Consider the following 458473-nt stretch of genomic DNA (forward strand, 5'->3'; position numbering starts at 1 on the left):
AGCACTTCCTTGGTGCTGAGCGCACCCACATTGATGGCAGCCGACGAATTCAGGTCGCTGTTGCGGCTCTCCGCAATGGTCTGACTCTTGAAGACGATGACGTTGGCTGCGGCGCCGACGCCGACGCCGCCACCGCTGGCGCCGATCGCGATCGCGCCAGCAATCTCCTCGATCGCCACATCCTCGTTGGCGTTGATGGTGACGGCGCCGGCCGCACCGCCCGTCGTCGATTGCAGCGTGGTATCGTAGACGCCGGCGATGGTGGTGTTGTTGGCGATCTCCACGTTTGCCATGCCGGCGATCGCGGCCGTCCCGGTCGACAGCGAGCCACCGACCGAATAGGCCTGGAAGCGATCGACCGTGTTGGCCTCGACGTCGAGCGCGCCGCTCAGATTGAGCGCCGTCGTGTGCGCCGCGCCGCTGCCCTGATAGTGGAACTCGTCACCGACATAGGCCTCGGTGCGATTGGAGGAGACCTGGACCAGGAACGCGGCGGCGGCCGCCGCCTGGCTGCCATAGGCCGCCGATCCGCCGGCCGAGTAGATGCCGGTGGTGTCGTTGGCTTTGACGGTCAGCGACGAGGCTGTCATCGCGCCGCCGTCGACATAGGCCTCGGTGGTCGCAGTGAACACGTTCAGGGCGACCGAGCCGGTGTTGAAGCCGACGCCGATCGAGGACGCATCCTGCTCGGCATTGGCCTTCACGGTGACGCCGGCGACGGTCGGGGTCGTCGTCGACGACAGGCTGCCGACGGTTGAATTGGTGATGTAGGCCATCGTGGTGCGCGACATCGTCGTCGAAATGATGGTCGCACCACCACCGCCGGTGCCGGTCGGCGGCACGATGCCGGCGCCGAACGCGCCGGAATAGGAGAAGCTCGAGGCGGCGACGTCGATCTGCGGCAGCAGCCCCGCGCTGGTGAGGCGCGTATCGATGCTGGCGCCGCTGATATAGGCGTTGGTCGACCCGCTCAGCACGGAGGTGATCGGGTTGATCATGATGGCAATGCCGGAGCTCGCCGCGACCGACATGACGTTGGTGACGACGGCCTGGTGCGAGCTGGCGACGACGGCGAGGCCCTTCACCGTATCCTGGGTCTCGCTCAGGTCGGGTGTGCTGTCGGTCGGCGCCTGGAAGCCGCTGAGATCGTTGGCGTGCGCCAGGGTCCCGCTGTTGACCGACAGCGTGTCGGTCGAGCTGGTTCCGAGCGCGTCGACCTTGGTGTTCGCTCCGCTGATATAGGCCGAGGTGCTGCCGGTGATCTGGTTCGTCACCACCGAACCGGCGGCACCGCCCGCGCCCTTGCTGATGGAAAGAGCGCCGGCGGAGACGGCCACGTTGTCGGTATTGCTGGCGATCACCGCGACGTTGTTGCTGGCGGTCACGTCGGCGCCGTTGATGCCATTGGTGCCGGCAGCAGTGATGCTGGCAGTGACGTTGGTGCCCATCAGATTCGTGGCGACCGAGCCTGCGAGCCCGACCTGCGCGGAGATCGCGATGCCTAGCGCGACGGTCGAGATTTTGGCGTTCGAGCTGGCACCGACGGCGACGCTGCCGCTGGAGGTCACTTTTGAACCGATGATGCCGGCGCTGACGTTGTTGGCGATGTTGCTGTTGACGAGGGCCAGGCCCGCGGCGCTTCCCTGCGTCGACGCGCCCGCGACCGCAGCGGTGCCGGTGATGCTGGAATTGTCGGTCGCGGAGATGGAAACATTGTTGCCGGAGACGGTCGAATTCGTCGCGCTCGAATGGCTGTCGCCGATCGCGGCCGAAACGGTATTGGTGATCGAACTGATCGTCATGGCGCCGACGCCGGAGAACTGTCCGGTGGAGAGGCCGAAGCCGATCCCGACCGACTGGATCTTCGACGAGTCGATCGCGCTCACATTGACGCGGCCCGTCAGAAGCACATTGGCGATATAGGCCGAATGCGTCGTCGCAATGGTGTCGTAGAGAATCGAGGCGCCGACATTGTTCTTACCGGCCTGAATGATGCCGGCGACGGAAATGATGCTGCCGCCGGGTCCGTTGCCGGTTCCGCCATTGAGCGCGGCCGCGCTGAAATCGATGCAGTTCTGCACGCCGCTGCCACCAGCCGCCGTGCAGGTATCCGCAGCGAGGTGGCCGCTGTTGGATTTCTTGACGAGATTGCCGAGCGCGGTATCGAGATCCGACACGTCGCCGCTGTCCGCCAGCACCGTGACGCTGCCGGCGCTGATGTTCACCGTGCTGTTGCTGTTGATATAGGCCGTCGTGGTCGGCGATATCTCGTCAATGACAATGGCGCCGGCGAGCCCGTTGCCTCCCGCCCCGCCCGATGCCGCACCGGCCGCAATCACGCCGGCGCTGTCGGCCACCACCAGCAGGGTGTCATAGTTGGAGATCGCGCTCGAGAAGATGTGCGCGTCGGTCGCGTTTCCGCCGGTGGGATTGGCGATCGAGGCATAGGTCAGTCCGATGCCGACCCCGCCCTTGCCGCCGGCGACATAGAGCGAACCGCCGCCGATCGCGATGTTGGTCGTCTGGTAGGCGTCGACCTCGAGGGCGCGATTGACGCCGGTCGCCTGGCCCGTGATCGTCGAGTTCTCGATATAGGCGTTGGCGCTGTCAGTGACGATGCCGACGGATGCCGACAGCGCGGCCGCATTGCCTTCTTGCGCGCCCGCGATGCCGATGGCGACGACGGTCTCTGAGCCGCCGTTGAGCGCCTGCACCGTCACCGAGCTCTGGTTGTTGACCGTTGTGTTGGAGATGTAGGCGACTGTGGCGTTGTTGGACATCGCCGATGCGATCGCCCCGCCGATAGCCGCGCTGGTCGATCCTTCGCTTCCGGCCATGTTGGCCGCGGCCGAGCCGGAGCCGTTGTCCAGGATGGTGTCGTTGAGCGCCTGGACGATTGTCTTGGCTTCTACTCCGCTGTTCGTGGTGTATTTGTCGATCGTCCCGGCGTTCTTGATGTAGGCGCTGGTAGCGAGCGAGACGTCGCTCACCGACGAGCTGCCGGCGAGATCGATGCTGAATCCGCTGGTGCTCGATCCGGCCGAACCGGCCTTGGCCGCACCGGCTGCGATGCCCGCGGTCCCGCCGGTGGCTGCCGCGGTCACCGCCCCCGCCTTGGTCGCGAAGCTGGAGACGCTTGGTTGCGAGATCGCGGCTGCGACCGAGACCGCTGTGATGCGGCCGGACGTCGTCGCCGAAATGGTCAGAAAGTCGGCCCTGAACGAGCCGCTGCCGCCGCCGGTCCCGGAGAACGGATCGTCGGAGGTGAATGCACCGGACCGGATGTCGCTGCTGTTGTCGCCGATATAGGCTGCCGTGTCGGCGCTGGCGCCGAGATAGGCGACGGCGAGACCGACCGCCGAATTGGCGCCGATCGAGACGGCACCGGCGATCGTCAACATCGACAGGTCCTGCGCGGCATAGATGTTGACGGTCGGCGCCGAAACCGTAGCCGTGCTGCCGATCGAGGCGTGCGTCGTGTTGTCGAGCAGCGCGAGCGACGTGATGCCGTTCAGTGCCAGCGTACCGGCGGCCTTGCCCGATGTCGGCGCGACACCGAAGAACTGGTCGGTCGTGACGGCTTCGACGGAGATGTTGTCGGTCGACGACACGGTCGCATTGGCGGCAACGCCCGCGATGGTGGTGTTGGAGATCTGGACCAGATTGAGCGAGCCGCCGAACGATGAGCCTCCCGAGGTATTGCCGGGCAGGAACCCGAGCGTGCCGACACTGCCGGCCGCATCGATCGAGGCGGTATAGGACGAGGCCGTGACGGCGAGCGTCGCATCGAAGGCCTGGGTGCCGGTGTTGAGGTTGGCCGACCACGCCCCGCTGCCGCAGGTCGCAACCGTGCAGGTCGCATTCAGGTTGGCGCTGCTCGCGACCCACGCCGTCGTGTGGTTGTGGACGATGAAGTTGTTCAGCGACCCGGAAATTCCGAGCGTGTCGCCGGCGTCCGCACCTGCGTTCGCGTAGCTGGTCAGGATGTTGCCGCCGACGCCCAGATTGCCGTTGAGGTGGCTGATCACCTCGGTCAGCCCGGCCCATTGGGTCCAGGTGTTGGTGATCGGCATGGAGGTGTTTGCAGCGACGCCGATATTCGGCGCACTGATCGTGACGCCATCGCCGACATAGGCATTGGAATTGTGGGTGTAGTTGCCCCAGGCCACGGCAGCGCTCACCGCGTAGGACTGGCCGTCGATCGGGCTCGAGGTGATCGCGGCCGACGTCGCATTGCTGCGCACGCCGACGTCGGTCACGTTGGAGACCACCGCGACGTTGCCGGTCGTGTAGATCGAGGGCGCGCCGCCGCTCGAATTGGTCGCGATCGCCGCCGTCGCGTTCTCGGTGCTGTTGGAAAGCGACAGCGCCGCGGCCGCCTTGAGGTTGAGGTCGGTCGTGAGCAGCGTGCTGAACATCTGCTGCGCGATGAGGTTGCCCGTCCCGGAGCCGACGACAACGAGCCCCTGCAGGCCCGCAATCAGCGTGGGCGTGCCGGTGATGGTCGAGGACATCGTCGAGTTCGACGTGGTGTTCGAGAAAGCCTCGACCGTCACCGGACCGGTCATCGGACTGGCGCTGGTTCCCAGCGATGAGCCCAGGGTCGCGTTGGCGGAGGTGTTGATGTTGCTCATCGCCATCGCGCCGCCGACGCCGCCGTTGAGCGCCGGATTATCCAGCGCGACGGACGTCGCCGATGTCGAGAAGCTGTTGTTGTTGATCGCGTAGACGGCGAGGCCCCCGGCCGAACCGCTCGCCGTTCCAGAGCTCAGATGGGCGCCGGTTTCGACATTCGCGCCGGTCGTCACCGAGACGTTCGAATAGGCGAACGTCGCAACCACAGCCGCGCTGGTGGTCGTCGCTATTGCGGCGACATTCACCGTGGCGTTGTTGGTGGAGGTGATGTTCAGATATCCGCCGGCATTGATCGTCGCGCCGTTTGCGACGTTGGCTGAGACGCTGCCGATGACGTTGCCGACCACAACCGAGGCGCCGAACGGGAGGCCGCCGCCAATCGTGCCTGCGAGCACCGGGTCCGCGGCCGTCTCCGACCCTGTCGCGCGGATATTGATGTTGCCGCTGCCGCTGATATCGGCATGGCTGTTGATGGCCACATTCGCCGTCGCGCTTGCGGCGACATAGCCGCCGTTCACGCCCAAATTCAGCCCCGCAACAGACTCGCCGACGAGCGCAAAAGTCGAGCCAAGCGAACTCAACATGCTCGACGTCGCGGTCGAGGTCGCGCCGATGAAGATGTCTCCGCCGGTGATCTTGCCGTCGACCGTGATACCCGTCGTCGCATAGGCGTGGCCGGACATCAGGGTCTGGATCGCCAGCGCCGCCAGCGTCACGTTGCCGCTCGTATAAGTGGTTCCGCCGGTGTTAATCGCCTGCGCGAGAATCTGCGCGCCGTTGTTGATGACGATCGTCGGTGCATCGATCTCGACATTGATGGCGTTGCCGACCGAATGCGTCTTGGTGGCGTCGAGGTTACGAGCGTCGATCATCGCATGCTGGGCGAGCGTGACCGTATTGTCGGCCTGGACGAGATAGGTCGCGCCGGCGCTCAGCGCCGCAATGGCGTTGGCAACCGAGGTGTTCGACAGGGTCACACCGGTGTCGCCCTGGCTCGTGTCGCCGATGACCACGTCGGTCGGGTCGATCAGCAGCGTACCGGCCTGCCCGGCCGGCGCGCTGAGGTTGATGCTCACGCCGCTGCCGACGTCGATGATGCCGTTTCCGCTGAGCTCGACCAGGCCTGCATTGCCGGTCTTGGAGCTGGCGTCGATGACGGCGCCGGTCTTGACCGTGACGTCGTTGCCGGCCTTGACCAGGACGCCGCCGGCGTCCCCAGTCGTGCTCGCCGTGCTCAGTTTCGCATTCTTGCCGAGCTCGACGTTGTTGCCTGCCGCAACAGTGATGTTGCTGGGCGTCGTGGTCTTGCTGCGCGCCGTCAGCCGTCCGTTGACCGTCGCCTTGTTGACGGCGCCGATATGGATCGAGCCGTTGCTGACGGTGATCGCGGCTGCGCTGCGCAATCCCTTCGAATTGACCGAGGCGGCGAACTTCGCGGCGTGATCGAGATTGGCGATGTCGCGCTGGCTCGCGCCGCCGACGAAGACGTTCTGCCCGGTGAGGCGGACGCCGTCGATGGCGTTGACCCGGCCGTAGATGCGGATGTTGCCGTCCGGCGAGACCGGGAACGAGCCCGCCATCAGATTGCCGACCGCCGTGCCGTTGATCGCCCCTCCCGGGCCGATCAGGCTGTCGGTGAACTCCCGCGTCGGCGTCGACACGTTGAGGCTGCCGGTGTTGACCGTGCCGCTGCGGCCGACGACGAAACCCTTGGGATCGGCGAAGTAGACGTTACCGCCGATCGCACCGTTCATATACGAATTGAGCGTGCCGTTGACGTAGACCGGCGCGTCGCGAACGATGTTGACGAGATTCTGCGTTCCGTTCGGCAGTTGCAGGTTGACGGTATTGCCCTGCCCGACGCTGAACTGCGAGAACGAGTTGAAGGCGCTGTTGCCCGAGACCGTCGACGTCGTGACATTGGTGACGCCGCCGGAGCTTTGCAGGGAGGTGCCGGTGCGTCCATCCGGCGTGATCACATTCGCCGTCTGCGCCTGAAGGCGGACGCTGAACACCGGCAGGAAGACCATCTGCATCGCGCACAGCAGCGACATCGAACGGAAACGCGCGAGCCCTCGCAGCGTCAGTTCGTCGTTGTCTCGCGTCGCAAATGGCCCGCGCATGTCAGATCCTCGTCATCGGCATTGGCGCCGATCCACAACCGGGTGGGAGAATGGCGTGCGATCGCCCGGCATCAGAACTGGCCGGGCGGCAGCTTGAAGATGTCGGGGCTCTTGGCGTCGGCAACGTAGAACAGCAGCAGGCTCGTCGGCGTGAGCAGGCGCTGGTTGTTCTCCTTGTTCTCGAACGTGCCCTGCAACAGCAGGATCACCGAACGATCCTTGGCATCGCTGCCGCGGAACATCACGATGCCGCCGTTGACGGGCATGTTGACCGCGATGGAGTCGGGCTTGAAGCCCTCGCTGAGGAAATGAGCGCGCAGGATGTTGGCGTTGGAGAACAGCTTCTCCGGGGTGATCGCCGCATCGGTCCCCTTGGACCAGACCGCGCCGACCTGGATCAGCGACTTGGACTTGTAGCCGAACACGTAGGAGAGCTCGGCGGTCCCGCCATTCGGCAGCAACTCCGGCACGGAGAGCAGCAGGCTGTGCGTCAGTTCGGACGGATTGTCCTGGGCCCTGATCGCGTCGGGCTTGGCGCTGAAATCCTTGACTATCGCCGCGCGGACGTCGGCCTCGTTCGAGCCGAATTTGGCGGAGCGGAAACCGTCGATCGCCTTGGTCTTGTCGTCGGCCGTGGCCGCCTCGCCGGACGCTGCGGGCGCTGCAGTGGTGGCGGCAGCCGGCGGCGCACCTGCCGCAACGGCCTTCGGCGCAGGCGCAGCCTTCTGCTTCGGAACGACGCCCTGGGCCGCCAGCGGCCCGGCCGCAACCGTGATGAGAAGGGCGGCAAGGGCCGGGACAAGATCAATTCTGCGCATCGTAAACCTTCAAAACAACCTGAAACAACGGCTCAAAAATCGTCGTTACGAAATCGGCTTCCCCGAACCGCCGCCAAAACCGAGACGGAAAATGTTGCAATGCCACAAGGCCTTACAAAACGTCACGGAGCAGACAAGGCTCGAAACAACGATTCCTAAGGCGCGTATGAATACGGTATCGGACTGCCGAAGGCTGCGAATGAACATTCATAAGTGCATTTTTTCATCAATTGTGGATACCGCCCTTTCGCGTTAAGCATCCGCCTTGGGACGAACCATCGAGCAACACATTCCATGACCGAACGGCCTTCCGCTTTCGCGGTCGATCGCCGCGGCTTCATACGCCTTGCGGGCACAACTGCTGCGGGATTTCTCGCGCTCGGCGCAACGCCCGATCGCATGCGAATCGTCGCCTCGCTGACCAGCCTGTCGCTCGACGACGAGCTGACCAGAAGAAGCATGACCGACAGCGCGACCACTCGCCTTGGTGGGCTCATCGCAGGCCTGAGGCAGCGAGGCTGGGTCGACGGCGTCAATTACCGCTTCGAAATCCGTTCGACTTTCGGCGGACCCGACAAGTTCAAGGCCGCGGTGCAGGAGCTCATCGATCTCAGGCCGGACGTCATCCTGACCGGCTCAACAGTTGAAACCGCAGCCGTCTTGGCGGTCACCAAGACGATCCCGATCGTCTTCGCGACCTCAAACGACCCTGTCGGCAATGGCTTCGTCGAAAGCCTCGCGCATCCCGGCGGCAACGTCACGGGCTTCACCAGCAGCACCGCCGAGATGGGCGGCAAATGGCTTCAGCTGATCAAGGAAGCTGTGCCGAATATCGAACGCGTCGGCGTCCTGTTCAACCCGGCAACCACGCCTCGCGCCGGGCGGTTTTTCCTCGACTCCCTCGAGCAGGAGGCCGCGGCATCCGGGTTGGCTGTGGTGCTCGCGCCGCTCAGCACGCCAGCGGACATCGACGGCGCGATCAGCCGCTTTTCCGAGCCGCCGAAGGCGGCGATGATCTCGCTCGTCGACAGCTTCCTGGTGATCAACCGGCAGGCGATCATCGCGGCGGCAGCGAAGTATCGCGTGCCCATGATCTATCCGTTTCACTATTTCATGGATGCGGGCGGGCTGATGAGCTACGGGCCGACGCTGGAGGTGCGCTCGGCCGATTATGTCGATCTCATCCTGCGCGGCACCAAAGCCGGCGATCTCCCGGTGCAGGCGCCGCGGAAATACGAGCTCCTGATCAACCGCACCGTGGCCAACGCGCTCGGATTGACGATTCCCTTCACATTGCTCGCGCGCGCCGACGAGATTCGCGAGTGAATGAACCGATCGACCACGGATATTTGCGGGCGCCTCCCGGCCGGCTGTTCCGGAAATATCTCTACTCGATCGTAGCCCTCGCCTTTGCCGCGCTCGCCATCAACACCGCCTTCGACGTCTGGTTCTCCTACCGTGAGCAGAAGCAGCTTCTCGCGGCCACCCAGCGCGAGCAGGCAGCAAGCGCGGCCATTCAGATCGGCCAGTTCATTGGCCAGATCGAGAACCAGATCAGATGGCTTGCCCGCCTGCCCACCGAGCTCTCGACCAATGAAGACGCGCGACTGAACGCGATCCGCCTGCTGCGCCTCTCGCCCGCGATCGCAGAAATTACCGAACTCAATGCACAGGGCCTCGAGCAGGTGCGCGTGTCGCGCCGGGTCCCGGACAGGATCGGCAGCCAAGCCGACCACTCCAGCTTCGCCGCCTTCCGCGGCGCCAATGAAAGCCGGGCCTATTACGGGCCGGTCTACTTCTTCGGCGACACCGAGCCTTTCATGACGCTAGCCACGCGCGGGACCGGCCGCGAGCCCAACGTGGTCGTCGCCGAGGTCAATCTGCGTTTCATCTGGGACCTCGTCGCCGGGATCAGAGTTGGCAACACCGGCAAGGCCTATGTGGTCGATCGCCAAGGCGTGTTGATCGCGCATCCCGATTTGTGGCCGGCGCTGCGCCGCAGCGATCTCTCCGCCCATCCGGATGTCCGGGCCGCGCTCGACGGCGTGGGGCCGCCCTCGGGCGGCCTGGTCAAGGAGGATTTTTCGGGTCAACGCGTGCTGTCGACCTATGCGACGGTCCCCTCACTCGGCTGGCTGGTGTTCGTCGAGCTGCCGCTCAGCGAAGCCTATGCGCCGATCTACGCCTCGATCGGACGGTCGACTTTTCTGCTGATCGTCCTCTTGGCCTTCGCGACCCTGGTGTCGCTCTGGCTCAGCCGCCGCATGACCGTGCCGATCCAGATGCTGACGCAAGGCGCGCGGCGGATCGAAAGCGGCGATCTCGGCTTGCGGCTCGCGATCAAGACCGGCGACGAGCTGGAGGCGCTCGGCGACCAGTTCAACCGGATGGCCGCTCACTTGCGCGAATCCTATGCGACCCTCGAGCGCAAGGTCATCGAGCGGACCTCCGAGCTCGAGAAGGCGCGCGATCACGCCCTCGCCGAGCACGATGCGGCCGAGCGCGCGCGCAGTGTTGCGGTTGCGGCCAACGAAACCAAATCGCGCTTCCTGGCCGTGATCAGCCACGAGCTGCGCACGCCGCTCAACGGTGTCATGGGCGTGCTGCAGCTGCTCGACGACGGTCGCCTCGGCGAGGTTCAACACCGTCACCTCGCGACCGCGGCTGCCTCAGGCGAAACGCTGATCGCGCTGGTCGACGCCATTCTCGAATATGCCCGACTGGAGGCCAGCGCCGAAACGCTGGAAACGCGCGACTTCCGTCTCGACCAGTTGATCGAGACCGCCGTCGACCTGATGCGCCCGCAGGCTTTCGGCAAGGGACTGACCTTCGACCTCGCCTGCGATACGACGGTCAACACCTCCGTGCACGGCGATCCGGTGCGGCTCAATCGCATCCTGCTCAATTTGATCGGCAACGCCATCAAATTCACCCCGAGCGGCGGGATCGCACTGAGCGCGACAACCGAGCGGCATGATGATCATGCGCTGCTCCGAATCATCGTTCGTGATACCGGCATCGGCATCGCGCCTGACATGCACGAGCGGATTTTCGAGGATTTCGTCCAGGCGGACGACAGCATTGCGCGGCGGTTCGGCGGCACCGGCCTCGGACTTGCGATCGCGCGCCGTCTCACGCGGCTGATGCACGGCGAACTGACGGTGGAGAGCACGCCGGGCGCCGGCAGCGTGTTCACGCTTCTGGTGCCGCTCGGCCATGCCGCAAGCGGCATCGCGCAAGGTGCGCTTCCGCCGCCATCGCGGCAGCTCCGCGTGCTGCTGGTCGACGACGACCCCGTCAATTGCGAGGTCGGTGAAGCCATTTTGAACCGGCTCGGCCACCGCGCCGCGATCGCAAGGAACGGCGCGGCCGCAGTGGTGCTCGCGAGCAGCCAGCCGTTCGACGTGATCCTGATGGATCTGCACATGCCCGACATGGATGGCGTGGAGGCGGCCGCGCGCATCCGGCAACTGCCGTTGCAGCCAATGCCGCGGATCATCGTCGTGACTGCCGACGTGTCGCGCAGCACCCGCGAGCGGCTGGCAGACGCCGGGATCGCCAAGGTCGTCAGCAAGCCGATCCTGATCAACGCGCTTCGCGAGGCGATCGAGGACGAGCCCGAGCAAGAGAGCGACGCGACGCTCGCGACCGGCGCATTGATCGACCAGCATTTTCTCGACAACCAGAAGGAGCTGCTCGGCGCCTCGCAGATCGCGAAGCTCCATCTCTTGCTGAACCAGACCAGCGAACAGTTGATTAAGGACATCGGCGCAGCCGCCGCGGCCGGCGATCGCAGGCAGCTTGCGCGGTCCGCGCACCAGCTCGGCAGCGCGGCAAGCGCGCTCGGCCTCGTCCGCCTGTTCGAGCGCTGCCGTGACATCGAGCTGGCGGGGCCGTCGATGTCGCCCGCCGAGTGCCAGAGCGCCGCACGCGAACTGGCCGCGCTTCGCAAGGCGTCGATGAGCGCGCTTGACTATCTGCTCGCGCCCGCCGAACAGGGTTCCGTCACTCACTGAAATCCAAGATGATTGGAGGCGCCGGTGCGCGCAAGATGTCTCGCTGTTCTCCTGATGCTGCTGTCCCCCGCCGCTCGCGCCGAAGAATCGTTCCCTTCCACCTTCCAGACCAGGACCGTCGCGGCCAATGGTACGCAGATTCATGTGCGCGTCGGCGGCAAGGGGCCGGCCGTGATTCTGATCCATGGCTTTGGCGATACCGGCGACATGTGGGCCAGGCTTGGGGCGGACCTCGCGCGCGATCACACCGTGATCGTGCCCGATCTGCGCGGCATGGGTCTCTCGGGCAAGCCCGATAATGGCTACGACAAATGGACCCAGGCGGCCGATATGCGGGCCGTCTTGCAGGCGCTCGGCATCGAGAAGGCGGTCGTGATCGGACACGACATCGGCACCATGGTGGCCTATGCCTACGCCGCCCGGTATCGCGACCTGACCGAAAAGCTGGTGGTCATGGATGCCCCGGTGCCCGGCGTGCCACCGTGGGACGAGATTGTCCGCAGCCCGCGGCTCTGGCACTTCGATTTCGGTGGCACCGACATGGAGCGCCTGGTTAGGGGTCGCGAGCGCATCTATCTCGACCGCTTCTGGAACGAGTTCGCGGGCACGCCGTCAAAAGTCACGGAAGCAACGCGCCGTCATTACGCCGAACTCTATGCGCGGCCGGGCGCGATGCACGCAGCATTCGCCCAGTTCCGGGCGATCCGCACCGACGCCGAGGACAACAAGAAGGCGATCGCGACCAAATTGACCATTCCCGTGCTTGCCGTCGGAGGCGCGAAATCCTTTGGGGCGATGGAGGCTGTCGTGATGCGAAACGCGGCGACCGACGTCACCGAATTGGTCATCCCGGACGCCGGACACTGGCTGATGGAAGAGCAGCCGGCGGCGACGATCGCGGCGATACGCCAGTTCCTCGATGGCGGGAAATAGCGGTCATGTTGGCCGAAATGACGCTTCCTCATCGCGACCGAAGCGCTCGACCAGGAAGTCGATGAACAGCCGCACCTTCACCGACAGATGCCGTGTCGGCGGATAGACCGCATAGAGCGCGAGCGGCGGCGCGGAATACTTGTCCAACACCGTACGCAGCTCGCCCTTCCGCAAAGCGTCGGCAGCGATGAACTCGGGGAGCAGCGCGAGGCCCCTGCCCTTGATCGCGACATCGCGCAGCACTTCGGCATTGTTGACGCAGAGCGACCAGGCCGGCTGGATCCAGTGGTCGCCGTCGCTGCCTGTGAGCTTCCACTGATTGCCGGTGAGCAGGAAGCCGTAAGTCAGCGAGGCGTGGTCGCGCAGATCCTGCGGATGCTTTGGCGTGCCGTGATGCGCGAGATAGTCCGGCGAGGCGCAGATCATGCGCGGCACGGGTACGATCTTGCGCGCAATCAGGCTGGAGGATTCCAGCTCCGCGATCCGCAAGGTCACGTCAAAGCCGTCCTGGACGGGATCGAGCAGATCGTCGCTGAGCACGAGCTGGAGCTGTAGCTCCGGATATTTCTCCATGAACTCGGCCAGCACCGGCCCGAGCCGCATGGTGCCGAACGACATCGGCGCGTTGACGCGCAGCAGGCCGCGCGGCGCCGACTGGGCTTGCGTCACCGCCTGATCGGCGGCCTCGATCTCCGAGAGGATCACGACCGCGCGCTCGAAATAGCGCTGGCCGTTCTCGGTCGGGCTCGCATGCCGTGTGGTTCGGTTCAGCAGCTGCACGCCGAGGCTCCCTTCGAGATCGGCGATGTATTTGCTGATCGCCGAGCGCGACAGCCGCAGCTGGCGGCCGGCTTCGGCAAAGCTGCCGCTTTCGACCACTTTCACGAAGGCCCGGAGGCTGGCGACCTTATCCAAGGGCCGGCCCCCCGGATTGTTTCCAAATCGTAGACATAGACGTCATATTTGCACGGATTGTCTCCAATCCAAAGCGGAACGATATTTCCGGCCAGAGAGCAAGACCGCTCCCCGAGCTTTTGGAGGATGACAATGTCTGGACTGCACCACGTCACCGCGATCGCTGGCGACCCCATCAGGAATTTCGGCTTTTACACCCGCGATCTCGGCCTGCGCTTCGTCAAGAAGACGGTCAATTTCGACGATCCCGGCACCTATCATTTCTATTATGGCGACGAGACCGGCCGGCCCGGCACCATCCTGACCTTCTTCCCCTGGGCAGGCGCGGCCGCCGGGCGCCGCGGCGTCGGCGAAACCCATCAGACCGCCCTCCGCGTGCCGCAGCGCTCGCTCGGCTACTGGACGCAGCGCTTTATCGAGAAGGGCATTGCTTACGAGGCGCTGGAGAAGCGTTTTGGTGAATCCGTGCTGCCGTTCACCGATCCGGACGGGATGGCGCTGGCGCTCGTCGGTATCACCGGCGCCGAGAACGAGCCCGGCTGGAGCAATGGCGACGTGCCGGCCGAACATGCGATCCGCGGCTTTCACGGCGTGACACTGCTGCTCGACAGCGCGGCGAAGACGGCCGCCGTCCTCACCGACGTGTTCGGCTTCAAGGAGACCGCACGCGAAGGCTCCGTGATCCGCTTCAAGGCATCAGGCGATGTCGAGGGCAGCGTGGTCGACATCTACGAGGCCAAGGGCTTTCTGCGCGGCCATCAGGGCGGCGGGTCGGTGCACCATATCGCCTTCCGCGCGGCCGATGATGCCGAGCAGGGCCAGATGGCGCAGAAGCTTGTCTCCAATCATGGACTGCATCCGACCGAGCAGCGCGACCGCAACTACTTCCGCTCGATCTACTTCCGCGAACCCGGCGGCGTGCTGTTCGAGATCGCAACCGATATCCCCGGCTTCGCCGTCGACGAACCCGTCGCGACGCTGGGACGTGATTTGAAGCTGCCGAGCTTCCTCGAAGCGCATCGCAAGCAGATCGAGGGCGTGCTGCCGAACCTGGAAGAGAGCGTGTCATGACCGAGACTTCCTTCATCCATCGCTTCGAGCCGGCGCGCGACGCGGGCTCGACGCCGCTCCTGCTGCTGCACGGCACCGGCGGCGACGAGAACGACCTGCTCGGGCTCGGCAAGATGATCTCGCCGGGCTCGGCCCTGCTCTCGCCGCGCGGACGCGTCCTTGAGCATGGCATGCCGCGCTTCTTCCGCCGTCTCGCTGAGGGCGTATTCGACGAAGAGGACGTGCGCCGGCGCGCGCTCGAGCTCGGCGACTTCGTCGCGGAGGCGCAGCAACGCTACGGCATCGCAGCGCCCATCGCGGTCGGTTTCTCCAACGGCGCCAACATCGCAGCCGCGCTGTTGCTGCTGAAGCCGGACGTACTCGCGGGCGCAATTCTGCTGCGCGCCATGGTGCCGCTGTCGGATGCGCCGAAGGCCGAACTCGGCGGCAAACCGGTGCTGTTGCTGTCCGGGCAAGCCGACCCGATCGTGCCGGCGAGTAACTCGGCGCGCCTCGCAGCGCTGCTATCGCAAGCGGGCGCCGGCGTGACCCACAAGGTCCTGCCGGCGGGCCATCAATTGTCGCAGGCCGACGTGACGCTGGCCCGCGACTGGATCGGCAACGTCGCCGCAGAGGCGGCATAACTCACGCGCGGCGCATCGTTCAACGACGATGCGCCGCCCCTAGCCTGGCATAGAGCCCGGCCCCGACAGCGCGTCCCTTCAACCGACCTATGGGCCGGCGTGCCTGACCTGCGCTGAATATATCTCTGCAACATAGCCGCCCGGAAACTGCACCATCGCCGCGGTCCGGCCATCGACGGTATAGGGCTCGACCAGGACCGACACGCCGGCAGCCCTGGCCTTCGCGAGTGTTGCGTCCAGGTCCGCCACTTCGTAGCCCGTGGTCTCGCGGCCAAAGGGATACGGCAGGTGCCCGTCGGTGACGAGAACGACCATCTTTCCGAACGCCGACTCGATACGAACCCGCCGATACGTCTCTGCCGCGCGGCCGATTTCAAGCCCGGGCGCCGTCGTCGTTTCGGAGGCGATCTTGCCGTGCGAGAATGCGAGGAAACTGCGCAGGAAAGCATCCGCCCGATCGGCCGAGACGTAAACCCTGTTCTCGGGGATCGTCTCGAGCGCGGCGTAGTTCGGCTTTGTCGTGTGCCAGTAGAGCTGCAGATTGATGCCTCCCGGCCACTGCACCACGGCATCGCGGCCGATCGGATCCGGAAACGTTGAAACAACGACGTCGGCTCCGGCAGCACGGGCGGCCTTGATCGCCACGTCGATGTCGCTGACGAGATACCCGTTCCGCTCGGCGCCGAACGGGTATGGCACGGGCGTCTTGAAACCGAACAGCGAGACCATTCCCACCGGCGTCTGAAGCAGCTGTGACGTCGTGCTGCTGGGGGTCGGCGTGACCGTCGCAACCACCTGCTTGGAGCTGTGGCCGCCAAACGTTGCGAGAAAGCTCGCGACGAATTTGTCGACGTCATCCGGCGCGACGTAGACATGGGTCGAGTCATATTGCGGCGCCACCGCCACCAGCGGCAAGCCGGGTTTCGCCGCATTTTTTGCAACTGCCGGCACGCCTGCGGCCATCGCGATCAATGACAAAGACAGAACAGCAGCCGATGGCCTCTTCATGGACAATTCCTTAAGCGAGATGAAACGCGAAGCGGAGGGGTTCTTGCGGCCAGGCTCGCGCCCGGTCAATCGAACCAGCCGCGGCGCTTGAACCAGATCAGCGGCAGCACACCGCTGGCGATGATGGCGAGCAAGGACAGCGGATAGCCGAATGTCCAACTCAGCTCGGGCATGTTCTTGAAATTCATGCCCCAGACGCCGACCAGGATGGTGGGCGGCACGCCGACCACGGACACGATCGTAAGGACCTTGAACATCTCATTCTGCTGGATGTTGATGAAGCCGAGCACGGCATCTAGCAGAAGCTGGATCTTGTCAGACAACCGCGTCTCGTAGTCGCTCAGCGATGCGACGTCCTTCGATATGGCCTCGAGGCGCTTCTTCGACGCGGCCGTGATCCACTCACTTCCGACATCGCCGGCAAACGAAGCGATGCGCCCGACCCCGAGCAACACGTCTCGCGCCTTGGCGAGACGATCGGCCAGTTCGCCGACATTCTCCAGCGCCTCACGCATCCTTTGGCCCGAGCGTACCGGCCGCTTTGTCCGCACGAGGCCACCTTTGAAGACGCTCCTTGAGAGCGTATCGGCCTTCGCGCCCAGATGCTCCAGCACATCGGCGCCGCGGTCGACCATCGCCTCGAGCAGGCTGGTGAACACGCACATGCCGTTCTCGAGACCGCCGTCTGTCCCGATACGCTTGCCGATATCGTCGAAGATCGACAGGGGCCAGAAGCGCACCGTCACCAGCACCCGCGGCCCGATGACGAACCCGACCGGCGTGATCTCGGCCTCATTGTCCTCGTTGAACCGGACGGCCGGCGAACTGAGATAAAGCTTGCCGTGGTCGTAGATCAGCCGGCTCGAGGCTTCGATCTCGCTGAGGGATTGCTCGGACGGCACCCGTATCCCAAGCAGCCGTTCGACGAACTCTTTTTCCTTGTCCGTTGCATTCAGCAGATCGGCCCAGATGATCTCGGCCGGCATTTCCGCGCCGATGTTTTGCCAGTCATCCGACGGCCATCTGTACAGCTTGAGCAATGACCGAACTCCGTGTCCCCGCGCGCCGGATCGCGCCGCATGCGGCCATCCTGCGTTGAGCTAAACGCATGAAAATTCCAAACGTTCAAAGTCTGGGGATCAACAGAGGCGGCGCTTTCAAACGAAAACGCGCGGCCCTCTTCGACGATGGCATCATGCCGGTGTTTTGCCCGACGGGTCAACGGCATCGCGGACTGCGCAAGCCATTGATGCGGGCTGCGCAAGCCATTGAAATGATTATCACCGGCTACTGTGCATGGGGTTGTTTTTCAGATTTTTGTTTGGGCAGGCCCAAACGATTGACCTCTCCCCGATGGGGAGAGGTCAGCGTAGAATCGGCAGTCTTGCCTTGATCGAGCCGTCCCTACTCCCAGGACCAGGTCGAGAAGTCGTTCTCGAACTGCGGGACATCCTTCCAGACGCCCTTCAGCTTCTTGCTGGTGATGGTGATGAGCTGCGGCTGGAACAAATAGCCGGAGACCGCGTCGGTTGCCAGCATGCGCTGGGCGTCGCCGAGCAGCTTGGCGCGCGCTGCCTCGTCCGGCGTCGACACGATCTGCTTGTAGAGCGTGTTGAAGGCCTCGTTGTTGTAGCCGAGATAGTAGTCGGACTCCGTGATCTTGACGAGGTCGAACGGCTCGACATGGCTGACGATGGTGAGGTCGAAATTGTGCGGACCGTTCGGCGCGAACACCTGCGACAGCCACTGCGCCCACTCGACGTTCTCTATCTTGGCGATGATGCCGACCTTGGCGAGCTGGGCCGCGAGGATCTCGCCGCCCTGACGCGCGTAGGACGGTGGCGGCAGCTTCAGCGACAGTTCGAGCGGCGCGGTGACGCCGGCTTCCGCCAGCAGTTTCTTGGCCTTCTCGGGGTCGTAGGGATTGATGCCGGTGGTGTCGACATAGCCGAGCGCGCCGGGGACATAGAAGCTGCCGATCGGCGTGCCGAAACCGTCGACAGCGCCGTCGATGATCGCCTTGCGATCGATCGCGGCCAGGATAGCGCGGCGCACGCGGACGTCATCGAGCGGCTTCTTCTTCTCGTTGATGGCAACGATAGTCTTGGCGCGGGAGCCGCCGACCTGGACGCTGAAGCGCGGGTCGGACCTGAACTGGGGCAAGGCACGCGCCGCCGTGACGCGCGGGAATGCATCGACGTCGCCCGAGAGCAGCGCCGCGATCTGCGCCGCCGGATCGGAGATGAAGCGGATCGTCACCTTCGACAGCTTGATCGCGGCAGCGTTGCGGTAGTCGGCCCATTTGGCCAGCGTGATCGAGGAGCCCTTGGCCCAGGCGCCGAGCTGATAGGGTCCGGTCCCGACCGGCTGGGTGATGTTGGTCGGCGCGCTCTTCGGCTCGACGATCGAGCCGCTCGCCTGCCCGAGCAGGAACGGCAGGTTCGGCTCGGAATTCTTCAGCGTGAGCACGACCGTGTCGGCATCGGGCGTGGCAACGGAATCGAAGCCCTGGAACAGGCTCTTGTCCTTGTTGGTGCTGGTGGCGACCGCGTTGCGTTCGAACGAGAACTTCACCGCCGCGGAATCGAAGGCTTCGCCGTTGTGGAATTTGACGCCCTTGCGCAGCTTGAAGGTGTAGCTCTTCAGGTCGGGCGATGCGGTCCAGCTCTCGGCCAGCAGCGGCGAGACCGAGCCGTCCTCGTTGATCTTGGTCAGGGTCTCATAGATGTTGTAGAGCGTAACCTCGGCGATCGCAGCCGCAGCGGCATTGGTGGGATCGAGGCCCGGCGGCTCCAGCGACATTGCCATGACGACGCTGTCCTTCTTGCTCTGCGCCAGCACCGGCAGAGGTGCCGCGGCCAATGCGGCGGCAAAAGCGACGATCGATAGTTTCCTGAACATGCCTAACTCCCCGGCCTTCTGTCTTTCCAGACTACGCCAATCCTGCGGCGGACACTAACCTTCCATGCCCGCTTGCGGCAACGCCATCACGTCCTCCGCCTTGTGGCAGGCGGCGAAATGAGCCTCGCCCACCCTGCGTAACTCAGGCAGCGCCTCGCGGCAATGCTGGTCGGCGAGCGCACAGCGCGCGACATAGGGACACCCCGTTGCAGTCGCCGATTGCGAGGCGATCGCCTGGGCCCCGCGCCGGCGTCGGCCACCGCCGGCGCGCGCCCGCGGCACGGCATCCAGCAGCGCCCGCGTATAGGGATGGGCGCAGCGCTCGAACAAATCCTCGGGGCGCCCCTGCTCGACGATCCGGCCGAGATACATCACCGCGACCTCGTCGCAGAGATAATCGACGACGGCGAGGTCGTGGCTGATCAGGACGTAGCTCAGGCCGAACTGCTCCTGGAGGTCCTGCATCAGGTTCAACACCTGCGCCTGCACGGAGACATCGAGCGCGGAGACGGGCTCGTCGGCGACGATCAGCTTTGGTTGCGTGATCAGCGCACGCGCAATCGCGATGCGCTGACGCTGGCCGCCGGAAAACTCGTGCGGATATTTGTCCATGTCCGCATCACGCAAGCCGACCTGCCGCAATACCGCGGCGACGCGATCGCGGAAGGTGGTGCGATCGGCGCCTTCCAGCACGGTGAGCGGCTCGGCGACGATGCGCCCGATGGTCTGGCGCGGATCGAGCGAGCCGTAGGGGTCCTGGAACACCATCTGGAAATCGCGCCGGGCGCGGCGCAGCTCGTCGGCGGAGATCTGGTTGAGGTCGCGGCCGAGCAGCGCGACCTGCCCCGATGTCGGCCGCTCCAGCGCCATCACCACCCGCGCGAAGGTCGACTTGCCCGAGCCGGATTCGCCGACGATGCCGAGGCTCTTGCCGCTAGCGACCTGCACGCTGACGCCGTTGAGCGCGCGCACCTGGCCGGGCGGACGGAACAGGCTTTCGCGCGGCAGCGTGTAGCGCTGCTCGAGATTTTTGACGTCGAGAAGCGGCGCTGCGGTCATGCGGACAGCGCTCCGACATTCGCGGCCATCGAGACATCGGTGCGCACACAGCGCACCACATGACCAGGACCGACCTCCACCATCGGCGGCAGCGCCGCGCGGCATTTGTCCTCGACCAGCGGGCAGCGCTCGCCGAAAGCGCAGCCGTCCGGCAAATCGGCGAGCTCCGGCACCGTGCCCGAGATCGTCGTCAGCCGCGTTCCCTTGCGCGCGCCGAGCCGCGGGCGGGCGCGGAACAGGCCTTGCGTATAGGGATGTCCCATGCGGCGGAACACCTGGTCGGTTGGCCCGCTCTCGACGACCGTGCCGCCATACATCACCATCATGCGCTGCACGTTCTCGGCGATGACGCCGAGATCGTGCGAGATCAGGATCATCGACATGCCGCGTTCCTCGACCAGGTCGGCGATGAGATCGAGGATCTGGCCCTGGATGGTGACGTCGAGCGCAGTGGTCGGCTCGTCCGCGATCAACAGATCCGGCTCGCAGGCGAGCGCCATGGCGATGGTGACGCGCTGGCGCTGGCCGCCGGAAAACTGGTGCGGATAGGCATCGATGCGTTTTGCAGGATCGGGCAGTCCGACGCGGTCGAGCAAGGCGATCGCCTCTCGCCGCGCCTGCGCCGCGGAGTATTTCCTGTGACGCCGCAGCGGCTCGGCGACCTGGTGGCCGATCGTGTGCATCGGGTTGAGCGCGGTCATCGGCTCCTGGAAAATCATGCTGATGCGGTTGCCGCGCAAGCTGCAATACTCGGCATCCGAAAGTCCGGCGAGCTCGCGTCCGTCGAGCCGGATGCTGCCGGTGACGACCGCACTGTCCGGCAACAGCCCCATCAACGAAAGCGCCGTGACCGACTTGCCGCAGCCGGATTCGCCGACCAGCCCGAGTGTCTCGCCGCGCTTCAAGGCGAAACTGACGCCGCGCACGGCCTGCGCAGGTCCGCGGCTGGTGTTGAGGCGGACGCCGAGATTGGCAACCTCGATCAGCGGTGCAGTATCAGCCATCGTCACCGCTCCCGCGCCAGTCGGGGATCGAGCAGATCGCGCAAGCCGTCGCCGAGGAGATTGAGGCCGAGCACGGCGACCGCGATCGCGGCGCCCGGATAGACCGCGAGCATCGGCGACTGGAACAGCAGCGTCTGCGCGTCGTTCAGCATGCGCCCCCAGGACGGCTGCGGCGGCTGCGTGCCGAGACCGAGATAGGACAAGGCGGCTTCGGCCAGAATGGCCAGCGCGAACTGGATGCTCGCCTGCACGATCAGGATCGACAGGATGTTGGGCAGCACATGCTCGATGGTGATGCGGAAGGCGCCCTTGCCAGCGGCGCGCGCGGCCAGCACGTATTCGCGCGCCCAGATCGCGTTGGCGGAGCCGCGTGTCAGCCGGGTCAAGGTCGGGATCTGGAAAATGCCGATCGCGATGATCGAGGTCACCATGCCCGGACCTACGACCGCAGCCAGCATGATCGCCGAGAGCACGGCCGGAAAGGCGAAGGTGAAGTCGGAGAAGCGCATGATGATCTCTTCGGTCCAGCCGCGCCTGGCCGATGCGATCAGGCCGAGGCAGACACCGAAGGTGAGACCGATGCTGACCGCGATAATGCCGACCATGATGGTGGAGCGGGCGCCAGCGAGCAGCAGCGAGACGATGTCGCGGCCGAAGGAATCGGTGCCGAGCCAGTGCGCCGCGGATGGCGGCTGGAGTTTCGAGGCGATGTCGATCTCGTAGGGCGACCACGGCGTCCACACCAGCGACAGCAGCGCCGAGGCGAGGACCAGGAAGCTGAGCGCGCCACCCAGCACAAAGCTGCGATGATGCAGCGCGCGGCCCCAGAAGGTCCGGGCCGGCAGAGAACGTGTTGTCACCGGCGCGTCAACCGGGGCGGCCAATGGCGCACTCACAGGTCGTGAACCTTGATACGGGGATCGATGAAGGCATAGAGCACATCGACCACGAAATTGACGATGACCACAATGGCGGCGAGCAGCATCACGCAATTGCGCACCACGATCAGGTCGCGGTTGGCGATCGACTGGAAGATCAGCCGGCCAAGGCCCGGCAGATAGAACACGTTCTCGATCACGATGGTGCCGGCGAGCAGATTGGCGAATTGCAGTCCCATCACGGTCATCACCGGGATCATGGCGTTGCGCAGCACGTGGCGCCACAGCACCTCGCGCTTGCCGAGCCCCTTTGCGCGCGCGGTGCGGACGAAATCCTCGCGCAGCACTTCCAGGACGGCCGACCGCGTGACGCGGGCAAGGATGGCGGCCTGTACTACCGCGAGCGAGACCGCAGGCAGCAGCAGCGATTTGACGGCTGGCCAGATGCCGTCCTCCCAGCCGGGAAAGCCGCCCGCGGAGAGCCATTGCAGCCGCACGGCGAACAAGAGGACCAGCAAAATTGCGAACCAGAAATTCGGCAGCGCGATGCCGATCTGGGTCAGCGACATCACACCGACATCGCCAAGCTTGTTGTGGTTGGCGGCGGTGTAGATGCCGGCCGAGAGCGCCAGCGTCACCGTGATCAGCATGGACATGATCGCGAGCGGAATCGTCAGCGCCATCCGCTCCGCGATCAGGCTCGCGACCGGCGTGCCGTAGACATAGGAATTGCCGAGATCGCCGACGAGCATGCCCTTGATCCATTGCAGGTAACGAATCGCCAGCGGCTGATCGAGCCCGAGCTTGACGGTGAGCGCGCGCACCGCGTCCGCCGACGCGTCAGCCCCCATCAGCATCTGCGCGGCATTGCCCGGCAGCGCATCCAGCACCAGGAAAATGATCACGGATGCGCCGACCAGCGTCGCCAGCAAGGTCAGGAGACGTCGGAGAAAGAATACGCTCATGCGCGCTCGGTTTCAGGGCTCATCCGCGGCACGATCAACATGTCCGGACGGCCAACGCAAGCCCTTTGCCGCACAGGCCTCATCTCAGCCGGGCCGGCGGGACAGAAGGTCGTGCGAGGCCTCAAACAGCGCGCTGACGCGCAGCAATTCCGCATCGGCCCGGAAGCCGCCAACGAGCTGAAGGCCGATCGGCAGGCCGTCGCGGCCGAAGCCGCAGGGCAGGCTGATCGCCGGGTGGCCGGTCATGTTGAAGGGCATGGTCCAGGGAAACCAGTGCGGCCGGACGCTGTCATAATGCTGGCCGTCGATCTCGATGGTGCCGAACAGGTCCTGGTCGATCGGCAGCGCGGTGCGGGTGATGGTCGGCGTCGCCAGGAGATGCCCGCGCGCAAGCAGGGATTGCACGCGGCGGAACAACGCCGTGCGCGCGAACATCGCTTCCTGATAGGCCACGCCGCTGACATTGGTCGCAAGCGCGACCTGCTTGACGAAGGCTTCGCTTAAGGTGTCGCCATGCTCGGCGACAAGCTTGGCGAAGCGCGTGCGCCAGACCGTGTGGTTGATGGCGCGCCAGATCGGCTCGACGTCAAAGCCTTCGCCCGAAAACTCCTCGAGCACGGCGCCAAGGCTCGCGAGCCGATCGAGGCTCGCCTTGAAGGCCGTTGCGACATCGGCGGACACCGGACGTCCGGGCGGCGAGGCGCAGAACAGGATCTTTTGCCCGCGCAGATCGCCGCGTGGGGCGGCCGTGCCGATGAAATCAGGAACGGGCACACCGATCGACCAGGGATCGCACACATCCTCGCCCGCCATCGCCTGCATCATCAAGGCGGTGTCGGCGACATCGCGCGTCATCGGCGTGACATAGGTCTGGTTGCCGAAGGCATCGAGCGCCTGGCTGTGCGCGATCACGCCGTTGCTCTGCTTCAGCCCGACCACGCCGTTGCAAGCGGCGGGAATTCGCGTCGAGCCGCCACCATCGGTCGCGATCGCCAGCGGGGCGATGCCGCTCGCGACCGCCACCGCCGCGCCGCCACTGGAGCCGCCGGAGGAACGCTCCGCGTCCCACGCATTGCGGGTGCGGCCGAACAGCGGCGAGTCGGTCAGGCATTTGCTGCCGAACTCAGGCGTCGTGGTCTTGCCGATCAGGATCGCGCCTTCCGCGCGCAGCCTGGCCACCGCGACGGCATCCTCAGTCGGCACATTGTCCTTGTAGGGGACGGCGCCAAACGTGGTCTTCACGCCCTTCGTATTGACGATGTCCTTGACGGTAACGGGAAGGCCGTGCAGCAGGCCAAGCGGTTCGCCGGCCATCACCTTGCGCTCGGCTTCGCGTGCCGCCGCCATCGCCTCATCGCCGCAGAGCGTGATGAAGCAGTTCAATTCAGGTTGGAGTGTCTCGGCACGTGCGAGCACGGCGCTGACGACCTCAACCGGCGAGACCTTCTTGCTGTTGATGCGTTCACGCAGCTCGGTGGCAGACAGGAAACAGAGATCATTGCTCATAAGGACGGGCTCGCATCAGGACGCGCGGACCTTGCCAGCGCGGACCTGGCCTGTCCATTTCGGTTGACGCATGGCCGCAATCCGCAGGGGCAGCTCGGAAATTGCAAGTCTTTAAGAGGCGCCTACCAACTCCAATTGATCTCGTGGCCCCAGGGCGGATCGGCGCCCGGGCGGGTGCAGGTCAGACCGGCGTAATTCGCGGCAAAGGACAGCGCGCGTCGGAGTTCGTCGGCGCTGATGTCCTTGAGATGCTGCCGGGCAAGGCGTCCTTGCTTGTGCAGCGCGAACAGCAGCGCGGCCTGAAAACTGTCGCCGGCGCCGATGGTATCGGCGACAGCTACCTGGGGCGCCTGCATTTTGATCTGGCCTGCTTGCGCATGCCAGGCGATGGCGCCGTTGTTGCCACGGGTGATCACGACGAGGCTCGTGCCCTGCCCCAGCATTGCGCTCGCGCGTTGCTGATAGGGCTCCTCGCCATGGAGATAGGCGAAGTCCACATCCGACATCTTGATGAGGTCGGCGTGGCCTGCGAACTCCGCCATGCGCGCAAGGTAGGCCGGCTTGTCCTTGACGAGGTTGGGGCGGCAGTTCGGATCGAAGGAGATCGTCGACGACATCAGCGCGTCCGCGATCAGGGCTTTGGTCTCGGCCGCGCCCTGGTCGTTGACCAGCGTGGTCGAGCCGATGTGAAGGGCTTCGACCGTATCGAAAGGAATGGACCCGCGCCGATACGCCCAATTCCGCGTCGCGGTCTCGGCATCGTAGAATGCGTAATGCGACTCGCCGGCGACGATGCGGACGAAGGCGAGCGTGGTCTGGTGGGCGCTGCGCGTGGCGAGACCGAGCTCGACATTGGAAGCTGCAGCATGGTCGGCGATCATGCGCCCGAACATGTCGGTCGAGATGCCGCCGACAAAACCGGTGGGCGCACCCAGTCGCGCCATGCCGATCGCGACATTGAGGCAGGAGCCGCCGACCGCCGGCATCACCGCCTCGCGTCCATCAACGTTGCGGGTCGGCACGAAATCGATCAGCGCATCGCCGCAAGACATCAGCATCCGTTTCACCCTTTGGCGATATCGCGCATCGCGGCGCGGCTGGCGCGATCGACCTCGCGCAGCAGTCTATACACATCCCGCTTGCGGACGTGGAAGGCGGCCATGTCGGGCGCGGTCGGCTCGCTCTTCCGTCCCAACGCCGACATTTTTGCCATGGTCTCGCCGATCGAGGCATAGGCGCCGCCAGCGACGGCACCGAGCATCGCGGCACCAAGCAGCACCGACTCCTTCGTCTGCGGCAATGCGACCGTGAGGCCGGTGGTATCGGCCATGATCTGCCGCACAAGGGGACTGCGGCTAGCGCCGCCGCCCATGATCATGATGCCTGCATGGACGCCGTGCGCCGCGAATGCTTCGATCACTTCGGCGAGCCCATAAGCGAGCCCGCAGAGGCCGGCGACGAACAGCCGCTCCATCGAACTGACGTCGGTGTCGAGATCGAGGCCCGCGATCACGGCGCGCGTGTCGGGGTCGGCATAGGGCGAACGGTTACCGATGAACTCGGGAAGCACATGGACATCGCGGGCGAGCCCCGCGGCGCGGCTGGCATCGCCTGCGCGCGCAATGATGCCTCGCTCGAGGAATTCAATGAGGTCGAGCCCCTCGCTGCGCGCCGCCGCGCTCGCCTCGGCATGGCCTGGATGTGACTTGAGGAGATGGTCGATCGCCGCGCCCGCGGCCGACTGGCCGCCCTCGTTGAGCCAAAAATCCGGGACCATGCCGGAATAATAAGGACCCCACACGCCGGGGACGAAGCACGGCTCTTTCGTCGTCGCCATGATGCAGGCCGACGTTCCCATGATGTAGGCAAGGCGATCGCTGACATCGGTCGCGCCGCCGGCTCCGTCGCGGCCGCCGATCGCGCCGATGCCGCCGGCGTGGGCGTCGATCAGCGACGCGCCGACCGGCGTGCCCGGTGACAGGCCCAGATCGGCGGCTGCGTCGCGCGTCAGACCGGCGCCGAGCCGCGTGCCGGGCGCGACGATTTCGGTGCCGATGCGGGCGTATTTCTCGTTGACGAAGTCGGATAGGCCTATGCGCCTGAAGAATTGCCCGCTCCAGCCGCCGCCATCATGGGCGAGATAGTTCCACTTGCAGGTGACGGTACAGGTCGATCGCTGCAGCGAGCCCGTTGCGCGCCAGGTCAGGTAATCTGCCAGATCAAAGAAGTGGCCGGCGGCGTCAAAGCTCGCGCGCATGTGCCGCTTCAGCCATAACAGCTTTGGCATCTCCATCTCAGGCGAGATCGAGCCGCCGACATAGCGCAGCACCGCGTCCTCGGTCTCGTTGATCAGCCGCGCCTCGGCCGTGGCGCGGTGATCCATCCAGACGATGACGTTGCGTTGCTTGTCGCCGGAGGCACTGACGGTGACCGGCTCGCCCCGGGAATCGAGCACCACGAGGGAACAGGTCGCGTCGAAACCGATGCCGCTGACGCTGTCAGGGGCGATTGCGGCTTCCGCCATCGCAACCCGCACCGATTTTACGCAGGCGTCCCAGATGTCGGAGGACGACTGCTCGACGATGTCGCCGGCCTCGTGCCAGATCCGGATCGGATGCTTGGCGGTCGCCAGCAGCGTGCCGGCCTCGTCAAACACCCCTGCCCGCGTGCTCGTGGTCCCCACGTCGACGCCGATATACGCTCGCGGCATTGTCGCTCCCGGTCGCTTCCGTCAATTTTGACGCAAGCCTACCAGCAAGTGTAGCCGCCATCCACCAGCACGATGCTGCCGGTCATCAGGCTCGCAGCCTCTGAGCTAAGGAACAGCACGACGGAGGCGATCTCGTCGACCTGCCCCATCCGCGCCATCGGGGTTCCACCGATCCAGGCGTCGTACATTTTCGCGTTGCTCTTCACGAAGGCGTTGAGCGGCGTCTCGATATAGGTCGGCGCCACCGCATTGACGCGCACGCCCCGCGCGCCCCATTCGGCGGCCAGCGACTTGGTCAGATGATGCACGCCGGCTTTCGAGGCGTTGTAGAAGGCCTGCTCTTGCGGCTTGTTGACGATGAAGCCGGACATCGAGCCAATGTTGACGATGGCGCCGCTCTTCGCCGTGAGCATGTGCTTACCGAACTCGCGGCAGCACCAGAATGTACCGTTGAGGTTGACGTCGATGACGTTGAGCCAGTGCTCGTCGGTGACGGTCTCGGCCGGCGTTTCGCTCCGCGCAATGCCGGCATTGTTGACGAGGATGTCGACCTTGCCGTGGCGGGCGACGAGATCATTCGCCACCTCAGCCACGCGCTTGGTGTCGGTGACGTCCATGATCGCGGTCTCGACGGCGTAGCCTTTCACCTTCAGGCTGGCTTTTGCGCTGTCGGCGACCTTGCTGTCGCGGTCGCCGATCACGACCTTTGCCCCGGCCTCGGCCAGCGCTTCCGCGCAGGCGAGGCCAATGCCCTGGCCGCCGCCGGTGATGAACGCGGTCTTGCCGTTCAGCTTGAATTTTTCCAGGTACATTTTGGTGTTTCCGTTTCTTGTTAGCTCCGAATGGCACTGCCGCCCGCGTCGAAGCGGTGGATGCGTGCGGGGTCCGGCACCAGCGACACGCGGTCGCCGGCGTGCAGGCTCAATTCGCCGATATAGCGCGCGGTCAGCATTCCGAGCGGCCCCGCATCGACATAAAGAAACGTGTCGCTGCCGAGATGCTCGGCGACCGCAATCGTGCCCGGCCAGCCGCCTCCGCCGTCACGCTCGATCTTGATGTGCTCCGGCCGCACGCCGATGGTGGTCGCGCCCTGCTGCTTGGCCGGCTCGCCGGTCACGAGATTCATCTTTGGCGAGCCGATGAAACCGGCGACGAAGAGATTGGCGGGCTTCTCGTAAAGATCCAGCGGCGAGCCATATTGCTCGATCTTGCCGCCGTTGAGTACGACGATCTTGTCGGCCATGGTCATTGCCTCGACCTGGTCGTGGGTGACGTAGACCGCGGTGGTGCCAAGCTGCTTCTGCAGCCGCGTGACTTCGATGCGCATCTGCACGCGCAAGGCCGCGTCGAGATTGGACAGCGGCTCATCGAACAGGAACGCCTTGGGCTCGCGGACGATGGCACGGCCGATCGCGACGCGCTGACGCTGGCCGCCGGAGAGTTCGCGCGGCTTGCGGTCGAGATAAGGCGTGAGGTTCAGTGTTGCAGCCGCCGCTTCGACCTTGCGGTTGGTGTCGTCCTTGGAAAGCCCCGCCATCTTGAGGCCAAAGCCGATATTGCCGCGCACGCTCATATGCGGATAGAGCGCGTAGGACTGGAACACCATCGAGAGTCCACGCTTCGCGGGGGGCGTATCGACGACGTTCTTGCCGTCGATCAAAATCTTGCCGCCGCTGACGTCCTCGAGCCCGGCGATCAGCCGCAGCAGCGTGGTCTTGCCGCAGCCGGAAGGACCCACGAACACCACGAAGGAGCCGTCGGCGATTTCGAGATCGGCTCCCTTGATGATGTGCACGGGGCCGAAGGATTTCTGCACGTCCTGAAGTGTGATCTGACCCATGATCCGGCAGCCCCTTTACTTTACCGCGCCAAAGGTGAGCCCGCGCACGAGCTGCTTCTGGCTGAACCAACCGAGGACGATGATGGGCGCGATCGCCAGCGTGGAAGCCGCCGACAGCTTGGCCCAAAACAGCCCTTCCGGGCTCGAATAGGAGGCGATGAACACCGTGAGCGGCGCGGCGTTCGAGGTCGACAGATTGAGCGTCCAGAACGCCTCGTTCCAGGCCAGGATCAGATTGAGCAGCATGGTCGAGGCGAGGCCCGGGATCGCCATCGGCGTCAGGACATAGACGAGCTCGCGGCCGATGGTGGCGCCGTCCATGCGCGCGGCCTCAAGAATATCGCGCGGAATCTCCTTGAAGTACGTGAACAGCATCCAGATCACGATCGGCAGATTGCCGAGGCAGAGGATGAAGATGAGGCCGATGCGGGAATCGAGCAGACCGAAAGACTTGAAGATCAGGTAGATCGGCACCAGCACGCCGACCGGCGGCATCATCTTGGTCGAGAGCATCCAGAGCAGGATGTCCTTGGTGCGCTTGGTTGGCGAGAACGCCATCGACCAGGCCGCGGGAATCGCAATCAACAGCGCAATCAGCGTCGAGCCGCCGGCGATGATGATCGAGTTCAGCGCGTGGTGCAGATAGTCGCTGCGCTCCTGCACGGTCGCATAGTTTTCCGTGGTCCAGTGGAAGAACAGGAAGGACGGCGGAATGGCGAAGGCCTCGAGCTCGGTCTTGAAGCTCGCCAGCACCATCCACAAGATCGGGAAGAAGATCAGGAAGCCGAAGAACCACGCTCCGATCGTCGATACCACCACCCGCTGCGTCGTTGCCATCCGCGCCATGCTTCAAGCCTCCAGGTTGCGGCCGACGATGCGGACGAGGAAGAAGGCGACGATGTTGGCGATCACCACCGCTACGAGGCCACCCGCCGACGCGGTGCCGACGTCGTACTGAATCAGCGCCTGCGAATAGATCAGGAAGGCGATGTTGGTGGTCGACAGTCCGGGGCCACCGCCGGTGGTGACGTAGATCTCCGCAAAAACGGTGAGCAGGAAGATGGTCTCGATCAGGATCACCACGGTGATGGGACGCGCAAGGTGCGGCAGCGTGATGTAGATGAAGGCGGAGAGCGCGCTGGCGCCGTCCATCTCGGCGGCTTCCTTCTGCTCCTCGTCGAGCGATTGCAGCGCGGTGAGCAGGATCAATGTTGCGAACGGCAGCCACTGCCAGGCGACGATCAGGATCACGGCGAGCAGCGGCGCGTCTGTGAACCAGTCGATCGGCGTCAGCCCGAACACCGAGGCGATCCAGGCAAACAGGCCGGAGACCGGGTGCATCAGCAGATTTTTCCAGACCAGAGCACTCACCGTCGGCATCACGAAGAACGGCGCGATCACCATCAGCCGCACGATGTTGAGGCCGATCACGGGTTGATCGAGCAGCACCGCCAGGGGAATGCCGAGCAGGATCGTCAGCGCCAGCACCGAGCCGACCAGCACCAGCGTGTTCTGGAGCGAAGCGAGAAAGGCGGGATCGGTGAGGAAGTAGCGAAAATTCTCCAGCCCAACGAACGCCTCGGAGCCGGGGTCGAGCAGGCTGTAGTGCAGGGTCGAGAAATAGATCGTCAGCGCGAGCGGGACGATCATCCAGATGAACAAGAGCCCGACGGCCGGGGCCAGAAGCGACCGCGCAAGAAACTGCGTCTGCCGGGTTGCCATCCTTGGCGTCTCCGCTGGGAGGAAAAGGCGGCCATCCATCAAGCGAAAAGTGGATGGCCGCAAGTGTGAGCTCAGGGAGAGCTTGGGTCTACTTGATGTAGCCGGCGCGCTTCATCTCGCGCTCGGTCGTCGATTGCGCCGCGGTGAGCGCAGCATCGACCGTCATCGATCCTGCAAGCGCGGCGGAGAATTGCTGCCCCACCTGCGTGCCGATGCCCTGGAATTCCGGGATCGCGGCGTATTGCACGCCGACATAGGGCACGGGCTTCACGGTCGGCTTGTTCGGATCGGCGGCGTCGATCGAGGCCAGCGTCAGCTTGGCGAACGGGGCGACCTTCAGATAGTCGGGGTTCTGGTAGAGCGAGGTCCGAGTGCCCGGCGGCACATTGGCCCAGCCCTCCTTCGAGGCCACCAGCTTGGTGTAGTCCTTGCTCGTTGCCCAGGCGATGAACTTCTCGGCAGCTTCCGACTTCTTCGAGCCGGCGGGGATTGCGAGACTCCAGGCCCACAGCCAGTTGGCGTTCTTGCCGAGCCCGGTGTTGGGCGCGAGCGCGAAGCCGACCTTGTCGGCGACCTTGGACTCCTTCGGGTTGGTGACGAACGACGCCGCCACCGTCGCGTCGATCCACATGCCGCACTTGCCGGCGTTGAACAGCGCGAGATTTTCATTGAAGCCGTTGGAGCTCGCGCCGGGAGGGCCGGCGTCCTTCATCAGATTGACGTAGGTCGTGAGCGTCGTCTTCCATTCCGACGTGTTGAACTGCGGCTCCCACTTCTCATCGAACCAGCGCGCGCCGTAGGAATTGGCCATCGCCGACAGGAACGCCATGTTCTCGCCCCAGCCGGCCTTGCCGCGCAGGCAGATGCCATAGACGCCCCCGCTCTTGTCAGTGAGCTTCTTGGCGGCGTCGATCACGAAATCCCAGGTCGGGTTTTCCGGCATCTTCAGGCCGGCCTTCTCGAACAAATCGGTGCGGTACATGATCATCGAGCTCTCGCCATAGAATGGCGCGGCGTAGAGCTTGCCGTCGACGGAGACCGCATCCTTGATCTTCGGCAGCAGGTCAGCGACATCATAGTCCGCGCCAAGATTGGCGAGCGGCACCAGCCAGCCCTTCTTGGCCCAGATCGGCACTTCATAGGTGCCGATGGTCAGCACGTCGAACTGGCCGCCCTTGGTGGCGATGTCGGTGGTGACGCGCTGGCGCAGCACGTTCTCCTCCAGCGTCACCCATTTCACGGTGATGTCGGGGTTCTTTGCGGTGAATTCGCTGGTCAGCCCCTGCATGCGGATCATGTCGCCGTTGTTGACGGTGGCGATCGTCAGGGTCGTTTCGGCCATCGCGGGGACGGCAAGCAGTATTGACGCGCCGCAGATGGCGCCGAGGACGTGTTTCACGGTGACCTCCCTAAGCTCGCGTTTTTGAGCATATGCCCACGCGTTGAGCGTATGTTCAACCGAGGTGCCATGGTTGTCAAGCAGGCGTGCGGGCGTTCTCGCAACTTATGAGTGCTGCGGTGCGGGAGGGGTTGGAGATATTGCATGCAGGTACCGCGGCCTGCTTCCCCTCTCGAGACCGGGAGAGGGAGCGCAGTCCCGATGCGGCTGGGGAACGCCCTACCGCTCCAGAATCGCCCGCGCGGTCGTCTCGTCCGTGATCAGGCCGTTGATCAGCCGCCCGTTGAGTGCGGCTGCGATCGCCGGCACCTTGGCCGCGCCGATAGCGGCACCGATCGTCGTGGTTTTCGCCGGTACCTCCGGCGGAATGCTGGTAAGGCGCTTGTTCGTGCCGGCCTTGAGCAGCCGGCCTTTCGCGTCATAGGCCCAGCCGGTGATCTCGCCGATGGCCCCCTGCCGCATCATCTCGAACAATTCGTCGCGCGTGACGAAACCGTCGACATGGATCTGCGCCTTCTGGTCCATCTGGCCGATGCCGACGAGGCGCAAGTCCGCCTTAGCCGCGACCGCCTTCACCTTGGCGATCGGCTCGATGCGGACCATCTTGTTGCGCTCGTCTTCCGACGACATCAGGAACGGCAGCGGCATCGGATAGTGCCGCGCGCCGGTACGGTCGGCGAGCCGGCCGACGGTGTCGTAGAAGCTCGCCGAGCCGTCGGCGGAGATGTTGCCGACCAGCGAGACGATCTGGTGGTTGGGCCGATCGATCGGCGTGACGCGTTCGACCGCGGCGCGCACGGCTCGCCCCGTCCCGAGTGCGACGATGACCGGCGTCTCCGAGCGCAGCGTCGAATCCAGCAGATTGGCGCAGCGTTCGGCGATGCCGGCGGTGGCCTGCGGCGCAGCAGGATCAGCCGGAACCACCTCACAATGGGCAAGGTCAAAACGCTGCTTCAGACGCGCCGCCAATTCCATGCAGGCCGCGATGGGGTGTTCGAGCCGGAAGGTGATCAGCCGCTCGGCGAGACACAGCGACACCAGCCGCTGCGCCGAGGCCCGGGAGACCTGGAGCATCTTCGCGATCTCGTCCTGGGTGTGGCCGGCAATGAAATAGAGCCAGCCGGCCCGCGCGGCGTCATCGAGTCTCGACTTTTCGTTCTCGGCGGCCATGCGGGCCTCACGCCTCCCAGAAATCGCTCATGCGCGCGAAGACTCGATCGGCCCCGGCGGCGGTCAGTATAGCGTGGCCGTCGCGGGCGCGATAATGGCTGCCGCCGACAAATCCCCAGACGTTCATGCCGGCGGCCTTGGCGGCCAGCACGCCGCTGACGCTGTCCTCGATGACCAGCGCGCGCGAAGGATCGGCCCGCATCCTCTCGGCGGCGTAGAGAAACAGGTCGGGTGCCGGCTTGCCGTGCTTGACCATCTGTGCGGTGTAGAGCCGGCCGTCGAAATGCGACACAAGGCCGGTCACGTCCAGCGACAGCGAGACGCGATCGATATCGCTCGACGATGCGACGCAATGGGGCGCCTTCAACTCGGACAAGACGGCGCCCACTCCGGGTATCGGCTGAAGCGCGCCTGCAAACGTCTCGAGCACGCGTGCCTTCAGACACGGAAGGAAATCATCGGGCAGGATCTCGCCGCGCTCGCGATAATATTGTCCGATCGCAGCCGTGCTGCGGCCTAGAAAGAGCTCGAGCGCCTGCGCCACACTGAGCTGAAAGCCGAATTCGGCCAGCACCTCCGACAAGCAGCGGCAGCTCAACAACTCGCTGTCGACGAGCACGCCGTCGCAATCGAAGATGATGAGATCGGGTTTTGGCCGGTCTTGGTCCATCCGACCATTCGATCATATACCCAAGCTATGAGCAATAGTTCAGCAACTTCCGCGACGCCGCAGGTTTTGCCGCATCAATGTGCCACCTGCCGGTAGATCGCCGGCAGCGCGGCAGGCAAGCGTCGGATGTTGCCGACGATCGCATAGCCGCCGCGGCCGAACAGGGTCGGAAAATAGGCCTGCGCCATAGCATCGACCGTCACGCCGAACACGGAGATGCCGAGTCGGCGCGCCTCCTGCACGGACTTCCGCGTGTCCTCGATCGCAAAGCGTCCCTCATAGTGGTCGACGTCGTTCGGCTTGCCGTCGGTGAGAACGAGCAGCAGCTTCTTGCGTTGCGGCTGGCGCGCGAGTTCGGCCGAGGCGTGGCGCACCGCAGTCCCGATCCGCGTGTAGTAGCCGGGCTTGAGCGCGCCGATGCGGCGCTCCACCGCTCCGCTCATCGGCTCGCCGAAAGCCTTGACCGTTTCGAGCCGCACCCAGGAGCGCCGGCGCGAGGTGAAGGTCAGGATGCTGTGGTGATCGCCGCAGGCCGAAAGCCCGTGGGCGAGCACCAGGAGCGCTTCCTTCTCCACGTCGAGCACACGATGACCGTCGACCCAGGCGTCGGTCGAGAGCGAGACGTCGACCAGCAGCGTGACGGCGAGATCGTGCCCTTGCGGCCGCATCGCGACATGGACGCGATCGAGCGAACCGCTACCCGCGCGCAGGTCGCAGCGCGCGCGCACCATCGCGTCGAGATCGAGATCATGACCATCGGCTTGCGCACGCATCAGTTCGTGGCGCGGCCGCAAGACCTCGAAACGGCGCCGCACCTGACGGATGTGGCGGCACATAGTGTCGTCCGGTGTCCAACTCTCGCCGGTCTCGGAGGCATTTCCCGCGAGCACGCGGCAGTGATCGGGCAGATAGGAGCTGCTGCGATAGTCCCATTCGGGATAGGTGAGCCCCGTCCCGAGCCGCGTTGCGTCGAGTGCTTCCGGCGGCAGGTCGAGATCGAATTTGAGCCGGCTCGCGGGCTTGCCGCTGCGGCGGCCAAGCGTGATCTCTTCGAGATCGTCGGCCGCTTTCTGCGCATCCTCGTCCTCGCTGTCGTCAGCGGGGCGATCGACATTGACCATCTCGGCCATCGCCAAAATCTTTTCGAAGCGGTTGAGCACGAAGGGATCGCGGCGGTTGGCGCCGTCGTCGCGTTCGCGAACGGCGAAACGCTTGCGATCATCTGATGGTTCGGGCGCAGCGGCGGGCGCGCACTCGTCGGCGCCCGCATGTGCCGGCGAGAGCTCGCGCGTCCAGCAGTCACCCCACAGCGGGCACGGCAGGAGCGCGTGATATCCCGGCGGCGCTCTGTCCGGCAGCGGTCCCGTTCCCATCATCGCGGGCCAGAGCTTGCCCGCGGGCGGCGCATCGGCGCCAAGCAAGGCAAGGACGATCTGCTCCATATCCTGCTCGATGCGCGGCAAGGGCCGGCGCGGCCGGGCCATTGCCGTTGCCGCGGCCAGCCGCGCGTAATCCTCGGCAAGGCCCGGACATTCCGCCAGCACGAGCACCGCGATCTCGCTGACCCGCCGCAGCATCAGGAGATCGCGCCGCAGTGGATCGGTTTCCGCGACCGCGTCGGCCGGCGCAAAAGCGAACCACGCGGCGAGCCAGCGGTACAGCGCGGCGTTCAGCGCACGGTCGGCAAAGATCGCGATGCGATCGGGCAGGAAAATGGTCGCGGCATCGCGCCCGGGCTGATCAAGCCGCTCGTCGCCGAGCCCGATCCGCTGCCGCCATCCGAGCCGGTGCCCGGACCGGCGAGCGCCGGCGCTCGCGATCTGAACGCCGGTCTCGCCGCCGAGCGCACGGAACATCACGGCGATCCGGCCGCGGACTTCCGCCAGCTGTACCGCGTGGTCAGGACGGACCGGGTAGCTCGCAGTGCCACCGACGAGGCGATGCCAGGCGCGGCCGACGGTTTCTTCAAGCTCGAGGAAATCGAGCATCGGATGCCCCTTAGGAAATTACGGCCCGCGCGACGTCGAGCAGCGCCGCCTTGACGTCGGCATCATCGGTCAAGGGCTCGATCATGCCGGCAAGGACGGCATCGGCGATCGAAACTCCGGCGGCAATCAGGGTGGCGCAATAGACGACAAGGCGCGTCGAGACGCCCTCCTCCAGATCGTGGCCCTTGAGCGCCCGCAGACGACCGGCCAGCATGACCAGTGGCCTGACATAGTCGGGCGCGAGCCCACTCTCGGCCGCCACCACCGCGATCTCCTGCTCTGGCGGCAGGAAGCCGAACTCGATGGCGACGAAGCGCTGCCGGGTCGACGGCTTCAGCGCCTTCAGCAAAGTCTGGTAGCCAGGATTGTAGGACACCACGAGCATGAAGCTGTCGGGCGCGGCAAGCTCCTCACCGGTGCGCTCGAGCGGCAGGATGCGGCGGTCGTCGGTGAGCGGATGCAGCACCACGGTAACGTCCTTGCGTGCCTCGACCACCTCGTCGAGATAGCAGATGCCGCCCTCCCGCACCGCGCGCGTCAGCGGACCGTCGGTCCACACGGTATCACCGCCCTTCAGAAGGAAGCGGCCGGTGAGATCGGCTGCGGTGAGATCGTCATGGCAGGCAACGGTGTGCAGCGGCAATCCCAGCCGCGCCGCCATATGGGCGACGAAGCGCGTCTTGCCGCAGCCGGTCGGCCCCTTGAGCAGGACCGGCAGGCGATGACGCCAGGCCTGCTCGAACAGCGTGCATTCGTTGCCGCTCGCGACGTAAGCCGGAAGCGCGGGCGCCGGTGCCGTGACGGCGTGAAGGGTCGCTTTCATGATCTCTCTCCGGAATCTCGAGTGGGCGACCGCGATCTGCGCGGCCGCCCGCAGGCCTATTCAGCCGGTTGCAGAGCGGCGGGAATGGCAGCCTGCTTCTCGCGGCCGGGCACCAGCACCGCCCAGACGAACATCAGTGCGGAGATCGCCACGAACACGCCGGAGCCGAGCCGGACCCAGTAGAAGAACGCGAGCTGGTCCTGCACGTCCATGTAGCTCTGGCCGAGCACGCGCTGGAGATGGACCTGGATCACACCGGCGAAGGTCAGCGCGAACGTCATCACCATCATGGCCGTGCACATGATCCAGAAGCTCGCCATGGAGAGCCACTGATTATAGGGCGCGCGTCCCTTGAGCTGCGGGATCGCGTAAGCCATCACCGACAGGTTCAACATCACATAGGCGCCGAAGAAAGCGAGATGGCCGTGCGCGGCGGTGACCTGCGTGCCGTGGGTGTAGTAGTTGACCGAGGACAGCGTGTGCAGGAAGCCCCAGACGCCGGCCCCAAGGAACGCCATCACCGAGCAGCCGACCGACCACAACAGCGCGGCGCGGTTCGGATGCCTGCGGCCGGCCTTCCAGGTCATCTGCACCGTGAAGATCACCATGGTGAAGAACGGCGCAACTTCCAGCGTGGAGAACAGCGAGCCGATCCACTGCCAGTAGCCGGCGCGCCGATCCAGTAGAAATGGTGTCCGGTGCCGAGAATGCCGGAGAACAGCGCGAGGCCGATGATGACGTAGAGCCACTTCTCGACGACCTCACGGTCGATGCCATTGAGCTTGATCATGAGATAGGCGAGCACGGAGGCCATGATCAGCTCCCAGACGCCCTCGACCCAGAGATGCACGACATACCACCAGTACATCTTGTCGACGGCGAGGTTCGCCGGATTGTAGAAGGCGAACAGGAAGAAGATCGCGACGCCCCATAGGCCGAACAGCAGGATGTTGGTGACCGTGGTCTTGCGGCCCTTCAGCGCCGTCATCGTCACGTTGAACAGGAACATCAGGCAGACCACGACGATGCCAACCTTGATGATGAAGGGCTGCTCGAGGAACTCGCGGCCCTCGTGATAATGGAAGAGATAGCCGACCACGGCCACGCCTGCGGCACCGAAGAACATCCAGAACTGGATTTTTGCCAGCAGCGGGCTGTACAGCTCGGTCTCGGTTTCCTCCGGCAGCAGGAAGTAAGTCGCGCCCATGAAGCCGATCAGCGACCACACGATCAGCGCGTTGGTGTGAATCATCCTGACGATGTTGAACGGCAGCAGCACCGACAAGGTGTTGGGCAGCACGTAGATGGTCCCGGCGAGCAGGCCGAAAACGACCTGGGCCAGGAACAGGGTCAGCGCGCCGTAGAAATACAGCATCGCGACTTTCTGGGTCTGATATTTCATCTCGGGTTCTCTCTGTCTTGAATTCGCGGATGCTGGCGCTCAGCCGGCCTTGTTCGGCGGCCAGTCCTGGCGCTTGATCGTGCTCACCCATTGCAGGAAGTCGGCGAGATCGTTGAGCTCCTGGTCGGTGAGGTTGAATTGCGGCATCTGCCGCCGGCCCTCGGCGCCCGAGGGCTGCGACTGCATCCATGCCTTCAGCGTCTCGCGCGCCCCGGCCGGATCCTCCTTGCCGCCCCAGCGATCCCAGACGTTACCGACCTCAGGGGCGAAATAGGCGCCCTCGCCGAGCAGCGTGTGGCAGTTGATGCAGGCATTCCGCTCCCAGACATGCTTGCCACGCGCGACCGCGGCAGTCAGCGCAGGCGCGTCCGTCGAGGTCGTGACCATGTAATAATGGCTGTGCGCCGTCAGCCCGATGAAGATGGCGAAGAAGAAGGCCGAGCCGCCGTAGAAGACATTTCGTGCCGCCGACTTGGTCAGGCGTTCAGCCATTGCCAGTCCTTTCCCTTGGAATCGTGTCGTGAAAAAGCAGTGATGCTGTATTTTGCCGATCGAGGCGGCCGGGTCTTTGTCGGGGCGCAATGAGCGCGGCGTTGGCGCCGTCAGATCAACGCGACGGCGGCGGAGACAAGCCAGGCAAACAGCGTGAGGATGACGATCCAGGCGCTCACGAGCCCGCGCCAAAGCGGGGGCGCTGCCCGGAGATCGAGGAAATCGAACGCAATACATCGGCCCTTTGCAGCGGCGAGAGCCAACAGCAGGGTGTTGGCGAGCAGCGGACGCGGCAGCAATGGCGGCAGCAGGATGGCTGCGAGCGCGAGGCCGATCAGCACGATCCAGGTGATGTCGAGACGATCCGGAATCATCACCGCACCAGGTATAAAATCGGGAACATCACGATCCAGACCAGATCGACCATGTGCCAGAACGCGGTGCCGGTTTCGACGCCGACCGTCTCCGCGCGGCGGCAGACCACGGCGAGGATGACGATGCCGAGGCCAACATGCAGGAGATGAAAGCCGGTCAGGAGAAAGTAGAGCGTGAAGACCGTGCTGGTTTCGAGGCCAATGCCGCGGCCGATCTCCCCGGCATATTCGACGAGCTTGATCGTGATGAAGAGCCCGCCGAGCGCCATGGCAGCGAGAAGCCAGGTCCTTGCCGTCCGATTTTGTCCCGTCTGCGCGGATTTCGTGCCGCGGGCTGCCGCCCAGCCGCTGGTGACGAGGACAACGGTATTCAATCCGGCGAGTTTGGAATCAAGCACCGCCTGCCCGGCCGCGAACGCCGCCGGATGGATCGCACGTGCGACCACGAAAGCGCCGAGGAACAGGCCGAAGGCGGCGAGCTCGCTGAAGATCAGCACCCAGATCATGGGATCGCCGGGAAGATCCTCCAGAATGCCCCAACCGGTTCCTTCCTGCTCGCAATCGGCCGCCGACATCTGCTCTCCGGACCAGAACACCGGCCAGCCTTAGCTCACGCGTGTCGATCGGAGTTTGTCGCAGGACAAATTGGCGAACGCCGGAGCGTAGTAACAATTGCATCAGTTGCACGAAGCCGCGAAGGATCACATGAGCGAAGCGCAAATGGGGCTGGTCACCGCGACGCCGATCATCATCCTGTTCGCGATCGCGCTGAGAAAGATGGGCGTGCTCTCGACCGTGGCAACCGTATCGGCGGTAAGCCTCTCCGTCGCGATCGCGGCGGTGCTGTTCACCACGCAGTAATTCGTAGGGTTAGTTAGCCGAAGACGTAACCCACCAACTTCGTTCCGCATTCGCTGATGCATGGTGGGTTACGCCCAGCGGTCTGCGCTTCGCGCAACCGCAGGGCTAACCCACCCTTCGGCGCCGCCGATGCGGCTACCGCCGTTGGTTATAGACGTCGATACACACCGCACCCAGCAGCACCAGGCCCTTGATCACCTGCTGGTAGTCGATGCCGACGCCGAGGATGGACATTCCGTTGTTCATCACGCCCATGATCATGGCGCCGACCACGGCGCCGCCGACCCGGCCCACACCACCATAGGCCGAGGCACCGCCGATGAAGCAGGCAGCGATGACGTCGAGCTCGAAGCCCAAACCTGCCTTAGGCGTCGCAGTGTTCAGCCGTGCGGCGAAGACGAGGCCGGCGAGCGCGGCCAGCACACCCATGTTGACGAAGGTGAGGAAGGTCAGTTGCTCGGTCTTGATGCCCGACAGCTTTGCCGCCTTGGCATTGCCGCCAACCGCGTAGATGTGCCGTCCGATCACGGTGCGGCGGGTGACGAAGCCATAGAGCGCGATCAGCGCGCTCATGATCACCAGGACATTGGGCAGTCCGCGATATGTCGCGATCAGATAGGTGAAGTAGAGCACGGCGCAGGCCAGCACGATGCTCTTTCCGAGGAAGAACGCATAAGGCTCGACCTCGATGCCGTGCGAGAGTTCGCGCGTGCGGCTCTTGGCGCCGGCGTAGACCAGCCCGAGCGCGAGCACGGCGCCGATCAGCATCGAGGTCGGATGCAGCGTGCCGGCTTCGGGCAGCAGTTCGGGAATGAAGCCTGACGACAATTTCTGGAAGGTCGGCGGGAACGGACCGAGTGACTGTCCCTGCAACACTGCGAGCGCAAGTCCCTTGAACACCAGCATGCCGGCCAGTGTCACGATGAAGGACGGGATCTTGAAATAGGCGACCCAATAGCCTTGCGCCGCACCAATGGCGGCGCCGACCACGAGGCAGGCGATGAAGGCGAGCGTGTAGTCGACCTTGTAGGTCACCATCAGCAGCGCCGCGACTGCTCCGACGAAGCCCGCGACCGAACCGACCGAGAGGTCGATGTGTCCGGTGACGATCACCAGCAGCATGCCCAGCGCCATGATGACGATGTAGCTGTTCTGGAGCACCAGATTGGTGAGGTTGAGCGGCTGAAGCAGCGTACCGCCGGTCATGACCTGGAAGAACAGCATGATCGCGATAAGCGACATCAGCATGCCGTAATTGCGCAGATTGTTCTTGATGAAGCTGCCGTGCCGGCGCTCCTCGGGCAGCGAAACCGTCTTGTCGGTCATGGCTGCGATCCTCCCATCTCCGCGGCCTGAAGCGCGCTGTTTCCGTTGTTTCGTTCATTGCGCATGATGGCGCGCATGATCTTTTCCTGTGTCGCCTCGGTGCCCTTGAACTCGCCGACAAAGGCGCCGTCGTTCATGACACAGATGCGGTCGCAGATGCCGAGCAGCTCGGGCATCTCCGAGGAGATCACCACGACGCCGCGGCCGGCCTCCGCAAGCTCGTTGATGATACAGTAAATCTCGTATTTGGCACCGACGTCGATGCCCCGAGTCGGCTCGTCCAGGATCAAGACCTTGGGATCGGTCATCAGCCATTTCGACAGCACCACCTTCTGCTGGTTGCCGCCGGAGAGCTGCCCGGTCTCCTGGTAGACGTCGGAGCAGCGTATCCGCATCCGGTTCCGGTAGTCGCTCGCAACCTTCAGCTCGGCGATATCGTCGATCACCCGGCCGGGCGCGACCTGGTCGAGGCTCGCCAGCGTGATGTTCTTGCGGACGTCGTCGGAGAGGATCAGGCCGAGTTGCTTGCGGTCTTCGGTGACGTAGGCAAGGCCGGCATCGATCGCGGCAGCGACGTTCGGCAGCGCGATTTCATGGCCTTCGAGCCGGATGGCCCCGCTGATATTGGCGCCCCAAGAGCGGCCGAACAGGCTCATGGCGAATTCAGTGCGGCCGGCGCCCATCAGCCCGGCGATACCCACGACCTCGCCGCGCTTGACACCAAAGTTGACGTTCTTGATCACCTGCCGCTCGGGATGGATCGGATGGTAGACCGACCAGTTCGAAACCTCGAGTACGGGCTCGCCGACCGTCGCGCTGCGTTCGGGAAAGCGATGGGCGAGATCGCGGTTGACCATGCTGCGGATGATGCGGTCTTCCTGGATCGGCTCGGCATGGCAGTCGATGCTGTCGACGGTGCGGCCGTCGCGCAGCACCGTGATATGGTCGGCGACGCGAGCGATCTCGTTGAGCTTGTGCGAGATCAGGATTGAGCCGATGCCCTGCTCGCGGAATTTCATCAGGCGTTCGAGCAGCGCGGCGCTGTCGGCTTCATTCAGGCTCGCGGTCGGTTCGTCCAGAATCAGCATCCGCACACGCTTCGACAGCGCTTTGGCAATCTCGACGAGCTGCTGCTTGCCGACGCCGAGATCGGTGATGAGAGTATCCGGCGATTCCTTCAAGCCGACCTGCGCCAACAGATCCCGCGTGCGGCGGTAGACCTCGTCGCGATCGATCACACCGAGTTTTGACGGCGGATGCGACAGGAAGATGTTTTCCGCGATCGACATCAGCGGGATCAGCGCCAGCTCCTGGTGGATGATGATGATGCCGAGCGCCTCGGAATCGTTGATGTCGCGGAAGCGGCGCTCCTCGCCCTCGAAGATAATGGTGCCCTCATAGCTGCCGAACGGATAGACCCCGCTCAGCACCTTCATCAGTGTGGATTTGCCGGCGCCGTTCTCGCCGACGAGGGCGTGGATTTGGCCAGCCTCGACCGAGAAGTTGACGTCACGCAGCGCCTGGACGCCGGCAAAGCTCTTGCTGACGTTGCGCATCTCCAGCATGGCGGTCATTGGTCATATCCCATCCGTTACTTCACCTCGCCCCGCTTGCGGGGAGAGGTCGATCGCGAAGCGATCGTGTGAGGGGGAGTCTCCATGGGGACAGCTGTCACTGCCCTCGTGGAGAGCCCCCTCACCCTAACCCTCTCCCCGCGCGCGGGGAGAGGGGAAAGAGAGAATCTTACTGGAACTGCGACTTCTTGTAGTAGCCGCTGTCGACCAGAACCTTCTCCCAATTGTCCTTGTAGACCACGACCGGCTTCAGGAGATAGGACGGCACCGTCTTGACGCCGTTCTCGTAGGTCTTGGTGTCGGTGACGGTGACCTGCTTGCCGGCTAGCGCCGCGTCAACCATGTCGGCGGTCACCTTGGCGAGGTCGCGGGTGTCCTTGAAGATGGTCGAGTACTGATCGCCGCGCAGCATCGCCTTGATCGAGGGCACCTCGGCGTCCTGGCCCGAGATGATCGGCATCGGCTGATCGGCGCTGCCATAGCCCACGCCCTTCAGCGATGAAATGATGCCAATCGAAAGTCCGTCATAGGGCGACAGCACGGCGTTGACCTTCTTGTTGCCGTAGTAAGCGCTGAGCAGATTGTCCATGCGGGCCTGCGCGGTGGCGCCGTCCCAGCGCAGCGTCGCGACCTTGTCCATGCCCATCTGGCCGGACACGACGACGAGCTTGCCGCTGTCGATATACGGCTTCAGCACGCTCATCGCGCCGTTGTAGAAGAAGTAGGCATTGTTGTCGTCAGGCGAGCCGCCGAACAGCTCGATGTTGAAGGGGCCCTTGCCGTCCTTCAGACCGAGGCCCTGCACGATCGACTCCGCCTGGAGCACACCGACCTGGAAATTGTCGAAGGTCGCGTAATAGTCCACGTTCGGCGTGCCGCGGATCAGGCGGTCATAGGCGATGACGGTGATGCCCTTGGCCTTGGCCTGCTTGAGCACGTCGGACAGCGTGGTGCCGTCGATCGCGGCAATCACCAGCGCCTTCGCGCCCTTGGTCACCATGTTCTCGACCTGCGAGAGCTGGTTCGGGATGTCGTCCTCGGCATATTGCAGATCGGTGTTGTAGCCGCGTTCCTTCAGCACCTTGACCATGTTGTTGCCATCGTCGATCCAGCGCGCGGATGATTTTGTCGGCATGGCAATGCCGACGGTCAGCTTATCCTGGGCAGAGGCAGGAACGCCTGCGGCCATCGCGGCGGCGCCCGCCAGAGCGAGCGCGAGGAATGTCGTCTTCAGTTTCAGCATGTTTCACTCCCTTAGGTGTCAGACTATTTTTCGTTTCGTCGAGAACGTCGATCGTGGGCTGCTTGGGGTCTCCTATGCGAGCTTGACGTCAGGCTCCGCGCGACCGCGCGCGGATGCCTCCAGCAGAAAGGTGCAGCCGGCCTGCGGGTCGGCGGCGCGTGCGGACGCGTCCATGTCCTGCCAGGCGGAGGTGACGAGCACACGCGATAAATCTGGACCGACGAAAGCAGGGCAGCTCGCCTGCTTTGCCGGCACGCGCAGCGAGCGCAAGCGTTCGCCTTGCGGAGAGTAGACATCGATCCGGCTTGCACCCCAGCAGGCATTCCAGATTTGCCCGTCGGCGTCGCACACGGAGCCGTCGAGACCACCGATGCCGGTATGGCGCAGCAGCACCTCGGGCTCGGCGCGCGGCAGTCCTGTCGAGGGATTGAGCGGAACGGCATAGAGCACGGCGCGCGCGGTGTCGGTGAAATAGCCGGTCGCGCCATCCGGCGAGAAGCAAATCGAGTTGGGGATGGTGACGCCGGGAAACAACGTCGAGATCTTGCCGCCATGGAGCGCGTAGATCGCGCCGGCCCCTCGCTCGGCCTTCCGACCCATGGTGCCGATCCAGAACGTGCCGGACTGATGCACACGGCAATCATTGGAGCGCGTGTCGGGATTGTCCGCTTCGAGCGGGCGGAACAGCGTCATCACGCCGTCGGCGAGTGTACGGATGTAGAGGCCATCTTCCGCCACGATCAGCTGACGCTCGGCATCGATGCGACCGAGCGCGCTCGCCATCCGGCCGAGCGCGTGGATACGGATGCTGCGGTTGCCGAGATGGGCCTCGAACAGCCGGCCCTCGCGAATGTCGAACCACCAGGCGGTATCCGTGCTCAGATCATAGGTCGGCCCTTCGCCGAGATGACACTGTTCGGCCGACAGAACGGAGGTCGGCACCTCTTCCATCATGGCGTCCTCGTTACAAAGCGATAGACGCTGTGATGCCGATAGACTTGGCCGGGATCGAGGCGCGGGCTCGGGAAATCCGGCCGGTTCGGTGAATTCGGCCAGATGTGCGGCTCCAGACACATGGCGTCCGACTGCCGGATGAGCTTGCCGCCCTTGCCCGAAATGGTGCCGTCGAGATAGTTGCCGGAATAGACCTGAAGACCCGGCTGATTGGTGAGGAGCTCCATAATCCGCCCCGAGCGCGGCGCCTCCAGCCGCGCGGCGAGACTAAGCTTGCCGTCACGCGCCAGACAGTAAGTGTGGTCGTAGCCCTTGCCATTGCGCAATTGCTGATCGTTCTCGCGGATGCGCTCGCCGACGGCGCGCGCGCTGCGGAAATCGAACGTCGTGCCGGCCAATGCGCGCGGCGCCTCCGGCAGTGGAATGGCGGTCGGATCGATCGCGAGGAAATGCTCGGCCGCGACCGTGAGCTTGTGGTCGAGGATCGGTCTGCCTGACGTGGCGCCCTCCAGATTGAAGAAGCTGTGGTTGGTCAGGTTCACGATCGTCGGCCGATCCGTTCGCGCCTCCATAATGAGCGAAAGCTCGGTTGGACCGGTGACGCGATAGGTCAGCCGAACGTCGAGTTGACCCGGATAATTCTCCTCGCCATGCGGGCTCGTATAAGTGAGCGTCACCCCGGGCTCTGAACCCTCGTCGATTTCGGCGATCGCCCAGAGCTTGCGATCGAAGCCGTCGAGACCGCCATGCAGCGCATTCGGACCGTTGTTGACGGGAAGCTGCACCGCCTCGCCGTCGAGCGAAAACTGTCCCTGGGCGATGCGGTTGGCGTAGCGGCCGACAGTGGCGCCGAAGAATTTTCGCTCGGCGAGATAGCCGGCAAAGGCGTCATGGCCGAGCACGACATCGTCATAGCCGCCGTTAGCGTCCGGCGCGATCAGCGCCTGGATCACCGCGCCATGGGTGATGATGCGGGCTTCGAAGCCGCCCTCTCCGCGCAATACGATGCGATCCACGTTGCGGCCATCCGGCAGCGTTCCGAAAACGTCTTTTGTTATTTTTGAGCCAGCCATGTTCAGTCCACAAATGGTTCGACGAGAGTGCGTTTGCCGAGCAGGAAGGCGTCGGCGACGAGACGAAGCGGCGCCAGGTCGACGTCGCTCGCTCCGGTGGCGGAGAGTGCGACAAAGCGCCGATACAGCTCGCGGTATTCCTGATCAGGCGCGTCGGCAACAACATTGCCGTCGACCGCCATGACCCTGCCACCGCGGGACAACGTCATCCGGCCCTCATCGGTTTCCACGACGATATCCCAGCTCTGCGGCCCGGTCTGGCGGAAATCGAACTCGGCGGAGATCGGCAGGCCGTCGATGTCGGCCAGCGTCAGATTCGCGGCAATCGGCGCCTGGCGATTGGCGGGAAAGGCGAGTTCGGCCGCCGTGACGAACACCGGCTTCGGCAGGATCCGGGTCAGGATCGAGAGCGCATTGATGCCGGGATCGAACACCCCGAGACCGCCCGGCTCCCAGATCCAGGCCTGGCCGGGATGCCAGACGCGGACGTCTTCCTTCCAGCTGATGTGCACCGATTTGATCCGCCGCGAGGCGAGCCATTCGCGCACCGGCTCGACCGCCGGTGCGTAGCGCGAATGCCAGGTCGCAAACAGCGTGCGTTTTGCATCACGCGCCATCGCAATCAGCGGATCGAGCTCGGCAACGCCGGTGCCGGGCGGCTTCTCGAGCATCACGTGCTTGCCGGCAGCAAGTGCGACCGCGGCCTGGGCGCGCCGCACCTGCGGCGGCGTGCAGAGCGAGACCGCGTCGATCGGCGGACCTTCTTCCAGCAATTCCTCGATTGTGGCAAAATGCGGCAGCCCAGGCAGCGAGGCGTTGCGGCTTGCGACAGCCGCGAGCGTCGCGCCCGGTGCCGCGGCGATTGCGCCGACATGCTGGTCGCGCGCAATCTTGCCGAAGCCGACGATGGCGATGCGAAGGTCAGACACGCTTATTCTCCAGTATCGGCGGATGGCAGCGCCTCGGCCGGGGCGGTCTCGATCACCGTACCCTCGTGGCGGCGCATGCCATTGTGAATGACATAGACCATTGCCTCCGACGCGGTCTCGGCATCGCCGGCCGCGATCGCATCGACGATCTTCTGGTGCCAGAGCAGCACCGTGTCGCGGTCCTCCGGCTCGACCGGGGCGCTAAGCAGAAACGAGGCGCGCAAGGCGGCCTCGATCACGTGCCCGATCGAGCGCATGAACAGATTGCCCGAGGCTCGCGCGACAGCGACATGAAGCGCGAGGTCGGCGTCGGCAAAGCCGACGGAGTCGGAGGCCTCACCGCGCATGCGCTCCATGCTGCGACGAATCTCGGCAAGGTCCGCCTCCGAGCGCCGCGCGGCCGCAAGCACGGCCGCTCGCGGCTCGACCGCAAGGCGTATCTCGGCAAGGTCGTTGAGAAAGCGCTTGTCGATGCCGGCGTCGAGGTGCCAGGCCAGCACGTCGGCATCGAACATGTTCCATGCCGTGCGTTCGCGCACGACTGTGCCGACCCGCGCCTTGGTGGTGAGCAGGCCCTTGGCGACGAGCGTCTTCACGCTCTCCCGCAGCACCGGTCGCGACACGCCAAACATCGCGATCAGCTCGGCATCGCCCGGCAGTCGCGTTTCCTCCGCATAACGTCCGGCAATGATGTCGATGCCGATCGAGCGCGCCACTTCCGCATGATTGGAATGGGCCCGCCGCGTTGGGATGACGACAATGCGCGAGGTCATGAGACTGCTCCCGCACGCTTCGCCACCGGCCGGCGCGCGAGCGCGACCAGCGCCTGCTGCAAGGCGATGAACGCGAATAGCAGCACGCCGGTCGCGATCTTGGTCCACCAGCTCGACAGCGTCCCGTCGAAATTGATGTAGGTCTGGATCATGCCCTGGATCAGCACGCCAAGGAACGTGCCGATCACCGAGCCCTGCCCGCCCGTCAGCAGCGTACCGCCGATCACGACCGCCGCGATGCTATCGAGCTCGACACCGACGGCGGAGAGCGAGTAGCCGGCGCTGGTGTAGAAGGAGAAGACGATGCCGGCGATACCTGCAAGCAGGCTCGACAACATGTAGATTTTGACCGTCATCTTGCCAACCGCGACACCCATCAGGCTCGCTGTCGCCCGGCCCCCGCCCAGCGCATAGACATTGGCACCGAACCGGGTGAGACGCAGCAGCAGAACGCCGCCGATCACGATCACGAGCATGATGATCGCAACCGCCGTCAGCCGCCCGCCGCCGGGCATACGCAACGCGAAGTCGGATACGGTCGAATAGACCGGCGCGGTGATCGGTACCGACTCCGTCGAGAGCAGGAAGCTCGCACCCCGCGCGAGAAACATCCCGGCCAGCGTCACGATGAAGGGCGGCAGGTCGAAGACATGGATGACGGCGCCCATCGCAGCGCCGAAAGCAGCCGAGAGCGCGAGGATAGCGACGAAGGCGACCAGCGGCGGCACGCCCCAGCGTTCGATCGCGAGCGCGACGAACACAGTGGTGAAGCCGATCACCGAACCGACCGAGAGATCAATGCCGCCGGAGATAATGACAAAGGTCATGCCGGTCGCGACGATGCCGAGAAAGGCGTTGTCGGTGAGGAGATTGCCGACCACGCGGGTCGAGGCGATGTTGGGAAACTGCACGGCGCAGAGCGCAAATCCCAAGACGAGCACGATGGCCGTGATGAGGACGGGCGGCAAGCCTTTCATGCTTTGGCCCTCCACAGCCGCGCCAAAATGCCGGAGAAGCTCGACAGCTTCGGCGATTGCAGCAGCAGCACTGCGAGCACCACGACCGCCTTGACCAACAGATTGAACTCCGGCGGATAACCCGACAGTAGGATGCCGGTGTTCATGGTCTGGATGATCAGCGCGCCGAGCACCGCCAGAACGAGACTGAAGCGGCCGCCGAACAGCGAGGTGCCGCCAATCACCACGGCGAGGATGGCGTCGAGCTCGAGCCAGAGGCCGGCATTGTTGGCATCCGCGCCCATGATGTCGGCCGCGGCGATCACGCCGGCAAGCGCGGCGCAGACGCCGCACCAGACATAGACCGCCAGGATCATCGCGCGCGTACCGACGCCGGCGAGCTCGCTCGCCCGCGCGTTGCCACCGGTCGCCTCGATCAGAAGTCCGAGCGCCGAGCCGCGCACCACCGCGCCGGTGAGGATGAGCATGCCGAGCGCAATCGCGACCGGCACCGGCAGGCCAAGGATGGAGCCATTGCCGAGCCAGACCAGATCGGGCGAAGAGAAGGTCACGATGCGCCCTTCGGTGATGAGCTGGGCGATGCCGCGCCCCGCCACCATCAGGATCAGCGTCGCTACGATCGGCTGCATGCCGAGCACGGCGACGAGAAAACCGTTCCAGAGCCCGCAGACAAGGCCGGCACCGAGCGCCGCAGCCAGCACCACCGGCAGGCCATGACTGTCGGCGAGGCTCGCCGCGATCGCACCGGAGATCGCCATCACGGCACCGACCGAGAGATCGATGCCGCGCGTCGCGATCACCAGCACCATCCCGAGCGAGAGCAGCGCCACCGGCGTGCCGCGGTTGAGCACGTCGATCAGGCTGCCGAACAGACGGCCATCCTGGAGGCGCAGGTCGAAGAATTGCGGCGACACCACGCGGTCGACCGCGAGAATGACGATCAGCGCCAGGATCTGGGCGAGGCCGCGGCGCGGCAACAGCGCGGTCATGCCCGGCCCTCATGCGCCGCGATGGCGCCGTCCGCGGCGATGGCTGCGAGAATGTTGGTGACGTCGATCGTCTCGCCCGTGAGCTCCTCGACATGGGCGCGATCGCGCAGCACCACGACGCGATCCGAATAAGTCACGATTTCGTCGAGCTCGGAGGAGATCACAAGCAGCGCCAGTCCGTCGTCGCAGAGCTCGCGGATCAGGCGGATGATTTCGGCATGCGCGCCGACGTCGATGCCGCGGGTCGGCTCGTCCAGCACCAGAAGCCGCGGCGAGGTCGCGAGCCAGCGCGCCAAGAGCACCTTCTGCTGATTGCCGCCGGACAACAGGCCCACGGGGCGCTCCGGATCGGGCGGACGGATATCGAGCATCTTGACATAACGGCTCGCGATCTCGTCCTGCTCGCGCCGGGACAACGGGCGGTGCAACCCGCGCTTGGCTTGAAGCGCGAGTACAATGTTCTCGCGCGCGGTGAGCTCGGCGACAATGCCGTCGGTCTTGCGTTCCTCCGGGCAATAGCCAAAGCCATGACGCACGCCGTCGCGTGGCGACTGGAGGCGCACGGGCGCGCCCTCCACTTTCGCCTGCCCGCGGTCGGCACGCTCGGCGCCGAACACCAGTCGCGCCGTCTCGGTCCGGCCCGAGCCGAGCAGGCCGGCAAGCGCGACGACCTCGCCATGGCGCAGTTCGAGATTGAACGGTGCGACATAGCCGGCCTTGCCGTAGCTCTCAAAACTCGCGCAGACCTCCCGTGCCTGATGCTCGCGCGTCGCCGCCCGTCTGCTGGTGGTCTCGGCAAGCTCGCGTCCGAGCATCATCCGGATGAGCTCGATCCGCGGCAGCGAGGCGGTCTCGCGCTCGCCGACCAGGCGGCCGTTGCGCAGCACCGTGATGCGGTCGGAGATCTCGTAGACCTGGTCGAGGAAATGGCTGACGAAGACGATGCCGATGCCGCGCGCCGCAAGCTGGCGCATGATGCCAAAGAGAATCTCGACCTCGTGACGGTCGAGGCTCGCGGTCGGCTCGTCGAGGATCAGCACGCGCGCCGAGAGATCGACGGCGCGCGCAATCGCGGTGACATGCTGTATGGCCACCGAATAGTTGCCAAGCGGCGCGGCGACGTCGATGTCGAGGCCGAATTCGGCGAGCAGCGTTTTTGCACGGCGGCGCATCTCGCCGTCGCGCACGATGCCAAAACGCATCGGCTGGCGGTCGAGGAACAGGTTCTGCGCCACCGACAGGTTCGGCAGCAGATTGACTTCCTGGTAGACGGTGGCGATGCCGGCCTGAAGCGCGGCCTTGGCCGAACGCGGCGCGACTTCTTCGCCGCCGAGTCGGATGATGCCGGCATCGCGCGGGAATACGCCGGTGACGACCTTGATCAGCGTGGATTTTCCGGCGCCGTTCTCGCCGAGCAGCGCATGGATCTCGCCGGCGCGAAGCGTGAAGTCGACCTCCTGCAACGCGCGTACCGCACCAAAACTCTTGCTGATCCCACGCACCTCCAGCAGGGAAGCAGCAGGATCAAGGCTGTTCTCCATAGTGACGTCACTCCCACCGGCGCCCGCCTGTTATGCGGACACCCAGCCTATGCGTTCGCGCAGCGGTTTCGAAGCGGGTGCGCCGCCGGACCACGAGAAACGGTCTGGCGGCGCATCCTGCCTCAGTAACCGAGGCCCTTCTTGCTGTCGTAGATCTTCTGCGGATCGTCGGCAGCAGTATAGAGCTTGGAGTCCGTCTGGATCCATTTCGGCGGAACAGTGCCCTTGTCCTTGAAGGCCGCGATGGCGTCGAGCGCGGGGCCCGCCATGTTCGGCGTCAGCTCGACCGTGGCATTGGCTTCGCCAGCGACCATCGCCTTGAAGATATCGGGCACCGCATCGATCGAGACGGTGAGGATGTCCTTGCCCGGCTTGAGGCCGGCTTCCTTCATCGCCTGGATCGCGCCGACCATCATGTCGTCGTTGTGCGCATAAACCGCGCAGATCGTCTTGCCGCCGCCCTCGGCCTTGATGAAGCTTTCCATCACTTCCTTGCCCTTGGCGCGGGTGAAGTCGCCGGTCTGGCTGCGCACCACTTTTAGGTTCGGATGCTTGGCAACAGCGGTGTCAAAGCCCTTCTTGCGGTTGGCGGCGACGCTGGCGCCGACCGTGCCCTGCAATTCGACGACGTTGCAGGCCTTCTCGCCGACGGTCTTCGCCAGCCAGTCGCCGGCGACCTCGCCTTCATGCACGCTGTCGGAGGTGACGGCGGTGAGATAGAGCTCCTTGCCGGAGGGGTCGATGTCGCGGTCGAGCAGCACGACCGGGATCTTGGCTTCCTTGGCTTCCTTCAGAACCGAATCCCAGCCCGTCGAGACGACCGGCGCAAGGAAGATCGCATCGACGTTCTGCGCGATGAAGGAGCGGATCGCCTTGATCTGGTTTTCCTGCTTCTGCTGCGCGTCGGCGATCTTGAGATTGACCTTTCGCTTGGTGGCTTCCTGCTTGGATACGGACGTCTCGGCCGCGCGCCAGCCGGATTCCGATCCGATCTGCGAGAAGCCGATGGTGAGCTCGGCGGCATTCGCCGGCAGCGCGAGCAGCAACGCGGCAGTGGCGCTGGCCGCAAAGAGGGCTTTGAGGGTCATCAGGCGTGTCTCCCAAAAGACGTGTCTTGTGTTTTCTCAGATGCCCGTTGGTAGCATGGCACCTGAAGACGCCCTTTTCGGGCGGCGGGAGGCACTAAATCACGGAAGATGTGTTCCGACTAGTCATATTATCTGACTATTCGGAAGGATTGTGCGGTTACGGGGGTTGAGCAGGCTTACGACACGCCCAGCGTGATTTTGTTCCGCGGATGCAACGGGGAGATGAAGGAAAAATACTTGCGGCAGCAACGGTGAGCGCCCTCACCCCGTCCTTACGGGGAGAGGGTTGGGGTGAGGGGCTCTATCCAAGATCACGGTGAGAGACTCGCGGAAAGTCCCCCTCACCCGAAATGACGCTTCGCGCAAATTCGACCTCTCCCCGCAAGCGGGGCGCGGTGAAAGAAAGCCGGAACTAGATCAGCTTCCGCTGCGCCAAATTCTTCATCAGCGCGCCGATGCCGAAGGTCCACGGCTCGCACTCGTCGCTGGTACGCATGCGGTTGACGAGCTTGCCGAGTTGAGGCGCAGCGATCGTGACGATGTCGTCGCGCTTGTGGGTGAAGCCCTGCCCCGGCGCATCGCGATCCTTGACCGGTGCGAACATCGTGCCGAGGAACAGCACGAATCCATCAGGGTATTGATGCACCTTGCCGATGGTTTGCTCGACCAGGTCGGTCGGATCGCGGCTGATCATGCTGATGGAGGAATGGCCGTCGAGGACGAAACCATCCTGGCCCTTCACGTTCAGGCTGATGTCGAGCTTGCGCGCATCATCGAGTGTGAAAGTGTCGTCGAACAGGCGCAACAGCGGCCCGATCGAGCACGAGGCGTTGTTGTCCTTCGCCTTCGACAGCAGCAGCGCCGAGCGGCCCTCGAAGTCGCGCAAGTTCACGTCATTGCCGAGCGCACCGCCGACGATCTTGCCGCCGCTCGAGACGAACAGCACCAGCTCCGGCTCCGGGTTGTTCCAGGTCGATTTCGGATGCAGCCCGGCATCCATGCCGGTGCCGACCGACGACAAGGTCGGCGCCTTGGTGAAAACCTCGGCATCGGGACCGATGCCGACTTCGAGATACTGGCTCCAGGCGTTCTGATCGATCAGCACCTGCTTTAGCCGCATCGCCTGGTCCGAGCCCGGCTTGAGTTTTGACAAATCGCCGCCGATCAGCCGCGTCACCTCTTTGCGGATGGCTTCGGCCGAGGCCGGATTGCCCTTGGCGCGCTCCTCGATCACGCGCTCCAGCATCGAGATGGCGAAGGTGACGCCGGCGGCCTTCAGCGTCTGGAGATCGACCGGTGCGAGCAGCCATGGCTTCTGGGGATCGCGCTTATCGGGGCCCGTATTGGCCACGATCGCGTCGAGGTCGCCGATGCGCTCGCCCTTGGTCGCGGCAAGCGCCTTGGCCGGATTGTCTTCCTCGCAGAGCGCGCTGACGGTCTGAAATTTGGCGGTGACGTCGAACACGCCGTCGCCGCGCACGGCAACCACGGCCGGGCCGCTCGCCTGCGGCAGCCAGACGCGGCCGACCAGCGTCCCCTTCGTTCCATCCTCGGGGAGAAGGTCTTTAACGGACAGTGTCGTCATGGCCGGCGTCCTCGCTGTTTTTCGGATCGGCCGCGTTCAAACGGCGGCCGATCACGTTGGCGAAGACAAATAAACGTCTGGCGGGGGAAGTCCAGAGCAGGCCTGGACTGCGGCTAGGCGCCTGCCCGCGCCTTGCGGGCAGTGATGTGATGCACCTTCTTGACGGCGTAGTCGCCGTTCTCGTTCTTCAGGAAGCGGATGCCGAAGCTGTCGAGCTCTTCGATAATCTTGTAGCAGTTCTGGGCGTATCTATGGACCGCCTTCTGGTCGACGATGCCGTCGTTGGCGACCTCCGAAAGTCCGTCGACGATCTGATCTAGTGCCATCACTTGCTCCTGGTCCGCCGGCAAGTCCGGCGCCTTTGCATCAAATTTGTTCAGGAGCCGGCGATAGCAATTAGTTGTCGCGGGAGGCGGATTTACGAATCCGGCCTCACCGCTCTATGTCGCCAGAGCCTGGCAATTAGTTGCTATTCGCGAAGGCGGCCGCGACGTAGAGAGCAGTCGGAGGTTCGTCATGACCACGACCGCACTGGCTGCACCGACGGTGACTGACTTTGAGACGAGCGCAGATCTCGCCACGCTCCTCGTCCGCCCGACAGAGGACGACGAACTGCGCCTGCCCGCCGAGCAGCTCCGGCTCTCCTGCAAATGCGCTCACTGCAGCCGCGCCCGCTTCGACGGCCGTTTTCCCGAAGGCTTCCCGGGCATCACCGGGATCGGCGATCTCGGCTATGGGCTGAACATCTCATTCTCGGATGGGCACAACCGGCGGCCGTATCTGCTGAGCTTGGCCAGGCGCTAGGGGCTGCGCACCTCGACCTGAAGCTGCGCTACTTGAACCAATGCACCAGCGCGATGCTGATCCCGAGCAACAGCATCAGCGACAGCGTCACCGCGGCCGTCACCCTGCCCCCGACATTGGCAAGCACGCGCACGTCGACACCCAGGCCCAACGCAGCCATCGACACCACGGTGAGGAAGCTCGTGATCTTCGTCACCGGGCCCACCACCGTACCCGGCACGATCTCCAGCGAGCGCAAGGTCGCGAGCATGAGGAAGCCAAGGATGAACCATGGGACCAGACGGAAGAAGCCGACATTGGTCTTCTTGACGCCGGTCTGCCAGCGCGAGGCGGTCAGCGAGAGGCCGACAACCACGGGACCGAGCATCAACACGCGCATCAGCTTCACCAGCGTGCCGATCTGCGTGGAGACGAGCCCGGCCGGCACCGTCGCGGCCAACACCTGTGGCACGGCATAAACGGTCAAACCTGCGAGGATGCCATATTGCGTGGCCGTCAACTGCAACAACGGGATCAGCAGCGGCAGGCCCAGCACCATCATCACGCCGAGGATCGCGGTGAATGAGATCGAGGATGCGATCTCGTCGCTGTTGGCGCCGATGATCGGCGCCACGGCTGCGATCGCCGAGTTGCCGCAGATCGAATTGCCGCAGGCGATCAGGATCGACAGCCGCGTCGACAGGCCAAGCAAACGGCTGAGGCCGAAGGAGACGGAGAGCGCGATCACGACGACGGCTGCGATCGACGCCAAAAGCGCAATGCCCGAGGCGGCGATCGCGGCAAAGCTGATCGAGGCGCCGAGCAGCATCACCGCGACTTCAAGGAGCTGCTTGGCGCTGAAGGCGATGCCGGCCTGCCAGCGGGGCGCGGGCTTCCAGAAGCTGCGGAGCGCCATGCCGAGCAGGATCGCCATCACCAGCGCTTCGACATAGGGGTGCTCGAAGACGCCCAGTTCGGCCCGCTCGAGAGATGCCGAGACACCGGCGACGGCGATGCAGAGGATGATGCCGGGAATCAGCGCGAGGATGCGGCTAGCGGCGGTGGCTGGCTTGGCCTCGGTCGGGCTGGATGCTTGATTCTGCGACACAAATCTCTCCCTAGGGAGAAGGATTTATACGCAGGCTCACTCAGTTGGGGAATAAGTTTTCGACATATCAGGGTCGAGGGAAGTTCTATCCTGAGCCCGGAACAGTCGGGCCTTAGAAGAACATGTTTTTGGCCAGCGAGGCGACGTGGCTGAAGCCATCATAGACGCCGGGCTCGAAGAAGGCCGCACGCGCCAGCACGATGGCGGCGACCAGCGACCAGAACAGGCCGGTGCCAGCCCGCAGCAAGAGCTTTGAGGCGCGCGACTTCGGCTGGGTGTCCGTCGTGGACACCAGCTGCTCGCCGAAGGGCTCGAATCCAGTGCGTTCCATAGCTTGCGCCGATCCATCAAATTCTGGGTAGAATGTCGTTGTTTCGGCCTAAAACGGCAATGGAAGCGATTGGCGTTTTTGCCGCCCCCAAGGGAAACTCCTTCTTTCGGGTGGACCAAGGGCAATAGTTTTCTTCTTTTGGCCGGTTTGGGCCGAGCGCCCGGCTAGAGCGCCAGATAGCGGCGGCGGATGGCGTCGTTGGCCTTGAGCTCGTCGATCCCGGCGGCATAGACGATCTGGCCCTTGTCGATCACTGTGGCGTGGCTCGCCAGCCCCAGGCAGAAATGCATGTTCTGCTCGGCGATCAGCACGGTCGATCCGAGCTGACGAAGCTGCCGCAGCAGCTCGCCGATCCGCTGCACGATGATCGGCGCGAGCCCCTCGCTGGGCTCGTCGAGCAGAAGCAGCGCCGGATTGCCCATCAGCGTGCGCGCGATCGCAAGCATCTGCTGCTCGCCGCCAGACAGCCTGCCGGCGATGCGATGGCGCAGCGGCTCCAGCAGCGGGAAGACATCGTAGATGCGCTTGATCGGCCATTCGTCCTGGCCGTCCGGCCCCTTTTTGCGACCGATGACGAGATTGTCCTCGACGGTATGCTCTGGAAAGATCTGGCGATCCTCCGGCACGAAGCCGAGGCCGGCACGCGCGATATGATGCGGCCTGCGGCCGGAGATCACCGCACCGCGCAGGCTGATCCTGCCCCGCCGCGGCGGCGCCAGTCCCATGATCGCCTTCATGGTCGTGGACTTGCCGGCGCCGTTGCGCCCGAGCAACGCCATGGTCTCGCCCTGGCGCACGGAGAGGGCGACGCCGAACAGTATCTGGCTGGTGCCGTAATAGACGTCGAGATCGGCGACGTCGATGATGGCTGCAGTCACGCGGCGGCTCCCGCATGTTCGGTGCCGAGATAGGCGTCGATCACCGCGGTGTCGTTGCGAATCTCGTCAGGCGTCCCGGTCGCGAGGATGCGGCCGTAGCAGAGCACGACGATCTTTGGTGCGATCTTGAACACGATGTCCATGTCGTGCTCGATGAAGACGACGGTGATCTTTTGGGTGTCCCAGAGCTCGCGCACCTTGTCGATCATACGCCAGCGCTCTTCCGGGCCCATGCCGGCGGTCGGCTCGTCCAGCAGCAAAACCTTAGGTTCGAGCACCAGCGCGAGCGCAATGTCGAGCAGCTTCTGATCGCCATGCGAAAGTGTTGCGGCCGTGCGATGGCGTTTGCCGGCGAGGCCCAGCAGCTCCATCACATGCTCGGCGCGGTCGCGCGTCTGGGGCAACGGAAAGCGCTTGTGCAGCACCGCGGAGGTGCGCTGGTCGGCGCTGACGGCGGCGAGCATGGTCTCCTGCACCGTCAGCGATTTGAAGATGCTGGCAACCTGGAAGGCGCGGCCGATGCCATGACGCACGATCTCCGGCGGCGAGCGGCCGGCGAGATCGACACCGTCGAGCAGCACCTGGCCGGAATCCGGCTTCAGCGCGCCGGTGATCAGGTTGAAGAAGGTGCTCTTGCCCGCCCCGTTCGGGCCGATCACGGCGGTGAGCGAGCCGTCGGGAAAATCAAGTGTGACGTCGTTGGTCGCCTTCACGCCGCCAAAGGACTTTGCGAGGTTGCGGATTGCGAGCATGGCTAGCGCCCCTCGCCCGTATCGCGCCGGTGCGCGAACCATTCGGCGACGAAATCGAGCAGGCCTTTGCGCAGACCCAGCGCAAAGAACAGGATGACCACGCCGAGGACGATGCCGTGATATTCGGTGAACCGTGTGACGGTGTCGTTGAGCAGCAGCAGCAGCACGGTGCCGACCATCGGCCCCAAGAAGGTCGAGACGCCGCCGAGCATATTGATGAAGATGCCCTCGCCCGAGATGGTCCAATAGGCGAATTCCGGATAGGCGCCGGAGACGAACAGCGCCATCACCATACCGCCCATTGAGGCGAACAAGGCCGCCAGCACGAAGACGGTGAGCTTTGCGCGCCAGACATCGATGCCAAGGAAGCTCGCGCGTGCGGCGTTGTCACGGATCATGCGCAGCGTGTAGCCGAACGGCGATTGCGCAATCTGGCGCATGGCGAGCAGGCCGAGAATGAGCAGCGCGCAGCACGTGACATAGAGATGGACGTGGTTGGAAAGGTCGATCCCGAAAAAGACGGGCCGCGGAATGCCGCCACGCAGGCCCTGGTCGCCGCCAGTGAAGGAGGCCCATGACAAAATGGTCGAGTGGATCAGCATCTGGAAGGCGAGTGTGACGAAGGCAAAATAGATATCCTTCAGCCGCACGCAGATCGCGCCGATGATCGCGGCGATCACCGCCGTGATCGCGAGCGTCGCGACGAAGGCTACCGGGATCGGCACGCCGAGCTTCTGCATGATCAGGCCAAAACTGTAGGCGCCCAGGCCGAAGAACATGCCATGGCCAAACGAGGTCAGGCCGGTGTAGCCGACCAGCAGGTTGAGCGAGGTCGCAAACAGGCCATAGGCCGAGCAGCGGATGACGAAGTCGAGCAGCGCCTTGCTGCCGGTGAACAGCGGCAGGCTCGCGAGCACGGCGAAGGCGAGCAGCGCGACCAGGAAGTCGCGGTAACGGTGAAGCACCGCATCGCTGCGCACCTGCACCAGCCTCTCAGCGCGTCCGGCCTCGAGCTCGGTCATGCCGCCTCCCTGCCGAACAGGCCGGTGGGTTTTGAGACCAGCACGATCACCATAAACAAATACATCAGGCCTTCCGTGAACAGGGGAAAGCCGAGCGAGCCGAAGGAGCGGATCAGGCCGAGCAGCAGCGCGCCGATCAGCGCGCCCAAAATAGAACCCATGCCACCGATCACGGTGACGATGAAGGATTCGATCAGCACCGAAAATCCCATGCCGGGCGTCAATGAGCGCACCGGCGCCGCAAGCGCGCCGGCGAGGCCCGCAAGCCCGCCACCGAGTGCGAACACGCCGCCATAGATCAGGCCGGTGTTGATGCCGAGCGCCGAGACCATGCCGGGATTATGCGCGGCGGCGCGGATCACCTTGCCGATGCGGCTGCGCGACAATCCGATGCCGAGCACGATGGCCGCGACAAGCGCCACGCCGATCAGCAGCAGGTAGTAAGGCGGCACCACCCCGCCGGCGATGAACAACGGCATCACCTGGAACGCCGCCGGCATGCCCATCGACTTGAATTCCGGCCCCCAGATCAAACGCACGACGTCGTCGAAGATCAGCACGAAGGCGTAGCAAACCAGCAGCTGCATCAGCACGTCGGCGCCATAGACGCGGCTCATGAAGACACGCTCGAAGATCAATCCGAGAAGTGCGGTGCCCGCTGCGCCCGCCAGCATCGCCAGCGCAAAGCTGTCGGTGAGATGATAGGCCGTCATCGCGAAATACGCGCCGAACATATAGAAGGCGCCGTGACTGAAATTGACGATCTTGAGCACGCCGAAGATCAGCGTCAGCCCGACCGCGACAAGAAACAGCAGCATGCCGATGATGAGACCGCTGGTGGTTTGCGTCACCAGACAGGCGGAACTGGAGAGGCAGCCGGCAAGCGCGTCGAGATCCACGGGAGCACTTTCATTGTCGTGCGCCTGACGCGGCGCGGAAAACGAAACCGGCGGAGACGATCGATCGTCTCCGCCGCGCATCAGATCAGGTGTAGCCCTTGCTCTTCTTCCACTCGGCCTCTAGCTCGAAGATGGTCTTCCAGTCGCCGGCCTTGACCTCCGGGACATAGGGCTCCTGCGGGATCGTGGTGCCCCAGCCGATGGCGTAGCCGACCAGCGTGTGGTCGTCGCCGCGCATGGTCACGGTGCCGTCGGCGCCGAACGGGCACTTGATGGTGAGGCCGGCCAGCACCTCCGCGATCTTCTTGCCGTCGGTGGAGTTCGCCTTCTTGGCGGCTTCGGCGAGGAACATCACCGCGGTGGCGTTCTGCCACGACCAGTTGGTCGGATACTCGTTGTACTTCGCCTTGTAGGCGTCACCCCAGGCAGCATTTTCCGGCGTGGTCGGGAACGTCTTGATGTAGCGATTGCCGGAGTGGATGCCCTTCGGCAGGTTCTTCACCACGGTGAGCGCAGTGTAATCGGCCATGTTGACCGCGAACACCTCCATCTGGCCGAACATCGCGTAGATGTTGGCCTGGTCGATATAGGAGGTGAGATCGCCGCCCCACAGGCACGAGTACAGCGCCTGCGGCTTCGCCTGCAAAATCTTGGTCACCACCTCGGTGTAGTCGGGCTGGAACAGCTTTGGCCAGGACTCGCTGATGATCTCGACGTCGGGCGCAAAGCGCTTCAGATACAGCGTGAACTCGCCGGTGGTGTCGCGGCCATAGGCGTAGTCGGGCGAGCAGGTCGCCCATTTCTTCAAACCCTTGGCCTTGGAGATCGCGGCAGCATAACTGCCGCCGACGATGGAATCGTGGATGCCCTGGCGCACGCAGCGGAACGCGTTCGGGATGTGCTGCTTGGGATCGGCGGTGAGCGAGGACGCTTCCGAGCAGGTGTGAACGCAGAGCACACCGAGATCGCGCGCCACTTCGTGCACGGCGAACGATCCGGACGACGCTTCGCCGTCGATCAGCCATTCGCAGCCGTCGGTGTTGACGAGCTCGCGCGCGACGCGGGCGGCCTCCTGCGGCTGGCCCTTGGAGTCGCGGATCACCATCTCGATCTGTCGGCCCGCCAGGCCGCCTGCGGCGTTGACCTTGTCGACCTCGAGCATCACCGCATTGCGTGACGACGTGCCTAGCTGCGCGACGCGGCCCGACAGAATCGTCGGCATGCCGATCTTGATGGTCTTGGCTTGCGCGCGCGCCACCCATGGGGTGGCAACACTCATCGCGCCGGCGCCCATCAGCGCCAGCGTTGAACGGCGGCTGATGCCCGGCGTGCGGGGTCTCGTCATGTTTTCCCTCCCTCTGTCGGGTCGGCGTTCCCTGATCCCTGCCGGAGATCGTCTCGTCTCCGTGCTCCCAACAATTTCAGAGGCAGGGGGGTGACGTCAAGCCAAAGATGAATTACGAGTCATAATTCATCGACGGAGCAAACGAGGCCGGCAGCCGGCCCAAAACCCGCAAAATGATCAATCTTTCGAGCTTCATCGGCTTTCATGCCCGGCGCGCGCCGGAGCGACCCGCGCTGAAATACCGCGGCGAGGAGATTTCCTACGCCGCCTTCGATGCGCGCATCCGAAAGGTCGCCGGCTGGCTCGCCGCGCAGGGCATCGGCGCCGGCGATGTCGTCGCCGTGCTGATGAAGAACAGCGCGGCCTTCCTGGAGCTCGTCTTTGCCACCAGCCATCTCGGCGCGGTGTTCTTGCCGATCAACTTTCGTCTTTCGCGCGACGAGGTCGGTTACATCGCCGGCAATGCCGGTGCGCGCCTGTTGATCGTCGACGAAGAATTGGCTGCGAATGCCGCGGGCGCGAGAGTTGTCGTGCTCGACGAGACCGCGCAGCAGAGCGTCACGTGGCTTGCCGGCGATGCGCCGTCGGCGCCGATGCACGTCTGCGCCCCATCCGACCTGATGCGGCTGATGTACACGTCGGGCACGACCGACCGCCCCAAGGGCGTGATGCTCACCTACGATAATTTTTACTGGAAGTCCGCCGATCAAACGATCGCGCTGGGTTTGAGTGCAGACACCCGCCTTCTCATCGTCGGCCCGCTCTATCACGTCGGCGCACTCGACCTGCCCGGCATCGCCGTGCTCTGGCACGGCGGCTTCATCTCGATCCAGCGCAATTTCGAGCCGGAGACCGCGCTTGCGGCAATAACAGAGGACAAACTCAACGCAGCCTGGTTCGCGCCTGTCATGACCACCGCGATGCTCACCTGCCCCACGCGCGATCGCTACGACGTCTCCAGCCTCAAATGGGCGATCGGGGGCGGCGAGAAGACGCCGGAGCTGCGCATCCGCGCGTTCTCGGAATACTTCCGTAATGCTCGCTACATCGACGCCTATGGCCTCACCGAGACCGTGGGCGGCGACACTTTTATGGAAGCCGGCCGCGAGATCGAGAAGATCGGCTCGACCGGCCGCGCCATCGCCCATGTTGAAATCGAGATCCGCGACGAGGACGGCAGGACGCTGCCGCCGAACGTCAACGGAGAAATCTGCCTGCGCGGCCCGAAGATCACGCGGGGCTACTGGAAGGATCCGGACAAGACAGCGGCTGCCTTCTTCGGCGACTGGCTCCGCAGCGGCGACGTCGGCTATCTCGACGACGAGGGCTTTCTTTATCTGACCGACCGCAAGAAGGACATGATCATCTCCGGCGGCGAGAACATCGCCTCCTCCGAAGTCGAACGCGCCATCTACGATTTGCCGGAGGTGCGCGAGGTCGCGGTGATCGGCCTGCACGATGCGCGCTGGGGCGAACGGCCGGTCGCCATCGTCGTGCTGGCCGAGGGCGCGAGCCTCGAACTCCCTGCCCTCACCGAACACTGCCGCGCGCGGCTTGCGAGCTTCAAAGTGCCGAAACAGCTCGTGATCCGCGACAGCCTGCCGCGCAATCCGAGCGGAAAGATCCTCAAGCGCGTGCTTCGCGCCGAGTTGGAGCCTTCTGAATGACGCAAGCGAACGCAAAAGTCACAAAACTCAATCGCGTCGAGCGCAACGCCTGGACCAAGCAGAAGATTTTTGAGGCCGCCACCAAGGTCGTCGGCAAGCATGGCTATGCCGAAGCCTCCGTTGCCCGCATCACCGAGGAAGCCGGCGTCGCGCAAGGCACGTTCTACAACCATTTCGAGAACCGTCAGGAGTTGCTCGACCAGCTCCTGCCAAAAATCGGCCTGGACATGGTCGAGTTCATCCGCACCCGCACCGGCACGGCAGATGCGGCGCGGCAGGAGATCGAGCGCTTCTCCGCCTTCTTCGACTTCATCCGCGAGGTGCCTGAATTCCTGCGCATCCTCAACGAGGCCGAATTCTTTGCGCCGATCGGCTACCAGAAGCATCTCGACAACATTTCGACCGCCTATGTCCGCATCCTGCGCCGCGCCCGGCTTGCCGGCGACATCTACGACTACAGCGACGAGGAGTTCGAGGCGATCGTCCACATGCTGATGGGCTCGCGTGGCTATCTCAGCCGCCGCTACTCCTACTCGGCCAACGGCGTCACCGCCGTGCCCGACCACGTCATCTCCGCCTATCGCAAGCTGATGACGCGCGGCCTCTTCAGTGCATCCGGAGATCAGGAAACGCCATGAACATCGAATCTCCACGCAAACCGCTCGACCTCGCCTCGGCGATCGCCGAAGGCGACATCCGCTGCCTCCTGATGGTGCTGGTGCACATGACCGGCGACGAACGCTGGCTCGAGCCGCCCTATCTGCCGAAGCGCGACATCCGCCTCATCCCCGATCCCGAGGCCGGGGTCCCGAAGGAGGTCCAGGACGAAATCCGCGCCGCTGTGGTCAAGCTCTTTGCCGATGGCTCGCCCAAGCCCGTTATCACCGACCCCGGCGAAGAGCTGCTCCTGAAGATGATGCGCGCCTGCCTCGGCGAGAACGTCACGCCGGAATATGCGCCGCTGATGCGCGAGGAGATGGGCTTTGTGGCGCGCGAGCCGCGCTGGTCCGAACGCCCGGCCGATGCAAAGCTCGCAGACCAGCACGTCCTGATCGTCGGTGCCGGCGTCTGCGCCATCGCGCTCGGCGTGGCGCTCGGCCATCTCGGCATCCCCTACACCATTGTCGAGAAGAACGACGAACTCGGCGGCACCTGGTGGATCAATCGCTATCCCGGCTGCGGCGTCGATACGCCGAACCACTCCTATTCCTACTCGTTCGGCTCGCACAATGAATGGACGCGCTATTTCTGCCAGCGCGAGGAGCTGCTCGGCTATCTCAAGAAGGTCGCGGGCGAATACGGCATCCGCAAGCATCTGCGCGTCAACACCGAGCTGACATCATCGCGTTGGGACGAAGGCAAGCGGCGTTGGATATCGACGCTGAAGACCAAGCGCGGCGAGGAGATCTTCGAATCGACGGCGCTGGTCTCCGCCATCGGCCAGCTCAACGATCCGTCCCGCGCGCACTTCAAGGGTGAGGAGGACTTCAAGGGAACGATCCTGCATTCGGCGCTGTGGTCCGACGACATCAATCTTGAAGGCAAGCATGTCGCCGTGATCGGCACGGGCGCGACGTCGATGCAGCTCGTTCCGACGATCGCCGGCCGCGTTGCGTCCGTGACCGTCTATCAGCGCAGCGCGCAATGGGCGCGGCCGGTGAAGGGCTATGCCGATCCGATCAGCGAGGGCGCGCGCTGGCTGCTCGCGCACCTGCCGTTCTATGTGCAGTGGTACCGCTTCAACATGTTCTGGCGCTATGGCGACGGCCTTTTGCCGTTCTTGCGCAAGGACCCCGCCTGGCCGCATCCGGAGCGCGCCGTCAACAGGGGTAACGACCGGCATCGCCAGGAATTGACCGATTTCATTTTGACCGAGTTGGAAGATCGCCCCGATCTGATTTCGAAATGCGTGCCGACCTATCCGCCTTACGGCAAGCGCATCCTGCTCGACAACAACTGGTTCAAGACGCTGACGCGGGACAACGTTGAGCTCGTCACCGATGCGATCGACCATTTTGACCCGGACGGCATCGTCACCGCGGATGGCGAGCACCGTCCCGCCGACATCATCGTTGTCGCAACCGGCTTCAAGGTCACGGAGATGGCGGCGCGCCTCAACATCAGCGGTCGCGACGGCAAGAATTTGCGTGAGGCCTGGGGCAACGACAACCCGACCGCTTTCCTCGGCCTCACCGTGCCCGACTTTCCAAACTTCTTCTGCATGCTCGGCCCGAACTCCGGCCCGGCGCATGGCGGCAGTGTCATCTTCCAGTCGGAATGCCAGAGCCGCTACATCTCCGCCTGTCTGGTCGACATGATCGAGCACGACGTCGCGGCCATCGACGTCCGCCAGGACGTGCTCGACGACTATGTGCGCAAGGTCGATACCGAGCATGAGGGCATGATCTGGACCCATCCGGGCATGAGCACCTACTACCGCAATTCGAGCGGTCGGGTGTTTTCGGCGATGCCGTGGCGGTTCGTGGACTACTGGCGCATGACGCATGACCCGGATTTGCGGCAGTACAGGCTGACGAAGGCATAGATTGGAGAGAGCTCGCCCATGCCCAAGCCCCGCGTCCGCATCTACACCGACTACAAGAGCCCCTACGCGTTCGTTGCCAACAAGCGGCTGTTCGAACTCGAGGAGACACACGGCGTCGAGCTGGAATGGCTGCCCTATACGCTCCGCGTTGCCGAATTCATGGGAACGGTGGAGGAGCGCACACCGCATTTCTGGCGCAAGGTGCGCTACGCCTATATGGACGCGCGGCGCTATGCCAATGCGCAAGGCCTCGTCATGAAGGGCCCGCGACGGATCTACGATGCCTTCTATTCCAGCGTCGGCATGCTGTTCGCGCAGGCGCACGGTTTCTTCCGCCCCTACCACGACACGGTGTTCCGCCGCTTCTGGAGCCATGAGCTCGAGATCGATGATCTGGCTGACATCACCGGCGTCATCACCGCGTGCGGCGGGTCGGCCAGCCAATTCGAAGCCTACGTCCACGGCCCTGCCCGCGCCGAGCACGACCGCATCATCGACGAGGCCGAAGCGCTCGGCGTGTTCGGCGTGCCGACGATGGTGTTCAACGGCGAGCTGTTCTGGGGCGGCGACCGCATCGACGTGCTGATAGAGCGCATCGAAAAGCCCGAGACGATCGAGGCCGCGCTCGGCAGCCGCCACCGCAAGCCGACGTAGTCTCTACGCCGCGAGTCCGCCCTCCGCCGGTGCGAATTCCAGCCCGAGGCTTTCCGCCACCGCCTTGTTGGTGATGCGGCCGCGATGGACGTTAAGCCCGTTGCGCAAGTGCGGATTTTCCAGCACCGCGGCAAAACCCTTGCTCGCAAGCATCAGGCCGAACGGCAGCGTCGCGTTGTTCAGCGCCTGGCTCGACGTCACCGGCACTGCGCCGGGCATATTGGCGACGCAATAATGCACGACCCCGTCAACCTCATAGGTCGGATCGGTATGCGTGGTCGCGTGCGAAGTCTCGAAGCAACCGCCCTGGTCGATCGCGACGTCGACCAGCACGGCGCCCGGCCGCATCGATTTGAGCATCGCCCGCGTGACGAGCTTTGGCGCGCTCGCGCCCGGCACCAGCACCGCGCCGATCACGACGTCGGCGGCAAACACCTCCTCCTCGACCGCCTCGATGGTCGAGAAACGGGTCCGCACCCGCCCGAGGAAGACATCATCCAACTCGCGAAGACGAGGAATCGAGCGGTCGATCACCGTGACCTCCGCGCCGAGGCCCGCGGCCATGCGCGCGGCCTGTGTTCCCACCACACCGCCGCCGAGCACGACGACCCGCGCGGGCTGCACGCCGGGGACGCCGCCCAGCAGCAACCCGCGACCGCCGGCCGAACGCCTGAGCGCGGCGCCGGCGGCCTCGATGGCGAGGCGGCCGGCGACTTCGCTCATCGGCGCGAGCAGGGGGAGGTGACCGGTCGCGTCGGTGACGGTTTCATAGGCGATCGCGGTACAGCCGGAGGCGAGCAGGCCCTTGGCCTGTTCCGGATCCGGCGCAAGATGGAGATAAGTAAACAGGATCTGGTTTTCGCGGAGCTGGGCCCATTCGCTTGCTTGCGGCTCCTTCACCTTCACGATCATCTCGGACTTCGCAAAAATGTCCCGGGCGCTCTCGGCGATGACTGCCCCTACCCGCCGATAGACCTCGTCGGAGGCACCTATGCCGCTGCCGGCGCCAGTCTCGACCGTCACCTGGTGCCCCGCCGCGACATATTCACGGACCGCACCGGGGGTGAGCCCGACGCGATATTCCTGCACCTTGATCTCCTTGGGCACACCGACGCGCATCCTGGGCTCCTTCCAACGGCTTGATTCACCTCGCTATCGTAGCGACGTGGCCAGTTTGGTTTCGTGCAAATATCCGCTAGCTTCGACCTCCCCGCGCCGGTTTCCGGCGCGCAAACGCCCTTTCACGCTGGAAACGAAACCTTGGCCCTCGACCGTAAAGATCTCGCCATCCTCGCGGAACTCACCACCAATGCGCGGGCCAGCCACACCGAGCTCGCCACCAAAGTCGGCCTTTCGAGCACGGCGTTGGCGCGGCGGCAGAAGGCGCTGGAGGACGACGGCTATATCCAGGCCTACCAGGCCGCGCTTGATCTGGCGCAGTTCGGCCTCACCACGACGGTGCTGGTCCGCATCGCGCTGGAGAGCCAGAGCGACGAAGCGCTGAAGGCGTTCGAGGCCGAGGTGGTGAAGTGCCCTTCCGTCGTGCGCTGCTTCCTGATGTCGGGCACCGACGACTACATCCTGATCGTGCTCGCCCGCGACATCCAGGATTTCGAGCGCATCCACCGCACCGAGCTGTCACGCCTACCGCGCGTCGCACGGGTGCAATCGAGCTTCGCGCTGCGCGAAGTGGTCAACCGCGCGGTGCCGACCGTGGTGTTCGGCGAGGCGAAGCGGTAGCGGTTCCCTCGCCCGCGAGCGCGACGAAGGCCACCCCGCGCCTTTGTCATCCAATTGTCATGGAATGTGTCGAGACCTGTTGGCCTCGCTCATTCGGGACCTGACATGGACTATTTCAAGCGCTTCAACTTCCTGTTCGCCGCACCTGTGTTCGACGTCGACGACCTCGAAGGCGTCCGCTTCAACCAGATCATCGAGGAGATCCAGCGCTCCGGCTTCGAGGTGGTCCGGGCCCGCAAGCTGGAGGACGCCGAGATGGCGGTGCAGACCGATGCCGCGATCGGCTGCATGGTGGTGGACTGGGGCAAGAAGGGCCTGGAGGGCAAGACCTCGGCGCTGATCAATCTGATGCGGCGCCGCGGCCTCGACTTCCCGATCATCCTCCTGATCCGGCGCAAGCGGTTCGAGGACCTGCCGGTCGAAGTGCTCGACTTCATCGACGGCTACGTCTTCCTGTCCGAGGAGACGCCGACCTTCATCGCCAAGAATCTAATCAGCCGGCTGAAGCAATATGCCGAGACGCTGAAGACGCCGTTCTTCGGCGCGCTGGTCGACTATGCCGAGGAAGGCAACCAGCTCTGGACCTGCCCGGGCCACAATGGCGGCGTGTTCTACAACCGCAGCCCGATCGGCCGGGTCTTCGTCGAGCATCTCGGCGAATCCGTATTCCGCGACGACCTCGACAATTCCGTGCTCGATCTCGGCGACCTCCTCACCCATGAGGGCCCGGCGCTGAAGGCGCAGAAGGAAGCCGCGCAAATCTTCGGGGCGGAAAAGACCTATTTCGTACTCAACGGCACCTCGACCTCGAACAAGGTCGCGCTCGGCGCGCTCGTCACCGACGGCGACCTCGTGTTGTTCGACCGCAACAACCACAAGGCCGCCCATCATGGCGCGCTGATGATCAATGGCGGCATCCCGGTCTACGTGCCGACCATCCGCAACGCCTGGGGCCTGATCGGCCCGATGCGCTGGGACGCGCTGGACGAGAAGGCCTTGCGCGAGGCGATCCGCAATCACCCGCTGGTCACCGACAAGGATGCCTGGCGCAAGGAGCGGCCGTTCCGCGTCGCCGTAGTCGAGCAGTGCACCTATGACGGTACGATCCACAATGCCGAGATGATCCTGAAGCGCATCGGCCATCTCTGCGAGTACATCCTGTTCGACGAGGCCTGGGCCGGCTTCATGAAATTCCACCCGCTCTATACCGGCCGCTTCGCGATGGGGCTGGCGAATCTTCCGCCCGAAGCGCCCGGCATTATCGCGACGCAGTCTACCCACAAGCAGCTCGCGAGTTTCTCGCAGGCGTCCCAAATCCATATCAAGGACCGCCATATCCGCGGCCAGAAGCGGCGCGTCGAGCACCGCCGCTTCAACGAAAGTTTTATGCAGCACGCCGCGACATCTCCCTTCTATCCACTCTTCGCGTCGCTGGATGTCGGCGCACAAATGATGAAGGGCCGCTCCGGCGAAGTGCTGTGGGACGACACGATCCGGCTCGGCATCGAGCTGCGCAAGAAGATCCGCGCGATGCGCCGCGAGTTCGAGGACAAGGAGCAGAACGCGGACCGCCGCTGGTTCTTCGAACCGTTCGTGCCCGATCGCGTCGCCATTCCCGACGTCAGCCGGCCCGGCGCCGCGCATAACGTTGCCTGGGAAACGCTCTCCACCGACGAGCTTGCCACCAATCCCGCGCTCTGGCAGCTCTCGCCCGACACCAACTGGCATGGCTTTCCCGGCGTCACGGAAGGCTTTGCCATGACCGATCCGAACAAGCTGACGCTGCTGACACCGGGTTTCGATCGCTCCACCGGCGCCTATGCCGAGCATGGCATTCCCGCGCCGGTCGTCGCGCAATATCTGCGCGAAAACCGCATCGTCCCCGAGAAGAACGACCTCAACTCCCTGCTCTTCCTGCTCACCCCCGGCGTCGAGGCCAGCAAGGCCGGGACGCTGATCTCCGGCCTCGTCGCGTTCAAGAGGCTGCACGACGACAATGCGCTGCTGGCCGACGCGATTCCCGAATTCTATCAGCGGCGGCAGGCACGCTATGCCGGCGTGCGGCTGCGCGATCTCTGCGGCGAGATGCACCGCTTCTTCCGCGCCGCCGACGTCAGCGCGCTCCAGGCGCGGCAGTTCATGCCCGAGCACATGCCGGAGATCGCGATGTCGCCCCGCGACGCCGCGCGCTTCCTGTTCCGCAACGACGTCGACTATCTGCCGATCGAGGCGATCGCGGGCCGCATCGCCACCACGCCCTTCGTCGTCTATCCGCCAGGCATCGCCACCATCGTGCCCGGCGAGCGGCTGACGGAGCGTGCCAAGCCCATGGTCGATTATCTCAAGATGTTCGAGGCCTGCTTCAATACGTTCCCGGGTTTCGACGTCGAAATCCAGGGCGTTTACAAAGAGGTCGATGCGACGGGCCGCATCGGGCTCTATACTTACGTCGTTACCGAGTAGGCGCGGATGAACGAAACAGCGATTGCACGCGTAGATGACGAGCCGGTCCTGGTCCGGCCCTCGCGCGAGAGCGACATCGAGGCGATGCTGGCGATCTACCGCCATCACGTCCGCAATGGCGTACCGCGCGACGTCGAGGGAACCGGTGCGCCGGAGCCGGACGACCTACGCGACCGGCGCAAGAACCTGAAGCAAACCCGCCTGCCGCACCTGGTCGCGACCTATCGCGGCGAAGTCGTCGGCTATGCCTATGCGGTGCTGTTCCGCAAGCGGCCGGCCTATCGCTACACGGCCAAGCATTCGATCTACGTGCATCACGAGCATCTCGGCCGCGGCGTCGGACGGCTGCTGCTCCAGGAATTGATCGATGCTTGTGCGGCCGCTGGCTTCCGCCAGATGATCGGCTATATCGATGCCGACAATGCCCCCTCGCTGGCGCTGCACGAGAAGTTCGGTTTCGTGCGCGTCGGTCTGTTGTGCGGCGTCGCCTACCGCCACGGCGGCTGGTCCGACACCGTCATGGTGCAGCGTTCACTCGGCGCCGGCGCGACCGCGCCACCGCCAATCACCGCGCCCGGACGCTAGACGTCACGACGGAAAGTCAGCCGGTCTGACCTGGATGCGGTCGGCATGTAGCGACCAGTGATGCAACGCCTGGTCTCTGCAAAACCTCGCCTTCGCCCGCTCCCTGGCTTCGTCCTCGTCGGCGGCGTCGATCTCGATCGCGCCCTGGCAAACCTCGATCTCCCGGCCGTACTGGCCGAGCACGTCCTTCATGAACCTGACGACATAAGTTGACATGGGACCTCCCTCCTGCTGCCCCGGCGGCAATCTAGTCCCATTTTGCCCGAACCGGGGAAGGAGATTTTGACGCGGATCAAGACCGGGGAGTCTTGGCGGAAGATTCGTTGCGGAACCTGCCGCGCGGGTTTATGGGCAAATGCCGGTCGCCATGAGGATTTTGCCTTGCAGTTTGTCTCCGATACCGAAGTCACGAAAGTTCTGACGTTTCCGATCCTCATTGCGGCTCTGGAAGAGGCGCATTGCCGGCCGAAGATGGAAGTGCTGGACGCCTTTCTTGGAGACGAGAAAGGGCAATACGTCATCCGGAGCGCGGTCGACCCCGGCCGGTACATGGCGAGCAAGATGTTCACCAGCTTTCCGGCCAATCTGACGGAAGGGAGGATGCCGGCGGTGCAGGCCGTGTGCGTGTTGTTCGACGGCACCAACGGACGACCGCTGGCGGCAATGGACGGGACCGAGATCACGCATTGGCGCACGGCCGCCGATTCCGCGCTGGGCGCGAAACTGCTCGCCCCGCCCAATCCCGAGACGCTGCTTTGCGTCGGTGCCGGTGAGATGTCCGAATGGCTGATCCGGGGGCATCGCACCGTGCGGCCGTCGCTCGAGCGCGTGCTGATCTGGAATCGGAGCCCGGACCGCGCCGCAGATCTCGCGCAGCGTCTGGCAAAGGACGGCGTGAAAGCCGAGATGATGACGGATCTCGACGCGGCAACGCGAGAGGCTGACGTCATCACCACCTGCACCCGCGCCCATCAACCGCTGATCAAGGGCCGCAATCTGCGGCCGGGCACGCATCTGGACCTGGTCGGCGGCTATACGCCGCAAACACGCGAGGCTGACGACGAAGCGGCAAAGATGTCGCGCGTCTTCGTGGACCGGTGGGAATCCGCCTTTCACGGCGTCGGCGACATCCTGCAACCGATTGCGAGCGGCGCGATCAGCGAGACGGATGTCCTCGGCGATCTCTACGATCTCGCCAGTTGCCGCGTGCAGGGACGAACGTCACCGTCGGACATCACGTTCTTCAAGAACGCGGGCGGCGGCCATCTCGACCTCATGACTTGCGAGGCCGTGTTCAAGCAGCTCGGCACAAAGCTGGGGTAGACGCCCTACCCCGGCGTGGCCGTTAAGTTTTGATGTCGAGGAGTGCGTCTTGCGTCTCGGCGTAGGCCTGAATGACCTTCGCATTGGCAATGAAGCTGTACCTAGCGGTCGCCAGCTCAGCGAATTCGCTGGCGAGATCGACATTCGGCGCTGCGACCAGGCCGTCCTGGTTTGCGAAGGGAGCGCTCGGGTCGGATTGCGCGGTATAGCTCGGCGAAACCGTCGACACGGTCGCAACCGTACCGCCCGGCGTCGAGCCGCTCGATTGGGAGACCTGATCGACGCGCAGCGGCACATAGGCCGCGGGAAACGTCGGGGCAATGCCCGCACCGGCCGGTGCGCTCGATCCGCCTGACGCGGGCAGCGGGCCGGTCGTGCTGATGTTGGCGATGTTGCTCGCGGCCACGTTCACACGCAGGCTCGCTGCAGAAAGTCCGGATGTCGCAATCGAAAGTATGCTCATGCCCCTGATCTACAGGACAAGTCATACGCCTTCATTCACGCCATCGGTAAAATCCGCCGCTTTCTGTTTTCATCCGCGTAACCAACGGACGGAGCACGATCACACTTCGCGCGCCGCTACCCCGGTGTCACGCCAAAGGCCTGCTTGAAGCGCTCGGCATAGCGCAGCCAGACTTCGGGGTTGATGATACGCGGCGGGCGCTTGCCGTCGAGCGTCTCCAACACCTGCTCGGCGGCGATGCGGCCCATGTTCTGACGCGCCTCGATCGTTACGCCTGCGGTGTGCGGGCTCGCGAGCACGTTGTCGAACTGGAGCAACGGGTGCTCCGGCGGCGGCGGCTCCTTGGACCAGACGTCGAGGCCGGCGCCCGCGATGCGCTTGTCCCGTAGCGCCTGGAGCAAGGCGTCCTCGTCGTGAATGAAGCCTCGTGCCGTCGTGATGAAATAGGCGTGCGGCTGCATCAGCGCGAATTCGCGCACGCTGATCATGTTGCGGCTGCCCTTGTCGAGTGGACAGGAGATCGAGACGAAGTCGGCGCGGCGCAGCAGCTCGTCGAGCTCGACCTTTTCCCCATCCCGCTCGGCCATCACTTCGGCCGTCAGGTTCGGGTCATAGGCCAGCACCTTCATGCCGAACAGGCCCTTGCACAACGCGGCGATGCGGCGGCCGACATTGCCGAGCCCGATGATGCCGACCGTCTTGTGCTCGACCTCGTTTCCGACGAGCTCATTGCGGTTGACGTTGGACTCCCGGCGGAGCTTGCGATCGGACTGGATGATCCGCTTGGACAGCGTCAGCATCATCGCCAGCACGTGCTCGGCGACCGAATGCGCGTTGCCGCCGGATTGGTTGACCACCAGCACGCCTGCATTGGTGCAGGCCTCGACATCGACGGGGTCGAAACCCGCGCCATTGCTGGAAACGAGCAGCAGGTTCGGCGTCCGCCTCAGGAAGGCGGCATCGACATGGAAATGTGGTGCGAGCTCGTCTCGGGCGGCGCCAACTTGATAGACATGGGCCGCGCTCAGGATCGGCGCATAGAAATCCTCGGGACTGTCGTTCTCGATGCGATCGAGCCGGACGTCGGGCCGCGCCTTCAGGATGTCGATATAGATCGGATTGGCCAGGTATTTGACGTAGAAGACGCGCTTGCTGTTGACGGACATCAGGACCCTTCCGGCTCTCCCGAGGAGACCCGCAAGATCAGCGCAACGCGCGCCCCGTCCATGCGTCCCTCTCGTTTCTCGTTATCCCGCTTATGACATGGCGGTGCCGGCCGCGGCAGGCCGTCTGGCGCAGATCACGGTGCGGCCAGGACATGTTGACAATCTCGCCCGCTCCGTCAAGTTCGGCAGACCGCCGCGACGACCAAGAACAAGCATGCGCGGCCCAAGGGAGAACGCAATGGCGATTGCGGAGCAGCAGGCTCAGGCAACACAAGGGTCAGGCGAGAGAAGCTGGCATAGCATCGTCCTGCAAACCCTGAAGCGGAATGAGATCAGCCTGATCCCTTACGTGCCCGACCGCGTGCTGACGCCGCTGATCAAAAACCTGCATGCCGATCCCTTCTTCACCACCTTTGCCACCGCCCGCGAGGAAGAGGCCGTCGGCATCGTCTCCGGCGCCTGGATGGGCGGACGGCGCGGCGCGGTGCTGATGCAGACCTCGGGCTTTGCCACGCTCGCCAACACGCTCGCCTCGCTCGCGGTGCCCTACCAGATCCCGCTGATCATGTTCGTGTCCGAGCGCGGCACGCTCGGCGAGTTCAATTATGGCCAGTCGCTGGTCTGCCGCACCATGCGCCCGGTGCTGGATTCGCTGGCACTGGAGCACCACACCATCACCCGGCTCGACGAGCTCGAATTCATCGCCGATCGCTCGATCAAGCAGGCCGTCACCACGCAGGCGCCGGTGGCGTTGATCCTCAACCCGCTGCTCACGGGCGGCAAGACTTTCGACAAGTGAGCCCGGCCAATGAACTCAAAAATGAACACGCGCAACACCAAGGTGATGAACCGGTTCGATGTGACTTCGCGCCTGATCGCAAAGCTCAAGCACGAGGAAGCCGTGATCGGCGGCATCGGTAACACCAATTTCGACCTTTGGGCCGCTGGCCACCGCCCGCAGAATTTCTACATGCTTGGCAGCATGGGCCTCGCTTTCCCGATCGCGCTCGGGGTAGCGCTGGCGCAGCCTGACCGCCGCGTATTTGCGCTCGAAGGCGACGGCTCGCTGCTGATGCAGCTCGGTTCGCTCTCGACCATCGCAACCCTGAAGCCGAAGAACCTCATCATGATCGTGATGGACAACGGCATCTACCAGATTACTGGCGCGCAGCCGACGCCTGCCGCTGGTATCGCCGACATCGTCGCCATCGCCACTGGCTCCGGCCTTGCCAACAGTGCCTGGGCCGCTGACGAGGAGGACTTTGAGCGCCTGGTCGAGGAAGCAATGTCCGCCTCCGGGCCGAGCCTGATAGCCGTCCGCATCGACGACAAGCCGGGCGTCGGCGCCACCCGCCGCGATCCCGTGCAGATCCGGGAGCGCTTCATGCACGGCCTCGGCGTGCGCGAGCCACTTTAACATTTCGTCATTAACTACACGGCGATCTGATCGGGGCTATGCGACAGCCCATTGCAAATCCGTGCTATCCGCACCGGATGTCCATTCTCGTTCGACCGATTGCCTGGCTGCTCGCAGCCGCCGTCACGTTTGCAACCCTCGGACCGCCGAGCCTGCGTCCCCATTCCGATCTGGGCCAGGACGGCGAACATGCGCTGGCCTTCATTCTGGTCGGGTTGGCCTTCGGCCTCGCCTACCGGCAGCGCCGCCTCCTCGTCGCGGCCATCGCGGTGGTCCTGATCGGCCTGCTCGAATTGGTGCAATTCTGGGCGCCCGGACGGCATGCGCGGCTGGAGGATTTCGTGGTTGATGCCGCCACCGCCTGCGCCGGCTTTGCGCTCGCGGCCGCCGCCGATTGGGTTTTGACGCGCCTTCGCGCAAGCCCGGCCATCACAAGCGAAGGCCCCGCGGAGTAAAACTCCGCAGGGCCTCGTCACTTACGCTTCTGGCTGCGCCGATCAGTCGATGATCTTGACGACGCGACGCGTGCGCGGCTCGACGATCACGCGGCGATCGTTCACGACTGCATAGCGGTACTCAGTGTAATTCGGTACCGGGCGCAACACCACGGTCGGGGGCAGCGGCTCGCCGACGATGACGCGCTCCTGAACCACCACAGAATCATCGCGCGGTATTCCGCCGAGGATCGCATTCGGAATTTCGAGGCCGGCACCGACGGCCGCACCCACGGTGCCGCCGACCATCGCGCCGACCGGACCACCAATGTCGCCGCCCGCGCGCGCGCCGTTCCTGGCGCCCTCTTCGGTCGTCGACTGGGCAAAGGCTGCACTCGACGCCAGCAGCGACACAGCGGCCAACGAAATCGCAAGACGGGTCTTCATATCCACGCTCTCCAGTGTTGTTGTGCGGCTTCAACCGCGGGGCCGGATCATTGTTCCGGTTCCCCCGCGCCGAAAGTCGCGTCAAATCTGGAGACTGTTCCCGCGTAACACTTAGGCGGCGCCGATTTCGTGCCCCGCCATCAGTTCCAGCGCACGAACCATCGCCGAATGGTCCCAGCCTTTGCCGCCATGCGCGGTGCAGGACGAGAACAATTGCTGCGCCACTGCCGTGCTCGGCAGCGACAGGCCGAGCGAGCGAGCGCCTTCGAGTGCGAGATTGAGATCCTTCTGGTGCAGCTCGATGCGGAAGCCGGGATCGAAATTGCGCTTCACCATGCGCTCGCCATGCACTTCCAAAATCCGCGACGAGGCGAAGCCGCCCATCAACGCCTGCCGCACCAGCGCCGGATCGGCACCGGCTTTCGACGCGAACAGCAGCGCCTCGCTCACCGCCTCGATCGTCAGCGCGACAATGATCTGGTTGGCGACCTTCGTCGTCTGCCCATCGCCATTGGCGCCGACGCGGGTGACGTTCTTGCCCATCCTGTCGAAGATCGGCTTCATGGTGTTGAAGGCGCGCTCGGGACCGCCGACCATGATGGTGAGGCTCGCAGCCTTGGCTCCGACCTCTCCGCCCGACACCGGCGCGTCGAGATAGTCCGCGCCCAGCGCCTCGATCTTCTTGGCAAACTCCTTCGTCGCCAGCGGCGAGATCGAGCTCATGTCGACCACGATCTTGCCCTTGGAGATGCCGGCCGCGACGCCGTCCTTGCCGAACAGTACGGCCTCCACATGCGGCGTATCCGGCACCATGATGATGACGGCATCCGCCTCCTCCGCCACTTCCTTGCTCGACTTGCAAGCGACGCCGCCTGCTGCGATCAGCTCCGGCGCGACCGGCGCAACGTCATGCAGGAGAACGTGATGGCCCGCGGCCAGAAGATGGCGGGCCATCGGCCGTCCCATGGTGCCAAGTCCGATGAAGCCAATGTCGATCATGTCTTGATGTCCTTAGGTCTCGAATGTCTGCGCCGCGTGCCAGGACAGGCCTTCCAGCGTCGTGGTGCGCGGCTTGTATTCGCAGCCGACCCAGCCGCGATAGCCGATCGCGTCGAGGTGACGGAACAGGAAGGGATAGTTGATCTCGCCGGTGCCGGGCTCGTGCCGGCCAGGATTGTCGGCGAGCTGGATGTGGGCGATCTGGGGCAGATATTCCTGCATGGTGCGGGCGAGATCGCCCTCCATGATCTGCATGTGATAGATGTCGTACTGGATAAACAGATTGTTCGACCGCACCTCGGAGATCAGCTGCACCGCCTGCTCGGTGCCGTTGAGAAAGAAGCCGGGAATGTCCAGCGTGTTGATCGGCTCGACCAGCAGCTTGATGTTTTCACGCGCCAGCGTAGAAGCCGCAAAGCGCAAATTGCCGACCAGCGTCTCCTGAAGCTCGCGCGGATCGGCGTCGTCAGCCGCAATGCCGACGAGGCAGTTGAGCTGCTCGCAATCGAGCGCCTTGGCGTAGTCGATGGCGCGGAACACGCCATCGCGGAATTCGGCGACGCGATCGGGCATGATCGCGATGCCGCGTTCGCCGGCGGCCCAATTGCCGGCGGGCAGATTGTGCAGCACTTGCGTCAGCCCGTGGGCCTCTAACTGCTCGCGCAGAAGCGCCTTATCGAAATCATAGGGGAAGAGATACTCGACCCCACTGAAGCCCGCGGCTTTCGCCGCCGCAAAGCGGTCGGGAAACGGCATCTCGTTGAAGAGCATGGTGAGGTTGGCGGCAAATTTCGGCATGGTGCTGTCCCCTATTCCGCCGGCTGGAGCACGCCGGACCGCACGGTCCCGACCTCGTCGAGGGCTAAATCCAACACTTCCTCGAACTCGACGATGTTGTCGATCTCCGTTCCCATCGCGATGTTGGTCACGCGCTCGAGGATGAACTCGACCACCACGGGCACGCGGTGCTTGGCCATCAATTCGCGCGCGGTCGCGAACGCTGCCTGCGAGTCCTTCGGGTCGGTGACGCGGATCGCCTTGCAGCCAAGGCCTTCGGCGACCGCGACATGGTCGACGCCATAGCCGCCGAGCTCGGGCGCGTTGATGTTCTCGAACGAGAGCTGGACGTGATAATCCATGTCGAAACCGCGCTGGGCCTGGCGGATCAGGCCAAGATAGGAATTGTTCACGACGACGTGGATGTAAGGCAGATTGAACTGCGCGCCGACCGCGAGCTCCTCGATCAGGAACTGGAAGTCGTAGTCGCCGGAGAGCGCGACGATGTCGCGATCCGGACACGCCGCGCGCACACCAAGCGCCGCCGGCAGCGTCCATCCAAGCGGGCCCGCCTGCCCGGCATTGATCCAGTTGCGCGGCTTGTAGACGCCGAGGAATTGCGCACCGGCAATCTGTGACAGGCCGATCACGGTGACATAAGTGGTGTCGCGGCCGAACGCCTTGTTCATCTCCTCATAGACGCGCTGCGGCTTGATCGGGACGTTGTCAAAGTGGCTCTTGCGCAGCATCGAACGCTTGCGATCGCGGCAGGCCGCGGGCCACGCCTGGCGCTCGCGAAGCCTGCCTGACCGGCGCCACTCCCTGGCGACGGTGACGAACAGCTCGAGCGCGGCCTTCGCGTCCGAGACGATGCCGAGATCCGGATTGAACACACGCCCGATCTGGGTCGGCTCGATGTCGACATGCACGAAGGTGCGGCCCTTGGTGTAGGTCTCGACCGAGCCGGTATGGCGGTTAGCCCAGCGGTTGCCGATGCCGAGCACGAAGTCGGATTCCAGCATCGTCGCATTGCCGTAGCGATGGCTGGTCTGAAGGCCGACCATGCCGGCCATCAGCACGTGATCGTCGGGAATCGCGCCCCACCCCATCAGCGTCGGCACCACCGGAACGTTGGCGATCTCGGCGAATTCGACCAGCAGGTCCGAGGCGTCGGCGTTGATGATGCCACCGCCCGCCACGATCAGCGGCCGCTCGGCGGCGTTGAGCATCTCCAGCGCCTTCTCGACTTGTTTTCGCGAGGCGGTCGGCTTGTAAACCGGCAATGGCTCATAGGTCTCGTCATCGAACTCGATCTCGGCGAGCTGCACGTCGAGCGGCATGTCGATCAGCACCGGCCCCGGCCGGCCCGAGCGCATGACATGAAACGCCTGGCTGAACACGCGCGGCACCAGCGCGGGCTCGCGGACCGTCACGGCCCACTTCGTCACAGGCTTTGCGATCGACTCGATATCGACCGCCTGAAAATCCTCCTTGTAGAGCCGCGCCCGCGGCGCCTGCCCGGTGATGCAGAGGATCGGGATGGAATCGGCGATCGCCGAATAGAGCCCGGTGATCATGTCGGTTCCGGCCGGCCCCGAGGTGCCGATGCAGACGCCGATATTGCCGGCCTTCGCCCGGGTATAGCCTTCGGCCATGTGCGAGGCGCCCTCGACATGGCGCGCCAGAATGTGGCGGATCGAGCCCCGCTTCTTCAGCGCAGAATAAAGCGGATTGATCGCGGCTCCGGGAACGCCGAAGGCGGTGGAGATGCCTTCCTTCTCCAGAATACGGACAGCTGCATCGATGGCTCGCATCTTCGCCATATCGGACCTCGCTTGGTTACGTCAGCGAGCGAGATCATCGGGCGCGCAAGAGGCGATCTCAACGAGATCGATTTTATTTTCCACGATGCGGCACCCGCGGAAAAATCGCGGTCGTCTCAATCGGTTAGATAGAGATATCCGTGAAAGCGATCACTCGAACAGCGGCGCCAGCTCCATTTGCGGGACCAGCACCAGGCCCTTGTCCGTGATGCGAATTTCCGGAATGACCGATAGCGGAATGAGATTGAAGCCCATGTAGGGGATGGTGCAGCCGGCCTCCGCCCATTCCTTCTTCAGAACCTTGACCTCCTCTGCCACTTCCGTGACGCGCTTGTCGGACAAGAGCCCCGCGATCGGCAACGGGACCAGCGCCCTCACCTTGCCGTCGGCGACGACGCAGACGGCGCCCTGCTGCGCCTTGATGGCTGCGATCGCGACTTGCATATCGGGCTCGTTGGTGCCGGCGACGATAATGTTGTGGCTGTCGTGGCCAACGCTGGAAGCCACAGCTCCGCGTTTGAGGCCAAATTCCTTGAGCAGGCCATAAGCGACGTTACCGGCCGATTTGCCGTGGCGCTCGACCACCGTGACGAAGCACAGGCCGTGAAGCTCAAACAGCGACGGCCAGTCCTTGGCCGGTTCGATCGCGACTTTTTCGTGGATCAGCGTGATGCCCGGCAGCGCCGTCTTGATCGCATTGACCGTACAGGCCTTCGCCGGCAGCTCCGGCGTCAGCTTGAGCTTCTCCGGCAGTTTCACGGTCACATAGGCCGCCTTCGGATATTGATAGCGCTGCGACAGCGCCTGATCGAGCCGCGACGTGATCTTGCGATTTTCCACCACAAGCTCGCCGCCGTACCAGGTCGATTGCGGCTTCAGATTATCGTCCATCAGCACGAGATCGGCGCGGCGACCGCCGCCGAGCCCGCCGATGTCGCCGTCCATACCGAAGCGTGTCGCGCCGTGCAGCGAGCCCATCGACCAGGCCTGCTCCGGCGACATCCCCGCCTTCACCGCCTCGCGCACCACCCAGTCGAGGCCGAACAGCAGCAGATCGTCGGCGTCGCGGTCGTCTGTGCACACCGCCGTGCGCTTGTGGGAGGCACCGAGCTCAGTGACGGTACGGATCGCCTGCGGCAGCGAGTGCCACGGCGTGGTCGGCGGTCCGCCGCGCAGAAACACCCAGACGCCGGCATCGAGCAGATCGTCGGCGATGTCGCGGTCGATCGCTTCATGCGTATCGGTGACACCCGAAGCCGCATAGGCCGCGACGAATTCGCGGCCATAGACATGGCCGGACACCGGCCGCCCGCGCTGCAAGGCGGCTGCGAGGATCGCGTGGCTGCGCTCGTCGCCCATGGTCACCGGCACGAAATCCATCTTCTCGCCGAGCCCCACGGCTTCTGGCCAGCGATCGAACAGGCCGGCGATCTTATCCGGCGTGAGATCGCCGCCCGCGGTCTCCAGTGCGGCCGAGGTCGCGGGCACGGTCGACGGCACCGTCAGGAAGATCGACAGCGGCGCCTCGCGCGCGTCCTCCAGCATCGCCTCGACGCCGGCGACATCCATGACGTTGCCGATCTCGTGACTGTCACAGAAGATCGTGGTGGTGCCGTTCAGCAGCGCGGCCTCGGCATAGGCGCAGGCCGTCACCATCGAGGATTCGATATGGATGTGCGGATCGACCAGCCCTGGCGCGATGATGCCGCCCTCCGCGCCATAAACCGCGACGTCGTTCCACGCCTTCTTGGCCGCGCCCGCCGGCTTCACGGCGGCAATGCGACCGCCGGTGATCCAGACCTCACGTCCCTGATGGATCCGCTCGGAATAGGTCGAGAGCACCCGCGCGCCCGTGATGACGAGATCGGGCGCGAGGCGCGCCGAGGCGACATCAGCGAGGCGGCGCGTCATCGCATGCAGTGGCGCTACGGCAAAGCGGGTGAGTTTGGTCATTGGGACCCTCGCATGGCGTTACGGCCGGGCGATGGTTACGCCATGCGACAAACCGGGCAAGCTCAAATATAGCGGCACGCCCTGCTTACGCCTTAGGCGGCGAGCCACTTACCGTCCCTGACTTCGCGGGCCTGCGCGAGTTCCGCGTTCTCGGCGATGGTGCGGGAGTCGGCTTGACCCGAATCCGCATCGACCGTCCTTTTGACTCATCGATCTCGAACGAATTTGTCCTTCGCACGAGGTCGCTCAACTTGCGGAAGCCAAAAGTCCTCGGATCGAAATCGGAAGCCAAATTGGCGAGCTGCCGCCCAACCTCTCCAAGCGTGACCCAGCCATCTTCGCTCTCCATCTGGGTGATGACCTTCTTGATGATGGGGGCCGCGGCGTCGGGGGGTTGAAGCGACGTGGACCTTGAGGCGGGGTCCTGCGTGTTCGCCGGAACGGCAAGCAGGTTCTCCGTGTAGACAAATCTTCGGCAGGCCTGCCTGAAGCTTTCCGGAGTCTTGTGTTCGCCGAACCCAAAGACATCAATGCCCTGCTCCCGGATGCGGGCGGCGAGCCGGGTGAAGTCGCTGTCGGACGACACCAGGCAAAAGCCATCGAACCGGCCGCTGTGAAGCAGGTCCATTGCGTCGATGACCAGCGTTATGTCGGACGCGTTCTTTCCCGTAGTATAGGCGAACTGCTGCTGCGGGATGATGGCGTGCTTCGACAGGATGTCGGCCCATCCCCTGGATCGCGCATTGGAGAAGTCGCCATAGATGCGACGGACGCTAGCCTCGCCGATCTTGGCAATCTCCTCGAATAGCCCATCTGCGATCTTCGCGGAGGCGTTGTCGGCGTCAATCAGGACAGCGAGGCGGGGCGAACGAAGCTCAGAGGGCATGGCATTCCCCAAAAAGGACGCGACAACGGCCGATGGATATACCGATTTTGGGGCTCTTGCCGCCAGACCTGATTTCTTTCAACGAGGCACGCCGGACCGCAAATCCGGCTCAGGCTGGCTTCAACACCGGCGTTACGCCCCCGAGCGCAGCCGTCAGTTCCGCGGCGACCTCACGCACCACGCGGCCGATCTCCGGCAGCCGGGCGTCGGTGACGCGGCTGGTCAGGCCGGACACCGAGATCGCGGCGAGCGGTTCCGCGAGCGCGTTGTAGACCACAGCAGCGACACAGCGCAGCCCCATCTCGGCTTCTTCGTCGTCCACCGCAAAGCCCTGCTTCCGGATCACGTTGAGCTCCCGGAACAGGTCGCTCGGCCGCACGATGGATTTTTCGGTGAGGCGCGGCATGCCGTGATGGCGGATGACGGCGCCGACGTCCTCGTCGGAATAGGTCGCGAGCACCGCCTTGCCGACGCCCGATGTCACCATCGCGACCCGGCCGCCGACCTTGGTCAGCGAGCGCATGATCTCGCGGCTTTCCATACGGGTCAGCACGATGATGAACTCGTCGTCGACCACGGCAAGGTTGGCGGTCTCGCGGGTGAGATCGCGCAGCTTGCGTAGGTAGGGAATCGCCTGCGCGGTGAAATTGCGTCGCCGGGCGAAGCTCGCACCCACCGTAAAGCTGCGCACGCCGACATGCCATTTGGATTCGGCACGGTCGAACTGCACGAAGCGGCGGCTTTCCAGCGTCGCCAACAGACGATGCACGGTGGAAGCCGACAGGCCGGTGCGCACGGCGAGATCGCTGAGGCGATAGCCTTCGTCGTCCTCGGCCAGCGTCTCGAGGATCGACAGCGCGCGGTTGACGGACTGCACGCCGCCGTCACGCGCGTCGTGCTCGGCCTCGGATGGCGACCGAGGCTCGGGCGATTTGCGCCGGATCACGTTCTTGCTCATCGCGACCTGACTGTTCTCACCTCTCCCCGCCTGCGGGGAGAGGTGAATGTCTTCGTCTCAGAGCAGCCCTGCCCCGCGCGCCCACTTATACTTGGCACCAAGCACCTCGACCGGCAGTTCGGTCGAATAGGCGTAGGCCGGGATGCCGTGCTGGTAGAGATATTCGGCGGCTTCCTCGACCTCGACGTCGCCGGCGAGCGAGGCCACGATCGGCTTGACGAAGCCCTTGGCCTCCATCTCCTTCTTCACCTCGACCATGTTGCGGGCGAACACCATCGGCGGCGTGACGATGGTGTGCCAGTAGCCGAGGATCAGCGAATGGATGCGCTCGTCCGACAGGCCGAGCTTCACCGTGTTGACGTAGGTGATCGGCGGCTCGCCGCCGGTGATATCCACAGGATTTCCGGCCGCTCCGAACGGCGGAATGAACTTGCGGAAGGCCGCATCCAGATCCGGCGGCATCGCCATCAGCGACAGGCCGTTGTCGACGCAGGAGTCCGACAGCAGCACGCCCGAGCCGCCAGCACCGGTGATGATCAGCACGTTCTCGCCCTTCGGCGTCGGCAGCACCGGCACGCCGCGGGCGAATTCGAGCAGCTGCCGCAGCGAGCGCGCCCGGATCACGCCGGACTGCGCCAGAACATCCTCGTAGATTTTGTCATTACCGGCGAGCGCGCCGGTGTGCGAGGACGCCGCTTTCGCGCCGGCCGAAGTGCGGCCGGCCTTGAGCACGATGACTGGCTTTTTCTTGGAGACGCGTTTTGCCGCTTCGGCAAAGGCGCGGCCGTCCTTGAGGTCCTCACAGTGCTGCGCAATCAGGTTGGTGTTCGGATCCTGTTCGAAGAAGGCGAGCAGATCATCCTCGTCGATGTCGGACTTGTTGCCGAGACCGACGATCGCCGAGACGCCCATCTTGGCGGAGCGCGAGAAGCCGATGATCGCCATGCCGATGCCGCCGGACTGCGACGACAGTGCCGCGTGGCCCTTGACGTCGTAGGCGGTGCAGAACGTGGCGCAGAGATTGGCGGGCGTATAGTAGAAGCCGTAGATATTCGGCCCCATCAGGCGGACATTGTACTTCTGGCCGATCTCGACGATCTCGGCCTGCAATTCCGGCGCGCCGGCTTCCGCAAAGCCCGACGGGATCAGAACCGCGCCCGGGATTTTTTTCTCGCCGCATTCGACGAGCGCCGCGGCCACGAACTTCGCGGGGATCGCAAACACCGCGGTATCGATCACACCAGGCACATCCTTGACGCTCTTATAGGCCTTGTGGCCGAGAATCTCCGCAGCCTTCGGGTGGATCGGATAGATCTCACCCTTGTAGCCACCGTTGATGAGGTTCTTCATCACGGAGTTGCCGATCTTGCCGTCTTCGGCCGAGGCGCCGATCACAGCGACGCCCTTCGGCTGCATGATGCGGCTCATGGCCGCGACGATTTCCTCGGTCGGGCGCGGCTTCGGCTTGGGCTTGTAGGCGAAGTCGACGACGATGCGTACGTCGGCGGCAATCGCATCCTTCGCCGCCGCGAACACAGGGTTGAGGTCGAGTTCGACGATCTCCGGGAAATCGGTGACCAACTGCGAGACCTTGACGATCACGTCAGCGAGTGCCGTGCGGTTCACCGGCTCGCCGCCACGCACGCCCTTCAAAATCTCATGTGCCTGGATGCCGTCGAGCATCGACAGCGCGTCTTCCTTGGTCGCCGGCGCGAGGCGGAAGGTGATGTCCTTCAAGACTTCGACCAGTACGCCGCCGAGGCCGAAGGCGACCAGCTTGCCGAAAGAGCCGTCGGTGATCGAGCCGACAATCACCTCGGTGCCGCCGGCCAGCATCTGCTGCACCTGGATGCCCTCGATCTTGGCATCGGCCTTGTACTTCTTGGCGTTCCCGAGAATGGTTTCGTAGGCCTTCTCGGCATCCTGCGCCGTCTTGACGCCGACGATGACGCCCCCGGCCTCGGTCTTGTGGAGAATGTCTGGCGAGACGATCTTCATCACCACGGGGAAGCCCATGGAAGAGGCGATCTTGCCGGCCTCGCCCGCCGACTTCACCACGCCCTCCTTCGGCACCGGAATACCGTAGGCGTCGCAGACCAGCTTGCCTTCCGGCGCCGTCAGGCTGGTGCGGTTGTCCGTCTTGACCTGGTCAAGGACCTTCCGGACGGCATCTTTGGAATTGGACATGTGGCTTCTCCCTTGACCTTCAGTTCTTGCTTAAGCGCATGTATTGCGGCTGCCCGTGACACTTGCCATCGCCGCGCTCTGTTCCACGCCGCCGAACGGAGTGGCAGAAATGCCTAGACTACTCCGCCGGCTTGGATCAAAAATGGCTAGTGATGGCATTTGGTATACCAGAAGCCAACTTGTCAAGGCAAGTCATCGGTTGGAACGCTGCAAAAAATAGGCAGCTTGACATTCTGGTATTTGGTATGCCAAAAACTTTCCGGTTAATATTCCTGTAAAAGACGACTCCCACTGGAGGAGAATCGTCGTGTCACTGCGGAAACCAACCAAGGTGTTGCCGAACATGGCCGAGGCAGACATCGCAATCGTTCGTATTGCCCCGGAGAGCAGCTTCAAGAACAAGGCGTATGACGCCTTGAAGCAAGCTATCCTCAAGATGGACATCTACTCGACGCCCGAGCCGGTGATGCTGGACGAGCGCGCATTGTCCGAACGCCTCGGTGTCAGCCGCACGCCGATCCGCGAAGCGATCGCGATGCTCGAGCAGGACGGCTTCGTGAAGACCGTGCCGCGTCGCGGCATCATGGTGGTGCGCCGGACCAAGAACGAAATTGTCGACATGATCCGCGCCTGGGCGGCGCTGGAGAGCATGGCTGCGCGTCTCATCACCACCACCGCGCGCAAGAAGGACATTTCGGCGCTGCGCGACTACTTCAAGGACTTTGGCAAGGACCGCCTGCCCCAGGATCACGTCGAGGAATATTCGCGCGCCAACATCGCGTTTCACCAAGCGCTGATCTCGCTGTCGGAATCCCCGGTGCTGGTCGACCTCACCAACGACCTCTTGCTGCACGTGCGCGGCTACCGCCAGCTCACGATCGGACGCAAGGACCGCACCGCGACCTCGCTGCCCGAGCATCTCGCCATGATCGAAGCGCTGGAAGCGCGCGATACCGATCTCGCCGAGAAGCGCGCGCGCGATCACACCCTTGGCCTTGCCGCTTACGTCGAGGCGCACGGCCAAGAACTATTTACGTAACTGTTCAACTAGCAACTTCACCAGAAGGGCGAAGCATTCGCCCCCAAAAGCCAAACGGCATCTTGAGACCAGGGAGACAAGGCCCATGCTGAACGCCGCGACCAAGTCCGAAGCACCGGGCACCGAGCAGGAATTGACGGATGGCTTCCATCTCGTCATCGACGCGCTCAAGCTGAACGGCATCAACACCATCTATAATGTGCCGGGCATCCCGATCACGGATTTGGGCCGCATGGCGCAGGCCGCCGGCATTCGCGTGATCTCCTTCCGCCACGAGCAGAACGCCGGTTACGCCGCAGGCATTGCCGGCTACCTCACCAAGAAGCCCGGCGTCTGCCTCACCGTCTCGGCGCCCGGCTTCCTCAACGGTCTCACCGCGCTCGCGCACGCCACCACCAACTGCTACCCGATGATCCTGGTCTCCGGCTCCTCCGAGCGCGAGATCGTCGACCTCCAGCAGGGCGACTACGAGGAAATGGACCAGCTCGCGATCGCCAAGCCGCTGTGCAAGGCGGCCTATCGCGTGCTGCACGCCCAGGACATCGGCATCGGTTTCGCGCGCGCCATCCGCGCCGCGGTCTCGGGCCGTCCGGGCGGTGTCTATCTCGATCTTCCCGCAAAGCTGTTCGGGCAGGTGATGAACGCCGAGGCCGGCCAGAAGTCGCTGGTCAAGGTGATTGATGCTGCGCCCGCGCAGATCCCCTCGCCCGCTTCGATCAAGCGCGCGCTCGACGTTCTCAAGGCTGCAAAGCGCCCGCTGATCATCCTCGGCAAGGGCGCGGCCTACGCGCAGGCCGATGAGGAGATCAAGACCTTCGTCGAGAAGAGCGGCGTGCCGTTCCTGCCGATGAGCATGGCCAAGGGCCTCCTCGCCGATACGCATCCGCAGTGCGCCGGTGCCGCTCGCTCGACGGTGCTGAAAGAGTCTGACGTCGTGTTGCTGATCGGCGCGCGGTTGAACTGGCTGCTCTCGCACGGCAAGGGCAAGAGCTGGGGCGAAGCGCCCAAGAAGTTCATCCAGGTCGATATCGAGCCGAGGGAAATGGACTCCAACGTCGAGATCGTCGCGCCTGTCGTCGGCGACATCGGCTCGGTCGTCGCGGCCTTCAACCAGGCGATCGGTGCGGGCTGGACCGCCCCGCCGGCCGAATGGACCAAGGCCATCGTGTCCAAGCGCGACGAGAACGTCGCCAAGATGGCGCCGAAGCTCATGAACAACAAGTCGCCGATGGACTATCACGGCGCACTCGGCGTGCTGAAGACCATCATCAAGGAGCGTCCGGAGGCGATCCTCGTCAACGAGGGCGCCAACACGCTCGACCTCGCCCGCGGCGTCATCGACATGTACAAGCCGCGCAAGCGTCTCGACGTCGGCACCTGGGGCGTGATGGGCATCGGCATGGGCCAGGCGATCGCGGCTGCGCTCGAGACCGGCCACCCCGTGCTCGCGGTGGAAGGCGACTCGGCGTTCGGCTTCTCCGGCATGGAGGTCGAAACCATCTGCCGCTACAATTTGCCGATCTGCATCGTCATCTTCAACAATGACGGCATCTATCGCGGCACCGACGTCAACAGCGTCAACGCCGATCCGGCGACGACCGTGTTCGTCAAGGGCGCGCGCTACGACAAGATGATGGAAGCCTTCGGCGGCGTCGGCGTGAATGCCACCTCGCCCGACGAGCTCAAGCGCGCCGTCAACGAGGCGATGGCCTCGGGCAAGCCGACGCTCATCAACGCGGTGATCGATCCGGCCGCAGGCTCGGAGAGCGGCCGCATCGGCAACCTCAATCCGCAAAGCGTTCTGCAGAAAAAGAAGTAAGTCCACCCCTCAACCCTTTATTCCCTGCGGGTGCAGGGGCAGACAGAGTACGGAGCAACATTATGACCAAAGCGCTCGAGGGCGTTCGCATTCTCGACTTCACCCACGTCCAGTCCGGACCGACCTGCACGCAGCTGCTGGCATGGTTCGGCGCCGACGTGATCAAGGTCGAACGCCCGGGCGTGGGTGACATCACCCGCGGCCAGCTGCAGGACATCCCGAACGTGGACAGCCTGTATTTCACCATGCTCAACCACAACAAGCGCTCGATCACGCTCGACACCAAGAACCCCAAGGGCAAGGAAGTCCTGACCGAGCTGATCAAGAAGTGCGACGTGCTGGTCGAGAATTTCGGCCCCGGCGTGCTCGACCGCATGGGCTTCCCCTGGGAGAAGATCCAGGCGATCAACCCGAAGATGATCGTCGCCTCGATCAAGGGTTTTGGTCCCGGACCGTATGAGGACTGCAAGGTGTATGAGAACGTCGCGCAGTGCACCGGCGGCGCCGCCTCCACCACCGGCTTCCGCGACGGCCTGCCGCTCGTGACCGGCGCGCAGATCGGCGATTCCGGCACCGGCCTGCATCTTGCCCTCGGCATCGTCACCGCGCTCTATCAGCGCACGCATTCGGGCAAGGGCCAGAAGGTCACCGCCGCGATGCAGGACGGCGTGCTGAATCTGGCGCGCGTAAAACTGCGCGACCAGCAGCGCCTGGCCCATGGTCCGCTCAGGGAATACAGCCAGTTCGGCGAAGGCATTCCGTTCGGCGATGCCGTGCCGCGCGCCGGCAACGATTCCGGCGGGGGCCAGCCCGGCCGCATCCTGAAGTGCAAGGGCTGGGAGACCGATCCCAACGCCTACATCTACTTCATCACCCAGGCTCCGGTCTGGGAGAAGATCTGCGACGTGATCGGCGAGCCGACCTGGAAGACCGATCCGAACTACGCCAAGCCCGCAGTTCGCCTGCCGCGCCTGAACGAAATCTTCGGCCGCATCGAGCAGTGGACCATGACGAAGACGAAGTTCGAGGCGATGGAGATCCTCAACAAGGACGACATCCCCTGCGGCCCGATCCTGTCGATGAAGGAGATCGCCGAGGACCAGTCGCTGCGCGCGACCGGCACCGTGGTCGAAGTCGACCATCCCACCCGCGGCAAGTACATCTCGGTCGGCAACCCGATCAAGCTGTCGGATTCCCCGAGCGACGTGGAGCGCTCGCCCCTGCTCGGCGAGCACACCGACGAAATCCTGCGCAGCGTGCTCGGCTTCAGCGATCACCAGGTCGCCGATATCCACAGGTCCGGCGCGCTCGACCCGCCGCAGAAGCAGGCCGCCGAGTAAGCGGAGCTAGTTAAGACAGACGAAAGGGCCGCCTGATCAGGCGGCCCTTTTTGCATCGGAAATGCGATGCGGTCGCAGGCCCAAACTAAAAAACTGAAAAACAACCCCATGCACAGTAGCTAACTGATTGGCCGCGAAAACATTTCGTATTTTACGAATATACTTTGACGCGTCGGGCAAAACAGGGGTATTATGCCATCATCCGGCAAGTCGAACGTCATGGGCCTCGCCGGGGCTCAGCGCCGGCCGTAGCGACAAACAATTGCTATCAACCACCGCGTGGATTGGACGCTTACGATGCAGAAGCGGACATCAGCCGGCCGACAATCTCGTTTGAAACCGTCGAAAATGACCCGTAGCGGACGGCGCAAGCGAGTAGCTTTTGTGAGCGAGCGTGACTCGCTCGCATCACGCTGTGAAGCTTGAACGCTGCTAGCAGCCACTTCAATTCGTAGTGGTCTTGCCGCCGCGCATGGACACGAGCTTTTCCTCACGAAATCGGAGAATGAGCCACGCGGTCTCATCGAAACCGTCTGCGAGCTTTCCGTCGTGAGAATACACCATCTGAGCAGCTTCCGACTTCGACGGCGGTCCCAGCGCCGTGATTACCTCCAAACGCGACATACCTAAATGCAGCTTGCCGTCGAAGACGAGGGGCGCGAACTTTTCCGGGATGATGGCGCAATCGGTCGAGGTCTCGGTGTCTTTCTCGGTGAGCTCTTCAACGATTTCTGTGACGAGATGGTCCGGGCCGCCCATCTCTCCGCTGGACACGACCCATAATCGATGCTGCGCGCGCCTATAACACAGCCAATAGATGCTATCTCCAGCGTCGCCCTGGTGTTGGATGGTCCCTTCGCCCACGGCTTCGCGGACTGCGCCGAGCAGCGTCTCCTCGAAGCGGCCGGCGAATGCGCCTAGCGAAAAGCGGGTCGCCAATCTCTTCACGACCGTCGGCGGCACGCGCTCGAACGCATGTTCGTCGACTGGCGGCGGCGGTGTCTGCGCGGAGCAGTCGTCCGCGGGGATCGCGAAAAGGAGAAGCAGCAAGAAGAGCGTCTTTCGACCATCAACTCCGAATTGCCTTACATTGGAGATTGAGCGCTTCTGCAATAGCTCCTTTCCTTTAGCAAGGATGGCGCCAACATCGAGGTCTTTGACGCGGCCAGCCGTTCTGTCCGCCAGTCCTTTATATATTTCTCGCCTCAGCAGGCCGCGCTCAGGCGTCGAGAGTGCGGGCGTCAGTTTCTGGGTATCGGACACGTCAGTCTATCTCTCGCGATGAAGAAAGGCACAACATATCATAGCTGACGTGTGGAGGAGCCTCCCTCACCCCACCGCCTTCACTTGGCTTTGGCCGGCCCACGTGCTGCATATTCGAGCAGCGTCGCGATTGCGGCTGCAGCATTGAGCGGAAGTAGCGGTGATGACGCACTGCATCAGCTAAGGGCCATGTGTGGACGGCTGACTTCCGCTGTTGGGCCCGCAGCCGACGCTGGGGCACGTTGAAGCGGCATCGGCTCTCCGATCCTCAGCGGACAAATCGGCGCACGTTGCTTACAGGCAGCTTGTGACCCATAACAGCCCTTGAGCCGGTGCCAGTGCTTAGACCGCTTGAACCTGGGATACCCTGCTCCACCCATTCCAGATATTTGCGGCATCGGCGCGGTGCTGACGAGGCAAGTTATTTCGACTATCCTCATCGAGGCGGGGCAGGACAGGACCCACGAGGGCAGATCGATGAGCACGGTAAAAAGCGCTCTGGCTCAGAAGAGCGGCGCCCTGATCCATGTACGTTCCGGCGACATGGTCATCGAAGCCTTGCGCCAGATGAGCGACAACCGGGTCCGGTCGGTGCTGGTCATCGACGACGACAAGCTGGTCGGTATCGTGACCCAGGGTGACTGCGCCATCAAAGTGTTGCTGCCCGGGCTCGATGCGAAGCAGACGCCGGTGGGCCAGGTGATGACGGGCAACCCGGTGACGATCAAGCCGGACGATCCGCTAGACGCCTGCATGGCGATGATGGCTGCGCGCGGCTTTCGCCACCTGCCAGTGCTGGACGCGGGCAAGGTCGTGGGCGTGATCTCGATCGGAGACGTCGTCAAGAACATCATCCGGGATTTGGAGCACAACGTGGACGACCTGATGGGTTACATCATGAAGGACGGTCCCGGGGGCTGACAGACGAACCGCGGTGCCGTCGCCCCGCGTACGCTGCTTGTGGCCCGAAGCCGGCTGCAAAGAAAGGGGCAGAGCATGTCCACTCTGCCCAGCTAGTTCAGACGTCGACTTGTTCTGCTATCGCGAGCGCATCATCGACTTCAATTCCCAGATACCGGACGGTGCTCTCGATTTTGGTGTGCCCCAGAAGCAGTTGCACAGCTCGCAAGTTGCCCGTGCGCCTATAGATGAGGGTCGCCTTTGTTCGACGGAGCGAATGCGTCCCGAACAGGTGAGGATCCAACCCTATGCCGGTCAGCCAACCCGATAACAGCCGCGCATATTGCCTAGTGGTCAGGCTGCACCCAGGGCCTCTACGCCCGGTGAACAGACTGTCGCCCGGCTTCTTGCCAGTTGTCCTCAGGTAGTCATCGATGGTCTGGCGGGTGGACTCTGTAAGTTCGAACTTGACCGGCGTTCCAGTTTTCTTCTGGCGGACGCTTGCCCTATCGGCCGCATAGCCGCTTGGTGCCACGTCATCGACTTTCAAGCCCACCACATCGCAGCCACGAAGCTTGCTGTCGATGGCGACGTTGAACAACGCCAGATCACGGATTCGCCCCTCAACTTGGAGCTTCGTGCGGATAGTCCAAACGTGCTTCGGGCGAAGTGGCGGCTTAGCGCCAACAATCTTGCCCTTGTTCCACGGGATGCGCTTTTCGGAGTTTAAGACATCGGTCATGATGACCTCCTCAGTTAATGAGGCCGGTCACTTTCAAACTTGTCACCCTGGAAACATACGTCGGCTTCCAGACGCTTGGAGGCGAACTGAGGTCCTACCCGATGGATTGGAAGTCCCAATTTGACCCATTCCGGAAGTCGCACCCGCTTCATTCAAAATTGAGCATTCGGCGCGTTAGCGGTTGATTTAATCAGCTCTTGCAACCTAGTGAGGCTCGTGGAGACCGAGATTATCATCTGGCCTCCACGCTTGAGTGACCTATGAAAGGCTGCCTCTTCGCGCTCGGAATATTGACGGGTCTCGTGATCCTTGCGGTCGCGTTCTTCCGGCTGAATTTTTACGATACTCATGTGCGCTACCGTCTGACCGTCGAAGTGCAGGACGGTGATCAGGTCAAGATCGGATCAAGCGTCATTGAGGTGCTTTACAATATTGAGCCGACCTGGTCGCCGAGCCACTTCAACTCTTTTCCGACACCTGTCGGATACGCGCCAACCGTTGACCTCGGCGAGAAGGGCATGCTCTTCCTGACCTTCTCTGATGCGACGAGAACCCCTGCGCAGCGGGCCGAATTCAACAAAGAAGTGTTCTGTCTCTTCGATGATATCGGATGTTTGCCCTTTGCGGCCTATCACAAATCCGGCGGGGGTGCTGATTTCAATCAGAAGAATGCCGCGCTTCACGAGTTGCTTCGCCAGAGCGGGCCGCGCGACGTGCCATTTATTGCTTTGCCTCAACTAATTCGCTTCGTAGACATCAATGATGAGCGCAGGTACGTGAAGCTCTCGCCTGATGACCTAGCCGTCAGCTTTGGACCGGGCGTCGAACTCAAACGTGTCGTCCTTCAATTGACCCATGATCCGGTCACGCAGCTGCCGGAAGTCTGGCCGCAATGGCTGAAGGAAAAGGGCCAGATGTCCGCCGTGCTGAAGGGATACCAAAACAACTGACGAAACTTATGTCACTGTCAGTGCTGCACCGCATGAGTCAGCAGTTGGCCCATCGCGGCATACTGCGCTACCGCACGAACTTGGTCGCTTTTGGGAGCAAAGCGGACTAGTCACCAGTCACATGACGCCGCCGGGTTTATGGGTGCACGGACCAGTCGCTGCGCGCGACCGGTTTTGGCGGCCTTTTTGTCGGCATCGCCGCAGGATTCAAGGAACCAACCCGATGGCCGCCAGTTGTTCTCGCGACCCGACGTATCCTGGCGCATCCTGAGACGCGCTTGACGTTCCGGAAGATTAATCGCCTTCTTCATCCAAGGACGATACGCCGATTCACCGGCCTGCGAACGTGGCCGGGAACGCCAGCGCCTTCCCGGATCACGCCCGTTCAATCAAATCGAGGTCGACATGTTGAAAGATCCCCCCTCTGATCGCGCCAAGCGTGAAGCCAACAAGGCGTTCAAGCCTGCCAACACGCAGAAGCCGATGAACGACTATGCGAAGGACCAGAACTCCTTCAACGAGAACCGCGAGCGTCTGAAAGCGGAGCGATTGGCCCGCGAGACCAAGCCGACAGGACGCTCCGAATAGGAAGCGACTGGCGGTCTAGAGCATCGAGAGCACGACGATCCCGTCCTCGAGGTCCCCCGAAGCCAGCCGCGTCCGCGCGATGCGCTCGAATTCCGTCCGGTATTTCTGAAGATAGCTGAACGCCTGCTTCTGCGTCGCAAACGTGGTAGCAAGTCGGCACATTTGCCGGCCCGCGCCAAGCGCGAGAAAGAAGGTGATCGTGCCACCGGCATCCAATTTGATTCTAGGCACGATCCGCACTCTTTGGCATGTGACCGGCCCTCTCCAATCGTTCGTCGGCGATATTGAAGTCGGCTATTGCGGCGGCTTCTTCTTGCGCTTCGTCACGGTCGGCGCCGGCAGCGATGCTTGCAGAGTTGCGTCGGCTGCTTCCTTGGCCTGGCGCAGCTCTCGAAGGCGCGCCATGTTCTTGCGGACATCGACGGCCTGCCTTTCGGCATCCGCCATGGCTCGCACGCCTTCCTCAGCGGCCAGGCGCTGACGGTTGGTACGTGCGATGCCTTCGGGTGACGGTACTGCCGATTTCCTGGCGCTCATCTTCACCCTGCTCAACAACAGACAAAACCCGCTCAATCGAGAGATCGAGCGGGTCGCATGGCCGTTTCAGTACATCCGTGAAACGGCACTCAAGAGCTTAAGCCAGCGAGAGATTCTCAGCGCTGACCTTGCCCCGCATCTTGTCGGTCTTGGCCTCAAAGTTGACCTTTTGGCCTTCGGCGAGACCCGCAAGACCAGCACGCTCGACCGCGCTGATGTGAACGAACACATCGTTGCCGCCGTCGTCGGGCTGAATGAATCCAAAGCCCTTCTGGCCGTTGAACCACTTCACAGTACCTGTCGTCATTTTTCTTCTCCAAAGAGCACATATGTGCATTCCACGTGACGCTCACGCAGAACCGTTTCAATTCGTCGATGTCGATGGAAAAGGAGCCCGCGGGCGCATTCAACAAGGCACAGCGGCTGAACGAACAACCCTAAGGTATACCTCATCAGCGTCTCGTGCAAGGCTTGCCCGGATTTAATTGGGCGGATGACTTTTAGTGCAGCGTTTTCCACGTCTTAGGCAACCTCGGGGTTCCTCGAAAGTTCCGGGCGAGTAACGTATCCTTGTGGACCGACCCGCCGTGGATTCATGCTAGAGTTCCTTCATCACCGCGCGGCACTTGGCCTCTATCGGTGATGAGAACGCCAATTGCGCTCCCGCCTCACAGCAAGGGAGGTGCGCCATGGAACGGCGTCGTTTCAAGCAGACACAATCTCTCAAGCAACGGCTCACCGAAGAGGTCGAACGTTTGCGCGAAGAGATGCACTCGCTTCCTCCAGGTCATCACCGCGAGGTTTTGCTGCAACGGCTGCGGCAGGACGAGACTGCCATCCAGATCGATGCATGGATCAGCTCTCCGGGTCTGAGGGCGCCGACCTGACGCAGCCAGGTCTCGACTGAGCCCTCAGCGATTCCCACTCGCGAGCTGCTCGCGGAAGCACTGCACCACGGCTGCATTGAACTCGCGGTGAAAGGCCGCCCGGTCGAACCCCGTCGGCACGTCGGTGCAGATGCGCGGGACGGCTGCCGCGAGTTCGGCCGAACAGGGTGCGAGGAAGGCAAAGTGGCCGGCCGGAACGACATGAATGTCGGGCTTGCCCGGTAGACCCTCCGCAACCCGCGCGGTGCCTGAACCGTCGCCCACGCCGGGACCACCGAACTGCGACCGCCAGAACTGGAACGGTGCCTTGACGGCTGCGAGGTTTTCCCGCGTCAGAACGCCCGGCGCGGGATCGACAATGACAGCAGCGCGGATACGCGCATCCTGCAACGGATCAGGCGGCATCTCGCCATTGTGCAGCTGCGCGCAAGCGCCAGTCGTCTCCTTGCAGAAGCTGGCGATGCGCGCGAAATCCGGCTTGGTCCCCATCAGCACGAAACCGGTAGAGCCTCCGAGCGAGAAGCCGAAGAAGCCGACCTTGGCGGTGTCGATCACCGCCCTGTCCTTCCATTCGCTCAATAGAAAATCGAGCAGGCGTACGATGTCGGCGGGACGCGATCCCCAGACCGAGAGAGTATCGCGCTGCGAGGAGTCGCTGAAGGTGTCGCCGGGATGATTGATGGCAGCAACAACGAAGCCGGCATCGGCCAGCGCCTCCGCAGTGTCATGGTTTTGACCAAACCACCCGCCCCGGCCGTGTGAGACGATCACCAGCGGCAGCTTGGCGCCCGTGACGGGACAATCCTTCACGCCCTTCAGGTCGAAATCGGCACCGACCGAAAGGCTGCCAAGCGACACATGTTCGGGCTGCTTCGCGCACGGATACCAGATCGCGCCTGCGAGCGCGGGATCGGACTCGAAGCTGAATGCCGGCAGACTCGGCAGGCGAGCCGAGACAGCAGAGAAAGACGGCGAAAGCCCACAGCGTGCTGCGCAACGGAAGTCCCCCTGGCCTCGCGCAGGAGTTGAGCGAGGAACGCGAGCAGAATTGTGGCCACAGTTGATCGCGCAGAGCATCACCATGTCATCGCGCCGTATTGCCCCAGGTCCCCACATTGCCGGCATTGAGCAGCGGAGACGCACTGCCGACCAGCGCGAGCTCGTCAGCTACGCGCAGCAGTCTCGGCCCGATCTTGAGCATCTGCGCCTCGGTGAATCGCGACGACGGGCCGGCGACGATGACCGCGCCGGTCGCGTGCTCGCCCTTGCGCTTGATCACGGCGGCCATCGAGCTCATTCCGGGCGCGTAGACGTCGTGGATCATGCTGAAGCCGCGCTTGCGGTGATCGGCGAGCATCTTGAGCAGACCCTTTACGGTCGTCGGGGCATGAGGTCCATAATGGGTGGGATCGCCGAGCCCCTGTCGCATCACCGCGGCGGTTGCCTCATCGTCCGAAAGCGTTGCAAGCCACGCATGGCCCGCGGCGCTGCACGACAGCCGGAGATCGATCCCCATATCGGGATCGTAGAGCAGCCCTACCTTGGCGCCCTGCGCTTTCGCCACCAGAGTAAGTCGATCGCCGTCCAGAATGGCCAGACGAACGAGCTCTTCGGTTTCCCTGGCGAGCCGGTTCATCACCGGCTGCGCGATGTCGATGATGCCTGACTTGCTCAGAAAACTCATGCCCATCGAGGCGAGCTTCGTCGTCAGCGCGTAGTCGCCACGCTGCGGCATCGCGCGCACGTAGCCGTATTTGACCAGCTCGTTCAGGGTCCGGTGGCACCCGCTGCGGATCTGGTTCAGATCGGTCGAGATCGCAGCGAGCGAGGCGCCGTTTGGGCGGGCCGCCAGATATTCCAGAATGGCCAGCGCCTTCTCCATCGAGCCGCTCATGGGCCGATCTCCTCCGCATCCAAGTTCGGCAGCCTATCTTTCAAAATTTGAAAGACAAACAAAAAATGTAGCTTCTCCCATTTGCCCTTGTTAATTGCCGAAAGTCGCCTGTAGCGGCCAAGACGAAAACAATGACGAGAACAGCGAGGGAGAGGACGATGGCCATGAGAAAGACCCTGGTTCAACGCAGACAAGTGCTCACCGCGCTCGCGGCGATGCCGCTGGTGACGGCGCCTTTCATCCGTCGCGCTTCGGCCGCCGAATTCAGCTTCAAGGTCGCCCATCCGCTCGCAGCAACGCACCCTACCAACCTTCGTCTTCAGGAAGCTGCGGACAAGATCAAGACGGACAGCGACGGCAAGGTCGAGCTGCGCATCTTCCCGAACGGGCAGCTCGGCGGCGAGGTCGATCTCCTGAACCAGGTCCGCGCCGGCGCGGTCGAGGGCTACGTCATCGGTGGCCTCGTTGTTTCGAGTGTCGTTCCCGCGGCTGCTCTCGACGGCACCGGCTTTGCGTTCTCCGACGCCTCGAAAGTGTGGCCGGCGGCGGACGGCAAGCTTGGCGACTACATCCGCTCCGCACTGATGAATGCCAACCTCTACGCCACCCGTACCGTCTGGGATCTCGGCTTTCGTGAAATCACCACCTCCGTGAAGCCGATCAAGACCGTGGACGATGTCAGCGGACTGAAGATCCGCGTCCCAGGAGCCGCAGCCTATACCGGCCTGTTCAAGGCGCTGGGCGCAGCTCCAACCAGCATCCAGTTCAATGAGGTCTATCCCGCGCTCCAGACCAAAGTCGTCGACGCGCAGGAGAACCCGCTTGGCCTCATTGTCACCTCGAAATTCTATGAGGTGCAGAAGTTCTGCTCACTGAGCAACCACATCTGGCAGGGCAACTGGGTTCTGTTCAACGGCCGCGTCTGGAAGAGCCTGCCGGCGAACCTTCAGGAGATCGTCGAGACCCGGCTGAATGAGGCTGGACGCGCGCAGCGCAAGGACCTCGCGGATCTCGACCAGAGCTTCCGCGACACCATGACCAAGGGCGGTATCCAGTTCAACGACATCGATGCGGCCTCTTTCCGCACCAAGCTGAAGGCAGCGGGCTACTACGCCGACGTCCGCAAGGCGTTTGGCGATCAGGCGTTCGGGCTGCTGGAAGATGCCGCCGGCGGCAGCCTTGGGTGATCGGTGTCCGACCTGATCCAAAGCGCGCGATGTCATCCCGGCGGTTTCGCTGACCGGGCGGAACGGACGATCGGGGCCGCGGTCGAAGGCGTCGCGGCCCTCCTGCTCGTCGCCGAGACTACGCTGCTGTTTGCAGGCGTGGTCGCGCGTTATGTGTTTCACAATCCCATCGTCTGGTCCGATGAGCTCGCCGGTGCGATCTTTCTTTGGCTCAGCATGCTCGGCGCGGTGGTCGCACTGCGTCGCGGCGAACATATGTGCTTTGCGGCTCTAGCCGAGCGCGCCAGCCCGCAAATCCGCGCGACCGTGCAGGCACTCGTGCTCACCTCGATCGCGGCGACACTGATTCTGTTGCTGCGCCCCGCGCTCGACTATGTCGAGGACGAGTCGTTCGCGACCATGCCCAATCTCGGCGTGCCCTCAAGCTGGCGCGTTCTCGGCATCGTGGTCGGTCTCGTATTGATGCTGGCGGTCACTGCCGTGCAGATCGTCAAGCGAACCCGGCCGGTCCACGCCATGTTGGCGTTTGCAATCGCCGGCGCCGTCGGCGCAGGCTTGTGGTTGGCCTCCCCGTTCCTGCTTGCCATCGGCAATCTCAACCTGATCGTCTTCTTCGTAGTTCTGGTCGCGGTGTCCATCGCCGTTGGTATCCCGATCGCATTCGCATTTGCGATTGCCACGGTCGCGTATCTCGGCCTGATGACCCACGTGCCGCTGAGCCTCGTCATCAATCGGCTCGACCAGGGCATGTCGCAGCCGCTGCTGCTCGCGATTCCCATGTTCATTTTCCTGGGCCTCCTGATCGAGGTTGCGGGGCTTGCGCGCGCCATGATTACGCTGCTGTCGCTTCTGCTCGGCTCCGTGCGCGGCGGGATGTACTATGTGCTTCTCGCCGCCATGATCCTGATCTCCGGCATTTCCGGCTCCAAGGCCGCAGACATGGCAGCGGTGGCGCCCGGACTCTTTCCCGAGATGAAGCGACGCGGCGCCAATGATGGCGATCTCGTCGCCCTTCTCGCCGCGTCCGCGGCGATGGCCGACACGATCCCGCCGAGCCTCGTGCTGATCACGCTCGGCTCGGTCACCGGCATCTCGATTGCGAGCCTGTTCACGGCCGGCCTGATCCCGGCGCTGGTTCTCGCGGGCGCGCTCGCCATTCTCATCTTCGTCCGCTCGCGCAACGATCGCCCCGCCCCGTCGGAAATCCATGGAAGGGGCGTTGTGCCCAGAGCCGTCGCACTGGCACTGCCCGCGCTGATCCTGCCGTTCGTGATCCGCACCGCAGTCGTCGAAGGCATTGCGACCGCGACCGAAGTCTCGACCATCGGTATCGCCTACACGCTTCTGGCCGGCCTCACGATCTACCGCCCCTTCCAATGGAGGCGCTGCTATCCACTGCTGGTCGAGACCGCCGCATTGTCGGCATCGATCCTATTCGTGATCGGCGCCGCCAATGGAATGGCATGGGCTCTGACGCAATCGGGCTTTTCATCGAGCCTGACCGCGACGATGCAGGACGTTGCCGGCGGTCGCTACGGCTTCCTCGCGATCACGATCGTCGTGTTCGTGCTGCTCGGCAACATCCTCGAAGGCATCCCAGCGATCCTGCTGTTCGCGCCGCTGCTGCTGCCGGTGTCGCACAGCTTCGGCATCGACGGCGTGCACTATGCCATGGTCGTCGTCATCGCCATGAGCATCGGCCTGTTCGCGCCCCCCTTCGGCGTCGGCTTCTACGCCGCCTGTGCCATCGGGCGCGTGGCGCCGAACGCGGCCGCCTCGCATGTCTGGCGCTACCTGGCCGTGCTCACGCTGGCCCTGGTGCTCATCGCCGCAGTCCCGTGGTTCTCGACGGCGCTGCTTTGAACGAATTGAAGGGATCGAGGTCAGCATGTCACTGCTAGGCAAGGCAGCCGTCGCGATGTGGTGGAGCGTGCGCCCCGAGCAGCGCGCTGAGTTCGGCGACTGGCATTCGCACGAGCATTTTCCGGAGCGGATGAGTATTCCTGGCTTTCGGCGCGGATCGCGATGGACCAGCACCGAGAATGCCGACGGCTTCTTCGTGCTCTACGAGCTGGAGCAATACGACGTGCTCACATCACGCGGATACCTCGACCGCCTCAACGCTCCAACGCCATGGTCGACCAAGATGATGCCGCATCATCTCGGCATGGTGCGCAGCCAGTGCCGGGTCGCGGCGAGCTTTGGCGGCGGCGTCGCGACCTCGCTTGCGACCGTCAGGCTTTCGCCGGAGACCGGACAGGAAGCGGCGTTGCAGGCCCATCTCTCCGAGACGCTCCGCCCGTTGACATCGCAACCGGGACTCACCGGCGTTCACCTGCTCCTGACCGATGCGCCCCGGACGAGTTCGCCCACCACCGAGCAGCAGATCCGTGGCGCTGACGGTGCCGCGGATTGGATCATCCTGCTCTCCGGATACGATTCCGAAATGATCGAGCGCGCGCTCGCCGATCAACTCGCGCCATCGGCGCTGCGCGCTGCCGGGGCGCGGGACAATCCCATGATCGGCAAGTACCGGCTTGCGTTCACGATGACGCCGAATGATGCGGTGGCGGTGTAGCGGTTGCAGTCACACAGAACGAGAAAGACCGCCGGATCAGCGGGCCCTGAGCCCACCGGCGGCGGCCCAGCGGTCCGGGTCGGGACTGTGCCCGATCAAAGCGAGGCCGTAGGCGATCGATTCGAACTGGTCCCCCGACATCAGCCGCTCGTTGCCGAACCGCTCGGCGAATAGTTTTCGCACCGCAGGCACGAAGGAGGTCCCGCCGGTCAGGAACACCTTTTCCACCTCGCGCGCGGTGATGCCGGCCTCGCCCAGCACCTTGTCGACGGTGGCGCTTAGACGCGCGACATCGTCGGCAATCCAGGCTTCGAAGTTTTTCCGTGTGATGGTCGAGCCGATCTCGACGCCGCCGCCCTTGAAGCGGAAGTCGACCTCATCCTGCGCCGACAGCGCGACCTTGGCGTCGGACACCGCCCGGTACAGCGAAAAGCCGAGGTCGTGGTCGACGATGGTGATGAAATCCTCGAGCAGGGCCGGCTTCAGCGCGGTGCGCGAAAGCTCGCGGAGCTCGCGCAAATCGCCGTTGCTCTTCATCAGCGCGAGCTGATGCCAGCGCGCGAGGTTGGTGTAGTGGCTGTTGGGGATCGGAAGCACCTTGTCGAACGAGCGGAAGCTGGAGCCTTTGCCCAGCCGCGGCGAGACGACGTGGTCGACAATGCGGTAATCGAAGGTGTCGCCGGCAATCCCGATGCCGGCGTGTCCCAGCGGCTCGGCGCGCAGATGGCCGCCTGCGCGCGAGAAACGCATCACCGAGAAATCGCTGGTGCCGCCGCCAAAATCCGCAACCAATACGGTGGCATCGCGCTCCAGCCGGCGGGCGAACGAGAACGCGGCTCCCACCGGCTCGTAGACATAGCGCGCGTGGCCGGCGCCGAGGCGTTCGAACGCGGCCCGGTAGCGCTGCATCGCCAGCACCTCGTCGGGATTGCCGCCGGCGAAGCGCACCGGGCGGCCGACCGTGATGTTTGCCGCCTCGAAGCCGAATTTCTCTCCGCCATGGCGCGCCAGCGTCCGCAGGAACGCCGCCAGAATATCCTCGAACTTGTAGCGCTGCCGGAACACCTGGGTGGTGTTGAAGCTGCTGCTCGCTGCGAAGGTCTTGAACGACTGGAGAAAGCGGTAGATGTGGCGCCCTTCGAGAAACTGCTCGATCGCCCACGGGCCGCCTTCAGCCTGGGCGCCGGCGCCCGGCCGGTCCTCCCAGAAGCACAGAGCCGAGACGTAGGTGCTGTGCCGCTGGCCGCCATGATCGAAGCGGATGGCCTCGACCCGGCGGTCGTCCGCCGCGATCGCGACGACCGTATTGCTGGTCCCAAAATCGATGCCGATCGAGACGGCGGGCGAGGCGCTCGACATGAACCACTCTGACAGATGATTGGAAAAGGGGGCAGACCACTAGCGGTTTTGCACTGCGGTGCCAAGGCCCCGATGCGCGGGTTTCCGGCTGGATTCCGCATCAATTTCTGCCTAAGCAGCCGTTTCAACGCATCATTATGCTGCAATGCGGTAGGCTAAATGCTGCCATGCACTGAAACACATGGACAGTGGCATCTGGTATACATAGATTGCCCTTCGAAATGAGACAGTAATACTGACCGTCTCGAGAAAGGGATTTCCGATGTCCAAGACCGCTTCCGTTGCGCTCGCGCCCTCCCCCTCGCTGTTCGCCCGTTTCATGGCCGCGCTCGATCGCCTCCTGATGGCGAGTGCCGAGATCTCCAGCCACAACGGCGACCTGCCCCGCTTCGGTCTGTAAGGACAACGCGCGTCGAATTGTCGCGCGGGTTCTGAAACAAGCGAACTTCTACTTTTGATGAATGGCCCCGCTGCGCGGGGCCATTTCTATTTGGGAATCGGCTCATTCACGCAGCCTGCAAACAGGTTGCGTCATAAGCGCACAACGGGCCGTCGCGCGCTTGATGCTTGGCATAATGAATACAAGAATGCCGCCAACGCTCGCACAGAAAACAGAAGCGCACATTGGAGGATTCATGACGGACATGGTGCAGGCAACAACAGCCTCTACAGCCGCACGCGTCAGCGACACGTATCGCTGGGCGCAATTGGCGATCGGCGTTGCGGCCATGGTGATGATCGCCAACTACCAATATGGCTGGACATTCTTCGTCCCCGACATCCAGAAGACTTTCGCTTGGGATCGCGCCTCGATCCAGTGGGCCTTTACGCTGTTCGTTTTATTCGAGACCTGGCTCGTGCCGGTCGAAGGATGGTTTGTCGATAAATACGGCCCGCGCATCGTCGTGTTCGTCGGCGGCGTGCTCTGCGCCATCGGCTGGGCGATCAACGCGCAGGCCACCACGCTCAACGGCTTCTATCTCGGCATGATCATCGCCGGCATCGGTGCCGGCGGCGTCTACGGCACCTGCGTCGGCAACGCGCTGAAATGGTTTCCCGACAAGCGCGGTCTTGCCGCGGGCATCACGGCCGCGGGCTTCGGTGCAGGCTCTGCTCTCACGGTCGCGCCGATCCAGGCCATGATCAAGGATAGTGGTTTCCAGACCACCTTCCTCTATTTCGGCCTGGGACAAGGCATCATCATCTGCATTCTCGCGTTTTTCCTGCTGGCGCCGAAGCCAGGGCAGGTCCCGAACGTTGTGGTGAATGCCGCACTCGTGCAGACGCGTCGCAACTATCAGCCGACCGAGGTGCTGCGTCAGCCGATCTTCTGGTTGATGTACTTCATGTTCGTGATCGTCGGCGCCGGCGGCTTGATGGTGACGGCGAATTTGAAGCCGATCGCGGTCGACTGGAAGGTCGACGCCGTTCCGGTCACGCTGATCGGCATGACCATGACCGCGGTGACGTTCGCAGCGACGATCGACCGCGTGCTCAACGGCCTGACGCGTCCGTTCTTCGGCTGGATCTCCGACAATATCGGCCGCGAAAACACGATGTTCATCGCCTTCGGCATGGAGGGCTTCGGCATCTGGATGCTCTACCTCTGGGGCCAGGATCCAATCTGGTTCGTGATCCTGTCGGGCTTCGTGTTCTTTGCGTGGGGCGAGATCTACTCGCTATTCCCCTCGACCTGCACCGACACGTTCGGCGCAAAATTCGCGACCACCAACGCGGGCCTGCTCTACACCGCCAAGGGTACAGCCGCGTTGCTCGTGCCGCTCGCCAATTATGTGCAGCAGACCTCCGGCCAATGGGACTACGTGTTCATCCTCGCGGCCGGCGCCAACATCCTGGCCTCGCTGCTCGCGCTGTTCGTGCTCAAACCCTGGCGCAGGGTCGTGGGCGCGCAATCGACCATCTGACACGCGCTGCAAACACGATCTTGCGCATCACGCCCGGCCCTCGCGGCCGGGCGTTTTCGTTTTGTGCGAAGCACCAATCATTCTCGAAATCCGAACGGAACTCCGCACTTTCTTGGCGTGCCTTCGAAGATAGGGCTTGCATTCTGGAATATGGTATACCAAGCTTCCTGCCGCGCTTGCGACACTAAGACACAATGTTTGCGACATCAGGTCATCTTGGCAGTTGATGTCGACAAGACAGGCGCTTGGGAGGTTATTGATGATGTCCAGCACGGATGGCGCTGTCACAGCTGCGCCCCTTCGCACAGGTTTCCGTTGGTTCCAGCTCGGCATGGGCATCGTCTGCATGGCGATGATCGCCAACCTGCAATATGGCTGGACGCTGTTCGTCGATCCGATTGATGCGGTCCACCATTGGGGACGCGCGGCGATCCAGCTCGCCTTCACCATCTTCGTCGTCACCGAGACCTGGCTCGTGCCAATCGAAGCCTGGTTCGTCGACAAATACGGCCCGCGCATCGTCATCATGTTCGGCGGCGTCATGATCGCGCTGTCCTGGATTCTCAATTCCTATGCCGACTCGCTTGCCCTGCTCTACGCGGCCGCAGTCGTCGGCGGCATGGGTGCGGGCGCTGTCTACGGCACCTGCGTCGGTAACGCGCTCAAATGGTTCCCCGACCGCCGCGGTCTCGCCGCCGGCGCGACAGCCGCAGGCTTCGGCGCAGGCGCCGCGCTGACCGTGGTGCCGATCGCGATGATGATCGCATCGAGCGGCTACCAGACCGCGTTCTTGAAGTTCGGAATTGGCCAGGGCCTGATCGTGTTCGTGCTCGCCTTCTTCATCCAGCCGCCGCGGATCTCGATCCCGCCGAAGAAGAAGCAGCTCAATCTGCCGCAGACCAAGATCGACTTCACCCCGCCGCAGGTGCTGCGCGCGCCTATTTTCTGGGTCATGTACCTCGTCTTCGTCATGGTCGCCTCCGGCGGCCTGATGACCGCGGCGCAGATCGCCCCGATCGCACACGACTTCAAGATCGCCGACACGCCGGTCACGCTTCTCGGCTTCCAGATGGCGGCGCTGACCTTCGCGATCTCGCTCGACCGCATCTTCGACGGATTTGGCCGCCCCTTCTTCGGCTGGGTCTCCGACACGATCGGCCGCGAGCACACCATGTTCATCGCCTTCGGTACCGCCGCAGTCATGCTGCTGACGCTGTCGGCCTACGGCCAGATCCCGATCGTGTTCGTGCTCGCGACCGCGGTCTATTTCGGAGTGTTCGGCGAGATCTACTCGCTGTTCCCCGCCACCTGCGGCGACACGTTTGGTTCGAAGTATGCGACCACCAACAACGGCATGCTCTACACCGCGAAGGGCACCGCCGCGTTGCTGGTCCCGCTCGCAAGCGTGATCTCGGCCGCCTATGGCTGGAAGGCCGTGTTCGTGGTGGCGGTGGCGCTGAACGCGACCGCCGCGCTGATGGCGCTGTTCGTGATCAAGCCGCTGCGCCGCTCCTTCATCCTCGGCAAGGAAGCGACGGTTGCCGAGACGGCGGCGGGAAGCACCAAGGCGGCATAGCCTCCGACAACAACCGCATCCATCAAAAAGGGGCGCAGCAATGCGCCCCTTTTTCTTTTTCATCCGACCTCAAACGTCAGCATTCCTGCCGCAAGATTTTTCGGATCAGCCCAAATCCAGCGCTTGACGATTGGCATAATGTATACCACACTTGCTGCATCATTCACCGAAGGAGGTTGCAATGCTGGTCGGAGACATTCTGCGCAAGAAGACGCCGCGCGTTGTTACGGTGCGAATGAACGAAACGGTGGGTATCGCTGCCAAGCTGATGCGCGCCAACAACATCAGCGCGCTGGTGGTCAAGGACGTGGTCCGCTCGGAAGGCAACACCGCGGTCGGCATGTTCACCGAGCGTGACGTGGTGCGCGCCGTCGCCGAGCACGGCGCGGGCGCCGTCAACGTCAAGGTTTCGCAGCTCGTGTCGGTGCAGCAGCTCGTCTCCTGCACCTCGAGCGACACGATCGAGCACGTCCGGCACCTGATGAACCGGAATCACATTCGGCATCTGCCGGTGATCGACGATTACAGCCTCGTCTCCGTCATCAGCATGCGCGACATCGCCGCTGCCGTCGACGAGGCGATCAACGGCACGCCGCAAGCAGCTTAAGCGGCAAGACCCTTCCCTGCGACGACCGGCCCCGGCTCGGATCCATCCGCGCCGGACCGGATCTTTCGTCCCAAATTTCCGGTTTCTGCCCTTCGAGGATTTCATGAAAATCTGCATCTACGGCGCCGGCGCGATCGGCGGATATCTTGGAGTGCAGCTTGCGCGCGCTGGCGCCGATGTCAGCCTGGTCGCGCGTGGCGCGCACCTTGCGGCGATGCGCGAGCACGGCCTGACGCTGCTCGCGGGCGATGAGAAGCATACGGTCCATCCCCGCTGCACGGACAATCCCGCCGAGCTCGGCGTGCAGGACTACATCATCGTGACGCTGAAGGCGCATTCGATCACCGGCGTGATCGAGCAGATGCAGCCGCTGCTGGGTCCGCACACCCGCATCGTCACCGCCGTCAACGGCATCCCCTATTGGTACTTCCACAGGCACGGCGGCGATTACGAGAACTCGACGCTGGAGAGCATCGATCCCGGCGGCCGGCAATGGCGCGAGCTGGGCGCCGAGCGCGCCATCGGCTGCATCGTCTATCCCGCGACCGAGATCGAGGCGCCCGGCGTGATCCGCCACGTCTACGGCCACAATTTTCCGCTCGGTGAGCCCTCCGGCGAGATCACCGCCGACGTGCAGCGCCTCGCCGATCTCTTCGTCGCAGCCGGCCTGAAGGCGCCGGTGCTCGACCGCATCCGCGACGAGATCTGGCTCAAGCTCTGGGGCAATGTCTGTTTCAACCCGATCAGCGCGCTGACCCATGCAACGCTCGACGTGATCTGCACCGATCCGGCCACCCGCGCGCTGTCGCGCGCGATCATGGTGGAGACGCAAGGCATCGCCGAAACCTTTGGCGTCAAATTCCGCGTCGATGTCGAGCGCCGCATCGAAGGCGCCCGCAAGGTCGGCGCGCACAAGACCTCGATGCTCCAGGATCTCGAGCGCGGCCGTCCGATGGAGATCGACCCTCTCGTCACCGTGGTGCAGGAGATGGGCCGCTTGACCAAAATCGCCACGCCCGCACTCGACTCGGTGCTGGCGATGGTGACCCAGCGCGCCCGCATCGCCGGCCTCTATGACGGCGTCTCGGCACCTAGCGATCCTCGCGCGCTGGCGGTGGCGTGATGGCGGGCGAAATGAAGAAATGGCTCCGCTTCCGCCACGCCGGCGCGACCGGCTTCGGCACGCAGACCTCATCAGGCATCAGCGTGCATGAGGGCGAGATGTTCGGCCGCAATGCGCCGACCGGCAAGACGCTGGCACTGTCGGAGGTCGAGCTGCTCGCACCCTGCGCACCCAGCAAGATCGTCGCGCTCTGGAATAATTTTCACGCCCTCGCGGCCAAGCTGAACCAGCCCGAGCCACCGGAGCCGCTTTATCTGCTGAAGGCGACTACCAGCATCACGACGCCCGGCGCGGTGATCCGCCCTCCGGCGTCCTATGACGGCAAGACGACTTACGAAGGCGAGCTCGGCATCGTCATCGGCAAGACCTGCGCCCGCGTCTCCCCTGCGGAGGCCGATGCCTTCATCTTCGGCTACACCTGCGTCAACGACATCACCGCCAACGACATCCTCACGCGCGATCCCACCTTCGCCCAATGGGCCCGCGCCAAGGGCATCGACGATTACGGCCCGTTCGGCCCGGTGATCACGACCGGCCTTGATCCGGCCAAGCTCACCGTCCGTACCATCCTCAACGGCGCCGAGCGGCAAAACTATCCGATCGCGGACATGATCTTTAGCGCGCAAGAGCTGGTCAGCAAGATCTCGCACGACATGACCCTGCTCCCCGGCGACCTCATCGCCGTCGGCACCTCGGTCGGCGTCGGCGTGATGAAGGAGCCGGTGAATATTGTGACGGTCGCGATCGACGGCATCGGCGAGCTGACGAACGAGTTTCGGCTGTAGTTCTCTCTGTCATTCCGGGGCGCGCGTAGCGCGAACCCGGAATCCATAACCACGATTTCAATTTGGGTTAGGCGTAGCGCCACGCCGATCTCGCTTCACGACTGCTGACTGTGGTTATGGATTCCGGGCTCGGCGCTCTCGCGCCGCCCCGGAACGACGGCTGAGGTCCTCGCCCGCCCTCCACTCTCGGGAAAACCCGGCAACGCTCCTGCGCCGGTTGTCCCGCCTGGCCGCCGATCTCGCGACTGGAAGCGTCCAGCAACCCGCGTGCCCCTTGATCTCGGTTCCGCTCTCCCATAGCAATCATGGCGAGATTGTGCCGGCACGAGGGCGACACGATGTGGCTGTTTTTCCTGGTTGCCTGGTTTGTCCTGCTCGCCGCCATCGCGCTTCTCGCCCCGCAGGCGTTTGGTTTTGACATTACCCACCTGCCGGCCCTGTTTGCGGGCCTGCCGATGCCGCAGCGCATCGCAACCGGCGCGATTCTCGCGGCCGGGCTGGCGCTGATCAGCGCAGCTATTTGGCGGCTGTCGCGCCAGGACCGCAGCCTCAACACGCTGCGCGACCGCCTCAAGAAGACCCGGGAAGACGTCGTCGTCGCCCACGCCCTGCAAAACCACCTGGATGCGACGGTCCAGCACCTGATCGAGAGCGACCCGCGCGAGGCCGTTTCCGCGCTGCACGACAAGCTGGGCGAGACCGAGCAGCGCGCTCTGCTCCAGCAGGGCCGCAACCAGTCCACCGACATGCACGACCAGCTCGCCGAGATCCGCCGCCGCCAGCAGGGGCTGCGTGAGATGGTCGGCAAGGTCGCGGAGCAGCGCCGGACAGTCGAGCCGGTGTTCACGGAGATCCGCGACCGCCAGAACCAGCTCGAACGCTCGCTGCTCGACCTCGAGACCGACGACCGCAAGAACAATCTCGCCGATCGGCTGAAGGATATCGCGAGCGACGTATCGGCGCTGCTGTCGCGGGTAGGCTCGGTGCAGGACACCTTCGCAACGCTAAACCAATACAAGGAAGATCTGGCGAAATCCCACGCCGAGCTGGTGCCGCTGCGCTCGTCCGATGCCGGCATCAACGCCCTGATCAGCGAATTGAGCCTCAGCCATGACCGCCTCGCCAAGACCATCGACGAGCTCGAAACGGGCGGCGAAGCGCCGCTCAGCGCACGCGTCGAGACGCTGTCGCAGAACAAGATCGAGATCGAGCAGCGCCTCGCCCGAATCGACGACAGCGCCAATATCCTGAAAGCGATCCGGCTCGATTTCGAGGAGCTCGGCCAGCGCCGGGCCCAGCTCGACCGCTCGCTCGCCGATATCGAAACCGACCCCGACGGCAAGACCCTCGCCGACCGCCAGAACGCGCTGAACGATTTCGTCCTCCAGTCGCGCCAGCGCCTCGGCGCACTTCAGGAGACGCTGGCGACGCTGAACGCCTTCAAGACGGAGCTTTCGAAATCGCAGGCCGATCTGGTGCCGCTGAAAGCCCCCGTATTCGGTATCGAGGCCATGATCGCCGACGTCAGCAGCACCCGCGACCTCCTCGCCAAGACCGTCGGCGAGATCGAGGCGAATGGCGAGGTGACACTCGCCTCACGAGTGGATGCGCTGACGAAGAGCAAGCGCGAGGTCGAAGACCGGCTCACGCGCATCTTCGAAAACTTCAATGCGCTCGATGGCCTGCGCAAGGACATCGGCGGGATCTTCTCGACAATCCGCAACAGCCTGAACCGGATCGGGTAAGACGCATCGGGTTCGAACCGCAATCTTTATCCGTGCGACCAACCACGCATGCGCTTCATCCTCGGCCTCCTGTCTGCCGTCCTCGGCGCGCTCGCCGGCTGGTCCGCGCTTGCCGCGCTCGTGGTCATGCTGGCGGGACCGGACCGCGACGGCGGCATCGCCATGGGTGCCTTCTTCGACATCGGCCCGATCGGTGGTGTGGTCGGCCTGATCGCTGGCGTTTGGCTGTTCGTGCGCTTCGGCCTGGTCCGAAACGCTGCGCCGTCGCCAGCCACGGAGACCCCCAGTGCCGCGCCTCGCCCCGCAACACGCCTGTCCTTCCCATTCGCCGCAACCGTTCTGCTCATCACGGCAATCCTCGGCTGGTGGGGGTGGTACGAACTCATTCGCTCGCCCAATCTCAGCCATGGCTTCATGACGCTCGCAATCGAGTTTCGGCTACCCGCCGGCATGACCTTGCCGGACAACGAACAGGACGTGCAGATCGTGGTCGAGGAAGCGCAGGGGTATGCCAACGCCATGTTGCCGGCGAACTGGCGCGCGCATGATGGCGACCGCAAAGCGATCATTGCCTCCGCGTCGTTGATGTACAAGACGCGCCACCGCGCGGTCAGCCTGACGCTCCCGGGCCTGCCAACACAGAGCTGGCCGATCGATCTTCCTTCCGATCCCGATCCGACGCCCGGCTTCTCGCCCTGGCGCGTTGCGAGCGAACCATCGCCCGCAAAGATCGAGATGCATTTCCGCCTCAGCGCCGACCGCTGACGAGCACGCGGCGCAGCGCCGAAACATTCTGACACACACATCACATCTCTGCGCGCCTGACATATGCCGCCAACATGTCGCAGGGGTGCCGCACTGTGGACGCATTTCGCCGCCCTTCTGTGAGGCGTGTCTGGGGGCACGGCGCTGCCGTGTTTGGACAAAACCTGCAGGGGGTATCACTGTGAAGAAGATTGTAATTGTCGTGGGTGCTACGATTGCTCTGGTGACGGCTGCGAACGCTGCGGATCTGCCGCGCCGGCAGCCCGTTTACGTTCAGGAGCAGGCGCCGATCGGCAAGATGCCGATTGGCAAGAGCCCGATTGGAAAGGCCCCGATCGGCAAGGCGCCCGGCCCGGTGGCAGCGCGCTACTGACGCGCAACTCATCGTTGAATCGGCGTTGAGCTGCGAACAGTCGAGGGGCTAAGCGTGACAAACATCTCTGAGCGATTGGGGTGCCGCTTGCTTGCGGCGCTCACCCTCTCCGTCGTGCTCTCGTCCACGATTCAAGCGGCTTCGGCCCACGAAGCGAACAAGCGCGTTGCCGATGCGAACGCGCTTGTCTCCGCGCCGCAATCGACGCAGCGGCCTGTCGCGCGCGCGGAAAAAGGCCCCTACTACGTCGATTTCCGCGCCCGGACAGCCGCGAGCTGGGGCCACGCCTTCGTCTGGTACGGCAAGACCAGCGAGCGCGCCGTCGAGGTCGCGGGCCTTACGCCCAAGGGCGACACCTTGAGTTACGTGCTCGGTCACCTGACCTGGGTGCCGTCCGAGACCGGCGCGAGCTACGGCGATCTCGATCCGGACTATCTGACCGCGAATTATCGCGTCTACCTGAACGAGACCGACGCCAAGCGCGTGTTCGCCTACATCAAGAAATTGCAGGCGAACTCGCCGGTCTGGAACGCCGAGACCACTAATTGCACCGGTTTCATCGGCGACATCGCCGAGTATATGGGATTGAAGGTCCCCTACCGCTGGCAGCGCCCGGAAAACTTCGTCAACAGCCTCAAGGAAATCAACGGCGGCCGCCAGATGGTGCGGCTGTCGGCGGAGTAATCGTTATCCGCTTGCAACATGAACTGGCGAGCATTCCTCGACAGTGCTATTATAGGTCGTGAGCAGGCGCTTCGGAAAGCGTCTGGTGAAGAGTGATCAAGAGTCAATCGAGGCAAGACCGAGGAATATAAGCAACGCGCCCAGGTGCCGCTCATCCGTTCCACCAACCCTTCACGGAGGTCGAGATGGCTAACAATCAGACGGGCTCAAGTGCTGACCGGTTAAAGCATCCGCTTCTCGAAAAGCTCGGTACCATACCGGCTGCAGCCGAGGGCCTCTTTGCATACAGCGCGAAGATCGTGTGCGGTAAACAGACCGAGACCAACTGTTGTTGTGTCGCGGGCGCGCGGCCGGGCGTGTACGCGACCGAGGTCAACATTCAAAATCTCAATCTGGTGACCGCGCCGGTTCTGAAGTTCGTCCTGCCCTTGATCAACTCGGGCGCCGTTGTTGCGCGTGAGCCCAACATCGCCGACCCCACTGCGGTTGCTGCACATCAAGTAGAGGTCATCAAGCTTCCTCCGTTGGGGGCGACGATGGATGATTGTTGCCGTATCGCAGAGATGCTGCTGGGTGGAGCCCCGAGTGGAGACACCGCGCTCACCATCGCCATCCTGACGATTGTGAGCCAATTCGAGCTGTCTGTCTCCGTCGTCTATACGGCGAATCCTCTGAGTGGAGACGGCATCAGCATCGACGTCGAGTATATTCCATCGCGACTTCTGAGGCTTCGTGGCCAAGGTTGACGCGAGTGCCAGTTGGCGCTCGGAAGCAGCACGTTTGCTACCTCTCGGCCGTCGTCCTGGCTTTTCGCCAGGACGACGGGTGGAGAATACGGCAACCACCCCGCAACCAAGATTATCCGCCTCACGGAATCACCCCCCGCCCCTCGCATGACGCCCCGCCCTCACCGCAGGCCCCTGCAATAGACTTTTCCCGACCCGACCGGCATCCTGCCGGCATCAACGGATAACAGAGCCTGCGGGCCACGCAGGCGGGGGAAACAGGTCATGTTGCAGACACGGTTCACAAAGCTCGTCGGCGTGGAGCACCCGATCGTCCAGGGCGGCATGCAATGGGTCGGGCGCGCCGAGCTGGTCGCCGCCGTCGCGAACGCCGGCGCACTCGGCTTCATCACGGCACTGACGCAGCCGACGCCGGAGGACCTCAGGAAGGAAATCGCGCGCTGCCGCGACCTCACCGACAAGCCCTTTGGCGTCAACCTCACCATCCTGCCCGCGATCAAGCCGCCGCCTTACGCCGAATATCGCGCCGCCATCATCGAGAGCGGGATCACCGTGGTCGAGACCGCCGGCAACAAGCCGCAGGAGCATGTCGACGAGTTCAGGAAGCACGGCGTCAAGGTCGTGCACAAATGCACCAGCGTCCGCCACGCGCTCTCCGCCGAGCGCATGGGCGTCGACGCCATCTCGATCGACGGGTTCGAATGCGCCGGCCACCCCGGCGAGGACGACACCCCCGGCCTGATCCTGATCCCGGCCGCCGCCAACAAGATCAAGATCCCGATGATCGCTTCAGGGGGCTTTGCCGATGCGCGCGGTCTCGTTGCCGCGCTGGCGTTAGGTGCCGAGGGCATCAACATGGGCACGCGCTTCATGGCCACCAAAGAGAGCCCGATCCACCAACTCATCAAGGAGAAGATCGTCGCCAATGACGAGCGCGAGACCGAGCTGATCTTCCGCACCATGCGCAACACCTCGCGCGTCGCCAGGAACGAGATCTCGACCAAGGTCGTCGCCATGGAGAAGGAAGGCGCCAAGTTCGAGGACATCCGCGAACTCGTTGCGGGTGCCCGTGGCAAGATGGTCTATGCCACCGGCAATTCCGACGAAGGTATCTGGTCGGCCGGCCAGGTGCAGGGCCTGATCCAGGACATCCCGAGCTGCGGCGAGCTGATCTCCCGCATCGTGCGCGAGGCGGAAGCCATCATCCGCAGCAGGCTCGAAGCCATGATCGTTCATCCGACAGCGCAAGCTGCGGAGTAATCACTGTAAGAAGCGAGAGTAATTCATGAAGGCTTATGTCTATGGCGCTGATGGCGCTCGGATTTCCGACGTCGCTCAACCAAAGCCTAAAGGCACCCAGGTGCTGGTCCGCGTCCGCGCCTGCGGGCTGAACCGCGCCGATACCGGCATGCGCAAGGGCCACGCCCATGGCGCGGCAGGCGGGGCCGGCACCGTGCTCGGCATGGAATGGGCCGGCGAGGTCGCCCGAGTTCGGACCGGATGCCAGGGGTGTCAAGGTCGGCGACCGCATCATGGGCTCGGGCGGCGCGGCCTTTGCCGAATACACGCTGGCCGACCACGGCCGGCTGTTCCGCGCGCCCTCGAACATGAACTTCGAGGAGGCCGCTACCCTCCCCGTCGCGCTCGCGACCATGCACAACGCCGTCGTCACCGTCGGCGGCGTGCAGCCCGGGCAAGCCGTGCTGATCCAGGGCGCAAGCTCCGGCGTCGGCCTGATGGCGATGCAGATAGCCAAGCTCAAGGGCGCAAAACTCGTGATCGGCTCCTCGACCGATTCCTATCGGCGCGGCCGGCTGACCGAGTATGGCGCGGACCTCGCCGTCGACTCCTCCGACCCCAAATGGGTCGACGAGGTGCTGAAGGCGACCGGCGGCGAAGGCGTCGACCTCATCGTCGACCAGGTGTCGGGCAAGGTCGCCAACCAGAACCTCGCCGCGACCAGGATCAAGGGCCGCATCGTCAATGTCGGCCGGCTCGGCGGCACCCATGCCGATTTCAACTTCGACCTGCATGCGGCGCGCCGCATCAACTATATCGGCGTCACCTTCCGCACCCGCACCATCGAGGAGGTCCGCGAGATCTTCGACGAGGTCAAGAAGGACATCTGGGGGGCGGTCGAATCGCGCAAGCTGCAACTGCCGATCGACAAGGTGTATTCCTTCGCCGACATCGACAAGGCGTTCGAGCACATGGAGGCGAACAAGCATCTCGGCAAGATCGTCGTGACGCTCTGAGAAGAACTGTCATTCCGGGAGGGCGCCTCCGGAATGACAGCGCCAACGTCGCTCTTGCAACTCACTTGCGACTACGCCTGTGGATCATCGCTTGATGTTCACGGTCGGGCTGCTAAATCCCCGCCATGAGCGCACAACACAGCAAGACATCGGTCGCGGCCATTTCGATCTTCGCCAGCGGCGGCATGGCCGCGGCCAAACTCGTGGTCGGCATCGCGATCGGCTCACTGGCGCTGATCTCGGAGGCCCTGCACTCCTCGGTCGACCTGGTCGCGACCATCATCACCTGGGCGGTGGTGCGGGTCTCGGACAAGCCGGCCGACGACGAGCATCATTACGGCCACGGCAAGCTGGAGAGCATCTCGGCACTCGGCGTCACCGCCCTGCTCTACGTGCTCGCCGGCGGCATCCTGGTGCAGGCCTACAGTCACCTTCGTGAGGGCACGCCGCCACCGACCATCTCGGCCGTGCCGTTCGTTGTGCTGGTGATCGACATCGCCGTCAATTTCTGGCGCGCCCGCGCCCTGCATCGTGCCGCCCGCGAAACCAGGAGCCAGGCTCTTGCCGCGGACGCACTTCATTTTGCCTCGGACGTGCTGGGCTCGTTCGCGGTGATCGTCGGCCTCATCCTGTCCGCGCTCGGCTTCTGGTGGGGCGACGCCGCCGCAGCCGCCGCGGTTGCCGTGATGATCGCGGCTCTCGGTCTGCGCATGGCCAGTTCCACCGTGCAGACGCTGCTCGACCGCGCACCGGAAGGCGCGCAGGAGAAGGCCACGGCCGCAATTTGCAGCGTACCCGGCGTCATCGACGTCGAGCGCCTGCGGGTGCGCATGGTCGGCGCAACCACATTCATCGACACCATCGCGAAGGTGCCGCGGACCTATCCGATCGACCGTGTCGAGGAGATCAAGCGCAACGCGCAGGCGGCTGTCACCAAGGCGTTCGGCGATGCCGACCTCACCTTTACCCCGGTCCCCGTCGCGCGCGACAACGAGACCGTGCGCGACCGCATCATGGTCATCGCGCATAATTCAGGCCTCGCCGTCCACCACGTCACGGTGCACGACCTCGGCGGCAAGCTGATCGTCAGCATCGACCTCGAGGTCGATGCCGGGATGCCGCTCGAGGCCGCCCATGACGTCGCCAACACGCTGGAGCGCAACATCCAGGAAGAGTTCGGCGCGGACGTCGAGGTCGACGTCCATATCGAGCCGCTGGAACCTGAACTGCCGTTCGGCGTCGATGCCGCGCCGGAACGCGTGAAGACCATCGCCGCCGCGCTCACCGAATACGCCGCCGGCGGCGACATCCACGACATCCATAACGTGCGCGTGCGCAACACCGACGCCGGCGAGATCGTCAACTTCCACTGCCGCGCCGCGCCGTCGATGAGCGTGATCAAGGTGCACGAGCATGTCGACGCGATCGAGCGCGCGCTGCGCCGCGCCTTCCCGAGCGTGAAGCGCGTGATCAGTCACGCCGAACCGCCGCGCGCGTGATGCACAACGTGCGACGAGTCACACGTTCTCGTTTCGGACTCTCCGCGCACGTCAATCTGCGGGCCCACATCGCGCCAAGTCTCCGTTGGATAAGAATTATTTCACATTAACGATTCGTTGACTCTCGACAGCCTGCGAAAACTGGATTCAAATCGCTGTGATTCGGAAGCGATGTGGGGCTGCTTCCGAACGCAGTTGCAAGCAGGTTTCAGGGGGCCGAAGGCATGGCGCGCGCAGACGCCGCGAACGCGTGTGTCCAATCCGATTCGATCAAAGGATTGGCGCAATCGATCGCGAAACCTGCCTATCATCGGCTCCTGATCGCGGAGCCGGCGCTGCGACGCGCTGTGCCGACGCTTATCATCGCCTTCCTCATCACGATCTGCCTCGGCGCCTTCGTCCAGGTCGTCGACCAGACGCGCCAGAAGCGCCTGGTGATCCGGCACGACATCTCGGCGCTTGCCGATTTGCTCGCCGAGCGCATCGACCGCCTCACCTCGGCGCGACAGGAGCGGCTGAAGAACATCGAGAACCTGCCGACGCTGCTGCCCGACATGATTCCGTCCTGGGGCACGGCCTCGGGCCGCCACGTCATCGTCACCTCGGCCGGCGTCGACCGCCGCATCCTCGCCCGCATTCCGATCGACAGCGATCCGGCCGGCAATGACCGCCTGCTCGATGCGATCACCACGGCGCAGTTGCTGGCGGCGCCGCCGCGCGACGCCGATATCTCCGACATGACGCTGCCGAACGGCAACGCCGCGATGGCGACCTCGCGGCAGATCAAGTCGCTGCCCGGCCTCGTCACCGTGATCCAGGAGCGCAACGAGCCGATCTGGGGCTCGGATGCAGCCCTCTCGGTGACGCTGTCGGCGACCACCGGCTTCGTCGTCCTGATCCTCGGCTTCGCCTTCCACTGGCAGTCGACCCGCGCCCGCGAGGGCGACCTGATCAACGACGCCGTGCGCGGCCGCATCGACACCGCGCTCAACCGCGGCCGCTGCGGCCTCTGGGACTGGGACCTGTCGCGCGGCCGGATTTTCTGGTCACAGTCGATGTTCTCGATGCTCGGCCTCGACGGCCGCAACGAGCTGCTCACCTTCGGCGAGGTCAACGCGCTGGTGAAGTCCGACGACATCGACCTGTTCGAGATCGCCGATCAGCTCATCTCGGGGAAGATCGACCATATCGACCAGACCTTCCGCATGCAGCATGTCGACGGCCACTGGATCTGGCTCCGCGTCCGCTGCGAGCGGACGCATGGGACGAGCGATTCCGGCACGCACCTGATCGGCATCGCGGTCGACATCACCGAGCAGAAGAGCCTCGCCGAACGGACCGTGGAAGCCGATTTGCGCCTGCGCGACGCGATCGAGACCATTCCGGAAGCCTTCGTGCTGTGGGACGCGAGCGACCGCCTGGTGCTCTGCAACTCGCACTTCCAGCGCCTGCACAAGCTGCCCGACACGGCCGTGATCCCCGGCACCTCCTACGAGACCGTGCTCGAAGTCGGCCGCATGCCGGAGGTGCGCACCCGCCACAACGAGACCGCGAGCCAGGGCCCGGGCGCGCGCACCTTCGAAGCCCAGCTCGACGACGGCAGCTGGCTGCACATCAGCGAGCGCCGCACCAAGGACGGCGGCTACGTCTCGGTCGGCACCGACATCACCCGGATCAAGGAGCACGAGCAGAAGCTCGTCGACAACGATCTGCGCCTGCGCGCCACCGTCATCGACGTGAAGCGCTCGCAGGCAGCTCTGGAGCGCCAGACCATCGAGCTCGCCGATCTCGCGGAGAAGTACCAGCGCGAGAAGACCCGCGCCGAGGAAGCCAACCAGACCAAGTCGAAATTCCTCGCCAATATGAGCCACGAGCTGCGCACGCCGCTCAACGCCATCATCGGCTTCTCCGAGATCATGGGCTCGGGCATGTTCGGCGAGCTGGGAAGCGAGAAGTACCAGGAATACTGCCACGACATCCTGACCAGCGGCCACTATCTGCTCGAGGTCATCAACGACATCCTCGACATGTCGAAGATCGAGGCCGGCCGCATGAAGCTCGACATGGAAGAGCTCGATCTCGCGCAGACACTCGCGGAATCCCTCCGTGTCGTTTCGGGCCGGGCGCAAGACAAGAATCTGACACTCGATGCCGATATCGGGACATCCATCTCAGTCGTCGCCGACCGCCGCGCGACCAAGCAGATCATCGTCAATTTGCTGTCCAATGCGGTGAAGTTCACGCCCGACGGTGGTCGCATCGTGGTTCGCAGCCGCCAGCTCGAGGACAAGATCGTGCTGATGATCGCCGATACCGGCATCGGGATCGCACAGCACTCGCTGGCGCGGCTGGGACGCCCGTTCGAGCAGGTCGAGAGCCAGCTCACCAAGACCTACCACGGCTCCGGCCTTGGCCTTGCGATCGCCCGCTCGCTGGCGCAGCTCCACGGCGGCTCGATGCGGCTGCGCTCCAAGCTCGAAGTCGGCACCGTCGTGCGCGTGACCCTGCCGCGCGACGCGATCAAGGCGGCGGCCGGAATATCCGCAGCCGCTTAAGTCACGCTTGCAGCGTCGGCGCCACTTCGCGCGCGATATTGACCAGCGCCGCGATCAGCGGCGTCATCGGGTCGCGCTGCGGGATCACGAGGCCAATGCTGTAATTGACCTCGGGATCCGTGATCGGGATCGAGCGCACCTTGTCAGAGAGGCCGAGCGTCTCGGCGAGCTTGGCCGGCATCACGCTCGCCCAGCGCCCCGTCTTCACGTGCGTGTACAGCACCAGCAGCGAGTTTGAGGTCAATGTCGGTGTCGCCTCCGCACCGACTGAGCGCAGCGCGCGGTCGATGATGCGTCGGTTCTGCATGTCGGGCGTCAACAGGCATAGCGGCACCTGCCCGACCTCGGTCCACGTCACGGACTCGCGGTCACCGAACATCGCATCCGGCGCGGTCAGCAGACGATAGCTCTCGTTGTAGAGCGGAATGGTTCGCACCTTGCCGATCGGCTCGTTCTCAATATAGGTCAGCCCCGCATCGACCTCGAGATTTTCGAGCAGTCCCAGCACCTCCGACGAGGTGGTCGACTGAATGCGAAAACGCACCTCGGGATGCTTGGCACGGAACGGCGTCGTCAACGCGGCGACCATGCCGAGCACGGTCGGGATTGCCGCAATGCGGATCTCACCGGAGAGCTTGTCCTTCAGCGAGTTGATCTCCTGGCGCATCGCCCGGGCGTCACCCACGATCCGCCGCGCCCAATCCAGCGCCCGCTCGCCTTCCGGGGTGAAACCCTGGAACCGGGACCCGCGCTGGACCAGCATCACGCCGAGAATCTCCTCAAGCTGCTTCAGCCCGGTCGACATGGTCGGTTGGGTCACGCCGCAGGCTTCCGCCGCGCGTCCGAAATGCCGCTCCTTCGCCAGCGCCAGTAGCAGTTCAAGCTTGTCGAGCAACCGTGCGTCCCCTAGGATTCTGTCGTGGCATGCAAGCTAGCACGCCCCACCCCTGCCAACACGTAAAAACCGGGCGGCGAAACAGCCACGATCGCGATTTCATATCGATCGATTAGCTGCGTCAATCGATCTGAATTCGCAATCGCAGCATGGGACAGCTTTATTGATCTTCGAACGATTCCAAATAGTTTGCGACGAAGGGACGCTCTGGTTGAGAACGAAAAAAATGACAGCGGTTTACGAGCCTTGTTACGAGCCTTGGAACGAGACACGTGGCGCCGAGATCATCGCCGAACATTCCAATCAGGAAGGCGCGACGCTCGTCATTCTGCACGCGCTCCAGGAGGCGTTCGGCTATGTGCCCGAGCCGGTCATTCCCATGGTGGCGCAGGCGCTGAACCTGTCGCGTGCCGAAGTCCATGGCGTGTTCAGCTTCTACCATGACTTCCGCCACAAGCCGGCCGGCCGCCACGTGTTGAAGCTCTGCCGCGCGGAAGCCTGTCAGGCCGCGGGCGGCGATGCGCTGGCTGCGCGCGCGGAAGCCAAGCTCGGCGTGTCGCTCGGCAACACCACGGCGGATGATCGGGTGACGCTGGAGCCGATCTACTGCCTCGGCCTGTGCGCGACCGCGCCGTCCGCGATGCTCGACGGCCGCCTCGTCGGCCGGCTCGACGAGAAGCGCCTCGATGCACTGGTTGCGGAGGCGCAGCGATGAAGATGCGCATCTTCGTTCCCCGCGATGCGGCTGCCGTCTCCGTCGGCGCCGATGAAGTTGCCACAGCCTTCGAGCAGGCCGCAGAGCAGCGCGGCTTGCCGATCGAGATCGTCAGGACCGGCTCGCGCGGGATGCATTGGCTGGAGCCGATGGTCGAGGTGGCAACCCTCAAGGGCCGCGTCGCCTATGGTCCGGTCAGCACGGAGGATGTCGCCTCCGTGTTCGAGTCCATGTCGAGCAATGGACCGCAAGCGCTGCGGCTCGGCATCGCAGACGAGCTCCCCTGGCTCAAGCGCCAGACCCGTCTCACCTTCGCCCGCTGCGGCGTGATCGATCCGCGCTCGCTCGAGGACTACCGCGCCCATGGCGGCTACAGGGGCCTGGAGCGCGCGCTGTCGCTCGGCTCCGATGCAATCCTTGCTGAGGTCACCGCATCCGGCCTGCGCGGCCGCGGCGGCGCGGGCTTCCCGACCGGCATCAAGTGGAAGACGGTCGCGCAAGCGAAGGCCGACCGCAAATTCATCGTCTGCAACGCCGACGAAGGCGACAGCGGCACCTTCGCCGACCGCATGATCATGGAAGGCGACCCCTTCCTGGTGATCGAGGGCATGACCACCGCCGCAATCACCGTCGGCGCGACCAAGGGCTACATCTACATCCGCAGCGAATATCCGCATGCGGTCGAGGCGATGAAGGCTGCCATTATCGCGGCGCGGCGCGGCGGCTATCTCGGCACCAACATCGGCGGCTCCACGCAAACCTTCGATCTCGAAGTGCGCGTCGGCGCCGGCGCTTACGTCTGCGGCGAAGAGACCTCGCTGCTCGAAAGCCTCGAAGGCCGCCGCGGGCTCGTGCGCGCAAAGCCGCCGCTGCCGGCGCATCACGGACTGTTCGGCAAGCCCACCGTCATCAACAACGTGCTGTCGTTCGCCGCGATCCCCTTCATCCTCGCCGAAGGCGCCAAGGCTTACGCCGATTTCGGCATGGGCCGTTCGCGCGGCACGATGCCGATCCAGCTCGCGGGCAACATCCGCCAGGGCGGCCTGTTCGAGACCGCGTTCGGCGTGACGCTCGGCGAGCTCGTCGACGAGATCGGCGGCGGCACCTTCACGGGCCGCCCCGTTCGCGCGGTGCAGGTCGGCGGCCCCTTGGGCGCCTATTTCCCGCGCGCGCTGTTCGACACGCCGTTCGACTACGAGGCGTTTGCCGCGCGCGATGGCCTGATCGGCCATGGCGGCATCGTCGTGTTCGACGACAGCGTCGACATGCGCAAGCAAGCGCGTTTTGCGATGGAATTCTGCGCCGTCGAATCCTGCGGCAAGTGCACGCCATGCCGGATCGGCTCGACCCGCGGCGTCGAGACCATCGAGAAGATCATGCGTGGCGAGCGCGTCAGCGAAAACCTCGCACTCGTCGAAGACCTCTGCAACACCATGAAATTCGGCTCGCTCTGCGCACTCGGCGGCTTCACGCCCTACCCCGTGCTCAGCGCATTGAAGCATTTCCGGGAGGATTTCGTCCCGGCACCGAGCACGCTTCAGGCCGCGGAATAGGAGAACAACGATGTCTCTGATCGAAGAAATCGACTACGGAACGCCGCGCTCCAAATCGGAAACGATGGTGACGCTGACCATCGACGGCAACCAGGTCACGGTGCCCGAGGGCACCTCGATCATGCGGGCCGCGATGGACGCGGGCCACCAGATCCCAAAGCTCTGCGCGACCGACATGGTCGACGCCTTCGGCTCCTGCCGCCTCTGCGTCGTCGAGATCGAGGGCCGCGCCGGCACGCCGGCCTCCTGCACCACGCCTGTCATGCCCGGCCTCGTTGTGCACACCCAGAGCGAGCGGCTGAAGAAGCTGCGCAAGGGCGTGATGGAACTCTACATTTCCGACCATCCGCTCGACTGCCTCACCTGCGGCGCGAACGGCGATTGCGAATTGCAGGACATGGCCGGCGCCGTCGGCCTGCGCGACGTCCGCTACGGCTATGAGGGCGAGAACCACGTTTTCGCCAAGTCCCATGGCGAGATCAACGCCGCCTGGATGCCGAAGGACGAGTCCAACCCCTATTTCACCTACGATCCCTCCAAATGCATCGTCTGCTCGCGCTGCGTCCGCGCCTGTGAAGAGGTGCAAGGCACGTTTGCGCTGACGATCTCCGGCCGCGGCTTCGACAGCCGCGTCTCGCCCGGCATGAGCGAGAGCTTCCTCGGCTCCGAATGCGTCTCCTGCGGCGCCTGCGTTCAGGCCTGCCCGACCGCGACGTTGACGGAAAAGTCCGTGATCGAGATCGGCCAGCCCGAGCACTCGGTCGTCACCACCTGCGCCTATTGCGGCGTCGGCTGCACCTTCAAGGCCGAGATGCGCGGCGAGGAAGTCGTGCGCATGGTGCCCTACAAGGACGGCAAGGCCAATCGCGGCCATTCCTGCGTCAAGGGCCGTTTCGCCTGGGGCTACACCAACCACAAGGAACGCATCCTCAAGCCGATGATCCGCGAGCGGATCGAGGATCCCTGGCGCGAAGTGTCGTGGGATGAAGCGTTCTCGTTTGCTGCCGACAGAATGCGCGGCATCCAGAAAAAGTACGGCCGCGATGCCATTGGCGGCATCACCTCGTCCCGCTGCACCAACGAAGAAACCTATCTGGTGCAGAAGCTGATCCGCGCCGGCTTCGGCAACAACAACGTCGACACCTGTGCCCGCGTCTGCCATTCGCCGACCGGCTACGGATTGTCGGTCACGTTCGGCACCTCGGCCGGCACGCAGGATTTCGACTCGGTCGAGGAGACCGACGTCGTCGTGGTCATCGGCGCCAATCCGGCGTCCGCTCACCCGGTGTTCGCCTCGCGCCTGAAGAAGCGGCTGCGCCAGGGCGCCAAGCTGATCGTGATCGATCCGCGCCGCACCGAGATGGTGGAATCACCGCATGTGAAGGCGCTGCACCTGCCCTTGATGCCTGGCACCAACGTCGCGGTGATGACCGCCATCGCCCATGTCATCGTCACCGAAGGCCTCGCCAACGAAGCCTTCATTCGCGAGCGCTGCGACTGGAGCGAGTTCGAAGAATGGGCCGCCTTCGTCGCGCAGCCCAACAACAGCCCGGAAGCGACCGCAATCCTGACCGGCGTCGATCCGAACGATCTGCGCGAAGCCGCGCGCATCTACGCCACCGGCGGCAACGGCGCGATCTATTACGGCCTCGGCGTCACCGAGCACAGCCAGGGCTCCACTACCGTGATCGCGATCGCCAACCTCGCGATGGTGACCGGCAATATCGGCCGTCCCGGCGTCGGCGTGAACCCGCTGCGCGGCCAGAACAACGTGCAGGGCTCCTGCGACATGGGCTCGTTCCCGCATGAGCTGCCGGGCTACCGCCACATCTCGGGCGACGCCGTGCGCGACCAGTTCGAGGCGCTGTGGAACGTCAAACTCAACCCAGAGCCGGGCCTGCGCATTCCCAACATGTTCGATGCCGCGATCGAAGGCACGTTCATGGGCATCTACGTGCAGGGCGAGGATATCCTGCAATCCGATCCGAACACCAAGCATGTGGTCGCGGCGTTGTCGTCGATGGAATGCGTCATCGTCCACGACCTCTTCCTGAACGAGACCGCGAACTACGCCCACGTGTTCCTGCCCGGCTCGAGCTTCCTCGAGAAGGACGGCACCTTCACCAACGCCGAACGCCGTATCCAGCGCGTCCGCAAGGTGATGACGCCGAAGAACGGCATGGCCGACTGGGAGGTCACGATCGCCCTCTCGAAGGCGATGGGCTTCGAGATGAACTACAGCCACCCGTCCGAGATCATGGACGAGATCGCGGCGCTGACGCCGACCTTCACCGGCGTCTCCTATGCCAAGCTCGACGAGCTAGGCTCGGTGCAGTGGCCATGCAACGAGAAGGCGCCGGAGGGCACGCCGGTGATGCATATCGGCGGCTTCGTCCGCGGCAAGGGCAAGTTCATCGTCACCGAATATGTCGCGACCGACGAGCGCACCGGCCCGCGCTTCCCGCTGCTGCTCACCACCGGGCGCATTCTCAGCCAGTACAATGTCGGCGCGCAGACAAGGCGCACCGAGAACGTGGTCTGGCATGCCGAGGATCGGCTCGAGATCCATCCGCACGACGCCGAGCAGCGCGGCGTCCGCGATGGCGACTGGGTGCGACTGAAGAGCCGCGCCGGCGAGACCACGCTGCGCGCGGAGATCACCGACCGCGTCGCGCCGGGCGTCGTCTACACCACCTTCCATCACCCGGACACTCAGGCCAACGTGATCACCACCGAGTATTCGGACTGGGCGACCAATTGTCCCGAGTACAAGGTCACGGCGGTGCAGATCTCGCCGTCGAACGGCCCGTCCGACTGGCAGAAGACCTATGACGAGCAGGCGCGGCACTCCCGCCGCATCGCGCCGGCCGAGGCCGCGGAGTAACCGCATGCACGTGCCGGTCCAGGCCATCGACCGCGACATCTGGCGCGACGGAGCAGCGTCCGAAGGGGCGCGGCTGATCCCCGAGGAGACGCCGTTGGCGCTGACCTATAACGGCGGCACCTATGCCGTCATGATGGGGACGCCACAGAACCTGGAAGACTTCGCCGTCGGCTTCAGCCTGGACGAAGGCATCGTCAAATCCGTCGATGAGATCCGGTCGCTCGATGTGGTCCGCCTCGACGATGGCATCGAATTGCGGATGTGGCTGGCGTCAGAGGATGCCGGCCGCATCAGCGAACGCCGCCGCCACATCGCCGGCCCGACCGGCTGCGGCATCTGCGGCATCGACTCCATTGCAGAGGCCGTGCGGCCCGCGGCATTCGTGTCGCAGGGACAGACCTTCACGCCCGAACAGATCATGACCGCGATGCAGGCGATCGCGCCGCTGCAATCGATCAACATGCAGACCCGCGCGGTACACGCAGCCGCGTTCTGGTCGCCTGACAGCGGCATCGTGGCGCTGCGCGAGGATGTCGGCCGCCACAACGCGCTCGACAAGCTTGCAGGCTCGCTCGCGCGCAGCCGCACAATTGCCAGCGGTGGCCTGGTGCTGCTGACCAGCCGCGTCTCGGTCGAGATGGTGCAGAAGACCGCCGCGATGGGCGCGCCGGTGATGGTCGCAGTCTCCGTCCCCACCGCGCTCGCGGTGCGGACCGCGGAGGCCGCCGGCATCACGCTGGTCGCGATCGCCCGGCAGGACGGATTTGAAGTGTTTACGCATGGCAGCCGCATCGTCGCGCGCCATGCCTCGGAGGTTGCCGATGTCGCCTGACCGTTTGATCTACATGGCCAACCAGATCGGCACGTTCTTCCGCAGCCAGGGCCACGACAAAGCCGTGCCGGGGATCGCCGATCACATCAAGAAGTTCTGGGATCCCCGGATGAAGCGCGCGATCTTCGCTCATCTCGATGCCGGCGGCGCGGGGCTTGAGCCGAACGTGCTCGAAGCTTTGACATCGCTGAAGCAGGCCTAAGGCCCGGTGCCGAGCCGCACACCTTATCAAAATCGCACGATGATCTCGCCGTAGCCTCGCGGTTTATTGCGTGGCTCGCCAGCACGCCGACACTATCTTGTCACTTCAGACAGCGACAGGACAGCCGATGACCAAAAAGAAGCTCGAAGGCATTGAAGACTACCAGGGCGCAGCCGCGGGCTGGGGCGCGCTCAGGGCCGTAGCCGACGCGGTTCGGGGACAAATGGCCGCCGGCAAGGAGACCCATGGCCTGCTGACCATGAATCAGCCCCACGGCTTCGATTGCCCGGGCTGTGCCTGGCCGGACCCGAAGCACACATCATCATTCGAGTTTTGCGAGAACGGGGCTAAGGCCGTGTCCTGGGAGACGACGGCGAAGCGAACCACGCCCGAGTTTTTCGCAAGCTACACAGTCAGCGAACTGTGGAACTGGCAGGACTTCGACCTCGAAAACGAAGGCCGCCTCACCCATCCAATGGTCTATGATCGCGCCACCGATCGCTATCTGCCGATCTCATGGCAGGACGCGATGACCCAGATCGGCGCAGCGCTGCGCGCCCTGCCCGATCCGAACATGGCGGAATTCTACACATCGGGTCGCGCCTCGAACGAGGCTGCCTTCCTGTATCAGTTGTTCGTTCGCGAATTTGGCACGAACAACTTTCCTGATTGCTCGAACATGTGCCACGAGGCCACCAGCGTCGGCTTGCCGGAATCGATCGGAGTCGGCAAGGGCACGGTGACGCTGGAAGATTTCGACCACAGCGACTGCATCTTCTGCATCGGCCACAATCCCGGCACCAACCATCCGCGCATGCTGACGACGCTGCGCGAGGCATCGAAACGCGGCGTGCCGATCATTGCGATCAATCCGCTTCGCGAACGCGGGCTGGAACGATTTACGTCGCCGCAGAGTCCAGTGGAGATGTTGACGCTCGACTCCACGCCGATCGCATCCTCCTACTATCTGGTGAAGGTCGGCGGCGACATCGCGGTGTTGAAGGGAATGATGAAGACCCTGCTGGCGCTCGACGCCAAGAGCCTGGCGGAAGGTGGCCCCGGCGCGCTCGACCGCGAGTTCATCGCGGCCCACACGACAGGCATCGAGGCCCTGCTGGCCGATATCGAGGCCACGTCCTGGGATGCGATTGAAGAGGCTGCCGGTCTCTCGCGGCCCGAGATCGAGACCATCGGCAACGTGTATGCCAATGCTAATCGCGTCATCATCAACTACGGCATGGGTATCACCCAGCACCGACACGGCACAGGCAATGTGCAGCAGATCGCCAATCTGCTGATGCTTCGCGGCAATATCGGGCGCGAAGGGGCCGGCGTCTCGCCGCTCCGAGGACATTCCAACGTGCAGGGCGACAGGACCGTTGGAATCACCGAAATTCCAAACGACGCCTTGCTAGACGGGATCACCCGCGTGTTCGGCTTCGAGCCGCCGCGCGCAAAGGGACATAACGCGGTCGAGGCTGTCGAAGCCATCCGGGACGGTCGTTCGAAGGCCCTGGTCTGCCTTGGCGGTAACCTCGCCATCGCCATGCCAGACCCCAAGGCAACATTCAAGGCCATGCGCGGCCTCGATCTTGCCGTCCATATCGCGACGAAGCTCAATCGCTCGCATTTGCTGCTGGCCAAGCAATCGTTCATCCTGCCGTGCCTGGGACGTACTGAAATCGATATGCAGGCCACCGGGCCGCAATCGGTCACAGTGGAAGATTCAATGTCGATGGTGCATGCCTCCCGCGGCGGCCTGAAACCCGCCTCGGAGCATCTGAAATCCGAACCTGCAATCATCGCCGAGATGGCAATGGCGACGCTGCCAAACACCAAGGTGCAGTGGTCCGAGATGATCGCGGACTACAACAGGATACGCGACGGCATCGAAGGCGTATTTCCTGCCTTCAAGGATTTCAATACGCTCATCCTGCATCCCGGCGGCTTCCGTCTGCGCAATGCGGCCTCCGAGCGGGAATGGCTGACGCCGACCAAGAAGGCCAACTTCCTGATCTATCCCGGTCTCGAAGAGGATCCGTCCAACGCGGACACGCTGACGCTGACAACGATCCGCAGCCACGATCAATACAACACGACACTGTATGGGCTGAACGATCGCTATCGGGGTATCAAGGGGCGCCGCGACGTCGTCTTCGTCAACGCGCAGGATCTTGCGAAGCGCGGATTGAGCCATGGCGATGTCGTCGACGTCAGCGTTGACAATCCTGCCGAGGAGGGCCCGAGCGAGCGCATCCTGCGCGGAGTGACCGCGGTCGCCTACAAGATCGCGGAGGGTTCGGTCGCGGCCTATTATCCGGAGGCCAATGTGCTCGTTGCACTCGACAATTATGACGTGAAATCCGGAACGCCGTCGTACAAGTCCATACCGGTGCAAATCAGGCCAGCTGCGGACGCGCCGGCACCTGCAAAGCCGAGTTAGTTGCGATTGTCGACCAAGGCCAGGAACACCCGCCGCACCTCGCTCTGCGTCTCCTTGACGCGCGCCTCCAGCGAAGAGAAGTCCGGCGCGTCGCCGGCGCGCGCCATGACGCGTTGAAGGTCGACGCCTGCGGTTTCCGGCTTGAAACGGTCAATGACGCAGAGCCGCAGGATCTGCGTCAGATCGTGATAGAGCCGCGCCGCGGCACGTAATATCTCCGCCTCCGAGTGCGCGAGCACGCCGAGCCTGGCGGCGTTGTCCAGCACCTGCACCGTGCTGACGTCGAGGATCCCCGGCTTGTCGTGGGCGTGCACGAGCTGGAGATATTGCGCGATGAAATCGATATCGACCATGCCGCCGGCGGCATATTTGAGATCCCAATAATCGGCCTCGCCCTTCTCCTGCGCGATCGCGCGGCGCATGTCGGCGACGTCGTTGGCAATGACCGCCTGGTCGCGGCGACGGGTCAGGGCCTCGCGGATGATGCGCTCGATCCGCTCACGGAATTCCGGCGACGCCGACACCACGCGCGCGCGCGTCAGCGCCATGTGCTCCCAGGTCCAGGCCTCGTTGGCCTGGTAGTCGGCGAAGGAGACGAGGCTCGATGCCACCGGACCGGCGCGCCCGGACGGGCGAAGCCGCATGTCGATCTCATAGAGCACACCGTAATTGGTGCGCGTCGTGAAGGCGCTGATCAGGCGCTGGGTGAAGCGGGCGAAATAATGCGCGCCCTGAAGCGACTTCTGACCGTCGGAATCGGGATTCTCACTGTCGAAATCATAGAGCAGGATCAGGTCGAGATCCGACGACGCCGTCATCTCCCGGCCGCCGAGCCGGCCCATTGCGATGATCGCGGTCTCCTGCAGTTTGATGCGGCCGTGCTGGGCCGCGAAACGATCCGCGACCAGGCCATGGACGGTGTGGACGATGCCTTCGGCGACGTCGGCAAACGCCGTGCTCGCCTGCTGCGCCGAGACCGTGCCGGAGAGGATGCGCGTGCCGATCAGGAACAGGCTCTCCTGCCCGAACAGGCGCAGGCGATCGAGGAATTCCTCGTAGGAACCGGCGTCCTGCACCGTGGCCGCAAGCCGCGCCGACAATTCCTGCCTGTCCGGCATCGCGCCGAAAAAGCGCGGGTCGATCAGGCCATCCATGAGCTGCGGCTGCCGCGCCAGCATCTCGCCGAGCCGGGGGGCCGCGCCCAGCACCAGCGCCACGAGCGCAACGAGATCGCGGTTCTGGCCGAGCAGCGTGATCAGGCGCCCGCCACGTTGAAGCGCGCTGAGGAACTGATCGAACGCCACGACCGCGCGGTCCGGCTCCTCGGCATGCGCAAGGCCGTCGATCAGGGCCGGCACGAACTCGACAAAGGCGCTGCGTGTCTGGTCGTTGCGGAACACACGATAGTCGCCGGTGATCCAGTCGCGCACGGTCTGCGCCACGGCCGCGGGCTTCTTGAAGCCGAGCGTGGTCAAATGCTGGAGCAGGCGCGGATCGTCCGGACCGACTCGATAGTCAATGGCCGGCAGACTTGCCGTGCCCGTCGGGTCGTCGCCCTCGAACAGTTTTTCGTAATGGCCCTGGACGATCTCAAGCTGGCGCAACAGGTCCCGCGCAAACGTCTCGCGATCCGGGTAACCGAAGAACCAGGCAAAGCGCTCGACCGCCTCTTTGTCGTCCGGCAATGCGTGGGTCTGCTCATCGGCGATCATCTGGAGGCGATGCTCGACCCGGCGCAGGAACTCATATGCCTTGGTCAGCTCCTCGCGCGCCTCGAAAGTGATCCAATTGTTGGCAGCGAGCACATTGAGTGCGGCGAGAGTCGGCCGCACCCGCAATTCCGGATGGCGGCCACCGGCGATCAGCTGCTGGGTCTGGGCAAAGAACTCGATCTCGCGGATGCCACCGCGGCCGACCTTGACGTTGTGGCCCTCGACCGTGATCTCGCTCTGACCGCGATAAGTCTGCATCTGGCGCTTCATGTCGTGAACGTCGGCAAGCGCGGCGAAGTCGAGATGCTTGCGCCACACGAAGGGCGAGATCTCGGCGAGCAGCGCTTCACCAGCCCTGGGATCGCCGGCGCAGGCACGCGCCTTGATCATTGCGGCGCGCTCCCAGGTGCGCCCTTCCCGCTCGTAGTAATGCAGCGCGGCGTCGCGCGAGATCGCCACTTGCGTCGAGGACGGGTCGGGGCGCAGGCGCAGATCGACGCGGAAGACATAGCCGTCATAGGTGCGTTGTTGGAGAATGCGCGCCATGCCCTGCGTCACCCGGACGAAGAACGGCTGTGGCTCGATATCCGGCGCAAGCGTCGTGGCGTCCGGATCGAAGAACACGATGAGATCGATGTCGCTGGAATAGTTCAGCTCGCCAGCACCCATCTTGCCCATCGCGAGCACGATCAGGCCGCAGCCCTCTTCAGGCGCCTCGGGATCGGGCGGCACGATCTTGCCGCGTGCGGCTTCCTGCCGCAGCAGGTACTGGAGCGCCGCCTGTACCGAAGATACGGCGATTTCGGTCAGCGCCGCCGTCACCCGCATCACCGGCCAGACCCCGCCGATGTCGCAGAGCGCAATCAAAAGCGCCGCCTCCGCCTTCAAGCGGCGAAGCAGCCGCATCACGTCGACCTCATCGCCTGCCGCAAGCACCGCGCCCCTCGCCTCTGCGATCAGTGCGGCGATATGCGCATCCGGATCGCATTCGAGCAGCCGGATCAGGCGCAGCGGATCCGCGCGCACCAGATCGAACAAATAAGGCGAGAATTCCGCAATGCCGGCAAGGATTTTGCGCGCGAAGGGATGAACCAGCAGGGCTTCGAGACGCGCCAATTGGACCGGCTGAAGCTCGTCCAGCCAATTCTCAAATCGTCGTTCGTCGGTTGTGGAAGCGGCAATATGGGGAGCCTCCGCGAAGCGCGCGGCCAGGCTCTCACCATGCTTGTCCGCGTTTCCCGGCGCGGAGTGGTTCATGCCACCTTCTGTGGCACATCCGGTATTGGAGGAGCAACCCTGTCGCCGGCGCCCGCACGCACCGGAAGCACCAGCGTGGCGACGAGGCCGGGCTGGGCATCGCCCAGCCGCAATTCACCGCCATGCAATGTGGCAACGGCCGAAGCGAGGCTGAGGCCAAGCCCGGAACCCGGTAGCGTTCGGCTCGCCTCGAGCCGGACGAATCGCTCGACGACATGTTTGCGGTCGGCTTCGGGAATTCCGGGGCCGCGATCGGTGACGCTGAGCAGCACCTGGTCGCCCTCGCGCCTCGCCTCGATCGTAATCTGCCGGCTGTCCATGCTGACCACGGTTCCGGCCGTCTGCGCGGCCGGCTTGCCGTATTTGATGGCGTTCTCGACGAGATTGGCAAGCGCCTGACTGATGAGTTCGCGATTGCCGTGAATCGGCGCGGCCTGGCTCTTGACCTTCAAGGTCATGCCGTCGTCTTCGGCCAGCGGCTCGTAGAGCTCGTGGATGCCGTTGGCCACATCGGCAGCATCGAAATCGTCCATGTTGCCGCGCGCCTGACCTGACTCCGCGCGCGCGATCATCAGCAGCGCATTGAAGGTGCGGATCAGCCCGTCGGATTCCTCGATGGTCCGTTCCAGCGCGGCGCGGTAGTCCGCCTCGCCGCCCGATTTCGCCAGCGCCTCCTCGGCGCGGTTGCGCAGGCGCGTCAGCGGCGTCTTGAGGTCGTGGGCGATGTTGTCGGAGACTTCCTTCAGCCCCGCCATCAGCGCCTCGATCCGCTCCAGCATGGCGTTCAGGTTTTCGGCGAGGCGATCGAGCTCGTCGCCGCTGCGTCCGACCGGCAGGCGTTCGCTGAGGTCGCCGGTCATGATGCGATGCGCCGTGCCTGACATCGCATCGATGCGCGTCAACACCCTGCGCGCGACGAAGACGCCGCCGCCGAGGCCGAGCACCACGACGATCAGGATCGACCATTGTGCGGCCTTCGCCACGATTCCGAACAGCCTCCGCCGCTCGGCGAGGTCGCGGCCGATCAGGAGCCGGAAGCCGTTTTCGAGCTCGGTGACGCGCACCAGCGCGCGATGTTCGCGTTCGTCCGCATCCTCGATCCGCTTGTAGGCGGTCTCCGACCAGCCGGACGTTCCCATCACGCCGGGCGCGAGCGAACCGATATTGCCGGCGACCGCCTGGCCGGTCGGCGTGGTCACGAGGTAGAGATTGGCGCCCGGCCGGAGCGCGCGATACTCGATGGCGCGCACGAGGCCGTACAGGCCACGGCGGCCGTAGATCTCGTTGATCTCCGAGGTCTCGGCATTCACCGTCTGCGTAATCTCCTCGGTGATCAGCCGCCGCGTATTCCAGGCGAAATAGCCGAGCAGAGAGGCCGCGAAAATCGCAAACAGGAACAGGTAGACCAGCGTCAGCCGGAATGCCGTGGTGCGGACGAGTTTACCGAATGCCGTCACGGATCATGTACCCGGCGCCGCGGATCGTGTGCAGCAGCGGCCGCTCGAAACCCTTGTCGATCTTGGAGCGCAGCCGCGAAATGTGCACGTCGATCACGTTGGTTTGCGGATCGAAATGATAGTCCCAGACGTTCTCCAGCAGCATGGTGCGCGTCACCACCTGACCGGCATGCTTCATCAAATATTCGAGCAGGCGGAATTCGCGCGGCTGGAGCGTCAGTTCGTCCTTGCCGCGGGCCACGCGATGGGAGAGCCGGTCGAGCTCAAGGTCGCCGACACGGTAGAGCGTATCCTCGGCCGGGCCGCCGCGGCGGCGCGACAGCACCTCGACGCGGGCCAGCAACTCGGCGAAGGAATAGGGTTTTGGCAGATAATCGTCGCCGCCGGCGCGCAGGCCCTTGATGCGGTCGTCGACCTGGCCGAGCGCCGAGAGGATCAGCACCGGGGTCGAATCGTCCTTGTCGCGGAGCGCGCCGATCAGCGACAGCCCGTCGCGCTTTGGCAGCATGCGGTCGACCACCAGCACGTCGTAATCGCCGTTCTCGGCCATGGCGAGGCCTTCCTCGCCGTCGGCGGCGTGGTCGGCAATGTGACCGACTTCGCGAAACGCCTTCACGAGATAGTCGGCGGATTCGCGATCGTCTTCGATGATGAGGAGGCGCATTGTGCGTTCAGCGGCGGTCAAGGAGGTCAACCTTCTCTAAACATGGCGCGAGCGGCAATCGCATGCAAGCCGAGTGAGGGACTCTGGCACTGAGAAAAAGGCGGGCGGTGAGGCTGGGGGACCTCACCGCCCTAGGCCTTCCGACGGAGGGGGGCGTAATTCCACCGGAAGGTAGACTGGGGAAGCAAACGTTACGCTGCTCCCCCGAAGGGCGCCGGCGGCGGGGGCGATCGATGCCGGCGACACCCTTCATTTCGTGGCCTCCTGAGGCTTAGCCCTTGGCCAGGGGTACGGCGACGAAGCGCGACTGGCCGCCGCTCTTGACCCGCATCAGGACGCTGTTCTTGTTGTCGGTCTTCGCCGTGTTGATGGCGTCGCGGACGTCGCCGGCGGTGCTCACGCTCTTGCCGCCGACTTCGAGAATCACGTCGCCTTCCTTGAAGCCGCGTTCAGCCGCGGCGCTCTTCGGATCGACTTCGGTGACCACGACGCCGTCCTTGCCGGCACCGGCCACCGAGTTGGCGGGCGCAACCGTCATGCCGAGCTTCGGCACGTCGGTGCCCTTGCTTGCGCCTTTGCCGCTGTCGTTATCGGTGTCGGCCTTGGCCTCGACCGTGTTCGGCAGCTGGCCGAGGGTGAGGTTCACGACCTTGTCCTGGCCCTTGTGCAGCACATTGAGCTTCACGGTCGCGCCGGGCGCCAAGCCGCCAATGGTGCGGGCGAGCTCGCGGGCGTCCTTGACGGCTTCGCCGTTGACCGACGTGATCACGTCGCCGGACTCGATGCCGGCCTTGGCAGCCGGACCATTCGCCTGCGGCTCCGCCACCAGCGCGCCTTCGGCCTTCTTCATGCCGAGACTGTCGGCGATGTCGGATGTCACCGGCTGAATCTGCACGCCGATCCAGCCGCGGCTGACCGAACCCTTGTCCTTGAGCTGGGCAACGACCGTCTTCACGGTGGAGGCCGGGATCGAGAACGCGATGCCGACGCTGCCGCCGGAGGGCGAGTAGATCGCGGTGTTGACACCCATCACTTCGCCATTGGTGTCGAAAGCGGGACCGCCGGAATTGCCCTTGTTCACAGGCGCGTCGATCTGGATGAAATCGTCATAGGGACCGTTGCCGATGTCGCGGCCGCTCGCCGAGACGATACCCGCCGTCACGGTGCCGCCGAGGCCGAACGGGTTACCGACCGCAAGCACCCAGTCACCGATCCGCGGCTTGCCATCGGCAAGCTTGGCGAACGGGAAGTTGGAGCCGCCTTCGACCTTGATCAGGGCGAGGTCGGTGCGCTGATCGGTGCCGATCACCTTGGCGCTGTAGGTCTTGCCGTCGTCGGTGGTGACCTCGACCTTGTCGGCGCCGTCGACCACGTGGTTGTTGGTCACGGCGAAGCCGTCAGCCGAGATGAAGAAGCCGGAGCCTTGGCCCTGCACGACGCGGCCACGACCACCCTTCTGGCCCGGGAAGCCATCCGGTCCGCCGAAGCGGCGGAAGAAGCGCTCCATCGGCGAGCCGGGCTGGAACGGCGAGGACTCGTCGTCACCGCTGTCGTTGCTGGCAGCCTTTTCCTTGATGTTGACCTTCACCGAGATCACCGAGGGCTTCACCCGCTCGACGATGTCGGCGAAACCGATCGGGCGCTCGACCTTGCGGACCTCGTTGTTGACCTGCGCATGCGCCGGGCTGGAGAACAGGTCGGCAGGCGAGGTCGACGGGCTGAAGCCGTGGACGGCAATACCGAAGCCGGCGACGACCGAAGCCATCAGCGCGATCTTGCGGGCCGAGAAAACCGACCGGCGGGGCTGCCGGTAGGACGGAAGGTTCGTAAGATCGGGACGTTCGGTCATGCGGAGGTCTCCAAGGCCTTGAAATCCATTTGGTGCCTGATGGTGGCACCTTACAGTTCTGAAGATGGGGGCTTCCGCCTTACCGCGCGCTGGCTGCGGGGTTAAACTTTTGTAATGATGAGCCAACACGATGCGGCAGTTTATCGCACGCCGAAAGTCGTGGGTTTGCAGGAACTTAATGGAGTTCCCAAACGTGTCGACCGCCGTGTGGGATCGCAGCTAGCGCGATGTTGCGTCTTCGGACATCAATGCAGCGAGCCGCTTCTCTTCGTCTGGCGTCAGCGGCGGGGCTGGCAGGTCTGCACCACTTCGAGAGCGTCGGCGGATTTGCAACCACAGCGTCAAGCCCCCGCCAGCCAGAAGCAGCGGCGCGAGCAGCCACAACAGCAAGGTTTGACGTTCGAAGCGCGGCTTCAGCAGCACGAACTCGCCGTAGCGCGCCACCAGGAAGTCGAGCACTTCCGAATTGCTGTCGCCGGCCGCAATGCGCTCCCGCACCAGCAGCCGCAGGTCGCGCGCCAGCGGCGCGTCGGAATCGTCGATCGACTGGTTCTGGCAGACCATGCAGCGCAGCTCGCGCGACAAGTCGCGCGCGCGCGACTCCTTCACGGGGTCCGACATGATCTCGTCCGGCTGCACGGCGTACGCCGCAGGCACAGCCAGCAGCACAAGCGCGACGAACGCGGCCATCATTCGGCGCATCAGGATCACTCCGCCGGTTGCAGGCGTTGCTTGGCCCGCGCCGGTTTCGGCGCGCCGACCCGCAAGCGCCGGTCAGACAGCGACAGCATGCCGCCGAAGGCCATCAGCACCGGCCCCCACCAGATCAGGAGCACCAACGGCTTGTAATAGATGCGCACCGCGATGGCACCGTCGGCGGCGACGTCGCCGAGCGAAATGTAAAGCTGGCTCGCACCACGCGTCAGCAGCGCAGCCTCCGTGGTCGACGAGCCGCGCGTGGTGAAGCTGCGCTTCGACGGCGTCATGACGCTGAGAGCATCGCCGTCCAGGCTGACGTTGAACTGTGCGATCATCTCGCGATAGTTCGGCCCCTGGCGCTCAAGCAGCCCGTCGAGCTTCAGATCATAGCCGGCGACCTGGGCGACGTCGTTCGGCTTCATCGTCGCGATATACTCGCTGTTCCAGGTGGTTTCGCAGACGATCCCGATCAGCGCGACGCCGAGACCGGCATGCGCGAACACAGTCCCCCATGCCGAACGCGGCAGGCCGCGGGCGCGATGCAGCGTCGTCGCGAAGGGCAGGCGAAACAAGCCGGTTCGTTCGGCCATATCTGTCGCGGCCCCGGCGATGACGAAGACCCCGAGCCCGATTGCCAATGGCGCCAGCGCACTGCCACCACGCGTCCAGGCCCAGACAAGGGCGATCACAACGAGCCCGGCGACACCGGCCGCGAGCAGGCGCTGCGTGACGCCGAGCAGATCGCCCCGTTTCCAGGCCAGCATCGGCCCGAACGGCACGGCGAGCAGCAGCAGGACGAACAGCGGCACGAAGCTGAGATTGTAGAACGGCGCACCGACCGACATCTTGAAATCGGCCAGCACTTCCATTGCCAGCGGATAGAGCGTTCCGAACAGCACGACCGCGCAGGCCACCGTGAGCAGCAAATTGTTCAGCACCAGCGCGCCCTCGCGCGAGATCGGCGCGAACAGGCAGCCCTGCTTTAGCGAGGTGGCGCGCGCCGCGAACAGTGACAGACTGCCGCCGATGAACAGACAGAGGATCAGGAGAATGAACACGCCGCGCGTCGGATCATTGGCGAAGGCGTGCACGGAGGTGATGACGCCCGAGCGTACAAGGAACGTGCCGAGCAGCGACAGCGAGAAGGTCAGGATCGACAGGAGGATGGTCCAGACCTTCAGCGCGTTGCGCTTCTCCATCACCAGCGCCGAATGCAGCAGCGCCGTGCCGGCAAGCCACGGCATCAGCGAGGCGTTCTCGACCGGGTCCCAGAACCACCAGCCGCCCCAGCCGAGCTCGTAATAGGCCCAATAGGAGCCCATCGCGATGCCGAGCGTCAGGAATATCCAGGCGACCAACGTCCACGGCCGCACCCAGCGCGCCCAAGCCGCATCGATCCGCCCCTCCATCAGCGCCGCGATCGCGAAGGAGAACGAGATCGAGAAGCCGACATAGCCGAGATAGAGCATCGGCGGATGCACGGCGAGGCCGATATCCTGGAGCACCGGATTGAGATCGCGTCCCTCGATCGGCGGATTGGCGATGCGCAGGAACGGATTCGAGGTCACCAGGATGAAGAGATAGAAGGCGCTCGCGATCCAGGCCTGGACGGCAAGCACATGCGCGCGCAGTGACAGCGGCAGATTGTTGCCGAAGGCCGCGACCAGCCCGCCGAACAGCGCCAGGATCGACACCCAGAGCAGCATCGAACCTTCATGGTTTCCCCACACGCCGGTGATCTTGTAGATCAAGGGCTTCATGGAGTGGGAATTCTCGTAGACGTTGGCGACGGAGAAATCCGAGGTCACGTGCAACGTGACGAGCGCAACAAATGACGCGCCGACGAACAGCAACTGCGCCAGCGCGGTGGAGCGCGCCACGTTCATCAGCGCAGGATCGCGCAAGCGCGCACCGATCAGCGGCACGACCGACTGGACCAGCGCCAGCGCGAGCGCCAGCACCAGCGCATAATGTCCGGATTCCGCGATCACCGCACCGCTCCCTGCGAATTGCCCTGCGCGGTCGTCGCTGCAGGCTTTGCGCTGTCAGAAGCTTTGGCACCGTAATCGTCCTTCCAGTGCCCCTGCTTCTTCAGGGCATCGGCAACGTCCTTTGGCATGTAGGTCTCGTCGTGCTTGGCGAGCACCGTATCGGCCTTGAACACCCCGTTGGCGTCGAGCGCGCCTTCGGCGACGATGCCCTGCCCTTCACGGAAGAGATCGGGCAAAATGCCCTTGAACGCGACGGGCAGCTTGGCGCCGCCGTCCGCGACTTCGAACGTCACCGCGAGATTGTCGCCGCGCTGGAGCGAACCGGGCTGCACCAGGCCGCCGAGGCGAAATCGCTTGCCGGGCTGGACATGCTTTTCAGCAACCATGGTCGGGGTCGAGAAGAACACGATGGAATCGCGCAGGGCATTGAGCACCAGTGCTGCCGCGAGCGCGAGCACGGCAAGCGAGCCGCCGATGATGGTCATACGTCGCTGCTTGCGCGTCATGGCGTATCCGTTCTCCGCTCGTCTCGTCCCAATATCGTCATCCGTCGAGTCCGAGAGTCTTGAGGCCCTCGTTGAGCTGGCGCAGCCGCTCGGCGTCATTGGCGACCGCCTGGCGGGCATCGGTCGAGGCACCCACCGCCTTGTCGCGATCGCCCATCACGAGATAGGCGCGCACCAAGCGCAGCCAGCCGTCGACATCGTCGCCGTTCTGCTTCAACCTTGTAGCCAGACGTTCGACCATGCCGCGGATCATCGTGCCGCGATCGCCCTCATTCATATCCTTGGAAGCTGTGATCGTCTCGTCCGACAGGGCCGGCATCGTGCTGCCACCACCGACGCGCGCAAGCGAAGATTGTACCAAGCGCCGCCACGGCGCGTCCGCTGGCGCCTTCGCAAGCAGCGCGCGCCAGATGTTGACGGCGTCGTCCTTGCGACCGTCCTGCTCGGCGGCGAGCCCGAGGAAGTAGTTTGCCTTGGGATCGTCGGCGTTCAGCGTATGCGCGCGCTCGAATTCGGTCTTGGCTTCCGCCGTCACCACGCCGCTGGCAGCGGCCGAGATCGCCTCGCCGAGATCGGACCTGCGCTCCGCGCTCTCGCCATTGTAGGTGATCGAATTGCGATAGGCGCGCACGGCGTCATCGAATCGGCCGAGCCGCTCCAGCACCGGCGCGAGCACGTTCCAGCCGCGGCCATCGGTCGGATTTTTGTCCAGATGTTGCTGGACCTGCTCGACCAGATTCTCGAGCGACTGCGCCATGCCGGACCCGGACCCGCGCTCCCGCTGCGCAAGCGGGAAGTCCTGAAGCCTCGGCGAACCGAGCGGAGTGTACACGCCGATCGCAATGAGCGGCAGACCGACGAGCGCCAGCACGGCTGCCGCGCGGCGCCAGTTCAGATTCGACTTCGGCGCCAGCGCGGCTTCGCTGCCTGCGGCTGCGAGCAGCCTGCGGCTGATCTCGACGCGCGCTGCCTCTGCTTCGGGTGCTGCGATCAGTCCCGCAGCGAGATCACGCACGACCTCGGCCAGTTGGTCCTTATAGACCGCGACCTCGCTGCCTTGATTTTGAGCGCGTCCGTCACGGCCGAGCGGCCAGAGCACGGCGAATATCGCCGCGACCGTCATCAGCGCGAACACGAACCATAGCGTCATCTGGCAAGCTTCCGGCAGCGCGCGAGCCGCGCCCATGGCTGGCTTTACACCACGGCCGGACAAGGCGGCAATTGACAATTGTCAATTCGGCGCGAGCGGGACAGTCCCGAAACGGTGAAAATCCAACGGCTTAGCCGATTTCGAAGTCCACGCTCTGGGCGGCGTCCTCGCCACGCCCGTTGAAGGCCCTCAGGAAGTACGTTCCTGGCTTGATTGCGTCCGGCAGCCTGATGCGCAATGCCCCGACGGGAACCGGTGACGCGATCCTGGTGGCGGTCTCAGGCAGCTGCTGGCCGCTCGCCTTCTCGACCAGAACCACCTTCGCGCTGACCATCAGCCTTTGATATTTCGCAACAATGATGCGGTTCTCAATTTCGACGAAGCTGATAAGCGGTTTCATGCGCCCACAAATAGAAATTCCCGGGAATGCACAGAGACCGTAGGGCCCGCAACCGGCAACGTCAACCAGAAATTGTGATTACAAAAGTATACGCCTGAATCAGCTGGCGCGCGTCGATTTGCGCTCGCCAGTCGCCGCGTTTTCTGCGGCGCGGCTCATCAGCGAGGCGTAATCGTCGCCGAACAGCACTTCGCAGAAGCGGATCGCGGCCTGAACCTGCTGCTGCCGGTAGGTCCGAACCTTGTGATCGGCGGCGCGCAGCGACTGCACAAGCTGCTCGGTCGACCGTTCCACATATTGCTGGAGGTCGGAATAGGTGCGCAGCGTCACCTCGTTGATCGCGAGCTCGCTCGCGTAGTTGCGGCAGGTCGCGACGAAATCGATCAGCGCCACGGTCTCCTCCACCTCGGTGCTGTCGATCCGCGCCCCCGGTGGAATATCCTTCTCCGCACGCTGGCGCAGGATGCGGCGAACGCGGCCGGGAACGCTATCGATCTCCGATTGCAGGGCATTGGAGATGTCTGCCCGGATCGAGGTCAGCTGCTTGCCCCAGGCGGAATCGTTGCGCAGGTCGAGCTCGGTGCGCAGGCCGCGCACGCCGTCATGCAGCGCCTTCAGATTGTCGGCGACAGTGTCGAAACGGCTGCGCTTGATGTCCATGCGCAGATTGGCGGCAACGCAGGACAAATCGTGCAGCGCCATCGTGACGGCGACGCCATAGGGGGTTGCCGCGACGCGGATCTCGTCATCGGAGGCAGCGATCTTGATGGCGAGGCGAATGATCTGCCACGGCGCGGTCATGCGCTGGACCACCACCGACAGCGCGAAGGGCAGCATCTGCGGTGTCTGGAGCACGGGGATGTTGAGCGCAGCCGTCACCGCGGCGACGTGTGGATCGCCGAAGGCGCGCAGGAAGCGCGGCAGCTTTTCATTGAGTGTACCGATCGCCTCGCGGATCTGGAGCACCGCCCCGATCGAATAGAGGTCCTCGATCACGTTGGGCGGGCCGACGCGGGCGAGCGCACGCGACTTGTCGCCGCCGCCCGGCCCCGTCAGCGCGAAGATGGCGTCCGCCGCCACCGCCTGGAGTTTTTGCGCAAGCGCCTCGACCTGGCCGGCACTGTCGGCAACCGGCATGCGCGCCAGCGCGGCCTCGAATTCGGTCACCTTGTCCGGGGCGCCGTCGCGGCCGAGCCATTGCCAGATCGGATGCAGCGAGGAGCGACGGATCTGCCCGACCCGGATCGGGGCGCCGGCCTCGACGAGGAATGGTTCCAGCGCCTGGAACAGAAGCCGCGACAGGTCGTCGGTGCGCGGCGGTGGGGCCTCTTCGGCCTCGGTCTTGCGCACGATCTTGCGCAACTGATCGAGCACGAGGGTCGCCACAGCGGTGTCCTGGCCGCGCTCAAGCGCGCGCTCGAACTCCCGCATCAGCAGCGCCTGCGCCTGCGGCGGGAGCTGCGCGAGATATTCTCTCAGCCGCTCGATCGATGTCTGGCTCATGCGCCCGGGTAATGCACGGTAAAGTGGCGGACGTGGGATGCGTCCGGGCGCGATCATAGAGGGGCGCGCCTTAAGAAGCCGTTGAGGAAGTGGGTCCGAATACCCCTGTTTGCCACCGGAATTTCGCCGACCGGACCAAAAAGGCTCGCTGGAACAAGGGATTATATTCCGGGCAGCACCAGTTCGGCCCGCAGGCCCCCGATCGGCGCGCCGCCGAGCGAGAGGCTGCCACCATAGAGCGCAGCGAGGTCGGTCACGATGGAGAGGCCGAGGCCTGATCCGGGCTTGGATTCGTCGAGCCGCTGGCCGCGCCGGGAGACCTGGGCGCGTTCGGCCTCCGAGAGACCACCGCCGTCATCATCGACGATCAGCCGCAGGCGCGGGCCTGCGCCGGCCTGAAGCGGCGCCTCGACCAGGACCTCGATGAAGACGTGCGAGGCGGCCCATTTGCAGGCATTGTCGACGAGGTTGCCGACCATCTCCTCAAGGTCCTGCCGCTCGCCGCGGAATTTTGCCGACGGATCGGCCTTGGCCTCGACGACGATGCCGCGGTCGCGATGGATCTTCTCCATGGTCCGACGCAACGCCTCGATGGCAGGCGCAACCTCCGTCACGGTGCCGACGACCGAGACTCTGGCCGCGATGCGGGCACGCTCCAGATGATGGGCGAGCTGGTCGCGCATCACGCCGGCCTGCTCCATGACCTTGGCCGCGAACGGGTCGGCGGCGTGCGCGCCAGCCTCGTTGACGATGACCGAGAGCGGCGTCTTGATGGCGTGCGCGAGATTGCCGACATGGGTGCGCGCGCGCTCGACGATCTCGCGATTAGCATCGATCAGCGCGTTGGTCTCGCGCGCCAAAGGCGCGATCTCGACTGGGAATTCACCCTCGAGCCGCTCTGCCCGCCCCGAGCGGATGTCGGCGATGGATTCCGAGATGCGCTTGAGCGGCGCGAGGCCGAAGCGAACCTGAAACACCGTGGTCAGCAGCAGCACGATGCCGAGCGCGGTGAAAGTGCCGCCGAGATAATAGTCGAAGCTGCGCGTCTCGTCGAAAATCTCGGTGGCATCGCCGGCGACGCTGACGAGGAATTTGCCGTCGGCGCCGAGATCGACCGGACGCTCCACCATCCGCAGATTCTGGCCCTCGGGCCCGTCGACATAAGCGAGCCGGATGCCGGCCGCAGTGAGCTCGGTGCCCTGCTCTTCCAGCTTCGGCAGCTTCTTGTCCCAGAGCGAGCGCGACGAGCGCACGTCCGGCTTTTCGGTGTCGGTGCGCGTGATCTGCCAGTACCAGCCGGATAGCGGCAGCTCGAACAAGGGCTCGCCGAGCGACTGGAACTGGCGGTCCGGCGGCTCGTCGGGGGTGGCGACCTCAGCAATCAGCGTGCGCAGATAGAGATTGAGCCGGCGGTCGAACGCGCGCTCGGTGGCGTTCTTGTAGACCGACGACAGCACGACGCCGGTAATGGCCAGGATCACCACGAGCCAGGCGGTCGCCGACAGGAACAGTCGGTTCGCAAGCGAGCTAGCGGGCATCGGAATGATCCCGGGCGCGCGGGGTGGCATGGCGTCGGACGTCATCACCGGACCAAGGCCCCTGTCAGGCCGCTCGTCAAGCCAAGATACTTCGAAACGCGGCTCAAGCCGCCGGCGGCGTCAGGAGATAGCCGAGGCCACGGACGGTCTGGATGATGTCGACGTCGAGCTTCTTGCGGATGCGGCCGACGAAGACCTCGATCGTGTTGGAGTCGCGGTCGAAATCCTGGTCGTAGAGATGCTCGACCAGCTCGGTGCGCGAGACCACACGGCCGGAATGGTGCATCAGGTAGGCCAGAAGCCGATATTCGTGCGAGGTCATCTTGACAGGATTACCGGAGACGCTGACCCGGCCTGTCCTGGTGTCGAGCGTGACGGGACCGCAGCTGAGTTCGCTCTGGGCGTGCCCGGTCGAGCGGCGCAGCAAGGCGCGAATGCGCGCCAACACCTCCTCCAGATGGAAGGGCTTTGCGACATAGTCGTCGGCGCCGGCATCGAAGCCCTGCACCTTGTCGCTCCAGCGGTCGCGCGCGGTCAGGATCAGGACCGGCATGGTGCGGCCGTTGCGGCGCCAGGCCTCCAGCACCGAGATGCCGTCCCTCTTCGGCAGGCCGATGTCGAGCACCACGGCGTCGTATGGCTCGTTGTCGCCGAGATAATGTCCCTCCTCGCCGTCAAAGGCGCGATCGACGACATAACCGGCGTCGGTCAGAGCCTTGGTGAGCTGGCGATTGAGATCGGGGTCGTCCTCAACAACGAGCAGGCGCACGCTTCTCTCCAACAATAGGCCGCATGAATGACAGCCTCAGATGATCAATTCCGGCGTGAACTGAATATGAACGCGGGGAACCGGAATACGTTACTTTTTGGTCATTTGCGACCCGCCTCGCACTGATGCGACTGCGCCCGCCAGGCCAGCGGACGAGCCGAAGGCATGGCGGGCGCAATGTGCCGCGTTACGCGGCGAGTCGGAAGGTCCAGGAGCGTCCTTTCGATTGGCCGTCAGGTCCGGAAGAACACGAACCAGACGACGGCGAGGATCAGGATCGCAAGTCCGGTCGAAATGGCGAGCAGTGCTGCCACCGACGGCCCTGGTTCGCCCTGGCGTGCCTCGGTCGCGGTTTCGACGATCGGACGCTGCTCTCGCGTGGTTGCCATGGTGACCTCGATCTCTGGCTGTCGCCTCGATTGCCGCGATCTCGTCGCGGCCCTGTGTCGGGGAGCAACGCCCGATCCGAAGTGATGTTCCGGACATTGCCGCTGGACCAGGCAGCAACCACGCGCCCGGCGGCCGGTTAACGCAGTTGCAAGATTCCGCAGCCCGCCTTGCTATGATTCGGTGTTCCCGGATGGTATCGTCGTCAGCTGTCCCTGTTGCGTTTGGAGTAACCCATGGCCCCCCGCGCCAATTGGAAGGGTTTTTTGCGCCTCTCGCTCGTGACCTGCCCGGTCGCGCTGTATCCGGCCACGTCGGATACCGAGAAGGTCTCTTTCAACCAGATCAATCGCAAGACCGGCCACCGGATCAAGTATCTCAAGGTCGACGCCGAGACCGGTGACGAGGTGACCTCCGAGGACATCGTCAAGGGCTACAAGGTCGACACCGACACTTACATCGAAGTCACCAAGGACGAGCTCGACGACATCGCACTCGACTCGACCCATACGATCGAGATCGACGAGTTCGTGCCGAAGACCGACATCGACAGCCGCTATCTGATCCGCCCCTATTACCTCGTTCCGGACGGCAAGGTCGGCCACGACGCCTTTGCGGTAATCCGTGAGACCATCCGCAGCATGGACAAGGTCGCGATCGGCCGCGTGGTGCTGACCAACCGCGAGCACATTATCGCGCTGGAGCCGCTGGAGAGCGGCCTGATGGGCACGCTGCTGCGCTATCCTTATGAAGTGCGCAGCGAGAAGGACTATTTCGACGACATCCAGGACGTGAAGCTGACAAAGGACATGCTCGACCTCGCCAAGCATATTGTCGAGAAGAAGTCCGGCACGTTCGAGCCCGAGCTGTTCGAGGATCACTACGAGACCGCGCTGATCGACCTCATCAACAAGAAACGCTCGGGCGCTCCGATCGCAGCAAAGTCTGCGCCTAGGGCTGGCGGCAACGTCATCAATCTGATGGACGCGCTGAAGAAGAGCATCGCCAACGAGAAAGACGCTGCGCCCGCAGCGAAGGTCGCGAAAGAGACCGTCAAGGGCAAGAAGCCGAAGAAGCGCGTCGAGGGCCAGCGCGAGATGCTGCTGCCGATCTCCGGCAAGGGCGGTAAGGACGCAGCGGCCAAGGAAGCGGCACCCAAGGAAGCTTCCAAGAAGGCCGACAAGCCGGTGCGCGCGACAGCCCGGACGAAGAAGGCGGGCTGACGGCATCACATCGATCGATCGCGCCGTGATCTCTCCCCTCATCGATTGGGCGGCCTGAGATGCCCTGGTCGACGCCGTTCGACGATCCGATTGCGCTCGACGGCGGACGCAGGCTGCGCACGCTGCAAGAGGCCGCCGACTACATCATGCAGCTGCCCGAGGCCGAGCAGCAGGATTTGCGCTGGCAAACAGCGATCGAGACATTGATCAATGCTGCGGAGAGCGGTGGGGGCTGGCTGATGTTTGCCCGCATCGGCATGCTGCGGGCGCTGAACGCGGATTGCCGGCGCGGATGAGAGCCTGGTCGGTATGCTTGCCGATCGGTTGACGAACAGCCTCAACAATCCGTTAAGCGGCACCATCACTTTCGGCGCGGCCGTACCATCCCGCCGCACCCGGGTATTCCCACGGGAGACAAAATTAACCGTCGATTCCCCTTGCGCGCACCATGGTCCGGCCATCGATTGAGCCAGGGTTCGCACGACCGTGCAGCAGCAGGACACCAGAAAGAACTACATCGGCATCGTGAGCGACACGACCGAGGATGAACGGATCGCCGACACGGCGGTGCGATCGCAGCCGCATGTGGTGAGCTATCTGGTCGGACGCCTCGCAGCCGTGCTGAGACGCCCTCGCAAGGCCGCGCCGGGACCCACCATCACGCCTTGAGGCGCGACGTTAGAACAGGGCAGATGCCCCCACCCAATGCGATGTCCCGAGGCCGGCCGGATTGCCTCTATTTGAATTGGACAATGAAACCTTCGTTTAACGGCTGTTACTTTAAGACACAGGGGGCGAGGTCAGCCAGACCTGCATTTTTGATGCGCGTAAAAGCCTGGTCGATCAATTTGCCGATTTGATAGCGACGCGACCATACATTGAACCGGACGAAGAGGAGTTGGCGATGACTTTGCTCAGGTCTTTTCTGGCCGATGAAAATGGCGCCACCGCAATCGAGTATGGCTTGATCGCCGCCGGCATCGCGCTCGCAATCGTTACGGCTGTGACCAACACGGGCAGTGTCCTCCTCAGCAACAAGTTCGCCTCGATCAGCACGGCGATGAAGTAGCTCCCCAATCCCGTCATTGCGAGCGCAGCGAAGCAATCCAGAGTCTCTCCGCTGAGGGATTCTGGATTGCTTCGCTGCGCTCGCAATGACGGAGTGTGGGCAACGGCACTCCTCATCCAACTGGCACTCCAATTTGCGGACACATGCCAGCGTTCTCGCGGCAGCTTTCGCCCGAAACTTGCTGACTTGTTGCCCTCCTCTTGAAAGAAGGGCGCAGGGAAGGCCGGGCGCCGGCTGGCACCCGAAGTCCCGTGCGCGGGAAAAACGCGCACGGCTGGACCAGAGGTGACGCCAGGACATCCGTCCTCCGTTAGAGAACTGTCTCTCTTTTTCCGTGTCTCACTTTTGGGGTCCACTCCGGGCTGCGGAAGCGAAGACCCCGGATTGCGCTTCGCTCTATCCGGGCTACGGTGCTATCAATTGCTGAACCAAAATTGTTTGAAGGATGCAGATGAAAAGCGCGACGCTCTTGGCTCTCAGCCTCATGGTTGTTGCCGCCTGGTCGCAGGACAGCGCGAGAGGACAGACCTCAGTCGCGCCGCCGGTTTCGCTTGCCCCGCCCAAAGCATCGCCGCCGCGAGCGGGTACGAAAAATCCCCCGGCAGCGTCCGACAGAGCGTCGTCGACACCGGCGACCAGCGCGCCTCCGCGATTGCCTTCCACCGATTATGATGGCTTTAGCGTCGGCAGCGAAGACAATGACACGCCGGATCAGGCGACGCCGCCCGTGAGGTCACGCGCAGCGAAAAATGGCACCGCGGGGCAGCCATCGGTCGATCAGGAAGACGAGGCGCTGAAACGCAAGCTGATGATCTGCCAGAGCTGTAAGTAAGAGGCGACGGACCGAAGCGCTGATGCAACAGCTGGTTCGACCGGCTGGACGCTCGCGCTGCATAGCTGACCTACCGCAGCCCTCACCCGCCCGCGCTTTACGCCTCTCCAAATTCCTGATCCTCTCTCTCCTAATCAGCCGGGACCAACCGGCATCGCCCAGGGAGAGAGACGCCATGAAGCTCGGCACCGCGATTGCGGAAATCATGCGGCGCGAGGGGATCGAGATCCTCTGCGGTTATCCCGTCAACCACCTGATCGAGCATGCGGCGAAGGCCGAGATCCGCCCCGTGATGGTGCGGCAGGAGCGCGTCGGCATTCACATGGCGGATGCGATCTCGCGGGTCAGCTCAGGCCGCACGATCGGCGCGTTCTGCATGCAGCATGGGCCCGGCGCGGAGAATGCGATGGGCGGCGTCGCGCAATGCTTTGGTGAATCCGTTCCCGTGCTGGTGCTGCCGATGGGCTATCAGCGCAGGCTCTCGCATATCGAGCCGAACTTCAATTCCAGCGAAGTGATGAAGGCGTTCTCGAAATCATCGGAGCCGATCATCCTGGCCGCCGAGGTCGTCAACATCTTCCGCCGCGCTTTCACCAAGCTGAAGAACGGCCGCGGCGGCCCTGTCATCGTCGAGATTCCCGCGGACATGTGGAATGAGGAGGTGCCGGAGCCGCTGAACTACACGCCGGTGCTGCGCACCCGCTACGGCGCCGACCCCGTGCATGTGAAGGAAGCGGCGGCGCTGCTCGTCAACGCCAAGCGTGCGGTGATCTATGCCGGCCAGGGCGTGCATTACGCGCAGGCCTGGCCGCAGCTGAAGCGGCTTGCCGAGCGGCTCGCCATTCCCGTCACCACCAGCTTAGGGGGCAAATCGTCGTTTCCGGAAACGCATCCACTTTCGCTCGGCTCCGGCGGCCTTGCGGTGCCGCGCGCGGTGCCAAAATTCTTGGGCGAGGCCGACGTCATCTTCGGCATCGGCTGCTCCTTCACCGAGACCAGTTTCGGCATTGCGATGCCGAGGGGAAAGACCATCATCCATTCCACGCTCGACCCGAACCATCTCAACAAGGACGTCGAGGCGAAGATCGGCCTCGTCGGCGATGCCGGGCTCGTGCTCGACGCGCTGCTGGAGGAGATCGGCAAGACCGTCACCGCGGATCGCGATGCATCAGTGGTCGCGGCCGAGATCGCGGCCTCGCACAAGGAATGGCTGGCGAAATGGATGCCGAAACTCAGCAGCAATGACGCGCCGCTCAATCCCTATCGGGTGCTGTGGGATCTCCAGCACACCGTCGACATCAGCAACACCATCATCACCCATGATGCCGGCAGCCCGCGCGACCAGCTTTCGCCGTTCTGGAAGGCAGTCGAGCCGCTCTCCTATCTCGGCTGGGGCAAGACGACGCAGCTCGGCTACGGCCTCGGGCTCGCGATGGGCGCAAAACTTGCTAAGCCCGACAAGCTCTGCATCAATGTCTGGGGCGATGCGGCGATTGGGTTTACGGGCATGGATTTCGAGACCGCGGTGCGCGAGCGCATCCCGATCATGTCGATCCTGCTCAACAATTTCTCGATGGCGATCGAATTGAAGGTGATGCCGATCTCGACCGAGAAATATCGCTCGACCGACATTTCCGGCGACTATGCCGCAATGGCGCGCGCCTTCGGCGGCTATGGCGAGCGGGTCACCAAGCCGGAGGACATCGTGCCGGCGATCAAGTGCGGCATCCAGAAGACGAAAGACGGCATACCGGTGCTCCTGGAGTTCATCACCAGCAAGGAGACCGAGGTGTCACGGCCGGGTACGTGAGGCTCGCCGGGTTTCGGCGGCAAAGCGCGGGCTGGCTCCGGCCGCTGGGGATGTGATAACGACAGTAGATGGCGTCGCTCGGGGGCTTTGATGAATCTCGCATGGTTCATTCGGCAACAATTGCTCTCGCTGTCCGGGGTCGGCCTCATGCTGGGCGCGCTGTTCTTCGCCGCCGCACTGACGCCGACGCTGATTCCGCGCAGCTATCTCACGCAGGGCGCCCTCGCCGGCGGATGCTTTGCGATCGGTTACCTCGCCGGTGTGCTGTGGCGCCGGCTATGGCACTATCTCGAGCTGCCAGAGCCCTCGGCGCGCGCGCGATCGATCGCGAATGCGCTGGTCGCGGGCTTCTGCGTGCTGGTCGTCATCATCGCTCTTTGGCGCAGCGCCGAATGGCAGAACGCGATCCGCACCGTCATGAAGATGGCGCCGGTCGAGACGGCGCGTCCGCTCAAGGTCTGCGTCATCGCCCTGGTCACGTTTGTGGCGCTGCTGGTACTGGGGCGGCTGTTCGCGCTCATCGCTCGCTTCCTCGCCGCGCGCACACAACGCGTCATTCCGCGGAAGATCGCCAACGTGATCGGCGTGCTCGTTGCAGCCCTGCTGTTCTGGGCGATCGCCAGCAATGTCCTGATCAACACCGCATTTCGCGCACTCGATTCGTCCTTCCGCGAACTCGACGCCTTGCACGAGCCCGAGCGGCCGCCGCCGACCGCCTCTGAGAGAACGGGAAGCTCGGCGTCGCTGGTGAAGTGGAAGGAGCTAGGGCGTATGGGGCGCAGATTCATTGCCTCCGGTCCGACCGCAACCGACATCGGCGCCGTCTCGGGACGGCCCGCGCGCGACCCAGTGCGGGTCTATGTGGGTCTCGGCAGCGGCGACACGGCGCAGGCGCGCGCCAGGCTTGCGCTCGACGAACTCAAGCGCCAGCACGGATTTGAACGCAAGGTCCTGATCGTCATCACGCCAACCGGCACCGGCTGGATCGATCCGTCCGCGTTGGATACGGTCGAATATCTCCACCACGGCGATGTCGCGAGCGTCGCGATGCAGTATTCCTATCTGAACAGCCCGCTGTCGCTGCTCTTCCAGCCCGAATACGGAGCAGAGGCGTCGCGTGCGCTGTTCGCGGAAATCTACGGCTATTGGATCACGCTGCCGAAGGACGCCCGGCCAAAACTGTATTTGCACGGGCTCAGCCTCGGCGCCCTGAACTCGGAAAAATCCGCCGAACTGTTCGAGACGATCGGCGATCCCATTGCCGGCGCGCTGTGGAGCGGCCCGCCATTCGCGAGCCGAATCTGGCGCTCGATCACTGACAACCGCAATCAGGGCTCGCCGGCCTGGCTGCCGGAATTCCGCGACAACCGCTTCGTGCGCTTCATGAACCAGAACGGGCCGACGGTGCCGCCGGATACGCCCTGGGGCCCGATGCGCGTCGTCTATCTGCAATATGCCAGCGACGCGATCACCTTCTTCGCCTACCGCGATGCTTATCAGGCCCCAGCCTGGATGAATGCGCCGCGCGGCCCGGACGTATCACCGGAGCTGCGATGGTATCCCATCGTGACGATGCTTCAACTCGCGCTGGACATGGCGGTTGCGACCAATACGCCGATGGGCTTCGGTCATGTCTACGCACCCGAGCATTATGTCGATGCCTGGGTCGCGGTCACCGATGTCAATGACTGGCCTGCCGAGGCGCTGACGCGGCTGAAGAGCCACCTCGCTGCGGCCGCACGGAAGACGCCTCAGGGCAATGCCGACGATGATCCCGACCGCGGCGGCTAGAGATCGCTACTCCGCCATCTCGACAGGCGGGGGGACGGCGGGACCGGCCAGCGGCCGCTCTTCCATCATGATCAGGCAGAGAGCTGCGGTGGTCATCAGCGCCGTGGCGGCACCGAAGACGTAGCGGAACGCGTGCCGCATGTCGTCGGCGGGAATCGCATTGACGGCGGCATGATGCTCCCCGGCGAGCGGGACGTCGGCGCCGAGCGCGATCAGCAGGATTGCCGCAAACGCCGCGACCGTGAACGAGGACATCAGCGAGCGGAAGAAGTTCATCGCGCCGGTGATGGTGCCGACTTGCGGTCGGGCGACCGAATTCTGCAGCGAGACCACGCACACGGGGAAAGTCGTGCCGAGCCCGAGCGCGAATGCGGCCATCAACGTCAGCAGGCCCCATAGCGGCAGGGTCGTGAGCGTAAGGCCGAGCGCGCAGAGCGCGGCCCAGGACGTACCGATGATGGCGACGCGCTTGTAGTGCTTGGCGCGTGCCATCGTGCGGCCGGCGACGGCCGCGCCGACGGTCGAGACCGCCGCGAGCGGTATCAGCGCAAGGCCGGCCTCGCTGGCGCTGAGATGGTAGACCGACTCGTAATAAAGCGGCAGCTGCACGGTAAGGCCCGTGATCGCACCGAGGCCACAGCCACCGGCAGTCAACGCGAACGGCGCGACCTTACCGCTGAGCAGTAGTAGCGGCAGGAACGGCTCGTCCGTCCGTCGCGCGTGCCACACGAAAGTCACGGCGAGCAGGACAGCGCCGCCCACCATCGACAGAACAGTCGGCGACAGCCACGGGAAGCGTGTGCCGCCCCAGGTCAGCACCAGCATGAAGTCGACGGCGGAGGCCATCAGCAGCACGCCACCGAGCCAGTCGACCTTGCGCTTGCGATGGAACACCGGGATCTTCGCCATCTTCGGTAGCAGCAGCGCGAGGGCCGCGGCCGCGAGCGGCAGATTGATCCAGAAAATCATCGACCAGTGCAGATGCTCGGCGAACACACCGCCGATGACGGGGCCAAGAATGCCGCCGACCATCCAGACGCTGGAGAAATAGGCCTGGTACTGGCCGCGCTCGCGCGGGCTCACGACGTCGGAGATCACGGTCTGCACCACCGGCATGATACCGCCGCCGCCGAGCCCCTGGAGGCCGCGCGCCAAAATCAGCATCGGCATGCTCGGCGCGATCGCGCATAGCACCGAGCCGGCAATGAACAGGCTCAATGACACGATGATCATGGCCTTGCGGCCATAGATGTCGCTCAGCGTCCCGAACACAGGTGCAACCGCGGTCGAGGCGAGCAGATAGGCCGTGATGACCCAGGACAGGTTCGAGACGTCGTGGAACTGGCGCCCGATGGTCGGCAGCGCGGTGGCGACGATGGTCTGGTCGAGGGCTGCCAGGAACATCGTCAGCATCAAGCTGATGACGATGGTCCGGACCTCGTCCTGCGACAACGGAACCGGCGGAGCGAGGGACGGTGCATCACTGACACTGATGACCTCGCCCGGAAGGCGGGTCAGTTCCTCGGCAATGTCGTCGGGCAATGTCTGGATGTCGGCAGTTTGGCTGCTCTGCCGTGCGAACTTGTTCATTTCGGGCGTATGAGACTTCGTGTTGCGGCGCAAAGCCGCGAAGGATTCGTTCTACGAAGCCAATTTAGACAGCAAAGTTCTTCTCGGGCAGGCACCCCGGCGCATGGGAGCATCCCACCCCGGTGTCATCCCGAACAAGTGATCCGAAGTTGCCGGCGGATCAGTCCTTGATCAGACCTTGGGACGTCGTTTCAGGCGTGCCCGCTTCGGCAGCTGCCCCGGCCATTGCACGATGTGGTTCTCGAGCTCGTCGTCCGGGATCTGTTCCTCGGTGCCCTCGACCCGGCCGCGCACGGAAACGCCGGCCTCGTGCACCGTATTGGGATCGCCGGAGATCAGCGGGTGCCACCAATAGAGATCGCGGCCCTGGGCGACGAGCCTGTAGCCGCAGCTCGGCGGGAGCCAAGGCAGGGTGCGGACCTTCTCGGGAGTCATGACAACGCAGTCCGGAACGAAGTCGAAGCGATTCGTGTAATCCTTGCAGCCGCTGGTGCAGGCATTGAGCATCTTGCAGCTGACATCGGTGAAATAGATGTCGCCGGTGCCATCTTCCTCGAGCTTGTTGAGGCAGCAGCGGCCGCAGCCGTCGCACAGGCTCTCCCATTCGGTTGGCGACATCTCCTCCAACGTCTTGGTTTTCCAGAAGAATCCATCCTGGTCTGAAGGTCGTTTGCGAGCTGCCGTCATGCGCCTCAACACGATTCGAAAGAACTTGAGCTAATGCCATCTAGGGTGTGCGGCAGGGATGCTGCAAGCGACGCCCCCGCAAGGCCCGTAATGAACCGGGGTCAATTAGGCCTGTTGTTCAAAATCGCGAGCGTGACCATTGGTTTATAGGCCACGCTCGGCTAGAAGAACAGCAAGTCCCCTCGGACGCGAACCGGGCGCCTTGGGTTTGCCGCAACAATCCCGCAAGACGTCTCGATGCCGCCCCGGCCGGGTGCTTGAACGCTTTCGAACCGAGCCTCAAGGGTTCTAGGTGCGCCAGATTATACCACCGCATTGGAAGGCCAGGGTCCGGAATTTCTTCCTGGACCTCGATGCGCGCATCGACTCCTCGCTATTCTCGTCGGGCAAGGGCATCCGCGAGCTCTATGAACGCTACTCGACCTTCATGGATCGCTTCTATGTCGGGCGGTGGAAGCGCTGGGTGTTTATCGAGCCGCTGTCGGAGGCCGCAACGCTCGGTCTCGGCGGCATGGTGCTGATGCTGATCCTCGCCATCCCCGCGTTCCGCGAAACCGCGGACGAGGACTGGCTGAAGAAGTCCGATCTGGCGGTGAGCTTCCTCGACCGCTACGGCAACCCGATCGGCAGCCGCGGCATCAAGCACAACGACTCGATCCCGCTGGAAGACTTTCCGGACGTGCTGATCAAGGCGACGCTGGCGACCGAAGACCGCCGCTTCTACGAGCATTTCGGCATCGACATCGCCGGCACCGCGCGCGCGCTCGTCACCAACGCCCAGGCCGGCGGCGTCCGCCAGGGCGGTTCCTCGATCACCCAGCAGCTCGCCAAGAATTTGTTCCTGAGCAACGAGCGCACCATCGAGCGCAAGATCAACGAGGCGTTCCTCGCGGTCTGGCTGGAATGGCGCCTGACCAAGAACGAGATCCTGAAGCTCTATCTCGACCGCGCCTATATGGGCGGCGGCACGTTCGGCGTCGACGGCGCGGCGCATTTCTACTTCAACAAGTCGGCGCGCGACGTGACGCTCGCGGAAGCGGCGATGCTCGCCGGCCTGTTCAAGGCGCCGACCAAATACGCGCCGCACATCAACCTGCCCGCGGCGCGTGCCCGCGCCAACGTCGTACTCGACAACCTCGTCGATGCCGGCTTCATGACCGACGGCCAGGTGTTCGGTGCCCGCCGCAACCCGGCCTTCGCGGTCGACCGCCGCGACGAGGCCTCGCCGAACTACTATCTCGACTACGCCTTCGACGAGATGCGCAAGCTGGTCGACACCTTCCCGAAATCCTACACCGAGCGCGTCTTCGTGGTGCGCCTCGCGATCGACACCAACGTGCAGAAGGCCGCCGAAGACGCGATCGAGAACCAGCTGCGCCAGTTCGGCCGCGACTATCACGCGACGCAGGCCGCGACCGTGGTGTCCGATCTCGACGGCGGCGTCCGCGCCATGGTCGGCGGCCGCGATTACGGCGCGAGCCAGTTCAACCGCGCGGTCGACGCCTATCGCCAGCCCGGCTCGTCGTTCAAGCCTTACGTCTACACCACGGCGCTCCTGAACGGGTTCACGCCGAACTCGATCGTGGTCGACGGCCCGGTCTGCATCGGCAATTGGTGTCCGCAGAACTATGGCCATTCCTATTCCGGCGCGGTGACGCTGACCCAGGCGATCACGCGCTCGATCAACGTGGTGCCGGTGAAGCTGTCGATTGCGATCGGCCAGAAGGAACAGCCGAAGGCGCCGAACCCGGCCAAGATCGGCCGCGCCAAGATCGTCGAGGTCGCCCGCCGCTTCGGCCTCAAGGCCCCGCTGCCCGATACGCCGTCGCTGCCGATCGGCTCGGACGAAGTCACCGTGCTCGAACATGCCGTCGCCTACGCGACCTTCCCCAATCGGGGCAAATCGGTCACGCCGCATTCGGTGCTGGAAGTGCGTACCGGCGCCGGCGATCTGGTCTGGCGCTGGGATCGCGACGGTCCGAAACCAAAGCAGGCGATTCCGGCCTCCGTTGCCTCCGACATGGCGGGCATGATGAGCCACGTCGTCAGCGAAGGCACCGCGCGCCGCGCGGCGCTTGACGGCATTCCGACCGCGGGCAAGACCGGCACCACCAACGCGTATCGCGATGCGTGGTTCGTCGGCTACACCGGCAATTTCACCTGCGCGGTCTGGTACGGCAATGACGACTACTCGCCGACCAACCGCATGACCGGCGGCTCGCTGCCGGCCCAGACCTGGCACGACATCATGGTCGCGGCCCATCAGGGCGTCGAGGTCCGTGAGATTGCCGGCATCGGCATGGGTCAGAAGCTGCCGCCGCAGCAGGTCGCGAATGCTCAGGCCAATGCGGCGCCGAAGGTGCTGGAGACCAAGCCCGGTCCGCCGCCCGTGCTGACCAAGCGCGGCGCCGACGTCCTGGTGCGTGTCGAGAAGCTCCTGGACGATGCGGCCAGTGCGGCGATCAAGTCGGCCGCCGACGATTCCAAGCAAGCCAAACCGACGGCAGCATCGAGTGCGCTCGCCTTCCCGCAGAACTATGCGGCGGAGGACAACGCGAACTCATCCGGCCCTCGCAAGAACTGATCGTAACCCGTGCGGCTGATCCTGATCACATTGACGGCCCTTCTGCTCGCGACCGTTGTCGGCGTCGGCGCGACCTGGATGACGACGACACGCGGCACCGAGATCGGCGCGCTGACGATCGGGCCCTGGACCGCGCGCCCGCGCACCGGCACCGCCGACGTCGATCCCTATTCGCGCGCCACCATCGTGCGCAACGGCGAACTGCCGATCGGCACCGGCGACGGCGTCGCCTTCACCGCGACCGCCGACGACAAGAAGAAGGCGCTCGACGGCCGCTGCGATATCGTGGTCTCCGGTGTGACGCCGCCGGCGCGGTTCTGGACGCTGACGCTCTATGACCGCAAGGGCCATCTCGTCGCCAACTCGCTGCAGCGCTACGGCTTCACCAGCCAGGAGATCATCCGCCAGTCCGACGGCTCGTTCGAGATCCGCATCGCCTCGCGCTCGCGCGCCGGCAACTGGCTGCCGACCGGCGGCATCGAGCGCTACGCGCTGATGCTGCGCCTCTACGACACCCCTGTTGGCGTCGCGACGCGCACCAAGCGCGACGCGCCGATGCCCACGATCACGACGGTGGGCTGCTCATGATCCGGCTGTTGTTCACCATCGTTGCCGGCGTGGTACTGGGCCTCGTGGTCCATCTCGTCAGCGTGCTGGCGCTGCCGCGGATCGCGACGCAGGACGCCTATTCGCGGCTGACGCCCATGACCAAGCTCAACGGCGTCACCACGCTTCCCCTCGCCGACCCCAACACCTCGCCGATGCCGTTCATGGACCCGGCCTTTGCGCTGGCGATCTGCCGCTACGATCTCTCGGGCGGGCCGATCAAGCTCATGGTGCCGGTGAGCCAGGCCTACACCTCGGTGTCGTTCTACACCCGCAACGAGATCGCCTATTACGCGATCAACGACCGCTCGGCGGGCAAGAAGGTGATCGAGCTCGACCTGATGACGGAGCCTCAGCACAACGAGTTGCCCGAGGACGAAGAGGTCACTGCCGCCGACCGCCTGATCATCGATTCCCCGAGCACCACCGGCCTGATCGTGATGAAGGCGCTCGCCGCCGAGCCCGGCCTGATGCCGCAGGCGCAGGCCTCGCTTGCAGCCGCGACCTGCGCGCCGCAGACCGAGCCGCCCGCCAAGGCCGAAGCGCCGCGCGGACGGCGGTAAGCGCGGGCGGGTTCGGCGAGCTCATAACAAAAACATGAAAAACAACCCCATGCACAGTAGCGGGGGCATTGAAATCATTGGGCTAACGATCTTCGGTCGGCGATACCAATCTGCCGAGCGCACGAGTGCACTTTTGACACGTCGGGCAAAACACTGGCAGAATGGCATCATCGAAAGATCTCAACACCCGCGCGGACCAATCCGTCGCGGGTGTTTTCATGTCGGAGCACGTCCCGCGATGCCGCCGCTCCTGGTTTTGTGATAGTGTCCACATCTGTCAGCAATGACTTGCGCCACTAGGAACGAGAGGCCGACACCGACCGAAAAGCTCGACGTGTACAGCGTGACGGCCCGCGAGGTGTCGCCGGCGGGTAACCGGTCCGTCAGCGCCTTCAATCCCGGCATGTAGGCACCGGCAAATCCAAGACCTGCAAGGCACCAGATCGCCGTACCCGACCAGAACCCTTGCGCGAAGATGCCGAAAGCTGCGGTCGCGAGCCCGCTGACGATCGAGCCCCAGAGAAGCACGAGCCGCGCATCGATCCGGTCGGTCAACGTCGCCAGAAAGGGCACGGCGAGCATGTAGCCGAACGCATAACCGCTCGCCATCAAGCCGCCTTCCGCGGCGGAGAGTCCCCATGCCGGCATCAGGTGCTGCGCAAGGTTTGCGGACAGCGTCACATGCGGCAGCAGGTTGCCGACCTGCCCGATGCACATCACCGCAATCAAAGACCGACCGCTCAAGCTACGGATTTTGCTCTCCCACCTTGAGAGGCTGTGATGTGGTCGTATTTGCACGAAGCAGCAGAAGCGCGAAGAAGGCGGAGACCGAGGTGAGCGCGCTGATCCACAGCGCGCCGCGCGCGATGTGCTCCACCATCAGCCCCAGCGCCAGCGGCGCAGCGGCCCCCGTTAGCCGGGCGGGCAGCGAAATCATGCCGACACGTTTCCCAAATCCCACAGGCCCAAACAACATCAATGGCAGCGTGCCACGCGCGATCGTGATGATCCCGTTACCCACTCCGTAGAGGACGGTGTAGACCGGCGCAAACAACGAGCCTCCAGCGATCAGCGCGACAACACCGATCGGATTCATCAGCACGGCGAGCCTCGCCGACAACAGCGGATGAAACCGGTTGAGCCATCCTGCTTCGACAAGGCGGGCGCAGACCTGGGCCGGGCCGACCAGTGTTCCTGCGATCAAGGCCTCGGCCGGCGTCGCGCCGAACGCGACCAGCATCGACGGCAGAATTGCCGACACGCCCGAACTGACGAAGCTCGTCGCCGCGAACATGTAGGTCAGCACGCCCATCGCAAACGTCTCGCTCTGGCGTTCGGGATGCGGGCTCGTTCCTGAAGCCGGTCGCGAAACCTCCTCGAGCGGCATGGCACGTGGCAGCAAAAGATTGAGTGGCAGAGCGAGGCAGACGTGAATGGCCGCCCATATCTGGCAGGCCGCACGCCAACCGCACTCGGCATCCAACCAGGTCGTGAGCGGCCAGCCGACGGTGCTCGCGAAGCCGGCGATCAAGGTGATGCCCGTGATCGACTTTCGAGCGCGCGTTCCGTAGATGCGCGCAAGCGTCGCGAACGCCGCCTCGTAAAGACCCATGCCCATGCCGATCCCGAGCATCATCCACGCGGCGATCAGCAACACCACGCCATGGGCAGCGGACAGCATCAGCAAGCCTGCTGCGAAGATGGCGTTCGATACGGCAAGCAGCCGACGTCCGCCAAACCTGTCGATCGCATGACCGACACGCGGGCCAACAAGTCCGGAGATGACGAGTGCAGCCGACAGCGCGGCGAATATGTAGGTCGGCGCGAGACCGAGATCCCGCGAGATTGGAATGGCAAGCACGGCCGGAAGATAGTAGCTCGACGCCCACGCAATGGTTTGCGTGGTGCCTAGCGCGAGCACGACGGCGAGCGGACCTGAAGCCCGGTCCGCAAGAACCTGCTTCATGAACAACCACACCCCGAGGCGCCGGCCTTCCTGGCGGTTTCGTCGGCAGCGCAGCATGCCGATGCCTCGTCCTTAGCCGGCCCGCCGCAACATCCTGCGGGCCCCGCTGACTCGACGCCAACGCGCGTACACACGCCGGTCTCCGGCAGCACAAGCTCGACCCTCTCGGCAGCCGCCTTGTCGCCAGCGATATCGGCGGCAATCGAGCGGACCTGCTCATAGCCCGTCATCATGAGGAAGGTCGGAGCGCGGCCATACGACTTCATGCCGGCGAGGTAGAAGCCTGGCTCATCATGCGAGAGCTCACGTGCGCCGTGCGGGCGCACCGTCCCGCAGCTGTGCTCGTTGGGATCGATGAGCGGCGCCAGCGCGACCGGCGCCTCGATGGCCGGATCGAGCCGCAGACGCAACTCGGACAAGAACGAAAAGTCGGGACGGAAACCCGTCGACACGATCAGTTCGTCCACGACCACGCTTCGCGCACCACAGCAGGAGCCGGCCGAGATCTTCAGGCGACCTTCGGAGGCCGAAAGATGCGTGACCCCGAATTCGGTCTCAACCTCGATCTTTCCGGAGGTCACAAGCGCGGCAAAGACGGTGCCAAGCTCTCCGCGTGCGGCGAGCTTGTCGTTGCGGCCGCCGCCGAAAGCCTTGGCTGGATCAGCGCCGCGCAAGAGCCAGACCGCTTGCGTGCCCGGCGCCTCGTCGGCGAGCCGCACGAGATCGATCAACGTGCCGACCGCAGAATGGCCGGCGCCGAGGACCGCAACGGTCTTGCCGGCATATCTGGAACGGCCGGCACCCCGCACGTCCGGCATGCCGTAGGCGATATGATCAGCGCGCTCAGGCTCGCCAATCGCCGGCAAGCCGTTGCCGCCGGCCGGATTGGGGGAGAACCATGTGCCTGAAATATCGATAACGGCGTCCGCGCGCAGCACTTCGGGGCCCTTGCCGTTCTGGTAACGTATTTCAAAAGGCGCTTGCTCGCGTCCCTTGGTCTTCGCCTTGTCGAAGCCGACACGGCTGATCGCCGAGACGCGGCTGGAGGTCCGGACCGCATCGCGCAGCGGCGTTTTCGTCGCAAGCGGAGTCAGGTATCGGTCGAGCAGTTCGCCACCCGTCGGATAGGACTGAGGGTCCGGCGAATTCCATCCCGTCGACGCGAGCAGGCGCGCGGCGGCCTTGTCGATGTTGTATTCCCATGGCGAGAAAAGCTGGACGTGCTGCCACTGGCGAAGCGCGTGTCCCGCTTCGGGGCCGGCCTCCAGCACGACGGGCGACATCCCACGCTCGAGCACATGCGCGGCGGCTGCGAGGCCGACGGGCCCCGCCCCGATGATGGCAATTGTCTTTCCGTCGCTCATTCCGCTACTCCCATATTTCTAGAATCACCGAATAAGTCGACCCAAAAAAAATCAGGCCGCCGACTTCGTATCCTTGCACTCGGCTTCGTCCGCGCAGCACTCCGACACCAGGAAATCGACCAGGCCCTGCATTGCGTCGTAGTTCGCATGACAGACCAGGGTCGTGGATTCCCGGACCTGACTGATGAGCCCCACCGCGACCAGAGACTTGATGTGATGAGATAGCGTCGACGCGGGAATCTTCAGCTTGTCCTGCAAGCGGCCGACCGCCATGCCCGGCTGTCCAGCCCGAACCAAGGCTCGATAAATCTGGAGCCGTGTCCGGTTACCCAAGGCTTCCAAACGTCCTGCTGCGTCGTCGATCTTCATGACTTGCATTATTGCGCCGGGCCGCCCCACTCGTCAACCGTAATTCTAGAATATTGGAAATATAGACTGAGTTGACGCCTTCTCACGCTGGTCTCAACAGCACCTTCCGTTCTGCTGGATCGGTGGACAAGGGACTGATCCGTACGAACAATAGACGCAGCAATCGCCGCTCTTCGGCTTGAGCCGGGTCCCGCACCCTTTGCAATCATAGAAGAACTGGCAGGCATCAGTCGGCATGGTTTCGGCCGACTCGTGATGACAGACCGGACACGTAATAACCGATTGCGTTTGCATTGCCGGCTTTCCTCGATCGCAAGACAGGGCCCATTCTAGTCATTCCACGCGATGCCGCAATTGCCACCGCAAGCAAGGGTGCGTTACTTTCCGGTGCTGGTCTATAAAACCATAAAACTAGGATTGTAGTTGTAATTTTTTGAAGTTTGCGGTAAGTGGAATCCGTGAACCGCAAAATCGCCGCACGCTGCCTGGCCGAACTAGGCAATTTGACCCGCCTGGACATTTATCGGCTGCTGGTTCGGGCCGGACCGCCCGGGCTCAACATCACCGATATCCAGACCCGCCTCGACGTGCCGGCCTCGACGCTCGCCTTTCATCTGCGCGGGTTGGTCAACGCGGGCCTCGTTGCCCAGGAAAAAAATGGGCGCACGGTGATCTGCCGTGCCCAATACGATCGCATGGACGGGGTCATCGCGTTCTTGCGCGAGCATTGCTGCGAGGGATTTGCCAGTGATGTGGCGGCGGCGGCAACGCGCCGGGCGAGTTGACCAGATGCGCATGGTGAGCCCCCGAAAGTCGGCTCTCCACTATGGCTGGATCATATTGGGCGCAGGCACCTTCGGTTCGTTCATGACTCTGCCCGGCCAAACGGCAGGCGTCTCTGTGTTCTTCGACCCTATCACCGCTGATCTTGGCATCTCACGTACATCGGCCTCGATCGCCTATGCAGCAGGAACGCTTGCGGGAATTCTGCCGGCTCCTGTGATCGGTCGCTGGATCGACCGGCGCGGACCTCGCCTGACGGCAACCATCATCGCCGGCGCTCTCGCTGTGGCCTGCGCTCTCATGGCGACAGTTCAAACCGCGATGATGCTGCTGATTGGTTTCGCGCTGTTGCGTGGCGCGGCAATCGGCGGCCTTAGCCTCGTCAGTCAGCAGGTCGTCAATCTCTGGTTTGTGCGTCGGCGCGGGATCGCCGCTGCGGCGGCCAGTCTTGGGCTCGCGGCCGGCTCCATGGTCTTTCCGAAGCTCATCGATGGTCTCATCTCGCTCTACGGCTGGCGAGGCGCCTATCTCGCCCTTGCCGGACTGGTCGCACTCACCATTCTGCCGATTGCTGCCGCGCTGTTTCGCGATCGGCCGGAAAAATTCGGCCTCAGCACGGACGCCGGCCTGCTGCCGGCCGCCGAACATCCACGGGAGGAGCCTTCGTTTACGCGCGAACAGGCGCTCCGTACCGGCGTATTCTGGCTGCTGTGCGCGGCAGGCTTTCTAACCAATGCCATCGGCACCGCTCTCTTGCTCAATCATTTCTCGATCATGCGGACGGCGGGGATCCCACATAGCGACGCCTTGCTATTATTGTCGCTACTTGCAGGCGTTCAAGCTGTTGCCACACTCAGTACCGGATTTCTGGTGGATCGCTACGAACCGCGGCACTTGGTCCCGCTTGCGATGTTCATGCTTGCGCTGGCATCGGCTCTCCCGTCGTTTGGCAGCGGAGCCGCCGTGAGCGTGCTGTACGCGCTGAGTCTCGGTGGGGCGTACGGGTCGCAGCAGGCTATCAACGCCGCCGGCTATGCGCAGTATTTCGGCCGCGATCATCTTGGCGCAATCAGGGGCGCGTCGTTCGTCTTCGGCATTGCCGGCGCAGCGTTCGGCCCGCTGCCTTTCGCGGCAAGCATCGATTGGACCGGAAGTTATGCGGCCGTCCTGATCAGCAGCTGCGCGCTTTGCATCGTCTGCGGCGCCGGAGCATTTGCCGTCAAACGACCGACCTCGTCGGCCCAATTTCGGATTGACGAGCATTCCATAATTCCATAAGTCTGGATATATGGAAACTGAAGAAGCTGTCCTCGCGCTCGCCGCCCTGTCCCAATCGACCCGCCTGGAGGCATTCCGGACGCTTGTCAGGCACGAGCCCGATGGCCTGGCGGCTGGCGATCTTGCGCGCCAGTTGGAAGTCCCGTCGAACACGCTTTCGGCGCATCTGTCGATCCTGACCCGCGCGCGCCTGGTCACCTCCGAGCGGCACAGCCGTTCGATCGTCTACCGCGCCAACCTTGCCGAATTCCGGGACGTTGCGGTTTTCCTGCTTCGGGACTGTTGCGGCGGCCGCCCGGAGGTTTGCGAACCGGTCGTCGAAAGCCTTCAGTCGTGCTGCTCTCCAAAGCGAAAGGGGCGAGTCCGTGCCTGACCACATCTACAATGTGCTGTTCCTGTGCACCGGAAATTCGGCACGCTCGATCCTCGCCGAAGCGATCCTCCGGAAGGACGGCGCCGGCCGCTTCCAATCCTTCTCCGCCGGCAGCACTCCGAAAGGCGCGATCCACCCGCTGGCGCTGCGCACGCTCAAAAGCATGGACTATCCCACTGAGGGAATGCGCTCGAAGAGTTGGCTCGAGTTCGCTGCTCCCGATGCGCCGGTGATGGATTTCGTCTTCACCGTTTGTGACAATGCCGCCGGAGAGGCCTGCCCCATCTGGCCCGGACAGCCGTTGACCGCACATTGGGGGATCGAGGACCCCGCTGCCGCCGAAGGCACCGGTCTGGAGAAGCAAGCGGCCTTCATCACCGCGTTCCGTTACCTCAAGAATCGGATCGATACCTTTGTGAACCTCCCGCTGAAGAGTATCGACACGCTTTCGCTTGGCACCAAGCTGCGCGAAATCGGCCACTCTGACGGCGCAACAGGTTCAGCGCCAAAGGCCGGCTGATGGACAATTTCGACATCTCGCGGCGCCTTGCCGCCGAAGCGCTCGGCACGGGCTTCCTCGTCGCCACCGTTGTCGGTTCCGGCATCATGGCCGAAACGTTGACCAAGGACGTTGCCCTTGCGCTTCTGTGCAATACCTTGCCGACCGGCGCCATTCTGGTTGTCCTGATCTCCGTGCTCGGTCCGATCTCCGGCGCGCATTTCAATCCGGCGGTGACGCTTGTCTTTACCGGCAAGCGCGAACTTCCGGTCAATGAGGCCGCGCTCTACATCATCGCTCAGATCATCGGTGGCGCCATCGGGACGATGGCAGCGCATTTGATGTTCGCGCATCCCCTGATCGACCTCTCGATGAAGACCCGAACCGGCGGAGCGCAATGGTTCGCGGAAGCCGTGGCTGCATTCGGACTCATCGTCACGATCCTGGCCGGTATCCGCTTCCAGCGCACGGCTGTTCCCTGGCTGGTCGGTCTCTACATCACGGCCGCGTATTGGTTCACTGCATCGACGTCGTTTGCAAATCCGGCCGTCGCAATCGCGCGGTCGCTGACGAACACCTTTTCCGGCATTCGGCCTGCTGATCTTCCCGGGTTCATCCTCGCTGAAATCTGCGGGGCCCTCGCCGGCATGCTGCTGATGAACTGGCTGCTCGGGCGCACCGATGCGCGCGAGCCCGCAACTGTCGTGGAGACCCGATCATGAGCATCACGATCTATCACAATCCGGATTGCGGAACTTCGCGCAACACGCTTGCGATGATCCGGCAGAGCGGCGTCGAGCCCACCGTCATCGAATACCTCAGGACGCCGCCATCGCGCGAAACGCTCAAGCAACTGATCACAGCGATGGGCGTTCCCGTCCGCGCATTGCTGCGCGAAAAGGGTACGCCTTACAACGAGCTCCGCCTCGCCGACCCCAAGTGGACGGACGACGAGCTGCTCGACTTCATGATGGCGCATCCCATTCTCATCAACCGCCCGATCGTTGTGACGCCGAAAGGCACACGATTGTGCCGGCCCTCCGAAGCCGTCGTCGATCTCCTGAACAATCCCGTCGGCCGGTTTGTGAAGGAGGACGGCGAGGTGGTTGAAATCAACTAGGCTCGCGCCGGCGTGCTCGTCTGGGTCGATCCGCTCCGTCAGGGCAACACACGCGTGGACCTCGGCGCCTATTCGGAAGAGATGCTTCGGCGGCCTTAGAAACCGCAGGTCCTGTATTCCTTGCGGGCAAGACGAAAGTGCGGCCCTGCCTGAACGAAGTCGACGTCCAGGCATTGGTTGCCATGGCGATAGCTGTCCAGTCCATTGCACCGAAGATATTCAAGGTTGATACGCCAGCGCTTCTCTTGCGGAGCGTAGGTCGCGAAGTCGTGCTGCGCGGCAGGTGGCCCTTTGCAGACCGTCGCGATGTACTGCCTGATCTCGGCGGGCAACCCTTCGATGTGATCGGGATTCCACGGATCGTCCTTGGTGCCCCCGCCTCTGGAATTGGCGTCAATCACCGAGCAAAGCAGAAGGCTGAGACCCAGCAAAGCGCGCCCCGCCATCCGAAATGCCGGCATGGTCTGTCGCCGCAGATGCAAGACATCGGTCCCCGTCGCGCACGACATCACGTCGCTCTCGCTTGACTCATATAGGGTACCCCCCTATCTTAACCACATGTCGCATACGATCAAGCAAAAGTCGAAGCTTCTCGCACGCGTGAAGAGGATCAAAGGGCAACTGGAGGCCGTCGAGCGCGCGCTGGAGGCGGAACTCGGATGCACGGATGTCCTGATGTTGGTCGCCTCGGTTCGCGGCGCTGTCGGGGGCCTGACCACCGAGCTTCTCGAGGACCACATCCGCCACCACGTCGTTGATCCCGATCATGAAAAAGATCCGGACAAGGCCAAGGGCGCTGCGGACCTGATCGACGTCGTTCGAACCTACTTGAAGTGAACCACATGACCGACCTGGCTTCACTGCTCCAACAGAGCAGTGCACACGCATGGCTATTCGTCCCCAGTGCGATCCTGCTTGGAGCGCTGCATGGGCTCGAGCCCGGCCATTCCAAGACGATGATGGCCGCCTTCATCGTCGCAATCCGCGGCTCCGTTTTCCAGGCAACCTTGCTCGGCCTTTCGGCGGCGATCTCGCACACCGGTGTGGTCTGGGCGGTCGCGCTGTTGGGGCTCTATTTCGGTCAGGACCTGTCGGGCGAGCGCAGCGAAGCGTATCTGCAATTGGTTCCCGCCGTCGTCATCATCGGCATCGCCGCCTGGATGGTCTGGCGCACTTGGCGGGAGCAGAACGAGGCGCACGACCATCATCACCACGACGCGCCTCACACCGTCTCGCTGGCGGGGCGGTCGCTGACGATCGAGATCTTCGAGGACGGCGTGCCGCCCCGCTGGCGGATTCGAAGCGAGACCGGCGCCCTGCCCGCCGCCGGCGACGTCAATGTGACGACAGTCCGCGCGGACGGAAACGAACATTCATTCGGATTGGTCGCACGCGAGGGCTGTCTGGAGAGCGTCGACGAGATTCCGGAACCGCATGCGTTCAAGGCTCGCGTAACGTCGGGCCGGGATACCGCCGAGTTAGTGTTCGAGGAGCACGATCACGGTCACATGGACCTCGGCGACGAAGACGACGCCCACGCGCGCGCCCATGCCGCCGATATCCGCAAGCGCTTCGCGGGCCGTAACGTCACCACGCCTCAGATTATCCTGTTCGGCTTGACCGGTGGGCTGATCCCCTGCCCGGCAGCGATTACGGTGCTGCTGCTTTGCATTCAGTTGAAGCAGTTCAGCCTCGGCTTCGTCCTGGTGCTGTGCTTCGGCATCGGCCTCGCCATCACCATGGTATCTGCGGGCGTCGTGGCAGCTCTCGGCCTACGCCACGTGGAAAAGCGGTGGGATGGTTTCAGCCGCTTCGCACATCGAGCGCCCTACCTCTCCGCCGCGCTGATCGTCCTGGTCGGGCTCTACACCGGCTGGTCGGGCTTGCACGAACTGATATGAAGTGGGACGACGGCCGCGTCGATCTGTCATGCCTTGCCGGCTTCCATCAGCTGACCGAGGAATGATCGCAATTGGGCGCCCTCCTCCTCCTTTTCATCGCGCTCCAAATCGCGCTTTGGCAGCTTCGGTGACGGGCGTGTAGAGGCTCACGAGCGTTCCTTCGGGATCGCGGAACTGGGCCGCGCGATTTCCCCAGGGCATCATCTTCGGCTCGTGCACGACCTCCACTTGATCCTTCAGCCTCGCAAAATCGGCTTCGACGTCATCGACCTGGAACTCGATGATCGCGGTGCGATTGGCAGCGGGCTCGGCGCTTCCCGCCTTGAACAGCGCCAGCGTATCGACACTGCCGAACGCGAGCGTTGCCGATGGCGTGACGATCTCGGCAAACACCGGCGCCGGCCACTCCGCCGCTTTGCCCAGGACGTTTTCGTAAAAGCTGACGAGGGACTTGATGTCGGCAGCGATCAGCCGAACCGAGGCGAATTTCATAGGTGATCTCCTGGAACTTCCGTCGCTGCCTTTGACAACGATCGGTTTGTAGCGCCGCCCTGCTGACAGCATGCTGTCAGCAGCGATGCATCTTGCAACGCCCATCCAAGCTGACATAAGCTCATCCCGAGGGGACAAAGCAGACTCCCCGTGAGACCTCGGTCCAAGCTCTGCGCAGCACGCCATTCGTGGAGCTTGCGCATGGACACCGAACGTCACCCTCCTCTCCGACAAACTATTGCCATCCTCTCGCGCGGCGACGCTGCCGCGCGCCGGGACGCGACCGCCCAGAACAGCCGCTTCGTCCGCGTCTTCGAGGCCCTCGTCGCAATCGGCATCGACGCCCGACCGGTGATTTACGACGAAAGCTTCGCCGAGCCGGTCCGCGATCAGTTGCGCAGCGTCGACGGCGTGCTCGTCTGGGTCGATCCGATCCATCAGGGCAAGACGCGCGCCGACCTCGATCGCTTGCTGCGCGACGTAGCGGCGCAAGGGCCGTGGGTGAGCGCCCATCCGGACGTCATTCTGAAAATGGGCGTCAAGGAGGTGCTGTACCGCACACGCCATTTGGGCTGGGGCGCCGACACGCATCGCTATGACACCGCCGCAAGCTTCCGCACCGAATTTCCATCGCGCCTTCGGGACGCCGGCCCGCGCGTGCTGAAGCAAAATCGCGGCAATGGCGGCCAAGGCGTCTGGAAAGTGGAGGCACTTCCCGACGCTGACAGCATGGTTCGCGTACTTCACGCGCAACGCGGCAGCATCCCTGAGGACATGCCGCTCGAATCCTTCACCGCGCGATGCGAGCCGTATTTCGGCTGGGGCGGCTGCATCATCGACCAGGCGTTTCAACCCCGCCTGCCCGACGGAATGATCCGCTGCTACATGAGCGGATCAAAGGTCGCGGGCTTTGGGCAGCAGCGGATCAAGGCCCTGATCCCGCCGCCGCCGCAAGACCCCGATGCACCCGAGGCGCAACCGGGCCCGCGCATCATGCACGGACCCGATGCCGCGCATTTCCGCTCGCTCCGCAGATCGATGGAGGACGAATGGACGCCGCAGATGATGGCGACACTCGGCATCGATGAAGCCTCGCTCCCCGTCATCTGGGACGCGGACTTCCTGTACGGACCGAGAGACACGGCCGGCGCCGACACGTACGTCTTGTGCGAGATCAACGCGAGCTCCTGCTTTGCGATCCCTGAGGAGGCACCGGCGGCGATCGCGCGGACGGTCAGCCAACGCCTTCAGCCGGCCCAAAGGCCAGGCTCCGGCAGATAGAAGACCGTAACTCATCCCGGTCCCTGCGCTGCCGGCGGCACAACATAGAGCGTCATCGCGAAAATCGCGTAGACGAAGAGGAGCAGGACGCCAATGAACCATGCCGAGCGCCCACTGTTGGTAATGAAGGTGGCCATGACGGCCGAGGTCATCACCATTGTGACGGCGCCCGGCCAGAAAAGGAGGTTCATCGGACCCGGCCCCACGACATAGCTGAGCAGCACCAGCACCGGCGCGACGAACAACGCAATCTGCGAGGCGCTGCCGAGCGCAATCGAAACGCTCATGTCGAGACGGTTCTTGCGCGCGGCAGAGAAGGCTACCGTCATTTCGGCCGCGGCGCCGACGATCGAGACGATGATGAAGCCCACGAAGGCCGGGCTCATCCCGAATGTCTCCGCCGCCTTCTGCACCGACTCGACAAAGATCTCGCTTACGAGCGCAACCAGGATCGTGACGACGAGAAGTGTTCCGATCGCGATGCCGATCGGCCAGTGTTCCTCCGTCTCGCCATGCTCCTCGCTCGCAAAGAGCTCCTTGTGGGTATGGAGCGAGAACACGAGGCCGAGGCCATAGGCAACGATGAGCAGCATGGCGAGACCGACGCTGATCTTTTGCGTGAGGACCTCGCCGTGGGTCAGATCGAGGTCGGCGACTGCGGAGGGCGCGAGCAGCGCCACGGTTGCCATCAGCAGGAGCGCCGAATAGAGCCTGCCTCCCGCACGGTTATATTCCTGGACATGATAACGCAGGCCACCGATCAGAAAGGAGGCCCCCAGCATGAACAGCGAGTTGGTGACAATTGCACCCGCGATCGATGCCTTCACCAGCATGTACTGGCCGGCATGCAGCGCGGTGACGGCAATGATCAGCTCGGTGAGGTTGCCGAGCGTCGCATTCAACAGGCCGCCGACCGCATCGCCCGTTTTGGCGGCGACGGCCTCGGTCGCGTGGCTGAGCAGCGCTGCCAGCGGGACGATGGCAAGAACCGAGAGCACGAACAGAATTGTGTGAGCATCCGGCGCCGCCCTCTCGAGCACCAGGACGATCGGCACCATAAGGAGCAACCACAGTAACGGATTGTTCCGGATTTCCTTGAGCAGATGTTGCACGGTGTCCTCCCCTTCCCGCTCACGATGACCGGAATGTTCGAGGGCAGGAGGAACCCGGCGTTGATCTGGCTCAATGGACGGTGCGTCTCAGCGCACGACGGACAGCGGGCGCACGGTCAATGCGCACCGCACCGGCAGCTCTCATAATCCACGGGATCATGGCTGTTGAAGATCGTCACCCGGTCGCCGTGGCTGAGCTTCAGTGCGCGCAGCCGGGCCTGGTTCGCGATCCGGGCCCTGCGGTCCATATCGACCTTGCGCTGGAAATAGCCGAGCACCAGCGGCATGCGCGGCGAAGCCTCTAACTGGCCGTGAAAGAAATAGCTGTCACCGGCATGCAGCAGCCATTTGTCGCCTGACCTCACCGCGATGCCGCAATGGCCGAGCGTGTGGCCGGCGAGCGGGATCATCAGGATGTCCGCCTCCTTGTCGCCGAGCGCGCGGACGCCTTTGAAGCCGAACCAGTCCTCGCCGGCCTCCTCATAGAATTTCCAGCTCGGTCCGTGGCTCCACTGCTCCGTGACATAGCGGCCCGCGGGCGGCGCGGGCTTGCGCAGCACCGCCATGTCGTATTCGGCGCGATGCACATGGATCTTCGCATTGGGAAAGTCGGGCACGCCGCCGGCATGATCGCGGTCGAGATGGGTCAGCAGCACGTGGCGCACGTCGCTCGGGGAATAGCCGAGCGAGCGCACCTGCTGCACGGCCGTCTCCGACGGATCGAGCTTTGGCGCGGTCTGCCGCAGCCATCGCCGCCCCAGCCGGTCGGGCGTGGCGATATCGCCGAGCCCGATGCCGGTATCGACCAGCGCCAGCCCGTCACGGCTCTCGACCAGCAGGCAATGGCAGACCATCCGCGCCCGCTGGAACAGGCCGCCAGTGCCGTTCACGAGGCGCCGGCCGATCGGGCACATCGTGCCGGTGTTGAGATGATGGATTTTCATGGATGGCCCTCGCCTGCTGGAGACGGCGCTTCTTGCCAGCTGCCGATCTATAGGTAAAATATCGAATATAGATAGTATCTCTAGGTGTAGCCTATGGACATCCGCGAGCTTCGCTACTTCTCCGCCGTCTACCGCGAGCGCAACCTCACGGCTGCGGCCCGCACCTGCTTCGTGTCGCAGCCGTCGATCTCGACCGCGATCACCAATCTCGAGGCCGAGCTTGGCACCACCCTGTTCATCCGCCACAAGAAGGGCGTCGCGCCGACCGCCTCGGCCGAGCAGTTTCATGTCCTGGCCCGCCGCATCATCGACGAGACCGATACGGCGCGCAGCCTGTTCCGCAAACCCAGCACGAAGACCACGCTGACGCTTGGCCTGATGCGAACGCTCGACGTGCCCCGCACGATCACGCTGCTGAAGCCGTTGACGGCGCGCGCCGACATCGCGCTCCGCCTCGTCGGCCACGACGAGCGCGCCGATGCGCGCATCATCTCGAAAAGCATGCTGCGCAATGACGAGCATTTCGTCGCGCTCTGGAGCGAGCGCTATGTCGCGGCCCTGCCGCCCTCGCATCCGTTGACGCTGAAGGAGCGCCTCCGCGTCAGCGATCTCGCCGATGCCCCGATGATCGACCGCTGCCATTGCGAGCAGAGCGAATTTTTCGGCCGGCTCGCGCAGCGGCGCCAGTCCGCGGCGATCGCGCAATCGGAGGATTGGGCCATGGCGCTGGTCGCAGCCGGCGTCGGCATCGCCATCGTCCCGGAAGGCATCGCGCGCGGCAACCCGGACGTCGCGGTCCGCGAGATCGAGGTCAAGATCAAGCGCGAGGTCGGGCTTGCCTATCGTGCATCGGCGCCGCTCGCGGATGCGCTGAAGGATTTCGTTGCGAAGCTTCAGAAGCGGCGGCGCAAGCCGGGCCGGACTCCGCATCGGCGCAGTGCGCGCAAGACGCCTAGCCCTTCGAGATGACCGGGCGCTGATAGACCGGCTGGGCCGCGACCGGCGGATTGGCGGTCTGGGCGGCGAGTTCGCCGATCAGGCGATCGGCGTCGGCTGCCATGCTGTCCGGCGCCTGGATCACCAGACGCTCCAGCCCCCAGCGATAGGACGAGACGCGCTGCTCGAGCGATTGCTGCACCCACTGGATGATCAGCGAGTTCTCCTGCATACGCTCGACCGCGTCGGCCTTTTCCTGTGGCGACAGCGCGGAGACGCGTGCCATGCTGGCCTCACGCTTCTTGTCGAGATCGATGACGCGGATCGCGGAGCCGAAGAACGGCTCGAACCGGGTGATGTCGTTGCGCACGTCCTCGATCAGTTGCGCGTAGCGCGAAGAGTGCGAGCGATGCGGCTCGTCGATCAGCGTGCGTCCGTACATGGTGCGGTCGAACACGATCTTCTGCCGCCACGGCGACGGCAACGCCTTGTAGTCGCCGAACACGCTTTTCCAGGCCGGCCGCGACAGCGGCGGCTCGATGATGGGGTAGGCGAGGTCGCGAAGCTGGCGCTCTTCGTCGGTGAGCTGGAATTGCGACGGCTTCAGACCGACGCTGGATGTGACCTCGGTGCCGAGCCAACGATGCATGTCGTCGCTGCGCATGTCGGCGCGGGTGCGGCCGAAATCGCCGCCGCTACAGGCGGCGAGGCTCGCGCCCATGACTGCGAGCAGAACGGCCGATGTGACGGTGCGGATCTGGCGGATGGCTTCCGGCATTGCAAGGCCGGACGCTAGCGGCGACGACGACGGCGCCCCGGCGCAGTGCCCGCTTCCGGTCCGCGATCGCCGCTGGTTTCGTCCGCCTCGCGCTCGATGCGGATGACGGGAAGGATCAGAATCGTTCCCGTGTCCGCGCGCGGTGTGACGTCCCCCGACGAGCCCACCCGGCGACCGGCCGGAAATTCGATGATGGTCCCCATGTCAGCTCTCTCAATTGCCGCGCGACCGAACGCGCCCCTGCAACATGCGGATCATTAGGATCAGTTTATGGTTAACGGGGTGTAAACGCGGCGGCCGGACCGTAACCGCACGGGCCGGCCGGGTCCCGTCCCTTTGCGGCACGGGAACGGCTTAAATTGAGCGTCCCGCTTCACACCTCGTTTTCCTTAACGAGCCTTTAAAGGAACCTGCGTTAGGCTGGCTGCGAGTCTCTTTTCCAGGTCGCGTACCTCTCCATGACCAAGTCGCTGTTTCCCGGATTCGACGGGCTGATGACACTCTCCCGTCGCGAGGGCGTCGATATCCGTCCGACGCTGCTGCGCGTACTGACCGACCTCTATGTCCAGACGCGCATCCACAGCGAAGACGAACAGCGGCAATTCGTCGAGCTCGCCACACGATTGATCGACCAGGTCGACGATGCGACGCGCGCCGCCGTCAAAGCGCGGCTTGCGATCTATCCGTCGACGCCCGTCCCGATCCTGCAGAAGCTCGGGCTGGTCGCCGCACAGGAAGGCCGCAGGGTTCCGCTGGCGCGCGAGATTCCCGCTCCGCCGGCGGCGCCCTCCCCGGTCCGCACGCCGACCGACGCCCAGCAGCGCATGGCCGCAAACATGGCGATGCAGCCAAACGACGCGGCCGAGATCCACGACATGTTCTTCCGCGCCAGCGCCAGCGAGCGCGCGCTGGTCCTGCACAATCTGGCGCAGACCCCGCTGAAAGCCGCGCCGCGCATCCCGACCGTGCGCGCCAAGCGCGCGATCCAGATCCTGGAGATGGCGGCGATCGCGGGCGATGTCGAAAACTTCACCTTCGAGCTCGGCGACAGCCTGATCCTGCCCTCGCGCGTCGCAGCCCAGATCGTCGATGATCCCAGCGGCGAAGCGCTGGCGGTCGCGGCGCGGGCGCTCGACATGCCGAGCCCGAACTTCCAGCGCATCCTCCTGTTCTTCAAGCCGGAGATCGGCAACTCGGTGGACGCGGTGTACCGGCTGTCGCGGCTCTATGACCGCCTCAGCGACCGCGCCGCGCTGGTGATGCTGGCCGCCTGGCGCGGCTCGACGCTCGCCGTCACTCGCGCAAAGTACCAACCGTCGCTGCACGACAGCGAACGCCAGCGCGCACGCGCGGGCGCAAGCCAATCGCGGCCAGGTGTGCAGCCGGGTTCGAGCCCAGCGGTGCGGACAGGCACCGACGGATCATCGGATCGGTGATTGCGTCCGCCGCCGGAAGCGCCGACGCTGATTGTTGGGGACGCAACGTGCCCCAAGCTCGTCATTGCGAGCGCAGCGAAGCAATCCAGAGTCCCTCCGCAGAAAGATTCTGGATTGCTTCGCTGCGCTCGCAATGACGGTGGGCGCTAGGCCGTGTACCCATAAAGCCAGCGGCAGGATGCGATAGACGCAATGTCTGTTTTGCCCCTGTACCGGCCGAGTTTGTGCCGTAGCGCAATAGGTTGCGTTGGGCCATTGCGGACCACTGATCGAGAGGTCATTCGACCATCGTCGAAAAGCGCACCGCGGCAAAGAGGAATGTCGCACCTCCTAGCGAAGCGACTACGATCGCCGCCGCCGCCACTGCCGTCGGCAATCCCCAAGTGCGAGCGACTACACCCAACGCAAGGGCGCAAAAGCCCATACAGAGATATCCGACGAGATAGAAGGCTGAGAGGACACCACCGCGACTGTCTGCGGGCGCGACGGCGTTGAGCAACGTCAACGCGCCCAGGAATAGAAATGCGTAACTTATACCCGCCAACGAGGTCGAAGCGAGTAAAGCGGGCAGCGAGCGAGCCACCGTCGCCACCCACAAAAGAAACATGGCGATCACGGTCGCGATCGATCCAAGGAAGAACGCGGCCCGCGGCCGTAACTGTCTCGCAACGATGGTGGCTATCGCGGACACGATCGCGAAACTCGCCAGGATAGTGCCGTTCGTCAGTTCGTTGGCGGACCCGACCAGATCGTGTGCCACTTGGCCGCCGAGCGAAAGGAGAATGGCGCCAGTGGCGAACGCCGTCGCGGCGCCGATCGATGCCATACCAAATGCTTTGCGGACGGCGGCCGGTACGTGCGGCAATCGGGGAGCCCACGGCTTCCGGCTCGACACATGACGCGGAAGGAACCAGACGGCCAAGATCAGCACGGTGATGACCACCGCAAGCGCGACGAAGTCTAGCCGCAACGGATAAGGCGCGTACTGAATCAGAGCGCCGCCGAGCAGTAGCGCGGTGGCGAATCCGAGCGCTTGCGCCAGATTGGTCGCCGAAGCGGCGCGTTCGGGGTCCCCGGTGGGACTGAACTCAAGGATGGCCGCCGTCGAAGCGCCGCTCGCGAGGCCGACTCCTACCCCCATGACTGCGCGGGCAACCAGGAGCCATTCGACATTGATGGCCCATGCGAGTGTCAGAGCCCCGATCAATGAGAACACCAGAGCGGTAAGCATCGTCCATCGCCTGCCGACATGATCCGACAGATCGCCCAGAAGGATCAGCGTGCCGACGACGAACAACGGATAGATCGCGAAGACGCCCGTCGTCTGTATAGGTGACAGCTGCCATTCCTCGGCATAGAGCCGATAGCTGAGCGCCGGCGCGGCGCTCGTCCACAGCGTATGCATGGCAACGCCGAGCGAGACCCAAAAACTCGCTCGGCGGCTCAAGACCAGTTTCGGCGGAGAATGTCGGCCATCCGATGACCGGAGGCCGACATGGATCCGTCCCATCAGCGCAAGCCGCCGCCGGCCGAGATCCTTTCGCCGGTCACCCAGCGCGCGTCGTCCGAGGCTACGAAGGCCACGACGTCGGCGATGTCCTGGGGCTGGCCGAGGCGACCGAGCGGCGTCTGGGCGATGATGCCGGCCTCGAACTCGGACGCGAGCATGCCGGCGCTGTGTGTGCCTTCGGTCTCAGTAAGGCTGGGGCTCACGGTGTTGACCCGGATTTTTCGAGGCCCGAACTCGTTGGCCAACACGCCGGTGATGACGTCTACAGCGCCCTTGGTGGCGGTGTAGACCGCCGTCTGGGGAGGGGTAATGGCGGTGACGCCGGAGCCGATGTTGATGATGCTGGCGCCTTCGCGCAGATGGGGGGCCGCGGCCTGGGTCACCAGCAGAAGACCCAGCACGTTGACGTCGAACATCTTGCGGAACTGCGGCTCGGTAACCGACTCCAGCGGTCCGAATTCGTAGACGCCCGAGTTGTTGACCAGGATGTCGAGGCGACCGTATGCAGCAATGGCTGCGTCGACCAGAGCTTTTGCTTCCGCCAGCTTGGACACGTCGCCTTGGACGGCGATTGCCTTGCCATCCGAGGCCGTGATCGATTTGACGACGGCTTCCGCGCCGGCCTTGCTCGACGCATAGTTGACAACGACCGCTGCGCCTCGCGCGGCCAGGGTCTTGGCGACGGCGGCACCGATGCCTTTCGACGCTCCGGTGACGATGGCGACTTTACCATTGAGTTTGGACATGACGACGACTCCTTAAAAATGCCGCTCAGGCGGCTTGTTCCTCGATCGCATCGACGCGGTCGGGGTAGAAAGCGAGATGATTCTTGATTTCGGCCACCGCCTCATAGGGCGCTTCATAGGTCCAGATCGCATCGGTCGAGCGCTCGCCACCGGCCGGGATGCTGAAATAGGCAGCGTCGCCCTTGTAGGGGCAGAAGGTCTGCGTGGCCGATCGTGCGAGGGCGGCCATGTTCACGTCTTGGCGCGGAATGTACTGGACCGGTGGATACTTGGACTCGCGCAAGGTGAGCGCGTTGCGCGTATCCGCGATCACGCGTCCACCTACGGTGACGATGACCCGCTTCTCGTTCCGCTCGATGGTGATCGGGTGATCGGGGCCGGGTATCTTGATCGTGCGTTCCGTCATGACGATTGTCCTTTCATCGCGTCTTGTCGCTCAAAGCTTCGAGCCGCCGTCCACCCGCAGCGTGTCTCCGGACACCCAGCGCGCGGCGTCGGAGGCGAGGAAGGCGATGGCGCCCGCGATGTCGTCGGGCTGCGCCACCCGCTTTAGCGCCTGCATGGAGAGGGTGAACTCGCGGCCGGATTCGGTCCTCGCGAAGCTGGACATGTCGGTCTCGACGACGCCGGGCGCCACGGCGTTGACGCGCACGCCCCTGGCTCCGAGGATCAGAGCGAAGTGCTTGACCAGAGTGTCGACGGCGCCCTTGGTGGCGGCGTAGGCGGAAAGATTCCCGACTGCCGCGTGCGCTGCGAGCGAGGACGTAAAGATGACGCTGGACCCATCTTTCAGGATCGGCAGAAGCTGCTGAACCAGAAAATATGGAGCGCGGACATTGACGGCGAACAGCGCGTCGAAGTCCTCGACCGTCGTCTCCTCGATCGTTGCGGCCTTCGACACGCCGGCATTGGCGACCAGAATGTCGAGCCTTTCGCCGACGATTTCGTGCACCTTGGCGGCGAGCTTATGCGCGCCTTGAGCATCGGAGAGATCGAAGCCGATCGCCTCGGCCTTGCCTCCGGCGGTCTTGATTTCGTCGACCACCGAACGCGCGTCCGCGGCGCCGCGTCCGTAGTGAACCAGGACCTGGGCTCCGGCCTCGGAGAGCGCCAGGGCGGCGGCGCGCCCGATGCCGCGCGAGGCGCCGGTGACGAGCGCGGTCTTTCCACAGCACGATTTCATGATGATCTTCCTTCGAGGGAATCAAGGGCATCGATCGGACATGCTGGAAGCGTGACCGACCGGCTCGACGACTCGCGTTTCGTCAGGCATCCAGGAACAGGGCCGTGTGGACCACGAAGAGCTCCGGGTACTGGTTCTGAGGCCCGTGGCTGGAATCGGGATAGATGATGAGATGTGCGTTCGGCAGATGCTGCTGCAACGTGAATCCGTTGACCGTGGGGATGATCAGGTCGTTGCTGCCGTCGACTACGAGCACCGGATGATGAATTACCGCGAGGTAATCCCACACGCCATCGGTCTTCTCATTCGACTTGACGATCGCCGCGTACTGCGCCGTGGCGGACGCCTCGCTCACTTCCGGGCTGCGATCCTTGCGGAGCAACTTGCGTTCAAGGTACTTCAGTCCGGCCGCGCGGCCGGCTGTATTGGGCAGGAAATGCGCGGCGATCCAGAGATGTTCGGGCGGATCGTAGGTCGCAGAGAAGATCTCTGCGGATTTGCTGGCGGCGGTGTCGGCGCCACGCGGCCCGGTGCCCACCAGGACCAGCTTGCGCACCAGGTCGGGCGCCTGTACGGCGATCTCCTGAGCGACCTTGCCGCCGATCGAATAGCCGAGGATGTCGGCCCTGCCGATCCCGAGCGCCCTGATGAAGGCGACGGCATCTGTCGCCATGCCGGGGATGGTCGCCGGCGTCTCGCCAGAACTGGCGCCGATGCCAGCGTTGTCGAACAGGATGACTTCGCGCTGCGCTGCCAGCCCGTCGGTTACGGCCGGATCCCAATGGTCCATGGTGCCGCGGAAATGGATGTTCATGACGATCGGCACGCCGCCTGTCTTGCCGAAGCGCCGATAGGCGAAGCGGATGCCGTTGGCTTCGACGAATTGCGTGGGCGCAGTTTGGTGTGTGTGCGTAGTCATGGCAGAACTCCTTAATGTCTAAGATGATGTGACCGATTGGATTCAGCTTGCGGTCTTGCCGCCGTTGACCCGTACGATCTGGCCTGTGATGAAAGAGGCCTTCTCCGAAGCCACGAAAGCGACGGCCTCTGCGATTTCCTCTGGTCTCGCGCCGCGCTTGAGCGGTACGGCAGCGTAGAAGGCCGCCTTCTTGTCCGGCGAGCCGGTCAGACGATCGAGCATCGCGGTCTCTGTCGGCCCCGGCGCCACCGCGTTGACGCGGACGCCGAAAGCGGCCGCTTCGAGTGCTGCGGATTTGGTGAGGCCCTCCACGGCGTGCTTGCTCGCGACGTAGAGCGACAGGTTGGCAGCGCCGCGCTCGCCCATGGTTGACGAGATGTTGACGATGCTGCCCGCGCCCTGCCGCTGCATCACCCTGAGTTCGTGCTTCAGGCTGAGCAGGGTGCCAAGCACGTTGGTGTCGAACATCGCGGCATAGCTTTCCAGCGTCGTCGAGGTCACCGGCCCCGGCGTGCCCTCGGTGCCGGCATTGTTGACGGCAACATCCAGCCGGCCGAAGCGCGCGACCGTCTGGTCGACCAGGCGACGGATGTCGTCTTCATGACGCACGTCGGCGAAAATGAACGCGGCCTCCACGCCGAGGCTCCGGAGCTCGGCCTCGAGCGACCGGCCTTCGGCCTCTCGGCGGCCGGAGACGACCACGATCGAACCCTGTTTGGCGAAAGCGATGGCGGTAGCGCGGCCGATGCCGGTCAGCGCGCCGGTGATGAGGACTACGGGAGTGGACATACGAAGCTCCTCGATTTCGGCAAAAACCTGCCATTCCCTGCCACGTAGGCATGGTTCCAAGGCAATTGCCGTTCAGCGTTGGAAGCCATCTGGGGCGCACTGGCGCTTTTGAAAAAGACTTTGTAAGTTCCTTCTCCATACCTGGAGAGCATGGAATGGAGCTTCGTCATCTCCGCTATTTCGTCGCCGTCGCCGAAGAAGGCAGTCTCAGCGTGGCTGCCGAGAAGCGACTGCACACCGCGCAGCCGTCCCTAAGTCGGCAAATCCGGGACCTGGAATACGAGGTTGGCGTGCCACTTCTGACCCGCAGCGTCCGCGGCGTGGAACTAACGGAAGCCGGTAGGGTGTTTCTCGATCACGCTCGCCTGGCACTGATGCAGGCCGAAGCCGCGACCGAAGGCGCTCGCCGCGTTGCTCAGCCAAGCAAGCAAGTGTTCGCAATCGGCTTTACCACCGGTCAGGAGGTCGAGTGGTTGCCGCGCGCCACCAGACTGTTGCGCAACGAACTGGCCGACATCGAAATTCGGGTATCCAGCGATCATTCGGCGACGCTGGCGGAGGAGCTCGCACATGGCAGGCTGGACGTCGCATTCCTGCGCGGCGAAAAGATCCCGGATATCGAATTCAAAGTCGTGGCTCAGGAGCCGCTGGTCGCGGTTCTGCCGAGCAATCATAGGCTCGCGCAGCGAGAGACTTTCGATCCGAAGGATTTGGTCGGCGAAACCTATATCGGCATCTCGAAAGTGCCGCGGGTGCTGCGTGCGCTCATCGCCGAATATCTCGATCGCTGCGGCGTCGAGATCACACCGGCGTTCGAGATCGACAACTACGCTATGGCGATCTCGCTCGTCGCATCCAACCGCGGCGTTGCGATTTTGCCGGCATCCGCAAAGAATTTCCTGCCCTGGTCGGTCGTAAGTCGCCCCCTTGAAGGTGACGCGCCGACGATCGCTGTGACGGTCGGCTTCCGCCGAGACAATGCATCGCCCATCTTGAAGACTTTTCTCTCGAGAATCGATGGCCTGAATGCGGCATAGACTTGCTTAGGACCGAGACGGCCTCTCCCTCCTAGGCGTCGGGCTCAGCCGTTGGGTCAATGCTGCTTGCTGACCGTGGCTATGACGCAGACTGGATCAGAGAGCTTGCGCTGAAGAAAGGCGCGTGGGCCAACATTCCGCCGAAAAACAACCGCTGCGATCCGATCTGCTTCAGCCCCTATCTCTACCGCGCGCAACCAAGTCGAGCGGTTCTTCAACAGAATCAAGCAATGTCGCCGAGTGGCAACACGCTACGACGGACTTGCCGTCAACTACCTTGCCTTCGTTCAACTGGCGTCAATCGGCTGTGGCTGCGCCTTAATGAGTCCGCATCCTAGTCAGGTCTTCGCCAGCTCCAGAAAATGCCGCCCTGCCCGATCCTCGGTCTCGACGATCCAGGCGTCCGGATCGAAGCGGATTTCCTTGGTCAGTCGCTCCTCCACCGCAGGCTCGGGCAAGGGCTGCGGGGTGAGCGGCACGAAGAAGCGATCGACCGGCCGGCCATCGTCATAGACGGTCTGCGGCGCCGGCACATACAGCATCGCGTTGCCGTCGAGCAGCGCGACTTTTACGAACACCGCTCCGGCCTCCTCGGCGCCGCGCCTTCGCACGGCACCGAACACGCCCTCGGTCTGGCACCGGCGCAAGTAAGCCGCGACCCATATATTTGATTTCAACCGCATGCATCGCACGATAGGCCAGTGCCGTCATCAGCACCAGCCTTCGCGATAGCGTGACGATTACTCGACGGGGTGCCCGATCGCGGCGCCGAGCTCGCGCAACAGGCGATCCGACACTTGGCCGGTGACCGCCATCTTGTGCTCGCGCTCGAACTTCTGGATCGCCGACTGGGTCTCGCCGCTCATCGTGCCCGTGACCTTCAGCTGGCCATAGCCATATTCGGACAGCGCGCGCTGCACGCCTGCGAGCCGACGAGCCGCGGGCGTCTGCTGCACCGGAATGGGTGCGGGCGGACGTGCAATGGCAACAGAGGGCGGCGTCGACGTCGTGGACTTGACCAGATTGGCCATCGGATCGCTCGCGCGCAGCGTCGATGCGGTTGTCTCGGCAGCCCTCTCCGGCGCCTTCTCGGCGGGTTTCGGCTCGACGCGAAACTCCGTCGGCTTCGGCTCGAGCGGCGACGTATCGGCGCCGACGGGGCGCGCGCGCGGGATGGGATTCGACAGCGGCACGGACGACGGCGCGGGAAGGTTGATCACGGTACCGAACATCGGCGCCGGATGACGGCCGGTCTGGAGGAACAGCGCGTTCGCGACAATCGCGCTGATAGCCGCGACGGCAACGAGGCCGGCCAGCGTGTCCTTGGGACTATGCAAGAGCACGCGCATCACGAGATTGCGCTCGGTCTCGACATCCACGACAGCGGCCTTGGCGCCACGGCGGCGCGGAGCGGCTTCGTCCTTTGCAGACTTTCTAGGCACTTTTCTTCACCAGAGCAGGTTGGTCCTGAAGTTCATGACGCAGCACCGGCGTCAGCGTCGCGATCTTGCTCTCTGCCGGCCTGACTTGCGGCGGCGTGTAGACGAGCGGCAGCTTGACGGTGACGGCGGTGCCATCGCCGAGCTTGCTTTGTACCGTCAATTCGCCGAGATGCAACGCCACGAGGCTCTTCACGATCGAAAGCCCGAGGCCGGTGCCTTCGTGACGGCGCTGGTAGGTCTTGCCGGCCTGGAAGAACGGCGAGCCGATGCGCTTGAGATCATCCGGCGCGATGCCGATGCCAGTGTCGCTGATGCGCAGCGTGAGCTGCGAGGCGGACGCGGCCGCTGTCACCGTGACCTGACCGCCGCGCTCGGTGAACTTGACGGCGTTGGCGACGAGATTGAGCACGATCTGCTTGAACGCGCGCGGATCGCCGGTCATGACGGGCAGATCCTGCGGCGCATCGGTGATGAGATCGACGCCGTTCTCGCGCGCTTTCAGCGCCAGCAGGTTGCAGCAATGCATCAGCGAGGCGCGCGGCGCGAACGGCTCCGACGCGATCTCGAAATTGCCGGATTCCATCTTCGACATGTCGAGGATGCCGTTGACGACCGACAGCAAATGCTGGCCGGAATCGTTGATGAGCTCTGCATATTCCTTGCGCTGGGCCGCCCCCAACATCAGGGTCTGCTCCTGCGCGATCATCTCGGAGAAGCCGATGATGGCGTTGAGCGGCGTGCGCAGCTCGTGGCTCATGGTGGCCAGGAAGCGCGTCTTGGTGGCATCGGCCGCCTCCGCGTCACTGCGGGCCCGATCAAGCGCCTGCTCGGAAAGCTTGCGATCGGTCACGTCGCGCATCACGGCGACGACTTCGGCCTCGCGGGTGACGTCACGCAACTGATCCGGCTCGAGCGGACGGCAGCGCATCTCGACCCAGATGAAATCGATCTGGCCGCGCTCGGGACCGGCCTTCTCCTGCCGCAGTCGGAATTCGACGCTGCGCACGTCGCCGCGGGCGGCATCCGACAGCGCCGTGAGATAGGCCGGACGATCGACGACGTGGACGCGATCGAACAGGCCATGGCCCAGCAATCGCGCGACGGGCATGCCGAGCATGGCCTCCACCGCGGGCGAGATGAACTGCACCGCGCCGTTGCGCTGATGCCGCGAGATCACGTCGCTCATGTTGCGCGCCAGCAGGCGGTAGCGTTCCTCCTCGCGCGACAGCAGCGTCACGCTGGTGCGCGCGAGCGACTCGGCACCGAAGGCGAGGCCTGCGGCATAGAGCGTCGCAGAGGCAACGCCGAACGCCATCAGCACGCCGCGTTGCGCGGCGCTGACATGTTCGGGCGGCAACCAGCCGAACTGGGTGACGAGGATCAGTATCCCCGCGCAGGACAATGCAAGCAGCGAGGCAAAGGCCGCAACGCGGCGCGAGGCCGACAGCGCGGCTTCCAGCGGAACCACGACGAGCCAGATCGCAGCGAATGATTCGATGCCGCCGGTCGTGGACGCGATCGCCATGATCAGGCCGGCCAGCGCCAGCGACGACAGCACATGCGCGCCTTCGTAGCGGCCAGTGCGCGACAGGAACCAGGACAGCAGGATCGGCGCAATCAGCCAGGCGAAAGCGGCGACCTCGATCGCGCTCGGCGCGCCGCGCAGGACGAGATAGACCGGAAATGCGGCAAAGGCGGCCAGGCTTCCCAGAAGCCGCGGCGCCATGAAGGCACGATGGCGCGCTCGCGTCAGCGCATCGTAACGCGCGGAGGGATGCAGCAGCGCATCGAGACAATCGCGGATGATACTCAAAACTGTCACGGGTCTCGCGCTTCGGCTCATTCGTCTTTGAAGACGTGCCGGAACGCCTCCTTATCGTTGGGCCACCGTGTCAGAGCGACCTTAAACGAGTGCTAAGGCGACCCGGCCTGCTGCCGGACACCGCGTCATCGCGGAGATTTTTAGACGATTTGGCGATGTCATCATCGGGGATGGTGAACACAGGGTTTCGCCTTCCCTCGCATGGTTTCGAATTGGTGGATGCGCGGGGCCGGAACATCACGGCCGGGCGCGTCAATCGAAAATTTACGAGACCTCCAGTTCCGAAGATTTTTGCGTAAATTTTCTGCGAATTAAGCGGAAGGCAATCACTTGCGATTTATCGAGAGTTGCTAGGTCCGACGCCTGCGGGGATCGCCGCGACGGGATCTAACATACAGGTTCGCAAGATGCGCTTTCTGCTCCGCATCACATTCTGGCTCGGGCTGGTGCTGGTGCTCCTGCCGCGGGACAAGACGCCCGAATCGGACAAGCTGCCGCAGATCGGCGCTGCCGATGCGGTGCAGGCTGCGACCGCGGCCGTCTCCGACATGACCCAGTTCTGCAAACGCCAGCCGGCGGCCTGCGAGGTTGGCGGACAGGCCGCGACCATCATCGGCCAGCGGGCGCAGGACGGCGCGAAGAAGATCTACCAGATCATCAACGACAAGAAGGAGCAGATCACCAACGAGAAGAACGAGAAAAACGACAAGAAGGCGCCCGACCACACCGGCTCGATCACGGTCGCCGGTGAAGGCGATGCCACCACCGGCGAGGCTGTGCGCGACACGCTGACCCAGGACGACCTCGCGCTGGAATGGCGCGGTCCGCCGATTGCGAATTAGGGCTCAAATCCTATCGATTTCGAGGCCTTGCGTCCCTATATTGGTCTGAACGGGAACTCTGGGCCATTATGACCACGATCGACGAAATCAGGGACAATTTCGAGCTTCTGGACGAGTGGGACGACCGCTACCGGTACGTCATCGAGCTCGGCCGCACCCTGGAACCAATGCCCGAGGCGGACCACTCCGCGGAGAACAAGGTGAATGGCTGCGTCAGCCAGGTCTGGCTGTCCAAGCATGTCGACCGCGGCAATGGCGCGCCGATCCTGAGATATCGCGGCGACAGCGACGCACATATCGTGCGCGGGCTGGTCGCGATCGTGCTCTCGCTCTATTCCGGCCGAACGCCGCGGGAGATCCTTGCGACCGACGCCATCGCGGTGTTCGACGAGTTCGGCTTTCGCGACCATCTGACGCCGCAACGCTCCAACGGCCTGCGCTCGATGGTCGAACGCATCAAGACCGACGCGAAAGAGGCACTCGCGGAGGCTTCGTGAGAAGCTATTTCCGCTTCCGCTGCTGCTGTCCCAATCCCATCTTCTTCGCCAGTTGCGAGCGCGCCACCGCGTAGTTTGGCGCGACCATGGGATAGTCGGCGGGCAGGCCCCATTTCTCGCGATACTGCTCCGGCGTCATGTTGTACTGGGTGCGCAGATGGCGCTTCAGCGACTTGAAGCGCTTGCCGTCCTCCAGACACACCAGATAGTCCGGCGCGATCGACTTCTTCAGCGAGACCGCAGGTTTTGCGGGTTCAAGCGGCACGGCCTCCGCACGACCTGAGGAGACCCGCACCAGGGCGCCATGCACCTGGTTGATGAGGTTTGATATCTCGGCAGCCGGCGTCGGATTGCTGCTGACATAGGCCGAGACGATGTTGGCCGTCAGCTCGATGAAATTTTTAGCCCCAGCATCCGACATGGGCTCGCCCTCTCTCCAATCTGGCTCCGTCGCGCTGCATTGGCGACGGTGAAGTATATTCTGTCAACAATACGTTTGGCTGAAATACGACGACTGACAAGTATCGGCCGATTACTGCTGTCGCGACAACAACCGCGACGCATTACTTGAACTAGGACCGCTGGTCGAGATGGGCGCGCAGCTCGTCGATCGAGGCAAAGCGCATCATGCCCTCCGGCATCTGCGCCTCGATCGAACCGTCGGAATAGAGCGAATAGGCCATACCGTCGACGACGCCGGACTTGAGCACCGTCACCGGCGGCTGCTCAGCCGGCGGTGGCGGCTCCGGTGCAGGCGGGGCCAGCGCAGGCGGGGCCGGCTCGAAGGCCGAAGGTGAGCGCGGCGGCGATCGACGCGCCACGGGCGGCTCCGGCGGCCGCATGCGGTCCAGCTTCGGCCAGGCGTCATCGAACCTCGCGGGCGGCGCCTCCGGCGCCGCAGGCACGGCGTCTGTTTGCGGCTGCGGGCCATCGGTAGCCTTCGCCTCGGCACGCTCGCGCTCCTTGCGCGAACTCGAGGCGAACATCAAATTGCGCCGGCGCGGCGCTTCCGGAGGTGGTTCCGGCTCTTCGGGCTCTTCCGGCGCCTCGACCCGCGGGCGCTCGCGGGCCGGCGCTTCGCCCTGCCATGGGGGGGGTGCGGCGGGTGATGGTTCGGCCCTTATCGCTGGAGCAGACGCTGGCTCCGGCGCACCGGGCATCGCGAGGCCCGCCGGCAGCACCGGCCTGACCCGCACCTCCGACGTCGCGGCGGAGCCGGCCAAGCGCCGGGCAATATTCTTCAGCTCCACGGCCACGACATAGAGGCCGGCCAGTAACATTCCGGAGCAGACACCGACCGTGCCGGAGATTATGAGGGTGCTACCGAGGCTGAAATCCCTGACCGTGTAGCCAAAAAGGATTGCAAGGAGACCCGCCACCACGGCGACGATCCCTGCGATCAGCAATACCAAGACCATCGAACCCACCCTCGGTCGCGCATCCATGCGCAACACCCGTTACGCCACGATACCGTCATACTGTGGTCCTCGCCAACGACCAATTGCCCGCGCTGTTCCTAAAGGGAAGGATATCAGGGACTTATTCACATTCCCTTCAGCTACGGCTCGCTAGTTTCTAATCTGCTCTTCGGTTAGTCGGGTTTGCTGCGTCGCATCAGGAATTTAGCCATAATGCCCAATTACTTGGTAATGGAACTGCGCTATAGGGATTCCGGGGAGCAGGCCCGCGCGCACCAGCAGGGCCAAGAGGGGATTCCGGGTCACCAATAGCCATGACATCCATCACGACTTCGGCGATCGACACGCCTCTCGGGCGCTCGGTTGAACGGTCTTGCGACGACCTCGCCATGCTGGTGCTGGCAGCGGTCGCCGTCATCGCAGGTCTGACCTTCCGCGACTACGGGCTCGGCTGGGACGATTACACCCACGCCGAATATGCCGATCTGCTGCTGCGCTTGTTCGGTTCCGGCTTCAGGGACACCGCAGCGCTCTCCTTTGCCAACCTCTATATGTATGGCGGCGGCTTCGACATGGTCGCAGCCCTCCTGCACAAGATTCTCCCGCTCGAGCTGTTCGAGACGCGCCGTCTGCTCGGCGCGATCGTCGGCGTGATCGGGCTTGCCGTGACGTGGCGGCTCGGCCGCCGCATCGGCGGGCCTCTTGCCGGTCTTGCCGCGCTCTTGCTGCTCGCGCTCTGCCCGATCTTCTACGGCCACATGTTCATGAACCCGAAGGATGCGCCCTTCGCGGTGGCGATGATCATCCTGATGCTGGGCCTAGTCCGGCTTGCCGAGGAATATCCGAACCCCTCGCCGCGCACGATCCTGATCGTCGGCCTCGGCGCCGGCCTGTCGATCGGCTGCCGCATTCTCGGCGGGCTCGCGCTGGTCTACGCCATGGTCGGATTCATGCCGTTGTTCCTCGAGGAGCTGCGCACCGAAGGCGTCCGCGAGGCGGCCCGTCGATTCGCCCATGTCGTCTACGTGCTGCTGCCTGGCCTCGCGTTCGGCTACCTCGTGATGGGCCTGATCTGGCCGTGGTCGATCATGGAGCCCGGCAATCCCTTCGAGGCTTTGACCTACTTCTCGCACTTCTTCGAGAAGCCCTGGAAGGAAATGTTCGACGGCGCGATCGTGTCCGTGCCCGACATGCCCTGGTCGTATCTGCCGACGCTGTTCGCGCTTCAGCTGCCCGAGGTGATGCTGGTGCTGATGGCCGGCGCCGCGATCGGCACCTTCGCGCTGCTGCCGCGCCGCGAGGTTCCAGCCCGCCGCAAGACCATCCTGCTGATGCTGACGCTCGCAGCGACGCTGCCGCTCGCGATCGCGATGGTGAAACGACCGGCGCTCTACAACGGCATCCGCCACTTCGTCTTCGTCATCCCGCCGATGGCGGTGCTCGGCGGCGTAGCGTTCGCCTGGACCATGGAGCGCCTGCGCGCCAATCACCGCGCCTGGCAGCCGGTCGTGCTCGCCACCTTCTGCTTCGGCCTGGCGCTGCCGCTGGCCGAGATGATCCGGCTGCATCCCTATCAATACACCCACTTCAATCACATCGCCGGCACCGTGCGCGCCGCCGACGACCGCTTCATGCTGGACTATTGGGGCCTTGCGCTGAAGCAGGCTTCCGACGAACTGCGCGAGCAACTCGTCGAGCGGCAGGAAGTGCCGCCGCGTAACCGCAAATGGAAGGTCGCCGTGTGCGGCCCGCAGCGCCCCGCGCAGGTCGCGCTCGGCCCCGACTTCACCATTGGCTGGGATTCCAACGCGGCCGATTTCGCCATGACGCTCGGCGAGTTCTACTGCAAGGGCCTGACTGCCCCGGTGATGGTCGAGATCAAGCGCGACGACGTGGTGTTCGCTCGCGTCTACGACATCCGCGGCCGCAGCATTTCCAGCCTGCTGTCGATCCCGGCGCCGTAGCACCACCGATCGAGCGGTCTCGTAGCCTGGATGGAGCGAAAGCGAAATCCGGGACCACACGACTCCTCGCATTCCGCTTCCCCTCTATGCGGGCTACGCTGAACTGCCGCGCTTTGCGCGCCTTGCCGCCGGCCTCACCCGAGACTAGGCTCCCTCCCCGAAACAACGAGGTTCGGAGAGATCTGTCATGTCACCAGCGGAAGCGCGCCTGAAGGAAGTGCCGTCGAACATGACGGAGGCCGAGTGGCAGCAACGGGTCGATCTCGCCGCCTGCTATCGTCTCGTCTCACTGTACGGCTGGGACGACCTGGTCGACACCCACATCTCCGCGCGCGTGCCCGGCCCCGATCATCACTTCCTGATCAATCCCTATGGGCTGATGTTCGACGAGATCACGGCGTCGAGCCTGGTCAAGGTCGATCTGCACGGCAATCAGCTCACCGAGAGCGAGTACAGCATCAACCCGGCCGGCTTCACCATCCATTCGGCGATCCACGAGGTGCGCGATGACGCGATCTGCGTGCTGCATCTCCACACGCTTGACGGCACCGCGGTCTCCAGCGCCGCCGAGGGCTTGCTGCCGCTGAACCAGACCGCCCAGCTCGTCACCCACGACCTCGCCTATCATGACTATGAAGGCATCGCGCTGGACCACGACGAGCGGCCGCGGCTCCAGAAGGATCTCGGCGACCACAATCACATGCTGCTGCGCAATCACGGCACGCTGACGGTCGGCCGCTCGGTCGCCTCGGCCTTCGAGCGCATGTATCACCTCGAGCGCGCCTGCTCGATGCAGGTGCGCACGCGTGCGCTGGGCACCCCGGTCTATCCGGTCGACGACGTCGCGATCGACAAGAATACCGAGCTGCTCGCCAACCGCGACCGCGCCGAGCTGCGTGCCACCAAGCTGGTGTGGCCGCCGCTGCTGCGCAAGCTCGACCGCGAGCTGCCGGGCTATCGGTCTTGAGATTCTCGAGGTTTGGTGTAGGGTAGGCGTCAACACCCTCTACACGCTTTGGAATAAAACGCCGCCCAATTCCGGGCGGCGTTTTTATTTTTGCCGTCATTGCGAGGAGCTCTTGCGACGAAGCAATCCAGACTTTACCCGCGGAGGGATTCTGGATTGCTTCGCTTCGCTCGCAATGACGAGGATAGAGTTTTCGCGCCCTACTTAACCTCGGCCAGCGCGGCGAGGATGCGGGCCCAGGAGCGGATGCCCTTCTGGAAGCTTCGGAGGTCGTACTTCTCGTTCGGCGAGTGGATGTTGTCATCATCCAAACCGAAGCCGACGAGCAGCGAGTCGAGGCCAAGCGTGCGCTTGAAATCGGCGACGATCGGGATCGAGGCGCCCGAGCCCATCAGCACGGTCTCCTTGCCCCATTCCTCCGTCAGCGCCTTCTTCGCCGCGGCAAGCGGCTTCATGTCCCAGTCGAGCGCGACCGCCGGCGCGGCGGAATGGTCGCCGAACTCGACCTTGCAATCGCCGGGAATGCGCGCCGTCACATAGTCACGGAAGGCCTTGCGGATCTTCTGGGGATCCTGCCCCTCGACCAGGCGGAACGAGACCTTGGCCGATGCATGCGACGGGATCACGGTCTTGGAGCCTTCGCCGATATAGCCACCCCAGATGCCGTTGACGTCGCAGGTCGGACGCGAGGAGGCCTGCTCGATCAGGAGCCGGCCCTTCTCGCCGGCCGGGATCGACAGCCCGATCGGCTTGAGGAAAATCTCCGGCGTGAGATTGAGCTTCTTCCACTGCTCCAGAATGTCCGGCGGCAGATCCTTCACGCCGTCATAGAAACCGGGGATGGTGATGCGGTTGTCGTCGTCGAACAGGCCGCCGAGAATCTTGGTCAGCACCCGGATCGGGTTCATCGCACTGCCGCCGAACACGCCGGAATGCAGGTCGCGATTGGCGGCGGTGATTTTCAGCTCTTCGTATAGCAAGCCGCGCAGCGAGGTCGTGATTGCCGGCGTGTTGCCGTCCCACATGCTGGTGTCGCAGACCAGCACGTAGTCGGCTTTGAACTCGTCCTTGTTGGCTTCGATGAACGGCACGAAGTTCTTCGAGCCGACCTCCTCCTCGCCTTCGATCAGGAAGGTGACGTCGATCGGCAGTGAGCCCGTGACTGCCTTCCAGGCGCGGCAGGCCTCGACGAAGGTCATCACCTGGCCCTTGTCGTCCTCGGCGCCGCGCGCGACGATGATCTTGCGGCCGTCGGCGTGGTCCGTCACCGCAGGCTCGAACGGGGGACGGTGCCAGAGCTCGAGCGGGTCGACCGGCTGCACGTCGTAATGGCCGTAGAAGATCACGTGCGGCCGTCCGCCCGCCTTGATCTTGCCGACGATTGCGGGATGGCCGGCGGTCGGCCTCACCTCGGTCGCGACGCCGAGGCTCGCGATGTCCTTGGCGAGGTGCTCCGCGGCCGCCTTGCAATCCCTGGCGAAGGCCGGATCGGCGGAGATCGACTTGATCCGCAATAGCGAGAACAGGCGCTCCAGGCTGTTGTCAAACTCCTTGTCGATGTGGTCGAGCACGGATTGAAGCTGCGCATTGGCCATGTCGTATTCCCTGCGTTTCAAGTCTCGAGAAATCGGGGTCTCAAGATGTATGGGGTTTTAGCCTTGCCGCGGCGCCGGAGCTAGCCGCAACCGGCGGATGCCGGATGTGCCAGGCGAGGCTGCCTGCGAGGACCGCCGTGGCGATGAGGTTATTGCCCCAGGCCTGGATGACATTGGGAAACGGCGGCAGCGACAGCAGCATGAGGATGCCGGCGCCGCCGAGAGCGAGCCAGGTTCCCAGCCGCACATTCGCCCGTTCGTCGAAGGCAGCACGATGCATCAGCACCGTCATCGGCAGGAACAGCCACATGAAATAGTATTGCCGCGCCAACGGCGAGGCCACCGTCATCAGGCAAAACAGGATGCCGAGCTCCTCGGCGTCCGATCGCGCCGTGCGCCGCGCTTGCCGTGGCATGACCGCGATGAAGCCGAGCCCGAGCAACGCCGACACCGCGAGCACGATCCAGTTCGCCGTCTTGTAGTCGACATCGATGACATTCATCGTGCGCGGCGGCTTGTCGGGATCTTCCTGATTGTAGTTCAGCGGCCGGACCAGCCGGTGCGTGACAGCGATGATGGACTGGTTGACCCATGACCAGTTCTGCTCGTCGCGCTGGCCGAACCCCTTCTCCGAGCTCGCCCCGACCATGCCCTGGTACCAGGTCTTGAGCTCGGCCGCGTTGCGTTCGAAGCCGCGGATCGGCGCCGGCGCCACGTAGAGAAGGATGCCGATGAAGGCGACCATGCTGACGACAGCCGCCCATTGCCGTCGCCAGACCAGATAGGGCAGCACGGCGATGGGAAACACCTTGATGGCGGTAGCGAGCGCGAACATGAAACCCGCGAGCCAGGACCGTTGGCGCTGCAAGCTCCAGAAGCCGTAGAGCATCATCGCCAGCAGGACGAGGTTCGGCTGGCCGAGATCGAACATGTCGAACACGAAGGTCACGGTGACGAGGGCCGGCAGCGCTTCCAGCCAGGGGCCGGGTTTGCGGTCCGATCCGGTCATGGCATTGGAGAGGATCCCCGTGTACCACCACGCCACCACATTCAGGATCGACAATACGATGTAGAGCGGGAGCTTGCCGAACCAGCTCGGGATCGCAAGCAGGATCGCCGGCAGCGGCGGATAGATGAACTCGAACTGGTGATGGATGTCGCTGGGATAGAGCGCGCCGCCATGCAGCACCTGCTGCCCGGCCCAATACCACAGCGCATAGTCCTTGGTCTTGCCGTGGCCGAACATCTCGGGACCGAGGACATCGGCGGTGAGGATGATGCAGCAAAGCAGGAAGAGGAGATCGAGCGGCGCGCGCAGCGATGGCAGCCGGAGTGCGCGGGGTTTGTCTGATGGATTCGATGATGTCACATTATGCCCGTCGGAAACACATAGGACGTAGCAGACCGACCGACGCTTGGAGAGTCCCAATCATCCGAAATATGTGCGCGGGGGCGCTGAGCCTGACACTGAAGGCGCGCAAAATGCCCGGCCTTCATGGGATGGCCACAAGGAAGCTGCCTACCTTCGCAGCAAGCCGCCGAGCGCGCCGCGGACCAGCGCACGGCCGACCGAGCCGCCAAGCTGGCCGCCGACCGACTTGCCGAGATCGGCCACGACGCCGCCGACCACCTTGCCGGTGACCGTGCGCGTGACGTCGCGCGCGATGCGTTGGCCCGTGGACAGCCGGTTACGCCCGGTGTTGGTGCCGAAGATGGTGCCGACGATCGAACCGATCTGGCCGAGGATCCCGCCACCACCACTTGCGCCGGCCGAGCCGTCTGCCGGCGCCGCGGTGCCGGCGAGGCGCTTCTGGATGATCTCATAGGCGGACTCGGCATCGATCGCGGTGTCGTATTTGCCCTTCACCGGGCTCGCATCCATGATCGCCTTGCGCTCCTCCGGCGTGATCGGCCCGATCCGGGCCGATGGCGGACGGATCATCACCCGCTCGACCATTGCCGGCGTGCCGTTGCCCTCGAGGAAGGACACCAGCGCCTCGCCCTTACCGAGCTCCATGATCACCTTGCCGGTGTCGAGCTTCGGATTGGGCCGGAAGGTCTGAGCGGCAGCCGCAACCGCCTTCTGGTCGCGCGGGGTGAAGGCGCGCAGTGCATGCTGCACCCGGTTGCCCATTTGCCCGAGCACGCGGTCGGGCACGTCGATCGGGTTTTGGGTGACGAAATAGACGCCGACACCCTTGGAGCGGATCAGACGGACCACCTGCTCGATCTTGTCCATCAGCGCCTTCGGCGCATCGGTGAACAACAGATGCGCCTCGTCGAAGAAGAACACCAGTTTTGGCTTGGGAGGGTCGCCGGCCTCGGGCAATTCCTCGAACAGCTCTGACAGCATCCACAGCAGGAATGTCGCGTAAAGCCGCGGGCTCTGCATCAGCTTGTCGGCGACGAGGATGTTGACCATACCGCGGCCGTCGCGATCGGTCCGCATGAAATCCTTCAACGTCAGCGCCGGCTCGCCGAAGAATTTGGTGCCGCCCTGGTTCTCCAGCACCAGGAGCTGGCGCTGGATGGTGCCGACGGTGGCCTTGGTGACGTTGCCGAACCCCTGCGCCGCTTTCCGGATCGGTGCCAGCGGATCCTCCCCCGCGTCCGCCCCCTTCTTGCTGGTATCCGGGACGATGGCGTCGAGCAGCGCCCGCAAATCCTTCATGTCGATGAGGGCGAGGCCGTTGTCGTCGGCGACGCGGAAGGCGACGTTGAGCACGCCCTCCTGCACGTCGTTCAGATCGAGCATGCGCGCCAGCAGTAGCGGCCCCATCTCGGTGACGGTGGCCCGCACCGGATGCCCCTGCTCGCCGAACACGTCCCAAAACACCGTCGAAAATTGGTCGGGCTGGAATGTCAGGCCCATCTCGGTGGCGCGCTTGACGATGAAGTCCTTGGCTTCGCCCACCTCGGAGATACCGGAGAGATCGCCCTTGATGTCGGCGGCGAACACCGGAACACCAGCGCGCGCAAATCCCTCCGCCATCACTTGCAGCGATACTGTCTTGCCTGTCCCGGTCGCGCCGGTGACGAGGCCGTGGCGATTGGCAAGCGCCAGCGTCAGCCAGGCCTGCTCGTCTCCCTTGCCGACGAAAATCTTGTCGTCGGTATCGCCGAGCTTGTTGTCCTGCGCCGTCATCGCTCTCTCTATTCTGTCTGTCGATTTCGCGTATTGAAACTCGAGCTCACCATTTCTGCAGTTTAACGCATGTCGCAAGCGGATTGAAACCGTTCAAGGCGCCACGGGCATGCGACATTGTCGGAGAATGTGAGCCCGGTATCCGCCGAAAGTCGGAGCGATACATTTGCACCGCGGCAATTCTTCCTTGATTCCATCTCCGCTCTTGCATCGCTGCAACACTTTTCCCGCGTTCGAAGTGAATCGGAACCTCGCGAGCGTTCATCGCTTGTATTTCACGTCACACCGGCTCAAGATCATTTTCGAAGACAATATTCCGGCATGTGATCCGGCTGAGGGGCAGGCCATATGGACGAGCTGATCGGGCGGCTGGCGACAAACGCCAGCATAGATAATGCTATGGCTGAAAAGACCGTCGGCATTATCCTGGGCTTCCTCCGCAGCGAGGGTCCTTCCGACAGCGTGCAGACCCTGATCGATCACATCCCAGGTGCAGAAGAGGCGATCGAGGCGTCCAGGAGCGGCGGCGGACTGTCGCGGCTGATGGGCGGTGGCTTGATGGCCGTCGGCACACGCCTGATGGGCCTGGGGCTTGGCATGTCCGACATTCAGAAGATTGCCCGTGAACTTTTTCGCTTTGGCCGAGACAAAATCGGAGCGGATCAGATGGGCAAGATCATCGCGGGGACGCCGGGCCTCAGCCAGTTCGCCTGAGAGCTACGCATTTCACATTGAGTATCATGACATATCCGATCTCCGAGATTGAGGGCCTGCCAGCCTTTGCCGCCAGCAAGTTGAAGGCGCAGGGTATCCGTACCACTGACGCGCTGCTGGAAGCTGCCTCAACCGTGAAGGGGCGTAAGGCGCTCTCCGCCAAGACCGGCATCAGCGAGCAGCTGCTGCTGGAGTGGGCCAACGTCTCCGACTACATGCGCATTCCCGGCATGGGCCGGGCCAAGGTCGGCCTGGTCCGCGCCGCCGGCGTCACCACCGTGCGCGAGCTCGCCTACCGAAATCCGGCAAGACTGGCGCAGAGCATGCGGGATGCGAACGAGCGGAAGAAGCTCGTCCGCATCCTGCCCTCGGAGAAGTCGGTCGGCGACATCATCGCCAAGGCCAAGAAGCTGTCGCCGAAGATTACGTATTAGGGCTGCACTCCCCGCATCTCCGGTGTCGTCCCGGCGAAGGCCGGGACCCATACCGCGGAATCTATCGATCGTAGAAGGTCGAAGTACCGAACTACGAGTCTTCGCCAAAGTTCTCCCTGGGGTTATGGGTCCCGGCCTTCGCCGGGACGACAGCGGAGATGATGCGAGAGAGTGCCTCAACATCGACAGCGCCGGCGATGACAGGAGTGGCCAATCCCGCCTTGACTCCCCAGCCCCGACCGCGCAAAGCCACGCGCATGAACGCCTCGCCCTCCCCATCCGTTGCGCGGGCCGGCTCGGCCGGACCTGACGTGCTGCGGACGATCCTGGGCCGGCCCATTCCGGCGGTCATGGGCGTGCTCAACGTCACCCCCGACTCCTTCTCCGACGGCGGCGAGTTCATCGCGCCGGAGCAGGCGCTATCGCGGGCGCGGGCGATGGTCGCTGACGGCGTCGACATCATCGACATCGGCGCGGAATCGACCCGGCCCTACAAGGGCGCCGAGCCGGTCACGGTGGCCGACGAGCTTGCCCGGCTGAAGCCGGTGCTGGCCGCACTGGTGGCGCTCGGCACGCCCGTGTCGATCGACAGCATGAAGGCCAAGGTTGTCGCTTTCGCGCTCGATCAGGGCGTTGCGATCGCCAACGACGTCTGGGGCCTGCAGCGCGACGCCGCGATGGCGCCGCTGGTCGCCGCCAAAGGTGTGCCCGTCATCGTCATGCACAACCGCGAGAGCGTCGATTCCGCCATCGACATCATCGCGGACATGAAGGCTTTCTTCCTGCGCTCGCTGGATATCGCGGCAAGGGCCGGCATCGCGCGCGACAAGATTGTGCTCGACCCCGGCATCGGCTTCGGCAAGACGGCCGAGCAGAGCATGATTGCGCTGGCGCGGCTGCGCGAATTCGAGATGTTCGGCCTGCCGATCCTGGTCGGCGCCTCGCGCAAGCGCTTCATCGCCTCGGTGGTGCCGTCGGAGCCGAAAGAACGGCTGGCCGGCTCGATCGCCGCACATCTGATCGCCGCGCAGCACGGCGCAAAGATCATCCGGACCCATGACGTCGCCGAGACCTTGCAGGCCCTGCGGGTGGCGGCAGCAATCGAGAGCAAGCAATGACCGATACGATCTTCGTGACCGGACTGTCGATCCATGCTCGCCACGGCGTGATGGAGCACGAAACCGAAGTCGGCCAGCGTTTTGTGATCGACCTCGAACTCTATACCGACCTGTCGGAGCCTTCGCGCAGCGACCGGCTCGCCGATACGGTGTCTTACGCCGAAGTCGTGGCGACCACGACGGCGGCGTTCAAGAACACCAATTACAAGCTTTTGGAGCGCGCGGCAGGCGCAGTCGCCGACGCCATCCTGTCGCACTTCCCGCGCATCCGCGCCGTGAAGATCACCGTGCACAAGCCGCATGCGCCGATCGCCGCCATCTTCGACGATGTCGGCATCATGCTGACGCGCTCGCGGCAACCCTGATGGCGAGCGTCCTCATTGCGCTCGGCGGCAATGTCGGCGATGTCCGCGCGACGTTCACAAAAGCAATCGCGCATATCTGCGGCATGACGCAAGGCGTGCTGATCGCGCGTTCGTCGGACTATGCGACGCCGCCCTGGGGCGACGAGGACCAGGATCCCTTCATCAATGCCTGCGTCGAGATCGAGACCAGCCTCGATCCTCACGCGCTGCTGTTCGTGATGCAGAAGGTCGAGCAGAAATTCGGCCGCACCCGGGACAAGGAGCGGCAATGGGGGCCGCGCACGCTCGATCTCGACATGATCGCCTATGACGATGTCAGCTTCCAGAAGCCGGATCTGACGCTTCCGCATCCGCGCCTGTTCGAGCGCGCCTTCGTGCTGGTGCCGCTCGCTGAAATCGCGCCCGACCGCATGATCGGCGGCATTCGTGTGCGTGACGGGCTCGCCAGCGTCTCGACGCAAGGCATTGAGCGGCTTCCGGATACCGGTTAACCAAAAACAACCGTTTTCAGGGACGGCCCGCCGTGGCAATTTCGCCGCCGAATAACAAGCCGTTTGGGAGCCCCTCGCCGCATGACCTCCGTGACTGACGATCTGCCGCTGGCGGCCGATTTTCCCAAGGCGACGGTCGAAGACTGGCGCAAGCTGGTCGATGGCGTACTGAAGGGCGCGCCGTTCGAGAAGCTGGTCGGCAAGACCTATGACGGCCTCAAGATCGAGCCGCTCTATCCGCGCGCCAAGGGCGTTGCGCCCGTGGTGGGACGGCCGGCGGCCGCGCCATGGCAGATCGTGCAGCGGATCGACCATCCGGATGCGGCGCTCGCGAACGCACAAGCGCTGACGGATCTGGAGAACGGCGCGACGGGGCTGTCGCTGGTGTTCGCCGGCGGCAATGGCAGCCATGGCTTTGGCCTGGAACCGACGGCCGATGCGATCGCAAAGGTCTTGAAGGACATTCATCTCGATGCCGGCATCGGCATCGAGCTCCAGGTCGGTCCGCAATCGCGGATGGCCGCGATCCATGTCGCGGAATTTGTGAAGAGCAACGGCATCGATCCCGCTGCCTGCGACATCCGCTTCGGGCTCGATCCGCTCGCGGCCTGCGCTATGTGGGGAAATAGCCCGTACAGCTGGGAGGAGATCGTTCCCGCCGTGACGGGTGGGATCAAGGGCCTCGCAGCGATCGGCTTCACGGGTCCGTTTGCGTCCGCAGACGGACGCGTGATCCACGACGCCGGTGGATCGGAAGTGCAGGAGCTCGCCTTCGTGCTCGCCTGCGGCGTCGCCTATTTGCGCGCGATCGAAAGTGCCGGTGTTCCGCTGGAGCAGGCGCAGGGCATGGTCTATGCGCGGCTTGCCGCCGATGCCGACCAGTTTTTGACCATGGCAAAAATCCGCGCGCTGCGGCTGCTCTGGGCGCGCGTCGAGACGGCCTGTGGGCTGTCGCCAAAATCGCTGTTCATTGCTGCCGACACCGCCTGGCGCATGCTGACGCAGCGCGACCCCTATGTGAACATGCTGCGCGCGACCATGGCGACGTTTGCGGCGGGGCTCGCCGGCGCCAATGCGATCACGGTGCTGCCGCATACGCTCGCCCTTGGGCTGCCCGATCCGCTCGCGCGCCGCGCGGCACGCAACACCCAGCTCCTGCTGCTCGAAGAGAGCAACCTTGCCAAGGTCAGCGATCCCGCGGCGGGTGCAGGCGGCATTGAGACGCTGACGACGCAACTCTGCGACGCGGCCTGGGCGCTGTTCCAGGAGAGCGAGAAGGCCGGCGGCGCCTTTGCGGCGCTTCAGCAAGGCCTGTTCCAGGGCAAGGTCGCAGCCGCGCGAAAAGCACGTGACGCCAACATCGCAAAACGTCGCGACGTGCTGACCGGTGCCAGCGAATTTCCGAACCTGCATGAGAGCGAAACGGCGGTGCTGAAGGCGACGCCGATCGCGCTCGCACCGTACGGCGCGCAGAAATACAAGTTCGATGCACTCACCCCGATCAGGCTCGCACAGCCATTCGAGGCGCTGCGCGACAAATCCGATGCGGCGCTCAAGGTGCGCGGCGGGCGGCCAAAAGTGTTTTTGGCCAATCTCGGCACGCCCGCCGATTTCACCGCGCGCGCGACCTTTGCCAAGAGCTTCTTCGAGACCGGCGGCATTCAGGCCGTCGACAGCGAGGGCTTTGCTGATCCGGCCAAGCTTGCGAGCGCCTTCAAGGCCTCCGGGGCCGAGCTTGCCTGCCTCTGTTCCAGCGACAAGGTCTATGCCGGCCAGGCGGAGGCCGCCGCTCAGGCCCTGCAAACCGCCGGAGCACGACATATCTATCTGGCAGGCCGCCCGGCCGAGGCCGAGGCGGCGTTGCGGGCCGCCGGCGTCGCCGGTTTTGTCTTCGCCGGGGGCGACGCGCTGGCCACGTTGCAAGACGCCTATCAACGGATGGAGCAGGCATGACCGAAGCCAGCAAACCCGTTCTCACCGGCGGCTGCCAATGCGGCGCGGTGCGCTTTGCGCTGACGGCGGCACCGAACAAGATTTCGATCTGCCATTGCCGGATGTGCCAGAAGGCGAGCGGCGCACCGTTCGCCTCCTTCGCCGACATCAACCGGACGGATTTCGCCTGGACCAAGCGAGAGCCGTCGGCGTTCCGATCCTCCTCGATCGCGATGCGCGATTTCTGCGAGGCTTGCGGTACGCCGCTGAGCTTCCGTCGCATCGGCGGCGAGCGGATCGAGATCATGACCGGCGCCTTCGACCGGCCGGACCACGTGGTGCCGACCCGGCAGTACGGAACCGAGTCCCGCCTCGGCTGGGTGGTCGGCATCGCCAACCTGCCGAGCCAGACCACACAACAGAACTACGGACCGGAGAAGATGGCGACCATCGTCAGCCATCAGCATCCGGACCATGATTGAGCGCCCTGATATGGTTGAAACCATGAGCCGCATTCCCAATTTCGCCGATGTCGCCTTCGAGCGCGTCGCCACCGCCGCGCCAGCCGGTAGTGCCGAGCCGTGGCTGACGCCCGAGGGCATCCTGGTGAAACCTGCCTATGGCGAGGCTGACCTCGCCGGGCTCGATTTCCTCGAGACCTATCCGGGCATCGCGCCTTATCTGCGCGGCCCCTACCCGACCATGTATGTCAACCAGCCCTGGACGGTGCGGCAATATGCCGGCTTCTCCACGGCGGAGGATTCCAACGCGTTCTACCGCCGCAACCTCGCGGCGGGCCAGAAGGGCCTCTCGGTCGCCTTCGACCTTGCCACCCATCGCGGCTATGACAGCGATCATCCGCGTGTCGGCGGTGACGTCGGCATGGCCGGCGTTGCCATCGATTCCATTTACGATATGCGCACGCTGTTCGCAGGCATCCCGCTCGACCAGATGAGCGTGTCCATGACCATGAACGGCGCTGTGCTGCCGATCCTCGCGCTGTTCGTCGCAGCCGCAGGCGAACAGGGAGTACCTCCGGAAAAACTCTCAGGCACCATTCAGAACGACATTCTGAAAGAGTTCATGGTGCGCAACACCTACATCTATCCGCCCGCGCCCTCGATGCGGATCATCTCGGACATCTTCGCCTACACCTCACAAAAGATGCCGAAATACAATTCGATCTCGATCTCCGGCTATCACATGCAGGAGGCCGGCGCGACGCAGGACCTCGAGCTCGCCTATACACTGGCGGACGGCGTCGAATACTTACGTGCCGGCCTTGCCGCAGGCCTCGACGTGGACCGTTTCGCGCCACGGCTGTCGTTCTTCTGGGCGATCGGCATGAACTTCTTCATGGAAGTGGCCAAGATGCGCGCCGCGCGGCTGCTCTGGGCGAAGCTGCTCAAGCCGTTCAACCCGAAGGACCCGCGCTCGTTGTCGCTGCGCACGCATTGCCAGACTTCGGGCTGGTCGCTAACCGCGCAGGATGTCTTCAACAACGTGATGCGCACCACGGTGGAGGCGATGGCGGCGACGCAAGGCCATACGCAATCGCTGCACACCAATGCGCTCGACGAGGCGTTGGCGCTGCCGACCGATTTCTCGGCGCGCATTGCCCGCAACACCCAGCTCTTCCTCCAGCAGGAGAGCGGTACCACGCGGATCATCGATCCCTGGGGCGGCTCCTATTATGTCGAGCGGCTGACGCGTGATCTCGCCGCAAAAGCCTGGGGCCACATCCAGGAAGTTGAAGAGCTCGGCGGCATGGCCAAAGCCATCGAGGCCGGCGTGCCGAAGCTGCGTATCGAGGAGGCCTCGGCCAAGACGCAAGCCCGCATCGATGCCGGCAAGCAGGCGGTAATCGGTGTCAACAAGTACAAGCCGTCAGACGAAGCCGCGATCGACATCCTCAAGGTCGACAACACCAATGTCCGCCGGCTCCAGATCGACAAGCTGACGCGGCTGAAATCCGAGCGCAACCAGACCGACGTCGATGCCGCGCTTGCCGCGCTGACGCGCTCGGCTGGCGAAGGCAACGGCAATCTGCTCGCGCTCGCCATCGACGCGGCGCGGGCGAAAGCGACCGTCGGCGAAATTTCGGACGCGATGGAAAAGGTGTACGGCCGGCACCGCGCCGAGATCAAGTCCATCACCGGCGTCTACAAGCGGGAGGCGTCCAGCATGGGCAACCGGGTCGAAAAGGTTCAGGCGCTGATCGATGCCTTCGAGGAAGCCGAGGGCCGGCGTCCGCGCATCCTGGTCGCCAAGATCGGCCAGGACGGCCATGACCGCGGCCAGAAGGTGATTGCGTCCGCCTTCGCCGATATCGGCTTCGACGTCGACATCGGACCGCTGTTTGCCACCGCCGACGAAGCGGCGCGGCAGGCGGTCGAGAACGACGTGCATATCCTCGGCGTCTCCTCGCTCGCCGCCGCCCACCTCACCGCCGTGCCAGAGCTAAAGGCCGCGCTGAAGAAGCAGGGCCGCGACGACATCATGATCATCGTCGGCGGCGTCGTGCCGCCGCAGGATTACGACGCGCTCTACGCGGCCGGCGCCGAAGCCATCTTCCCGCCGGGCACGGTGATTGCGGATGCGGCCGAAGAGCTGATCCGCAAGCTGAATGCGCGGCTCGGGCATAGCGAGGCGGCAGAGTAATTCCGCCGCCGCTTGGGCCTCCCAACCCTCAAACCGGCGGGCGGCTTGCCGCGACGAATATCACGACCCGGTGTTCGCAACGGGCGTTCTGCGACGGTTCATCTTGCGATCTCTATGCTGTGGCAGCTGCTCGGAAAAGCATGAAATTCATAGGTATTGACGTGACATCTCACCGTGCCATTGCGCGTGCAGGACTGCTCTTCCAAACCATCACCGTTTTCGCAGCCGCTGCGGCGATAGGCTTGTCCTCCCCCTCCCTCGCCGCCGATCCAAAACCCGACGCCGTCATCAAGAACAGGAACATCGAGGCGCGCGTCTTCCTCGATGACAAGATCAAGGCTGATGCGGCACTCGCCGCCGATTGCCTCGCCGACGGCAGGAAATGGCTCGACAAGAACGCAGCCGATGCTGCCGCTTCCCGCAAGGAAGATCCGCAATTTTTCAAGGACGGCGGCTGGGACTTTGAACGTAAATACAGCATCCGCTCTGTCGTTTCCGACCATTATGTGAGCCTGCTGCGCGACGACTACATGGACACCCATGGCGCCCATCCGAATTCGGACGTGAACACGATCCTGTGGGACAAGACCGAGGGTAAGCGCATCTCGATCCGTCCCTTCTTCACCGAGACCGCCGACAACGGCTCGACCATGAAGGCGATGGTGAAGGCCGTGATCGCGTCGCTGAAGATCGAGAAGAAGAAGCGCGACACCAGCGAGACCGCGACCGACGAATGGTTCAAGGGCGTGGAGCCGAGCCTGCTCAAGATCGGCGCCGTGACGCTGGCGCCATCGACCGACGCCGGCAAGAGTTCCGGCCTCACGTTCCACTATCCGCCCTATGCGGTCGGCCCCTATGCCGAGGGCCAATATGTCGCATACGTGCCGTGGGAAACGCTGAAGCCTTACCTCACTCCAGAGGGTGCACGCATCTTCGGCGGCGCGCGGCCCAAGGGCGACGCGGACGAGGCGCAATAGATCCGGACAGAACCGTTGCCCACGGCGCCGCGGGGCTGCCGCTTGCGACATCTGCAAAAAGCCGCGTAGCATATTGCATTGACACTAGCCCGATTCCCGAGGGCGCCGCCGGGACCATTGATGTCAGGAATCACGCGCCGCATTTTCGCGGCCTCTTCAGTGGCTGCGGCCACGTCCGCTCTCCTCATGCCTGCGCGCGCGCAAGCCTTTCCGGCGCGGCGGGTGAGCTTGATCGTGCCCTGGGGTGCGGGTGGCGGCACGGATGCGACCGCGCGCATCATCGCGACGCTGCTGGAAAAGGAGCTCGGCCAACCCTTCAACGTCGTCAACCGCACCGGCGGGTCCGGCGTCGTTGGTCACGCCGAGATCGCCACCGCGCTGCCGGACGGCTACACGATCGGCATGCTGACCGTTGAAATCTCGATGCTGCATTGGCAGGCCCTGACGCATCTGACGCCGCGCAACTTCACGCCATTGGCGCTGATGAACGAAGACCCGCCGGGCATCCAGGTCTCGACGTCCTCGCCATACAAGACGGTGAAGGAGCTCATGGATGCCATCAAGGTAGCGCCCCCCGGAAAGTTCAAGGCGTCGGGCACGGGGCAAGGCGGCATCTGGCATCTCGCGCTCGTCGGCTGGATGCAGGCAATGGGAATGCCGGCGAACCAGGTGGCGTGGTCGTCGTCGAATGGCGCAGCACCGGCCATGCAGGATCTCGTCGCAGGCAGCCTTGATCTCACCACCTGCTCGGTGCCGGAGGCGCGGGCCACAATCGAGGCCGGTCAGGCGCGCAGCCTCGCGATCATGGCGCCTGCACGCAATCCGATCTTCCCTAAAGTCCCGACGCTGAAAGAGGCGCTCGGCGTCGATTACGCCGCCAGCTCATGGCGCGGCATCGCTGCGCCGAGAGGCCTGGCCGCGGAGGTCGCCGCCACGCTGACCGCGGCCCTAAAGAAGGTGTACGACTCCCCCGAATTCAGGGACTTCATGACCAGGCGCGGCTTCGGCACCGTGTGGCGCGATGCCAGCCAGTTCGCAACCTTCATGGACCAGGCCGATGCCCAGATGGGGCAGGCCATGAAGGCCGCCGGTTTTGCCAAGGCTTGATTTGACGGCCCGACCTGCGAGCGCCCTTTGCGGGGCCCTCGCCTGCCTGCTCTCGCCGTTGTAAAGCAGGGCATGGTTGAAATGAAGACTTCGCTGGACACCACATCCCTCGCCCGTGACCTCCGCACCGGTAGCCGTGCGGCGCTGGCGCGGGCCATCACGCTGGTGGAGAGCCGGCGCGGCGATCACCAGACGCTGGCGCGCGAACTCGTGCAGATGCTGTTGCCCGACACCGGCAAGGCGATGCGCGTCGGCATCACCGGCTCGCCCGGCGTCGGCAAATCCACCACCATCGACGTGCTCGGCACCTATTTGATCGAGCAAGGCCTCAAGATCGCGGTGCTTGCGGTCGACCCGTCCTCGGCGCGCACCGGTGGCTCGATCCTCGGCGACAAGACACGAATGGCGCGGCTGTCGGCGTCCGACGATGCTTTCATCCGCCCCTCGCCGTCCTCCGGCACGCTCGGCGGCGTCGCAGCCAAGACACGCGAGGCGATGCTGCTCTGTGAAGCGGCCGGCTTCGACGTCGTGCTGGTCGAGACCGTCGGCATCGGCCAGTCCGAGACCGCAGTTTGCGACATGACCGATTTCTTCCTCGCCCTGATGCTGCCGGGCGGCGGCGACGAATTGCAAGGCATCAAGAAGGGCCTGGTCGAGCTCGCCGACATGATCGCGATCAACAAGGCCGACGGCGACAATCTCAAGCGCGCCAACATCACGGCCGCGGACTATCGCGGCGCCCTGCACATTTTGACGCCGCGCTCGGAGCACTGGCATCCGCCGGTCGAGACCTATTCGGCGCTGACGGGCGACGGCATCGCAAAGCTCTGGCAAAAGATCCTCGATCACCGCACCGCGATGAACGCATCCGGCGAGTTCGCCGCGCGGCGACGCGAGCAGCAGGTGAAGTGGATGTGGTCGATGCTGGAGCAGCGCATGCTGGCGCGGCTGCGCAGCGAGGCCTCGGTGCGCGCCAAGGTAAAGAAGATCGAGGCGGAGGTCGCCGATGGTCATCTCACGCCCGCACTCGCCGCCGAGCAGATTCTGGAGTTGCTGCAATGAGCGAAAAACTCCGCATTCTTCTGACCGGCTTCGGCCCGTTCCCCGGCGCGCCCTATAATCCGACCCAGCCGCTGGTCGCGCGGCTGGCACGGCTGCGACGTCCTGGGCTCGATGATGTCGAGATGGCAAGCCACATCTTCCCGGTGACCTATGCCGCGGTCGACCGGCAGTTGCCGGAGGTGCTTGCGAAGGTGAAGCCGGACGCACTGTTGATGTTCGGTCTCGCGGCGCGGACATCATACCTGCGCATCGAGACCCGTGCGCGCAACGCCGTCACCATGCTCTGGCCGGATGCCGCCAACACCCGTTCGAGCAAGCGCGGCATCGCCGCCAATGCGGACGCGATGATGTTCGGCCCGCACACCGCAAGGCTGCTGCGTGCCGCGCGCCTCACCGGCATCGACGCGCGCCCCTCGCGCGACGCGGGCGCCTATCTCTGCAACTATCTGAGCTGGCGCGCGATCGAGAACGTCAAGCCGGACGGGCCGCAACTTGCCGCGTTCATCCACATTCCCCTGCTCGCGCGTAGCGGCGCAGTGCGGCGCAAGGGCTCGCCGCGCATCACGCTGGAGGAACTTGTGGATGCCGGCGAGGCAATGCTGATGGAGATGGTGCGGTCGGCGCGAAGGGTGCGGACTTCGTAGGGTGAACATTTAACCCTACCGCGAACAATCCTCACGGCATCGTCCGCCCTGCGCTACCTAACCATCGCGGACACGGCCCGCGTCCGCCGGAGGACGCGCCATGACCCTCAACCGCCGTCATCTCATCGGAGCTTCGACAGCAGGCATCGCCGGTGCGCTGGCCATGCCGGCCGACGCTGCACGCGCGGCGCCGCTGACGTCGCTGCTTGGCCGCGATGCGACCCAATATGGCGTGCGGCCCGGCAGCAGCGAGGACCAGACCCGCGTGCTCCAGCGCGCGATCGACGAAGCGGCGCGAGCGCAGATGCCGCTGGCGCTGCCGCCTGGCATCTACCGCAGCGGATTGTTGCGGCTGCCGAACGGCGCGCAACTGATCGGCGTGCGCGGCGCGACCAAGTTCGTCTTCACCGGTGGCGCCTCCGCGATCCAAAGCGACGGTTCGGACTCGATCGGCCTCTCCGGCATCACCTTCGACGGCAGCGGCATTCCGCTGCCGACGCGGCGTGGGCTGATCCACGTGCTCGGTGGGCGCGACGTCCGCGTTGTCGATTGCGAGATCACGGGCTCCGGCGGCAGCGGCATCTGGCTCGAGCAGGTGTCCGGCGACATCTCCGGCAATATTTTTACCAACATCGCGGTGACGGCGGTGGTCTCGTTCGATGCCAGAGGGCTCAGTGTTTCCCGCAACACCATCACCGGCACCAACGACAACGGCATCGAAATCCTGCGTACCGCGATCGGCGATGACGGCACGCTGGTCGCCGACAACCGCATCGAGGACATCAAGGCCGGCCCCGGCGGCTCCGGCCAGTACGGCAACGCCATCAACGCGTTCCGCGCCGGCAATGTGATCGTGCGCGGCAATCGCATCAAAAATTGCGACTACTCCGCGGTGCGCGGCAACTCGGCCTCCAACATCCACATCACCGGCAACAGCGTCAGCGACGTGCGCGAGGTCGCGCTTTATTCGGAATTTGCGTTCGAAGCCGCCGTGATCGCCAACAACATTGTCGACGGCGCGGCCGTCGGTGTCTCCGTCTGCAACTTCAACGAGGGCGGCCGTATCGCCGTGGTCCAGGGCAACATCATCCGCAATTTGATCCCGAAGCGGCCAATCGGCACCGCGCCGGACGACGATGCCGGCGTCGGCATCTACATCGAGGCTGATACCTCGGTGACCGGCAACGTCATCGAGAACGCGCCGTCCTACGGTATCGTCGCCGGCTGGGGCAAATATCTGCGCGACATCGTGATCTCCGGCAATGTGATCCGCAAGGCGCTCGCCGGCGTCGGCGTCTCCGTCGTACCGGGCGCCGGCACGGCGCTCGTCAACAACAACATGATCTCGGAAACCCCGCGCGGCGCCGTGGTCGGGCTGGAGCACGCGCGTGCGGTGACGGCAGATCTGTCAGCGGACGGCGCACAGCGTTTTGCGCAAGTGGTGATCGGCGGGAATGCGGTGCGGCAGTAGGTGCGCGGCTGGCCTCTGGAACGTCGCCCCTAGAACGTATTCCGCAGCAGCGGATACTTCGCTTCGATGCCATCGAGGCTGAAGGTGAATTCGACCACGCGCTCGGGGGCCGCGACGATTTCGTCGGCGGGCGGCGAGAAGGTCTGCAAGAACGACGCGATCGAGGCCAACGGCGCCACCGGAGCGACCGGTGCAATTGGGGCCTCGACGATTTCGGCGAGCACGTTCGGCGTGGGGTCGAGCCTGACCGGTACAGCGGTTTCGGGCGCGATGTGCACGGCTTTCGGCTGCATGGTCTGTGGCTGCATGGCCTGCCGCTGCTCCCGCGGAGGGACGCGCGACAAGGTCGCCGGCGACCAGCCGAATGCGGAGGTCACGCTCGCGGCGGCCGCGGCGACGTCCTCGCCGGTCGCGATGGCGCGCCAGGTCTGGACCGCGCGCTTGGCTTCCTGGATGTTTTCGAGGAAGGCGAGCTCGGAATGGTAGCGGCGCCAGCGTCCGGTCTCGAACATTTCGGAGAGATGTTCCAGCCGCTGTTCGGCAAGAGCGCACCAGCGCGCTGCAATCTCGCGGCTAACAGCCGCGCTTTGGCGATGTGTCATGAACCAGCCCGTGAGGAGAAAAATACGGACGCGGGGACGCAACGCACACGAATCAGTTGAAAAGCGATGTGAATATTTTGTGGAAAAGTTTTGACTTGTCCAGCAGCGACACGGCTTTGGTCATGAAATACCGTAGTCGTGCGGAGTTTCAAGGGATTTTCGAGTCAAGCTTCGCACAAGCATAGCGGGCTTGTGCCGCGTCGACCGACCGCCAGGGATGATCGCAGCCGCAATCTCCCAACCAGCGGTTTCGCACAACGCTTCAAGGAATCGGCCCCGAAAAGAAAAGACCCGTCCGGGGGGACAACCGGACGGGTCGAGCCATATGGGCGCTTGGGGTGGATGGGCGCTCGCGCCTAATATGACTGATGGGGAGGGATGACCGCTCCCACATATTTAGGTCGTTGGCAGCGGGCTGAACGTTCAACGCGGCGTTCGATTTTTTAACCTTTGGCCTGCGTGCAATCTTGTCGCAGCCGTTATCGCGTCGCCGGCCTATCCGCCTGAGAAACCGTGGATTTATCGTCCGTACTCGACAGCGAGGGTTGCTCGATTGCGCGGATGCCGGGATCGTCGCGACGCTTCTCGACATCTTCACGTTTAGTTGTACCGGACGCGGCCGCGACCGGCGTCGCGCTGTCGGCCGGAACAGCCATGACCGCGGCAAAAGCGTCGGCCTCGCCGTCGCCGAAAAGATCATCACGCCCGGGTGAACCGAGGTCGCGCGCGGTCTTGGCCAGCGTCAGACGCAGCGCTTCCGGCTTCAGCGCGTAGTTGCGCTCGAGGAGCAGCGCCGCGACGCCGGAGACATAAGCCGCCGAGAACGAGGTGCCCGACGTCATCTGGTATTTGCCGTCCGGCGCCGGCAGGAAGATGTCGACGCCGGGGGCGGCCAGCGCAATGTAATTGCCGCGGTTGGACGCCGTGAACAGCTTGTCCTGTTGGTCGGTCGCGCTGACCGCGATCACGTTGGGGTTGGCGGCGGGATAGAGCGGCGGCGATTTTGCGCCCGCATTGCCAGCGGCCGCGATCAGCACCAGGCCGCGCGCGGCGGTCGCCGCGATCGCGCGATCGATCACGGCGTCCTTCGGACCGGCAAAGCTCATATTGACGATCTGCGCGCCGTGCTCGGCGGCATAATTGAGCGAGCGCAGGATGATGTAGGACGAGCTCTCGGCGCCGCCCGTGGTGCCGCCGAAGGCGCGGATGGCGATGATGCGCGCTTCTGGCGCGCTGCCCATCAGCTTGGCATGCGCCACGATGGCTCCCGCAATGCCGGTGCCATGGACATGCGGGCCCTCGGTGCTGCCGAGCGCGTCGAAATTGTCGGCGATGGAGTTGGCGAGCTCGGGATGCTTGGCGTCGATGCCGGAATCGATCACAGCAACCGTGACATTGGCGCCGTGCGCCAGGGTGTGGGCCTGCGGCAGGCGCAGCTTTGCCAGCGCGTATTGCGCCGGATCGCCCTCGGTCGGCACCGACGATTTCTGGTCCTGGAGCACGTAGCGGAAGTTTTGCTGGACCGAGCGTACGCTGCCGTCGGCGGCGAATTCGCGCCGAACCGTCTCGGAGGAGCGACCGTCGGTGATGCGGAACAGGCCGATCGTGGCGCCGATCAGCGGGAAATTCTCGGATGAAATGCGCGCAAGACCGTGGCGGCGCGCGAGCTCGTCGGCTTCCGTCAGTGACAACGCGCTGTCGATCTCGGCCACGAATTCGTTGGCGAAGCTGCGCAGGTTTACGACGACCGGCGTGGTGTTGCGGCGTCCATTGCCGGCGCTTTTCTTGGCCGATTTACCGGAGCCGTCGCCACCCGCGTTCGGCTGCGCCAGGCACTCGCCGTCGGCATCGCGATAGGCCGCGGTGCAGGCCGGATAGAGGTTCGGCGAGTAGTGCGCATAGGGCAGCACCGAAGTCGGCGTCATCCGTGCCGAGACCCGTGCAGTGGTAATCGCGCGAGGACCGTGGTCGACACTGACGGCCCTGGCGGCGATACTCGGAGAAATGGTTGGCATGCGCGAAGGAAGGCTGATGGTGGGCGTGCGCATGATCGCCTGGGCATGGGCGACCTCGATACCGAGACAGGCGGCGAGCAGGAGCACGGCTCCGACCGACGAAGCATAGGCCCCGGCTCGCAACTTACTCTCGGACTTGCGCGTCATCGGTTTCAGCGGCGCGCTTAAGGCGCCGCCACGGCGAGGTTGACGAACTTCTCGCGCTGCATCTTGCCGAGCAGCGTGGCGAGCTCATCACGGCTCATCGCCTTGTCAAACTGGAGGCGGAACATGCCGCCCTTGGCATCGCCGATGATCGAGGCCTGGTAACTGTCGAGCAGCGACGTGATGTCGGCGACGCGCGCTTCGGGCGTGAAGCGCACCAGCGCCCGCGCCGGTGTGCCAGCGGCTCCGAGCTCACGCGTGATCGGCGCGCCGGTCGAGAGCGAGGCGGTTTCGAAGGTGGCGGTCTGGGTCTTCATCAGCACTGCGCCGATGATCCCGGCCTGGAGCAGCAGCGCAACGGCGCCAAGGCTGGCCGACCAGGCCAAGGTGCGCGGCGACAGGCTCGCGAAGAAGGTGGAGATACGCGCCGACAGCGGCAGCGAACCGGTCACCCGCGCCGGCTCGGCATCGATCGCGGCGAGCAGCTTCTGCATCGCGCGTGCCGAGGGAGCGCCCAGGCTCTCGTTTAAATGGATGGTCTCTTCGTACTCGCCGCGGATCGCCGCATATTGCCGGGCCAGGTCCGGATCGCTGGCGAGCGCTTCCTCGACGCGGCGGGCATCGCGCGCGTTCAGCGTGCCGGCAGCGTGCCAGGGCAGCAGCATCTCGATCTCACTGGGCTCTTGCTCCAGCATTTTCTTGCTCAATGCCATCATGGCCAGCCTCGCTCAATGCCGGCTGCCTTGAGCAGTTCGGCCAATTTCTTGCGCGCATAGAAGAGGCGCGTCTTCACAGTGTTCTCGGGAATGCCCACGATTTCGGCCACCTCTTCCACGGACTTCTCGTGGTAGTAGACGAGATCGACGATTTCCCGATGATCCGCCGAGAGGCCCGTCAGACACTCCCGCAACGCTTCACTGGTATCCTTCTTCTGCACCGCCGTTTCTGGATTGTCGGACGAATCCTCAATCGCATTGGCGGCTTCGTCGTCCAACTCAAAGTCCTTCCTGCGCCGAAGCGCAGACAGGGCCTTGAATCGGGTGATTGCCAGCAGCCAGGTAGAAACGGCGGATCGGCCCTCGAACTTGCCGGCTTGACGCCAGACGTCGAGAAACACCTCGCTGATGAGGTCTTCCGCCGCCTGCTCGTCCCGCACGAGCCTCAGCCCGAACCGATACACCCTGACATGATGCCGCCCGTACAGCACCTGCATGGCGAGCCGGTCGCCTTGGGCGATCCTGGCGATCAGGACCTCGTCCGTAGCCGCCTGTGTCACGCTCAAAGGCCGTCTCGCAAGGTTGGTCGGGGCGATGCGGCGGAGGGTTCGACGGGAGGGGCGAAATTCTTCAACCTACCGCAGTCATACGGGGATCTGTGTGACCTACCCCACATAAGTGCATTTTCCTTGTCCCACCCGCGGCAGCCGGCCGCTTCGCTCCAGAACGGTAACATAATACAGAAGCACTTTCCTGCGGAATGAGTGGGCCGGCACAGACGGCCCGATCGAGCCCGAGATCCTTAACACAACCCCGTGCATCATATGTCGCACGGCGCCGGCTTTGGTCCGAGATATCGCCCGCGATGCCTAACTGGCAGCAAAATTCCGCACCACTCGAGGCCCCCTCACCCGCGCAGCGTCCCCTGCAGGATTCGGTGCAAAAGGATACCAAACCTAAAGGCTTGCCACGTAGATTTTTTCGGCTGACATCCACCATTGGCGGGACCATGAGCGCGGCCGCGACGTCCTTTCCGGAGAGGAGTGCCGCTGAAGTCGCGGATCTCGTCCTCACATCCGAAGCGGCCGCGCCGGAGGTGCTGGCGCGCCGGGTCCGGCAGCGTCGCCAGATGTATGTCGGCCAGGTCGCGAGCTATTCGCTCGGCGCCTTCGTGCTGCTGCTCTACGCCTATGACGGCGCTGTTCACATGAACGTGCCCTCGCTGTTCTGGGTCGGCGGCCTCCTGATCATCGGCATCTTCGTCGTGATGTCGGAAGCCGGCGTCGGCGACAAGCACAGCGACCATTATCTCACGGTCTTCCAGATCTCGGCGCACATGGCGCTGCAATTCGTGTTCCTGGTGTCGGTGCCGACGATCGGTATCGCTTTCATCAGTGTGCTGTTCCTGATCTTCGCATTCGGCACGCTGCGCATGACCTCAGCCCAAGCGATGCTCACCTGGGCGATCGCGACCAGCGCGCTCGCGGCCGTGTTCCTCGCCTCCGACCTGCCGATCGGCATGCCCGTTGCGACGAGGCTGCAACGGACCACCTCGATGCTGTGTTTCGCGCTGGTGATCGGCCAGTGCGCTTTCCTCGGCCTGTTCGGCGCCACCCTGCGCAAGATCCTGTACCGGCGCAGCATCGAGCTGAAGGCCGCCTATCAGCGCATCGAGGAGCTCGCAGAGCTCGACGAGCTGACAGGCTCCTACAACCGTCGCTGCATCATGCGGCTTCTCGACGCCGAGATGGAAAAATCGCGGCAGGCGGCGGCGCTCTGCGCCATCGCGCTGATCGATCTCGACTGGTTCAAGCGCATCAACGACGCTCACGGCCATCCCGTCGGCGACGAGGTGCTGCGGACCTTCGCCATCACCATCTTTGCCAATATCCGCCCCGACGATCGTTTCGGCCGCTATGGCGGCGAGGAATTTCTGCTGCTGCTGCCCGGCACCGCAGGCGAGGCCGCATCGCGCATGCTCGATCGGCTGCGCGGCATCGTCGCGGAGCTCGACTGGAGCGCATTCTCGCCCGGCATGCTCGTGACCATTTCCGCCGGCGTCGTGACGCTGCGCGACAACGATACTGCCGACACGTTTCTCGCGCGCGCCGACCGCGCGCTCTATTCCGCCAAGGCGCAAGGGCGCAACCGCATTTCAACGAGCTGACCAATTCATTTGCAGCCGGCCGGGCTGAAGCCGCGACCCGACCAAACGCTCCAGGACAGGGCCATGAGAACCAAATCCGCCAAGACATCCGAGAACCTGCTTGACGAATTGCAGTCCGCGCTCTCGCACGGCACCGTTGCGCGCCGGGTCGAGACGCTGCGCCGCGTCACCGATCTCTTCGTCAACAACGCCGTGGATTATTCCGACGACCATATCCGGGTGTTCGACGACGTCTTCCAGTGCCTGATCGAGCAGATCGAGACCTCGGCGAAGGCGCTGCTCTCCGACCGGCTCGCGCCGATCGGAGCCGCGCCGCCCCAGATCATCCGCACGCTCGCGCTCGACGACGCCATCGAGGTCGCCGGCCCCGTGTTGACGAAGTCGGAGCGGCTGGACGATACGACCCTGATCGAGATCGCGCGCAGCAAGAGCCAGGCACATCTCAAGGCGATCTCGCTGCGGCGGGTGCTCTCGGAGGCGCTGACCGACGTGCTGGTGACGCGCGGCAACGAAGACGTCGTGCAGTCGACCGCCGCGAACCCGGGCGCACGGCTCTCCGAAGGAAGTCTCACCGACCTCGTCACCCGTGCCGAGCGTGACGACGAGCTCGCCACCTGCATCGGCCTGCGGCCCGACCTGCCGCGCCATCATTACCTGAAGCTGGTCGCGAAGGCCTCCTTGAGCGTGCGCAGGAAGCTGGAGGCGGCCCATCCGGACCTCGCCGACGAAGTGTCGCGCGTGGTCCAGGAGGCAGCCCAGCGGGTCCGCGCTGCTGCCATGACCAGGCAGACCGAAATGGCACGCGCGCTGGTGAAATCCCTGCACGACGACGGCCGTCTCAACGAATTCCAGGTCACGACGTTCGCCGAGCAGGGCAAGTTCGACGAAGCCAATGCAGGGCTCGCGGCGCTCGCCGGCGTCTCGGTCGAGACCGCCGAGAACATGATGATCGAGAGCCGTACCGAGGGCGTGATGATCCTTGCCAAGGTCGCCGGCATGCAATGGTCAAGCGTGCGTGCGATCATCGCCATGCGCGAAAAGCTCTCCGGCGGCTCGCAGACCGACATGCTGACCATGCGGGATACCTATGAAGCCCTGCGCGGCTCGACCGCCCAGCAAGTGCTGCGCTTCCAACGCATGCAGCAGGGCGCGACGCCGGCGGCGTGAGCCGGCGCAGCTAGTATCGCAAGACTTTTGAGCCGACCGCAGCCCCGATCGCGGTCACGACAGCAGTCGCGATCGTGTACCAGGTCGCGACGAACAGCGGCGAATCGTCGGTGCAGTGCGAGGCATAGAGCGTCGCGGCCAGCCCGGCCGACAACAGGCCGGCAAGCGCACCGGCAAGCGCAGGCCGCGACGGCGCGCCGTGGCGCAGGCCGAACAATGCGCCCGCGAGCAGCGGCAGCGACATCGCAGGGATTGCCAACATGCACCATCGCGAGTTCTTGCCGACGAGCCGCATCGTCATCGGCATGGCCGGCGCCATCATCGCTTCGCTGCCGATCGCGACCGCAAGCAGCCCGACCGGGAGCAGCAGCAGCCAGCCCCAACCGCGCATCAAGGCTTCGGGCCGCGACAGATGCAGGCTGACGATGATCGCGGGAATCGCGAGCGACAGCGTGACCGCGAACTTCATGTCGAAGAACGGATTGTGCATGGCGGTCATCACATCCGGCCGCACGCCGAGGAACGTCGCGAACATCAGGATCGACAAGGGCGCGGCCACCAGAAGTCCCATGGTCAGCACGACGCCGACACGCGGGCCGCGATGGGCGTTGTCCGCAGCAAGCGTGCGAATGAGTTGATCGGTATCCATGACTAGTGGTCCCGTAGTTTGGCAGTGAGGGCCGCAAGGCCCCGATGCAGCGCGACCCGCACCGCACCTTCGCTCATCGAAAACTTCGTCGCCGTATCCTTGATCGAGCTGCTGTCGACCGCGATCGACTGCAACACGTCGCGCTGGCGTTGCGGCAGGGTGTTGAGCTGTGCCGTGACCTCGCCTGTCGAGGCCGTCTCCTGAGGCGTCTCGCCCGGCAGCGTCTCGGCGAAATCGTCGATGTTGACGAAGACGCGCCGGCCGCGCCGCCTGAGCGCATCGATCAGCTTGTTGCGGCCGATCGCGAACAGCCAGGGGGCGAAGGGCGCTTCGCTGTCCCAGGTGTGCCGCTTCAGATGCACCGCCAACAAAATCTCCTGCACGATATCCTCGGCTTGATCGGGAGGCTGCCCGGCGCGTGCCAGACCGCGCCTCGCGGCAGCGCGCAGCACCGGCGTGACCGCCTTCAACAGGCGATGATACGCCGCATCATCGCCCGCCATGGCCGACCGCATCAGGCCGGTCCACTCGTCCTCACGTCCGCGCACGCGCGCCCTCACAATGCAATTCGGCCGCTCTTTCAGTTTGTTACACCGGCATCTGCGCGATCACGAAGTTGTGATCGACGCAAAGCCCGGCGTCCCATGCGGCCGCCAAAACCCGCGAGGGCTCATAACACCGATCGGTCCGTCCTGCACCGGGGCTGCCCGGCGGCGCCGACCAGTTTGCCCCGGTTTTGCCCGGTCTGGCCCGAAGATTCCCATTTTTTGCCCCGTTGTCGTCATGGGCCGGGGTCTCTGTTCGCGCCCGGGACGGGCGAATTGGGGAGATGTCAACATGATGAAAGCCAGCGCACGCGCGGCATTGATCGTTCTAACCGGACTTTTGCTGCTATTCGGAGCCGCGGCGCAGGCCGTGCCGAGCTCCAGCACAAGCTCGAAACCGGACGGCGTGAGCAACAAACAGGCCGACACGGTCAGTCCGAGCAAGCAGCGACGCCACACCTCTCACCGCCACATCAGCAGCAAGACGGCGCAGAAATCCGACGACAAGACCGACAAGAAGGACACCGCGCCGCAGGCCGACGAGGCCAAGGCAGGCAAAGAGGCCGGCAATGACGCCCCGGCCTCGAGCCAGATGCCGCGGGACGTCGCCAATGCCCACGCGCAGTTCGCCGCCGCCGACACGCCGACTGCGGCCGCAGCCTCCGCGATGACGGGCCGGGCCAACGACAATGTGCAGGCAGCGGCCGATAATACCGCCGCCCCTGGTGCCGAGAGCCAGGTCGTCCCACCCGACCAGCTCAACGACCTCGACCGCGCCCTGCAACAGGACAACCCGCCGGCGCAGAAGGCGGTGGTAGCCGCAACCGACGCGCAGCCGCGTCCGGCGCCGGTGATGGCAAGCAGCCAGCCGAACACGGCCTGGGACCAGAGTTCCCTGATCGGCAAGATCTTCATCGGCGTGGGTACGCTGCTGACGCTGGCCTCCGCAGCACGCATGTTCATGGCCTAATTCTTGACCTAGTTCATGACCTGGTTCTTGGCCTGACGAACTCCGGGGCGCATATCTCCTCGCGCCCCGGCCCCCTTGAAGCCCACCGCGCCAGCGGGCAAATTGCCCGCCCAATCAAAAGCGTGGGTGGAGCATGAGCACGTTCGAACACATCATCGTCGAAAGCAAAGGCGCGGTCGGCATCATCAAGCTGAACCGGCCGAAGCTGCTCAACGCGCTCTCCTTCGGCGTCTTCCGCGAGATTGCCGCGGCCGTCGACGATCTCGAGGCCGATGACGCCATCGGCTGCATCGTCGTGACCGGCAGCGAGAAGGCCTTTGCTGCCGGCGCCGACATCAAGGAGATGCAGCCGAAGGGCTTCATCGACATGTTCTCCGAGGATTTTGCCGCGATCGGTGGCGACCGCGTCGCGCGGTGCCGCAAGCCGACTATCGCCGCGGTTTCTGGTTATGCGCTCGGCGGCGGCTGCGAGCTCGCCATGATGTGCGATGTCATCATCGCCGCTGACACCGCCAAATTCGGCCAGCCCGAGATCACGCTCGGCACCATCCCCGGCATCGGCGGCACCCAGCGGCTGACCCGCGCGATCGGCAAGTCGAAGGCGATGGACCTTTGCCTCACCGGCCGCATGATGGACGCGGCCGAAGCCGAACGCTCGGGCCTTGTCAGCCGTATCGTGCCGGCCGACAAGTTGATGGACGAGGTGATGGCGGCAGCCGAGAAGATCGCAGCGATGTCGCGGCCTGCGGTCGCGATGGCCAAGGAAGCCGTGAACCGGGCCTTCGAGACCACGCTCGCCGAGGGCATGAGCGTCGAGCGCAACCTGTTTCACTCGACCTTCGCACTTGAAGACCGATCCGAGGGCATGGCCGCGTTCATCGAGAAGCGCAAGCCGGTGAACAAGAACCGCTAAGGCGGCTAAGCAGCGCGGCTCTGCGCCAAGGCCGCGCTGACGAGCGCGCGATAGCCGCGCTCTGGCCAGGTTTTTGGGCGATCGAGACCGAGCCGTGCGAGACACGATTCGTCCGCCGGGTCCGGCTTTCGCATCAGCCCCTGCCACAGCAAACCCGCGAGCGCCCGCGGCGAGCGTTGCGCGCTTCGCAGGATCTCCAGCGCCGGGATGAGGCGCTGTTCCACGTCGGTGAAATCGCAGCCGAATGGAAACGATGGCAATAGCCCGGCGTCGCGTGCGGGCTTGAGCGCAGTCGCGATCCGTTCCGGATGGTTTTCGCGGTGGACCGCCGGTATCTCATAGCTGCGCGGCAATTTGCCGGCGTCCTTCGCGACCCGCGCCAATTCGTCCTGGAAGCGTGAATCCGCGAGCGCCAGCATGCCCGCGATGACGTCGGCATCCGACTTTCCCCTGAGATCGGCAACACCGTACTCGGTGACGAAGACATCGCGCAGATGCCGCGGAATGGTCTCATGCCCGTAGTGCCAGAGGATGTTGGATTTCAGCGCGCGGCCGGCTTGCCGCGTCGCCTCGAGCGTCAGCACCGAGCGCGCGCCATTGAGCGCAAAGGCCTGCGCCACAAAATTGTACTGCCCGCCGACGCCGCTCACGACCTCGCCGTCATCGAGGCCGTCGGAGACGGCCGCGCCCAGCAGCGTCGCCATCATCGTATTGTTGATGAAGCGTGCGTCGATGCGGGCGCGGCGCTTCTGATCCTCTTCGCCATAGAGCTCGTTGGTGAACGACACCGGCATCATCTGGATGCGTGCGATCTGGTCCGGCGGCATCTCGCGCAATGCGCGATAGAACGATTTCGGGCCGAGAAAGAAAGCGCCATGCAGCACGACACCGTCGACAGCGCGCTTGAGAATATCGGCATCGATCAACCCGATGAACGCCTCGGTCAGCATTTCGCTGACGCCATAGAGGCCGGTCTCAAAGGCGCCGGCTTCCTGCGCGACAGCCGGCCGCGCCGGTGACAGCCGTGTGACGACGTCGTGAAAAGCGCCGTTGTCGCGATGGCGCAGGATCAGTCCCTGCGCGAGCGCATCACCGATCTGCCCGATGCCGATCTGAAGCGTGCCACCATCGCGGACCAGCGATGCCGCATTCAGGCCGATGGCGTATTTGGCATCGGAGATCGGCTCCGACGGGGGCGCAAACAGAGGAAAGTCGGTCGCCGCACTCTCCAGAACGGCGCTGAATTCCTCGGCTGGAAGATCACCCGCGCCAGGCATGAACGGCAGCTCGGAATTCACTTGGGCGATCAGCTTGAACGACGCACGTCCGGCGCGGCGCTCGCGCAGCACGTCCAGCGTCGTGTCGGTGTTGCAGGACAGGCTGTAGCGCGGCACGCCGTCAACGACGCGCTTGGCCACCAATTGCGTCACCACGTTGAGCCCGCGTGCCAGCAGATAGCCGGCTGCATGGGTATAGTTGGCCGAGATGTAATTCTGCTGCGCGGCGGCCACGTGCAGCCAGCGTCCGGCAAGAAAGAAAAATTCGATGACGTTGATGTTGGGTGGCAGGCGATTTTCGCGCAGCGCGTCGGCATAGGCCAGATCGGGATAGCCGCCGAACAGGCGGTCGATCACTGGCGTGATGAACCGATGCTCGATCAGCCCCTTCGGTCTCGGCTTTTCCAATGTCAGCGCCGAGAGCAATGTCAGCTTGATGTAAGGATCGGCGCAGGCCCGCCCATAGAGAGCGTTGACTACGTGGTTGGCCTTGCCGAGGCCGAGCGGCAGACCGACCACCAGATCGGTTCCGACGTCGCGAATGATCTCCTCCGCGAGCGCATCGGGGTCGGAGAAGAGTTTCGGCATCATCCGTGGGGTCCGGACCGCATGACAAAGGCGCCTGACGGAATTGGCAGGCGACGCGGGTCCCCTATAGCGCATTCGGGGTGGGATTGGTGTGTGACGCACCTGCAACAAGCATGGAATTCATGGGGGTTTCCTCCACGGCAGTTTGCCTGTGGGACCGCCGCTGGTTAAACAGGTAAGAGGCCGCCGTCGGCGGAGGCGGACAGCCGGGGTTTTGCGGGATTACATGATTGGGCGTACCGCCAGAGCTGGTCGCGTGATGACGCGGCATCGATCGGGCGTGGGTCCTGTCCTGGCGACATGGACCGCGCTGGCGCTGTCTTGCGCCCTGCCCGCCGCTGCCTGGGCGGAGGCCCTGCCCGAGGCGCTGGTCAAGGCCTACCAGACCAACCCGCAGCTCAATGCCGAGCGCGCGCGGCAGCGCGCCACCGACGAGAACGTGCCACAGGCGCTCGCCGGCTACCGGCCGCAGATCGTGGCAAGCCTCAGCGCCGGCCTGCAAGCGGTTCGCAACCTGCTGCCCGACAATACCATCCAGACCGCAAGCCTGAAGCCGTGGATCATCGGCGTTACCGTGACGCAGACCCTGTTCAACGGGTTTCGCACCGCCAACAGCGTGCGAGTCGCGGAACTTCAGGTGCAGTCGGGCCGCGAGGCGCTGCGCAATGTCGGCCAGGGCGTGCTGCTCGACGCCGTCACCGCCTACACCAACGTCCTGGCTAACCAATCGCTGGTCGACGCCCAGCGCTCCAACGTCGCCTTCCTGCGCGAGACGCTGTCCGTCACCCAGCGCCGCCTTAACGCCGGCGACGTCACCCCGACCGATACCGCCCAGGCCGAGGCGCGCCTCAGCCGCGGCCTTTCCGACCTGAATGCTGCTGAAGTCGCATTTGCGGTGAGCCAGGCCACCTACGCCCAGGTGATCGGCAGTCCGCCCTCGGCGCTTCGCCCGGCCGAAGTGGTCGATCGCTATCTTCCCAAGAGCCGCGAAGACTCGATGACGATGGCGATCCGCGAGCATCCGGCCGTGATGGCCGCAGGCTTCGACGTCGACGTCGCCTCCACCAATATCCGCGTTGCCGAAGGCGCGCTGCTGCCAAGCGCCAGCGTCCAGGGCAGCGCCAGCCGCAGCCGAGACAACGACCCGTCGCTTAGCACCTTCGCCACCGACCAGGCCTCGATCGTCGCCAACGTCACCGTTCCGATCTATGACGGCGGCCAGGCCGCCTCGCAAACCCGGCAGGCCAAGGAAGTCACGGCGCAAAGCCGGCTGGTGCTCGACCAGGTGCGCAATCAGGCGCGAACGGCGGCGACCAGCGCCTGGGTTGCCAATGAGGGCGCCAAGATTGCGGTCTCGGCTTCGGAGTCCGAAGTGAAGGCAGCAACCGTCGCGCTCCAGGGCGTACAGCGCGAAGCCGCCGGCGGACAGCGCACGACGGTCGACGTGCTGAACTCGCAGGCCGACCTGATCCAGGCCAAGGCCCGCCTGATCGGCGCGCTGCGCGACCGCGTCATCGCCTCCTACACGCTGCTCAGCGCCGTGGGCCATCTCGACGTCAAGACGCTGAGCCTGAGCACGCCGGACTATCTGCCCGAGGTGCACTACCAGCAGGTCCGCGACGCCTGGCACGGGTTGCGCACGCCGTCCGGGCAGTAGTTTCAAATCTTTTGGCTGTGCCGATGAAGAGCCTCCGCATTCATTTGATGGGCGCGTCGGGCTCGGGAGTGACGACGCTTGGCCGTGCGCTAGCGGACCGGCTTGCGCTTCCACATCACGATAGCGACGATTATTTCTGGCTGCCGACGGTGCCGCCCTACCAGACGACGCGCCCTGCCGCCGAGCGTCTGCGCCTGATGCGCGAAATGTTCTTGCCGCGACTCGATTGGGTGCTGAGCGGATCCGTCGAGGGCTGGGGCGACCAGCTCGTCCCGTTGTTCGATCTCGTCGTCTTCGTGACCACGTCGCGCGAGCTTCGCATGCAGCGCCTGCGTGCCCGCGAGGCTGCGCATTTCGGCACCGATGCCGTCGCGCCGGGCGGCTGGCGCCATGATGAGACTGAGTCGTTCGTCGAATGGGCCTCGCACTACGACGCCGGCGATCGCGAAGGTCGCACTCTCGCAAAACATGAGGCGTGGGTCGCCGACCTGCCCTGTCCGGTTGTGCGCGTTGACGGCGCGCGGCCGGTTGCGGAACTCATCGAACAGCTATGCACCGACGTGGCTCGACCGCCTGGCTGATGTGGTATCGTTCCGCGCGCCTTCCTTGCCGCCGGAGTAGCCATGACCAACAAAGCCCACGCCAGGGCGTCGCAGCCCGCGACGCCGGTCGATTTCGACGTCCCGCTACACGCCTGCGACTGTCACACCCATATCCACGGCGATGTCGAAAAGTTTCCGTTCTTCGCGGGCCGCGTTTACACGCCAGAGCCGGCAAGCCCTGAAGAGATGGCCGCGCTGCACAAGGCGCTGCACGTCGAGCGCGTGGTGATCGTCACCCCGAGCGTCTATGGCACCGACAATTCCTCCACCTTGTTCGGCATGAAGGCGCGCGGCGCGACCGCACGCGGGGTGGCCGTGATCGACGAGAAGACGACGGAAGCCCAGCTCGATACGATGCAGCAGGACGGTTTTCGCGGGATCCGCATCAATCTTGCGACCGGCGGCGTCAGCGATCCCAATGTTGGTCGTGCCCGCTTCAACGCGGCCGTCGAGCGCATGAAGGCGCGCGGCTGGCACTTGCAGCTCTACACCACGCTGCCGATGATCACAGCGATCAGGGATCTCGTGCTGGCGTCACCCGTGCCCGCCGTGTTCGACCATTTCGGCGGCCTCGAGGCATCGCTCGGGCTGGAGCAGCCGGGATTTGCGGACCTGATCGCGCTGGTCAAGTCCGGCAAGGCCTATGTCAAGATCTCCGGCGCCTATCGTTCGTCAACGCTCGCGCCCGACTATCAGGACATGGTGCCCTATGCCCGCGCGCTGATCGCGGCGAACCCAGACCGCATCGTCTGGGGCACCGACTGGCCGCATCCGGACTCGAGCCATGTCGAGGGACGGAAAGCCACCGACATCGCGCCGTTCCACCCGATCGACGACGGTCGCCTGCTCAACGAGCTTCCGGCGTGGGCGCCGGATGCGGATGTGCGCAAAAAGATCCTGGTCGATAATCCTGCGCGACTCTACGGCTTCTGAGAGTCTTAGCGCGCGCGGCGCGAGAAGAAGGAGATCAGCACCGGCAGCGTCACCAGGATCACGATCGGCGCCAGCAACATGCCGGTGACCACGACGACCGCGAGCGGCTTCTGCACCTGCGATCCGATGCCTCCCGACAACGCGGCCGGCAGCAGGCCGACGCCGGCGACGACGCATGTCATCAGCACCGGGCGTAGCTGCAACTCGCCGGTGCGTATCACCGCGCTCACGCGGTCCATGCCTTCATCGATCAGCTGGTTGAACTGCGAGATGATGATGATGCCGTCCATCACGGCGATGCCGAACAGCGCGATGAAGCCGATCGCGGCCGAGACGCTGAAGGCGGTGCCGGTGATCAATAGCCCGAGCACGCCGCCGAAGATCGCCATCGGAATCACGCTCATGGCGAGCAGCGTGTCGGTCATCGAGCCGAAATTGAACCAGAGCAGGATGGCGATCAGCGCCAGCGAGATCGGCACCACGATCGACAGCCGCTTGATCGCGTCCTGGAGGTTGCCATACTCACCGACCCATTCCATGTGCGAGCCTGGCGGCAATTGCACCTGATCGGCGACCTTCTGCTGCGCCTCGCGGATGGCGCTGCCGAGGTCGCGTTCGCGCACCGAGAACTTGATCGGCAGATAGCGCTCCTGCTGCTCGCGATAGATGTAGGCCGCACCCGAGACGAGGCTGATGGTGGCGACCTCGCTCAAGGGAATCTGCGTGACGGAGCCGTTCGGCCCGGGCGCGCCGATCCGCAAATTCTGGATCGCCTCCGCGCTCCTGCGGTATTCCGGCGCAAGGCGGACGATGATCGGGAAGTGGCGATCAGAGCCGGGCTCGTAGAGATCGCCGGCAGTGTCGCCGCCGATCGCGACCTTGATCGTCGCATTGATGTCGCCGGGCGCGAGTCCATAGCGCGCGGCCTTGGCACGATCGATATCGATCTGGACCGTCGGTTGCCCGAGCGAGGTGAACACCGCAAGGTCGGTGATGCCTTGCACGGTGGCCAGCACCGACTTGATCTTGTTGGCGGTATCGGTGAGCGCCTGGAGATCGCTGCCGAACAGCTTGATCGAGTTTTCGCCCTTCACGCCGGACACGGCTTCGGAAACGTTGTCCTGGAGATATTGCGAGAAGTTGAACTCGACGCCGGGGAAGCGATCATCAAGCTGCTTGAGCAATTGCGCGGTCAGCTCGTCCTTGTCATGCGTGCCGGGCCACTCGCTCGCGGGCTTCAGCGGCGCGAAGAACTCGGCGTTGAAGAAGCCGGCTGCGTCGGTGCCGTCGTCGGGTCGACCGTGCTGCGACACCACCGACTCGACCTCGGGCCGGGCGCGGATCACCTTGCGCATCTCGTTGACGTAGGTGTTGCCTTCCTGGAGCGAGATGGTCGGCGGCAGCGTGGCGCGGATCCAGAGGTTGCCCTCTTCGAGCTTGGGCAGGAATTCGAGGCCAAGCAGCCGGCCGAGCGCAACCGTCATCAGGACGAGGCCGACAGCGCCGCCGAGCATGATGTTACGGTTGGCGACCGCCCAATGCAGCACCGGCATGTAGATCCGGTGCAGGATCAACATCACCCTGGTCTCGGTCTCATGGACATGCGCGGGCAGGATGATCGCAGACAGCGCCGGGGTGACGGTAAAGGTCGCAAGCAGGCCGCCGGCGAGCGCATAGGCATAGGTGCGCGCCATCGGCCCGAAAATGTTGCCCTCGACGCCGGACAGCGTGAACAGCGGCAGGAACGCCGCGATGATGATCGCAGCGGCAAAGAAGATCGAGCGCGACACGTCGGCCGCGGCGCTGAGGATGGCGTGGCTCTTCATGCCGAACAGCGTCTCGGGCGACATCTGCTCGGATTCCACCGGCGGCGTGGTCTGCGTCAGGCGGCGGAAGATCGCCTCCACCATGATGACGGTGGCATCCACGATCAGGCCGAAATCGATGGCGCCGACCGACAACAGGTTCGCGGATTCCCCACGCAGCACCAGGATGATCACGGCAAAGAACAGCGCAAACGGAATCGTGGCGCCGACGATCAGCGCGCTGCGGAGGTCGCCGAGGAAGATCCATTGCAACAGCACGATCAGCAGAATGCCGACCACCATGTTGTGCAGCACGGTGTGGGTGGTGAGGTCGATCAGGTCCTTGCGGTCATAGATGCGCTCGATGCGCACCCCCGGCGGCAGGATGGTGGAGTTGTTGATCTCGGCGACGAGCTGCTCGACGCGCTTGATGGTCGGTGTGCTCTGCTCGCCGCGACGCATCAGGACGATGCCCTGCACGATGTCGTCGGCATCGTCGAGGCCGGCGATGCCGAGACGCGGCTTTTGGCCGACGGTGACGGTGGCGACATCCTTCACCAGCACCGGATTGCCGTTGGTCTGGGCGACCATGGTGTTGGCGAGGTCGTCGATCGAGCGGATCAGGCCGACGCCGCGCACCACGGCAGATTGCTGGCCGATATTGACGGTGTTGCCGCCGACATTGACGTTGGAATTGGCGACTGCCTGCAGCAATTGCGGCAGCGTCAGACCGTTGGCGACCAGCTTGTTGAAATCGACCTGGAGCTCATAGGTCTTGCTCTTGCCGCCCCAGCCGGTGACGTCGATCACGCCGGGCACCGAGCGAAAGCGACGCTGGAGGATCCAGTCCTGGATGGTCTTGAGGTCGAGCACGCTGTAGTTCGGCGGGCCGACCAGGCGATAGCGGAAGATTTCGCCGATCGGGCTCAGCGGCGAGATCTGCGGCTGCACGTTGCCCGGCAGGGGCGCGAGCTGCGCCAGCCGATTCAGCACCTGCTGCTGCGCCTCGTCATAGGTGTAGGCGAAGGAGAACTGGAGTTTGACGTCGGAGAGACCGTAGAGCGAGATGGTGCGGATGGTCGTGAGGTTCTTCAAACCTGCGACCTGGGTCTCGATCGGGATCGTGATGTAGCGTTCGATCTCTTCCGCCGACAGACCGGGGCTCTGGGTCACGATGTCGACCATCGGCGGGGTCGGGTCGGGATAGGCCTCGATGTTGAGCTGGTTGAACGCAATCAGGCCGCCGATGAGCACGGCGACGAACATGCCGACCATCAGGTAGCGTCGGTTGACGGCAAGGGCGACGAGACGATCCATTCAGGTCTTCGCAGTTTTCTTGGGTCGTCGATCAGCTACCGGACGCCGCGCGGTCGATGAACAGGCTGCCCCTGACGACGATTTGCTCGCCCGGCTTCAGGTTGCTGGTGACCTCGACGAGGTTGCCATTGATGAGGCCGATCTTGATCTGGCGCAACTCGACCGACTTGTCCTCACGCGCGACCCAGATGCGGACCTGGTCGCCCTCGTAGATCAGCGCCTGCTTCGGCACCGCAGGTGCGGCGCGGTCGCCGGCCGAATAGATCGTGACGTTGGCGAACATTTCCGGCTTGAGCAGGCCGTCTTTGTTGTCGATGGTGGCGCGAACCAGCAGGCGGCGGGTGTTGGGGTCGATCGCCGTTGCGACGTAATTGATCTTGGCGGTCAGCGGACGGCCCGGCAATGCCATCACATTGAAGGAGATGTCCTGGCCGACGCTGACGGAGGCGGCGTCGGTCTCACGCACGAAGGCGATGAGCCAGACCGTGGAGAGATCGCCGATCACGAAGACCGGATCGCTGGCGCCGGCGCTGACATACTGACCGGGCCCGACCTTACGCTGCACGACCGTGCCCGAGATCGGCGCATAGATCGTGATCTCGGGATTGATGGTGCCCTTGTTCTGGAACGCCTTGATCGTCTCGTCGGTAAAGCCGAGGATGCGCAGCTTGTTGTTGGCGGCCTCGAGCGCGGTCACCGACGAACGCATGTCGTTCTGCGCCTGGACCTGGGTTGCTTCCGCCTGCTGATAGTCCTTCAGCGGGACGGCACGGCCTTCATATAGATCCTTGGCGCGCCTGAACTGGATGTCGGCAAGCTCGAGCGCCGACTTCGCCTTGTTCTGCGACGTCATCGCCGTGATGAAATCGTTCTGGGCCTGCACGGTGTCGGCGGCCTCGATCGTGAACAGCGGCTGGCCCTGCGTCACGCTCTCGCCGGGCTTGGCAAGCAGCTTGGTCACCCGGCCCGCATAGGGCGAGAACACCGGCGTCGAGCGGTCCTCATCGACGGCAACCTTGCCCTCGGTGACGTACTCGGCCCGGAAGGACTTGGCATTGACCGGCTCGATGGTCAGCGTCGCCCATTCGGACGGCGTCGGCGTGAAATTCTGGGCGTTCCGGCGCGACTGGCTGGAGACTTCGGAGTGGCTTTTGTCCTTGGCGCCCGCAAAAAGGAAGCCATAGGCCGCGGCCCCGGCAAGCGCCAGTAAAACTACGGATGTGACCATCCGTTGTTTTGTAAACACCTGCAATCGCTTGGTATTTTCAACTACCATGGGGCCCGGTCAAGTCTGCGACGATCTCGGCAGACGACTGCCTCATCGATCGCGCTAATAGTGCCGAATTGAGATTTCAAACAACCTAAAAAGTGCGGATCGCCTTTGAATTTGCGTTAAAATTTTGCCACGTCAGCTCCAAGTAAGCCCCATGTCAGCTTTGCAACGGCCATTGCGGCGGATGGCTGCCAAGCGGCATGGCCGGGCGGCTCCAGTGCGCCGGAGTTGTCGACAACACCCCCGAATGGCGCACCGCAGTCAGTGTACCAAAGCCAGATGACACCGTTTCCATGAACGCAGAATGTACGGCCTCGCCCGTAAGATCCGGGGTGCTCAGGCCGTGCTCGAGCCGGCCGAGATTCCATAGCCAGCGTCCGGTCTGCGCCAGCGACACGCGCACATGCCAGCTTCCGCCTTCGCGGGCCTGGCGGACCTTGGCCATCATCGCGCCGAATGCCATCAGATAGCCGGTGGCGTGGTCGAGCATCTGCGCCGGCAATTCCTTCGGCCCATCGATGCCGGCGGCCTGTCCTTCGGCGTGATTGAAGCCGGTCGTGGTCTGCACCAGCGAATCGAAGCCGCGCCGCTCGGCCCACGGGCCGGCATGGCCGTAAGCCGACAGCGTCACATAGACGATGCCGGGATTGATCTGAGCTGCGTCCTCCGGCGAGAGGCCGAGGGCGGTGAGCGCGTGGGGGCGATAGCCCTGCGAGAAGATGTCGGCGTCCTTCAACAGCTCGCGGAGCTGCGCCCGCCCCGCCTCGCTCTTGAGTTCGATGAAGGTGGTGAGTTTGCCGCGGCCGGTGTCGATGGTGAGCCAGGGAATGGCCGGCAATTCGGGCCCTGAGACGAGCAGGACATCCGCGCCATGCGCGGCGAGCGTGCGGCCGGCGACGGGGCCCGCGATGACGCGAGAGAGATCGAGCACGCGAAGGCCTGACAGCGGACGATCGCCTTTAGGCCAGGGCTTTGGCGGCGCATCGCCGATCTTCTCGATCGAGATCAGCGGCAGTTTTGCGAGCGCACGTGATTGCAGCAGCGCCGACCATTCGTCGTAAGAGCGCATCAGCGCAACAACGCCGCCGGCGGCATAGGCCGCTGTTTCAAACTCCTCGCCTTTCCATTGCATCAGAGCGGCCTGCACCTTCTCGCGCTCGGGCTCGCAACCGAGCACCTTGCAGACGGCGTCGCGATGATGCGGGAAGTTGGTATGGCAGCGGACAAAGCGGTTGTCGGCGGTCTTGTAGACGCCAGCGATGGCGTCCCAGGCTGGAGGCGGCGGCTTGTCGTCACGGCGCAGGTACCGTTCCGAGCGGCATTCGACCACGGCGTGGCGCATATCGACGGACACGTCCTGCGCGTCTCCGCTGCGCAGTCTCCAGATTTCAGTGGCGGCAAGACCGGCGGCGGCGATCGTCGTTTGGCCGGCCACGGCGACGCGAAACGAGGACGGGATCTGCGGCTCCGCGCCGGTCAGCCGTACGCGCGCGAGCGCGGCTTGGTCGCCGCCGGCGGAGGTCCATATCTCACTGAGAATGTCGGTGGGGCTTTGCATGACCGCTTCTCTCCCTTAGCTTTCTGCGACCATTCATGAGCATATGAGGAAATGCAATGGCCGCCATCGATCCCCTCACCGCGGGCGCCGTGTTCATCGCAACGGCGGCCACCGATGCAGTCTATGTGATGTTCACCTCCGCCGTCATCGCACGCAAGCGCGTGCCGGCAGCGAACTGGAGCGCGGTCTGGTATCTGCTCTCCTCCTACGCCGTGATCAGCTACACCGAAAACGCCTTCTATGTCGCTTTCGCCGCGATGGGCTCCTGGGTCGGCGCCTATGCGTCGCTGACCTTCCTGCACCGCCCGCCCGGCGGCCCGCCGGTGGGGGCTGCGCCAGAGTGAGAGGCGCACTATTCAACCCACCGTCATTGCGAGCGCAGCGAAGCAATCCAGGAATCTTTCCGCGGCAGACGTCTGGATTGCTTCGTCGCAAGAGCTCCTCGCAATGACGACGTGGAGGCTTCTGTGTATCTTCTGACGCGGTTACACTCCCCGCGACCAACAACAAGGAAAACCAACAATGGATCTCGGTCTCAAAGGCAAAAACGCCATCGTCCTCGGCGGCACGCGCGGCATCGGGCGGGCGATTGCGGCAACGCTTGCCGCCGAAGGCACCAACGTCGCGGTATGCGCGCGCAATGCGGATCAGGTTGCGGCAACCGTCGCGGAATTGAAGGCCAGCGGAATTCGCGCGACCGGTGGCACGGTCGACGTCACCGATGGTGCGGCGCTGAAGGCGTGGGTGGAAGGTGCCGCAAAAGAACTTGGCGGCATCGACATGCTGTTCGCCAACGCCGGCGCGATGGCCCAGGGCCATGATGCCGCATCGTGGGAGCAGAATTTCCGGCTGGATCTGCTCGGCGCCGTGCACGCGTTCGACGCCGCGCGGCCCTTCCTCGAAGCGAGTGGCGAGACGAGCGGCGATGCCACCTTCGTCATCATCTCCTCGATCTCGGCAGCGCAGGCTGATTTCGCGAGCTCCTACGGCCCGATCAAGGCGGCGCTGATCCACATGGCCAAGGGGCTGGCGCGGCAATATGCGAAGAAGAAAATCCGCGTCAACGTGGTCTCGCCCGGCACGGTCTATTTCAAGGGCGGCGTCTGGAACATGATCGAGCAGAACGCGCCCAAGCGCTACGAGGATGCAATGAGCCGCAACCCGATGGGACGCATGGCCACGCCGCAGGAGATCGCGAACGCTGCGGTGTTTCTGGCAAGCCCGGTGTCATCGTTCACCACGGGCTCCAATCTCGTCGTGGACGGCGGGATCTCGAACCGGGTGAATTTCTGAGTGGGCACACTGTCATCATCCGCATTGTGCGCAATTGCGCACTGGGGCGGATGATCCAGTATTCCAGAGACGACAGCTATTGATCCGAGAGGCCGCGGCGTACTGGATACCCCACCTTCGCGGGGTATGACGACTGAGAGTGAGGCGCGCGATCGGTTCAACACACTCGTCATTGCGAGCGCAGCGAAGCAATCCAGACTGTCCCCGCGGAGAGATTCTGGATTGCTTCGCTGCGCTCGCAATGACGGCGTGGAGACACCCTGCATCACACCTTCAATGAAAATCCCGTGACGGCGGCAGGATGCGGACGTTGCGGGGGTGGCGGATTTTTTGCGCGGGCGTATCGGCGTGGTCGCGGCGGTCGTCGTTGAGCGGTTCGATCAGGGCGGCGCCTGCCGGCACAGGATGCTGGCTGCTCAACGCGTCGTTGGCCAGCCCGATCAAATCGTGCGAGCGGTCGATCATGCGCTGCGCGATGAGATGCGTCACCTTCTCCGGACTGCTCTGGATATAGCCCTCGACCAGGATGAGGCGCGCACCCATCACCTCTTTCCGGTACTGCTCCATGATCTTGGGCCACACCACGATATTGGCGATGCCGGTTTCGTCCTCCAGCGTCATGAACACCACGCCGCTGGCGCTGCCCGGCCGCTGCCGCACCAAGACCACGCCGGCGCAGCGGACGCGGCGCCGCTCGTTCTCGTGACTGATATCCTTGCAGGCCACGACGCGCTCGCGCGAAAACATTTCCCGCAAGAACTCCATCGGGTGGCCTTTGAGTGACAGCCGGATGGTCTGGTAATCCGCGACAACCTGCTCGGAACACGGCATCCCGGGCAACGGCTTTGCCTGCTCGTCCGGCTGTTCGCGCGCGGTCGCCGCTTCGAACAGCGGCAGCGCCAAATCGTCAGGCAGCCGCCGCACCTGCCACAGCGCCTCGCGACGGTCGAGCCCGAGCGAGCGGAACGCGTCGGCATCCGCCAGCAGGATCAGCGCGCGCTTGGGAAGGCCAGTGTCGCGGGCGAAATCTTCAAGCGAGGTGAAGGACCGGCGGTTGCGCGCGGCGACGATGCGGTCGGCCCAGTCTTCCGGACTGACGTAATCGATGCCTTGACGCGTTGCCTGATGTTTTTTGAGCCGCTCTTCATCCTGATCGAGCCAGTGGAAACCGTCGATCTGGCGAAAGCCCAAACGCACCGCGCAGTATCTGCCACCGCCTTCCTCCAGCGTGTTCTGCGCAAAACTGTGGGACACATCGATCTCGCGCACCTCGACGCCGTTCTTGCGGGCATCGCCGACGATCTGCGCCGGGGCATAAAAACCCATCGGCTGCGAATTTAACAGGCCGCAGCAGAACGCGTCGGGGTGATAATGCTTCAGCCAGGAGGAGATGTAGACGAGCTGGGCGAAGCTTGCCGCATGGCTCTCGGGAAAGCCGTAACTGCCAAAGCCCTTGATCTGCTCGAAACAATTTCTGGCGAATTCCGGTGCATAGCCGCGCGCGATCATATTGCCGATCATCTTGTCTTCGAACTTGCCGATGGTGCCGACGTTGCGGAACGTCGCCATCGCGCGGCGCAGGCCGTTGGCCTCCTCCGGAGTGAAGCGCGCCGCTTCGATAGCGATCCGCATCGCCTGCTCCTGAAACAGGGGAACGCCGAGTGTCTTGTGCAACACCTTGTAGAGCTCGTCCGGCTCGCCATGCTCTGGTGACGGTGCCGGATAATTTTGCTTCTCGATCCCGTTCCGCCGCCGCAGATAAGGATGCACCATGTCGCCCTGGATCGGACCCGGCCGCACGATCGCGACTTCGATGACGAGATCGTAGAAGGTCCGCGGCTTCAAGCGCGGCAGCATGTTCATCTGCGCGCGGCTTTCGACCTGGAACACGCCAAGCGATTCTCCGAGGCACAGCATGTCATAGACTTTGGGATCGTCCTGCGGGACGCTCGCCAGCACAAAGCGCTCACCCTTGTGCTCGTCGATGAGGTCAAAACATTTGCGGATGCAGGTCAGCATGCCCAACGCCAGCACGTCGACCTTCATCATGTTGAGCGCGTCGACGTCGTCCTTGTCCCATTCGATGAAGGTGCGGTCCTCCATCGCGGCGTTGCCTATCGGCACATAGGTATCGAGCCGGTCCTGGGTCAGCACATAGCCGCCGACATGCTGGGAGAGATGACGCGGGAATTCGATCAGCTCAGTCGCAAGCTCGACCGCGAGGTTGATCATGGGGTTTTGGGGGTCAAGACCGGCCTGCTTGACCTGCATGTCGTTGAGGCCACTGCCCCAGCTTCCCCAGACCGTGTCGGCGAGCGCGGCGGTGACGTCTTCGGTCAGGCCGAGCGCCTTGCCGACATCGCGGATGGCGCTGCGCGGGCGATAATGGATGACGGTGGCGATGATCGCGGCACGGTGGCGGCCGTAGCGGCGATAGACATATTGCATCACCTCCTCGCGCCGCGAGTGCTCGAAATCGACGTCGATATCAGGCGGCTCCAGCCGCTCCTTGGAGATGAAGCGTTCGAACAGCAGATCGACCTTGGTCGGGTCGACCGAGGTGATGCCGAGCACATAGCAGACGGCCGAATTCGCCGCCGAGCCGCGGCCCTGGCACAAAATGTTCTGGCTGCGCGCGTAGTGGACGATATCGTGCACGGTGAGGAAATAGTGCGCGTATTTCAGCTCGGCGATCAGCGCGAGTTCCTTCTTCAGGGTCGCGCGAAGCTTGTCGTCGATGTTGCCGCCGAAATATTTTTGTACGCCCTCCCGGGTCAAATCCTCCAGATGGCCTTGCGCGGTCTTGCCCGGCGGCACCGGCTCGTCCGGGTACTGGTATTTGAGCTGGTCGAGCGAGAACTCGATGCGGTCGGCAAAACGCATGGTCTCTGCGATGGCCCCGGGGAAATCGCGAAACAGCCGCGACATTTCCTGGGGAGGCTTCAAAAACCGTTCGGCATTGGCCTCCAGCTTTCTCCCGACTGCCTCGATCGTGGTCTTCTCCCTGATGCAGGTCAGCACGTCCTGCAAGGGACGGCGCGCGGGGTGGTGATAGAGCACCTCGTTGGTCGCAAGCAGCGGCACCTTTGCTTTTTCGGCGAGATCATCGAGCCGCGCCAGGCGACGCCGGTCGTCGCCGCGATAGATCAGGCTCGCCGCCAGCCACACGCCCTCGGCGCGGCTGGCCTTGAGCCTTGCCAGGACATCCAGCGCTTTCGCTTCTTCAAAACGATGCGGCAACGTCAGGACCAGGAGCTGGCCTTCGGAAAACTCAAGGAGATCGGTGAAGGTGAGATGGCATTCGCCCTTCTCGATCCGCGTGATGTCGTCGCCGCGCTTTCCCTTGGTGAGAAGCTGGCAGAGCCGGCCGTATGCGGCGCGGTCACGCGGATAGACAAAAATGTCGGGCGTGCCGTCGATGAAGACGATGCGCGTACCTATGAGCAATTTCGGCTTGTGCAGCACCTCGGCATTGTCGCGCTCCTTGTACGCGCGCACCACGCCGGCCAGCGTGTTGTGATCGGCGATTCCGATCGCGGGAATTCCCAGAATGCTCGCCTGATGCAGATAAGCGCGCGGGTCCGAGCCGCCGCGCAGGAAAGAAAAATTCGTGGTGATGCCGATCTCGGCATAGGCAGGCGTGTTCATGCGAAGAGACCGTGGACATACCAGCTGGGAGGAAGGGGCTTGCCTTCGGCGTCGAACACCTCGCCCTCGTAGAGCCCGTCGCGAAATATCCAGAAGCGCAGGCCCTCGGCATCCTCGATGCGGAAATAATCCCGCGTGAGCTGTTTGCCGTCCTGCCGCCACCATTCCATGGCGACGCGCTCGGGCCCCTCCACCCGTACCACCGCATGCAGCGCGCGCCGCCAGGTGAATTGATGCGGTGGACCATCCGGCACGGTCGCGAACGGCACCCTGATCGGCTCCGGTTTATCGAACAGCCGCAAGGGGCGCAGCGGCGGCTCGCTCTCGGTGCGCGCCGGCCACTCGGCCTGCATGGCGGCGGCGAGATGATGCTGCGCTGATGCAGCCAGCACGGCATGCTCCGGAATATGCGTGTCCTGCGGCAGGTGAACGACGACGCGCTTGCCGCCGATACGTGCGGCGATGCGGTCGATCAGTGCGGCCAGCTCGTCATTATCGTGAACATGGGCGTCGAGATCGCGCTGCTCCTGCACCACGATCTCGGTGCGGCTCGCCGACAGCCGCACCATGTCAAAGCCGAAGCCGGGATCGAGGGGATCAGCGAGTGCGTCGAGGCGCTCACGAAACAGCCGGTCGATCACCGCGCTTCGCGTCACCGGCCGCCCGGTCTCGACCATGATTGCGCGCACGACGCCATCAGTGCGGAAGAAGGCGGCCTCGAGACGACGTGCGCCCTTGCCTTGTTTCTCCATGGACGCGATCAACGTGTCGGCCAGCCGCGACAGCGTCATCGCGATCATGGAGTCGGTTGCGATCGGCTCAGCAAAGCGCTTTTCAACGATATAGTCGGGCAGCGGCTTGCGCGGGCTGATCGGGGCATCGCCCTGCCCCAGTGCATGCGCGAGCAGCGTCGAGAACCTCGCGCCGAACCGCGCCGTGATCTCATGTGGCGCGCGCGAAGCGACATCGCCGATGGTTTTCAGGCCGGCACGGCGCAGGCCGGTGGTGATCGCCTCATCCGCGCCGAGCGCGGACACTGGAAACCGGTTGATCGCCGCCGCCTCTCCGCCATCGGCGACGATGCTGCCGGAGTCCTGCCGCGTCAGCGTGCGCGCGCAAACCGAGGTGCCGGCGATCGCCGCGCTGACGGCAAAACCCTGACGCGCGAGCGCACGAACGAGGGTCTGCAACAGAGCGGCTTCGCCGCCGAACAGATGCGCACAGCCGGTAATATCAAGGAATAGCCCGTGTGGCGCATCGAGCGCCACCAGCGGTGTGAAGCGGTCGCACCAGTCGGCGATGTCGCTAAGCGTCTTCGCATCGGCCACGACATCGGCGTCGAACACTCTCAGGTCCGGGCACATCGCCCTGGCATTGGCCAGAGGTTGACCGATATGCAGCCCCAAACGCGACGCCGCATCGTCGAGCGCATGGATCACCAGCGCGTTGTTGTCCTTGATGACGACGATGCTGGGCTCGGAATTATTACCCAGCCCGCCGTTGAAGAACCGCTGGATCCGATCGATAGGCAGGCGCGGCAGCCACAGGCTGAGGATACGCCGACGGCTCACTGAACTGGCACTCATCACATTTCCATTCCATGATCCACCGGCCGGACGGGCCATGACGATTGCGCAAGAGTTCGGCATCGAAGCGCGGCGCGCCCCAGGCACTCCACATCGCCCCCGGCGGGGAATGCGCCGCGCGCAGCATCCATCGCGTCTCCGCGGTCGACGGCAGCGGCTGCGCGGCCATCCGCAGCAGCAAACCCGTTGCGCCGGACGACTGCGCGGCCAATGTCAGCTTGCGGCTCGCCACGAGATCGAACTGCCTGGTCTCGCCCCAGAGCTCGAGCACCACCGCGCCAAGCGCATCGCAGGCGAGCGCATCGGCCGAGGTGCGCAGCGCGCTCTCGACATCGGCAGCGCGCACCATCACTACGCGACGCGGATCGAGGCCGAGTTCGGCGAGCCCGCTCATCGACAGCGCGCCGGTCTCCAGTTCAGAAAAATCCTGTCTCACCCACAAAAGCGGTTTGCGCGTTGTCACACGCCCCGCAAGTCCGGCGACAAAGCCCGTCGCGGCCGCGCCCTGAGACCCAGCGCAAAACACCTCGTGGATTGCCGCGCGCGCGAGCCCGCCCTTCAGCGCGTTGTCGACCTCGTTGTGGCCGAGCACGACGCGATCGCGCTGATGCACGACCTCCGCCGTCTCGATGCGCTCGATCTGGCCGCGCAAGGTCGCAAGCGCGCTTCCACGTGCGCCGCTCATGGTCGCCGCTCCTTCTCGGGATGGATGCCGTGGCTCTCAAAAAGAAACCAACGGCTGGCTCATTTGTTCATGATATGTTCTAGTATAAAGCTAACGGCGACCCGAGAGTCAATCGAATTGGCGCTCAGTCGGATTCGTGAGCTGAATCAAAGGGATTCCAAGATGGACGTGCAACGCAAGCTGGAGATTCTGGCGGACGCCGCCAAGTACGACGCGTCCTGTGCCTCCAGCGGCACCGAAAGGCGGGATTCCAGCGACGGCAAGGGCATGGGCTCGACCGCGCCGGGCATGGGCATCTGTCATTCCTATGCGCCGGACGGACGCTGCATCTCGCTGCTCAAGGTGCTGCTGACCAACGCCTGCAATTACGATTGCCTCTATTGCGTCAACCGCGCTTCCTCCAACGTGCCGCGCGCCCGCTTCACCATCGACGAGGTGGTCAAGCTCACGCTCGACTTCTACCGGCGCAACTACATCGAGGGACTGTTTCTCTCCTCCGGCATCATCCGCAGTCCTGATTACACCATGGAGCAGGTGGTCGGCGTCGCGCGAAAACTGCGCGAGGAGCATCACTTCCGCGGCTACATCCATCTCAAGACCATTCCCGAGGCCGACGACGCGCTGATCACGGAGGCCGGCAAATATGCCGATCGTCTCTCCATCAACATCGAGATGCCGGAGGAGACGAGCCTGCAGCAATTCGCGCCCGAGAAGGACGTACGCGCGATCCGCCGCACCATGGGCCGGCTGCGGCTGAAGCTGGACGAGGCCGAGGAAAGCCGCACAACGAGAACGAAGGCAAAGCCGCAACGCTTCGCACCCGCCGGCCAAAGCACGCAGATGATCGTCGGCGCTGATGCGGCCTCCGACCACACCATTCTCCACACCAGCGCCAATCTCTACGGCTCATACCGGCTGAGGCGCGTCTACTACTCCGCCTTCAGCCCGATCCCCGACGCCAGCCGCGCGTTGCCCCTGCGCGCGCCGCCGCTGCTGCGCGAGCACCGGCTCTACCAGGCCGACTGGCTGATGCGGTTCTACGGCTTCGACGTCGGCGAGATCGTCGACGACAGCGCGATGCTGCCGCTCGACATCGATCCCAAACTCGCCTGGGCGCTGCGCCACCGCGACCGCTTCCCGCTCGACATCAACCGCGCCAGCCGCGAGGAGCTGTTGCGCGTGCCGGGCTTCGGCACCAAGGCGGTCGAGCGCATCATCGCGACGCGGCGCACCACCACGATCCGCGTCGCCGATCTCGCGCGGCTGCATGTGCCCCGGAAAAAGGCGCTGCCGTTCATCGTCCTCAGCGATCACCACCCTTCGCCGCATCGTCTCGATGCTGCCGGACTCGCCGAGCGATTCAAGCCGAAGGCAACGCAATTGGGGTTTGGCTTCTGATGCAGTTCATCACCCTCGACAACGAAACCGATTTCAACGGCTGGCGCAAAGCAGCACGTTCGCTCGTGCTTCATCATGTGAGGCCTGCCGATGTCACCTGGGCCGTGCAGGGCGGCGAAGCGGAGTTGTTCGCGCCGCCTTCGCCGTCTCCGCTACCGGAGGGCGGGGATGGCACATTCAACGTTCCCGCAACATTCGTCGAACTCGTCAAGGCTGCGATCCTGCACCGCAATCCCGAGCGTTTCGCGATCCTCTACCGCCTGCTGTTTCGGCTAAAGGACAATCACGATCTCATCGAGGTCGCGATCGATCCCGCCGTCGCGCAAGTCATGGCCATGGCGAAAGCGGTCTATCGCGACGAGCACAAGATGCATGCCTTCGTGCGCTTCCGGGAGATCGGCCGCGAGCGCGAGGCGCATTACGTCGCCTGGTTCGAGCCGGAGCATCACATCGTCGAACTCGCCGCGCCGTTCTTCGCCAAACGCTTTGCCGACATGCCCTGGTCGATCCTGACGCCCGACCTGTGTGCACATTGGGATGGCCACGCGCTCACATTCACACCAGGTGTCAGCAAGAACGAAGCGCCCGGCGAAGACCGGCTCGAGGAAACATGGCGGCGCTACTACGCCAGCATCTTCAATCCGGCCCGGCTTAAGGTGAAGGCGATGCAGACGGAGATGCCGAAGAAATACTGGAGGAACCTGCCGGAGGCTTCGATCATTAAGCCTTTGATCGAGGACGCCGAGCGCATGACCGGCGCCATGATCGCCAAATCCGCAACCGATCCGCACAAGCCTCAGAAGCGGCCGGAGGCTCCGATGACGCGCAAGACCGCTGCCGACGATCTCGACGCGCTCCGTGAGGAAGCAGCCCACTGCCGCGCCTGCCCTCTGTACAAGGACGCGACGCAGACCGTGTTCGGCGAGGGCCCGAAACACGCCACCATCATGCTGGTCGGCGAGCAGCCCGGCGACAAGGAAGACCTCGCCGGCCATCCCTTTGTCGGACCGGCCGGACAGATGCTCGACCGAGCGCTGGAAGAGGCCGGCGTCGACCGCAAGAAGGTCTATGTCACCAACGCGGTCAAACACTTCAAATTCGTGCCGCGCGGAAAAATCCGCCTGCATCAGAAGCCGAACACGCCGGAGATCAGGGCGTGCCGACAGTGGTATGAACGGGAAGTCTTGGCAATCCAGCCCGATCTCATCGTGGCGATGGGCGCGACCGCCGCGCAAAGTGTGTTCGGCAAGATCACCCCGATCGGCAAAACCCGCGGCCGGCTGATTGACCTTCCCGACGGCCGCAAAGCGCTGGTGACGGTTCACCCGTCCTATCTGCTGCGGCTGCCCGATCCAGAGGCCAAGGTGCTGGAATATAGGCGTTTTGTCGACGATCTGAAAATCGCCGCGTCGTTGCAGACGAAATCCGCCCACGCTGCCTGACACGGGCTGTCATCCACAGCAACAAACAGTGGAGAAACGCCGTCATTTCAACTGTGTGCCGGCCATTTCAACTGCCTGTCACATGCCGCGCGCAAAGTCGGGGGCCTTGGGACAGGAGAATTTCCGATGAGTGACGTTGCTTTACCCGGCTCCATCGAGCCAGCTTTGCGTAAGGGCCCCGACCTTGAAGGCGGATTCCATCCGCTGACCGGCATCATCTATATGGGGATCATCGCCGCCGCACTGCTCTTCGTTGCCTACAGCATCTGGGTCGACATCGATGCGGCCGGCACGCAGGTCAAGAGCATTGCCCCCTTCCTCATGCTCTTCGTCGCGCTTTTGATCGCGCTCGGCTTCGAGTTCGTGAACGGCTTCCACGACACCGCCAATGCGGTCGCGACCGTGATCTACACGCGCTCCCTGCCCGCCAACATCGCCGTGGTGTGGTCCGGCTTGTTCAACCTTTTCGGCGTGCTGCTGTCCTCGGGCGCGGTCGCGTTCGGCATCGTCTCACTGCTGCCGGTCGAGCTGATCCTTCAGGTCGGCTCCAGCGCCGGCTTCGCGATGGTGTTTGCGCTGTTGATCTCCGCCATCATCTGGAACGTCGGCACCTGGTATTTCGGCCTGCCGGCCTCGAGCTCGCACACGCTGATCGGCTCCATCATGGGCGTCGGCATCATGAATGCGGTCCTGCACGGCCGCAGCGGCACCTCGGGTGTCGACTGGTCCCAGGCCACCAATATCGGCAAGGCGCTGCTGCTGTCGCCGCTGTTCGGCTTCGCGCTCGCCGCGATCCTGCTGTACATCCTGCGCAGCGTGCTGCTGCGTGCCACGCCCGCTCTGTTCGGCGAGCCGAAGGGCGACCAGCCGCCGCCGTTGTGGATCCGCGGCATCCTGATCCTCACCTGCACGCTGGTGAGCTTCTTCCACGGCTCCAACGACGGCCAGAAGGGCATGGGCCTGATCATGCTGATCCTGATCGGCACCGTGCCGACGGCCTACGCGCTCAACCGCGCGCTGCCTGCGAGCGAGATCGAGCACTTCATCACGAACTCGGCCGCGGCCAGCAAGATCATCGACGGCAAGGCTTCCGGTTACAACGTGCTCGGCAATCCGCGGCCTGCGGTGACCAGCTACGTCGCCACGCGCGAAGTCAACGGCGGCACCTTCCCGTCGCTTGCCGTGCTGGTGCGCGACATCGCGAAGCAGGTTACGACCTACGGATCGCTGGCGAAGGTTCCGGCGGACGTCGTCGGCAACACCCGCAACGACATGTACCTCGTCTCCGAAGCGCTCCGCTTCCTGATGAAGGACAAGGAAGCCGAGCTCAGCGCCGACGACGTCGCCGTGCTCAACGCCTACAAGGGCTCGCTCGACAGCGCCACGAAGTTCATCCCCGGCTGGGTGAAGATCGCAGTCGCCATCGCGCTTGGGCTGGGCACCATGGTCGGCTGGAAGCGCATCGTCGTCACGGTCGGCGAGAAGATCGGCAAGACGCACCTGACCTACGCGCAAGGCGCCTGCGCCGAGATCACCGCGGCTGCCACCATCGCAGCCGCCGACATCTACGGCCTGCCGGTCTCGACCACGCATGTGCTGTCGTCAGGCATCGCCGGGACGATGGCCGCCAACGGCTCGGGCCTGCAATGGTCCACGATCCGCAACATCGCCATGGCCTGGGTGCTGACACTCCCGGCCGCGATGATCATCTCGGGCTCACTGTACTATTTCTTCTCTCACATACTCTGAGAGATCGCTCACCGACGTCAAAGGGCCCGTGCGATGCACGGGCCCTTTTCGTTATGCGCGGCCGTCAGGGCTCACGACGCCGCGAGCTGCTCCTCGACCAGCTTGACCCAGTAGGACGTACCGAAGACGATCGCCTCGTCGTCGAAATTGTAGGCGGGGTGGTGCAGGCCTGCGCTGTCGCCGTTGCCGCAGAAGATGAAGGCGCCGGGGCGCGCTTCCAGCATGTAGGCAAAATCCTCGCCGCCCATCAGCGGCGGCATCTCGTGCACGTTGGTGTCACCCGCGACCTTTTTCGCAATGCGCGTCGCCACCTCGGTCTCCGCGACGTGGTTGTTCACCACGGGATAATTGCGCTTGTAGTGCAGGTCGATCTTCGCGCCGGTGATCTGCGCCACGCCCGCCACCACCTCGTGCACGCGCTTCTCGACGAGCTTGCGCACCTCCGGCGACAGCGTGCGGATCGTCCCCCTCAGCGTCGCAGTTTGCGGAATGACGTTGCGGGCGTTGCCGGCGTGGAACTCGCAGATCGAGATCACGGCCGATTCCAATGGATCGATGCTGCGCGCGACGATTGACTGCAACGCGGTGATCACCTGGGCACCGACCAGCACTGAATCAATGCATTTGTGCGGGCGCGCGGCATGGCCGCCGAGGCCCTCGATCATGATGTCGACCTCGTCAGTCGCCGCCATGATCGGACCCGGCCGGATCGCGAACGAGCCGATCGGGATGCCCGGGCCGTTGTGCATGCCGTAGACCTGCTCGATGCCGAAGCGCTCCATCATGCCGTCATTGACCATGGCCGCACCGCCGGCGCCGCCCTCCTCGGCCGGCTGAAAGATCACGACCGCATCGCCGGCGAAGTTGCGTGTCTCGGCGAGGTAGCGCGCGGCGCCGAGCAGCATCGCGGTGTGGCCGTCATGGCCGCAGGCGTGCATCTTGCCCGGAGTCTTCGAGGCGTAAGGCAGGTTGGTCTGCTCATCGATCGGCAGCGCGTCCATATCGGCACGCAGGCCGATGGTCTTGAGACCCTCGCCCGCCGGCTTGTTGCCCTTGATCACGCCGACCACGCCGGTCTGGCCAACGCCCGTCACGACCTCGTCGCAGCCGAATTCGCGCAGACGGTCCGCGACGAATGCTGCGGTGCGGTGGACGTCGTACAGCAGCTCGGGGTGCTGATGGATGTCCCGCCGCCAGGCCTGGATATCGGGTTGAAGGTCAGCGACGCGGTTCACGATGGGCATGGACGGATCTCAAGCTTTGTTGGGAATACAGGACTGTCTACCATGCAAGCGCCAATCCACCCAACTGCCTCAGGCCGGACCTAGCCCTGCCCTCCCGACATGGCCGGGCTTGTCCCGATCCGCCGCGTCTGCCTATTAGGACGGAATGTTGAGTGATCATCCGGGTGGAAGCAGAATGCCAAGGCGGCTCGAAGGTGAGTTTGACTACATTGTCGTCGGAGCCGGCACGGCGGGCTGCATCGTCGCCAACCGGCTGTCGGCCGATTCAGGGAACCGCGTCCTCATTCTCGAAGCCGGCGGCGACGACAACTGGATCTGGTTCCACATCCCCGTCGGCTATCTCTTCGCGATCGGCAATCCGCGCTCGGACTGGATGTTCAAGACCGAGGCCGAGCCGGGCCTGAACGGCCGCGCGCTCGCCTATCCCCGCGGCAAGGTGATCGGTGGGTCATCGGCGATCAACGCCATGATCTCGATGCGCGGACAAGCCGCCGACTACGATCATTGGCGCCAGCTCGGCATGACCGGCTGGGGCTATGACGACGTGCTGCCCCTGTTCAAGCGGCTGGAAGATCACTTCCTCGGCGCGAGCGAGCACCACGGCGCCGGCGGCGGCTGGCGTATCGAGGCGCCGCGGCTGTCGTGGGACGTTCTCGATGCCGTCGGTGATGCCGCCGAAGAGATGGGCATCAAGCGCATTCCGGATTTCAACACCGGCGACAACGAAGGCACGAGCTATTTCCACGTCAACCAGAAGCGCGGCCGGCGCTGGTCGTCGGCGCGCGGCTTCCTCAAGCCCGCACTGAACCGTCCGAACCTGCGGCTCGAGAAGCACGTGCTGGTCGACCGTCTCATCATCGAGCAGGGCCGCGCCGTCGGAGTGCGCTTCATCCAGAACGGCGAAATCATCGAGGCGCGCGCCAGGCGCGAGGTGATCCTCTCGGCGGGCTCGATCGGCTCGGTGCAGGTGCTGCATCGCTCCGGCATCGGCCCCGCCGATTGGCTCTCGCCGCTCGGCATCGACATCGTGATGGACAAGCCCGGAATCGGCCGCAATCTGCAGGACCATCTCCAGCAACGCGCGATCTACAAGGTCGAGGGCGTGCGCACGCTGAACGAGACCTATTACAATCTGTTTCGCCGCGGCATGATGGGCCTCGACTACGCCTTCCGCCGACGTGGCCCGCTGACCATGGCGCCGTCGCAGCTCGGCATCTTCACGCGCTCGGATGCCAGGCGCGCACGCGCCAACATCCAGTTTCACGTGCAGCCGCTGTCGCTCGACAAGTTCGGCGATCCCCTGCACCGATTCCCGGCCATCACGGTCAGCGCCTGCAATCTCCAGCCGACCTCGCGCGGCACCGTGCGCCTGCGCGCCGCAACACCGGACGAGAAGCCGATCATCGCGCCGAATTACCTCTCGACCGACGACGACCGCCAGGTCGGCGCCGACGCCATCCGCACCACGCGGCGGCTGATGCACCAGAAAGCGCTCGCAAAATATCGCCCGAGCGAATACCTGCCTGGGCCGTCCGTCGGCGACGACGACGCCTCGCTCGCGAAGGCCGCGGGCGATATCGGCACTACCATCTTCCATCCCGTCGGCACCGCGAAGATGGGAGCGGCGAACGATCCGATGGCGGTGGTCGACGAGCGCCTGCGCTTCTACGGCCTCGGTGGCTTGCGCATCGCCGATGCCTCGATCATGCCGACCATCACGTCAGGCAATACCAACACACCGACCGCCATGATCGCAGAGAAAGGCGCGACGATGATTTTGGAGGATGCGAAGTAGCATCTCTTCCCCATGATCAATCCGCAACGCTTTTCGATCGGCCCGGCTGAGGCGCAGATCGCCATGTTGCAATGGGGCAAGAGCGGGAAACCGCCGGCGCTCCTGCTACATGGCACTGGCTTTGTCGCCGACGTCTGGGAGGAGGTCGCGCGCGATCTCGCCTCGACCCACACCGTCTATGCGCTCGATCGCCGCGGCCACGGCGCAAGCCACAAGCCCGACGCCTATCACTTTCTGGACTATGCCGACGACGTCTGCCGAGTGATTGATGCGCTCGAGCTGCGCAACGTCTACGGCGTCGGCCACAGCGCGGGCGCAACCGATCTGCTGCTGGCCGCAAAGCTTTTGCCAAAATGCTTCACGCGTCTGTTCGTGATGGAGCCGACCGTGATGAACCCGCACGCGGCGCGCAATCCATCCGTGGGATTGAGCGATGAATCACTATCCCGCGTGCAGGGCACGCTACGCCGACGGGCCGAGTTCGACAGTGCCGACGCCGTCTTCACGCGTTACCGCGCCGCGCCTGCCTTTGCGGATTGGACCGAGACGTCGCTCCGGGCCTACGTGCGACATGGCTTCACGCCTCTCGACAATGGCGGGGTGCGTCTCTGCTGCACGCCCGAGATCGAGACGGCGATCCTGCGTCCGATCTACGAAGCGATGGAGCAGATCTATGTCGGCGATGCCCGCGGCAATCCCTTCGCCTCGCTCAGCCTGATCGAATGCCCCGTGATGGTTACGACCGCCGAGAAGTCGGGGCCGATCTACAAGGAGATGGCCTCACGCGCCATGTCCCTCATTCCGCACGCCCGTGCTCTTGTCTTCGACGGTGCCGGCCATTGCGTGGCGCAGGAAGCACCCGCCATCGTGCTGCGGGCGGTCCGGGAATTTTTGACGTCGACGCCCGTTCATTTCTATTGTCCCGGACGCAGCGCGACATGAAATGATGCGCTGCCGAGCGGGGCCCAAACCGTGTGAATTGCATGGGTCCCGGCTTTGCGACGCACCGCCTAACCGGCGTTGCGTTGCGTTCGGCCGACGCGTTTTCGCTCACGAAAACGTCATCGCCACCCGCGAATAAACCCGCCCCTCCCCCAATCTCCTCCTCGAAGCCCAATTCCGGGCCAAAGGAGACGTGCGATGAGCGGACACGATCACGGGGAAGACGGCGTCAGCCGCCGCAAGGTGCTGGAATGCATGACCTGGGCCGGCACCGGGGTGCTCTGGACCGTCACGGGCGGCGTGCCGCGCTCGCTCGGCATCATCGATTCCGCGGAGGCCGCCACCGCAGCCGCGCCCGGCATGACCTTCCTCCAGATCAGCGACAGCCATGTCGGCTTCGACAAGCCGGCCAACCCCAATGCGCTGGGAACGCTGGAGGAAGCCATCAACAAGATCAACGCGATGCCGGTCAAGCCGTCGTTCATGATCCACACCGGCGACATCACCCATCTGTCCAAGGCCGCCGAATTCGACAATGCCGATCGCATCATCTCGCAGTCCAAGCTGGATGTGCACTACGTCCCGGGCGAGCATGATTTCCTCGACGAGGAAGTGAAGTTCTATCGCGAGCGCTACGGCCGCGGCACCAAGGGTGCGGGCTGGTACTCCTTCGACGCCGGCGGCGTGCATTTCATCGGCCTCGTCAACGTCGTCGACCTCAAGGGCGGCGGCCTCGGCAATCTCGGCGCCGAGCAGCTCGCCTGGCTCGAGGACGATCTCCGCGGCAAGTCGAAATCAACCCCGGTCGTGCTGTTCGCCCACATCCCGCTCTGGACCGTCTATCCGGAATGGGGCTGGGGCACCGAGGACGGCGGCCGCGCGCTCGAATACGTCAAGGGTTTTGGCTCGGTCACCGTGCTGAACGGCCACATCCACCAGGTGATGCAGAAGGTCGAGGGCAACGTCACCTTTCACACCGCGCGCTCGACCGCCTTCCCGCAGCCGGCACCGGGAGCCGCCCCCTCGCCCGGACCGATGAAGGTCGAGGACGCCAAGCTCCGCTCGATGCTCGGGGTTGCCAGCGTCAACTTCAAGCAGAACGAGCAGCGGCTCGCGATCATCGACACGCCGCTCCAGGGTTGATCCAAAGGCTGAACGGAAGCTGACAATGAAGACACTCAACCGCCGCGACTTCGGTGTCGCCGTGGCCGCGGCCATCCTGCTGCCCGTCACGAATGCCCGTGCCGACGAAAACCTGGAGGTACATATCGACAATTTCGTCTTCCAGCCGCCCGAACTGAAGATCAAGCTCGGCACGACGGTGACCTGGACCAATCGGGACGACATTCCCCATACCGTGGTGTCGGCCGGCAAGTTCAGGTCCAAGACCCTGGATACCGACGACAAATTCACCTTCACCTTCACCAACGCGGGCGACTACAAGTATTTTTGTTCGTTGCACCCGCACATGACGGGGATGATCAAGGTTGAGTAACATCTCAAACCAAGGCATCTCTGTCTTGCCCGGCCGGTGGTCCCACGCCGGCCGGGCTCGCGTGGCTTCGGTCAGGCCCAAAGACGAAGCCAAGAATGACATAAAGAGCGAAACGACCTACGAAACGCAGCAAGAGGCAAAGCGAGAGGCGATGCCCGTCAGCGACGATTTTCAGAAGGCACAACGCTTCCGCGAGGCGGCGCTGCCCTATCTCGACGACGTCTACACGCTCGCACGCTATCTGCTGCGCGATGCCTCCGACGCGGAGGACGCGGTGCAGGAATGTTTTCTGCGCGCGCTGAAGCATTTCGACAGCTATCGCGGACCGGCCATGAAACCGTGGTTGTTCGCGATCCTGCGCAATGTCTGCAACGCCGAATATGCCAGACGCGCGCACTCGCACGCCGGGATCGAGGACACGCCCGGCGCCGCCGACCAGACGCCGATGTGGCAGGAGAGCGAGGCGAGCCCGGAGACCGAGGTGCTGCGCAGCCGCGACGCCGGCGCCATTCGCAAGATGATCGATGCGCTTGCCGAGCCGTTCAAGGAAACCTTCGTGCTGCGGGAGATCAACAACCTGTCTTATCGTGAAATCGCCGAAGCCGTCGGCGCCCCCGTCGGCACCGTGATGTCCCGCCTCGCACGCGCCCGCGCCATGCTGCGCGCGGCCTGGACGGCGGAAGAGGAGCACTCGAAATGACCTGCGACGAAGCAAAGATCCTGCTTCACGCGCTGCTCGACAACGAGCTCGATGCCGGCCATGCGCGTGAGGTCGAAGCCCATATCGCAAGCTGCCCGGCCTGTACGGCCGAGTACGCGGCGCAACGCGAGATGCAGCGCGTGCTGGCCGATACGAAGCTGCGCTATACCGCACCTGCCGGCCTGCGCGCCCGTATCGAGGCGTCGTTGCCGCAGGCGCGACCGCAGCCCAGCCGGCGCTCCATACTGCGCGGTTTTGCGATGGGCTCGGCGGTCTCCGCGCTCGCCGCCTCCGGCGTCGTCGCCGTCGTGCTGCGTCAGGACGACCAGCAGCGCGTCCTCTCGGAGGTCGTCTCCGCCCATCTGCGCTCGCTTCAGGCCGGCCACCTCATCGACGTGGTCTCGACCGATCAGCACACCGTCAAACCGTGGTTCAACGGCAAGCTCGACGTCGCCCCGCCCGTGATTGATCTCACCGCGCAAGGCTTCACGCTGGTCGGCGGCCGGCTCGACTATGTCGATGCGCGCGCCATCGGCGCAGTGGTCTACCGGCGCCGGCAGCACGTGATCAACCTGTTCGTGGCGCAGACCGCGAGCACCGAGCATCGGCCGCCGAAGACGCAGAGCATGCAGGGCTTCAACTGCCGACGCTGGGGCGAACGCGGCCTGAACTTCTGGGCCGTGAGCGATATCGGCGGCGATGAGCTCACCGAGTTCGTCGACAAGTTCGAGGCGGCGATGAAGGCGAATGTGGAGGGGTAGTTAGGCTGCGCCGTCATTGCGAGCGAAGCGAAGCAATCCAGACCGCCTCCGACTGGATTGCTTCGCTTCGCTCGCAATGACAATTGCTGAGATAGATCGGTGAACTTACGCCGACCTTCTCACCGCGTTGTCCACCAGCGTCTTGCCGAGCGACCAGATCGCACCGGGGACCTTGTGGCTGCCGGCGATGACGTCGTCGAAGGCGCGCTCGATCCAGTTGCAGTCTTCTTCGGTGATGGTGAGCGGCGGCAACAGCTTGATGGTGTGGCTGCCGTGGCCGGCGACTTGCGTGAGGATCTTGTGGTCCTTGAACAGCGGCACGGTGATGAGCTGGCAGAACAGGCCCTTGTTGGCGGCCTCCAGCACATTCCAGGAGGCCCGGAGCCGCAGCGATTTCGGCGGACCGAACTCGATGCCGATCATCAGGCCCTTGCCACGCACTTCCTTCAGCAACTCGTAGCCGGGCACCATGCGCGTCAGTGCGAGGCGAAGCTCGGCGCCGCGCTTGGCGGCGGACTCGATCAGCTTCTCGGACTCCATGACGTCGAGCGTGGCAATGCCCGCAGCCATCGCCAGGTCGTTCTTGGAGAAAGTCGAACCGTGCACCACCGCGCGGTCCATCTGGTTGAATATCTTGTCGAAGATGCTCTTGCGCGTCAGCACGGCGCCGACCGGCACATGGCCGCCCGACAGCGACTTCGACAGCAACACCATGTCGGGCTCGACGTTCCAGTGCTCGACCGCGAGGAAGCGGCCGGTGCGGCCCATGCCGGTCTGGATCTCGTCGGCGACGAACAGCGTGCCATACTTCTTGCAGAGCGCAGCCGCGCCCGGCAGGAACTCATCGGAGGGCATGTTGACGCCCTTGCCCTGGATCGGCTCGACCACGAAGGCGGCGACCTCGCGCGAGGCCAACGCTTTTTCCAGCGCAGCAAGATCGTTGAACGGGACCGAGGTGCAGCCCGGCAGCAGCGGCTCGAAGCCGGTGCGGAAGTTCGAATCGCCGGTCAGCGACAGCGCACCATAGGTCAGGCCGTGATAGCCGTGGGCGCAATAGACGATGCCGGGGCGGCCGGTGGCACCGCGCGCGAACTTGATCGCGGCTTCGACGCATTCGGCGCCTGAATTGGCGAAGAACACCTTGTCGAGATAGGGAACATATTTCAAAAGCCGCTCGGCGAGCACGCCGGCGAGCACCGAGACATCGAACTGGACCAGGTTGGGCAGATCGGCATCGAGCACGCTTTTCAGCGCCTCGCGCATCACCGGATGATTGCGCCCGATCGCGAACACGCCAAAACCGGACAAAAGGTCGAGATAGCGCGCATCGTCGCGATCGTAGAGGTACTGCCCCTGCCCCTTCTGGAAGCCGACATCGTAGCCGATGGTCTTGAGAACCCGAACGAACTGCTCGTTCAGATACCGATTATGCAGGGCGCTGCGCTGGGCCTGACGGTCCGCGAATAGCTGAGACATGTCTGGATTTGGACTGTTCATCCGCTACATACTTCGGTTGAGGGCCGCTTCGTCAACTGAAAACGGTCAGTAAGCGGAAAAGGGTCTGTGCGGCCTTTTGCCCTTTTTCGGACCATCTTCGCAAGCACAGCTTTAAACCATGTTGCACTCCCAAGGAACACTCATGCGTTTGGCCATTTACACCGGAATAATACTGGCTGGTGGTTACACCTGCCTGACGCCCGCGCTCGCCGCCGATCCGACCGGCGACTGGCGGGTCGCCGACGGCGTCGCCAACATCCGCGTCGCCCAATGCAATGGCAGCATGTGGGGCGCGGTTGCCTGGGAAAAAACCGCGGGCGGGCGCGACGAGTACAATCCGGATGTGTCAAAAAAGAACAGGCCGACGCTCGGCATGGCGATCCTGATCGACATGAAGAAGACGGCCGGCGCCGACCAGTGGGAAGGCCAAGTCTACAACGCCAAGGACGGCCAGCTCTACTCGTCGACCATCACCCCGGTGGGCGCCGACCAGCTCGAGATCAAGGGCTGCGTGCTGGGCTTCCTGTGCGGCGGAGAGACCTGGACCCGCGTAGGGCCGCCGATTCCCTTGAGCCCCGCCAATGCCATGGCCAAGGGTGCGCTGAAAACCACTGGCGCGGCGCCCAAGGCCGCAGCAACGCCAGCTGCCGCAGCACCCGCGCCGACGACGGCAGCTCCGAAGAGCGCCGCCGCGGCCAAGCCCGGTCAGAAAGGCGCCGCCGACCCGGTCGGCGACATCTGCCTACTCCCTGAGATTGCGGGGTTTGCCCATTAGGGCGGGCTGAAACAGCAGCACGGCGGCGAGCGTCGTCACCAGCGAGAGCGCCAGCAGCTTGCCCATGCTGGACGTGCCCGGATGGCTCGACAGCCACAGGCTGCCGAACGCGGTCGCCGTCGTCAGCGCGCTGAAAAAGATCGCGCGCGTCAGGCTGGTCTGAAGCAGGTTTGTCCTGCCCGAGCGCCAGGCGACGACATAGTAGATCTTGAAGGCGACGCCGACGCCGAGCATCAGCGGGAACGCGACGATGTTGGCGAAGTTGAGCGGCAGGCCGATCAGCACGCAGATCTCGAGCGTCACCGCGCCGGCAACCAGAAGCGGCACCAACGTCATCAGCACATCGGTGATCCGCCGCAACGTGACCCACAGCAACAGGCCGATCACCAGCAGCGCGTAGATACCGGCGTGGATGAAGGCGTTCACGACGGTGTCGCCGGATTTCAGGATCGATACTGGCCCACCGATCGCGGTCGGCTCAGCAGCGAGCACCGCTGCCGCAAACTTGCGCAGCGTGTCGTTGTCGTTGGGATCGCCCTTCGGCTGCGCCTCGACGCGGATGATGCCGTCCTTGCTCTTCCAGGCGTTGACGAGCTCGGGCGGCAGCGACTTCAGGGTGACCGGCTCGGCCTGCATGGCGTTCCTGAGCTGGTCGAACACGATCTTCATCGGCGTGACGAACACGTCCTGCGCCTTGTTGCGCGTAGCCTCATCGGCTTTGGCGAGCTTGTCGAGCGCATCCGCGAGCCGGCGCGAGGCGATTGCGCCCGGGCCCTTCGCGTCACCGGCGGTCCGGCGCAAATTGTCGACCGAGGATTTCAGCGACTCGACGTTCTCCTGGTCCGACGGCGCCGCGTCGACCTGATCCGGGTTGAGAGCGGGGTTCACCACTTTGGCGCCCTGCGCGATCAGCTTCAGTTTCGGCTGCTGGTCCTCCGGCACGAAGCTGTTGAGCGACATCACCCGCAGCACTTCCGGCACCTTCTCGAGCCTGGCCTCGACCTGCTTGGCCTGCTCTTCCGATGTGACCATCACGTTGATGGCATTGGCGCCGGTGTTGGGATCCTTGCGCAGGTCGAGGAAGGTCGCGATCGATTCGGCCTTCGGGTTGCGCAGGTTCATCGGGTTGAAGTCGAACTTCAGGAAGTAGAGCAGCGGCAGGCCCGCGAGCGCCAGCAGCAGCGTGCCGCCCACGACCAGCACGCGGTGCTTCTCCAGGAAGTAATCGAGCGGCGCCAGGAAGGCATAGCCGACCGGCTCCATCTCGCCGGGCGGGTTCAGCAGCTTCAGCATCGCGGGCAGTATGGTGATGCTGGAGACGAACGCCACCAGCATGCCGACGCCGGCGATCTGGCCGAGCTCGGAAATGCCCTTGTAGTCGGTCGGCAGGAAACAGAGGAAGCCGGCGGCCGTCGCCATTGCCGCCAGCGACAGCGGCACCGCGGAGCGCTTCGCGGCAAGCACCAGCGCGCCGGAGAGATCGTCGTGCTTGTAGCGCTCCGAGCGGTAGCGGACGCTGTACTGGATACCGAAATCGACGCCCAGTCCCACGAACAGCACGGCGAACGCGATCGACAGCAGGTTGAACGAGCCGACCATCATCAGGCCGGCGGCGGTCGTCAGCGCAAGGCCGACGAACAGATTGATGAACACCGCGAAGATGATCTTCGAGGAGTGCAGCGCGAGCCACAGGATCAGCAGCACCACGACCACCGTACCGATGCCGTTGACGACGGCGCCTTCCTGGACGGTGGCGTATTCCTCGTTGGCGATCGGCACCGGGCCGGTCAGCCGCACCCGCGCCTGGTATTTGGTCGGAAAATCCAGATCGGCAGCGGCCTTGCGGATGGCGTCCGTGGCGCCCTTGCCGGGCTCCAGCGCGTTATAGTCGAGGACCGGCTTGAACTCGATGAAGGCCCGCTTGTCCGAATCCGACAGCGGCTGGTCGCTGACGAGCTCGCGCCAGGAGAAGCTGGCATTGCCCTTGTTGAGAACCGTATCGACCGTCTGCGCGATCTGGTTGAAGGGCCGCTCGGTGTTGTCGAGCTTCACTTGCCCGCGTTTGACGCCGGCAAGCCCGGTCTCCAGCGCGCCGGTCAAGCCGCGGATCGAGGGATCGCCGGCCATGATCTCGATCAGGGGTGCCGCAGATTCGAACTGGCCGGTGATCTTGGCAACTTCCTCTGTCGGCAGGAACAACAGGCCGTTCTTCTCGAAGAACTCGCCGGTGCCGAGCTGCTGCATCGACAGGAAGTCGGTCTTGTTGTCCTTCAGCTTGGCATAGAGCGCGTCGGCGGCCGCGGTCGCCATCTCCGGCGTCTTGGCCTCTACCACCGCGAGAATCGTCGCGTCGCGATCGAAGGCGCGGTCGAACTGCTGGTCGCGCTGGCGCCAATCCAGATTCTGCGCAATCAGCGAATTGATATCGGTGTTGATGGCGAAGTGCTGGGACGTGTAATAGCCCGCCCCCACCGCCAGCAGGAGCCCGAGAACGACGACGAGGGAGGCAAATCGGGTACAGGCCCTAACGATGACAACGACTACGCTTTGCAGCACGTCTTTTCTTTCTAGTGTTAACAGCTCGCCGGAAACGCCCGCTGTTTATCGGAGTTCCGGAGCGAAACCTATTGCTGTTTTGAGTGGCTCTCGCGGGAACAAGGTTCGAAGTAAACGCCGGGAGACCATGGCAAAATCATGCGGGGCGGCCGGTATAGCCGGGGAGTTGAGGCGGTAAAGTGACGAAGGGGTGAGCACAAATGTCGCCATTTCGCTCACACGGAATTTTGTATTATAATACCGCAATCTTGGCTCAGCGGGGAACCCAGGGTTCATTCCATCTTCCCTTATTGCCGATTTTTTGACACAAAGTGCTGTGCCTGCATGCGCCGGGGCCCAGATGGGGTGGGCGGTTACCGCGGTCGCGAACCAATGGTGCGGATATTGCAACATTGGCGAGTAGCGGGGTGCCGCCGGGGACAAATGAGCGGATTGGTGCAACTTGCGTGATGGGCGTCCAATGGAAGTTTACCTAGCGCAGCCGCGCGGCTTTTGCGCGGGCGTGGTGCGCGCGATCGAGATCGTGGAAAGGGCCCTGCAGAAGTATGGCCCGCCGGTCTACGTGCGCCATGAGATCGTGCACAACAAGTACGTCGTCGAGAGCCTGAAGAACAAGGGCGCCATCTTCGTCGAGGAGCTGTCCGAGGTTCCACCGAAGGCAGTGACCGTTTTCAGCGCCCATGGCGTCGCCCGCAGCGTCGAGGACGAGGCCGCGGCGCGCGACCTTCCGGTGCTGAATGCCACCTGCCCCCTGGTCACGAAAGTTCACAATCAGGGGAAGCGCTACATCACCAAGGGCCGCACCCTGATCCTGATCGGCCATGCCGGCCATCCAGAGGTCGAGGGCACCATGGGCCAGGTTCCCGGCCCCGTCCTGCTGGTCCAGAGCGTCGAGGATGTCAGGGCCCTGACGCTGCCTACGGATACGCCAGTGGCCTACATCACCCAGACCACGCTGTCGGTCGACGATACCAGGGACATTATCGGGGCTCTCCAGGCCAGATTTACAGATATTCAAGGCCCGGACATCCGGGATATCTGCTATGCGACACAGAACCGCCAATCTGCGGTAAGGGACTTGAGCAAGCTGGTCGACGTGATCTTGGTGGTGGGCGCTGCCAATAGCTCGAACTCGAACCGGCTCCGCGAAATCGGCACTGAGGCCGGCGTAGCGAGTTATTTGATCGCCGATGGCCGCGAGCTCAATCCGGAGTGGTTGATAGGTGCCAGGACTGTCGGCCTCACGGCCGGCGCCTCGGCGCCCGAGGTGCTGGTGGATGACGTGATCGAGGCGCTGCGGCGGATCGGACCGGTGACGGTGTCGGTGCTCCCGGGCCGCGAGGAAAACATCGAATTCAGGCTTCCGGCCCAACTGGCTGCGAGCTGACCTACCCCCGAATTTCAAGCCCAGAAAGAAAACGTGTAATGGCTATCCCATTCTTCAAGGAAATGCGTATCGGCGGCTATTTGCTCAAGCAGAAGATGCTTGGCCGCAAACGCTATCCGCTCGTGCTGATGCTGGAGCCGCTGTTCCGCTGCAACCTCGCCTGCGTCGGCTGCGGCAAGATCGATTATCCGGATGCGATCCTCAATCGCCGCATGACAGCACAGGAGTGCTGGGATGCGGCTGACGAGTGCGGCGCGCCGATGGTGGCGATCCCCGGCGGCGAGCCGCTGATCCACAAGGAGATCGGCGAGATCGTGCGCGGCCTCGTGGCGCGCAAGAAGTTCGTCTCGCTCTGCACCAACGCGCTGCTGCTCGAGAAGAAGCTCGATCTGTTCGAGCCCTCGCCCTATCTGTTCTTCTCCGTGCATCTCGACGGCCTGAAGGACCATCACGACAAGGCCGTGTCGCAGAAGGGCGTGTTCGACCGCGCCGTCTCCGCGATCAAGGCGGCGAAGGCCCGCGGCTTCACCGTCAACGTCAACGCCACCATCTTCGACGGCCATCCGGCCGAGGAGATCGCGAAATTCCTCGACCTCACCGTCGAGCTCGGTGTCGGCGTCTCGATGTCGCCCGGCTACGCCTATGAGCGCGCGCCGGACCAGGCGCACTTCCTCAACCGCACCAAGACCAAGAAGCTGTTCCGCGACGTCTTCGCCATGGGCAAGGGCAAGAAGTGGAACTTCATGCATTCCGGCCTGTTCCTCGACTTCCTCGCCGGCAACCAGGAATACGAGTGCACGCCCTGGGGCATGCCCGCGCGCAACATCTTCGGTTGGCAGAAGCCCTGCTACCTGCTCGGCGAAGGCTACGCAAAAACCTTCAAGGAGCTGATGGACACCACCGACTGGGAGACCTACGGCACCGGCAAGTACGAGAAGTGTGCGGACTGTATGGCCCATTGCGGCTACGAGCCGACGGCGGCGACCGCAGCACTGAACAACCCGATCAAGGCGATGTGGGTGTCGCTGCGCGGCATCAGGACCACGGGTCCGATGGCGCCCGAGATCGACATGACCAAGCAGCGGCCGGCGCAGTACATCTTCTCGGCGGAAGTGCAGAAGCGCCTGTCGGAGATTCGCAAGGACGAAGCCGCCGCCGCACAGGAGAAGGCCGCACGGAAGGCCTCGACCGCCGCGTAAGCGCGCAAGCAACTACCAACGAAACAGGCCCGGTCGCCATCGCGATCGGGCCTTTTCTTTGTTCAGCTCAAGCGCCAGCGGGGAGGCGTGGAATCAATGTGCGGACTGCGCCCCCTCTCCTTCTTGCGGGACTGGACCGCCGTCCTGCAAAAAAGTGCAAAACAACCCCATGCAAAGTAGAGACACGCCAGCCGAACGGCGCCTTGTCCGTTCGGTTAAGCCTTTGCCGCGTCGGATAAATCAGCGGCAAACGGGCAATGATCGGGGATTCCGCGGTGTTGCACCGCAATTCGAGGCGCGCCGTCAGTTCGTGTGCAATTGAAGGCCGGCACTAATTTCGTATTTTACGAATTACGTTTGACGCGCCGGGCAAAACAGAGGCACTATGCCATCGTCGCCCATTCGAAAGCGGCACCGGCCTCTCGCAGCCGCCCGGAAGCCCAAGCCGGCAGCCTGATCCATCACTCCGACCGCGGCGTGCAATACGCTTGCATCGCCTACCGCCAACGGCTCGCGAAACGGTAACGTGTCATGCTAGCACCACCGTCACTGCAATTGCCGTGCTCACTTATCGGGTGCAGTCCAGCACTGCCACCGTAATCCTAGTACTGGAACCGCAATTCAAGCCTCAGGATGGACTTGTTGTAAAGATCACTTGGCGCTCTTGATGGCTTCCGCTGCCAACCCTTCAGAAACTACGAGTTTCAACGGGTCATCATTGACGTAAGCATACGCTTTACGAGACAACTTCACCAGACAGCGAAACCTCCGTTACCGTCTTGAAAGACTATCGCTTCAGGTCCCGAGCGAGCGTTAGGAAGCAGTGATACCTCGATGATCGCGCCATTAGTAAAAAATAACCGGAGCGTTACATCTGCTTCCACAGCTACTCCTCCCACGGTTTTTCCAATTTGACCGCAAAGTGTGTCTCGATAACCGGGCATTCCTAGGCTCAGGGTGATGCCCGAGACAACTACTCGCGGCCAAACAAATAGGTTAAGAAAAGGTCCATCGAATTGAAGTTGCAGATAGTCCTGCACGAAAGTGACGGCGGACAGACACCTCCCCTTCAATCCGATCAGAATCGAAAAGTCTAATTTGTTCATCTGTTCTTCCTATTGCGCCGGGATATGCGCCAAAGGATCGCTATTGGGTATTACACGACCGGTTAGCGGATTTACGGTTTGACCACCGATGTTGTTATAAGCGCCATAACCATTTGGATATTGATAGGGAGAGTTGGGCTGCGAATCCATGAACCGGAATCCGGTCACTCTCGAGTCTAAACCCGACCCGCCTGCGCCACCTTGAAATTGGAGACCAGTTCCGAAGGCCGGTGATTGGGGTCCGGTAGCCCCCTGCGGAACAGGATAGACAGTACCGCCGGGTGACACAATGAAATTGGGCCCCGCTCCCCCGGAGGACGGGCCACCTCCGCCACTCCCAGTTGCCGAAGGCCGTCCGACAACACTCCCTCCGCCAAAGAAGTTATAGGCGCCTAGCGGCGCCGAAACTCCTCCAGGGCCGCTGGACCCACCCCCACCCTCCCACGGTCTTAGCGTCGTTGCTCCCACCTGCATAATGGGTAGACCGGAATTACGGTGACAGTGCACGTAATTGCCGCCAGAAATCAGTTGTCCTCCAGTGCCGATGGTTTGCGCCCGCGTTTGCCTGGCTTTAGAACGCGCCCGGTTTGGCGCTCGATACGGGCGATGAATCGGTCGCCTCCTTTGCAATTCGCAGCGAGCAAGTCGCGGTACAGCGCATAGTCGCCGTCCTCGAAGAACGTACGGGCGCGACCGTTGCCACGCTGGGTGACGTGGCGCGGATGACTGTGGATGACAACACGGGCAAGACGGGCCATGCCGCTACATGCCCGGCAAAGCGGGCGGCGTCAATTGAATGCACTGTCACCGTAATTAATTCGAAAGCGGCACCGGCCTCTCGCAGCCGCCCGGAAGCCGAAACCGGCAGCCTGATCCATCACTCCGACCGCGGCGTGCAATACGCTTGCATCGCCAACGGTTCGCGATCGCGAAACGGTAACGCATCGTGACAACCCCACTGTCACTACAATTAACGTGTCTCACTTCAGCGGTGCAGTTCAGCACTGTCACCGTAATTCGCAACCCTCAGTGAGACAGCCAATCCGACTTAAGCATTGCGCTTGTTGTTAAGCCAAACGATTTCACCAGGATTAGGATCGCGACCCAGATTATCCCACTCCGTAGAAATGCGATTTAACACGTAACTAGAATCCTGATTTTGCCAAGGGATACACCCCGGACCAGAAGAGCTTAAAGTGACAGCCTCTAACCCGGCCGACAACAGCTCGTTGATGATTTGCAGAACCAGTTTCTTGTTTTCGCTCCGCTCTGGAAGGCCAAATTCGCGTCCGACTCTCTTTATAATCTGCCAAAGGCCAACGTAATCGAAACTGGCCGCCTTCGCATAGTCGTCAACTATCTCATCAATCTTTTTCTGATCGGTCATCATTCACCTTACTATGGAAAGTGGATTTTTCCGATGTCTATGCCGGGAATTACGGTGACAGCACTGTCACCGTAATACACCGTAACTATGCTGACGGTTCTCTCGCTGAGCGCCTATCCCTCCCGCGCGCGCGCGCGGTGCTGTTGCTACAGGGTGCCGCGTCGGAGACGAATAGCGGCCGGCACGGGTCTTGATGGCTTGGCGCGTTGGAGGTGGCCTCTCTGCAATGTGGTTTCGTTGTTCAGGGCTGGTCCGTGCCCGCATCAATGTCTTCCGATGGACCAGCCGCGAACGGAATGAGCAATAATCCCAGCAGCGCCGCGCACGCGAGGAGCGCCCAGGCTTCGTTGGCACTGAGTGCGAACGCGGCCTTTTCGACCATGGGACGCAGATAGGCTTCAACCGTGGCATCGGAGACCCCCGCAGGGCGGTGGGTAAACAACGTCAGGTCAAGCCCGATCGCCTGGGCCGCAGTCACATCGCCCGCAATCAGGCGCTCGCGCAGAGCGTCGGCGTGCGGGCCGGTGCGCCCATAAAGGATCGTATCGATCAGCGCGATACCGATTGCGCCCCCGACGTTTCGCATCAGATTGAACAGGCCGCTTGCGTCGGGTACCCGTGATGCGGTCAGCGAACCCAACGCCAGCCGGGTCGGAGGCAGCAGGCAGAACATGATCGCAACGCCGCGCAAGACTTGCGGCCAGAACATTTCCTGGAAGTCGGCGACACGGCTCTCGAATGCACTGCAACCCAGTCCGATCGCGAACAGACCAAATCCCGCCGCCGACAGCCAGCGGGGATCGAACCTGCTTTCCATCAGGCCCGCAATCGGCGCGGCGGCAAGCTGCGCAACGCCGGTGACGAGCATGATCGTGCCGATTTCAAATGCATCATGATGTCGAACATAGGCGAGGAAGACCGGCATGAGATAGACTGAGCCGAACAATCCGATTCCGAGGAAGAAGCTCAATGCGCAACCGATCGCAAACGAGCGAGATCTAAATGTCGACAGATCGACCACTGGATGCGCAGCCCTGAGTGTCCGGATAGCGAAGACAATTGCCGCGGCAGCACTCAAGAGGATCAGGGTAGAGCAGAATGGCGAAAGCCACCCATGTTGCGGGCCTTCCTTCAGGCCGATCTCCAGGCATGCAAGCGAAACCGCAAGAAGGGCGAGAGAAGGCACGTCGAGGGTGGCCAGATCGGAAAACCGGGGTCGTTCGCGCGGGAGCAGCATTGGCGTGGCGAGTGCGGCGACCACGCCGGGGACGACATTGATCAGAAACAGCCAATGCCAGGACCACGTGTCGGTGATCCAGCCACCGACCACCGGCCCGACCGTCGGCGCCAGCACGGCCATGATGCCGGCCATGGTGGTGGCAACGGGATGCAAGCGGATCGGAAATAGCAGGAAGACGGCGGAAAAAACCGCCGGAATCAACATGCCGCCAGCAAAACCCTGAAGCACGCGAAAGCCGACAAGCGTCGTAAAACTGCCGCTGAACGCGCAACCGATGGAGGCGAGGGTAAAGATGCTGATCGCAACAACGAACAGCCATCGCAGCGTCAGAGCGCGCGTAAGCCACCCGGTCAGTGGAATGGCAATGATCTCGGCGATCAGATACGCGGTTTGAATCCAGCTCATCCCCTCTCGCGATATGGCGAGTGTACTCTGGATCGTGGGCAGCGACGTGGCGACGACCTGAATGTCGAGGATCGCCATGAACATGCCAAGGCACATCAGGACGAAGCCAAGCCACGTAGCCGCACCCGGTTCGGTCACCCGTTCAGTCATTATACGCCATGTACAAACGTCTCACGGGATACGGCGAGGGCGCGGTTTTCGGCCCGTATGCGGATCGCGAGAACCGTAGCGTTGAGGATAGTGAAGACGACGGCCAGCAGCGGCAGACCCAGAACCAAAGGGAGCACGGCGATCTCGCCGGCAACCACCGCATAGTTGGGATGCGACAGAAATCGATAGGGTCCCGCTGACACGAGCGGTTGCTCGGGCAAAACAATAATCCGTGTCGTCCATCGTGGGCCGAGCGTCCAGATGACCCAGAAGCGAAGGCACTGCAGGATAAGGTAGCCGGCCAGGGCAACGACATTCACCGGCTGATCGCGTCCGAACACCCACAGCGACACCAGCCAGGCTGCATGAACCGTGATGATCAACGGATAATGCCGGGGTGCCACCTCAACGGCGCCGCGGGCCAGGAGCTTTCGAGTGTTGGCGCGCGAAATCACGAGTTCGCCCACGCGCTGCAGCGTGATGGCGCCGAGAATGAGTTCAGCAGATGTCACGCGGTGTGCCGTAGCGCGACACAGCTCGCGGTGAAGCCGGGCCCGAGCGCCGTCAACAGCGACCGCGCCGGCAGCCCCTTCGCGCGAGCCTGCTCAAGCACGAACAATACAGTTGGTGACGACATGTTGCCAAAGTCGGCTATAATCTCCCGTTCATGGCGAAGCGTTCCCTGGTCGAGCGCGAGCGCGCTTTCCAATGCACTGACAACCTTCGCGCCGCCGGGATGGCAGATGAACCGGTCAATGTCTTCCATCGAAAGGCGCATTCTGGAGAGAATTTCCGTCACGGCGGAGTTGAGATGCCTCGTGACGAAGTCGGGTATGGTGCGTCGAAAGATGACGCCGAATCCTTCCGGGTCGACACTCCATCCCATGATGCCAAGCGTATCCGGCCAAAGGTGTTCGCCGGTAGCCTCGATCTGTGTCGCGCCGCCATCACCCGCGCGCAACACGATTGCAGCCGCGCCGTCGCCGAACAGGCTGACAGCGACGATGTTGGCTTTGGTAAGTTCGTCCAGGCGAAGTGCGAGTGAGCAGAGCTCGATCGTGACCAACAGCACATTGGTGCCGGGCCGCGCTTGGGCGAGGCGCGAGGCAATCGACAAACCCGAAACCCCGCCCGCACAGCCAAGACCAAACACCGGTACACGCATCGCGTCGGACCGGAAGCCCATCCGGCGGGCGACGCGCGCCTCGATACTTGGTGTCGCGATTCCCGTGGAAGTGACGGTCACGACAGCGTCGACATCGCCGCCGGCAAGTTGAGCGCTCGCCAGCGCCTTCTCGGCGACATCGACAAAGAGCGCTTCAGCTCCTTCGAGAAACGCCTCGGTGCGTTCCGGCCAGCCTCGTCGTTCGAGATACCAGTCGAACGGCTTGACGCCGTGACGCTTGACGATTCCGGTATTCGAAAAGATGCTTGAGAACCTTTCGAATTCGGGAAAGCGGGCCCCGAAGACATTCCATGCCGCCGTCAGCACGTCCTCCTGCAAAAACACGTGGGGAGGTACCGACGTCGCCAGGGAGATCAGTGCAGCCGGAGGCATCGGGGATCGTCGTGTTTCTGTCATCAGCATAAGAAACATCGGCGCGGTGCCAATATTTCGACGCTTGTCGGAAATGATCCAGCCGGACACGTCACTTAAACTTGAATAATCACCGCAATTTCGTAATTCGACGAGGGCGGCGTCTTGGTCTTCAGCCGGTTGAGTGCGTCATAGGTGAAGGCGATGGTCTGCCGCAGACATCTTGCGCGTCAGGACATTGTTGTCGGCGTCACAGGGGAAGGCTTCCGGGTTGCCGAGCGGACAGGTCGTCGTAGACCAGGCTTGTGCTGTCACTCCGACAGCTACTGGAACGCGATCGCCTCCTGGAAGAGGATCGGCAAGTGCCGCTCTCATGCAACGTTCGTGAATACCCGCATCCCCCTTCGCTCTTCGAGCTACGGCGGACAAGTCGCTCCATCCAGGCTCCGCCAATCAAAAAGAAAAGGCCCGATCGCAAATGGCGAGCGGGCCTTTTCTTTTGTCAGATCGAAGAAGCCGCTCAGGCCGCTTTGGAGACTATGGCTTCGCTCTCCACGACTTCGGTGCCGATCAGGAAGTCGCGGCAGCCGCGCAAGCTGCGCAGCGCGCGGTTGAAGTCGATGCCGGTCGAGACCAGCGCATGCAGCGTGGTCGGATTGCGCACGATGCCGCGCAGGACGGCGGCAAGATCAATCTGGCCGTTCGGCTTGATCGCGGCACGGGCAAGCGCCGGCAGCGCGCGATGGGCGGGATCGCTGATGACGCGGACCGCGGCGAACGGCAAGCCGGCCTCGGCGGCGTAGGCGGCCGCAATGTGGCTCTCCATGTCGACCGCAGACGCGCCGGTCTCGGAATGCAGCGCGGCCTTGCCGGAACTGCCCGTGACCACCTCTTCGGCGCCGGCGAGGCTGCCGCGCACGACGCGGCGGCGGCCGGAGGTCAGCTTGTCGATGAGGTCGTCACTGAGCGACAGGCCGGCGGCCCAGCGGGTATCGCCCGCGAGCACTTCGGTTGCCACCACGACATCGCCGGAGCGCAGCGTCGGGTCCAGCCCGCCGGCCACGCCGAACGAGATCACGCCGCGAATCGTCTCGGGATCCACCACCGTCAGAAGCGCCCGCAACTGGGTCGGGCTGCTCGACGAGCAAATGACCGCCATTCCGGGCCCAGCCGCGATGCGGGCCTCCTGAACCAGTCCGGTCACAATCAATATCGGCCGCGGGTCAACGGCATATCCCGCGGTAACATAATCCCCCATGCCCAAAGTCACATTCCGACCCCTACCACCCTGCTGTTGGTGTCCCGCAAGTTCCGATACCGCGCCAGCGCCCATAGCGGGAAGAACTTCGGGTAACCATGATAACGCAGATAGAATACGCGGGGAAAGCCTGTGGCGGTATAGTGCTGCTCATCCCACAGTCCTTTTTCGTTCTGTGTTGCAATCAGGTACTCCACGCCGCGGGCGACGGCCGGGTGATCAACCTCGCCAGCCGCCATCAGGGCAAGCAAGGCCCATGCCGTTTGCGAGGCAGTCGAGGGGGCGGCCTCCCATCCCCTGTAGTCCAGGCGGTAGCTGACCGCGTCTTCGCTCCACCCACCGTCCTTGTTCTGGATCGAGGCCAGCCAGGTGGCCGCCTTGCGCATCATCGGATCGGTGTGGGGAACTCCAGCCATGTTGAGGGCGCAGAGCACCGACCAGGTTCCGTAGACGAAGTTCATGCCCCAGCGGCCATACCAGGATCCCTCCGGGTGCTGGGTCTTCCTGAGATAGGCGATCCCGTCAGCGACGTGCTTGCTGGTCTTCTCGGTCTCGCCGAGCTGGGCCAGCATCGAGACGCAGCGCGCGGTGACGTCCTCGGTCGGCGGATCGAGCAGCGCGCCGTGGTCGGAGAACGGAATGTTGTTCAGGTAATATTCGAGATTGTTGACGTCGAAGGCGGCCCAGCCGCCATCGTCGCTCTGCATGCCCTCGATCCACTCCCGGGCACGGTCGATCGCCGCGTCATAACCGGCCGTGCCGTGCTCGCGGCGCATGCGGTCCATCGACATCACCACCACCGCGGTGTCGTCGAGGTCGGGATAATGGGCGTTGTTGTACTGGAAGGCCCAGCCGCCCGGGCGCACGTCGGGCCGCTTCACCGCCCAGTCGCCCTTGACCTCGAGCTCCTGCTTCGGGATCAGCCAGTCGAGACCCCGCTTGGCCGCAGGCACGGCCTGCTCATTACCGGCCTCGAGCAGCGCGTGGGCAGTCAGGGTCGTATCCCACACCGGCGAGACGCAGGGCTGGCAATAGGCCTCCTCCTCGCCGATCACCAGGAGCTTGTCGATGCCCCGGCGCGTGATCGCGCGCGGCGGGAAATTCTCGTCCTTGCCGAGCGCGTCGTACATCATGACGATGTTGGCCATCGGCGGATAGATCGCGCCCATGCCGTCCTCGCCGTTGAGACGCTCCTCGGTGAAGGCGAGCGCAGCATCGATCGCGCGCTGGCGCAGGCTCTTCGGGAACATCGGCTCGACCACACGCAAGATGCCGTCGAGCGCGCGGAACAGCACGAACCAGGCCATGCTCTGGTGCGGCGCTTTCGCGGTCATGCCGATCGAGCGCGGATCCTGGAGGAACAATTCGTCGATGCCGACGCCCTTCGGATTCTTCGCGAGCGGCTTCAGTGCGGCAAGCACCATCAGGGGCACCATGGTGGTGCGCGCCCAATAGGAAATCTTGTTGAGGTGGAACGGCGACCAGAACGGCAGCAGCACGATCTCGATCGGCAGCACCGGCACCGCGCGCCAGGTCACGACGCCGAACATCGCGAGCAGGAAGCGCGTGAAGACGTTGCTGTTGACGGCACCGCCGTGGGAATGGATCGCCTCGCGCGCGCGAACCATATGCGCAGCGTCGACGGAATCGCCGATCATCTTGAGCGCGAAATAAGCTTTCACGCTGGCGCTCATGTCGAACGCGCCGTCATGCACCAGCGGCCAGCCGCCATGGGCGGCTTGAACGCGGCGAAGATAATTTGCGATCTTGGCTTCGAGCACGGCATCGACTGGCTCGGCCAGATAGTGGCGCAGCAGGACGTATTCGGCCGGGATCGTGCAATCGGCCTCGAGCTCGAACACCCAATGGCCGTCGGATTGCTGCAAGCCGAGGACGCCTTGCGTGGCCGACGCAATGCTCGATTCCAATATCTTCGATTCCAAAGCTTCGCGGGCGGTCGCGTTCACGGAATCCATCTGGATCGATTACTCCGATAGTTGATTGCAATTGACCGGGACAAATGCCTGTCAGGGCCGCTCGTCAGTATCCCTTGGCGGCCAGGACCAGATCGGCGGCGCGGTCACCGGACCGGACTGATCCCTCGATGGTTGCAGGCAATCCCGTAGCAGTCCAGTCGCCGGCAAGGAACAGGTTTTTCAGCGCGGTGACCGGGCCCGGACGCAGGGCGTTCTGCGCCGGCGTGGCGGCAAAAGTAGCACGGCGCTCGCGTACGATCTGCCAGGGCGGCAGCTCGCCGGACACACCGCCCGCCTTGCAGACATCGTTCCAGATCGCCTGCGCGAGTTCCTCGCGCGGCATCTCGACGAGACGGTCGCCGTTGCTGATGGTCACCGAGAGCCGGTTCGGGAACGCGAACAGCCATTCCACGACGCCGCCGATCACGCCCAGGATCGGCGCCGAACCCGGCGGCGGCTCAATGCGGAAATGCGCGTTCACGATGGCTCGGAATTCGGTCGGCGTCTTCAGGCCCGGCAGCAAGCTCGCAGCGGAGCGCGGCGGCACCGCCATCACGATGACATCGCCGGCGCCAAGCTGGATCACATCCTCGCCGCCGAAATTCAGCGCGCCGACCTTCCCGTCATTGCTGACGAAGGAACGCAGCTCGTGGCCGAGCTGGACCGAGTGGCCGCGCTCCTGCAAGAACTTCACGGCGGGCTCGATCAGCACAGCGCTGAGGCCGTCACGCGCGATCAGGGGACGGCAGGCCTGTCCGCCCGCAAGCAGGGTCTCGCGCACGATCGCGCCGGCAAGTCCGGCAGAACCCTCGGGCGGATCGACGTTGAGCGCGGCGAGCAGCAGCGGCTGCACCAGGCGCTGGTAGAGCGCGCCTTCGCAGGGAATGGATTTGCCGACCAGCGTCTGCTCCGACGCCCAGATCAGCGGCGCCAGCTTGAGGTAGTCCGTCAAGCCGGTGTCGGGAACACGGCGGCTTTCGTCGAGCACCCAGGTCGGCAGCCGGCCATCGCCGAGATCGATCTGCCAGCGCTGCCCGGTCTTGATATCGACGAACGGAAACTGCGCGCGCTGCGGCCCGACCAGGCCCGCCTCGGTGCCGATGGAGCGCGCATAAGCACGCGCGTGGCTGTTGCCGGACAACAGCAGATGATTGCCATTGTCGATGGTGAGATTGGTGGCGGCGTCGAAATAGGAGCGGCAGCGGCCGCCGGCCTGCTGCGTCGCCTCGTGCACGGCGACCTTGAAGCCGGCATTGGCGAGCCGCACAGCGGCGGAGAGGCCGGAGATTCCAGCGCCGATGATGTGAGCTGTGTTTTGCATCAGATGAAAGCGTAGCGGAACAGGATTGCGAAGCGTGTGACCTTCGACACGCGCACCGGCTCGCGCGGCGCGTTGAAGCCGCGCGCGATCAGCAGGTCCAGGATGGCATGATAGTATTTCGACATCATCCGCGGCGCGCGCACCGCGCGGCGCCTGTTGCGATTCATGATCTCGTCCGACTGCTCGAAATGCGACTTCGCGCGTTGCGCCAGCGGCAAACAGACCTTTGGCAGCGCGCGCTCGACGATCACGCGGTTCGGATCGTTGGAGGTGATGCCGGCATGCAGCAGCGCCTCGCGCGGCAGATAAAGCCGGCCGAGGCCTGCGTCCTCGTCGATGTCGCGCAGGATGTTGGTGAGCTGGAGCGCGCGGCCGAGATGATGGGCGAGCAGAATGCCGTCCTCTTCGGGCAGGCCAAACACCCGCACCGACAACCGCCCCACGGCGCTGGCGACGCGATCGCAATAGAGATCGAGCGTCTCCATGTCGGGCGCGCGGATGTCCTGCGGCACGTCCATCTCCATGCCGTCGACGATGGCGAGGAAATCCTCGCGCTTCAGCCCGAACGTCTTTACGGAGGCGACGTAGTCTTTCAGGCGCGCCGGCGGATGCCCCTGATAGAGCGCATCGATGTCGTTGCGCCACACCTGGAGCGCGGCGAGCCGTTCGTCGCGCGGGCCGTCGGAATCGGCGATGTCGTCGACCTGGCGGCAGAAGCTGTAGATCTGGAACATCGCCTCGCGCTGGTCGCGCGGCAGGATACGCATCGCGGCATAGAAGGAGCTGCCGGATGCGGTCGAGCCATAATCGGCGCCGGGCGTGGTCGCCTCAAGCGTCATGGGCAGTCCCTGGTCTGGAGATGGCCTTGCGACCGATCGCACGGCGGCCGACTTCGCCGATCATGCCGGCGAGGCTGAAGGTGAGGAGCTCGAACTTGTTCAGATGCACGCGTTCGCGCAGGGGATCGCGTACCTTCAAAAGGCGCACGATGCGGTCGGCATAGGCCTGGATCACCGCAACGTCGACGCCGAGGCGGACATCCCTGATCTCCGCGCTCAGCGACTTGCCCTCGGTGAGGAGTGCTTCGTTGCGGACGGCGAGCGCCTGAAGGCAGGCCAACATTGCCGGCGGCGACTCCGTGAGCCCAAGCTGCTCGACCGAGGCGCCGCTTGCGGCCAGCGCGTCACGCGGCAGATAGACGCGATTGAGCTCGCGAAAATCCTTACCGCAATCCTGGAGGTGGTTGTTGATCTGGAGAGCCGCGCAGAGCGCATCCGACGCGGTCCAGGTCGAGGTGCTCTCGCCATGGACGTCGAGCATGAAGCGGCCGACCGGCATCGCCGAATAGCGGCAATAGTGGATCACCTCGTCCCAGGTCTCGTAGCGCAGCTTGGTGACATCCATGCGAAACGCGACGAGCACGTCGAGCGCGTGGCGCGGCGCCATGCCGCGTTCGGCGAGCGCGCGCCGCAAGGCGACGGCTTCGGCCTGGGTGTCGCCCTTGCCGAGCAGTTCCGCCTCGAACAGGTCGAGATAAGCGAGCTTCTGGTCAGGTGGCAGTGTTGCGTGGTCGGCGATGTCGTCGGCGGTGCGGACGAAATTGTAATACGCCAGGATCAGCGCGCGATGACGTGGGTGAATGATCCAGGACGCGACGGGAAAATTCTCGTCGCGGTCACCCTTACCGGATCGCAATTCGCTCGCAGAGGTCATCGAGGGCTGGTCAACAATCGTTTGGACAGGAGGGCATTTTTCGCCCGCACGGGCTCACGCCGGCGGGTGCCGCCGCGGCCCCCATATAGGGGAATACGGCCGCAAAACCAATCCTGTCTGTCGATGGCTGCCCTACCGGATCCGGGCCCGAAAAGGCGGCCCGGGATCCGCTTTTGTAGGCCAGCGGCCGAGCTTACTGGTTGTGGTTCTTCAGGACCTGGTCGCAGGCCTGCGAGATCTTGGCCCGGTTCTCTTTGAGGCAGGCCAGGATCGTGAAATCGCCCTGGTCGATGACCGGACGGCAAAACTTCTGCACGTCGCGCGTGCAGGCCTTCTGCTCGGAGTCCGTGCCACGTCCCTGCTGGGCGAACGCAGCCGTAGAGAGGGATGCCGACAGCAGGGTGAGAGCGACGAGAAGCTTACGCATTGTATTCCTTCATTCTGACGGCAGAATCGCACCAATCCCGGACACCACAAGGTGGACGACGGGAACAGATTGTTCTGATGGCAAGTTGCCGCGGAAACAGCGACACCGGAGAAGGCACAAGCGCTGGTAAATGCGGCCAAATTGGCGCCACCCTTACCAGATCAGGTCTTCTCTCGGTCTTCATTGGCAGATGTAAGAGGTTGATACTACGTCATAATTCGGGCAGGCGGCGTTTTGCAGGGCACCTGTTGCAGCGCTGCATCTGTCCAATCCGCGTTTTCGGCCAGAAACATACAGAAACGGACGGAATCCAGCGGCAGACCATGGCAAGAGCGCTTTGCGCGCCTGACATCGTGGCGGGTTAGGCTTGAACCTGACACGGGCTCGGAACACTAAACTTTCGATGTGGCGAGACGTTCTGTCATGAGCGGGCGTCGTTCCAAAACGGGATATTTATGATGAAATTCTTTGGACGATCTGGACAGGCGATCAAGGCGGCCGGCATTGGGGCGGCGCTGCTCTTCTCGGTTTCGGCGAGCCACGCTCAGTCGTCCGGGCCGTTTGCCGGTTTCGACGGCGCGTGGACCGGCACCGGCACGGTGGCGCTGTCCGACGGCTCCACCGAGCACATCCGCTGCAAGGCGGACTACAAGGTGGGCGGCACCGGCCTCAACCTGAAGCAAGCCCTGCACTGCGCGTCCGACAGCTACAAGTTCGACCTCACCAGCGACGTGACCAGCCAGGGCGACCGAATCTCCGGAAATTGGAGCGAGGCCAGCCGCAACATCTTCGGCAATCTCCAGGGCACCGCCGGCGGCGGCCAGATCGACGTGTTCGTCGAGGCCAACGGTTTTGCCGCGAACCTGACGCTGCGCACCAACGGCACCAAGCAGGAGGTGCAGATCTCCTCCAAGGGCGAGATCCGCGGCGTCAACATCACGATGACGAAGGGCTGATCGCCCTTCCCGAAGAATAAGGAACAGGCCCCCGGTTTTCGCGAGCCGGGGGCTTTTTGCTGACATGGATGAATTTCGCAGACACCTGCTTTGGGGATTGGGGCTCTTCGCAACTCACCGTGCGTGGGCCAACGATCAACTGTCAGTCCATGGAGCGGACATGCAGCCTTCATCAGTCAAGCCGCGCCACGTGCTCTGCTTCCTCGGCAAGGATGAAAGCCTGCTGCGTCCGCGGCAGGCGGCAGCAAAGACCATCGCGGATTTCGGCTTCGAGATCGATCGTACCTATTCGCAAGCCAAGCCCGATCCGCACATGGAGCGATCGTTCGGCGTCTGCTGGGATCGCGTCTTTCCCGATGCATGGTCGCCGGCCGACGAAGCGGCCGTGGCCAACCACAAAGCAGTACTCTACGTGCTGAGTCCGCCGCTGGAGCAGCAGAAGGCGGTCCCTTATTCGGCAGCAGCCTTGCGCTTCGTCGAGGAGATGATCGAGGCCGGCGCTACTGCGGTGAAGGGCGAGAGCGCGGGCGTAGCCCACGGCCTCAAGCGATGGATGCAGCTCGCCGACGAATGCAGGGCGGCGGCGGAGACGAAACAGGGCCTCGCCGTGACCGCAGCCATGAGCCGGACCTGCCGCCTCGCTTTCGCGAAGCGTCCACTCGGCGGCAAAATCTACAACGAAAGCGTCGGCTTCCATCTGGTCGGGCTGCCGGAAGTCTATGTCGCGAAGTCGCGTGGCGGCGACCGGGATGCGGTGAAGCTCATGGACGAGATCGCCGACGAGATGTCCGAGCGCGGGATCGACGCGACGCTCCACGATCGCAAGCTCGGTCTCTCGCGGGAGACGGCCTACGCCGAGGACGATTTCAAGTTCAATCCTTACGGGATCGTCCACGTCGACGCGTGATCGTGGGGCGGCGTGTGCCGCCCCACTCAGATCGCGGGTTTGTCCGGGCCCTGAAGCCTGGCGTGCAGATTGATCAGCCACATCGCCGTCGGCCGCAGGATGAAGAGGTCGGCGACCAGCGCCGACACCATCGAAAAGGCGCTGAGCCAGCCGAACAGCCGGAGCGAGGGCAGGTCGGAGAACACGGTGACAACGAGACCGCAGGCCAGCACCAGCGTGGTCAGGATCAGCGCCGGGCCGACCAGCACGGTCGCGCGCTCCACCGCGAGCGCCGAACCGACGCCCGGCTTGCTCTCCAGCCTGAGGCGGTTGAGGAAGTGGATGGTCGCGCTCAGGCCCAGGCCGAACGAAACGGTCAGTGCGACAACACTGGCGAATTGCAGGCCCTCGCCCATCGCCCACAGCACCGTTCCCGACATCACCACCGGGAAGATGCCCGGCAGGATGCAGGCGAACATCACAACCCAGGAGCGGAAGGCCAGCCCGATGAAGATCGCGACCAGCGCGAATTCGACGGTGAGCCCGCGGTTCAGCTTCTCGATCATGCCGGCCGAGTTGCGCGCGGCAATCGCGGCAAGACCCGTGACCGCTACCTCGTAGCCGGGATGCTTCTTGCGGACGGCGTCGAGCTCGGCATCGAGCTTGTCCACGACCGGCAAGAGCTCGCTGGAGTCGATATCCGGCACGCGGCCTGCGACCACGACGGCATCCTGGTCGGCATCGATGAAGCGCCGCACCAGATGCTCAGGGATCAGGCTGACATATTCCTTGAGCGTCGCGACGTCGCCGCTGCCGGCCTTTTCCGCAAGCCAGCGGCGCAGGGTTTCGACCGACCAGACGTTGCCGACGCCGGCCGCCTTCTCCACGGTCGCGTGAACGTCCGCGATGGTCTGCAGGGTCTCCGGCGAGTAGAGCGACTCACCCTTGGGGAACTGGATCAGGACGTTGACCGGATTGGCGCCGGTCAATTTGGCGTCGAGCCGGTTGCTCGCGGCGACGGCCTGGCGCTTGTCCGGCACCTGGTCTGCAAGCCGGTAGCGCGGCTGAAGATTGGCGTAGACGACGCCGAGGCTGGCGACGAACACGACCGCGATCAGGCTGAACAGGCCGGGGCGGCCCACCATGCGTACCGCGATCCAGTAGCAGAAATTGCGCAGCGCCTGCACGCCGGCATCCGCGCTCTGGAACTTGGTCGCAAAGACTTTCTCGTTGCGAACCAACAGCACGCCGAACACCGGCACCAGCGACAGCACCGCGACCAGCGCGATGATGGTCGCAGCCAGGCCCGCCTCGCCGAACTTGCGGATCAGGTCGGAGTCGGAGAACTGGAGCGCGATGAAGGAGATGCCGGCAGTGCCGTGCGTCAGCACACAGGCCGGGCCCACCACCAGCACCGCATTCTTGAACGCGGTGAACTTGTCCTGCCCCGCGATCAGCCGGTCGCGCGCGGCGAAGGTGAGCTGCATCGAATCCGAGAAGCTGATGACCATGATGAGCGGCGTCATCACGTTCAGGAACATGTTGAGATTGAAATTGGCCCAGCCGAGCGCGCCGAGCGCCAGCAGGATGGCGATCATCGGCGGGAACGCCGCCACCACCATGAAGGAGATCTTGCGGAAGAAGATAATGGCGATGACGCAGCCGGCGAGAATGCCGAGGATGTTGTAGGTGAGCCCGTCACGCTCGACCGCGTTGCGGATCTCGAGCTGCATCACCGGCACGCCGGAGAGCTGCACGCTGAGGCCGGTCTCGCCGAGGTCTTCCTTCATCAGCGCGCGGATGTCGCCGACGGTCTTGGTGAGCTTGCTGGAGGCGACCACCTCCGGATCGAGCGAAAGTACGATCAACGCGAGCGTACCGTCCTCCGACAACAGCTTGCCGCGGATGATCTCGTTGGCTTTGACGGTCTCGATGAACTTGTCATAGGCCGCGCCCTCGGGCAGCTCGCCCGGGAACAGCGCCGCCGGCAATTTGCCCGGCGCCGGCGCCTGGCGCGCGGAGAACAGTGAGACCAGCCCGCGCGTGCCCTCGACCAGTTGCAGGTCGGTGACGAAGTCGCGCAGCTTCTCGAGATTGTTCCGCGCCAGCAGATTCTTGCCCTCAACCACAACCAGGACGTCGAATTCCTCGGCCGGGAACTTCTTCGTCACCTCTTCGTACTGGTGGAATTCACGGGAATTGGAGCGGAACAGCTGCGACAGCGAATCGTCGATTTTGATGCGGTGGATACCGAACACGGCACCGATGATCAGCACGAGCAGGATGATGCAGGAGACGATCGGCGCCCGGACGGCGATCAGCCCGATGCGCTCAAGCCCGAAGGCGATGGAGGACGTAGGCCCCTGCTCGACCTTGTCGACATGAACCTCATTCTCGCGGTGCTTTTCGAGCATGCCTTGTCCAGTTCCTAAATCGGTTTGGTCAGTGAGCTTATTGCGCCCCGCATATCGGCTTGAAAACGCCATACAAATGGGAGGCTTGCCCTTTGAAAAAGCGCGGGAAATCGCCGCGATGGGTTTAGCAGGTCCAAACGCCCTCTCGCAAGCGCGCGCAAGCGCACAAATTGGATCAACATGCGGCGATTTTGACCCTTGATATCGGTCATTCCGGCCGGATCGTCCCAATTCGAGCCGGGAGATCGCCGCTCTCGTCCTTGAGCGCCACGCCGGTGACTTCTCGCGCCAGCCCCTCGCGGACGAGCCAGGCGATCTTGAAGGCCGCCTCGTCATAGCTCAGCCCTGCGTGGTGGATGTTCGAGACGCAGTTGCGCTCGGCATCGGTCAGGCCTGGCTTCGGCGCGAAGGTCAGATAGGCGCCGAGGCTGTCGGGTGCGGACAGGCCCGGCCGCTCACCGATCAACGTCACCACCATGCGCGCGCCGAGAATGGCGCCGATCTCGTCGCCGAGCGCGACACGTGCGCCTGAGGCGACGACGACATGGCCGATGGCGACAGCCTCGCCGCCCGAGAGCAGCGGCAGCAGGCTCTTCACCAGCGCGACCGCGTGGGCATGAACCGCTGCCGCCGACAATCCGTCGCCGATGACAAGCGCGAGCTGGCACGGCGCGGTGGCACTATCCGCCAGGGTCTCGGCGGAGCCGGCATCGAGCTGCCGCCCCAGATCAGGCCGGCGCAGATAGTCCCTGCGATCGGCGGCCCGGCTTCTCACCTCGGAAACGGCAAGGCCGAGCGCACTGATCCCGGCAACCAGTCCCGCCGCATCGAAGGCGGCATGCACGGCATCGCGGGCGCGGGCGTGGTCCAGCGTGAAATCGAGCAGCGGCTTTGTCGGCAGGCTCGCGCCGCTGCGCCCGAGCGCGACTCGCGCGGGCGTGAGCGACCGCAGGTCGAGAGTCGGACGAACCGGAACGGTCTTGTCGGTCATTCGGCGGGAACGGCAGCCTCGCGCAGCCGCAGCGAGTAGTTCGAGGCGTTCTGCTCGCCACTGGAGGCCGCGCGCGCGAAGGTGATCAGATGATGCGCGATCATAGTGCAGCCGATCAGGCCTTCGAGATCGCCGCGCTTGATGCGTCCCAGCGCGAACTTCCAGAACACGCGCCTGTAATTTCCGAGCACACCGACCTTCCAGAAGATATTGCGCAGCATGACCAGGCCGCGCCGGATGTTGGGCCATGTCTTCATCTCATCCGGCACCGGCATCTTGAGGCGGTGGGGATAGGTGTGGTCGCACTGATACTGGAAACGGGCAAAGACCTTTTCGGGTTCGTAGGCGACGCCCATGGCGTGCTTCCAGGACGCGACAACGTCGTCATACGGGAGCAGGAAATTGACGTTGGAATCTCGACCGTCGTCGTCTTGAATCAGACGCCCTTCGCGCTCCAGCCGGTCCCATAGCGGGGTCTTCGGCAGCGCCTGAAGCAGATTGATGGTCAGAAGCGGAATCTGGGATTCCTCGACGAACGCGAGCAGCGCGTCCGCGGTATTCGCCTTGTCGGTGTCGAGCCCCATGATGATGCCCGAGACCACTTCCATGCCGTAGGAATTGATGGTGCGCACGCCCTCCAGAATCGGGACCATCATGTTGTGGTCCTTCTGCATCGCCTTCAGCGCGTCGGGATCGGGTGTCTCGATGCCGCAGAAGATCGTGATGAAATAGGCCTCGCGCATCTTTTCCAGGATCTCGGGCCGCTTGGCGATGTTGAGCGTCGCCTCGCAGGCGAGCCGCACGACATAACCTGTCTTCTTTTGCCATTCGATCAGATGCGGCAGCAGGTCCAGCGCCGCCTTGCGGTTGCCGATGAAATTGTCGTCGACGAAATAGACCGTGTCGGTCATGCCACATTCGCGCAGGCGGTCGAGTTCGGCGATGATCTGCTCCGGCGACTTGAGGCGCGGGTTGCGGCCGTAGAGGCCGGGGATGTCGCAGAACTCGCACTGATAGGGACAGCCGCTGGAATACTGGATGCTGCCGAGGAAGTATTTTTTCACATCGGCAAGCTCATAGGCCGGGATCGGAAACTCCGTCATCGGCACACGATCCTTGGTGGTCAACACCACCTGCTCTTCCGGGCGCGATATGTCGCGTGACAGGATCTCGAGCAGTTCATTGGTGGCGTCGCCGAGTTCGCCGACATGGAGATAGTCGAAGGACGGATAGTAATCGGGACACGCGCTGACCGAGGGCCCGCCGAGCGCGACAGGGAGATCGAATTCATGGGCACGGCGGCAGATGTCGTTCATGTGCTGGCGCTGGATGTGCATGCCGCTGACGAAGACCACTTCCGCCCATTCGAACTCCTCCTCCGTCGCGGGGCGGAGGTTCTCGTCGACGAATTTGACCTGCCATTCCTTCGGCAGATAGGCCGCGAGCAGCAGCAGCCCCTGCGGCGGCATGAAGGCGCGGACACCGTCGGTCAGCGGATAGGCGTACTCGAAGGTGCCGAAAGACGAGGTGTAACGCGGGAAGACGCAGAGGATATTCCGGCTCGTTCCGTTGCTTTCAGCGCGCATCGAACTTCCCCCAACCACGTTCCACGAACAGTACTGACGAGGTCACCAGACACATAGCGTAACGCTGCGACCGGATTTCCTCAATATTGTGGCATCGAACTAATTCGTGAGACGCACCAATGGTTTCCCCGGTTCACGCGGGCGGGGGCAGGTTTTCGCGAAGTTTTTGTGCAATCCATCCCTCAGGCGATCAGCCGGGAGGCAAAATCGGGCAAAAGGCCTGCGTCGCCGGACAGCCGGAAATCGGCGCCCACGATACCCGTCCGAGCCAGCCAGTCGTCGAACTCCGGCGCGCGGGCCACGCCGAAGACGTCGCGGACATAGAGCGCGTCGTGGAAGGAGGTCGACTGGTAGTTCAGCATGACGTCGTCGGCGCCCGGCACCCCCATGATGAAGGTGACGCCGGCCGCAGCCAGCAGCGTCAGCAGATTGTCCATGTCGTCCTGGTCCGCCTCGGCATGGTTGGTGTAGCAGATGTCGATCCCGAGCGGCAGGCCGAGCAGCTTGCCGCAAAAATGATCCTCGAGCCCGGCCCGGATGATCTCCTTGCCGTCGTAGAGATATTCGGGACCGATGAAGCCGACCACGCTGTTGACCAGCAGCGGGGCGAAGGCCCGGGCCACCGCATAGGCGCGCGCCTCGCAGGTCTGCTGGTCGACGCCATGATGGGCGTTGGCCGACAGCGCCGAGCCCTGGCCGGTCTCGAAATACATCACATTCTCGCCAACCGTGCCGCGCCTTTGCGACAGCCCGGCCTCCCGCCCTTCCTTCAGCAAGGCGAGGTCGATGCCAAAACTGCGATTGGCGGCCTCGGTGCCCGCGACCGACTGGAAGACGAGGTCGACCGGTACGCCCTGCCCGATCAGCGCCAGCGTCGTCGTGACATGGGTCAGCACGCAGCCCTGGGTCGGTATCTTCAGCCGTGCGATGATCTCGTCCAGCAGCCGCAGCAATCGTGCGATCACGGCCGGGTCGTCGCTCGCCGGATTGATACCGATGCAGGCATCGCCGGCCCCGAGCAGGAGGCCGTCGAGGATCGAGGCGGTGATGCCCCTGGCATCGTCGAAGGGATGGTTGGGCTGGAGCCGCGTGCTCATCCGCCCTTTCAGGCCGATGGTGTTGCGGAAGGCGGTGGTCACCTGGCATTTCCGCGCCGCCAGGATCAGGTCCTGGTTGCGCATCAGCTTCGACACGGCGGCTGCCATTTCCGGGGTGATACCGGGCCCCAGCCTGCGCAGGATGTCGGGCGTGGCGGCGTCCGACAGCAGCCAGTCGCGGAAAGCCCCGACAGTGAGCGAAGCCACCGGCGCCAAGGCCTTTGCGTCATGGGTATCGATCACAAGGCGGGTGACCTCGTCGGCCTCATAGGGGATGACGGCTTCCTGCAAGAACTGCCCGAGCGGAACGTCGGCGAGCGCCATCCGCGCCGCGATCATCTGCTCGGCGCTGCCAGCGGCGATGCCGGCCAGCCGATCGCCGGAGCGCGGCGGCGTCGCCTTGGCGAGGAGGTCGCGCAGATCGGGGAATGTGTAGGTTGTGGCGTCGATGGCGTGGCGGTAGACCAAAGGCAGCTCCGCGGGTTCGTCGGCCAATGACCGACTCCAGATCATGTTGAAGGCGGCGCTGGCGTCAGGGAATACGCGCTTGGCGGCTTGTGTGCACGCGGATGTTTGGGGCATTCCGGCCGATCCCTGAGTCAATCTGCCGCAGACCGATAAGATCACGCCAAATCACTGAGTTGGCTCAAATTTCCCGCGACCGGGGCGTACACCCCAGAATTGCGCGTTAACTCCGCGTCCATCTTCATTCTGCATAGTTTTGCATCAATTTTAGACGACCGCGCTCTCCGGCCGCTCCCGGCCATTCGGGCCCTGAACATCATGACAACCGACCGATCTGGGAATGCCACCGGGCTGGCAGGCCGTTTCACGCTTGCCAACAAGCTCTACGCGATCTTCGCATTGTTTGCGCTGCTGACTGCGGCGATCGCGATGCTGTCCGACTACAACAGCCGTCGCAGCGCCGAGCTGACCGCCGCGATCGAGACCGCGAATGCGGCCGCGCTGAATGTCGAGCGCGTCAACTCGCTGGTCTATGCGGTCGTGATGGAATCCCGCGGCGTCTACATGTCGACCGAGCCGGCGGTGGTGAAGAAATACGGCGAAGGCCTGCTCAAGTTCAACGAGCAGATCCTCGACGTCGTGAAGCGCTGGGAAACCATCGTCAAGGCAGACGATGCCGAGCAGTTCGCCACCTTCAAGAAGCGCATCGAGCAGTTCGTCGAGTTCCGCAAGGAGCTGGTCCGCCGCGGCATCGAGATCAACCCGGCCGCGGGCCGCGAATGGGGCGACAACGACGCCAACCGCGCCGTGCGCTCGGCGCTGAATAAGGACCTCGAGGCGCTGTCCAAGGTCTATGCCGAGCGCGCCAGGCAGATCGCGCAGCAGACCGAGACCAACCGCATCCTGTCGCTGGTACTGACCTGCCTCGGCGGCGTGGCGCTGGCCCTCGTCGTGATCGGCGTCATCATCATTGCCCGCTCGATCGCGCGGCCGCTCGCTGCGATCACCGCAACCATCAAGCAGGTCGCCGACGGCGCCGAGAATGTCGTGGTGCCGCACTCTGGCCGCGCCGACGAGATCGGCGCGCTCGCCCGCGCCATCGAGGTGTTCCAGGACGCGATGGGGCGCAACCGCAACCTCGCCTCGCAGGTCTCGCAGGACTCCGCCGCACGCGAGGAGCGCGCCTGCCACATCGAGCAATCCGTGGAGGCGTTTCGCGAGGCGATCGGCGCGGTCATGCGCGGCCTCACCGACAACGCCACCGTCATGCGCGAGACCGCGCAGACCATCACGCGCGTCACGGCCGATGCCAGCTGCCGCGCCGGCACGGCGGCAAACGCCACCGAGCAGGCTTCGCACAACGTCACCGCGGTGGCGGGCGCGGCCGAAGAGCTATCTGCGTCCGTCGAAGAAATCGGCCGCCAGGTGCGGGCATCCGCAGGCGCGGTCGAGCAGACAGGTCAGCGCACCGAAAAGTCGATCGCCGAGATCGAGAGCCTTGCCGCGGCCACGCAACGCATCGACGGCGTGCTCACCCTCATTCAGGCGATCGCCGAGCAGACCAATCTGCTTGCGCTCAACGCCACCATCGAAGCGGCCCGCGCTGGTGATGCCGGCCGCGGCTTTGCCGTCGTCGCGCATGAGGTCAAGGCGCTCGCGGGCCAGACCGCGAAAGCGACCGCCGACATCAGCGAGAACGTCTCCAAGATCCAGGCCTCGACCCGCAACGCGGTCGACGCCGTGCGCGAGATCGGCGGCGCGGTGCGCGAGATCAACGACGTCACCTCGGCGATCGCCGGCGCGATCGGCCAGCAGGACGCCGCCACGCGCGAGATCTCGTCCAACGCGCAGTCGGCCGCGCAGGGCAACGAGACGCTGGTGGCCAACATCACTTCGCTGCGCGACGCCATCGGCGAGACCGACACAGCGGCCTCCTCCGTGCTGACGGCGGCGAGCAGCCTGACCGCGACGGCGGAGACGCTGTCGCGCGAGGTGGAGACCTTCTTCCGGAACTTGCGATCAGGGGCGGCGGAGAGCCGCGTCGCCAAGGCGGGATAACAGCGCGTCCATCGCCGGCAAAACCGGCCGCGGGCTCACGTTCAGCCAACCGGTCCGGGGGTCCAATCGTCGCCGGAGAGCGGCCTGACTGTGACGTCAGGGATGACCCCGAGCTCCAGGCTCGGATCGAAATGGCGCATCGTCCGCTCATTGAGATCAATGATGCGGCCAGGCTTGAGCGGCCCCACATCATTTATCTTGACGATCACCTTCTTGCCTACGGCCTCGACGAGAGCAAATTTCGGCCGCGCGCCAAATTGCACTCCACCAAACTTCTGACGCAAACTCGTCTTGATGGCAGCCGTCCACACCGAGGGATCATAACGCTCGCCGGAGGCTGTGTTCGGGCCGCCCTCCTCGCTGCCGGGCTTGAACGGATTGTACGTGGATGCTGCGCCCACGACCGCATCTCCAGAAGCGGCAATGACGATAGTGCTTGAGTGGACTTCACCTGCTTCACTTCGAGCAACGGGAACAGAAACGGCAAGCGCAACCAGGGCGCCGCAAATTGCGGCGCTCGAGCGGAACACCATTATATCTCCTTTGATTTTTTCGATCGTTCGGTTCCTGATGCCGCACAACATGGTCAAGCAAACGCGGGAGCGTTTAGAACTTGCGCCAATCTTTTGCGGATCGAGCCAACACCTGGCTACGGAACCGTTGTGGGAACCAGAGTGGTCCCCGCACAGTGTTTTAGTTCTCGCCGTATAAGACAGGGATTGCGTCAGCAGCATGACCGACGAGAGCCACAGCAAATTAGCTCGACCACAGCCTCACGAACACAGCGGCAAAAAGTGCAATCGAGCCTACGATCCCGATGCGTATCCTACGACTTCCGGATTCAAACTGGCCGCGCGCTCGATCTGATTTGTGTCAAGGCGACGCCGGAGATCGCGAGAAGCCCACCGACTATCAGCTTCGGGGTCATGCGGTCGCCGAGAAACAACACGCTCGAGATCAGAGCGAACACCGGAAGCAGCAGACCGAACGGTGCGACGCGGCTCATGGAGCAACGGGCGATCAGCCAGAACCAGAGGCCGAATCCGACAATGCCTCCGATGAAGATTGTATAGGCGAGTGCCAGCCAGCCATGTCGATCCGCGGTGACGAGGCTCGCCGCTTGTCCATGTTCAAGGAGCAAAGACATCACCAAGACCTGCGGCACCGTGAGCAGCGACGACCACCCCATCAACATCAGGGGATCAAAAGGGCCGTAGCGTTTCGTCAAGACGTTGGACACCGCGAATGCGAAGGCTGCACCGACCACGAGCAGCAGCGGAAGCGCGTTTGCCGACAGACCAGGCCCCGCCGCCAGCACGACCACGCCGACGAATGCAAGCACCACTCCAGCGGACGTGGTGAGAGACGGCCGCTCCGCGAGCAGCAGCCAACCTAACAGGACGGTGAAGGGCGTGGCGAGTTGAATTGCGACGGCCGACATGCTTCCCGAGCCGAGGCCGAGGCCAACGTAGAAGAGCCCGAAATTCAGTCCACCAAGGAAAAACGAAATAGCTGCGATAGGGCCGAACTGTTGACGCGTGGGCCTTTTGACAAAGGGAACAAGCAGCAGCGCGATGGCGAAGAAGCGCAGTGCGAGGAAGAAGAGCGGCGGAAACTCCATAACGCCCACTTTGATGGCCACGAATTGATAACCCCAGAGCAAGGGGACGACCACCGCGCAGACGATCTGAACGGCGGACATGGCATCGTTCTTTTCAAGACCATTCGGTCTAGATATAGGCGTGCGAACAGCGGAGACGTCCATGGTGTGTCTACCTGATGAAGCGGTCGAGAAAAGCGTCAACGGTCGCTTGCGAGATGATCCGTGTCGGTGCCGTCTTGCCGACCACCCGCAGGCCCTCGACGAAACAGACGAGAATTCGGGCGGCACTCGAAGGCTCGACACCATCGGCCAACTTGCCCGCTGCCTTCGCACGGGAAAGTGCACCAGCCACCCGAGCCTCCATGGCTTTGAAAAAGCTCCCGATGCGACGATCAACGTCGGCATCACGGCCGGCCAGTTCCATGGCTGTGGCGACCAGCAGGCATCCGCGCCGCCCATTGGCACCGCTGTTGCGGTCAACGTAGCCGGCAAGGTAGGCCCGTAGGCCGTCGACCGGCTCTCTGCGGAGGTCGAATTCGGCATCCATCCGTGTCAAGGCAATGGCAATGTAGCGATCGAGCGCACGCAGGAACAGCGAGTGCTTGTCACCAAAGGCGGCGTAAAGGCTGCCACGCGAGAGCTTCGTCGCACGAAGAAGGTCCGGGAGCGCCGTGGCGTGATAGCCGCGCGACCAGAACACATCCATCGCGCGCTCGACGGCAGCTTCCGTGTCGAAACTTCGCGGGCGGCCACGGGGCAATTGCACGGGGGCTGGCTGGCTCATGGCTAATATATAGACCAATTGGTCTTGAAATGGCAAGCGATGGCTGCGGTCAAAGGGCAAAACTCGTTGGATGGGCTGAGCGAAGCGAAACCTGTTCTGCGAGCGCTAAGCTGGCGCACCTTTCAAAGCACGAGACCTCTGCCTCATCGCTCCGTTTTCGAGATAGACCACCCCGTTCGGGGCCGAGCTGTCGATGAACTCGGCGACAAAGGCGCGCCCGATATCGTCCTGCTCGATCGTGCCAAACGATCCCGGAATGAGACGCCCGAGCCAGGCGACATAACCGGGGGTGTGAACATTGCCGCCAATAATTCCCGGACGAAAAATCGCGAGGCGCTGGAAGCCTGTCTTTTGGACCTCCTCCTCCTTCAGGCCCATGATCCGCGCATAGCGAATCCTGCTCTTCGAGGTGCTTCCCGCGGCCGACAGCAGCGAAAAGCGCGTGATGCCGCCGGCATGACAACCGCGCGCAAAGCCACCGACGACGCCAATTTCGAGGGCCGTCAACTCTTCCTCGCTCCAATTCAAGCTGCCTTTGCCGACACCGACACAGGATGCCCCGTAGACGGGATCACCTTGCGCGATCATGTCCTGCGCAAGCCTGGTCACTTCGGCCAAAAATTGTGGAGCTGCCGTATCCAGGATCACCTGTCGCACGCGGGAATTGGCCTTGAGCGAAGCCTCCCTGCGATTGACCATCACGATTTCGGCGCACGACGGCTCCGCTGTGAGAGCGCGCATCACCGCATCCCCGACCTGCCCCGTGCCGCCGATGATCAAGACACGAAATGCCATTTTGAGCCGCCTAACGCTTCACCGCGACAACAGGTGCCGCGAGATCATTGTTGTCGATGATCATTGTCGCACAATGCTCCGGCGCGCATTTGCTCAAATAGATCCGCTGGCCCTCGACGTAGCGGCGATTCGACTCGGCAGATGGATCGGGAGACGTCCCGTCCCTGTCAGCACTGCGCGCGGCGGACATCGCAAAATCGACACGCAGGAAGATGGATGCGTCCCAATACGCGCGCAATTCGGGACGATGCAGAAAGACGCCGTCCAGCAGCAGGATTGAATTCGGAAGCGCCGTCCGCTCGACAAATGGGACAGCGCTGTCGGTGACATGATCGAAAGCCGCAGCGCAGTACTGGCCACTGCCGCCAGGGCTGAGAGGATCCAGAAGATATTGCTTCAGCAAAGTGTAGTTGTAGGAGTCCTCGAAGAAGCCGATTGGCGATTGCCTGCCCCGTGCGTAGCGAACCGCCCTCGGATTGTGGAAGCCATCGACGGAGGCTCTGACCACGGGACGACCGAAATTGCCCAGGACGTCTGCAAGTTCGTTTGCGAAGCTCGTCTTGCCCGCACCGTCAACGCCATCAATGGCGAACCGCACGATCCTGTCCGGTGCAAGGTCAGCCGCCATGCGGGCAATCGCGGCGAGCAGGTCTGTTCGTTGAGACATCTCAATGAGCCTAAGCGAGCGGGGATCGGCCGTAAACCCTGACCTTGGCCCGCTGTCCCAGCTCGTAGCTCGTAGCGGGATTTCACCACCTTAGATATAAAGGGCCCATTCACTTCGCGCTGGAGCCCACAGGATGATGACATGTTTTCTGCGTTACAAGGTCAATCCGGAGAAGCTCGCCGACTTCGAGGCTTACGGGGCGATGTGGCTCGACCTGATGCCGCGGTTCGGCGGTATTCATCACGGCTACTTTTTGCCATCCGAAGGAGAGAGCGATGTCGCCTTGGCGATGTTCAGCTTTCCGAGCCTTGCGGCCTACGAACAATACCGCAACGACGCCGCTGCCGATCCGGACGTTCAGAAAGCTGTCGCCTTCGCGAAAGAGACGCGCTGCTTCACCCGTTATGAACGATCGTTTTTTCGACCATTGCTTCCGAAGACAGCATAGAGCTGAGCGAGGCCGATCTGTTCGGTTCGAAAGGCGAACCGCCCCGGGCTGCCGTAGGTTCGATTTCGCGCGCGTCAGCTTGGGGCATGTCAGTGATCGTTGTGCTTAAGAAGCAACGTTAATTATGTTCCGCTGAGCGGAACCCGATTTTGGACTCCACACCCGTAAGGCTTCGCGCAATGCTGCAGGTAAGCACCGGGGCTGGGTAAATTGCTTTTCCCTAAAACTTTTTCGCCCGGACGGCCGCTGGCAATTCCAGCGGCCGCTTTATGTTGAACCCTTTGCAATCACCGAGTCTGTTTGGCGCGCAGCGGGGCTGCAGCAGATGCACTGGTGTGCACTGCGCTGTGCTTTCCACCAGACCCCAATACCTGGCCGCGACCCGCCGTGTTGGTTTGATAGTGGCGTTAAACTGGCAAATTACTTCCGTTCCTGGTCAAAATGCGAAGTGCCGCAGTTGCCCGTGGAAATCTGCTCCACACCTATGAGCGGACGCATTGAACGGCTACTTTGCCGTTGCTTTGGGCCAAATGTTGGTATCACTCGGCCCGATGCCTCATCGGGGCCAAAGCTGATCTGGGCGTCGGGTGACGGGCCGACGCGCAGGCCGAGCGGCGGCGGCAATTTCAACAACGTCGCCGCCAACCGCATCCGCGCCAGCGCGCATTCGTTCGAGGCCAAGGCGTTCGGGATCGTGACTGCCGGCTACATGGATGCGCCGATGCGCGCCTTCCTGATCGCGCGGGATCCCACCGTGGCCGAGGTGATCGACCAGACGCCGCGCGCGGCAAGCTTCTTCGTCGATCCGACCGGTGAGGTCCTCGGGGACACGCTCCAGGACGAAGAAGGCATCGACTATGCGGACATCGATCTCAACAGATGCGTCGAACCGAAGCAATTCCACGACGTCGTCGGCTATTACAATCGATTCGATATTTTCGACCTGTCGATCAACCGGGCGCGGCTGGCTCCGGCGAAATTCTTAGACGAGGCCGCGCGGCCATCGACCGGCGCCGCGCCGCCATCGGCCGATCGGGTCGAAATCGGGGAGCGATTGGGGTAGTCCTTTCGGGTCGAGCGAAGCTCTCAGCGCGCCGCGAAAAACGCGACGTCTGCTCGCGGGCGTCCGACGCTGAAATTCTGCCCCCGGACTTATCCGAACATTTCGTCGGCAGCTTGCGCCAAGGCGTGTTACACGTCTGGAGCGGGGCTTGAGCCGCAGCACAAGGGCGCCCAGTATGGGGAACCAAGCGCCCTCGCACCCCCATCGTCGGCAGGTCCAAGGTGTGAGTTCTAAGGGATCGCTGGACGAGCCGACGAACGCTGGACTACCGGAACGAATCAATAGCTGGATCTCTTGCTGCAATTGAGGCACTCATGCACCAAATCAGCGCGCCCGTTTCGCCGTCTTGGCTTGACCGGGAGGGGTGCGATGCACCGCAGCACGGTCTACGCCAGAGCAACCGTAAGTTTCAGAGGTCAACACATGTCATATGCCTATAAGCTGAATGAAGACGTTCAGCACCTCCGCCAAGGGCCACAGGGTCGTGCCGAAACCGATCAACCCATGATTTATACCATCGTTCAATGCATGCCCATTGAGGCCGACGGTCGCCTTAGATATCGCATCAGGAGCAAATCAGGGAATATTGAGCGCGTAGTCACGGAAGATCAGCTTTCGTACTCTCAGTGATTTTGCACGCTTGCCCGAACTGCCTATGAAACGACAACGGAAAGATTGTCGGCAAAGCCGCTGCTCCTCCCGAAGCACGAACGGTCCATCTGGACGAAGCTCCAGGTCATTGGACATCCCGCACTTGCGAGGATCCTCCGTAGACGAGCGTCACAGGCCTACGCTGCCGTCACCCCGCCCCGCTTGATCAGCTCCTTGCCGACCGCGGAAAGGTGGACCTGATCCGGCCCATCGCCGATACGGATGAAGCGGGCGTAGACGTCGGCGCGGGCCAGGAACGTGTCCTGCGAGACGCCGGCGACGCCGTGCTCGTCTTCAGTGGCCCGGCCCCGGAAGGCCGCTTGGTCGGGGCCAATCCGATCGCAGATTGTTCGGATTATTTGGATCAACCAAGTCTTGCCGCAAAATGAAATCACGCCGGGGACGCACGATGGCCGGCGGTGAACTTTTCCGAACATCGTTGATCTGCGTACGGACCGTATCCGCGGCCTGCGCAGAAGTAGCCATTGGGCATGTCACGGCACAAGTCACGACCAGGATTATCGCTCCGTTCATCTTCCCGTCCTCTCCAAATCTACATGTGTAATACCTAAGCAGGGATACTTGGCTCCAGCGTAGTGATCGAATTCGGTCAAGGCGATTCGCACTTCTCGTGCGAACGGTGCCATCAGGGCGTCGCGCGGATCGCTCGTGCCTTTCGGCTGGCAACTTCCGCGGGACAGCGAGCACGATTGATGCTGCCAACCGGCCTGCTATCTGGTGTGGAGTTAGCGGTTACATCGAAATATATCGCCTCGCTTGCCTCAGGTGACAATTGCGAGTTCCTGAGCAAGGTCAGCCTCGCAATCCTGTGGAACGGCGCCTCGGCTTCATTCCATTCGATACTTGCGTTCTCAGTCCAAAAACCAACATCGCGCGTCCTGCCCCAATATGTCATTGCGCTGACATCGAGAAACTGAACGGCAAAGTCGAATCTGCTCAACTGGCCGTCTTCCCTTATATGCCGCGCCAACTCATCCTGCAGACCCCTCGGTTTGCTTCTCTGCAAAGGCCGGGCAGGATTGTCGATCGACGGTATGGCCGAGAACTTTACGACGTCATCCGGCCCGTGGCGAAACGGAACGGTGCTCCAATAGCGGAGTTGCTGGTAAGGCCTGATCTTCTGCCGCGCCTGCTTTTCCGCGAGCGCCATGGTACGCAACACTTTGAGCTTGTCTTGAAACGGCAATGACCACAGGCCCGCAATCGGGTTGGACGCTGTCAGCACCTTGATGGTCGCCAGAAACGCGGGAGAGTCGTTGATCGGGAGCGTGGTCGCATTCTGCATCGAGAAGTCCTGACGCGAAGCGCCCGCGTCCTCCGTGTCGCCTTGAGTAAGATCGACCGAGAATGACAACGACCTCACATCCGGCTTGAAGTCGGAATTGATGTTTGAGTCGGCATTGGCGAACCGCACGACCGCCGGATACACGCCAGGCTTCGCGAAAATTCCCTTCGCGAGTCGCGCTGCCAACTCGGGCGCGCGATCGATGGAGAGGTCGGATATTTCGAACTGGGCCCGCACACAGATGCCGCTCGCATGCGTCCCGCGGCAGAGCGACCGATGTTGTCGTGCCGCGGCATTCGACTGCATCAACAGGGATTTCTCGGCGATTGCTTCGATGTTCGATTTTTCGGCAGCCGGGCACCTTTCGGCATCGCTTACGGTCACACCAAACCATCGGGTCAACACCATGTCAGTTTCCTAAGCGGGATGCGCCATGCCACTATCCCAGGTTGGCAATGAACTTGATCGCGGTGACACTTGGCAGAAAGCAGTAGGCTGCCGCGCGCGTGGCAACAAAGCTGGAAAACCCCTCGACCTTGATCGGGGCCCGGCCATCGACCTGTGGAATAATAAAGATACTCTCGGCCGGGTCCTGCGTCCCAATCATCGGATCCTTCGATTTGGGATTCAGCCTTACCGATCCAGCAAACTCGCTGTCATTGACCCAATGCCCGAGCACGAACTCGTATTGGTTCTCGATGCTTGAATTGATGAAATAGCCCAGCAGCCCACGCTCGATCCCGTCATATGGCTGCGTGGGATCGTAGACCGGTCCGTATGGCAGGCCGCGGCGTATCAATCGGTGCGTGTTGTTGCTGCCGCCTGGCTGGCCCTGGCCCGTAACCGGCTGCCCACGCGGATTGATGCGACGCATATGCGCGCCGACTGGGCAGCGCAGGCCCCTGGGATCGCCCGAGCCATCGGCATTGACATATTCGAAGTTATTGAACTGCTCGGGATGAACTCCACCCTCGGGACTGTCGCTGTCCGGCGACAATGCCAGCGGAACGCCATTGCGCCATCGGCCACAGATCTTGGCGGCGAGCAGTTCGGGATCGATCGTATCCTTGTTCGACTGAAGAAAGTTCTCGAACCCGACCACGTCGGTCTTGATCATCTTGAAAACGGCAAAGCTGCCGTTCAAACCGAGTTCTCGCGGCTCCGGCATCAAATAATTCTCGGCGTCGTCCCGCAACACGAACAGCCAGGGTTCGCAAGGTTGCTGGTGATCCAACGGGTATCGCTCGGGACCGCTGCGAATGGTGGTTTGGCTTATACCGTCGGTGTAGCCGAAGTGAACCTTGAACGTAGGGACTGCCTCTCCATCCCTCACTTCCATCAGGGCCATCCCGTCGGCACGCCAAATTTCGCGAAATGCACCCCCTTCGGCAAACAGAGCGCCGAGGTGGTCGCTATAGGCTTCCATGGCTTCGGGATTGAGGGCGTGCAGCGTAACCAGCACATGATCGCCGCCGGCTCCAAAGCCGCCGATCCAGTGCTGCGGATCGCTCTCGCCGATATCGCCCACCAGTTTCGCGCGTTCGGCGGCGCCCCGGACGAAGGCATCGAACGACTTGAATGAAAGCTTCGGAAGACGATCCCTGATCTCCAGCGCCAGCATTCCAGGCCAGGTGATGCCGACGTTGAGACAATAGTCGGGCTTGCGGCGCGGGGCGTCGTCGGGATTGTCGCCCGGTCCAGGTTTAAACCCGACGTGCCAATCCTCAGCGGTGGTGATCTGTGGCGCTTCAACCTCATTGCCGCTGACCAACCGCCCAAGCAACCTGCGGGCTTCAGCCGGGGCACCCACGGTCAGCAGGAAATGCCGCACCATAGGCATTCGGTATCCGCGCAGGATGAACCCTTGAATGTCCGCCAGGTTCAAGGGGTCCTTGGTTTCTGTCGACGTACCTCGCCCGAACAGGCGGCTGAAAAACCCGCCACCGCTAGCTGCCTCGGGCCGGCCTCCGCCTTGAACCACGTGGTTGCTCCTCCGTTGCGCGTGCTTACCGGGTTGCGGCAGATGATGATTGGTGATCTGCAATCAGGGCGTGAATGTCCTGAACCGACAGACCGGGATATGCCTGATAGAACCCGATCGGCGCGCGGTTTGCGCTTTCCGCGAAGTCAATGAATTCCTGAAGGTACTTTCGGCAAGGTGACGGCGGCGGGTCTTTCGTGAATTTGAAGATGAGATCGAAGACCTCGCCGATGTTCTTGGTGAAATCGGCGATGTATTTATCGAATGAGCCGTCATAGACGGTGAAAAATCCGATCTGATTGTCTTCAAGGGGAACAAACTGCGCGAAGTGCGGCGTGCCTACTTTGTCGAGGTCTTTCGTCGTCCCGCTGCCGCCCGCGCGCAAGATGAGCTGTACTGCGATGAAATGAAGATATGACTTGATGGGCAGGATCACCAAGAACGGTCGCAGTTCGCCAACTCCGCTGATGTTCGCAGCCAGCGCCATGGCCTTGATCGCCCTCGCTGTTGCGTCGGGATAGGCGGTGTAGCGATTCACCGCGTGCAGAAGGTGCGCCGTCGTCCATTTGACAAAGGCGTCAATGTTGGCGCTGACCGGTGTTGGCGGTGGATTGTCAACACGTTGCAGGATGGTGTCGAATACAGATCCTGCTGTCTCGGCGAGGCGGGCCATGAGCCGGCCGAAGTCGCCATCGAAGTCGCCGAGAAACAGCATGTCTTTTCGCTTAACACCGTGAAGCGCGAGTAATGAACCGTGCCAATCATATCATTGGCTCGGCATAGCTCCGGCATCAGTGGAGGAAGCTCATCTGCCAACAGCTTTGCGTCTGTCGACGATTTCAATGGAAAGCTAAGGGTAAAGTGGTTTTGGTTCATCTGCACAAACCCTTCGCGGTTCACGCAAGCGTGCTGCGACTTTTTTTCATCGCGGAGAACTCCCGTTGAGAGCTGTGCCTTGGCAAAGAAGAGCCGCGCAATCTCACAAGGTGGTCACCTTGAGCGAGCGAACCTTGACTCAGATCAAATGTGCAGGCCGGACAGAGCCGGGACGATTTAATAGCACAGAGAACATTTTATCAGGCCTGGATATGCCCGGAGTGGGTCGAAAGGCCAACCGCCGCAGCTGCCCGCGCAAGTCTGTTAAGACCCATAAGCGGACGTCCCCACACCCAAGAGTACACGTCCTGGAGGACGGTAACAACCTACCCTGCCATCACCCCGCCCCGCTTGATCAGCTCTTTCCCACCGCGGCCAGATGCACCTAATCCGGCCGCCGTCGATGCGGATGAAGCGGGCGTAGGCATAGGCGCGCGCCAGCGGGTCACCTTTTCCGGCGTTTTCCCGGCGTCTGCATATCTTCCGCGATGACGGTGAAGTCCGGCGTCGTACGGGTCTCGGGACTTGCCGCGAGATCGGTGACCACCATGGTCGTGCCGGGATGCAGCGTGCGTGCGACACGCCTCACGCCGGCTCCGTCCAGATATTCGATCCGCGCCAAAACGGAACTGGACCACAAATCGACGACGACGCCGTCCTGCGGATGACCGCCAAGACCAAATGCCGACCAGCTGAGTGCATGTCCATCGGGTGATGGCCCGATCAGCGAGAACAGATGCGTTCCTATCGGTTTGTCGGGATCGAGCAGGTTGATCGGGGTCTCGAATGTCACCTCGCCGTCAACGATCAGGTAGGCCTTGCGATCGGCGCCCGATACGAGAACCGACATGATCTTTGCGACATCCGCGTTGGCAGCGGACTTGCCGGGACGGGCCAACTTCTCCTTCGCATCCTGTGCGGTCCTCGCCATATCGTCGGGTAGCACGAGATCCGGCGGGACAACCGAACTGTAGGAGGTCTCCTGGTCGGCAATAATGACGGACGTTCCGAGCTGTGTCGCCGAAAACAGCAACTCGGAAAACTTCATCGGCAAGCGGATGCAGCCATGTGAGGCCGGATAGCCGGGCAAGTTTCCGGCATGAAGTGCCACGCCCTTCCATGTCAGTCGCTGCATGTTCGGCATCGGGGCGTTGTTATAGGTGCTGGAATAGTGCTCTGTGCGTTTCTGCAGGATTGTGAAGACGCCAGTCGGCGTGCGATTACCCGGCTTCCCCGTCGAGCACGTGGAGACACCGATCGTCACTCCATTGCGGTAGACGTGGACGAGTTGCTCCGGCAAGGACACGACGACGACAACCGGTCCGCGCGGAGAAATTTCGGGCCGCCAGACGAACTCTCCGGGCTTAAGAGCCTTGATGACGGCAATACCGGCCGCCAATGCTGCTCGATCGGACATCAGAAACGAGCTTGCCGCGATGCCGAGCACGATCGTCCTGCGTGTCGCCAGCATCGGTGCGCTCATTCCAGATCCTCCGGCAACCCTGTGACGTGGCGGACCGACTGCCCTCGGCTTGTTGCGCCGCACCTTGGTCATAAGGCTTGACGTAGATCAACGACCGACCGCCCACGCCTTGGTGCAACCATAGCGGTTCAAGGCAGGAGCGCCGGAATGCGGAAATTGCTTGTTGGTCTGGTCATCGCAGGACTCACGATCCCGAGCGTCTTTGCTGCGCAAGGGAGCGTCGATATGGCGCGCATAACATGCGCTGATTATCTGGCGATGTCCCCAACCGATAGCGCGGTGTTTTCGGCGTGGATGAGCGGCTGGTTCAATCAAAAGAAGGGTTATGTCTGGATCGACGTGAACGCCTACACCCGAAATGTAGCCAGCGTGAAAGCCTGGTGCACCGCCAATCCCACCCAGACCGTCATGGCCGGGCTTGAACGCTCGACGGCCGGACAGTGATCGGGCGGCAACGGGAGATGAAAATGAAGTCAGTCATCTGCATGATTGCGGCCAGCGTGATGCTCGCCCTGGCGTCACCCGCCAAGGCGCAAGTCATCGATTTGTCCCTGATCACATGTAAGGAATTGCTCGCCGCCGACACCGACCGGCAAGCATTGATCGCCTGGTGGATGTCGGGATACTTCAGCGCTTCGAAGAATTTGAATGTCGTCGATTTTCGTTATGTGGAACGAAACGGAAGAGTCGTCGGCAGCTATTGCAAGTCGCACAAATCCGACACGGTCATGAACGCGATGCAGAAGAATTGGCGCTGACGAGACTACAGCGGGTCACGAACCTGGGACGTCCGTCGCCAGAATTCGTGAACCGCAAGCAAGTCCGTTAGCGGCGCACTCCGACGCGATTGACGCCCCCGTTCAAATTGGTTCCGCTGGCTGTGCCGGCCCGGACCGCAGCACGTGCCACGGGACGTGGCCGGAGCACTACGCCTGCTCTGGCAACGCAACTGGGCGGATAACCAACATATTGGCAATATACCACTGCCCCGGCCGGCGTAGGATTGAGGGTGAGACCCGTAACTGCCAGCAGGATGCTGGCCGCGATCCCCGCAACTGTTACCGACTTGATCGAACGGCGCGTGCTCCGGTACATGGTGGTTCTCCTCATCGTGGTAACGAACCAATAAGTGATCGGATCCGCGTCCGGCGCGGCTAGAGATAACGTGAACGCCGCAGGCCAGGTGTTGTTGACGTAGATCAACGATAGCCTCGACGCCGGCAAGCCGGCGCAGGGCCCGAGCGGACGTCCCGCGGCAGGAGGCTAGGCCTTCGTAGCGCCTTTTGTTTCCCTGCTCGGAGTGTCGGCCAGCATTTCAAGCTGGCTCGCCAAACCGCTAAAACTGCGTGATATGTTTTTCATGAGGGTGGCTGTCCGAGCGGGCACACCTGCTTCGGTCGCCTTGAGCTTGAAAGCACTCGCCAATATGCGGCACTCTGCGGCAGTCGGCATCGCAGCAAGCTCAGGACTCCGGCGCTTCGGCACCGTTTGGCAGGGGATTTCTTCAGATAAGACAAAGCTGCGCGTGTGAGCGCTCACTTCGCTTTCGTAGCCTTGCTTTCGATTGCGGATGCTCATGTGTTCCACTTCTTTAACCCCGATTGTAGCGCATCGGCTGTTTCACGCTCGCGACGCCACCTGATGAGGAACAGACTTTCGCTATCGCAATTCGGCAACCGGTGATTTGATCACGGTTCAACGGCCGGATACCGACAGTGAAAATCAAGCTGTCAGCCATCACGCTGCTCGCGATGATCGTGCCAGGACAGGCGCGTACCGCAATGCTCACCGACGCTGAGGCAGCGTTCCTCGACCAACTCGTCACTGCAGCCGCGGTGCTCGAACAACGATGCCTGGGCCACGAGGTCAGTGGTACCGGCGGCGTTCAACTCGGCGCCACACTTCTCGGCAGCACCGATGCCGCGATGGCAATGATCAACGCCTGCGACGCGGCCATAAAGGCGCACGATGGCAGGGGCTACGATCCCAATAAATTCCGCCCCAAGGTGTCCGAGGTGAACACCAAAGCGTCCAGGCGCATCCAGGAAGACTTAATCAAGAATCCGAAAGCGCCCGCGCCGTGGATCTGGCACGGTCGATCGCAGCGACGATACATCGGACAGTTGGAAGAATCGCAGGAATTTTGGCCAAATTAACGATCGACCCAGAAAGGCGCCTTCACTGGCCTGTTGGAAACCCGGGTTTCAGCCTCGATGCCGCAGCATGTTCCTTCGAAAGGAACAATCCGCGTGCGTCGGCTTATCAAGTCTCCCTTAACCATCATCGCCGTGCTGCTTGGCTTTACGCTCAGCAGCTTCTGGGTGCTTGTGGCGTGGAAATCGACACAGGAGAAAGCAGCGGCACTAGCTCAGGCCGGCCTGCAAACCCAAGCTCTGACGCATTCGCTCGCACAGCACGCATCCAAGAGCTTTGGCGCGGTCGCGCTCGCGCTGTTCGGCGCAGGCCAGTACATCGTGCACTCTGACAAATCCGCCCGAGCCTCAGCAGACATTAATGACCTGCTGGCGCAATACGCCAAAAACATGCCGCAGGTGCGCGAGATTGGCGTCCTCTCGGCAAATGGCGACTGGATGTATTCGTCGTTTGAAACCGTGCCCGCGGTGAACAATGCGGATCGCGAGTATTTCAGGTTTCATCAGGACCATCCTGAGGAAGCAGGACCCCGCATCAGCGAACCCGTGATATCGCGCGTGACCGGCCGGCCGACCTTGCTGATGACACGGCGCCTGCCGAACGCCGACGGCTCGTTCGGCGGCGTGGTGTTCGCCGCGATCGATCTGGCTTACTTCCGGTCGTTCTATCAGGGCTTTGAAGCCGACCAGGAGCGCGCGGTCACCTTGATGAAGACGAATGGCAAGGTGCTTGTTCATCGCCGCGATGAGCTGGTGGGCAAGGATATGGGCGGCAGTTCTCTTTTCGTCAGCCGGCTCAAGGAAGGTACGACAGGCCTTTATTCGATCGTCTCGCCGTTTGACGGTCGACCGAAGCAGTTCACCTTCGAGGTCGTCGCCGAGTTTCCGGTCGTTATCAGCGTTGCCGTCGCTGAAGACAATATCCTGTCTGAATGGCGCGGGAGCCGGAATTTCGACTTTCTGCTTGGCGCGGTCATTTCGGCGATCCTGGTCGGGCTGGCGGCTGTGTTGATGCATCAATTCCGCGAACGTTCGACGATGGCCCAAATGCTGCGCGAACGAGAGCGCGGGTACCGGCTGCTCGCCGAAAACGTCGAGGATGTGGTCGTCCGGCTCGATCTCAGCGGAAGGCGTCTCTACATGTCGCCATCGATCGAGAAGATGCTCGGCTGGACCCCAGCTGAATGTCTTCAACACGAGGGTTACGAGATTCTCCATCCCGCCCATCGGGAGCTCGTCAAGCGCGCGGTCGACCGACTGGGCCCCACGGAACGAACCGCCATGTGCGAGTATCTCATGCGCTCGAAATCCGGGGACCATGTGTGGGTCGAATCGCAATTCAGCTTCATTGAGGGGACGGACGATTCATTGCCGGAAGTCCTCGTCGTCGTCCGAGACATTACCAAACGCAAGGCAGCGGAAGACCAACTCGTCGCGGCAAACGCCCGGCTCAAGGACCTGTCCGAAACGGATACGCTGACCGGGATTGCCAACCGACGAAGATTTGACGAGATGCTCGAACGTGAGTTCAAGCGCTGCCATCGCGCGCAATCGGAGCTGTCCTTGCTCTTTATCGACATCGACAAGTTCAAGGCGTTCAACGATACCTACGGCCATACGGCCGGCGATGAATGTATCCAGCGCGTCGCGAGCGCGCTCAAATCTAGTCTGAAACGGCCTGGCGATCTCGTTGCACGCTATGGCGGCGAGGAGTTCGCCGTGCTCCTTCCGGAGACGGGCGCTCAGAATGCCGAAACGGTCGCCGAGGCACTGCGCCTTGCCGTGTGCGATATGGCCATTTCCCACAAGGGAAACAGCCACGGCCGGGTGACCATCAGCATCGGCGTTGCGGGATCACGATGCGACACAGCCAGCAGTCCTGCGGCCGTCCTCGCAGCGGCCGACACAGCGCTGTACGTCTCCAAGCAGAACGGACGGAACCGGGTCAGCCTCGCCGCCGAAAGCCCGAGCTTGAGATTGGTGCGTCCCGGCTGATCAGCCGCCGCGGCAACAACCCTACCCTGCCATCACCCCGCCCCGCTTGATCAGCTCCTTGCCGACCGCGGAAAGATGCACCTGGTCCGGCCCGTCGCCGATGCGGATGAAGCGGGCGTAGACATAGGCGCGCGCCAGGAACGTATCCTGCGAGACGCCGGCCGCGCCGTGGATCTGGATGGCGCGGTCGATGACGCGCGCGGCCATGCTGGGCACCACGATCTTGGCGGCGGCGATCAAATCGCGCGCGGCCTTGTTGCCCTCGCGGTCCATCCTGTCGGCGGCCTGCAGCGTGAGCAGCCGCGCCTGTGCGATTTCGCAGAAGGAGTGCGCGATATCCTCTTTCACCGAGCCCTGCTCGGCGAGCGGCTTGCCGAAGGCCACCCGCGACACCGAACGCTGGCACATCAATTCCAGCGCACGCTGGGCGCAGCCGATCAGCCGCATGCAATGGTGGATGCGGCCGGGGCCGAGCCTGCCTTGCGCGATTTCGAAGCCGCGGCCCTCGCCGAGCAGGATGTTTTCCACGGGCACGCGCACATTCTCGTAGACGATCTCGGGATGGCCGACCGGCGCGTCGTCATAGCCGTAAGTGAGCATGTCGCGGACGATGCGCACGCCGGGCGTGTTCTTCGGCACCAGGATCATGGATTGCTGGCGATGGCGGTCGGGATCGTTGGGCGCGGTCTTGCCCATCACGATCAGGATGTCGCAATCCTCGTTCATCGCGCCGGAGGTGAACCATTTGCGCCCGTTGATGACGTAGTCGCCGCCATCGCGCTTGATCTCGCACTGGATGTTGGTGGCATCGCTGGAGGCGACCTGTGGCTCGGTCATCGAGAAGCCGGAGCGGATGCGCCCCTCGAGCAGCGGCTTCAGCCAGCGCGCCTGCTGCGCCGGGGTGCCGTAGTTGGCCAGCACCTCCATGTTGCCGACATCGGGCGCCGAGCAGTTGAAGACTTCCGGCGCCCAGAGGATGCGGCCCATGATCTCTTTCACGGGGGCGTATTCGAGGTTGGTGAGACCGGGGCCATGCTCGCCCGAGAGGAACAGGTTCCAGAGCCCCTGCTCCCGCGCCAGCCGCTTCAGGTCCTGCAAGACGTGCGGCGTCCGGTAGCGCGTGGCCTCCGGCTTCACCTGCTCGTAATAGAGCTCCTCGACCGGCTCGACATGCGTCCGCATGAACTGGCGGACGCGCCCCTGGAGCTCCAGCGAACGCGCGGAGTGTTGAAAGTCCATGGTGTTCTCCTGTTCGTGCCTGTTCGCCACGCTCAATGAAGGTGCCTCTTCCTTCTCTCCTTGTGGGAGAAGGTGGCGCGAAGCGCCGGATGAGGGGTATCTATCCACGCATTCAATGCGAGTTGGACTCGCGGAGAGATACCCCTCACCCGGCTTCGCTTTCGCGAAGCCCCCCTCTCCCACAAGGGGAGAGGGTACACCGTCTCTGCGGCCGCTCGCTTGTTCGCGCGTCAGGTGCCGCGCAACAGCTCGCTCGCCACGACCCAGTCGTTGCCGTCGAACTGGAGCATGTAGCCGTCCTTGATCGGGCGAAAATCCTGCGGCGTGGTGTTGAGCGTGATGCCAGGCAGCAGCAGCGACAGCGGCACGTTCTTCAAATTGGAGGCCTGCGCCATGATGTTCTCGCGCGTCAGATCGTCCTTGCACTGCTTCAGCACGACCACCAGCGCTTCGGCGACGGTGTAGCCGTAGAGCGCGGCGACATTGTTGATGTCGGCATTGGGCAGGCGTCGCTTCATGAAGTCGATATAGGCCGACATCGCCGGATCGTCCTTCGGCTCGGCCGTGAACGGCTTGAGCGAGCCGAGCGACAGCACGCCCTTGCCGGCATCGAGGCCGGCCGGCACCATCACGGTCGCCTTGTTGGCACAGCCCGAGGCGAGGAAGCGCGTCGGCTGCCAGCCGACCTCATGGGCTTTACGGATCGCCTGCGCACAGGCGCGCGGCGTTACCGAATAGATCATGAAGACGTCAGCCTTGGTGTTCGCGAGCGTCAGCACCTGGGAATCGATCGTGGGATCAGTGACCTCGAAACTCGAGGCCAGCGCGATCGCCTTGTCGGCGTCGGCGCCGAGCGCTTCCTTGACGCCGCGGAAATATTCCTTGCCGGCGTCGTCGTTCTGGTAGAGCACCGCGAACCGCGCGTTCGGGTTCTTCGCGCGCGCATAGGCGACGTCGATCGCGGCTTCGCTGGTGTAGTTCGGCGCCCAGGGCAGCGCCATCGACCACGGCATGTTGACGGGATCGTTCCACTTCGAGGCCGAGCTGATCAGGAACAGCTGCGGCACCTTGTTGCTGTTGAGGTATTTTGCGATCGCCGAGCTCGGCGCGGTGCCCATGGTCGCGAAGATGAAGGCGACGCCGTCGCCTTCGACTAGCCGCCGCGCCGCCTCCATGGTCTTGGGCGGCGAGAACGCGTCATCCAACGACAGCAGATTGAGCTTGCGGCCGTTGACGCCGCCCTTCTCGTTGATCTCGTCGAAATAGGCCGTGAGCACCCGCCCGGTGATACCGAGCGGCGAGGCCGGCCCGCTATAGGGCATGGTGTTGCCGATCTTGATCTCGGTGTCGCTGACGCCCGGACCGTAGGATTTTTGTGCGGAGGCGGGCGTGGACAAAAAGGCGGCAGCCAACGCTGCGGCCAGGGCCAAAGCGGCTTTCATAGATTTCTCCCCGGTGATCATCGTCCGCGCGATGTGAACGCGCCGCGTGCTGCCTTTTGCCAGCGTGTCAGATCAGCGGAGTTCCCTGGGACGGTCTTGCGTCGAGTTGCTGATGAGTTAGTGCCGCCGCCGCAGGCTGAAGCCCAGACTGACCCAGCCAGCGCCGGCCATGATCAGGTCGATGCCGAGGAACAGGCCGAGGATATAGACGCTGTTGACCGGCCAGCGCGCCAGGATCAAGAGCCCAAGCAACAGCGTGATGACGGCAGACAGCGCCACCCAGACCCATGGGCTTTCCCGCTTCATGCTGAAAGCAAGAAACAGCCGCACCGCGCCGGAGGCGAGCAGCGAGGCGCCGAGGAACAGGGTCAGCAGCGCTGCAGCAAACAGCGGATTCTCGAAGGTCAGGAAGCCCGCGATGATGTAGAGCACGCCGAGCAACGCCCAGATCACAAACTTGCCCCAGCTCTTCATCTGGAATGCGCCGATCACCTCGGTGACCCCAGCGACGATCATCATCGCACCGACCACGATCACGCTCGCCACCGTCGCCATCACCATGCTGCCGAGCGCGACGAAGCCGGCGATGAGATAGACGACACCGAGGGCGACGATCCAGCCCCATTTAGCGTGCAACGCCGCAATGCCTGATCCCAGGCCCAGGTTGGGAGACGTATCCGAAGCACTTGTCATGACGGCTACTCCTGCATGCGAAGCCCCATAGCACAGCTTAAGGATAGCACCGATAGCGCCGGGACGACAGCCGGCAGAGCAGCCGCCGCGGGAGCCGGCATTGACGCAGGTCAAGCTCCGGCCGGGCGCCTCAGGCGCGCGAGCGCTCCATCTCGAGCTCGGCCTTGAGATTGTCGAGATCGCGATAAATTGACGCAACTGCGAGGACGCGGCCACCCTTGCGGTACTTCAGCAGGCAATCCTTTCCGGAGATGCTGCCGTCGATCGCGATCTCGTCAAAGCTCTCGGCATGGCCGACATAGTTGATCGGTACGTCGTAATGCTGGCTCCAGAAGAACGGCACCGCGTCGAAGCGCTCCTGCTGACCGAGCATGTTGCGCGCCGCTGTCTGGCCCTGGCGCTCCGCAACGACCCAATGCTCGACCCGGATGGTTTGGCCCGAATGCGGATCGGGCCAGCGCGCGATATCGCCGGCGGCGAAGATGCCTGATGCGCTGGTCTCGAGATATTCATTGACGCTGACGCCGCGATCGGTCGCAAGCCCCGCCTGCTCGGCAAGCGCAAGGCGCGGTTTGACGCCGATGCCGACCACGACGAGATCGGCTTCGATGACGCCGCCGCTCTTCAGGCTCGCGCGCGTACCCTCGATCTTCTCGACGGTGTCCTTGAGATGGAAATTGACGCCGTTCTCTTCATGCAGGGCGCGAACGAAGTCGCCCATCTCGGGGCCGAGCACGCGCTGCATCGGTCGCTCGTCGGGCGCAACCACGTGCACCTCGAGCTTGCGCGCTCGCATCGACGCCGCGACCTCGAGGCCGATGAAGCTGGCGCCGATCACAAGGACGCGCTTTGCACTGCCTGCGGCCTTGATGATGGCGCGGCTGTCGGCGACCGACCGCAACATATGGACATGCGGCTGGTCGGCGCCGGGAATCTGGAGCTTCACCGGCTCGGCGCCGGTTGCGAGCAGCAGCCGGTCGAACGGCAGCTTGTCGCCGTTGCCCAGCGTCGCGCTGCGCGCCTTCGGATCGATCGCCGACACATTCGTGTTGAGCCGGAGGTCGATGCCGGCGTCCCGGTAATAATCCTCGCCGCGCAACGGCAGCCAGTCCTCCGGTGCATTGCCGGCGAGATAGTCCTTGGAGAGGTTCGGCCGGTCGACCGGCATTGCGCCGTCACTGCTGAGCATGGTGATGGCGCCGGCAAATCCCTCGCGGCGAAGCGTCTCGGCCGCGGTGAAGCCGGCCGCACCGCCGCCGACGATGAGGAATTTTTCAGGCGTCGGTGCGCTGCGATGGGCGGCTGAAGGTTTTGGCACGTCGCGCTTGCGCTGAACCAGGATCATGTCCCGATCGCGCGTGACGTCCCACAGCGCCAGCGTATTCAGCGCCGGCGGACGCGTGGCCTCGCCGGTGCGCAACGAGAAACAGGCGTGATGCCAGGGGCAGCGGATGGTGTCGCCGACCACCAGCCCCTCAGCGAGCGGGCCGTGGTAATGACTGCAAGCTGGCTCGATCGCGAAGATCTCGCTACCGGCCTGCACCAGCAGGACATCTTCCTGGCCGACATGGCCGAGCAGCTTGCTGTCCTTGAACTCCGCGAGCGATACGCCCTTGGTCAGGTCGGGTCCGCTCGGCTTCTTGTCCTCGGTCATGGTCTTCTCCTCAGCAGGTCAACGCGTAGCTCAGGATTTGGACGGCGCTGGCAGCGAAAAGTTCCTGCGATCGCGAAAATCAGGGTTTTGGGCGATGTCGAGGACGTCGGTCGTAACGGATTTTTGGTGCATGGCTCTGCCGGCGCGGGATGCGAGATCGCCAGACTAAGCCTTCAAGGCAATGATGCCCAAGAGCGCCGAGAGAGTTCAGGCCGCCGCGACCGGCCTGCGCATTTCGCGCGCGGGCCGCGCTTCAGCGGGTTCCGAGACCCTCTGCTCGTCGATCATGCGGTTGATGAAATCGACCGGCATCGGCTTGCCGAACAGATAACCCTGCACGCTGTCGCAGCCTTGCTCGCGCAGAAAATCGAGATGGCGCTCAGTCTCAACGCCTTCCGCGAGCACCGGGATGTTCAGGCTGCGACCGAGCAGCAGCGTCGCCTTGACGATGGCCGCCGCATGCGCGCTGGTCTCAACCGCCTGAACGAAACTCTTGTCGACCTTGATCTTGTCGAACGGAAACGCCTGGAGCGTCGACAGCGAGGAGTAGCCGGTGCCGAAATCGTCCATGGCGACGGTGACGCCGATCGCCTTCAGCGCCAGCACCACCTGGAGCGCGTGCTGACGGTCGGCAATGATGCCGCTTTCGGTCAGTTCGATCTCGAGCCGCGATGGCGGCAGACCGGTCTCCTTGAGGATTTCCGCGACGCGCCGCGGCAGATCGTGATTGAGCTGCATCGGCGCGACGTTCACCGCGACCTTGAACGGCAGGCGCCATTGCGCGGCGGTCTGGCAGGCCTTCCGGATCACCCAGTCGCCGATCTCGATGATCAGGCCGGTCTCCTCCGCGATGGGGATGAAGGCATCGGGCGGGATGCGCCCTTTCACGGGGTGGTTCCAGCGGATCAAGGCTTCGAAGCCGACGATCCCGCCGGTCTGGGTATCGTTCTGCACCTGGTAATACAGTTCCAGCTCGTCGCCGATGAGCGCGCGCTTGAGATCGATCGCGAGCTCGGCGCGGGTGCGGCTCGCCTCGTCCATCGAGGGCTCATAGGTGCAGATCTTGCCGCGGCCGAGACTCTTGGCACGATACATCGCAAGGTCGGCACGCTGGGTCAGGCAATCGGCCGCCTGGCCGTGCTCGGGAAACAGGGCAACGCCGATGCTGCAACCGACCGCGAGCGTCTGATGCTGCCACTCGACGGGCTCGAGCACGACCTTGCGCAGGCGCTCGGCGAACTTGACCGCCTCACCGCGCGCAAAGATCTCGCTCTTCACTGCGACGAATTCGTCGCCGCCGATCCGGGCCAGAAACTCACCCTCCTGCAATTCGGCGGAGATGCGCTGGGCCACCTGCCGCAGCAGATGATCGCCGCCGACATGGCCGTGAACGTCGTTGATGTCCTTGAAGCGGTCGAGATCGATCGCCAGCACGACGATTCGTGCGGTGTCGTCGCCGCGGCCGGCGAGCAGGTCATGCAGCCGCTGCGCCAGACCGTTGCGGTTCGGCAGGCCGGTCAACGGATCATGCAACGTCTGTTGCTTGTAGCTTTCGGTGGCTTCGTTCGCGGCCTGCAAATCGATCGCGTATGCCGAGGCCGCCATCGCCATCATCAGGCTGACGCCGACGATGACGCTCGTGATCATGAAACTGTCGGACAGGGTTTGCGCCGGCACGGCCATGTCGAACACCGGATAGACCGTCACCGCCAGCATGCCGGTGAAATGCAGCGACACGATCGCCAGGATCATCGCCAGCGCGCCGCCATATTTGCAGAAGCGGGTGATCGGGCGCGCGATGCGGTTGGCGGCCACGGCGCCAAAGCCCGCCGCGAACACAACAGAGAGCGCGGCCAGCGGAAAATTCCAAACGAGCTCGCCGGGAATTTGGAACGCCGTCATGCCGGCGTAATGCATCGCGGCAATGCCGAGACCGAACACCGCGCCACCGCCCTCGATCGCCGGCCCAAGCCGCGTGCGGGTGGTGATGAAGAAGCCGAGCCAGGCGAAGACCACGGTGATCATCAGCGAGGCGAAGGTCAGTCCCGGCTCGAAGGCGCGCGCCACCGGGGCGTTGTAGCCGAGCATGGCCGCGAAATGCGTGGTCCACACCGTTCCGCCTGCGACGAGGCCAGACAGGAACAGAAGGTTGAAGCGCCGCGCACCGGTATTGCGCCTGACGCGCGCCAACAGCCGCATCGACAGCAGCGAGCCCAGGACGCAGATCAGCACCGCCACCGCGACGTAGCGCAGGTCGTGCTCGGCCGGCAGACAGGTGATGGCTTGCCACATTCGAATTTTCCTCTCCGGACTGAGATACGAAGCGCGGTGCCGAATGGATCAGTGCGGGGTTGGAACAGGGTTAGCGGCATCTGAACGCGCCGCTCGGCAATACGAACGGCACCTCGATGCAGCCATGCCCCCTCTTAAGCACGGGTATAGGCAGGAGAAATCGACCCGGCCGGAGGTCCGCAGGATGAAGAAAGGGTGACAGACCGCCCCCGGCTTTGCCGCAAACCGGAACCTGGACCGCGGCATACCAGCGCTTGTCGTGGCCGAGGCGAACACTTAGAACGAACCAGCTCGGAGAAGTGATCCAGATGGCGATGTCCGTCGTTTAGGCCATGGACATGTCAACCGAGGTCCCATGAACGCCGGTCTTCAAGCTGTGAGCAGGCCCATGTGGAGCAGTAATCCCATGGCTGCTCTCCGGCGGGACCGGGCTCGAAGATATGCAGGCGAAAGGCCCAAGGCGACGGTGGAATGGGCTGAATTAATCGGACGCGTCGCGGCCCGTGGCGATCGGGACGCGTTCAAGCTCTTGTTCGAGCATTTTTCTCCGCGCGTGAAGGGATTCCTGGTCAAGACCGGGATGAGCGCGGATTCCGCGGAGGAGATCGCGCAGAACACGCTTCTCGCGGTCTGGCGCAAGGCGGCTCAATTCGATCCATCTTCCGCCGGCGCTGCTGCATGGATATTCACGATCGCGCGCAACCTGAGGATCGACGCTGCGCGGCGCTCGGCGCGCCAGGCCCGCATCAGCGAGCCCGCCGACCCGGATGACATGTCCGACGCGGCGGACTCGCCCGAGACCACCTTGACACGGCGCGACGACGTCTCACGTGTAGCCGCGGCTCTGCTGCGGCTGTCCGAGGAGCAATCCACGGTGATCCGGATGTCGTTCATCGAGGAGCAACCGCATGCCGACATCGCAAGCGCCTTGGGTCTTCCTTTGGGAACCGTGAAATCGCGTATCCGACTGGCCATGATCCGACTGAGAAATCTTCTGGAAGAGCGAACATGACGATCAACCACCATCCTCCAGAGGATTTTCTCGCCGATTTCGCGACCGGCAAGCTCGACGAGGCCGATCATCTCGCCGTCGCCGTGCATGCTGAGCGGTGCGCCAGCTGCCGCCGTTTCATCGGCGCGCTGGAGCACCTGGCCGGGGCCGCCCTCGAAGACGCCGCACCCATGGCTATGAAAGCCGGCGCGTTCGAGGCGCTCATGGCAGAGATCGACGAAGCCCCGCACGCAACGCCCGCCGCAGTTGCTCCGTCCGCGCCACTTCCAGATGACGACCTGCCGGAGATCTTGCGTCGCTGCCATTTCGGCAAGCAGCGCCGCGTGGCGCCGGGCGTCAAATTGCAGCCGATCATCCTGCCGGGCGCAGGCAAATCGCGCGCCTTCCTGCTGTGGTCGGCACCGGGCACGCGCATGCTGGAGCATTCGCATACCGGCACTGAGCTGACCTGCGTGCTCAAGGGCAGTTTCAGTCACGAAGGCGGCCGATACGGCCCGGGCGATTTCGACTTCGGCGACGGCGAGGTCGATCACCAGCCGATTGTCGGTGGCGAGGAGCCCTGCCTGTGTCTGGTCGCCATGACCGGCGACCTGCGGCTGAATGGATGGCTCGGACGGCTGATCTCGCCCTTCGTGCGGCTCTGACGCCCGCCGTCGGCGACGGGTGATCCAATAGTGATCCAAGGACGCCGCGCCGTCGTTTCCTCTCTTGTTGATACGGGAGGATGACGAATGAGCTGCGGCAGAGCCGTTCCGAAAGATCCGGCCATCTTGCGGTTGAGCGAGCTGCTCGCGCACACGGGCCGCGGCGACCAGCGTGCGTTCGCCGAATTGCATGCGTCGACGCGGAACAAGCTCCGCAAGACCGCGCTGTCGGTGTCACCAACGATCAGTGACGTCGACGATCTCCTCCAGGAAGCCTACCTCAAGATCTGGAACAACGCCGCAAGCTTCGATCCTGCGCGGGGCTCGCCCATCACATGGATGTGCGCGATCTTGCGCAACACTGCGATCGACGCGCTGCGGCTTAAGAAATTGGCAACCACCGAACTCGACGAAGCCTTGTCGGTCCCGGACTACGCCGACCAGGCCGGCGATGAATTCGACTACGAATCCGCCAAGCCAATCGCCGCCGGAATCATCGAGAAGCTTCCGGACGATCGCCGGCATCTGCTGTCACTGGCCTATCTCGAAGGCGAAAGCCGCCTGATGCTGTCGCAACGCTTCGGTGTGCCGGTCGGCACCATCAAGACCTGGCTGCGCCGTTCGCTCGAATCCGTTCGCCGGGAATGCGTGGCCTGTGCGGCAAGCGCACCCGTCAGTTGAGCGCGAAAATGCTGGCATTGAGCAGCGTGGCGAACGCTACCCAGACAGCATAAGGCACAAAGAGCCACGCTGCGACGCGGTCAACGTGCCACTGGCTGGCGATGAAAGACATGATCGCGACAAACATGGCAATGATGATCGCGAGCGCCAGCCCCGTCCGATGCGCCGTGAAGAAGATCGGCGACCACGTGAAATTCAACACCATCTGCGCAGACCACAGAGCCATGGCGGCACTGCGGGGCGCCCTCTCGCAGGTCCGCCAACCAGCGATCGCGATCAGGCCGTAGACGACCGACCAGACCGGAGCAAATACCCAATCGGGCGGATTGAAGGGCGGCTTGTGGAGGCCTGCGTACCATGCGCCAGGCAAATTCGTGGTGCCGATCGCAAAGCCTGCTCCGAGAACAACGATCATAAAAGCGGCCAGTCGGGCATATCGCGCCATTGCAGGCTCCGGATCACAGCTACGTCGCGCCGGGACGCCGGCTCACGTCGAGATGCCCGCACCAGTCGCGGGGTATCCTGACGTAACGCTGCACGAAAGCATTTGGATCAACGGGAGAAGGGTTGCGGTCCCGCTATTTCTGCGGTCCTGACAGCGAGATGTCGCGTTCGGCGCGGAAGACATTGCTGTAGAGGTTGGCGATCCACTGCCGGCCGATCTCGGTCTTGTTGAGATAGCTGATCTCGGTCTGGATGTGCGGTGCGACGCTGTTCCAATAGAACTGTGGATAGCGGTTCACGATGTCGGCCGGCGAGTCGTAGCCGAGCTGCCGGTTCATGCCGACTTCCTCGAACTCGTAGTAGAGCGCGTTGGCCTTGCGCAAATAGTTGGGATCGCCGAGCTGTCCGATGAAGTCGGCGGCGCGCAGGATCGAGGCCTCGTCGTCATACTCCTGCCCTTCGCGGGCCGGGAAGCGTGTGCCCTCGATCGCGCGAGCGACCCGCTCGCTGTCGACGCCACGGATCGGCGGCAGCCGCCGCCTCACAAAAAGTTTCGACCGGTCAACGTGATACAACATCAGGCTGGCATCGGATGCGCCGCGCGGCAGTGACACCTTGGTCCCCGCATCGTCGATCAGGAAACCGTCTTCGTCGTCCTCCTCGAACAGGCCCCGCACATAGCCGATGTCGTGGGCGAGGCAAGCGATGAGGACGTGGAGATAATCCTCCGCCGCAAGGTGGGTGTGGAGATTGCGTCCCATTAGGATGGCCTGGGCCGCCAGCGTCACCAGCATCGTATGCTCGATGTTGTGGTAGAGCGCATCGCTGTTGCCGATGCATTCCAGCGCCGTGCGCGTCGAGCCCTCGAGGACCCTGGCATAGGATTCGTCGTACCGGCGACGCATGAACGAGCCCAGCATCTTCTCCAGGGTCTCAGCCGCCAGTCGCGGTAACGTCATCATGGATGCAGCCCCGTCCGTCGGTGGTGTCCCACGCCAACTCCTGACGCCTCATTCTCGTCCTCGACGCAAGAGCCAGCATAGCGCAAGTTGGGGCGACTGACCAAACCCCGGGACGAAAATACGGAAATATGTTACCGTACCGCCGCGCAGCATCACGGTTGCGGTCACGGTCCGGCACACTGCCAGGCCATGCCGGGGCTTCTCCGGGACGGCCAATGGCCGACCGTAGTCATCCGTTGATGGGGAAGGACGTGCGAGGACCCGGGCGCCTACCGCGCGGAAGGCTGGAGCACTTGCACCGTCTTGCGGCTGGCGGCGTCAATTCCCGCGCGCGAAACGCTCGAGCATCCCGTCGAACGCGACCTTGATCCTGCGGACGTACGAGTCCTTGTAGGGAAACTCCGGGTTCTGGTCGTGGACCAGCATGGAGGCGTTGACCTCGAACACGACGAGATTGCCGTCGCGGTCGAGCCCGCAATCGATGCCGAAATAGTCGAGGCCGATGCGGTCGCGGATGATCCGCAGCGCCTCATGATGGGGCGCACTGAAGACCTGATCGGGAGCACGCAGGAAGCGCTCCTCCTCGTCCTGCATCCAGACATGATGCCCCATCTCGGTGCTGTCGCGATGGAGCTTCCAATCGTCTCCGATCGCCAGATGATAAGGCAGTACCTCTTCGCCGATGAACAAGAACCTGTACTTGCGGAAGAAGCCGTCGGCAGAGCGATAATCGATATAGTCGATGACGTAGCAGTCATGATCCGCTTGCTCAGAGAGGAACGCGGCCAGCGCGGCGATATCGTCGAACTGCTCGAAGACGTCGCCGCCGTGCATCCCGGCCTGCCGCGCCAGCAGCGGAAAGGTGAGGTCGAGGCCGGCCGGAAGCCCCTCGCCGGCCGCGATACGGACCGTCCGCGGGACGCGGCAGCCGTCGATGCCGGCGAGCGCGCCTGCGGTGGCGTCGCGCGTCGTGTTCTGGATTTTTGCCGGATCGTTGACGACCGGCTTGCCCAGCGCCTTCGCAATGGCGACGGCCAGAGGAAGAACCGCCGCCCCCTGATCGGCGTCGGAAACGAGGTTGACGACGACATCGGCCTCGCGCGCAAGCAGGCCGATATCGGGCTGGCCGCCGGGCAGCAGCGACAGGATGCTGGTCTGGTAGGCGCAGTCCTTGAAGAGAAAACTCGACCGGCGTGTTGCCGACGAAGGGCGCGAACAGTGCCAATGCCCGGAACGCCGGCGGCGATTTGACCGCGGGCCTGCGCAGCACCGGGTGCACCTGCACGGCGTGGGCGTAGGCGGCCCGCGCCGCCTCCTGCTCGCCGCGCGCCTGGCGGATCGCCCCGATCCAGTAGAAATTCTCGGCCTGTTCGGGAGCAAGCGCGACAGCGCGTTCGAACTGCGCAAGCGCCTCGCCGGTCTCGCCGAGCTCGAAGCAGACCTTGCCAAGCTGGCCGCGAAGGCCGGCTTCGTCGGGCGTCTCCTCCAGCAGTTCGAGCAGCAGGATCCTCGCGATTGCGAACTGCCTGGTCGCGACCAGCGCCTGAACCAGGTTCGTCCGCGACGGCCGGTGGCCCGGATTGCGCCGGAGCGCCTCCAGGTACAGCGAAATGGCGTCCTGCGTCATGCCGCTGCGCTGATGGACGATGCCGAGATTGCACCAGCACGCGACGAGATGGGGGGCGAGACGCAAGGCAGCCTTGTAGTTCTCGGCCGCGGAGCCGATGTCGTCGCACAGCATGAAGGCGTTGGCGAGCGCGGCATGGAGATCGGCAACGCCATCGACCACGGCACCGATCGAGACCGTAGCCGCGAGCGCGAGCCCGGCCTCGAAGATCGCGATCGCGGTCCTGATCTCGCCGCGCCGGTAGTGCTCGCGCCCCGCGCATAGCAGGTCGGAAACGCTCGGCGTGGCGGTGGCCGGCGCCGCGAGGGCCATCGATGACGAAATCATGTGGTCTCCGGAAACGTCGCCGTGAAGGTGACGCCGTGCAGATTGATAGCGGGTGCGATGCCATAGTGATTGCCGCCAAAGGCGCGCATGCGGCGCCACAGCTCGTCCCTGGAAATATCCAGCGGGATGTCGCAAGCGTCCTTGTAGCCGCGGCGCGTGTTGGTGCGGCCGCTCCATGGCAACGTACACCGCGGTCGCAGCGACGACTCCGTTGCCAATGGCTCCGCCCACACCTCGAACAATTGCAGCAGGTGCGTATAGGCGAGCTCACCGAGCCTCAGGAGGGCGCAGCCACCTGGAATCGGGAACGACACGACGTCGAGGATCGCGCCGGAATCGACGCGCTCTGCCATGACGTGAAAGGTCACGCCAAACGCCTCTGCGCGGTCATAGAGCGCGAAATGGGTCGGAGCCCAGCCCGGATAGTTCGGCGGTCCCGGATGAAAATTGTAGGCACCATAGCCCAGGCACGCGAGCAGATCGGCCGGCACGATGGCCCCGGACGCGAAGGAAACCAGCCGGGCGTTGCGGAGCAGCGCCGTCTCGATCCCGCTAAGCTCGTCGATATCAGCAACAGGCCAAATCGTCAGATCCGGCCTGAAGCTTCGCAGGATTCGCGACAGCGCCACCTGCTCGGCGGCGTCGGTCAGCAATACAAGGCCCTCGAGCATGGCTTCGGCTTCAGCAAGGATGAAAGTGAGCCAAAATGTCGCGGGGTAGCGTTAACAGCGCATTAATGAACGGCCGTTCGGCACATTCGAGAAACGCTCCGAAACAAATTTCCGCCGTCCAGACGCATCCGTTCACAGAGCGAGGCAGTGAAACTACGGTCATTCCACCAGCAGCACGTCGACGGCGACGCCCAGCTTCTGCTTCGGCGAGCCGACGATGATGCCATCGACCGGGGAGACGTCGGAGAAATCGCGCCCGACCGCGAGCACGATGTGGTCGTTGGCGACGAGGAGATCGTTGGTCGGATCGAAATCGATCCAGCCAAGCTCCGCCCCGCACCACAGCGACACCCAGGCGTGCGTGGCGTCGGCGCCCTGCAAACGCGGCTTTCCCGGCGGCGGAAGGGTGCGCAGATAGCCGCTGACATAGGCCGCAGGCAGGCCGAGCCCGCGAAGGCCGGCAATCATCACATGGGCAAAGTCCTGGCAGACGCCGTGGCGCTTGTCGAAGACCTCGTTCAGAGGCGTCGAGATCACCGTGGCCTTGGGGTCGTATCGAAATTCGGTGCGGATGCGATGCATGAGATCGACCGCGCCGGCGAGGATGCCCGCGCCGGGCGCGAAGCTCTCCGTCGCATAGGCGCTGACGGGACGCAGCACCGGCACCAGCGGGCTGGCAAAGACATAGCCCACGGGCGAGGACGGCCCGAGGCTGGTTGCTTCGAAGGCGATGTCGCGGATGCTCTCCCAGGATGGGCTGACGGCGTCGCGCGTGGGCGGCTTGCGCGAAACCGAAACGCGCGAGCGCGAGTCGATTCGCAAATTGCGATGCGCGGCTTCGATGACGATGCTCTCGGTCAGCGTGCCGAAGAAATCGCGGCGAACATTGCGCTCGGCCGGACGCGGACGGATTTCGACGCTGTGCGAGATCAGCTCCTGGCCGCCTCCGCTCCTCGGCTCCAGCCGCAGCGTACAGCGCGCGAAGCTGACCTGGCTTTCATACTCGTAAGTGGTGACGTGACGGATGTCGTAGATCACGCCAGCCCCGTCAGCTTTTCCGGCCGGCTGGCATTCGAACCATGCGGGAAGTAGTGCAGCCCGATCGCCTCGGCGAGGCGGAGCAGATCCTGCTCCAGCGAGAACAGCGTCTTGACCTCGAGCTTCTCGGCCTCGGCGGTCGCGAGCATCGCCTGCACCGCCACCGCGAGCCGCTGCGGCTGCTCGAGCAGTCCGTGCTCCTTCAGGCTCGGCAACGCCGCGATGTGCTCGTTCAGCGTCGTGACCTGGAACGCGACCGAGCGCGGATTGTAGGGATCGAGCACGGCGAGGTCGCGCACCGGCGCCAGCAGCGGCGCCAGCAGATAGCGCGAACGGTACGTGATCTGCGAATCCACCAGCGTCAGCAGGATGTCGAGATCCTCGTCGCCGGCCTCGTCATAGGCGAACTGACGCGCGAAGCGCGCGGTATTGACGGCGCGCTCGGTGCGGCGGCCGATATCGAGGAAACGCCAGCCGGCGGCGCGGTTCATGTTCTCCTGCGCTAACCCTGCAAAGCTCGCAAGCTCCTGCAAGGTCAGCTCGGCCGCGCTCAGCACGCTGTCGTCACCCTCGACCTCGTAAGCCAGCCGGTCGGCCATCTCGATGATGACCTGCCAGGCATCGGGCGACAGCCGTTCGCGCAGGGAGGTCGCCGTGCGCTGTGCCGCACGCACCAGCGACAACGCCGAACCGAAACGTTCCTCGCTCTGCAACGCTTCGGCCACGATGCGTCCGGGCGCCGCGCGCGAGGCTTGCGAGATCGCACCCCAGGCCACCAGCAGGCGCTGGATACGTTCTGCCGATTGCAGCGAGGCCGCGGTGCCCTTGTTGGGCCCGCTCGGGGAGCCCAGCGCGCGTACCAGCCGCAATGTTGCTTCGGCTCGCTCGAGATAGCGGCCGAGCCAGAACAGATTGTCGGCGGCGCGGCTCGGCAGTACGCCCGCGATGCGGCGGATGCGCACCTTGTCGGTCGCCGGCAGCAACGACGCGGTCGAGACCTTCTTCTCCGAGATCACCCAGACGTCGGCGGAACGTGCGCCGTCGCCCATCGACACTGCGCGCGCATCGGCCTGTTCGGCGATCCGGCAGAAGCCGCCGGGCATGATGACCCAGCCGTCGGGTGTCGCGGCGGCGAACACGCGCAGCACGAAAGGGCGCGGCGTGATCTGCCCCTGCTCCCACACCGGCATGGTCGAGAGCCGCACCACCTCCTGGCCGACATAGTCCATGCCGCGCGCGCTGATCGCGTCGGTCAGGCGCTGGCGGCCGCTTGCATCGAGCTCGCTCGCAAGCACCGGGCCGTTGCTGTCGAAGCCGGGAACGCCGCGCCGATAGGCGCCTTCGATCGCGACTTGATCGAGCCGCGACAACACTTCGTCGCGTGCCGAACGCTGGCCGCACCACCAGGTCGCGATGTGCGGCATCTTCAGCTCTTCGCCAAGCAGGCGACGGCTGAGCGCCGGCAGGAAGCCGAGCATCGCGCGGGCCTCCAGCACGCCGGAGCCCGGCATGTTGGCGACGACGACGCCATCCTTGCGCAACACGTCGATCAGGCCAGGTACGCCGAGCCGCGAGGACGCATCGAGCTCAAGCGGATCGAGCGAGTTGGAATCGACGCGGCGCAAAAGCACGTCGAGCCGCTTCAATCCCGCGACGGTGCGGATGTGAACACGGTTGTCGCTGACGGCGAGATCATCGCCCTCGACCAGCAGGAAGCCGAGATAGCGCGCCAGCGTCGCGTGCTCGAAATAGGTCTCGCTGAAGCTGCCCGGCGAGAGCACGCCGATCCGCGGCTCGTCGCGATCGGCGCGCGCGCGCAGGCTGTCACGAAACGCCTCGAAGAACGGCGCGACGCGCGGGACGTTCATCGACTTGTAGAGATCGGAGAAGGCGCGCGAGAGCACCAGGCGGTTTTCCAGCGCGTAGCCCGCGCCCGACGGCGCCTGCGTACGGTCGCCGAGCACCCACCAGCGGCCATCGGGCCCGCGCCCGACATCGGCGGCATAGAGCGAGAGGTAGCGCCCGCCCGGCGGCGGCACGCCGCAGACGGGACGGAGATATTCGGGACTGCCGGCGATCGCGGCGGCCGGCAGCGCCCCCTCGGCAACGAGCCGGCCCTCGCCGTAGATGTCGCGCAGGACCAGTTCGAGCAGCTCGGCGCGCTGCGTGATGCCGGCGGACAGCTGCTTCCAGTCGGCCTCGTCGATCAGCAACGGCAGATGGCTGAGCGCCCACGGCCGATCGGCGCTGTCGCCGGGCGCGCGATAGGTAACACCGGCCTCGCGGAGGTGACGGTCGGCCATGCCAAAGCGCCGCTCGATCTCGTCGGGCGCGAGCCCGCCGAAGGCGTCGAAGAAACGGCTCCAGACCGCGCGGGGCTTGCCGTCCGGGCCGAGAAACTCGTCGGGGATGCCGGGCAGGCGGCTATAGTCGCGGACCCATTGCGCGACGCGGCGCTGGCCTTCACGCTGACCTTGCGCCTTACCCGCCTTGTCGTCCTCTTCGGCTGCGCCCTCGCCCATGCGTCTTTCCCTGCCCCACCATCATACTCATTGCAGGAGCGGGGTCCGCAAGTCGAGGGTCAGCGGAAACTCATTTGTGCGTTCCTCGGGCGGCGGCGCCATCGGACCGGGCGTATGGCCGTGGTCCTGGAAGCGCGCCAGCCGCCGCGCCTCGGCCTCATAGGTGTTGACCGGCTTGGTGTCGTAGCTGCGGCCGCCGGGATGGGCGACATGGTAGACGAAGCCGCCGAGCGAGCGGCCATTCCAGGTGTCGATGAGGTCAAAGGTCAGGGGCGCGTGGACCGGAATGGTCGGGTGCAGGCCGGAGGCCGGCTGCCAGGCTTTGAAACGGACGGCGGCCACGGCCTCGCCCGAGCGTCCGGTCGAGGTCATCGGCAGGCGGCGGCCGTTGCAACTCACGATGTGGCGGCCTTCGATAAAACCCTCCGCCTTGACCTGAAGCCGCTCGACCGAAGAGTCGACATAGCGCACGGTGCCGCCGGCCGAGCCCTCCTCTCCGAGCACATGCCAGGGCTCCAGCGCCTGCCGCAATTCCAGCGTCACGCCGCCATGATGGACGCGGCCGAACGCAGGAAAGCGGAATTCGAGCTGGGCCAGATACCATTCCGGCTCGAACGGGTAGCCGGACTGTTTCAGCTCGGAGAGCACGTCCAGAAAATCTTCCCAGATGAAATGCGGCAGCATGAAGCGGTCATGCAGCGCAGTGCCCCAGCGCACGAACTTGCCGGCTTGCGGCTCGCGCCAGAATTTTGCGATCAGCGCGCGGATCAAGAGCTGCTGCGCCAGCGACATGCGCGGATCGGGCGGCATTTCGAGCGCGCGGAATTCGACGAGACCGAGCCGGCCCGTGGTCCCGTCCGGTGAATAGAGCTTGTCGATGCAGATCTCGGCGCGATGGGTGTTGCCGGTGATGTCGACGAGCAGATGCCGGAACAGCCGGTCGACCAGCCACAGCGGCGCCTGGTAGCCTGGCGGCGGCACGTGCGAGAGCGCGATCTCGAGTTCGTAGATGCTGTCGTGCCGGGCTTCGTCGATGCGCGGCGCCTGACTGGTCGGGCCGATGAACAGGCCGGAGAAGAAATAGGACAGCGACGGATGGCGCTGCCAGTGCAGCACCAGGCTCTTCAACAGATCAGGCCGGCGCAGGAACGGCGAGTCCTGCGGGCTGGAGCCGCCGACCACGACGTGATTGCCGCCGCCGGTGCCGGTGTGGCGGCCGTCGACCAGGAAGCGGTTGGCGCCGAGGCGTGTCTTGCCGGCGTCCTCGTAGAGCCCGACGGTGATATCGACCACCTCGCGCCAATTCTTTGCCGGCTGGACGTTGACCTCGATCACGCCGGGGTCAGGCGTCACCTTGATGACGTCGACGCGTGGATCGAACGGCGGCGGGTAGCCTTCGACATGCACCTGGAGCTGCATCTCCTCGGCGGTCGCTTCGAGTGCCGCGATCAGCTCGAGATAGTCCTCGATCTGCTCGACCGGCGGCATGAAGGCGCAGAGCACGCCGTCGCGGACTTCGACCGACATCGCGGTGCGGACCGGCACGGCCGTGTTGAGTTGCTCGGGCGCGTCCCGCGGCGGCGATTCCGGACGCGCCGGGAGGCTGAACACCGGCAGCTTGCCACGGGCCTCGAGCGGGTCCTGTTCGACGATGTAGGGATATTGATTGGGCGGCACGTAGCCGAGCGAACCGATTGGCAAGCGCAGACCGAGCGGTGAATCTCCTGGCGTCAGAAACAGATGATTGCGCCGGAGAGTCCAGCGCTCGCTGCGCCAGCGCGGCGGCGCGTTCCAGCGCTGCACCGGCAGGACGAAGCCACGCGGGGTGTTGAGGCCCTGCTCGAACACCCGCGCGATGCGCGCACGTGCCTCCGGATCGGACAATTTGGAGTCGGACGGATCGACGTTGACGGGAAGCTCGGCTTCCTTCTGAAGCCAAAGCGCGGTGTCCTCATAGGCCGGCATGATGTAGCCGGGATCGAGCCCGAGCCGCAGCGCCGCGCCTTCCACGAACGCCTTGGCGTCCTTGGCCTCGGCACGGCGCGGATTTTCGATGCTGGCAATGAGGTCGGCATTCTTCCAGATCGGCACGCCGTCCTTGCGCCAATACAGGCCGAACGCCCAGCGCGGCAGGCTCTCGCCCGGATACCATTTGCCCTCGCCGAAGTGCAGCAGGCCGCCGGGTGCGAAGCGCGTGCGCAGGCGGCGGATCAGATCGTCGGCGAGCGCGCGCTTGGTCGGACCGACGGCCTCGGTGTTCCATTCCGCCGCTTCGAGATCATCGACCGAGACGAAGGTGGGCTCGCCGCCCATGGTGAGCCGCACGTCCTGGCTCGCGAGATCGCCGTCGACCTGCTCGCCGAGATCGTTGAGCCGCGTCCAGGATTCGTCGGAGAACGGCTTTGTGATGCGCGGCGCCTCGCGGATGCGCCGAACGCTCATGTCGAACTCAAATTCGACTTCCGCAAAGCCGGCGCCGCCGGAGATAGGTGCCGCCGAACGATAGTGCGGCGTGGCAGCGACCGGGATGTGTCCCTCGCCTGCGAGCATGCCGGAGGTCGCGTCGAAACCGATCCAGCCGGCGCCCGGCAGATAGACCTCCGCCCAGGCATGCAGATCGGTGAAGTCGTTCTCGACTTCAGGCGGTCCCTCGATCGGATCGATGTCGGGACGGATCTGGATCAGATAGCCGGAGACGAAGCGCGCCGCGAGGCCGAGATGACGGAAGGTCTGGATCAGGAGCCAAGCGGAGTCACGGCACGAGCCGGCAGCGGAGGTGAGCGTCTCCTCCGGCGTCTGCACGCCCGGTTCCATGCGAATGACGTAGTTGACGTGCTTCTGAAGATCGCGATTGAGATCGACCAGGAAGTTGACGGTGTTCGGGGCTTCGTGCGGGATCGTGTCGAGATATTTCGCAAACAGGCGATCAGGCTTGATGGTCTCGAGATAAGGCGCGAGCTCCGTCTTCAGATCTTTCGTATACTCGAATGGGAAGCTGTCGGCATAAGGCTCGACGAAGAAGTCGAACGGATTGACCGTGGTCATCTGCGCCGTGAAATCGACCTCGATCTTCAGCTCGGTCGTCTTCTCCGGGAAGACGTAACGCGCGATCCAATTGCCTAGCGGATCCTGCTGCCAGTTCACGAAATGATTGGCTGGGGTGACCTTGAGCGAATAGCTCAGGATCGGCGTGCGCGTATGCGGCGCCGGCCGCAGCCGGATGGTCTGTGGGCCAAGATCGATTGGACGGTCGTACTTGTAGTGCGTGACGTGGTGCAATGCGACGTAGATCGACACGGGGTGCGGTGCTCCAGCAGCTTTTTTGAGCAGAACACCTGGCGTCATCGCGATCAAGCACTAACAACGGGCAGACCGTGCCTACGGCACAGGCTGCGCGCGCATCACATCGTCGCTCCCAGCACCCAGGGCGCGAATTCGGCGCCGCCGAAGTCAAAACTCTCGCTCTTGGTAGGCTGGCCGGAGGCGGTCTTGAGGATGAGATCGAAGATGCGCTGGCCGCATTGCTGGACGCTCTCCTCACCTTCGAGGATGGTGCCGCAATTGACGTCCATGTCCTCTTCCATGCGCTTGTACATGGGCGTGTTGGTCGCGAGCTTGATCGAGGGCGCGGGCTTGCAGCCGAACACGCTGCCGCGGCCGGTGGTGAAGCAGACGAGATTGGCGCCGCCGGCGACCTGACCCGTCGCAGCGACCGGATCGTAGCCGGGCGTGTCCATGAACACAAAACCGCGCTTGGTCACTGGCTCGGCGTAGCGCAGCACGTCGACGAGATTGGTGGTGCCGGCCTTCGCCATCGCGCCGAGCGATTTTTCCAGAATGGTGGTGAGACCGCCGGCCTTGTTGCCGGGGCTCGGATTGGCGTTCATCTCGGCGCCTTCGCGCTCGGTGTATTCGTCCCACCAGCGCATCAGATCGACCAGCTTCTCGCCGACTTCGCGGCTCACCGCGCGTCGGGTGAGCAGATGCTCGGCGCCGTAGGTCTCGGGCGTCTCCGACAGGATCACGGTGCCGCCGTGACGCACGATGAGATCGCTGGCCGCGCCGAGCGCCGGGTTGGCGGATACGCCGGAATAACCGTCCGAGCCACCACATTGCAGTGCCACGGTGAGTTCGCTCACCGGCACAGACTCGCGCTTGACCTTGTTGGAATCGGCGAGCGCTTCGCGCACGAAGGCGATGCCCGCCTCGACCGTCTTGCGGGTGCCGCCGACCTCCTGGATATCCATCGCGCGCAGCCGGCCGGCGAGCTTCTGCTCTTCCATCAGGCCGCCAATCTGGTTCACCTCGCAGCCGAGGCCGAGCACGATGACGTGAGAGAAGTTCACGTGCCGCGCATAGCCGCCGAGCGTGCGGCGGAGCAGCGCGAGCGGCTCGTTCTGCGTCATGCCGCAGCCGGTCTTGTGGGTCAGCGCGACCACTCCGTCGACATTAGGGAAGTCGGCGAGCGGATTGTCGCCGGTGAACGGATTCTTCTTGAAGACGTCGGCGACAAGGCTCGCGACATGCGCGCTGCAATTCACCGAGGTGAGGATGCCGATATAGTTGCGCGTGGCAACGCGGCCGTCCGGACGGCGGATGCCTTCGAACGTCGCCGGCAGGTCGAAATTCGGCGTCGGCTTGACGTCGGCGCAATAGGCGTAGTCCTTGGCGAAGTCGCCCATGCCGATATTCTGCACGTGCACGTGCTGGCCCGGCGCGATTGGCGTGGTCGCAAAGCCGATGATCTGGCCGTAGCGTATCACCGGCTCGCCTACCGCGATCGGCTTGATCGCGACCTTGTGGCCGGAGGGAATGCGCTCGACCGTGGTCACGCCGTCGGCCACCACGATGCCGGGCGGCAAGCTCGCGCGCGCGATCAGCACGCCATCATCGGGATGCAGGCGGATGACGGGGCTGATGGTCATGGGAGTGCTCCTTGGTCTTCGTACTTCACCTCTCCCCGCAAGAGCGGGGAGAGGGAGAGGATCTTTAAGCCTTGCCGGCGGAATCCTTGCGGGTCGCGTTGACCTGCATCTTGGCGTAGGTCGTCATCAACCCGACCTCGTTCGACAGCGTCACCAGTTTGAAGCCCATGTTGATGGCGCGTGCCGCACCTTCGGCGCCGCTGCAATGGATGCCGGGGTTGAGGCCGCGCTTGCTGCATTCCTTGATGATCTTGTCGTAGATCGCGAGGATCTCCGGCTCGGAGCGGTCGAGCTTCGGCTCGAGGCCGTAGGAGAAGCCGAGATCGGACGGGCCGATATAGACGCCGTCGATGCCCTCGACGTCGAAGATCGCCTCCATGTTCTCGACCGCGGTTTTGGTCTCCATCATCGGCAGCAGCACGATGTCGTCGTTCGCGGTCTTCTGATAGGAGCCCGCGGTGCCGTACATGCCGGCGCGGATCGGACCGTTGGAGCGGACGCCCTTCGGCGGATATTTGGCATAGGAGACGAGGTTCTTGGCTTCCTGCGCCGTGTTCACCATCGGGCAGATCACGCCATAGGCGCCGCCGTCGAGCACCTTGCCGATGATGCCGGGCTCGTTCCAGGGCACGCGCACCATCGGGGTCACCGGATGCTTGTCCATGGCCTGGAAGCACTGCACCATCGACAGATAATCCTGCACGCCGTGCTGCATATCGACAGTGACGCTGTCGAAGCCGCATTGCGCGATCATCTCGGCCGAGAAGCCGGAGGGAATCGCGAGCCACGCGTTGACCACGGCCTTGCCCGACTTCCAGATTTCCTTGACCTTGTTCGCCACGTTGCCTTCCTTCTTTGTTGTTGGGATCTTCGGCACCAGCCGAGCGCCGCGACAGCACGATCCCGTTATTACCGCCAACCGGATCGCCGCGCTATGCTCGCAATGACGCAAGACCTATGCGCTCGCCCGCGTGCTGATATCGGTGACGCCGACCTCGCGGGCGGCGTTCACTATCGCCGCCCAGGTGTCATCCGGCAAGGGGATGCCGTTTGGTGGACGGAACCCGCCGGCTATGCACTGACCTTGGCATGGCCGCCGAGATAGGCGGCGCGGATGGCCTCATTGCCCCAGAGCTCGTCCGGCTTGCCGCCGAGCACGATGCGGCCGGTCTCCAGGACGTAGCCGTAGTCGGCGACCGACAGGCCCATGCGCGCATTCTGCTCGACGAGCAGAACCGTCGCATTGCGCCGGATCTCGGAGATGATCTTGAACACGGCCTGCACGATGACGGGCGCAAGGCCGAGTGACGGCTCGTCCAGCAGCAGAAGCCGCGGCTTGGCCATCAGCCCGCGCGCCACCGCCACCATCTGCAACTGGCCGCCGGACAAGGTCCAGCCGAGCGCATTGGTGAACTTCCTGATGTCCGGGAACAGGTCGAACATCGCGTCGGCTTCGCGCGAAATCTCCGACGTCGACGCCCGGCGATTGGAGGCGCCGAGCATGATGTTCTCTTTCACGGTCAGACCCGGGAAGACGCGGCGGCCTTCCGGCACGTGGCTGATGCCCATACGGACGATGGCTTCCGGGCCGAGGCCGGCGATCGACTTGCCGTCGAACAGAATCTCGCCCGACGTTGGTTTCGCGAGCCCCGATATCGCGCGCAGCGTGGTCGACTTGCCGGCACCGTTGGCGCCGAGCAGCGTGACGACCTGCCCTTCCTCCACGGCGCAGGTGACGCCGCGCAGTGCTTCGATCTCGCCGTAGCGCACCACCAGATTGCGAATTTCGAGCAACGGCATCATTCGCTCCCGAGATAGGCGGAGACGACGTCGGGATGACGCAGCACGGCCATGGATTCGCCGTCCGCGATGCGGCGTCCGAAGTTGAGCACGGTGATGTGCTGGGCCGCTTCCGAGACCAGCGTCATGTCGTGATCGATGATCAGGATGGTCAGCCCCTGCGCGGCGATGCGCTTGAGCAGCTCGTGCAGCTCGAGCTTCTCGGTCGAGTTGAGGCCGGCCGCGGGCTCGTCGAGCAGCAGCAGCGTCGGGTTCGAGGCGAGCGCGCGGGCGATCTCGATCAGGCGCTGATGGCCGTAGGAGAAGCTCGAGATCAGCTCGTTGGCGCGGCTGCCGAGACCGACGAAGGTCAGCGCCTCCATCGCGCGCTCGGTCAGGGCGTCGTCACCCTTCCCGACCATGGTGTTGCCGGGCCGCTCCGCGCCGATCTCGACATTTTCCAGCGCCGTCATCGAACGGAACAGGCGGATGTTCTGGAAGGTGCGGCCGAGACCCGAAGCCGTGCGCTGATGCGGCGACATGTGGGTGATGTCGGTGCCGTCGAGCACGATCTTGCCGGCTGTGGCCACATACAGACCCGAGAGCACGTTGAGCGTCGTGGTCTTGCCCGAGCCGTTCGGCCCGATCAGCGCATGCACGCCGCCGCGCTTCACCGCGATGTCGACGCCGTCGACGGCCTTGAGGCCACCGAAATACTTCGAGAGACCGGTGACTTCCAGCACCGTGTCGCCGCCGATTGTCGCCGGCTTCAACTGCAGGGCGCCCGCCACCGGAGGCGCCTTGGTCTTGGCGCGCCAGCGCGTGAAGGCATCGGCGACAAAGCCCCAGATACCATCGGGCATGAAGCGGATGATCAGGATCACGAACAGGCCGTAGATCGCGAGGTAAAGCCCCGGCACGCTTTTGAGGAAGCGCAGCCATTCCGGGATCAGGATCAGCAGACCCGTGCCGATCGCGGAGCCAACCGGCGAGGCCACGCCTCCAAGCAGCGACATGGTCAGGAACACGATCGATTCCGCGAAGGAGAACTGATCGGGGCTGACATAGGCGAAGCCGCCGGCGAACAGGCCACCCGCGAGCCCACCAAGGAGAGCGCAGAGCGCAAACGCGTAGATCTTGGTTCGGAAGACGTCGATGCCGTTGACGCCGGCCGCGAGCTCGTTGTCACGCACCGCGCGCATGGCGCGGCCGAGCCTGGTGTCGGAGAGGTGCCACACCAGATAGCCGACGATCGCCAGCATCGCGACGCAGAAGGCGAGATAGCTCTGCGACGACTGGAACAGATCCGGACGCTTGATGTTGGAAACGCCGTCGGGACCGTGCGTGAGCCAGATCGCGTTGATCATCACCAGCGTGACGATCTGCTGGAACGAGATCGTCACCATCGCAAGGTAATGGCCGCCAAGGCGCAAGGTCGACGCGCCCAGCAAGGCGCCGGCCAGCAGCGCGATTACGCAGCCACCGACGAGGCACAGCCAGAAGCTGACATGCAGATCCGTCGTCCCGATGCCGACGGCATAGGCGCCGAGCCCGAAGAACGCGGCCTGTGCCAGATTGATCTGGCCGCACAGGCCGAGCACCACCGAGAGCCCGAACACCGCGATCGCGAACGTCGTGGCCTGGAGCAGGATGTTGTGAACGTAGCCGTCGAAGTTCATGTTGGCCGCGAGCACGACCAGGATCGCCGCGCCAATGAAGTACGGCAGGTGCCGGAGGAGCAGCGGCTTCGAATGGATGGCGGGTGCCGGGATCGGCATGTTGTCGCTGGGGGCGCTCATGCCTTCTCCGCCACGCGTTCGCCAAAGATGCCTTGCGGCCGGAAGATCAGGAAGGCGATCAGAACCAGGAAGGCGAAGCCGTCCTTGTAGGGCACCGAGATATAGGCGGCGCCAAACGTCTCGATCACGCCGAGCGCGAGGCCTCCGATGATGGCGCCGGCGACATCGCCGAAGCCGCCGATGATGGTGGCGGCAAACGCCTTCAGCGCGATCGTCGAGCCCATCTGGATCGAGACGAACAGCACGGGCGCGACGAGGATGCCGGCAAGACCGCCGAGCACCGCGGAATAGATGAAGGTGATCATGATCATCGTGGAGACGGAAATTCCGAGCAGCGAGGCCATTTCCTTATCCTGCGAAGTCGCTTGCAGCTTCTTGCCGAGCAGCGTCTTCTCGAAGAACCAGAAATTGAAGATCACGAGACAGATCGTGACGCCGATGATCAGGAGGTACTGGCTGTCGAGATAGACCGGGCCGACCTGAATGCCGGGCGTTTCAAACCAGCCCTCCAGCACCTGCGGCTGCGGGCCGTAGATCGCGAGCACGGAATTGGCCATAAGAATCGAGGCGCCGATCGTGGCGATGATCACTGGCAGATAAGTGCGGTGGCGCAGCGGATAATAGACGCCGAGATTGAAGACCACGCCGAGCAGCGCCATGCCGAGGAGCGCGACGATAAAAGCCGCCCAATAGGGCAGACCGGCCTCGACCGCGACGACCATCAGATAGGCCGCGACCATGGAGAATTCGCCCTGGGCAAAATTCACCACATTGGTGGCGCGGAAGATCAGCACGAAGCCGAGCGCGACCAGCGCGTAGACGGCGCCGATACCGATGCCGGTAAACAGGAGTTGTAGGGCGAGATCCATGACAAGCGTTCTGTTGGAGGTCAGATTCGTCCACCGAAGGACGTTGCGACCTCTCCGATGGCAGTCGGAGAGGTCGCCTCAACGTCAGTCGTTGAACTCGATGTGCTTGTCGAAGGTGATGTTGCCCTTCTCGTTCTTCACGATGTTGTAGCCGTGAAGGCCGTCGCCGTTCTGGTCGAAATTATATTCGCCCTCGGCGCCGGGGAACTTCTTGATCGCGAGGATGGCCTCGCGGACCTTGGTCGGATCGGTTGAGCCGGCCTTGTTGATCGCTGCTGACAAGACGTTGATGGCGTCGAAGGTCCAGGAGCTCTGGTTGTCGGGCGCGACCTTGACGGAGTCGCGGTAGATCTTGCCGAACGCCTTCGAGCCCTCGCTGGAATCCTCCGCATAGTCGGCGACGCCATAGGTATTGTAGAGCGCGGGACCTGCGAGCTTCAGCGCAGTGATGTTGACGATCGAGGGCGAGCCGACCCAGGGGATGTTGACGCCCAGCTGGCGGAGCTGGCGGGCGAAGATGCCGAGATCGTTCTCGAAAGTGAAGTAGGAGCCGAGAATGTCGGCGCCTGACTGCTTGATCGCGAGCACGACCGGCGTGAAGTCCTGGCTCTGGTTGGCGTAGCCCTGGTCGAGCACCGGCGGCGCGCCGAGCTTTTCGAGCGCGGCAGTCAGCGCCTTGCCGCCTGCGGTGCCGAACGCGTCGGTCGAGTGCAGCACAGCCCACTTCTTCTTGGCCAAAGTGGTGACGCCGTATTCGGCGATGACGCGGCCGGAATAGCTGTCATTGGGACGGCAGCGGAACAGCCACTGATTGCCCATATGGGTGAGGTTGGGATCGGTGCCGCCGATCATCACGGGCTTGCCGAGCTTGATCACGTCAGGCGCCATCGCATGGACCTGGGTCGAGCGGATCGAACCGAGGAACCCGACGATATCAGGTTGAGAGGCGAGCTTGGAGAAGGCGAGCACGATACCGGGATTGGTGGTCTGGTCGTCCTCGACGATCAACTCACCCTGCTTTCCCATGATACCGCCAGCCTTGTTGACGGCTTCGAGCGCGAGCTTGGCGCCCTTGATGGCGTAGCCGCCGGATTCAGCGGCGGGGCCGGTGACGGGCGCACACATGCCGATCTTGATGGTGGCGCCCTGCGCATGTGCACTCTTGATGAGGTATGGCGCGGCAATACCGGCAGCAATTCCGGCAGCGAAATCGCGTCTCGTCAGTCTCATTCATTCCTCCCTGGGGCCGGGCGTCCTTGTCGGCCCTTCTTTGTCTTGGCTCTATCGCTGAATACAGAGCCGGATGCTACTTACGAATTCTCCCGGCATGAGTAAATTGATATTGCGCCAACACCGACTAAGTGCGCAGAACGCGCGCCCAATGATGATTAACACCCGCGATGGCTATCTATTCTCAGTGATTTTTGCCGGGCTTTTCGCGCATTTCGCTTCGCCCGGGCCGTCTCGCTGCTCGGCAATGACGACAGTCATGCGTCACGGTCTAGTCATCATGCAAATTTGCCGTCACGTATCGTCCGTGATCTCCTCACGCGCCTCGGTGGATGCGAGACACACCTCCAACAGTCCGAGCATCTCCTGCAACTCGGCGAGCTCGCGTGCGCCAAAACGCCGCGTGATCTCGGCGTAGATTGCTTCCGAGGATGGCGCGACGGAGGCCATCAGTTTCACGCCCTTCTCCGAGATCGAGACCATGCTGCGACGCTGGTCGGCCTTCGCGGTCTTGCGCTCGATCAAATTGCGCGCCTCGAGATCGCGCAGGATGCGCGACAGGCTCGGTCCGAGCAGGAAAGCGGTCCGCGCGAGTTCCGTGACCTCGGCGGCCTCGATGGCAGCGAGCGCGCGGAGGATGCGCCATTGCTGCTCGGTTAAGCCGTGTTCACGCAGTGCGGGGCGAAACTGCCGCATCACCGCCTCGCGCGCCCTGAGCAGCGACATCGGCAGCGAGCGCGAGAAGTCGCGCATCGGCACCTGCCGGGCGGCAGGCGCGCTTGCCTTGGGATCAGCCGGTTTCTTCCCCATGACGCCTGTCCTTAAACCCGAAAATGTTTGCACTGCAGCATGAAATAAGGGGGTTTGACGAATTCACTTAACATGTTAATTATCTTCCGGCACCCACAATTCAGAGATTGCGCATGGCGCTGTCCCACCACGATATCCAAGCTTGCGCGAGCCGTCTGCACCAGGCGGAGAAGACTCGCACGCAGATCCGGCAGCTCTCGCAGGAATTCCCGGACATCAGCATCGCTGACGCCTACGCGATCCAGAAGGCCTGGGTCGACGTCAAGGTCGCCGAGGGGCGCGTGGTCAAAGGCCACAAGATCGGCCTGACCTCGAAGGCGATGCAGAGTGCGCTCAACATTGACGAGCCGGATTCGGGCGTGCTGCTCGACGACATGTTCTTTGCCGATGGCGGACTGATCCCGACCGAGCGCTTCATCGCCACGCGAGTCGAGGCCGAACTCGCCTTCGTCATGAGCAAGCGGCTCTCAGGTCCGGACTGCACGATGTTCGACGTGCTCAACGCCACCGACTTCGTCGTGCCTGCGCTGGAGATTCTGGATACGCGGATCGAACGGGTCGATCCCAAGACCAAGGCAACGCGAAAGATCTTCGACACCATCGCCGACAACGCCGCTAATGCCGGCATCGTGCTCGGCGGTCGGCCGATCCGCCCGCTTGACGCCGATTTGCGCTGGATCGGCGCGCTCTGTTTCAAGAACGGCCAGCTCGAGGAAACCGGCCTTGCTGCCGGCGTGCTCAATCATCCCGCCACTGCGGTCGCCTGGCTTGCCAACAAGATCGCACCGCTCGGCCTTGCATTGGAGCCCGGTCAAGTGGTGCTAGCCGGCTCCTTCATCCGTCCGATCGAGACCCGCAAGGGCGACACAATTCAAGCCGATTATGGCGCCTACGGCTCGGTGAGCTGCTACTTCGCCTGACGAACAAAAACACAGGGAGTGAAACCGCCATGCCGCATTTCACGATCGAATATTCGGGCAATCTCGATGGCCGTCTCGACATCGGCGCCATCTGCGAGGTCGTGCGCAAGGCGGCGGTCGAGACCGGCATCTTCCCGCTCGGCGGCATCCGCGTCCGCGCTGTCAGGTGCGAGCATTATGCGATCGCGGATGGCCGCCAGGATTACGGCTTCCTCGACATGGTGCTGCGCATCGGCGAGGGCCGCGATCTTCCGACCCGCAGGAAGGCCGGCGAGCATGTTTTCCAGGCGCTCTCCAGGCATCTCGATCCCGCCTTCGCCGCCAGCAAGTTCGCGTTGTCGTTCGATATGCAGATCAACGACAAGGACACCAGCTGGAAGCGCAACAACATCCACGACGCCCTGAAAGTGGAGACCGCCCATGGATAAGCCCACGCCGAAAACCGACGTCTTCCAGGCCAACCGCGACCGCGTTGCGCCGCTGCAGAAGAAGCTGCGCGCCGACGGCATCGGCCACATGATCGACGGCAAGATCGTCCCGTCGATCTCCGGTGAGACCTTTGAGACGAAATCACCGGTCGATGGCGCGACGCTCGCCAGCGTCGCCCGCGGCAACGCCGAGGATATAGATGCTGCGGCGACCGCTGCTGCCCTCGCCTTCAAATCGTGGCGCGACATGGGCCCCGCGATGCGGAAGAAGCTGCTGCACCGGGTCGCCGACGCCATCGAGGACAATGCCGACGACATCGCCGTGCTCGAATGCATCGACACCGGCCAGGCCTATCGCTTCATGGCCAAGGCCGCGATCCGCGCCGCCGAAAACTTCCGCTTCTTCGCCGACAAATGCGCCGAGGCGCGCGACGGCCAGAACACGCCGAGCGACGAGCACTGGAATATCTCCACCCGCGTGCCGATCGGTCCGGTCGGCGTGATCACGCCGTGGAACACGCCGTTCATGCTGTCGACCTGGAAGATTGCACCAGCGCTCGCCGCTGGCTGCACCGTCGTGCACAAGCCGGCGGAATGGTCACCGGTGACCGCGGCTATTTTGGCGAGGCTCGTCAAGGAAGCCGGCGTGCCCGACGGCGTGCTCAACACCGTGCACGGCTTTGGCGAAGAGGCCGGCAAGGCGCTGACCGAGCATCCCGCGATCAAGGCGATCGGCTTCGTCGGTGAAAGCGCGACGGGCTCGGCGATCATGATTCAGGGCGCGCCGACCTTGAAGCGCGTGCATTTCGAGCTCGGCGGCAAGAATCCGGTGATCGTGTTCGACGATGCCGATCTCGACCGCGCGCTCGACGCCGTCGTGTTCATGATCTACTCGCTCAACGGCGAGCGCTGCACGTCGTCCAGCCGCCTGCTGATCCAGGCCAGCATCGCGGAGAAATTCGTCGAGAAGCTGACCGCGCGGGTGAAGGCACTCAAGGTCGGCCACCCCCTCGATCCCGCCACCGAGATCGGGCCCTTGATCCACGAGCGGCATCTGGCAAAGGTCTGCTCCTATTTCGATATCGCGCGCCAGGACGGGGCGACGATCGCAGTCGGCGGCAAGGCCTATGACGGCCCGGGCGGTGGGCATTATGTCGAGCCGACGCTAGTGACCGGCGCCAACGGCAAGATGCGCGTGGCGCAGGAGGAGGTGTTCGGCCCCTTCCTCACCGTGCTGCCGTTCCGTGACGAAGCGGATGCGGTCGAGATCGCCAACGACATCCGCTATGGCCTGACCGGCTACGTCTGGACTAACGACGTCGGCCGCGCACTGCGCGTTGCCGATGCGCTGGAGGCCGGCATGATCTGGCTGAACTCGGAAAACGTCCGCCATCTGCCGACGCCGTTCGGCGGCATGAAAGCCTCAGGCATCGGCCGCGACGGCGGCGACTATTCGTTCGATTTCTACATGGAAACCAAGCACGTCTCGCTGGCGCGGGGCACGCACAAAATTCAAAAACTGGGAATGTAGGACTCGTCATTCCGGGGGGGAAACGCAATGCCCGTACCGCAACACACCTTCGAGCCGCCGTTCAACATCGTCCGCTCGAGCCACGCCGTGCTCGACGTGACCGATTTGAAGCTCAGCCGCGAATTCTACGAGACCATTGTCGGCCTGCATGTCGAGGACGCCGACGACAAGGTCGTGTACCTGCGCGCCGCGGAGGAGCACCAGCATCACTCGCTGGTGCTCCGCAAGGCGGCGGTGCCCGCCTGCAATCGGCTCGGCTTCAAGGTCGGAAACGACAAAGACCTCGACAAGGCGGCCGCGTTTCTCTCCGAGAACGGCCTTGGCTACGCTTTCGTCGATCAACCCTTCCAGGGCCGCGCGCTGCAATTCACCGACCCCTTCGGCTTCCAGATCGAGCTCTACGCGTCGATGGACCGGCGGCCGCATCTCTTGCGTCGCTTCGATCTCTACAAGGGCTGCCATCCGCAGCGGCTCGACCATTTCAACGTGTTCGCGGCCGAAGTGCAGGACACCGTCGATTTCTACGCGCGGCTCGGCTTCCGCCTCACCGAATATGCCGAGGAAGATGGTCCGAATGGCCGCATCGCGGCTGCCTGGATGCATCGCAAGGGCAATGTTCACGACTTTGCCATCACCAACGGCAAGGGCCCGCGGCTGCACCATTTCGCCTATTGGACGCCAACGGCGATGAACATCATTCATCTTTGCGACGTCATGGCCTCCGCGGGCTTCGTCAAGAACATCGAGCGCGGCCCCGGACGCCACGGCATCTCGAACGCGTTCTTCCTCTACGTCCGTGATCCCGACGGCCATCGGCTCGAACTCTACACCAGCGACTATTTCACCGGCGATCACGACCACGAGCCACTGCGGTGGTCGCTGCGCGATCCGCGCCGCCAGACGCTGTGGGGCGCGCCTGCCCCGCGCTCCTGGTTCGAGCAAGGGTCGCCGTTCGCGGGGCAAGCCGTACGTGAGCCGAAATTTGTGGCCGACGTGCTGGTGGCGGATTAAGCCATGAAGCTCCCTCGCCTCGCCACCTACTCCGTCAAGGGTGAAACCCGCTATGGCGCCGTCCTGGAGGGCGGCATCGTCGATCTCTCCCAGCGCCACGCCAAGGATTACCCGACGCTGCGCGAGGTGATTACGGCCGGGAAGCTCGTGAGCCTTTCCGAAGAATCCGCTGGCCGCGCACCGGATCACGCGCTCAGCGATATCACGTGGCTGCCACCGGTGCCCGCACCGGAAAAGATCATCTGCATCGGCGTCAACTATCCCGACCGCAATGCCGAGTACAAGGACGGCCAGGACACGCCGAAATATCCGAGCATGTTCATGCGGAGCCAACGCTCCTTCGTCGGACACGACACGCCGCTGGTGCGCCCGCGTGCCTCGGCGCAGCTCGACTATGAGGGCGAGATTGTGCTGGTGATCGGCAAGCCCGGCCGGCACATTACCGAGAGCGCCGCGCTCGACCACATAGCCGCGCTCACGCTCTGCAACGAAGGCTCGGTGCGCGACTGGCTGCGCCACGCCAAGTTCAACGTGACCCAAGGCAAGAACTTTGATTCCAGCGGCAGCCTCGGACCGTGGCTCGTGCCCTACACGAAGGAATCGCAGATCGCCGACATTCGGCTGACCACACACGTCAACGGTGAGCTGCGGCAGGACGATCGCACCAGCCGGCTGATGTTTCCGTTCCGCTACCTCATCAGCTACATCTCGACCTTCGCGACGCTCGTTCCCGGCGACATCATCGTCACGGGCACGCCGACCGGTGCCGGCGCGCGGTTCGATCCGCCGCGTTACCTGAAGCCCGGCGATGTCATCGAGGTCGAAGCCGAAGGCATCGGGCGCTTGCGCAACGGTGTCGTCGACGAAGCCTGACCAACAACACGAATGGAATGATGCAATGACCACCCTCACCGGCGGCGAAGCGATCGTAAGCGGCCTTGTCGCCCACGGCGTCGACACCGTGTTCGGCCTGCCCGGCGCGCAGGTCTACGGCCTGTTCGACGCCTTCCACCAAGCCCATCTCAAGGTGATCGGCGCGCGGCACGAGCAGGCCTGCGGCTACATGGCGTTCGGCTATGCGCGCTCCAGCGGCAAGCCCGGCGTGTTCAGCGTCGTGCCCGGCCCGGGCGTGCTCAATGCCAGCGCGGCGCTGCTGACTGCCTACGGCTGCAACGAGCCGGTGCTGTGCGTCACCGGCCAGGTGCCGACGCAGTTTCTGGGCAAGGGCCGCGGCCATCTGCACGAGATGCCGGACCAGCTCGCGACCTTGCGCACCTATGTGAAATGGGCGGACCGGATCGAAACGCCCGGCAACGCGCCGACCACCGTGGCGCGCGCCTTCCAGGAAATGACATCGGGACGGCGCGGTCCCGCCTCGGTCGAAATGCCCTGGGACATTTTTACTCAGCGCGCCGACACCGCCGCCGCGCAGGTGCTGGAGCCATTGCCCGCGCCACTGCCCGATCCTGATCTGATCAAGCAGGCGGCCGCGCTGATCAAGGGCAGCAAGGCGCCGATGATCTTCGTCGGCAGCGGTGCGATCGACGCGCGCGACGAAATCCTCGAGCTCGCCGAGATGATCGATGCCCCCGTGGTCGCCTTCCGCAGCGGCCGCGGCATCGTCTCCAATGCGCATGAGCTCGGGCTGACCATGGCCGCCGCCTACAAGCTGTGGCCGAAGACCGACCTGATGATCGGCATCGGGTCACGGCTCGAATTGCCGACGATGTCGCGCTGGCCGTTCCGCCCCGATGGGCTAAAGAGCATCCGCATCGACATCGACCCCGTCGAGATGCGACGCTTCATCTCGGACACCGCGATCGTCGCCGATGCCAGAGCCGCGACGGCCGATCTAGCCGCCGCCGTCAGCAAGGCCGGTTACAGCAAGACCGCCGGCCGCCGCGCCGCGATCCGCGAGGCCACCGCGACCGCGCAACAGGAAATCCAGCGCATCCAGCCGCAGATGGCGTATCTGAACATCCTGCGCGAGGTGCTGCCGGCCAACGCGATCGTCACCGATGAATTGTCGCAGGTCGGCTTCGCCTCCTGGTACGGTTTTCCGATCTACGAGCCGCGCACCTTCATCACCTCGGGCTATCAAGGCACGCTCGGCTCGGGCTTCCCGACCGCGCTTGGCGCCAAGGTCGCCAATCCCGACAAGCCGGTGGTGGCGATCACCGGCGACGGCGGCTTCATGTTCGGCGTGCAGGAGCTTGCCACCGCCGTGCAGTTCAACATCGGCGTGGTGACGCTGGTGTTCAACAACAACGCCTATGGCAATGTCCGCCGCGACCAGCGCGAACGCTTTGATGGCCGCGTGGTGGCGTCCGATCTGGTCAATCCGGATTTCGTCAAGCTCGCGGAGTCGTTTGGGGTGGCCGCAGTGCGCGTCACCGCGCCGGATCAGTTCAAGGCCGCGATGGAGAAGGCGCTCGCGCATGGCGGGCCGTATCTGATCTCGGTGGAAGTGACGCGGGATTCGGAAGTCAGCCCCTGGGCGTTCATTCACCCGCCGAAGCCGTGATCCTCGTCAGCGCGTCCTGCGGAACGTCAGATTGATCCGCTTGCGCCCGAGCAGCGCGTGCTCGCCATCGGCGAGCGGCGCGACGCCGTGATAGGCGAGCCTCGATGGTCCGCCCCAGACCACGACATCGCCATGCACCAGCCGGAAGCGGCGCGGCTTGTCGCTGCGCGCCAGGCCGCCGAACAGGAAGGTCGCGGGCAGGCCCAGCGAGACCGAGACGATCGGCGCCGAATAGTCGAGCTCATCCTTGTCCTGATGCAGAGACAGCCGCGTGCCGGGCTCGTAGCGATTGACGAGGCACGCATCGGGTGCGAAGCCCGTGAAACCTCCCTGCTCCGCGGCGCCGCGCGCCAGATCGAGGAACACGGGCGGCATCGCCGGCCATGGCGCGCCGGTTCGCGGATCGATGGGATCATAGCGATAGCCGGTGTGATCGGTGATCCAGCCGCGCTCGCCGCAATTGGTCATCGCCACCGACATCTGATGGCCACTAGGCGTGGTCATCCGCCGAAACGGCGATTGCGCCACAATCGCGCGCACCGCGTCGATCAACTCGCTCTCGATCGGTTTGACGAAGCCACGCAGCAGCACAGCACCGTCGGCGATCTCCTCGCGTGAGGGTTGGGCCTCGGCGACGTTGTCGAACAAATCAGCCGTCAATCGTCCCACTCATTTGGCATCATGGAAGATCACACCCACGGTGTGGCGCCGCCCCGACCTGATACGGCTGACGCCGTGGCGTAGATTAACGCGGTAAGTACCGCGTGTCCCCTGCACCGGACGGTGGTGCACGGCAAAAGCGACCGCGTCGCCTTGCGCCAGCGGGACCACCTCGGCACGGGATTGCATGCGCGGGCGTTGCTCGGTCAGCACGAATTCGCCGCCGGTGAAATCACGTCCGGGCTCGGACAAGAGGATCGCGACCTGGAGCGGGAACACGTGCTCGCCATAGAGGTCCTGATGCAGGCAATTGAAGTCGCCGGCCTCATATTGCAGCAGCAGCGGCGTCGGTCGCGCCTGGCCCGCCTCGTGGCAACGCTTCAGGAACGCCGCATGCGCGGGGGGATAGCGGATGTCGATCCCCATCGCTTCGTTCCAGCGATTGGCCACGCCCTGGAGGTGCGCATAGAGCGACGGCCGCAGTTGCGCGATGAGATCGGGAAGCGGATAGGAGAAGTATTTGTACTCGCCGCGACCGAAGCCGTGGCGACCCATGACGACGCGGCTGCGGAAGCTTGCATCGTCGGGATAGAGTTCAGCGATGGCGCGGCACTGATCGCGCGTCAGCAGGCCCTTCAGGACGGCGCAGCCCTGGGAGTCGAGCTCGGCGGTGATTTGAGGCCAGTCGAGCGCATCGACGTGGGCGGCGAGGTTGAGGGATGGCTGTTGGGGCGATTTGCGTGCTGTTGCTGTCATGGCTCTGACTTTCGCAAGACCGCCCCGCCTCCTGCCACCCGATTTCCGACTCTCTCCCCGTCATCGCGAGGAGCCCTTGCGACGAAGCAATCCAGACTGGTTCCGCGGAGGAATTCTGGATTGCTTCGCTTCACTCGCAATGACGGCGGATGGGGCCTAGCCCCGCACCGGCAGCGTCACCACGTCATAGCCGTGCTTGATCGTCCGCTTCAGCACGGGGTCCTCAAGCTCGAACTCGAACCGGTCGGCGGAGCGGATACCGCCCTTGGCGGCAAAGGTGCCGCCAAACATGGCGCAGCCGTCGGGGAACTTCCCACCGTCGAAGCCGCGCGTGATCAGATCGGCGACAGGCAGCATCGCGTCCAGCGTGCCCTCCTGGTAGAGCACGCGCTCGCCCCTGATCGTGGCCCAGGAGCGCAGGATCATCTGGTCCCAATGGCCGATCACGTCTTCCAGCTCCCACAGGGTGGATGCGATCGGCTTGTCGCACATCTGCTTGGACACCGTGACGCTGTAGGCCTCGACCTTGCGGTCGGTGTGGTCGGAGCCGCAGCCGACGAAGATGCGACCCTGCCAGCCGATCAGGACGAACTCGACCTCGCCGGAGGAATCTCCGCCGCAGCATTCGATGCGGTCTTCCATGGTCAGCCGCCGCGCCGAGGCGCGGTAGTAGATCGGCGTCGAGGCGGGCCGCGCGATGCCGACGGCTTCGAGTTCGGCAATGTGCTTGTCGCGGGCGACGGGATCGCGGCCGGTCCAGCCGGCGATGACGGCCTGGTTGATCGCCAAGGTCAGCGGCGTTGTGGTGTCCTGGGCGTCGACAGTGAAAGTCAGGTCAAACACGAATTACGGCCTCCATGCCGGCAGCTAGTTCAAAAATACGACGGTCCGATCCGCCCGCCCCTGCAAGCATCAGGCCGACGGGAATTTCGCCCTCGCGATGTGCGGGCAGCGAGATGGCGCAGCCGTCAATCATGTTGATCAGGGTGCAATTGCGCAGCGCGCGCAGGTTCTGGATGGTGAACGCCTTGTCATCGGCGAGATCGGAAATCTTCGGCGGCGTGTTGGCGGTGGTCGGCAACACCAGCGCGTCATAGGGCGCAATCCGCGCATTGACGCGGGCGATCAGCGAGCGGCGCTCGTTGAGGAGATCGATGTAATCGGCCGCGCTCTGCGCCTCGCCACGCATGATACGCACTGACACGCGGGGGTCGTAGACGTCACCTTTGGACGTGATGAGATAGCGATGCCACGCATAACTCTCGGAGGCGGCAAAGCCCCCCTTGGCGTTCATCGGGCCGATATCATGGAACTCCGCCATCTCGATACGCTCGATGATGGCACCGTGATCGGCGAGCGCCTTCAGCGCGCGCTCGAACGTTTCAGCCACCGCAGCGTCGAGGTCGTCGAGCGCGATCGTGGTCGGCACGGCGAGCCGCATTCCCTTCACCGGGCGCGGCTTCAGCGCGACGATCGGCTCGTTGGCGAGCACCGCATCGAGTATGGCACAGCAACTGACCGATCGCGCCAGAGGGCCTATGCTGTCGAGCGAGAACGACAGCGGCACCGCGCCATCGAGCGGCACGCGACGCTGCGTCGGCTTGTAGCCGACGATGCCGTTGAAGGCCGCCGGAATCCGGCAGGAGCCACCGGTGTCGGTGCCGAGCGCGCCATGCGCCATGCCGTCGAGCACAGACACTGCGGCTCCCGAAGAGGAGCCGCCGGGCACGTGACCCTCGCCCCGGTTCCACGCGCCCTTGGGCGTGCCGTAATGCGGATTGATGCCGATGCCGGAATAGGCGAACTCGGTCATGTTGGTGCGCCCGATCACGACAAAGCCCGCCTTGCGCAGCCGCGCGACCGTGGGAGCATCCTGCTCGGCCGGCGGGGAATCGTCGAGCGCGCGCGAGCCGGCACGCGTCACCTGACCCTTGATGTCGAAGAGATCCTTGATCGAGATCGGGATACCGGCATAGCGCGATGGCGCGGCCTTGACCCTGCGCAAGCCGTCCATCGCATCGGCGGCCGCGAGCGCGGCGTCCTTGTCGACGTGGACGAAGGTGCGCTGGCCCTCGCCGGCGGGATCGGCGATTTTGGCGATGCAGGCCTCGACCAGCTTGCGGGAGGTGGTGCGGCCACTTTCGAGGTCTTCGGCGAGCTTCGCCAATGTCGGAAAATCGGGCATGTCTGTCTCACGGAATATTGCGCGCGCAATCTATAGCGCCGGCCCAGTTCGACACAAGCATTGTGCGCATGATGGCATGCATGCACATTGCTGGACCGTTGACGCGCCATGGTCGATTGTCGCATCAAGATCGAAACGGGCGGGCGCGAAGCCTGTTCTCTGGGAGGACCAGCCGACATGGCCGAACCGCAGCGCGCGCGACCGAAACCGACGCCGGAAACCCAGCATTTCTGGGACGGCACCAAGGCGGGCGAATTGCGCCTGCAACGCTGCGACGCCTGCGCGCATGTCTATTTCCCGCCGCGTCCGTTCTGCCCATCCTGCGCCTCGCGCAAAGTCAGCACGTTCAAGGCGAGCGGCAAGGGTTTCCTCTACAGCTACGTGATCAACCACCGTCCCGCCGCACCCGGTTTCACGCCGCCTTACGCGATCGCGGTGGTCGAACTTGCCGAGGGGCCACGAATGATGAGCAACATCATCGACTGCCCACAGACACCCGAAGCACTCGAGCTCGACATGAAGCTCGAAGTCGCCTTCGAGGCACTCGACGACAAGATCACCCTCCCCGTGTTCCGTCCGGCGAAGGGATAAGACATGCGCAGCAACCAGGTTGCCGTCGTCGGCGCGGCCGAGACCACCGAGCTCGGTGTCATCCCCAATGTGTCGCAGCTCCAGCTTCATGCGGATGCGGCGCTCAATGCCATTGCGGACGCCGGGCTAAAACTATCCGACATCGACGGCTTTGCGACCGCGGTCGAGACGCCGCAGCAGGTCTGTCACTATCTCGGCATCAAGCCGACCTGGGTGGATGGCACTTCGGTCGGTGGCTGTTCCTTCATGCTGCATGTCCGCCATGCTGCCGCGGCGATCGAGGCTGGCCTGTGCAAGACCGTGCTGATCACGCACGCCGAGAGCGGCAAGTCGATGATCGGCAAGGCGCCGCGCTCGATCCCCGCCGACAGCCTGCAAGGCCAGTTCGAGGCACCCTACGGCGTCTACGGTCCGCCGAGCATGTTCCCGATCCCCGTGCTGCGCTTCATGAAGACCTACGGCATCACCCATGAGCAGCTCGCCTCGGTGGCTGTCGTGCAGCGCGAATGGGCCGCCAAAAATCCGCGCGCGATGATGAAGGACCCGATCACGGTCGCCGACGTCCTCAACTCGCGCATGATCGCCTATCCGTTCCGGCTGCTGCAATGCTGCCTCGTCACCGACGGCGGCGGCGCGCTAATCCTGACCTCGGCGGACCGCGCCAAGGATTTTCCAAGGAAGCCCGTCTACATCATGGGCACCGGCGAGAGCGTGGAAACGCCGATGGTCAGCCAGATGGAGACGTTCAACTCCTCGCGCGCCTTCAAGACGGCGGGCCCCCTCGCCTTCAAGGAAGCCGGCATTGCGCACAAGGACGTCGATCATCTCATGATCTACGACGCCTTTGCGCATCTGCCGCTGTTCGGCCTCGGCGACCTCGGCTTCATGCCACATGAGGAAACCGGCAAATTCATCGCCGATGGCAACACGCGGCCCGGGGCCAGGCTGCCGCTCAACACCAATGGCGGCGGCCTGAGCTATATGCATTCCGGCATGTACGGCATGTACGCGTTGCAGGAGAGCGTGCGCCAGATGCGCGGCATCGCGCCGGCGCAGGTGCCGAACGCCAAGATTTCGGTGTGCCACGGTGTCGGCGGCATGTTCGCCGCGTCAGGCACGATCGTGTTTACGAACGAGAGGTAAGCCACATGACAAAATCACTGCAGGACAAGGTCATCATTGTCACCGGCGCAGGCCGCGGCATCGGGCGGGAGATCGCGCTGCTTTGCGCGGCGGAAGGCGCCAAGGTCGTCGTCAACGATCCCGGTAGCGCCGCTGATGGCGCAGGATCCAGCGCGTCACCGGCTGAAGAAGTGGTCGAGGAGATCAAGAAGCGCGGCGGCACCGCCGTCCCCAATTTCGAGACGGTGGCCGAAGCAATTCCCGCGAGCAAGATCGTCAAGACCGCGATCGATCATTTCGGCCGGCTTGACGGCGTCGTCAACAATGCAGGCATATTGCGCGACATGATCTTCCACAAGATGAGCGTGGAGGCCTTCGAGGCGGTCATCAAGGTACATTTGATGGGCTCGTTCTACGTCTCGCACGCCGCGGCGCGGATCTTTCGCGAGCAGGAGAGCGGCTCCTTCGTGCACTTCACCTCGACCTCGGGCCTGATCGGCAATTTCGGCCAGGCCAACTACGCTGCGGCCAAGCTCGGCATCGTCGGCCTGTCGAAATCGATCGCGCTCGACATGGGACGTTTCAACGTCCGTTCCAACTGCGTGTCGCCGTTCGCCTGGACCCGCATGATCGGCACAATCCCGACCGAGACCGAAGCCGAGAAGGCGCGCGTCGAGAAGATCAAGCAGATGGGACCGGAGAAGATCGCGCCGGTTTGCGCCTATCTGCTCTCCGATGCGGCCAAGGACGTCTCCGGGCAAATCTTCGGCGCGCGCATGAACGAGCTGTTCCTGTTCAGCCAGAACAGGCCGCTGCGCTCGGTGCACCGAAGCGAAGGCTGGACGCCGCAGTCGATCGCCGAACACGGCATGCCGGCGCTGAAAGGTTCGTTCTATAAGCTCGACCGCTCCGCCGACATCTTCCCCTGGGATCCCGTCTAAACGCATCCCAGCCATTGCTGCATTGCGATCTCCGGTTGCATGACCGGAGATCGCCCGCATTACGCCCGATTGCGGGCGGATGGTTTCCTTCCAACGAAAAATGGGAGGCAACTATGACAAAATCACTGACCGTTTCCTGTACCAACACTGACGCACCTGGCCTCGGACGCCGCGCCCTCCTGAAAGGTGCGGCAGCGGCGGTCGCCGCGACCGGCGTTACCATGAACGCAACCCTGGCGGCCACAGTCGCGCCATTGGGCCAGACGGGCACTCCGACGAGATCGACGGCACCATTGCCCTTGGGACCGCTTCCCGGCAGCCGCTACCCGGACTCCCATCTGGAATCCGCCAAGAAGGGGCCGCCAACGTTCGGGCCTCCCGGCTTCCCGGCCTTCGCCGGCACCATGGCAGTCGAGCGCGTTGCAACCGGCTTCAGATGGGCCGAGGGCCCGGTATATTTTGCGGCCGGTCGATATCTGCTGTTCAGCGACATCCCAAACAATCGGATCATGCGCTTCTCGGAGGATGACGGTCACCTCAGCGTCTACCGTCAGCCCTCGATGAACTCGAACGGCAACACCATCGATCGCGAAGGGCGTCTGATCACATGCGAGCATAGCGGCCGGCGCGTGACGCGGACCGAACTCGACGGCTCGATCACCATCATCGCCGACAAATTCAACGGCAAGCGACTGAATTCGCCGAACGATGCGGTCGTCACGGCCGACGGCGCGATCTGGTTCACCGACCCCGCCTACGGCATCGGTGGCTTCTATGAGGGGGTCAAGGCCGACCCCGAGCAGGAGAAGAAAAACGTCTACCGGGTCGACCCGAAGTCCGGAGACGTCAAGGTCATCGTCGACGATTTTGTGGAGCCCAACGGGATCACCATCTCGCCCGACGAGAAGAAGCTCTACATCTGCGAGACCGGATTCACGGACGGACCGGACAACCCGTCGCATATTCGCGTGTTCGACCTCGACGTGGCCGCCGGCAAGGTGTCGAACAGCAAGGTCTTTGCGGAGATGCCAAAGCCCAGCATCACCGACGGCATCCGCTGCGACACGGAAGGTCGGGTCTGGTGTTCGGTGGGCTGGGGCGATCCGAACGAAGACGGCGTGCGCTGCTATACGCCATCGGGCGAATTGCTCGGCAAGATTCATATTCCAGAAACAGTGGCGAATCTGAGCTTCGGCGGTCAGCAGCGAAACAGGCTTTATATTTGTGGCTCGACATCGCTCTATGCCGTCTACACGAGCGTGCAGGGTGCAATGAAGCCGTAAGCGAATAGCTGGTGGGAGTAGCGAATAGTTGGCGACACGCCCTTCTGTTCGCTACCCCGTTACCCCGTTACCCCGTTACCCCGTTACCCCGTTACCCCGTATTCCTCAGTCCCGCCGAGATGCCGTTGATCGTCAGCTGAATCCCGCGCAGCACCTGCTCGTCCGGGTTCTGCGCGCGGTGCTCTTTCAAAAGCTCGACCTGCACGTGGTTGAGCGGATCGAGATAGGGGAAGCGGTGGCGCACGGAGCGCTCAAGCAGCGGGTTGCCCTGCAACAGCCGGTCCTGGCCCATGATGTCGAGCAGCGTCTCGATGCATGAATGCCATTCGCGGCGGATGCGGCCGAAGATTTTTTCGCGCAAGGCCTCATCTGGCACGAGCTCGGCATAGCGCGAGGCGATCGCGATCGAGCTTTTGGCGAGTACCATGTCCATGTTCGACAAGAGCATGCGGAAGAACGGCCATTCCTTGTAGAGCTCTTTCAGGAACGGCATGCCCTTATCGGGATGCTCCGCGATCCATTGCTCGACCGCGCTGCCAAAGCCGTACCAGCCCGGCAACATCAGGCGGCATTGCGCCCAGGAGAACACCCAGGGGATCGCGCGCAGGTCCTCGATCGCGCGGGTCTTCTTGCGCGAGGCCGGACGGCTGCCGATGTTGAGCGTCGCGATCTCGTTGATGACGGTCGAGGACCAGAAATATTCGACGAAGCCGTCTGTCTCGTAGACGAGGCCGCGATAGGCCTTGAAGGCGAGATTTGAAAGCTCGTCCATCGCGGTGAGATATTCGTGGCGCGGCGCGCTCTGGCGCGGATGCAACAGGCTCGCTTCCAGCGTCGCCGCCGCAAGAATCTCCAGATTGTTACGGCCGACCTCCGCGTTGGAATATTTCGACGAGATGATCTCGCCCTGCTCGGTGATACGGATCTGGCCGTTCACCGCGCCGCCGGGCTGCGCGATGATGGCGTCATAGCTCGGGCCGCCGCCGCGACCGACCGAGCCGCCGCGACCGTGGAACAGGCGCAACCGCACGCCGTGGCGCTCGAATACTTCGACCAGCCCGATCTCGGCCTTGTAGAGCTCCCAGCCCGAGGTGACGAAGCCGCCATCCTTGTTCGAGTCGGAATAGCCGAGCATGACCTCCTGCACGCTGCCGCGGCTGTCGACGAGGCGACGGTAGTCGTGCAGCGATAGCATGCGGTCCATGATGCCGCTGGACGCCTGCAAATCCTCGATGGTCTCGAACAGCGGCACGATGTTGATGGCGCTGCGCCCCGAAGGGTGAACCAGCCCCACCTCCTTCAACAGCACGGCGACCTCGAGCATGTCGGACATGCCCTTGCACATCGAGATGATGCATTGGGGAATGGCGTCCGAGCCGAACTTCGCATGGGCCTCCGCGGCGGCATGGAAGACGTTCAGCTCGCCCATGGTCTCGTCGCTGTACTTGACGAACTGCGAGACCAGCGAGCGCGCGCTGCGCAATTCGTTGGTCAGCAGCGAAATGCGCGCGTCCTCGCCGAGCGCAAGATAGGAGGTGCCGGGATTGGCGGCATCCATCAGCTCGGCAATGGTGCGCTCGTGCACGGCGGAATTCTGGCGGATGTCGAGCCGCGCCAGATGGAAGCCGAAACAATCCACCGCACGCCGGAGCAGCCGCAGCCGGCCGCGGGCGATGACGCGGGCATTGTTGGAGATCAGCGAGCGGTGCAGCACGTCGAGATCGGCTTGCAGCTCCTTGACGCTGTCATAGGGAGCGCCCTTGCCGACCGGCCGGCGCGTGATCTCGACCTCGAGCTTTTCGGCCGTCGCCGTCAGGCGCGCATAGATGCCGGACACAGCCAGACGATAGGGCTCCCCGCTCCGGTGCGGCGAGGTGTCGGGCGAGCGCTCCGCCAGCGTACGCAACTCCTCGGAGACGTCGGCGAGATGCGCCGCGATCGAGAGTTCCGAGCCGAGCACGTGCAGCTCGTTGAGATAGAACTGCATCACCCGGCTCGACTGGAGCCGCAGCGTGCCGCGCATCACGTCGGCAGTGACGAAGGGGTTGCCGTCGCGGTCGCCGCCGATCCAGCTGCCCATGCGCAGGAACGAGGCGAGCTCGCCGGCGGCCTGCTCGCCGCCCTCCTCCAGCCGGTCTTCCAGCGAATTGACCAGCCGCGGCACCTCGCGGAGGAACGTATAGTCGTAGAACGACAGGCCGTTGGCGACCTCGTCGAGCACGGTGAGCTTGGTTCGGCGGAGCAGATTGGTCTGCCACAGCGTCAGCACCTCACGGCGCAGCTGCTCGTCGCTGGCGGCGGCTTCGTCCTCGGTCAGCGCAACGCGTTCACGGCGGTCGAGCAGCGCGGCGACCTCCATCTCGCGGTCCATGGTGCTCTTGCGGCGAACCTCGGTGGGGTGGGCCGTCAGCACCGGGCTGACCTGGGCATCCCTAAAAAAGTGGCGCAACTGGTCGGCGCTGATGCCCGCCCCCTTGGCGAGGGCCAGCGTTTGCGCGAGCACCCCGGAACCGGCACTCTTGGCAGCGGTCCGGGCACGCATCTGGCGGATGTTGTTCTGGTCCTCGGCGATGTTGGCGAGGTGGGAGAAATAGCTGAAGGCGCGGACGATCCGCACCGTCTCGGAGGTCGACATGCCGTCGAGGATCTGCTCGAGCTCGCGGCGGGCGACCCGGTCCTCGTCACGGTGAAAGCGAATTGAGGTCTGCCGGATGCGTTCGACCAGGTCGAACAATTCGGCGCCCTCCTGGTCGCGCACCGTGTCGCCCAGGATGCGCCCGAGCAGGCGAATGTCATCTCGCAGCTGCGCATCAGCCTCCAGCGCCTGGGCGTCCTCCGGCCTGTTCTGGCGAAGATCTGCGGCGTCGGATGGTACTGTCTGAAGGGACATGGCTCGCTCCCTGGTTCGAGCTCGCTTGACTGCCCGGCTCCGCCGAGTGTGCAAGTTTTTTGCCGCAGCGCAAGATGAAGTTGGGGGCGGCGCACACAGGGGGAGCCGGGCCCCGGATAACACCGTGGAGGCTAGGCCGGCACAATCACCTTGCCGATCGGCCAGAGCGCAATGCCCGCGAGCTTCAGATGGGCCCAGGCGAAGGGAATGCCGATGATGGTTATTGCGAAGATCACGGCCGTCAGGACGTGGCCGAGCGCCAGCCACCAGCCTGCCAGCACGAACCAGATGATGTTGCCGATCACCCCAAGCGGGCCGGTGCCGATATCACCCGCACCCGTGACCTCGTCGCGGCTGACCGCCCTCGAGCCAAACGGCAGCAGGGCGTAGACGGCGATGTTGAACGCCGCCCGCGCCCAGGGCAAGCCAATGATCGTGATCGCCATGATGATGGAAGCCACCAGCCAGCCGAATGCCATCCAGGCACCGCCGATGAGAATCCAGATTACGTTGAGCAGGATGGAAACGGGGGCCATGGGATTTTCCGCGTTAAATGACCCTGCTTCTATAAGCTCGAAAACTGTCTCTGCGAAGACAGCTCCGATATCGGCTCCCGGCCATGCCGGAATTGGCGCTTCGGGCCATTTCGCCGCTGGCGGAACGCTGGCGATCTAGTCCCCTCGCTCGACGAGATGCGCGCGCGAGGGCGCGGGGTCGAACCGATCGCAGAAATATTGCGTTTCGTGCGCCACCTGCTCTCCGCGGAACTCCATGATGCTCACCACGTAGGAAGGCACGCCGTCATAGGTCAGGACGAACTCGGTGACCCAGAGATCGCCGCCGCCGATCATGCGCCGGATCGTAAAGCGCTTCTTGTTCGGCTGTACGGTGCGGCTCTCCTGGATGTTGCGCCGGCCACGGATCCGCTCGCCCGATTGCGGATAATCCAGCACTGCGTCTTCGCGGTAGATTTCGTGCTCCACCTCGAAATCGCTTGCGTCCGACGCATCCCAATGGCGCTGAAGAGCTGTCAGCCTGGCCTGGTCATCCATTCGATCTCCTCTCCAGCTTCCTGCGCGCGCCCCCGCGTGGCGTCGACTATCGCCCCTCGAATTTGGGCTCGCGCTTCTCCATGAAAGCCTTCATTCCCTCGGCCATGTCCTGCGTCTTGAACAGCGGAAGCAGCTGAAGATAGACGTGATGGACGTGGTCGGAGAAATTTTCGTTGAGGCCCATCCGCATCATGCGCTTGGAGGCCTGCACCGCAAGCGGCGCTTTGGCGGCGATCTCGCGCGCGATCGCAAGAGCGCGGTTCATCAGCTCGCCGTCGGGCACGACCTCATTGGCGAGACCCCAGTCGAGACATTCGCGGGCGCTCAGTGTGCGGCCCGTGAAGATCAGTTCCGAGGCCTTGGCCCAGCCGAGCATGCGCGGCAGCAACCAGGTGCCGCCGGATTCCGGCACCACGCCACGCTTGACGAAGGCAGCTGCAAGCTTGGACGATTCCGCCATGATGCGGATATCGCAGCCGAGCGCGGTATCCATGCCGTAGCCGGCCGCACCGCCGTTGACGGCGCAAATGGTCGGCTTGTCCATCGCCTGGAGCACGGTCGGCGGCGTGTTGCGGAGGTTGATCGTGGTCGGAGAGGACGCGGCGCTGAGGCCATTGCCGTCGCGCTCCTTGCGCAGGTCGAGACCGGCGCAGAACGCGCGTCCCTTGCCGGTGAGGATCACCACGCGGACGTTCCGGTCCTCGTTGGCCTCGGTCAATAGCCGCGCGAGATCGTTCAGCATCGGGCCGGAGATCGTGTTCATGCGCTCCGGTGCATTGAGCGTGATGGTCGCGATGTGGTCGACGACCTCGTAGAGAACTTCGCTGGTTTTGTCGGTGCCTGCCGCGTCACTCATTGGAGTCCCCTTACTCTTGTAGCCCGGATGAGCGAAGCGAGATCCGGGACTTTCGCACTACCGTCCCGGGTATCGCTCCGCTCACCCGGGCTACGCATTCTCAGATCTTCCGCCCCGCCTGCTCCCAATAGGGATCGCGCAGGCGGCGCTTGAATATCTTGCCGGAGTCTTCGCGTGGCAGCCCGGTGCGGATCTCGATGTGCTTCGGCACCTTGTAATCGGCGAGCGATTCCTTCAACCGCGCACGGATGCCGGCGGCGTCGAGCGTGACGCCTGCCTGCGGTTCGACCACCGCCATCAGCGCTTCGCCGAACTCGGCATCGGGGATGCCGAACACCGCGCAATCATGCACGCCGGTCACGGCGTGCAGCACCGACTCGATTTCGGCCGGATAGATGTTGACGCCGCCCGAGATCACCATGTCGCGCTTGCGATCGCAGATGAAGACATAACCGTCCTCGTCGATGTAGCCGACATCGCCGGAGGTGATGAAGCCGTCGCGGTCGATCTCGGCGCGCTTCTCCGGCTTGTTGTGGTAGGTGAAGTCGGCCATCTCCGTCATGCGCGAATAGATTTCGCCGATCTCGCCGACAGGTAGCATGCGGCCGTCATCGCCGATGAAGCGCAGCTCGGCGCCGGGCGAAATCCTGCCGACGGTGCCGGGCTTCCTCAGCGCGTCCTCCGACGTCGCGAACGTGACGGCGCTGGATTCGGTCGAGCCGTAGAATTCATAGATCACCGGCCCCCACCATTCGATCATGGCGCGCTTGACATCCGCCGGACAGGGTGCCGCGGCATGTATGATGTGACGCAGCGAGGAGACGTCGTACTTGTTGCGGACCGCCTCCGGCAGCTTCATCAGGCGGATGAACATGGTCGGCACCATGAAGATGGTGTCGATCTTGTACCGTTCGATCAGTTCGAGAAATTCCTCGGCCTCGAAGCGCGGCATCAGCACCAGCGCGCCGCCGAGCTTGCCGGCGCGGATGCCGAACGAGTTCGGCGCGGAGTGATAAAGTGGGCCCGGCAGGATCGCGCGGGCGCCGGGCTTCAGACCATAGATCATCGCGCGCATGCGTTCACCGGTAGCCTGCTGCTCCGGCGTCGGCGCATTGCGCCGCACCCCTTTGGGATGGCCGGTCGTGCCCGACGTGTAGATCATGTTCATGGGCTGCGGCACGACCGGGCCGTCATAGGGCTGGTACTGCGCGAGCCAGGACTCGAAATCGATCGCAAAGTCCGGCGCTGCCAGATGATCCGGATCGATCTTGTAGTTGGACAGGATCTCCGGCGGCGTCGGCACGCTGAGCACGGTGACTCCCTTCGGGATCGCATCACGCAGGCCATGCAGCATGTCGGCATGTCCGATCAACACGGAGGTGCCGGTATCCTTCAGGATGTAATTGATCTCCTCCGGCTTGAAGTGCCAGTTGATCGGCACGCCGTAGGCACCGAGCCGCATCGCGGCGTAGGCGGCCTCCAGGAAGGCGATGTCATTGCGCATCAGCATGCAGACGCAGTCGCCCTGTTGGACGCCGACCTCAGCGAGGCCGGACGCGATGCGGTCAGCACGGCCGGCGATTTCGGCATGGGCACGGCGGCGATCGCCGGAGACGATGCCGAGGAATGGAGACGTTTCGCTCATTTGTTTTTCTTTGTTGTTAGCGGCTGTGCCAGTTAGTCGTCATCACCGGGCTTGTCCCGGTGATCCACGTTCTTGCTTCGTCGCCTGGATCAAGAACGAGGATGGCCGGGACAAGCCCGGCCATGACGGAGACGAGAATTAGTCCGCAAACTTCGGCGCGCGCTTCTCCAGATTGGAACGCACCGCTTCGGTCTGGTTCGCGCTGCCGATCAGCTTCTGCTGCTCGACGGACTCGGCAAGCAGCGCAGGTCCTGGATCGACCGAAAGATTGTTGAGCAGGCGCTTTGCGGCACGGATCGCATCAGGGCTTTTGCCGGCGATCTCGCGTGCGACCTCGAGCGCCGCGGCGCGCGGGTCATCGCAAATGCGCGTGGCGAGACCATAGGTCATCGCCTCCTGCGCTGAGAAGATGCGCCCGGTGTAAGTGAGATCGCGCAAGATGTCGTCGCGAACCAGCGAGGCCAGGATCGGCGTGCCGGCCATGTCGGGCACCAGGCCCCATTTGATCTCCATCACCGACATCCGCGCATCCGGCGTGAGGAAACGCATGTCGGCGCCGAGCGCGAGCTGAAAGCCGCCGCCGAAGGCAACGCCCTGGATCGCGGCGATCACCGGCACCGGAAGCTGGCGCCAGCCCCACACCGCCTGCTGCGGAAAATTCGCCTGGCCGTGGGTGCGCGCGGTGAGGTCGCGATTTTCGCCACCCGGAATTCCGTTGCCGCCCTTGTCCTTCATGGCGGCAAAACGCCCCATGTCGAGACCGGCACAGAAGGCGCGGCCCTCGCCGGAAAGGACAACAACACGCACGCTTTTGTCCTTCGAAAGCCGGTCGGTTGCGGCGACAAGGGCTTCGAACATCGCCTGATCGAGCGCATTCATCTTGTCCGCCCGCACCAGGCGCACGTCGGCGACGCCTTCCGAAACCGAGATCGAGACGCGCTCTTCCATGGATGAATTCTCCCCTGTTCTTGTTCAGTGCCGCTTTACAGGAAGACGGCGGCCGGATTTAGTCAATCGACCAATTAACGGACAATCGGTACGGGGGAAACAGCCATGTTCAAGGAAAATCTTCTGGCCGGCCGGAGCATCCTCGTGACCGGCGGCGGCACCGGGCTCGGCAAATCAATGGCGGCGCGCTTCCTCGAGCTCGGCGCCGAGGTGCATATCTGCGGCCGGCGCAAGATCGTGTGCGACGAGACCGCGACCGAGCTGATGGATCAGTATGGCGGACGCGTCACCAGCCATGGCGTCGACATCCGCAACGCGCTCGCCGTCGAGGAGATGGTCGAGAACATCTTTCGCGATAGCCCGCTCACCGACCTCATCAACAACGCCGCCGGCAATTTCATCTCGCGCAGCGAAGAGCTGTCGCCGCGCGGCTTCGATGCGGTCGCCAACATCGTCATGCACGGCACGTTCTATGTCACGCATGCGGTCGGCAAGCGCTGGATCGCTTTGAAGCAGCCCGGCAACGTCGTCTCGATCACCGTGACCTGGGTGCGCAACGGCTCGCCTTACGTGGTACCGTCGGCGATGAGCAAGTCGGCGATCCACGCCATGACGATGTCGCTTGCGACCGAGTGGGGCCGCTACGGCATCCGCCTCAACACGATCGCGCCCGGTGAAATCCCGACCGAGGGCATGAGCAAGCGCATCAAGCCGGGTGATGAGGCCGGCGCGCGCACCAAGGCGATGAACCCGATGGGCCGCGTCGGCACCATGGAGGAGTTGCAGAACCTCGCGGTGTTTTTGATTTCCGGCGGCTGCGACTGGATCACCGGCGAGACCATCGCCATGGACGGCGCGCAGGCGCTCGCCATGGGCGGCAACTTCTACCAGCTTCGCGACTGGAGCGACGACGACTGGAAAACCGCCCGCGAGAGCATCATGGCGCAGAACGAGAAGGATCGGGCGAAGCGGGGGTGACCTCATTGTACCGAGAGTCGCTCTACACTCGATCGTCGTCCCGGCGAAAGCCGGGACGACAGTGTACTTGTCTTCGCCCGCGGATGACGCCACACTCCGCGGCATAAAAACAAGACGCCACGGGAGAGACATGTCCACCACACAGCCATTGGCGAATCTCGCCGATATGGTGCGCGAGCGCGCCAAGAGCCGCGGCAACGCGACCGTCTACGAGTTCGAAGGCCGCATCACCAGCTTTGCCGAATTCGACGTCAAGACCAACAAGATCGCGAACGCGCTTGTAGCGATGGGCGTAAAAAAGGGCGATCGCATCGCCTATCTCGGCAAGAACAGTGACCTCTATTTTGAGCTGTTGATGGGCGCGATGAAGGCCGGCGTGGTGATGGCGCCGGTAAACTGGCGGCTGGCTGGGCCCGAGGTCGCCTTCATCGTTGCGGATTGCAAGGCGCCGGTGCTGTTCGTGGGGCCGGAGTTCATCGCGCAGGTCCACCAGATCAAGGACCGACTGCCCGGCGTGCGCACAATCATCACCACCGAGGGCGGCGCGCCGGAATGGCAGGATTTTGCAGCCTGGCGCGATGCGCAGAGCAGCAACGACCCGAAAGTACCGATCGACACGAAAGACATCGCAATCCAGCTCTATACGTCCGGCACCACCGGCAAGCCGAAGGGCGCGATGCTGTCGCATGCGAACTTCCTGAACCTGGTGCAGACCGGCAACGCCGAGGACAAGCCGGAGTGGAACCGGTGGTCGACGGACGACGTCTCGCTGGTGGCGATGCCGATCTTCCATATCGGCGGCTCCGGCTGGGGCGTGATGGGGCTCTATCACGGCGCCCGCGGCGTGATCGCGCGCGAGTTCGACCCCACCAAGGTGCTGGATTTCTTCGAGCAGTCCGGCATCACAAAACTGTTCATGGTGCCGGCGGCGATGCAGTTCGTGGTGCGGCAGCCGCGCGCGAAGACGGTCGATTTCTCTCGGCTGAAATACATGCTCTATGGCGCCTCACCGATCCCGGCGGCGCTGCTGAAGGAATGCATCGAGATCTTCAAATGCGGCTTCGTGCAGATGTACGGGATGACCGAGACCACCGGCACGATCGTCGCGCTGCCGCCGGAGGACCATGTCGAGGGGCTGGAGCGGATGCGCTCGGCCGGCAAGGCGCTGCCGGGCATCGAGATCGCGATTCTGGACGCTGACGGCCGACCGCTGCCGCCGCGCCAGGTCGGCGAGATCGCGACGCGCTCGGGCTCGAACATGGCGGGCTACTGGAATTTGCCGGAGGCGACCGCCAGCACGTTGCGCAGCGATGGCTGGCTCCGCACCGGCGACGCCGGGTACATGGACGAAGACGGCTACCTCTACATCCACGACCGCATCAAGGACATGATCATCTCGGGCGGCGAGAACATCTATCCCGCCGAGGTCGAGAGCGCGCTGTGCGATCACCCTGATGTCGCGGAAGCCGCGGTGATCGGCGTGCCCGACGACAAATGGGGTGAGGCCGTGAAGGCCGTAGTGGTGATGAAGCCCGGCAAGGAAGCGACCGCCACCGACATCATCAACTTCACCCGCGAGCGCATTGCAGGGTTCAAGACGCCGAAGAGCGTGGAGTTTTTGCCGGCCCTACCGCGCAATCCGAGCGGCAAGATTTTGCGGCGGGAGTTAAGGGAGCCATATTGGACGGGGAAGGACCGGCGGGTGAATTAGCCCGCTATATCCACATCGTCGTTCTGGCCTTCGCCGGGACGACTCGTGGAGAGGTATCAAGCGCCTCAATGCTTCCCCGGTCCCATAAACCCGAACAAAAACCCCGCCACCTTGCGCATCTGGATCTCCTCGCTGCCTTCCGTGATCCGATAGCGACGGTGATGCCGGTAGATATGCTCGAACGGCTTGTGGCGTGAGTAGCCCATGCCGCCGTGGACTTGCATGGCGCGGTCGGCGGACTCGCAGCAGAGGCGGTTTGCCCAGTAGTTGCACATCGAGACGCGGTCGGAGAGCGTGCGCTCGATTTGCTCCTCATTGAGCTTGTCCATCTCCCATGCGGTCTTGCGGATCAACAGCCGCAGCATCTCGGCCTGCGTCGCGAGCTCGACCAGCGGGAACTGGATCGCCTGGTTTTCCGCGAGCGCCTTGCCGAACGGCTTGCGCTCGCGCGCATATTTGACGCTCTCCTCGATGCAGTAGACGGCAGCCCCAAGCGAGCTCGCGGCCTGGCGGATGCGGTTCTGGTGCACAAAACATTGAGCCAGCGACAGGCCGCGGCCGACCTCGCCGAACAGCGCATCCTCAGGCACGAACACGTCGGTAAAGCTGACACGGGGATGATCGGTCGGCATGTTGAAGGTCCACATGTACTCCTCGATCTTCACGCCGTGGCTCTTGGCCGGCACCAGGAAGCAGGTGATGCCGCGGGCATCGCCGTCATTACCCGAGGTGCGCGCGAACAGCGCGCAGTGGGTTGCAACGTGCATGCCGGTGGTCCACATCTTCTCGCCGTTGATGATCCAGCCCTTGACGTTGTCACGGGTCGCGGGCACGGCGCGCGTCTCCATGTGGGTCGCGTCCGAGCCGTGATTGGGCTCCGTGAGACCAAAGGTGATGCGGTACTTGCCCCTGATCGAGCCGTCGATCATCGCCTTCTGGTCGTCGCGGCCGTAGCGGTCAAGCATGGTAACGACGGGGAAATTGCCGACGACCGAATGTTCGTTCTGGAGATCGTTGTGCAGGCCAAGACCTTTCGCGGCAAAGTGCTCGCGGATCACGGCCATCCAGAGGTTGGAACCATCCTTGCCGCCATATTGCTTCGGAACTGGAAAGCGCAGATGACCGGCGGCATCTGCAAGATCCTTTGCCTTGCGCAGCAGCGCTTCCCACTCATGCCGCGGCAGGCCGCCATTCTCGAAATCGGTGCGCGCCCATTCGCGGCGATGATCGAAGAAGCGGATGTTGTCGTCGGCCTGCTCCAGCGGCTTGATCTCGCGGTCGATGAAACGATCGAGCTCTCCGAGATAGGCGACGAGATCGGCAGGCAATGAGAAATCCACGAGTCTCTCCCGGAGTCATTTTGTTTTGCGTTAAGGCGCTACGCGCATTTTTGCTTCGATCGATTAAGGAGAGAAGAGCGTGCGCAAGTCAAGCAAGCCGAGGCGTGTGAGGCGTGCAAGGCGCGCCCGCGCAATTCGATGGTGTTGAAACACGTCCGCGCGCTAGTATGGCCGCAATATTCCTTCACGAGAAAATGCGGGAGCGACCGATGGAGCTGAAATTTTCCAAAGTGGAACGCAAGGGACCGATCACGATCATCACGCTGTCGCGGCCCGAGGTCTACAACGCGCTGCACACCGACGCGCATTTCGAGCTGCAAAAGGTGTTCGATGATTTCTCCGCCGACCCAGAGCAGTGGGTCGCGATCGTCACCGGCGCCGGCGACAAGGCGTTCTGCGCCGGCAACGATCTGAAGTGGCAGGCGGCGGGGGGAAAACGCGGCTGGGACAAGGGCGGCTTTGCCGGCCTCACGGCGCGCTTCGACTGCGACAAGCCGATCATCGCCGCCGTCAACGGGGTCGCGATGGGAGGCGGTTTCGAGATTGCGCTCGCCTGCGACCTGATCATTGCGTCAGAGAATGCGACCTTTGCCCTGCCCGAGCCGCGCGTTGGGCTGGCCGCACTCGCCGGCGGCCTGCACCGGCTGCCGCGGCAGATCGGCCTGAAGCGCGCCATGGGCATGATCCTCACCGCGCGCCATGTCAGCGCCAAGGAAGGCCATGAGCTCGGCTTCGTCAATGAAGTGGTGCCGCAGGGCGAGGCGCTCACGGCGGCGCTGCGCTGGGCCGAGATGATTACCAAGAACTCGCCGATGTCGATCCGGGCGTCGAAACAGACCATCCAGAAAGGGCTTGCGGTGTCGCTGGAGCAGGCGATCGAGGAGCAGCGGGAGTACCCGGCCGTGAAGGCGATGGTCGCGTCGCAGGATTACATCGAGGGTCCGAAGGCGTTTTCGGAGAAGCGGCCGCCGAAATGGGTGGGGAAGTAGGCGTCTCTCCACTCGTCATTGCGAGCGCAGCGAAGCAATCCAGACCGTCTCCGCGGCAACAGCCTGGATTGCTTCGTCGCAAGGGCTCCTCGCAATGACGGAGAATGTGGAGAGACCTACCCGCCTCGCGGCAGCTCCCGCTTGTACGATGCGTAATTCGGCTGATCGACCGCGAGCTTGTCCATCGTGGTTTGCCAGAGGTGCCCGGCGACGCCCGGCGTTGCGAGATCGACCTCGCCTCTCGCGATACGATCGGCGAGTGCGCGGTTGAGCTCCGTGACAGTGCCGTCCGTTCCGAGCAACGCCCTCAACCGTTCCACTTCCTTCGCGTCACTACCCTGCTGCTCGGTCAGCTGCCGCGTGACGAGATCGAGGATGTTGATCGCGACACGCAGCTTGAAGCCCTGGTGGCCGGAGACCAGCGGCGTGATGTCGTGACGGAGGAAATCGGCGACTGACTTGGTCAACTCGACCGGTGTCGGTTCGTCCTGCATGTTTCAACTCCCGCGCGGCGCAAGCAGCCGCAACAGATCGATCTCGGTTTCGGACGCGCGGCGGCCGATCATCGCGCGCTCCATGGAATGGTCGGGCCCTTCCCGAAAACGCTGCATCATGCCGCCGCACATGATGCCCCAGCGCAGTGTCCCCATCACTTCCCAGAACTTGACGCGCCCTGAATCCACCTTGCGCCCAGCGGCCTCGTAGCCGGCGAACATCTCCTCGCGCGAGCCAAAACCTCCGACCGGCTTGTCGATCTCGCCAAATCGCCATGAGTTGACGCAGACCCAGCCGAGATCCTCCATGGGATCGCCGAGATGGGCGAGTTCCCAGTCCAGCACGGCACGGACGCCGTCAGCACCGATGATGAGATTGCCGTTGCGGAAATCGCCATGCACCAGAGTCTCCTCGGCATTGGGACCGGGATCATGGTCGCGCAGCCAGCGCAGCGCCAGCTCGAACACCGGCTTGGGCCAATTCAAACTGCGATAGTCGCGCTCGAACTCGCCGATCTCCTTTGTTGCCGTCATGTGCCGCAATTCAGGCAATTTCGACAATTGCAGCCTGTGCAGGCCGGCCAGCACGCCGCCGATCTGTCGCGCGAGGAGCGGCCGCGCCGCGGCGAACTCGTCGTCACGCAAAATCTTGCGCGCGATGGTCTCGCCTTCGACCCGCTGCATGATGAAGCCGGTGCCGAGATTATCCTCCGGCACCAGCACATGCATCACGCGCGGGGACGGCACGCCGGCTTCATAGGCGAGCTGCATCAGCTGCGCTTCAGCCGCAAGACCCGCCGCACGCGTGGGCGCCGCGCCATAGCCCTTCGGCGAGCGGCGCAGGATCGCGCCGATCGGCCCATCGGGATGCACGATGTCGAAGCGCCACGTCTCCTGGCTGGCACCGCCGGACAACTTTGCGGCGCCGGTCGCGCCGGTCGCACCAGGGCACCAGCGCAGGACGCTGCGGGAAAGCTCCGCCTCGATCATTTGCCTTTGAACTGCGCCGGGCGCTTCTCCAGGAAGGCGCCGACGCCCTCACGGAAGTCCTGGGTGTCGCCGGCACGGAGCTGGCTCTGAAATTCGAGATTGAGCTGATCCTCGAAGGAATTTTCCGGACTGTCCCAGTAGAGCTTGCGGATCAGCGACAGCGCGACCGTCGGGCCGCTGGCGAGGTCACGCGCGAGCTTCATCGCCTCCTCCATCAGCACGCCGTCGTCGTAGACACGGTTGATGAGCCCCCATTCCAGCGCCTTTTCCGCCGGCAGGCGCTCGCCCATCAGTGACAACTCCACCGAGCGCGCCTTGCCGATCAAGCGCGGCAATAGCCAGGTCGAGCCGCAATCCGGCACCAGGCCGATGCGGCGGAAAGCTTGCAGGAAATAGGACGAACGCGCGCACAGGATCATGTCGCCGAGCAGCGCGAAGCTCATGCCGGCACCGGCGGCCGGGCCGTTGACCGCGGTGACGATCGGGCAATGCAGATTGCGGATGCGCCGCAGGAACGGATGAAAGCCGGTCTCGAGCGTCAGGCCGGCCTTGGTCTTCTTCGACTGGCTGTTACGGCCCTGGAGATTCGCTCCCGTACAGAACGCCCGCCCCGCGCCGGTCAGCACGACGCAGCGCACCTCGTCCTTCTTTTCCTCGATCGCGTCGAGCGCGTCGGCGAGGCCGCCCAGCATGTCCATGGAGACCGCGTTCATCACCTCCTGATGGTCGAGCCTGAGGATCGCGACCGAACCATCGAGATCGAGCGTGACGTGTTTGAACTGCATGGTTTCCTCGTCAGTTGCAGGTCGCGATGTTTCGCAGACCGGAATTAGCTTTGCCGGGGCGCATATTTGATTTTTGTTGCGGCCTTGTCCATGGTGGTCCGAACATACCTTGTCGTCGTATCGCACAATCTTGCGCGCACAGGCTGGCGCGCTTCTGTGCCAAAAACAGGAAACGCGCCATGTCTATTTTCGACCTCACCGGCCGCGTCGCCGTGATCACCGGGGGCAATGGCGGTATCGGGCTCGGCATCGCACAGGCGCTCGCCGGCCAGGGCTGCAATGTCTCGATCTGGGGCCGCAATGCTGACAAGAACAAGGCTGCCGCCGCGAGCATGGCGGGCCTGTCCGGCAAGGTCGATGCCCGCGTCTGCGACGTCACCGATCCGGCGTCGGTCAATGCCGCGATGAAAGCCACGCTCGATATGTTCGGCCGGGTCGACGGCTGCTTCGCCAATGCCGGCATCGGCGGCGGCGGCCGACGCTCCTTCATCGAGCGGACCGAGGAAGAATGGCGCACGATGTTTGCGACCAATCTCGACGGTGTGTTCCACGCGTTCCAGGCTGCCGCGAAGCACATGACTGAGCGCGCCAATGCCGGCGATCCCTTCGGGCGGCTGGTTGCGACCTCGAGCCTCGCCTCGATCTTCGGCACCGCGCGCAACGAGCACTACGCCGCGACCAAAGCCGCGATCAACGCGCTGGTGCGCGCGCTCGGCGTCGAGCTCGCCCGCCATGGTGTCACTGCGAACGCGATCCTGCCCGGCTGGATCAAGAGCGACATGACCGCCGGCATCATGGCCAACGACAAATTCGTCGCCAACGTGATGCCGCGAATTCCGGTGCGTCGCTTCGGCGAGGCATCCGATTTCGGCGGCATCGCGGTGTATCTGATGAGCAAGGCGTCGTCCTATCACACCGCGGATACGTTCGTGATCGACGGCGGCTATACGGCGTTTTAGTTTTTCAAGGTCGTAGCCGGATGGAGCGCAGCGCAATCCGGGACCGCCATAAGCAAATGGACCCGGATTTCGCTACGCTCCATCCGGGCTACAAATCATAATGAGGGGGAAGGCAAATGTTTTCACACATCATGATCGGCACCAACGACCTCGATAAGGCAAAAGCATTTTACGACGAGTTGCTCAGTACGCTCGAGGTACGGCCGGCGAGGGTCGACGGTCATCGCATCTTCTACATCACCAAGACCGGCGTGTTCTCGGTGTCGAAACCCATCAACGGCGAGCCGGCAACGTGCGCGAACGGCGGTACGATCGGCTTTGCCTGCGGTTCGCCGGAGCAGGTCGACGCCTGGCATGCGGCCGGCATCGCCAGTGGCGGCAAGAACTGTGAGGAACCGCCCGGCATTCGCCAGGGTCCGGGCGGCAAGCTCTATCTCGCGTACTTGCGCGACCTCGACGGCAACAAGATCTGCGCGATGCATCGGATGGTGTGAGCGGAGCGCTCACCTCTCCGACATGACGAGCGTCGTCGTCCGAAGGGCGGCGTCGCTTCCGCTCAGTTAACGTCCGGTCAATCACGGCAACAAAGTGCTGTTTTCGCGCATTGCGCGCTAGGCATCGCCAGGCTCGGGCGCAACTCGCGGCACGACCATGCCGATTCGTGTCCCCTCGTCTGGCTCACTTTCGAGATTGATGCGTCCGCCCAGCCGATTGAAAACGATGTTATGGACGATGTGCAGGCCGAGGCCAACGCTCCCTTGACTGCGACGCGTCGTAAAGAACGGATTGAACGCCTGCCGACGCAGATCCTCGATCATGCCGCAGCCATCATCGGCAACGGCAATCTCAATATCATCATGGCCGTACGCGCAAATCTCGATGGTGATGCTGCCGCTCTTGCCATGCGGAAACGCATGCACCATCGCATTCTTAATCAGGTTGGTCACCACTTGTGCGTAAGGACCTGGATAGCTGTTCATTGCCAGACCGGGCTGGCATTCGATATTGAGCGCCAAACCGTTTCTTCGCAATTCCTGCTGCAGGCTCGCGGCAACCTGTCGCGTCAGCTCCCCCGGATCGAAGCTGCGGCGCTCGAGATAGCCCTGATCGACGGCGACCTGCTTGAATATCTGGATCAATTCCGCCGCGCGGGCGAGATTGTCGGCCAGCTGCAACGACGCGGTCTGAACCACCGCGACGAACTCATTCAGGCTCGATCGCTTCAGCCCGCCGCGTGCGACTTCGCCCGCAAACGTTGCTGCCTTGCGCTCCAATGCTGAAGTAACGGTCAGGCTGGTGCCGACGGGACTGTTGATCTCGTGTGCCACGCCCGCCACCAACCGTCCGAGAGCCGCGAGCTTTTCCGCCTCCACCAGCGAATCCTGAGCCTCCTTCAGTCGTTGCAAGGCTGCCTCGGCCGCGTCGCGGGCACTGCGAAGCTCCCGTTCGCTGCGCTTGCGTTCGGTGATCTCTTCCGCTGCGACGTTGACGCCGACGATGTTGCCGCTCGGCCCACGCTGCGGATGCCAGTGGGTGATCCAGCAACGTTCGTCGTTGTAGCCGGGACGCTGGCCGTAAACCTCGATCCCGGTGACGGGGTCGCCGGTCTCCATGATGGAGCGAACGATGCCTTCAACGGCAGACGCCAACCCGGGAACGCAGTCTCGCACCGTATGCCCGAGATGGCCCTCGACCGAAATACCGCAGATCTCGGTGAGGCGCTGGTTGATCTGCAAATAGCGGCAGTCCGGCGAAAGATAAGCAAGCCCGATCGGCGCTGTATCGTAGATCAACTGCAGCGCCGGCTGCTTTGGAAACTGCACTTCGCGTACAACGGAAGAACTCATGTGCTCTCTCCCTCAGCGCGAGCAGGAGATTAGCCGGTTACGGCGGCACGCAAAAGTCCCATTAGCCTCCTGAAATAGGTCAAATCAGCCCGGAACCAGCGGGAGCAGCTATGAGGCCGGCGGCGCACCCCGTCATCCAACGCGTGTCATCAGATCGCATGACGCCTGATGCGGGGTTAGCTGGAAGACGGGTAGACCGATCATCGCCTTCACGATACCGATCCAACTCAAACAGTGTTTGAAACGCCACCGCGATATTCCACGATATGGCATGGGCGTCTGAAAAATGCGCGCTCGCGCTTTGGCGCTGCCACGTCTATTCTCGACGGCAACGCGCGACACGAAACGGGAGGAACAACAATGAAACACGCCTACATACCCCGCACCACCAACTACACGCTCAATCCCGGCGACGAGCTCAATGACCTGCGCATGTCGGACCAGGTCCGGCCGCTCTACGATCACGTCAGGAAGTTCATTCGTGACACGGTCGAGCCGATGTCGATCGAGTTCGCCAAGGCAGGCGAGGGCAAGGAAGACCGCTGGAGCTTCACGCCGAAGCAGCTCGAGGTGCTGGAGGTGGCCAAGAACAAGGCCAAGAAGGAAGGCCTCTGGAACTTCTTCCTGCCCGATGACGAGACCGGCCATGGCCTGAAGAACCTCGACTACGCCTATATCGCCTCCGAGCTCGGCAAGAGCCCGCTGGCTTCGGAGAGTATGAACTGCTCGGCGCCGGACACCGGCAACATGGAGGTGCTGGAGCGCGTCGGCACCAAGGAGCAGAAGGAGAAGTGGCTAAAGCCGCTGATGAACGGCGAGATCCGATCGGCCTATGTCATGACCGAGCCGAATGTTGCCTCCTCCGACGCCAAGAATATCTCGACGAGCGCAAAGCTCGTCGGCGACGAATGGGTAATCAACGGCGAGAAGTATTACATCTCCGGCGTCGGCGATCCCCGCTGCAAGATCCTCATCGTCATGGTGAAGACCAGCCCGGACGCGGCGCCGAGCAAGCAGCAGTCGCAGATCCTGGTGCCGCGCGACACGCCCGGCGTCGAGGTGCTCGGCCCGATGTACGTGTTTGGCCAGGACCACGCTCCGCGCGGCCACATGCACATGCGTTTCAACAATGTGCGCGTGCCGAAGGAGAACATGCTGCTCGGCGAAGGCCGCGGCTTCGAGATCTCGCAGCTCCGCCTTGGGCCCGGCCGCATCCATCATTGCATGCGCACCATCGGCAAGGCCGAGAAGGCGCTCGACCTGATGGTGCAGCGTGGCCTCACCCGCGAAGCCTTCGGCAAGAAGATCGCGCATCTCGGCGGCAACATGCAGATCATCGCGCAGGCGCGCTGCGAGATCGAGGCGATGCGGCTGATGGTGCTGAAGGCCGCCAAGGCCATGGACGTGCTCGGCAACAAGGAGGCCCGCGTCTGGGTCTCCATGGTCAAGGCCATGGTGCCGGAACGCGCCTGCAAGATCATCGACCAGTCGATCCAGATGCACGGCGCCACCGGCATCTCGCACTGGACGCCGCTCGCCGAAATGTATCAGGACGTCCGCCATCTGCGCTTCGCGGATGGTCCGGACGAGGTGCACTGGATGGTGGTGGGGCGCCACGAGCTGAGCATGGCGTAATCCGTCAGATGCGGTAGGGCGGGTTAGCGTCAGCGTAACCCGCCTCTTTGCTTGAGCGGCGGATCACGCCAGCGGACTGCGCTTCGCGCAGCCGCGGGCTAATCCGCCCTAAGCACCTAAGTCGCGGGCGCGATCTTGTCCTGCGTCTTCGTTTCGAAGTCGGACGCGTCGTGCCGCTCGTGAAGCTGGCTGGCGGGATCGCCGGAGACGCGGTTGACCATTCGGCCGCGCTTGACCGCGGGGCGCTTGGCGATCTCATCGGTCCAGCGTTGGACATTCTTGTAGTCCTGCACGGACAAGAATTCACCAGCGCCATAGACCAGCCCCTTGGCAAGCGCACCATACCAGGGCCACGTCGCCATGTCGGCGATCGTATAGTCGGCGCCGCCGAGATACTCGTTGTCGGCGAGACGACGGTCGAGCACGTCGAGCTGGCGCTTCACTTCCATGGCATAGCGGTTGATCGCGTATTCGATCTTGGTCGGCGCATAAGCATAGAAATGACCAAAGCCGCCGCCGAGGAACGGCGCGCTGCCCATCTGCCAGAACAGCCAGGACAGAGTTTCCGCCCGCGCCTGGCCGCTGGTCGGCAGGAAGGCGCCGAACTTTTCCGCGAGGTGCACCAGGATCGCGCCGGACTCGAACACCCGGATCGGCGCCGGCCCGCTGCGGTCCAATAGCGCCGGAATCTTCGAGTTCGGATTGACCCCGACAAAGCCGCTGCCGAACTGGTTGCCGTCAATCTTGATCAGCCAGGCGTCATATTCCGCGCCGCTATGGCCGGCGGCCAGCAATTCCTCGAACATCACCGTGACCTTCACCCCGTTCGGCGTCGCCAGCGAATAGAGCTGGAAGGGATGCTTGCCGACCGGCAGCTCCTTGTCGTGGGTGGGGCCGGCGATCGGACGGTTGATGTTGGCGAACTGCCCGCCGTTCTCCTTGTTCCAGGTCCAGACCTTGGGCGGCTCGAAGGTGGTGTCGGTCATGCGAGGGGCTCCGGCGAAAAGATGCGCGTGCATTAATTAGCCCACGGACGGCAGATGACAAGGCCTGCCGGGTCTGCGTCGGACGCGGGCCTCAGGCTGGCGTCATGCGTCCGGCCTATCCCGTCACCGCCCTGCGCGACCGCGCCTCTGCTTCAGTCACAAACCCCTCGTACCCTTTCGCTGCGACCTCGTCGCAGATTCGCCGGTAGACGCCGACCCCGCCGATATAGGGCATGAAGATGCGCGGCTTGCCCGGGATGTTGGCGCCCATGTACCAGGAATTGGCCTGCGGATAGAGCGTACCGCGGGCGACCTCGTTGACATGGGCGACCCATTTGTCCTCGGCATCGCTGCCCGCCTCCATCGTGGCGAGGCCCTGCCTGCGCATGTGGACGAGGCCATCGGCGATCCAGTCGACATGCTGCTCGATCGAAACGATCATGTTCGACAGCACCGATGGACTGCCCGGCCCCGTGATGATGAAGAGGTTTGGAAAACCCGCGCTCATCAGGCCGAGATAGGTCTTCGGGCCTTCTGCCCATTTCTGGTTCAGCGTCAGCCCGCCACGGCCGCGAATGTCGATCCTGGCGACCGATCCGGTCATGGCGTCGAAGCCCGTCGCCATCACCAGCGCATCGACCTCGTGATCCTTGCCCGCGACGCGCACGGCGTTTGCAGTGATCTCCTCGATCGGGTTGGTCTTGATGTCGACCAGCGAGACATTCGACCGGTTGAACGTCGCAAAATAATCCGTGTCAATGCAGATGCGCTTGGTGCCGATCGGATGGCTGTTGGGTTGAAGCAGCTTGGCAGTCGCGGGATCTTCCACGATCTCGGTGATCCTGCCGCGCACGTAGTCGGCGGCGGTGTCATTCGCGGCCAGGTCCAGACCAAGATTGTTATAGACGTACATGAAGGTGAGCCCGCCGCGATCCCACCGCGCTTTGTATTTTGCGCGCCTAGTATCCTCGTTGTCGTCGAGCGCGCCGCGATCGGGTGCTCGGCAAAGATGCCGTTGCGCGCGACTTCACGGGCGAAGCGGCGGATTTCCGGATAGCTTTTCCGGAACGCGTTGCGTTCCTCATCGGTTAGCGCGCCGTTGCGGGCGGGAATCGAAAAATTCGCAGTGCGCTGAAACACCGTGAGATGCTTTGCCTGCTCGGCAATGATGGGGGCCGACTGGATAGCGGATGATCCGGTCCCGATGAGACCGACGCGCAAGCCGGTGAAGTCAACCGCTTCATGCGGCCAGTTGCCGGTGTGGTAGACGGGACCCTTGAAGCTTTCGAGGCCCTTGATATCGGGCTTGCGGGCATTCGACAGGCAGCCGGTGGCAAGCACGATGAACTGAGCTTGAACCGTCATGCCGTCGGAGGTCGTCACCGACCAACGATTTTCACCTTCGTCGAATGCAGCACGCTCGACGCGGGTGTTGAACTGGATGTCGCGGTTCAGATCAAACCGGTCAGCGACGTGATTGGCGTATTTCAGGATCTCCGGCTGCGGCGCGTAGCGCTCGCTCCAGTCCCATTCCTGCTGGAGGTCCTCCGAGAACGAGTAGGAATACTGCATGCTCTCGACGTCGCAGCGCGCGCCGGGATAGCGGTTCCAGTACCAGGTGCCGCCGACGCCGTCGCCCTGCTCGTAGACACGTGCCGAAAAACCGAGCCCGCGCAGGCGATGCAGCATGTACATGCCGGCAAAGCCCGCGCCGACAACGACCACGTCGTAAACCTCGGTGGCCTGAACCGGACCCGCTTGCCTTGACGACATCGGTTGGCGCTCCCTCGTTGTTTTAAGTTGTTATGCGCCAGCATTCTCTCACGTCGTAGAAAGCGCAAGAGGCTTAACGGCGGCCCCTGCGCCGCATTATTTTGCGCGACGGAATGGCGCATCGCACGGCGTAACGCCTGCACGCAAGATGCGCGCGGGAATCCGGCATGGCATCGCGAAAGACGATGGGCTAGCGTCGTCGCAAAGGGCCGCCGGGAGAGAGCCATGAAATCGCCGATCTGCGACATGCTGGGCATCGAGTTCCCGCTGCTCGCCTTCAGCCATTGCCGCGATGTCGTCGCCGCCGTCAGCCGTGCCGGCGGCTTTGGCGTGCTCGGCGCCACCGTACACACGCCCGATACGCTCGAGCGCGAGCTGACATGGATCGACGAGCACGTCGACGGCAAGCCCTACGGCATCGACGTGCTCATCCCCGAAAATATCTCGACCGCCGGCGAGAAGGACGTCACATGGAAGAGCCTTGAGGCGCGCGTGCCGCAAGCTCACCGCGAGTATACGCGTGGTCTCCTGAAAAAGTACGACATCGAACTGACCACGACGAGCGTTGCCGACAACCAACCGCAGCCTTTCGACGCGAAGACGGCACTGGAGCTGCTCGAGGTTTCCTTCAATCATCCGATCCGGCTGATCGCGAATGCGCTCGGCGTGCCGCCGAAGGCGATGATCGAGATGGGCCAAAAGCACGGCGTGCCCGTCGCAGCCCTGGTCGGCGCCAAGGAGCATGCGCTGCGACAAGTCGCGGCCGGCGTCGATATTCTCGTCGTGCAGGGCACCGAGGCCGGCGGCCATTGCGGCGAGGTCTCGACCATGGTGCTGGTGCCGGAGGTGATCAAGGCGATCAAGCCAATCCGCGACGTGCCGGTACTCGCGGCCGGCGGCATCATGACGGGACGGCAGATGGCAGCCTGCATGGCGATGGGCGCGGCCGGTGCGTGGACAGGCTCGGTGTGGCTGGCGACGGTGGAAGCAGAGACCACGGAGATCTTTCGCGAGAAGATGATCGCGGCGTCCTCGCGCGACGCGATCCGCTCGAAGGGCCGCACCGGAAAGCCGGCGCGGCAGCTGCGCTCGGTCTGGACCGATGCCTGGGACCGCGCACCGGAAAGCCCGGGCGCACTGCCGATGCCGCTGCAGAGCATCATCAGCCGCGACGCCTTCAACTCGATCGACCGCGCGGCGGCGAGCGGCAACGCCAAGGCACGCGATCTCGTCAGCTATTTCGTCGGCCAGGGCGTCGGCCTCATTGACAGCGTGAAATCGGCCGGTGCCGTGGTGCAGGAATTCAAGGAAGAGTTTGCGGAAGCTGTCGAACATATGAATTCGCTGGTGGCGGAGTGATGGTGTGCGCGGCCCATCCTTTGAGGCTCGCCAAGCGGCGCGACGCGCCGCTCGGCTCGCACCTCAGGATGACGCTGTACCCGTAGCCGTTATCCTGAGGTGGCCGCTTCTTCAGCGGCCCTCGAAGGACGACGGCGTGCCCAAGATCTAACACGTGAAGCAAGAAGAAATGGCCAAGACCAATATCCCAGAAGACCGCATCCCCGTCATCGTCGGCATCGGCGAGATCGTCGACCGCCCCAAGGACATCGCCGAGGGCCTCGAGCCGCTCGATCTGCTCGAACAGGCGCTGCAGCGCGCCGAGGCGGATGCCGGCGCAAAATTACTCGGTGAGGTGCAGTCACTCGACGTCGTCAACTTCCTGAGCTGGCGCTATCGTGACCCGGAAAAGCTGCTGGCGCAGCGGCTCGGGATTACGCCTGCGCATTGCTATTACGGCCCGGTCGGCGGCGAGAGCCCGATCCGCTACATCCACGAGGCCGCAAAGCGCATCGCGCGCGGCGAATGCAATGTTGCCGCGGTCTGCGGCGCCGAGGCGCAGTCGACCGCGACCAAGGCGGAGCGTGCCGGCGCAAAGCTGCCATGGACGCCGTTCGCGCATGACGTCGAGGAGCCGAAGCGCGGCGCGGCATTCCAGAAGCCGCTTGCGGTGAAGCTCGGCGTGTTCCGTCCCGTGACTGTCTATCCCTTCTATGAAGCGGCTTCATCGGCGCATTGGGGCCAGACGCCGCGCGAAGCCATGGCGGAGTCCGGCACGCTGTGGTCGCGCTACTCCGAGACCGCCGCGCAAAATCCCAATGCCTGGCTAAGGCGGCGCTATGCACCGGACGAGATCACGACGCCGACCGCGGACAATCGCTTGATCGCCTGGCCCTACAACAAGCTCATGGTTGCCAACCCAAGCGTCAACATGGGCGGCGCCCTCTTGCTCACCAGCCTTGCGAAGGCGCGCGCGGCCGGGATCGCCGAAGACAAGCTCGTCTATCCGCTCGGCGGCGCTTCGGCGGAAGAACCGCGCGACTATCTCTTGCGCGACCAGTTTTATGAGAGCCATCCGCAAAACGCGGTCTTGAAAGCCGTGATGGACCTCGCCGACGGGGACGGCAAACAATTCGACGCAATCGAACTCTATAGCTGCTTCCCCTGCGTGCCCAAGATGGCGCGGCGGACGCTGGGCCTCGGCGCCGACGTGCAGCCGACCGTGACCGGTGGCCTCACCTTCTTCGGCGCGCCGCTCAACACCTACATGACCCATGCGGCCTGCGCGATGGTGCGGCGTGTACGCGACGGCGCCAAGCTCGGCCTGCTCTACGGCCAGGGCGGTTTCGTCACCAAGCATCATGGGCTGGTGGTCTCAAAGACGCCGCCGCGTGTGGCGCTGGCGCAGGAGACGAGCGTGCAGGGGGAGGCTGAGCGCAACAAACGCGCGGTGCCGGAGTTTGTCGCGGAGCCCACCGGCAGAGGCAAGGTCGAGAGCTTTACGGTGCTCTACGGCCGTGGCGGCGAGGTCGAGCACGGCGTCGTCATGCTGCGCACGGCCGATGATCGGCGGACGCTGGCGCGGATTCCGGCGAGCGATGGCGCGACGCTGGCGCATCTCTTGAACATGGATCACACCCCGGTCGGCTCACTCGGCGAGATCGCGATGGCCGCCGATGGCATGCCGGAGTGGCGGGTCGGCTAGTCTCCCTCGCCCCGCTTGCGGGGAGAGGTGAAGACGAGCTAGCCCTTCGGCGCCTGCTTCTCCGACGCCGTCGCCGGCTTGCCCTTGGGGCCAGCGCCGACCACACGCACTTGGTCACCGTCGGACAGACCGTCCGGCGGGGCGGTGATGACGCGGTCGTCCTGCGTAATGCCTGAGGCGAGTTCGATCTCCTTGCCGAGATCGCGGGCAATCGTGACGGTCTTGAACTGCACCTTGTCGTCGGCGCCTACGGTCGCAACGCGCAGCCCGCTGCCGTTGAAGATCAAAGCGCTGGCGGGAATGCTCAGCGGCGCGGTATCGCGCTGCAAGTTGAGCTTCACGCTGGCGTAGCCGCCGGGCATCAACTCGCCGTTGGAATTGTCGAGCCTGAGCTGCATGCGGGTGGTGCCCGAGGCGACATCGACGGCCTGCGAGGACGCCTCCACGGTCGCCTGGAACGTTCGGTTCGGGTATTCCGGCATCACCATCGTGGCCTTTGCGCCGATCTTGATCGCCGGCACGTAGTTCTGGGGCACGTTGACATAGACGCGCAGCTTGGTGATGTCGGAGACCACAAACATCGCCGGGCCGGACCCGCCGCCCGCATTGATCAGCGCGCCGACGTCGGTGTCGCGCGCCGTGACCACGCCGTCGAATGGCACGGTGATCTTCTTGTAGCCGGCCAGCGCCTCCAGACGCTCGACATTGGCCTGCCCGGAATGGACGGCGGCGTTCTTGTTGGAGAGGTCGGCGGTGCGCTCGTCGATTTCCTGGGCGGAGACGAAGTTGGAGGCGACCAGAGTCTTGCGCCGGTTCAACGTTGCCTCCGAAAGCCTGGCGCTGGCCTGCTGGCTGGCGAGATCGGCGCGGGCCTGAAGCAGTTGCTGATCGAGATCGGGCGCTTCGATCTCGGCGATCACCTGCCCGGCCTTGACGCGGGCGCCCATGTCGACGCTCCAGCTCTTGAGATAGCCGGAGACCCGAGCGAAAATCGGCGCGCGATAATAGGCCTCGAGCCGACCCGGCAGGTCGAGGGTGCCGCTCAGCGATTTCGCGTTGGGTAACGTCACCGCGACGCTCGGAATGGCCTGGTCGTCGGTCCATTCCTTCAGCTTGGAGCCCTGCTCTTCGCGGGCACGGATGCCGGTACCGACCACGAGGCCTGCCGCAATCAGCGCCACCACGCCGAAAATGCCCAGTTTCCGGCGCGACACCGGGGAGCGGGGTTCAGTGGGCGACATGCGGAGTCTCCGATGAGGCGGCGGCTTTGGCGCCTTGTTTCTTGTGTACCATACTGAACACCACGGGAACAAACATCAGCGTGGCGAAAGTTGCAAAGATCAGGCCGCCGATCACGGCGCGGCCAAGCGGCGCGTTCTGCTCACCGCCCTCGCCGAGCCCCAGGGCCATCGGCGCCATGCCGATGATCATGGCGAGCGCGGTCATCAGCACCGGGCGGAACCGGACGAAGCCAGCCTCGAGCGCGGCGGCGATGGGATCTCCGAGCTCTTCGTAGCGCTCGCGGGCAAAAGAGATCACGAGCACGCTGTTTGCCGTCGCGACGCCCATGCACATGATGGCGCCGGTGAGCGCCGGCACCGACAGCGTGGTCTGCGTGGTGAACAGCATCCAGACGATGCCGGCGAGGGCTGCCGGCAGCGCGGTGATGATCACGAACGGGTCGGACCAGGACTGGAAGTTCACGACGATCAGCAGATAGATCAGCACGACGGCGCCCAGCAGGCCGAACAGCAGGCCGGTGAAGGCACTGTTCATCGTCTGCACCTGACCGAGCAGCACCACGGAAGAACCCTTCGGCACCTCCTTGGCGGTGTCGGCAATCACCTGGCGGATGTCGGTGGCGACCGCGCCGAGATCGCGGCCCGAGGTCGTCGCAAAAATCTGCACCAGCGTCTGGATGTCGTATTGCGACACTACCGCGCTCGACGTCGAGCGCTTGATGTCGGCGATGCCGCCGAGGATCGGCGACTGCGAGTTTCCGGTCGCCGTGATCGGCAGCGTCTGCAGCGCGCTGAGTGAGTCGATCTGGTATTGCGGCGTCTGCATCACGATCGAGTAGGACACGCCGTTGTCGGGATTGAGATAGTAGGTCGGCGCGACTTGCGAGGAGCCGGCAAGGTTGACCACGAGGCTGTTGGTGACATCGCGCTCGGTCAGGCCGACATATTGCGCACGGGTGCGGTCGACATCGATGTTGAAGGTCGGATTGCTCGGCGATTGCTGAATGCGCGCGTCAGCGATACCCGGGATTCGGCGGACCTTGGCGAGCAGCTTGTTGGCGTAGGCAAAATTGGCCTCGGCGTTGGCGCCACGCACCTGGAGGTCGATAGGGGCCGGCGCGCCGAAGTTCAAAATCTGGCTGACGATGTCGGCGGGCAGGAAGGCGAAGCTGACGCCGGGGAACAGCCGCGGCAACTGCTCGCGCAGCACCCGCACATGCTCCTCGGTCGGCTTGTGGCCTTCCTTCAGCTTGACCTGGATGTCGCCGTCCTGCGGACCGATCACGCCGGTGTTGTTGTAGGTCATGTTGATGCCGGAAATCGGCATGCCGATGTTATCGGTCAGCGTCTCGATCTCGCCGGGGATCAGCTTGCGGATCGCCTTCTGCACGTCGGCGAGCTGGTTGGCGGTCTCCTCGACGCGGGTGCCGACCTGGGTGCGGACATGCATCAGGATGTTGCCGGCATCGACCGCGGGGAAGAAGTTGCGGCCGAGGAACGGCACCAGCGCAAAGGACGCGCCGACCACGCAGAGGAAGCCGATCACGAACACGGAGCGGTGCGCCAGCGCCAGTCCGAGGAAATTATGGTAGCCGCCGCGAATGCGCTCGAACCGGGCCTCGAAGCCGCGCTGGAACCAGACCAGGGGATTACGCGATTTCGGCGGCGCGCCCTCATGATGCACATGTGGCTGCAACAGATAATTGGCCATGGTCGGCACCAGCGTGCGCGACAGGAGGAATGACCACATCATCGCGAACATCACGGCTTCGGCCATCGGCACGAACAGGAAGCGCGCGACGCCGGTGAGGAAAAACATCGGCACGAACACGATGCAGATGCAAAGCAGCGAGACGAAAGCCGGCGTCACGATCTGGTTGGCGCCGTCGAGGATTGACTGCTCGACCGGCTTGCCCTGCTCGAGGTGGTAGTTGATGTTCTCAATGGTCACGGTGGCGTCGTCGACGAGGATGCCGACGGCAAGTGCAAGGCCGCCGAGCGTCATGATGTTCAGCGTCTCGCCGATCGCCGAGAGCATGATGATGGCGCCGAGCACGGACAGCGGGATCGACACCGCGATGATGACCGTCGAGCGCCAGCTCCCGAGGAACAGCAGGATCATGACGCTGGTGAGCAGCGCGGCGATTACGCCCTCGAAGGCGACCCCTTGAATCGCGCCGCGGACGAACACCGACTGGTCGCCGATGAAGCCGATCTTCAGCGCGTCCGGCAACTGGTTCTTGACGTCGATCACCTTCTGCTTGATGCCGGCGATGATGTCGAGCGTCGAGGTCGCGCCCGCCTTCAGCACCATCATCAGCACCGAGCGGTTGCCGTCGACATGAACGATGTTGGTCTGCGGCGGATTGCCGTCACGCACGGTCGCGACATCGCGCACATAGACCATGGCGCCGTTGACGGTCTTGATCGGCAGGTTGCCGAGCTCGTCGATCTTGAGCGGCGAGTTGTTGAGCTGGATGTTGTACTCGAAGATGCCGATCTTCTGGGTGCCGACGGGCGTGATCAGGTTCTGGGCTGCAAGCGCATTGGCGACGTCCTGGCCGGACAGGCCGCGGGCCTGGAGCGCGGTCGGGTCGAGGTCGATCTGGACCTGGCGCTGCTTGCCGCCGAATGGATAGGGGATCGCCGCGCCGGGCACGGTGACCAGCGGGGTACGCAGGTTGTTGATGCCGATGTCGGCGAGGTTCTGCTCGGTCAGGCCATCGCCCGACAGCGCCACCTGGATGATCGGCACGGTCGAGGCGGAGTAGTTCAGGATCAAAGGCGGCGTTGCGCCCGGCGGCATCTGCTTCAACAGCGTCTGCGAGATCGCGGTGACCTGGGCGTTGGCGGTGCGGATGTCGACATTGGGCTGGAAGAAGATCTTGATGATGCCAAAGCCGTTATAGGAGTTGGCCGTGATGTGCTCGATGTCGTTGACGGTGGTCGTCAGCGCGCGCTGGAACGGCGTGGTGATGCGGCCGGACATCTGGTCCGGCGGCAGGCCGGTATACTGCCAGACCACGCCGATCACGGGGATGCGGATGTCCGGGAAGATGTCGGTCGGCGTGCGCAGCGCCGCCAGCGGCCCGATGATCAGGAGCAGGAGCGCGAGCACGACAAACGTGTAGGGCCGGCTCAGGGCAATACGGACCAGAGCAATCATTCGTCAGGCAATTCCAAATAGGGGGACGAGGAACACGCCCCCGCGGGTTCCTCCGCTGATTTACCCGAACACCGCCAAAATGGCCAACGACAGCGTGTCACGCGCGGTCACTTCCCTGCTATCGCATGGCGAAATCGCATTCCAGATATGCAGCCGCGTCCGAAAGATGACGGAAGCAGCCCTCAGACACGTAAAAAAGCGGCGCCCGGAGGCGCCGCCTTCAGAACTGCCATCGTGTCCCGGCGGCTTACGCCGCGCGGACGTTGGTCAGGAACTTGCTGACCTCGGTCTTGAGCCGCGTGCTGTCGTTTGACAGCATCTGCGCCGCCGACAGCACCTGAGAAGAGGCCGTGCCGGTCTCGGTCGCGCCGCGCTGCACGTCGGTGATGTTGGAGGACACCTGCTGGGTGCCCTGCGCCGCCTGCTGCACGTTACGGGCGATTTCCTGAGTCGCTGCACCCTGCTCTTCCACCGCGGCCGCGATGGCCGAGGAGATTTCCGACAGGCGCTCGATGGTCGAGGAGATCTCCTTGATCGCGCCGACCGAGTCGTTGGTTGCCGCCTGGATGCCGGAGATCTGCTGGCCGATCTCGCCGGTCGCCTTGGCGGTCTGCTCGGCAAGCGCCTTCACTTCGGAAGCGACCACCGCAAAACCGCGGCCGGCTTCACCGGCGCGCGCCGCCTCGATGGTGGCATTCAGCGCCAGAAGGTTGGTCTGGCCGGCGATGGTGTTGATCAGCTCGACGACATCGCCGATGCGGGAGGCCGCCTTGGAGAGCTCGCTGACGCGCTCGGTGGTGGCGCGCGCCTGGCCGACGGCATCGCCCGCCATCCGCGCCGATTCCTGGACCTGGCGGCTGATCTCGCCGACCGAAGAGGCCATCTCTTCGGTGGCGGAGGCCACCGACTGGACGTTGGTGGAGGCTTCTTCCGATGCCGCGGCAACCGTGGTCGCCAGCCGCTGCGAGCGGTCGGCGGTCGAGGTCAGCGTCGAGGCGGAAGCTTCGAGCTGGGTCGAGGCCGACGACACGGTCTGAACGATCTCGCCGATCATCGTTTCGAAATCGCGGGTGATGCCGTCGACGCGGCGGCCGCGCTCGATCTTGGCTTCGGCGTCGGCCGCGGCAGCCTCGTCGGCGGCCTTCTTGGCGATCAGCGCCTCCTTGAAGACCTGGAGCACGTCGGCCATCGAGCCGATTTCGGTCTTCTCGCCGCGATGCGGGACTTCTGCGCTCAGGTCGCCCTTGCCCAGTGCCTGCATCGGCTGGATGATCGAATTGATGCCGCTGGAGACGTCCTGGACCAAGTAGAAGCTGATGCCGATGCCGGCAATGACGGCGGCACCGAGGATGATCGCGACGAGCACGAAGGCATAATAGTAGGTGTCGGAAGCGTCCGCGGAAGCCTGATCGCCGCCCTTGGTGTTGAGATCAATGTCCTTCTTCAGGATCTCGTCGGCCTGGATACCAATCTTGTTGACAGTCTTGGTGTTCAGCTCGTGCGCCTCATGCGGCACCTTGCCGGCCTCCTGACGCGACAGAGCCATTACCTGCTGGGTCCCCTGCTTGTAATCGTCCCAGACCTTGGACCACTCCCTGTAAATCGCCCGCTCCTCCGGGGAGGTGATCATCGGCTCGTAAGTCTGGCGTATCTTGGTGTTGGACTCAACTACGCTGGCGAGCGTCTTTTCGGCCGCAAGTTTCTCCTCGAGCGTCTCGGACAGCATGTGCTCCCGGATCACGTTGCGGTAGGTGATGACGCCGGCCCGAAGGTCGCCGATCACTCGCACGCTGGGCATCCAGTTCGTGGTGATGTCGACCGTGTTGGCGTTGATCGTCCGCATCTTCATGACGGCGAGCAGGCCCATGCCAGTCATCGCAACCAGCAGGAACGCCACGACACTGATGATCTTGGCTCGGATGGAGATGGTGGCGAACATATTCGGGTCTCTTTGTGTTGGCGCGGTCGCGCTTCCTAAATCGTGGTCAAACCAAAAGGAGCGGCGCCGATATCCAACAACAAAGCGACTGAGCAGTTGTTAACTACGACTCCGTACGAGTACGGAACGCTAAAGAAGTGAATGAGGGACTAAAAATGCTCTGCGCTCAGCGCATGAGCCTAATCGCATCGGCGAAAAACTCCGGTCCACCGAAGTTGCCGGACTTCAGCGCAAGCAACATGTCCCCTGCCGCACCACCCACTGCGCGCAGCACGGGAACACCAGCTGCGATCTCTGCTCCCACAAGAAATCCGGGAATCTGCAGCCGGTCAACGACCGCGCCAGAGGTCTCGCCGCCGGCGACAATCAATCGCCGCACGCCTGATTTCACTAGACTTTCGGCGATGTCGGCCATCGTCTGCTCGATGGCGTGCCCCGCCGCGTCGCGGCCGTGACGCGCCTGGAGCGCGGCGACCTGATCTGGCGTCGCGCTTGATGCGATTAGCACCGGACCTTCAGCCAATCGAGGCCTTGCCCAGTCCAGCGCACGCTGCGCTTCATTCGCCTCCGTAAGAATACGGTCAGGGTCGAGATGAAGCACCGGCATGACGCGTTCAGCGTTGGCGATCTGCTGCAAGGTGGCCTGCGAGCAGCTTCCGGCGAGGCACGCGACCTGTCCGCCGACGGCATCGCCCTGCTCACTGCTAGCTGCAGCCGATTTGACCTTGCCCGTCGACACCAACGCGCGGGCCAGCCCAAGGCCGATACCGGAGGCGCCGACCGACAGCCGATGTTCCGCGGCAACAAGGCCGATGACCTCGAGGTCGCGGTCGAACACGGCGTCGATGATCGCAGCGCCGATGCCTTTGCCTGATAATCCAGCAAGGCGAGCCCGTACGGCCTCCGCCCCGCGCGTCACGGTCGCGAGGTCGACCAGACCGATTTGCGTCTTGCTCTGGCGCGCCAGCACGCGCACCAGGTTGGAATCGCGCATCGGGTTGAGCGGATGATCCTTCAGCGGGCTCTCGTTCAGCGGCACGGCGCCGACGAACAGATTGCCCTGGTAGACGGTGCGGCCGGTCTCCGGGAAGGCCGGCGTCACCAGCACGATCGCCTCGCCGCAATCGGCGCGCAGCGCGTCCATCACCGGGCCGATATTGCCGGCATCGGTGGAATCGAAGGTCGAGCAGATCTTGAACAGCACATGGCCCGCGCCGCGGCCGCGCAGCCATGTCTCCGCCGCCCGCGAGCGCGAGACGGCGAGCCCCGCCTCGATCGAGCGGCTCTTCAGCGACACCACGACGGCGTCGACCTCGGGCAGCGCAAGATCGTCCGCGGGCACACCGATGGTCTGCACCGTGCGCAGGCCCGCGCGCGTCAGCGTGTTGGCGAGATCGGAGGCGCCGGTATAGTCGTCGGCAATGCAGCCAAGAGAAATTTTCGCTGCGCGTGTCACGGCTTCACTCCCGCATAGGGCTTGAACCAGCCAAGCCCCTCGGTGGTCTTGCCGCGCGGATTGTATTCGCAGCCGACGAAGCCGGGATAGCCGAGCCGGTCGAGCTCGGCGAACAGGAACGGATAGTTCAGCTCCTCGCCGTCGGGCTCGTTGCGCGAAGGAATGCTGGCGATCTGGATATGGCCGATGATCGGCATCATCTCACGCAGCCGCATGGTGACGTCGCCATGGATGATCTGGCAGTGATAGATGTCGAACTGGAGCTTCAGGTTGGGAAGCCTCAGCTCCTGGATCAGGTCGCGCGCGAAGCCGAAATCGTTGAGGAAATAGCCGGGCACGTTGCGGGCATTGATCGGCTCCAGCACGATATCGATGCCGTGCGGCGCGAAGAACTCCGCGGCCCACGCGACCGACTTGTAGAAGGCCTCGATCGCGACGCGCTCGCCGCGGTTGGCAATGCCCGCCATCAGATGCAGGCGCTTGACGCCGGTCGCCTTGGCGTAAGGCAGCGCCGTCTCCAGGCTCGCCTTCAGATCGGCAAAGCGCGAGGGGAGCGCGGCAAAGCCCTTCTCGCCCGCATTCCAGTCACCCGGCGGGAGGTTGAACAGCGCCTGCGTCAAGCCGTTGCGCTTGAGCCGCTCGCCGACGGCCTCGGCCGGATGCTCATAAGGGAAGAGAAATTCGACAGCGGTGAAACCGGCCTGGGCGGCGGCATCGAAGCGGTCGAGGAACGGCACCTCGGTGAACATCATCGAGAGGTTGGCGGCGAAACGGGGCATTGGTATCCTCTTATTTCTACTTGTCGCCGGGAAGTTTGACGCCGGTGACCTGCGCATACATCCGCGCCACCGACGCATCGTCGTCGCGACCCATGCCGGCAGCTGATGTCATCAAGAACATCTGGAGCGCTGCGGCAGAAACCGGCACCGGGAATCTGGCGCTGCGCGCCATGTCCTGGATGATGCCGAGATCCTTCACAAAAATCTCGACCGCGCTGCGCGGCGTGTAGTCGCCGTCGAGCACGTGCGGCATGCGATTTTCGAACATCCAGGAATTGCCGGCGGAGGCCGTGATCACCTCATAGACCTTGCGGATGTCGAGGCCCTGCTTGGCCGCGAACGCGATCGCCTCCGAGGCGGCGGCGATGTGCACGCCGGCAAGCAGCTGGTTAATCATCTTGAATGCGGCGCCCTGCCCTGCGGCGTCGCCGAGCTCGTAGAGTTTTGCGGCCATGGCATCGAGTGCCGGGCGCGCTTTTGCGAAAGCTGCGGGGCTTCCGGAAGCTAGGATCGTCAGTTCGCCTTGCGCAGCGCGCTGCGCGCCGCCAGAAATCGGTGCGTCCAGGTAATGCCGGCCGGTCGCTTCCAACTGTTTTGCCAGACGTCGCGCAACATCTGGATCCATCGTGGCTGAGGAGACGAACACGCTGTCCTTTGGCATGGTCTCGGCGGCGCCGTCCTTGCCGAACAGGATCGTCTCGGTCTGCGCGGCATTGACGACAACACTGACGACGACGTCCGCGTCCTTGGCCGCCTCGGCCGGTGTCTTGGCGCCCGCGCCGCCGTCCTTGACGAAGCGCGCCACCGCGTCAGCCGAGACGTCGCAGCCGGTGACTGCATGGCCGGCACGCTTCAGCGAGGTCGCCATGCCAAAGCCCATCGAGCCGAGTCCGATGATGGCGATGCGCTGATTTTGTGACGTGGAGGCGGACATGCGACTGACCCTTGCAAACGTTTCCCGGACGGCCGGCCTTTGCGGCGGCTCGTGACCTCGAATAACACGGCTTGGCCGCGCTGCCAAAGCGTGAGACAAGCGGGCATGACGGCCATGAGCAACGAAACATTGCTGCGTGAGGATATCTGCCGCTTCGGACGTTCCCTGTTCGAGCGCGGGCTGACGCCGGGCTCCTCCGGCAATATCAGCGTCAAGCTAGCTGACGGAGGCTGGCTGGTGACGCCGACCAATGCCTCGCTCGGCTTCCTCGATCCGGCGCGGCTGTCGCGGCTGGACGACCAGGGCCGGCTGATCTCGGGCGATGCGCCTACCAAGGAAGTTCCGCTGCACACCGCGCTCTACGACACGCGCGGGAGCGCACGCGCGATCGTGCATCTGCATTCCACCCATTCGGTCGCGCTCTCGATGCTGCCCGAGATCGACCCGCACGCCGCGCTGCCGCCGATGACGGCTTATTATCTCATGAAATGCGGCGCCGCCGCGCTCGTGCCCTATTACCGCCCCGGCGATCCGGCGGTCGCGGATGCGATCAAGGGGCTGGCGGGGAAATATTCATCCGTGCTGCTCGCCAATCACGGCCCGGTGGTCGCCGGCGAGACGCTGGAAGCCGCCGTGTTCGCGACGGAGGAGCTGGAGGAGACGGCGAAGCTGTATCTGCTGCTGCGGGGAATGAACCCGCGATACCTGTCGCCGGAGCAGGTGGCGGATCTGGTGAAGGTGTTCGGGGTGATGTTGCCGGAGCATGGGCACGAGCATTGAGGCTTCGAATTCCGACGACGTGATGGTGCGGGGGCGCATCAACAAACTCGTCATTGCGAGCGCAGCGAAGCAATCCAGTCTTTCCGCGGAGGGATTCTGGATTGCTTCGCTGCGCTCGCAATGACGGTTGGGGCTACAGCCCCAGATACGCCTTGCGCACGTCCGGATTGCCCCGGATCTCGGCCGCCGGGCCCTGCATCAGCACGCGGCCGGTTTGCAGGATGTAGGCGCGGTCGGCTATTTCGAGGCACTCGGCCATGCGCTGCTCGACGATCAGCACGGTCATGCCGGCGTCGCGGATGCGCAATACCGCCTGGAAGATTTCATCCACCAGCTTTGGCATAATGCCCTGCGAAGGCTCATCCAGCATCAGCAGACGCGGGCGCGTCATCAGGGCGCGGCCGATCGCGAGCATCTGCTGCTCGCCGCCGGAGAGCGTCTCGGCGCGCTGCTCGAGGCGCTCGGAGAGGCGCGGGAACAGGGTGAAGACGAGATCGAGCGGCTCTTCGCGGTTCGCTTCGCTGCGGTACAGGTAGCTGCCGAGGCGCAGATTGTCGCGCACCGACAGGCGCGGAAACAGGCGGCGGTTCTCCGGCACGTAGGCGATGCCGGTGGCGGTGATGTGGTGCTGCGCCATGCCGTCGAGGCGCTTGCCGTCGAACGTCACGGTGCCCGAACGCGGACGCTCGGCGCCGGCAATCGATTTGAGCAGCGTCGACTTGCCCGCGCCGTTGGCGCCGGCGACACAGACGATCTCGCCCTTGCTGACCTCGATGCTGATCGCGGAGATCGCGACCAGCCCCTGATAGGCAGTCGTGATTTCATGCACCGACAGCATGACGATCTCCCAGATATGCGCTGATCACCTTGGGATCGCGGACGACGTCGTTGGGCTTGCCCTCGACCAGCACCTTGCCGAGGTCGAACACGATGGCACGGTCGACCAGTGGCATCACGATCTCCATGACATGCTCGACCATCAACACGGTGATGCCGGCATCTCGCACCTTGCGCACCAAGGCGACACCGGTCTGTGCCTCGGTCGGCGTCAGGCCGGTGAGGACTTCGTCGAGCAAAAGCAGTTTCGGTTCGGTCGCAAGCGCACGCGCGACTTCGAGGCGGCGCTTCTCGGCCGGCACGAGGTCGCTCGCGAGCACGTCGGCGCGGGCGGCAAGGCCGGTGAACTCCAGCACCTCATGGGCTTTGCGACGGGCTTCGCGCATCACCGTGTTGCGCACCAGCGCGCCAACGATGACGTTGTCGATCACCGTCATCGTTTCAAAACTCTTGACGACCTGGAAAGTGCGACCGACGCCGCGCTGGCAGCGCTCGGCCGCCGGCATTGCCGTGACATCCACACCGTCGAACCAGATCGTGCCTTGCGTCGGCGGCAAGACGCCTGCGATGAGATTGAACAGCGTCGACTTGCCGGCGCCGTTGGGGCCAATCAGGCCGACGATCTCGCCGCGGCCGACCGAGATCGAGATGTCAGAGTTGGCGACGAGGCCGCCAAAACGCTGCCAGACGCCGCGGGTTTCCAGGAGCGCGGTCATCGTGTGGCTCCCTTGACCTGGTTCTTGGTCTTCGCACGCGAGAACAGGCTCACAAGCCCCTGCGGCAGGGCCAGCGAGATCGCCACGATCAGCCCGCCGTACACGATGAGGTCAACGCCGCGGCCGGAGCCGCCGATATAGGAGCGCGTCAGCTCCGTCATCGGGATCAGGATGGCAGCCCCTAACACCGGCCCCCAGAGAGTGCCGATGCCACCGAGCACGGCCGGCAGCGCCATCAGCAGCGAGAACTGGAATCCCATCACGCTCTCGGGGTCGATATAGGCGAGAAACTGCGCATAGAAGCCGCCGCCGACGGCGACAAGGAAGGCGGAGACGGCAGCCGCACCCATCTTGGAGTTGAACACGACGACGCCGAGGCTCTCGGCCGCTTCCGGATTGTCCTTCACCGCGCGCCACCAATAACCCCATTTGGAGTCTTCGAGCCACCAGGTGACGAACCAGGCAAGGCTGCACAGCGCCAGCGCGAAATAGAAGTACGGCAGCTTGCTGCGCATGAACTGGAATTTCATCCAGCTGTCGCCGCGCACCTGAATGGTGATTCCCATCGCAGCCCCCGCCCACTCCCAGTTCTGGAACAGCAGAAGCCCGATCTCGGCGATGACGATGGTCGCGATCACGAAGTAATGGCCGCGCAGGCGGAAGAAGGGATAGCCGAGAACCATGGCGATGACCGCGGCAAACAGTCCGCCCGCGAGCATGCCGAACCAGGGCAGCACGCCGTAATTCGTGAACAGGAGCTCGGTGGCATAGGCGCCGATGCCGAAATACAGCGCATGCCCGAGCGAGATCTGCCCGCAATAGCCGGACAGGATGTTCCAGCTCTGCGATAGCGCCGCATACATCAGGGTCAGGATCAGGATGTTCTGGACGTAGACGTCCTTGACGAACAGCGGCGCGGATGCGGCCAGTGCGACCAGGACCGCGGCGATGAGGAGGTCGCGGCGGCGCCGCGCAGCGAATTGCTTGTCCATCACATCTGCCCGAACAGGCCGCGCGGCCGGATGAAGACGACGAGGAGGTAGACGGCATAGATGCCGACCGATTTCAGCGACGGCGGCAGCACCAGCGCGGTGCCGGCTTCGACCAGACCGACCATGATGCCGCCGGCAAATGCGCCGAACACGCTGCCGAAGCCGCCGAGCGCCACCGTGACATAGGCGATCAGCGCAAAGGACGCGCCGACATCGGGATAGATGTAGAAGAAGCTCGCCATGATCGCGCCGGCAAGACCGACAAGCGCGGCGCCTAGGCCCCAGCCGAGTGCGAACACGCGGTTCTTGTCGATGCCGACCAGCGCCACCGCGCCGGGATCTTCACGGGTCGCCTCCAGCGCGCGGCCGAAATCGGTGCGGTGGATGAACAAATAGAGCCCGCCGAAGGCCAGGATCGAGACCAGCGCGCCGACAAGCTGCGGCTCCGGCAGGAAGATGCCCGCGATAGAAATGGTTTTGCCGCCGAGCCACGACTGCGGAATGCTGCGGTAATCCGGCGTGAAGAAGAACTGCGCCAGCCCGCGCATCACGATGGCCAGACCAAAGGTCGAGAATATCTGCACCATGCCGGCGTTGGCTTTGGCGCGCATCGCGAAGCGGACAACCAAGAGGTAGACGACTGCTCCGAGCACGAACAGCGCGGCTGCGACCAGCGGCGCCGACAGCAAGGGGTCGATGGCGAAGAACGCGAACAGGAAGAAGCTCACATACATCGCGATCATCAGGAACTCGCCATGGGCGAAGTTCACGACGTCCATCAGGCCGAAGATCAGCGCGAGGCCGACGGCGATCAGTCCGTAGAGCAGGCCCATCAGGAGACCGCTCGCGAGACTTTGGATAATGGCTTGGGCTGTCAAAAGTTCGTCCCCCGAAATCCGCCCCCATCCTGAGGAGCGCGCCCCAGCGCGCGTCTCGAAGGATGGGCCCGCCCTCGCCCCTGAAGATGCGGGCTGCGCCCGCTCCTCGGGATGAGGGCGGGAGCTACCGTCTCTGCTCCCGCTGTTCGCACCTTACTTCATCGGCCAGATCGCTTCGGCGATCGCGGCCTGCGGCGGGAAGATGGTGACGAACTTGCCGCCGACATATTGCAGCAGCACCGGGTCGGCGTCGTTGTTCTGGCCCGTCTCGTCGAACTTGATGCGCTTCCAGGGCATGATGGTCTGCTCGCCCGGGATGTCGGTGGCGGCGAGCGCGTCGCGGATCTTCTCGCCATCGGCCGACTTGGCGCGGCTGATGGCGTCCGCCAACACGATCAGGCCCATGAACTGGCGCGAGGTGAGGTCGTTGAGATCCTTGCCCGACTTCGCCTTGAACATGTCGTTGACCTTGCCGACCATCGGCCGCTTCTGCGCGAGATCGAGCGAGAAGGTGCCGCGCGAGATCACGCCTTCGAGCTTGTCGCCGACGGCGTCATAGAGCGCCTTCTCGGAGAAGCCGGCGTCCTGCGCCACGATCGCGTTCGGCTTGTAGCCGAGCTCGGCCATGGTCTTGACCAGCAGGATGCCGTCGGTGGTGTAGCTCGAGGGCATCAGCACGTCGGCATTCGCAGTCTTGAGCTGCTGCACTTCAGCCGACAGTGACGGCGAGTTGGCGCGATACTTGATGTCGGCGAGGATCTTGTAGCCGCGTTCGCCGGCGATCTTGGCCTGGGCATTGCCCGAGTCGGTGCCGAAGATGGTGTCTTCGTGGAACAGCGACAGCGTGTCGATCTTGGTGCCCTTCTTCTTCAGGGCGTCGAAGAAGTCGAACATGGCGGCCGAGTACATCTCGTCATGCGGCGCGGCGCGGAAGTAATATTTGAGGCCGCGGCGATGCAGGCTCGGCGAGGAGTTGTCGGCGGAGACGAACGGGATCTGGTAACGCTCGCAGATCTGGCTGACGGTGACGGCGACCGCGCTCTGGTAGGTGCCGATGACAGCCGAGACCTTCTCCTGCGTGATCAGGCGCTCGGCTTCAGCGCGGCCCTTCTGCGGATCGGACTGGTGGTCGGCAAAGACCAGGCGGACTTTTGCGCCGCCGAGACCCGGCAGGCCCTCGCCCTTGGCGAGCGGCAGGTCGAAATCCATGTCCTTGTTGATGACTTCGAGCGCCGTCTCGTAAGCCTTCTGCGCGTCGACGCCCTGCTGGGCGCTGGCGCCGGAGAACGGATAGATGACACCGATCACGACCTCCGAGGTCTGCGCGCGCGCGGCTAGCGGCATCAGCGCGGCGGTGGCAGTGGCTCCGAGCAGAACGTCGCGGCGGGTAATCGTCATGGGTAACTTCCCCTGTTACTGAATTTTGTGCGTATCGAATGAAGCGATTGGTGGATAGCGTAAAGCCTGAAGAAGCAGCAAGTGCTGCCCACTAAATCACGGCCATATTCCTGTTCTTCAGATCAGTGACCAGCATCAGCCCCGGCGAATGCGTGATCGCGAACGGGACCTTGGCGGCGTTGATCACCGATTGCGGCGTCACGCCGCAGGCCCAGAATACCGGGATCTCGTCCTCGGCGACAGGCACCGGGTCGCCATAATCGGGCTTGGCGATGTCCTTGATGCCGATCAAATGCGGATGGCCGAGATGCACCGGCGCGCCGTGCACGGCCGGATAGCGCGAGGTGATCTGCACCGCGCGGATCGCATCCGCCGGTTTGAACGGGCGCATCGACACCACCATGGGGCCGGCGAACGGCCCGGCCTCGCCGCAGGCGATGTTGGTGCGGTACATCGGCACGCGCACGTTCTGCTCGATGTGGCGGATCGGCATGCCCTCGTCGAGCAGCGCCTCTTCAAAGGAGAACGAGCAGCCGAGCACGAAGGTCACGAGATCGTCGCGCCAATGCTTGGTCACGTCGGTCGGCTCATCCACGACTTCGCCATCGCGCCAGACGCGGTAGCGCGGCACGTCAGTGCGGATGTCGAGATCGGCGCCGAGCGCGGGGATGTGCGGGCTGCCGACGTCGGACATCCCGATGATCGGGCACGGTTTTGGATTGAGCTGGCAGAAGCGATGAAAAGCGCTGGCATATTCCGCCGGCAGGATCGCCAGATTGCCCTGGACGAAGCCGGGGGCGACACCTGCGGTGGAACCGACCTCGCCGCCACGATAGGCGAGCCGCGCCTGGCGGCTTGGGAGCGTGTCGGGTGTTTCAGTTTGCTGCGCTGCCACCAAAACAGTCATGTGATCGACCTGCCTATAAACTCGACAAAGACAGCCAACACCAAGAGTGCTATAAAGTCTAATCTTCCTTTCTAATCAAGATCGATAAATCTAATTTATCGGATTGGAAAATCCTTCTAATGTTAGACTTTAGATCGATCGAGACGTTTCTCTGGGTTGTGAAGCTCGGCAGCTTCCGCGGCGCCGCAGCACGGCTCAATACGACCCAGCCGGCGATCTCCCAGCGCATAGCCCAGCTCGAGCGCGAGATGGGCGTAAAGCTCCTCAACCGCGATCATCGCGTCGCCTCGCCCACCCCGAGCGGCCGTCAGATGATGGTCTATGCCGAGAAGCTGATCGGACTGCGCGCTCAGATGATGGCCGAGGTCGGCGACCGCTCCGCCATGCGCGGGGTGATGCGCCTCGGTGTCGCCGAGACCATCGTGCACACTTGGCTGCCGCGGCTGGTGAAGAGCATGAACGAGGTCTATCCGAACCTGTCGCTGGAGATCGAGGTCGACATCACGCCAAACCTCACCGCGCGCCTGCTCGCGCAGGAGATCGAGCTTGCCTTCGTGGTCGGACCGCTGTCAGCCTCCGGCGTGCACAACCGCGTGCTGGCCGATTACCCGATCGGCTTTCTCGCAAGCCCCTCACTCGGGCTCGGCCATGGCCCGGTGACGCGGGCAGAGCTGGCGCGGTTTCCTATCATCACTTTTCCGCGCAAGACCAGGCCCTACGAGGTCGTGCGCGAGGTATTCGACCGGCCGGAGCTGCCGCCGATCCGTCTGCATGCTTCCGCATCGCTCGCAACCGTCATTCACATGGCGGTCGAAGGGCTCGGCATCGCCGTGATCCCCGACGCCATCGTCGAGAACGAACTCGCAGACGGGCGGCTGCAACTGCTCGATACCGATCTCGAAATCGCGCCGCTGACATTCACCGCGAGCTGGCTCGCCTCGCCCGACGTCGTCGCGGTGCAGCGCGTCGCCGAACTGGCATGTCAGATTGCGCAGAGCAGCCTCGCGGTTGACGCGCCCGCGCTGGCGCGTCATTGAAAAAGCCGCCGGACAATCGATCGTCATTCCAGGACTCGCGACGCGCGATCCGGGAATGATAGCCAAGATGGACTGACGCATGAGCCGAGCCGCGACCAATCTGCAAATCGATTCCGCCCGCCTCTGGGGCTCCATTCACGAGACCGCGCAATTCGGCGGGACGGCCAAGGGCGGTGTGCGGCGGCTGACACTGAGCGGCGAAGACAAGCAGGTGCGCGACTGGTTCCGCAAGGCTTGCGAGGACGCGGGCCTCGAAGTGCACACGGATGCACTCGGCTCGCAGTTCGGCCTGCGCAAGGGACGTGACATGTCGAAGCCGCCCGTCGGCATCGGCTCGCATCTCGACACACAGCCGACCGGCGGCAAGTATGATGGGATTCTGGGCACGCTCGGCGCGCTGGAAGTGATCCGCACGCTGAACGATGCCGGCATCGAGACCGAAGCGCCGATCTGCATCGTCAACTGGACCAACGAGGAAGGCTCGCGCTTTGCGCCGGCTATGATGGCATCCGCTGCTTACGTCGGCGATTTCACCACCGATGACATCCTCTCGCGCAAGGACGTTGAAGGCATCACCGTCGGCCAGGCGCTCGACGGCATCGGCTATCGCGGCGACAAGCCGGTCGGCTTCCAGAAACTCGGCTGCTTCGTCGAGCTGCACATCGAGCAGGGTCCGATTCTGGAAGCCGAAGGCAAGACCATCGGCGTAGTCGATTCCGGCCAGGGCGTGCTCTGGTACGACGGCAAGATTTCCGGATTCGAGAGCCATGCGGGCTCGACGCCGATGCCGCTGCGGCGCGATGCGCTGGCGACACTATCCGAAATCGTGCTGGCGATGGAGGCCATCGCAAAGAAGCACGGACCGAAGGCGGTCGGCACCATCGGCGAGGCCGTGATCGCAAATCCCTCGCGCAACGTCATTCCCGGCGAGATCGCCTTCACCATGGACTGCCGCAGCGCGGATGGCGCGATCATGGATGCGCTCGATCGCGATTTGCGCGCCGCCATTGCCGAGATCGCCACGCGCCGCAAGGTCGAGGTCAAGATAGACCTTGTCTGGCGCAAGCCGCCAACGCGTTTCGATCCCAAGCTCATTGCAGCGGTCGAGAACGCGGCCAAGACGCTCGGCTATTCCTCGCGCCGCATCACCTCTGGCGCCGGCCACGACGCCTGCAACCTCAACACCATCATGCCGGCGGCGATGGTGTTCGTGCCCTGCAAGGACGGCATCAGCCACAACGAGCTGGAGGATGCCACGCAGCCCGACTGCGCCGCGGGCACCAACGTGCTGATGCACACCGTGCTGGCGATCGCCGGCGTCACATCCTGACCGGAGAGAACTATGCGCGGAGTTTTCGTCGACGCCAATGAAGCGCTCGCCGTGATCATGGAGCGGCTGGAGACGCCCGGTGATCCCAAGGTGCAGATCCACAGGGATCCCGACATCAAGCCTGAGCAATATCCGGAAATCCTTGATGGCGCCGAGATCGCCATCGTCGATCACACCGCATTGCCGACCGAGGTTGCGAAGAAGTGCGCAGGACTCAAGCACGTGGTGTTCCTCGGCACCGGTGCGCGCAGCTATATGAATCCGGAAGAGCTTAGCGAGCTCGGAATTTCCGTGCATCTGATCAAGGGCTATGGCGACACGGCCGTGGCGGAATCCGCGATCGCGCTGATGTGGGCGTCGGCCCGCGTCATCGCGACGATGGATCGCGAGATGCGCGCCGGCAACTGGCTGCGCGAGGACGGCATGCAGCTCACCGGCAAGACGCTCGGTCTGATCGGCTTCGGCGGCATCGCAGCAGAAGTTGCGCGCATTGCGTCGGGGAGCGGCATGAGGGTGATCGCCTGGAATAGATCGCCGAAAAGCCATCCGGGCGTCACATTCACCGATCTCGACACCGTGCTGGCGACGAGCGACGTGGTGTCGCTGCACCTGCTGCTCAACGACGAGACGCGCGGCATGATTACGCGCGAGAAGATCGCCAAGATGAAGCCCGGCGTCATCCTCATCAACACCGCCCGCGCCGCCGTCGTCGACGAGACCGCGATGATCGACGCGCTGAAGTCCGGCCATATCCGTCATGCCGGTCTCGACGTCTTCAACATCGAGCCCCTGCCCGGCGATCATCCGCTGACCAGGCTGCCCAACGTGACGCTGTCGGCGCATTCCGCCTTCCGCACGCCGGAAGCCAGCGAGAACCTGATTGAAGCGGCGTGGGAGCACTGCCGCAGAATTGTGAAAGGATAAGAGCAGCAACAATGGCCGACTATCGCAACATCAAGGCACAGCCGCTCACCAATGTCGTCCGCGCCATCGTAAAGGCCGGCGGCTCCACGGACCGCGAGGCCGAGCTCGTATCCACCAACCTCGTCGAGGCCAATCTCAAGGGACACGACTCGCACGGCGTCGGCATGATCCCGCGCTATGTGGAGAGTGTCACCACGGGCGGCCTCGCCGTGAACCAGCACGTCAAGATCGTGCTCGACACCGGTCCGCTTCTCACCCTCGACGGCCTCACCGGCTATGGCCAGGTGATCGGCCATGAAGCGATGGAGCTGGCTGCCGAGCGCGCCAAGCGTAGCGGCGTCTGCGTCGTCGGCCTTTCGAATTCGCATCACATCGGCCGCATCGGCCACTGGGCCGAGCAGTGCATCGACCACGGGCTGGTGTCGATCCACTTCGTCAACGTGCTTTCGCGCCCGATCGTGGCGCCCTGGGGCGGCAGCGACGCGCGCCATGGCACCAATCCGTTCTGCGTCGGCATCCCCCGCGCCGGCAAGGAGCCGATCGTGCTCGACTTCGCCACCAGCAAGATCGCGCAGGGCAAGACACGTGTCGCCCACAACAAGGGTGTCGAGCTCGAGCCCGGCACCATCATCGATAATGAAGGCAAGCCCACCGTCAATCCGCGCTACACTGTGATCCCGCCGCACGGCGCCATCCTGCCGTTTGGCGAGCACAAGGGTTCGGGGCTCGCGCTGGTCTGCGAAATCCTCGGCGGCGCGCTCTCCGGAGGTCAGGTGGTCAAGGGCCCATCCGACGGCAAGCACAACGTCCTCAACGGCATGTTCTCGATCATCATCGACCCGAGCAAGCTCGGCACCGGCGAGAATCTGGCGCGCGAAGTCGAGAGCTTCGTCGCATGGCACACCGGCTCGCCGCCCGCTCCTGGCGTCGACAAGGTCAAGATCGCAGGCGAGCCCGAGCGCGAGACCAAGAAGAAGCGCCTGGCCGAAGGCATCCCGGTCGATCCGACCACTTGGCGGGATATTTTGGAAGCTGGAAAGCGGTTCGGGCTGGATCAGGCGGCGGTTGAGAAGATCGCGGGCTAACTGCCGGCAATGTAGCAACTGCGCACGGGGGCAAAGACGCCCCCGTGGCTAGCGTGTTGCCTAATCCACCATGTCCGCGACCGCTTTACCACACGCCGTCGTATCAGCATTGCCGCCGAGATCCTTGGTGCGGAGCGTGCGCTCTGCCAGCGTGCGCTCGATCGCATCGACGATCGATCGGCCTGCTTCCTTCTCGCCGAGATGCTCGAACATCATCGCGCCTGACCAGATCGCGCCGATCGGGTTGGCGATGCCCTGTCCGGCGATATCGGGTGCCGAGCCGTGCACGGGTTCAAACACCGACGGGAAATTGCCTTCAGGGTTGATGTTGCCGGACGGCGCGATGCCGATGGTGCCGGTGCAGGCGGGGCCGAGATCCGAGAGGATGTCGCCGAACAGATTCGAGCCGACCACGACGTCGAACCAGTCCGGATGCAGCACGAAGTTCGCGGTCAGAATGTCGATGTGGTACTTGTCCCACTTCACGCCTGGAAACTTCTTGGCCATCGCCTCCACGCGCTCGTCCCAATAGGGCATGGTGATGGAGATACCGTTGGACTTGGTCGCCGAGGTCAAGTGCTTCTTCGGCCTCGACTGCGCAAGCTCGAAGGCGAATTTCAGGATACGGTCGACACCCACGCGGGTCATCACGGTCTGCTGCGTGACGAACTCGCGATCGGTGTCGGGGAACATGCGGCCGCCGACCGAGGAATATTCACCTTCGGTGTTCTCGCGCACCACCCAGAAATCGATGTCACCGGGCTTGCGGCCAGCCAGCGGCGACGGCACGCCGGGCATCAGGCGCACTGGGCGCAAATTCACGTACTGGTCGAACTCGCGGCGAAACTTGATTAGCGAGCCCCACAGCGAGACGTGATCCGGGATTTTTGCCGGCCAGCCGACCGCGCCGAAGTAGATCGCATCGTGCTTGCCGATCTTCTCCTTCCAGTCATCCGGCATCATCTGGCCGTGCTTCTCGTAATAGTCCCAGGACGAGAAGTCGAAATGATCGAAATGCAGGGACACGCCGTGCTTCTTCGCGGCCGCCTCCAAAACGCGCAGGCCTTCCGGTATCACTTCCTTGCCAATGCCATCGCCGGGAATGACTGCGATCCGGTATTGTTTCTTGCTCATCGAGAACGTCCCTGGTTGGTCCGGCAGCCGCCGCCTTTTTTGACCGCACTGCAATGGACCAAAGTCGTGGGCAGTGCAACGCTGCACTGCAATGTTGACCGTGGCGCGGCCGACCGCCTACTGATTTCATCGTGTTCCTATTCTGTGAGTACCCCCCATGGATCTGCATCTGCGAGGCAAGCGCGTCCTGATCACCGGCGCGTCCAAAGGCATTGGCGCAGCCGCCGCCGAGGCGTTTGCCGAGGAAGGCGCTCATCTCCTGCTCGCTGCCCGCAATGGCGAGCAGCTCAAGGCGCTGGCCGATCGGTTGCGGTCCGCGCACCAGATCGATGCTGCGACGAGCGTCGTCGACTTGCGCAAGGCCGAGGATTTGGCGCGGCTGGCCAAGGAAGCCGCCGACATCGACATCCTCGTCAACAATGCCGGCGACATCCCAGGCGGCTCGATCGACAAGATCGACGAGGCGACCTGGCGGCACGCATGGGAATTGAAAGTGTTCGGCTACATCAACCTCACGCGGCAGATCTACGCGCAGATGAAAGCCAAGGGCGGCGGCGTGATCGTCAACGACATCGGCGCGGCCGGCGAGAAGTTCGACGCCAATTACATCTGCGGCAGCGCCGGCAATGCCGCGCTGATGGCCTTTACCCGCGCACTCGGGGGCAAGAGCCTCGCCGACAACATCCGCGTCGTCGGCATCAATCCCGGCCCGGTCGGCACTGACCGCCATGTCACCCTGCTCAAGACGCGGGCGAAACACCAGTTCGGTGACGAGAGCCGCTACAAGGAATTCCAGAAGAGCCTCCCGCTCGGCAGGCCTGCGCATGCGCGCGAGATCGGCGACCTCATGGCGTTCCTCGCATCGGACCGCGCTGGCTATACCTCGGGCGTGATCTACACGGTCGATGGCGGCATCAGCGCTGGTTGGGGTTAAGTTTCATACGTCATTGTGAGCGCAGCGAAGCCTTTTGAAAGAGTAGGAGTAAAATAGTTGTCTCAAGACCTGATCCGCGAAACCGCATGCGCTGTCGTCGACAAATTGCGGTCCGGCGACGTCTCGCTGCTCGAGCTTCTGGATGTGGTGGAGAAGCGGATCAGTGAGGTCGACGGCAAGGTCAACGCGCTGCCGACGCTGTGCTTCGATCGCGCGCGGGATAGTGCCAAGGCGCTGATGCAGAAGCCAGCCGGCGCACGCGGGCTGCTCGCGGGCCTGCCGGTGCCGATCAAGGATCTGACCGACGTTGCGGGCGTGCTGACCACGCAGGGCTCGCCGATCTTCAAGGACAATATTCCAGCGAAGTCTGACATCGTGGTGGAGAACCTCGAGGCCAACGGAGCCGTCGTCTACGCCAAGTCCAACACGCCGGAATTCGGTGCCGGCGCCAACACCTTCAACGAGGTCTTTGGCGCGACGCTCAATCCCTGGGATACATCCAAGTCAGCCGCAGGCTCCTCCGGTGGCGCTGCGGTCGCTTTGGCCACCGGCATGGCCTGGCTCGCGCAGGGCTCAGACATGGGCGGAAGCCTGCGCAGCCCGGCGGCCTTCTGCGGCATCGCCGGCATGCGGCCGAGCATCGGCCGCGTCGCGCATACGCCGAAAGCGGGCATCGACCGCAATCTCGGCGTTCTGGGCCCGATGGCCCGTAATGTCGAGGATCTCGCGCTGCTGTTAGATGCCATGAGCGGCGACTACGCGGACGATCCGCTGTCGCTGCCGGCACCCGCGACCTCATTCCTGTCGGCGGCGCGTTCGGCCAGGAAGCCAAAGCGCATCGCCTATTCGCCCGACCTCGGCATCACGCCGGTTGATCCCGAGGTGAAAGCGATCACACGCAAGGCGGCGGAGCGCTTTGCCGAAGCCGGCGCGATCGTCGAGGAGGCGCATCCGGATTGGCGCGAGGCGCACGAATGCTTCCACGTGCTGCGCGCCTTCGATTTTGCGATCAGCAAGGCCAATCTGCTGCGCACCAAGCGCGACCTGCTCAAGCCCGAAGTGATCTGGAATATCGAGGAAGGCCTCAAGCTCACGGTCGAAAAACTCGAACACGCCGAGGCGCAGCGCGTCGGCATGACCGCGCGCGCGATCGAGTTCTTCAAGACTTACGATCTGCTGCTGGTGCCGACGACGATCGTGCCGCCCTTTCCGATCGAGCACCGCTATGTCGCCGAATGCGCCGGCAAACGCTTCGACAATTACGTCGAATGGCTCGGCATCGTCTACGCCATCACGCTCGCCTGCTGCCCGGCGCTGTCGCTACCCTGCGGCTTCACGGCCTCAGGCTTGCCCGTCGGCGTGCAGCTGGTCGGCGCGCCGCGCGCCGACTCACAGGTGATCGCGGGTGCGAAGGTGCTCGAGGACATTTTGGGCCTGCGCGGCACCACGCCGATCGAGCCCAAAGTGAAGGCCTGATTCGAGCCGCGCCGGCGGGGGCTTGGCTGCCCCCGCCGGTGCCGGTGAGATCCTAGTCGTTCGCTTTCGGCCCACCGTGATACTGATGCGCATCGTGTCCGGCCTCATCCGTCGGAGCGGCGAAGGCGAAGGAGCCTGGATGCGTCTCCGACATCTGCATGGCGGCGGCTGAAGCTGCGCGCGAGTGATTCAGTGCCTCGTGGGCGGAGGCGACGGAGCAAAGCGCGACCAGCATGGCCGACGCTGCGAGAACTGACTTCATCATGATGTGACGTGCCTCTTGTGAGTGCCACCAGCAAATAAGAGGTGTATCTCACAGCGTAGGATTCCGAGTCTGAATCCGGGCTCGCGTTATAGGCGCCGCATAAGCATTTCGTGATTGAGTGTCACCTTGAGGCTGCATGCGCCTCCAGCCCGCGGCTGTAGCGCGACATCGCAAAGCAAAACACAAAATAGATCGCGGCGACGAAGATATAGACCTCCACCGAGAATTGCTGCCAGCCCGGATCGATGATCGCCGTCTTCGCCGTCGTCAGCAGGTCGAAGATACCGATGATGAGGACGAGGCTGGTGTCCTTGAAGAAGGCAATGAACGTGTTGACCAGTGGCGGGATGACGTGGCGGATCGCCTGCGGCAGGACAATAAGACGGTGCTTGCGCCAGTAGGACAACCCGAGCGCGTCAGCCGCCTCATATTGGCCGCGCGGAACGGCCTGGAGGCCGCCGCGGATGACTTCGGCGAGGTACGCGCCCGCGAACAGGATGATCGCGATCTGCGCGCGCAGCAGCTTGTCGATGTTGAAGCCGCTGGGCATGAACAGCGGAAACATCACGCTTGCCATGAACAGCAGGCTCACCAGCGGCACGCCGCGGATCAGCTCGACATAGAGCACCGAGAGCGACCGGATCGCCGGCAACTTTGAGCGCCGGCCAAGCGCGACGAGGATGCCGAGCGGGAAGCCGAACGCCAATCCGAACGTGGCGAGGATCAGCGTCACCGGCAATCCGCCCCAACGATCCTGCGAGACGAAAGACAAGCCGAGTACGCCGCCCCACATCAGCACGCTGATCAGCGCCAGTGCGCCGATCCAGAGATAAGCCAGCTCGCGCCGCCAGAAGGCGCGGCGGCTGGAGAGATAGAACAGCGCGATGAACAGCAGAACCGACAGCGCCGGCCGCCACTGCTCGTCGAACGGATAGGTGCCGAACAGAATGAAGCGGTACTTTTCGGGGATGATCGCCCAGCAGGCACCGAGACCGCGCACCGCTTTGCAGGCACTGGAGTCATTTGCCGGTGTCAGCCAGACGGCATTCGCAACGCCCCATTGCACGAAGCCGGCGACGCCCTTCCCAAGGATCGCCAGCAGCACGACCGTGATGATGCCGTTCGGGATCGACGAGAAAAGGTTGGCGCGAAGCCAGCGCAGCACCGGATTGCCTATTTGCGGACGGCGGGCGGCGCGCGGGGCTTCCGGAACATCGGTGATCGCCGTCATGCTTAGCGCTCCACCAGCGCGATGCGCGCATTGTACCAGTTCATGAAGAAGCTGATGCCGAGGCTGATGGTGAGGAACACCGCCATGATCAGCGCGATCGCTTCGATCGCCTGCCCGGTCTGGTTCAGCGTGGTGTTGGCGATCGAGACCACGTCCTGGTAGCCGATCGCCACCGCGAGCGAGGAGTTCTTGGTCAGATTGAGATACTGGCTCGTCATCGGCGGCACGATCACGCGCAGCGCCTGTGGCAGGATGATCTGCCGCAGCATGAAGCTGCGACGCAGGCCGAGCGCGTTGGCGGCATCCCACTGCCCGCGCGGCACTGACTGGATGCCGCTACGCACGATCTCCGCGATAAAGGCCGAGGTGTAGGTCACGAGCGCGATCAGCAACGCGAAATACTCAGGCGAGAGCGTCAGCCCGCCGATGAAATTGAAGCCGCGCAGCTCGGGCCATTCAATGGTCCAGGACACACCGAGCAACAGCGAAACTGCAGTCGGCACCACGGCAATCAGACCAAGCCCAAAGGGCCACGCCGACCGCGGCCTGCCATCACGCATTTGCTGCGCGATCAGCCATCGCTCAATGACATAGAACACAGCTAGGCCCAGTACGGCCGCGCCGATCACACAAAGCTGCAGCGGTCCGATGGGGATCGCCGGCAGGATCAGACCGCGATTGGAGAGAAAGACGCCCTCGACCGGCCGCCACGCCGCCCGCGCGGCCGGAAGCGCCTGCATCAGCACGTACCAGAACAGGAGCTGGAGCAGCAGCGGGATATCGCGCAGCACTTCGACATAAACGGCCGCGAACCGCGACAGCAGCCAGTTGGCCGACAGCCGCGAGATCCCGATCAGCGTGCCCAGAATGGTCGCAAGCACGATGCCGATGACGGCGACGCGCAAGGTGTTGGCAACGCCGACGACGAAGGCCCAGAGGTAAATGTCTTTCGGACTGTACAAGAGAAGACTGTCGGCGATTGGCATCCCGGCCTCGCGGCCGAGAAAGGCAAAGCCGGTGGTGATGCGGCGGGCCGAGAGGTTGGTGACGGTATTGGACCAGAGGAAGACGATCACCGCGAGTGCGATCCCGACCACCAGCACCTGCCAGAACAGGCCTTTCAGCTCGCCGTGTCCGAACGCGGCAAGGAGGCGACGGCGCGGCGGCGGCCTCGGATCATCTGATGTCACAGCGCAAAAATCCTTCTCAAGAACAACGATTTCCGGCGGCGCACGTCAACTGTTGCACCAATCGATAAATCGTGCAACAAATGTTTCATGGTCGAGCCTGCGAAATCCTCGCCGCTGAGCGAACTGCGCATTGCGTTGCCATCGCTTCCGATGCGGTTGCAGGAGGTCGGACGTTTCGTCGCGGCCAATGATTACGACGCCACCACCCGCTCGATGCGCGATCTCGCGGCGGAAGCCGGCGCCGATCCCGCCGCGTTCACGCGGCTTGCCAAGGCGATCGGCTATTCCGGCTGGGACGAATTGCGCGCGGCGCTGACCGAGGCGCGGCGACCGTCGCAGACCTCGCCCTTCTCCGTCCGCGCCAAGAGCCGCCGCCACGGGCCGAATGCCGATGTCGCGCTCATCACCGACAAGCTCGCGGCCGAGGCCGCGGGCCTCCCGCGCATCTCCGCACATGCGATCGCGGACGCCGCCCGCGCGCTGCACGGCGCCAAGCGGATCTGGATCACCGGTTATCGCAGCTGCCGCAGCGTCGCGGAATTGCTGAACTACGAGCTGCGGCTGTTCCGTCCCGAACAGGTGCAGATCGTCGGCACGTCCGGCCCGGACGATCTCGACCTTGGCGCGTTCCGCCCCGGTGAGGCCGTCATCGTCATCGGCTTCATGCCTTATACCAACGCCAGCGTCCGCGTCGCGCAGGCCGCCTATCGCGCTGGCGCAACACTGATCGCGATTGCGGATAGCGTGACCGCGCCGATGGCCGAGGGCGCCGACCACGTGCTGCTGTTCGAAGCGGCCTCCTCGCCCGGCTTCTTTCCGAGTCTCACCGGCGCGCTCGCGATTGCGCAGTCGCTAGCCGCCGTGACGTTCTCGCTCGGCGGCGCGGCCGCGAAAAAGCGGCTGCAGGATACCGAGGCGCGGCTTGCCGCCGCCTCGACCTATGTCTCAGAGAAAGGTTGACCCATGAGCACTCGCACAAGCCGCGTGCTGCATCGTTCGTTGCGCGAAACGCCGCCCAAAGCGATCGGCGGCGAAGGCGTCTATCTCTTTGCCGAGGACGGACGACGCGTGATCGACGCCTCCGGCGGCGCGGCGGTCTCCTGCCTCGGCCACCAGCATCCGCGTGTGATCGCGGCGATGGCGAAGCAGGCCTCGACGTTGGCCTACGCCCACACCGCGTTCTTTTCCTCCGAGCCGGCTGAGGCACTGGCCGAGGCGCTGGTCGGGCACGATCCCGGCGGTCTGGCCTACGCTTATTTCGTCAGCGGCGGATCGGAAGCGATCGAAGCCAGCATCAAGCTCGCGCGGCAATATTTCATCGAGCGCGGCGAGCCGCAGCGGCAGCACTTCATCGCGCGGCGGCAAAGCTATCACGGCAACACGCTCGGTGCGCTGGCCGCCGGCGGCAATGCCTGGCGGCGCGCACCCTACGCGCCACTGCTGTCGGACGCCTTCAGTCATGTCACGCCGGCCTTTGCGTATCACGAGAAGCACGACGGCGAATCGGACGCGCAGTTCGTGGCGCGGCTCGCGGCCGAGCTCGAAGCCGAGTTCCAGCGGCTTGGCCCGAACACGATCGCGGCGTTCCTTGCTGAGCCCGTCGTCGGCGCGACCGCCGGCGCCGTGACTGCGCCGGACGGCTACTTCAAGGCGGTGCGCGAGATTTGCGACCGACACGGAGCGCTGCTCATCCTCGACGAGGTCATGTGCGGCATGGGCCGCACCGGCACCACGCATGCCTGGCAGCAGGAAGGCATTGCCCCAGATATCCAGGCGATCGCAAAGGGTCTTGGCGGCGGCTACCAGCCGATCGGCGCCATGCTTGCGAGCAGCAAGATCATCGACACGATCCGCGCCGGGTCTGGCGCGTTCCAGCATGGCCACACTTACCTCGCACATCCCCTCGCCTGCGCGGCCGCGCTCGCTGTGCAGGATGTGATCCGCGACGACAGCCTGCTCGACCGCGTCAAGGAGCGCGGGCGGCAGCTCGAGCAACGGCTCACCGAGCGTTTTGGCAATCACCGCCATGTCGGCGACATCAGGGGCCGCGGCCTGTTCTGGGCGATCGAGCTCGTCGCCGATCGCGCCAGCCGCACCTCGTTCGATCCGGCGCTCAAGCTGAACCAGAAGATCAAGTCCGAGGCTTTCGCCAACGGGCTCGGCTGCTATCCCGGCGGTGGCACCGTGGACGGCGTCCGCGGCGACCACGTCCTGCTGGCGCCGCCCTATATTGCTTCGGCTGACGAGATCGACCTGATCGTCGATAAGCTCGGCACAGCCGTTGACAGCGTGTTGCGTAGTGTCAATCACTGAGGGGAGAGTAGCATGATGAGGAAAGTGGCTATTGCAGCGGGCGTGCTCGCAGCATCGACGGTTGTTGCGTCGGCGGCGACGCTCGACACGGTGAAGAGCCGCGGCACGCTAGTGTGCGGCGTCAGCGCAGGCTTTGCCGGCTTCTCGGCGCCGGACTCGCAAGGCAATTACAAGGGCCTCGACGTCGACTATTGCCGCGCGCTCGCGGCCGGCGTGCTCGGAGACGCCAACAAGGTGCGCTACGTCTCGCTGACGGCGCAGAACCGCTTCACCGCCCTGCAATCGGGCGAGATCGACGTCCTCTACCGCAACTCGACGCAGACATACTTGCGCGGCGTGACGCTGGGCCTGCGGCAGGGCCCGATCAACTTCTACGACGGCCAGGGTTTTGTCGTGAAGAAGGACCTCGGCGTGAAGGAGCTGAAGGACCTCAAGGGCGCCACCGTCTGCGTCGCGCAGGGCACCACGCACGAAGTCACGCTCGGCGACTACGGCCGTGCCAACGGCATTGACTGGAAGCCGCTCGTGTTCGACCGCGTCGACACCATGTACCAGACCTTCTTCGGCGGCCGCTGCGATGCCATGACCCAGGACGCCTCCGCGCTTGCCGGCGCCGTGACCACCGCGGCACCGAATCCTGCCGACTACGTCGTGCTGCCGCAGACCATCAGCAAGGAGCCGCTCGGCCCCTTCACCCGCAACGGCGACGAGGTCTGGAGCGACATCATCACCTGGCTGCATTACGGCCTGATCGAGGCCGAGGAGCTCGGCGTCACGCAAGCCAATGTCGATGAGATGACGAAGTCGCAGACGCCGGCCGTGCAGCGGCTACTCGGCGCCTCTGGCGATCTCGGCTCACGGCTTGGGCTCGATAACAAATGGGTGGTCACCGCGATCAAGGCCACCGGCAATTACGGCGAGATTTTTGAGCGCAACGTCGGCAAGGCGAGCCCGCTCAAGCTCGAGCGCGGCCTCAACGGCCTCTGGAGCAAGGGCGGCTTGATGTACGCGGTGCCGTTCAAGTAAACAGTGCTTCACCTCTCCCCGCGCAAGTCCGCCGAAGCTTTAGCGAAGGCGGATGCGGGGAGAGGAGGAAAGAAAATCATGCGCATCGCCCTTATCCACGCCCTCAAGCACTCCATCGCCCCGATCGAGGCCGCCTTCGCATTCGCCTGGCCACAGGCGCGCCTGATGAACCTGCTCGACGACAGCCTGTCGGCTGATCTGGCGCGTGACGGCGTGCTCAACGACACGATGACCGAACGCTTCCTCGCACTCGGCGATTATGCGGCGGCGACGAGCGCGGACGCGATCCTGTTCACCTGCTCGGCCTTCGGCCCCTGCATCGAGGCGGTCGCAGCCGCGCATGCGCCGATGCCGGTGCTGAAGCCGAACGAGGCCATGATCGAGCAGGCAGTAACGATGGGCAAAAGGATCGGCCTGCTCTCGACCTTCCCGCCGACACTGGCTTCGATGCCACCGGAATTCCCCGCCTCCGTCCAGGTCGTGCCGAAACTTGCCGAAGGCGCGCTGGCTGCACTCGATCGCGGCGACCGCGCCACACATGATCGGCTGATTGTGGAAGCCTCGCGGAGCTTGCGCGATTGCGACGCCATCGCGCTGGCGCAGTTCAGCATCGCGGCAACGGCGCCGCTGGTTGCGGACGCTACCGGCAAGCCGGTGGTGACGACGCCGGACAGCGCAGTGCAGAAGCTGATGAAACTGCTCGCGGCGAAGACCTAAGCGCGAGCCTTTTGCTTCTGACGCGCGCCCTTGATCGCTGAAGCGAGCGCGGCCTTCGTTTCGTTCACGAAGTCCTCGACCAGCTCCTCGCGCGTGGCATGCGCGGCCTCGCCGGTGAAAAGCCCCTGCTCGGCCAGCGTCACCACGCCATGCAGCGCGGCCCAGATCTTGAGCGCGTGCCGCTCGCGCAAATAGCCGACCGCGGGTACCTCCAGCGCTTCGATCACGAGCGCAAAGGTCTCGCGCGTGGCTTCGTGCAGCTCGCTGCCCTTGGCGGCGCAGGACACCGTACGCGAGGCGAACATCAGCCGATAGATACCGTTGCGGCGCAGGCCGAAATCGAGCGTCGCCTGCGCCAGAAGCGACAGTTTCGATTGCTTCGACGGTTTTGCCATCGCCTCCCGCAGGATCACGCTGAGCTGCCGGAACGCTTCCGCTGTTACCGCCGCAAGCAAGGCTTCACGATCGGCGAAATGCCTGTACGGCGCCGGCTGCGAGACGCCGAGCTGTTTAGTCAGCGCCTTGATGCTGATCGCCTCCACTCCGCCCTGCTCGGCCTCGCGCAGTGCAGCCTTGATCAGGGCGTCGCGGAGATCGCCATGGTGGTAGGTATTGTGCGGCTTGCGGGCAAGTTGTGAACGCATGTTGCGCCGAGCCTATAAGTTTGCGCTTGACAGGGGAAGCCTGTCGCGAATGTAATAGGCTATAACTTAGAACCAGCGGCAAATGCCGCGGATAAAATTTGCCATGAGGAACGCGCGCCACCTTCGGGCCGCGCGCATACGACCGAGGAAGCCGCAATGACAGAGCGACTGAGGGTTCGCGTCGATCCCGACAAATGCCAAGGCCACGCGCGCTGCAAGGCGCTCGCGCCGGAGCTGTTCGAGCTCGACGAATACGGCAACGCCCACGAAGCCGGAGACGGCACGGTTCCGCCGGGCCTCGAAGACAAGGCCTGGCTTGCCAAGTCCAATTGTCCGGAAATAGCGATCGATGTGATCGAGGAGTAGCGCGGCCCCTACCGCTTGCGTGCCTTCAGCGAACATGAGCCCCAAGGGATTCCCTGCTATGTCCGACGTCAGCCAGCCTGCCGCCCATCCGCCTGTGACCGACTGGGTCAATGATTTCGACCACACCGATCCGCAATGGACGGACGATCCCTTCCCGATCTGGGACCAGTTGCGCGCGGCGAGCCCGGTCGTGCACACCGAACGCTTCCTCGGCTGCTACATGCCGACGACCTATGAGGCGGTACGGGAGATCGCCAACGACTCCGAGCATTTTTCGTCACGCCGCATCATCGTCCGCGATGTCCGGCCCGAAATTTCCAGGAACGCCGCACCGCCGATCACCTCCGATCCGCCCGTGCACAAGCCGGCCAAGCAATTGCTGCTTCCGCCCTTCACGCCGGATGCGATGAAGAAGCTCGAGCCTCGGATGCGCGCGATCTGCAATGAGCTGATCGACGGCTTCATCGCCGACGGCAAGGTGGACGCCGCGGCGCGCTACGGCAAATACATCCCGGTGCGCGCGATCGCCCACATGCTCGGAATTCCCGAAACTGACAGCGATCTCTTCATCAACTGGATTCACATGATCCTGGAGCTCGGCATCAAGGACGAGACGATGCTGCTCAAGGCCGTGCACGAGATGAGCGACTATTTCAGGACGCATATCGAGGAGCGTAAGAAGAAGCCAACCAACGATCTCATTTCCTATTTGATGAATGCCAAGGACAAGGAAGGCCAACCGCTGGAGGAATCGCATGTGCTGGGCTCGCTGCGCCTGCTCCTGATTGCCGGCATCGACACCACCTGGAGCGCGATCGGCGCCTCGCTCTGGCATCTCGCCCGGACGCCGGCCGATCGCGAGCGCCTGATCGCCGAGCCGGCGTTGATCCCGACTGCCGTGGAGGAGCTGCTGCGCGCCTACTCACCGGTGACGATGGCGCGCGAGGTGGTCAAGGAGACCACGATCTCGGGCTGCCCGGTCAAGGCGGGCAACATGGTGCTGCTGTCGTTCCCGGCCGCAAACCGCGACCCAAAGATGTTTCCGGACGCCGACAAGGTCGTGATCGACCGGCGGGAGAACCGGCATGCCGCCTTCGGGCTCGGTATCCATCGCTGCGTCGGTTCCAACCTGGCCCGGATGGAGATGCAGGTCGCGCTGGAGGAATGGCTGAAACGGATTCCGGACTTCCGGCTCGACCCGGCAGGCACCGTGACATGGTCACAAGGCACGGTCCGGGGACCCCGCCAGTTGCCATTTCTGCTTGGAAAGGCGATGTAGGCACCCAGATATCAAATTCCTGGGGAGCCGGACGTGACAGTGCAAGCAATTAACTCGGCCTCCGAGCGTTTTGACGTCGCCGATGCCGAGCGGCGGATCAAGGCGATCTTCATCGGCTCGATCGGCAATCTCGTCGAATGGTACGACTTTTACGCCTATACGGCGTTTGCGCTGTACTTCGCCCCTGCCTTCTTCCCCGGCAGCGACCCCGTGGTCCAGCAATTGAACGTCGCCGTGGTGTTCGCGGCGACCTTCCTGATGCGCCCGCTGGGCGGATGGTTGTTCGGCTATATCGCCGATCATTACGGCCGACGCATCTCGCTGACGCTGTCGGTCGTCTTCATGTGCTTCGGCTCGCTGATTATCGCGCTGACGCCGACCTATGCCACGATCGGCTTCGCGGCGCCGGTGATTCTGGCGCTCGCCCGCGTCATCGAGGGCCTGAGCCTCGGCGGTGAATATGGCGCCAGCGCCACTTACCTCAGCGAAGTCGCCGCCCCCAAGCATCGCGGCTTCTATTCGAGCTTCCAGTACGTCACCCTGATCGGTGGCCAGCTCACCGCGATCATCGTGCTGCTGCTTCTGCAAAAGGTCTTCCTGACACCCGAGGAGCTGAGGGCCTGGGGCTGGCGCATCCCGTTCGCGATCGGCGCGGCGCTCGCGATCTTCGCCGCGGTGATGCGGCGCAACCTGCAAGAGACCGAAGCCTTCGAGGAAGCCAAGAAGATCGTGCAGCCGACCGGCTCGATCACGAACTTGCTGAAATATCCGCGCGAGCTGCTGCTGGTGGTCGGCCTGACCGCGGGCGGCACCGCGGCATTCTACACCTTCACCACCTACATGCAGACGTTTGTAAAACTCTCGGTCGGGCTGACCGAGGACCAGACCACTTTCGTGATCTTCGGCACGCTGATCTTCGCGACCATCCTGCAACCAATCTATGGCGCGATCTCCGACAAGATCGGGCGCAAGCCGCTGCTGATCTTCTTCGGCGTCGCCGGTACGCTCGCGACCGTGCCGCTCCTGATGACGCTGAAGGAGACCAAGTCGCCCTTCATGGCGTTCATCCTGATCTGCTGCGCCTGGCTGTTCGTCGCCGGCTACACCTCGATCAACGCGGTGGTGAAGGCCGAGCTGTTCCCGACCAATGTCCGCGCGCTCGGTGTCGGCCTGCCCTACGCAATCACGGTCTCGATCTTCGGCGGCACCGCGCCGGCAATCGCGCTCTATTTCAAGAGTATCGGGCATGAGGAATGGTTCTACTTCTACCTCAGCGGCGTGATCTGCTTGTCGCTGATCATCTATACCACGATGCGCGATACCAAGCATGCCTCCGCGATGCATCGCCACGAGTAGCCGATGGCAGACGACCACGAGCCGCCCGACAGCAAGCTGACGCGCACAAAGGAGAAGTGGGCTCGCGAAGGCCGCTTCCTGACGGGCAAGGTTACTCGCCCCGAGGATCAGCGGCTGCCGCCCGGCCAGCACCTCACCAGGGATTGGCCCGTGCTCGATCTCGGCGTCGTGCCGCCGGTGTCGCGCGAGCGCTGGCGGCTCGACGTCTATGGCGCGATCGAGAACCCCGTATTCTGGACCTATGCGGAGTTCGCCGCGCAGAAGCAGGCACAGTTCACCTCCGACATCCACTGCGTCACCACCTGGTCGCGCTACGACAACAAGTGGGAAGGCCTCGCGACACGCGAGCTGCTCGCGGCCTGCCGGCCCCACGACGACGCGCGCTTCGTGGTGCTTCATTCCTTTGATGGCTACACCACCAACCTCGCGCTTGAAGACTTTGCCGCCGAGGACGCACTGCTCGCCCATAGCTGGTCGGGCAACCCGCTGACGGACGAGCACGGCGGCCCGGTGCGGCTGGTCGTGCCGCATCTGTATTTCTGGAAGAGCGCCAAATGGCTCCAGGCCATCGAGTTCGTGACCGAGGACGCGCCGGGCTTTTGGGAAGTTCGCGGCTATCATAACCGCGGTGATCCCTGGGCCGAGCAGCGCTACTCCGGCGACTAGGATTCCAACAAGGACGGGGGACGCTCATGCCGACGGAACGCTTTGAATTCACCGGCGAAGGCGGCCATCAGCTCGCAGCCGCGCTCGAGCTGCCCGATGGCGAGCCCGCGGCCTACGCGCTGTTCGCGCACTGCTTTACCTGTGGCAAGGACACGCTGGCCGCCAAGCGTATCTCGGTCGCACTTGCAGCCAGAGGCATCGCGGTGCTGCGTTTCGACTTCACCGGGCTTGGCTCAAGTGAAGGCGAGTTCGCCAATTCGACGTTCTCATCCAATGTCGCCGATCTCGTGCACGCGGCTGATCATCTGCGCGCGACCCGCAAGGCACCGTCGATTCTGATCGGCCACAGCCTCGGCGGCGCCGCGATCCTCGCCGCGGCCGGAATGATTCCAGAGGCCAAGGCGGTCGCGACCATCGCGGCACCGTCCGACCCCGCTCACGTCACCGGACTGTTCAAAGAACAGATCGACAAGATCCGCGCGCAGGGCGAAGTCGAAGTCTCGCTCGCAGGACGGCCGTTCCGGATCAAGCGCGAATTCCTCGACGACATCGTCGAGCACGAGCTGATGAAGGACGTCACCGGTCTCCATAAGGCCCTGCTGGTAATGCATTCGCCGGTCGACGACACCGTCGGCATCGACAATGCGACGAAAATCTTCGTTGCGGCCAGGCATCCCAAGAGCTTCGTCTCGCTCGACCATGCCGATCATCTCCTGAGCAAGCAGGCCGACGCGCTCTATGCGGCCGACGTAATCGCGGCGTGGGCGATCCGCTACGTCGAAGTCGCAGGACCGATGAAGGCGGCAGACACCTCCGAAGCGCCGCGTCTTGTCGTCGTACGGGAAACCCGCAAGAGCAAGTTCAACCAGATCATTACGGTCGGCCCGCATCGTCTCGTCGCAGACGAGCCGGTCGCCGCCGGCGGCGAGGATGCCGGTCCCGGGCCCTATGATTTCCTGCTCGCCGGCCTCGGCGCCTGCACCTCAATGACCATGCGCCTCTATGCCGACCGCAAATCGCTGCCGCTCGATCGCGTCACCGTCACGCTGAAGCATTCCAAGATCTACGCCAAGGACTGCGAGGAGTGCGAAACGCGGGACGGCATGCTCGACCAGATCGAGCGCGACATCGCGATGGACGGCACGCTCGACGCCGAGCAGCGCAAGAAGCTGATGGAGATCGCGGACAAGTGCCCGGTGCACCGGACGCTCACTTCGGAGATCCGCATCGTGACAAAGGCCGTGGGCTAGCGCGACCGCTCTAGAAGCATGACGCCATCGTCCGCACGGCCGCACCGATCTCGTTCTCGCGCCAGGCCGCAAAGCCGAGCAGCAGACCGTGATCGCGCGGCCGGCCAAGCGCCAGGCTGGATAGGGCTCGCGTCACAACGCCCGCTTCGCCAAGCCGCTTGACCGCCACGTGATCAGTGCGACCGCGCTTGAGCCGCGCGACGAGCTGGATGCCGCCCGAGGGCACTTCGGCCGTGAGCACCTCGCCGAGATGGCGCTCCAGTCCCTCGACGAGATGATCGCGACGCGCGTGATAGAGCCGGCGCACCCGGCGCAGATGCGCCAGGAAATACCCATCGGCAATGAACTCGGCCAGCGCTTCCTGGACATGGCTCGACGCAATCAGCCCGATGTGCCGCTGCGCGATCTCCAGGGTGCCGATCAACGCCAGAGGCACGACGAGATAGCCGAGCCGGATATCCGAGGTCATCGCCTTCGAGAACGTCCCGACATAGAACACACGGCCATGAGCGTCCAATCCCTGCAAGGCCGGCACCGGCCGGCTGTCGTAGTGGAATTCGCCGTCGTAATCGTCCTCCACGATCCAGGTCTTGCCGGGCCTGCTGAGCGCAAGAAATTGGGTGCGTCGCGCCAGCGACATCAGCCGCCCGGTCGGATGCTGATGCGATGGCGTCATGAAGACGAGTTTTGGTGCGGCCATTCCGGGCACCCGCTGCATACCCTGCTCGTCCAGCTTCACGCCGGTCACGCGCGCACCGGAGGCACGGAACGCAGCCGCGGCGCCGGGATAGCCGGGGTCCTCGACCCAGACCTCGTCGCCGGGCGTAATGAGCGACGCCGCGATCAAGGTCAGCGCGGCCTGTGCGCTGGGCAGGATCAGGATCTGATCCGCCGTGGCGCGCACCCCTCTGCTGGTTGCGAGATAGTGCGCCAGCGCCTCGCAGAGGCGCGTGCGGTTGACCGGACCGAGCTCACGCCTGGCCGCATGCATGGCACTGCGGCGCAGGCACCGCGCCCAGATTTCGTTCGGAAACTCCCTGAAATCACCATGCCCCGGACGCAACGGCTTTAGCGGCGCCTGATATGACATCGGCCAGTCGCTCTGCTTGAGCTTTGACGCCCAGGGAGAGAGCCGCGGCTTGCCGGACCGAAGACGCGACGCGGCCACACCGATCTCCTCGATGCCTTTGCCGCCGTCGACCATCACCACCGGACGTCGCCCATGCGACATCGCGAGATAGCCTTCCGCCGCGAGCTGCTCGAAGGCATAGGTAACGGTGTTGCGGGAGACGCCGAGATCGCTCGCAAGCTGGCGGCTCGATGGCAGGGCGCGGCCCTTGCCCAGGCGGCCGCTCGCGATCAGGGCCCTGAGCTGGCTCGTCAACTGAGCCACGAGCCCCTCTCCGCTCGATCGCTTCAGCTCGATTTGTGCGGAAAGCACCGCCTCGGAAACTGGCACCTCATTCCTTTCTAATCTGGCACTTTTTCAGGTGCCAGTCCGGATGCTATCCACGGGATCGGAATGCTTCAAGGACCTTGCAATGAACTCTTCCCTGTCTCCCCGCACCGCCGTCGGCCTGTTCCTCATCGTCGTGCTGGCCTGGGGCGTGAACTGGTCGGTGACGAAGCAGCTTGTCCAGTTCCTTCCGCCACTGTGGACATCGGCGATCCGGAGCTGGATCGCGCTGGCTGGATTGTTCGTGATCCTCGGACCGAGCAACAATCTGGTGATCCCGGAGCGGCGCGACATTCCTGTGGTCCTGAGCGTGGCGCTACTGCACATGACGGTGTTCTCGGTCCTGGTTGCGGCCGGTGTGCGCTTTCTGCCCGCGAGCAAGGCAATCGTGCTCGGCTACACCACACCGCTCTGGATCGCGATCGCCGCGCCCCTGCTCGGGAAGGATACGCTGACCGCGCCAAAACTCGCCGGCGCCCTGCTCGGGCTGATCGGCCTTGCCGTGATCCTGAATCCCGCATCGATCGACTGGACCAACACCAGCGTCGTGCTCGGCGCCGGCATGGTCATCCTGGCCGCGATCTCCTGGGCCGCGAGTATCATTTATATCCGCGCGCATCGTTGGATCGCGTCGCCCCTTCAGCTTCTGATCTGGCAGGTGCTCGTAGCAACGATCGTGCTGACTGGATTGGCGATGGTCGTAGATGGCCTGCCGCACGCGGAGTGGTCATGGAAACTCGTGCTGCTGTTCCTGTATTCGGGGCTAATCGGAACGGCGCTGGCCTATTGGGCGATGTCGATGGTCAACAAGAGCATCTCGGCCCTGACAACCTCGCTCGGCACCACCGGGACGCCGCTCGTCGGCATCGCCAGCGCGGCGATCCTGCTAGGTGAGCCCATCGACATGAGCCTCGCCATCGCCGCCGCGCTGATCGTCACCGGCATTGGTCTTGCGACGCTGGGCGATCGGCTGCTGCGCCGTCAGGCCACCGCAAGCGGCTGAACGCGCAGGCTTCCGCGCAGGCCCACCGTCGTGCCGAGCAGAATGCCGGCAACCGCAATGAACGAGCCCAGCGCGAGCGTCGACACGCCCGTGAGCCCCTGCCCGATCGAGCAGCCGAACGCCATCACGCCGCCGATCCCCATCAGCGCGGCACCGCTGGCCGAGCGCAGCATGTGGCGCGGCGAGGAATAGCCTTCGAGATGAAAGCGGCCCGTCGCGAGCGCCGTAACCAGGCTACCTGCGAAGACGCCGCCAACCGTGGCGATGCCGAAGTTCAGCGTCAGGCCGGTCGAGAGCATGGCGTATTGCAGTGCATCGGCGATCGGCGCGATGAAGGTCAGCGACGTCACGGGAACCGGATTGAAATCATCGGCGCCGAGATAGCCGGTGACGAACCAGCCGCCGGCAACGAGGAGCCCGACGACGATACCCGCCACGATCTGGCCCGGCGAACGCCGGAACGCCGGGTGCGCGAAAGCAAACAGGATCAGCGCAACGGCGATCGCGGCGGAAGCCAGCACCCGCGAAATGCCCTCGCCGAGGCCGAACGTCGCCAGCAGCGACGGGAACGAGTTGGCGGAGACCGTGGCTTGCGTGGCCTGAACCAGTGCGACGCGGGCCGGTGCAATCAGGCCCTTGAGCGTCATCTGCGCGGCGATCGCGAGCACGATCACGACGACGAACGAACGGAGATTGCCGCGACCGAGCAGCACCAGCGCGCGCGAGCCGCAGCCGTTCGACAGCACCATGCCGTAGCCGAACAGCAGACCACCGAGGAACAGCACCGGAGCCGAAAATGACTGCTGCAGATAGATCGATCTGCCGAGATCGACCACGCCATTGCCGGCGAGGAACTGGCTCGCGGCAATCGCAGCGGCGATTGCGAGCGCATACGTCCGCACCAGACGGCCGTCGCCCTCCGCCACGAAGCCGCGCATGCTGCTCATCAGACAGAAGCCGCTGAGCAGTCCGACTGCGCCGTAAACGAGCCCGATGGCAAGGCCGGCAAGGATGACGAGTTGGGCGGACGACTCCATGACTACGGCTTCAGGATCACGCGATCCCGCGAGGAGCCGGCCACCGCGTCATACGCTTCCTTGGCGCGCTCCAGCGGATAGACGGCATTCGCCTTGATCGGGAACGGCTTCAGGTGACCACTTGTAAAGCCGGGGCCTAGGTCGCGCAGCACCGCGCCCGTCGCGGCCGACGACAGGCCGAGCGTGTCGATGCCGACATAGGTGTGCTGCCCCCGGTAGAATTCGAGAATGTTGAACTGCACGATGCGGTCGATCGCGGCGATCAGGATCTGACGGCCGCGCAAGCCGAGCGACTTGTGCGCGGCCTGGAAATAGGGATCGCCGACGGTATTGAAAACGATGTCAGCACCTTTGCCGCCGGTCACTTCGCGCACGCGCGCTGCGACGTCGGTAACGGACGCATCGATCACCTCGACGGGCGCGTTGCTGTGGCCTTCATAGAACTCGGCCTTGCGCACCACGCCGATGACGCGCGCGCCCTGCCAGGTCGCGATCTGCACCGCGGCCTGACCGACCTTGCCGTTGACGCCGAACACCAGAACGGTCTCGCCGCTCTTCGGCAGGCCGGCGCGGCGAAAACCTTCCATAGCGGTGACGAAGGGCACGCCGATTCCGGCGGCCTCCTCCCAGGACACGGCCTTCGGCTTCTCCACCACTGCATCGGCTTCCACCACGAGATGGGTTGCGTGCGTCCCGTCGCGACGAATGCCGAGGTCACCGGAAGAGCCGAACACTTCACGGCCGACCGTGCCGGCCGGCCCGTCAATCACCACGCCGGCATAGTCGCGACCCGGCGTGCGCGGGAAGACGGCATAGGGCATCAGCCCGGTCGCGGCCTTGACGTCGGACGGATTGACGGCGGCCGCCTTCACCTCGATCACGAGATCAGTCCGACCGCGCGTGAGCGCATGGCGCTCGACAACTGGCGCAATCGCAGCCGCGTTTTCGGCCTTGGCATTGAGGCGAACGCAACGCGCCTGGACGGCTTTGGGATCGACTAATGACATGAAAAAGACCCACGATTTCTCGTGGCGTTGTCACCCCTACGGGTGGTCAAGTCAATCCTTCGGCCGCTTGTCGTAGAGCCGCCTGGCCTTGCCGAGCGAGCGTTCCAGCGTGGCGGGCGCGACCACCCGCACATTGGAGCTGATGCCGATCGTGTTCTTGATGTGGGTCGATATCCGATCGGCGTGGTCGACGAGGCCACGGCCGTCCCAGCTCTCGGGGCGCGCCTCGGCGATGATGGTCAACTCGTCCATGCGGCCCTCGCGGGTCAGTTCCAGGATGAAGTGGCCGCCGCACCAGTCAGTTGCGAGCAGCACCTCCTCGATCTGGGTCGGAAACAGGTTGACACCGCGCAGGATGATCATGTCGTCCGAGCGTCCGGTGACCTTCTCCATTCGTCGCATCCCGGGGCGCGCCGTGCCCGGCAACAGCCGCGTCAAATCGCGGGTGCGATAGCGGATCACCGGGAAGGCTTCCTTGGTGAGCGAGGTGAAGACCAGTTCGCCCTTCTCGCCGTCGGGCAGCACTGCGCCGGTCTCGGGATCAATCACTTCGGGATAAAAGTGATCCTCCCAGATGTGCAGGCCGTCCTTGGTCTCGATGCATTCCTGCGCGACGCCGGGCCCGATCACCTCGGAAAGCCCATAGATGTCGGTCGCGTCCATGTCGAAGGCGTCCTCGATCTCGCCGCGCATGGCGTTGGTCCAGGGCTCGGCACCGAAGATGCCGACCTTGAGTGAGCATTGGCGCGGGTCTAGCTTCTGGCGCTTGAATTCGTCCAGAATCGCCAGCATGTAGCTCGGCGTCACCGTGATGATGTCGGGCCTGAAATCGTTGATAAGCTGTACTTGCCGCTCCGTCATACCGCCGGAGATCGGCACCACCGTGCAGCCAAGCTTTTCAGCGCCGTAGTGCACGCCGAGACCACCCGTGAAGAGGCCATAACCATAGGCATTGTGAATGATCATGCCGGTGCGGCCGCCGGCGGCGCGGATCGAGCGCGCCATCACGTCCGACCAGGTGTCGATGTCACGCTGAGTATAACCCACGACGATCGGCTTGCCGGTCGTTCCGGAGGACGCATGTACGCGCACCAGCTTTTCGCGCGGCACGGCGAACATGTTGAAGGGATAATTGTCGCGGAGGTCTGTCTTCACCGTAAACGGAAATTTCGCGAGATCGGAGAGCTCGCGAAATTCGGACGGGTGCACCCCGGCCTTGTCGAAGGCCTTGCGATAATGCGCGACGTTGTCGTAGGCATGCTTCAGCGACCAGGCGAGCCGCTGCGTCTGCAACGCCTTGATCTCATCGCGCGATGCGCGCTCATGCGCATCCAGCTCGGCCTTATAGATCTGGCCGCCTTCCTTCAGCTTCGTTGAAGCCATCCTCGTTTCCCCACATTGGTTCGTTCTTTTCTTTATTGATTCTGCGTCGGCAGCCACGTTCCGGGAATGACACGCGAATGCCCCCGGAATTCGGCGATGACGATGTCGCCGGCGGTCACGCGCACGTCGTAGATGCCGGACCGGCCGCCACGGATGACCTCTCTTGCCTTCGCAACGAGACGATCGCCGAGCTTGCCCGGCTTGATGAAGGTGATCTGGCCTTGCGCTGCCACGACACGATCGTTGTGCGAGTTGCAGGCGAACGCGAAGGCGGAATCGGCAAGCGTGAAGATGAAGCCGCCATGGGCGATGCGCTGGCCATTGACCATGTCCGGCCGCACCGTCATTGCCAGTGTCGCGAAGCCCGGGCCAATTTCGACAATCTCCATGCCGAGGCCCTTGGAAGCATCGTCTTCCGCCCACATCGCATCGGCGCAGGCGCGGGCGACATCCTCAGGCGACAAGGCGGCTTTGACGTTCACGCGCTCCTCCGGGTTGAATTTTGACCCATGATGTTCTGCTGGTTGGCCAAAACTGTCAAACGTGGTCGTAGTCGACCACGACCCGCTCCGACGACGGCTTGGCCTGGCAGGTTAGAACGAAGCCGGCCTTTAATTCCCAAGGCTCCAGCGAGTAGTTGATGTCCATTGGCGCCACGCCCTCGACCAGCTTGGCGCGGCAGGTCGAGCACATGCCGCCCTTGCAAGCGAACGGCAGATCGACGCCGGCGCGCAGCGCGGCATCGAGGATCGCCTCGTCCTCGGCGACCGGCACGTCGCGGCGCTTGCCGTCGATGATCAGGGAGGCAATCGCTTTTGGTGGCGCGTCGGGAGCAACGATCTTCTTCGGTCGCGGCTTGCCGCCGAATTCGGAGACGAAGCGTTCGACATGGATGCGCTCGTCAGCGATCCCGAGATCTCGGCAGGTCGCCTCGATTTCCTCGCTCATGCCAAGGGGCCCGCAGACGAAGACGTGATCGACACTGTCAGCCGGCACCAGCGAGCGCAGCAGAACCCTCACCTTCTCACCGTCGAGCCGGCCATGCAGGATCGGGATGTCCTGCTCCTCGCCCGAGATGACGTGGAAGATCGAGAGGCGATCGATGAAGCGGTCCTTCAGCTCCTCCAGCGCCTCGAGGAACATGATGTTGTCGGTGGCGCGATTGCCATAAAACAGGAAGAAAGAGCTATTGGGCTCGCGCGCCAACACGCCCTTCACGATCGACAGGATCGGCGTGATGCCTGAGCCGGCAGCAAAGCCAACATGGATACGCCCCGCATCGGCCGACGGGACCACGCCGAAGCGCCCCGTCGGGGTCATCACCTCGAGCTCATCGCCGCATTTCAGCTCGTCCGCCGCCCAGCTGGAGAACGCGCCTCCGTCGATCTTCTTCACGGCGATACGAATTTCGCCGTCGTCGGGGCCGGAGCAGATGGAATAGGAGCGCCGCACCTCCTCACCGTCGAGCGTGGTGCGGAGCGTGAGATACTGACCGGGGTTGAAAGCATAGTCATCGGCGAGTTCGCGCGGGATGGCGAAGGTCATCGAAACGGCGTCGGACGCTTCGCGGCGAAGATCGCTGACGGCCAGGCGATGGAAACGCGGTGCGGCTGCGGACATGATCAATGACACTTGAAATAATCAAAAGGTTCGCGGCAGGCCTTGCAGCGCCACAGCGCCTTGCAGGAGGTCGAGCCGAATTCGGACAAAAGCTCGGTGTTGTCGGAGCCGCATTGCGGGCATGTCACAGCCTGCGCGCCGAACAGTGCGCGGCGCGAGCTTGAGGCTTGTGGCGGTGCGATGCCATAGGCCCGCAGCTTGCGGCGGCCCTCCTCGCTCATCCAGTCAGTGGTCCAGGCCGGCGACAGCACGGTGCGGACTTTCGGCTGGCGAAAGCCGGCGCGTTCCAGCGCAAGTTCGATTTCAAGTGCGATCATGTTCATGGCCGGGCAGCCCGAATAGGTCGGGGTGATCGCAACTTCGACCCGATCGCCGTCGAGCACGACATCACGCAGCACGCCGAGATCAGCAATGGTCAGCACCGGAATTTCGGGGTCGACCACGCTGGCCGCAGCGTCCCAGGCGCGCCGGCGCAACTCGGTGTCGCGATCGAGGACGATCACCATGTCAGCCCCGGGAAGCTCCGCTGTATCGACTGCAGCTCCGACAGGAGATGACCGAGATGCTCGCTGTGCCGGCCCATGCGGCCGCCCTGCTGCATCCAGTCGTTCTGTGGTAGCTCAAGCGTGGCTTTGCTGAGGACATCGGAGAGCGTCTTCAGCCAGCGACCGCGCAAGGTCCCCGGATCGATGGCAATATCGGCAAGCATCAGAGCCCGCTCGCCGTCATCGATGGCAAACATCTCACCAGTGAAGGCCCAGAGATGATCGATCGCGGCTTGCACGCGAGCGTGGCTCTCTTCTGTCCCATCGCCGAGCCGGATGATCCATTCCGAGGCATGGCGCAAATGGTAGGCGCTCTCCTTCTCGGACCTGGCGGCAATGGCCGCGAGCGTCGTGTCGCGCGAATTCATCATCGTGCGCCAATAGAGATCGGCGAAGGCGGAATAGAAGAACTGCCGCACCAGGGTCTGGGCAAAGTCGCCGTTCGGTTGCTCGACCAGGAGCAGATTGCGGTACTGCCGCACATCGCGCAGGTAAGCCAGCTTGTCTTCGTCGTTGCTTTTGCCTTCGACCTTGGCCGCGTAGGTATAGAGCTCGCGCGCCTGACCAATGAGGTCGAGCGCGATGTTGGAGAGCGCCATGTCCTCTTCCAGCATCGGCGCATGCCCGCACCATTCCGACAGCCGGTGACCGAGGATCAGGGCGTCGTCGGCGCGGCGCAGCGCATAGAGCACCAAGGGCGTTTCCGAGACCTGGATGTTGGCGATCGCCATCACATGTGCCCCACTTCGTCCGGCACCTCATAGAACGTCGGATGCCGGTAGATCTTCGACTCCGCCGGCTCGAACATCATGCCTTTCTCGGCGGGATCGCTCGCGGTAATCGCAGTCGACGGCACGACCCAGATCGAAAGGCCCTCGCCGCGGCGGGTGTAGATGTCGCGGGCGGCCTGCAACGCCATGGTGGCATCGCTCGCATGCAGCGAGCCGACATGTTTGTGCGCGAGCCCGTTGCGGCTGCGAATGAAGACTTCCCACAGCGGCGTGTTCGGCGTGGCCATCATGATCTCCCTATTCGGCGGCTTGCGCGGTCTGACGATGCGCGCGCTTCTCCGCATAAGCGGCAGCCGCCTCGCGCACCCAGGCACCCTCGTCGTGCGCCTTGCGACGCGCAGCGATACGGTCGCGATTGCACGGGCCGTTGCCGGCAAGCACCTGCTTAAACTCGGTCCAGTCGATCTCGCTGTAGCGCCAGTGCCCGTCGGCATCCTGGTTCATGCCGGGATCGGGGATGGTCAATCCGAGATATTGCGCCTGCGGCACCGTCGCATCGACGAACTTCTGGCGAAGTTCGTCATTGGAGAAGCGCTTGATCTTCCACTTGGTGGAGATGTCGCTGTGCTGGCTCGTGGCATCGGGCGGTCCGAACATCATCAGCACCGGCCACCACCACCGGTTTAGCGCTTCCTGCGCCATCGCCTTCTGCTCGTCAGAGCCGCGGCACAGCGTCAGCATGATCTCGTAGCCCTGGCGCTGGTGGAACGACTCCTCCTTGCAGACGCGGATCATCGCGCGTGCATAAGGGCCATAGGAGCAGCGGCACAGCGGGATCTGGTTCATGATCGCAGCGCCATCAACCAGCCAGCCGATGGTGCCGATATCGGCCCAGGTCAGCGTCGGATAGTTGAAGATGGAGGAGTATTTGGCCTTGCCGGCGAGCATGGCATCGACCAGCTCCTCGCGCGACGTGCCGAGCGTCTCGGCCGCGGCATAGAGATAGAGGCCGTGGCCGCACTCATCCTGCACCTTCGCCAGCAGCGCGGCCTTGCGGCGCAAGCTCGGCGCGCGGGTGATCCAGTTGCCTTCGGGCAGCATGCCGACGATTTCGGAATGGGCGTGCTGGGAGATCTGACGGGTGAGCGTCTTGCGATAGGCCGCCGGCATCCAGTCGTTCGGCTCGATGCGCTCCTCGACATCGATGCGCGCCTGGAACTTTGCCGCCCGCGTCGCATCCTCGACATTGCGGTCGTCGGCCTCGGCCGTATTGAGCGCCTGGGTATACATGCGCGTCCTCCCCGTTTTATTGGAAGGCAATATATAACAGAAAATAGTTCATGCAAGATATTTCTGTAACATAAAAGATCAGGTGCCGAACCGCCGTTCCAGGAGCTTTCGCGCCGGCGGCAGCGCACCCTTTTCATTGGTTCCGTGACTATCAAGCCATTGTTCGGACTGCGCAAGCAACGCGCGATAGATCTCGCCGCAGAGGGCGCGGGCGGCCCTGCCCGGCCAATCCGCCGGCAGCAGGCTCTCGGGCAGCAGCGGATCGCGCAGCACAACCCGGCGATAGTAGTGGATCAGGAGAATGCGCGCGGTGAAGGCGTCGGCCTCGGAGAGCGACGTGCCGCGCGCGATCGCGGCGCGCAGCGGCTCGAAGGTCTTCATGAATTTGAGGTAGGCATCCGCGGTGCGGTCCAGCGGCCAGCTCCCGCTGAGCAGGCGGCGCCCGCTGTCATCCTCCGCCGACACCTCGAGGCGGATCGCGCCGGCCGCTTCCTCCGGCACCGGCACGCCCGAGGGCGCGACCCACACGCCCGGCAAGGGGCTGCCGAAGCCGGCATTGCGCAGCGCCTCGCGCGAGGCGTCGCGATCCTCGCCATTGCCGATCAGCAGCAGCTCGAAGCGGCCGGTCCAATCCGAGGGCGGCGGATCGTAGATGTGGCGCGTCGCGGCCTCGAATGTCTGCCGCCCCTTCTCGGCCAGCCGATAGAAGCTGTTGCGCCCGACTTTTTCGCGCGAGAGCCAGCCGTCCGCGGCAAGCCGCGACATCGCGGTGCGCACGACGCCGCTCTCGATGTCGAGGCTCTCGAAGAAGGCGAGCAAGGTACCGAGCCACACCGATCCGCCGCGCGGCACGATGGCGTCGCCGAACACGGTGATGACGATGGAGCCGGTGCGCGACGGCTCACGCTTGAGCTGGTCGATGATGCGGGAGAGCGGATGCGCCATGCCTCACGCATAGCGCGATTTGCGCTGGACGAACAATCCAATCAACAGGATCTCGCTTCCTTGGCAGCTTGGCAGCCAGTCTAGAGGCGTCGAATCACTTCTTCCACACGACGTTTCCAGTCGTCGAAATCTCGAGACACGCCCCAGAGTTCGAGGAGCTCGGAAGGTTCGACGAGAATCCGGGCAACCGACCGTTTGGCCGTCTCTACCAGCTCGTCCGAAATTGTAACCTTCGAGTTCGCAATCCACGAGTCTATCTCGGCCGTATACGCGGTCTGCTCCCCGGGGCTCCCCCTCAACCTCGCAATGATATCGGCGGCGGCAAGGCATTGCTCAGCGTCCCGAGTTTCAACGTAGCCATTTCCGATCAATGCCACACGATCGATTGCCTCGATGAGGATGTCGATGCCACGGCCCTCCCTAACCGTGAATGCGAAATCGCACGCCGTATCGTTATCAAAAACGCCGGTTCCCCAAGCACCCAAAGCGACTATCCTGTACCCGGTTAAGGACCCGCACTACCGATGCGGGTCGGGATAGACCAGGCTGCGCCAGCCGCTACGATCGAAAGGCTGCCACGCGCCTTCCTTCTGCGCGAGGCGGTCGGCGACTGCATAGACCGCGGCGGGGTGGTGGCCCATGCCGCAATGGCTGCTGTCGACCTCAATGCTCTCGGTCTGCATCCCTGACTTCTCCATGCAACCCTGCCAGGCACAGACGCCGTCGGTGCGGCTGAAGATGGCGGTGGTCGGCATCGGCGGCGGCACGGCGAGTTCGCCGCCGAACTGCGGATCGACCTCGTCGGACTTCCGTCCGCTCGCCCATTCATAGACGCGCCAGGCATTGGTCGAGTGCGGATCACCGGCAAAGGGGCTGCCGAGCGTGATCACCTGACGCACGCGCTCCGGCATCATCTTGGCGAGCTGGCGTGCGTAGAGGCCACCGAGGCTCCAGCCGACCAGGCTGATCTTGCGGCCATGGGTGTCGTTGAGCTCCTGGACCAGATCGACCATCGCATGCTGCACACCCGAGCGCAGGCCATAATTGCGGCCCTGGCGCCAGCCGCTCACAGCATAGCCCTTGCTGGTCAGAAACGTGCGCAGCGCCCGCGTGGACGCGTCGGAGGCCACAAGGCCCGGCAGCACCAGCACCGGATGCCCGTCGCCGCGCGGCGCGAGGCTCAACAGCGGCAGCGCGCCGAGGAAGGCGCCGAACTCGTGGATCGCGCGCCCTTCCAGAAACATCAGAGTACGGGACGGCGGACGCAGCGTCTGGGCAGTAGCGGTCATCAATGTATCCCTTGGGAAGGTGCCGGGCGCAATGCCGGCAAATGGGCATGAATTCCAATACGCCGGCTTCTTGAACGTTCCGCAGCGCAACATGAATCAGCTAGGCGGCCGGTTCCAGACATTCAAGCCGGAGAGACGCGGGGCTACAATAGGCCGGCGCGTTAATGCTAACGGGCGTGACGCAAAAGTCACAACAATCGGAGCAGGAGTTCTACGGAGTAAAGCACAAGGCCCGCGAGCCCGCCGATCAGCGAGCCGTTGAAGCGGATGTATTGCAGGTCGCGGCCGATATTGATTTCGATCAGCGAAATCAGCTGCGCCATATTCCACGATTTCACCTGGTCGGAGATGAAGGTCGAGACGCCGCTCTTCTGGTCGGCGACGAAACTGCGCAGTACCGTCACCAGCCCCTTGTTGATCTCGCCGCGCAGCTCGGCGTCGCCGGCAAGCGCTTCACCTGCGGCGACGCACATGCCGGCGAGATGATGCTGCAACACCTGCGTCTCGCCGCTTGCACTACGCTCGATGAAGGAGCGCGTGTTGGCCCAGACGGTGCGGGCGAGATCGGCAAGCTCGGGGCGCGCCAGCAGGTCGCGCTTCAATCCGTCGATGCGATCGATATAGGCTCGGTCGGTGCCGAGCCGGTCGACGAAGGTCAGCACCATGCGGTCGAACTCGCCGCGGAACGGATGTTTGGGATCGCTGCGTACCTCGTTGAAGAAGGCGGTGGCGGACGCCACGATCTTGTTCACCAGGAATTTGTCGGCGCGGTAGAGCCGCAGCAGGGTCGGCAGCTCCGCGCGCACTTTCTCGCGGATGATCGCCATCGTCTCCTTCTGATTCAGTGTCTCGTGCATCACGCGCAGGAGATCGTCGAACAGGATCTGGTGTCGCCCCTCCGCAACAAAGCCGCGCAGTGTGCCTGCGGCGAGCGGCGCAAGGTCGATCGCCTGGAGCTGCGAGGACATGCGACGGATGATGAACGTCATCAGGCCGGAGGTCTCGGTCGCGGAGACCGCCTCCGGCAGCAGACGCAGCGCAAAGCGTGCCAGATCATCGCTTCGCTTGCGGTCGCGCAGCCAGTCGGCGACAAACGAACCGAAGTCGATCTCATTCAGCTTGGCCTCGACCGGACCTGCCTCGAGGAAATGCACCTGGATGAATTCGCCGAGCTTGTCGGCAATGCGGGCCTGGTTGCTCTGGATGATCGCGGTGTGCGGGATCGGCAGGCCGAGCGGCCGCTTGAACAGCGCGACGACCGCGTACCAATCCGCGAGCCCGCCGATGGTCGCGGCTTCCGCGAAGGCTGCGATGAAGCCGAACGCGGGATGCACGGGCAAGAGCCACTTCGCGACAACGAACAGCGCGAGCGTCGCCGCCAGCACCAGCGTCGCCAGCGCTTTCACGCGGCGCAATTCAGCCGCGCGTTCGGCATCGCCGGGAGTGTCGAAGGAGAAGGTGCCTGATGGAGTCATCACTGCATCACAGTACCCGTCATTGCGAGCGAAGCGAAGCAAGGACGGCAGCACAAAAAACAAGGCCCGCCGAAGCGGGCCTTAAAATTCAGTTTTTCAACTCAGGCGCCAATCAGGCGGTCTTGGTGTAGACCTTGGCAAAATTGTCCTGAGCGGACTTCGCACCGTTCGCGGCGAGCTTGCCGAGATAGTCGGTGGTCGCCTTGGCGCGCGAGACGAACGCTTCGCCGCGGGCGCGGAGCAGGCCCGACTGGATCTCGACGGCTTCGCTGAACGACTTGGCCGACGCGAGCTTGTCGATGCCCGAGAGGAACGCCTCGGCGTCCTCATAGATCGCCTGCTGAATGTTGCGGCTGATCTTGCCGGCCTCAGCGACGGATTCGGACACGGCGTTCTCGACGGCGGCGGTCACCCGCTCGGAGCCGGCGAAAGCCTCGGCAGCGCGGTCCTTGGCAGTGTTGGCGGACTTCTTGACGAACTCGCGGGCGGCCTCGGGAACTTCCAGATTCTGGATGTTCTTGAACGCGTCCTTGAAGCCTTCGAAAGCGGTGTTGGTTTCGGTGGTCATTGGGGTCTCTCCATCCTCATTGGGTTGAGCTATGGGCTCACCCCGTCCGGTTGTGGCCCGGGGCCCGGCTTATATGGCACAGTTAATTGTGCGGTGCAATATTCATGCTGCATCGCGATATCACGAATACGTGATTAGCCTTATTAAAGGGCAATTGATGCCTCCCTCGCCATTCGGGTTCCCGCGACAACCCTAATGCTGGACCGCGCCCGGCAGCCCATAGGCCTCCATCTGGGCCTGGACCTGCGCGATGTTGTGGCCGAGCACCACGATGTCGTGGGTCTTGCCGCCGACATCCCTGACATGGTCCCGCAGCAGTGCCTCGGCCTTGAAGCCGAGGCTTTCGAACAGCGCGATTGCCGCCTGCTGGTCGACTGTCATCTGGACGGAGAGCTTTTCCAGCCCCGCCCCGAGCGTGAGCGCAAAGGTCTCCTGCGACAACGCCTTTCCCACCCCCTTCCCGCGGACCTCAGGCGAGACCACCATGCGGATCTCGCCGACATGTGGCGACCAGGAATGCGGGTCGCGTACCAGCGTGCCGCAGCCGACGACCTTGCCGTCCCTCACCGCGAGCAGGCTCGTGATCGCGCCGCGCTCGATCTCCTTGACCCAGGCGGACAGCACTTTTGGCTCGCTGATGTTGCGCGGCAGGAACAACAGGTCGTGGGTCGGCAAGCCCATGCCGAAGACCAGCACCGCAGCTTCGTCCGCAGGCGACATCAAGCGGATCTCGATGTCGCCGGCCTCGGTCTTGACCCGACGCGGATAGGCACGCTGTTCACTCATGTCGATCTTGTCCCCAGCCAGGAATCCAGTTTCGGCCACAGCCGCTTCACCGCGTTGGCGCCCGCGACCAGCGAGACGTGACCGCCCTTGAGCATCACCTCTTCCTTGTCCGCGGATCCGATCTTCGCGATCAGATGTTTCGCGGCCTCATACGGCACGATGTGATCGTGCTCGGCAACCGCGTGCAGGAATGGCACCTTGATGTTTTCGAGCTTCGCAGGCCGCCCGCCGACCGACATGGTGTCGTTGTAGAGCTTGTTGTCCCACATCAAGTCCTTGGTGATGGTGCGAAAGTACTCGCCGGCCAGCGGCAGCGTGTCGGTGGCCCAGCGATCGAACATCCGGTACGACTTCACGAACTCGTCGTTCCAGATGTTTTCCCAGAGCTGGATCTGGCTCACCGCGCGCGAGGCCGGGCGCAACATCTCGAACGACGACAGGATCATCTCCGGCGGCACGTTGCCGACGCTGTCGACGAGACGATCGACGTCGAAATAGCGGCGGTCGGAGAAATTGGAGAACAGCTTCATCTCGCGGAAATCGACCGGCGTGGTGAAGCAGATCAAATTCTTCATCGGCCCGTCCGGGAAGATCGAGCCGTAGAGCAGCGACAGCACGCCGCCGAAGCAATAGCCGATGACGGAAATGTCCTGTTCGCCGGAATCAGCTTGCACGCGACGGACGCAATCCGGGATGAAGTCGAGAACGTAGTCCTCCATCCGCAGGCTTTTTTCCTCGGGACGTGGTGCGCTCCAGTCGAGCATATAGACGTCGTAGCCGCGCTTGAGCAGGAACTCTATGAAGCTTTGGCCCGGCACGAGATCGAGGATGTAGCCGCGGTTGGTGGTCGCCATCACGACCAGGACCGGCACGCGGTAGATCTCGTCCGACATCGGCCGGTAGTGGTAGAGGCTCATCGTGCCGCGCGAATGCAGCACGTCCTTCGGCGTCGATCCAAGCGTGGGACCGGAGCTCGAGAAATATTCGACGCCCTTGATGCTGCGCTGAATGGCGCGCCGCACCTCGGACTGGATGCGCTCCGGGATTGCTGCGAAATCAAGTCCCGTCGCCGCGTTCACTTTTGCTCTCCGCCTTCGGAGGGCGGACGTTTTGTGCGTGGCGGCCGCGGCGCGACACCGATCTGCGCGTCGCCCGAATTGGCCGACATCTGGCTCAGCATCGACTTGATCTCGCCAATCTGGCCTTCCATGGCTTGCAGCCGCTCGGCGATGCCAGTCATCTGCTCGCGGCTCGGCAGATTCATGGAGAGCAGGTACTTCTCCATGAGATCACCGAACTGCTTCTGAGCACCTGCAGCAACGCCGCCGGCGCGGTTCATCGCCTGCGAGAATTCGGGCGTCTCCATGGCTTTGTTGGCGAAGGAGTTGAAACCCTTCTCCATGTCGCCAACCATCTTCTGCCACAAGGCGACCGGGTCGTTGATCTTGTCGGTCATCAGCGTCCTCCCAATGTGGAGGGCTTGTGCCCTTCTTTTCCGCCATACCACACCGTTGCGCGGTGCCGGTCAACCGGCTAGCGCACACGGCTTCTTCGCAAGAGAAAACCGTGCGATACAGCATCAATCAAAAGTCGAGGGAACGCACCCGTGAACGCCTCCGCCCATCAGCCGCCCCAGATCGTCCGCGCCAACGGCATCGACATTTGCTACGAGATTTTCGGCAACGACAATGCGGAACCGCTGTTGCTGATCATGGGGCTCGGCGCGCAGATGATCCACTGGGACGATGGGTTCTGCGAGCAACTCGCCGCGCGCGGCTTTCGCGTGATCCGTTTCGACAATCGCGACATCGGCAAGTCCAGCCATCTGGCCGGCGGCAAGCGGCTGACACCGCTCGAGCTGTTGAAGCTGCGCTTTCTCAGGATCCCCGTTGCCGCGACCTACAAGCTGATCGACATGGCCAGGGACACGGTCGGCCTGATGGATGCGCTCGGCATCAAGTCCGCGCATCTGGTCGGCGCCTCCATGGGCGGCATGATCGCGCAGGAGGTGACGCTATCGTTTCCGCAGCGCGTGCGCTCGCTGACCTCGATCATGTCGACGACAGGAAATCCGCGCGTACCGCCGCCGACGCGGGAGGCCGCCGCCATGCTGATGGCACCGCCGCCGCGCAGCAAGGAGGAGTTCATCGTCCGCTTCGGCGAAACGTGGAAGGTCTTGCGCGCCGGTTCCTTTCCGGAAGAAGAAGCGCTCGATCCCGGCCGCGCCGAACGCGTCTTTGCTCGCGGGCTCAATCCAGCGGGTGTCGGACGGCAGTTGCGCGCCGTGCTGGCCTCAGGCAGCCGCAAGGAACGGCTGCACGGCGTCAAGACGCCGACGCTGGTGATCCATGGCACCGTCGATCCACTGGTGCGGCCTGAAGGCGGTAAGGACACCGCGGCCTCGGTTCCAGGCGCAAAGCTGTTGATGATCGAGGGCATGGGTCATGCCATGCCGGCACGGTTCTGGCCCGACATCGTCGACGCGATCGACAAGCACGCGCATGGCGCGGCGGCGAAGGCGGCCTAGCTCTTCTTCGCGATCCAGATCACATGGCGCGCGCCGCCGCCCCTGCCGGTGGCGCGGACGTTGACGTCGTTGACGTCAAAGCCGGCGCTTCCAAGGCGCTTGGTGAATGCGGGGTTGGGTCCCGACGACCAGACGGCGAGCACACCACCCGGCCGTAACGCCGTCTTCGCGGCCTTCAACCCGCGCGCGTTGTAGAGCGCATCATTGCCTTTCCGGGTCAGTCCTTCCGGCCCATTGTCGACGTCGAGGAGAATGGCGTCAAAGGCCGAGCTCTTCGCCCGGATGATTTCGCCAACGTCGGTTTCCCGGATGCTCACCCTGACATCATCGAGACTGTCGCCGAAGACCTCCGCCATCGGGCCCCGCGCCCAGGCGACGACCGCCGGCACGAGCTCGGACACCACAACCTTCGCCTTGCTCCCGAGCACGGCAAGCGCGGCGCGCAACGTAAAACCCATGCCGAGGCCGCCGATGAGAACGACGGGTTTTGCGACCGCCTCGATCTGCTTCGCCGCGAGCGTCGCGAGTGCGGCTTCCGAACCCGACAGGCGGTTGTTCATCAGCTCGTTGGTGCCGAGCTTGATGGAGAACTCCTTGCCGCGCCGCATCAGGCGGAGCTCCTCGTCGGAGCCGGGGATTTTTGCGGTGTCGATCTTTTCCCAGGGAATCATGCGAGAGCTTTAGCACGATTGGGCCGGCGGTCACCCTCCCGCCCAGACGTCGAGTACATAGCGGTTCTTCGTGCCGAGCTCCTCGATCCAGCGCGCGCTCGCGGCCGCATCGCTGCCGCTCTTTTCGCGATGGATCGCGACCAGCGCGGCCTTCACGTCGGGCTCCATCTTGCCGCCATCGCCGCAGACATAGACGACCGCACCCTGGTCGATCAGGGGCCAGACCTTGTCCTTGTGCGCGGCGAGAAGGTGCTGCACATAGGTCTTGGGTCCATCCGCGCGCGAGAACGCGGTGAAGAGCTCGGTGATGCCGCTTGCGGCGAGCGCCTTCAACTCATCCGCATAGAGATAGTCCTGGTCGGGATGGCGGCAGCCGAAGAACAACATCGCAGGACCAAGCGTCGCGCCCTTCGCCTTGCGCGCGGCGCGCTCCTGGAGGAAGCCGCGGAACGGCGCGAGCCCGGTGCCCGGCCCGATCATGATGATGGGCACGGATGAATCGTCCGGCAGGCGGAAGCCGGCCTTGGTCTCACGCACGGTCGCGTAGACCGTATCACCCCCACGGCGGTCGCTGAGATAGTTGGAGCAGATGCCCTTGTAGAGGCCACGGCCGGATGCGGCCGGGCCGCCGACCACGCCGACGGTGACGCTGCACAGCGCCGGGTCGACCGACGGCGAGGACGAGATCGAGTAATAGCGCGGCGCGAGCAGCGACAGCATTTCCAGATAGGCGTGGAAAGGCAGCTCGCAGGCCGGATGTTCGGAGAGCAGATCGAACACCGATTTGCGCTTGGCCAGAATTTCGGCGCGGTAGCGCTCGCTCGCCTCGGCATCGTCACCGACGAAGGCCAACAGTTTCGGCTTGGTTACCGGGCAGCGCGTATGCTCCGCCATGATCTGGATCTGCTTGCGCGTCGCGACTTGCTGGAGCTCGACGAAATCTGTCAGCAACTGGCCGACCGAAACGCTGTCGCCGACAGGCAGTTGCGCACGGCGCCCCTCGGCGACCTGCAACCTGATCTGGTCGGCCGGCAGGAAGCCGAAGCGGCGCGCGACGGCGCCGACCAGCGCCGGATCGTTGCGCGGCACCACGCTGAGATGGTCGCCGACGCGGTAGCTCACGCCCTGCGGCAGTTGCACCTCGATGTGCCGCGTCGAGCGCTCGGATGGATTGGGCTCGTCCTTGTTCTGAAGCTCGTCATTGACCAGCACTTTCATCGCGACCGCGCCGCCGAGCGCCGCGATCGCGTTCACCGCGCCCGGCGCGACCGGATCGACCCTGTAGAGCGGCTGGTCGTCGGCGTTGCGGTTGAAGTCCGACGTAAGCCCCCATTCCTTCATGGCCGCAGGTGCTGCGGCCGCGAACCATTTTTCGAACTGGCCGTCGAGATCGCTCCGCGCGTCCCCCTCGCCGCGCGCATAGAGACTGCGCGCGCCACGGGCGCCAAGCTGCTCGTCGATGAAGCGCGGCACGGACTGATAGGTCGCGGCCCAATCGCTATTACCGCAGCCGAACACGGCATAGCGCACCTTCGACAGCGCATCCTTCGACACGTCGCCATGCAGCCATTTGACGAATTCCGTGGCGTTGTCCGGCGGCGCGCCGTTGTAGGAGGCGCAGAAGATCAGGATGCCGCCCTCTTCCGGCAGTTTTCCGGCATAGTCGTCGAGCGGCGCGAGCTTGGTGGCAAAGCCGTTGACTTCAGCAAGATCTGCAACTCGCGTTGAGAGCTCTTCCGCCGTGCCGAGATTGGAACCGTAGAGCACGAGCAGCGGCGTATTGTGCCCGGGCCGCGTCGTGGCGCGTGGCGCAGTAGTGCCGGCAATCGTTGCTGCCGCCGCAGGCCCGCCATAGGCGCCGCGCTCGCGATCGGCCCGCGGCCGGACCTTGATCTTGAAGCCCTCCGGCTTCATCGTCAGCGTTTCCTTCAGATGCATCTGATAGCGCTGATGGTCGACTAGCCTGAAGCGCTGGAGGATCATGCCAAGCGCGAGCGCGGCCTCGTGCATCGCGAAGCCGCGGCCGATACAGGCGCGCTGGCCGTTGCCGAATGGCTTCCACGCATTGACCGGCCGCTTTGCCTCGGCTTCCTTGCTGAAATTCTCCGGGTCAAAAGCGTCCGGGTTTGGTCCCCAGACGCTGGGGTCGCGATGCAGCGCCGTCACCAGGATCGTGGTGAAGATGCCCTTCCTGAGCTTGTACTTGCCGCCACCGAGGGTCTCGTCCTTCAGCGGCGAGATGCCGTAGGCCGGCGCCGGCGGCCACAGCCGCAGCGCCTCTTTCAGGATCTGCGTGATGTAGCTGAGCTGCGTGACCTGCTGATAAGTCGGCTTTGCATTGACGTCGGGACCGAAGACGCGATCGACCTCGTCATAGGCCTTTTTCAGAATGTCGGGATGCTTCAATAGCGCATAGAGCGTGCAGGACAACAGGCCGCTGGTGGTCTCGTGGCCCGCGATCAAGAAGGTGTTGATCTGGTAGCGGATGTTGACGTCGTCGAGCTGCGAGCCGGTCGAGCGGTCGACGCCGGTCATCATCGCGGCGAGCATGTCCTTCTTGTCGTCGACGGCGTCTGCGCTCTTGCGGCGCTCGGCGATGATCTCGTCGACCATCTTGTTCATGAAGTCGACGTCTTCACCCATCGTCTTGCGCCGCTTCTGCATCCAGAGCTGCTCGAACGGCAGGCCGCGGGTCATCATGATGGTTTCGAGCGAGCGCACCAGCGACTCGACGAAAGGATGGTAGTCGCGGCGGTAGAACGAGTTGAAGCGGTAGTCGAAACCGCAAAGGCCGATCGTATCCAGCGTCAGCGCGGTCATGTCGTGGACGACGTCGATCTCGTCGTCGGCATTGAGCCTTTCCCACTTCCGGACGAGCTGCTCGGCGATGTCGACCATGCTCGGGTGGTAGGACTGCATGGCGCGGTTGCCGAAGGGCTGGAGCAAAATGTTGTGCGCCTTGCTCCAGTTCGGCTCCTTGGTGTCGGCCGTGAACAGACCGTCGCCGCCGACCGCGCGCACACGCCGCAACGCCCCGCGCACGGCCTTGTCGAAACGCTTCTCGTCGGAAAGCTCGTCGACGAGATCGTGGCCGGAGACGACGACAATCGGCGATCCCATCATGTCGAGCCAAAAGATCGGACCGAGCTCCTTGGCGAGCCGCGTCAGGTGCTGCACCGGTGCGGCCGAATCCAGCGACAGCATGTTGCCGACCACCGGCTTGGTTGGCGGCTGCGGAATCGGGTCCAGTCGGTTCTTGGATGACATTGACGTACGTATCCCCCTCAGTAACCCTCGTCATTGCGAGGAGCCCGCGACAAAATTGCGAAGCAATTTTGCGCTTGTGCGACGAAGCAATCCAGACCGGCACCGCGGAAAGATCCTGGATTGCTTCGCTTCGCTCGCAATGACGAATTAGCCAAACCGCCTTCTACGCCATTCGATCAGCTTGGCGCTGACCTCTTCCGGCTTCTCCTGCTGCGTCCAATGGCCGCTGTCCTTCACCAGATACTTCTCCAGATCAGGTATGAGCTTCTCCATGCCGTCGGCCGCCGACGGCGGCAGCACCGCGTCGTTCTCCGCCATGATCATCAGCGCCGGCACGTGGATGCGGTGGTCCAGGCCCTTCGACCGCTCCCAATTGCGGGTGAAATTGCGGTACCAGTTGATGCCGCCGGTGAAACCAGTCTTCGTAAACGTGTCGACGAACATTTTCTTCTCGTCGGCCGACAGGATCGGCGTGCGCGGATCGTGTTTCGCGTCATAGGCCGCGACCATCTGTGGAAACGCCAGGTTCGTCTTCGACGAGGCGCCGACGCCCGCAACCGGCGGCTCAGTCGGCTTCGCCTCCGGCCGGGCGAGCGGCTTGCGCATGAAGGCGTCAAACGTCTGCTCGACGCGGCTGCCAAAAATCCTGTCGGGCTCGCGCGCGGGATCCTGGAACTGGACGATATACATCTGGTCGCCGAAGCGCTGGCGGAACAGCGCGACCGGATCCATCGGCGCGCGGTCCCAATGCGGCGTGTTGACCCCGACGACGCCGGCGACGCGCGCGGGATGCCGCAGCGGCATCTGCCAGACGACAAAGCCACCCCAGTCGTGGCCGACGAAGATCGCCTTGTCGATCCCGAGATGATCGAGCAGCCCGACGAGATCGGAGGTCAAGTTCTCCATGTCGTACGCTTCGACCGGCTCGGGCCGGTCGGTCGCGCCATAGCCGCGCTGGTCCGGTGCGATCACCCGGATGCCGGCTTCGCTGAGCGCCTTGATCTGGTGGCGCCAGGAGAAGGCGAGCTCAGGCCAGCCGTGACACAGAACGATCGGCGGAGCGTCCGTGACCGGGCCCGCCTCGTAATAGCCCATACGGATTCCGTTCGTCTGCGCGAACTTAAGCGGCGGCATTTCAATCATCACCAAATTCCTACTCAGCGGCGCCCTTGATGTCGGCCGCCGGCGGCATATAGGCCGCCTCCAATGCGGCAAACTCCTCCGGCAGCATGTCGCACATCACCTGCACGTGCGGAATGATGTTGGCGCCGACGATGAAGCCGAAATCGAGCTGATCGCGATAGCTCTGCACGGTGATGTTGAGCGCCTGACCGTGCGTCGAGATCGACACCGGGAAGATGTGCAGCAGCTCCGCGCCGGCGGCATAGAGCGTCTGCCGCGGCCCCGGCACGTTGGAGACCGTGATGTTCGCGGCCGGCGGCAGCACGTCCGACAGGTCGGAGCGGCTGTAGAGCAGCGCCATGATCTGCACGATGATCGGCGCACCCAGCATCGAGATGTTGGACACCTGCGGCATCAGTGCGCGCAGGGGATGCGACATCTCCTTGGACTTGGTCGACTGCGCGATGATGGCTTCGAGCCGCGCCTTGGGATCATCGACGTTGGTCGCGATCGAGCAGATCATGCCGAACACCTGGTTGTTGGCCTCGGTGTTGCCCTCCTCGCGCAGCGAGATCGGCACGGCGGCGGTCAGCGATTTGGCCGGCAGCGTGCCGTACTGCTTCAGGTAGCGCCGGACCACGCCCGAGGCGAGCGCCAGCACCACGTCGTTGAGCTTGCCGCCGGCCTGCTTGGCCAGCGCCTTGGACCGCGACAGCGAAATCGACACGCCGGCAAAGCTGCGTTCGGACGAAATCGACTTGTTGAGCATGGTCGGCGGCGACACCATGCTGGCAAGACTCTCGCGCGACTTGGGATCGGAGATCTTGCCAAGCACGTCGGAGACGCTCTTGACCATGGTCGGGATATTGCCGGCAAAGCGTACCGCGCTCTCGATCTGGTACATCGCATTGTCGAACAGGATCGAGCCGATGTCGCTCTTGCCGGTGCGCGGCAGTTGCAGATTCTTCGCGGCTGCCGAAGCATCGAGCGGCTGGGTGAAGAGCTGCTGATAGGAATCCAGCAGGGTCGCGGCGATATCGCGCGGTTCCTGTCCCGGCCTCGTGCCTGCTGCCGGCGGATCGACCTTCCGCGGGACCGGCGAGATGTCGTAGATCATGTTGGTCAGCGCAGCACCGGCGCCGCCGTCGATGGCGGCATGGTGCATCTTGGAATAGAGCCCGACCTCATTGTCCTTCATGCCCTCGAAGACATAGAACTCCCAGAGCGGGCGGGCGCGGTTCAGGAGCTTCGCATGCATCCAGCCGACGATGCGCTCGAGCGTCGCGCGGTCGCGCGGCGCCGGCAGGCTGGCGCGGAAGATGTGACGGTCGATGTCGAACTGGTCGTCCTCGACCCAGGAGGGATGGTCGATGTCGAGCGGCGCCTTCTCCAGGCGTGCCTTGAGGATCGGCGCGATGTGCAGGCGCGAGACGATCATCGCCTTGAAGTCTTCGAAGAAGTCGCCCTTGTAGTCGTCGGGCAGGCGAAAGATCGCCATGCTGCCGACATGCATCGGCATTTCCGGCGTTTCCAGATAGAGAAACGACGCGTCCAGCGACGACAGCTTCTTACCGTCAGCCATAGTTCCCTCCCGAGAGTCTTGACGGGCGCCTTTGCCGGCGCTTCTCGTCAGGTCGATATTGCCCGTTCCGGCGGGGCATATGCAATGGCAAACGGCCCTGCCCGGTCAAATGGCCAGAACTCCCCTTCCGGTTGTGCCAGGCGATCCGCCACGGCCCACAACGCAGCGGGGTTCACCCCGAGCCCGATATGGCTCGCCAGGTGCACCTCGATGTTTTCGGCGCGATCTGACGGGCTCAACAGGCAGGTTCGCCAGTTCACGATGCCGTCGGTGCGCGAATAGATCGACGTGGCGGGGACCGGAAGATCGCCGGCGATCGCGGCACGTAGCTCGGCAAAATCCTCGACACGCTCGCCGGACATCATCTCGTAGAGCACCGTCGCATTGGTGGCCCGCACATCGTTGGCAAAAGGGCTGCCGAGCGTGACGACATTGCGGACCATCTCCGGTGCCTGGAGCGCGAGATCGCGGGCATAGACGCCGCCGAGGCTCCATCCGACCAGGCTGACCTTGCGTCCGCTCGCGGCATGGATTTCGGCGAGGCGGGCGCGCAAGGCTTCCCGCATCCGCGACAGGCCGCCAAGATTGCGGCCCATCCGCCAGGCATGTGCCTCATAGCCGAGCGCGCCGAGATAGCGCCGCATCGGCGCCATCGACAGATCGCTGGCGAGGAAGCCCGGCAGCGCAAGCACGGGATGGCCGTCGCCCCGGGGCGCCCGCATCAGCACCGGCGACAGCAAGAGGCTGGCGTTGAATTCGAACAGGCTGCGCGCTTCGGCGAGCAGGAGACCAAGCGCCGGCGGACGAAGCCGGCCCGAGCCTTGCGCTTCGTCCCGCGCGGCCGACATTTACTTCTTCTTGTCGCCGCTGCGCGGGCTGCCGAGGCCGGCCATGGTGACGAACATGTCCTGAAACCGCTCCGCGATCTTGGGATCGAAGGTGAACCAGCTCTGGATCAGCGATTCCGGAGAGACCTTGTCGATGTTGCTCAGCATCTGTTGCTGGAGCTTGTCCATCACCGCCGTCTGCATCGGCACCACGTCAGGCAATCCGATGAACTGGCGGGCCTCAAGGGGGGTGCAGTCGATTTCGATGTTAACTTTCATGTCCCCTCCAGATGAGATTCGAGCGGCAAGACGCAGTATCGCCGCGACATGGTGTACGACGCAAGCGACCTGAGACGGACGGCCGGACGCCGGCTCCTGCAATCGGCGGATATGGTCAATCAAATCGCCCACCACGAACGCGCTCGCCGGACGGCCGGCGGGGGCAATTTCCGCTCCTGTCCGGCAGATCGAACGTCGAATGCCGCCCGCGCGCCCCTCGTCCCCAAATTGTCGGTCAGCATTGCTGCACAGCGGTGCAACTTGGCGCGTTCCTTGCTGGAATGGCGCTTGCACGGGTCGAGAACTCTGGGCAACATGGATCGATCAGCCAGCCGAACAATCAAAAAATCACGGCGCGGCAGAGTGGAGAGGGTCAAGAATGTCAGTCGGACGAAGTCTGTTTGCGGCAACGCTCGCCGGTATGCTTGCGTTGGCGGTCTCGCCGGCGTCGAGCCAGACGCTGCGCTACGCCAACCAGGGTGAGCTGAAGTCGCTCGACCCCTACACACTGAACGAGTCGACCACCAGCGCGCATCTCGGTCATGTCTATGAGGGCTTGGTCGCCCGCGACAAGGACCTGAAGATCATCCCGGGACTTGCCGAGAGCTGGGAGACACCGGAGCCGACACGTTGGCGCTTTCACCTGCGCAAGGACGTGAAATTCCACAATGGCGACCCCTTCACCGCCGATGACGTCGTGTTCTCGGCCGAGCGCGTGCGGGCGAAAGGCTCGAATTTCCAGAGCCGCGTTCCCGCCGACGCCAAGGCGGTCAAGATCGACGATTACACCGTCGATTTCGTCCTGACCTCGCCCAATCCCATCCTGACGGCGCTGTGGGCGACCTGGTACATCATGGACAAGAAATGGGCAGAGGCGAACGATGCGGTGGCGCCGACGCCGGCAGCCGCCACGACCCCGAGCTACGCCGCTCTCCATGAAAACGGCACCGGCCCCTTCATGATCGAGAGCCATCAGCCGGGTGTGAAGACCGTCTTCAAGGCCAATCCGAACTGGTGGCGCAAGCCGGAACATAATCTGAAGGAGATCATCTTCACGCCGATCGCATCCCCGGCGACGCGTGTCGCGGCGCTGCTGTCGGGTGAGGTCGACGTGATCGAGCCTGTTCCCGTGCAGGACATTCAGCGCGTCAATGCCAGCCCCAACGCCACAGTGCTGACGGGACCTGAACTCCGCACCATATTCGTCGGCATGGATCAGGCGCGTGACGAACTCTTGTATTCCAATGTCAAGGGCAAGAATCCGTTCAAGGACGCTCGCGTCCGTGAAGCCGTCTATCGGGCGATCGACATCGACCTGATCAAGAACCGCGTCATGCGCGGCCTCTCCACGCCGTCCGCACTAATGGTTGCGCCCGAACTCTATTCGCTGTCGAAGGACTTCGCCCGGCCGAAGTTCGATCCCGACGCCGCCAAGAAGCTCCTGGCGGACGCCGGCTATGCCGAGGGTTTCGAAGTCACGATGGACTGCCCCAACGATCGTTACGTCAATGACGCCGCGATCTGTCAGGCCGTCGTCGGAATGCTCGCCCGCATCGGCATCAAGGTGGAGTTGCTGGCGCAACCCAAGGCTCTGTATTTCGCCAAGGTGCTGAAGCCCGGTGGCTACAAGACTTCGCTGTTCATGCTGGGCTGGACCCCGGATACACTCGACGCCCATAACGTGCTGCACGACATCATGGGCTGCCGGGACGATCCCAAAGATCCGAACCGCGGCGAGGCCAATCTCGCCGGCTATTGCAACAAGCAGTTCGACGAACTCGCCGACAAGGTCCTCGTGGAATCCGATCCGGCCAAGCGCGATCAGCTGATCAAGCAGGCCTGGGACGTCTCGATCAAGGACTGGGCCTATGTTCCGCTGCATCAGCAAGCGCTCGCCTGGGGCGTGTCGAAGAAGGTGAAACTGACTCAGCGCGCGGACAATCAGGTCCTGCTCTATTGGGCGACCAAGCAGGACGAGTAGGTGTCGACAAGTTGTGAAGTCCCGGAAGCCTCGGCTTCCGGGACTTACTGTTTCGGGCTAACGCGATGATGCGCGCCCCTGAAGAGATGTGAAAGGAACAGATGCTCGCTTTCACACTGCGCCGGGCCATCCAGGCCATCGGTGTCATGATCGCCGTCGGAATCATCTCGTTCTCGATGTTTCGCTTCGCCGGCGATCCCGTGAACCAGATGGTCGGGATGGATACTTCGGGCGCCGAACGCGCCGCGATCCGCAAGTCGCTCGGCCTCGACGATCCCGTGATCGTGCAGTTCGGCCGCTACATCGGCAACGCTGCGCAGTTCAAGTTCGGCGTATCCTACCAGTTTCGCCTGCCGGTCACCAACCTGCTGATGGAGCGAATGCCGGCGACGCTGGAGCTTGCCATCGTTGCAACCATCTTTTCCATGGTCAGCGGCATCCTGATGGGCGTCTATTGCGCGCTGCGTCGTGACAGCTGGCTCGCGCATGTCTTCCAGGCCGTCTCGCTGATCGGCATCTCGCTGCCGACCTTCCTGATTGGCATTCTCCTGATCTACCTGTTCTCGGTCACGCTCGGCTGGCTGCCCTCGTTCGGCCGCGGCGACGTCGTGCATATCGGCTGGTGGACGACCGGGCTCCTGACGTGGTCAGGGTTGAAAGCGCTGATCTTGCCCTCAATCACCCTCGGCCTGTTCCAGATGACGCTGATCATGCGCCTTGTCCGCACCGAGATGCTCGAAGTCATGCGCACCGACTACATCCGCTTTGCCCGCGCCCGTGGCCTCACCACCCGCGCCATCCATTTCGGTCACGCGCTGCGCAACACGCTGATTCCCGTCATCACCGTGGCCGGCCTGCAATTTGGCTCGGTAATTGCTTTCGCAATCATCACCGAGACCGTATTCCAATGGCCGGGAATGGGACTGCTGTTCGTCCAGGCCGTGCAGAATGTCGATATTCCGATCATGGCCGCCTATTTGATGATGGTGTCCCTGATCTTCGTCACCATCAATCTCGTGGTTGATATCCTCTACACCATCGTCGATCCGCGGCTGCGCTCGACGGTCAGCCGGGCGCACTGAAATGAGCGAAGCAGTCGTCCCGCACAAGGTCGAAGAACGCGGCGCGCGCGCCGCCGCATCGGGCTGGTTCAAACGCGCGCTCGACAGCGACCTGTTCTATTCGTTCCGCCGTTCCAAAATCACCATGATCGCAGCGGCGGTGACGCTGCTGTTTTTCTTGCTGGCGATCTTTGCTTCCGTGCTGTCGGTCCAAAATCCCTTTGACCCGGCGCAGCTCCAGTTGATGAATTCGCGCATCTCGCCGCTATGGACCGCCGACGGCCAGAGCCCGTTCCTGCTCGGCACCGACGAGCAGGGCCGCGACGTGCTGTCCGCGATCTTGTACGGCATGCGCATCTCGCTCCTCGTCGGCGTGCTCGGCGTCGTCTTCTCCGGCGCGATCGGCATCATGCTCGGGCTGACGGCCGGCTATTTCGGCGGTGCCGTGGACGGGCTGATCATGCGAATCGCCGATGTGCAGCTTTCTTTTCCGGCGATCCTGATCGCGCTCCTGATCAACGGCATCGCCAAATCGATTTTCGGCAACAAGCTCGACGAGATGAGCATGCTTGGCGTTCTCGTCTTCGCGATCGGGCTGAGCTTCTGGGTGCAATATGCCCGCACGGTGCGCGGCTCGGTGATGGTCGAGAAGAACAAGGACTATGTCGCCGCAGCGCAATTGATCGGCCTGCCCGCCCCCGTGATCATGCTGCGCCACGTGCTGCCGAACACGATGGGACCGATCCTCGTCATCGCGACCATCAATCTCGCGCTCGCCATCATCACCGAGGCGACGCTGTCCTTCCTCGGCTCGGGCATGCCCGAAACCATGCCGTCGCTCGGCACGCTTATTCGTATCGGCAACAACTATTTGTTCGCGGGCGAATGGTGGATCGTCGCCTTCCCCGGGATCGCACTCGCGGCATTGATTTTGTCGATCAACCTGCTCGGCGACTGGTTGCGCGACGCGCTCAATCCCAAGCTCCGATGAGCAAAACTTCAATGAGAGCGTCCCGCTCATGACCGAACCAGTCCTTTCCGTCCGTAATCTCCAGGTCGAATTCGCCTCCCGCCGCGGCACGCTGCGCGCGATCGACGGCGTCTCCTTCGACATCGCCAAGGGCGAGGTGCTCGGCGTGGTCGGCGAATCCGGCGCCGGCAAATCCGTCACCGGGCTTGCGGTGATCGGCCTGATCGATCCGCCTGGCCGTATTTCCGGCGGCGAGATCCGCCTGTCCGGCATGCGCATCGACAATCTGCCGCCGGAGGAGATGCGCCGCGTCCGCGGAAAACGCATCGGCATGATCTTCCAGGATCCCCTCACCTCACTCAATCCACTGTACAAGATCGGCGACCAGATCGTTGAGACGATCAGGACCCACCTTAACCTGTCTGAGACGGCCGCGCGCCGCCGCGCCATCGACCTGCTCGCCGAGGTCGGCATTCCCGCGCCGGAAAAGCGCATCGACGGCTATCCCCATGAGTTCTCCGGCGGCATGCGCCAACGCGTCGTGATAGCGCTCGCGATCTGCGCCGAGCCGGAGCTGATCATCGCGGACGAGCCGACAACCGCGCTCGACGTCTCCGTGCAGGCGCAGATCATTTCGCTGATCAAGCGCCTCGGCCGTGACCACGGCACCGCGGTGATGCTCGTGACCCACGACATGGGCGTGATCGCCGAGACCTCCGACCGCGTCGCGGTGATGTATGCCGGCCGCATCGCCGAGATCGGACCGGTGCAGGACGTCGTGAAGAACCCGTTGCACCCCTACGCCAAGGGTCTGATGGGCGCGATCCCCACGCTTGCTGGCGACGACAAGCGGCTGGTGCAGATTCCGGGCTCAATGCCGCGGCTGTCGGCGATTCCGCGCGGCTGCTCGTTCAATCCGCGCTGCGCCTCAGCGTTCGATCGCTGCCGGGTCGACCGTCCGGAGCCTTTGCCTCGCGGCGCGCAATCGGTGGCCTGCCATCTCTATGACAGCGTGCCGGCGGAGAGCGCGGCATGAGCGCCCCCTTCGTCGAAGCCAAGAACCTGCGCCGTGTCTTCGACGTCTCGAAGCCATGGCTCAACCGTGTGCTCGAAGGCGGGCAGCTCGAATACCTCAAGGCGGTAGACAGCGTCACCTTCGACATCAGGAAGGGCGAAACTTTTGCTCTGGTCGGTGAGTCCGGTTCGGGCAAGACCACGGTGGCGCGGATGGTCGTCGGCCTGCTGCCACCGAGCTCGGGCAGCGTATCGATCGACGGCGTCTCGATGACCGACCCGCGGCAGGCGCCTGCTCGCCGAAAACTACGCCGCCGCATTCAGATGATCTTCCAGGATCCCTATGCGAGCCTGAACCCGCACTTCCGCGTGGACGCCATCATCTCCGAGCCGATCCGCGCTTTCGACCTGATCCAGGGCGAGCGCGACATCCAGGCCCGCGTCGGCGAACTGCTCAGCCTCGTCGGCCTGCATCCCGACGACCGGTTGAAGTTTCCGCATGAATTCTCCGGCGGCCAGCGCCAGCGCATCGCGATCGCGCGGGCGCTTGCCTCCGACGCCGAATTCATCGTCTGCGACGAACCGACCTCGGCGCTCGACGTCTCCGTGCAGGCGCAGATCCTTAATCTGATGCGCGACCTCCAGGACAAGTTCGGCCTGACCTACATGTTCATCAGTCACAACCTCGCCGTGGTCCGCCACATGGCGAGCCGTGTCGGCGTGATGTATCTCGGCCGCATTGTCGAGATCGCGGAAGGACGCGAGCTGTTCGCCCATCCGCGCATGCCCTACACCAAGATGCTGCTAGGCGCCGTGCCAGATCTCGCCATGAGCGGTCGCCAGCGCATCCCTGTGAAAGGCGAGATCCCAAACCCGATCAACCCGCCACCCGGCTGCGCCTTCAATCCGCGCTGCCCGCGGGCGTTCGATCTCTGCCGCAAGGAAGCACCGAGCCTGATCGACGGCGTCGCCTGCCACGCAGTTAACACCGCACCGGTCCCGGCGTGACGCGCGCGTGCCATGCGGCCTGCGCATTGGCGGCGCGGCATCGCCTGTGATCAATTGCGCGCGCGACAAATAAGGTAGCGAAGTCCATGGCCAGCAACGTCAATCCCGATCCCTTCACGACGCGCCCCGAAATCGAAGGCACCTTCGGCGTCGTCGCCACCACGCACTGGATCGCAACCGCCGTCGGCATGGCCGTTCTGGAAAAGGGCGGCAATGCCTTCGACGCCGGTGTCGCCACCGCCTTCACGCTCCAGGTGGTCGAGCCGCATCTGAACGGCCCCGGCGGCGACGTCCCGATCATCGTCCATGACGTGAAGCGCGGCCGCACCGAGGTGATTTGCGGCCAGGGCCCGGCGCCGGCGCGCGCCACCATCGCGCATTACAAGAGCGAAGGCCTCGACATGGTGCCCGGCACCGGCCTGCTCGCGGCCTGCGTCCCCGGCACCTTCGAATCATGGATGATGCTGCTACGCGATTACGGCACGATGCGCGTGCGCGACGTGCTGGAGCCCGCGATCTCCTATGCCCGCGATGGCTATCCGCTGGTCGAGCGCGCCTGCGCCACAATCCAGACCGTGGAGCAACTGTTCCGCAAGCACTGGCCGACCTCGGCTGCGGTCTATCTTCCGAACGGCGAGGTGCCGAGGCCCGGCACGCTCTTCACCAACAAGACACTGGCCACCACCTACACCCGGATCCTGAACGAAGCCGAGAGCGGCGGCGGTGGCCGCGACGCCGAGATCGAGCGTGCGCGGAAATCGTGGTCGAAGGGCTTTGTTGCAGAAGCCATCGACAAGTTCTGCCGAACCCAGGAAGTGATGGACGTCAGCGGTTCCCCGCATCGCGGCGTGCTCTCCGCCGACGACATGGCGCGCTGGCAGCCGACGGTAGAGGCGCCGCTCACCTATGATTATGGCCGTTACACCGTCTGCAAGGCCGGCGTCTGGAGCCAGGGTCCGGTGACGCTGCAGCAGCTTGCATTGCTGAAGGGCTTTGCGCTCGACGGGCTCGACCCGACCGGACCCGAGTTCATCCATCTCCAGATCGAATGCGCAAAACTCGCCTTCGCCGACCGCGAAAAATTCTACGGCGATCCAAAGTTCAGCGAGATCCCGATCGGGACGCTGCTGTCGGATGCTTATAACGACGAGCGCCGCAAGCTCGTTACTGAGAAAGCCTCGCTCGACCTTCGACCCGGCTCCGTCGAGGGCTTTGGCGGCGTGGTCAAGCTGCGCCGTGCAGAAGGTCAACGCGAAGCCGTGGGTGCGCTCGGCGCCGGCGAGCCGACCGTGGGTCGCTTCGGTGAGGTGCGCGGCGACACCGTACATTTCGACATCATCGACAAGGCCGGCAATATGGTGTCCTCCACGCCGTCGGGGGGCTGGCTGCAATCCTCGCCTGTCATACCCGAGTTGGGTTTCTGCCTCGGCAGCCGCGCGCAAATGTTCGAGTTGGAGGAGAACCAACCGAGCTCACTCGCACCGGGCAAGCGCCCACGGACAACGCTGTCACCGACCATGGCGCTACGCGACGGCGAGCCCTATCTCGCCTGGGGCTCGCCGGGCGGCGACCAGCAGGACCAGTGGATCACGCAGTTCTTCCTGCGCCACGTCCATTGCAATCTCAATCTCCAGGAGGCGATCGACGCGCCGGCCTGGCACTCCGAGCATTTCCCGATCTCGTTCTGGCCGCGTACTGCGCGCCCCGGCGTGCTCGTGGTCGAAAACCGTGTGCCGAAGGCGACGATCGAGAACCTCCGCGAGCGCGGGCATATCGTCGAGGTCGGTCCCGACTGGTCGGAAGGCCGCCTCACCGCGGCCTCGCGCGTCGGGGTGCGCCGTCGGGCCGCCGCCAATCCACGCGGCATGCAGGGCTACGCCGCAGGGCGCTGATGGACAACATATGACCTGGTCGATCATCGCGCGCGACTCTGCTACCGGCCAGTTCGGCATCGCCGTTGCAACCCGCTTCTTCGCCGTCGGCGCGCGTGTACCCTACATCGCGGCTAGCCTCGGCGCGATCGCGACGCAGGCATTCGTCAATCCCTATTACGGCATCGACGGCGTCAAGCTGCTGGGTGAGGGCCTGAATGCGCACGACGTGCTCGCCGCCCTGCTCGCGACCGACGACGGCCGCGAGAGCCGGCAGATCCACATCATGGACGCGAGCGGCGCAATCGCCGCACATACCGGGCGAGACTGCGTCGACTGGTGCGGGCACATTTCCGGCAGCGGCTTTTCCGTTGCCGGCAACATGCTCGCGGGCGCGGACGTGCTCGGCGAGACAGCAAAGACTTTCATCGCCAATGACAGCCTGCCCTTCCCGCGCCGACTGCTCACGGCGATGCGCGCGGGCGAAGCGGCCGGCGGCGACAAACGCGGCAAGCAGTCGGCGGCGCTTCTGATCCACGGCGAGGAGGAGTGGCCGGCGCTGGACGTTCGCGCCGACGATCATCCCGATCCGCTCGGTGAACTCGAGCGGCTCGAGCGCGTCAGCCACGAGCTCTGGGTGCACTTTCGCGGTTCGTTGCCGACGCGGCGGAATCCGGCCGGCAACACCGATCGCGGCATCATCGACGCCAGCATCGCCGCGGCGCGTGCAAGGCAATCATGAGCACGAGCCCCCTCATCGAGATCAAGGATTTGCGCATCCGCTTCCACGGTGACGATGGCCGCGTCACCCACGCAGTCGATAGCGTCGATCTCAGCGTCGCCAATGGCGCGACGCTCGGCCTCGTCGGCGAATCCGGCTGCGGCAAGAGCGTGACGTCGCTGGCGATCATGGGCCTGTTGCCGAAGCAGAGCACGGAGATATCCGGCGCGATCCGCTTCGACGGTTTTGACCTGCTGAAGACCTCTGACCAGACGCTGCGCGACCTGCGCGGCAACCGGCTCGCGATGATCTTTCAGGAGCCGATGACGTCGCTCAATCCGAGCCTCACCATCGGCGATCAGATCACCGAGACCATTCTGCGCCATCGCGGCGGCTCGCGCCGCAGCGCGCGGGAACGTGCGATCGAGCTGCTGCGCCGCGTCCACATCCCCTCGCCCGAGCGGCGGATCGACGAATATCCGCACAAGCTCTCAGGCGGCATGCGGCAGCGCGTGATGATCGCGATGGCGCTCGCCTGCGACCCGCGTCTCCTGATCGCCGATGAGCCGACCACCGCACTCGACGTCACCTTGCAGGCGCAGATCCTGGAGCTGATGCGTGAGCTGAAGGCGGCAAGCGGCGCCGCCATCATCCTCATCACCCACGACCTAGGCGTGGTTGCCGAAGTCTGCGACGAGGTCGCGGTGATGTATGCAGGCGAAATCGTCGAGCGCGCGCCGGTGGATGAATTGTTCTCCATGCCGCAGCATCCCTATACGGTAGGTCTGCTTGGCTCGATCCCGCGGCTCGACCACCGCGCCGAACAGCTCGCGACGATCGAAGGCATGGTCCCGAACATGGCGCAACCGCCCGCCGGCTGCCGCTTCGCCGCACGCTGCCCCTTCGTGCTGGATGCCTGCACCAAGGCGCCACCGCCGCTGGTCGAAGTCAGCCCCGGTCACGTTTCGCGCTGCATTCGCGCACCGCTCGAACGTCTGGTGTCGTGATGGCGCTGCTCGAGGTCGAAGGCCTGGTCAAGCATTTCGTCGCCCAACGCTCGCTGTTCGGTCGCGCGCTGGCACATGTCAAAGCGGTCGATGGTGTTTCCTTCTCGGTAGACGCCGGCAAGACGCTCGCGCTGGTCGGCGAATCCGGTTGCGGCAAATCCACCGTCAGCCGCCTGGTGCTGCGGCTGATCGAGCCGGATGCAGGCGCAATCCGCTTCGGCGGCCGCGATCTCCTCTCGCTCGACGCCAACGCGCTGCGCGCCTTCCGCCGCGAGGCGCAGATCATCTTCCAGGACCCCTACGCCTCGCTCAATCCGCGCATGACGGTTGGCCAGATCCTGACCGAGCCGCTGGCGCTGCACAATCTCGTGCCACCTGCCCGACGGCGCGAACGTGTCGAAGAGATATTGCGGCTGGTTGGCCTGGAGCCGCGGCTGGCGCGACGCTATCCACACGAGTTTTCCGGCGGCCAACGCCAGCGCATTGCGATCGCCCGCGCACTCGCGGTCGAGCCGAAGCTGATCATCTGCGACGAGCCCGTCTCGGCGCTCGACGTCTCGATCCGCTCGCAGATCCTGAACCTGCTGCGCGAGCTCCAGGACCGGCTCGGCCTTGCCTACATTTTCGTCTCGCATGATCTCGCCGTGGTCAAACACATCGCCGACCACGTCGCGGTGATGAATCTCGGCCAGATCGTCGAGACGGCGGAGGCGGATGCGCTGTTCGCCGCGCCCCGCCACCCCTATAGCCGGGCGCTCTTATCCGCAATCCCCGTGCCTAAACCGAGGGCAAAGCGCAGCCGGATCGTGCTCCAAGGCGAGATTCCCAGCGCGCTGAACCCGCCGCCGGGATGCCGCTTCCACACCCGCTGCCCCTATGTGGTGGACCGCTGCCGCAGCGAAATGCCACAGCTCGTGTCGGATGGCATCGGACATGCAACGGCCTGCCACCGAACGTCGGAACTGCCATCGTCCGAGGCAATCGTGCCGTCAGACGGCGGCTTCTCGCCGGTCCTTGAAAAATTGCTCGCCGCCTTCAGCGGCGGCCCGGATGCAGCGCGCGGCGGCGGGGTTAGTTCAACAGGAACAAGCTCGGCTTAGCCGAAAAACAGAGGTTGAGAACGATGAGTTTTGTGCGTTTGGCATTTCTGGCGTCAGCATTGCTGGCGTCGCTCGTGGGCACGGCCCAGGCCCAGACCACACTCCGCATCGGCATCGCCGAAGACCCCGACATCCTCGATCCCAGCATCGGCCGCACCTATGTCGGCCGCATCGTGTTCTCCGCGTTCTGCGACAAGCTGTTCGACATTGACGAGAAGCTCAACATCGTGCCGCAGCTTGCGCTGTCCTACGAGAATTCGGCCGATGGCAAGGAGATGACGATCAAACTGCGGCCCAACGTCAAATTCCACGACGGCGAGCCGCTCGACGCGGAAGCCGCCAAATTCTCTATCGAGCGTCACATGACGCTGCCGACCTCGTTCCGGAAGTCGGAGCTCGCCAGCGTCGATCATGTCGAAGTGGTCGATCCCCTGACCATCAAGCTGGTGCTCAAAACCCCCTATTCGCCGCTGATCGCCCAGCTCACCGACCGCTCCGGGATGATGGTGTCGCCGAAAGCCGCGAAGGAGGCTGGCGACAAGTTCGGCCTGCATCCGGTCTGCGCCGGTCCCTACAAATTCGTCGAGCGCGTCCAGCAGGACCGTATGGTGTTCGAGAAATTCGCCGACTACTGGAACAAGGACAACATCCATATCGACCGCGTCGTGTTTCTGCCGATCGTCGACGCCACGGTACGGCTCGCGAACCTGAAGTCCGGCGGGCTCGATCTGATCGAGCGCGTGCTCGCCACCGACATCAAGGACGTGCGCGCCGATTCCCGCCTCGTGCTGTCAACGGCACCCGAGCTCGGCTATCTCGGCCTCACCGTCAATATCGGCAACGACAAAGCCAAGGGGCCGCTCAGCCAGTCGGCGAAAGTCCGTCAGGCGCTCGACCTGTCGATCGATCGCGAGGCCCTCAACCAAGTCGTCTTCAACGGCGAGTTCACCCCCGGCAATCAATGGGTCAGCCCGACGCACCCCTATTACCAGAAGGCCTTCCCGGTCCGGGGCCGCGACGTCGCGAAGGCGAAGGCGCTGCTGAAGGAAGCCGGCGTCACCTTGCCGGTGACGGTGGATTACATGATCCCCAAGGGTGCGGAGAACGAGGCCGTCGCCCAGGTCATCCAGTCGATGGCTGCGGAAGCGGGCTTCGACATCAAGATCCGCGCCGTCGAATTCGCAACGACCTTCAAGCAAGCGCAGGCCGGCGAGTTCCAGATCTTCCAGATCAACTGGAGCGGCCGTATCGATCCTGACGGCAATTCCTACATCTTCATGCGCAGCAAGGCGCCGCAAAACGACGGCGTGTACGCGAACCCCGACGCCGACAAGCTGATGGAAGACGGACGTACCACGGCCAACGTCGACGAGCGCAAGGCGATCTACGAAAAGCTGACCAAGATCCTGCTCGACGATCTGCCGATCATCTACATCTACCACCGCACGCTCCTGATCGCGCACACGACCAAACTCGAGGGCTACAAGCAGATGCCCGATGGGCTGGTGCGCGTGGTCGGGTTGAAATTCAAGTGATCGCGGCCGCGCCCGGAATGCGAGCCGCGCCATGCTGAACTTTCTCGCCCGCCGCATCGCACAGATCGTGCCGACGCTGTTCTTCGTGTCGGTGCTGATTTTCTCGCTCCAGCAATTGCTGCCGGGCGATCCCGCGCTGGTGATGGCCGGCGAGGAGCGCGATCCCGCCGTGATCGAGCAGATCCGCCAGCAGTATAAGCTCGATCAGCCGATCCCGGTGCAGTACGTCTACTGGCTCAAGGGCGTCCTGACCGGTAATTTCGGGGAGTCACTGCGCAACAAGATGCCGGTGCGCGAGTTGATCGCGCAAAAGCTGCCGGTGACGCTCCAGCTCGGTTCGATGGCGATCCTGATCGCGTTTTTCATCGGCATTCCCGCCGGCATCCTCTCCGCGGTGAAGAGGGGCACAGCGTGGGACTATGGCGCCAATTTGTTCGCGCTCTGGGGGATATCGACGCCGAATTTCTGGCTCGGAATCCTCATGATCTTCCTGTTTTCGATCGAGCTCGGCTGGCTGCCGGCGTCAGGCTATGTGCCGCTCAGCGAGAACTGGCGTGCGAGCCTGGCTGCTACCATCATGCCGGCCTTCGTGCTCGGCAACGCGATTTCCGCGGTCCTGATGCGGCATACCCGCAGCGCCATGCTCCAGGTTCTGGAAAGCGACTATGTCCGCACCGCGCGCGCCAAAGGGCTCTCAGAACGTTCGGTGATCCTGAAGCACGCCATGCGCAATGCGCTCACCCCGATCATCACGCTCGGCGCGCTGGAGCTCGGCACGCTGCTGTCCGGCGCCGTGCTGACCGAACAGATCTTCTCCATTCCCGGCTTCGGCAAGCTGATCGTGGACGCCGTCTTCAACCGCGACTACGCCGTGGTGCAAGGCGTGGTGCTGGTGACGGCCACCGTCTACATCACGCTGAACCTGGTTGCCGACGTCGCCTATATCCTCGTCAATCCGCGGCTGCGGGGATAGAGTCATGACTGACGCCGCGCTGCCCACTCCCGTCACGCAATCTTACGAGCTGGACAGCCCCGCGCGCCGCGCGCAGCGGCGGCTGTTCAAGCGCAAGGCCGCGGTGTTCGGCCTTGTCGCGCTCACGATGTTCATCGGCCTTGCGCTGCTCGCCCCGCTCATCGTGCCCTATGATCCCATTGCGACGAGCTGGAGCCTGGTGCGCAAGCCGCCGACTGCGGCGCACTGGTTCGGCACTGACGAGCTCGGCCGCGACATCCTCAGCCGCGTCATCTACGGCGCGCGCGCCTCGCTACTCGCGGGCCTGATCTCGGTCGCGATCGCGCTGGGCGTCGGTGTGCCGCTCGGCCTGCTCGCCGGCTATCGCGGCGGCTTTGTCGACGCGCTGATCAGTCGCATCACCGATGCGATGCTGGCCTGCCCGTTCCTGATCCTGGCGATTGCGCTTGCCGCTTTCCTCGGTCCGAGCCTCGCCAACGCCATGATCGCGATCGGCATCTCGGCCACCCCGATCTTCATTCGCCTGACCCGCGGCCAGGTGCTGGTCGTCAAGGCGGAGGACTATGTCGAGGCCGCGCGCGCGCTCGGCAATCCCGGCTGGCGGATCGCGTTCTCGCACATCCTGCCGAACATCCTGCCCGCGCTGCTGGTGCAGGCCACGCTCTCGATTGCAGCGGCCATCATCGCGGAGGCCGCGCTGTCGTTCCTCGGTCTCGGCCAGCAGCCGCCGGCGCCGTCCTGGGGCAGCATGCTCAACGCGGCGCAGCGCTTCCTGACCCAGGCGCCGTGGATGGCGATCTGGCCGGGGCTCGCGATCTTCCTGGTGGTACTGTCCCTGAACCTGCTCGGCGATGGCCTGCGCGACGCGCTCGACCCGCGCCAGCGCTAAATGACGGTCTCTCGCAGTACGCGGCGGCAATCCATCTCGTATTCGAGATCGACCACCGGCGGCCGCGCAAAATGCCAGGTCAGGCCGGAGCGCAGCGCGCCGCGACGGACCAGCTCGTCGACAAGAGCGTGGTGGAAGTCGTGCACGGAATAGGCCTGCACGCCGGTGGTGTCCTTCCAGCCGAAGCCGAAGGCGGCCATCCGGCTCTCCATCTGAGAAGTGGTCGTGAACCGCACCTTCTCGCGCAGGCCCTCCGGGCTGAGATCGCGGTAGCGCACCGTGCGCTCGACATAGGTGCCGCTGCCCTCGCGCGCTTCCGCACCGCCGGCAATCACGAAGGACGGTGCCTTGGACTGCGTCGGACGCGTGAATGAGAATGCATAGAACGACGGCTCGGACGGCGGATCGATCTCGGGACAGACATTGCTTCGCGCCACCGGATTGGTGATGCCGTCGAAGATGCCCCATTCCGACAGCGTCTTCACGTAGTGCAGGTTGAAGGCGCGAAAGCCTTCTTCGCTGAAGGCGGCCGGCGAACGCAGCTCGCACGCGCAGAACGCTGTGAGCGAACGCCCGGCCTCCTGGATATATTTCGCTGCGAGCGCAAAGCCTTCGGCGAGTGGCACAAGCCGGTCGAACCGGACACGCTCGATCTCATAGCCGTCATCTGCGACTGCGCCCGCGGAGTACTGGAACACGGACGGAATGAAACGATAGTTGCCGGCGGAGAATTCACGCGTCATGACGAACTCCTACTCCAGTTGCATGCGGATGCCCTTGGCGCCGTTGAGCAGGCGCTTCAGGTGAAAGCCGGCCAGGGGATCTTCGGCATGCATCCCGACCAGCGCCGCGAAGGCCGGCATGGCGGCGACATCGCCGGCTTCCATCTTGGCAAAGGCCTCGGAATAATGCGTCGTCGCGGGTTCCTCGAATTTGGCCGGCGCCAACGGTTCGAACGCGCGCAGGGGCTCGCTGCGTCCTCGCAGCACCAGGTCACCGACGGGACGGCCCTGGAAATTCTCGGCTTCCTCCGCGATGCTGGCACTGACGCAGATGCGGGTGCCGAGATGCTTGTTGGCGGCTTCCAGCCGCGCCGCGATGTTGATGCTGTCGCCATAGGCGGTGTAATCGAAAAAGCGGTTGCCGCCGAAATTTCCGACCAGCGCCGGCCCGGCATGCGCGCCGATGCGGGTGCTGCCGAAATTCACCCCCCTGGCCTTCCAGCGCGCGCAAAAATCCTGGGCCCAGGTGTCGAGATCATGGACACAGGCCACCGCACGCGTCGCATAGTCCGGCTGGTCGCCGGGCGCGTTGAACAGCACCTGGATCGCGTCACCAATGATCTTGGCGACGGTCCCTTGGTGATCGAACACGATCTCGGTCATGCCGCCGACATATTCGTTGAGGAGCTCGCCGAGCGTCTCGGGCGCGGCGCTCTCGACCAGCGACGTGAAGCCGGTGATATCCGTGAAGATGGTGGCGACGTTTCGCCATTGCACCTGCATGCCGTTGCCCTCGACATCGGCTGCAAGGCGCTTGGCGATCTCCGGCGAGAAATAGCGCGACAGCGAGGCATGCGCGCGCTCTGCCTCCACCTGGCGCCGCCGCGCCTCGCGCAACATCTCGATATGGCGAATGGTCTTCAGGATCGTGGTTTCCAGGTCGACGAAGTCGATCGGCTTGGTCAGAAAGTCGAACGCGCCGCGGTTCATGGCGGTGCGGATGTTGCTCATGTCGCCATAGGCCGAGACAATGATGGTCGACTTCTTGTCCTCGGCCTCCTGGAGCTTCGCGAGCAGCGTCAGCCCATCCATCCGCGGCATGTTGATATCAGCCACCACCAGGTCGACATCCGGGTGCCGCTCGAGCGAGTCCAGCGCGTCGAGGCCGTCGCGCGCGAACATGATGGCGACCTGCCCGTCGCGGATCTGTTTGCGGAACTTTTGCAGGATCAGCGCTTCCAGATCCGGCTCGTCGTCGACGAAGAGGATAGTTGGGGTCATGCCGCCTGCTCGAGCGTGGTATCGATCTCCTGACGCAATTGCGCAAAGTCGATCGGCTTGGTGAGGAGCCCCGTGGCACCGCGCTCGATTGCGGTCCTGCGCGTTTCGGCGTCGCCATAGGCCGTGATCATGATGACGGGAACGTGCGGATGATCGGCGCGCACCCTGGGCAGCATGTCGAGCCCGCTCATGCCGGGCATGTTGATGTCCGACAGGATCAGGATCAACGAGGGATCGCGAACCTCGGCGGCGCGCCTGAGTGCGTCGGGCGCGGAGGGCGCAAATTCCATCTGGAAGCGGCCGGCGCGCAGATCGCGCCGGAACTGCTGCCGGAACAGCGTCTCAACGTCGGGCTCGTCATCGACGACCAGGATGTAAACGTTCAAGTCCTGCCTCCAGGCATGCCCCCCGCTGCCATCGTGCGCGGCAGCGTGATGATGAATTCGGTGAAGACACCGGGCTCGGTGTTCACGTCGATCGTGCCGCCGTGCTGTTTCACGACGATGTCGTGGCTCATGGACAGGCCGAGCCCGGTCCCCTCGCCAGCCGGCTTGGTGGTGAAGAAGGGATTGAACATCTTCTCCTTCACCTCCGGCGGAATACCCGTGCCGTTGTCGCGGATCCGGATCTCGACCCTGCCGCCGAGATTTTTGGTCGTCGCGCTCAGGGTCGGCTCGAAACCGTCCGCCGCACTTTCCTTGCGCTTGGCGGCCGCGTAGAAGCCGTTCGAGATCAAATTGAGGAAGACCCGCGTTATCTCCTGCGGGTAGATGTCGGCCACGCCGGCGGCCGGATCGAAATCGCGCTTGAGCGTGACGTTGAAGCCGGGTCTTTCGGCGCGTGCGCCGTGGTAGGCGAGATTGAGGCTTTCCTCCACGATCGCGTTGACATCGGCGGCGCGGTGCTCGCCGGAGCCCTCGCGCGAATGCAGCAGCATGTTCCTGACGATGGAATCGGCGCGCTTGCCGTGCTGCACCACCTTCTCGAGATTGCCTTTCAGCATGCCGGTCAGTTCGTCGACCTCCGCCCTGGTCTTGCCGTCGAGCTGCGCCGATTGCAGAACTTCATTGAGTTCGTCGATCAGCTCGGTCGAGACCGAGGAGAAATTATTGACGAAGTTGAGCGGGTTCTTGATCTCGTGGGCGATTCCGGCCGTGAGCTGGCCGAGCGAGGCAAGCTTCTCGGTCTGGACCAGGCGGTCCTGCGCCGCGCGCAATTCATCAAGGGACTGCGAGAGCTCCATCGTGCGCTTGCGCAATTCATTCAGCAGCCGCGCATTCTCGATGGCGATGACGGCCTGCTTCGTGAAGTTCTCGACCACTGCAATCTGCTTGTCGGTGAACGGACGGACTTCCTTGCGATAGACCGCGATCGTGCCGATCAGCTGGCTCTCCCTCAGCATCGGCACGACGACGATCGTGCGGGCGCCGGCTACATCGGAGATTCCGCGAATGCTTGAGCCTCCGGCAATATAGGCAGGGGTGTTTTGCACATCGTGAACGTGAACAACCTGATTTGTCCTGACGACGGCGGCGAGCGCACTCTCCGGATGAGGACGGATCGCCACGTCTCTTCGCGAAGCGGCGAACGCAGGCGGCACGTTGTAATCAGCAGCGATGGTGAAACTTTCGCCGTCCCACAGGTTCATGATCCCGAAACTCGCGCCACAGACCCGCGTGGCATTCTCGAGCAGCTTGTGGAACACTGGCGTGAGCTCGCCCGGAGACGAGCTAATCACCTGTAGGACCTCCGAAGTCGCCGTCTGCTGCTCCAGCGCCTCGCTTAATTCGGCCGTTCGCACCTCGACCTTCTTTTCCAAATCCGCGTAGGATTCCTGCAGCCGCGCGCCCATGTCGTTGAACTGGTCGGCGAGCCCTTCGAGTTCGTCACCGGTCTTGATGTTGATGCGCTGTGAGAAATCGCCGCCGCCGATCCGCTCAGCGCCGCTGCGCAACGCCTGGATCGGCCCGACCATGCGGCGGGCGAGGAAAATCCCGGCGAGCACCGCGAAGATCGATGCCGCCAGCAGCACGATTCCAAGCCGCTGCAACGAGGCGTAGAGCGAGGCATAGGCCTCCTCGACCGGCAACTCGACGAACATGGTCCAGTGCAGCGGCTCGATCGGGGCCGACGCGGTCAGGACCTTCTGCCCCTGGATGTTACGCGCCTCGGACAGCGCATCGGGCATCGCACCGCCGGCGGCCTGCGCCGCACGCACCTGCGGGAGCCCCGACATGTCGGTGTTGCGCAACACCAGGCTGATGTCGGGATGCGCGATCAACCGCCCCTCGGGGCCGACCACGTAGGCATGCCCGTGCTCGCCGACCTTGATCTGGGACACGACGTCCCAGATCAGCTTGAGGTTGACTTCCGCGATGCTGCCCCCGGCGTCCTTGCGGGCGCCGGCCAGTGCCAGCGTCATGTAGGGCTCGGACTCCCGGCGGAAATAGACCGGTCCATAATAGACCTTGTGCGCGACGGCTTCGGTGAACTTCGGGTCGCTCGACAGGTCGATGCCGCTGTCGAGCGCGTCCATCGCCAGCCGCGAGACGCGTAGCCGTTCCTTGCCGGTCGAGTCCACCTGGGCGAGCTCGGTGATCGCTGGCACCTGACGCAGCAGCCGCAACGCGTCGAACCGGCGCTGCTCGATCGAGCCTGCCGACCACGGCAATTGCGTGGTCCAGCCGAGCTGGCTCTCGATCTCCTTGACGAACTGGCTGATCTTGGCTGCCGCCGCCTCGGCCTGCTCATGCTGGACCCGGATCAGGGAGGCCTTGTGCTCACGATAATAGAACAAGACCTCGAACAGGCCGTTGGCAAGCAGAGCCACCGCAACGACGGCCACGAACAGCGCGACATATTTGGTGAACAGCCGGGTCCTGATTCCCCGCCCCGCCGCAGCGGACACGACGTCCTCCGCAGCTGCGCTCGGCAGCGGCCTGGCTTGCGGGGTGTCAGGGTGGAGAGAGATGCTCATTCCCTCAAGCCTAGCAAGAAGGCCGGACCTTGTCTCTTACCGCAGCGCACAAGGCTACTCGATGACCTCGTCGGCGAGCGCCAGCAAGGTGGGCGGAATTTCAAGTCCGGTCGCCTTCGCCGTCTTGAGATTGATCACCAGGGGATAGCGGGTCGGCAGCTCGAACGGCAGATCACCGGGGTTTGCCCCGTTGAAAATCCGGGCAACCAGTGCCGCCGCCCGCTCGAAGGATTCCGACGAGTCCGCGCCATAGGACATCAAACCGCCGTCGCGGGCGAACTCGTCAAATTCGTAGATCGCCGGGAGCTTTCGGGCGGCGGCGAACTCGAAGACGCGCTGGCGATTGAGAATTGTCAGCGCGTCCGCCACCATCAGGATGCCGTCGGGCAAATCGTTGTTCATCGCTGAAAAGGCTTCGTTGAAATCGTCGGGTTCGCGGACACCTAACGCCTGCACGGTCAGTCCGAGCGCCTGGGCCGCCGTCGCGGACGCCTGGTAGCGCGTCGTCATACCGAGGTCGTCCTTATTCCAGAGCATCGCGACCTTGGTCAGTTTCGGCGACATCTCCTTGAGCAGCGACAGCCGCTTGGCACTGAGTGTCGATGCGACGTCCGAAATCCCGGTGATATTGCCGCCTGGATGCGCCAAGCTCTCGATCAGCTTGGTTTCGACGGGATCACCGACGCCGCTGGCCGCGACGGTGGCAATGCCGGACGCTTTGGCGGCGATGGCCGTCGGGTAGCCAATGATCACGATGACGTCGACGTTCTTGGCCTTCAGCTCCGCGATCAGCGCAGGCAGCATCGCGACATCGCCGAGCGCACCCCGCGCATCAAAGGCCAGGTTCTGGCCGAGCTTGAAACCGCGCTCCTCAAGCACCTTGATCAGGATCTTGCCACCGCGGCTCTCTGCCGTAACCGGCGCGATCGGCGTCACCGTGCCGACGCGATAGACTCGGCCTGGCGTATCGGCCGACGCCATGCTCGGCCGCGCCAATGCCGCCCCGCCAAGCACTGCCAGAAATTCGCGTCTTTTCATCCGACGACCTGCCTCAAGCGCACACTCTCGGCGCTCCAGACATCATACTACGAGATATTGCGCGACAAAAAAAACGGCAACAGCCAAGGCTGTTGCCGCTTCGCACGTAATTTGGGCCTCGGTCAGGTCGGCCGCAGCGCCTTTGAGCCGAGGTCGAGCTCGTTGACCTGCTTGTTCCGTTCGGAATCGGCCGCTGCGCGATGGTCGGTTGCCAGCACGACATAAACCGCTGGCAGCACGAACAGGGTGAACAGGGTGCCGATCGACATACCGGCCACGACCACGAGGCCGATCGAGAAGCGGCTGGCCGCGCCTGCGCCTGTTGCGGTCAAGAGCGGAATCAGGCCCGTTACCATCGCAGCCGTCGTCATCAGGATCGGCCGCAGGCGGATGCGGGCCGACATCTCGATGGCCGAGCGGCGGTCGAGCCGTTCGTTGACCTGGAGCTCGTTGGCAAACTCCACCATCAGGATGCCGTGCTTGGTGATCAGCCCAACCAGGGTCAGCAGACCGACTTGGGTGTAGATGTTCATGGTGGCGACACCGAAGAACAGCGGGATCAGAGCGCCGACGATCGCCATCGGCACCGAGATCATGATCACCAGCGGGTCGCGCAGGCTCTCGAACTGCGCCGCCAGCACCAGGAAGATGATGACCAGCGCGAAGCCAAAGGTGATCGCGAGCTGATTGCCTTCCTGAACATACTGCCGGCTGTCGGCGAGGTAGTCGTGGCTGAAGCCCTGCGGCAGATTCTTGGCCTCGCCTTCGAGGAAGTCGACCGCCGCACCGACGGTCACGCCGGGCATCGGCACGGCCGAGAACGTCGCCGAATTGAGCTGATTGTAGTGGGTTAGCGAATTCGGGTCGGTCCTGGTCTGGATCGAGACCACGGTCGACAGCGGAAGCTGCTGACCGGAGTTGGTCGTCACGTAGTAGCTGCCGAGCGATTCCGGCGAGAGCCGCTGGCTGCGCGGCACCTGCGGAATCACCTGGTACGAACGGCCCTCGAGATTGAAGCGGTTGATGTAGTTTCCGCCGAGCAGCACCGCGAGCGCACTGCCGAGATTCTGCATGTTGACGCCGAGATCCTGCGCCTTGCTGCGATCAATCTTCACCGTCACCGTCGGCTGGTTATAAGCAAGATCGCTGTCGGAGACGATGAACATGCCGCTCTTGCGCGCAGCGGCCTTCAACTTCTCCATCTGCTCGTAGACAGCCTGGAAGCCCGCGGTCGAGTTGATCACCATCTGCACCGGCAGGCCGCCCGGCCCGCCCGGCAGCGGCGGCAGGTTGAACGCAAACGCCTGCACGCCCTCGATCTTGGAGAGCTCGGCCTGGACCAGCGGCTTCAGAGCGATCGACGAGCGCTTGCGCTCATCCCACGACTTCAGCAGCATGCCGGCGATGCCGCCCTGCGGGCCGTTGATGCCGTTCAGGACGAAACGGAGATCGGTCTCGGGGAATTTCTGGAATTCCTTGTCGAGCTTGTCACCATAGAAATCGACGTAATCGATGTTGGCGTATTTCGGCGCCTTGGTCACCGCGAACACGATGCCCTGGTCTTCCTCCGGCGCCAGCTCCTTCGAGGTGTGCATGTAGAGGAAGCCGACGAGCCCGAGGATCGTCACCGCGAACAGGCCGGTGATGGCCTTGTAGTCCAGCGAGCGGTCGAGCCTGCGGCCGTACCAACGCGTCAAGGCGCCAAACACCCCGTTCACCAGCTTTGCAAACCGGCCCTCCTCGGTGTTCTTCAGCAACACCGAGCACATCATCGGCGACAGCGTCAGCGCGATCACGCCGGACACGATCACTGAGCCCGCGAGCGTGAAGGCGAATTCGCGGAACAGTGAGCCGGTGAGGCCGCCGAGGAAGCCGATCGGGGCATACACGGCGGCGAGCGTAATCGTCATCGAGACGACGGGACCGACGATTTCGCGCGCGCCCTCCAATGAGGCCTGTACCGGTGTCTTCCCTTCTTCCAGATGCCGATGGATGTTCTCCACCACCACGATAGCGTCGTCGACCACGAGGCCGATTGCGAGCACCATCGCGAGCAGTGTCAGCAGGTTAAAGCTGAAGCCCAATATCAGCATCAGCGTGCAGACGCCGATCATTGACAGCGGAATGGTGACAACCGGAATGATGACGGAGCGGAACGAGGCCAGGAACAGGAAGATCACCACGATGACGATCACGATGGCTTCGCCCAGCGTCTTCTCGACCTCGTCGATCGACGATTGAATGAACTTGGTCGAATCGTAGGCGACCTTCATCTTCATCGAGGGCGGCAAATTGCGCTCGAGTTCGGGGAACAGCGCGCGCACGCCCTTCACCAGCGTCAGCGGATTGCCCTGCGGCGTTGCGTTCACGCCGATGAAGATCGCATGCTCGCCATTGAAGGCCACGCTCGCATCCGTGCTCTGCGCGGCAAGCTCGACGCTCGCGATGTCCTCCATCCGCACGAAGCCGCCGTCCTTGGCCTTGACGATCATCTTCTTGAACTGTTCGACGTTACCGAGGTCGGTATTCGTCGAGATGTTCGAGACGATCAGATAGCCCTTGGTCTGGCCTGCCGCGGACTGGAAGTTGTTGGCGGCGATCGCCGAGGAGACGTCGGCCGGTGAGATGTTGCGGCCGGCCATCTTCACGGGATCAAGCCACAGCCGCATCGCAAAGTTCTGGGCGCCGAGGATGTCGGCGGATGCGACGCCATCGACGGTCGACAGCACCGGCTGCACCACGCGCGTGAGATAGTCCGAGATCGCCGAACCCGACAACTCCTCGGATGAGAATCCGAGATACATCACGGCCGTGGTCTGGCCAGTGGTCTTGGTGACGATCGGGTCGTTGGATTCCTTCGGGATTAGATATTTGACCGAGTTCGTCTTGGCCAGCACCTCGGTGAGCGCCTGATTCGGATCGAAGTTCAGCTTGATGTAGACCTGAATCGTCGAGGTGCCGAGCACCGAGGACGAGGTCATGTAGTCGACGCCTTCGGCGGAAGCGACCGCCTGCTCGATCGGTGTGGTGATGAAGCCCTGGATCAGTTCCGCGGACGCGCCGGGATAGACGGTCGTGATGTTGATGACCGTGTTCGACAGTTTTGGATATTGCCGGATCGGCAGTGTCGTCGCCGCGCGCAGGCCGATCAGAAGGATCAGCAGGCTGACGACGACCGACAGGACCGGGCGTTTGATGAAAATATCGGTAAAGCGCATCGCGGCGATCTCGATTCGATCTCGATTTCTTGGGCTTATGAAGCATGATCCGGCATTGCCGGATCATGCGAGCGTATTGTCAGTAGCGTGGCGGCTGCGCCGGAATTGTCGGAGCCGGGTCCGTTGAAATCGATACGGCAGAGCCCGACTGCAGCTTGAGCTGGCCGACGGCAACAACCTTGTCGCCCGGCTTCAAGCCCTTGATGATTTCAGCACGGCCATCGACCCGGTTGCCGGTCTGCACGAACGTGCGCACCGCGCTCAGGCTGGTCTTGCCGTCCTCTTCCTTCTTCTCGGTGATCACAAACACGGAGTCGCCGTACAGCGTGTAGTCGACCGCGGTCTCTGGCACGGTGACCACCGCCGGTTTGTCCGGCAGCACCACCGTGGTGGTCACGAACATGCCGGGCTTCAGGATCTTCTCCGGATTGGAGACGGTTGCCTGCACGCGGATGTTGCGGGTGTCGGTCGCGATCTGCGGCTCGATCGTGGTGATCTTGGCGTCGAAGGTGCGGCCGGGATAGGCGTCGACCTTCAGCCGGACCGGCTGGCCAACCCTAAGGTTGCCCGAGTCCTTTTCCGTCACCGTGAAGTTCGCCCACAGTACTGACAGATCGGTCAGCGAGACAATAGCCGTGCCGGCGGTGAGATACTGACCGACCTCGACCTTGCGGACGCCGAGATCGCCGGAGAACGGTGCGCGCACCAGCTTCTGCGAGATCAGCGCCTCGGTCTTGGAAATGCCGGCCAGCGCCTGGTCGTATACTGCCTGCGCAGAATCGACAGTCGACTGCGGGCCGAACTGGCGCGACGCCAGCTGCTTGGCGCGGTCGAGCGAAAGTTGCGCACCCGTGGCCTGCGCCTTGAAGTTAGCGAGGTCGCCCTGCTCCGGCGCGTCGAACAATTGCACCAGCGGCATACCGGCTTCGACATGCGCGCCGGGTTCGAACTTGATCTCGGTGACGCGGCCGTTGACGTCGGCGGTGACGTCGACCTGGTGCACGGCGGCGAGGCCGCCGACCGCTGTGAGCAGGTTCGGGACCACCTCGGACTTCGCCTCGGCCGCACTGACCGCGGTCGGCGGCGGCTTGTTGTTGGCGAAGAACTGCTTGATCATCTGGCCACGGAAATAGTTGAACCAGACCAGACCACCGACGAGCGCGCCCAGCAGCGTGCCAACGATGATGAACCAGAGCACCGGCCGAACCGGACGTTTGGCCTTGGTGTCGATCGGTTCGCCCGAAATCTTGTGTTCGGCTACGATGTTCATGTCATGCGCTCTCTGCAATCGCCGTCTTGCCCGCATCCGCGGCCTGATCGCGGCCCAAATGCGAAGCAATTGCGGCGTCGTTAAGTCCGATGCCTCTCAGGAGAAACTCACAAAGCTGCCGCTCCAGATCGCTCGCCTTGCCGTAAGCGAGGCAAGGCACAGCCGGCAGCCTGGTCAGCGCAGCGGTCATCACCGTATGATGCGCAAACCAGAACAGGTTGAGCGGCTCGCTGCTGCTTGGCCGCGCATCGCCGGCGGCGACCGCGCGTTCGAGCGAGGCCACGAAGACCGCTCCGATCAGCTTCTCGATCTTGGCATATAGCAAACGCGCGAATTCGCCATCATCCAAATGGCTCGTGGCCATCAGTCGCAGGCGTTGCGCCTCTTCCTGGTCGGGGCCGTCGGCGATCTGGAGGAAGTGCTCGATCATGCCGCGGATCAGTTCGACCAGGGCGGTCGTCGACGGCTCCCGCTCCAGAAGATCCATCAGCGCCGGATCGGCTTCGCATTCGTCGCTGAGAATTTCAGCGTACAGCGCCGCCTTGGAGGGAAAATGTTTGAACAGCAGTGCCTCGGAAATGGCAGCGGCGGCCGCCACGCTCTTGGTCGTGGTGCCGGTATAGCCGTGTCGGGCGAAGCAGCGCTTCGCGGCTCCGAGGATCAATTGACGCCTCAGGTCGCTCGTCATTCGCAATGAGCTCATGCTAGTGAGTAAGCACTCACCCACGCAAAAGTCAAGCCGAATGGTGCGCCGCAACCTAGATGGGTGGGAATTCGAGGCAATTTTGCCACACGACAGGGTCAGATCGGTTGGAAGCCGAGGTCGCCGCGGATCCGGTTGACGATGTAGGTTCCGTCCCGACTTGGCAGGATCCGCTCAACGTTGGCGCTGTCGATCTTCACATTGGCGAAGCGCGGACCCGCCGAGACGTCGTGGACGGCTTTGGCGAAAGCTTCCACCTCGGCCATGGTCGAGATCGCGCAGGCGTTCCCGATGCCACAGGCCCTGGCGACGCCGACGAGGTCGGCGGCAGCCGAAGTGTGGCTCGTCTGGCCGCCAGTCTCGCCATAGGCCTCGTTGTCGAGCACGACAATCGAGAGGTTGGACGGCTTCTGGAGGCCGATGGTGGCAAGGCTGCCCATGCCCATCAGCATCTCGCCGTCGCCGGTGATGACCAGCACCGGCAGCTTTGGCTGCGCCAGCGCCAAGCCCAGCCCGATCATCGCCGCGCCGCCCATGCCACCCCAGAGATAGAAGTTGCGGGCGTGGTCACCGGCGGCGGTGATGTCGTTGGTGGAGGCGCCGAGGCCGCCGATCGCAACCACGTCCTTGCGGTTCGCGAGCAGCGCGGACACCACCTGACGGCGGTCGAGGAGATTGGCCTTGCTCATTTGGTGAAAACCTTGGCGCCGATCAGGCGCTGCGACAGCAGGACGGCGGTGGGCGTCAGCGCGTTATAGGCTTGCGCAGCGGCCGCCTCCAACACGGCCGGCACCTCGGACGCGTTCGAGGCGCGCAGCACCTTGACGCCGGAGAGCTCGAATACGCCCTGCGTGGTCGACCCCATCGGCACCTGCCACGGATTGAACTCGCCCCACTCGCCGCGCATGGTCACAAGCGTCAGGAAGGGAAAGCGCAGGATCGGGATCAGCGACAGCATGTTGATGCAGTTGCCGACACCGCTCGATTGCATCAGCAGCACGCCGCGCTGTCCGCCGGTCCATGCGCCGGCCAAAAGCGCCACGCCCTCTTCCTCCGTCGTGAGCGGAATGCCGCGCATCGTGGAGGAGCCCAGCACGCGCTGGATCAGCCTGGAATGGCCGGCATCAGGCACGTAAGGCACCTGCCGGACGTCGAAGCGTTGCAATGTCGCGAAAATATCGTCGGGCCAATTGGGGGCCGTGTCGGCAGCATCAGCGCGGGCGTGCATTTTCCTGTCCGGTCGGCTAGCAAATCACGGCACGACTGTAGACGGTGATCCGCATCGCTCGATAGAGCGAAAACGGCATATCGGTCTCAACCGGCGAGTATGGCGGGCAATGAACGCAGATGCGAAAGAACTGGCGGCCAAGTTCGATCTGGAGAAGCTGACAGGCGAATTCTACGCCGATCCCTATCCGACCTATCGTGCACTGCGGGAGAACGAGCCGGTCAAGCGCCTGCCGAACGGCACCGTGTTCCTGACCCGCTATGACGATCTCGTCACCACCTACAAGAATACAAAATCGTTCAGCTCGGACAAGAAGCGCGAATTCGCACCGAAATACGGCGACACCCCACTCTACGAGCATCACACCACCAGCCTCGTCTTCAATGATCCGCCGGCGCACACCCGCGTGCGGCGCCTGATCATGGGCGCGCTGTCGCCGCGCGCGATCGCGGGAATGGAGGGCGACCTTGTCAAGCTGATCGACGGCCTGCTCGACGCCATCGCCGCCAAGGGCGATTGCGAGCTGATCGAGGACTTCGCCGCCTCCATTCCCATCGAGGTGATCGGCAATTTGCTCGACGTTCCCCACGACGAACGCGCGCCGCTGCGCGACTGGTCGCTGGCGATCCTCGGTGCACTCGAACCCGTGGTGTCGACCGAGGCAGCAGCGCGCGGCAACAAGGCGGTGACGGATTTCCTCGCCTATCTCGTGACGCTGGTGGTACGCCGCCGGCAAAAGCCCGGCAATCCAGAGCGCGACGTGCTGACGCGCCTGATCCAGGGAGAGGACAACGGCGAGCGGCTGACCGAGAAGGAGCTGCTGCATAATTGCATCTTCCTGCTCAATGCCGGCCACGAGACCACCACCAATCTGATCGGCAACGGCCTCGTCACGCTCGAGCGGAATCCGGACCAGAAGCAGCGGCTGATCGACAATCCCGATCTCATCAAGACCGCGGTCGAGGAGATGCTGCGCTACGAGAGCTCGAACCAGCTCGGCAACCGCATGACCACGGAAAAGGTCGAGCTCGGCGGCGTCATGCTCGATGCCGGCACGTCGATCACGCTGTGCATCGGAGCGGCCAACCGCGACCCGGCGCAGTTTCCGGACCCTGAATGCTTCGACATCGCGCGCACGCCGAACCGGCACCTCGCCTTCGCTACCGGCGCGCATCAATGCGCCGGCATGGCGCTGGCACGGCTCGAAGGCGCCATCGCGATCTCGCGCTTTTTGGCGCGCTTCCCGAACTATGCCGTGAGCGGCCAGCCGGTGCGAGGCGGCCGGGTGCGTTTCCGTGGCTTCCTGAGCGTGCCCTGCTCCATCGGCTGACGAGGATGTCATGAACATCGACGAGATCCGCGAGCGCTGGGCCGATCCGCTCCTCACCGCACTGACCGCCTTGGTCATGATCATGATGTTCGTGATCGCCCCGCTCCAGGCCCTGGGGATCTTCGCGTTTCAGGCCTCCGAGCTGGTGCTGGCGCTGCTGCTCGTCGTCGGCATCTTCGTGATCTCCGGCAGTCCGGTCGCGGTCGTGGCGATGCTGATCGCGCTCGTCATGATCACGGTCGGCGCGATCCTGCGGATCAAATCGCCGTCCCTCCTCGACCTCAACCTGTTCGCCGGCTCCTGGTTCATCGTCGGTACGACCATGGCCTGGACGGTGGCGCGCGCGACCTTCGCACCGGGCCGCATCACCTATCACCGCGTCATCGGCGCGGTGCTGCTGTACATCACGATCGCGGTAATCTTCTCGGCGCTCTACACCTTCGTGGGCTCACTGGTGCCGAACGCCTTCGCCGGCATGAAGGTGGAGGACAGCCCGGCGCTGGCGAGCCAGGTGATCTATTTCAGCTTCGCGACGCTGACGACGACCGGCTATGGCGACGTTGCGCCCGTGCATCCGGTCGTGCGCAGCCTGTGCAACATCGAGGCGATGTTTGGCCAGCTTTCTCCAGCGACGCTGCTGGCACGGCTGGTCACGCTGGAGATCGCGCACCGCGATCAGGACTCCTGAAAAGCCCCGGCCCAACAAAAATGTCGAAAACAACCCCATGCACAGTAGCGGAGAGGTTGGCCGAAAAAGCCCGGTGGATCGACAGAACCGTTTGACACGTCGGGGCAAATCGGCAGCATCGCGCGCTTGGCAGCGCTGCCCAAGGGAGTGACGAAAGATGAGCTCCTCGGTCACTGATTTCCTGGCAACGGAAGCGCGCTTCGGCGCCCATAATTACGCGCCGATCGGGGTCGTCCTGTCGCGCGGCGAGGGTGTCTGGGTCTGGGATACCGAAGGCAACCGTTATCTCGATTGCCTCTCCGCCTATTCCGCGGTCAACCAGGGCCACTGCCACCCCAAGATCCTGGCGGCGATGGTGGAACAGGCACACAGGCTGACGCTCACCTCGCGCGCCTTCCACAACGACCAGCTAGCCCCGTTCTACGAAGAGATCGCGGCGCTGACCGGCTCCCACAAGGTGCTGCCGATGAACAGCGGCGCCGAGGCGGTCGAAAGCGCGATCAAGTCTGTGCGCAAATGGGGCTATGAGGTGAAAGGCGTGCCGGATGGCCAGGCCGAGATCATCGTCTGCGCCGACAATTTCCACGGACGCACGCTGGGCATCGTCGGCTTTTCAACTGACCCTGAGACCCGCAAGCACTTTGGGCCGTTCGCGCCGGGCTTCAAGATCATCCCGTTCGGCAACGCCGCCGCGCTGGAACAGGCGATCACGCCAACCACCGTCGCCTTCCTGGTCGAGCCGATCCAGGGCGAAGCCGGTGTCATCATTCCCCCGGCCGGCTATTTCACAGAGGTCCGCGAGCTCTGCACAGCCCACAACGTCATGCTGGTGCTCGATGAGATCCAGACCGGGCTCGGCCGCACCGGCAAGCTGCTCGCCGAACAGCACGAGGGTATCGAGGCGGACGTGACGCTGCTCGGCAAGGCCTTGTCCGGCGGCTTCTATCCCGTGTCGGCCGTGCTCTCGAACAGCGACGTGCTCGGGACATTGCGCCCCGGGCAGCATGGCTCGACCTTCGGCGGCAACCCGCTTGCCTGCGCGGTGGCGCGCGCGGCAATGCGCGTGCTGGTCGAGGAAGGCATGATCGAGAACGCGGCCGTGCAAGGCGCGCGCTTTCTGGAAGGATTGAAGGACATCCGTGCCAACACGATCCGCGACGTACGCGGACGCGGCCTGATGCTGGCGGTCGAGCTGCATCCCGAGGCCGGCCCTGCGCGCCGCTACTGCGAGGCGCTCCAGGGCAAGGGCATCCTCGCCAAGGATACCCACGAGCATACGATCCGCATCGCCCCGCCGCTGGTGATCACCAGCGACGAGGTCGACTGGGCGCTGGAGCAGTTCGCCACGACCCTGACGCAGGATTTCTCTTGAGGATCCGCCTCTCCCTCGCGCCGGTCCTATTGCAGTAGAAGCGGCAGATTAAGCGGGCCGCGGAAACCGAATCCGTGCCAGCGCACGCTCGCGGGATCAGGTAAGGTCATGTTTGGGAAGCGCTCGAACAGCATCGGCAGCAGGATCTCGCCGACAGTTCGCCGCGACAGATGTGCGCCCGCGCAATGATGCGGGCCATTGCCAAAGGCCTGGTGGGGATTGGGCTCGCGAAGCGCGTTGTAGTTCTCGCCATCCTCGAAGACGTCCTCGTCTCGGTTGGCGGAGGCCTGGATCGTCATCACGGTGTCGCCCTTCGGGATGAAGCAGCCGCGCATCTCCGTGTCCTCCATGACAAGCCGTGAACTCGCCTGGATCGGCGCCACCCACCGGACCCCTTCCTCGAAGGCGGCGCGCCATTTGCCGTCTGCTCGCACTGAATCGAGCTGACCGGGATTGGTGAGCAGGCCGTAGAGGATCGTCAGCAGGGCGTCGCGCGGCTCGTTGATGCCGCCGCCGATCGCGATCTTTACATTGGCGATCATCTGGCTTTCCAGAATCGGATTCTTCGCGTTCACCATGAAGGAGAGCGCCGAGGAGTCCGGCTCGGCCCGCACGCGTTCGACGTTGGCGCGGATACATTTGTCCATTTCCGCATTGGCGATGTCGGTCGCCTGGAAAGGCCCTGGCGTCCAGCCGAAATTGCCGGCACCGTCGATCAGCGTCTGCGACCACCGCTGCATGTCCTCATCACTCGCGTCCGGAACGCCGATCGCATGCGCCAGTATCCGCGCGGCAAGCGGTCCCGCGAGGGCAGGAAAGAGATCGACAACCTCGCCGCGCGGCAGCCGGTCGAGATACGTCACCGCCAGTTTCGCATACAGCGGACCCCATACGGATTCGATCGTCTTCGGCATGAGGGCCGGCATCATCGCCATGCGTTCGGCCCGGTGCTCGTCGTGGTCCTTGCGCATCAGCGTATGCGCGAGAAAGGCGCGCTTCATCGGCGTGTTCGGATCGTCGGAGCTGAACAACGCCGCGTTGTCCTTCACGTATTTGGTGTCGGCGGCCTTGGTGAGAAACGTGCGGCCCACGGATTTGACGCGCAATACGGGCGCTTCGCGCCTCAGGCGCCTGTAGATTGGATAGGGGTCGCGCGTGAGGTCAGCGATCGTGATCGTCTCGTCCAGGGGGCTCAAGGCGGCAGTCGACATGACGGGTGGTCCTGTTGGCCACGCGTCAGTATGAGCCAAGGCGGGGCAAGCGCAATGGGCAGGCGCAAAACGGCGCAACCCCGGCGTCCGCCGCACCGAACCGATTGCGAGAAGACTTCAGGACAAAGCCCGATCATACTCGGAGAAAATCCGCCATCGACAGGGACAATCGCGCCGTTGAAGGTCATGCATGCGAGCGACGCTAAGCCTGCTCCGTAACGGGATTTGAGGCAGGAGCCATTACCTTTTGCTATCCGAGACCTTCGTCAGCCGCGCCGGAGAAACGCAGTTGCACCGAGTGCCAGAGCGCCAAAGCAAACGTCTCGTCGGCGTAGCGGCTCGCTGTTGTTGTCCTTCATAATCATCGGAGTCTCCTATCGATCAATGGGCCAACTTCTGATTACTGGTGGCCGACCCCGGACTGAATCGATCCTTGTCGACTATGCGAAGAGTCGCCAACGGCTCTCCGCTTACTTGGCCCTCCCTACCGCTGATAGGGACGAGTCCACTGCACGATCAGCCGCTCCCGCCTCCGCGCCCTGCTCCGCGGCGAACGGTTCGAGCTTGAAGGTCAGCTTTTCGATCTTGCCCGTGAACTTGAAAGGAGCATCGTAGCGATACTCGACGAGCGCCAGCGGTGTGCGGGTGTCCTGGCCGATGTCGAAGGTTTCGTCCTCCGGGAACGTGATCGGGGTGGTGTGTTCCATGGAGTTTTTCGCCACTTCCTTGCCGTCCACAGAGAGCACGCCTGTCCCTCCCTTGCCCAAGCCCGGACCATCCGACTTGAAGTCAAAGACGATGGTGTGCTTGCCGGCTTCGAGCTCGGGTCCCTCCCAGACCGTGCGCTTGAGATCGAGCAGGTTGTAGAGGAACACCACCTTGCCGCGTCCGACGCCAAACTCACCCTTGCTCAGGAAAAGGCCGTAGCCGCCGAAACGCCCGCCGTGAGTGACGATCATGCCCTCCGCACCGCCTTCGGGTATCTCGACCTCGGCGGTGACGGTGTAACTCTTGTTGAGGATACTGGGCGCTGCGCTCGCCGGCGTGCCGATCAATTCGCCGGAGTAGGTGAACTCCGCGCGTCCCGCGGTGAGACTCGGACGCGGCGTGTTCCATCGCGCGAGCGTCGAGTTGTCGATCGGCAGCACGTTGTACTTCTTCGCCTCGGAATAAAAGACGTCCTGCAGCTGCTTGAGCTTGTCCGGCATCTTCGAAGCGAGGTCCTCGGACTGGGTGGGATCGTCCTTGACGTTATAGAGCTCCCAATTGTACCCAGTGATCACGTCCGGCGGCGCCTTGGTGCTTAGCTCCCACGGGAGCGTCGCAGGAGTCGTCGCTGCGACCCAGCCATCCTGATAGATTGCGCGATTGCCCAGCATCTCGAAATATTGCGTCTGGTGGGTGGAGGGTACGTTCGCGTTCGCCTTGTCCCACGTGTACGTCATGCTGACGCCCTCGATCGGAATCTGTTTGATTCCGTTAATCGTGTCGGGTTGCGAGATGCCGGTCGCTTCGAGGATAGTCGGCACGATGTCGATGACGTGATGGAACTGGCGGCGGATACCGCCCAAATCGTTGATGTGGCCAGGCCAGGACATGACCATGCCCTGAGCGGTCCCGCCGAAGTGCGAGGGCACCTGCTTCACCCATTTGAACGGGGTGTCCATCGTCCACGCCCAGCCCGCGGCGTAATGCGGGAACGTCCGTTCCGATCCCCAGAATGGATACCAGAGAAACTGGTCCTTCACCGGCACGGAAACGCCGTTGAAGGTGGTGAACTCGTTGGGTGTGCCGTTGAGCGTGCCTTCGGCGCTCGCGCCGTTATCGCCACCGATGTAGACGATCAAGGTGTTGTCGAGTTCGCCCAAGTCTTCGACCGCTTGGATGACCCGCCCGATCTCATGGTCGGCATAGGCGAGATAGGCGCCATAGACGTCCGCCTGCTTGATGAAGAGCTTCTTCTCGTCCCAGCTCAACGAGTCCCATTCCGGCAGCTCTTTCGGCCACGATGTCAGCTTGGCATTCCCGGGCATGATGCCGAGCCGCTGCTGGTTGACGAATATCTTCTCTCGCACCCTGTTCCAGCCCTCGTCGAACAGGTGCATGTCGTTGATCTTCTTGACCCACTCGGGTGTGGGATGATGCGGCGCATGCGTCGCGCCCGGCACGTAGTAAACGAGCCACGGCTTGCCCGGTGCGACTTCCTTGAGCTGCTTGATGTGCTGGATGGCCTCATCGGCCATCGCCGTCTCCAGATTCCAGCCAGGATTGTCGAGGAAAGGATAGATAGCCGTCGTATTGCGGAAGAGATTCGGCTGCCACTGGCTCGCATCGCCACCCACAAAGCCGTAGAAATATTCAAAGCCCATTCCGTTCGGCCATTGGTCGAACGGCCCCGCCTGGCTCGACTGATAGGACGGCGTGTTGTGGTCTTTGCCGAACCATGAGGTCGCGTAGCCGTTCACTTTCAGAATATTGCCGATCGTGCCTTTCTCGATTGGAATGATCGAATCGTAGCCCGGGAAACCCGTTGCGATCTCGCCAACCACCCCATAGCCAACCGAGTGATGGTTGCGTCCGGTGATCAGCGCCGCTCGTGTCGGTGAGCAAAGCGACGTGGAGTGGAAATTCGTGAAGCGCAGCCCCTGGGCTGCGATGCGATCCATGGTTGGCGTAGGTATGACGCCGCCGAAGGTGCTTGGTGCACCGAAACCCTGGTCATCCGTCATGATAAGCAGCACGTTGGGCGCGCCCTTTGGCGGCACCACGCGCGGGGCCCACCAAGCCTTGGACTCCGAGGCTCTCTCCTTGATCACCCCACCGAATTTCGGATCAGGCGGCGGAAGCTGTTGTCCGGTGATTGTTGTGGTGGCGCTGGGCGAACCCGGGACACCTGTAATCTGCTGAGCCAATGCCGAACCGCAACCAAGGGCGAGAAGACTTGCGCCCGCAAGCATACCGTGACTGATTTTCATGGCGGAAAACTCCCGGTGAGAGCCAAGTCCTACCTTCAGTCGTCGCCTTATCCTTCCTTTGTGAGGCCTCCCCGGCCGGCCAACGGAGAAACGCGGAGACCCGTGATGGCTTTCGTTGATTGAGGCGCGCGTCCGCAGCAAGGTGTTCTCGATAACATGTCAGGCATCCTGACGATCGTGGACCGCAAAAAAACTCTGCGCCCGACACGACAGGAGAGCAAGCACGATCGCCGCCGCAATTGCGAAGGGCGTGTCTGACATGATTCCAGCGACGACCGTTGTGGGTCATCCGCGACCGGGTCGAGCCAGCAGTAAGTCCGACCACCGTTCTGCCGCTGAGAGCGGGGGTAAATTCAGAGGGGCTATGCCGACGGCCGCCAGGCTGGTCGAACCCGCCCTGGACGAGTTCTATCCCGTCCTCAGCAGCGAACAGAAGGCGCGCTTCAACACGCCGCAACAGTTCGCAAGCCCGTGGGAACAACCCTCGCGGGGCCTACACCACCGTCCGGTGCCGCTCGATGCAGGTGCGCAGCACCTCGTCCATCGGTCTGCCCCACCAATCGTTGGAGAAGATCTCGATCTCCGAATAGCCGGCATAGCCCTGCGCCTCGACTGTGGCGCGCGACCGTTCGATGTCGATGACGCCCATCATGCCGCGGCTGGGGGTCGAGCTGCATCCCGAGGCCAGCCGCGCGCGCCGCTACTGCGAGGCGCTGCGGGGCAAGGGCATCCTCGCCAAGGATACCCATGAGCACACGATCCGCATCGCCCCGCCGCTGGTGATCACCAGCGACCAGATCGACTGGGCGCTCGAGCAATTCGCCACGACCGTGACGCAGGATTTTTCTTGAGGCTGCCTGCGCCCGAAGATCGCAATGCCGGCCGCGGCCAGCAACGAACCTTTAATCAGGCTTGCCCAATGTCCGCTATGCCCTTGTAGCGATCAAATTCCGCAGGCGGCGAAACGACGCGATGGGCCAAGATCAGAAGTGAGTCACGGCGTAGACCCGCTACCTACGACGTCGCGAGGGCTCTGCGTGCCAACCTCTGACGCAACCGCCCCTCTACGCGCCAGCGCGGCAGATGAGCGATATCTGCTCAGGGTCATTTGGTGGCAACGGTCTCCTCGAACAGCTCAACCTTGCCGCACGTGTTGTCTGTCACCGCAAATACCTCGTATAGATCGATCTGCGGCTTCATGCCGTAGCGCTGGATGATGCCCTCGAGCCACGGCCCGGTGTAGAACGCCTTGGCGTCCTCAATGCGCTCCCACTGGTACACGCCGCCCGCCCAGCCGCTTTCGGACCAGATGAAGTGCTTGCTGATCAGCCCCGTCACCTCGCGAAAGTTAGGTGCGATCTTGTGAAAGTGCTTGCGACATGCGGCGTAGTCGATCTGCGGCGGCAGTTTGTATCGTACAATGGCGGTAATCATGCGACCTCCTACCTCCTTGTAAGGATGCCCGCGCACAACATTGATGGCATTCCCGGGATCACGCAAGCGACGCGCGAAGCCGACATTGGTCAAAGGCGCAAAGCCTAACGTGTAGCTTCCGTCCTGCTGCAACACACCAACTATTCCAGAGCATGCTGGACTTGGCGTTAGAAGTTCGGGCTTGTCCTGCATGATCTTGGTATGGGCGTCGCTCAATTCGCGCAACGCAGGCACTATGCTGGTGCGTGCCTACGACCGAAATATCGATCATCTACCCGCATCGATCGCGATCAAATGCGACAGACGCTGCCGTGAGTAGGTCAACACGATTGACGAGAGCGTCATCGCCGCGCTGCTATCTCCTTCGAATTTTTTGCGCTAATATGAAGCGCTTCATACGACCGTAGCAGACGGGCTCGGATGATGCTCCAAGAGAGGTGAGCTAAGCCGCGCAAAGCGCCACCCGGTTTCTATTCCATTCACACGCGAGTTTGGGAGCGACACATGGAAAATCGCGAAATTGGCAACAGCTTAACGAAAGGTCTGTCCGAAACGAAGCGGGACGCTTTCTCCCGCCGCTCGGTGCTGACGTTGGTTTGCACCCTCGGCGCCGCGGCGCCGTTCGGGATGTTCGGAGCGGCTCGAGCGCTGACGGCATCCGGGCCTGGATCGTTGTCTTATATTCCTGGCGGGCCTCCTATTTGCCGCGCCGCCGCGAACAGTGAAGAGCTGCAGGGCCCACCCCGCCAACTCAAAATCGCCTGGAACGCGAACGCGGCGTGCACGGTCGCTGCGGCAGTCGCAAAGGAACGAGGTATCTTCGCCAAGCACAACCTCGACGTCGATTTCGTGAATTTCGGCGGCCCGACCGACCAGTTGTTGGAGGCGATTGCAACTGGCAAGGCAGATGCCGGTTTGGGATTGGCCCTGCGCTGGCTCAAACCGCTGGA

Annotated in this window: 411 protein-coding genes and 11 pseudogenes (2 of these 422 cut by a window edge); 178 read left to right on the top strand and 244 right to left on the bottom strand. The window is 63.9% G+C overall.

The window, feature by feature from the left end; genetic code table 11:
• Nucleotides 1–6758: the start of a leukotoxin LktA family filamentous adhesin gene (locus ACPPVR_RS28710; protein WP_426609924.1), read on the bottom strand. The gene continues 9469 nt to the left of window position 1, outside the view; only the first 6758 of its 16227 coding nucleotides appear in the window; it begins with the start codon at nt 6756–6758; its stop codon lies off the left edge, out of view.
• A 71-nt stretch (nt 6759–6829) separates the two neighbouring features.
• Nucleotides 6830–7576 (bottom strand): hypothetical protein, encoded by a 747-nt coding sequence (locus ACPPVR_RS28715; RefSeq protein ID WP_426609925.1) that lies wholly within the window; start codon nt 7574–7576, stop codon nt 6830–6832.
• 294 nt (nt 7577–7870) lie between these two features.
• Between ACPPVR_RS28715 and ACPPVR_RS28720 the strand changes: the two genes are divergently transcribed.
• Genes ACPPVR_RS28720 through ACPPVR_RS28730 form a run of 3 tightly spaced genes read left to right on the top strand, consistent with a single transcriptional unit; the run spans nt 7871 to nt 12525 of the window.
• On the top strand, nt 7871–8902 hold the full coding sequence (locus ACPPVR_RS28720) for an ABC transporter substrate-binding protein (protein ID WP_426609926.1): 1032 nt from the start codon (nt 7871–7873) through the stop codon (nt 8900–8902).
• On the top strand, nt 8899–11592 hold the full coding sequence (locus ACPPVR_RS28725) for an ATP-binding protein (protein WP_426609927.1): 2694 nt from the start codon (nt 8899–8901) through the stop codon (nt 11590–11592). The genes ACPPVR_RS28720 and ACPPVR_RS28725 overlap by 4 nt, the downstream gene beginning before the upstream one ends.
• 54 nt (nt 11593–11646) lie before the next feature.
• Complete coding sequence (locus tag ACPPVR_RS28730) at nt 11647–12525, top strand: alpha/beta fold hydrolase (protein WP_426616203.1); 879 nt, start codon at nt 11647–11649, stop codon at nt 12523–12525.
• A 3-nt stretch (nt 12526–12528) separates the two neighbouring features.
• On the opposite strand, the gene ACPPVR_RS28735 is transcribed toward ACPPVR_RS28730, so the two are convergent.
• Complete coding sequence (locus ACPPVR_RS28735) at nt 12529–13440, bottom strand: LysR substrate-binding domain-containing protein (protein ID WP_426609928.1); 912 nt, start codon at nt 13438–13440, stop codon at nt 12529–12531.
• Between the two features lie 132 nt (nt 13441–13572).
• Between ACPPVR_RS28735 and ACPPVR_RS28740 the strand changes: the two genes are divergently transcribed.
• Both ACPPVR_RS28740 and ACPPVR_RS28745 read left to right on the top strand, forming a co-directional pair.
• Nucleotides 13573–14511 (top strand): ring-cleaving dioxygenase, encoded by a 939-nt coding sequence (locus tag ACPPVR_RS28740; protein WP_426609929.1) that lies wholly within the window; start codon nt 13573–13575, stop codon nt 14509–14511.
• Nucleotides 14508–15134: an alpha/beta hydrolase gene (locus ACPPVR_RS28745; RefSeq protein ID WP_426609930.1), complete on the top strand. Its 627-nt coding sequence runs from the start codon at nt 14508–14510 to the stop codon at nt 15132–15134. Before ACPPVR_RS28740 ends, ACPPVR_RS28745 begins: the two co-directional genes overlap by 4 nt.
• 87 nt (nt 15135–15221) lie before the next feature.
• On the opposite strand, the gene ACPPVR_RS28750 is transcribed toward ACPPVR_RS28745, so the two are convergent.
• On the bottom strand, nt 15222–16142 hold the full coding sequence (locus ACPPVR_RS28750) for a glyoxalase (RefSeq protein ID WP_426609931.1): 921 nt from the start codon (nt 16140–16142) through the stop codon (nt 15222–15224).
• 65 nt (nt 16143–16207) lie between these two features.
• On the bottom strand, nt 16208–17182 hold the full coding sequence (locus tag ACPPVR_RS28755; protein WP_426609932.1) for a magnesium transporter CorA family protein: 975 nt from the start codon (nt 17180–17182) through the stop codon (nt 16208–16210).
• 68 nt (nt 17183–17250) lie between these two features.
• Here ACPPVR_RS28755 and ACPPVR_RS28760 point away from each other — a divergent pair, with 68 nt between their 5' ends.
• On the top strand, nt 17251–17535 hold the full coding sequence (locus tag ACPPVR_RS28760) for a hypothetical protein (protein WP_426609933.1): 285 nt from the start codon (nt 17251–17253) through the stop codon (nt 17533–17535).
• An 11-nt stretch (nt 17536–17546) separates the two neighbouring features.
• Here the strand turns inward: ACPPVR_RS28760 and ACPPVR_RS28765 are convergent, their stop codons facing one another.
• The 21 genes and pseudogenes from ACPPVR_RS28765 to ACPPVR_RS28865 form a co-directional block, all read right to left on the bottom strand.
• Nucleotides 17547–19043, bottom strand: a complete 1497-nt coding sequence (locus ACPPVR_RS28765) for an ABC transporter substrate-binding protein (protein WP_426609934.1) — start codon at nt 19041–19043, stop codon at nt 17547–17549.
• 54 nt (nt 19044–19097) lie between these two features.
• On the bottom strand, nt 19098–20102 hold the full coding sequence (locus ACPPVR_RS28770) for an ABC transporter ATP-binding protein (RefSeq protein WP_426609935.1): 1005 nt from the start codon (nt 20100–20102) through the stop codon (nt 19098–19100).
• Complete coding sequence (locus tag ACPPVR_RS28775; RefSeq protein ID WP_426609936.1) at nt 20099–21106, bottom strand: ABC transporter ATP-binding protein; 1008 nt, start codon at nt 21104–21106, stop codon at nt 20099–20101. The genes ACPPVR_RS28770 and ACPPVR_RS28775 overlap by 4 nt, the downstream gene beginning before the upstream one ends.
• 2 nt (nt 21107–21108) lie before the next feature.
• Entirely contained in the window at nt 21109–22002 is an 894-nt protein-coding gene (locus ACPPVR_RS28780; protein ID WP_426609937.1) for an ABC transporter permease, read from the bottom strand.
• On the bottom strand, nt 21999–22949 hold the full coding sequence (locus ACPPVR_RS28785) for an ABC transporter permease (protein ID WP_426609938.1): 951 nt from the start codon (nt 22947–22949) through the stop codon (nt 21999–22001). Before ACPPVR_RS28785 ends, ACPPVR_RS28780 begins: the two co-directional genes overlap by 4 nt.
• An 84-nt stretch (nt 22950–23033) precedes the next feature.
• Nucleotides 23034–24455 (bottom strand): amidase, encoded by a 1422-nt coding sequence (locus tag ACPPVR_RS28790; protein WP_426609939.1) that lies wholly within the window; start codon nt 24453–24455, stop codon nt 23034–23036.
• Between the two features lie 122 nt (nt 24456–24577).
• Complete coding sequence (locus tag ACPPVR_RS28795) at nt 24578–25513, bottom strand: carbohydrate kinase family protein (RefSeq protein ID WP_426609940.1); 936 nt, start codon at nt 25511–25513, stop codon at nt 24578–24580.
• A gap of 5 nt (nt 25514–25518) precedes the next feature.
• Nucleotides 25519–27165: an FGGY-family carbohydrate kinase gene (locus tag ACPPVR_RS28800; RefSeq protein WP_426609941.1), complete on the bottom strand. Its 1647-nt coding sequence runs from the start codon at nt 27163–27165 to the stop codon at nt 25519–25521.
• A gap of 38 nt (nt 27166–27203) precedes the next feature.
• The gene (locus ACPPVR_RS28805; RefSeq protein ID WP_426609942.1) at nt 27204–27977 is read right to left on the bottom strand and encodes an SDR family NAD(P)-dependent oxidoreductase; all 774 of its coding nucleotides are present in this window, start codon (nt 27975–27977) and stop codon (nt 27204–27206) included.
• Nucleotides 27978–27997: 20 nt separating this feature from the next.
• The gene (locus ACPPVR_RS28810) at nt 27998–29005 is read right to left on the bottom strand and encodes an ABC transporter ATP-binding protein (RefSeq protein WP_426609943.1); all 1008 of its coding nucleotides are present in this window, start codon (nt 29003–29005) and stop codon (nt 27998–28000) included.
• 15 nt (nt 29006–29020) lie between these two features.
• Nucleotides 29021–29851 carry a carbohydrate ABC transporter permease gene (locus tag ACPPVR_RS28815; protein WP_426609944.1) on the bottom strand — a complete coding sequence of 277 codons (831 nt, stop codon included), beginning with the start codon at nt 29849–29851 and terminating at the stop codon, nt 29021–29023.
• A gap of 3 nt (nt 29852–29854) precedes the next feature.
• Nucleotides 29855–30727 carry a carbohydrate ABC transporter permease gene (locus ACPPVR_RS28820; protein ID WP_426609945.1) on the bottom strand — a complete coding sequence of 291 codons (873 nt, stop codon included), beginning with the start codon at nt 30725–30727 and terminating at the stop codon, nt 29855–29857.
• An 88-nt stretch (nt 30728–30815) separates the two neighbouring features.
• Nucleotides 30816–32126 (bottom strand): ABC transporter substrate-binding protein, encoded by a 1311-nt coding sequence (locus ACPPVR_RS28825; RefSeq protein WP_426609946.1) that lies wholly within the window; start codon nt 32124–32126, stop codon nt 30816–30818.
• Nucleotides 32127–32345: 219 nt separating this feature from the next.
• Entirely contained in the window at nt 32346–33296 is a 951-nt protein-coding gene (locus tag ACPPVR_RS28830) for a sugar-binding transcriptional regulator (RefSeq protein WP_426609947.1), read from the bottom strand.
• A gap of 7 nt (nt 33297–33303) precedes the next feature.
• On the bottom strand, nt 33304–33966 hold the full coding sequence (locus ACPPVR_RS28835) for an HAD family hydrolase (protein ID WP_426609948.1): 663 nt from the start codon (nt 33964–33966) through the stop codon (nt 33304–33306).
• Between the two features lie 74 nt (nt 33967–34040).
• Nucleotides 34041–35954, bottom strand: coding sequence for a nitric oxide reductase activation protein NorD (locus ACPPVR_RS28840; RefSeq protein ID WP_426609949.1), 1914 nt, complete (start codon nt 35952–35954; stop codon nt 34041–34043).
• Nucleotides 35955–35964: 10 nt separating this feature from the next.
• On the bottom strand, nt 35965–36777 hold the full coding sequence (locus ACPPVR_RS28845) for a CbbQ/NirQ/NorQ/GpvN family protein (RefSeq protein ID WP_426609950.1): 813 nt from the start codon (nt 36775–36777) through the stop codon (nt 35965–35967).
• Between the two features lie 56 nt (nt 36778–36833).
• Nucleotides 36834–38179, bottom strand: a pseudogene (locus tag ACPPVR_RS28850) (cbb3-type cytochrome c oxidase subunit I).
• 39 nt (nt 38180–38218) lie between these two features.
• Nucleotides 38219–38671 carry a c-type cytochrome gene (locus tag ACPPVR_RS28855; RefSeq protein WP_426609951.1) on the bottom strand — a complete coding sequence of 151 codons (453 nt, stop codon included), beginning with the start codon at nt 38669–38671 and terminating at the stop codon, nt 38219–38221.
• A gap of 110 nt (nt 38672–38781) precedes the next feature.
• Nucleotides 38782–39045 (bottom strand): cytochrome C oxidase subunit IV family protein, encoded by a 264-nt coding sequence (locus ACPPVR_RS28860; protein WP_426609952.1) that lies wholly within the window; start codon nt 39043–39045, stop codon nt 38782–38784.
• Nucleotides 39045–39620: a cytochrome c oxidase subunit 3 family protein gene (locus ACPPVR_RS28865; protein WP_426609953.1), complete on the bottom strand. Its 576-nt coding sequence runs from the start codon at nt 39618–39620 to the stop codon at nt 39045–39047. Before ACPPVR_RS28865 ends, ACPPVR_RS28860 begins: the two co-directional genes overlap by 1 nt.
• Before the next feature lie 130 nt (nt 39621–39750).
• On the opposite strand from ACPPVR_RS28865, the gene ACPPVR_RS28870 reads away from it, so the two are divergent.
• Nucleotides 39751–39906 (top strand): hypothetical protein, encoded by a 156-nt coding sequence (locus tag ACPPVR_RS28870; protein WP_426609954.1) that lies wholly within the window; start codon nt 39751–39753, stop codon nt 39904–39906.
• Nucleotides 39907–40041: 135 nt separating this feature from the next.
• Here the strand turns inward: ACPPVR_RS28870 and mmsB are convergent, their stop codons facing one another.
• The 13 genes from mmsB to ACPPVR_RS28935 form a co-directional block, all read right to left on the bottom strand.
• Nucleotides 40042–41232, bottom strand: coding sequence for a multiple monosaccharide ABC transporter permease (gene mmsB / locus ACPPVR_RS28875; protein WP_426609955.1), 1191 nt, complete (start codon nt 41230–41232; stop codon nt 40042–40044).
• Nucleotides 41229–42806, bottom strand: a complete 1578-nt coding sequence (gene mmsA / locus ACPPVR_RS28880; protein ID WP_426609956.1) for a multiple monosaccharide ABC transporter ATP-binding protein — start codon at nt 42804–42806, stop codon at nt 41229–41231. The genes mmsB and mmsA overlap by 4 nt, the downstream gene beginning before the upstream one ends.
• Nucleotides 42807–42975: 169 nt before the next feature.
• Nucleotides 42976–44049 (bottom strand): multiple monosaccharide ABC transporter substrate-binding protein, encoded by a 1074-nt coding sequence (gene chvE, locus ACPPVR_RS28885; protein ID WP_426609957.1) that lies wholly within the window; start codon nt 44047–44049, stop codon nt 42976–42978.
• A 72-nt stretch (nt 44050–44121) separates the two neighbouring features.
• Nucleotides 44122–45000: an SMP-30/gluconolactonase/LRE family protein gene (locus ACPPVR_RS28890; RefSeq protein WP_426616204.1), complete on the bottom strand. Its 879-nt coding sequence runs from the start codon at nt 44998–45000 to the stop codon at nt 44122–44124.
• A complete protein-coding gene (locus tag ACPPVR_RS28895; RefSeq protein WP_426609958.1) occupies nt 45000–46076 on the bottom strand; it encodes an aldose epimerase family protein in 1077 nt (358 codons plus the stop codon). Before ACPPVR_RS28895 ends, ACPPVR_RS28890 begins: the two co-directional genes overlap by 1 nt.
• A 2-nt stretch (nt 46077–46078) precedes the next feature.
• Nucleotides 46079–47005, bottom strand: a complete 927-nt coding sequence (locus ACPPVR_RS28900; protein ID WP_426609959.1) for a Gfo/Idh/MocA family protein — start codon at nt 47003–47005, stop codon at nt 46079–46081.
• A 2-nt stretch (nt 47006–47007) separates the two neighbouring features.
• Nucleotides 47008–47778 (bottom strand): FadR/GntR family transcriptional regulator, encoded by a 771-nt coding sequence (locus ACPPVR_RS28905; RefSeq protein WP_426609960.1) that lies wholly within the window; start codon nt 47776–47778, stop codon nt 47008–47010.
• Nucleotides 47775–48755, bottom strand: a complete 981-nt coding sequence (gene yjfF / locus ACPPVR_RS28910; protein WP_426609961.1) for a galactofuranose ABC transporter, permease protein YjfF — start codon at nt 48753–48755, stop codon at nt 47775–47777. Before yjfF ends, ACPPVR_RS28905 begins: the two co-directional genes overlap by 4 nt.
• Nucleotides 48752–49744 carry an ABC transporter permease gene (locus tag ACPPVR_RS28915; RefSeq protein ID WP_426609962.1) on the bottom strand — a complete coding sequence of 331 codons (993 nt, stop codon included), beginning with the start codon at nt 49742–49744 and terminating at the stop codon, nt 48752–48754. Before ACPPVR_RS28915 ends, yjfF begins: the two co-directional genes overlap by 4 nt.
• Nucleotides 49741–51285 (bottom strand): sugar ABC transporter ATP-binding protein, encoded by a 1545-nt coding sequence (locus ACPPVR_RS28920; RefSeq protein WP_426609963.1) that lies wholly within the window; start codon nt 51283–51285, stop codon nt 49741–49743. Before ACPPVR_RS28920 ends, ACPPVR_RS28915 begins: the two co-directional genes overlap by 4 nt.
• A gap of 122 nt (nt 51286–51407) precedes the next feature.
• A complete protein-coding gene (ytfQ, locus tag ACPPVR_RS28925) occupies nt 51408–52373 on the bottom strand; it encodes a galactofuranose ABC transporter, galactofuranose-binding protein YtfQ (protein ID WP_426609964.1) in 966 nt (321 codons plus the stop codon).
• Between the two features lie 412 nt (nt 52374–52785).
• Nucleotides 52786–53958 carry a fumarylacetoacetate hydrolase family protein gene (locus ACPPVR_RS28930; protein ID WP_426609965.1) on the bottom strand — a complete coding sequence of 391 codons (1173 nt, stop codon included), beginning with the start codon at nt 53956–53958 and terminating at the stop codon, nt 52786–52788.
• A 113-nt stretch (nt 53959–54071) separates the two neighbouring features.
• Nucleotides 54072–54284: a hypothetical protein gene (locus tag ACPPVR_RS28935; protein WP_426616338.1), complete on the bottom strand. Its 213-nt coding sequence runs from the start codon at nt 54282–54284 to the stop codon at nt 54072–54074.
• A gap of 190 nt (nt 54285–54474) precedes the next feature.
• Between ACPPVR_RS28935 and ACPPVR_RS28940 the strand changes: the two genes are divergently transcribed.
• A complete protein-coding gene (locus ACPPVR_RS28940; protein ID WP_426609966.1) occupies nt 54475–54762 on the top strand; it encodes a gamma-butyrobetaine hydroxylase-like domain-containing protein in 288 nt (95 codons plus the stop codon).
• A gap of 28 nt (nt 54763–54790) precedes the next feature.
• On the opposite strand, the gene ACPPVR_RS28945 is transcribed toward ACPPVR_RS28940, so the two are convergent.
• The 7 genes from ACPPVR_RS28945 to ACPPVR_RS28975 all read right to left on the bottom strand — a co-directional run bounded on the left by ACPPVR_RS28945 (nt 54791) and on the right by ACPPVR_RS28975 (nt 61076).
• Nucleotides 54791–55849 (bottom strand): YeiH family protein, encoded by a 1059-nt coding sequence (locus tag ACPPVR_RS28945; RefSeq protein WP_426609967.1) that lies wholly within the window; start codon nt 55847–55849, stop codon nt 54791–54793.
• 112 nt (nt 55850–55961) lie between these two features.
• Nucleotides 55962–56180 carry a hypothetical protein gene (locus ACPPVR_RS28950; protein WP_426609968.1) on the bottom strand — a complete coding sequence of 73 codons (219 nt, stop codon included), beginning with the start codon at nt 56178–56180 and terminating at the stop codon, nt 55962–55964.
• A gap of 164 nt (nt 56181–56344) precedes the next feature.
• The gene (locus tag ACPPVR_RS28955; RefSeq protein WP_426609969.1) at nt 56345–57058 is read right to left on the bottom strand and encodes an ABC transporter ATP-binding protein; all 714 of its coding nucleotides are present in this window, start codon (nt 57056–57058) and stop codon (nt 56345–56347) included.
• Nucleotides 57055–57810, bottom strand: coding sequence for an ABC transporter ATP-binding protein (locus ACPPVR_RS28960; RefSeq protein WP_426609970.1), 756 nt, complete (start codon nt 57808–57810; stop codon nt 57055–57057). Before ACPPVR_RS28960 ends, ACPPVR_RS28955 begins: the two co-directional genes overlap by 4 nt.
• 2 nt (nt 57811–57812) lie before the next feature.
• Nucleotides 57813–58832: a branched-chain amino acid ABC transporter permease gene (locus ACPPVR_RS28965; protein WP_426609971.1), complete on the bottom strand. Its 1020-nt coding sequence runs from the start codon at nt 58830–58832 to the stop codon at nt 57813–57815.
• Nucleotides 58829–59731: a branched-chain amino acid ABC transporter permease gene (locus ACPPVR_RS28970; protein ID WP_426609972.1), complete on the bottom strand. Its 903-nt coding sequence runs from the start codon at nt 59729–59731 to the stop codon at nt 58829–58831. The genes ACPPVR_RS28965 and ACPPVR_RS28970 overlap by 4 nt, the downstream gene beginning before the upstream one ends.
• An 85-nt stretch (nt 59732–59816) precedes the next feature.
• Nucleotides 59817–61076 carry an ABC transporter substrate-binding protein gene (locus ACPPVR_RS28975; RefSeq protein WP_426609973.1) on the bottom strand — a complete coding sequence of 420 codons (1260 nt, stop codon included), beginning with the start codon at nt 61074–61076 and terminating at the stop codon, nt 59817–59819.
• Nucleotides 61077–61249: 173 nt separating this feature from the next.
• Between ACPPVR_RS28975 and ACPPVR_RS28980 the strand changes: the two genes are divergently transcribed.
• The 4 genes from ACPPVR_RS28980 to ACPPVR_RS28995 are packed head-to-tail and all read left to right on the top strand — an operon-like array spanning nt 61250 to nt 65942.
• Nucleotides 61250–62743: an AMP-binding protein gene (locus ACPPVR_RS28980; protein ID WP_426609974.1), complete on the top strand. Its 1494-nt coding sequence runs from the start codon at nt 61250–61252 to the stop codon at nt 62741–62743.
• Complete coding sequence (locus tag ACPPVR_RS28985; RefSeq protein WP_426609975.1) at nt 62740–63381, top strand: TetR/AcrR family transcriptional regulator; 642 nt, start codon at nt 62740–62742, stop codon at nt 63379–63381. The genes ACPPVR_RS28980 and ACPPVR_RS28985 overlap by 4 nt, the downstream gene beginning before the upstream one ends.
• On the top strand, nt 63378–65288 hold the full coding sequence (locus ACPPVR_RS28990; protein WP_426609976.1) for a flavin-containing monooxygenase: 1911 nt from the start codon (nt 63378–63380) through the stop codon (nt 65286–65288). The genes ACPPVR_RS28985 and ACPPVR_RS28990 overlap by 4 nt, the downstream gene beginning before the upstream one ends.
• A gap of 18 nt (nt 65289–65306) precedes the next feature.
• Nucleotides 65307–65942, top strand: a complete 636-nt coding sequence (locus tag ACPPVR_RS28995) for a 2-hydroxychromene-2-carboxylate isomerase (RefSeq protein WP_426609977.1) — start codon at nt 65307–65309, stop codon at nt 65940–65942.
• A gap of 3 nt (nt 65943–65945) precedes the next feature.
• On the opposite strand, the gene ald is transcribed toward ACPPVR_RS28995, so the two are convergent.
• Nucleotides 65946–67061 (bottom strand): alanine dehydrogenase, encoded by a 1116-nt coding sequence (gene ald, locus ACPPVR_RS29000; protein ID WP_426609978.1) that lies wholly within the window; start codon nt 67059–67061, stop codon nt 65946–65948.
• Between the two features lie 141 nt (nt 67062–67202).
• Between ald and ACPPVR_RS29005 the strand changes: the two genes are divergently transcribed.
• The 3 genes from ACPPVR_RS29005 (at nt 67203) to ACPPVR_RS29015 (ending at nt 70730) form a co-directional block, all read left to right on the top strand.
• Entirely contained in the window at nt 67203–67682 is a 480-nt protein-coding gene (locus tag ACPPVR_RS29005; RefSeq protein ID WP_426609979.1) for an Lrp/AsnC family transcriptional regulator, read from the top strand.
• 105 nt (nt 67683–67787) lie between these two features.
• Nucleotides 67788–70145, top strand: coding sequence for an Orn/Lys/Arg decarboxylase N-terminal domain-containing protein (locus ACPPVR_RS29010; RefSeq protein WP_426609980.1), 2358 nt, complete (start codon nt 67788–67790; stop codon nt 70143–70145).
• A gap of 6 nt (nt 70146–70151) precedes the next feature.
• Entirely contained in the window at nt 70152–70730 is a 579-nt protein-coding gene (locus tag ACPPVR_RS29015; RefSeq protein WP_426609981.1) for an N-acetyltransferase family protein, read from the top strand.
• 3 nt (nt 70731–70733) lie between these two features.
• Here ACPPVR_RS29015 and ACPPVR_RS29020 read toward each other — a convergent pair whose 3' ends face one another.
• Nucleotides 70734–70946: a hypothetical protein gene (locus tag ACPPVR_RS29020; RefSeq protein WP_426609982.1), complete on the bottom strand. Its 213-nt coding sequence runs from the start codon at nt 70944–70946 to the stop codon at nt 70734–70736.
• Nucleotides 70947–71111: 165 nt separating this feature from the next.
• Here ACPPVR_RS29020 and ACPPVR_RS29025 point away from each other — a divergent pair, with 165 nt between their 5' ends.
• Complete coding sequence (locus ACPPVR_RS29025) at nt 71112–72053, top strand: ornithine cyclodeaminase family protein (protein ID WP_426609983.1); 942 nt, start codon at nt 71112–71114, stop codon at nt 72051–72053.
• A gap of 22 nt (nt 72054–72075) precedes the next feature.
• Here ACPPVR_RS29025 and ACPPVR_RS29030 read toward each other — a convergent pair whose 3' ends face one another.
• Nucleotides 72076–72516, bottom strand: a complete 441-nt coding sequence (locus ACPPVR_RS29030) for a flagellar basal body rod protein FlgC (RefSeq protein ID WP_426609984.1) — start codon at nt 72514–72516, stop codon at nt 72076–72078.
• Nucleotides 72517–72632: 116 nt separating this feature from the next.
• A complete protein-coding gene (locus ACPPVR_RS29035; RefSeq protein ID WP_426609985.1) occupies nt 72633–73682 on the bottom strand; it encodes a hydroxyacid dehydrogenase in 1050 nt (349 codons plus the stop codon).
• 238 nt (nt 73683–73920) lie between these two features.
• On the opposite strand from ACPPVR_RS29035, the gene ACPPVR_RS29040 reads away from it, so the two are divergent.
• The 3 genes from ACPPVR_RS29040 to ACPPVR_RS29050 all read left to right on the top strand — a co-directional run bounded on the left by ACPPVR_RS29040 (nt 73921) and on the right by ACPPVR_RS29050 (nt 75554).
• Nucleotides 73921–74481, top strand: coding sequence for a thiamine pyrophosphate-binding protein (locus ACPPVR_RS29040; RefSeq protein WP_426609986.1), 561 nt, complete (start codon nt 73921–73923; stop codon nt 74479–74481).
• A gap of 21 nt (nt 74482–74502) precedes the next feature.
• Nucleotides 74503–75099 carry a thiamine pyrophosphate-dependent enzyme gene (locus tag ACPPVR_RS29045; RefSeq protein ID WP_426609987.1) on the top strand — a complete coding sequence of 199 codons (597 nt, stop codon included), beginning with the start codon at nt 74503–74505 and terminating at the stop codon, nt 75097–75099.
• A gap of 77 nt (nt 75100–75176) precedes the next feature.
• A complete protein-coding gene (locus ACPPVR_RS29050) occupies nt 75177–75554 on the top strand; it encodes a VanZ family protein (protein ID WP_426609988.1) in 378 nt (125 codons plus the stop codon).
• A gap of 42 nt (nt 75555–75596) precedes the next feature.
• Here the strand turns inward: ACPPVR_RS29050 and ACPPVR_RS29055 are convergent, their stop codons facing one another.
• The 8 genes from ACPPVR_RS29055 to ACPPVR_RS29090 all read right to left on the bottom strand — a co-directional run bounded on the left by ACPPVR_RS29055 (nt 75597) and on the right by ACPPVR_RS29090 (nt 85563).
• Nucleotides 75597–75980, bottom strand: coding sequence for a DUF1236 domain-containing protein (locus tag ACPPVR_RS29055; protein WP_426609989.1), 384 nt, complete (start codon nt 75978–75980; stop codon nt 75597–75599).
• Nucleotides 75981–76091: 111 nt separating this feature from the next.
• On the bottom strand, nt 76092–76979 hold the full coding sequence (locus ACPPVR_RS29060) for a 2-hydroxy-3-oxopropionate reductase (RefSeq protein ID WP_426609990.1): 888 nt from the start codon (nt 76977–76979) through the stop codon (nt 76092–76094).
• Between the two features lie 12 nt (nt 76980–76991).
• Nucleotides 76992–77777 (bottom strand): hydroxypyruvate isomerase, encoded by a 786-nt coding sequence (gene hyi, locus ACPPVR_RS29065; protein WP_426609991.1) that lies wholly within the window; start codon nt 77775–77777, stop codon nt 76992–76994.
• An 11-nt stretch (nt 77778–77788) separates the two neighbouring features.
• Nucleotides 77789–79579 (bottom strand): glyoxylate carboligase, encoded by a 1791-nt coding sequence (gene gcl, locus ACPPVR_RS29070; RefSeq protein WP_426609992.1) that lies wholly within the window; start codon nt 79577–79579, stop codon nt 77789–77791.
• A 150-nt stretch (nt 79580–79729) separates the two neighbouring features.
• Complete coding sequence (locus ACPPVR_RS29075; RefSeq protein ID WP_426609993.1) at nt 79730–81532, bottom strand: adenine deaminase C-terminal domain-containing protein; 1803 nt, start codon at nt 81530–81532, stop codon at nt 79730–79732.
• Nucleotides 81533–81617: 85 nt separating this feature from the next.
• Nucleotides 81618–82418 (bottom strand): NYN domain-containing protein, encoded by an 801-nt coding sequence (locus ACPPVR_RS29080; RefSeq protein ID WP_426609994.1) that lies wholly within the window; start codon nt 82416–82418, stop codon nt 81618–81620.
• Between the two features lie 109 nt (nt 82419–82527).
• The gene (locus ACPPVR_RS29085) at nt 82528–83376 is read right to left on the bottom strand and encodes an IclR family transcriptional regulator (RefSeq protein ID WP_426609995.1); all 849 of its coding nucleotides are present in this window, start codon (nt 83374–83376) and stop codon (nt 82528–82530) included.
• 57 nt (nt 83377–83433) lie between these two features.
• On the bottom strand, nt 83434–85563 hold the full coding sequence (locus ACPPVR_RS29090) for an acetate--CoA ligase family protein (protein WP_426609996.1): 2130 nt from the start codon (nt 85561–85563) through the stop codon (nt 83434–83436).
• Nucleotides 85564–85906: 343 nt separating this feature from the next.
• Here ACPPVR_RS29090 and ACPPVR_RS29095 point away from each other — a divergent pair, with 343 nt between their 5' ends.
• The 3 genes from ACPPVR_RS29095 to frc all read left to right on the top strand — a co-directional run bounded on the left by ACPPVR_RS29095 (nt 85907) and on the right by frc (nt 89761).
• Nucleotides 85907–86602 carry a GntR family transcriptional regulator gene (locus ACPPVR_RS29095; protein ID WP_426616205.1) on the top strand — a complete coding sequence of 232 codons (696 nt, stop codon included), beginning with the start codon at nt 85907–85909 and terminating at the stop codon, nt 86600–86602.
• An 85-nt stretch (nt 86603–86687) separates the two neighbouring features.
• Nucleotides 86688–88421, top strand: coding sequence for an oxalyl-CoA decarboxylase (oxc, locus tag ACPPVR_RS29100; protein ID WP_426609997.1), 1734 nt, complete (start codon nt 86688–86690; stop codon nt 88419–88421).
• Nucleotides 88422–88483: 62 nt separating this feature from the next.
• Entirely contained in the window at nt 88484–89761 is a 1278-nt protein-coding gene (gene frc / locus ACPPVR_RS29105) for a formyl-CoA transferase (protein WP_426609998.1), read from the top strand.
• Between the two features lie 201 nt (nt 89762–89962).
• Here the strand turns inward: frc and ACPPVR_RS29110 are convergent.
• Both ACPPVR_RS29110 and ACPPVR_RS29115 read right to left on the bottom strand, forming a co-directional pair.
• Nucleotides 89963–90046: pseudogene (locus ACPPVR_RS29110) on the bottom strand (IS5/IS1182 family transposase); the annotation flags it as partial.
• Nucleotides 90047–90205: 159 nt separating this feature from the next.
• Nucleotides 90206–91024 carry a hypothetical protein gene (locus ACPPVR_RS29115; RefSeq protein WP_426609999.1) on the bottom strand — a complete coding sequence of 273 codons (819 nt, stop codon included), beginning with the start codon at nt 91022–91024 and terminating at the stop codon, nt 90206–90208.
• Nucleotides 91025–91501: 477 nt separating this feature from the next.
• Here ACPPVR_RS29115 and ACPPVR_RS29120 point away from each other — a divergent pair, with 477 nt between their 5' ends.
• Nucleotides 91502–91945 (top strand): CBS domain-containing protein, encoded by a 444-nt coding sequence (locus ACPPVR_RS29120; RefSeq protein WP_426610000.1) that lies wholly within the window; start codon nt 91502–91504, stop codon nt 91943–91945.
• Between the two features lie 97 nt (nt 91946–92042).
• On the opposite strand, the gene ACPPVR_RS29125 is transcribed toward ACPPVR_RS29120, so the two are convergent.
• The gene (locus tag ACPPVR_RS29125) at nt 92043–92666 is read right to left on the bottom strand and encodes a tyrosine-type recombinase/integrase (RefSeq protein WP_426610001.1); all 624 of its coding nucleotides are present in this window, start codon (nt 92664–92666) and stop codon (nt 92043–92045) included.
• 260 nt (nt 92667–92926) lie between these two features.
• Here ACPPVR_RS29125 and ACPPVR_RS29130 point away from each other — a divergent pair, with 260 nt between their 5' ends.
• Together ACPPVR_RS29130 and ACPPVR_RS29135 are read left to right on the top strand one after the other, a co-directional pair.
• Nucleotides 92927–93616 (top strand): hypothetical protein, encoded by a 690-nt coding sequence (locus ACPPVR_RS29130; protein ID WP_426610002.1) that lies wholly within the window; start codon nt 92927–92929, stop codon nt 93614–93616.
• 405 nt (nt 93617–94021) lie between these two features.
• Nucleotides 94022–94204, top strand: a complete 183-nt coding sequence (locus ACPPVR_RS29135; RefSeq protein ID WP_426610003.1) for a hypothetical protein — start codon at nt 94022–94024, stop codon at nt 94202–94204.
• Nucleotides 94205–94219: 15 nt separating this feature from the next.
• Here the strand turns inward: ACPPVR_RS29135 and ACPPVR_RS29140 are convergent, their stop codons facing one another.
• The 3 genes from ACPPVR_RS29140 to ACPPVR_RS29150 form a co-directional block, all read right to left on the bottom strand.
• Nucleotides 94220–94444 carry a hypothetical protein gene (locus ACPPVR_RS29140; RefSeq protein WP_426610004.1) on the bottom strand — a complete coding sequence of 75 codons (225 nt, stop codon included), beginning with the start codon at nt 94442–94444 and terminating at the stop codon, nt 94220–94222.
• 54 nt (nt 94445–94498) lie between these two features.
• Nucleotides 94499–94741 carry a transcriptional regulator gene (locus ACPPVR_RS29145; protein WP_426610005.1) on the bottom strand — a complete coding sequence of 81 codons (243 nt, stop codon included), beginning with the start codon at nt 94739–94741 and terminating at the stop codon, nt 94499–94501.
• A gap of 97 nt (nt 94742–94838) precedes the next feature.
• Entirely contained in the window at nt 94839–95048 is a 210-nt protein-coding gene (locus ACPPVR_RS29150; protein WP_026201564.1) for a cold-shock protein, read from the bottom strand.
• 382 nt (nt 95049–95430) lie between these two features.
• On the opposite strand from ACPPVR_RS29150, the gene ACPPVR_RS29155 reads away from it, so the two are divergent.
• Nucleotides 95431–95628, top strand: a complete 198-nt coding sequence (locus tag ACPPVR_RS29155; RefSeq protein WP_426610006.1) for a hypothetical protein — start codon at nt 95431–95433, stop codon at nt 95626–95628.
• Nucleotides 95629–95652: 24 nt separating this feature from the next.
• Here ACPPVR_RS29155 and ACPPVR_RS29160 read toward each other — a convergent pair whose 3' ends face one another.
• Both ACPPVR_RS29160 and ACPPVR_RS29165 read right to left on the bottom strand, forming a co-directional pair.
• Nucleotides 95653–96486: an alpha/beta hydrolase family protein gene (locus ACPPVR_RS29160; RefSeq protein ID WP_426610007.1), complete on the bottom strand. Its 834-nt coding sequence runs from the start codon at nt 96484–96486 to the stop codon at nt 95653–95655.
• Nucleotides 96487–96712: 226 nt separating this feature from the next.
• Nucleotides 96713–97522, bottom strand: coding sequence for an IclR family transcriptional regulator (locus ACPPVR_RS29165; RefSeq protein ID WP_426610008.1), 810 nt, complete (start codon nt 97520–97522; stop codon nt 96713–96715).
• A 164-nt stretch (nt 97523–97686) separates the two neighbouring features.
• Here ACPPVR_RS29165 and ACPPVR_RS29170 point away from each other — a divergent pair, with 164 nt between their 5' ends.
• From ACPPVR_RS29170 to ACPPVR_RS29180, 3 genes are read left to right on the top strand one after another with little or no spacing between them, the layout of a single operon-like run.
• A complete protein-coding gene (locus tag ACPPVR_RS29170) occupies nt 97687–98709 on the top strand; it encodes a TRAP transporter substrate-binding protein (RefSeq protein WP_426610009.1) in 1023 nt (340 codons plus the stop codon).
• A gap of 3 nt (nt 98710–98712) precedes the next feature.
• Nucleotides 98713–100572, top strand: a complete 1860-nt coding sequence (locus ACPPVR_RS29175; RefSeq protein ID WP_426610010.1) for a TRAP transporter large permease subunit — start codon at nt 98713–98715, stop codon at nt 100570–100572.
• A gap of 25 nt (nt 100573–100597) precedes the next feature.
• Entirely contained in the window at nt 100598–101287 is a 690-nt protein-coding gene (locus ACPPVR_RS29180; protein ID WP_426610011.1) for a hypothetical protein, read from the top strand.
• A 36-nt stretch (nt 101288–101323) separates the two neighbouring features.
• Here the strand turns inward: ACPPVR_RS29180 and ACPPVR_RS29185 are convergent, their stop codons facing one another.
• Nucleotides 101324–102646, bottom strand: coding sequence for an Hsp70 family protein (locus ACPPVR_RS29185; protein WP_426610012.1), 1323 nt, complete (start codon nt 102644–102646; stop codon nt 101324–101326).
• A 262-nt stretch (nt 102647–102908) separates the two neighbouring features.
• On the opposite strand from ACPPVR_RS29185, the gene ACPPVR_RS29190 reads away from it, so the two are divergent.
• From ACPPVR_RS29190 to ACPPVR_RS29260, 15 genes and pseudogenes are all read left to right on the top strand, one after another.
• On the top strand, nt 102909–103046 hold the full coding sequence (locus ACPPVR_RS29190; RefSeq protein ID WP_426610013.1) for a hypothetical protein: 138 nt from the start codon (nt 102909–102911) through the stop codon (nt 103044–103046).
• Between the two features lie 235 nt (nt 103047–103281).
• A complete protein-coding gene (oxlT, locus tag ACPPVR_RS29195; RefSeq protein WP_426610014.1) occupies nt 103282–104571 on the top strand; it encodes an oxalate/formate MFS antiporter in 1290 nt (429 codons plus the stop codon).
• A gap of 259 nt (nt 104572–104830) precedes the next feature.
• Nucleotides 104831–106147 carry an oxalate/formate MFS antiporter gene (oxlT, locus tag ACPPVR_RS29200; RefSeq protein WP_426610015.1) on the top strand — a complete coding sequence of 439 codons (1317 nt, stop codon included), beginning with the start codon at nt 104831–104833 and terminating at the stop codon, nt 106145–106147.
• A 181-nt stretch (nt 106148–106328) separates the two neighbouring features.
• Nucleotides 106329–106754 (top strand): CBS domain-containing protein, encoded by a 426-nt coding sequence (locus ACPPVR_RS29205; protein ID WP_426610016.1) that lies wholly within the window; start codon nt 106329–106331, stop codon nt 106752–106754.
• A gap of 103 nt (nt 106755–106857) precedes the next feature.
• A complete protein-coding gene (locus ACPPVR_RS29210; protein ID WP_426610017.1) occupies nt 106858–107877 on the top strand; it encodes a 2-dehydropantoate 2-reductase in 1020 nt (339 codons plus the stop codon).
• Between the two features lie 11 nt (nt 107878–107888).
• On the top strand, nt 107889–108662 hold the full coding sequence (locus ACPPVR_RS29215; RefSeq protein WP_426610018.1) for a fumarylacetoacetate hydrolase family protein: 774 nt from the start codon (nt 107889–107891) through the stop codon (nt 108660–108662).
• Nucleotides 108663–109000: 338 nt separating this feature from the next.
• Nucleotides 109001–110407: a hypothetical protein gene (locus ACPPVR_RS29220; protein WP_426610019.1), complete on the top strand. Its 1407-nt coding sequence runs from the start codon at nt 109001–109003 to the stop codon at nt 110405–110407.
• A 48-nt stretch (nt 110408–110455) separates the two neighbouring features.
• Entirely contained in the window at nt 110456–111172 is a 717-nt protein-coding gene (locus tag ACPPVR_RS29225; RefSeq protein ID WP_426610020.1) for a hypothetical protein, read from the top strand.
• A 175-nt stretch (nt 111173–111347) separates the two neighbouring features.
• Nucleotides 111348–111545, top strand: coding sequence for a hypothetical protein (locus ACPPVR_RS29230; RefSeq protein ID WP_426616206.1), 198 nt, complete (start codon nt 111348–111350; stop codon nt 111543–111545).
• A gap of 54 nt (nt 111546–111599) precedes the next feature.
• The gene (locus tag ACPPVR_RS29235) at nt 111600–112229 is read left to right on the top strand and encodes a hypothetical protein (protein ID WP_426610021.1); all 630 of its coding nucleotides are present in this window, start codon (nt 111600–111602) and stop codon (nt 112227–112229) included.
• Nucleotides 112230–112414: 185 nt separating this feature from the next.
• Nucleotides 112415–112975, top strand: a complete 561-nt coding sequence (locus ACPPVR_RS29240; protein ID WP_426610022.1) for a hypothetical protein — start codon at nt 112415–112417, stop codon at nt 112973–112975.
• 264 nt (nt 112976–113239) lie between these two features.
• Entirely contained in the window at nt 113240–114235 is a 996-nt protein-coding gene (locus tag ACPPVR_RS29245; RefSeq protein WP_426610023.1) for an NAD(P)H-dependent flavin oxidoreductase, read from the top strand.
• 25 nt (nt 114236–114260) lie between these two features.
• Nucleotides 114261–115230: pseudogene (locus ACPPVR_RS29250) on the top strand (quinone oxidoreductase family protein).
• Between the two features lie 125 nt (nt 115231–115355).
• A complete protein-coding gene (locus ACPPVR_RS29255) occupies nt 115356–116729 on the top strand; it encodes a cation-efflux pump (RefSeq protein WP_426610024.1) in 1374 nt (457 codons plus the stop codon).
• 224 nt (nt 116730–116953) lie between these two features.
• Entirely contained in the window at nt 116954–119284 is a 2331-nt protein-coding gene (locus ACPPVR_RS29260) for a PAS domain-containing sensor histidine kinase (protein WP_426610025.1), read from the top strand.
• Nucleotide 119285: 1 nt separating this feature from the next.
• Here ACPPVR_RS29260 and ACPPVR_RS29265 read toward each other — a convergent pair whose 3' ends face one another.
• Nucleotides 119286–120179, bottom strand: a complete 894-nt coding sequence (locus ACPPVR_RS29265) for a LysR family transcriptional regulator (RefSeq protein WP_426610026.1) — start codon at nt 120177–120179, stop codon at nt 119286–119288.
• Between the two features lie 226 nt (nt 120180–120405).
• Here ACPPVR_RS29265 and ACPPVR_RS29270 point away from each other — a divergent pair, with 226 nt between their 5' ends.
• The 6 genes from ACPPVR_RS29270 to ACPPVR_RS29295 all read left to right on the top strand — a co-directional run bounded on the left by ACPPVR_RS29270 (nt 120406) and on the right by ACPPVR_RS29295 (nt 128808).
• Nucleotides 120406–120894: a formate dehydrogenase subunit gamma gene (locus tag ACPPVR_RS29270; RefSeq protein ID WP_426610027.1), complete on the top strand. Its 489-nt coding sequence runs from the start codon at nt 120406–120408 to the stop codon at nt 120892–120894.
• On the top strand, nt 120891–122447 hold the full coding sequence (locus tag ACPPVR_RS29275) for a formate dehydrogenase beta subunit (protein ID WP_426610028.1): 1557 nt from the start codon (nt 120891–120893) through the stop codon (nt 122445–122447). The genes ACPPVR_RS29270 and ACPPVR_RS29275 overlap by 4 nt, the downstream gene beginning before the upstream one ends.
• A gap of 10 nt (nt 122448–122457) precedes the next feature.
• Nucleotides 122458–125331 carry a formate dehydrogenase subunit alpha gene (gene fdhF / locus ACPPVR_RS29280; RefSeq protein ID WP_426610029.1) on the top strand — a complete coding sequence of 958 codons (2874 nt, stop codon included), beginning with the start codon at nt 122458–122460 and terminating at the stop codon, nt 125329–125331.
• Nucleotides 125332–125335: 4 nt separating this feature from the next.
• A complete protein-coding gene (gene fdhD / locus ACPPVR_RS29285; RefSeq protein WP_426610030.1) occupies nt 125336–126163 on the top strand; it encodes a formate dehydrogenase accessory sulfurtransferase FdhD in 828 nt (275 codons plus the stop codon).
• Nucleotides 126153–126365 (top strand): formate dehydrogenase subunit delta, encoded by a 213-nt coding sequence (locus tag ACPPVR_RS29290; protein ID WP_426610031.1) that lies wholly within the window; start codon nt 126153–126155, stop codon nt 126363–126365. The genes fdhD and ACPPVR_RS29290 overlap by 11 nt, the downstream gene beginning before the upstream one ends.
• 127 nt (nt 126366–126492) lie before the next feature.
• The gene (locus ACPPVR_RS29295) at nt 126493–128808 is read left to right on the top strand and encodes an FdhF/YdeP family oxidoreductase (protein WP_426610032.1); all 2316 of its coding nucleotides are present in this window, start codon (nt 126493–126495) and stop codon (nt 128806–128808) included.
• On the opposite strand, the gene ACPPVR_RS29300 is transcribed toward ACPPVR_RS29295, so the two are convergent.
• From ACPPVR_RS29300 to ACPPVR_RS29360, 13 genes are all read right to left on the bottom strand, one after another.
• On the bottom strand, nt 128805–131777 hold the full coding sequence (locus ACPPVR_RS29300) for a bifunctional [glutamine synthetase] adenylyltransferase/[glutamine synthetase]-adenylyl-L-tyrosine phosphorylase (protein WP_426610033.1): 2973 nt from the start codon (nt 131775–131777) through the stop codon (nt 128805–128807). The genes ACPPVR_RS29295 and ACPPVR_RS29300 overlap by 4 nt on opposite strands.
• Entirely contained in the window at nt 131774–133234 is a 1461-nt protein-coding gene (locus ACPPVR_RS29305) for an ATP-binding protein (RefSeq protein WP_426610034.1), read from the bottom strand. The genes ACPPVR_RS29300 and ACPPVR_RS29305 overlap by 4 nt, the downstream gene beginning before the upstream one ends.
• Nucleotides 133218–133898: a response regulator transcription factor gene (locus ACPPVR_RS29310; RefSeq protein ID WP_038944287.1), complete on the bottom strand. Its 681-nt coding sequence runs from the start codon at nt 133896–133898 to the stop codon at nt 133218–133220. Before ACPPVR_RS29310 ends, ACPPVR_RS29305 begins: the two co-directional genes overlap by 17 nt.
• A gap of 271 nt (nt 133899–134169) precedes the next feature.
• Nucleotides 134170–135747: a Do family serine endopeptidase gene (locus tag ACPPVR_RS29315; RefSeq protein ID WP_426610035.1), complete on the bottom strand. Its 1578-nt coding sequence runs from the start codon at nt 135745–135747 to the stop codon at nt 134170–134172.
• A 219-nt stretch (nt 135748–135966) separates the two neighbouring features.
• Complete coding sequence (locus ACPPVR_RS29320; RefSeq protein WP_426610036.1) at nt 135967–136449, bottom strand: cytochrome c-type biogenesis protein; 483 nt, start codon at nt 136447–136449, stop codon at nt 135967–135969.
• Nucleotides 136450–136454: 5 nt separating this feature from the next.
• Nucleotides 136455–138437, bottom strand: a complete 1983-nt coding sequence (locus tag ACPPVR_RS29325) for a heme lyase CcmF/NrfE family subunit (RefSeq protein WP_426610037.1) — start codon at nt 138435–138437, stop codon at nt 136455–136457.
• Nucleotides 138434–138943, bottom strand: a complete 510-nt coding sequence (gene ccmE / locus ACPPVR_RS29330; protein ID WP_426610038.1) for a cytochrome c maturation protein CcmE — start codon at nt 138941–138943, stop codon at nt 138434–138436. Before ccmE ends, ACPPVR_RS29325 begins: the two co-directional genes overlap by 4 nt.
• Before the next feature lie 37 nt (nt 138944–138980).
• Nucleotides 138981–140093: a c-type cytochrome biogenesis protein CcmI gene (gene ccmI, locus ACPPVR_RS29335; RefSeq protein WP_426610039.1), complete on the bottom strand. Its 1113-nt coding sequence runs from the start codon at nt 140091–140093 to the stop codon at nt 138981–138983.
• Nucleotides 140094–140223: 130 nt separating this feature from the next.
• On the bottom strand, nt 140224–140493 hold the full coding sequence (locus ACPPVR_RS29340; protein WP_426610040.1) for a hypothetical protein: 270 nt from the start codon (nt 140491–140493) through the stop codon (nt 140224–140226).
• 99 nt (nt 140494–140592) lie between these two features.
• Nucleotides 140593–141996 (bottom strand): hypothetical protein, encoded by a 1404-nt coding sequence (locus ACPPVR_RS29345; RefSeq protein ID WP_426610041.1) that lies wholly within the window; start codon nt 141994–141996, stop codon nt 140593–140595.
• Nucleotides 141997–142157: 161 nt separating this feature from the next.
• Nucleotides 142158–143534 carry an ATP-binding protein gene (locus ACPPVR_RS29350; RefSeq protein ID WP_426610042.1) on the bottom strand — a complete coding sequence of 459 codons (1377 nt, stop codon included), beginning with the start codon at nt 143532–143534 and terminating at the stop codon, nt 142158–142160.
• Between the two features lie 103 nt (nt 143535–143637).
• Nucleotides 143638–144303 carry a response regulator transcription factor gene (locus ACPPVR_RS29355; protein WP_426610043.1) on the bottom strand — a complete coding sequence of 222 codons (666 nt, stop codon included), beginning with the start codon at nt 144301–144303 and terminating at the stop codon, nt 143638–143640.
• Nucleotides 144304–144536: 233 nt separating this feature from the next.
• On the bottom strand, nt 144537–144692 hold the full coding sequence (locus ACPPVR_RS29360) for a hypothetical protein (protein WP_426610044.1): 156 nt from the start codon (nt 144690–144692) through the stop codon (nt 144537–144539).
• A gap of 234 nt (nt 144693–144926) precedes the next feature.
• Here ACPPVR_RS29360 and ACPPVR_RS29365 point away from each other — a divergent pair, with 234 nt between their 5' ends.
• The 7 genes from ACPPVR_RS29365 (at nt 144927) to ACPPVR_RS29395 (ending at nt 151415) form a co-directional block, all read left to right on the top strand.
• A complete protein-coding gene (locus ACPPVR_RS29365) occupies nt 144927–145913 on the top strand; it encodes a Ku protein (protein WP_426610045.1) in 987 nt (328 codons plus the stop codon).
• 59 nt (nt 145914–145972) lie between these two features.
• Nucleotides 145973–146209, top strand: coding sequence for a hypothetical protein (locus ACPPVR_RS29370; protein WP_426610046.1), 237 nt, complete (start codon nt 145973–145975; stop codon nt 146207–146209).
• A 190-nt stretch (nt 146210–146399) separates the two neighbouring features.
• Nucleotides 146400–146582, top strand: coding sequence for a hypothetical protein (locus ACPPVR_RS29375; protein WP_426610047.1), 183 nt, complete (start codon nt 146400–146402; stop codon nt 146580–146582).
• 235 nt (nt 146583–146817) lie between these two features.
• The gene (locus ACPPVR_RS29380; RefSeq protein WP_426610048.1) at nt 146818–146982 is read left to right on the top strand and encodes a Flp family type IVb pilin; all 165 of its coding nucleotides are present in this window, start codon (nt 146818–146820) and stop codon (nt 146980–146982) included.
• Between the two features lie 652 nt (nt 146983–147634).
• Nucleotides 147635–147814, top strand: a complete 180-nt coding sequence (locus ACPPVR_RS29385; protein ID WP_426610049.1) for a hypothetical protein — start codon at nt 147635–147637, stop codon at nt 147812–147814.
• A 22-nt stretch (nt 147815–147836) separates the two neighbouring features.
• The gene (locus ACPPVR_RS29390; protein ID WP_426610050.1) at nt 147837–149624 is read left to right on the top strand and encodes a thiamine pyrophosphate-requiring protein; all 1788 of its coding nucleotides are present in this window, start codon (nt 147837–147839) and stop codon (nt 149622–149624) included.
• Nucleotides 149625–149714: 90 nt separating this feature from the next.
• Complete coding sequence (locus ACPPVR_RS29395; RefSeq protein WP_426610051.1) at nt 149715–151415, top strand: alpha/beta hydrolase; 1701 nt, start codon at nt 149715–149717, stop codon at nt 151413–151415.
• Between the two features lie 6 nt (nt 151416–151421).
• On the opposite strand, the gene ACPPVR_RS29400 is transcribed toward ACPPVR_RS29395, so the two are convergent.
• Both ACPPVR_RS29400 and ACPPVR_RS29405 read right to left on the bottom strand, forming a co-directional pair.
• On the bottom strand, nt 151422–153005 hold the full coding sequence (locus tag ACPPVR_RS29400) for an MDR family MFS transporter (protein ID WP_426610052.1): 1584 nt from the start codon (nt 153003–153005) through the stop codon (nt 151422–151424).
• A gap of 171 nt (nt 153006–153176) precedes the next feature.
• Nucleotides 153177–153692: a YcgN family cysteine cluster protein gene (locus ACPPVR_RS29405; RefSeq protein WP_426610053.1), complete on the bottom strand. Its 516-nt coding sequence runs from the start codon at nt 153690–153692 to the stop codon at nt 153177–153179.
• Between the two features lie 292 nt (nt 153693–153984).
• On the opposite strand from ACPPVR_RS29405, the gene ACPPVR_RS29410 reads away from it, so the two are divergent.
• The 3 genes from ACPPVR_RS29410 to ACPPVR_RS29420 are packed head-to-tail and all read left to right on the top strand — an operon-like array spanning nt 153985 to nt 157445.
• Entirely contained in the window at nt 153985–156276 is a 2292-nt protein-coding gene (locus ACPPVR_RS29410; RefSeq protein WP_426610054.1) for a transglycosylase domain-containing protein, read from the top strand.
• Between the two features lie 9 nt (nt 156277–156285).
• Entirely contained in the window at nt 156286–156864 is a 579-nt protein-coding gene (locus ACPPVR_RS29415; RefSeq protein WP_426610055.1) for a DUF1214 domain-containing protein, read from the top strand.
• Entirely contained in the window at nt 156861–157445 is a 585-nt protein-coding gene (locus tag ACPPVR_RS29420) for a DUF1254 domain-containing protein (RefSeq protein WP_426610056.1), read from the top strand. The genes ACPPVR_RS29415 and ACPPVR_RS29420 overlap by 4 nt, the downstream gene beginning before the upstream one ends.
• Nucleotides 157446–157712: 267 nt before the next feature.
• Here ACPPVR_RS29420 and ACPPVR_RS29425 read toward each other — a convergent pair.
• The 5 genes and pseudogenes from ACPPVR_RS29425 to ACPPVR_RS29445 all read right to left on the bottom strand — a co-directional run.
• Nucleotides 157713–158162 (bottom strand): annotated as a pseudogene (locus ACPPVR_RS29425) (MFS transporter); the annotation flags it as partial.
• 28 nt (nt 158163–158190) lie between these two features.
• A complete protein-coding gene (locus tag ACPPVR_RS29430) occupies nt 158191–159411 on the bottom strand; it encodes an MFS transporter (RefSeq protein ID WP_426610057.1) in 1221 nt (406 codons plus the stop codon).
• On the bottom strand, nt 159408–160775 hold the full coding sequence (locus ACPPVR_RS29435) for an NAD(P)-binding domain-containing protein (RefSeq protein WP_426610058.1): 1368 nt from the start codon (nt 160773–160775) through the stop codon (nt 159408–159410). The genes ACPPVR_RS29430 and ACPPVR_RS29435 overlap by 4 nt, the downstream gene beginning before the upstream one ends.
• Nucleotides 160776–160826: 51 nt before the next feature.
• On the bottom strand, nt 160827–161144 hold the full coding sequence (locus ACPPVR_RS29440; protein ID WP_426610059.1) for an ArsR/SmtB family transcription factor: 318 nt from the start codon (nt 161142–161144) through the stop codon (nt 160827–160829).
• A 93-nt stretch (nt 161145–161237) separates the two neighbouring features.
• Complete coding sequence (locus tag ACPPVR_RS29445; protein ID WP_426610060.1) at nt 161238–161438, bottom strand: GDCCVxC domain-containing (seleno)protein; 201 nt, start codon at nt 161436–161438, stop codon at nt 161238–161240.
• Between the two features lie 164 nt (nt 161439–161602).
• Between ACPPVR_RS29445 and ACPPVR_RS29450 the strand changes: the two genes are divergently transcribed.
• Genes ACPPVR_RS29450 through arsC form a run of 6 tightly spaced genes read left to right on the top strand, consistent with a single transcriptional unit; the run spans nt 161603 to nt 165197 of the window.
• Nucleotides 161603–161929 carry an ArsR/SmtB family transcription factor gene (locus tag ACPPVR_RS29450; protein ID WP_426610061.1) on the top strand — a complete coding sequence of 109 codons (327 nt, stop codon included), beginning with the start codon at nt 161603–161605 and terminating at the stop codon, nt 161927–161929.
• 4 nt (nt 161930–161933) lie between these two features.
• The gene (locus tag ACPPVR_RS29455) at nt 161934–163205 is read left to right on the top strand and encodes an MFS transporter (RefSeq protein WP_426610062.1); all 1272 of its coding nucleotides are present in this window, start codon (nt 161934–161936) and stop codon (nt 163203–163205) included.
• 10 nt (nt 163206–163215) lie between these two features.
• The gene (locus ACPPVR_RS29460; RefSeq protein WP_426610063.1) at nt 163216–163578 is read left to right on the top strand and encodes an ArsR/SmtB family transcription factor; all 363 of its coding nucleotides are present in this window, start codon (nt 163216–163218) and stop codon (nt 163576–163578) included.
• Nucleotides 163571–164098, top strand: a complete 528-nt coding sequence (locus tag ACPPVR_RS29465; RefSeq protein ID WP_426610064.1) for an arsenate reductase ArsC — start codon at nt 163571–163573, stop codon at nt 164096–164098. The genes ACPPVR_RS29460 and ACPPVR_RS29465 overlap by 8 nt, the downstream gene beginning before the upstream one ends.
• On the top strand, nt 164098–164799 hold the full coding sequence (locus ACPPVR_RS29470; protein WP_426610065.1) for an aquaporin: 702 nt from the start codon (nt 164098–164100) through the stop codon (nt 164797–164799). Before ACPPVR_RS29465 ends, ACPPVR_RS29470 begins: the two co-directional genes overlap by 1 nt.
• Entirely contained in the window at nt 164796–165197 is a 402-nt protein-coding gene (gene arsC / locus ACPPVR_RS29475; protein WP_426610066.1) for an arsenate reductase (glutaredoxin), read from the top strand. Before ACPPVR_RS29470 ends, arsC begins: the two co-directional genes overlap by 4 nt.
• 95 nt (nt 165198–165292) lie before the next feature.
• Here arsC and ACPPVR_RS29480 read toward each other — a convergent pair whose 3' ends face one another.
• Complete coding sequence (locus tag ACPPVR_RS29480; protein WP_426610067.1) at nt 165293–165658, bottom strand: hypothetical protein; 366 nt, start codon at nt 165656–165658, stop codon at nt 165293–165295.
• 97 nt (nt 165659–165755) lie between these two features.
• Between ACPPVR_RS29480 and ACPPVR_RS29485 the strand changes: the two genes are divergently transcribed.
• Together ACPPVR_RS29485 and ACPPVR_RS29490 are read left to right on the top strand one after the other, a co-directional pair.
• Nucleotides 165756–166034, top strand: coding sequence for a metal/formaldehyde-sensitive transcriptional repressor (locus ACPPVR_RS29485; RefSeq protein ID WP_426610068.1), 279 nt, complete (start codon nt 165756–165758; stop codon nt 166032–166034).
• A 5-nt stretch (nt 166035–166039) separates the two neighbouring features.
• The gene (locus tag ACPPVR_RS29490; RefSeq protein WP_426610069.1) at nt 166040–167098 is read left to right on the top strand and encodes a sulfite exporter TauE/SafE family protein; all 1059 of its coding nucleotides are present in this window, start codon (nt 166040–166042) and stop codon (nt 167096–167098) included.
• 93 nt (nt 167099–167191) lie between these two features.
• Here the strand turns inward: ACPPVR_RS29490 and ACPPVR_RS29495 are convergent, their stop codons facing one another.
• A complete protein-coding gene (locus ACPPVR_RS29495; RefSeq protein ID WP_426610070.1) occupies nt 167192–167590 on the bottom strand; it encodes a VOC family protein in 399 nt (132 codons plus the stop codon).
• A gap of 201 nt (nt 167591–167791) precedes the next feature.
• Here ACPPVR_RS29495 and ACPPVR_RS29500 point away from each other — a divergent pair, with 201 nt between their 5' ends.
• Entirely contained in the window at nt 167792–168871 is a 1080-nt protein-coding gene (locus ACPPVR_RS29500; protein ID WP_426610071.1) for a Cj0069 family protein, read from the top strand.
• An 11-nt stretch (nt 168872–168882) separates the two neighbouring features.
• On the opposite strand, the gene cax is transcribed toward ACPPVR_RS29500, so the two are convergent.
• Together cax and ACPPVR_RS29510 are read right to left on the bottom strand one after the other, a co-directional pair.
• The gene (gene cax, locus ACPPVR_RS29505; RefSeq protein WP_426610072.1) at nt 168883–169983 is read right to left on the bottom strand and encodes a calcium/proton exchanger; all 1101 of its coding nucleotides are present in this window, start codon (nt 169981–169983) and stop codon (nt 168883–168885) included.
• Between the two features lie 116 nt (nt 169984–170099).
• Nucleotides 170100–170927 (bottom strand): MBL fold metallo-hydrolase, encoded by an 828-nt coding sequence (locus ACPPVR_RS29510; protein WP_426610073.1) that lies wholly within the window; start codon nt 170925–170927, stop codon nt 170100–170102.
• A 93-nt stretch (nt 170928–171020) separates the two neighbouring features.
• Between ACPPVR_RS29510 and ACPPVR_RS29515 the strand changes: the two genes are divergently transcribed.
• Complete coding sequence (locus tag ACPPVR_RS29515) at nt 171021–171896, top strand: LysR family transcriptional regulator (protein WP_426610074.1); 876 nt, start codon at nt 171021–171023, stop codon at nt 171894–171896.
• Here the strand turns inward: ACPPVR_RS29515 and ACPPVR_RS29520 are convergent.
• Nucleotides 171880–172641 carry a hypothetical protein gene (locus tag ACPPVR_RS29520; RefSeq protein WP_426610075.1) on the bottom strand — a complete coding sequence of 254 codons (762 nt, stop codon included), beginning with the start codon at nt 172639–172641 and terminating at the stop codon, nt 171880–171882. The genes ACPPVR_RS29515 and ACPPVR_RS29520 overlap by 17 nt on opposite strands.
• 14 nt (nt 172642–172655) lie before the next feature.
• Entirely contained in the window at nt 172656–172844 is a 189-nt protein-coding gene (locus ACPPVR_RS29525; RefSeq protein WP_426610076.1) for a hypothetical protein, read from the bottom strand.
• Nucleotides 172845–173099: 255 nt separating this feature from the next.
• Between ACPPVR_RS29525 and ACPPVR_RS29530 the strand changes: the two genes are divergently transcribed.
• Nucleotides 173100–174077 (top strand): DUF2336 domain-containing protein, encoded by a 978-nt coding sequence (locus ACPPVR_RS29530; RefSeq protein WP_426610077.1) that lies wholly within the window; start codon nt 173100–173102, stop codon nt 174075–174077.
• Nucleotides 174078–174354: 277 nt separating this feature from the next.
• Here the strand turns inward: ACPPVR_RS29530 and ACPPVR_RS29535 are convergent, their stop codons facing one another.
• From ACPPVR_RS29535 to ACPPVR_RS29560, 6 genes are all read right to left on the bottom strand, one after another.
• Nucleotides 174355–175482 carry an MFS transporter gene (locus ACPPVR_RS29535; protein WP_426610078.1) on the bottom strand — a complete coding sequence of 376 codons (1128 nt, stop codon included), beginning with the start codon at nt 175480–175482 and terminating at the stop codon, nt 174355–174357.
• 104 nt (nt 175483–175586) lie between these two features.
• Nucleotides 175587–176333: a glucose 1-dehydrogenase gene (locus ACPPVR_RS29540; protein WP_426610079.1), complete on the bottom strand. Its 747-nt coding sequence runs from the start codon at nt 176331–176333 to the stop codon at nt 175587–175589.
• 25 nt (nt 176334–176358) lie between these two features.
• Entirely contained in the window at nt 176359–176739 is a 381-nt protein-coding gene (locus ACPPVR_RS29545) for a DUF427 domain-containing protein (RefSeq protein ID WP_426610080.1), read from the bottom strand.
• A 30-nt stretch (nt 176740–176769) separates the two neighbouring features.
• Complete coding sequence (locus ACPPVR_RS29550; RefSeq protein ID WP_426610081.1) at nt 176770–177516, bottom strand: SDR family NAD(P)-dependent oxidoreductase; 747 nt, start codon at nt 177514–177516, stop codon at nt 176770–176772.
• 82 nt (nt 177517–177598) lie between these two features.
• A complete protein-coding gene (locus tag ACPPVR_RS29555; protein ID WP_426610082.1) occupies nt 177599–178435 on the bottom strand; it encodes an alpha/beta fold hydrolase in 837 nt (278 codons plus the stop codon).
• A 42-nt stretch (nt 178436–178477) separates the two neighbouring features.
• Nucleotides 178478–179224, bottom strand: a complete 747-nt coding sequence (locus tag ACPPVR_RS29560) for an SDR family NAD(P)-dependent oxidoreductase (RefSeq protein ID WP_426610083.1) — start codon at nt 179222–179224, stop codon at nt 178478–178480.
• A gap of 65 nt (nt 179225–179289) precedes the next feature.
• Here ACPPVR_RS29560 and ACPPVR_RS29565 point away from each other — a divergent pair, with 65 nt between their 5' ends.
• On the top strand, nt 179290–180261 hold the full coding sequence (locus ACPPVR_RS29565) for a LysR substrate-binding domain-containing protein (RefSeq protein WP_426610084.1): 972 nt from the start codon (nt 179290–179292) through the stop codon (nt 180259–180261).
• A 53-nt stretch (nt 180262–180314) separates the two neighbouring features.
• Nucleotides 180315–180564 (top strand): annotated as a pseudogene (locus ACPPVR_RS29570) (transposase); the annotation flags it as partial.
• A 35-nt stretch (nt 180565–180599) separates the two neighbouring features.
• On the opposite strand, the gene ACPPVR_RS29575 reads toward ACPPVR_RS29570, so the two are convergent.
• Genes ACPPVR_RS29575 through ACPPVR_RS29585 form a run of 3 tightly spaced genes read right to left on the bottom strand, consistent with a single transcriptional unit; the run spans nt 180600 to nt 183546 of the window.
• The gene (locus tag ACPPVR_RS29575; protein ID WP_426610085.1) at nt 180600–180944 is read right to left on the bottom strand and encodes a DUF1491 family protein; all 345 of its coding nucleotides are present in this window, start codon (nt 180942–180944) and stop codon (nt 180600–180602) included.
• Nucleotides 180945–181001: 57 nt separating this feature from the next.
• Complete coding sequence (locus ACPPVR_RS29580; RefSeq protein WP_426610086.1) at nt 181002–181703, bottom strand: peptidoglycan-binding protein; 702 nt, start codon at nt 181701–181703, stop codon at nt 181002–181004.
• The gene (locus ACPPVR_RS29585) at nt 181696–183546 is read right to left on the bottom strand and encodes a PAS domain-containing sensor histidine kinase (protein WP_426610087.1); all 1851 of its coding nucleotides are present in this window, start codon (nt 183544–183546) and stop codon (nt 181696–181698) included. Before ACPPVR_RS29585 ends, ACPPVR_RS29580 begins: the two co-directional genes overlap by 8 nt.
• A 386-nt stretch (nt 183547–183932) precedes the next feature.
• Here ACPPVR_RS29585 and ACPPVR_RS29590 point away from each other — a divergent pair, with 386 nt between their 5' ends.
• The gene (locus tag ACPPVR_RS29590; RefSeq protein ID WP_426610088.1) at nt 183933–184367 is read left to right on the top strand and encodes a DUF5330 domain-containing protein; all 435 of its coding nucleotides are present in this window, start codon (nt 183933–183935) and stop codon (nt 184365–184367) included.
• 68 nt (nt 184368–184435) lie between these two features.
• Nucleotides 184436–184864: a SufE family protein gene (locus tag ACPPVR_RS29595; protein ID WP_426610089.1), complete on the top strand. Its 429-nt coding sequence runs from the start codon at nt 184436–184438 to the stop codon at nt 184862–184864.
• 4 nt (nt 184865–184868) lie between these two features.
• Here ACPPVR_RS29595 and ACPPVR_RS29600 read toward each other — a convergent pair whose 3' ends face one another.
• Together ACPPVR_RS29600 and ACPPVR_RS29605 are read right to left on the bottom strand one after the other, a co-directional pair.
• Nucleotides 184869–185285: a MucR family transcriptional regulator gene (locus ACPPVR_RS29600; protein WP_426610090.1), complete on the bottom strand. Its 417-nt coding sequence runs from the start codon at nt 185283–185285 to the stop codon at nt 184869–184871.
• Nucleotides 185286–185436: 151 nt separating this feature from the next.
• Nucleotides 185437–186282: a DUF308 domain-containing protein gene (locus ACPPVR_RS29605; RefSeq protein WP_426610091.1), complete on the bottom strand. Its 846-nt coding sequence runs from the start codon at nt 186280–186282 to the stop codon at nt 185437–185439.
• 314 nt (nt 186283–186596) lie between these two features.
• On the opposite strand from ACPPVR_RS29605, the gene ACPPVR_RS29610 reads away from it, so the two are divergent.
• Together ACPPVR_RS29610 and ACPPVR_RS29615 are read left to right on the top strand one after the other, a co-directional pair.
• Nucleotides 186597–188246: a glycosyltransferase family 39 protein gene (locus ACPPVR_RS29610; protein WP_426610092.1), complete on the top strand. Its 1650-nt coding sequence runs from the start codon at nt 186597–186599 to the stop codon at nt 188244–188246.
• A 187-nt stretch (nt 188247–188433) separates the two neighbouring features.
• On the top strand, nt 188434–189213 hold the full coding sequence (locus ACPPVR_RS29615; protein WP_426610093.1) for a class II aldolase/adducin family protein: 780 nt from the start codon (nt 188434–188436) through the stop codon (nt 189211–189213).
• A gap of 200 nt (nt 189214–189413) precedes the next feature.
• Here ACPPVR_RS29615 and ACPPVR_RS29620 read toward each other — a convergent pair whose 3' ends face one another.
• The 3 genes from ACPPVR_RS29620 to ACPPVR_RS29630 form a co-directional block, all read right to left on the bottom strand.
• Complete coding sequence (locus ACPPVR_RS29620; protein WP_426610094.1) at nt 189414–190808, bottom strand: M20/M25/M40 family metallo-hydrolase; 1395 nt, start codon at nt 190806–190808, stop codon at nt 189414–189416.
• 40 nt (nt 190809–190848) lie between these two features.
• Nucleotides 190849–192177, bottom strand: a complete 1329-nt coding sequence (locus tag ACPPVR_RS29625; protein WP_426610095.1) for a glycosyltransferase family 87 protein — start codon at nt 192175–192177, stop codon at nt 190849–190851.
• Between the two features lie 150 nt (nt 192178–192327).
• Nucleotides 192328–193953, bottom strand: coding sequence for a helicase HerA-like domain-containing protein (locus tag ACPPVR_RS29630; RefSeq protein WP_426610096.1), 1626 nt, complete (start codon nt 193951–193953; stop codon nt 192328–192330).
• 348 nt (nt 193954–194301) lie between these two features.
• Between ACPPVR_RS29630 and ACPPVR_RS29635 the strand changes: the two genes are divergently transcribed.
• From ACPPVR_RS29635 to ACPPVR_RS29695, 13 genes are all read left to right on the top strand, one after another.
• Nucleotides 194302–194667: a DUF2267 domain-containing protein gene (locus ACPPVR_RS29635; RefSeq protein WP_426610097.1), complete on the top strand. Its 366-nt coding sequence runs from the start codon at nt 194302–194304 to the stop codon at nt 194665–194667.
• A gap of 26 nt (nt 194668–194693) precedes the next feature.
• Nucleotides 194694–195101 carry a DUF4332 domain-containing protein gene (locus ACPPVR_RS29640; protein ID WP_426610098.1) on the top strand — a complete coding sequence of 136 codons (408 nt, stop codon included), beginning with the start codon at nt 194694–194696 and terminating at the stop codon, nt 195099–195101.
• Between the two features lie 257 nt (nt 195102–195358).
• Nucleotides 195359–196219, top strand: coding sequence for a dihydropteroate synthase (folP, locus tag ACPPVR_RS29645; RefSeq protein ID WP_426610099.1), 861 nt, complete (start codon nt 195359–195361; stop codon nt 196217–196219).
• Entirely contained in the window at nt 196216–196584 is a 369-nt protein-coding gene (gene folB, locus ACPPVR_RS29650; RefSeq protein ID WP_426610100.1) for a dihydroneopterin aldolase, read from the top strand. The genes folP and folB overlap by 4 nt, the downstream gene beginning before the upstream one ends.
• A complete protein-coding gene (folK, locus tag ACPPVR_RS29655; protein WP_426610101.1) occupies nt 196584–197075 on the top strand; it encodes a 2-amino-4-hydroxy-6-hydroxymethyldihydropteridine diphosphokinase in 492 nt (163 codons plus the stop codon). The genes folB and folK overlap by 1 nt, the downstream gene beginning before the upstream one ends.
• Before the next feature lie 81 nt (nt 197076–197156).
• A complete protein-coding gene (locus ACPPVR_RS29660; protein ID WP_426610102.1) occupies nt 197157–199028 on the top strand; it encodes a methylmalonyl-CoA mutase family protein in 1872 nt (623 codons plus the stop codon).
• A complete protein-coding gene (locus tag ACPPVR_RS29665) occupies nt 199025–199489 on the top strand; it encodes a GFA family protein (RefSeq protein WP_426610103.1) in 465 nt (154 codons plus the stop codon). Before ACPPVR_RS29660 ends, ACPPVR_RS29665 begins: the two co-directional genes overlap by 4 nt.
• Before the next feature lie 22 nt (nt 199490–199511).
• On the top strand, nt 199512–201668 hold the full coding sequence (gene scpA, locus ACPPVR_RS29670; RefSeq protein WP_426610104.1) for a methylmalonyl-CoA mutase: 2157 nt from the start codon (nt 199512–199514) through the stop codon (nt 201666–201668).
• Nucleotides 201669–201910: 242 nt separating this feature from the next.
• A complete protein-coding gene (locus ACPPVR_RS29675; protein WP_426610105.1) occupies nt 201911–202645 on the top strand; it encodes an RsiV family protein in 735 nt (244 codons plus the stop codon).
• Nucleotides 202646–202765: 120 nt separating this feature from the next.
• Nucleotides 202766–203752, top strand: a complete 987-nt coding sequence (locus ACPPVR_RS29680) for a tripartite tricarboxylate transporter substrate binding protein (RefSeq protein WP_426610106.1) — start codon at nt 202766–202768, stop codon at nt 203750–203752.
• A gap of 72 nt (nt 203753–203824) precedes the next feature.
• Entirely contained in the window at nt 203825–204814 is a 990-nt protein-coding gene (meaB, locus tag ACPPVR_RS29685) for a methylmalonyl Co-A mutase-associated GTPase MeaB (RefSeq protein WP_426610107.1), read from the top strand.
• A complete protein-coding gene (locus ACPPVR_RS29690; RefSeq protein ID WP_426610108.1) occupies nt 204811–205458 on the top strand; it encodes a pyroglutamyl-peptidase I in 648 nt (215 codons plus the stop codon). The genes meaB and ACPPVR_RS29690 overlap by 4 nt, the downstream gene beginning before the upstream one ends.
• 100 nt (nt 205459–205558) lie before the next feature.
• Complete coding sequence (locus ACPPVR_RS29695; protein ID WP_426610109.1) at nt 205559–206929, top strand: TIGR03808 family TAT-translocated repetitive protein; 1371 nt, start codon at nt 205559–205561, stop codon at nt 206927–206929.
• 29 nt (nt 206930–206958) lie between these two features.
• Here the strand turns inward: ACPPVR_RS29695 and ACPPVR_RS29700 are convergent, their stop codons facing one another.
• The 4 genes from ACPPVR_RS29700 to ACPPVR_RS29715 all read right to left on the bottom strand — a co-directional run bounded on the left by ACPPVR_RS29700 (nt 206959) and on the right by ACPPVR_RS29715 (nt 210972).
• The gene (locus ACPPVR_RS29700; RefSeq protein ID WP_426610110.1) at nt 206959–207531 is read right to left on the bottom strand and encodes a TIGR03809 family protein; all 573 of its coding nucleotides are present in this window, start codon (nt 207529–207531) and stop codon (nt 206959–206961) included.
• 479 nt (nt 207532–208010) lie between these two features.
• Nucleotides 208011–209693: a S8 family serine peptidase gene (locus tag ACPPVR_RS29705; RefSeq protein ID WP_426610111.1), complete on the bottom strand. Its 1683-nt coding sequence runs from the start codon at nt 209691–209693 to the stop codon at nt 208011–208013.
• 17 nt (nt 209694–209710) lie between these two features.
• Nucleotides 209711–210406, bottom strand: coding sequence for a hypothetical protein (locus tag ACPPVR_RS29710; protein WP_426610112.1), 696 nt, complete (start codon nt 210404–210406; stop codon nt 209711–209713).
• Entirely contained in the window at nt 210403–210972 is a 570-nt protein-coding gene (locus tag ACPPVR_RS29715) for a sigma-70 family RNA polymerase sigma factor (protein ID WP_426610113.1), read from the bottom strand. The genes ACPPVR_RS29710 and ACPPVR_RS29715 overlap by 4 nt, the downstream gene beginning before the upstream one ends.
• Nucleotides 210973–211415: 443 nt before the next feature.
• Between ACPPVR_RS29715 and ACPPVR_RS29720 the strand changes: the two genes are divergently transcribed.
• A complete protein-coding gene (locus ACPPVR_RS29720) occupies nt 211416–212573 on the top strand; it encodes a GGDEF domain-containing protein (protein WP_426610114.1) in 1158 nt (385 codons plus the stop codon).
• Between the two features lie 63 nt (nt 212574–212636).
• Nucleotides 212637–213740 (top strand): DUF2336 domain-containing protein, encoded by a 1104-nt coding sequence (locus tag ACPPVR_RS29725; protein ID WP_426610115.1) that lies wholly within the window; start codon nt 212637–212639, stop codon nt 213738–213740.
• Between the two features lie 10 nt (nt 213741–213750).
• Here the strand turns inward: ACPPVR_RS29725 and ACPPVR_RS29730 are convergent, their stop codons facing one another.
• Together ACPPVR_RS29730 and ACPPVR_RS29735 are read right to left on the bottom strand one after the other, a co-directional pair.
• Entirely contained in the window at nt 213751–214389 is a 639-nt protein-coding gene (locus tag ACPPVR_RS29730) for an NrsF family protein (protein WP_426610116.1), read from the bottom strand.
• Between the two features lie 2 nt (nt 214390–214391).
• On the bottom strand, nt 214392–214937 hold the full coding sequence (locus ACPPVR_RS29735; protein WP_426610117.1) for a sigma-70 family RNA polymerase sigma factor: 546 nt from the start codon (nt 214935–214937) through the stop codon (nt 214392–214394).
• 289 nt (nt 214938–215226) lie between these two features.
• Between ACPPVR_RS29735 and ACPPVR_RS29740 the strand changes: the two genes are divergently transcribed.
• Together ACPPVR_RS29740 and ACPPVR_RS29745 are read left to right on the top strand one after the other, a co-directional pair.
• The gene (locus ACPPVR_RS29740; RefSeq protein WP_426610118.1) at nt 215227–215904 is read left to right on the top strand and encodes a hypothetical protein; all 678 of its coding nucleotides are present in this window, start codon (nt 215227–215229) and stop codon (nt 215902–215904) included.
• Between the two features lie 133 nt (nt 215905–216037).
• Nucleotides 216038–216817: an enoyl-CoA hydratase gene (locus ACPPVR_RS29745; protein ID WP_426610119.1), complete on the top strand. Its 780-nt coding sequence runs from the start codon at nt 216038–216040 to the stop codon at nt 216815–216817.
• A gap of 5 nt (nt 216818–216822) precedes the next feature.
• On the opposite strand, the gene ACPPVR_RS29750 is transcribed toward ACPPVR_RS29745, so the two are convergent.
• Nucleotides 216823–218682 (bottom strand): acetyl-CoA hydrolase/transferase C-terminal domain-containing protein, encoded by a 1860-nt coding sequence (locus ACPPVR_RS29750; RefSeq protein ID WP_426616207.1) that lies wholly within the window; start codon nt 218680–218682, stop codon nt 216823–216825.
• 259 nt (nt 218683–218941) lie between these two features.
• On the opposite strand from ACPPVR_RS29750, the gene ACPPVR_RS29755 reads away from it, so the two are divergent.
• The 3 genes from ACPPVR_RS29755 to ACPPVR_RS29765 are packed head-to-tail and all read left to right on the top strand — an operon-like array spanning nt 218942 to nt 221874.
• The gene (locus ACPPVR_RS29755; protein ID WP_426610120.1) at nt 218942–220339 is read left to right on the top strand and encodes a TolC family outer membrane protein; all 1398 of its coding nucleotides are present in this window, start codon (nt 218942–218944) and stop codon (nt 220337–220339) included.
• A 23-nt stretch (nt 220340–220362) separates the two neighbouring features.
• Nucleotides 220363–220920 (top strand): hypothetical protein, encoded by a 558-nt coding sequence (locus tag ACPPVR_RS29760; protein ID WP_426610121.1) that lies wholly within the window; start codon nt 220363–220365, stop codon nt 220918–220920.
• 42 nt (nt 220921–220962) lie between these two features.
• Nucleotides 220963–221874 (top strand): amidohydrolase family protein, encoded by a 912-nt coding sequence (locus ACPPVR_RS29765; RefSeq protein WP_426610122.1) that lies wholly within the window; start codon nt 220963–220965, stop codon nt 221872–221874.
• Nucleotides 221875–221879: 5 nt separating this feature from the next.
• Here the strand turns inward: ACPPVR_RS29765 and ACPPVR_RS29770 are convergent, their stop codons facing one another.
• The 3 genes from ACPPVR_RS29770 to ACPPVR_RS29780 form a co-directional block, all read right to left on the bottom strand.
• Nucleotides 221880–224996 carry an efflux RND transporter permease subunit gene (locus ACPPVR_RS29770; RefSeq protein WP_426610123.1) on the bottom strand — a complete coding sequence of 1039 codons (3117 nt, stop codon included), beginning with the start codon at nt 224994–224996 and terminating at the stop codon, nt 221880–221882.
• Nucleotides 224997–225027: 31 nt separating this feature from the next.
• Nucleotides 225028–226272 carry an efflux RND transporter periplasmic adaptor subunit gene (locus ACPPVR_RS29775; RefSeq protein ID WP_426610124.1) on the bottom strand — a complete coding sequence of 415 codons (1245 nt, stop codon included), beginning with the start codon at nt 226270–226272 and terminating at the stop codon, nt 225028–225030.
• A 154-nt stretch (nt 226273–226426) separates the two neighbouring features.
• On the bottom strand, nt 226427–227827 hold the full coding sequence (locus ACPPVR_RS29780; protein WP_426610125.1) for a CoA transferase: 1401 nt from the start codon (nt 227825–227827) through the stop codon (nt 226427–226429).
• A gap of 56 nt (nt 227828–227883) precedes the next feature.
• Here ACPPVR_RS29780 and ACPPVR_RS29785 point away from each other — a divergent pair, with 56 nt between their 5' ends.
• On the top strand, nt 227884–228171 hold the full coding sequence (locus tag ACPPVR_RS29785) for a hypothetical protein (RefSeq protein ID WP_200517104.1): 288 nt from the start codon (nt 227884–227886) through the stop codon (nt 228169–228171).
• A gap of 178 nt (nt 228172–228349) precedes the next feature.
• A complete protein-coding gene (locus ACPPVR_RS29790) occupies nt 228350–229120 on the top strand; it encodes an SDR family NAD(P)-dependent oxidoreductase (RefSeq protein ID WP_426610126.1) in 771 nt (256 codons plus the stop codon).
• A gap of 273 nt (nt 229121–229393) precedes the next feature.
• On the opposite strand, the gene ACPPVR_RS29795 is transcribed toward ACPPVR_RS29790, so the two are convergent.
• The 3 genes from ACPPVR_RS29795 to ACPPVR_RS29805 are packed head-to-tail and all read right to left on the bottom strand — an operon-like array spanning nt 229394 to nt 235039.
• Nucleotides 229394–232768 carry an error-prone DNA polymerase gene (locus ACPPVR_RS29795; RefSeq protein WP_426610127.1) on the bottom strand — a complete coding sequence of 1125 codons (3375 nt, stop codon included), beginning with the start codon at nt 232766–232768 and terminating at the stop codon, nt 229394–229396.
• Nucleotides 232765–234354 carry a Y-family DNA polymerase gene (locus ACPPVR_RS29800; RefSeq protein ID WP_426610128.1) on the bottom strand — a complete coding sequence of 530 codons (1590 nt, stop codon included), beginning with the start codon at nt 234352–234354 and terminating at the stop codon, nt 232765–232767. Before ACPPVR_RS29800 ends, ACPPVR_RS29795 begins: the two co-directional genes overlap by 4 nt.
• Nucleotides 234254–235039, bottom strand: a complete 786-nt coding sequence (locus ACPPVR_RS29805) for an ImuA family protein (protein WP_426610129.1) — start codon at nt 235037–235039, stop codon at nt 234254–234256. Before ACPPVR_RS29805 ends, ACPPVR_RS29800 begins: the two co-directional genes overlap by 101 nt.
• 162 nt (nt 235040–235201) lie before the next feature.
• Here ACPPVR_RS29805 and ACPPVR_RS29810 point away from each other — a divergent pair, with 162 nt between their 5' ends.
• The 3 genes from ACPPVR_RS29810 to ACPPVR_RS29820 all read left to right on the top strand — a co-directional run bounded on the left by ACPPVR_RS29810 (nt 235202) and on the right by ACPPVR_RS29820 (nt 239628).
• Entirely contained in the window at nt 235202–236437 is a 1236-nt protein-coding gene (locus ACPPVR_RS29810) for a putative DNA modification/repair radical SAM protein (protein WP_426610130.1), read from the top strand.
• The gene (locus tag ACPPVR_RS29815; protein ID WP_426610131.1) at nt 236437–237879 is read left to right on the top strand and encodes a UdgX family uracil-DNA binding protein; all 1443 of its coding nucleotides are present in this window, start codon (nt 236437–236439) and stop codon (nt 237877–237879) included. The genes ACPPVR_RS29810 and ACPPVR_RS29815 overlap by 1 nt, the downstream gene beginning before the upstream one ends.
• A gap of 126 nt (nt 237880–238005) precedes the next feature.
• Nucleotides 238006–239628, top strand: coding sequence for an inorganic phosphate transporter (locus ACPPVR_RS29820; RefSeq protein ID WP_426610132.1), 1623 nt, complete (start codon nt 238006–238008; stop codon nt 239626–239628).
• A gap of 71 nt (nt 239629–239699) precedes the next feature.
• Here ACPPVR_RS29820 and ACPPVR_RS29825 read toward each other — a convergent pair whose 3' ends face one another.
• Nucleotides 239700–240872 (bottom strand): M20 aminoacylase family protein, encoded by a 1173-nt coding sequence (locus ACPPVR_RS29825; RefSeq protein ID WP_426610133.1) that lies wholly within the window; start codon nt 240870–240872, stop codon nt 239700–239702.
• 175 nt (nt 240873–241047) lie between these two features.
• Between ACPPVR_RS29825 and ACPPVR_RS29830 the strand changes: the two genes are divergently transcribed.
• The 6 genes from ACPPVR_RS29830 (at nt 241048) to ACPPVR_RS29855 (ending at nt 246565) form a co-directional block, all read left to right on the top strand.
• Nucleotides 241048–242667: a GMC family oxidoreductase gene (locus ACPPVR_RS29830; protein WP_426610134.1), complete on the top strand. Its 1620-nt coding sequence runs from the start codon at nt 241048–241050 to the stop codon at nt 242665–242667.
• A 12-nt stretch (nt 242668–242679) separates the two neighbouring features.
• On the top strand, nt 242680–243609 hold the full coding sequence (locus ACPPVR_RS29835; RefSeq protein WP_426610135.1) for an alpha/beta fold hydrolase: 930 nt from the start codon (nt 242680–242682) through the stop codon (nt 243607–243609).
• A gap of 198 nt (nt 243610–243807) precedes the next feature.
• Complete coding sequence (locus ACPPVR_RS29840; protein ID WP_426610136.1) at nt 243808–244752, top strand: metallophosphoesterase family protein; 945 nt, start codon at nt 243808–243810, stop codon at nt 244750–244752.
• A gap of 25 nt (nt 244753–244777) precedes the next feature.
• A complete protein-coding gene (locus tag ACPPVR_RS29845; RefSeq protein WP_426610137.1) occupies nt 244778–245104 on the top strand; it encodes a cupredoxin domain-containing protein in 327 nt (108 codons plus the stop codon).
• Between the two features lie 151 nt (nt 245105–245255).
• Entirely contained in the window at nt 245256–245804 is a 549-nt protein-coding gene (locus ACPPVR_RS29850; protein WP_426610138.1) for a sigma-70 family RNA polymerase sigma factor, read from the top strand.
• Nucleotides 245801–246565 (top strand): anti-sigma factor family protein, encoded by a 765-nt coding sequence (locus ACPPVR_RS29855; RefSeq protein ID WP_426610139.1) that lies wholly within the window; start codon nt 245801–245803, stop codon nt 246563–246565. Before ACPPVR_RS29850 ends, ACPPVR_RS29855 begins: the two co-directional genes overlap by 4 nt.
• Nucleotides 246566–246670: 105 nt before the next feature.
• Here ACPPVR_RS29855 and hpnO read toward each other — a convergent pair whose 3' ends face one another.
• A complete protein-coding gene (hpnO, locus tag ACPPVR_RS29860; protein ID WP_045006520.1) occupies nt 246671–248062 on the bottom strand; it encodes an aminobacteriohopanetriol synthase HpnO in 1392 nt (463 codons plus the stop codon).
• 142 nt (nt 248063–248204) lie between these two features.
• Between hpnO and ACPPVR_RS29865 the strand changes: the two genes are divergently transcribed.
• Nucleotides 248205–248837, top strand: a complete 633-nt coding sequence (locus tag ACPPVR_RS29865) for a DUF2147 domain-containing protein (RefSeq protein ID WP_426610140.1) — start codon at nt 248205–248207, stop codon at nt 248835–248837.
• On the opposite strand, the gene ACPPVR_RS29870 is transcribed toward ACPPVR_RS29865, so the two are convergent.
• Nucleotides 248805–251393, bottom strand: coding sequence for an MMPL family transporter (locus ACPPVR_RS29870; protein WP_426610141.1), 2589 nt, complete (start codon nt 251391–251393; stop codon nt 248805–248807). The two genes, ACPPVR_RS29865 and ACPPVR_RS29870, sit on opposite strands and share 33 nt — an antisense overlap.
• Nucleotides 251394–251853: 460 nt before the next feature.
• On the opposite strand from ACPPVR_RS29870, the gene ispH reads away from it, so the two are divergent.
• Entirely contained in the window at nt 251854–252780 is a 927-nt protein-coding gene (gene ispH / locus ACPPVR_RS29875) for a 4-hydroxy-3-methylbut-2-enyl diphosphate reductase (protein ID WP_426610142.1), read from the top strand.
• Between the two features lie 38 nt (nt 252781–252818).
• The gene (gene hpnH, locus ACPPVR_RS29880) at nt 252819–253979 is read left to right on the top strand and encodes an adenosyl-hopene transferase HpnH (protein WP_426610143.1); all 1161 of its coding nucleotides are present in this window, start codon (nt 252819–252821) and stop codon (nt 253977–253979) included.
• Between the two features lie 749 nt (nt 253980–254728).
• Here hpnH and ACPPVR_RS29885 read toward each other — a convergent pair.
• Nucleotides 254729–255085, bottom strand: a complete 357-nt coding sequence (locus ACPPVR_RS29885) for a hypothetical protein (protein WP_426610144.1) — start codon at nt 255083–255085, stop codon at nt 254729–254731.
• 9 nt (nt 255086–255094) lie between these two features.
• Nucleotides 255095–255235 carry a hypothetical protein gene (locus ACPPVR_RS29890; protein WP_426610145.1) on the bottom strand — a complete coding sequence of 47 codons (141 nt, stop codon included), beginning with the start codon at nt 255233–255235 and terminating at the stop codon, nt 255095–255097.
• Nucleotides 255236–255672: 437 nt separating this feature from the next.
• On the opposite strand from ACPPVR_RS29890, the gene ACPPVR_RS29895 reads away from it, so the two are divergent.
• Nucleotides 255673–256035: a hypothetical protein gene (locus ACPPVR_RS29895; RefSeq protein ID WP_426610146.1), complete on the top strand. Its 363-nt coding sequence runs from the start codon at nt 255673–255675 to the stop codon at nt 256033–256035.
• A 98-nt stretch (nt 256036–256133) separates the two neighbouring features.
• Here ACPPVR_RS29895 and ACPPVR_RS29900 read toward each other — a convergent pair whose 3' ends face one another.
• The 10 genes from ACPPVR_RS29900 to ACPPVR_RS29945 form a co-directional block, all read right to left on the bottom strand.
• Nucleotides 256134–256475 carry a hypothetical protein gene (locus ACPPVR_RS29900; protein ID WP_426610147.1) on the bottom strand — a complete coding sequence of 114 codons (342 nt, stop codon included), beginning with the start codon at nt 256473–256475 and terminating at the stop codon, nt 256134–256136.
• Between the two features lie 238 nt (nt 256476–256713).
• Nucleotides 256714–258267, bottom strand: a complete 1554-nt coding sequence (locus ACPPVR_RS29905; protein ID WP_426610148.1) for a DHA2 family efflux MFS transporter permease subunit — start codon at nt 258265–258267, stop codon at nt 256714–256716.
• Nucleotides 258267–258779: an isoprenylcysteine carboxyl methyltransferase family protein gene (locus tag ACPPVR_RS29910; RefSeq protein ID WP_426610149.1), complete on the bottom strand. Its 513-nt coding sequence runs from the start codon at nt 258777–258779 to the stop codon at nt 258267–258269. The genes ACPPVR_RS29905 and ACPPVR_RS29910 overlap by 1 nt, the downstream gene beginning before the upstream one ends.
• Nucleotides 258776–259825, bottom strand: a complete 1050-nt coding sequence (locus ACPPVR_RS29915) for a type III polyketide synthase (RefSeq protein ID WP_426616208.1) — start codon at nt 259823–259825, stop codon at nt 258776–258778. The genes ACPPVR_RS29910 and ACPPVR_RS29915 overlap by 4 nt, the downstream gene beginning before the upstream one ends.
• Before the next feature lie 499 nt (nt 259826–260324).
• Nucleotides 260325–261074, bottom strand: coding sequence for a phosphorylase (locus tag ACPPVR_RS29920; protein WP_426610150.1), 750 nt, complete (start codon nt 261072–261074; stop codon nt 260325–260327).
• Nucleotides 261071–263038 (bottom strand): squalene--hopene cyclase, encoded by a 1968-nt coding sequence (shc, locus tag ACPPVR_RS29925; protein ID WP_426610151.1) that lies wholly within the window; start codon nt 263036–263038, stop codon nt 261071–261073. Before shc ends, ACPPVR_RS29920 begins: the two co-directional genes overlap by 4 nt.
• A 64-nt stretch (nt 263039–263102) precedes the next feature.
• The gene (gene hpnE / locus ACPPVR_RS29930) at nt 263103–264359 is read right to left on the bottom strand and encodes a hydroxysqualene dehydroxylase HpnE (RefSeq protein ID WP_426610152.1); all 1257 of its coding nucleotides are present in this window, start codon (nt 264357–264359) and stop codon (nt 263103–263105) included.
• Nucleotides 264359–265198 (bottom strand): presqualene diphosphate synthase HpnD, encoded by an 840-nt coding sequence (hpnD, locus tag ACPPVR_RS29935; RefSeq protein ID WP_426610153.1) that lies wholly within the window; start codon nt 265196–265198, stop codon nt 264359–264361. Before hpnD ends, hpnE begins: the two co-directional genes overlap by 1 nt.
• Nucleotides 265188–266072, bottom strand: coding sequence for a squalene synthase HpnC (hpnC, locus tag ACPPVR_RS29940; protein ID WP_426610154.1), 885 nt, complete (start codon nt 266070–266072; stop codon nt 265188–265190). Before hpnC ends, hpnD begins: the two co-directional genes overlap by 11 nt.
• A gap of 193 nt (nt 266073–266265) precedes the next feature.
• Nucleotides 266266–266499: a hypothetical protein gene (locus ACPPVR_RS29945; protein WP_247496571.1), complete on the bottom strand. Its 234-nt coding sequence runs from the start codon at nt 266497–266499 to the stop codon at nt 266266–266268.
• A 458-nt stretch (nt 266500–266957) separates the two neighbouring features.
• On the opposite strand from ACPPVR_RS29945, the gene ACPPVR_RS29950 reads away from it, so the two are divergent.
• Both ACPPVR_RS29950 and ACPPVR_RS29955 read left to right on the top strand, forming a co-directional pair.
• Nucleotides 266958–267455: a hypothetical protein gene (locus ACPPVR_RS29950; RefSeq protein ID WP_426610155.1), complete on the top strand. Its 498-nt coding sequence runs from the start codon at nt 266958–266960 to the stop codon at nt 267453–267455.
• 64 nt (nt 267456–267519) lie between these two features.
• The gene (locus tag ACPPVR_RS29955) at nt 267520–268362 is read left to right on the top strand and encodes a hypothetical protein (protein WP_426610156.1); all 843 of its coding nucleotides are present in this window, start codon (nt 267520–267522) and stop codon (nt 268360–268362) included.
• Nucleotides 268363–268388: 26 nt separating this feature from the next.
• On the opposite strand, the gene ACPPVR_RS29960 is transcribed toward ACPPVR_RS29955, so the two are convergent.
• From ACPPVR_RS29960 to ACPPVR_RS29975, 4 genes are all read right to left on the bottom strand, one after another.
• A complete protein-coding gene (locus ACPPVR_RS29960) occupies nt 268389–270755 on the bottom strand; it encodes an efflux RND transporter permease subunit (RefSeq protein WP_426610157.1) in 2367 nt (788 codons plus the stop codon).
• A 208-nt stretch (nt 270756–270963) separates the two neighbouring features.
• Nucleotides 270964–271746, bottom strand: a complete 783-nt coding sequence (eutC, locus tag ACPPVR_RS29965; protein WP_426610158.1) for an ethanolamine ammonia-lyase subunit EutC — start codon at nt 271744–271746, stop codon at nt 270964–270966.
• On the bottom strand, nt 271743–273332 hold the full coding sequence (locus ACPPVR_RS29970) for a B12-binding domain-containing radical SAM protein (RefSeq protein WP_426610159.1): 1590 nt from the start codon (nt 273330–273332) through the stop codon (nt 271743–271745). The genes eutC and ACPPVR_RS29970 overlap by 4 nt, the downstream gene beginning before the upstream one ends.
• A gap of 182 nt (nt 273333–273514) precedes the next feature.
• Entirely contained in the window at nt 273515–274897 is a 1383-nt protein-coding gene (locus ACPPVR_RS29975; protein WP_426616209.1) for an ethanolamine ammonia-lyase subunit EutB, read from the bottom strand.
• A 315-nt stretch (nt 274898–275212) separates the two neighbouring features.
• On the opposite strand from ACPPVR_RS29975, the gene ACPPVR_RS29980 reads away from it, so the two are divergent.
• Nucleotides 275213–276952, top strand: coding sequence for a methyl-accepting chemotaxis protein (locus tag ACPPVR_RS29980; protein ID WP_426610160.1), 1740 nt, complete (start codon nt 275213–275215; stop codon nt 276950–276952).
• Nucleotides 276953–276993: 41 nt separating this feature from the next.
• Here the strand turns inward: ACPPVR_RS29980 and ACPPVR_RS29985 are convergent, their stop codons facing one another.
• The 5 genes from ACPPVR_RS29985 to ACPPVR_RS30005 all read right to left on the bottom strand — a co-directional run bounded on the left by ACPPVR_RS29985 (nt 276994) and on the right by ACPPVR_RS30005 (nt 280801).
• Nucleotides 276994–277485, bottom strand: coding sequence for a septal ring lytic transglycosylase RlpA family protein (locus ACPPVR_RS29985; RefSeq protein WP_426610161.1), 492 nt, complete (start codon nt 277483–277485; stop codon nt 276994–276996).
• 308 nt (nt 277486–277793) lie between these two features.
• Entirely contained in the window at nt 277794–278654 is an 861-nt protein-coding gene (locus tag ACPPVR_RS29990; protein ID WP_426610162.1) for a DMT family transporter, read from the bottom strand.
• Between the two features lie 70 nt (nt 278655–278724).
• Nucleotides 278725–279339, bottom strand: coding sequence for a TetR/AcrR family transcriptional regulator (locus ACPPVR_RS29995; protein ID WP_426610163.1), 615 nt, complete (start codon nt 279337–279339; stop codon nt 278725–278727).
• Nucleotides 279340–279444: 105 nt separating this feature from the next.
• Nucleotides 279445–280119, bottom strand: a complete 675-nt coding sequence (locus ACPPVR_RS30000) for a hypothetical protein (RefSeq protein WP_426610164.1) — start codon at nt 280117–280119, stop codon at nt 279445–279447.
• Nucleotides 280120–280144: 25 nt separating this feature from the next.
• A complete protein-coding gene (locus ACPPVR_RS30005) occupies nt 280145–280801 on the bottom strand; it encodes a uridine kinase (RefSeq protein WP_426610165.1) in 657 nt (218 codons plus the stop codon).
• Between the two features lie 133 nt (nt 280802–280934).
• Between ACPPVR_RS30005 and ACPPVR_RS30010 the strand changes: the two genes are divergently transcribed.
• Together ACPPVR_RS30010 and ACPPVR_RS30015 are read left to right on the top strand one after the other, a co-directional pair.
• The gene (locus ACPPVR_RS30010; RefSeq protein WP_426610166.1) at nt 280935–281249 is read left to right on the top strand and encodes an NIPSNAP family protein; all 315 of its coding nucleotides are present in this window, start codon (nt 280935–280937) and stop codon (nt 281247–281249) included.
• Nucleotides 281250–281844: 595 nt separating this feature from the next.
• Nucleotides 281845–282312 (top strand): annotated as a pseudogene (locus ACPPVR_RS30015) (carbon-nitrogen hydrolase family protein); the annotation flags it as partial.
• A gap of 788 nt (nt 282313–283100) precedes the next feature.
• Here the strand turns inward: ACPPVR_RS30015 and ACPPVR_RS30020 are convergent.
• The 5 genes and pseudogenes from ACPPVR_RS30020 to ACPPVR_RS30040 form a co-directional block, all read right to left on the bottom strand.
• Nucleotides 283101–283250: pseudogene (locus ACPPVR_RS30020) on the bottom strand (acyl-CoA dehydrogenase family protein); the annotation flags it as partial.
• 359 nt (nt 283251–283609) lie between these two features.
• Nucleotides 283610–284677, bottom strand: coding sequence for a hypothetical protein (locus ACPPVR_RS30025; protein ID WP_426610167.1), 1068 nt, complete (start codon nt 284675–284677; stop codon nt 283610–283612).
• Between the two features lie 31 nt (nt 284678–284708).
• Complete coding sequence (locus ACPPVR_RS30030) at nt 284709–286313, bottom strand: Dyp-type peroxidase (RefSeq protein ID WP_426610168.1); 1605 nt, start codon at nt 286311–286313, stop codon at nt 284709–284711.
• Nucleotides 286276–286965 (bottom strand): hypothetical protein, encoded by a 690-nt coding sequence (locus tag ACPPVR_RS30035; RefSeq protein ID WP_426610169.1) that lies wholly within the window; start codon nt 286963–286965, stop codon nt 286276–286278. The genes ACPPVR_RS30030 and ACPPVR_RS30035 overlap by 38 nt, the downstream gene beginning before the upstream one ends.
• 606 nt (nt 286966–287571) lie before the next feature.
• Entirely contained in the window at nt 287572–288573 is a 1002-nt protein-coding gene (locus tag ACPPVR_RS30040) for a L,D-transpeptidase (RefSeq protein ID WP_426610170.1), read from the bottom strand.
• Between the two features lie 183 nt (nt 288574–288756).
• Between ACPPVR_RS30040 and ACPPVR_RS30045 the strand changes: the two genes are divergently transcribed.
• Entirely contained in the window at nt 288757–289053 is a 297-nt protein-coding gene (locus ACPPVR_RS30045) for an HdeA/HdeB family chaperone (protein ID WP_426610171.1), read from the top strand.
• Between the two features lie 23 nt (nt 289054–289076).
• On the top strand, nt 289077–289367 hold the full coding sequence (locus ACPPVR_RS30050; RefSeq protein WP_426610172.1) for an HdeA/HdeB family chaperone: 291 nt from the start codon (nt 289077–289079) through the stop codon (nt 289365–289367).
• Between the two features lie 67 nt (nt 289368–289434).
• Here ACPPVR_RS30050 and ACPPVR_RS30055 read toward each other — a convergent pair whose 3' ends face one another.
• A complete protein-coding gene (locus tag ACPPVR_RS30055) occupies nt 289435–289719 on the bottom strand; it encodes a hypothetical protein (RefSeq protein WP_426616210.1) in 285 nt (94 codons plus the stop codon).
• Between the two features lie 153 nt (nt 289720–289872).
• Nucleotides 289873–290187: a hypothetical protein gene (locus ACPPVR_RS30060; protein WP_426610173.1), complete on the bottom strand. Its 315-nt coding sequence runs from the start codon at nt 290185–290187 to the stop codon at nt 289873–289875.
• A gap of 137 nt (nt 290188–290324) precedes the next feature.
• Here ACPPVR_RS30060 and ACPPVR_RS30065 point away from each other — a divergent pair, with 137 nt between their 5' ends.
• Together ACPPVR_RS30065 and ACPPVR_RS30070 are read left to right on the top strand one after the other, a co-directional pair.
• The gene (locus ACPPVR_RS30065) at nt 290325–290765 is read left to right on the top strand and encodes a hypothetical protein (RefSeq protein WP_426610174.1); all 441 of its coding nucleotides are present in this window, start codon (nt 290325–290327) and stop codon (nt 290763–290765) included.
• A 93-nt stretch (nt 290766–290858) separates the two neighbouring features.
• Nucleotides 290859–292757: a diguanylate cyclase gene (locus ACPPVR_RS30070; protein ID WP_426610175.1), complete on the top strand. Its 1899-nt coding sequence runs from the start codon at nt 290859–290861 to the stop codon at nt 292755–292757.
• Nucleotides 292758–292778: 21 nt separating this feature from the next.
• On the opposite strand, the gene ACPPVR_RS30075 is transcribed toward ACPPVR_RS30070, so the two are convergent.
• The 5 genes from ACPPVR_RS30075 to ACPPVR_RS30095 all read right to left on the bottom strand — a co-directional run bounded on the left by ACPPVR_RS30075 (nt 292779) and on the right by ACPPVR_RS30095 (nt 300077).
• A complete protein-coding gene (locus ACPPVR_RS30075) occupies nt 292779–293996 on the bottom strand; it encodes an acyl-CoA dehydrogenase family protein (protein WP_426610176.1) in 1218 nt (405 codons plus the stop codon).
• A 230-nt stretch (nt 293997–294226) separates the two neighbouring features.
• Nucleotides 294227–295438: an ABC transporter substrate-binding protein gene (locus ACPPVR_RS30080; RefSeq protein ID WP_426610177.1), complete on the bottom strand. Its 1212-nt coding sequence runs from the start codon at nt 295436–295438 to the stop codon at nt 294227–294229.
• A gap of 117 nt (nt 295439–295555) precedes the next feature.
• Nucleotides 295556–296131, bottom strand: coding sequence for an HdeD family acid-resistance protein (locus ACPPVR_RS30085; RefSeq protein WP_426610178.1), 576 nt, complete (start codon nt 296129–296131; stop codon nt 295556–295558).
• A 130-nt stretch (nt 296132–296261) separates the two neighbouring features.
• Nucleotides 296262–297785 (bottom strand): FAD-dependent oxidoreductase, encoded by a 1524-nt coding sequence (locus ACPPVR_RS30090; protein ID WP_426610179.1) that lies wholly within the window; start codon nt 297783–297785, stop codon nt 296262–296264.
• 207 nt (nt 297786–297992) lie between these two features.
• Complete coding sequence (locus ACPPVR_RS30095; RefSeq protein WP_426610180.1) at nt 297993–300077, bottom strand: putative bifunctional diguanylate cyclase/phosphodiesterase; 2085 nt, start codon at nt 300075–300077, stop codon at nt 297993–297995.
• A gap of 466 nt (nt 300078–300543) precedes the next feature.
• Between ACPPVR_RS30095 and ACPPVR_RS30100 the strand changes: the two genes are divergently transcribed.
• The 3 genes from ACPPVR_RS30100 (at nt 300544) to ACPPVR_RS30110 (ending at nt 302414) form a co-directional block, all read left to right on the top strand.
• On the top strand, nt 300544–301089 hold the full coding sequence (locus ACPPVR_RS30100; protein ID WP_426616211.1) for a sigma-70 family RNA polymerase sigma factor: 546 nt from the start codon (nt 300544–300546) through the stop codon (nt 301087–301089).
• The gene (locus tag ACPPVR_RS30105) at nt 301086–301733 is read left to right on the top strand and encodes a ChrR family anti-sigma-E factor (RefSeq protein WP_426610181.1); all 648 of its coding nucleotides are present in this window, start codon (nt 301086–301088) and stop codon (nt 301731–301733) included. Before ACPPVR_RS30100 ends, ACPPVR_RS30105 begins: the two co-directional genes overlap by 4 nt.
• Before the next feature lie 87 nt (nt 301734–301820).
• Entirely contained in the window at nt 301821–302414 is a 594-nt protein-coding gene (locus tag ACPPVR_RS30110) for a sigma-70 family RNA polymerase sigma factor (protein ID WP_426610182.1), read from the top strand.
• Here the strand turns inward: ACPPVR_RS30110 and ACPPVR_RS30115 are convergent.
• The 3 genes from ACPPVR_RS30115 to ACPPVR_RS30125 all read right to left on the bottom strand — a co-directional run bounded on the left by ACPPVR_RS30115 (nt 302407) and on the right by ACPPVR_RS30125 (nt 304654).
• On the bottom strand, nt 302407–302859 hold the full coding sequence (locus ACPPVR_RS30115; RefSeq protein WP_426610183.1) for a TspO/MBR family protein: 453 nt from the start codon (nt 302857–302859) through the stop codon (nt 302407–302409). The genes ACPPVR_RS30110 and ACPPVR_RS30115 overlap by 8 nt on opposite strands.
• A gap of 133 nt (nt 302860–302992) precedes the next feature.
• The gene (locus ACPPVR_RS30120) at nt 302993–303820 is read right to left on the bottom strand and encodes an HD domain-containing protein (RefSeq protein WP_426610184.1); all 828 of its coding nucleotides are present in this window, start codon (nt 303818–303820) and stop codon (nt 302993–302995) included.
• Nucleotides 303821–304138: 318 nt separating this feature from the next.
• Nucleotides 304139–304654, bottom strand: coding sequence for a hypothetical protein (locus ACPPVR_RS30125; RefSeq protein ID WP_426610185.1), 516 nt, complete (start codon nt 304652–304654; stop codon nt 304139–304141).
• Between ACPPVR_RS30125 and ACPPVR_RS30130 the strand changes: the two genes are divergently transcribed.
• Nucleotides 304649–305071 (top strand): hypothetical protein, encoded by a 423-nt coding sequence (locus ACPPVR_RS30130; protein WP_426616339.1) that lies wholly within the window; start codon nt 304649–304651, stop codon nt 305069–305071. The genes ACPPVR_RS30125 and ACPPVR_RS30130 overlap by 6 nt on opposite strands.
• A 175-nt stretch (nt 305072–305246) precedes the next feature.
• Here ACPPVR_RS30130 and ACPPVR_RS30135 read toward each other — a convergent pair.
• The 12 genes and pseudogenes from ACPPVR_RS30135 to hpaR all read right to left on the bottom strand — a co-directional run.
• A pseudogene (locus tag ACPPVR_RS30135) lies at nt 305247–305774 on the bottom strand (tetratricopeptide repeat protein); the annotation flags it as partial.
• The gene (locus ACPPVR_RS30140) at nt 305771–306445 is read right to left on the bottom strand and encodes a formyltransferase family protein (RefSeq protein WP_426610186.1); all 675 of its coding nucleotides are present in this window, start codon (nt 306443–306445) and stop codon (nt 305771–305773) included. The pseudogene ACPPVR_RS30135 and the gene ACPPVR_RS30140, both read right to left, overlap by 4 nt.
• Nucleotides 306446–306604: 159 nt before the next feature.
• The gene (locus ACPPVR_RS30145; RefSeq protein WP_426610187.1) at nt 306605–307483 is read right to left on the bottom strand and encodes a transglutaminase family protein; all 879 of its coding nucleotides are present in this window, start codon (nt 307481–307483) and stop codon (nt 306605–306607) included.
• Nucleotides 307480–310005: a circularly permuted type 2 ATP-grasp protein gene (locus ACPPVR_RS30150; protein WP_426610188.1), complete on the bottom strand. Its 2526-nt coding sequence runs from the start codon at nt 310003–310005 to the stop codon at nt 307480–307482. The genes ACPPVR_RS30145 and ACPPVR_RS30150 overlap by 4 nt, the downstream gene beginning before the upstream one ends.
• Nucleotides 310006–310032: 27 nt before the next feature.
• Nucleotides 310033–313302 (bottom strand): DUF2126 domain-containing protein, encoded by a 3270-nt coding sequence (locus tag ACPPVR_RS30155; RefSeq protein ID WP_426610189.1) that lies wholly within the window; start codon nt 313300–313302, stop codon nt 310033–310035.
• Between the two features lie 104 nt (nt 313303–313406).
• Nucleotides 313407–314930, bottom strand: coding sequence for a UxaA family hydrolase (locus tag ACPPVR_RS30160; protein ID WP_426610190.1), 1524 nt, complete (start codon nt 314928–314930; stop codon nt 313407–313409).
• A 64-nt stretch (nt 314931–314994) separates the two neighbouring features.
• Nucleotides 314995–315771: an HpcH/HpaI aldolase family protein gene (locus tag ACPPVR_RS30165; RefSeq protein ID WP_426610191.1), complete on the bottom strand. Its 777-nt coding sequence runs from the start codon at nt 315769–315771 to the stop codon at nt 314995–314997.
• 230 nt (nt 315772–316001) lie between these two features.
• A complete protein-coding gene (locus ACPPVR_RS30170; protein WP_426610192.1) occupies nt 316002–316730 on the bottom strand; it encodes an ABC transporter ATP-binding protein in 729 nt (242 codons plus the stop codon).
• Nucleotides 316730–318508, bottom strand: a complete 1779-nt coding sequence (locus ACPPVR_RS30175; protein ID WP_426610193.1) for an ABC transporter permease subunit — start codon at nt 318506–318508, stop codon at nt 316730–316732. Before ACPPVR_RS30175 ends, ACPPVR_RS30170 begins: the two co-directional genes overlap by 1 nt.
• Nucleotides 318505–319377 carry a branched-chain amino acid ABC transporter permease gene (locus tag ACPPVR_RS30180; protein ID WP_045009049.1) on the bottom strand — a complete coding sequence of 291 codons (873 nt, stop codon included), beginning with the start codon at nt 319375–319377 and terminating at the stop codon, nt 318505–318507. Before ACPPVR_RS30180 ends, ACPPVR_RS30175 begins: the two co-directional genes overlap by 4 nt.
• Nucleotides 319378–319461: 84 nt before the next feature.
• A complete protein-coding gene (locus tag ACPPVR_RS30185) occupies nt 319462–320607 on the bottom strand; it encodes an ABC transporter substrate-binding protein (protein ID WP_426610194.1) in 1146 nt (381 codons plus the stop codon).
• Nucleotides 320608–320901: 294 nt separating this feature from the next.
• Entirely contained in the window at nt 320902–321417 is a 516-nt protein-coding gene (hpaR, locus tag ACPPVR_RS30190; RefSeq protein WP_426610195.1) for a homoprotocatechuate degradation operon regulator HpaR, read from the bottom strand.
• A 113-nt stretch (nt 321418–321530) separates the two neighbouring features.
• Here hpaR and hpaH point away from each other — a divergent pair, with 113 nt between their 5' ends.
• Genes hpaH through ACPPVR_RS30220 form a run of 6 tightly spaced genes read left to right on the top strand, consistent with a single transcriptional unit; the run spans nt 321531 to nt 327831 of the window.
• Nucleotides 321531–322337: a 2-oxo-hept-4-ene-1,7-dioate hydratase gene (gene hpaH / locus ACPPVR_RS30195; protein WP_426610196.1), complete on the top strand. Its 807-nt coding sequence runs from the start codon at nt 321531–321533 to the stop codon at nt 322335–322337.
• Between the two features lie 29 nt (nt 322338–322366).
• On the top strand, nt 322367–322765 hold the full coding sequence (locus ACPPVR_RS30200; protein ID WP_426610197.1) for a 5-carboxymethyl-2-hydroxymuconate Delta-isomerase: 399 nt from the start codon (nt 322367–322369) through the stop codon (nt 322763–322765).
• Nucleotides 322758–324296 carry a 5-carboxymethyl-2-hydroxymuconate semialdehyde dehydrogenase gene (hpaE, locus tag ACPPVR_RS30205; RefSeq protein ID WP_426610198.1) on the top strand — a complete coding sequence of 513 codons (1539 nt, stop codon included), beginning with the start codon at nt 322758–322760 and terminating at the stop codon, nt 324294–324296. Before ACPPVR_RS30200 ends, hpaE begins: the two co-directional genes overlap by 8 nt.
• Before the next feature lie 27 nt (nt 324297–324323).
• A complete protein-coding gene (gene hpaD, locus ACPPVR_RS30210) occupies nt 324324–325307 on the top strand; it encodes a 3,4-dihydroxyphenylacetate 2,3-dioxygenase (RefSeq protein ID WP_426610199.1) in 984 nt (327 codons plus the stop codon).
• 3 nt (nt 325308–325310) lie between these two features.
• A complete protein-coding gene (locus ACPPVR_RS30215; RefSeq protein WP_426610200.1) occupies nt 325311–326180 on the top strand; it encodes a fumarylacetoacetate hydrolase family protein in 870 nt (289 codons plus the stop codon).
• Between the two features lie 25 nt (nt 326181–326205).
• Nucleotides 326206–327831 (top strand): thiamine pyrophosphate-dependent enzyme, encoded by a 1626-nt coding sequence (locus ACPPVR_RS30220; RefSeq protein WP_426610201.1) that lies wholly within the window; start codon nt 326206–326208, stop codon nt 327829–327831.
• 6 nt (nt 327832–327837) lie between these two features.
• Here ACPPVR_RS30220 and alkB read toward each other — a convergent pair whose 3' ends face one another.
• From alkB to ACPPVR_RS30240, 4 genes are all read right to left on the bottom strand, one after another.
• Nucleotides 327838–328491, bottom strand: coding sequence for a DNA oxidative demethylase AlkB (gene alkB, locus ACPPVR_RS30225; protein ID WP_426610202.1), 654 nt, complete (start codon nt 328489–328491; stop codon nt 327838–327840).
• Between the two features lie 9 nt (nt 328492–328500).
• On the bottom strand, nt 328501–329247 hold the full coding sequence (locus tag ACPPVR_RS30230) for a 2OG-Fe(II) oxygenase (RefSeq protein ID WP_426610203.1): 747 nt from the start codon (nt 329245–329247) through the stop codon (nt 328501–328503).
• Nucleotides 329248–329403: 156 nt separating this feature from the next.
• Nucleotides 329404–330090, bottom strand: coding sequence for a DUF2848 domain-containing protein (locus ACPPVR_RS30235; RefSeq protein ID WP_426610204.1), 687 nt, complete (start codon nt 330088–330090; stop codon nt 329404–329406).
• Nucleotides 330083–331432, bottom strand: a complete 1350-nt coding sequence (locus ACPPVR_RS30240; protein ID WP_426610205.1) for an amidase — start codon at nt 331430–331432, stop codon at nt 330083–330085. Before ACPPVR_RS30240 ends, ACPPVR_RS30235 begins: the two co-directional genes overlap by 8 nt.
• 177 nt (nt 331433–331609) lie before the next feature.
• On the opposite strand from ACPPVR_RS30240, the gene ACPPVR_RS30245 reads away from it, so the two are divergent.
• From ACPPVR_RS30245 to ACPPVR_RS30260, 4 genes are all read left to right on the top strand, one after another.
• The gene (locus tag ACPPVR_RS30245) at nt 331610–332023 is read left to right on the top strand and encodes a Zn-ribbon domain-containing OB-fold protein (RefSeq protein WP_426610206.1); all 414 of its coding nucleotides are present in this window, start codon (nt 331610–331612) and stop codon (nt 332021–332023) included.
• Between the two features lie 3 nt (nt 332024–332026).
• Nucleotides 332027–333166 (top strand): thiolase C-terminal domain-containing protein, encoded by a 1140-nt coding sequence (locus ACPPVR_RS30250; RefSeq protein WP_426610207.1) that lies wholly within the window; start codon nt 332027–332029, stop codon nt 333164–333166.
• A 5-nt stretch (nt 333167–333171) separates the two neighbouring features.
• Nucleotides 333172–334086 (top strand): SDR family oxidoreductase, encoded by a 915-nt coding sequence (locus ACPPVR_RS30255; RefSeq protein WP_426610208.1) that lies wholly within the window; start codon nt 333172–333174, stop codon nt 334084–334086.
• 113 nt (nt 334087–334199) lie between these two features.
• Complete coding sequence (locus ACPPVR_RS30260; RefSeq protein WP_426616212.1) at nt 334200–335369, top strand: SMP-30/gluconolactonase/LRE family protein; 1170 nt, start codon at nt 334200–334202, stop codon at nt 335367–335369.
• Nucleotides 335370–335460: 91 nt separating this feature from the next.
• Here ACPPVR_RS30260 and ppc read toward each other — a convergent pair whose 3' ends face one another.
• The 6 genes from ppc to ACPPVR_RS30290 form a co-directional block, all read right to left on the bottom strand.
• Complete coding sequence (gene ppc, locus ACPPVR_RS30265; protein WP_426610209.1) at nt 335461–338259, bottom strand: phosphoenolpyruvate carboxylase; 2799 nt, start codon at nt 338257–338259, stop codon at nt 335461–335463.
• 131 nt (nt 338260–338390) lie between these two features.
• On the bottom strand, nt 338391–338795 hold the full coding sequence (locus tag ACPPVR_RS30270; protein WP_148748867.1) for a YccF domain-containing protein: 405 nt from the start codon (nt 338793–338795) through the stop codon (nt 338391–338393).
• A 135-nt stretch (nt 338796–338930) separates the two neighbouring features.
• Entirely contained in the window at nt 338931–339311 is a 381-nt protein-coding gene (locus ACPPVR_RS30275) for a nuclear transport factor 2 family protein (protein ID WP_426610210.1), read from the bottom strand.
• 46 nt (nt 339312–339357) lie between these two features.
• On the bottom strand, nt 339358–340167 hold the full coding sequence (locus ACPPVR_RS30280; protein ID WP_426610211.1) for an enoyl-CoA hydratase/isomerase family protein: 810 nt from the start codon (nt 340165–340167) through the stop codon (nt 339358–339360).
• 100 nt (nt 340168–340267) lie between these two features.
• Nucleotides 340268–341812: an acyl-CoA synthetase gene (locus tag ACPPVR_RS30285; protein ID WP_426610212.1), complete on the bottom strand. Its 1545-nt coding sequence runs from the start codon at nt 341810–341812 to the stop codon at nt 340268–340270.
• Nucleotides 341813–341950: 138 nt separating this feature from the next.
• Nucleotides 341951–342760, bottom strand: coding sequence for a crotonase/enoyl-CoA hydratase family protein (locus tag ACPPVR_RS30290; RefSeq protein ID WP_426610213.1), 810 nt, complete (start codon nt 342758–342760; stop codon nt 341951–341953).
• Nucleotides 342761–342865: 105 nt separating this feature from the next.
• On the opposite strand from ACPPVR_RS30290, the gene ACPPVR_RS30295 reads away from it, so the two are divergent.
• The gene (locus tag ACPPVR_RS30295; protein WP_426610214.1) at nt 342866–343738 is read left to right on the top strand and encodes an SDR family oxidoreductase; all 873 of its coding nucleotides are present in this window, start codon (nt 342866–342868) and stop codon (nt 343736–343738) included.
• Nucleotides 343739–343868: 130 nt separating this feature from the next.
• Nucleotides 343869–345449, top strand: coding sequence for a fatty acid--CoA ligase (locus tag ACPPVR_RS30300; protein WP_426610215.1), 1581 nt, complete (start codon nt 343869–343871; stop codon nt 345447–345449).
• 65 nt (nt 345450–345514) lie between these two features.
• On the opposite strand, the gene ACPPVR_RS30305 is transcribed toward ACPPVR_RS30300, so the two are convergent.
• Nucleotides 345515–346789, bottom strand: a complete 1275-nt coding sequence (locus tag ACPPVR_RS30305; RefSeq protein WP_426610216.1) for an acyl-CoA dehydrogenase family protein — start codon at nt 346787–346789, stop codon at nt 345515–345517.
• A 209-nt stretch (nt 346790–346998) separates the two neighbouring features.
• Between ACPPVR_RS30305 and ACPPVR_RS30310 the strand changes: the two genes are divergently transcribed.
• Nucleotides 346999–347778: an enoyl-CoA hydratase-related protein gene (locus tag ACPPVR_RS30310; RefSeq protein ID WP_426610217.1), complete on the top strand. Its 780-nt coding sequence runs from the start codon at nt 346999–347001 to the stop codon at nt 347776–347778.
• A gap of 116 nt (nt 347779–347894) precedes the next feature.
• Here the strand turns inward: ACPPVR_RS30310 and ACPPVR_RS30315 are convergent, their stop codons facing one another.
• The 3 genes from ACPPVR_RS30315 to ACPPVR_RS30325 are packed head-to-tail and all read right to left on the bottom strand — an operon-like array spanning nt 347895 to nt 350047.
• The gene (locus tag ACPPVR_RS30315; RefSeq protein ID WP_426610218.1) at nt 347895–348272 is read right to left on the bottom strand and encodes a DUF6285 domain-containing protein; all 378 of its coding nucleotides are present in this window, start codon (nt 348270–348272) and stop codon (nt 347895–347897) included.
• A 3-nt stretch (nt 348273–348275) separates the two neighbouring features.
• The gene (locus tag ACPPVR_RS30320) at nt 348276–349262 is read right to left on the bottom strand and encodes a phosphotransferase family protein (RefSeq protein ID WP_426610219.1); all 987 of its coding nucleotides are present in this window, start codon (nt 349260–349262) and stop codon (nt 348276–348278) included.
• Nucleotides 349259–350047: an enoyl-CoA hydratase/isomerase gene (locus ACPPVR_RS30325; RefSeq protein WP_426610220.1), complete on the bottom strand. Its 789-nt coding sequence runs from the start codon at nt 350045–350047 to the stop codon at nt 349259–349261. Before ACPPVR_RS30325 ends, ACPPVR_RS30320 begins: the two co-directional genes overlap by 4 nt.
• A gap of 179 nt (nt 350048–350226) precedes the next feature.
• Between ACPPVR_RS30325 and ACPPVR_RS30330 the strand changes: the two genes are divergently transcribed.
• Both ACPPVR_RS30330 and ACPPVR_RS30335 read left to right on the top strand, forming a co-directional pair.
• Nucleotides 350227–351006 (top strand): SDR family NAD(P)-dependent oxidoreductase, encoded by a 780-nt coding sequence (locus tag ACPPVR_RS30330; protein WP_426610221.1) that lies wholly within the window; start codon nt 350227–350229, stop codon nt 351004–351006.
• A 116-nt stretch (nt 351007–351122) separates the two neighbouring features.
• The gene (locus ACPPVR_RS30335) at nt 351123–351500 is read left to right on the top strand and encodes a VOC family protein (protein ID WP_426610222.1); all 378 of its coding nucleotides are present in this window, start codon (nt 351123–351125) and stop codon (nt 351498–351500) included.
• A 117-nt stretch (nt 351501–351617) separates the two neighbouring features.
• Here the strand turns inward: ACPPVR_RS30335 and ACPPVR_RS30340 are convergent, their stop codons facing one another.
• Nucleotides 351618–352853, bottom strand: coding sequence for an ATP-binding protein (locus ACPPVR_RS30340; protein WP_426610223.1), 1236 nt, complete (start codon nt 352851–352853; stop codon nt 351618–351620).
• A gap of 360 nt (nt 352854–353213) precedes the next feature.
• Between ACPPVR_RS30340 and ACPPVR_RS30345 the strand changes: the two genes are divergently transcribed.
• Nucleotides 353214–354488: an acyl-CoA dehydrogenase family protein gene (locus ACPPVR_RS30345; RefSeq protein WP_426610224.1), complete on the top strand. Its 1275-nt coding sequence runs from the start codon at nt 353214–353216 to the stop codon at nt 354486–354488.
• Nucleotides 354489–354604: 116 nt separating this feature from the next.
• On the opposite strand, the gene yghU is transcribed toward ACPPVR_RS30345, so the two are convergent.
• A complete protein-coding gene (yghU, locus tag ACPPVR_RS30350; protein ID WP_426610225.1) occupies nt 354605–355474 on the bottom strand; it encodes a glutathione-dependent disulfide-bond oxidoreductase in 870 nt (289 codons plus the stop codon).
• 115 nt (nt 355475–355589) lie between these two features.
• Nucleotides 355590–357247: pseudogene (locus tag ACPPVR_RS30355) on the bottom strand (flavin-containing monooxygenase).
• Nucleotides 357248–357472: 225 nt separating this feature from the next.
• Here ACPPVR_RS30355 and ACPPVR_RS30360 point away from each other — a divergent pair.
• Together ACPPVR_RS30360 and ACPPVR_RS30365 are read left to right on the top strand one after the other, a co-directional pair.
• Entirely contained in the window at nt 357473–358606 is a 1134-nt protein-coding gene (locus tag ACPPVR_RS30360; protein WP_426610226.1) for a nitronate monooxygenase, read from the top strand.
• Between the two features lie 169 nt (nt 358607–358775).
• On the top strand, nt 358776–360290 hold the full coding sequence (locus tag ACPPVR_RS30365) for an acetyl-CoA acetyltransferase (protein ID WP_426616213.1): 1515 nt from the start codon (nt 358776–358778) through the stop codon (nt 360288–360290).
• A gap of 38 nt (nt 360291–360328) precedes the next feature.
• Here ACPPVR_RS30365 and ACPPVR_RS30370 read toward each other — a convergent pair whose 3' ends face one another.
• The 6 genes from ACPPVR_RS30370 to ltnD all read right to left on the bottom strand — a co-directional run bounded on the left by ACPPVR_RS30370 (nt 360329) and on the right by ltnD (nt 369805).
• A complete protein-coding gene (locus tag ACPPVR_RS30370; RefSeq protein ID WP_426610227.1) occupies nt 360329–361531 on the bottom strand; it encodes an efflux RND transporter periplasmic adaptor subunit in 1203 nt (400 codons plus the stop codon).
• Entirely contained in the window at nt 361518–364697 is a 3180-nt protein-coding gene (locus tag ACPPVR_RS30375; protein WP_426610228.1) for an efflux RND transporter permease subunit, read from the bottom strand. Before ACPPVR_RS30375 ends, ACPPVR_RS30370 begins: the two co-directional genes overlap by 14 nt.
• 247 nt (nt 364698–364944) lie before the next feature.
• Nucleotides 364945–366636 carry a methyl-accepting chemotaxis protein gene (locus ACPPVR_RS30380; RefSeq protein ID WP_426610229.1) on the bottom strand — a complete coding sequence of 564 codons (1692 nt, stop codon included), beginning with the start codon at nt 366634–366636 and terminating at the stop codon, nt 364945–364947.
• A gap of 166 nt (nt 366637–366802) precedes the next feature.
• Nucleotides 366803–368092: a 3-oxo-tetronate kinase gene (gene otnK / locus ACPPVR_RS30385; protein WP_426610230.1), complete on the bottom strand. Its 1290-nt coding sequence runs from the start codon at nt 368090–368092 to the stop codon at nt 366803–366805.
• The gene (otnI, locus tag ACPPVR_RS30390) at nt 368089–368871 is read right to left on the bottom strand and encodes a 2-oxo-tetronate isomerase (RefSeq protein ID WP_426610231.1); all 783 of its coding nucleotides are present in this window, start codon (nt 368869–368871) and stop codon (nt 368089–368091) included. Before otnI ends, otnK begins: the two co-directional genes overlap by 4 nt.
• Before the next feature lie 16 nt (nt 368872–368887).
• Nucleotides 368888–369805 carry an L-threonate dehydrogenase gene (ltnD, locus tag ACPPVR_RS30395; RefSeq protein WP_426610232.1) on the bottom strand — a complete coding sequence of 306 codons (918 nt, stop codon included), beginning with the start codon at nt 369803–369805 and terminating at the stop codon, nt 368888–368890.
• A 105-nt stretch (nt 369806–369910) separates the two neighbouring features.
• Here ltnD and ACPPVR_RS30400 point away from each other — a divergent pair, with 105 nt between their 5' ends.
• Nucleotides 369911–370585 carry an aldolase gene (locus ACPPVR_RS30400; RefSeq protein WP_426610233.1) on the top strand — a complete coding sequence of 225 codons (675 nt, stop codon included), beginning with the start codon at nt 369911–369913 and terminating at the stop codon, nt 370583–370585.
• 133 nt (nt 370586–370718) lie between these two features.
• Here the strand turns inward: ACPPVR_RS30400 and ACPPVR_RS30405 are convergent, their stop codons facing one another.
• The 6 genes from ACPPVR_RS30405 to ACPPVR_RS30430 form a co-directional block, all read right to left on the bottom strand.
• Nucleotides 370719–371423 (bottom strand): ABC transporter ATP-binding protein, encoded by a 705-nt coding sequence (locus tag ACPPVR_RS30405; RefSeq protein ID WP_426610234.1) that lies wholly within the window; start codon nt 371421–371423, stop codon nt 370719–370721.
• Nucleotides 371407–372138, bottom strand: a complete 732-nt coding sequence (locus ACPPVR_RS30410; RefSeq protein ID WP_426610235.1) for an ABC transporter ATP-binding protein — start codon at nt 372136–372138, stop codon at nt 371407–371409. The genes ACPPVR_RS30405 and ACPPVR_RS30410 overlap by 17 nt, the downstream gene beginning before the upstream one ends.
• Complete coding sequence (locus ACPPVR_RS30415; protein ID WP_426610236.1) at nt 372135–373130, bottom strand: branched-chain amino acid ABC transporter permease; 996 nt, start codon at nt 373128–373130, stop codon at nt 372135–372137. The genes ACPPVR_RS30410 and ACPPVR_RS30415 overlap by 4 nt, the downstream gene beginning before the upstream one ends.
• On the bottom strand, nt 373130–373963 hold the full coding sequence (locus ACPPVR_RS30420) for a branched-chain amino acid ABC transporter permease (protein ID WP_426616214.1): 834 nt from the start codon (nt 373961–373963) through the stop codon (nt 373130–373132). Before ACPPVR_RS30420 ends, ACPPVR_RS30415 begins: the two co-directional genes overlap by 1 nt.
• A 198-nt stretch (nt 373964–374161) precedes the next feature.
• Complete coding sequence (locus ACPPVR_RS30425; RefSeq protein WP_426610237.1) at nt 374162–375406, bottom strand: ABC transporter substrate-binding protein; 1245 nt, start codon at nt 375404–375406, stop codon at nt 374162–374164.
• A 91-nt stretch (nt 375407–375497) separates the two neighbouring features.
• Nucleotides 375498–376313, bottom strand: a complete 816-nt coding sequence (locus tag ACPPVR_RS30430; RefSeq protein WP_426610238.1) for a putative hydro-lyase — start codon at nt 376311–376313, stop codon at nt 375498–375500.
• A gap of 119 nt (nt 376314–376432) precedes the next feature.
• Between ACPPVR_RS30430 and ACPPVR_RS30435 the strand changes: the two genes are divergently transcribed.
• From ACPPVR_RS30435 to ACPPVR_RS30450, 4 genes are all read left to right on the top strand, one after another.
• The gene (locus tag ACPPVR_RS30435) at nt 376433–377350 is read left to right on the top strand and encodes a LysR family transcriptional regulator (RefSeq protein ID WP_426610239.1); all 918 of its coding nucleotides are present in this window, start codon (nt 376433–376435) and stop codon (nt 377348–377350) included.
• Between the two features lie 79 nt (nt 377351–377429).
• Entirely contained in the window at nt 377430–378680 is a 1251-nt protein-coding gene (locus ACPPVR_RS30440) for a Zn-dependent hydrolase (RefSeq protein WP_426610240.1), read from the top strand.
• A gap of 12 nt (nt 378681–378692) precedes the next feature.
• Entirely contained in the window at nt 378693–379604 is a 912-nt protein-coding gene (locus ACPPVR_RS30445; RefSeq protein WP_426610241.1) for an NAD(P)-dependent oxidoreductase, read from the top strand.
• 11 nt (nt 379605–379615) lie between these two features.
• The gene (locus ACPPVR_RS30450) at nt 379616–380689 is read left to right on the top strand and encodes a malate/lactate/ureidoglycolate dehydrogenase (RefSeq protein ID WP_426610242.1); all 1074 of its coding nucleotides are present in this window, start codon (nt 379616–379618) and stop codon (nt 380687–380689) included.
• A 60-nt stretch (nt 380690–380749) separates the two neighbouring features.
• Here ACPPVR_RS30450 and ACPPVR_RS30455 read toward each other — a convergent pair whose 3' ends face one another.
• Nucleotides 380750–381823 (bottom strand): tartrate dehydrogenase, encoded by a 1074-nt coding sequence (locus ACPPVR_RS30455; protein WP_426610243.1) that lies wholly within the window; start codon nt 381821–381823, stop codon nt 380750–380752.
• A gap of 157 nt (nt 381824–381980) precedes the next feature.
• On the opposite strand from ACPPVR_RS30455, the gene ACPPVR_RS30460 reads away from it, so the two are divergent.
• Nucleotides 381981–382757 carry an SDR family oxidoreductase gene (locus tag ACPPVR_RS30460; protein ID WP_426610244.1) on the top strand — a complete coding sequence of 259 codons (777 nt, stop codon included), beginning with the start codon at nt 381981–381983 and terminating at the stop codon, nt 382755–382757.
• Between the two features lie 57 nt (nt 382758–382814).
• Nucleotides 382815–384233 carry an amidase gene (locus ACPPVR_RS30465; protein WP_426610245.1) on the top strand — a complete coding sequence of 473 codons (1419 nt, stop codon included), beginning with the start codon at nt 382815–382817 and terminating at the stop codon, nt 384231–384233.
• A gap of 52 nt (nt 384234–384285) precedes the next feature.
• On the opposite strand, the gene ACPPVR_RS30470 is transcribed toward ACPPVR_RS30465, so the two are convergent.
• The 3 genes from ACPPVR_RS30470 to ACPPVR_RS30480 form a co-directional block, all read right to left on the bottom strand.
• Entirely contained in the window at nt 384286–384498 is a 213-nt protein-coding gene (locus tag ACPPVR_RS30470) for a hypothetical protein (protein ID WP_426610246.1), read from the bottom strand.
• Between the two features lie 121 nt (nt 384499–384619).
• Nucleotides 384620–385729, bottom strand: coding sequence for an amino acid ABC transporter permease (locus tag ACPPVR_RS30475; RefSeq protein ID WP_426610247.1), 1110 nt, complete (start codon nt 385727–385729; stop codon nt 384620–384622).
• Between the two features lie 2 nt (nt 385730–385731).
• Nucleotides 385732–386919: an amino acid ABC transporter permease gene (locus tag ACPPVR_RS30480; RefSeq protein ID WP_426610248.1), complete on the bottom strand. Its 1188-nt coding sequence runs from the start codon at nt 386917–386919 to the stop codon at nt 385732–385734.
• Between the two features lie 87 nt (nt 386920–387006).
• On the opposite strand from ACPPVR_RS30480, the gene ACPPVR_RS30485 reads away from it, so the two are divergent.
• From ACPPVR_RS30485 to ACPPVR_RS30500, 4 genes are all read left to right on the top strand, one after another.
• Nucleotides 387007–387879 carry a MurR/RpiR family transcriptional regulator gene (locus ACPPVR_RS30485; RefSeq protein ID WP_426610249.1) on the top strand — a complete coding sequence of 291 codons (873 nt, stop codon included), beginning with the start codon at nt 387007–387009 and terminating at the stop codon, nt 387877–387879.
• Between the two features lie 3 nt (nt 387880–387882).
• The gene (locus tag ACPPVR_RS30490; RefSeq protein WP_426610250.1) at nt 387883–389232 is read left to right on the top strand and encodes an aspartate aminotransferase family protein; all 1350 of its coding nucleotides are present in this window, start codon (nt 387883–387885) and stop codon (nt 389230–389232) included.
• Nucleotides 389233–389244: 12 nt separating this feature from the next.
• Nucleotides 389245–390258 carry an amino acid ABC transporter substrate-binding protein gene (locus ACPPVR_RS30495; RefSeq protein WP_426610251.1) on the top strand — a complete coding sequence of 338 codons (1014 nt, stop codon included), beginning with the start codon at nt 389245–389247 and terminating at the stop codon, nt 390256–390258.
• Nucleotides 390259–390336: 78 nt separating this feature from the next.
• Nucleotides 390337–390975 (top strand): aspartate/glutamate racemase family protein, encoded by a 639-nt coding sequence (locus ACPPVR_RS30500; protein WP_426610252.1) that lies wholly within the window; start codon nt 390337–390339, stop codon nt 390973–390975.
• Here the strand turns inward: ACPPVR_RS30500 and ACPPVR_RS30505 are convergent.
• Entirely contained in the window at nt 390972–391619 is a 648-nt protein-coding gene (locus tag ACPPVR_RS30505) for a TetR/AcrR family transcriptional regulator (protein ID WP_426610253.1), read from the bottom strand. The genes ACPPVR_RS30500 and ACPPVR_RS30505 overlap by 4 nt on opposite strands.
• Nucleotides 391620–391775: 156 nt before the next feature.
• On the opposite strand from ACPPVR_RS30505, the gene ACPPVR_RS30510 reads away from it, so the two are divergent.
• Genes ACPPVR_RS30510 through ACPPVR_RS30530 form a run of 5 tightly spaced genes read left to right on the top strand, consistent with a single transcriptional unit; the run spans nt 391776 to nt 396536 of the window.
• Nucleotides 391776–391985, top strand: coding sequence for a ferredoxin (locus ACPPVR_RS30510; protein WP_045008980.1), 210 nt, complete (start codon nt 391776–391778; stop codon nt 391983–391985).
• Between the two features lie 58 nt (nt 391986–392043).
• Nucleotides 392044–393264, top strand: a complete 1221-nt coding sequence (locus tag ACPPVR_RS30515; protein WP_426610254.1) for a cytochrome P450 — start codon at nt 392044–392046, stop codon at nt 393262–393264.
• Nucleotides 393265–393297: 33 nt separating this feature from the next.
• Nucleotides 393298–394620: an MFS transporter gene (locus tag ACPPVR_RS30520; protein ID WP_426610255.1), complete on the top strand. Its 1323-nt coding sequence runs from the start codon at nt 393298–393300 to the stop codon at nt 394618–394620.
• A 3-nt stretch (nt 394621–394623) separates the two neighbouring features.
• Entirely contained in the window at nt 394624–395286 is a 663-nt protein-coding gene (locus tag ACPPVR_RS30525; RefSeq protein ID WP_426610256.1) for a sulfite oxidase-like oxidoreductase, read from the top strand.
• Between the two features lie 26 nt (nt 395287–395312).
• Nucleotides 395313–396536: an alpha/beta fold hydrolase gene (locus ACPPVR_RS30530; RefSeq protein WP_426610257.1), complete on the top strand. Its 1224-nt coding sequence runs from the start codon at nt 395313–395315 to the stop codon at nt 396534–396536.
• A 10-nt stretch (nt 396537–396546) separates the two neighbouring features.
• On the opposite strand, the gene ACPPVR_RS30535 is transcribed toward ACPPVR_RS30530, so the two are convergent.
• Nucleotides 396547–397995 (bottom strand): PLP-dependent aminotransferase family protein, encoded by a 1449-nt coding sequence (locus ACPPVR_RS30535; RefSeq protein WP_426610258.1) that lies wholly within the window; start codon nt 397993–397995, stop codon nt 396547–396549.
• Nucleotides 397996–398077: 82 nt separating this feature from the next.
• Between ACPPVR_RS30535 and ACPPVR_RS30540 the strand changes: the two genes are divergently transcribed.
• Entirely contained in the window at nt 398078–398995 is a 918-nt protein-coding gene (locus ACPPVR_RS30540) for a DMT family transporter (RefSeq protein WP_426610259.1), read from the top strand.
• Here the strand turns inward: ACPPVR_RS30540 and ACPPVR_RS30545 are convergent.
• From ACPPVR_RS30545 to ACPPVR_RS30625, 17 genes are all read right to left on the bottom strand, one after another.
• Nucleotides 398974–400032 (bottom strand): YeeE/YedE family protein, encoded by a 1059-nt coding sequence (locus ACPPVR_RS30545; RefSeq protein ID WP_426610260.1) that lies wholly within the window; start codon nt 400030–400032, stop codon nt 398974–398976. The genes ACPPVR_RS30540 and ACPPVR_RS30545 overlap by 22 nt on opposite strands.
• Before the next feature lie 2 nt (nt 400033–400034).
• A complete protein-coding gene (locus tag ACPPVR_RS30550) occupies nt 400035–401039 on the bottom strand; it encodes a quinone oxidoreductase family protein (protein ID WP_426610261.1) in 1005 nt (334 codons plus the stop codon).
• Between the two features lie 51 nt (nt 401040–401090).
• Nucleotides 401091–402422: a phenylacetate--CoA ligase PaaK gene (paaK, locus tag ACPPVR_RS30555; RefSeq protein WP_426610262.1), complete on the bottom strand. Its 1332-nt coding sequence runs from the start codon at nt 402420–402422 to the stop codon at nt 401091–401093.
• A gap of 32 nt (nt 402423–402454) precedes the next feature.
• Complete coding sequence (gene paaI, locus ACPPVR_RS30560) at nt 402455–402904, bottom strand: hydroxyphenylacetyl-CoA thioesterase PaaI (RefSeq protein ID WP_426610263.1); 450 nt, start codon at nt 402902–402904, stop codon at nt 402455–402457.
• Nucleotides 402905–402959: 55 nt separating this feature from the next.
• Nucleotides 402960–404042: a 1,2-phenylacetyl-CoA epoxidase subunit PaaE gene (gene paaE / locus ACPPVR_RS30565; RefSeq protein ID WP_426610264.1), complete on the bottom strand. Its 1083-nt coding sequence runs from the start codon at nt 404040–404042 to the stop codon at nt 402960–402962.
• A 2-nt stretch (nt 404043–404044) separates the two neighbouring features.
• Nucleotides 404045–404548, bottom strand: coding sequence for a 1,2-phenylacetyl-CoA epoxidase subunit PaaD (gene paaD, locus ACPPVR_RS30570; RefSeq protein WP_426610265.1), 504 nt, complete (start codon nt 404546–404548; stop codon nt 404045–404047).
• On the bottom strand, nt 404542–405318 hold the full coding sequence (gene paaC, locus ACPPVR_RS30575) for a 1,2-phenylacetyl-CoA epoxidase subunit PaaC (protein ID WP_426610266.1): 777 nt from the start codon (nt 405316–405318) through the stop codon (nt 404542–404544). The genes paaD and paaC overlap by 7 nt, the downstream gene beginning before the upstream one ends.
• Nucleotides 405318–405605, bottom strand: coding sequence for a 1,2-phenylacetyl-CoA epoxidase subunit PaaB (gene paaB / locus ACPPVR_RS30580; protein WP_080136639.1), 288 nt, complete (start codon nt 405603–405605; stop codon nt 405318–405320). The genes paaC and paaB overlap by 1 nt, the downstream gene beginning before the upstream one ends.
• Nucleotides 405606–405615: 10 nt before the next feature.
• Nucleotides 405616–406608, bottom strand: a complete 993-nt coding sequence (gene paaA, locus ACPPVR_RS30585; RefSeq protein WP_426610267.1) for a 1,2-phenylacetyl-CoA epoxidase subunit PaaA — start codon at nt 406606–406608, stop codon at nt 405616–405618.
• Nucleotides 406609–406686: 78 nt separating this feature from the next.
• Nucleotides 406687–407553, bottom strand: a complete 867-nt coding sequence (paaX, locus tag ACPPVR_RS30590; protein WP_426610268.1) for a phenylacetic acid degradation operon negative regulatory protein PaaX — start codon at nt 407551–407553, stop codon at nt 406687–406689.
• Nucleotides 407554–407633: 80 nt separating this feature from the next.
• Nucleotides 407634–408038, bottom strand: coding sequence for a DUF4259 domain-containing protein (locus tag ACPPVR_RS30595; RefSeq protein ID WP_426610269.1), 405 nt, complete (start codon nt 408036–408038; stop codon nt 407634–407636).
• Between the two features lie 33 nt (nt 408039–408071).
• Nucleotides 408072–408842, bottom strand: coding sequence for an esterase/lipase family protein (locus tag ACPPVR_RS30600; RefSeq protein ID WP_426610270.1), 771 nt, complete (start codon nt 408840–408842; stop codon nt 408072–408074).
• Between the two features lie 188 nt (nt 408843–409030).
• Nucleotides 409031–410317 carry a DUF445 domain-containing protein gene (locus tag ACPPVR_RS30605; protein WP_426610271.1) on the bottom strand — a complete coding sequence of 429 codons (1287 nt, stop codon included), beginning with the start codon at nt 410315–410317 and terminating at the stop codon, nt 409031–409033.
• Between the two features lie 112 nt (nt 410318–410429).
• Nucleotides 410430–410885: a phasin gene (locus ACPPVR_RS30610; RefSeq protein WP_426610272.1), complete on the bottom strand. Its 456-nt coding sequence runs from the start codon at nt 410883–410885 to the stop codon at nt 410430–410432.
• 192 nt (nt 410886–411077) lie between these two features.
• Entirely contained in the window at nt 411078–411671 is a 594-nt protein-coding gene (locus ACPPVR_RS30615) for an N-acetyltransferase family protein (RefSeq protein WP_426610273.1), read from the bottom strand.
• The gene (locus ACPPVR_RS30620) at nt 411668–412750 is read right to left on the bottom strand and encodes an alpha/beta fold hydrolase (protein WP_426610274.1); all 1083 of its coding nucleotides are present in this window, start codon (nt 412748–412750) and stop codon (nt 411668–411670) included. Before ACPPVR_RS30620 ends, ACPPVR_RS30615 begins: the two co-directional genes overlap by 4 nt.
• Nucleotides 412747–413127, bottom strand: coding sequence for a hypothetical protein (locus ACPPVR_RS30625; RefSeq protein WP_426610275.1), 381 nt, complete (start codon nt 413125–413127; stop codon nt 412747–412749). The genes ACPPVR_RS30620 and ACPPVR_RS30625 overlap by 4 nt, the downstream gene beginning before the upstream one ends.
• Before the next feature lie 150 nt (nt 413128–413277).
• Between ACPPVR_RS30625 and ACPPVR_RS30630 the strand changes: the two genes are divergently transcribed.
• Nucleotides 413278–414198, top strand: coding sequence for an alpha/beta fold hydrolase (locus ACPPVR_RS30630; protein ID WP_426610276.1), 921 nt, complete (start codon nt 413278–413280; stop codon nt 414196–414198).
• On the opposite strand, the gene ACPPVR_RS30635 is transcribed toward ACPPVR_RS30630, so the two are convergent.
• From ACPPVR_RS30635 to ACPPVR_RS30660, 6 genes are all read right to left on the bottom strand, one after another.
• On the bottom strand, nt 414195–414869 hold the full coding sequence (locus tag ACPPVR_RS30635; RefSeq protein WP_426610277.1) for a spermidine synthase: 675 nt from the start codon (nt 414867–414869) through the stop codon (nt 414195–414197). The genes ACPPVR_RS30630 and ACPPVR_RS30635 overlap by 4 nt on opposite strands.
• Nucleotides 414870–414899: 30 nt before the next feature.
• Entirely contained in the window at nt 414900–418136 is a 3237-nt protein-coding gene (locus ACPPVR_RS30640) for a bifunctional cytochrome P450/NADPH--P450 reductase (protein ID WP_426610278.1), read from the bottom strand.
• Nucleotides 418137–418283: 147 nt separating this feature from the next.
• Nucleotides 418284–419279: an alpha/beta fold hydrolase gene (locus ACPPVR_RS30645; protein ID WP_426610279.1), complete on the bottom strand. Its 996-nt coding sequence runs from the start codon at nt 419277–419279 to the stop codon at nt 418284–418286.
• A 10-nt stretch (nt 419280–419289) separates the two neighbouring features.
• Entirely contained in the window at nt 419290–420840 is a 1551-nt protein-coding gene (locus ACPPVR_RS30650; RefSeq protein ID WP_426610280.1) for a wax ester/triacylglycerol synthase family O-acyltransferase, read from the bottom strand.
• Between the two features lie 47 nt (nt 420841–420887).
• Nucleotides 420888–421688, bottom strand: a complete 801-nt coding sequence (locus ACPPVR_RS30655) for an esterase/lipase family protein (RefSeq protein ID WP_426610281.1) — start codon at nt 421686–421688, stop codon at nt 420888–420890.
• Nucleotides 421689–421946, bottom strand: coding sequence for a DUF6489 family protein (locus ACPPVR_RS30660; RefSeq protein ID WP_426610282.1), 258 nt, complete (start codon nt 421944–421946; stop codon nt 421689–421691). It lies immediately after the preceding gene.
• Between the two features lie 379 nt (nt 421947–422325).
• Here ACPPVR_RS30660 and ACPPVR_RS30665 point away from each other — a divergent pair, with 379 nt between their 5' ends.
• From ACPPVR_RS30665 to ACPPVR_RS30720, 12 genes are all read left to right on the top strand, one after another.
• Nucleotides 422326–423927 carry an ABC transporter substrate-binding protein gene (locus ACPPVR_RS30665; protein WP_426610283.1) on the top strand — a complete coding sequence of 534 codons (1602 nt, stop codon included), beginning with the start codon at nt 422326–422328 and terminating at the stop codon, nt 423925–423927.
• A gap of 101 nt (nt 423928–424028) precedes the next feature.
• The gene (locus ACPPVR_RS30670; protein ID WP_426610284.1) at nt 424029–425009 is read left to right on the top strand and encodes an ABC transporter permease; all 981 of its coding nucleotides are present in this window, start codon (nt 424029–424031) and stop codon (nt 425007–425009) included.
• 1 nt (nt 425010) lies between these two features.
• Complete coding sequence (locus ACPPVR_RS30675) at nt 425011–425979, top strand: ABC transporter permease (protein WP_426610285.1); 969 nt, start codon at nt 425011–425013, stop codon at nt 425977–425979.
• 28 nt (nt 425980–426007) lie between these two features.
• A complete protein-coding gene (locus ACPPVR_RS30680; protein WP_426610286.1) occupies nt 426008–426994 on the top strand; it encodes an ABC transporter ATP-binding protein in 987 nt (328 codons plus the stop codon).
• The gene (locus ACPPVR_RS30685) at nt 426991–427980 is read left to right on the top strand and encodes an ABC transporter ATP-binding protein (RefSeq protein WP_426610287.1); all 990 of its coding nucleotides are present in this window, start codon (nt 426991–426993) and stop codon (nt 427978–427980) included. Before ACPPVR_RS30680 ends, ACPPVR_RS30685 begins: the two co-directional genes overlap by 4 nt.
• Before the next feature lie 86 nt (nt 427981–428066).
• The gene (locus tag ACPPVR_RS30690) at nt 428067–429872 is read left to right on the top strand and encodes a gamma-glutamyltransferase family protein (RefSeq protein ID WP_426610288.1); all 1806 of its coding nucleotides are present in this window, start codon (nt 428067–428069) and stop codon (nt 429870–429872) included.
• A gap of 10 nt (nt 429873–429882) precedes the next feature.
• Nucleotides 429883–430593, top strand: coding sequence for a DUF1028 domain-containing protein (locus ACPPVR_RS30695; RefSeq protein WP_426610289.1), 711 nt, complete (start codon nt 429883–429885; stop codon nt 430591–430593).
• A complete protein-coding gene (locus ACPPVR_RS30700; RefSeq protein WP_426610290.1) occupies nt 430590–431579 on the top strand; it encodes an ABC transporter ATP-binding protein in 990 nt (329 codons plus the stop codon). Before ACPPVR_RS30695 ends, ACPPVR_RS30700 begins: the two co-directional genes overlap by 4 nt.
• The gene (locus ACPPVR_RS30705) at nt 431579–432679 is read left to right on the top strand and encodes an ABC transporter ATP-binding protein (RefSeq protein ID WP_426610291.1); all 1101 of its coding nucleotides are present in this window, start codon (nt 431579–431581) and stop codon (nt 432677–432679) included. The genes ACPPVR_RS30700 and ACPPVR_RS30705 overlap by 1 nt, the downstream gene beginning before the upstream one ends.
• 23 nt (nt 432680–432702) lie before the next feature.
• Nucleotides 432703–434214: an ABC transporter substrate-binding protein gene (locus tag ACPPVR_RS30710; protein ID WP_426610292.1), complete on the top strand. Its 1512-nt coding sequence runs from the start codon at nt 432703–432705 to the stop codon at nt 434212–434214.
• A gap of 31 nt (nt 434215–434245) precedes the next feature.
• Nucleotides 434246–435187: an ABC transporter permease gene (locus tag ACPPVR_RS30715; protein WP_426610293.1), complete on the top strand. Its 942-nt coding sequence runs from the start codon at nt 434246–434248 to the stop codon at nt 435185–435187.
• A 4-nt stretch (nt 435188–435191) separates the two neighbouring features.
• Nucleotides 435192–436076 (top strand): ABC transporter permease, encoded by an 885-nt coding sequence (locus ACPPVR_RS30720; protein ID WP_426610294.1) that lies wholly within the window; start codon nt 435192–435194, stop codon nt 436074–436076.
• Here the strand turns inward: ACPPVR_RS30720 and cnbZ are convergent.
• From cnbZ to ACPPVR_RS30770, 10 genes are all read right to left on the bottom strand, one after another.
• Complete coding sequence (gene cnbZ, locus ACPPVR_RS30725; RefSeq protein ID WP_426610295.1) at nt 436073–436819, bottom strand: 2-amino-5-chloromuconate deaminase CnbZ; 747 nt, start codon at nt 436817–436819, stop codon at nt 436073–436075. The genes ACPPVR_RS30720 and cnbZ overlap by 4 nt on opposite strands.
• 9 nt (nt 436820–436828) lie before the next feature.
• Complete coding sequence (locus ACPPVR_RS30730) at nt 436829–438079, bottom strand: adenylate/guanylate cyclase domain-containing protein (protein WP_426610296.1); 1251 nt, start codon at nt 438077–438079, stop codon at nt 436829–436831.
• Nucleotides 438076–438465 (bottom strand): response regulator, encoded by a 390-nt coding sequence (locus ACPPVR_RS30735; protein ID WP_426610297.1) that lies wholly within the window; start codon nt 438463–438465, stop codon nt 438076–438078. The genes ACPPVR_RS30730 and ACPPVR_RS30735 overlap by 4 nt, the downstream gene beginning before the upstream one ends.
• Nucleotides 438462–441056, bottom strand: coding sequence for an ATP-binding protein (locus ACPPVR_RS30740; protein ID WP_426610298.1), 2595 nt, complete (start codon nt 441054–441056; stop codon nt 438462–438464). Before ACPPVR_RS30740 ends, ACPPVR_RS30735 begins: the two co-directional genes overlap by 4 nt.
• A gap of 54 nt (nt 441057–441110) precedes the next feature.
• Nucleotides 441111–442094 (bottom strand): ABC transporter substrate-binding protein, encoded by a 984-nt coding sequence (locus ACPPVR_RS30745; RefSeq protein ID WP_426610299.1) that lies wholly within the window; start codon nt 442092–442094, stop codon nt 441111–441113.
• Nucleotides 442095–442216: 122 nt separating this feature from the next.
• Nucleotides 442217–445312 (bottom strand): MexW/MexI family multidrug efflux RND transporter permease subunit, encoded by a 3096-nt coding sequence (locus ACPPVR_RS30750; protein WP_426610300.1) that lies wholly within the window; start codon nt 445310–445312, stop codon nt 442217–442219.
• Between the two features lie 79 nt (nt 445313–445391).
• Nucleotides 445392–446582: an efflux RND transporter periplasmic adaptor subunit gene (locus ACPPVR_RS30755; RefSeq protein ID WP_426610301.1), complete on the bottom strand. Its 1191-nt coding sequence runs from the start codon at nt 446580–446582 to the stop codon at nt 445392–445394.
• Between the two features lies 1 nt (nt 446583).
• Entirely contained in the window at nt 446584–447285 is a 702-nt protein-coding gene (locus ACPPVR_RS30760; RefSeq protein ID WP_426610302.1) for a TetR/AcrR family transcriptional regulator, read from the bottom strand.
• Nucleotides 447286–447383: 98 nt separating this feature from the next.
• A complete protein-coding gene (locus tag ACPPVR_RS30765; protein ID WP_426610303.1) occupies nt 447384–447974 on the bottom strand; it encodes a thiamine pyrophosphate-dependent enzyme in 591 nt (196 codons plus the stop codon).
• Nucleotides 447971–448513, bottom strand: coding sequence for a phosphonopyruvate decarboxylase (locus ACPPVR_RS30770; RefSeq protein WP_426610304.1), 543 nt, complete (start codon nt 448511–448513; stop codon nt 447971–447973). The genes ACPPVR_RS30765 and ACPPVR_RS30770 overlap by 4 nt, the downstream gene beginning before the upstream one ends.
• Before the next feature lie 109 nt (nt 448514–448622).
• Here ACPPVR_RS30770 and ACPPVR_RS30775 point away from each other — a divergent pair, with 109 nt between their 5' ends.
• The 3 genes from ACPPVR_RS30775 to rocD all read left to right on the top strand — a co-directional run bounded on the left by ACPPVR_RS30775 (nt 448623) and on the right by rocD (nt 451903).
• The gene (locus ACPPVR_RS30775; RefSeq protein ID WP_426610305.1) at nt 448623–449843 is read left to right on the top strand and encodes a cytochrome P450; all 1221 of its coding nucleotides are present in this window, start codon (nt 448623–448625) and stop codon (nt 449841–449843) included.
• Between the two features lie 10 nt (nt 449844–449853).
• Nucleotides 449854–450531 carry an ion channel gene (locus ACPPVR_RS30780; RefSeq protein ID WP_426610306.1) on the top strand — a complete coding sequence of 226 codons (678 nt, stop codon included), beginning with the start codon at nt 449854–449856 and terminating at the stop codon, nt 450529–450531.
• Between the two features lie 157 nt (nt 450532–450688).
• Entirely contained in the window at nt 450689–451903 is a 1215-nt protein-coding gene (gene rocD / locus ACPPVR_RS30785; RefSeq protein ID WP_426610307.1) for an ornithine--oxo-acid transaminase, read from the top strand.
• Between the two features lie 26 nt (nt 451904–451929).
• Here rocD and ACPPVR_RS30790 read toward each other — a convergent pair whose 3' ends face one another.
• From ACPPVR_RS30790 to ACPPVR_RS30800, 3 genes and pseudogenes are all read right to left on the bottom strand, one after another.
• Nucleotides 451930–453114, bottom strand: coding sequence for a cytochrome P450 (locus ACPPVR_RS30790; RefSeq protein ID WP_426610308.1), 1185 nt, complete (start codon nt 453112–453114; stop codon nt 451930–451932).
• Nucleotides 453115–453584: 470 nt separating this feature from the next.
• Nucleotides 453585–456089 carry an arylsulfatase gene (locus ACPPVR_RS30795; protein WP_426616215.1) on the bottom strand — a complete coding sequence of 835 codons (2505 nt, stop codon included), beginning with the start codon at nt 456087–456089 and terminating at the stop codon, nt 453585–453587.
• Nucleotides 456090–456582: 493 nt separating this feature from the next.
• A pseudogene (locus ACPPVR_RS30800) lies at nt 456583–456747 on the bottom strand (sugar phosphate isomerase/epimerase); the annotation flags it as partial.
• Nucleotide 456748: 1 nt separating this feature from the next.
• Here ACPPVR_RS30800 and ACPPVR_RS30805 point away from each other — a divergent pair.
• Nucleotides 456749–456940 (top strand): annotated as a pseudogene (locus ACPPVR_RS30805) (aminotransferase class III-fold pyridoxal phosphate-dependent enzyme); the annotation flags it as partial.
• Nucleotides 456941–457193: 253 nt separating this feature from the next.
• On the opposite strand, the gene ACPPVR_RS30810 reads toward ACPPVR_RS30805, so the two are convergent.
• Nucleotides 457194–457658, bottom strand: coding sequence for a hypothetical protein (locus ACPPVR_RS30810; RefSeq protein ID WP_426610309.1), 465 nt, complete (start codon nt 457656–457658; stop codon nt 457194–457196).
• A 369-nt stretch (nt 457659–458027) separates the two neighbouring features.
• Between ACPPVR_RS30810 and ACPPVR_RS30815 the strand changes: the two genes are divergently transcribed.
• Nucleotides 458028–458473, top strand: the start of a protein-coding gene (locus ACPPVR_RS30815; protein ID WP_426610310.1) for an ABC transporter substrate-binding protein. The gene runs 685 nt beyond the window's last position; only the first 446 of its 1131 coding nucleotides appear in the window; its start codon is at nt 458028–458030; its stop codon lies off the right edge, out of view.

The sequence above is a fragment of the Bradyrhizobium sp. McL0616 genome (genome assembly GCF_049993385.1).
GTDB lineage: Bacteria > Pseudomonadota > Alphaproteobacteria > Rhizobiales > Xanthobacteraceae > Bradyrhizobium.

Excerpts from the sequence above, each read along its gene's own strand:
- ACPPVR_RS29185 (WP_426610012.1), bottom strand. The coding sequence starts at position 102,646 with ATGTCGAGCGCCTCGCCCGCCGTCTCGATCGGCATCGATTTTGGGACC.
- ACPPVR_RS30710 (WP_426610292.1), top strand. The coding sequence starts at position 432,703 with ATGAGTTTTGTGCGTTTGGCATTTCTGGCGTCAGCATTGCTGGCGTCG.
- ACPPVR_RS30690 (WP_426610288.1), top strand. The coding sequence starts at position 428,067 with ATGGCCAGCAACGTCAATCCCGATCCCTTCACGACGCGCCCCGAAATC.
- ACPPVR_RS29990 (WP_426610162.1), bottom strand. The coding sequence starts at position 278,654 with ATGTCCGCCGTTCAGATCGTCTGCGCGGTGGTCGTCCCCTTGCTCTGG.
- ACPPVR_RS29845 (WP_426610137.1), top strand. The coding sequence starts at position 244,778 with ATGAAGACACTCAACCGCCGCGACTTCGGTGTCGCCGTGGCCGCGGCC.
- ACPPVR_RS30450 (WP_426610242.1), top strand. The coding sequence starts at position 379,616 with ATGGCCGACTATCGCAACATCAAGGCACAGCCGCTCACCAATGTCGTC.
- ACPPVR_RS28905 (WP_426609960.1), bottom strand. The coding sequence starts at position 47,778 with ATGACCTCGCGCATTGTCGTCATCCCAACGCGGCGGGCCCATTCCAAT.
- ACPPVR_RS29350 (WP_426610042.1), bottom strand. The coding sequence starts at position 143,534 with ATGCCCGCTAGCTCGCTTGCGAACCGACTGTTCCTGTCGGCGACCGCC.
- ACPPVR_RS29850 (WP_426610138.1), top strand. The coding sequence starts at position 245,256 with ATGCCCGTCAGCGACGATTTTCAGAAGGCACAACGCTTCCGCGAGGCG.
- ACPPVR_RS30230 (WP_426610203.1), bottom strand. The coding sequence starts at position 329,247 with ATGACAGCAACAGCACGCAAATCGCCCCAACAGCCATCCCTCAACCTC.
- ACPPVR_RS28890 (WP_426616204.1), bottom strand. The coding sequence starts at position 45,000 with ATGGAAGAGGTGCCGACCTCCGTTCTGTCGGCCGAACAGTGTCATCTC.
- ACPPVR_RS29865 (WP_426610140.1), top strand. The coding sequence starts at position 248,205 with ATGCGTTTGGCCATTTACACCGGAATAATACTGGCTGGTGGTTACACC.
- ACPPVR_RS30750 (WP_426610300.1), bottom strand. The coding sequence starts at position 445,312 with ATGCGCTTTACCGATATTTTCATCAAACGCCCGGTCCTGTCGGTCGTC.
- ACPPVR_RS29030 (WP_426609984.1), bottom strand. The coding sequence starts at position 72,516 with ATGAGCATACTTTCGATTGCGACATCCGGACTTTCTGCAGCGAGCCTG.
- ACPPVR_RS28740 (WP_426609929.1), top strand. The coding sequence starts at position 13,573 with ATGTCTGGACTGCACCACGTCACCGCGATCGCTGGCGACCCCATCAGG.
- ACPPVR_RS30110 (WP_426610182.1), top strand. The coding sequence starts at position 301,821 with ATGAGCTGCGGCAGAGCCGTTCCGAAAGATCCGGCCATCTTGCGGTTG.
- ACPPVR_RS28860 (WP_426609952.1), bottom strand. The coding sequence starts at position 39,045 with ATGATTCCGGATCGTCTCGACATCACCTGGATCGTGCTGATCGGCCTC.
- ACPPVR_RS29635 (WP_426610097.1), top strand. The coding sequence starts at position 194,302 with ATGGACGAGCTGATCGGGCGGCTGGCGACAAACGCCAGCATAGATAAT.
- ACPPVR_RS30125 (WP_426610185.1), bottom strand. The coding sequence starts at position 304,654 with ATGCACGGCGGCGACGTCTTCGAGCAGTTCGACGATATCGCCGCGCTG.
- ACPPVR_RS30405 (WP_426610234.1), bottom strand. The coding sequence starts at position 371,423 with ATGCTGTCGGTGCATGAAATCACGACTGCCTATCAGGGGCTGGTCGCG.
- ACPPVR_RS30745 (WP_426610299.1), bottom strand. The coding sequence starts at position 442,094 with ATGAAAAGACGCGAATTTCTGGCAGTGCTTGGCGGGGCGGCATTGGCG.
- ACPPVR_RS30250 (WP_426610207.1), top strand. The coding sequence starts at position 332,027 with ATGCGCAGCAACCAGGTTGCCGTCGTCGGCGCGGCCGAGACCACCGAG.
- ACPPVR_RS30275 (WP_426610210.1), bottom strand. The coding sequence starts at position 339,311 with ATGGATGACCAGGCCAGGCTGACAGCTCTTCAGCGCCATTGGGATGCG.
- ACPPVR_RS28840 (WP_426609949.1), bottom strand. The coding sequence starts at position 35,954 with ATGCTCGATTTCCTCGAGCTTGAAGAAACCGTCGGCCGCGCCTGGCAT.
- ACPPVR_RS29660 (WP_426610102.1), top strand. The coding sequence starts at position 197,157 with ATGACCTCCGTGACTGACGATCTGCCGCTGGCGGCCGATTTTCCCAAG.
- ACPPVR_RS29585 (WP_426610087.1), bottom strand. The coding sequence starts at position 183,546 with ATGAGCCGAAGCGCGAGACCCGTGACAGTTTTGAGTATCATCCGCGAT.
- ACPPVR_RS30140 (WP_426610186.1), bottom strand. The coding sequence starts at position 306,445 with ATGCTCGAGGGCCTTGTATTGCTGACCGACGCCGCCGAGCAGGTGGCG.
- otnI (WP_426610231.1), bottom strand. The coding sequence starts at position 368,871 with ATGCCCCGTTTCGCCGCCAACCTCTCGATGATGTTCACCGAGGTGCCG.
- ACPPVR_RS28975 (WP_426609973.1), bottom strand. The coding sequence starts at position 61,076 with ATGACGAGACCCCGCACGCCGGGCATCAGCCGCCGTTCAACGCTGGCG.
- ACPPVR_RS30370 (WP_426610227.1), bottom strand. The coding sequence starts at position 361,531 with ATGTCGCCCACTGAACCCCGCTCCCCGGTGTCGCGCCGGAAACTGGGC.
- ACPPVR_RS29780 (WP_426610125.1), bottom strand. The coding sequence starts at position 227,827 with ATGCAAAGCCCCACCGACATTCTCAGTGAGATATGGACCTCCGCCGGC.
- hyi (WP_426609991.1), bottom strand. The coding sequence starts at position 77,777 with ATGCCGAAATTTGCCGCCAACCTCACCATGCTCTTCAACGAGATGCCG.
- ACPPVR_RS28750 (WP_426609931.1), bottom strand. The coding sequence starts at position 16,142 with ATGAAGAGGCCATCGGCTGCTGTTCTGTCTTTGTCATTGATCGCGATG.
- ACPPVR_RS29825 (WP_426610133.1), bottom strand. The coding sequence starts at position 240,872 with ATGCCCATCGTGAACCGCGTCGCTGACCTTCAACCCGATATCCAGGCC.
- ACPPVR_RS29035 (WP_426609985.1), bottom strand. The coding sequence starts at position 73,682 with ATGTCCGTCAACAGCAAGCGCGTCTTCTACGTCAAATACCTGGCCAAT.
- ACPPVR_RS29720 (WP_426610114.1), top strand. The coding sequence starts at position 211,416 with ATGAGCGCGGCCGCGACGTCCTTTCCGGAGAGGAGTGCCGCTGAAGTC.
- gcl (WP_426609992.1), bottom strand. The coding sequence starts at position 79,579 with ATGGCGAAGATGCGAGCCATCGATGCAGCTGTCCGTATTCTGGAGAAG.
- ACPPVR_RS29340 (WP_426610040.1), bottom strand. The coding sequence starts at position 140,493 with ATGAAACCGCTTATCAGCTTCGTCGAAATTGAGAACCGCATCATTGTT.
- ACPPVR_RS29040 (WP_426609986.1), top strand. The coding sequence starts at position 73,921 with ATGGCGATTGCGGAGCAGCAGGCTCAGGCAACACAAGGGTCAGGCGAG.
- ACPPVR_RS29225 (WP_426610020.1), top strand. The coding sequence starts at position 110,456 with ATGCGCTTCATCCTCGGCCTCCTGTCTGCCGTCCTCGGCGCGCTCGCC.
- ACPPVR_RS30330 (WP_426610221.1), top strand. The coding sequence starts at position 350,227 with ATGTCTATTTTCGACCTCACCGGCCGCGTCGCCGTGATCACCGGGGGC.
- ACPPVR_RS30095 (WP_426610180.1), bottom strand. The coding sequence starts at position 300,077 with ATGTGGCAAGCCATCACCTGTCTGCCGGCCGAGCACGACCTGCGCTAC.
- ACPPVR_RS29395 (WP_426610051.1), top strand. The coding sequence starts at position 149,715 with ATGAATCTCGCATGGTTCATTCGGCAACAATTGCTCTCGCTGTCCGGG.
- ACPPVR_RS29985 (WP_426610161.1), bottom strand. The coding sequence starts at position 277,485 with ATGGTGTTCCGCTCGAGCGCCGCAATTTGCGGCGCCCTGGTTGCGCTT.
- ACPPVR_RS29700 (WP_426610110.1), bottom strand. The coding sequence starts at position 207,531 with ATGACACATCGCCAAAGCGCGGCTGTTAGCCGCGAGATTGCAGCGCGC.
- mmsB (WP_426609955.1), bottom strand. The coding sequence starts at position 41,232 with ATGACCGACAAGACGGTTTCGCTGCCCGAGGAGCGCCGGCACGGCAGC.
- ACPPVR_RS29755 (WP_426610120.1), top strand. The coding sequence starts at position 218,942 with ATGACGCGGCATCGATCGGGCGTGGGTCCTGTCCTGGCGACATGGACC.
- ACPPVR_RS30730 (WP_426610296.1), bottom strand. The coding sequence starts at position 438,079 with ATGACCCCAACTATCCTCTTCGTCGACGACGAGCCGGATCTGGAAGCG.
- ACPPVR_RS28715 (WP_426609925.1), bottom strand. The coding sequence starts at position 7,576 with ATGCGCAGAATTGATCTTGTCCCGGCCCTTGCCGCCCTTCTCATCACG.
- ACPPVR_RS29130 (WP_426610002.1), top strand. The coding sequence starts at position 92,927 with ATGAAAGGCTGCCTCTTCGCGCTCGGAATATTGACGGGTCTCGTGATC.
- scpA (WP_426610104.1), top strand. The coding sequence starts at position 199,512 with ATGAGCCGCATTCCCAATTTCGCCGATGTCGCCTTCGAGCGCGTCGCC.
- ACPPVR_RS29770 (WP_426610123.1), bottom strand. The coding sequence starts at position 224,996 with ATGGATCGTCTCGTCGCCCTTGCCGTCAACCGACGCTACCTGATGGTC.
- ACPPVR_RS28930 (WP_426609965.1), bottom strand. The coding sequence starts at position 53,958 with ATGACGACACTGTCCGTTAAAGACCTTCTCCCCGAGGATGGAACGAAG.
- ACPPVR_RS29765 (WP_426610122.1), top strand. The coding sequence starts at position 220,963 with ATGACCAACAAAGCCCACGCCAGGGCGTCGCAGCCCGCGACGCCGGTC.
- ACPPVR_RS28865 (WP_426609953.1), bottom strand. The coding sequence starts at position 39,620 with ATGTCGGCGGCCGATTGCGAGCAGGAAGGAACCGGTTGGGGCATTCTG.
- ACPPVR_RS30050 (WP_426610172.1), top strand. The coding sequence starts at position 289,077 with ATGAAGTCAGTCATCTGCATGATTGCGGCCAGCGTGATGCTCGCCCTG.
- ACPPVR_RS29785 (WP_200517104.1), top strand. The coding sequence starts at position 227,884 with ATGGCCGCCATCGATCCCCTCACCGCGGGCGCCGTGTTCATCGCAACG.
- ACPPVR_RS30770 (WP_426610304.1), bottom strand. The coding sequence starts at position 448,513 with ATGCACGCCCGCGCTGATGCTGCCGACACGGCCCCCAATTGGCCCGAC.
- shc (WP_426610151.1), bottom strand. The coding sequence starts at position 263,038 with ATGGATTCCGTGAACGCGACCGCCCGCGAAGCTTTGGAATCGAAGATA.
- hpaD (WP_426610199.1), top strand. The coding sequence starts at position 324,324 with ATGCCCGTACCGCAACACACCTTCGAGCCGCCGTTCAACATCGTCCGC.
- ACPPVR_RS30430 (WP_426610238.1), bottom strand. The coding sequence starts at position 376,313 with ATGACTGTTTTGGTGGCAGCGCAGCAAACTGAAACACCCGACACGCTC.
- ACPPVR_RS29575 (WP_426610085.1), bottom strand. The coding sequence starts at position 180,944 with ATGCGGTTGAAATCAAATATATGGGTCGCGGCTTACTTGCGCCGGTGC.
- ACPPVR_RS29370 (WP_426610046.1), top strand. The coding sequence starts at position 145,973 with ATGCCCTGGTCGACGCCGTTCGACGATCCGATTGCGCTCGACGGCGGA.
- ACPPVR_RS30035 (WP_426610169.1), bottom strand. The coding sequence starts at position 286,965 with ATGCTGTTTCTCGGCGACTTCGATGGCGACTTCGGCCGGCTCATGGCC.
- ACPPVR_RS28995 (WP_426609977.1), top strand. The coding sequence starts at position 65,307 with ATGCCCAAGCCCCGCGTCCGCATCTACACCGACTACAAGAGCCCCTAC.
- ACPPVR_RS29240 (WP_426610022.1), top strand. The coding sequence starts at position 112,415 with ATGGCTAACAATCAGACGGGCTCAAGTGCTGACCGGTTAAAGCATCCG.
- paaK (WP_426610262.1), bottom strand. The coding sequence starts at position 402,422 with ATGGCTTCAACGAAGCTGAAGGAAGGCGGCCAGATCTATAAGGCCGAG.
- ACPPVR_RS28815 (WP_426609944.1), bottom strand. The coding sequence starts at position 29,851 with ATGGCGCGGATGGCAACGACGCAGCGGGTGGTGGTATCGACGATCGGA.
- ACPPVR_RS30375 (WP_426610228.1), bottom strand. The coding sequence starts at position 364,697 with ATGATTGCTCTGGTCCGTATTGCCCTGAGCCGGCCCTACACGTTTGTC.
- ACPPVR_RS30360 (WP_426610226.1), top strand. The coding sequence starts at position 357,473 with ATGAAATCGCCGATCTGCGACATGCTGGGCATCGAGTTCCCGCTGCTC.
- ACPPVR_RS29150 (WP_026201564.1), bottom strand. The coding sequence starts at position 95,048 with ATGACGACAGGTACTGTGAAGTGGTTCAACGGCCAGAAGGGCTTTGGA.
- ACPPVR_RS28790 (WP_426609939.1), bottom strand. The coding sequence starts at position 24,455 with ATGAGCAATGATCTCTGTTTCCTGTCTGCCACCGAGCTGCGTGAACGC.
- ACPPVR_RS30470 (WP_426610246.1), bottom strand. The coding sequence starts at position 384,498 with ATGATGAAGTCAGTTCTCGCAGCGTCGGCCATGCTGGTCGCGCTTTGC.
- ACPPVR_RS30440 (WP_426610240.1), top strand. The coding sequence starts at position 377,430 with ATGAGCCGAGCCGCGACCAATCTGCAAATCGATTCCGCCCGCCTCTGG.
- ACPPVR_RS30515 (WP_426610254.1), top strand. The coding sequence starts at position 392,044 with ATGTCCGACGTCAGCCAGCCTGCCGCCCATCCGCCTGTGACCGACTGG.
- oxc (WP_426609997.1), top strand. The coding sequence starts at position 86,688 with ATGCTGAACGCCGCGACCAAGTCCGAAGCACCGGGCACCGAGCAGGAA.
- ACPPVR_RS30740 (WP_426610298.1), bottom strand. The coding sequence starts at position 441,056 with ATGAGCATCTCTCTCCACCCTGACACCCCGCAAGCCAGGCCGCTGCCG.
- ACPPVR_RS29960 (WP_426610157.1), bottom strand. The coding sequence starts at position 270,755 with ATGCTCGAAAAGCACCGCGAGAATGAGGTTCATGTCGACAAGGTCGAG.
- ACPPVR_RS30765 (WP_426610303.1), bottom strand. The coding sequence starts at position 447,974 with ATGAGCAAGGCCAATCTCCTCGACCGCCGTCAGGTGGTGTCCGCGCTG.
- ACPPVR_RS30435 (WP_426610239.1), top strand. The coding sequence starts at position 376,433 with ATGTTAGACTTTAGATCGATCGAGACGTTTCTCTGGGTTGTGAAGCTC.
- ACPPVR_RS30200 (WP_426610197.1), top strand. The coding sequence starts at position 322,367 with ATGCCGCATTTCACGATCGAATATTCGGGCAATCTCGATGGCCGTCTC.
- ACPPVR_RS30475 (WP_426610247.1), bottom strand. The coding sequence starts at position 385,729 with ATGACGGCGATCACCGATGTTCCGGAAGCCCCGCGCGCCGCCCGCCGT.
- ACPPVR_RS29560 (WP_426610083.1), bottom strand. The coding sequence starts at position 179,224 with ATGTCCACTCCCGTAGTCCTCATCACCGGCGCGCTGACCGGCATCGGC.
- ACPPVR_RS30285 (WP_426610212.1), bottom strand. The coding sequence starts at position 341,812 with ATGAGCGAAACGTCTCCATTCCTCGGCATCGTCTCCGGCGATCGCCGC.
- ACPPVR_RS30510 (WP_045008980.1), top strand. The coding sequence starts at position 391,776 with ATGACAGAGCGACTGAGGGTTCGCGTCGATCCCGACAAATGCCAAGGC.
- ACPPVR_RS30640 (WP_426610278.1), bottom strand. The coding sequence starts at position 418,136 with ATGTCATCCAAGAACCGACTGGACCCGATTCCGCAGCCGCCAACCAAG.
- ACPPVR_RS29260 (WP_426610025.1), top strand. The coding sequence starts at position 116,954 with ATGGCGCGCGCAGACGCCGCGAACGCGTGTGTCCAATCCGATTCGATC.
- ACPPVR_RS29420 (WP_426610056.1), top strand. The coding sequence starts at position 156,861 with ATGATCCGGCTGTTGTTCACCATCGTTGCCGGCGTGGTACTGGGCCTC.
- ACPPVR_RS28960 (WP_426609970.1), bottom strand. The coding sequence starts at position 57,810 with ATGCTCGCAATCCGCAACCTCGCAAAGTCCTTTGGCGGCGTGAAGGCG.
- ACPPVR_RS30680 (WP_426610286.1), top strand. The coding sequence starts at position 426,008 with ATGACCGAACCAGTCCTTTCCGTCCGTAATCTCCAGGTCGAATTCGCC.
- ACPPVR_RS29470 (WP_426610065.1), top strand. The coding sequence starts at position 164,098 with ATGGACAATTTCGACATCTCGCGGCGCCTTGCCGCCGAAGCGCTCGGC.
- ACPPVR_RS29995 (WP_426610163.1), bottom strand. The coding sequence starts at position 279,339 with ATGAGCCAGCCAGCCCCCGTGCAATTGCCCCGTGGCCGCCCGCGAAGT.
- ACPPVR_RS29515 (WP_426610074.1), top strand. The coding sequence starts at position 171,021 with ATGGACATCCGCGAGCTTCGCTACTTCTCCGCCGTCTACCGCGAGCGC.
- ACPPVR_RS29020 (WP_426609982.1), bottom strand. The coding sequence starts at position 70,946 with ATGTCAACTTATGTCGTCAGGTTCATGAAGGACGTGCTCGGCCAGTAC.
- ACPPVR_RS30060 (WP_426610173.1), bottom strand. The coding sequence starts at position 290,187 with ATGAGCATCCGCAATCGAAAGCAAGGCTACGAAAGCGAAGTGAGCGCT.
- ACPPVR_RS30790 (WP_426610308.1), bottom strand. The coding sequence starts at position 453,114 with ATGTCGACTGCCGCCTTGAGCCCCCTGGACGAGACGATCACGATCGCT.
- ACPPVR_RS29835 (WP_426610135.1), top strand. The coding sequence starts at position 242,680 with ATGATCAATCCGCAACGCTTTTCGATCGGCCCGGCTGAGGCGCAGATC.
- hpaR (WP_426610195.1), bottom strand. The coding sequence starts at position 321,417 with ATGGGGAAGAAACCGGCTGATCCCAAGGCAAGCGCGCCTGCCGCCCGG.
- ACPPVR_RS29810 (WP_426610130.1), top strand. The coding sequence starts at position 235,202 with ATGGACGTGCAACGCAAGCTGGAGATTCTGGCGGACGCCGCCAAGTAC.
- ACPPVR_RS28810 (WP_426609943.1), bottom strand. The coding sequence starts at position 29,005 with ATGGGTCAGATCACACTTCAGGACGTGCAGAAATCCTTCGGCCCCGTG.
- ACPPVR_RS30485 (WP_426610249.1), top strand. The coding sequence starts at position 387,007 with ATGGTCGAGCCTGCGAAATCCTCGCCGCTGAGCGAACTGCGCATTGCG.
- ACPPVR_RS29445 (WP_426610060.1), bottom strand. The coding sequence starts at position 161,438 with ATGCAAACGCAATCGGTTATTACGTGTCCGGTCTGTCATCACGAGTCG.
- ACPPVR_RS30340 (WP_426610223.1), bottom strand. The coding sequence starts at position 352,853 with ATGAGTTCTTCCGTTGTACGCGAAGTGCAGTTTCCAAAGCAGCCGGCG.
- ACPPVR_RS28950 (WP_426609968.1), bottom strand. The coding sequence starts at position 56,180 with ATGGAACGCACTGGATTCGAGCCCTTCGGCGAGCAGCTGGTGTCCACG.
- ACPPVR_RS30625 (WP_426610275.1), bottom strand. The coding sequence starts at position 413,127 with ATGACCGACAAGATCAACGACCCGGTCGCCTTGTGGCAGAAGATGGTT.
- ACPPVR_RS29610 (WP_426610092.1), top strand. The coding sequence starts at position 186,597 with ATGACATCCATCACGACTTCGGCGATCGACACGCCTCTCGGGCGCTCG.
- folK (WP_426610101.1), top strand. The coding sequence starts at position 196,584 with ATGGCGAGCGTCCTCATTGCGCTCGGCGGCAATGTCGGCGATGTCCGC.
- ACPPVR_RS30615 (WP_426610273.1), bottom strand. The coding sequence starts at position 411,671 with ATGAGTGAACAGCGTGCCTATCCGCGTCGGGTCAAGACCGAGGCCGGC.
- ACPPVR_RS28940 (WP_426609966.1), top strand. The coding sequence starts at position 54,475 with ATGACCACGACCGCACTGGCTGCACCGACGGTGACTGACTTTGAGACG.
- ACPPVR_RS30410 (WP_426610235.1), bottom strand. The coding sequence starts at position 372,138 with ATGACCGCGCTCCTGGAAACCCGCGGCGTCTGGCAGCGTTTTGGCGGC.
- ACPPVR_RS28830 (WP_426609947.1), bottom strand. The coding sequence starts at position 33,296 with ATGGCCGCCGAGAACGAAAAGTCGAGACTCGATGACGCCGCGCGGGCC.
- ACPPVR_RS29705 (WP_426610111.1), bottom strand. The coding sequence starts at position 209,693 with ATGACGCGCAAGTCCGAGAGTAAGTTGCGAGCCGGGGCCTATGCTTCG.
- ACPPVR_RS30545 (WP_426610260.1), bottom strand. The coding sequence starts at position 400,032 with ATGGAGTCGTCCGCCCAACTCGTCATCCTTGCCGGCCTTGCCATCGGG.
- ACPPVR_RS30645 (WP_426610279.1), bottom strand. The coding sequence starts at position 419,279 with ATGATTGAAATGCCGCCGCTTAAGTTCGCGCAGACGAACGGAATCCGT.
- ACPPVR_RS30280 (WP_426610211.1), bottom strand. The coding sequence starts at position 340,167 with ATGAGTGACGCGGCAGGCACCGACAAAACCAGCGAAGTTCTCTACGAG.
- ACPPVR_RS29360 (WP_426610044.1), bottom strand. The coding sequence starts at position 144,692 with ATGGCAACCACGCGAGAGCAGCGTCCGATCGTCGAAACCGCGACCGAG.
- ACPPVR_RS29555 (WP_426610082.1), bottom strand. The coding sequence starts at position 178,435 with ATGACTACGCACACACACCAAACTGCGCCCACGCAATTCGTCGAAGCC.
- ytfQ (WP_426609964.1), bottom strand. The coding sequence starts at position 52,373 with ATGACCCTCAAAGCCCTCTTTGCGGCCAGCGCCACTGCCGCGTTGCTG.
- ACPPVR_RS28935 (WP_426616338.1), bottom strand. The coding sequence starts at position 54,284 with ATGGCACTAGATCAGATCGTCGACGGACTTTCGGAGGTCGCCAACGAC.
- ACPPVR_RS29050 (WP_426609988.1), top strand. The coding sequence starts at position 75,177 with ATGTCCATTCTCGTTCGACCGATTGCCTGGCTGCTCGCAGCCGCCGTC.
- chvE (WP_426609957.1), bottom strand. The coding sequence starts at position 44,049 with ATGCTGAAACTGAAGACGACATTCCTCGCGCTCGCTCTGGCGGGCGCC.
- ccmI (WP_426610039.1), bottom strand. The coding sequence starts at position 140,093 with ATGACGCTATGGTTCGTGTTCGCGCTGATGACGGTCGCGGCGATATTC.
- ACPPVR_RS29520 (WP_426610075.1), bottom strand. The coding sequence starts at position 172,641 with ATGCCGGAAGCCATCCGCCAGATCCGCACCGTCACATCGGCCGTTCTG.
- ACPPVR_RS29435 (WP_426610058.1), bottom strand. The coding sequence starts at position 160,775 with ATGAGCGACGGAAAGACAATTGCCATCATCGGGGCGGGGCCCGTCGGC.
- ACPPVR_RS29955 (WP_426610156.1), top strand. The coding sequence starts at position 267,520 with ATGGATGAATTTCGCAGACACCTGCTTTGGGGATTGGGGCTCTTCGCA.
- ACPPVR_RS29815 (WP_426610131.1), top strand. The coding sequence starts at position 236,437 with ATGCAGTTCATCACCCTCGACAACGAAACCGATTTCAACGGCTGGCGC.
- ACPPVR_RS28855 (WP_426609951.1), bottom strand. The coding sequence starts at position 38,671 with ATGGCTGAACGCCTGACCAAGTCGGCGGCACGAAATGTCTTCTACGGC.
- ACPPVR_RS29315 (WP_426610035.1), bottom strand. The coding sequence starts at position 135,747 with ATGACCGAACGTCCCGATCTTACGAACCTTCCGTCCTACCGGCAGCCC.
- ACPPVR_RS30310 (WP_426610217.1), top strand. The coding sequence starts at position 346,999 with ATGGAGCTGAAATTTTCCAAAGTGGAACGCAAGGGACCGATCACGATC.
- ACPPVR_RS29320 (WP_426610036.1), bottom strand. The coding sequence starts at position 136,449 with ATGCGCCGAATGATGGCCGCGTTCGTCGCGCTTGTGCTGCTGGCTGTG.
- ACPPVR_RS29550 (WP_426610081.1), bottom strand. The coding sequence starts at position 177,516 with ATGAAATCGTGCTGTGGAAAGACCGCGCTCGTCACCGGCGCCTCGCGC.
- ACPPVR_RS29170 (WP_426610009.1), top strand. The coding sequence starts at position 97,687 with ATGAGAAAGACCCTGGTTCAACGCAGACAAGTGCTCACCGCGCTCGCG.
- ACPPVR_RS28760 (WP_426609933.1), top strand. The coding sequence starts at position 17,251 with ATGAAAATTCCAAACGTTCAAAGTCTGGGGATCAACAGAGGCGGCGCT.
- ACPPVR_RS29615 (WP_426610093.1), top strand. The coding sequence starts at position 188,434 with ATGTCACCAGCGGAAGCGCGCCTGAAGGAAGTGCCGTCGAACATGACG.
- ACPPVR_RS30365 (WP_426616213.1), top strand. The coding sequence starts at position 358,776 with ATGGCCAAGACCAATATCCCAGAAGACCGCATCCCCGTCATCGTCGGC.
- ACPPVR_RS30290 (WP_426610213.1), bottom strand. The coding sequence starts at position 342,760 with ATGGAAGAGCGCGTCTCGATCTCGGTTTCGGAAGGCGTCGCCGACGTG.
- ACPPVR_RS30115 (WP_426610183.1), bottom strand. The coding sequence starts at position 302,859 with ATGGCGCGATATGCCCGACTGGCCGCTTTTATGATCGTTGTTCTCGGA.
- ACPPVR_RS30415 (WP_426610236.1), bottom strand. The coding sequence starts at position 373,130 with ATGGACAAGCAATTCGCTGCGCGGCGCCGCCGCGACCTCCTCATCGCC.
- ACPPVR_RS30795 (WP_426616215.1), bottom strand. The coding sequence starts at position 456,089 with ATGAAAATCAGTCACGGTATGCTTGCGGGCGCAAGTCTTCTCGCCCTT.
- ACPPVR_RS28980 (WP_426609974.1), top strand. The coding sequence starts at position 61,250 with ATGATCAATCTTTCGAGCTTCATCGGCTTTCATGCCCGGCGCGCGCCG.
- ACPPVR_RS30505 (WP_426610253.1), bottom strand. The coding sequence starts at position 391,619 with ATGCGTTCACAACTTGCCCGCAAGCCGCACAATACCTACCACCATGGC.
- hpnD (WP_426610153.1), bottom strand. The coding sequence starts at position 265,198 with ATGACGCTTGAGGCGACCACGCCCGGCGCCGATTATGGCTCGACCGCA.
- ACPPVR_RS29155 (WP_426610006.1), top strand. The coding sequence starts at position 95,431 with ATGGAACGGCGTCGTTTCAAGCAGACACAATCTCTCAAGCAACGGCTC.
- ACPPVR_RS30495 (WP_426610251.1), top strand. The coding sequence starts at position 389,245 with ATGATGAGGAAAGTGGCTATTGCAGCGGGCGTGCTCGCAGCATCGACG.
- ACPPVR_RS30180 (WP_045009049.1), bottom strand. The coding sequence starts at position 319,377 with ATGGATCTCGCCCTACAACTCCTGTTTACCGGCATCGGTATCGGCGCC.
- ACPPVR_RS30490 (WP_426610250.1), top strand. The coding sequence starts at position 387,883 with ATGAGCACTCGCACAAGCCGCGTGCTGCATCGTTCGTTGCGCGAAACG.
- ACPPVR_RS30755 (WP_426610301.1), bottom strand. The coding sequence starts at position 446,582 with ATGAACATCGTAGCCGAACACAAGATTTCGGGCGAACCGATCGACACC.
- ACPPVR_RS29915 (WP_426616208.1), bottom strand. The coding sequence starts at position 259,825 with ATGCCTCCGGCTGCACTGATCTCCCTGGCGACGTCGGTACCTCCCCAC.
- ACPPVR_RS28720 (WP_426609926.1), top strand. The coding sequence starts at position 7,871 with ATGACCGAACGGCCTTCCGCTTTCGCGGTCGATCGCCGCGGCTTCATA.
- ACPPVR_RS29795 (WP_426610127.1), bottom strand. The coding sequence starts at position 232,768 with ATGAACACGCCTGCCTATGCCGAGATCGGCATCACCACGAATTTTTCT.
- oxlT (WP_426610014.1), top strand. The coding sequence starts at position 103,282 with ATGACGGACATGGTGCAGGCAACAACAGCCTCTACAGCCGCACGCGTC.
- ACPPVR_RS30705 (WP_426610291.1), top strand. The coding sequence starts at position 431,579 with ATGGCGCTGCTCGAGGTCGAAGGCCTGGTCAAGCATTTCGTCGCCCAA.
- ACPPVR_RS30420 (WP_426616214.1), bottom strand. The coding sequence starts at position 373,963 with ATGGGCCTGCTCTACGGACTGATCGCCGTCGGCCTCGCGCTGATCTTC.
- ACPPVR_RS28765 (WP_426609934.1), bottom strand. The coding sequence starts at position 19,043 with ATGTTCAGGAAACTATCGATCGTCGCTTTTGCCGCCGCATTGGCCGCG.
- ACPPVR_RS28835 (WP_426609948.1), bottom strand. The coding sequence starts at position 33,966 with ATGGACCAAGACCGGCCAAAACCCGATCTCATCATCTTCGATTGCGAC.
- ACPPVR_RS29695 (WP_426610109.1), top strand. The coding sequence starts at position 205,559 with ATGACCCTCAACCGCCGTCATCTCATCGGAGCTTCGACAGCAGGCATC.
- ACPPVR_RS30610 (WP_426610272.1), bottom strand. The coding sequence starts at position 410,885 with ATGACCACCGAAACCAACACCGCTTTCGAAGGCTTCAAGGACGCGTTC.
- ACPPVR_RS30320 (WP_426610219.1), bottom strand. The coding sequence starts at position 349,262 with ATGATCGAGGCGGAGCTTTCCCGCAGCGTCCTGCGCTGGTGCCCTGGT.
- ACPPVR_RS29890 (WP_426610145.1), bottom strand. The coding sequence starts at position 255,235 with ATGGATTCGCAGCCCAACTCTCCCTATCAATATCCAAATGGTTATGGC.
- ACPPVR_RS29775 (WP_426610124.1), bottom strand. The coding sequence starts at position 226,272 with ATGGTAGTTGAAAATACCAAGCGATTGCAGGTGTTTACAAAACAACGG.
- ACPPVR_RS30655 (WP_426610281.1), bottom strand. The coding sequence starts at position 421,688 with ATGTCGGCCGCGCGGGACGAAGCGCAAGGCTCGGGCCGGCTTCGTCCG.
- ACPPVR_RS30315 (WP_426610218.1), bottom strand. The coding sequence starts at position 348,272 with ATGCAGGACGAACCGACACCGGTCGAGTTGACCAAGTCAGTCGCCGAT.
- ACPPVR_RS29405 (WP_426610053.1), bottom strand. The coding sequence starts at position 153,692 with ATGACGGCAGCTCGCAAACGACCTTCAGACCAGGATGGATTCTTCTGG.
- hpnE (WP_426610152.1), bottom strand. The coding sequence starts at position 264,359 with ATGCAAAACACAGCTCACATCATCGGCGCTGGAATCTCCGGCCTCTCC.
- ACPPVR_RS29545 (WP_426610080.1), bottom strand. The coding sequence starts at position 176,739 with ATGACGGAACGCACGATCAAGATACCCGGCCCCGATCACCCGATCACC.
- ACPPVR_RS30090 (WP_426610179.1), bottom strand. The coding sequence starts at position 297,785 with ATGACCGAGGACAAGAAGCCGAGCGGACCCGACCTGACCAAGGGCGTA.
- ltnD (WP_426610232.1), bottom strand. The coding sequence starts at position 369,805 with ATGTCCGCCTCCACGTCACAAAATCAGCGCATCGCCATCATCGGACTC.
- ACPPVR_RS29430 (WP_426610057.1), bottom strand. The coding sequence starts at position 159,411 with ATGAAGCAGGTTCTTGCGGACCGGGCTTCAGGTCCGCTCGCCGTCGTG.
- ACPPVR_RS30150 (WP_426610188.1), bottom strand. The coding sequence starts at position 310,005 with ATGGGCGAGGGCGCAGCCGAAGAGGACGACAAGGCGGGTAAGGCGCAA.
- ACPPVR_RS30215 (WP_426610200.1), top strand. The coding sequence starts at position 325,311 with ATGAAGCTCCCTCGCCTCGCCACCTACTCCGTCAAGGGTGAAACCCGC.
- ACPPVR_RS29490 (WP_426610069.1), top strand. The coding sequence starts at position 166,040 with ATGACCGACCTGGCTTCACTGCTCCAACAGAGCAGTGCACACGCATGG.
- ACPPVR_RS30525 (WP_426610256.1), top strand. The coding sequence starts at position 394,624 with ATGGCAGACGACCACGAGCCGCCCGACAGCAAGCTGACGCGCACAAAG.
- ACPPVR_RS30455 (WP_426610243.1), bottom strand. The coding sequence starts at position 381,823 with ATGAGCAAGAAACAATACCGGATCGCAGTCATTCCCGGCGATGGCATT.
- ACPPVR_RS29045 (WP_426609987.1), top strand. The coding sequence starts at position 74,503 with ATGAACACGCGCAACACCAAGGTGATGAACCGGTTCGATGTGACTTCG.
- ACPPVR_RS30120 (WP_426610184.1), bottom strand. The coding sequence starts at position 303,820 with ATGATGACGTTACCGCGACTGGCGGCTGAGACCCTGGAGAAGATGCTG.
- ACPPVR_RS30600 (WP_426610270.1), bottom strand. The coding sequence starts at position 408,842 with ATGACCGCTACTGCCCAGACGCTGCGTCCGCCGTCCCGTACTCTGATG.
- folP (WP_426610099.1), top strand. The coding sequence starts at position 195,359 with ATGAACGCCTCGCCCTCCCCATCCGTTGCGCGGGCCGGCTCGGCCGGA.
- ACPPVR_RS29830 (WP_426610134.1), top strand. The coding sequence starts at position 241,048 with ATGCCAAGGCGGCTCGAAGGTGAGTTTGACTACATTGTCGTCGGAGCC.
- ACPPVR_RS29725 (WP_426610115.1), top strand. The coding sequence starts at position 212,637 with ATGAGAACCAAATCCGCCAAGACATCCGAGAACCTGCTTGACGAATTG.
- mmsA (WP_426609956.1), bottom strand. The coding sequence starts at position 42,806 with ATGACCGCCATGCTGGAGATGCGCAACGTCAGCAAGAGCTTTGCCGGC.
- ACPPVR_RS30335 (WP_426610222.1), top strand. The coding sequence starts at position 351,123 with ATGTTTTCACACATCATGATCGGCACCAACGACCTCGATAAGGCAAAA.
- ACPPVR_RS29525 (WP_426610076.1), bottom strand. The coding sequence starts at position 172,844 with ATGGGGACCATCATCGAATTTCCGGCCGGTCGCCGGGTGGGCTCGTCG.
- ACPPVR_RS30660 (WP_426610282.1), bottom strand. The coding sequence starts at position 421,946 with ATGAAAGTTAACATCGAAATCGACTGCACCCCCCTTGAGGCCCGCCAG.
- meaB (WP_426610107.1), top strand. The coding sequence starts at position 203,825 with ATGGTTGAAATGAAGACTTCGCTGGACACCACATCCCTCGCCCGTGAC.
- ACPPVR_RS30075 (WP_426610176.1), bottom strand. The coding sequence starts at position 293,996 with ATGGACTTTCAACACTCCGCGCGTTCGCTGGAGCTCCAGGGGCGCGTC.
- ACPPVR_RS28785 (WP_426609938.1), bottom strand. The coding sequence starts at position 22,949 with ATGAGCGTATTCTTTCTCCGACGTCTCCTGACCTTGCTGGCGACGCTG.
- ACPPVR_RS30670 (WP_426610284.1), top strand. The coding sequence starts at position 424,029 with ATGCTCGCTTTCACACTGCGCCGGGCCATCCAGGCCATCGGTGTCATG.
- ACPPVR_RS29665 (WP_426610103.1), top strand. The coding sequence starts at position 199,025 with ATGACCGAAGCCAGCAAACCCGTTCTCACCGGCGGCTGCCAATGCGGC.
- ACPPVR_RS28770 (WP_426609935.1), bottom strand. The coding sequence starts at position 20,102 with ATGACCGCAGCGCCGCTTCTCGACGTCAAAAATCTCGAGCAGCGCTAC.
- ACPPVR_RS29460 (WP_426610063.1), top strand. The coding sequence starts at position 163,216 with ATGGAAACTGAAGAAGCTGTCCTCGCGCTCGCCGCCCTGTCCCAATCG.
- ACPPVR_RS29500 (WP_426610071.1), top strand. The coding sequence starts at position 167,792 with ATGGACACCGAACGTCACCCTCCTCTCCGACAAACTATTGCCATCCTC.
- ACPPVR_RS29290 (WP_426610031.1), top strand. The coding sequence starts at position 126,153 with ATGTCGCCTGACCGTTTGATCTACATGGCCAACCAGATCGGCACGTTC.
- ACPPVR_RS29980 (WP_426610160.1), top strand. The coding sequence starts at position 275,213 with ATGACAACCGACCGATCTGGGAATGCCACCGGGCTGGCAGGCCGTTTC.
- ACPPVR_RS29080 (WP_426609994.1), bottom strand. The coding sequence starts at position 82,418 with ATGCCCTCTGAGCTTCGTTCGCCCCGCCTCGCTGTCCTGATTGACGCC.
- hpnH (WP_426610143.1), top strand. The coding sequence starts at position 252,819 with ATGGCTATCCCATTCTTCAAGGAAATGCGTATCGGCGGCTATTTGCTC.
- ACPPVR_RS29125 (WP_426610001.1), bottom strand. The coding sequence starts at position 92,666 with ATGACCGATGTCTTAAACTCCGAAAAGCGCATCCCGTGGAACAAGGGC.
- ACPPVR_RS30720 (WP_426610294.1), top strand. The coding sequence starts at position 435,192 with ATGACTGACGCCGCGCTGCCCACTCCCGTCACGCAATCTTACGAGCTG.
- ACPPVR_RS29485 (WP_426610068.1), top strand. The coding sequence starts at position 165,756 with ATGTCGCATACGATCAAGCAAAAGTCGAAGCTTCTCGCACGCGTGAAG.
- ACPPVR_RS29750 (WP_426616207.1), bottom strand. The coding sequence starts at position 218,682 with ATGCCGAAACTCTTCTCCGACCCCGATGCGCTCGCGGAGGAGATCATT.
- yghU (WP_426610225.1), bottom strand. The coding sequence starts at position 355,474 with ATGACCGACACCACCTTCGAGCCGCCCAAGGTCTGGACCTGGAACAAG.
- ACPPVR_RS29480 (WP_426610067.1), bottom strand. The coding sequence starts at position 165,658 with ATGCCGGCATTTCGGATGGCGGGGCGCGCTTTGCTGGGTCTCAGCCTT.
- ACPPVR_RS29885 (WP_426610144.1), bottom strand. The coding sequence starts at position 255,085 with ATGAACAAATTAGACTTTTCGATTCTGATCGGATTGAAGGGGAGGTGT.
- ACPPVR_RS29840 (WP_426610136.1), top strand. The coding sequence starts at position 243,808 with ATGAGCGGACACGATCACGGGGAAGACGGCGTCAGCCGCCGCAAGGTG.
- ACPPVR_RS30345 (WP_426610224.1), top strand. The coding sequence starts at position 353,214 with ATGAAACACGCCTACATACCCCGCACCACCAACTACACGCTCAATCCC.
- ACPPVR_RS29745 (WP_426610119.1), top strand. The coding sequence starts at position 216,038 with ATGAGCACGTTCGAACACATCATCGTCGAAAGCAAAGGCGCGGTCGGC.
- hpnO (WP_045006520.1), bottom strand. The coding sequence starts at position 248,062 with ATGAACAGTCCAAATCCAGACATGTCTCAGCTATTCGCGGACCGTCAG.
- ACPPVR_RS29760 (WP_426610121.1), top strand. The coding sequence starts at position 220,363 with ATGAAGAGCCTCCGCATTCATTTGATGGGCGCGTCGGGCTCGGGAGTG.
- ACPPVR_RS29090 (WP_426609996.1), bottom strand. The coding sequence starts at position 85,563 with ATGTCCAATTCCAAAGATGCCGTCCGGAAGGTCCTTGACCAGGTCAAG.
- ACPPVR_RS28795 (WP_426609940.1), bottom strand. The coding sequence starts at position 25,513 with ATGCTGATGTCTTGCGGCGATGCGCTGATCGATTTCGTGCCGACCCGC.
- ACPPVR_RS29295 (WP_426610032.1), top strand. The coding sequence starts at position 126,493 with ATGACCAAAAAGAAGCTCGAAGGCATTGAAGACTACCAGGGCGCAGCC.
- ACPPVR_RS29220 (WP_426610019.1), top strand. The coding sequence starts at position 109,001 with ATGTGGCTGTTTTTCCTGGTTGCCTGGTTTGTCCTGCTCGCCGCCATC.
- ACPPVR_RS29390 (WP_426610050.1), top strand. The coding sequence starts at position 147,837 with ATGCAACAGCTGGTTCGACCGGCTGGACGCTCGCGCTGCATAGCTGAC.
- ACPPVR_RS29190 (WP_426610013.1), top strand. The coding sequence starts at position 102,909 with ATGTCCAAGACCGCTTCCGTTGCGCTCGCGCCCTCCCCCTCGCTGTTC.
- ACPPVR_RS29800 (WP_426610128.1), bottom strand. The coding sequence starts at position 234,354 with ATGAGTGCCAGTTCAGTGAGCCGTCGGCGTATCCTCAGCCTGTGGCTG.
- ACPPVR_RS30220 (WP_426610201.1), top strand. The coding sequence starts at position 326,206 with ATGACCACCCTCACCGGCGGCGAAGCGATCGTAAGCGGCCTTGTCGCC.
- ACPPVR_RS29245 (WP_426610023.1), top strand. The coding sequence starts at position 113,240 with ATGTTGCAGACACGGTTCACAAAGCTCGTCGGCGTGGAGCACCCGATC.
- ACPPVR_RS28985 (WP_426609975.1), top strand. The coding sequence starts at position 62,740 with ATGACGCAAGCGAACGCAAAAGTCACAAAACTCAATCGCGTCGAGCGC.
- ACPPVR_RS30255 (WP_426610208.1), top strand. The coding sequence starts at position 333,172 with ATGACAAAATCACTGCAGGACAAGGTCATCATTGTCACCGGCGCAGGC.
- fdhF (WP_426610029.1), top strand. The coding sequence starts at position 122,458 with ATGTCTCTGATCGAAGAAATCGACTACGGAACGCCGCGCTCCAAATCG.
- ACPPVR_RS30665 (WP_426610283.1), top strand. The coding sequence starts at position 422,326 with ATGTCAGTCGGACGAAGTCTGTTTGCGGCAACGCTCGCCGGTATGCTT.
- ACPPVR_RS29085 (WP_426609995.1), bottom strand. The coding sequence starts at position 83,376 with ATGAGCAAGAACGTGATCCGGCGCAAATCGCCCGAGCCTCGGTCGCCA.
- ACPPVR_RS30325 (WP_426610220.1), bottom strand. The coding sequence starts at position 350,047 with ATGCAGTTCAAACACGTCACGCTCGATCTCGATGGTTCGGTCGCGATC.
- ACPPVR_RS30635 (WP_426610277.1), bottom strand. The coding sequence starts at position 414,869 with ATGATTCCCTGGGAAAAGATCGACACCGCAAAAATCCCCGGCTCCGAC.
- ACPPVR_RS29535 (WP_426610078.1), bottom strand. The coding sequence starts at position 175,482 with ATGCATACGCTGTGGACGAGCGCCGCGCCGGCGCTCAGCTATCGGCTC.
- ACPPVR_RS29210 (WP_426610017.1), top strand. The coding sequence starts at position 106,858 with ATGAAAATCTGCATCTACGGCGCCGGCGCGATCGGCGGATATCTTGGA.
- paaE (WP_426610264.1), bottom strand. The coding sequence starts at position 404,042 with ATGTCCGCAGCCGCACCGCGTTTCCATCGCCTGGCCGTCAGCGATCTT.
- ACPPVR_RS28870 (WP_426609954.1), top strand. The coding sequence starts at position 39,751 with ATGAGCGAAGCGCAAATGGGGCTGGTCACCGCGACGCCGATCATCATC.
- ACPPVR_RS30425 (WP_426610237.1), bottom strand. The coding sequence starts at position 375,406 with ATGACGATTACCCGCCGCGACGTTCTGCTCGGAGCCACTGCCACCGCC.
- ACPPVR_RS29180 (WP_426610011.1), top strand. The coding sequence starts at position 100,598 with ATGTCACTGCTAGGCAAGGCAGCCGTCGCGATGTGGTGGAGCGTGCGC.
- ACPPVR_RS30540 (WP_426610259.1), top strand. The coding sequence starts at position 398,078 with ATGAACTCTTCCCTGTCTCCCCGCACCGCCGTCGGCCTGTTCCTCATC.
- ACPPVR_RS30185 (WP_426610194.1), bottom strand. The coding sequence starts at position 320,607 with ATGAGACTGACGAGACGCGATTTCGCTGCCGGAATTGCTGCCGGTATT.
- ACPPVR_RS28965 (WP_426609971.1), bottom strand. The coding sequence starts at position 58,832 with ATGACCGAGCTCGAGGCCGGACGCGCTGAGAGGCTGGTGCAGGTGCGC.
- eutC (WP_426610158.1), bottom strand. The coding sequence starts at position 271,746 with ATGACCGACAAGACCGTTCCGGTTCGTCCGACTCTCGACCTGCGGTCG.
- ppc (WP_426610209.1), bottom strand. The coding sequence starts at position 338,259 with ATGTCCCTTCAGACAGTACCATCCGACGCCGCAGATCTTCGCCAGAAC.
- ACPPVR_RS29310 (WP_038944287.1), bottom strand. The coding sequence starts at position 133,898 with ATGCGCCTCCTCATCATCGAAGACGATCGCGAATCCGCCGACTATCTC.
- ccmE (WP_426610038.1), bottom strand. The coding sequence starts at position 138,943 with ATGACGCGCAAGCAGCGACGTATGACCATCATCGGCGGCTCGCTTGCC.
- ACPPVR_RS29530 (WP_426610077.1), top strand. The coding sequence starts at position 173,100 with ATGACCAAGTCGCTGTTTCCCGGATTCGACGGGCTGATGACACTCTCC.
- ACPPVR_RS29270 (WP_426610027.1), top strand. The coding sequence starts at position 120,406 with ATGACAGCGGTTTACGAGCCTTGTTACGAGCCTTGGAACGAGACACGT.
- ACPPVR_RS29275 (WP_426610028.1), top strand. The coding sequence starts at position 120,891 with ATGAAGATGCGCATCTTCGTTCCCCGCGATGCGGCTGCCGTCTCCGTC.
- paaX (WP_426610268.1), bottom strand. The coding sequence starts at position 407,553 with ATGGCGCATCCGCTCTCCCGCATCATCGACCAGCTCAAGCGTGAGCCG.
- ACPPVR_RS30105 (WP_426610181.1), top strand. The coding sequence starts at position 301,086 with ATGACGATCAACCACCATCCTCCAGAGGATTTTCTCGCCGATTTCGCG.
- ACPPVR_RS29630 (WP_426610096.1), bottom strand. The coding sequence starts at position 193,953 with ATGACGGCGCAGGACAACAAGCTCGGCGATACCGACGACAAGATTTTC.
- ACPPVR_RS29605 (WP_426610091.1), bottom strand. The coding sequence starts at position 186,282 with ATGGTCTTGGTATTGCTGATCGCAGGGATCGTCGCCGTGGTGGCGGGT.
- ACPPVR_RS28845 (WP_426609950.1), bottom strand. The coding sequence starts at position 36,777 with ATGAAAGCGACCCTTCACGCCGTCACGGCACCGGCGCCCGCGCTTCCG.
- ACPPVR_RS29900 (WP_426610147.1), bottom strand. The coding sequence starts at position 256,475 with ATGATGACCGATCAGAAAAAGATTGATGAGATAGTTGACGACTATGCG.
- ACPPVR_RS29380 (WP_426610048.1), top strand. The coding sequence starts at position 146,818 with ATGACTTTGCTCAGGTCTTTTCTGGCCGATGAAAATGGCGCCACCGCA.
- ACPPVR_RS30605 (WP_426610271.1), bottom strand. The coding sequence starts at position 410,317 with ATGACTCCATCAGGCACCTTCTCCTTCGACACTCCCGGCGATGCCGAA.
- ACPPVR_RS30400 (WP_426610233.1), top strand. The coding sequence starts at position 369,911 with ATGACGGCCATGAGCAACGAAACATTGCTGCGTGAGGATATCTGCCGC.
- oxlT (WP_426610015.1), top strand. The coding sequence starts at position 104,831 with ATGATGTCCAGCACGGATGGCGCTGTCACAGCTGCGCCCCTTCGCACA.
- ACPPVR_RS29855 (WP_426610139.1), top strand. The coding sequence starts at position 245,801 with ATGACCTGCGACGAAGCAAAGATCCTGCTTCACGCGCTGCTCGACAAC.
- ACPPVR_RS29945 (WP_247496571.1), bottom strand. The coding sequence starts at position 266,499 with ATGCGTAAGCTTCTCGTCGCTCTCACCCTGCTGTCGGCATCCCTCTCT.
- ald (WP_426609978.1), bottom strand. The coding sequence starts at position 67,061 with ATGCGCGTCGGTGTGCCCAAGGAGATCAAGGTGCAGGAATATCGCGTC.
- ACPPVR_RS30005 (WP_426610165.1), bottom strand. The coding sequence starts at position 280,801 with ATGTCTCAACGAACAGACCTGCTCGCCGCGATTGCCCGCATGGCGGCT.
- ACPPVR_RS29165 (WP_426610008.1), bottom strand. The coding sequence starts at position 97,522 with ATGAGCGGCTCGATGGAGAAGGCGCTGGCCATTCTGGAATATCTGGCG.
- ACPPVR_RS30700 (WP_426610290.1), top strand. The coding sequence starts at position 430,590 with ATGAGCACGAGCCCCCTCATCGAGATCAAGGATTTGCGCATCCGCTTC.
- ACPPVR_RS29790 (WP_426610126.1), top strand. The coding sequence starts at position 228,350 with ATGGATCTCGGTCTCAAAGGCAAAAACGCCATCGTCCTCGGCGGCACG.
- folB (WP_426610100.1), top strand. The coding sequence starts at position 196,216 with ATGACCGATACGATCTTCGTGACCGGACTGTCGATCCATGCTCGCCAC.
- ACPPVR_RS30650 (WP_426610280.1), bottom strand. The coding sequence starts at position 420,840 with ATGGCTGACGGTAAGAAGCTGTCGTCGCTGGACGCGTCGTTTCTCTAT.
- ACPPVR_RS30380 (WP_426610229.1), bottom strand. The coding sequence starts at position 366,636 with ATGTTCGCCACCATCTCCATCCGAGCCAAGATCATCAGTGTCGTGGCG.
- cnbZ (WP_426610295.1), bottom strand. The coding sequence starts at position 436,819 with ATGACGCGTGAATTCTCCGCCGGCAACTATCGTTTCATTCCGTCCGTG.
- ACPPVR_RS30160 (WP_426610190.1), bottom strand. The coding sequence starts at position 314,930 with ATGACCATCAGCCCCGTCATCCGCCTGCATCCCGATGATGGCGTGCTG.
- frc (WP_426609998.1), top strand. The coding sequence starts at position 88,484 with ATGACCAAAGCGCTCGAGGGCGTTCGCATTCTCGACTTCACCCACGTC.
- hpaH (WP_426610196.1), top strand. The coding sequence starts at position 321,531 with ATGGCGCTGTCCCACCACGATATCCAAGCTTGCGCGAGCCGTCTGCAC.
- ACPPVR_RS29595 (WP_426610089.1), top strand. The coding sequence starts at position 184,436 with ATGACCACGATCGACGAAATCAGGGACAATTTCGAGCTTCTGGACGAG.
- ACPPVR_RS30460 (WP_426610244.1), top strand. The coding sequence starts at position 381,981 with ATGGATCTGCATCTGCGAGGCAAGCGCGTCCTGATCACCGGCGCGTCC.
- ACPPVR_RS29540 (WP_426610079.1), bottom strand. The coding sequence starts at position 176,333 with ATGTCCAAACTCAATGGTAAAGTCGCCATCGTCACCGGAGCGTCGAAA.
- ACPPVR_RS30300 (WP_426610215.1), top strand. The coding sequence starts at position 343,869 with ATGTCCACCACACAGCCATTGGCGAATCTCGCCGATATGGTGCGCGAG.
- ACPPVR_RS30695 (WP_426610289.1), top strand. The coding sequence starts at position 429,883 with ATGACCTGGTCGATCATCGCGCGCGACTCTGCTACCGGCCAGTTCGGC.
- ACPPVR_RS28800 (WP_426609941.1), bottom strand. The coding sequence starts at position 27,165 with ATGCCGCGAGCGTATATCGGCGTCGACGTGGGGACCACGAGCACGCGG.
- ACPPVR_RS28805 (WP_426609942.1), bottom strand. The coding sequence starts at position 27,977 with ATGTACCTGGAAAAATTCAAGCTGAACGGCAAGACCGCGTTCATCACC.
- ACPPVR_RS30685 (WP_426610287.1), top strand. The coding sequence starts at position 426,991 with ATGAGCGCCCCCTTCGTCGAAGCCAAGAACCTGCGCCGTGTCTTCGAC.
- ACPPVR_RS29145 (WP_426610005.1), bottom strand. The coding sequence starts at position 94,741 with ATGAGCGCCAGGAAATCGGCAGTACCGTCACCCGAAGGCATCGCACGT.
- ACPPVR_RS29215 (WP_426610018.1), top strand. The coding sequence starts at position 107,889 with ATGAAGAAATGGCTCCGCTTCCGCCACGCCGGCGCGACCGGCTTCGGC.
- ACPPVR_RS29950 (WP_426610155.1), top strand. The coding sequence starts at position 266,958 with ATGAAATTCTTTGGACGATCTGGACAGGCGATCAAGGCGGCCGGCATT.
- ACPPVR_RS29055 (WP_426609989.1), bottom strand. The coding sequence starts at position 75,980 with ATGAAGACCCGTCTTGCGATTTCGTTGGCCGCTGTGTCGCTGCTGGCG.
- ACPPVR_RS29440 (WP_426610059.1), bottom strand. The coding sequence starts at position 161,144 with ATGAAGATCGACGACGCAGCAGGACGTTTGGAAGCCTTGGGTAACCGG.
- ACPPVR_RS28745 (WP_426609930.1), top strand. The coding sequence starts at position 14,508 with ATGACCGAGACTTCCTTCATCCATCGCTTCGAGCCGGCGCGCGACGCG.
- ACPPVR_RS28915 (WP_426609962.1), bottom strand. The coding sequence starts at position 49,744 with ATGACCGCGCTGTTGCCGCGCCGCGGCCTCGCCCAGATCCTGGCGCTG.
- ACPPVR_RS29640 (WP_426610098.1), top strand. The coding sequence starts at position 194,694 with ATGACATATCCGATCTCCGAGATTGAGGGCCTGCCAGCCTTTGCCGCC.
- ACPPVR_RS29710 (WP_426610112.1), bottom strand. The coding sequence starts at position 210,406 with ATGATGGCATTGAGCAAGAAAATGCTGGAGCAAGAGCCCAGTGAGATC.
- ACPPVR_RS29805 (WP_426610129.1), bottom strand. The coding sequence starts at position 235,039 with ATGAGCGGCGCACGTGGAAGCGCGCTTGCGACCTTGCGCGGCCAGATC.
- ACPPVR_RS30270 (WP_148748867.1), bottom strand. The coding sequence starts at position 338,795 with ATGGCCCCCGTTTCCATCCTGCTCAACGTAATCTGGATTCTCATCGGC.
- ACPPVR_RS29120 (WP_426610000.1), top strand. The coding sequence starts at position 91,502 with ATGAGCACGGTAAAAAGCGCTCTGGCTCAGAAGAGCGGCGCCCTGATC.
- ACPPVR_RS29600 (WP_426610090.1), bottom strand. The coding sequence starts at position 185,285 with ATGTCGGATGCTGGGGCTAAAAATTTCATCGAGCTGACGGCCAACATC.
- ACPPVR_RS29075 (WP_426609993.1), bottom strand. The coding sequence starts at position 81,532 with ATGACCAAACTCACCCGCTTTGCCGTAGCGCCACTGCATGCGATGACG.
- paaA (WP_426610267.1), bottom strand. The coding sequence starts at position 406,608 with ATGTATACCCAGGCGCTCAATACGGCCGAGGCCGACGACCGCAATGTC.
- ACPPVR_RS29905 (WP_426610148.1), bottom strand. The coding sequence starts at position 258,267 with ATGACTGAACGGGTGACCGAACCGGGTGCGGCTACGTGGCTTGGCTTC.
- ACPPVR_RS29495 (WP_426610070.1), bottom strand. The coding sequence starts at position 167,590 with ATGAAATTCGCCTCGGTTCGGCTGATCGCTGCCGACATCAAGTCCCTC.
- ACPPVR_RS30085 (WP_426610178.1), bottom strand. The coding sequence starts at position 296,131 with ATGACAAGTGCTTCGGATACGTCTCCCAACCTGGGCCTGGGATCAGGC.
- ACPPVR_RS28730 (WP_426616203.1), top strand. The coding sequence starts at position 11,647 with ATGCTGCTGTCCCCCGCCGCTCGCGCCGAAGAATCGTTCCCTTCCACC.
- hpaE (WP_426610198.1), top strand. The coding sequence starts at position 322,758 with ATGGATAAGCCCACGCCGAAAACCGACGTCTTCCAGGCCAACCGCGAC.
- ACPPVR_RS30010 (WP_426610166.1), top strand. The coding sequence starts at position 280,935 with ATGATGACATGTTTTCTGCGTTACAAGGTCAATCCGGAGAAGCTCGCC.
- ACPPVR_RS29205 (WP_426610016.1), top strand. The coding sequence starts at position 106,329 with ATGCTGGTCGGAGACATTCTGCGCAAGAAGACGCCGCGCGTTGTTACG.
- ACPPVR_RS29010 (WP_426609980.1), top strand. The coding sequence starts at position 67,788 with ATGGACTATTTCAAGCGCTTCAACTTCCTGTTCGCCGCACCTGTGTTC.
- ACPPVR_RS29015 (WP_426609981.1), top strand. The coding sequence starts at position 70,152 with ATGAACGAAACAGCGATTGCACGCGTAGATGACGAGCCGGTCCTGGTC.
- ACPPVR_RS30715 (WP_426610293.1), top strand. The coding sequence starts at position 434,246 with ATGCTGAACTTTCTCGCCCGCCGCATCGCACAGATCGTGCCGACGCTG.
- ACPPVR_RS30295 (WP_426610214.1), top strand. The coding sequence starts at position 342,866 with ATGTTCAAGGAAAATCTTCTGGCCGGCCGGAGCATCCTCGTGACCGGC.
- ACPPVR_RS29400 (WP_426610052.1), bottom strand. The coding sequence starts at position 153,005 with ATGAACAAGTTCGCACGGCAGAGCAGCCAAACTGCCGACATCCAGACA.
- ACPPVR_RS29740 (WP_426610118.1), top strand. The coding sequence starts at position 215,227 with ATGATGAAAGCCAGCGCACGCGCGGCATTGATCGTTCTAACCGGACTT.
- ACPPVR_RS30055 (WP_426616210.1), bottom strand. The coding sequence starts at position 289,719 with ATGAGGAGAACCACCATGTACCGGAGCACGCGCCGTTCGATCAAGTCG.
- ACPPVR_RS30775 (WP_426610305.1), top strand. The coding sequence starts at position 448,623 with ATGAACGCAGATGCGAAAGAACTGGCGGCCAAGTTCGATCTGGAGAAG.
- hpnC (WP_426610154.1), bottom strand. The coding sequence starts at position 266,072 with ATGACCTCTGCGAGCGAATTGCGATCCGGTAAGGGTGACCGCGACGAG.
- ACPPVR_RS29095 (WP_426616205.1), top strand. The coding sequence starts at position 85,907 with ATGGCCGAGGCAGACATCGCAATCGTTCGTATTGCCCCGGAGAGCAGC.
- ACPPVR_RS30780 (WP_426610306.1), top strand. The coding sequence starts at position 449,854 with ATGAACATCGACGAGATCCGCGAGCGCTGGGCCGATCCGCTCCTCACC.
- paaC (WP_426610266.1), bottom strand. The coding sequence starts at position 405,318 with ATGGCGATCGCCAACATCCAGGTCTCGGAAACGCCCTTGGTGCTCTAT.
- yjfF (WP_426609961.1), bottom strand. The coding sequence starts at position 48,755 with ATGAAAGGCTTGCCGCCCGTCCTCATCACGGCCATCGTGCTCGTCTTG.
- ACPPVR_RS28820 (WP_426609945.1), bottom strand. The coding sequence starts at position 30,727 with ATGGCAACCCGGCAGACGCAGTTTCTTGCGCGGTCGCTTCTGGCCCCG.
- ispH (WP_426610142.1), top strand. The coding sequence starts at position 251,854 with ATGGAAGTTTACCTAGCGCAGCCGCGCGGCTTTTGCGCGGGCGTGGTG.
- ACPPVR_RS30445 (WP_426610241.1), top strand. The coding sequence starts at position 378,693 with ATGCGCGGAGTTTTCGTCGACGCCAATGAAGCGCTCGCCGTGATCATG.
- ACPPVR_RS30530 (WP_426610257.1), top strand. The coding sequence starts at position 395,313 with ATGCCGACGGAACGCTTTGAATTCACCGGCGAAGGCGGCCATCAGCTC.
- ACPPVR_RS29820 (WP_426610132.1), top strand. The coding sequence starts at position 238,006 with ATGAGTGACGTTGCTTTACCCGGCTCCATCGAGCCAGCTTTGCGTAAG.
- rocD (WP_426610307.1), top strand. The coding sequence starts at position 450,689 with ATGAGCTCCTCGGTCACTGATTTCCTGGCAACGGAAGCGCGCTTCGGC.
- ACPPVR_RS29510 (WP_426610073.1), bottom strand. The coding sequence starts at position 170,927 with ATGAAAATCCATCATCTCAACACCGGCACGATGTGCCCGATCGGCCGG.
- ACPPVR_RS30240 (WP_426610205.1), bottom strand. The coding sequence starts at position 331,432 with ATGCCCGATTTTCCGACATTGGCGAAGCTCGCCGAAGACCTCGAAAGT.
- ACPPVR_RS29690 (WP_426610108.1), top strand. The coding sequence starts at position 204,811 with ATGAGCGAAAAACTCCGCATTCTTCTGACCGGCTTCGGCCCGTTCCCC.
- ACPPVR_RS30550 (WP_426610261.1), bottom strand. The coding sequence starts at position 401,039 with ATGTCATTAGTCGATCCCAAAGCCGTCCAGGCGCGTTGCGTTCGCCTC.
- paaD (WP_426610265.1), bottom strand. The coding sequence starts at position 404,548 with ATGGTGATCGTCCTCGATCGCGACACCGAGTTGCGCCGGCGCGCCTGG.
- ACPPVR_RS30760 (WP_426610302.1), bottom strand. The coding sequence starts at position 447,285 with ATGAGCTCATTGCGAATGACGAGCGACCTGAGGCGTCAATTGATCCTC.
- ACPPVR_RS30025 (WP_426610167.1), bottom strand. The coding sequence starts at position 284,677 with ATGGTGTTGACCCGATGGTTTGGTGTGACCGTAAGCGATGCCGAAAGG.
- ACPPVR_RS30260 (WP_426616212.1), top strand. The coding sequence starts at position 334,200 with ATGACAAAATCACTGACCGTTTCCTGTACCAACACTGACGCACCTGGC.
- ACPPVR_RS29060 (WP_426609990.1), bottom strand. The coding sequence starts at position 76,979 with ATGATCGACATTGGCTTCATCGGACTTGGCACCATGGGACGGCCGATG.
- fdhD (WP_426610030.1), top strand. The coding sequence starts at position 125,336 with ATGCACGTGCCGGTCCAGGCCATCGACCGCGACATCTGGCGCGACGGA.
- ACPPVR_RS28895 (WP_426609958.1), bottom strand. The coding sequence starts at position 46,076 with ATGGCTGGCTCAAAAATAACAAAAGACGTTTTCGGAACGCTGCCGGAT.
- ACPPVR_RS29365 (WP_426610045.1), top strand. The coding sequence starts at position 144,927 with ATGGCCCCCCGCGCCAATTGGAAGGGTTTTTTGCGCCTCTCGCTCGTG.
- ACPPVR_RS29970 (WP_426610159.1), bottom strand. The coding sequence starts at position 273,332 with ATGCGCGCTGAAAGCAACGGAACGAGCCGGAATATCCTCTGCGTCTTC.
- ACPPVR_RS28775 (WP_426609936.1), bottom strand. The coding sequence starts at position 21,106 with ATGGCTGATACTGCACCGCTGATCGAGGTTGCCAATCTCGGCGTCCGC.
- ACPPVR_RS30045 (WP_426610171.1), top strand. The coding sequence starts at position 288,757 with ATGCGGAAATTGCTTGTTGGTCTGGTCATCGCAGGACTCACGATCCCG.
- ACPPVR_RS30175 (WP_426610193.1), bottom strand. The coding sequence starts at position 318,508 with ATGAGCGCCCCCAGCGACAACATGCCGATCCCGGCACCCGCCATCCAT.
- ACPPVR_RS29300 (WP_426610033.1), bottom strand. The coding sequence starts at position 131,777 with ATGAACCACTCCGCGCCGGGAAACGCGGACAAGCATGGTGAGAGCCTG.
- ACPPVR_RS28920 (WP_426609963.1), bottom strand. The coding sequence starts at position 51,285 with ATGGAGAACAGCCTTGATCCTGCTGCTTCCCTGCTGGAGGTGCGTGGG.
- ACPPVR_RS29255 (WP_426610024.1), top strand. The coding sequence starts at position 115,356 with ATGAGCGCACAACACAGCAAGACATCGGTCGCGGCCATTTCGATCTTC.
- ACPPVR_RS30675 (WP_426610285.1), top strand. The coding sequence starts at position 425,011 with ATGAGCGAAGCAGTCGTCCCGCACAAGGTCGAAGAACGCGGCGCGCGC.
- ACPPVR_RS29680 (WP_426610106.1), top strand. The coding sequence starts at position 202,766 with ATGTCAGGAATCACGCGCCGCATTTTCGCGGCCTCTTCAGTGGCTGCG.
- ACPPVR_RS29455 (WP_426610062.1), top strand. The coding sequence starts at position 161,934 with ATGCGCATGGTGAGCCCCCGAAAGTCGGCTCTCCACTATGGCTGGATC.
- arsC (WP_426610066.1), top strand. The coding sequence starts at position 164,796 with ATGAGCATCACGATCTATCACAATCCGGATTGCGGAACTTCGCGCAAC.
- ACPPVR_RS30080 (WP_426610177.1), bottom strand. The coding sequence starts at position 295,438 with ATGAAAGCCGCTTTGGCCCTGGCCGCAGCGTTGGCTGCCGCCTTTTTG.
- ACPPVR_RS29730 (WP_426610116.1), bottom strand. The coding sequence starts at position 214,389 with ATGGATACCGATCAACTCATTCGCACGCTTGCTGCGGACAACGCCCAT.
- ACPPVR_RS29620 (WP_426610094.1), bottom strand. The coding sequence starts at position 190,808 with ATGGCCAATGCGCAGCTTCAATCCGTGCTCGACCACATCGACAAGGAG.
- paaB (WP_080136639.1), bottom strand. The coding sequence starts at position 405,605 with ATGGCCACGCCGAACACGCCGCTGTGGGAAGTCTTCATTCGCAGCCGC.
- ACPPVR_RS29590 (WP_426610088.1), top strand. The coding sequence starts at position 183,933 with ATGCGCTTTCTGCTCCGCATCACATTCTGGCTCGGGCTGGTGCTGGTG.
- ACPPVR_RS29345 (WP_426610041.1), bottom strand. The coding sequence starts at position 141,996 with ATGAGCCAGACATCGATCGAGCGGCTGAGAGAATATCTCGCGCAGCTC.
- ACPPVR_RS28990 (WP_426609976.1), top strand. The coding sequence starts at position 63,378 with ATGAACATCGAATCTCCACGCAAACCGCTCGACCTCGCCTCGGCGATC.
- ACPPVR_RS30500 (WP_426610252.1), top strand. The coding sequence starts at position 390,337 with ATGCGCATCGCCCTTATCCACGCCCTCAAGCACTCCATCGCCCCGATC.
- ACPPVR_RS30170 (WP_426610192.1), bottom strand. The coding sequence starts at position 316,730 with ATGCCGTTGCTCGAAATTCGCAATCTGGTGGTGCGCTACGGCGAGATC.
- ACPPVR_RS30245 (WP_426610206.1), top strand. The coding sequence starts at position 331,610 with ATGGCCGAACCGCAGCGCGCGCGACCGAAACCGACGCCGGAAACCCAG.
- ACPPVR_RS29135 (WP_426610003.1), top strand. The coding sequence starts at position 94,022 with ATGTTGAAAGATCCCCCCTCTGATCGCGCCAAGCGTGAAGCCAACAAG.